A 461,373-nucleotide genomic window follows, 5' to 3' on the forward strand; every position below is an offset into this window, starting at 1 on the left:
ATAATTCACCTTTAATCGGTGAATGTCAAATGCCTACACGATTGGGCTCCACAGAACTCAAATCTTTCAATCATTCTGTATGGATTCCCACAGATCATAACACTGGAAAACTTACTGGAACACGTCTACATGTGCCTATTACTTTTGAAAAAGAGATGGATCGGCTCACCCCCTATTTATTCAGAGGGCTGTGTCAGGGTAGAACCTTTAATTCAGCAATAATTAAAATGTACAGAATTAATGAAGCAGGAATAGAGATAGAATATTTCAATATAATATTGGAAAATGTGAAAATAAAAAAAATATCTCCAGTTTTAGTTCCTCTTGGCGTTGCAGGTAAACATATGGAAGAAGTTGAAATCCGTTATGAATCTATCGAATGGAAATATTGCGATGGGAACATAACGTTTAAAGACACCTGGAATGAAAGAGCAGTAGCTTAAGAAAAAGGGACTCTAATGAGTCCCTTTTTTATTTTACTGTAAAGCACCGTATATCTGATCAACAATCCAGCCATATGGAAAGGGAGAAAGGAATCTACCCCTCCGGCTTAAACTGCGGGTTGGCCAGCATAAACCCTCCGTCGACGATAAACGATTGCCCCGTCGTGTAGCTGGCGTCGCTGTCGCACAGCCACGCCACCAGGCTGGCAATCTCTTTGGTGTGGCCCGGTCTTGCCAGCGGGATTTCCGGCATCGATCCCTCCTTCACTCCACTGTCGTCCATGTCGTTCATCGGTGTGGCAATGGCACCCGGCGCGACGGCGTTCACCAGGATGTTGTGCTTAACCAGCTCCAACGCCATGGATTTGGTTAACCCGCCGAGCGCGTGTTTCGCCGCCGTGTAGGCACTCGCTTCCGGCAGGGGCGTGTGTTCATGTACCGAGGTGATGTTCACAATCCGCCCCCCTTTCCCCTGCTTCACCATCTGCCGGGCGGCAATTTGTGAACAGAGAAACGCACCGTCCACGTCGACGGTGAAAATCTTCCGCCAGTCGTCAAACGTCATATCAAGGAACGGCGCTTTGGTCATCGCACCCGCATTATTGACCAGCACGTCCAGCCGCCCAAAGCGCGCAATCAGCGCGTCAATGGCCTCTGCGCCTTCCGGCAGCGTGCTTAAATCAAGATGGATAGCCTCTGCGCGCTGCCCCTTTGCTTCAACTTCACGGCAGGTTTCCAACGCCCCTTTTTCATCCGAGTGCCAGGTGACGCCGATATCAAACCCGCGCTCGGCCAGCATCAGGGCCGTGGTTTTCCCAATCCCGGAATCCGATGCGGTAACAATCGCGACTCTGGTCATACTCACCTCCTGAAAAACAGCAAAGAGGTAAGTATAGATAATGCCCTTTTTTAGCCATGATGATAACCACCGCCCAGCGCCGACGTCAGCTGCAGCGTGGCGTCGACATACTGGCCTTTCAGCAGCAATCCTTCGAGGTGCTCTTTGAGGGCCGGTATTCTGGCTTCACTCACCCGGGAGCCCGCAATGATACCCGCGCTGAAACGGGCCTGCGCCAGCGCCACAATCCGTGCCGCGTCTTTTTCAACCTGCTGCTGATGGCCGTTCTTCGCCATCAGCGTTTCGACTTCACTGGCCGTGCGCGCCACCTGATTAACGGCCTCCACCACCGCTTTGTTATAGTTTGCCACCGAGAGATTATTTTGTGCCTGGGCGATATCCAGGCTGGCGTTTAGCCTGCCGCTGTCAAAAATGGGCAGCGTCAGCCCGGCGGTCACGCCCATCTGCTGGGCGGAAGAACGGAACAGATCGCTCAGATGGAGGGCATCCTGCTGCAAGAACGCCATCAGGTTTACGTCAGGATAGAACGCCGCTTTGGCGGCCTCCACCTCGCTCATGGAGGCTTCGATATACCAGTGCGCCTCCTGAAGATCCGGACGGCGTGCCAGCAGTTCATATCCAAGCGTCGACGGTAATGCGGCGTCGACCGTCGGCAGCGCGTGCCGCGTAAGCTTCACGGAGGAGGAATTCGTTAGCGCGACCAGACGCGCCTCGATGGCTTTCATCTTGCCGTTGACCCCGGCCAGCTGCTCTTCGGTTTTGCTGGCGTTGATATCGGTTTCAACGCCCTCCACGGAGGAGGTGATCCCGTGCTGATAAAGCTCGCGGTCGGCGCCGATGATATTCTCCTGTTCATGTTTGATCTGCGCGAGGACCTCCCCCTCGGCGGCCTGCGTTTGCCACTCCCAGTAGAGCCGCGCCACGCTGCTGGCCAGCAACTGACGGGTCTGCTCCATCTCCGCTTTTTGCGCATTCACTTTGCCAATTCGGGCTTCGACCCGGGCGCGATTTTTTCCCCACAGATCGAGATCCCAGCCTGCGGTCAGGCCAAAGGTGCCGTTGGTGTACCACGGCCCGGTTGTCCCCGCCGCCGGATCGGTAAGGGCGAAGGGCCCCATCAGCCCTTCGGCGGACATTTTCTGGCGTTCCGCATCCGCGGAGAAATCAATTTGCGGACCGTCGGCAGCCATCGTGGCTTTGGCCTGGGCTTCGGCAAGCGTAATGCGCTGACGGGCAATCTGCATATCCGGCGCATCGCTCAACGCTTTCGCAATCAGCGAATTAAGTTCGGGATCGTTATAGTCTTTCCACCACTCATTTTTCGGCCATGCGGCCGGGGGCAATGTGGTCTTCACGGAAGCAGCGGCCGCTTGCGTATTCAGCGGCGAGACGGTGGCATGCTCAGGCGCGCAGGCAGCCAGAATTAATGCAAAGGGAGCACTCAGAGATAAAATAAGAAAACGTTTCATTACGCCATACACTCAAAAAATAAAGGCGCAAATTACGCTTGATGCTATTTGTTTTTTTAGTAATGCGTGGCAATGCGTAAATTGTTATACATTTACATAATCAGAAAATTATTCATCAAATGAATAGGTTACTTCGACTGAATAACCCGGGCAATATCAGCCGAAGTCTGTAACGTACGGATCTCCTGAAATAATCCCAGCGCGTCGTCGTACTCTTTGCGTAAATAACTCAGCCACTGCTTAATTCGCGCGACGTGATACAAACCGGTGTCGCCCTGCTTTTCAAGACGGCTATATTTTTGCAGCAGCGTGACGACGTCTGCCCACGGCAAACGCGGTTCGTTATATTTCACCACCCGGCTGAGATTAGGCACGTTCAGCGCGCCGCGGCCGATCATGACCGCATCGCAGCCGGTGGCCTGCAGACAGGCCTGCGCGCTCTGGTAGTCCCAAATTTCGCCGTTGGCGATCACCGGAATGGTGAGGCGTTTGCGGATCTCGCCGATGGCCTGCCAGTTAATGCGCTCGGCTTTGTAGCCATCTTCTTTGGTACGGCCATGCACCACCAGCTCGGTGGCCCCGGCCTGCTGCACCGCATCGGCGATCTCGAACTGTCGGGCATCGCTGTCCCATCCCAGGCGAACTTTAACCGTCACCGGCAAATGTGAGGGCACGGCCTCGCGCATGGCTTTCGCGCCGCGGTAAATCAGCTCCGGATCCTTCAGCAGCGTCGCCCCGCCGCCGCTGCCGTTCACCAGCTTTGACGGGCAGCCGCAGTTGAGATCGACGCCGTAAGAGCCCAGCTCCACCGCGCGGGCGGCGTTTTCCGCCAGCCATTCAGGATACTGGCCGAGGAGCTGAATGCGCACCAGCGTCCCGGAAGAGGTCCGGCTCTGGTTATGCAGCTCGGGGCACAGCCGATAGAAGGATTTTACCGGCAACAGCATATCGACCACGCGCAGAAACTCCGTCACGCAGAGATCGTAGTCGTTTACCTCGGTCAGAAGCTCGCGCACGAGAGAATCGAGCACGCCTTCCATTGGGGCCAGTAAAACACGCATAGCAGTACCTGTGAAAAAAGACGCGCTATAGTATCTGCTCTGCCTGAGCGTGGAAAGCACGACGTTCCATTCCGGAATGTCTGGTATGCTCAAATTTCATGATGTGATCCGTGGCACATTTTTAGGTTTAATTGTATGATGAATGCGTTTCAGCAAGGACTATCACCATGAGCAAATCATTGAACATTATCTGGCAATATCTGCGCGCATTCGTCCTGATTTACGCCTGCCTCTATGCCGGGATTTTCGTCGCGTCGCTGCTGCCCATCACCATCCCCGGCAGCATTATCGGCATGCTGATCCTCTTCGTCTTGCTGGCGCTGCAGATCCTGCCCGCAAAATGGGTCAACCCCGGCTGCTTCGTCCTCATCCGCTATATGGCGCTGCTTTTCGTGCCCATCGGCGTCGGCGTCATGCAGTATTTTGATTTGCTCAAGGCCCAGTTCGGCCCGATCGTGGTCTCCTGCGCGGTCAGCACGCTGGTGGTTTTCCTGGTGGTGAGCTGGAGTTCGCATCTGGTGCACGGCGAACGTAACGTGATTGGGGAGAAAACAAAAAAATGATGGCCAATATCTGGTGGTCGCTGCCGTTAACCCTGGCGGTGTTCTTCGCCGCACGTAAGCTTGCCGCGCGGTTCAAAATGCCGTTGCTGAACCCGCTGCTGGTGGCGATGGTGGTGATTATTCCGTTCCTGCTGCTCACCGGCATTCCTTACGAACGCTACTTTGCCGGCAGCAAAATTTTAAACGACCTGCTGCAGCCCGCCGTTGTGGCGCTTGCCTTTCCTTTATATGAGCAGCTGCACCAGATCCGCGCCCGCTGGAAATCCATCATTACCATCTGTTTTGTGGGCAGCCTGGTGGCGATGATCACCGGCACGTCGGTGGCGCTGCTGATGGGGGCCTCCCCGCAGATTGCCGCCTCTATTCTGCCTAAATCGGTGACCACGCCTATCGCGATGGCCGTTGGCGGCAGCCTCGGCGGGATCCCGGCCATCAGCGCGATGTGCGTCATTTTCGTCGGCATTCTCGGCGCGGTGTTTGGCCACACCCTGCTGAACGCGATGCGTATTCATACTAAAGCGGCGCGGGGGCTGTCGATGGGCACCGCCTCGCACGCGCTGGGTACTGCCCGCTGCGCGGAGCTGGACTATCAGGAAGGGGCGTTTAGCTCCCTGGCGCTGGTGATCTGCGGGATTATCACCTCCCTGCTGGCCCCGTTCATTTTCCCGCTGATCCTGGCGGTGATGGGCTAAAATTTGCGATGCGTCGCGCAAATTTCATTTTGATTTCATAAGTTGCATACATAATGAGAAGTGGATCACATATAAAGCCCTAGCGGCTCCGTAAACTACCGATCCATTAACCTTTATGAGGCAAACGCCATGCACCCACGTTTTCAAGCTGCTTTCGCCCAGCTTGCAGAGAATTTGCAGTCAGCCCTGGCTCCCGTACTGGCAGATGCGCACTTCCCCGCCCTGCTGACCGCGGAGCAGGTCACGATGCTGAAACAGGCAACGGGACTGGACGAAGACGCGCTGGCTTTCGCACTGCTTCCTCTGGCTGCCGCCTGCGCGCGGGCCGATCTCTCCCACTTCAACGTCGGGGCCATTGCGCGCGGCGTCAGCGGAACCTGGTACTTCGGCGGCAATATGGAGTTCCTGGGCGCCACCATGCAGCAAACCGTGCACGCCGAGCAGAGCGCCATCAGTCACGCCTGGCTGCGCGGTGAAAAAGCGCTGAGCGCGATTACCGTTAACTACACCCCGTGCGGACACTGCCGTCAGTTTATGAACGAGCTGAACAGCGGGCTGCAGCTGCGCATCAACCTGCCTGGCCGCGCGCCGCACACGCTGGCGGATTACCTGCCCGACGCGTTTGGCCCGAAAGATCTGGAGATCAAAACCCTGCTGATGGACGATCAGGACCACGGTTTCGCCCTGTCCGGCGATGACCTGAGCCAGGCGGCCATTCGCGCCGCCAACAAGAGCCATACGCCGTACAGCAAATCTCCGAGCGGCGTGGCGCTGCAGTGCCGCGATGGCCGAATCTTCACCGGCAGCTATGCGGAAAACGCCGCGTTTAACCCAACGCTGCCGCCGCTGCAGGGCGCGCTCAATCTGCTGAGCCTGAACAGCTATGATTATCCTGACATTCAGCGCGCCATTCTGGCTGAAATCGCCGATGCGCCGCTGATTCAGTGGGATGCCACCGCCGCAACGCTTAAGGCGCTGGGCTGCACGACGATTGACCGCGTACTGCTGGCGTAATCCTTCCGGCGGGCAGAAATGCCCGCCAGTTTGCTGAAAAACCCCTCAGTTGAGTCGCTGTTTCTTGCGCTAACCAGGCGGGTAAAGTAGCCTGAGTTAAATTTCACCTTCGGTACGAGCCATCTGCATGTTAAAGCGCGTTTTTTACAGCCTGTCTGTCCTGGTCGGCATACTGCTGTTGATCGTGCTCGGTCTCGACCGCTGGATGAGCTGGAAAACCGCCCCCTACATCTTTGACGACCTGCAGGACCTGCCCTACCGTCAGGTTGGCGTGGTGCTCGGCACCGCCAAGTATTACCGCACCGGCGTGATCAACCAGTATTACCGCTACCGCATTCAGGGCGCGCTGAACGCCTACAACAGCGGCAAGGTGAACTATCTGCTGTTAAGCGGTGATAACGCCCTGCAAAGCTACAATGAGCCGGTGACGATGCGTAAGGATTTGATTGCCGGGGGCGTGGATCCTGCCGATATCGTGCTCGACTACGCCGGGTTCCGCACCCTGGACTCCATCGTCCGCACGCGCAAGGTCTTCGACACCAACGACTTCATCATCATCACCCAGCGCTTCCACTGCGAACGCGCGCTGTTTATCGCGCTGCATATGGGCATTCAGGCGCAGTGTTACGCGGTGCCGTCGCCAAAAGATATGCTCAGCGTGCGCGTGCGCGAGTTCGGCGCCCGCTTTGGTGCGCTGGCAGACCTGTATATCTTCAAACGCGAACCGCGCTTTTTAGGCCCGCTGGTGCCGATTCCGACGATGCACGAAGTGCCGGAAGACGCGCAGGGCTACCCGGCGGTAACGCCCGAACAGCTGCTTGATATGCAGAAAAAAGAGAAATAACAGGGCCGCCTTTATACTTTCTTTACGCCAGTGCTGACCCTTTTTATCTCCTCTTTACGTCGGCTCTTTTAAGCTGAGTTCATTGCCGCTACGGCTTCATTGAAGAATGACTATGAACTCGATAATGAACGCGTTTTTCCTCAAAAGTCTCCGTCCGTATTTTAACTTTCCCGGCTTATCACTCCCCGGCGCGCTCAATTCTGGTCTCTGGCTGGATGAAAAAATTGACGCCCTGCAGCACAGCGTCGCCGTGGAAGTGGCCGATTATCTTGAACGTTACCCGCAGACGAATCATATCGACGTTTACCTGAACGATATCAACGGCACGATGCGCGGCAAGCGCCTCTCGGTGGAGAGCATGCTAAATCTGGAAAAAGGCTGTTATTTTCCGCTTTCCGTCTATTCGATGGACCAGACGGGAAAAATCGCCGCCCCGCTTTATGAAGAACCGGACCGACTCTGCGTTCCGGTTGCCGGCTCTTTGCGTCCCTGCCCGCAGGATCCGGAGCACAACGCGCAGATCCTGCTGACGATGAAAGACAGCGACGATACCCCCTGCCCGCTTGAGCCCCGCGTGATACTGCAGAACGTGCTGGCCCGCTTCCACCAGCACGGCCTCTTTCCGGTCATTGCCCCGGAAATCGAGTTCTACCTGACGGGACGGGGCGATCGCAATCCGCAAAATCAGGGCTGTTTTCATATGGATACCTCGTCGGCGCATGCGGCGCTGTTTGACGAGCTGGAACAGCTGGCGCACCTTCAGCGCATCCCTCTGTCCGGCGTCGTGGCGGAGGCCGAATCCGGCCAGTACGAATTAAACCTGAAGCACAGCCATCGCGTCGTTGAGGTCTGCGATAGCGTGCTGGCGCTGCGCCGCCTGACCCGATACGTTGCCGAAAAGCACGGCCTGCAGGCCAACTTTATGGCTAAGCCGTTCAGCGAGCTTTCCGGCAGCGGTTTGCACGTCCATTTCAGCCTGAACGATCGTCACGGCGAAAACGTCTTTGCTTCCCCGGTGAACGCGCCTAACAGCATGATGCGCTTGTGCATCGCGGGCCAGCTGGCGCTGATGCCCGCCTCCGTCGCCATTCTTGCACCGGGCGTCAACGCGTTCCGCCGCCTGCGCAAAAATCTGACCGAGCCCGTCTTTAACTCCTGGGGCTATAACACCCGCTGCGCCGCGTTGCGCATTCCCTGCTCGGAAGACCGCAACCGTCGCATCGAGTACCGGCTGGCCGGGGCTGACGCCAATCCGTATCTTGCGGTAGCCACTATTCTTACCGGCATGCTGTACGGGCTGGAACATATCGACGAGGGGGATTTACCTGAACCGCAGCACGAACAATCCGTTCTGCCGCTGTTCCAGCAGGAAGCGATTGAGGCTTTTGCCCGCTGTCAGTACCTCACCGACAGCCTGGGCGAGGCCTTTTCCGAACAGTGGGTCGCCTGCAAGCTCTCTGAACTCGACTGGTTTGAACGCATTGTGACGCACGAGGAGTCGCATCTGGCATAAGGCATAAAAAAGCCCGCTCGGTGAGCGGGCCGGGTATAGCCAGAGATGATTATTTCTTACGCGCGTACTTCAGGGAATCCAGCGCAACGGCGAAGATAATGATGGCGCCCTTGATGATGTACTGCCAGTACGGGTTCACGCCGATGTAGGTTAACCCGTAGTTGATGACGGTGAAGATGATCACACCGGTCACGACGCCGAGTACCGTCCCGACGCCGCCGCTGAAGGAGACGCCGCCCACCACGCAGGCTGCAATCGCATCCAGCTCGTACATGAAGCCAAGATTGTTGGTGGCAGAGCCGATACGGCCCGCTTCCAGCATCCCGCCGAAGGCGTAGAACACGCCTGACAGGGCATAGATGATGAGCAGGTTCAGCGCCACGTTTACGCCGGACACTTTCGCCGCTTCCGGGTTACCGCCGATGGCGAAGATGTTTTTACCAAAGCGCGTTTTATTCCACAGGATCCAGACGAAGGCCACCGCAATCAGCGCATAGAAGGTGATATACGACAGGCGGAAGCTGCCCAGCGCGATAAACCCTTGCGTAAAGGTCGAGAAGCCGCTGTCAAAGCCCGAAATGGGGGACGCGCCCACGAAGTCGTAGTACAGGGAGTTGATACCGTAAACGATGATCATCGTACCCAACGTGGTGATAAACGGCGTCACGTTCAGGTAGGCGATGATAATACCGTTGATCAGGCCAATCACCGCCCCGATGGCGCAGACAATCAGGATCACCACGAAAATCGGCATGGTCGCCATTTCCGGGAAGACCTTGTTGGCGTTTTCCATCGACTGCAGCAGGGTTGCCGCGATAACCGCCGCCAGTCCCACCTGGCGTCCGGCAGAAAGGTCCGTCCCCTGGGTCACGATCAGCCCCGCCACGCCCAGCGCAATGATAATACGCACGGAGGACTGGGTCAGAATGTTACTCAGGTTCAGCAGGCTTAAGAACGTAGGGTCCTGGAAAATGATGATTGCCAGCAAGACTAAAAGAACGACGTAAATACCGCCTTCTTTCAGGTAAGTGAGAAAACTTTTTTTATTTAACGCACTCATGAGGAGCCCCTGATCTTAAAGGTGCAAAGACGCAAGACGCAAAATTTCGTTTTGCGTTGTCGTTTTGGTGTCAACAATACCGGCAACGAGACCATTGCTCATAACCAGAATACGATCTGTGATCCCTAACAGTTCCGGCATTTCGGAAGAAATAATAATGATCCCTTTATTCTTTTTCGCCAGCTCGGCAATCAGCTGATAGATTTCAAACTTCGCGCCGACGTCAATACCGCGGGTCGGTTCATCCAGCATCAGAATTTCTGGCTGGGTTAATAACCAACGTCCGATAATAACTTTCTGCTGGTTACCGCCCGACAGCGAACCAATCTGGGTGCGGTGTCCTGGCGTTTTTACGCGCATGGAATCAATCACCCACTGGGTATCGCTCTTCATGCGGGAATTATCCAGCAGGCCGATTTTGCTTTTATAGTTGCGGATATTAGAAATTAACGAGTTAAAGTTAATATCCAGGTAGGCATAAATACCGGTCGAGCGGCGCTCTTCGGTCACCAGCGCAAAACCATTATTGATGGCTTCGTTGGCGTTGTGGTTATTAATTTTCTTCCCGTGCAGCGTAATGGTGCCGCCCGATTTTTCACGGATACCAAATAAGGTTTCCACGATATCGGTACGTTTGGCGCCCACCAGCCCGGCGATCCCCAGAATTTCGCCCTTGTGCAGGTCGAAGGAGACATCGCGAATTGAGGGCTGACGCAGTGACGTGAGGTTACGCACCTCCAGGATCACTTCCCCCGGCTTGTTTTCTTTATCCGGGAAGCGCTGGTTCAGGGAGCGGCCAACCATCATGGCGATGATCTTGTCCATGTCCAGCCCTTCGAGCGGCTGCGTGGCAATCCACTGGCCGTCGCGCAGGATGGTGATCTCATCGCACAGCTGGAAGATCTCTTCCATTTTGTGGGAGATGTACACAATGCCGCAGCCGCGATCTTTAAGCTTGCGAATGATGGTAAAAAGGTGATTAACCTCTTTTTCCGTTAATGACGATGTCGGTTCGTCCATGATGACGATTTTCGCATCATAGGAGAACGCTTTGGCAATTTCGATCATCTGCATCTGGGAGACGGATAATGTCCCCACGCGGGCGCGCGGATCGATATCAATATCCAGCTCGTCGAAAATCGCCTTGGTGTCGCGATACATTTTGTCCTGATCGACAAAGACACCTTTGGTGGGATAACGCCCCAACCACATGTTATCCATGACTGAACGCTGCAGCACCAGGTTTAATTCCTGGTGAACCATCGAGATACCGTTTTCCAGCGCTTCTTTCGCTGAATGGAAATCGATCTCCTTCCCCTGAAAAAGAATACTGCCAGAATCTTTTTGATAGATCCCAAAAAGGCATTTTAATAATGTTGATTTACCTGCACCGTTCTCCCCCATTAAAGCATGAATAGAGTGAGGACGAACTTTTAAATTAACATTATCGAGTGCCTTAACGCCGGGAAATGACTTGTTGATATCGCTCATTTCCAACAGGTATTCACCGGATGACTGAGTAGTTGTGCTGACCATAATTATACCTTGTTGGCCTCGCATATCGCGTTATAAAAGGGCGCAACGAATTGCGCCCAGTGGAGACAGTACTAAAAACTTATTTACCGATAAACTCAGCCAGGTTGGACTGGTCTACGCCAACGTAAGGTACGCGAACGATTTTGTTTTCAATTTTCCAGCTGGTGCCGTCTGCCGCGCCTTTGCCATCGGCCAGGTTTTTCGCCAGATCGAAGGTGGCTTTCGCCTGGTTGTTGGCATCGTTCAGCACGGTACCGGCCATCGCACCGGATTTAACCAGCGCCAGCGCTTCTGGCAGCGCATCCACGCCGAAGACCGGGATAGAGGATTTGTTGTGGGCCTTCAGCGCTTCAACCGCACCCATTGCCATCGCATCGTTGTTGGCGATAACCACTTCAATTTTGTTGGCGTTCGGGCCGGACAGCCACGCGTCCATCTTATCTTTCGCCTGGGCCGTATCCCACATCGCGGTATCTAACGCCAGCTGCTGGGTTTTCAGACCCTTGTCGTTCAGCTCTTTGATGACGTAGGTGGTACGGGCTTCAGCATCCGGGTGGCCAGGTTCGCCTTTCAGCAGCACGAACTGGATCTGACCGTCTTTGTTCAGGTCCCAGTTCGGGTTCGCCGCCCAGTGTTTCGCAATCAGGTCGCCCTGAATAATGCCGGACTCTTTGGAGTCGGTACCGACGTAATACGCTTTGTCGTAGCTATCCAGCGCCTTACGGGAAGGTTCTTTGTTGAAGAAGACGATTGGCACGTTCTGGCCGCGCGCTTTTTCAATTACCGTGCCTGCTGCAGCCGGGTCAACCAGGTTAATGGCCAGGGCTTTCACGCCTTTCGCCAGCAGAACGTCGATCTGGTCGTTCTGTTTGGACTGGTCGTTCTGGGAGTCGTTCATCAGCAGCTGAACGTCTGGCGCTGCTTTCGCATCTTTCTCAATCGCTTTACGCACAACAGACATGAAGTTGTCGTCGTATTTATAGATGGTCACACCAATACGGGTATCCGCAGCGTGCGCTGCTGCACCAAAAAGCATGCTTGCCATTACAGCAGACAGGGTCAACACCTTCTTATTCATGGTATCTCCGTTTTTTTTTATGCAGGGTAGTTCTGGTGAATAACGATCGGCGGGCAGGTGTTAATAAAACGTTACTGACAGCCGAAGTTCACTTATAAAATTTCTTTCTTCCGTGTTCGGTAACGCTCCAGAAATGCGTTTTATTCGTTGTTTGCGGCACATTGGCTATAGTGAAAGTGAATAATCACCGTTACATAGCGTTTCAGTCCCTAAAACGCTGACATCATAGTCAGCGCCTTGTTAAGATACTGTGAATTTACTCACAGATTGAAAACGGTTACATCACCTGATGTAATCAGTTAGTGATCGGAACCACAATTTGCCGGACGGCGACCGAGTGGCGACGCACTAAAGTCGGCATGAAACAATGTGTTGCCCCCGGATCCAGCAGCCCTGCCGCCCCCTGCAGCGCCAGCTCCGTCGCCAGTTTCGCCATTGAGGCGATGGGGTAGCGCACCGTTGTCAGCTGCGGGTCGGTGTAACGGGCAATCGGGATATCATCAAAACCAATGAGTGACAAATGCGGTGGCACCGCAATGCCGTTATCCTTCAGCGCCGTTAGCGCCCCTGCCGCCATGCTGTCGTTATAGGCAAACACCGCAGACAGCTGCAGATTACGACCCAGCAGCTCCACCATGGCCGCCTCACCGCCCTGCATGTCCGGCGTGCCGGTTCCCACCCAGCTCTCGGATGGCGTAATGCCGTGCTCTTTCAGGGCGTTTTGCCATCCTTCGCGCCGCAGCTCGTCATCCTCAATCTGATGGCTGGAGGCCAGATAGCCGATCCGCTGATGTCCGTTGTTAATGAGCATTTTCGTGGCCATCATCGCGCCGCTGACGTTATCCAGCCCGACGCAGCGATGGGCATAGCCGGGAACAATGCGGTTGATCAGCACCATGCCCGGGATCTGATCCATAAAGCCGGTTAGCTCTTCGTCGCTCAGGGCCTTTGAATGGACAATTAAGGCGTTACAGCGCTGTCGAATCAGGACCTCGATGGCGTGGCGCTCTTTTTCCGCCTCATGATAGCTATTGCCGATCAGGACATATTTCTGGTGCTGCTGGGCGACCACGTCGACCGCCTTCACCAGCGCGCCGAAAAAGGCATCCGATACATCCATTACCACCACGCCGATGGTGTCGCTGACCTGCGTGGCAAGCGCCTGGGCGTTGGCATTTGGCCGGTACCCGAGCTGGGTGACGGCCTTCATTACGGTTTCACGGGTTTCAGGGCTGACCAGCGCGCTGTTATTCAGCACGCGTGAGACGGTGGCCACGGAAACACCCGCCTGACGGGCGACGTCACGAATGGTGATCATATTCACCATCCTTCAAAGGATTGCAGCAACTCACAGACACCCCCTGTGTTTAGCAAGGTGGCTATTTTGGCAGCGAGAGAAAGGGGACTACGTGAAGAAGCTCACAGTCATGAAAACGCTTACATCCGTTTTGTTAATGATTGTGATCCAGATCGTTATCTGGATGTATTCCTCAATGATATCCCTGAAGCATGTGCGGTTAACTGACGCCACACCCACTCCAGCGGCCCCTGGCGGAAATAGCGTAGCCAGAGAACAGAAAACGCCAGGTTTACTGCCCAGACCGGAATAACAAACGCCAGCAGCGTAAGGCGGTCGAATTTCATAAACAGGCCAAAGCGATAGAAAAGCGTGGTGCAAATCAGCGTTTGCAGAAGGTAATTACTCAGCGCCATGCGGCCCACGCAGGCGATAGCGCTGACAATCCAAAGACGAGAAAGCGTTGGCCAGAAGCCGTAGATCAGCGCCGCGTAGCCGATGGTCTGAAACGGCGCGCTCAGTTCGCGCGGCACCTGGAGCAGGAACGCGCACCAGCGGTAATCCCAGTGGATATGCCACTGCGTTATCACCGCCGGGAGGTTAATCAGCACGCCGAGCAGGACCAGCCCTGCGCCGGTACGGCGATAGTGACGCAGGCTGAATTCCCCTTTGAGCCAGCCGGTGCGCATCAGCGACGCGCCCATCAGCATCATCCCCGCCAGCTGCCAGCCGTATTGCGCGCCCAGCGCAAGGAGGCTATCCCCCAGCATATCCGCACGGTTGCTTATCGCTTCCGTACCGCCTTTCAGCTTCCAGAACTGTTCGTACTGCAGGTTAGCCGCATCCGGGATCCAGGCACGGTTAGTCGTCTCGCCGGAGATCGTCCCCAGCAGCAGCAGCACCCCAAGCCCCATGAGATAAAGCATCGCGCCGGTGTTAAACAGGCTTTTTACGCTGTGCGCATCGCGAATGAGACGCCAGCAGATAAGCCCAACTAGCCCATACGCGAGAAGAATATCGCCGTCCCAGAAGAACAGGCCGTGAATAAACCCGAGGATCACCAGCAGCGTCAGCCGCGACTGGATCCAGCGGGTGCCGCGTTTGAGGAGAAGTTGAAGACCTGCGCCAAACAGCAGGGCAAAAAGCGTGAGGAATTTAACCTGCGCGAAGAGATCGAGGATCGCCCAGGTCCAGGCATCGCGAAGAGTGATGTCGCCATACCAGGCCGGATTAAGATAAGCGGCCTTCGGCAGACCGAAGGCGCTGATATTAAGCAGCAGGATACCGAGAATGGCGACGCCGCGAACAAAATCGAGCGTGACGTTTCGCTCCATGGTCCCTGCCCTGTAAAACTTAGTTGTGGTGACGTACGGCGCGCAGGAACTCCTGGCGGGTATTCTGGCTCGATTTAAACAGACCGCCCAGCGAGGTGGTGGTCGTTGCGCTGGTCGCATCGCGTACGCCGCGCGCCTTCACGCAGTAGTGAACCGCATCGATAGAAACGGCCACGTTATTGGTGCCCAGCAGCGTTTGCAGCGCGGTCAGGATCTGCTGCGTCAGACGCTCCTGCACCTGCGGACGCTGAGCAAAGAACTGCACGATGCGGTTGATCTTAGACAGGCCAATCACCGTATCTTTGGGGATATACGCCACGGTCGCTTTACCGTCAATGGTCACGAAGTGGTGTTCACAGGTGCTGGTCAGCGTGATGTCGCGCACCGTCACCATCTCATCCACCTTCATCTTGTTTTCAATGACGGTGATTTTCGGGAAGTTGGCGTAGTCCAGACCGGAGAAAATTTCGTCGACGTACATTTTCGCGATGCGGTGCGGCGTCTCCATCAGACTGTCGTCACTCAGATCGAGATTCAGCAGCTCCATGATATCGGTCATATGACCGGCAATCAGACGCTTGCGGGTTTCATTGTCCATATCCTGGACGGGCGGACGCAGTGGCGTTTCAAGACCGCGCGCAACCAGGGCTTCGTGGACCAGGGCAGCTTCTTTACTGAGTGATGACATTTTGTTCTCCTGCAGGTGTGGCGTCTTTTGCCCTCGTTGTGGCAAAAGTATGCGTTCATTGTGCGTGAGGCGGCGCACATAATCCAGTATTCACGACGATAATTATTGCAATTGCTGTTGCCTTTCAGCGTGACGATTCCAGACCAGGGCTCCCCCGACGAACAGCGCAACGCCCGCCAGCCCCAGCGCGGGCTCCAGCCGGTGGGTAAGCCAGGTGGATAACGCCGAGGTGACCGGCCCCACCAGCTGCCCAATCGCATACCCGGTGGTGAGCAGGCCTGCCATATAGCGCGTGTGGTTGGGCGCCAGCTCGCGACCGTATAAAAGAGAGAGCTGCACGGCGCACAAAAAGCCGCCGCCTACCAGCAGCCCGCCCGTCAGCAAACCGCCAATTCCCGGCAGCAGCCAGGCCGCCAGCACGCCCGCCCCCTGTAACCACAGGACGATAGCCAGCCTGCGGTTAGCCGTTGAGGTGTGGCGCAAAAGAATACTCAGCGCAATGCCCACCACGGCGGCGAGGCCAAATATCGGCCAGACGAACTGGGCAAACAGGCTGCCGGGAAAACGCACGGCGGCCATTTGCGATAAAAAGGTCGCCGGAAGGATATAGCCAAATCCCGCCAGGCTGTAGCTCCAGACCAGGCGCTTTAAATCCGCGGTCAGCCGCAGCGGCTCAGGCGCAGTCCCCGGGCGATGAAGCTGACCCGCGCGCGGCAGATAGCGTGCCACCAGCGCAATCAGCACCAGCGCCAGCACCCCGTAGATTTGCCATGCCGCCCCGGCCGACAGGGATTTCGCCTGGATATAGATGGCGAGCAGCCCGCTCAGGGCAATGCCTGCCCCCGGCCCGGCAAACACGGCGGCGCTCAGACCCGGTTTGCCCAGCTGTCCCAGCCGCTCGTTGGTCCAGGCGGCAATGAGTACCATCGACCAGCCGCTCATGCAGCCGATGACAAAACGCAGCAGGCCATGCACGATGGCGTTATCCGCCGCGGCGGAGAGCAGCGTCAGCGCCACCGCGCCGGTGATGCCAAGCCAGAGGCGCGCTTCAACAAAGCGGTGCGCGCGCATTGCGTCCCACGCCCCCACCAGATAGCCCAGATAGTTCATCGCCGCCACCAGACCCGCGCCGGTCAGCGTAAGCTGTCCGGCAGCAATCATCAGCGGCACTTGGGGCGTAAAGGCAAAGCGCCCTATCCCCATCGCCACCACCAGCACGACAAACCCACTGAGCGCAATACGCAGCGCCATGACCGCTCCAATTGTTAAAGAAAAGTAAATTTATGATGCAGCATCTCGCCGTCTGGCGAAAGTGAAAGTTACTCACAGGTCAATGAAAAGGCTGTATTATGGTTTTTATGAATACGCATTCTCATTAAGGAGCCCTGCATGGAACTGCTCGAAGAGCACCGTTGTTTTGAAGGTCGACAGCAGCGCTGGCGGCACGACTCCACCACCCTGAACTGTGCCATGACGTTCAGCATTTTCCTGCCCCCGGCGGAAAATCCACCGGTTTTATTCTGGCTTTCCGGCCTGACCTGCAATGACGAAAACTTCACCACCAAAGCGGGCGCGCAGCGTATTGCCGCCGAGCTGGGCATTGCGCTGGTGATGCCTGACACCAGCCCGCGCGGGGATGAAGTGGCCGACGATGCGGGATATGACCTGGGCAAAGGCGCCGGGTTTTATCTGAATGCCACCGAGCAGCCCTGGGCGCGTCATTACCGTATGTATGATTACATTCGCGATGAGCTGCCCGCGCTGATTCAGTCCGGGTTTGCGGTGAGCAACCGCTGCGCCATTAGCGGACATTCCATGGGCGGGCACGGGGCGCTGATTATGGCGCTGAAAAACCCGGGTAAATATACCAGCGTCTCTGCCTTTGCGCCGATTGTGAACCCCACACAGGTGCCGTGGGGGCAAAAAGCCTTCACCCACTATCTGGGTAACGATGAAGCGAAATGGCAGGAATGGGACAGCTGCGCGCTGATGCTGGCGAGCGACTCAGCGAATGCGATCCCGATGCTTATCGATCAGGGCGATGCGGATCAGTTCCTCGCCGGGCAACTCCAGCCCGCCGTGTTTGCCGAAGCGGCGCGTCAGAAAGAGTGGCCGCTCACGCTGCGCATTCAGCCCGGGTACGATCACAGCTATTACTTTATGGCGTCCTTTATTGAGGATCACCTCCGCTTCCATGCGGCGCATTTGTTTGGCTAAGTGCGGGTGCGTGCGCTCTGATGCCCTCACCCTGGCCCTCTCCCATGTACGGTCCGGGGACATGGTAGACAGGTGTTCGGGGACATGGTGAACACTTTTTAACATCCTTTACCCATGGTGATCGACTTTTTCTTCAGGTCGATCACCCCCACTTTCGTGCTGTACCACCACACTTCATAGCAGCCATCCTCCTGCGTCTCCTTCAGCCCCACCCGTTCTCCCCTGAACGCCTTTCCTGCATTCAGACTGGCTCCCTGTAAGCTCAGCTTCCCGCTGATATCCACTTTCCTGACCAGCACACCTTCATCATATTCCGGGGGCGTCACGCTGCCGCCGTACTGCCGCGCAGACGGCTGATAGCGTGAGGCCGGGACCGCCATATCCAGCGCCTCGTGCGGGCGTTCAAGGTTATAGACCGTCCGCCAGTGGTCGAAGGCACGCTGCAGCTCGCCGCTGTCCGCGAACCATTTCCCCTGCAGCACTTCCGCCTTCAGGCTGCGGTGAAAACGCTCCAGCTTGCCCTGCGTCTGCGGATGATAAGGCCGGGAATGGCCCACCCGGATACCGTGGCGCATCAGCCACAGCTCCAGCGCCGTCCAGGTGCCGGTTGTGTCGCCCCACGGTGAGCCGTTATCCATCGTCATCCGGTCCGGCAGGCCGTAGCGTTCAAAGACGCTGACCAGCTGTTGCTGCACGGTCTCACGCCGTTCATCGGTACAGTGTGTGAGGCACAGGGAAAAACGGGAGTGGTCGTCGAGCAGGGTGAGCGGATGGCAACGGCCGCCGCCAAAGGGGAAGTGCCCCTTAAAATCCATCTGCCAGAGCCGGTTCGGGGCGTCATGTTCGAACCGTCCGGTGGCCGGAATACCCGGAGCCGTGCCGGGCAGCAGGCCGTGACGGGCCATCAGGTTATGGACAGTGCTGAAGGCAGGCATACGGTGTCCCTGGTCTTCCAGCCAGCGCTTAATCTTGCGGGCGCCCCAGCGTTCATGACGCTCATGTGCCATGCGCAGCAGGGCGGTGACGTCGTCAGACGAGCGGTTGGGGGAATGATGCGGCGTGCGGGGGCGGTCCTGCAGGCCGGGTTCGCCCTCGACAGCCCAGCGCTGAAGCCACTTGTAGCCGGTAGCAGGTGAAATGCCGAAGCGACGGCAGAGGGAACGGATGTTCGCCCCGTCCTGCGAGGCGAACAAAACAAACTCGGTACGTAATGACATGGTATCTCTCGCATCCCACGGCATAAGCGACTCCATAAACGGGTTCTTATGCCTTAGTTGTAAGTGTCTACCATGTCCCCGAACAAGTGTTCACTATGTCCCCGGACTGTACACCCACAGGGAGAGGGAACAAACACGAAAAACGGCAACTTACGTTGCCGTTTTGCTTTTACCTTGGCCACATCAGAACTGATAATCCACGCCCACAAAGTAGCGACGGCCATCTTCCGTATAGCTGTAATCGTCCCGACTCAGATCTTTGTCCAGCAGGTTCTGCACGCCCGCGCGCAGCTTCACGCTTTTCGTCGCCTGCCACGCGGCACCGGTATTCCAGATGACGTAGCCACCCGGCGTTGGTGCACTGCTGGTCAGCGCGCGTTTCTCACCGGTGTAGTTGCCCTGAACATAGAACGACCAGTCCTGGGTCGCCTTCCAGTCAACGGTTCCGTTGGCGGTATGGAACGGCAGATCGGACAGCGGCTTGTTGCCGCCGTTGCTGATATCACGACCGTCGTTGTAGGTGTAGTTCAGGGTCACCTTCCAGTCGTCCGCCAGCGGGAATTTCAGCTCGGTCTCCACCCCGCGGATCCGCGCCTTGTTAACGTTGTAGTAGCGGAAAATCGGCTCGCCGTCCGCGTTCAGGCCAACGTAGTTAGGGTAACTCTGCGCCTGGTTCACGTTCGCCGTACGGCTAATGCTGATGCGGTCATCAACATTATTCTGGAAGGTGGTGATACTGGCCTGTACGCCCTCTAGCCAGCCCTCTTCCCCGCTGTAGTAAAGACCGAATTCAAAGCTCTCGCTGGTTTCCGGCTTCAGGTCCGGGTTACCCACAATCTCACAGGCACCGCGGCACGAGCCGGTGATCCAGTCCGGGCTCAGCTGGAGCAGTGACGGGGCTTTAAACGCCGTAGCCCAGCCCCCCTTCACCGTGACGGTATCCGTCGCGTTGTAGACCAGATAGGCGCGCGGGCTCCAGTGGTCGCCGTAGGTATCATGGTCGTCCATACGGATGCCGGTGGTCAGCGCCAGAGGTTCAAAGATGCGCCACTCATCCTCAAGGAACAGCGCGTACTGGCTTGTCGACGTACTGCTGCCGGAGCCGCCCGTCAGGTTGACCGGATCTTTCAGCTTATCGTGACGCCATTCGCCGCCGAAGGTCATCATCTGGTTGATTTCGCCCAGCGGCAGCACGTATTTCCCGTCCACCGCGTTGCTCTCGGAGGTGATCGGATTGCTGTTGCCCGGGTTTTTGTTATCGACCTTCTCGCCGTAAACCTTCAGCTCGCTGTTGCCCACACCCCAGCGGCCGTTGTGGCTGAGAGAGTAGTTCTGACGCTCGAGGCGGTTTTTGTCGAGGGAATCCGAGTCGCGATCCTGACGGTCAAAACCGTAGCCCGCCGTAAAGTCGTGATTTTCAGACGGCGTCCACGCGAACTCCACGTTGGCATCGCGGCTGGTAAAGCCCTCAATGCGCGGGGTTTCACCGCTCGCCGTGGTAGAGGACTTCTGCTGGCCGTCTTTCTCACGCTTTGCGAGGCTACCGTAGGCTTTCAGCCCCAGCAGGCCGTCCACCAGCGGGCCGCTGGTATAGAACTGACCGTTGTAGGTGTCTCCACGATCGCGATGCTCCTGAATGGTGGAATCGGCGCTCAGGGTGCCCGTCCATTTCTGGCCGATTTTTTTGGTGATGATGTTCACCACGCCGCCCAGCGCATCGGAGCCGTATAGCGAGGACATCGGGCCGCGCACCACTTCGATGCGTTCAATGGCGTCAACCGGCACCCAGCTGAGGTCGAAATCATTATGGCGGAATACCGCGTTACGGGAATTGACGCGCTTGCCGTCGATCAGGATCAGCGTATAGCTGCTGTCCAGGCCGCGAATGCTTACCCCTTTACGGTTGTCCCCTTCGCTGGTGAGCTGTACGCCCGGCACATCCCGTAACACATCTTTCAGGTTCTGAACGGGTTTGCGCTGCAAATCTTCCTGGGTAATTACGCTGATGCTTGCCGGCGCGTCTTTCAGGTTTTGCTCGGTCGCGGAGGCCGTGACAACCATTGTGTCGCCGGATTCCGCTGCGATAACAGGCAGGGCCAGGGACATTGCGGACGCGCAAAGTCCTCCCCTGACGAAGGGATTCAACCTAAACATTCCATATCTCCATGAGGTAAATACAACTCAATCAAATCATCATTGCTCACGCGTCTTCCTTGCCGCCCACGTCTGCGGTGGGTCGGTGACACGTTTATTTTTGATAACGATAAAGCAAACGATAATTATTATCAATTAAATTGTTAAGAAATATATCTTTGTTTCTGCGGAGCGGGCATAAAAAAACCCGCTCAAACGAGCGGGTTGAAAGAGAGGAATTGCGGTTATTTTTTAAATCGTTCCGGGAATTCCATTTCACTGTAGCGAACGAAGTGTGTTCCTTTCGTCAGCTTGTAACCAAACCAGATGACGAGGAACAGCGGAATACCAATGTAGGTCGCCGTGACGGCGCCCCAGTCAATGGTGTCCGCCAGGAACGCTTCATAGTTCTGTCCCAGCGTAATAATCAGGCACAGAATGAAGGCGAAAATGGGACCCAGCGGGAAGAACCCTGAGCGATACGGCAGCTGATTAACGTCATAACCCTGTTTGACGTAGCCACGGCGGAAACGATAGTGGCTAATGGCAATCCCCAGCCAGGCGATAAAGCCCGTCATCCCGGAGGTGTTCAGCAGCCACAGGTATACCGTCTGGTTGCCAAACATGGAGGTCAGGAAGCACAGACCGGCAATCACCGTTGTAGCGTACAGCGCGTTACGCGGTACGCCGCCGCGGGACAGCTTCGCGAAAATACGCGGCGCTTTACCGTCGCAGGCCAGCGTGTAGAGCATACGGGTAGAGGCGTACATCCCGGAGTTACCGGCTGACAGGACGGCGGTCAGGATAACGGCGTTCATCACTGCCGCGGCAGAAAGCAGACCGGCGTGCTGGAAGACCAGCGTGAACGGGCTGACGCTAATGTCTTTAACGTCATTACGCAGCAGGCTTGGATCGGTATACGGAATGATCAGGCTGATAATCAGGATCGCAAATACATAGAACAGCAGGATACGCCAGAAGACCTGACGAACCGCGCGCGGAATGTTTTTCTCCGGGTTCTCTGACTCACCGGCGGCGATACCGATCAGCTCGGTCCCCTGGAAGGAGAAGCCGACAATCATCGCCACGCCAATCATGGCCGACAGTCCGCCGGCAAACGGCGCATCGCCTATTGTCCAGTTGCTCCAGCCCGCAGGTTCTGCGCCTTTGAAAATACCAACGATCATCGCCACACCGACGACGATAAAGATGATGACGGTTGCCACTTTGATCAAAGAGAACCAGTATTCCGCTTCGCCGAAACCGCGCACGGAGATGTAGTTCAGCAGGAAGATGACGGCGAGGAACAGGGCGCTCCAGATCCAGCCCGGCGTATCCGGGAACCACCAGTTCATCACCAGCTGCGCGGCGACGAGGTCAACGGCGATAGTGACCGCCCAGTTGTACCAGTAGTTCCAGCCCAGCGCGAAGCCAAAGCCTTCCTCAACGTATTTTTGCCCGTAGGTCGAGAACGAACCGGATACCGGCATATACGCGGCCAGTTCGCCGAGGCTGGTCATCAGGAAGTACACCATCAGGCCAATCAGAATATAAGAGAATAATGCCCCACCCGGGCCGGCTGCCGAAATCGTTGCGCCAGAGGCAACGAAAAGACCTGTACCGATTGAGCCGCCAATGGCGATCATCGTCAGGTGACGCGCCTTGAGTTCACGACGTAGCGTGGGCGCTTCTGTGGTTTTAATTTCTGAAACCATGTGAAAATGCTGTCCATTCAATAAATGAGGCGCGATTGTAGCAGACGATCGCCATTCCTTCCGGCAGAAATACCCAGTTATAAGAGAGCTTCATGACGCGGCCAGGATTATAAGTAAAGCATCATTTTTCCCTCTCCCCTTTGGGGAGAGTGAGGCGAATGTTAAATGGCGCAGTAGCGCAGAAAACGCTGCAGCGAGCTGGAAAGGTGTTTCTGACGATGGTGAATACACCACAGCGTGCGCACAAGCTTCGGCAATGGAACCGGGATCTCAACCAGCGATCCGGTCTCAAGCTGTTCGGCAATCACCCGCCGGGAAAGACAGCTGATCCCCAGACCGTGGCGCACCGCGTGCTTGATGGCCTCCGAGTTCCCCAGCTCCATTCCTAACTGGAAATGCGGCAGATGAGACAGCAGCAGGTAATCGACTATTTCACGCGTGCCGGAGCCCTGTTCGCGCAGGATCCACTGCGCCTGCGCCAGGCGCTCCAGCGTCACCTCGCCCTGCAGTAGCGACGAGGCCGGGGAGGCAAACACCACCAGCTCATCTTCCAGCCAGGGCTCGGCAATGATATCGACATTGTGGCACGGGCCTTCAATAAGACCGATATCCACGCGGAAATCGATCACCGCGTTGATCACGTCCTGGCTATTGCCCACGCTCATCTCGAGCGGAAGCGTCGGGAAATCCCGGCGGTAGCGGGCAATCACCTCCGGCAGGATATAGTTTCCGATGGTGCTGCTGGCGTATACGCGTATCGCGCCGTTGTCTTCACGGAACAGCTGTTCGATTTCGATAGCCTGCTCCAGCAGCGCCAGCGCGCGTGGATAAAGAAGACGGCCGTGCTCGTTGACCACCAGACGCTTCCCTACCCTGTCGAAAAGCTGGACGCCCAGCTGTCCTTCAAGATCGGTCAACGCCGCGCTGACCGCGGACTGAGAGAGCGCCAGCATTTGTGACGCCTGGGTCGTCGAGCCGCTTTTCAGCACCTCGGCAAACACTTCCAGCTGACGCAAGGTAATGTGCATGGTTGCTTACCACTTATATAGATTGATTATAAGTATATAATCAATTTTATTTTTAAGCCAGAGCGCCGTAACCTTTAGCCAGACAAAGGAGAAGGTTATGTCAGAAATCACCTTACAACATCATCGTACAGTGTGGCACTTCGTGCCGGGTCTTGCGCTCAGCGCCGTCGTCACAGGTGTGGCCTTATGGGGCGGCAGTATACCGGCAGTGGCCGGTGCAGGGTTTAGTGCATTAACGCTGGCTATTTTGCTCGGCATGGTCGTGGGAAATACCGTTTATCCGCACATCTGGAAATCCTGCGACGGCGGCGTGATTTTTGCCAAACAGCACCTGCTGCGTCTCGGGATCATTCTTTACGGCTTCCGCCTCACCTTTTCGCAGATTGCGGACGTGGGCGTGAGCGGGATTGCCATTGACGTCCTGACCCTGACCAGCACCTTTTTGCTGGCCTGCTTTATCGGTCAGAAAGTCTTTGGACTGGATAAGCAAACCAGCTGGCTGATCGGCGCCGGGAGCAGCATCTGCGGCGCGGCGGCGGTGCTGGCAACGGAGCCCGTCGTTAAGGCCGAAGCCAGCAAGGTGACCGTGGCGGTGGCGACGGTCGTCATCTTCGGTACGCTGGCGATTTTCCTCTACCCGGCCTTGTATCCGCTGGTGGCCCACTGGTTTAGCCCGGAAACCTACGGCATCTATATCGGTTCGACGATGCACGAAGTGGCCCAGGTGGTGGCGGCAGGTCACGCCATTAACCCGGAAGCGGAAAACGCGGCGGTGATTGCCAAAATGCTGCGCGTAATGATGCTGGCGCCGTTCCTGATTTTCCTCGCGGCGCGGGTTAAGCAGCTGGCACCGGCAAACAGCAATCAGAAGAGTAAAATCACCATTCCGTGGTTTGCGATCCTGTTCATCGTGGTGGCAATTTTCAACTCCTTCCACCTGCTGCCGCAAGCGGTCGTGGATATGCTGGTGACGCTGGATACCGTGCTGCTGGCGATGGCCATGGCGGCGCTGGGGGTGACCACGCACGTCAGCGCGCTGAAAAAAGCCGGGGCGAAACCGCTGCTGATGGCGCTGGTGCTCTTCATCTGGCTGATTGTCGGGGGCGGCGCGATTAACCTCGCGGTCCATAGCCTGATGGCATAAACCATCTCGTCCTTCTCCTGCTAACCCGCTATCATAGGCGTTTCGGGTTAGCAGGAGTTTTTTTATGAAATATGTTGGAGCGCACGTCAGCGCTGCCGGTGGCCTCGCGAATGCCGCCATTCGCGCCGCCGAAATTGAGGCGACCGCTTTCGCCCTGTTCACCAAAAACCAGCGCCAGTGGCGCGCCGCACCGCTCACCGCTGAGGTGATTGATGATTTCAAAGCCGCCTGTGAGAAATACCGCTACGGGCCCGGCCAGATCCTTCCCCACGACAGCTACCTGATCAACCTCGGTCACCCGGTTGAAGAGGCGCTGGAAAAATCCCGCGAGGCGTTTCTTGATGAAGTGCAGCGCTGCGAACAGCTGGGGCTGACGCTGCTGAACTTCCATCCGGGTAGCCATCTGATGCAGATCGATGAAGACGCCTGCCTGGCGCGCATTGCCGAGTCCATCAACATTACCCTGGACAAGACCAAAGGCGTCACGGCGGTGATTGAGAATACCGCCGGTCAGGGCAGCAACCTCGGCTTTAAGTTCGAACATCTGGCGGCAATCATTGACGGCGTGGAGGATAAATCCCGCGTCGGCGTGTGTATTGATACCTGCCACGCGTTTGCGGCCGGCTATGACCTGCGCACAACCGAGGCGACGAAAAACACGTTTGATGAGTTCGAGCGCATTGTGGGCTTTCAGTACCTGCGCGGCATGCACTTAAACGATGCGAAAAGCGCCTTTGGCAGCCGCGTTGACCGCCACCACAGCCTGGGCGAAGGCAATATTGGCCACGATGCGTTTCGCTTCATCATGCAGGATGCTCGCTTCGACGGCATCCCGATGGTGCTGGAGACCATTAATCCCGACATCTGGGCAGAAGAGATCGCCTGGCTGAAGGCACAGCAAACCGCTGAACAGGCGGCATAAAAAAAGCCGGGTGCTAAGCAACCCGGCTTTTTTATTGCGTATCGCTTACGCCGCTTTTGCGACTACTTCCGCTTCCGGACGTTTCAGCACCGCGTAAGAGAGACCCGCCACCAGCGTACCGGCAATGATTGCCAGCAGGTAACCCAGTACCGGGGTGATGGCGCCAGGGATCAGCAGGACGAACAGACCGCCGTGCGGTGCCATCAGCTTCGCGCCAATCGCCATGGAGATGGCCCCCGTTACCGCACCGCCGACGATACAGCACGGCAGCACGCGCATCGGATCGCGCGCCGCAAACGGAATCGCCCCTTCGGTGATGAAGCACAGACCCAGCACCAGCGCCGCTTTACCGCCTTCCTGCTGCGCTTTGTCGAACTTACGACGGGCGATAATGGTCGCCAGGCCGAGCGCCAGAGGTGGCACCATACCGGCCGCCATGATGGCCGCCATCGGCGCGTAGGTCTGGGTACTCAGCAGGCCAACGCCAAACGCGTATGCCGCTTTGTTCACCGGACCGCCCATGTCGGTACACATCATGCCGCCGAGGATTGCGCCCAGCAGAACCGCGTTCGCGGTACCCATGGTTTGCAGCCAGTGGGTCAGGCCCGCCAGGATGCCCGAAACCGGCTTACCAATCAGGTAAATCATCGCCAGGCCGACCACCAGGCTGGAAATCAGCGGGATGATCAGGATTGGCTTCAGCGCCTCCATACTCTGCGGCAGCTTGAGCTTCGAGCTGATCAGCTTCGCGACGTAACCGGCCAGGAAACCGGCGATGATGCCGCCGATAAAGCCGGAACCGGTGCTTACGGCCAGCATACCGCCGATAAGACCCGGCGTCAGGCCAGGACGGTCAGCGATGGAGAAGGCAATAAAGCCTGCCAGAACCGGCACCATCAGCGCGAAGGCTGAACCACCGCCGATCTGCATCAGCGCAGCCGCAAGGGTACCTTCTTCTTTAAATGCGGTAATACCAAACGCGAACGACAGCGCGATACACAGACCACCCGCCACCACCATCGGCAGCATGTAAGAGACGCCGGTCAGCAGGTGACGATAGGCGCCTGCGGACTCTTTCTTACCTTCCGTCGCGGTTTTAGCCGCACCGGTAGCCTGGTAAGGTTTGGCTTCCGCCAGCGCCTTATCAAACTCCTGCGCGGTCTTTTTCAGCGCCAGGCCGGTCGAGGTGCGGTACATCGGTTTACCGGCAAACTTCGCCAGATCCACTTCGATATCCGCCGCCACAATCACCAGATCGGCTTCCGCCACTTCTTCCGGGGTGATAGCGTTGCCGGCACCCACGGAGCCACGGGTTTCGACTTTTACCCACCAGCCGCGTTTTTTCGCTTCGGTTTCAATGGCTTCAGCCGCCATAAAGGTGTGCGCCACGCCCGTCGGGCAGGCCGTCACCGCAACAATGCGTTTCGGACCCGCGGCCTGAGCCGTCGCGACCGGCGCGCTGTAGACAGACGCGTGGCCTTTCGCTTCGCTCAGGAACAGTTCCGGATGGGCCACCGCGCGATTAATATCGCCGAGCCACACTTTTTTGCCGTTCAGCGCACTGTCAGCCGGGATTTTGTCGCCCAGGACAATGGCCAGTTCTGCATCGACTGGATTATCGATAATCTCCAGATGCGCTTTTTGTGCCGCCGCGCCCAGCAAGGTCTTCGCCATATAGGCGCGGGCCTGTCCGAGACCGGAGTCAACGATCAGCAGCGTTTTCATTATTCCTCTCCTGCTGTTAGTTAAAAGGTTTTAAGTCAACGCGCGCCATCATCGCGGCTAACTGGGTACGATCGGTAATACCGACATTGCTCTGGCTCACGGCCAGGGCAGCAACGGCGGTGGCAAGACGTAACGTATGTTCACTGGATTCACGCATCAGCAGGCCGTAGATCAGGCCGCCAACCATGGAATCCCCTGCGCCAACGGTACTCACAACCTCCATTGACGGCGGTTTGGCGATCCATTCGCCAGACGCGTTAACCCACAGCGCGCCTTCTGCACCAAGAGAGATAACCACGTGAGCGATCCCCTGCTCGCGCAGCGCATGGGCAGCGTCAATCACATCTTTTAATTCTGGCAGCTTACGGCCCGCCCAGATTTCCAGCTCGCGGCGATTCGGCTTCACCAGCCACGGAGAGGCTTTCAGGCCCGCAACCAGCGCGTCGCGGCTGCTGTCAAAAATGATGCACGGGCACTGGCTGCGCAGGCGCGTCATCCAGTCGGTAAAGGCTTCCGGGCTCACGCCGGACGGCAGGCTCCCGCTGACGCAGACCATGTCAAACTGGCCCAGCCAGGTCAGAGAGTCGTTCACAAAACGCTCCCAGTCCGACGGGGTGACTTCGAAGCCAGAGAAGTTCAGGTCGGTCACTTCACCGTCTTTCTCCGTCAGCTTAACGTTGATGCGGGTACGGCCCTGAACAACCTGAAAACGGTTAGCAATACCCAGCTCGCTGAACAGCTGCTGGAAACCATCCTGGTTATCTTTACCGAGGAATCCCCCCACGGTGACGTCGATACCGAGATCCTTGAGCACTTTCGCGACGTTGATCCCTTTGCCCGCAGCATGCAGGCCGGTGGTACGCACGAGGTTGACTTCGCCGCGCTCAATTTCCGGGCAAAATCCTACCAGGTCATAAGCCGGGTTCAGCGTAATAGTCGCAACACGTCTGCTCATTATGCGCCCTCCCCCAGACCTGCCGCGATGGCGTCGCCAATCGCTTTCAGCGCCTGTTCAGCATCGGCCCCCTGCGCGGTGAAGCGCAGACGGTGGCCTTTCTTCACGCCCAGCGCGACCACTTTCATCAGGCTACGGCCGTTGGCCGGTTTGCCCGTGCCGTCAAGATTCGCCACGGTGATCTCACTCTCGAACTGTTTAATGGTATTCACCAGCATGGTGCCCGGACGGGCATGCAGACCGTGTTCGTTACGGACCACGAACTCAGCGGTCTGCACGTCTTCCTGCAGCGCATCATCGCTGGTCAGCAGTGCCAGCACGGTGGAGGCATCGGCGTTCAGCAGTTTTTCAGCCTGGTTGTTCAGCAGCAGATCGCCCAGACGCTTCAGCACGGAAACCGGCTGTTCATCGTTAATCGCTACGGTCACCAGCATGGCCGCGCGCTCGCCTTCGACGTCAAACGCAGTGGCCGCACGGCTCACGGCGATAGCGCTGCGCAGGTTGCCTTCAGCACTGTCGTTCAGCCAGATACCCTGACCGAGATTCAGCGGCTTATCGTTAATCACGCGCGTCACAAACGTGGCATCCGCCGCGCCGGCCTCTTTCAGACGACCCGCGTTCAGCGCCTGCAGCGTCACCAGATCGGAGGCAACCACATCCAGCGTCAGCGTTTCATTATCCAGCTTCAGCGCTTCGCTCTGTTTTTCGCCCATCAGTAAGGCGCGCAGCTCTTCAGCAGTCGTGGCGGACTTCAGCTGTTCCGCCACCGCGTCATCGCTCAGGACATGCGTCAGCTGACGCAGCAGGCCTAAATGTTCGTCGCTGCTGGCCGCGATCCCGATTGCCACATACGCCACCTGACCGTCGCCCCAGAGCACGCCCTGAGGGAACTGATAAACCTTCACGCCGGTTTTCAGCACCTGGTCACGGGTGTCGGTAGTGCCGTGCGGAATGGCAATCCCATTACCGAGGAAGGTGGAGGTTTGCTGCTCGCGGGCCAGCATGCCGTTGACATAGCCGTCCGCGACGTTACCCGCCTGCACAAGCGCAGCGGCAACCTGGCGAATAGCCTCTTCTTTATCCCCGGCCTGAGCGCCCGGGTGGATATCCTGAACAGATAACTGGAACATGGTTCTCCACTCCTGCTGAACTTGAATCGTTTCAGCTTTAATGAGAAAAAATGCGCTAGCCTGCTCCGTTTGTTTAAACAAGATAGCGCTGAAACGTTTCAAAAAGTCTTGCGCTTTCTGCTATACCTTGCAAGTAAACTCGTATTTCTGATGTCAGAATTTAGAGATACAGCACATTTCTTCTTCGTTCAGCTGAATGTTGCTGAAGTTCAGCTAGCCAGTTTCAGCTGAGGTCAGCAGGATGAGAGGTAAGTTGAAATGCCATTTTGATTTTTCGTGGCATCATTGACTTCACCCACTGTTTATTTTTTAGCTAACGGCGTAAACTCCGCCCCTCTCTGCTACTCGCTAATTATAAAACATGCATAACACCCCTGCGGCCATCTCGCCGAAGCCCTTTGATTTAACCTCAGCGGCGTTTCTGATTGTTGCCTTCTTCACGGGCATTGCCGGTGCGTTACAGACGCCGACATTGAGCCTGTTTCTGACCAACGAGGTTCACGTCCGTCCGGCGATGGTCGGCTTCTTTTTTACCGGAAGCGCCATCATCGGTATCCTGGTCAGCCAGTTTCTGGCGGGACGATCCGACAGAAAAGGCGATCGCAAAAGCCTGATCGTTTTCTGCTGTCTGCTGGGGGTCATGGCCTGCGTGCTGTTTGCCTGGAACCGCAACTACTTCATTCTGCTTTTCATCGGGGTATTTCTGAGCAGCTTTGGCTCAACGGCTAACCCACAGCTGTTCGCGCTGGCCCGAGAACACGCCGACCATACCGGACGTGAAGCGGTGATGTTCAGCTCTGTCCTGCGCGCTCAGGTGTCGCTGGCATGGGTGATTGGCCCGCCGCTGGCCTACGCGCTGGCGATGGGTTTTGGCTTTACGGTGATGTACCTGAGTGCGGCCGTCGCGTTTGTGGCGTGCGGCGCGCTGGTGTGGTTTTTCCTGCCGTCCATGCGCAAAGAGCCCAAAGTGGCAACGGGCGTACTGGAAGCGCCGCGCCGTAACCGCCGCGACGCCCTGCTCCTGTTTGTTATCTGCACGCTGATGTGGGGCACTAACAGCCTGTATATCATCAATATGCCGCTGTTTATTATTGATGAACTGCACCTGCCGGAGAAGCTGGCCGGCATCATGATGGGCACCGCCGCAGGTCTGGAGATCCCGACCATGCTGATAGCGGGGTATTACGCAAAGCGCTTCGGCAAGCGTTTTTTAATGCGCATCGCCGCTGCCGCCGGTCTGCTGTTCTATATCGGTATGCTGACGGTACATACGCCGGGTCTGCTGCTGGCTTTACAGCTGCTGAACGCCATCTATATCGGCATTCTCGCCGGGATAGGCATGCTCTATTTCCAGGATCTGATGCCGGGTCAGGCAGGCTCTGCCACCACCCTGTATACTAATACCACCCGCGTGGGCTGGATTATCGCTGGCTCCCTGGCCGGCGTGGTGGCTGAAATCTGGAACTATCACACGGTGTTCTGGATTGCGCTGGTGATGTGTACGCTGACGCTCGGCTGTCTGGCGAAGATTAAAGACGTTTAAGGCGCGGTGAGCGCTTCCAGCTCAAGAAGGTACGTCATCGCCTGCTCGCGCGTGCTACCGCACATTTCGGCCGTGGGCTGAAGCCCGGAGCAGACTTTCGGGCGCAGCGGCGAACCAAAGATCATACACAGGTTGGCTTCAGAGAGCTGAACGCAGCGGGTATTGGCAGGCTTGCCCTCGGGCATTCCTGGAATGGGGCTTGAAATAGACGGTGCAGTACAGCACGCGCCACAATCGGAACGGCAATCCATAAATGCTCTCTTTCGCGGGCTCATGCCCGCGCAGTCGGGCATCGCGCGCACAGTAACACCTTTTGCGTATTGATAGCAAAAGCCACGAATTCCGCTTGCCTGAAAGGCCGCGCGCGAGTAATTTGGCGCGATATTTTTTACCTCCCGTAAACAGGATTACTGCAATGCCAAGAGCGAACGAAATTAAGAAAGGTATGGTGCTGAATTACAACGGCAAACTGCTGATTGTGAAAGATATCGACATTCAGGCCCCGAGCGCCCGTGGTGCAGCAACGCTGTACAAAATGCGTTTCGCCGATGTGCGCACCGGCCTGAAGGTCGAAGAGCGCTTCAAGGGTGACGATATCGTCGATACCGTGACCCTGACCCGCCGCTATGTCGATTTTTCCTACATCGACGGCAACGAATACGTGTTCATGGACAAAGAAGATTACACCCCGTACATCTTCACCAAAGATCAGATTGAAGAAGAGCTGCTCTTCATCCCGGAAGGCGGCATGCCTGACATGCAGGTCCTGACCTGGGACGGCGTGCTGCTGGCGCTGGAGCTGCCGCAGACCGTCGATCTGGAAATCGTTGAAACCGCGCCAGGCATCAAAGGCGCGTCAGCAAGTGCCCGCAACAAACCGGCGACCCTGACCACCGGCCTGGTTGTGCAGGTGCCGGAATACCTCTCTGCAGGCGAGAAGATCCGCATCCATATCGAAGAAAAACGCTATATGGGTCGCGCTGACTGAGTACGGCACGTGTCGGGTAGCGGCTTCGCCTTACCCGGCCTACAAAACGCAAAAACCGGCTCTCAGGCCGGTTTTTTTGTAGGCCCGGTAAGCGTTAGCGCCACCGGGCAACAGAGCTTACAGAAGCTCCGGATACTTCGTCATCTTAAGCGCCAGCTCAACGCCGCGCACTTCCGCCATCCCTTTAAGACGGCCAATCGCCGAGTAGCCCGGGTTGGTTTTCTTACGCAGATCGTCCAGCATCTGGTGGCCGTGATCCGGACGGAACGGAATAGGACGCACATCGCCCGCCTGCTTACGACGCGCCTCTTCCGCCAGAATGGCGTCTACCACCGCGACCATATTCACATCGCCGCCAAGATGCGCAGCCTCGTGGAAGGTCTTTGGATTCTCTTCACGGCAGGTCGCGCGCAGATGCGTGAAGTGGATACGATCCCCGAAGGTTTCAATCATCTGCACCAGGTCGTTATCCGCACGCACGCCGTAGGAGCCGGTACACATGGTGAAGCCATTATAAATGCTGTTGACCGTCTCTTTCAGCCACTGCATGTCTTCAAGGGTGGAGACGATGCGCGGCAGACCGAGGATAGGACGCGGTGGATCGTCCGGATGCACCGCCAGACGCACGCCGACCTCTTCCGCAACCGGCACGATAGCGCGCAGGAAATACGCCATGTTTTCGCGCAGCTGCTGCTTATCGATATCGCCATATTCCGCCAGGCGCGCGCGGAACTGATCCAGGGTATAGCCCTCTTCCGCGCCCGGCAGGCCGGCAATGATATTGCGGGTCAGCTTTTCGATGTCCGCGTCGCTGGCGGCGTTAAACCACGCGCGCGCCTGCTGCAGCTCTTCTGCGGTATAGTCCGCTTCGGCGCCAGGACGTTTCAGAATATGCAGCTCAAACGCCGCAAAGGCGATCTGGTCGAAGCGCAGCGCTTTTGAACCGTCCGGCATCTGATATTCAAGGTCGGTTCGCGTCCAGTCGAGGATAGGCATGAAGTTATAGCAGACCGTATCAATGCCGCAGGCCGCCAGGTTGCGAATGCTCTGCTGGTAGTTAGCAATCCAGGTCTGGTACTCCCCTGAATGGGTTTTGATATCTTCATGAACCGGAATGCTTTCCACCACGGACCACGTTAACCCTTTCTCCGCCAGCAGCGCCTGACGCTGTTGAATTTCCTCTACCGGCCACACCTGACCGTTAGGAATATGATGCAGCGCCGTGACGATACCCGTTGCGCCAGCCTGACGCACATCATCAAGAGAAACCGGATCGTTCGGCCCGTACCAACGCCAGGTTTGTTCCATTGCCTCACCCTCTTAAGTTGTTATACCAATATGCGTTACTTCAATGACGACTACCATACATGTTTACCGCAAAGGGTCAATATAGCGCCACACATTGATTGATCAAACTCACAGAACGGGGATATTTACGGATCACCAATTTTATTTGCTGTCATATAACTTTACACTGGCATTGTTAATTAATGGTTAATCAGGTGTGTATCTCATGAAGACAATTGCCTCCGCCGCCCTTCCAGCCCAGGTGCAGCAACCGCGCTACGATCGTGCGCAACTACGCTCCCGCATCGTTCATTTTGGCTTTGGCGCGTTTCACCGTGCGCACCAGGCATTGTTAACAAATCGGGTGCTGAATGAAAAAGGCGGCGACTGGGGCATTTGCGAGATTAGCCTCTTCAGCGGCGATGTGCTGATGAGCCAGCTGCGCGCGCAGGATCATCTGTTCACGGTGCTGGAGAAAGGAGCTGAAGGCAATGAGGCGATTATCGTCGGTGCCGTCCATGAGTGCCTGAACGCAAAGCTGGATTCCCTGCCCGCCATCATTGAGAAATTTTGTGAGCCGCAGGTGGCTATCGTGTCGCTTACCATCACGGAAAAAGGCTACTGCATCGATCCCGCCACCGGAAAGCTCGATCTGCACAACGCGCGGATAATCCACGACCTGGAAAACCCCGCAGAGCCGCACTCCGCCCCCGGGATCCTGGTCGAGGCGCTTCACCGCCGCCGCGAGCGCGGCCTGCCTGCGTTTACCGTGCTCTCGTGCGACAACATCCCTGATAACGGTCACGTGGTGAAAAACGCGGTACTGGGCATGGCGCAAAAGCGTTCTGCGGAACTGTCTGAATGGATTGATCGCCACGTGAGCTTCCCGGGAACGATGGTCGACAGGATTGTGCCCGCCGCCACGGAAGCCTCGCTGGCGGAAATTACCGACGCGCTGGGCGTGGACGATCCGTGCGCCATCAGCTGCGAGCCGTTTATTCAGTGGGTGGTGGAAGATAACTTTGTCGCTGGACGTCCGGAGTGGGAAGTCGCGGGCGTTCAGATGGTGCAGGATGTTCTGCCCTGGGAGCAGATGAAATTACGCATGCTCAACGGCAGCCACTCTTTCCTGGCGTATCTGGGGTATCTCGCGGGCTACGCCCATATTAATGAATGCATGGAGGACGCCGCGTTCCGCGACGCCGCTCGTCGCCTCATGCTGGACGAGCAGGCGCCCACCTTACGGATTAAGGATGTAGACCTCACCGCATACGCCGACAGCCTGCTTGAGCGCTTTGCCAACCCGGCCCTCCAGCATCGGACCTGGCAAATCGCGATGGACGGTAGCCAGAAACTGCCCCAGAGAATGCTGGACGGGATCCGCGTCCACCTTGAGCGAAAAACGCCGTGGCCGCTGCTGGCCCTCGGCGTGGCCGGCTGGATACGCTACGTCAGCGGCATGGATGAACGCGGCAACGCGATTGACGTTCGCGATCCCCTCAGCGATAAAATCCGCGCGATGGTTAACGCCAGCAGCGACGCCGACCGCGTCAACGCGCTGCTGGGGCTGAGTGAAGTCTTTGGTCACGATCTCCCGCAAAACAGCCTGTTTGTGGAGGCTGTCGGCCAGGCATACCGGCGCATTACTCGCCACGGCGCGCGTCAGGCTGTTATCGAAACGTTAAATATTTAACGATTATTGCGCTTAAGGCGAACGGATGTGGCCTCCGTTCGCCCTTCCCCTTCTCACCGGTCACGTTTTTCGCCAGGATAGAGAGAAGTGTTACAGCATCACAATTCTCATCTGGAGCGCACGTGACCAAAACCAACCTCATCACCGGTTTTCTCGGCAGCGGTAAAACCACCTCAATTCTCCACCTGCTGGCGAATAAAGATCCGGCCGAGAAGTGGGCCGTGCTGGTCAATGAATTTGGCGAGGTGGGCATCGACGGCGCGTTACTGTCTTCCAGCGGCGCAATGATTAAAGAGATACCCGGCGGATGCATGTGCTGCGTGAATGGCCTGCCGATGCAGGTCGGGCTCAATACGCTGCTGCGTCAGGGTAAACCCGACCGCCTGCTAATTGAACCCACCGGGCTGGGTCACCCGAAGCAGATCCTCGATTTACTGACCGCCCCGGTTTACGAGCCGTGGATCGATCTGCGCGCTACCCTGTGCCTGCTCGATCCGCGCCAGCTCCTGGATGACAAAGCGGTGGCCAATGAGAACTTCCGTGACCAGCTCGCCTCGGCTGACGTTATCGTTGCCAATAAAGACGATCGCGCCACGGCTGAAAGCCAGGCCGCGCTGGACGCGTGGTGGCAACACTTCGGCGGCAATCGCACGCGGGTGCAGGCCACTCAGGGAAATATTGATATCGCTCTGCTTGACCTTCCACGTCTCAACCTGGCTGAACTTCCGGCCAGCGCGGAACATGCGCATCGCCATCCTGTGAAACAGGGATTAGCCGCCCTTAGCCTGCCCGAACATCAGCGCTGGCGTCGTAACCTTAACAGCGGTCAGGGATATCAGGCCTGCGGGTGGATTTTTGATGCTGACATCGTTTTCGATACCATCGGGATCCTGGAGTGGGCCCGACATGCTCCCGTCGATCGCGTGAAGGGGATCATGCGCACGCCGGACGGCCTGGTGCGGATCAACCGTCAGGGCGACGATTTCTTTATTGAAACGCAAAATGTAGCGCCGCCTGATAGCCGAATAGAGTTAATTAGTGCGGTTAACGCCGACTGGAATGCCCTGCAGTCCAGCCTGTTGAGGATTCGTTTAAGTTCGGGCGGCTAACGTTGCCCCAGTTTTCACACTATGCAGAACGTTATGACAACTCGATTTCCCCTGATATTACTGCTTAATGTCGCCGGCCTGGCGCTTTTCTTCTCCTGGTATATCCCGGCAGATCACGGTTTCTGGTTCCCGCTGGATTCTGCCATTTTTCACTTCTTCAACCAGGAGCTGGTGAAGAGCAACGCGTTCCTGTGGCTGGTGGCCATTACCAACAACCGCGCCTTCGACGGCTTCTCGCTGCTGGCGATGGGCTGCCTGATGCTCTCTTTCTGGCTTAAAGAAGATAAGGCGGGACGCCGACGTATTTTGATTATCGGCCTGGTGATGCTGCTGTTTGCCGTTGTCATTAACCAGCTGGCCAACGCGATTATTCCGGTTAAGCGTTCCAGCCCAACGCTCTTCTTCACCGATATTCATCGCGTCAGCGAACTGCTGCATATTCCAACAAAAGATGCGTCGAAGGACAGTTTCCCCGGCGATCACGGCATGATGTTGCTTATTTTTTCCGCAATCATGCTTCGCTATTTCGGCAGAAAAGCGTTTGCCATAGCCCTGATTATTTTTGTGGTTTTTGCCTTCCCGCGCGTAATGATTGGCGCTCACTGGTTCACCGATATTGCCGTCGGTTCGCTCTCCGTGGCGCTGATTGCGCTGCCGTGGTGTTTAATGACCCCACTGAGCGACAGGATAATAGCGATGTTCGATCGCTATCTTCCTGGTAAAACGCAACAACAATTAAACAAATAACTAACCTAAATTAACCTGCGCTATCAGGGATCGACATGATCCCTGATAGCGTTCTCGCCACGATCTTTCCCCACTGTCATATTCTCGTCATCATATTCATGATAGAAATGAAGCAATTGCGCGATAAAGCGTCGGATCTGACTGCATTCTGAGCAATTACAGATTTTTACTTTCTGTATCACATTTTCTTATAAAAAAAGGGCTTTTTTTACTCGCAATACCCCAGGCAATCGGTTAATCTCGAACTCGTTTTGCCCCATAGGGATAATTATTTCAATGGTGAATAATTTTGTGCGCTATGCCACAAATGTGACCAGAAAGAATTGTCTCAATGTGAACAGATAATTAGTCTCGTCACGTTTGGCATTTTTATAACGATATTTATCGTTAAGGACTTCAAGGGAAAATAAACAAAATGGTCAAATCTCAACCGTTTCTGAGATATATCTTACGGGGCATCCCGGCGATAGCAGTCGCGGTACTGTTATCTGCATGTAGTACATCGAACACCGCAAAGAATATGCATCCTGAGACGCGTGTTGTGGGAATGGAAGATTCCTCTTCACTGCAAGCCTCTCAGGATGAATTTGAAAATATGGTACGTAATCTGGACGTGAAGTCCCGCATTATGGACCAGTATGCTGACTGGAAAGGCGTGCGCTATCGTCTTGGCGGCAGCACGAAAACAGGTATTGATTGTTCCGGTTTTGTACAGCGTACCTTCCGCGAACAATTTGGGTTAGATCTTCCGCGTTCAACTTATGAACAGCAGGAGATGGGCAAGTCGATTTCACGTACCAAACTGCGCACCGGTGATTTAGTTCTGTTCCGTGCCGGTTCTACAGGTCGACATGTTGGCATCTACATTGGCAACGATCAGTTTGTCCATGCCTCCACCAGCAGCGGTGTGACCATTTCCAGCATGAACGAACCGTACTGGAAGAAGCGCTACAACGAAGCGCGTCGCGTACTGACCCGCAGTTAATATGATAATTGTATCGTTGGTTATCCCTTGGCTGACGATATGATGAAAAGAAGCACTGCTTAGGCAGTGTTTTTTTTTGCCCATTACACTGAATACATCGAGCGGCATTTCAGGAATCACGACGTCTATGTTCACCCGCTACTTCTCCAGCAATCGCAAGATACTGATCCTCAGTATTATCACAGGCCTGATCGCCGCCCTGCTCCTGGGTTCGTTGCAATTTTTCTGGAGCTACCATAAGCGGGAAGTCAAATTTGACACCCTGATTCACGATATCAGCATCTATATGGAAAGCTATTTCGACGAGTTAAAGCACGCTGTCGATGTTCTCCAGCCGCTCACGCTAAATAGCTGTCACGACGTCAACCAGGAGCTCACCTCGCGCGCCGCCTTTAGCATTAACGTTCGCGCTTTCCTGCTGGTCAGAGACAAAATGGCCTTCTGCTCTTCTGCCACCGGCCCGATGAATACCCCGATGGAGGAGCTGATACCCGAGCTGCACATCGACAAGCAGATTGATATGGCGTTGCTTGCAGGCACACCCATGCTGCCCAACAGGCCCGCCATTGCCATCTGGTATCGTAACCCGTTGGTAAAAGACGGCGGCGTATTCACCTCGGTGAATATCAATCTCACGCCTTACCTGCTCTACACCGCGCGCCAGGATGAGTTCGCGGGCATCGCCCTCATCATCGGTGATAAGGCGTTGTCAACGCAATCCAGTAAGCTTATCGAGGCGAGCGACCTGCACGAAATCCCGGCCCGGACCGCGACGCTAAACGATCTGCCTCTGACCATCAAGCTGTATGCGGACGCCTGGACCAGCGATGAAATTCTCTACGCCCTCTTCTTTGGGCTGGTATGCGGTATTTGCGCCGGATCGCTCAACTACTACATCCTGAGTATTCGGGTTAACCCGGGCAAAGAGATTTTAAGCGCCATCAAGCGCGGTCAGTTTTATGTGGTTTACCAGCCCGTCGTTGATGCCAAATCCCTCAGGATGACCGGGCTTGAAGTCCTGATGCGCTGGAAACACCCGACAATGGGGGAAATTCCGCCGGACGCGTTTATCAACTTTGCTGAAGCGCAAAAGCTGATCGTTCCGCTGACGCTGCATCTCTTTGACCTTATCATTCACGATGCTCCCGTTTTACAGACGGTGTTACCTCCGGGCGCAAAAATGGGCATTAACATCGCGCCGGGGCACCTGCATGCAGAAAGCTTCAAAGACGATATGCGCACCTTCAAAGCGTTAATGCCGGCGGATTACTTCCAGATCGTGCTGGAAATTACCGAACGCGACATGCTTAATCATCGGGAAGCCAGCAGCCTCTTCGAATGGCTGCATAACGAAGGGTTTGAGATAGCCATCGATGATTTTGGCACCGGCCACAGCGCGCTGATTTATCTTGAGCATTTCACCATGGACTATCTCAAGATCGACCGTGGTTTTGTTAATGCGATAGGTACGGAGACCGTGACCTCGCCGGTGCTGGATGCCGTTCTGACGCTGGCAAGACGAATGAATATGTTGACCGTCGCCGAAGGGGTGGAAACGCCGGAACAGGCTGCATGGCTGCGCGAGCACGGCGTTAACTACCTGCAAGGCTACTGGATTAGCCGCCCGATGCCGCTGGCGCAGTTTCGCGAATGGCGGCCTGATATTTCGCCCGCGGGTGATTAATTTCACATTGCCCGTGACGTCACTTATTATTCAGCTTAACCGAGCCGGTCTGTTAAAGAGGGAGCCGCCGCCAGATGCTTATGCGCTTCATGTTGCTGATGTTGGCATTGACAAGCCTGTCCAGCCGGGCGCAGGCCATCAAAGAAAATATCGCCTTCGCGGTGATTGGCGAGCCGAAATACGCGGTCAATTTTACGCACTTTGATTACGTCAACCCTGCCGCGCCGAAGGGCAGTAAGGTCACGCTTTCCGCCACGGGAACGTTCGATAACTTCAACCGCTTCGCCCTGCGCGGCGTGGCGGCCGCGCGAACGGAATCGCTTTACGATACGCTCTTCGTGACGTCTGATGATGAACCCGGCAGCTACTATCCGCTGATTGCCGATAACGTACGTTACGCCGATAACTTTGCCTGGGCGGAAATCTCGCTGAACCCGCGGGCGCGTTTTCATGACGGTACGCCGGTTAAGGCCAGCGACGTTGCGTTCACCTTCCATAAATTTATGACCGAAGGCGTGCCCCAGTTCCGCATCGTATACAAAGGCGCGTCCGTCAGCGCCATTGCGCCGCTCACCGTGCGCATTGAGCTGAGCGAACCCAACAAAGAGAATATGCTGAGCCTGTTCTCGCTGCCGGTGATGCCTGAATCGTTCTGGAAAAATCATAAGCTAAGCGACCCGCTCTCCACCCCGCCGCTGGCTGGCGGCCCCTACCGCATCACCGACTGGCGCATGGGGCAATATGTCGTTTACTCTCGCGTCAAAGACTACTGGGCGGCCAATCTGCCGGTAAACCGCGGGCGCTGGAACTTTGATACCCTTCGCTATGATTACTACCTCGACGATAACGTGGCGTTTGAAGCCTTCAAAGCCGGGGCCTTCGATTTACGCGTAGAGAGCAGCGCCAAAAACTGGGCGACCCGCTATATCGGCAAAAATTTCGCTAAAGGCTATATCGTCAAAGACGAGCACAAAAATGAGTCTGCTCAGGACACCCGCTGGCTGGCGTTTAATATTCAGCGCCCGGTATTCAGTGACCGCCGGGTGCGGGAAGCGATATCTCTGGCCTTTGATTTTGAATGGATGAACAAAGCGCTGTTTTACGGGGCCTACAGCCGCGCGAACAGCTATTTTCAGAATACCGAGTACGCCGCGCGGGATTATCCGAAAGCCGACGAGCTGGTCCTGCTGGCGCCGCTGAAATCAGAGATCCCCCCGCAGGTATTCACCACCGTGTTTCAGCCGCCCGCGTCGAACGGAGACGGTTACGACCGCGACAACCTGCTGAAAGCCAGCAAGCTGCTGGATGACGCAGGCTGGCACCTGAAAAATCAAAAGCGCGTGGACGCCAAAACGGGTAAGCCTCTCAGCTTTGAGCTGCTGCTCTCGTCCGGGGGCAACGATCAGTGGGTACTGCCGTTTAAGCATAACCTCGAGCGGCTGGGCGTGACCATGAACATTCGTCAGGTCGATAACGCCCAGATCACCAGCCGCATGCGCAGCCGTGATTACGACATGATGCAGCGCCTGTGGCCCGCGCAGCCCTGGCCCAGCTCGGACCTGCAAATCTCCTGGGCCTCCAGCTATATCGACTCCTCCTACAATGCGCCGGGGGTAAAAAGCCCGGCGGTTGACGCGCTGATTGCGCAAATCGTGGCGGCGCAGGGGAATAAAGAAAAGCTCCTGCCGCTCGGACGCGCCCTCGACAGGGTCTTAACCTGGAACTATTACATGCTGCCAATGTGGTACATGGGCGAAGATCGCCTTGCGCGCTGGGACAAGTTCTCCGTGCCTGCCGTGCGCCCCGTCTATTCCCTGGGCTTTGATACCTGGTGGTATGACGTTAACAAAGCCGCCAGACTTCCCGCTGAGCGGCGATAGGGAATCATCATGGGTGCCTATCTTATCCGTCGTCTCCTGCTGATCATCCCCACCCTGTGGGCCATCATCACGATTAACTTTTTTATCGTGCAAATCGCCCCTGGCGGCCCGGTCGATCAGTCCATTGCCGCCATTGAATTTGGCAACAGCGGCGGCATGCCGGGCGGCGGGGGCGAAGGCATGGGCGCGAGCCATGCGCGAACCGGCGTTGGCAATATCAGCGAAAGCCATTACCGCGGCGGACGCGGGCTGGATCCGGAAGTGATCGCCGAGATCACCCACCGCTACGGCTTTGACAAACCGATTCACGAGCGCTATTTCAAAATGCTCTGGGATTACATCCGCTTTGATTTTGGCGACAGCCTGTTTCGCAGCGCGTCAGTGTTAACGTTGATTAAGCAAAGCCTGCCGGTTTCGATCACGCTGGGGCTGTGGGGAACGCTGATTATCTATCTGGTCTCTATCCCGCTCGGGATCCGCAAAGCGGTGCATAACGGCAGCCGCTTCGATATCTGGAGCAGCACGTTCATCATCATCGGCTATGCCATCCCGGCGTTCCTGTTTGCCGTCCTGCTGATCGTCTTTTTTGCCGGGGGCAGCTATTTCGACCTCTTCCCGCTGCGGGGGCTGGTCTCCGCCGATTTCAGTTCCCTGCCGTGGTATCAGAAAATCACCGACTACCTCTGGCACATCACGCTGCCGGTGCTGGCCACGGTCATTGGCGGGTTTGCCGCCCTGACCATGTTGACCAAAAATTCCTTTCTCGATGAAATTCGCAAGCAGTACGTGGTGACGGCCCGCGCCAAGGGCGTGAGCGAGAAGCAGATCATGTGGAAACACGTGTTCCGCAACGCCATGCTGCTGGTGATCGCCGGATTCCCGGCCACGTTTATCGGCATGTTTTTTACCGGATCGCTGCTGATCGAGGTGATGTTCTCGCTCAACGGTCTGGGGCTGCTGGGCTATGAGGCTACCGTATCGCGTGACTATCCGGTGATGTTCGGCACGCTCTATATTTTCACCCTGATTGGCCTGCTGCTGAATATCATCAGCGATATCAGCTATACGCTGGTCGATCCCCGAATTGATTTTGAGGGCCGCTGATGCCGCGTTTAAGCCCCGTCAACCAGGCCCGCTGGGCCCGCTTTCGCCACAACCGCCGCGGCTACTGGTCGCTGTGGATTTTTGCCGTCCTGTTTGCCTTGAGCATGTGTTCGGAGCTGATCGCCAACGACAAGCCGCTGCTGGTGCATTTTAACGACCGCTGGTACGTGCCGGTTATTGCCAACTACAGCGAAAGCGACTTTGGCGGCCCGTTTGCGACGCCGGCAGAGTATCAGGATCCGTGGCTGCGCCAGCAGATTGAGCAGCACGGCTGGGCGCTCTGGGCGCCGGTACGCTTCGGCGCAAACAGCATAAACTTTGCCACTACGACCCCCTTCCCTTCCCCGCCCTCCGCGCAAAACTGGCTGGGGACGGATGCCAACGGCGGAGACGTGCTGGCGCGCATCCTGTACGGCACGCGCATTTCGCTGCTCTTTGGGCTGATGCTGACGATCTTCTCAAGCGTAATGGGCGTGGTGGCGGGCGCGGTTCAGGGCTACTACGGCGGGAAAATTGACCTGTGGGGCCAGCGGGTTATTGAAGTCTGGTCAGGCATGCCGACGCTGTTTCTGATCATCCTGCTTTCCAGCGTGGTACAGCCCAACTTCTGGTGGCTGTTAGGCATCACCGTGCTGTTCGGCTGGATGGCGCTGGTGGGCGTTGTCCGGGCCGAGTTTCTGCGCACCCGCAATTTCGACTATATCCGCGCCGCGCAGGCGCTTGGGGTGAGCGACCGGGGGATCATCTTCCGCCATATGCTGCCTAACGCCGTGGTGGCCACGCTCACCTTCCTGCCGTTTATTCTGTGCAGCTCCATCACCACCCTCACCTCGCTGGACTTTCTGGGCTTCGGCCTGCCGCTGGGCTCTCCGTCGCTCGGCGAACTGCTGCTGCAGGGCAAGAACAACCTGCAGGCGCCGTGGTTAGGCATCGCCGCCTTTCTTTCCGTTGCCGTCCTGCTGTCGCTGCTGATTTTTATCGGCGAAGCCGTGCGCGATGCCTTCGATCCGAACAAGGCGGTATAAGATGACCCAGCCCCTTCTCAGTATTGATAACCTGTCGATTGCTTTTTCAAAGCACAGCGAGACGCGCACCGTGGTCACCGACCTGTCGCTGCAGATCCAGCCCGGTGAAACGCTGGCCCTTGTGGGTGAGTCGGGTTCAGGCAAGAGCGTTTCGGCGCTCTCCATCCTGCGGCTGCTGCCTTCACCGCCGGTGAGCTATCCGCAGGGGGATATTCTGTTTCACGGCCGTTCGCTGCTGCACGCCGACGAACCTACCCTGCGCGGCATTCGCGGCAACAAAATCGCGATGATCTTTCAGGAGCCGATGGTGTCGCTTAACCCGCTGCACAGCCTGGAAAAACAGCTCTATGAAGTGCTCTCCCTGCACCGAGGGATGCGCAAAGAGGCCGCGCGGGGCGAAATACTGGATTGCCTGGAACGAACGGGCATCCGCAACGCGGCCAAACGGCTGAATGATTTTCCGCATCAGCTCTCCGGCGGCGAACGCCAGCGCGTAATGATCGCCATGGCCCTGCTCACGCGGCCCGAACTGTTGATTGCCGACGAGCCCACAACGGCGCTGGACGTGACGGTACAGGCGCAAATACTGACGCTGCTGCGGGAGCTGCGCGACGAGCTGAACATGAGCCTGCTGTTTATCACGCACAACCTGAGCATTGTGAGAAAGCTGGCCGACAGCATCGCGGTGATGCAAAACGGACGCTGTGTGGAACAGAACAGCGCCTCCACGCTGCTGAGCGCGCCGCAGCACCCCTATACGCAGCGGCTGCTCGACAGCGAACCCTCCGGCGACCCGGTTCCTCTCGCGGCCGACAGCGCGCCGCTGCTGCGCGTTGAGGATCTCTCCGTGTCGTTCCCGATCCGCAAAGGTATTCTGCGGCGCGTTGTCGATCGCAACCCGGTGCTGAAAAACATCCGCTTCTCGCTGCGCCCGGGGGAATCCCTGGGGCTGGTGGGCGAATCCGGTTCGGGCAAAAGCACCACCGGGCTGGCGCTGCTGCGCCTGATTGCCTCCGAGGGCGAGATCCTCTTTGACGACATGCCGCTGCACCGCTGGAACCGCCGCCAGATGCTGCCCGTGCGGCCCCGCATGCAGGTGGTGTTTCAGGATCCTAACTCCTCGCTTAACCCGCGGCTTAGCGTGTTACAGATTGTCGAAGAGGGCCTGCGCGTGCACCAGCCCGGCCTGAGCGCGCCGCAGCGCGAGCAGGAGGTCATGCGGGTCATGGCCGAAGTGGGCCTGGATCCCGAGACCCGCCACCGTTATCCCGCTGAATTCTCCGGCGGGCAGCGCCAGCGTATTGCCATCGCCCGCGCGCTGATCCTGAAACCGGAGCTGATTATTCTGGATGAACCGACGTCATCGCTGGACAGGACCGTTCAGGCGCAGATCCTGGCGCTGCTGAAAGGGCTTCAGGAAAAGCACCGGCTGGCCTATATCTTTATCAGCCATGATTTGCAGGTGGTGCGGGCGCTATGCCATCAGGTGATTGTGTTGCGTCAGGGAGAGGTGGTCGAGCAGGGTGAGTGCCAGCGCGTGTTCAGCGCGCCAACGCAGCGCTACACGCGCCAGCTGTTGTCGGCAGACTAGCGGTCAGAACGGGTACTGGCCGGAAAAAGGCTCGGCAATGGCAACGCCAAAATTCTTCAGACGGCAGGTGGCGGCAAATTCGTCCTGGCTTTTCACAAACAGGCACGGCTCGCCTTCACACTCCAGCACGGAGCTGTCCACTTCGATATCCGTCAGGGCCTGGCTGAGACGCTCCATCACCCGCCATGCATTTTCGTCGCTCGGGCTCAACAGCTTGAGCGCCACGAGGCAGTTGTCACAGCCCGCGACGTTTTGCGGAATCGGTTCAACTTTCGAACCTGCAAAACCCGCCGACCAGCGATAGCTCTGGGGCAAGCGATGGACAATGGAGAGTTGTAATGTATTCACGTTCGTTCCCCGGAAGCAAAATTTACTTCACAATTTATTTACATTTATAGTAACACATCATCGCCAGCCTGCACTATTCAGCGCTTTTTTATCGGTGTACAGGCTCGCGTCGGCGCTATATGTACCCGTTTCTGCGATCTAACTCAACCTTTTTGAATACAATGATGTGACTTTTTACACAAATAGATTTTACATAAAATAAACAAACACAGCATAAACGAACGGGGTTTGGTTGATATGCGTCAACAAAAAAGGCCCTGCCGGGCCTTCTCTGTATTTTAGTGCGCCGCTTTTCGCGGTCGACTGGCGTAAAGATAGAAGAGTATCGAGCTGGTTGCGCAAAACGCCATCGCCCACAGCATGGGCCATGCCGTCGTAAAGGTGGCCATCGAAAGCAACGCGCCAACGACAGCACCGATGCCGAAGCGGAACGTCCCGGCCAGTGAGGATGCGGTTCCCGCCATGTGCGGAAACTCATCCAGGATCACCGCCATCGCATTGGATGAGACCATCGACACGCAGCCGACAAAGGCCGCCACGCCGACCACCAGCGCCCAGAAGCCCACGCCGAGAAACGCGCTCGCCACCAGCCAGATAGCCATCACAAACTGGATCCACAGCCCGGCGCGGAACATGTTCAGCGCCCCCACCCGCCGGACAAAGCGGCTGTTGATGATGGTCATGATGAACAGGAAGACGATGTTCAGCGCAAAGTAATAGCCGAAGTGCTGCGGCGAAACGTGGTTCAGCTCGATGTAGACAAACGGCCCGGCGCTCAGGAAGGAAAACATCCCGGCGAAGCTGAACCCGCTCGCCAGCATATAGCTCAGCACGCGCTTGTGGCGAAACAGCGAGGCAAAGTTGCCCATTGTGGTGCGAATGTGAAACTTCTGGCGGCGCTCGACGGGAAGCGTTTCGTCAATAAAGAAGAAAATCATCGCCGAGGCCAGCAGCGCGGCCAGGGCCAGGATCCAGAAAATGACATGCCAGCTAAACCACGCAAGCACCGCGCCACCGGCCATCGGCGCCACCAGCGGCGCAATCGTCGTGACCAGCATGACAAACGACATCATGCGGGAGAACTCTTCCTTCGGGTAGATGTCGCGCATCAGGGCGTTGATTACCACGCTGGCCGCTGCCGCCGCCAGGCCGTGGAAGAAGCGCATGACGATGAGCTGGTCGATACTCTGCGCCAGCGCGCAGGCAACCGCCGCGGCCGCAAAGACCAGCGTCCCGCCCAGAATGACGGGCTTGCGTCCAAGGCTGTCGGCCATCGGGCCATAAAACAGCTGGCCGAGGGCAAAGCCGAGAATATAGGTGCTGAGCGTCATCTGCGCGCTGCCCGCCGGAACGCCAAACTGCGCGGAAATCACCGGCAGCGCGGGCAGATACATATCGATAGACAGCGGCATCAGCATGGCCAGCAGGCCAAGAATGAAGACGATTTTGAACGACGAGTGTGGCCTGGTGGTCACAGAGTTCTCCTGAAATTAGTGCGAAGGCAGACCGACGCTGGCGATCTCTTCTTCCGTTAACGGGCGATATTCGCCTGGCGCCAGGTCGGTATCGAGTTCAATCGCACCAATCCGCTCGCGGTGCAGGCCAACAACGCGGTTCCCCACCGCGGCAAACATGCGTTTCACCTGATGGTAGCGCCCTTCGCTGATGGTCAGGCGGACCTCGGTCGGCGTGATTACCTCAAGTACCGCCGGTTTGGTCAGGCTTTTTTCATTATGCAGCTGAACGCCTTTCGCGAAGTGCTCTGCCGTGTCATCCGCAACCGGCGACTCCAGCATAACCAGATAGGTTTTCTCGCAGTGGTGACGCGGAGAAGTAATACGGTGCGACCACTGCCCGTCGTCGGTCATCAGCACCAGCCCGGTGGTGTCGATGTCGAGGCGGCCCGCGGCGTGCAGCTTGTGCGCCACCGGCTCGTCGAGGAAATAGAGCACCGTCGGGTGATCGGGATCGTCCGTTGAGCAGACGTAGCCTTCCGGCTTGTTGAGCATGAAGTAGCGCGGACCGTGCTGCTGGGTCAGCGGATTGCCGTCATACTCCACCTGATGGTCAGGTTGCAGTTTGAACGCGCTGTCTCTCACAATGTCGCCATCCACGGTAACGCGGCTGGCGCGAATTTCGCGCCCGGCAATAGCGCGGCTTACGCCGAGTTGCTGAGCGATAAACTTATCAAGTCGCATGAAATCTTTTTAGCCTTAATGGTGCAGGAAGTCGGACAACAGGTCCGAAAAAAGAAGCAGTATGGAACGGTTCAGTATAATGGTCTGGTTGCGCCACTCAAGGGAAAAAGTTTCGTGGCATACTATGTGCGGAATAACGAAACCGAGACCCTATGACTTTTACACTTCGTCCCTACCAGCAGGAAGCCGTTGACGCCACCCTCGCCTGGTTCCGTAAGCATCGCGAGCCGGCGGCGATTGTGCTCCCGACCGGCGCAGGCAAAAGCCTGGTCATCGCCGAACTGGCGCGCCTGGCCCGCGGCCGCGTGCTGGTGCTGGCGCACGTCAAAGAGCTTGTCGAGCAAAACCATGCCAAGTACCGTGCGCTTGGGCTGGAAGCCGATATTTTCGCCGCCGGGCTGAAGCGCAAAGAGAGCCACGGCAAAGTGGTCTTTGGCAGCGTGCAGTCGGTGGCCCGCAATCTGGATCGGTTTCGCAGCGAATTTTCGCTGCTGATTGTCGACGAATGCCACCGCATCAGCGATGACGACGACAGCCAGTATCAGCAAATCCTGACCCACCTTAAAGCGGTGAACCCTCACCTGCGCCTGCTCGGCCTGACGGCGACCCCGTTTCGCCTGGGGAAAGGCTGGATCTATCGCTACCATTATCACGGCATGGTGCGTGGCGATGCAAAAGCGCTGTTCAGCGACTGCATCTACGAACTTCCGCTGCGCTACATGATTAAACATGGCTACCTGACGCCGCCCGAGCGGCTGGATATGCCGGTGGTACAGTACGATTTCAGCCGCCTGCAGGCGCAGAGCAACGGGTTATTCAGCGAAGCGGATCTTAACCAGGAGCTGAAAAAGCAAAAGCGCATTACGCCGCATATCATCAGCCAGATAGAGGAGTTCGCCGCGACGCGCAAAGGGGTGATGATCTTTGCCGCCACCGTTGAGCACGCGCGCGAAATCACCGGCTTGCTGCCCTCCGGCGACGCGGCGTTAATCACCGGCGAGACGCCCGGGCCGGAGCGCGACAGCCTGATTAACGCCTTTAAGGCCCAGCGGTTCCGCTATCTGGTCAACGTCTCGGTATTGACCACCGGCTTTGACGCCCCGCACGTCGATCTGATCGCCATTTTGCGCCCGACCGAATCGGTCAGCCTGTATCAGCAAATTGTTGGCCGCGGCCTGCGCCTGGCTCCGGGAAAAACCGACTGCCTGATTCTGGATTATGCCGGTAACCCGCACGATCTCTATACGCCAGAGGTCGGCGCGCCAAAAGGGAAAAGCGACAACGTGCCCGTGCAGGTCTTTTGCCCTGCCTGCGGGTTCGCCAACACCTTCTGGGGCAAAACCACCGCCGACGGGACGCTGATCGAGCACTTTGGCCGCCGCTGTCAGGGCTGGTTTGAAGATGATGACGGGCATCGCGAGCAGTGCGATTTCCGCTTCCGCTTCAAAAACTGCCCGCAGTGCAACGCCGAAAACGATATCGCCGCCCGCCGCTGCCGCGAGTGCGACACGGTGCTGGTTGATCCGGACGACATGCTGAAAGCGGCATTAAAGCTGAAAGACGCGCTGGTGCTGCGCTGTTCCGGCATGGCCTTACAGCCCGGTGCCGATGAAAAAGGCGAATGGTTGAAAATCACCTATTACGATGAAGACGGGGCGGACGTCAGCGAGCGCTTCCGGGTGCAGACGCCCGCCCAGCGAATGGCCTTCGAACAGCTGTTTATCCGCCCGCACACCCGCACGCCGGGCGTGCCCCTGCGCTGGATCACCGTGGCCGATATCGTGCATCAGCAGGTGCTGCTACGCCACCCCGATTTCGTGGTCGCCCGCAAGAAAGGTCAGTTCTGGCAGGTACGTGAAAAGATCTTTGACTACGAAGGGCGCTTCCGTCGCGCCAACGAATTGCACGGGTAGCGGGACTTTTCATTGATGTGAGGGGCATTTGAGTATAAAATGCCGCCCGCTTCACATCCGTGAGGCAGAACACTCACCTGCTGCTGGGTCGCCTGTAGTAGGGTTTTAAATACAGAGAGAAATCAATGTTTACTATCGAAGCAGAAGTACGTAACGTGCAGGGTAAGGGTGCGAGCCGCCGCCTGCGTACCGCTAACAAGTTCCCGGCTATCGTTTACGGTGGCGAAGCTGCTCCAGTTGCAATCGAACTGGATCACGACAAACTGTGGAACCTGCAGACCAAAGCTGAATTCTACAGCGAAGTTCTGACCATCGTTGTTGGCGGTAAAGAAGAAAAAGTGAAAGTTCAGGCTGTTCAGCGTCATGCGTTCAAGCCAAAACTGACTCACATCGACTTCGTTCGCGCGTAATCGCAAACACGTCGAAAAAAACCCCGCTTCTGCGGGGTTTTTTGTGCCTGCTATTTACCGCCCGACGTGCGGCGCTGAAGCTGATCGCGCAGGTTCGGCGGCGTGCCTTTGATGGTCAGCGTGTCGGTGGCCGGATCCCAGAAGATACGTTCCCCCAGCAGCATCGCGTCAAAGTTGATGGTTAATCCGCCGCCGCTGCCGGCAAACTTGGTTAGCTGACGCAGCGTGCTGCGATCCGCCGGGAAGCTCTCTTCGAGCTCATAGCCTTTCTCTGCGGTGAATTCCTGGAAGCTGACTTCGCTGACGCCCGCCAGCTCTTTTGACAGCGACTCCAGCTCAATCTCTTCCCCTGCCTGCAGCTGTTCGTTGCAGTAGCTGTAAACCTGCTGGCGAACCGTCTGGCGCTCAGATTTATCGAGCTGCGCTTCCGCCGTGAAGTCGTCTACCGCCTGGAGCAGCCCTTTGTTCTGCGCTTTGGCGTTGAGACCTTCGCTGGCACCGAGGAAGTCCATAAAGAAATCCGCCACTTTGCGGCCCACGCGCCCCTTCAGGAATGTCAGGTAGCGGGTCGACTCCGGGTTGGTTTCCCATTCGGTCAAATCAATACGCGCCACGATATCCGCATGGTTGATATCCAGATAATGCGTTGAGCTGATGTCCAGCTGCTCGTTCACGCGCATGCTGCTTAAGTTGTTCAGCACGGAAACCAGCAGATACTCAACCGCCAGATAACGGTAGTGGCAGAACAGCACGATCCCGCCGTCGGCGAAGGGATATTTCGCCAGCTCGTCGCGCAGACGCCCGGTTGCGGCGCGGCTAAACGCCAGGAAATCCTCCTCGCCCTGACGCTGCAGGCGCAGGCTATCGGCCAGTTCACTCTCTTCGCTGAACAGGCCATAGGCTTTATTTTTGGCGCTGTAGACGCGATGCAGCTCTGCCATCATCTCCACCACGGTCGCCGTGGGTTCCAGTAACGAATCGCGCAGCACCACTTCAAGGGTTTGCTCATCACGCTTGATAAGCTGGTGCAAGGCAATCTGGTTGATTTCCAGACTCATGATAAACTCTCCTTTTAGACCGGGCGGTATTCAACCACCACCAGGACATGTGTGCAACAACAGATAAAAAAGGGGAAAAAAAGCTGTTGCTACGGTAATATGTTGCCCTTTCATCAACAAACTGATTTTGATTTATGCCACAACATTCCCGCTACAGTGATGAACACGTTGAACAACTGCTCAGTGAGCTGGTCAACGTACTGGAAAAACATAAAACGCCGACCGATCTCTCCCTTATGGTTTTGGGAAATATGGTCACCAACCTGATTAACACCAGCGTTGCTCCGGCTCAGCGTCAGGCGATCGCAAAATCTTTCGCCCAGGCTTTACAATCGTCCGTCAGCAACGACCCGGCCCATTAAGGGATACGAACAACAGTTTATGGTGACGAATCGTCAGCGCTATCGTGAAAAAGTCTCCCAGATGGTCAGCTGGGGGCACTGGTTTGCCCTGTTCAACATTCTGCTGGCGGCGGTCATTGGCTGTCGCTATCTGTTTGTCGCAGACTGGCCAACCACGCTAACCGGGCGTATCTACTCCTGGATAAGCGTTGTCGGTCACTTTAGCTTTTTGGTTTTCGCCACCTATCTGCTGATCCTGTTCCCCCTGACGTTTATCGTCATGTCGCAGCGTCTGATGCGGTTCTTGTCCGTCATCCTTGCGACGGCGGGGATGACGCTGCTGCTTATCGACAGTGAAGTCTTCACCCGCTTCCACCTGCATCTCAACCCCATCGTCTGGGAACTGGTGATTAACCCCGACCAGAACGAAACGGCACGCGACTGGCAGCTGATGTTTATCAGCGTTCCGGCAATCCTGCTGATTGAGATGCTGTTTGCAACCTGGAGCTGGCAAAAACTGCGCAGCCTGACCCGTCGACGCCACTACGCGAAGCCCGTTGCCGCGCTCTTTTTCGTCTCCTTTATCAGTTCGCACATCATGTACATCTGGGCGGATGCGAACTTCTATCGCCCGATTACCATGCAGCGCGCTAACCTGCCGCTCTCCTATCCGATGACGGCCCGTCGCTTCCTTGAGAAACACGGCCTGCTTGATGCGCAGGAGTACCAGCGCCGCCTGGTCGAACAGGGTAATCCGGAAGCCGTCAGCGTGCAGTATCCGCTGAGCGACCTGCGCTATCGCGATATGGGCCGCGGGCAAAACGTCCTGCTGATCACCGTCGACGGTCTGAACTATTCCCGTTACGAGAAGCAGATGCCGGTGCTGGCCGATTTCGCGAGTCAAAACGTCTCGTTTACTCAGCATATGAGCTCCGGTAACACAACCGATGCGGGCATCTTTGGCCTCTTCTATGGCATTTCAGCCGGCTACATGGACGGCGTTCTGTCTACCCGCACGCCGGCGGCGCTGATCACCGGGCTGAATCAGCAGGGCTATCAGCTTGGGCTGTTCTCCTCCGATGGCTTTAACAGCCCGCTCTACCGCCAGGCGCTGCTGTCCGATTTCTCCCTGCCGGCGGCACAGAATCAGTCCGATGCGCAGACCGCCAGCCAGTGGATAAACTGGCTGCAGCGCTACGCCCAGGAAGATAACCGCTGGTTCTCATGGGTTGCCTTTAACGGCACAACGCTTGCGAACAGCAACCAGAATGACTTCGCGCGCCGCTATGGCCGCGCGGCGGGAAATGTTGATGCGCAGATTGGCCGCGTGCTTGACGCGCTACGCGAGTCCGGCAAGCTGGATAACACCGTGGTGATCGTCACCGCAGGCCACGGCGTCCCGTTAGGTGACGAGACGAAGAGCATGAGCTGGTCTCGTCCGAACCTTCAGGTTCCACTGGTGATCCACTGGCCCGGCACGCCGGCACAGCGCATCAATATGCTTACCGAGCATAAAGATGTCATGACGACTCTGATGCAACGCCTGCTGCACGTCAGCACGCCAGCAAACGAGTATTCACAGGGGCAGGATCTCTTCAGCGCCGCTCGCCGCCATAACTGGGTCACGGCGGCGGGGAACAATACGCTGGTGGTGACCACGCCTAAGCTAACGCTGGTGCTGAACAGTAACGGGAATTACCAGACGTATAACCTGGAGGGTGAGCGGCTGCAAGACCAGAAACCGCAGCTGAGCCTGCTGCTGCAGGTTCTGACGGATGAGAAGCGCTTCATCGCTAACTGATTAATAATAAACCAGTTAGCGACAGATTCCCTTGCATTCGAAACGGAATCGAGTAGTATTCTTTCTATGCGTCGGCACGTAGCGCAGCCTGGTAGCGCACCGTCATGGGGTGTCGGGGGTCGGAGGTTCAAATCCTCTCGTGCCGACCAACTTTTACAATAATGGCAACAACTTACGTTGCCATTTCTTATATCTTCTATATCCACTCTTCTGACAAAATGAGACACGTGTCAACGCTCGTGACACGCGCTGTACACGCCCCTCAGACGGTCTGAAACCAAGTAAGGCAAATGCCCTACCCTGCTTAGAAAGCTTGACATACAGCCAGGAATCCTCTGAATTTTGGACACCATGACTGTTGCTCGCAAGCTCGCTTTTGTGCGCTATCAGGCTGCGCGACGTGCCACAATTTTTAATAATAATGATTCAGATTGGGGAATCCTCATCCATAACTTTATTGATGAAGGCAATTGCTTTACCTGACACTTCAACATCTTCCAATGCCTCGCCTTCTATTGATTCCCCATCTTCGGTAATGAGAGCCTGCCCCATCAATCGGGCAAACTGAGTATGTCCATCAACGAGGATTAGCAGCAAATCACCTTGTGACTTTTTTATGGCCGGTTCTAAAACTGCGAATCCAACACCAGTCTCAAAAACACTGCTCTCAAAGGTCATTGCAGAGGAATGAAATCCCATGTTATAGCCCTCCATTTGGGTTAAAGAGCTGGAATGTTCTCAGCTATCTGTTCAATAACGCCAGTGTCTTCGTAACAAGCGATGAAGACTTGACCGTCGAGATTGTTTCTGACGCGATACCATTCGAGCCCGTCTAAATTACTCAGTATCTCAACGCCTGGAACCGGCGAATCGCTTAAGCTGAATTTACTTAACACAGGACATAAAGACGACAGGGTATAAGGCTGTACTGATATTCCGGCTACACCAGATTGTGATAGTTGCAATACATTATGAGTAGCGCCGAGCAGGCTTACTGTATACCAATTGTAATTATCAAAGGTGATTTGCAACGGGCGATAGTAATATGACCCATCACTGGCCCCAAAATCTCCGCCGCCCGTAAGCAGACATCCTGGAGGCGCCTCAGTAGTACCGCCGCCTACTTGATACCAACCTGCCGCGCCGAGGGCAATGTTTTGTACCCCGTTAATAGGCGGCGGGTTATTTGATGAGTAAACCCGCACCGCGCCGCCAGACTCATACAGTCCCTGACCTGCGACAATATTGCCTGCAGATGAAATCTGCGCGGCGCTATGGATATTTCCACCTGCGGATATGTCGCCAACCGCATATACACTTCCGCCGCTATAGAGCTGGCCTGGGGCATTGAAAGTGCCGTTTATGTCAAATCCATACGTTGCCGTATTACCGTTATCACCGATTATGTGAACTATGGCAGAACCAAAATCATTTTTCCCTGACCGCAAAATACCGAAACTGACAGCAGCCCCGAATCCATGCCCTTCTGTAGCGGCAATGGCTTTGATCATGGGCAAATACTGAGAGATGCCTTGCGGAGTAAAACGGCCAAAGGGAATGTTAAACGGCGCTGTATTACCGTATTGCTCTGCAAAAGTCCCCACACCTGGCCATGTAATCGAATTTGTCTGGTAATAGCTGTAATTACTAAGGTGATCAACATCACCCCCATAGTTTGTCAGAACGCTCGTCCAGGCTCCCCAGTAACCATTATCAGCATTTAAATTTGAGCTGCTTCCCGCCGTCCGCATAGGACGCCGCATACTGCACGCGATAGCCATCCCCTCCAAGACCGCCCACATCAAGAATGGTCGCTTCATAACCCGGCGAATACGCTGCATCGGAATAACAAAAGCTCACCGAGTTAGACGGGAGAGCGCTGGCATCAGCAATAGCCGTACCCGCTTTTGCTGCAACAGTCCGCAATGCCAGCGCACCGCCATTAACAAGTACGCGCCCCAGCGTGATGTCGTCGCGGTTTTCCTGAACGTCATGGGTAGCAGCGGTGCCAAATGGTGCGAACACTCCACTATAGATAACGCTGGCTTTACCAGTGGAATCAACTCCAACACCTGAGCCGTCGATCGTCATACCAACACCAGAGGTGTTGCTTGTAACTTTACCTGTGCCAGCAGAGTCGAGATCTAATTTACCACCCCCCCATTGTTACTTGACCTGTGTACTCCCCACCTGATTTTAATACTCCACCAGCTTGATCTGCTGTAGTCTGGTGAGGGTTGTTCATATCCGCAATATGTGCAGAGATAGCTTCACTATCCTCACCAACCATGGCATCAATCTCAGCACGAGAATATGTATCAACATGGTGTGGTTGAAGTTTATGAGAGTTTGTACCGCCCAGAGAATTGATGTGGTTTGTGATATCGGAATTCAGCTTATCAAACTCCGTGCGAGTAATTTGGATAGAACTCGCTTCCCACTGGCCTGGATTTTTGTCTGGAGAGAGAATTATCAGGTGAGGCAACTAATGAAAGGTATATCTTTCCATCTATGCTATTCCATGCTAAGGCATTCTTCTGATAGTTAACATCTGAACCCCATTCGAAGACACCACGCTCATCCAGTGACAATAAAGTTTTATCAACCTTATTCTGAAGAAAGTTCAAAGCTTGATAAGTGGGAATCTCTGTTTCCCAACCCTCTGTAATTTTCTCATCCCCAGGGTCTTTAATTTCAGAATCTACACCTTGTGCCCAGACTCTATTAATAGTTGATCTATCCATTATTTATAATTATATCCATCCAATATAAGCTCCACCGACATTAATACCACCACTAAACTTAATAATTCCTGTAAACACCCCACTCTCTTTAGGCAGTATATCTAATAGTTCACAAGTCACTTTGTGTGGATTATTTTATTAGGGGTAGAAATAATGATATTTTGGACTGCAACTTGGATATCATTTGGCGTTGTGTTTTTACCTAATAAACCATCATACCAAGGTAAACCTAGCAATCTATTATGCTGACATTCGCCAAGAAGAGTTAGAAGACGAGATTTGACATTCTGCGCTACGAAATCAGCTCCTTCTGTTCTCGTAGCGCCCCTAACAATAATAATATCCCAGTTAGAATCAAGCTTTAAATTCCCGCACATTACTTCCTAGTTGGTTTTGGTGGTATATCTTTAAATTTTATTGCTGCGTGTGACCTGATATCAAAGAAAGGTGAGAATAATCTTTGGTACCAGTGGATCCTAATGAATTCTTTAGGGTCGCATTCAATAAGTCTTGCTACTTCGTTAAAGCAGATCAGGTCCATGATACACAGTGTTGGCATTTCATTTGCTTCTATACGCAACTTCTGCTTTTCGAATTTCGAAACCTGGTCTGCTCTAAGGCTCTCTTTATCAACCTCGATCATATCGCACTCAAGATTAATGAACTGCTTCGCAAAGTCAGAGTGATCTCTTGCCTTCTGTGAGAAGCGTCCTATTAAATTACTTGCAGAAACGAATGTAATCGTTATCGCACTAATGAAGAGCCATTTATCCAAAGCATGTGGTGTTAGAACACCGTAGATTAAAGATGAACCAAAGATTAGTGAGATGAAATTACATGAGCTATCCAGGAAGCTGAAGAAACTTTGGCGCTTCCTGTGATACCTTGCGCTTTTCCTAATATTGAAGAGTATTGCTTCAAACTCCTCCTGAGCAACCTGGTTATCCATTCTTTTCCTATTTTACTGGTTTAGGAGGTGTAGGCGGTTTCGCATATGAAGCTACCGGACCGGTACCCCGCTTAGGTTTGAAATCCTCAGTACCTGTAATACGACCTAACTCTGAAGCGGTATCACGTAAATTCTCAACGCTAGGACGACTAGTGCTTTCCCCAACAGGTTTCCCTGAACCCCTTAATTTGTTCGATTTTTCTACCACGAAATGTATCTCCTTGTTAACGGTACAATGACGATACTACGTAACCTTTAGTAGTCAAGATATTCGTAAACAGGTTCTACATATCTTTTGAGTAAGACACACTTACAAGTGTTGGAGCAGATGTACTACCGCTTCCTGCACCGTCGGTCCAGGTGTATGGGTGCATGTGGGATTCAATTTGGACATTGTTGATAGGGCCTGACCTGCCCCCACGATTAGATACAACACTCAGTTAGTAACGTCGGAATCTTCATTCTCAGAATGACCCTTTCTCCAGCCCGCTGCAAATTCAGACGGTGTCTGATAATTCAGCGTGGAGTGCGGGCGGCATTCGTTATAATCCTGCCGCCAGTCATTAATAATTTTCCTGGCATGAACGATATCGCTGAACCAGTGCTCATTCAAACATTCATCGCGAAATCGTCCGTTAAAGCTCTCAATAAATCCGTTCTGCGTTGGCTTGCCCGGCTGGATTAAGCGCAACTCAACACCATGCTCAAAGGCCCATTGATCCAGTGCACGGCAAGTGAACTCCGGCCCCTGGTCAGTTCTTATCGTCGCCGGATAGCCTCGAAACAGTGCAATGCTGTCCAGAATACGCGTGACCTGAACGCCTGAAATCCCAAAGGCAACAGTGACCGTCAGGCATTCCTTTGTGAAATCATCGACGCAGGTAAGACACTTGATCCTGCGACCGGTGGAAAGTGCGTCCATGACGAAATCCATCGACCAGGTCAGATTGGGCGCCGCCGGACGGAGCAGCGGCAGACGTTCTGTTGCCAGCCCTTTACGACGTCTTCTGCGTTTTACGCCCAGGCCACTGAGGTGATAAAGCCGGTACACGCGCTTATGATTAACATGAAGCCCTTCACGGCGCAGCAACTGCCAAATACGACGGTAGCCAAAACGCCTGCGCTCCAGTGCCAGCTCAGTGATGCGCCCTGATAAATGCGCATCAGCAGCCGGACGGTGAGCCTCATAGCGGCAGGTCGACAGGGATAAACCTGTAAGCCTGCAGGCACGACGTTGCGACAGACCGGTCGCATCACACATCAACATCACGGCTTCCCGCTTCTGGTCTGTCGTCAGTACTTTCGCCCAAGAGCCACCTGAAGCGCCTCTTTATCCAGCATGGCTTCGGCAAGCAGCTTCTTGAGTCTGGTGTTCTCTTCCTCAAGCGACTTCAGGCGCTTAACTTCAGGCACCTCCATACCGCCATACTTCTTACGCCAGGTGTAAAACGTGGCATCGGAAATGGCATGCTTGCGGCAGAGTTCACGGGCGGGTACCCCAGCTTCGGCTTCGCGGAGAATACTGATGATCTGTTCGTCGGAAAAACGCTTCTTCATGGGGATGTCCTCATGTGGCTTATGAAGACATTACTAACATCGGGGTGTACTAATCAACGGGGAGCAGGTCAGGCCGATGATCTTCATCTTACCTGTTATGTTCAAAGAGGCTTCACCTGTCCCACCTTTTGCATTAACACCGCCATTTAGATTCGACTCCCCTGCAATAGTTAAGGACTTGGTTACAGTGACGTCACCATCAAGAACGATGCCGCTATCTGCTTTGATTGTTGCCGTACTTGACGTTTGAGCAGTAATCTCACCATTCTTGTTTATGATTACATCACTTATCTGGTGAGTGCTTTATGGAGGTATAAGCTCCACTCTTTACCGATATTAGCAACTGTAGTATTTGGAATAAAAAAAAGCGCCGAAGCGCTTTCTATTTATAGGTTGATAGAGAGTTACTTACTCTTATCTTTACCTTGCTGTATTGCCGCTACAGTTTCTCTGACGAGTATCTTCCAAAGGAATAACAGTAGTTGCAATCCAATTATCAAAGAAAATAAACTTATAAATCCTGCCGAAGTTATGCCTGTAAGACTGACATACGAGCTATATCTTCCAGCTTCATAAGAATAATTACTGCGTTGTTCTTTATACTCGGAAACTACCTTCTGGCAGCCATTTTTATCTACTAGATAGTTCGGGTATTTTTCAGAAACTTTCGCGCTTTTCTTGACCAAGAATCGATTACAATAACTATTCCGGTCATACTCAGTCTCCCATGACCCACTCGGTACGTACACATACTCTGAGTCAATTGGGATAGAATCCAACCTTTCAAAACCCACCGGGTATCTTTCATCTGCATTTGGGGTTGTACCGGCATTCTGAATTTTAATGTCATACAAACGATCATATGCATCACCAGACTTACTAGAATAATAGGCAGCAAGTCCAGCAAAAACGAGGCCCAGCAGCAATACAATGGTTGCTATCTTGTTGAAAATACTTAAGTTAGAGAACTTATCTTTTAGCATGATAGTATGACTTCGACGTAATAGAGTGTCGGAATTATACAACACAATTCCGAGCATCATTACCATTGAATGCGATGGAGTTTTGTTGACGCAGACTACTACTGCAAGGCTTGTTGGTGATGTTGAAATCCCACGATTGTTTGCCAACCGCAAGCAGGGATTGATGGTCCCGGGATAACAACTCACTCAGGCTGGAAATGATTTCGCATTTCCTATCACTCCTTTCACACATGGTGAACGAGCTAATCACTGCAACTTGAGAAGGTAAGTTATCAATTTAGGTTACACAGACTGAGAGGTTGCAGAATTATTTATTACTAAATTGAGCACACTCCATTAGCCATGTCCATGTTTAACACGACTGATTACTTTATTCTGCTTACCTTCAATAAATGGGCGAGCATTCGGTGCTCCAAGATACTCGCATACTCTACGAGTAACTTGCAATGTCTCAGAATGATTCCCACAACAAGGGCATTCAAAACCATATTGTTCCGTTGGAGACCTTCTGTTTCCGATGTGCCATGTAATTTTGGACATCATCTTTAGAAATTTTATTGAGTTCACATTTGAAGAAATTAGATAGGTTTACCAGCTTCCCACTTATTGATTCGTACCCTCCTCTTCTCTTTCCGTCGATGCTCATCACTTCTCTAAGATAAGAGTACATGATGTCTTGAATTTGTTTCTGTGAGTTTACACTCAGTGAAGCTACCCAGTTGTCTGCTGATGTTCGGTCGGGGAAGGTTTTAGATAACATTTTCCCGTCGATTCTCAACCTTACTCTGATACTCCCTGAGGGTAGAGTTGTATAGTTTGCAACTGCATCCTCCGTGTCATAAAGCCTCAGCTTTCCTTATTGGTTACAAGTATCTCCCAAGTCATGGGGTGTCGGGGGTCGGAGGTTCAAATCCTCTCGTGCCGACCAAAAACACATTGAAAACCAGCCTCTTACGGCTGGTTTTTTATTTCGCCTCGTCCGGCGTTTTACGCAGGTACACCAGCGTCCCCAGACAAATCACCGCTCCGGCATAAAAGGTATATTCCGCGCCAAAGGTTTCCCAAATCGCGCCGGCTCCCACGCTGGCGATTAATAATCCCACGCCGCTGACCAGACTAAAAATACCGAAAGCCGTGCCGCGAAGATCGGGCGGTGCGGTTTTCGCAATCATTGCCGCCAGCAGCCCCTGGGTCATCCCCATATGCACTCCCCAAAGCGCAACGCCTAAGATGACGCCGAGCCAGTGGTTACTCAGTGCCAGCACAATATCTGCGCCAATCAACACCATCAGCCCCCACTGCAGAAGTCGAGTATGGCTCATGCCATCTGAAAGTTTGCCAAAAGGATAAGCCGAAAGGGAATAGAGCACGTTCATAGCCACCATCACCAGCGGAATAAGGGCCAGAGCAACTCCCGACTGCTGCGCACGCAATACCAAAAAAGCCTCGCTGAATCGGGCAAGCGTGAACACGGCACCCAGGCCAATCACCCACCAGCACGCTTTACCCAGCCGCCTTAAATTCTCTCGTTTAATGGGATTAGGACGTTTATGTTCGAGGGGCGTTTTCGGCTCCTGAAGGCCAAAATAGAGCAAGGCAACTGAAAGCAGACCGGGGATAAGGGCTATCCAGAAAACAGTGCGAAAGTCATTGTCCAACAACAGCATTAAGCCTACGGCCAGTAATGGGCCCAGAAATGCTCCTGTGGTATCCATTGACTGACGCAGGCCATATGCCGCCCCGCGCATATCCGGCGGCGTGACGTCTGCTACCAGTGCGTCCCGCGGAGCGCCCCGGATCCCCTTCCCCGTTCGGTCCATCAGGCGTGCGCCCAAAACCATCCCTGAAGACGAAGCCACAGCGAAAAGGGGCTTACTTAACGCCCCCAGGCCATACCCTAACAGGGCTAGCCCCTTGCGCTGTCCAAGGTAGTCGCTGATCGCCCCAGAGAACACCTTAATAAAAAGCGCGGTGGCCTCGGCCAGCCCTTCAACCAGGCCGATAAACAGCACGCTCGTGCCAAGGGTAGTCATCATAAAAAGGGGCAGCAGGCTGTGAATACTCTCTGACGAGATATCCATCAACATGCTTACGCCTCCCACAACCCAGACGCCTTTGGGGATCTGACTGAGCACTGGAAATCTGGCACGCATCCATCACTCCTGCTTTAAAAACAGTTGCCTGAATGCATACAGAATAGGATACCGCGGATTAAAAAAACCTGAGCAGACGTAGATGAGAATAAAAAAGCCATCCGGCAGGATGGCTCAATCATCGCTGGTCAGTGATTAGTGCTTCTCACGTCCGCCCAGGAAGAAAATGCCCAGCGGGATGGCCAGCAGAACGGTGAACACCAGGCTGTAGACGAAGATCATCGCCGATTGCAGCACATACATGCTGGTTGTCCAGGCGGAGAGAGGAATGTTGTACTGTTCGATAACGCCCACAATGGTGGCCCGCCCCACGCACGCGGCAGCAATCATAAACACGACCAGCAGCGCCAGGAGGAATTTGCGGCCTTCAGGCGTTTTCAGTTTTGCACGAACCATCTCTCTTCCCTTTTACAGATGAATAACATTATAGGCGGTCTAAAATAACACAAACGCCTGCCGGACTCCACGCCAGTACAAAACGCTACTTAAATGGCAATTATGCGGTTTATTACGCTACACATATTGAAAACGTAAGTAAATAACACCATTCATTCATAGTTGATATGTTAACCTGTGCAGGATCGTTTTGACATAAAGGAATGACAATGAAAAACGCACCTAAATTTGCCCTCGCACTCGTCGCCGCCGCGTGCGTCAGCAGCACGGCTTTCGCCAGCGAAACGCCAAAAGAGCAGCCGCTGGAAAAAGTCGCCCCGTATCCAAAAGCGGACAAAGGGATGAAGCGTCAGGTGATCCAGCTGCCGGCGCAGCAGGATGAAGCGAATTTCAAAGTGGAGCTGTTGATTGGCAAGACGCTGGAAGTGGACTGCAACCAGCATCGTCTGGGCGGCCAGCTGGAAAGCAAAACCCTGGAAGGCTGGGGCTACGACTACTACGTCTTTGATAAAGTCACCTCGCCGGTCTCCACCATGATGGCCTGCCCGGACGGCAAGAAAGAGAAGAAATTCGTGACCGCGTACCTGGGCGACAACGCGCTGCTGCGCTACAACAGCAAGCTGCCGATCGTGGTGTATACGCCTGAAAACGTGGAAGTGAAGTATCGCGTGTGGAAGGCGGACGAGACTGTCGGTCAAGCCGAAGTACGCTGAAATTAAGTCGGGTGCGGGCTGGTGCCCGCACCCCAACCCTCTCCCACCGGGAGAGGGCGAAAACACTAAAAACGGTAACGGATGTTACCGTTTTGCTTTTACCTTACAGCGCGATATCCGCGACCGGTTTGTTTTCCGGCTGAGGCTTCAGCTCCGCTTTAGGCGCGGCGTCCGCCGCCTGCGGTTTAATGTACTGCAGCTGAAGTACGCGGCTGGTGTTTTCCAGCTCCTGCTCCGTCGCGTCCACGTTACCGTTCAGCTTCGTGCCGTAGGATGGAATAATGGTCTTCAGCTTCGCCTGCCATTCCGGGCTGGCGACTTTATCTTTAAACACTTTTTCCATCAGGTGCAGCATGATTGGCGCAGCGGTAGACGCACCCGGTGACGCACCCAGCAGCGCGGCGATGGTGCCATCCTTATCGCTCACCACTTCGGTACCCAGTCGCAGCACGCCACCCTCTTTCGGATCGCGTTTGATGATCTGTACGCGCTGACCCGCCTGCCACAGTCGCCAGTCTTCTTTCTTCGCCTGCGGATAGTACTCTTTCAGCGCCTCGAAACGATCGTCGTCAGAGAGCATGACCTGGCTAATCAGGTATTTCACCAGGTCGAAGTTATCCAGACCCACGTCCATCATCGGCTTGACGTTAGAGGTGGTGGTGGCGCTCAGCAGATCCCACAGGGAGCCATTTTTAAGGAACTTGGTGGAGAAGGTCGCGAACGGCCCAAACAGCACCACGCGTTTGCCGTCAAGCATACGGGTGTCGATGTGCGGAACTGACATCGGCGGTGCGCCCACGGAAGCCTGACCGTACACTTTCGCCAGATGACGATTCACCACTTCCGGGTTCTCGGACACCAGGAACTGACCGCCCACCGGGAAGCCGGCGTAGTCATCAGCTTCCGGAATACCGGACTCCTGCAGCAGCTTCAGCGCCGCGCCCCCCGCGCCGATAAAGACAAACTTCGCCTTGATGACGTGCTCGGCTTCGTTGTTTTTCAGATCGGCAACGGTCACGCTCCAGCTGTTATCCGCGTTGCGCTTGAAACCGCGCACTTCGGTGCTGAGCTGCAGGTTAAAGTTCTCTTTTTTCTTCAGAGACGTCACCAGCTGACGGGTAATTTCACCGTAGTTAACGTCGGTACCAATTTCGGTACGGGTTGCCGCCACCTTCTGGTTCGGGTCACGACCTTCCATCACCAGCGGTGCCCACTCTTTAATCTGCGCGTGGTCTTCAGAGTATTTCATCCCGCGGAACAGCGTGCTCTGCTGCAGCGCGGCATAGCGCGCGCGCAGGAAGTTGACGTTCTGCTCGCCCCACACGAAGCTCATGTGCGGCACGGTGTTGATGAAGGAGTGCGGATCGTGCAGCACGCCGCTGTTGACCTGGTGAGACCAGAACTGGCGAGAAACCTGGAACGCCTCGTTGATCTCTACCGCCTTCTCGATACTAATGGAACCGTCCTTTTTCTGCGGCGTATAGTTCAGTTCCATGAGTGCCGAATGTCCGGTACCGGCGTTATTCCAGCCGTTCGAACTCTCCTGCGCCACGCCATCAAGACGCTCGACCATGGTCATCGACCAGTCCGGCTGCAGTTCTTGCAGATAGGTTCCCAGCGTGGCGCTCATGATACCGCCACCAATTAAAAGGACGTCCGTTTCCTGCTCTTTTGGTGCGTCAGCTTTCGCCGCCATAGAGACGGTGTTAAGCCCCACGGCCAGAGAAAAGAGCATGGCAGTCATTTTTTTCATAATTTATGCCTTAGTGTAAAAGTGCTTGATGCGTGGAAATTGCAGGTGAAAAAAGCTGCGGGGGCACGGTAACAACTTTTAAATATTGTTTAAAGGTTACGAAATTATTGTAATTGTGAAATTTAATGATGGGTTGTTTGTAAGGAATTATCGAAGCGTCTGGTAAAGCGCGGATTTACTGGCTAGTATGTTGCGTTTTGTGATCGCGCGCACGGAAGCCTGCCCTAACCAGCGAACCGTTATGTCCTTATCCCATTCTGCCGTATCCCCCGAAGACCGCGTGGCCAACGTGCTGCGTTCCCCTAAGCTGCTGGCGCGTGAAACGCTGGCAGGCGTCATTACCGCCCTGGCGCTGATCCCCGAGGTCATCTCATTTTCAGTGGTGGCGGGCGTCGACCCGAAGGTCAGCCTGATCGCCTCCGTGGTGCTGTGTCTCGCCCTGTCCGTACTGGGTGGTCGCCCGGCGATGGTCACGGCAGCGGCCGGTTCCGTCGCGCTGGTTATTGGGCCCATGGTGCATCAGCACGGCGTACAGTACATTCTTCCTGCCGTGCTGATGGCAGGCGTAATTCAGATTCTGTTTGGCGCTCTGGGCATGGCAAGGCTGATGCGCTTTATCCCCCAGTCGGTCATGACCGGGTTTGTGAACGCCCTGGGCATTTTGATCTTCTTCGCTCAGGTGCCGCATTTCTGGACCCGAAGCCCGCTGATTGTGGGCCTGTTCGTGCTGACGCTGCTTATCGTGCTGTGGGTGCCGCGCTATGTCAAAAGCATCCCTTCCCCGCTGATTGCGATTGTGGTGCTTACCTTGTTCACCGTTTCAACCGGTCAAATCCTGCCGACCGTGGGTGATGAAGGTTCCATGAGCGGCGGTTTGCCGGGGCTTACCGAGCTGCTGGTTCCCCTCAATGTACAGACGCTGAGCATTATCTGGCCGTGCGCGTTAAGCATCGCGTTTGTCGGCCTGCTGGAATCCCTGCTGACGGCAAAGCTGGTGGATGAGCTGACCGCAACGCCGTCAAGCAAGCGCCGTGAGAGCATCGGGCTGGGCGTCGGCAATATTCTGGCCGGTTTTTATGGCGGCATCGCGGGCTGCGCGATGATCGGACAAACCATCGTCAACGTGGAGATGGGTAAAGGGCGAAGCCGCATTTCAACCCTTGCGGCGGGCATCGTGCTGCTGATCCTGGTGACGGCACTCAGCGACGTGATGGCTAAAATTCCGATGGCGGTCCTGGCAGGCATTATGGCGATAGTCGCCATCAAAACCTTCAGCTGGCACAGCCTTCAGCCTGCAACGTTAAAAAATGCCCCGATCGCAGAAACGGTAGTAATGCTGGTCACCGTTGCCGCCACGGTATCAACCGGCAATCTGGCGATTGGCGTGCTGGGCGGGATTATCGTCATGGCCCTGCTTCCCGCCCGCATCAAGCGTCGGCTTACAGCAGAAAAATCGTCGCCAGCCCAAGAAAAATAAAGAAACCGCCGGTATCGGTGATGGCGGTAATCATCACGCTCGACCCCACCGCGGGGTCGTGCCCCAGCTTGGTCATCGTCAGCGGAATAATCACGCCCATTATCGACGCTACCAGCAGGTTCAGCACCATCGCCAGCATCATCACGCCGCCCAGGGCCATATCGTCGTACAGCCACCAGGTGATGCCGCCCATAATCCCGCCCCACACCAGGCCGTTAATTAGCGCGACGCCCATCTCTCTAAAAATGAGCCACGAAAAGTTACCTGGCTGAATATTTTCCAGCGCAAGGGCGCGAACGATCATGGTGATGGTCTGGTTTCCGGTGTTGCCGCCGATTCCGGCCACAATCGGCATCAGCGAGGCCAGCGCCACCAGCTGCGAAATGGTGTGTTCAAAGCCGTCAATCACGCGGGAGGCGATAAAGGCAGTGCAAAGGTTAATGGCCAGCCACGCCCAGCGCGTTTTCACCGCCTTGCCGACGGAGGCATGAACGTCATCTTCGGCGCTGATCCCGCCGAGCGCGCGCAGGTCGTTGTCGGTTTCTTCATAGACCACGTCAACGATCTCATCAATGGTCAGACGCCCCATCAGCTTGCCGACGGAGTCAACGACCGCCGCGCTCACGAGGTCGTCACGTTCGAAGGTACGCGCCGCTTTTTCCGCATCGTCTTCCGGAGAGAAGACCATCGGCTCGTTTTCCATCACCTCGCTCACCCGCCGCTGGGTGCTGTTGAGCAGGATAGTTTTCAGCTCCAGCTCCCCAAGCAGGGTTTTATCCCGGGAGGTGACAAACAGCTTATCGGTGTTATCCGGCATTTTGCCCAGGCGGCGCAGATAGCGCTGCACGGTGCCGAGCGTCACGTCCGGCCGCACCGTGATAACGCCGAACTCCATGATCGCGCCGACGCTGTTTTTCTCGTAGTGCATCACCTGACGCACGCGCGCGCGTTCATCGGCAGGCAGTGACGCCAGCAGGCGACCGGTCAGATTTCGCGGCAGATGCTGCACCAGGTAAATCTGTTCGTCGATATCCAGGGTTTGCAGAGCGTCAAGAATATCCCGGTCGCTCATCTCGTCGATCAGGTCGTCCCAGACGTTTTCGGAGGCCTCAAGCAGCACCTGCCCGCGCTCGTGATCCTGCACCAGCCGCCACAGGGCGTGACGCTCTTCAGAGGGAAGCGCTTCCAGGGTATCCGCCAGATCCGGCGGGGGTAAATGAGCAACCAGCGCACCTACCTCAGCAATATCGTCGGCTAAAGTGCCGACATCATATTGCTCAGCCAGGGTCAGTTTGCCTAATAATGTAGAAGTGACCGCTTTATCGGTCGTGAGAAGCCAGATGAGTCGCGCACGCTCCTGATCGCGCTGCCTGGCGCTGTTTTTCTTTAATACCGACATCAATCATAAATCCATTAAATGAGTTGTGGTTAAGCATAGCGCGGGGATATGTAAATAAGAATAAACAACGCGGCGGGATGGAGAAAAAAACGGCATTACGGCCACGATCTATCCCCTCTCCCTGTGGGAGAGGGTTAGGGTGAATCAGGCCGTGCGCGCCACCGCGTCACGCGAGGCTGCGTCGCGCTCTTCGCCGGTCAGCTCGCTCAGCCTGCCGTCGCGCATCTCCAGCAGGCGGTCAGCATGAATGAAGTAGTGATCGTCGTGGCTGATGGCGAAAATGGTTTTGCCCATCGCCTGCATCAGCGGCAGCAGCACCTGATAAAACTCGCGGCGGAAATGCGGGTCCTGATCGGCCGCCCACTCGTCGAGCAGAATAATGTCGCGCTCTTCCGCCAGCGCCAGCAGGAGCGCCACGCGCTTCTTCTGCCCTTTGGAGAGCTTCAGATTGAGGATCTTCCCGTCCTGAAGCTCCAGCTTGTGCGACATCTGCAGCTGCGCCAGCCATTTTTCCACCAGCGCAGGATTGGCCTGCTGCCCTTCCGGTCCCAGCAACTGGTCAAACAGCCAGACGTCGGTGAACACCGCAGAGAAGAGCTTGCGATAATCTTCTGGTTTCTCTGCGCTGAGCGTTTTGCCATCCAGCAAAATCTCGCCCGACTGCGGCTGGTAGAGTCCGGTAAGCAGCATCGCCAGCGTCGATTTACCGCTGCCGTTGCCGCCGATGAGGAACAGCAGCTCGCCGCGGCGGATCGTCAGGTTGACCGGCCCCACGGAGAAGGCGCTTTCCTGATAGCGGAACGTGACGTTACGCAGCTCCAGCGTCTGCCAGTTCGGGAAGGCCTGCGGGCGCGGGAATTCGGCCTTAAACGGCGCGAGATCGAATTTTTTGAGCTTATTGAAGGCCACCTGCGCACTCAGCAAGGTGGGCAACGCGCCGACCGCCGAGAGCAGCGGCGTGCGTAAAAACAGCAGCGTCAGCGAGTAGGTTGCCGCGACGTTGGTGTCCGCCCAGCCCAGGCTGTTCGCCATCCAGAACACCAGGCCGATGGCGCCCAGCATCATGATGTTTGACCAGTTCACCGCGCTCAGGTGGAAGGTATCGGCGCGAATAATGTGGTGCCGGTATTCTTGCGCGTCCGGAATATAGAGATGGTTAAAGATATACTCGGCGCGCTCGCGGTTCAGGGTCAGCTCTTTGCGCCCTTCCAGCACGGTCTGATAATCGTTGTAGAGCTTATCTTCCGTTTCGCGCAGCACCGCCATGTGCTTATAGACGCGCGACACCAGCACGAAGCCGCCCCAGATCGTAATGGCAATCCACAGCGCGGTCACCGCCAGCATTTTGCTGGAGAGCCAGGCGAGATAGGCCGCCGAGCCAAAGGTGAGAATGATCCCCTGCACCAGTTCAGGCAGACGAACGAACGCGATGGTAATGGCGCGCACGTCGCTGGTCACCCCCGCCAGCAGGGAGGCGCTGCCGAGCTGCTCAACGCGCTCGACCTGGGTGTCCAGGATCCTCTTGATGAATTCGCTGCGCAGGCGAAAAACGAAATGGTGGCCGAGCGCGGTGAGCGCCAGCTGGGAACCGAGCGTCACCGCCATCAGCAGCAGCAGCAGGCCGAGAAACTCCGGCAGAACCGAGAGAGAAGTGTCGACCATTTCAATCAGCCGCACGTTAATAAACGCGATCAGGCCAATACCCAGTGCGGCGCTGGCAAGGCTTAACGCCATGACGGCGATGAAGGGCCAGCGATACTGACGCCAGACGAGGAGAAGTAGTTGCATGCAGGCAATCCGGACAATAAAAATCAGCCAGCAGTGTAAACTGCCCTGCGCGGACATCAAGAATAATTCTTATTTTTGTTTACTGTGCCCCGCCTGGCGGAAGGTCAGGTTATAACGGTACACCCCCGTGAGCGGGTGAACCCCGGGCTTCAGCGGCTGAATGCCGTGGTAATACAGCCGCGACGCCCTGCCCCACACCACCACATCGCCATGTTCCAGCATGATGCGTTTGAGCGGGTCGTTGCGGCGTAATCCGCCAAACTGGAAGACGGCGGGCAGCCCTAACGATACCGAAACGATAGGCGCGCGCAGGTCGGGCTCGTCCTTGTCCTGGTGCAGGGAGAGCTTCGCACCGACGGCGTAGCGGTTGATCAGACAGGCATCCGGGCGGAAGTCAGGATACTCAGCCGCCACGGCGGCCTCGTGGCAGATGGCCTGAAAAATGCCGGGCATCGGGGGCCACGGCTGGCCGGTCGTGGGATCGTTCGGGGCATACACATACCCACGTTCGTTGGTCGCCCAGCCCAGTGCGCCGCAGTTGGCCATGGCCACCGACATCGTGTAACCGCCCGGCGTCACCATATGGCGAAAGGGCGCAACCGCCGTCACCTCTTCAATACCGGCAAGCAATTCCGCCGCGCGGGAGAGCGCAAAGCGGCGCAGGATCGCTGCGCCGGGCGCCAGCGGCTCCTGCCAGGGTTCAGCATCCGCAAAAAGATCGAGCATTATCCCTCCCGGCGTTTCGCCTCACGTTTCAGTAATAGCGCTTTTCGCGCCGTTCCCCAGCGGTAGCCCGACAGCGCGCCGTCGTTGCGAACCACGCGATGACAGGGGATCACAATCGCCAGCGTGTTGGCCGCACAGGCACCGGCAACGGCGCGTACCGCATTGGGCTTACCAATCGCCTGCGCCACCTGCTGGTAACTTGCCGTTTTCCCGCAGGGAATGTTGCGAAGTGCCTGCCAGACGCGCTGCTGGAACGCGGTACCGCGAATATCCAGCGGCAGCGCAAGCGGTAGGTCGCGGTTATCAATGCTGGCAATCACCTGATGGATCCGCCGCGCAAAAGCGTCATCCAGCGGCGCGTGCGTGGCTTTGGGAAATTGCGCGGCAAGCTCTGCGGTTAATTCAGCATCGGTATCACCCAGCAGGATCGCGCAGATCCCTCGCTCGCTTTCTGCAACCAGGCAGCGTCCTAACGAACAGTCATTGATGGCATAGCGCACGGCCACCTCTCCTTTACGGTACTGCTTCGCCGTCATGCCCAGCGCATCGTCGGCTTTACGGTAATAGCTGCTGCTGTCGGGAAACCCCGCCGCCAGCACGGCGTCGGTAATTTTCTCTCCCTCTGCAAGCGCGTTACGCAGACGCTGGCCTCGCGCCGCCTGCTGCCAGGCTTTTGGCGTCATGCCGGTCACGGACTTAAACAGACGGTGGAAGTGGAAAGGACTCATGGCGACCTGCTCCGCCAGCCCCTCCAGCGTTAACGCAGGATCCTGCTCCAGAAGGCGGCAGGCGTGCTCCACTTTCGCCAGCTTCTGCGCCTGCGGATCGCGCTTGTCCGGCATGCAGCGCTTGCAGGGACGAAAGCCAGCCTGCTCGGCATGGTGGGCATCAGGATAAAAATGGACGTTTTTACGCAGCGCGCGGCGGGCACGGCATGACGGGCGGCAGAAAATACCCGTCGTCTGCACGGCGAAGACAAACCGATCGTCAGCGCGCGGATCGCGGGCCAACACGGCCTGCCAGCGATCCTCATCGGTAATAAAGGTCGGGTTTTTCATTATCGGCTCCTCGTTTAAGCATACATAGAGCGTGCCCGATCGCCACTGATAAAAAAACCGCAACCTTGCTTTTTAATTTTTGTCGCTCACCAGGAAACTGTTGAACTGCGGCGAGCTCCAGGTTTTAAACCCGTTCCCCTCCTTGACGATCATATAAACGGCCAACCCTTCCTGACGTACCACCTCTTTGGCTTTTTCCGGACCGAGGACCATTAAGCCCGTATCCCAGGCATCCGCTTCCAGCGCGGTGGGGGCAATGACGGTCACCGAAACCAGATTATGGGTGATGGGACGCCCGGTCTGCGGATCGATAACGTGCGAAATACGCTTCCCGTCAAGCTCGTAGTAGTTGCGATAGCTTCCGGAGGTGCTGATACCGTGTCCGTTGATATCCACGATTGCCTGCACGGCATTTTGCCTGTCCGTCGGTTTTTGAATCGCGACGCGCCACGGCTTATCGCTGGCATTCATACCGCGGCTGACTAACGCGCCGCCCACGGAGACCAGATAACGGGAAATCCCTTCCTGCGCCATCAGCGCAGCAAGGTGATCCGCCGCATAGCCTTCCCCAACCGTCGACAGGTCGACAAACAGATCGGGGATATCTTTTTGCAGATACTGCTGCCCGTACTGGTTGATCACGGTCAGATGCTGTAGCCCGGTGCGGGCGCGGGCGTCATCAATGGCCGCCTGCTCGGGCGTCGTCACCGGCTGTTTATTCGGGCCAAATCCCCAGAGGTTCACCAGCGGGCCGACGGTCACGTCCATCGCCCCGTTGGTTTTATATCCCACGCGGATTGACTCGGTGACAATATCGGCCATCGCCTCGCTCACCGGCCAGAGGGAGGTGCTGGTTGAGAGGTTAAAGCGCATCAGCGCCGAGTCATTTTTATAGGTCGACAGCAGCTGATCGTCGGCATCCAGCTGCGACTGGATTTTGCCGCGAAGCTCATCTGCGCGCGTTTTATCGAGGTTCATCACGCTGACGCGCCAGAAGGTCCCCATCGTTTTGCCTTCGAGCACCGTCGCGGCGGGTGCGTCGGCTTTCGCCGCGGGGGCGGGATCGTTACACGCGGTCAGGAAAAAAAGCATAGCCAGAAAGCTGGCGCGTAAAAAAGTCATGTCCATTCATTATTATCCTCATGCCAGGGCGGCAAGAGTACACCAAAACGGGTCAATTGTGAGATCCAAAAGCACGCGCAAAAAAGGGGCCATCAGGCCCCTAAGTCATGCTACGACGCGATTAGAACTGGTAAACCAGGCCCAGCGCGACGATATCATCAGTACCGATACCGGCCTGACGGGTGAACTCATTTTCATCAACCAGGTTGATTTTGTAATCCACGTAGGTAGACATGTTTTTGTTGAAGTAGTAAGTCGCACCCACATCAACATATTTCAGCAGATCCTGGTCGCCATACCCTTCGATGTCCTTACCTTTAGACTGCAGGTAAGCCACGGATGGACGCAGGCCGAAGTCGAACTGGTACTGAGCAACCACTTCGAAGTTCTGCGCTTTGTTAGCGAAGCCGTAAATCTGGCTGCTGCTCTGAGAGTTGCCGAAGCGCGTTGCGTTATAGGTCTGAGAGTACTGTGCCGCCAGGTAGATGTTGTTGGCATCGTATTTCAGGCCACCGGTATAGACTTCAGCATGATCGCCTTCGCCTTTCAGGGCCGGGTTAGCCGTGTTGTTCTGGTCAGCGGTACGTTTGGAAGAAGACATTGCACCACCGATGCTGAAGCCTTCGCCCAGGTTATAGGTCAGGGACGCACCGTAACCGTCACCGTTCTGTTTCAGGGTGCTACGACCGGTGTCGTTTTCACCGCTTACGCTACCGTTTTTACCCTGATACTGCAGAGCAAAGTTCAGGCCATCCACCAGACCAAAGAAGTCCTGGTTACGGTAGGTCGCCACGCCGTTAGCACGAGACTGCAGGAAGTTGTCTGCACCGTAGGTATCACCACCAAATTCTGGCAGCACGTCAGTCCAGGACGTTACGTCGTAGATCACACCGTAGTTACGACCGTAATCGAAAGAACCCGCGTCAGCGAATTTCAGACCAGCAAACGCCACACGGGTCCAGGCCTGGTTATCGCTTTCCGTTGTGTTGCCCTGGATCTGGTATTCCCACTGGCCGTAACCGGTCAGCTGATCGTTAACCTGAGTCTCGCCTTTGAAGCCAAGACGCATGTAGGTCTGGTCACCGTCGGCACTCTTGTCATCAGAGAAATAGTGCAGACCATCAACTTTGCCGTACAGATCTAATTTGTTGCCATCTTTGTTATAAATTTCGGCCGCATTTGCTGCGCCTGCCACCAGGAGTGCTGGTACCAGGAGGGACAGTACTTTAACTTTCATTTTATTAACCCTCTGTTATATGCCTTATAATTGCCACTGCTTACTGGTTAACCCTCATTAACCAGTCGGCAATTTCATTCTCCGCAAAATTACAGAATAATCCAATGCGAATATGATACGAAAACTTTGAAGATGTTTCATTTATCTACCAACATGTTTCCAAATGTAAACATCAAGGAACTTTTACAAAGCACAAATAGCTTAGAAAATTAGCACTTATAATCAAACGAAAAATTCCCCCTATAAATATCAACATCTTACAATAAAATCCGTTACCGCACTGAATGACAAAACAAGATCTCACCGAATCTCTAAAATAACTCTCGCTATCATCATTAACTTTATTTATTACCGTCATTCAGTTTTGAATGTCTGTTTATCCCTAATTGAGCCGAATGCTTCGCATTCGGTTTTTTTTTACCTTTCTTTACGTAACTTCTCATTTCTTGTGCTACCGCACCGAAATTGTAACGACTATTAACTAAATTCCCGTCGAGTATCCTTCGAAATTATCAAATTGATGGAAAACTTAATTTCTTGTTAATTCGTGCTATTTACTGGCTGCACTGGGTGATTATTTGTACGAACACGGCGAATTTGTACATGTTTACTGCAGGCCTTGCCGCCGATATTGTCCCGTGAAAAAGTCGCCGCTTCCCGGTCAGTGGCGCTGGAAATTCAGTTATTACCCTTTATACTGCCCTATCGCCACAGAGCACGACCATAACGGGTTAAAGATATCAATGAGTCAGACTGAAACTACCGCCCCGAGCAAATTCTCTCTCCTTCCCGGGAGCATCACCCGTTTCTTTCTTCTTTTGATCGTTGTGCTGTTAGTCACCATGGGGGTGATGGTACAAAGCGCGGTTAACGCCTGGCTGAAGGATAAGAGCTATCAGGTCGTTGATATCACCCATGCCCTGCACAAGCGCATAGATACCTGGCGCTACGCCACCTGGCAGATTTACGACAACATCGCGGCGGCCCCTACTTCCTCTTCCGGGGATGGGCTTCAGGAGACGCGGCTTAAGCAGGATGTCTACTATCTCGAAAAACCGCAGCGTAAGACCGAAGCGCTTATCTTTGGCTCTCACGACAGCGCGACGCTTGAGATGACGCAGCGTATGTCGGCCTATCTGGATACCCTCTGGGGCGCCGAAACGGTGCCGTGGTCGATGTACTATCTGAACGGTCAGGACAACAGCATGATCCTGATATCCACGCTGCCGCTAAAAGATCTCTCTTCAGGGTTCAAAGAGACCACCGTGGGCAGCATCGTCGACTCCCGCCGGGCAGAGATGCTGCAGCAGGCGAATGCCCTTGATGAACGTGAAAGCTTCTCATCCCTGCGTCGCCTGGCGTGGCAAAATGGTCATTATTTCACCCTGCGCACCACGTTTAACCAGCCAGGACATCTGGCGACGGTGGTGGCTTTCGATTTACCGATTAATGATTTAATCCCGCCGGACATGCCGCTGGACAGCTTCCGCCTGGAGCCAGACAGCAGCACCCAGAACATGCGCGCGGCGTCAGACAAAGAGGCTGCTGAGAGCGTTTCAATCTCCTTTAACGGCTCAAAAATCGAAATTGCCTCATCACTGAACTCAACCGGTATGCGCCTGGTATGGCAGGTGCCGTTTGGCACGCTGCTGCTCGACACCCTGCAAAATATCCTGCTGCCGCTCCTGCTGAATATCGGCCTGCTGGCGCTGGCCCTGTTTGGCTACAGCACCTTCCGTTTCCAGTCTGGGCGTCAAAGCGATACGTCTGCGGTTCCTGCCGGCACCAGCAATGAGCTGCGCGTCTTACGTGCCCTAAATGAAGAGATTGTTTCCGTGCTGCCGCTGGGGGTCTTAGTTCATGACCAGGAGGCGAACCGTACGGTGATGAGCAACAAAATTGCCGATCATCTGCTGCCGCATCTTAACCTGCAGAACATCACCACCATGGCCGATCAGCACCAGGGGGTGATTCAGGCCACCATCAACAATGAACTGTACGAAATCCGTCAGTTCCGCAGCCAAGTGGCTCCCCGTACGCAAATCTTTATTATTCGCGATCAGGATCGCGAAGTGCTGGTGAATAAAAAGCTCAAGCAGGCGCAAAGGCTGTATGAGAAAAACCAGCAGGGGCGCGCCGCATTCATGCAGAACATTGGCGATGCCTTCAAGCAGCCGTTAAGAACCCTGGCAACCCAGGCGGCGGCGTTAAACACCGCTGAAAGCCACCAGCTTGCCAGCCAGGCCGACTCGCTGGTCAGAATGGTTGATGAGATCCAGCTGGCAAACATGCTGGAGAATGATTTCTGGAAGGGAACGCCAACCCTCTTCTCCATTCAGAACCTGATCGATGAAGTGGTGCCGGAAGTGCTGCCCGTGATTAAGCGCAAGGGGCTGCAGCTGCTGATCAATAATAATCTCCCGGCGAACGACGAGCGCCACGGCGATCGCGAAGCGCTGCGTCGTATTCTGCTGATGATTATCCAGTACGCGGTGACCACCACGCAGATCGGCAAGATCGCTCTCGAAGTCAGTACCGAGGAGTCGGCAGAAGACCGCCTGACCTTCCGCATCCTCGACACCGGGGAAGGCGTTACCACGAGTGAAATTGACAATCTCCACTTCCCGTTCCTGAACGACACGCAAAGCGATCGCTACGGCAAGGCCAATGCGCTCACCTTCTGGCTGTGCGATCAGCTGGCGCGTAAGCTCGGCGGCCATTTGAATATCAAAGCCCGTGAATCCCTCGGCACCCGCTATTCTCTGCACGTGAAAATGGCGGCCAACCCGCAGGAAGAAGATGAAGAGCGCCTGCTGGATGATGTCGTGGTGATGGTCGACGTGACCTCGAACGAGATCCGCAATATTGTCGTTCGTCAGTTAGAAAACTGGGGTGCGGCCTGCATCACGCCGGACGAAAGACTTTCAAGTCAAGAATTTGATCTGTTTTTAACTGATAATCCGTCTAATCTTACTGCCTCCGGCTTGCTTTTAAGCGATGATGAGTCAGGCGTGCGGAAAATCGGCCCTGGCCAGCTGCGCGTCAACTTTAATATAAGCAATGCGATGCAGGAAGCTGTACTACAACTAATAGAAGAGCAGCTGGCGCAGGAAGAGATAGCGGAATCCCCGTTAGGCGGCAATGAAAATGCCGAGCTTCACGCCAGCGGATACTATTCACTCTTTGTTGATACAGTACCAGATGATGTTAAGCGGTTGTATACTGAGTCCGCTGTGAATGACTTTGCAGCGCTGGCACAGACAGCACACCGGCTTAAAGGGGTGTTTGCCATGCTTAATCTGGTTCCCGGCAAGCAGTTATGTGAAACGCTGGAACATCTAATTCGTGAGAAAGATGCCTCTGGCATTGAAAAATACATCAGCGACATTGACGCCTACGTCAAAAGCTTGCTGTAGCAAGGTAGCCTTATACATGAACAATATGAACGTAATTATTGCCGATGACCATCCGATTGTACTGTTCGGTATTCGCAAATCACTTGAACAGATCGAGTGGGTGAATGTAGTCGGTGAATTTGAAGACTCTACAGCACTGATCAATAACCTCCCAAAGCTTGATGCACACGTGCTCATTACCGATCTCTCCATGCCGGGAGACAAATACGGTGATGGGATCACGCTCATCAAATATATTAAACGCCACTTCCCGGATATCTCGATCATCGTTCTGACCATGAACAACAACCCGGCGATCCTGAGCGCCGTGCTGGATCTGGACATCGAAGGGATTGTGCTGAAGCAGGGCGCCCCGACCGATCTGCCAAAAGCGCTCGCTGCGCTGCAGAAAGGCAAGAAGTTCACCCCTGAGAGCGTCTCTCGTCTGCTGGAAAAAATCAGCGCGGGTGGCTACGGTGACAAGCGCCTGTCGCCGAAAGAGAGTGAAGTTCTGCGCCTGTTCGCAGAAGGTTTCCTGGTGACCGAGATTGCCAAGAAGCTGAACCGCAGTATTAAAACCATCAGTAGCCAGAAGAAATCCGCGATGATGAAGCTGGGCGTGGATAACGATATTGCGCTGCTGAACTATCTCTCCTCCGTGACGCTGAGCGCAACGGATAAGGATTGATCTCCAACGGGAGTGCGGCCTGATGCCCTCACCCCGCCCTCTCCCACAGGGCTGAGGGTTTTCCACAAAATAATGCCTGCACGGACGACCCCCTCTCCCTTGGGGTGTACGGTCCGGGGACATGGTAGACAGGTGTTCGGGGACATGGTGAACACTTTTTAACATCCTTTACCCATGGTGATCGACTTTTTCTTCAGGTCGATCACCCCCACTTTCGTGCTGTACCACCACACTTCATAGCAGCCATCCTCCTGCGTCTCCTTCAGCCCCACCCGTTCTCCCCTGAACGCCTTTCCTGCATTCAGACTGACTCCCTGTAAGCTCAGCTTCCCGCTGATATCCACTTTCCTGACCAGCACACCTTCATCATATTCCGGGGGCGTCACGCTGCCGCTGTACTGCCGCCCAGACGGCTGATAGCGTGAGGCCGGGACCGCCATATCCAGCGCCTCGTGCGGGCGTTCAAGGTTATAGACCGTCCGCCAGTGGTCGAAGGCACGCTGCAGCTCGCCGCTGTCCGCGAACCATTTCCCCTGCAGCACTTCCGCCTTCAGGCTGCGGTGAAAACGCTCCAGCTTGCCCTGCGTCTGCGGATGATAAGGCCGGGAGTGGCCCACCCGGATACCGTGGCGCATCAGCCACAGCTCCAGCGCCGTCCAGGTGCCGGTGGTGTCGCCCCACGGTGAGCCGTTATCCATCGTCATCCGGTCCGGCAGGCCGTAGCGTTCAAAGACGCTGACCAGCTGTTGCTGCACGGTCTCACGCCGTTCATCGGTACAGTGTGTGAGGCACAGGGAAAAACGGGAGTGGTCGTCGAGCAGGGTGAGCGGATGGCAACGGCCGCCGCCAAAGGGGAAGTGCCCCTTAAAATCCATCTGCCAGAGCCGGTTCGGGGCGTCATGTTCGAACCGTCCGGTGGCCGGAATACCCGGAGCCGTGCCGGGCAGCAGGCCGTGACGGGCCATCAGGTTATGGACAGTGCTGAAGGCAGGCATACGGTGTCCCTGGTCTTCCAGCCAGCGCTTAATCTTGCGGGCGCCCCAGCGTTCATGACGCTCATGTGCCATGCGCAGCAGGGCGGTGACGTCGTCAGACGAGCGGTTGGGGGAATGATGCGGCGTGCGGGGGCGGTCCTGCAGGCCGGGTTCGCCCTCGACAGCCCAGCGCTGAAGCCACTTGTAGCCGGTAGCAGGTGAAATGCCGAAGCGACGGCAGAGGGAACGGATGTTCGCCCCGTCCTGCGAGGCGAACAAAACAAACTCGGTACGTAATGACATGGTATCTCTCGCATCCCAGGGCATAAGCGACTCCATAAACGGGTTCTTATGCCTTAGTTGTAAGTGTCTACCATGTCCCCGAACAAGTGTTCACTATGTCCCCGGACTGTACAGAGGGAGAGGGCTGGGGTGAGGGGGAACATACGGCTGTGGATGTCATTCCGTTCACTTTATGTTCCTTGCTACTCTGTAACGACATGACAGGTGAACGTGCCAGGGTGGCTCAATCGCCACCACCCTGGCGACCGGGGCTCCCGGCGGTAAATCGCCGCTTCGCGGTGCCCTCAGCTTATTCCTTCCTGCTTATCGGGGACGGGCGGAGGTAACGTCCCTGTAAAGCCCGCCCTCTCGGCGCATCCATGCGCCTCGCCCCGGCCTGCAGGAAACGCTTCGGCGATTTACAGCCGGACCAGGGCATCGCTGTAAGTCATGAATTTTTCCGAAGAAACGTTCATCGCTTCAGGTAAAAATATTACTGGGGATCTCTCAGCCCACAGGGAGAGAGCGAAAAACATAAAAGGCCCTTCCGGGCCTTTTTTATATCCGCGTTTTTCTCACGCGCTCGGCGTAAATCGACAGAGTCTGCTTCAGCACGTCCAGCGTGACCGGTTTCGACAGACAGCTGTCCATCCCCGACTCCAGACAGCGCTGCTTCTCTTCCGCCAGGGCGTTCGCCGTGACGCCCACTACCGGCAGCGTCAGGCCAAGCTGGCGGATACGCTGCGTCAGACGATAGCCGTCCATGTTCGGCATGTTGACGTCGCTCAGCACGATATCGATATGGTTTTTACTCAGCACATTCAGCGCATCCACGCCGTCATTGGCCGTTTTGCACTGGTAGCCCAGCGATCCAAGCTGGTCAGCCAGCAGGCGGCGGTTAATCGGATGGTCATCCACCACCAGAATCATCATATCGTCATTCACCGACGCCAGAGACTCCGGTGACGGCAATCCGCCCGCGCCGTCGCGCTCTTCCAGCTCCACTTTATAGATGCGCGCCAGCAGGCTTAACAGCTCGTGCGGCGTGGCAACGCTGTGTACCCACTCCCCAGGCGCACGCTCGACAGGAATGCCGATGTGGCGACGGCAGAAGAGCACCGACCCTCTCCCCTGCCACGGCTGTTCCAGCGCCTCGTCAGCGATCAGCACGTCGTCCACGTCCGGCGTCTGGCCTTCATAGCGACATACCCTCACCCCGCTGCGGGTGAGGAGCGCCGTAAGATAGTCATTCAGCGAGGCGTTATGCACCGCCAGCCAGCAGCGCTTGTCGCTCAGCCCGTCCACGGTCGCTTTTGCCGGATACTGCGCGGAATAGAGCGGAATACGGATGGTGAACTGGCTGCCCATGCCGGGCTCGGTATCCACGGAGATATCACCGTCCATCATGCTGACGAGCTTCTCACAGATCGCCAGCCCCAGGCCGGTCCCCTGGAAGTTACGCTGCACGCCGGTCCCGACCTGGAAGAACGGGTCGAACAGACGCACCACCTCCTTCGCCGGGATGCCGACGCCCGTGTCGCGCACGCGAATGCTCAGGTAATCTCCCGCCCGGCAGACGTGCAGCACGATACAGCCCACGTCGGTGAATTTAATGGCGTTGCTGAGCAGGTTAGAGATGACCTGCTGCAGGCGCATCGGATCGCCATGCAGCGTTATCGGCACGTCCGGCTCGATAAAGCAGTAAAGCCCGAGCTGTTTACGCACCACCAGCGGCAGATAGTTGGCGCTGATATGGTTCATTACCTCGCGCGGGGAGAACTCGCGCGGCTCGATTTTTAGCTGCTCGGACTCAATTTTCGAGAAGTCGAGAATATCGCTGATGATCTTCAGCAGCAGGCTGGAGGAGTTGTTCATCGCCGTCACCAGCCTGTCGACCCCTTTCGGCAACTCTTTGGTCTGCAGCAGATCGAGGTTACCAATGATCCCGTAAAGCGGCGTACGCAGCTCGTGGCTGACCGTCGCAAGGAACATGGATTTAGACTGGCTGGCCTGCTCGGCAGCCTGCGCCATCTCCTGGAGCGACTCTTCCATCTTCACGCGCGCGGAAACATCCACCAGCACGCAAATCGCCACGTTTTCATTACGATAGCGGGAATGGACAAAGCTGATCTGCAGGTTGGTGTGCGTGCTGGTCAGCACGTCGACAAAGTTAACCTGCTGGCCGCAGATAATTTGCGTTAGCCTCTGCCGGTCCTCGTGCGTCAACATGTTCAGGTAGTTATGCGCCAGCTCGTTACTCAGGATATTGGTTCCGTCCTGGGTACGCAGAATACAGATCCCCACCGGCGCCGACGCGACAATCTTCCGGTTAAACTGCTCGTGCTCTTCCAGCCGCTGCGCGTCGCTTTCGGCGGGAATAAAGATTTTCCGCTCATACATGCGCGCCAGCGTAAACAGCGCCCCACCCGCGATCAGGTTCAGCAGAATGGCATTCATGATGAGAATGCGTATCCGCTCAAGGACCATGTCCACCGGCAGCGAATAGACGATACTCAGCGACGAAGGCGGCAGGCTCTTCTTCAGCACCAGCTCGCGGAAGCCTGAGGTATAGCCAAACCACGACCGCTCCTGCATCCAGTGCGGTTCGACGTTTAACCGGTTATCCGGCCCGGCAAGCGAGATCAGCTGATGACCGTTTTCATCCAGAATGGTCACCCCCATGGGCAGGCTGCCCGGGGTGAAAAAGTTTTCCATGCGAATGGTCTGCTCAATACCCAGCAGCGCCTGCAGGCGATTGCCGAGATAGACCGGCGTCAGGGCATAGAAATAGCCCACGCCCGGACGCGGCCCCTGGCTCACCCAGAAGATGTTATTTCCGCGCTCGTCCTGGGGCGCATTGCGATATTTCACAATACGTTCATGCAGGCTTTTCAGCGCATCGTCGCGCTCAACGGGCACGTCGCGCAGGCCAAAGTCAGCCATGCAGAGATTTTCACTGCCTATCAGGAATACGCGGTTCAGGTCATAGGCGGCGGAGAAGTTGTCGCGCCAGTAGCGCATAAACCAGGCAAGGGATTCCAGCGACCCGCGCCAGGTGTTGCTCATGTTAGAACAATCGGAGTCCGGGAACAGCGGCTGGAAGTCCGGGACTTCGGTTTTGTCATTACGCCCGCGAAGCGCGAGGATGCCGTTTTCCGCCGTCAGACGATTTTCGGCAATGTACTTGAGCTCCTTCATCACGTCAGACGTTCGCTGAATGTAGCGCTGGGCCTGGTCGGAGCTTAAGTTAAACTCCTGGCGGATCTCCGCTTCTTTCTGGTGCAGGGCGTTAACGATGTAAAACACCGACAACAGGGCCACCAGCAGCCAAAGCAGGAGCGCCAGCGCCCGGAACAGATAGCGAGAGACTTTCAGCGTAGTACGAAAGGAGACGAGGTATTTCAAGGGGGCGAGGCTCCGCCGTCGGGGTCAAAAGAATGTGGTTAAGGTAGCGGTAAACGCGGCTTGCCGCAACGTTCACTTGTCTGCTTACGTAAAAGAAAAGGGCCGGAATCCGGCCCTTTTTGCGTCAGAAGACATTACTCGTCAGCGTCATCCGCTGCGTCATCGTCGGTGTCCGCTTCCGGCGCGATTTCATCGTCACCTTCCGCGACGCTGCCGTCGATGGAATCGAGCTCTTCGTCATCCACCGGCTCGGCCACGCGCTGCAGACCCACCACGTTTTCATCTTCCGCTGTACGGATGAGGATCACGCCCTGGGTGTTACGACCCACCACGCTGATCTCAGACACGCGGGTACGCACCAGCGTACCGGCATCGGTGATCATCATGATTTGGTCGGCATCGTCCACCTGCACCGCGCCGACAACGGAACCGTTGCGCTCGGTCACCTTGATAGAGATAACGCCCTGCGTGCCGCGAGACTTGGTCGGGTATTCGCTTTCCGCGGTACGTTTACCGTAACCGTTCTGGGTGACGGTCAGGATTGCACCTTCGCCACGCGGAACGATCAGGGAAACGACGGAGTCTTCGCCCGCCAGCTTGATGCCGCGAACGCCGGTCGCCGTACGACCCATTGCGCGCACCGCGTTCTCCTTAAAGCGCACCACTTTACCGGCCGCAGAGAACAGCATCACTTCATCAGAACCGGAGGTCAGATCCACGCCGATCAGCTCGTCGCCTTCGTTCAGGTTCACCGCGATGATCCCGGCGGAACGTGGACGGCTGAACTCGGTCAGCGCGGTTTTCTTCACGGTACCGCTGGCGGTCGCCATAAAGACGTTCACGCCCTCTTCGTACTCGCGTACCGGCAGGATGGCGGTAATACGTTCATTCGCTTCCAACGGCAGCAGGTTGACGATTGGACGACCACGCGCGCCGCGGCTCGCTTCCGGCAGCTGGTAGACTTTCATCCAGTACAGACGACCGCGGCTGGAGAAGCAGAGGATCGTGTCGTGGGTGTTGGCCACCAGCAGGCGGTCAATAAAGTCTTCTTCTTTAATACGTGCTGCAGATTTACCTTTACCGCCACGACGCTGTGCTTCGTAGTCGGTCAGCGGCTGATACTTCACATAGCCCTGGTGAGACAGGGTGACCACCACGTCTTCGCGGTTGATCAGATCTTCAATGTTGATATCAGAGCTGTTCGCGGTGATTTCGGTGCGGCGCTCATCGCCGAACTGATCGCGGACCAGCTCCAGCTCTTCGCGGATCACTTCCATCAGACGCTCTGCGCTGCCCAGAATGTGCAGCAGCTCGGCAATCTGCTCCAGCAGCTCTTTGTATTCGTCGAGCAGTTTTTCGTGCTCAAGGCCGGTCAGTTTCTGCAGACGCAGATCCAGAATCGCCTGGGCCTGCTGTTCAGTCAGGTAGTACTGACCGTCACGCACGCCGAATTCCGGTTCCAGCCACTCAGGACGCGCCGCGTCATCGCCTGCGCGCTCCAGCATCGCGGCAACGTTGCCCAGATCCCACGGACGGGAAACCAGCGCGGCTTTCGCTTCTGCAGGCGTTGGCGCACGGCGGATCAGCTCGATGATCGGGTCGATGTTGGCCAGCGCAACCGCCAGCGCTTCCAGGATGTGCGCACGATCGCGGGCTTTACGCAGTTCAAAGATGGTACGGCGGGTCACCACTTCACGGCGGTGACGGACGAACGCGCTCAGGATCTCTTTCAGGTTCATGATCTTCGGCTGGCCATGGTGCAACGCAACCATGTTGATACCGAAGGAGACCTGAAGCTGAGTCTGGGAGTACAGGTTGTTCAGCACAACCTCGCCCACCGCGTCGCGTTTGATCTCAATCACGATGCGCATGCCGTCTTTGTCAGACTCGTCACGCAGCGCGCTGATGCCTTCAACGCGTTTTTCTTTTACCAGCTCGGCGATTTTTTCAATCAGACGCGCTTTGTTCACCTGATACGGGATCTCGTGAACAATGATGGTTTCACGGCCGGTTTTGGCGTCCGCTTCTACTTCAGCGCGGGCACGGATGTAAATCTTGCCGCGGCCGGTACGGTACGCTTCTTCAATGCCGCGACGACCGTTGATGATCGCCGCCGTCGGGAAGTCCGGGCCCGGGATGTGTGCCATCAGCCCTTCAATGCTGATGTCTTCATCGTCGATATAGGCCAGGCAGCCGTTGATCACCTCGGTGATATTGTGCGGCGGAATGTTGGTTGCCATACCGACCGCGATGCCGGACGAACCGTTAACCAGCAGGTTCGGGATCTTGGTGGGCATCACATCAGGGATGCGCTCGGTGCCGTCGTAGTTATCGACGAAATCAACGGTCTCTTTTTCCAGGTCGGCCATCAGCTCATGAGCGATTTTCGACATACGGATTTCCGTATAACGCATCGCCGCAGCGGAGTCGCCGTCGACTGAACCAAAGTTACCCTGACCATCTACCAGCATGTAGCGCAAGGAGAATGGCTGCGCCATACGAACGATGGTGTCATACACGGCGATATCACCATGCGGGTGATATTTACCGATGACGTCACCGACGACGCGGGCAGATTTTTTATAGGCTTTATTCCAGTCATTGCCCAATACGTTCATGGCGTATAGTACGCGACGGTGTACCGGCTTAAGGCCATCGCGGACGTCCGGCAGCGCACGGCCAACAATGACCGACATCGCATAGTCCAGATAGGAGCTCTTCAGCTCTTCCTCGATGTTAACCGGTGTAATTTCTCTCGCAAGGTCGCTCATCTAACCGCTATCCCTCTACTGTATCCCGGATTCAAAGGTCGCAAATTATAACACAGCCGAGGTGATTGAGGTAAACCTATACGCTTTATTCGCCGGGATTGCCTGATATACTCCTTTGTCTTGCTAAATAAGGAGTAAAAGCGCCCATGAATGCCGAAAAATCCCCGGTGGCCCACAACGTTGACCACGAAGAGATTGCCAAATTTGAAGCGGTGGCGTCCCGCTGGTGGGATCTCGAAGGTGAGTTCAAACCGCTGCACCGCATTAACCCGCTGCGTCTGGGCTATATCGCGGAGCGCTCCGGCGGTCTGTTCGGTAAGAAGGTGCTCGACGTTGGCTGCGGCGGCGGCATCCTGGCGGAGAGCATGGCGCGCGAAGGAGCGAATGTCACCGGCCTGGATATGGGCTTTGAACCGCTGCAGGTTGCCCGCCTTCACGCCCTCGAGTCCGGCATTCAGGTCGACTACGTGCAGGAAACCGTGGAAGAGCACGCGGCTAAACATGCCCATCAGTACGACGTGGTGACCTGCATGGAGATGCTGGAGCACGTACCCGATCCGCAGTCCGTGGTGCACGCCTGTGCAAAACTGGTGAAACCGGGCGGCCAGGTCTTCTTCTCCACCATCAACCGCAACGGTAAAGCCTGGCTGATGGCCGTCGTCGGCGCGGAGTACGTGCTGCGCATGGTGCCGAAAGGGACGCACGACGTGAAGAAATTCATCAAGCCGGCGGAGCTATTAACCTGGGTCGACCAGACGTGGCTCAAAGAGCAGCACATTACCGGCCTGCACTACAATCCGCTGACCGATAAATTCAAGCTCGCGCCGGGCGTTGATGTTAACTATATGTTGCACACAACCGCCAAAAACGACTAACGTCATTCGTTATTCTTATAAAGATTGCGCGACATCATGTTGCGCAATTCTGACCTCCCGTTGAAGAAATCAGCACTCGATCAAATTTTGAATTTTTTTTCTTAATTATTGACATCTCTTCCAGGCCTTACGGTACGAGGACTTAGCCTTTTTTACCCTTTCACAACCTCAATTTAACGTCAAAATCAACCCTTGTGCTGAAAAGATTCGATACTAGAATACTCACCATATAGCGTTTCTCTTATCGCAAACCCCCTATATGTAGTATTTATCCACAGAGTTAGTCACAAGACGGATCTGTGGATAAGCGGGGGATATTTTTTATTTCACGGACAGGTAAACCCCACATGAATCAGAGTCTGCTGGTGACAAAGCGCGACGGTACTACCGAGCGTATCAATCTGGACAAAATCCATCGAGTTCTCGACTGGGCAGCAGAAGGACTGAACAACGTATCTATCTCCCAGGTTGAACTGCGTTCCCACATTCAGTTCTACGACGGCATCAAAACGTCTGATATTCACGAAACGATTATTAAAGCAGCGGCAGACCTGATCTCCCGCGAAGCACCGGATTATCAGTACCTGGCTGCACGTCTGGCGATTTTCCACCTGCGTAAAAAAGCCTACGGCCAGTTTGAGCCGCCGAAGCTTTACGATCACGTGGTGAAAATGGTTGAGCTGGGCAAATACGACACGCATCTGCTGGAAGACTATACGGAAGAAGAGTTCGAGCAGATGAACGGGTTTATCGATCACTGGCGCGACATGAACTTCTCCTACGCGGCGGTGAAGCAGCTCGAAGGCAAATACCTGGTTCAGAACCGCGTAACCGGTGAGATCTACGAAAGCGCCCAGTTCCTCTATATTCTGGTGGCCGCCTGCCTGTTCTCTAACTACCCGCGTGACACCCGTCTGGACTACGTGAAGCGTTTCTACGATGCGGTATCCACGTTTAAAATTTCTCTGCCGACGCCAATCATGTCCGGCGTGCGTACCCCTACCCGTCAGTTCAGCTCCTGCGTGCTGATCGAATGTGGCGACAGCCTGGATTCCATCAACGCCACCTCCAGCGCCATCGTGAAATACGTTTCCCAGCGTGCCGGTATCGGCATCAACGCCGGTCGTATTCGCGCGCTGGGCAGCCCGATTCGCGGTGGCGAAGCGTTCCACACCGGCTGCATCCCGTTCTATAAGCACTTCCAGACGGCGGTGAAATCCTGCTCTCAGGGCGGCGTGCGCGGCGGGGCGGCGACCCTGTTCTACCCGATGTGGCACCTGGAAGTAGAAAGCCTGCTGGTCCTGAAAAACAACCGCGGCGTGGAAGGCAACCGCGTGCGCCACATGGACTACGGCGTGCAGATCAACAAGCTGATGTACACCCGTCTGCTGAAGGGTGAAGACATCACCCTGTTCAGCCCGTCCGACGTGCCGGGCCTGTATGACGCGTTCTTTGCCGATCAGGACGAGTTCGAGCGTCTGTACACCAAATACGAAAAAGACGACAGCATCCGCAAGCAGCGCGTGAAGGCGGTCGACCTGTTCTCCCTGATGATGCAGGAACGTGCCTCTACCGGCCGTATCTACATCCAGAACGTTGACCACTGCAACACCCACAGCCCGTTTGATCCGGTCGTTGCGCCAGTGCGCCAGTCTAACCTGTGCCTGGAGATCGCCCTGCCGACCAAACCGCTGGAAGACGTGAACGACGAAAACGGCGAAATCGCGCTGTGCACGCTGTCCGCGTTCAACCTGGGCGCAATTAAGAGCCTGGACGAGCTGGAAGAGCTGGCCGTGCTGGCGGTTCGCGCGCTCGACGCCCTGCTGGACTACCAGGATTACCCAATCCCGGCGGCTAAACGCGGCGCAATGGGCCGTCGTACCCTCGGTATCGGCGTGATCAACTTCGCCTACTGGCTGGCGAAAAACGGCAAGCGTTACTCCGACGGCAGCGCCAACAACCTGACGCACCAGACGTTCGAAGCGATTCAGTACTACCTGATGAAAGCCTCTAACGAGCTGGCAAAAGAGCAAGGCGCGTGCCCGTGGTTCAACGAAACCACCTACGCGAAAGGCATTCTGCCGATTGACACCTACAAGAAAGACCTGGATGCGATCGTCAGCGAGCCGCTGCACCTCGACTGGGAAGGCCTGCGCGAGTCCATTAAAACGCACGGCCTGCGTAACTCCACGCTCTCTGCCCTGATGCCGTCCGAGACCTCTTCGCAGATCTCCAACGCCACCAACGGCATTGAGCCGCCGCGCGGCCACGTCAGCATCAAAGCGTCGAAAGACGGCGTGCTGCGTCAGGTGGTGCCGGATTACGAGACACTGGGTGACAAGTACGAGCTGCTGTGGGAAATGCCAAACAACGACGGCTACCTGCAGCTGGTGGGTATCATGCAGAAGTTTATCGACCAGTCGATCTCTGCTAATACCAACTACGACCCGACGCGCTTCCCGTCCGGCAAGGTGCCAATGCAGCAGCTGCTGAAAGACCTGCTGACCGCCTACAAATTTGGCGTGAAAACGCTGTACTATCACAACACCCGTGATGGTGCGGAAGACGCCCAGGACGACCTGGCTCCGTCCATTCAGGACGATGGCTGCGAAAGCGGCGCATGTAAGATCTAATGTAAATGCCGGGTGGCGCTCCGCTTACCCGGCCTACGATTTTGTTTGCCCAACCGACAAAATCTCTCACAGGACACACTCATGGCATATACCACCTTTTCACAGACGAAAAACGACCAGCTCAAAGAGCCGATGTTCTTCGGCCAGCCGGTCAACGTGGCACGCTACGACCAGCAAAAATATGACATCTTCGAAAAGCTGATCGAAAAGCAACTCTCCTTCTTCTGGCGTCCGGAAGAAGTGGACGTCTCTCGCGACCGCATTGACTACCAGTCGCTGCCGGATCACGAAAAGCATATCTTCATCAGCAACCTGAAGTACCAGACGCTGCTGGACTCCATTCAGGGCCGTAGCCCGAACGTGGCGCTGCTGCCGCTGATCTCCATTCCGGAGCTGGAAACCTGGGTGGAAACCTGGGCGTTCTCCGAGACGATCCACTCCCGCTCTTACACCCATATCATCCGCAACATCGTGAACGATCCGGCGGTGGTGTTTGACGATATCGTCACCAACGAACAGATCCAGAAGCGCGCGGAAGGCATTGCCCATTATTACGATGAGCTGATCGAGATGACCAGCTACTGGCATCTGCTGGGCGAAGGCACCCACAGCGTGAACGGTAAAACCATTACCGTGAACCTGCGCGCGCTGAAAAAGCAGCTGTACCTGTGCCTGATGAGCGTCAACGCGCTGGAGGCGATCCGCTTCTACGTCAGCTTCGCCTGCTCCTTCGCCTTTGCCGAGCGCAAGCTGATGGAAGGCAACGCCAAAATCATCCGCCTGATCGCCCGCGACGAGGCCCTGCACCTGACGGGTACCCAGCACATGCTGAACCTGCTGCGCAGCGGCACGGACGATCCGGAGATGGCGGAAATCGCCGAAGAGTGCAAGCAGGAGTGCTACGACCTGTTCGTGCTGGCGGCCCAGCAGGAGAAAGAGTGGGCAGAATACCTGTTCCGCGACGGCTCCATGATTGGCCTGAACAAAGACATCCTGTGCCAGTACGTTGAGTACATCACCAACATCCGCATGCAGGCTGTCGGTCTCGATCTGCCGTTCCAGACGCGCTCTAACCCAATCCCGTGGATCAACACCTGGCTGGTGTCCGATAACGTCCAGGTCGCGCCGCAGGAAGTGGAAGTGAGTTCTTACCTGGTCGGTCAGATTGATTCTGAAGTCAACACCGACGACCTGAGCGACTTCCAGCTCTGATGTCACGCGTCACGCTAAGTCTTTCCGGCACCGAGGTGCTGTGTCGGGAAGAGCACCCTTCTCTGCTGGTGGCGCTTGAGGCGCATCAGGTAGAAGTAGAGTACCAGTGTCGTTCCGGCTACTGCGGCTCCTGCCGCTGCCGTCTGGTCACAGGCCAGGTGGACTGGCTGACCGAGCCGCTGGCCTTTATCAACGAAGGGGAAATTTTGCCCTGCTGCTGCCGGGCAAAAGGCGATATCGAAATCGAGATGTGATTGTGTCGGGTGGCGCTTCGCTTACCCGACCTACAAAACCGGAGTTCGTAGGCCGGGTAAGGCGCAGCCGCCACCCGGCAATTTCAGCGTTAATCCTTCAAAAAGCTCACCGCTTTATCCGGGAAATCCGTAAACAGCCCGTCCACGCCCGCCTGATTGTATAACACCTCATAAAGCTGATTCACGTCCGCGGCATACGGCGGCAGCTGGTCTGCGCGCACCGTGTACGGATGGACCTGCATCTTGCTCTCATGCGCCTCTTTCACCATTGCCGTCAGCTTCACGTGGCCCGGCGTTGAGCCTTCCGCCACCAGCATGTGGTAATCCGGCCCGATTCCGTCGGCGTACTGCGCAATCTGCTTCATCGCGCCCGGCTTGAACATCCAGTCGTAGCTGTAGTTCACCCACTTTCCGTCAGGCTGCTTCTCCTGGGTTTCATTCCAGTCGGTGTAGGCAATCAGCTGCACCAGATTGAGGTCCATCCCCATCTTCGGCTCCAGCTCGGTTTTAATGCGCTTCAGCTCGGCGGCGTCAAAACACTGCAGATAAACCTTGTCCTTTTTGCTGGTGTAGCCGTACTGCTTCAGCACCTCCAGCGTCTTCGCGGCAATGTCCTTCCCTTCCTGATGGTGGAACCACGGGGCTTTGATTTCCGGGTAGATACCGATATTTTTACCGGTCGAGTGGTTCAGCCCCTGAACAAACTCAATCTCTTCCTGGAAGGTATGAATGCGGAAGTCAGATTTGCCCATCGGGAAACGACCCGGATAGACCTGCACCTTCTTGCCGCTCTCAATCTCGAAGCCTTCGGTAAACTTCAGGGAGCGAATCTCCGCCAGCGTGAAGTCGATGGCGTAGTAGCGGCCATCCTTACGGGCGCGGTCCGGGAAACGCTCCGCCACGTCCGTCACGCGGTCCAGATAGTGATCGTGCAGGACAACCAGCTGGTCGTCCTTCGTCATCACCAGATCCTGCTCCAGATAATCCGCGCCCTGGGCATAGGCCATCGCTTTTGCCGGCAGCGTATGCTCCGGCAGATAGCCGCTCGCGCCGCGGTGGGCAATCACGATTTTATCCGCCGCCAGCGCGGACCCGGTCATCAGGCCCGCCAGCAGCAGGCCCGTCGCTAACTGAGTTAATTTCATCGCAAAGCTCCTTATTGACGACGCGCCAGCACTTCCGCGTGGTGACGTTTCTCACCGATCATTACGACAATCAGCAGCAGCACCGCCAGCACGCTGCCGCCGATCATCACCATAAAGCCGCCGTCCCAGCCGAAGAAGTCAACGGTGTAGCCCACGATAGCGCTCGCCGCGACCGAACCGCCCAGGTAGCCGAACAGACCGGTAAAGCCTGCCGCCGTGCCTGCCGCTTTTTTCGGCGCCAGCTCCAGGGCATGCAGACCGATCAGCATCACCGGACCATAAATCAGGAAGCCGATAACGATCATGCAGGCCATATCTACTGACGGGTTACCCGGCGGGTTGAGCCAGTACACCACGGTGGCGATGGTCACCAGGGTCATAAAGAAGACGCCCGTCGCGCCGCGGTTGCCTTTAAACACCTTGTCGGACATCCAGCCGCAAATCAGCGTGCCCGGGATCCCCGCGTATTCATAGAGGAAATAGGCCCAGGAGGATTTATCCAGCGCGAAGTGCTTCACCTCTTTCAGGTAGGTCGGGGACCAGTCCAGAATGCCGTAGCGCAGCAGGTAAACAAACACGTTCGCCACCGCGATGTACCACAGCAGCCTGTTAGGCAGCACGTACTTCATGAAGATCTGTTTTGCGGTCAGCTCTTCTTCGTGCTTTTCGCTGTAATCGTCCGGATAGTCGTTTTTGTACTCTTCAATCGGCGGCAGGCCGCAGGACTGCGGCGTATCGCGCATCAGCGCGAAGGCAATAATCGCCACCAGAATGGCGCCAAAGGCAGGCATATAGAGCGCCGCGTGCCAGTCGTTGAACCAGGCCATCCCCAGCAGGAACAGCAGCGGCGGAATGCCGCCACCCACGTTATGCGCACAGTTCCACACCGACACGATGCCGCCGCGTTCCTTCTGCGACCACCAGTGCACCATGGTGCGTCCGCACGGCGGCCACCCCATCCCCTGGAACCAGCCGCAGAGAAACAGCAGCACGAACATAACGGCAATGCTGGAGGTGGCCCACGGCACAAAGCCCATGAACAGCATCACCGCCGCGGCCAGAATCAGACCGGCGGGCAGAAACACGCGCGGGTTAGAGCGGTCCGACACCGAACCCATGATGAATTTGGAAAAACCGTAGGCGATGGAGATCCCCGACAGCGCGAACCCCAGATCGCCGCGGGAAAAGCCCTGCTCCACCAGATACGGCATGGCGAGCGCGAAGTTTTTACGTACAAGGTAGTACGCCGCGTACCCGAAGAAGATCCCCAGGAAAATTTGCCAACGCAGACGGCGATAGAGCGGATCTATTTCTGCCTCTGGCAGACGCGCCCTGTGCGGCGCAGGTTTGAAGATACTGAGCATAACAGCCTCCGTGGCCTTGAAATGAATGAGCAGGTGGCTCGCACCTGGATTCCAGAGGCGGGGATGTTAAGAAATCACGGTGATTGTTACTGTGAATCAACGCACAGATTGTTACAGAAATATGACAGGATGCGCAAAAAAGCGCATGAAATCACGTTTCACTTTCGAATTACGCGCGTTTATGTTCGAAATCAAACAAACCACAAAATTAATATGGCTAAATGATAAAAAAACGAACATAGAGGGTAAACAATGACCAGTCACGATCCTCGCTACAGCGATGTGATAATCATTGGCGGTGGCGCAACCGGCGCCGGGATCGCACGCGATTGCGCCCTTCGCGGCTTAAGCGTCACGCTTCTGGAACGTCATGATATCGCCACGGGCGCAACCGGACGTAACCACGGCCTGCTGCACAGCGGCGCTCGGTACGCGGTGACCGACGGTGAATCCGCGCGCGAATGTATTGCCGAAAACCAGATCCTCAAGCGTATCGCCCGCCACTGCATTGAGCCGACCGACGGCCTCTTTATTACCCTTCCTGAAGATGACCTCGCCTTTCAGGACACCTTTATTACCGCCTGCAGCGCAGCGGGCATTCAGGCTGAGGCCATGGATCCGGTGCTGGCGCGGCGGCTGGAACCGTCGGTTAACCCGGCGCTTATCGGCGCGGTGAAAGTCCCTGACGGCACCGTCGATCCGTTCCGCCTGACCGCCGCCAATATGCTGGACGCCCGCGAGCACGGCGGGCATATCCTGACCGGGCACGAAGTGACCGGGCTTATCCGCGAAGGCCATCGCGTCTGCGGCGTGCGGGTGTTTGACACGCAATACCATGAACACGGCGAGCTGTATGCCTCCGTGGTCATTAATGCCGCGGGGATCTGGGGGCAGCGCATCGCGGAATACGCCGACCTGCAGGTGCGCATGTTCCCGGCGAAAGGCTCGCTGCTGATCCTCGACCACCGTATCAATAACCACGTCATCAACCGCTGCCGCAAACCCTCCGACGCCGATATCCTCGTGCCGGGCGATACTATTTCGCTGATCGGCACGACCTCCACCCACGTGGACTACAGCGAGATTGACTACAACCGCGTGACCGCCGAAGAGGTGGATATTCTGCTGCGTGAAGGCGAGAAGCTGGCCCCGGTGATGGCCCAGACGCGCATTCTGCGCGCCTACGCGGGCGTGCGTCCGCTGGTCGCCAGCGACAACGATCCGAGCGGACGTAACGTCAGTCGGGGCATCGTGCTGCTCGATCACGCCGAGCGCGACGGCATGGACGGGTTTATCACCATCACCGGCGGCAAGCTGATGACCTACCGCCTGATGGCCGAATGGGCGACCGATGCCGTTTGCCGCAAGCTGGGCAATACCGAGCCGTGCGTGACGGCAGAACAGCCCCTGCCGGGATCGCGTCAGTCCACGGAAAAAACGCTGCAAAAAATTATCTCCCTGCCCGCGCCGCTGCGCGGATCCGCGATTTACCGCCACGGCGACAGAACGCCGGTCTGGCTTGGAGAAGGCCGGCTGAGCCGCAGCCTGGTGTGCGAGTGCGAAGCCGTCACCGCCGGTGAGGTGCAGTACGCGGTGGAGAACCTGACGGTCACCAGCCTGCTCGATCTCCGCCGCCGCACCCGCGTCGGCATGGGCACCTGCCAGGGCGAGCTCTGCGCCTGCCGTGCGTCGGGTCTGCTGCAGCGTTTTCATACCACCACCGCCACCCAGTCGCTCGATCAGCTCAGCGCCTTTTTAAACGAGCGCTGGAAAGGCATTCAGCCTGTCGCCTGGGGCGATGCCCTGCGCGAAAGCGAGTTTACCCGCTGGGTATACCAGGGGCTTTGCGGTCTTGAGAAGGAGCAACGCGATGAAATTTGACACCGTGATTGTCGGCGGCGGGCTGGCGGGCCTGCTTTGCGGCATCAGGCTCACGAAGCAGGGTCTGCGCTGCGCCATTATCACCCGGGGCCAGAGCGCCCTGCACTTCTCGTCAGGCTCGCTGGATCTGGTGGACGAAGCCTACCGCGACAAACTGCCGCCGGAGCACCCGTATCACCTGATTGGCGCGCAGCATATTGACCGCTTTGCGCTGGAAACCGAAGCGCTGCTAGCAGACTGCGGCGCACGCCTGAAGGGAAGCGCCCGGCTCAATCATCAGCGCGTCACGCCGCTCGGCACCCTGCGTTCCGCCTGGCTCAGCCCGGAAGAAGTGCCCGTTGCCCCCTTCACTGCCGCTCGCGTGCGGGTGGTGGGCATTAGCGGCTTTCTGGATTTTCAGCCGCATCTCGCGGCGGCGTCGCTCTGTCGCCAGGGCGTTAACGCCGAAACGGCAGAGATAGAGCTGCCCGAACTTGATGTTCTGCGCGATAACCCGAGCGAGTTTCGCGCGGTGAATATCGCCCGCTTTCTGGATAACGAGGACAAATGGCCGCTGCTGTACGACGCGCTCAGGCCAATCGGCGAGAGGTGCGACGCGCTGCTGATGCCCGCCTGCTTTGGCTTACGCGACAACCGGCTCTGGCGCTGGCTGTCGGACCGCCTGCCCTGCTCGCTCGGCCTGCTGCCCACGCTGCCCCCTTCCGTCCCCGGCATTCGCCTGCATACCCAGCTTCAGCGTCAGTTTGTGGCGCAGGGCGGCGTGTGGATGGCGGGTGACGAGGTAAAAAAAGTCACCCTGACCGACGGCGCGGTGAGTGAAATCTGGACCCGCAACCACGGTGATATTCCGCTGCGCGCCCGCTATACGGTGCTGGCAAGCGGCAGCTTCTTCAGCAACGGGCTGCTGAGCAGCCGGGAAGGCATCCGGGAAGCCATTATGGGGCTCGATGTCCGGCAAGGCGCCTCCCGCGCGGACTGGTATCAGAGTGATTTCTTCTCGCCGCAGCCGTGGCAGCAGTTTGGCGTAATTGTCGACAGCCGGCTGCATCCGCAGCTTTCCGGCAAGCCCGTCAAAAATCTCTTTGCCATCGGCTCGCTGCTGGGCGGGTACGATCCCATTGCCCAGGGATGCGGTTGCGGGGTCTGCGCCGTCACGGCGCTGTATGTGGCAGAGCAGATTAGCCGGCGCATGGAGGCTGAACAATGAACGACACCCGATTTGAAAGCTGCATTAAATGCACGGTCTGTACCACCGTCTGCCCGGTAAGCGGCGTGAACCCGCGCTATCCGGGGCCAAAGCAGGCTGGCCCTGACGGCGAGCGTCTGCGGCTGAAGGACGGCAAGCTGTACGACGAGGCGCTGAAATACTGCATCAACTGCAAACGCTGCGAAGTCGCCTGCCCGTCGGATGTGAAAATCGGCGATATCATCCAGCGCGCCCGGGCGCGCTACGGCACGCAAAAGCCGTCGCTGCGGGACGCGATCCTGAGCCATACCGATCTGATGGGCAGCGTCTCAACGCCGTTTGCCCCGCTGGTGAATGCCGCGACCGCACTCAGGCCGGTGCGCCAGCTGCTGGATGCCACGCTGAAGATAGATCATCACCGCAGCCTGCCAAAATATTCTCACGGCACCTTCCGCCGCTGGTACAAATCCGTCGCGGCGGAGCAGGCGAAGTATGCCGACCAGGTGGCCTTTTTCCACGGCTGCTACGTGAATTACAACCATCCGCAGCTGGGAAAAGATCTGCTGAAGGTGCTGAACGCCATGGGAACGGGCGTTCAGCTACTGAATAAAGAGAAGTGCTGCGGCGTACCGCTGATTGCCAACGGGTTTACCGATAAAGCGCGCAGGCAGGCTCAAAGCAATGTCACCTCCCTGCGCGAAGCGATTGTCGATAAAGGTATTCCGGTGCTGGCGACCTCGTCCACCTGTACCTTCACCCTGCGCGATGAGTATCCGCATCTGCTGGACGTAGATAATACCGGCCTGCGCGAGCACATCGAGCTGGCGACGCGCTTCCTGTGGCGCAAGCTCGATAGCGGACAGACGTTGCCGCTGGGCAAATTACCCCTGAAAGTGGTGTACCACACGCCGTGTCATATGGAGAAGATGGGCTGGTCGCTCTATACGCTTGAGCTGCTGCGGCTAATCCCGGGCCTGGAGCTGACGGTGCTGGACTCACGCTGCTGCGGGATTGCGGGAACCTACGGCTTTAAGCGTGAAAACTACGAAACGTCGCAGGCGATTGGCGCCCCGCTGTTCCGCCAGATTGAAGAGAGCGGCGCGGATATCGTGGTGACGGACTGCGAAACCTGCAGGTGGCAGATTGAGATGTCCACCAGCAAGCGCTGCGAACATCCGATTACCCTACTGGCGAAAGCGCTGGGCTGAATATGGCCGGGGCGCAAGGCCCCGGCACAGGCGTTACTCAACGAACAGCGACTCGACAACGTTAATCCAGCCGTGCTCGCTGGCCACCTCTTTGCCGTTCAGCCAGCGGCGCAGCATGTTCAGCGCCATCATGGCGCAAACCTCCTGACGCACCGCCAGGCTGTGGCGGGTAATGCTCATTTTTACCCGCAGCGCCCAGGTGCCTTCCGGCGTGGCCAGCGCGAAGTTGAGATGTTCTTCGTCCAGCCCGCCGACAAACAGCGCCAGACCGGCAAAATGCTTCACCCTTCTCTCGGAGGCCCAGCGGGCGGTCTGCGCGAGGGTCTCCTGCTGGAACGGCACCACCTCGCTTGCCAGCAGCGGCGCGTTGACGCGCGACAGCTGCAGCGCCAGCAGGCCGCCGGTGAACTGCTCGCTTAAGGTGACGCTCAGCTGGCGAGTCTGGAGATGCGTCGCAATCTGCGCGGGCAATCCTTCCGTCCCTTCAAAGATCAGGCTTTCGCCCGCCACGCGCTGCACCTCAGGCCACAGGGCCAGCATCGCCGCTTTCTGTTCGGCCGGGCCTGTGAGCTTAAGCTCAATGATCGGCATAGAGGAGCGGTAGCCCATGGAGACGCCCGGCGGCAGCGGGAGGCGATCGAGGCTCTGGGCCAGATCGCTTTCCGAGCGGCCAAAGGTGGTCAGACGCAGGCAGAGCGGCGGTTCCGGCAGGGTAAAACGATCGCGAAGGCGCGGCAGGATCTGCTGCTCGACCATCACCTTAAATTCTGAGGGCACGCCCGGGGTAAAGAACATCAGGCAGCGGTTCAGCTGCATGGCAAACCCGCACGCGGTACCGACCGGGTTATCGACCAGCTCGGCGCTGGCGGGAATTTCAGCCTGCTTGCGGTTGCTGGGGGCCATGACGCGGCCACGCTCGGAGAAAAAGCGTTCCATCTGCGAAAGCCACGCCTCGTGCAGCACCAGCCCTTCGCCTTTTGCGGTTGCGGCGGCCAGCGCGCTGAGATCGTCACCGGTGGGGCCGAGCCCGCCGTTCACAATCAGCACGTCACACTGTTCGCTCCGCTCGCGCAGCACGCTGACCAGCGACTCAAGATTGTCGCCCACCGTATTGCGGCGCGTTAACGGTAATCCTTGCTCAAAGAAAAGATCGGCAAGCCAGGCCGCATTGGTATCAATAATTTGTCCATGCAGCACTTCGTCACCGGTGGATAACATCTCCACGTTAATCATTGTGTTCTCCCGCTTATTTGGTGAAAACACTATAGCGCAAACGCGGAAGGGAGAAGAGAGAAACTGGCGCGACGGAACGCCGCGCCGGGGTGCTTAGAAGCCAGCGCTTACGCCAACGTACGGACCGTCGGCCAGCGCGTTGTCGCGGTTACCGTCTTTGCCCGCCAGGTTCAGATAGCGATAGCCCGCTTCGATGGTAACAGGACGCATGATGGTCCAGCGCGCGCCCGCGTTGGCCTCTTCATAGCTGTCGATACCGCTGGAGAGGGAGTCCGGAGAGTAGTAGTACTCGCCAAACAGGCCGAAGCTGTCGCCAATCTTCCACTGCAGGCCGCCGCCCACTGCCGCCGCGTAGCCTTCGCTACCGTCGTTCGGGTTGGTGTAAACCCCTTTACCGCCGACGGTGGCCAGGAATGGGCCAAGCGGCACGTTCAGACCCAGGCCGAGGCTGGCCGCGTCGCCATCGTCATCGTTATGCGTCCAGCCGCCGGTCATTGCCAGACCGGAGGTTTCGGTCCCCATGCCAAAGCCCAGGTGGGTATAATCCTGACCCGCCGAGCCGTTAAAGCTGATGGCGTTAGCCGCCGCAGATACAACCATCAGGCCTAAGCCCAGTAATGCCACTTTTTTCATTGTCGTGATCCCGCACAATTTTTATAGAGAAGTCCCAAAACCGCGAGATTTTAACCTGGGTCCTCCGGGGATCAAGCACTCTGCGTGCGGCAGGCCGGTAGATTGTAACTATTTGAAACGGCTATTATCCCTTCAGCGTTGCGTTCACCCACGCCTGCAGCGCGCGGCGCGAGACCTTAATGCCGCCATTTTTGAGTTCGGTCGGCAACAGCAGCCAGCGGACGGGCTGCTCAAAACGCGCCAGCTTGTCCCTCACCCAGTCAGGTAAGCAGGTGATATCCGCCCCCGGCTCGCACTCCACCACCGCCACCGGACGTTGGCCGAACTCGGCGTCGTCCAGCGGGACGATAAACGCCTGGTTAACCTGCGGGTGCGTGGCGATAACGCGCTCCAGCGATTCCGGCTGGATCCCTTCGCCGCCGCTAAAAAAGAGGTTGTCCATGCGGCCCAGGATCGTCAGGCGACCTTCATGCCATTCCCCGCGATCGCGGGTGGCGAACCAGCCCTGGGCGTTGGTCAGCGGAATCAGATCGCCCTCTCGCCAGTAGCCTGAGGCCATGCTCTGCGCCCTGATCCACACCTCCCCGTCGACGACCTGCACCTCTCTGCCCGGCAGCGCATAGCCCACGTCCGGCTCGCCGTCCGCCTCTTTCGCGCAGACGGTAGAGGCAAACTCGGTCAGACCGTAGCCGCAGAAGGTGCGAATCCCCTGCTCGCGCGCCTGCTGCGTCAACTCGACAGGGATGGCGGCCCCGCCCAGCAGCACCGCTTTCAGTGCGACGGGCTGGTGGGCATGAAGCAGACGCCAGAGCTGGGTCGGCACCAGCGAGGCGTGGGTGCAGCCGCACAGCGCCTGCTCCAGAGGCTGCTTCTCGCGCACGGTTAACCGCGCGCCGGCCTGCAGCCAGCGCCATAAAATCCCCTGGCCGGAAACGTGAAACAGCGGCAGTGAAAGCAGCCAGTCGTCGTCTTCGCCGTAGGGCATCAGCGACAACACGCCGCGCGCGCTGGCAAGGTGGGCCTCGCAGGTATGGACCGCCGCTTTCGGCAGCCCGGTGGAGCCGGAGGTGAGCGTCATCGAGGCCAGCCGCGCCGGTTGCCACACCGCGCAATACGCATCGGCTGACTCGCGCATGCTCAGGGCAGGAAGTCCGTCGTAGCTGCCGTCCAGCACCAGCGCAAAGCGCAGCGTCATCTGCGGGAGCAACACCTCCAGCAGCGGGCGCGGCAGCTGGGGACTAACGGGAAGAATACGCGCGCCGCACTGGAGCAGCGCCAGCCACGCCAGCAGGGTTTGCGGATGGTTGTGGGCCAGCAGCAGCACGCCGTTGCCCTCCGCCACGCCCTGCCGGTGAAATGCCGCCGCAAGGCGGTCGACGCGGGCGCACAATTGCTGCCAGCTGAGCGCCTCGTCGTTCAGCCTCAGGGCCGGTTTATCAGCACACTGCGCGCGCCAGTGCCGCCACGGCCAGTCGGTAAAGCTCATCGCAGCGGCTCCAGCGCCGCGACGTTAAGGCACGGCAGCGTGCTGTCCGGCCACGGGCGGATAAGCTGCGCCTGCATCAGGCTCAGCGTGTCGAGGCCGGGAAGGGTATCCGGCGTTAGCCAGGCGGCAATGCGCGCCAGCTGGGTCAGCCCAAGGCTGGACTCAATCGACGAGCTAATCACCGCCGTCAGACCCAGCGCATGCGCCGCGGCAACCTGCTCGCGGACCTTCGCCAGGCTGCCGGTCAGCGTCGGTTTAATCACCACCGCGCTGACGCCCGACTCGGCAATAAATTCAAAATCGTCCTCGCGCAGGCTTTCATCCCAGGCGATGGCAATCCCCGTTTCGCGGGCAAACGCGCGAGAATCATCGCGGGTTTTACACGGCTCTTCCAGGAAGGCAATGCGGCTGCGGTACGCCGGATTGACGTATTTCGCAAACTGCTGCGCCTTAAGCGGCGTCCAGGCGCGGTTGGCGTCCAGACGGAGATGAAGGTCGGGGATCGCCTCCAGCAGCAGGTTGGCGACCATGCCGTCGCGCACCGCTTCGTAGAGCCCGACCTTAATTTTCGCCACCTTCTCGCCCGGCATGGCGGAGAGCAGCGCAAACAGCTCGTCAGGATCGCCCGTGCAGAGCGGTGCCGCGCGGTAGTTAGCCTCTTCCGGCAGGCTACCGTCCAGCTCCGCCAGCGCGCAGCTGATACCAAAAGCCGCGGACGGCACGTCCGGCAAAGCCGGATCCGCACCTTCGCGCCACGCGTCTGCCCACGCCAGCAGCGCGGCCTGGGCGTCATCCAGCGACTCCAGGCTAAAGCCCGGCAGCGGTGAAATCTCGCCCCAGCCTTCCCGCTCGCCCTGCTGGAGATGCACGAAGAAGCCGTCACGGGTTTTCAACCGCCGTTCACGCAGCACCACGCCCGCGTCCATCGGTATCTGCCAGCGGTAAACCTGCGCGCGACGCATTACGGGTTCCGTTTGTATTTGCTGAAGTCCGGCTGGCGTTTTTCGTTAAACGCGTTGCGCCCTTCCTGACCCTCTTCGGTCATGTAGAACAGCATGGTGGCGTTGCCCGCCAGCTCCTGCAGACCCGCCTGGCCGTCGCAGTCGGCGTTGAGCGCGGCCTTCAGGCAGCGCAGCGCCATCGGGCTGTTTTGCAGCATTTCACGGCACCAGCGGACGGTCTCTTTTTCGAGATCGGCAATCGGGACCACGGTATTGACCAGGCCCATATCCAGCGCTTCCCGGGCGTTGTACTGACGGCACAGGAACCAGATTTCACGCGCTTTTTTCTGCCCGACGATGCGCGCCATGTAGGAAGCGCCCCAGCCGCCGTCGAAGGAGCCCACTTTCGGACCCGTCTGGCCAAAGATGGCGTTCTCGGCGGCAATGGTCAGGTCGCACATCATGTGCAGCACGTGGCCGCCGCCGATGGAGTAGCCCGCTACCATCGCCACCACCGGTTTTGGACAGGTGCGGATTTGACGCTGGAAATCGAGGACGTTCAGATGGTGCGTGCCCGCATCGTCCTGGTATCCGCCGTAGTCGCCTCGCACCTTCTGATCCCCGCCGGAGCAGAACGCTTTATCGCCTTCGCCGGTCAGGACAATCACGCCGATATTGTCGTCGTAGCGCGCATCCGCCAGGGCCTGAATCATCTCTTTCACCGTCAGCGGACGAAAGGCGTTACGCACCTGCGGGCGGTTAATGGTGATTTTGGCAATGCCGTCGGTGGATTTGTGGTAACGAATGTCGGTGTAGCCTTCGGAGCAGTCTTGCCATTCAACCGGGGCATAAAGCATGTTTTCATCAGGATAGATCATAGAGTGTCCTTTGTTCGAAGACGCAGTATCTGAGCCAGACTCGCCGCAACCGCATCGGGGTTTTCCCGGTGGGCGTTGTGTCCGGCGTTGGGAATTGCATGGCGAGCGGCGTTCAGCTCGGCGGCAAGGGCCGCGAACTTCTCATCACGTTCGCCATAGAGATAATCCAAAGAGAAATCGCGTGCGCCGAGCGCGGCACGCAGGTCGGGCTGCACGGCCAGCGAGGTTGCCTCAAGCATTTTCGCCAGCGCCGCGCCGCTGTTCTGGCTGCGCAGGGTAATCAGCGCGTCGCGCTGGGCGTCCGTGAGGGAGGCGAACACGGGCTGGCGATACCAGTCACTGAACACGTTCTCCAGCGGTTCGCGGCGAAAACGTTCTGCCCAGCGGCGGTCGGATGCCCGCCGCGCCTGTCGCGCCCCGGCATCCTGCAGGCCCGGATGTCCGCCTTCTACCGCCACGCCCAGCAGACCCTTTGGCCGCTGGCAGGCATGAAACATCGCAATGCGGCCGCCGAGGGAGTACCCGACGAGCCAGAAGCTCAGTATGTTGTAACTAAGCAGGGTTTGGGCGAGCAGCGCGCTCATCTCTTCGAACCCCGCCACGCTTATCTTGCAGGATCCGCCGTGCCCGGGCAGGTCAAGATAGAGTCGGGGATAGTCGCTCAGCGTCTCGCCAACGGGCTGCCACTCGCGGCAATCTCCGGAAAAACCGTGCAAAAAGACCAGCCAGGGGTAGCCTGGCTTTCCGGCCTGCTGCACGCCGGAGAGGATCACAGCTGGCTCACCTGCGCCAGCAGGCTTTGCAGGGCATGCGCCCCGTCGGCATCGTTCACCACCAGCTCGATCAGCGTCGCGCCCGGCTGCTTCCAGGCATTGCTTAGCGCCACGTCCAGCTGTTCCCAGCTCTCCGGGCGATGGTATTTCAGGCTGAACATCGCCGCGGCGTGTTCGAACTGCACGTTCTGCGGCATCAGATAGAAGCGCTCGCGCTCGCTCTGGGGCGTTGGCAGCAGGGAGAAAATCTGTCCGCCGTTGTTATTCACGACAATCAGCACAAACGGCGCGGAAGCCTGGCGCAGCAGCGCCAGCGCGTTGAGATCGTAGAGCGCGGAGAGATCGCCCACGATAGCCAGCGTCGATTTCGCGCTGGCGCGCTGCACGCCCGCCGCGGTGGAGATCAGCCCGTCGATGCCGCTGGCGCCGCGGTTGCTGTAAACCGGGTAGCCTGCGGGCAGCTTCGAAAAGGCATCAATCAGACGTACGACCAGGCTGTTGCCGACAAACAGCTGCCCCTGTTCAGGCAGATACTGGCGAATTCGGTGCGCCAGCCCGGCTTCGCTGAAGGTCTCACAGTGCGCTTTGGTGATTTCCCAGGCCTGGCGCGACAGGTCCGGGATCGCCACCGCCCAGGGTTGACGTTTTTCCGCCGGATGCAGGTCCAGCCAGCTCTCAATGCCGCTCACCAGACGACGACCGCGATGGTGCGCCGGGTCAAGCCGCCCTTCCAGCGGGTCGACCAGCCAGTACTCTTCCGGCGTGCAGGTCGCCTGCCACTGCAGCAGACGTTTGCCGGTCAAACTCGATCCAAGCTGGACCACAATCTGCGCCTGTGAAAGCTCGGTGACCGCCTTCGCATTGCCGAGCCAGAGGTCGGCGCACGGCAGCGGCTGACCGGTCTGGGAAAGCACGTCGCCTATTAGCGGCCAGCCGAGGGTTTGCGCCCATTCGGCGACCCGCCTGCCTTCGGCGGCGCTCATGCGCCCGGCAATAACCACGCCGCGCTTCTGCCGCCAGAAGAACCAGTCGCGCTGTTTCGCGCTCTCAAGGTGCGTCTGTTCGCGCAGCCACGGTTTTTCACTCTGCCACCAGTCGCCTAGCGTCTGCTGCCAGTCAAGACCGGTGTCGTCCAGCTCACCGTAGAGCGGCTCGGCAAACGGGCAGTTGATGTGCAGCGCCCCGCTGCGCAGTGTCTCCATGGCGTGATCGACGGTGGAGACCAGCCAGCCTGCCGGAATATCCTGAGTAGGACGCGGTAACGACACCGTCTGCGAAGGGTGCGAAGAAAAGATCCCCGGCTGGCGAATGGCCTGATTGGCGCCGCAGTCGATCAGTTCAGGAGGACGGTCGGCCGTCAGCAGGATCAGTTTTTCACCGGTTAACCCGGCTTCAATCAGGGCCGGATAGAGGTTCGCCACGGCGGTACCGGAGGTGACGATCACCGCCACGGGCGCTTTGCTGACCTTTGCCAGCCCGAGCGCCAGGTGGCCGAGACCGCGCTCATCAAAGTGGGTGTGGTGAATCAACGCCCGGTTGTCGGCGGCCGCCAGCGTCAGCGGCGTTGAACGAGAACCCGGTGCAATACACACGTGCCTGACGCCGTGGCGGGTCAGGGCTTCAAGGATCACCGCCGCCCAGCGTCGGTTAAAAGAACTTACTGACATGAGATTGTCCGGTATCAAGAATGCGACACAGTATAAATAATAGAAAAAAATGGAATTTTGATATGAATCGGGATTGCGCGATTCAGTATTAATCCCTTAGGAGCAGAGAGCGCAATCCGGCCGCTTTATTTTCTATCTCCTGCCACTCCTGCTCCGGATCGGACCCGCTGACAATACCGGCGCCAGCATAGAGGCGCAGGGAGTCTTCCCGAACGCGCGCGGAGCGCAGCGCCACGCAGAACTCGCTCTGTTCGGGGGATAAATACCCGACCGAACCGGCGTACCATTCCCGGTTAAACGGCTCTACGGCCTGGATAAACTCGCGCGCGGGCTGGCGCGGGAGCCCGGCAACGGCGGCCGTAGGCTGGAGCACGTGCAGGCACAGCGCGTCGTCCGCCTGTTTTAACTCGGTCCAGATACAGCGTCGTAAGTGCTGGACTTTACGCAGGCGGACGACCTGCGCAGGCAGCACCTCAAGCGTCTGGGTATGGTGCTGAAGACGCTGGCAGATATCCTCCACGACCAGCATATTTTCACGCTGGTTTTTATCATCGTTCAGGAGCCACTCGCCCAGGCGCTGCGCCTGGCTATCGTCCGCATGGCTGGCAACGGTACCCGCCAGCGCTTCCGTGCGCAGCAGCGCGCCGCGCCGCCGCCAGAGACGCTCGGGCGTGGAGCCGAGAAACGCGTTGCTGGCATCGAATACCATGCAGAAATGATAGCAGTTGAAATTCAGGGCGCGGCTGGCGGCCATCAGCGCGACAGGGTTAACGCGCTGTTTACACTGCAGATCGGTGGCCCGGGCGAGGACCACCTTTTCGAAATCGCCGTGCGCGATAGTCTCTGTCGCCTTGTTGATAAGACTCAGCCAAGCCGATTTTTGCGGCAGATGCGTTTCATGCTCTACCTGCACGGACAGCGGACGGATCGGTTTGGCCGCAAGCAGCTGCTGTAAGAATACCTGCGCGGCGCGGGCATCATCCTGAAGCGAGCTATTGCCCCACAGCTGCAGGCGCAGCGTGGCGTTACCGGCGGTGCGTCGCCAGAGCAGTCGCGGTAAAAAGAGGCTGCCCTGCTCCGGGTTAAAGGCGTTCAGACCGCAGATACGGGTATCATCCGGCGCGTTTTGGTCACGTAAAAACTGGCAGGCTAATGCAAGAGAGGAAAAGTGGGCAACGGCTCCCAGCGCGGCCAGCTCTTCGTCGCCGTTACGCTGCTGCCAGTAAAACTGCGGGTAGCACTGCTGCGCGCCCAGCCAGGCAAGGGGATCGAAGGCGTCGTTTAACGGGAAAGTGACGTCGAAATGACGCAGGCCGGGTGCTGCGGGTAACGCTTGCGTAAGCTGGGTACGCAGTTGCTCCAGCGCGAGGAAAATCGAATTCACGCGAACCTCTCCCTGTTAAAACCGCATATTATACGGGGTACCATAAGAAATATCAGTACCCACGTATAGGGAGTGGTTAACCGTTCAAAACGCTGTTAACGACGGGCTAAGAGCAGGCCCAGCACCAGCCCTACGGCAGCCCCCACGCCGATACCCTGCCACGGTTTCTCATGCACGTAATCATCGGCACGATACACCGCTTTTTTAGCGCGATAGTAGTAGGTGTCCGACGCATGGCTGACGCGGTTTTTCACTTCATGCAGCGCCTGTTCCGCACGGGCTTTTAGCTCAATATATTTCTGATCGGCAGGGTCGCCCGAGGAACGTAACACCTCTTCCAGCGTTTCGCTCAGCAAGGCCAGGTCGTCGTCGATACGGGTATCCCAGGATTGAAATGACATATTTTTCTCCATGTTAGTGCACCAGTCCGCTAACTATAGCCAACGACGCGCCATTACGCCTGCTTCGCTTCCCGCGCCATGCCGATGTGGGGAATGCCGTCTTCGTCGTACACTTCCGTTACCGGCGTGAAGCCAAAGTGCGCATAGAACGACTGCAGATGCGCCTGCGCGCCAAGGTATAACGCCTTGTCCGGCCACATTTTTTGGCAGGTTTCCAGGGTTTTCTCCATCAGCTGAAAGCCGAGTTTTTCACCGCGCGCGTTGCCGCTGATGATGACCCGACCAATCACGACGGGCTCGAATTCGTCTTCGCTTTTCAGAATCCTCGCATACGCCACCAGCTCGTTATTCCGCCAGCCGAGGATATGTCGGTTCTCGCCGACCAGATCGTCGCCGTCGATGTCCTGATACGGGCAGGTCTGTTCAACCACGAACACTTCGCAGCGCAGCTTCAGCAGGGCGTAAAGTGAATGAACGGTGAGGTCACTATGGTGTAAATCTTGCCACTGGATCATGTCGGTCTCCTTCCTGGGGTTCATCACGTTATACTAAACCCCTCCCCGTTCGGCAAAGGGCTGATTGCGTTATGGAACTGATTTTTCTGGGCACGTCCGCTGGCGTGCCAACCCGCTCACGAAACGTGACGGCGATCCTATTGGATCTTAAGCACCCCACCCGCGGCGGGCTGTGGCTGTTTGACTGCGGTGAAGGAACGCAGCATCAGCTGCTGCATACCGCTTACCATCCCGGCAAGCTGGATAAAATTTTTATCACCCATCTTCACGGCGACCATCTGTTTGGCCTTCCCGGCCTGCTGTGCAGCCGCTCGATGGCCGGTAACCCCAATCCGCTGACGATTTACGGGCCAGCGGGAGTCCGGGAATTTGTTGAAACCACGCTGCGCCTCAGCGGCTCGTGGACAGATTATCCGCTGGAAATCGTAGAGATTACCGAAGGCCTGGTTTTCGATGACGGTGACTTTAACGTCAGCGCTCGGCCGCTCAATCATCCGGTGGAGTGCTATGGCTACCGTATTGACGCGCATGACAAGCCCGGCGCGCTGGACGCCGCCGCGCTGATGGCCGATGGCGTAAAACCCGGGCCGCTGTTCCAGCGCCTGAAGCACGGCGAGACCGTCACGCTGGAGGACGGGCGCGTCATCAACGGTCAGGACTATCTCGCCGCCCCGCAGCCCGGCAAAAAGCTGGCGATTTTTGGCGATACGGCCCCGTGCCCGGCGGCGCTCGAGCTTGCCCGGGGCGTGGACGTGATGGTGCATGAAGCAACGCTTGAAACGGCAATGGAAGAGAAAGCCAACAGCCGGGGCCATAGCTCCACGCGCCAGGCGGCGCAGCTTGCCCGTGACGCGGGCGTCGGGAGGCTCATTATCACCCACGTCAGCTCGCGCTACGACGCGCGGGGGTGCGAAAGCCTGCTGGCAGAGTGCCGCGCATTGTTCCCGGAATGTGAGCTGGCCGAAGATTTCGCTCAGGTCAGCGTTTAGCCCTTCACTTTTCCCTCAGGATGCCGATAACGATTAAAAGGCCAGCATTTCTCTCGAGGGTAGAATGGATAATTTCCAGAAAGATATTGATGACAGGGCGAATCTGACCCTGTCGAACCGTTTTGAACTGTTGCTGTTCCGTCTCGGCACGTCTCTTAACGAAAATAAATCCGAGCTGTTTGGCATTAACGTCTTTAAGCTGCGTGAAATCGTGCCGATGCCGGAGTTCACAAAGCCCGCCGGGATGAAATCGCCGCTGATGGGAATGGTGAATATTCGCGATCAGGTGATCCCGGTGATCGATCTGGCCGCCGTCGCAGGCTGTAAGCCCACCACCGGGCTGAACATCCTGCTGATCACCGAATACGCGCGCAGCGTGCAGGCGTTTGCCGTGGAGTCGGTTGAGAACATCATGCGTCTGGACTGGAAGCAGGTACACGCGGCGGAAACCGCCGTCAGCGGTCGCTACATCACCAGTATTGCGTGTCTCGACGAGAAGACCGATACCAACGATCTGGCGATGGTGCTGGACGTTGAGCAGATCCTGTACGACATCACGCCAGCGAACCACGACCTGCACGCCACCAATCTGAAGACCACGAAATTCAACATCAAGCCGGGCTCTGTGGCGATTGTGGCGGAAGACTCCAAAGTGGCGCGCTCGATGCTGGAGAAAGGTTTGCAGGCGATGGAGATCCCGGCACAGCTGCACATCACCGGCAAAGACGCGTGGGAGAAAATTGGCGTGCTGGCCGCACAGGCGCAGGCAGAGGGCGTACCCATCACCGATAAGATTGCCCTGGTGCTGACCGACCTCGAAATGCCGGAGATGGACGGTTTTACGCTAACGCGCAAAATCAAAACCGACCCGGTACTGAAGGATATTCCGGTGGTGATCCACTCTTCGCTTTCCGGCAACGCTAACGAGGACCATATTCGCAAGGTGAAGGCCGACGGGTATGTGGCAAAGTTTGAGCTGAACGAGCTGTCGTCGGTGATTGAGGAAGTGCTCGACCGTTCGATGAAGAAGATTGACGGGCCGCTGATCAGCAGGAAGCAGCTGTCTTAGTTCTGGTGCGGGCTGGTGCCCTCACCCCGACCCTCTCCCACGGGGAGAGGGCGCAAACATTAAAAAAGGCAACTTTCGTTGCCTTTTTGCTTTTACCTTACATTAATGGCATCGCTCGCTGCACGATATCAATCAGCGGCTGCGGATAGATACCGAAGATCAGCACCAGCAGGGCTGAGATCAGCACCACGATACCACCGGCGCTGTACTGCCAGTTGGATGGCGCATCGCGGTTGAGCTGCTGAGGCGCGCTCAGGTACAGGCTCACGGCCACGCGCAGGTAGTAGTAGAGACCAATCGCGGAGCCAATAACCACGCCCGCAGTCAGCCACCACAGGTGTGCCTGCACACCAACGGCCAGCACGTAGAACTTACCGATAAAGCCCAGCGTCATCGGGATACCCGCCAGAGAGAGCATCATCACGGTCATCACCGCGGACAGGATCGGACGGTGCCAGAACAGACCACGGTAGGAGAACAGTGAATCGGCATCCGGACCACGGTACGGGCTGGACATCAGGCTCACCACGCCGAAGGCGCCGAGGCTGCTGAACAGGTAACCGGCCAGATACACGCCCACGGCTTCCATCGACATCTCACCGCTCTGCAGCGCAATCAGCGCCACCATCAGGTAGCCCAGATGAGAGATGGACGAGTAGCCCAGCAGACGCTTGATGTTGGTCTGGCTCAGCGCCATCAGGTTACCGAAGATGATGGAGACGAACGCGATGATGCCCAGCACCACGCGAACCGCTTCGCTGTCACCCACCGGCGCGTACAGGAACAGACGCATAACCACCCCGAAGATGGCGATTTTGCTCGCCGTCGCCAGGAAGGTCGATACCGGCGCTGGAGCGCCCTGGTAGACGTCTGGCGTCCACAGGTGGAACGGCACCAGAGAGAGTTTAAAGCCGAGGCCAACAATCATCATGCCCAGACCCGCCAGCAGCAGCGGCTCGTGGAGCATGCCGTCGCCGAGGCTCTTGCCGAGCGCCATAAAGGAGAGGTTACCGGACTGTGCGTAAACCAGCGCAATACCAAACAGCAGGAACGAGGAGGCAGCAGCAGACAGGATGGTGTACTTAATGCTTGCTTCCAGCGAGCGCTTCTGGCGGAAGGCGTAACCAATCAGGCCGAACAGCGGCAGAGAGATCAGCTCAATGCCGAGGAACAGCGCGGCCAGGTGGTTGGCATTCGCCAGCAGAATGCCGCCCAGCGCGGCAATCAGAACCAGCAGGTAAAACTCTTCTTTGTTGTCGTTGTAGCCTTCGAGCCACGGGTAGGCAAAGGTACAGGTCGCCAGGCTCGCCAGCAGCACCAGACCGGTATACAGCATGGCGTAGCCGTCAACGCGCATCAGCGGGGTGACGTCCATCGCCCCGCCCTGGCCAACAAACCAGAGAGAGACTAACGCGGCGTTCAGGCCGATGACCGACAGCGTGGCATTCAGGAAGTGATTGCGTCGCCACGCAATGGAGAGCATCACAACCACCACCGTCAATCCGACGATCAGCAGCGGTAGCAGCGCAATCAGTTGTTGTGGAGTTATTGTCATGGCGATTTACGGCCTTGTAGTAGAAGCAGAATTAACAAACCACTGCTGGATGTTACCCATCGCGCTGTGCGAGGTATCCAGAATCGGCTGCGGGAAGAAGCCCAGCAGCACCAGCAGTACGACCAGCAGCAGGATGATGAACAGCTCGCGCAGCGACATCCCCGGCAGTTCTTGTGCGGCAATTTCGCTCTTCGCTTTACCGAAGTAAGCGCGGTGCAGCATCGCCAGCGAGTAGACGGAAGCAAACACCAGACCGAAGGTGGAGATCACGGTAATCACCGGCACCACTTTGAAGCTGCCGAACAGAATCATAAATTCGCCGACGAAGTTACCGGTGCCCGGCATCCCCAGGGTGGCAACCGCGAAGAACATTGAGAGCGCAGGCAGCCACTTAATTTTGCTCCACAGGCCGCCCATCATGCGCATGTCGCGGGTGTGCAGACGTTCGTACAGCTGACCACACAGGATGAAGAGGCCGGCTGCGGACAGACCGTGCGCAATCATCTGGATCACCGCGCCCTGGTACGCCAGCTGGCTGCCGGTGTAGATAGCAATCAGCACGAAGCCCATGTGGGAAACGGAGGTGTAGGCAATCAGACGCTTTATGTCGTACTGCGTGAAGGCCATCCACGCGCCGTAGAAGATACCGATCACGCCGAGCCACATGGCAATTGGGGCGAACTCTGCGGAGGCATTCGGGAACAGCGGCAGAGCGAAACGCAGCAGACCGTAGGCCGCGGTTTTCAGCAGGATGCCCGCCAGGTCAACGGAACCCGCCGTTGGCGCCTGAGAGTGCGCGTCTGGCAGCCAGCCGTGCAGCGGAACCACCGGCATTTTCACCGCGAACGCGATGAAGAAGCCCAGCATCAGCAGGTATTCCACGCCGTGAGACATTGGCGTCTTGAGCAGGTCTTCGTAGTTGAAGGTCCAGGTGCCGGTCGCGTTGTGGTGAACAAACACCAGCGCCAGAATGGCAATCAGCATCACCAGACCGCTCGCCTGGGTGTAGATGAAGAACTTGGTTGCCGCCGTGATGCGCGTTTTACCGTCGGACGCCTTGTGGCCCCACAGCGCGATCAGGAAGTACATCGGCACCAGCATCATCTCCCAGAAGAAGAAGAACAGGAACATGTCGATGGCAAGGAACACGCCGATAACGCCGCCCAGGATCCACATCAGGTTCAGGTGGAAGAAGCCCTGGTATTTTTCGATTTCTCGCCAGGAGCAGAGTACCGCCAGAACGCCGAGCAGACCGGTCAGCACCACCATCAGCAGCGACAGACCGTCAATCGCCAGGTGGATCGTAATGCCGAAACGTGGGATCCACGGCAGGATGAACTCAGACTGCCACTGCGGAATGCCCGCAGACTGGGTCAGTGAGTAACCGCCCTGCAACCACAGTTGCAGGCCAAGCGCGAGCGTCAATCCCATGGTGATCAGCGCGATCCAGCGCGGCATCTTCACGCCAAAGCGTTCAGTCTGCCAGCACAGGAAGCCGCCGATGAAGGGAATTAATATTAGCCAGGGTAGTAACATGGCGATTTACATTCCTTTTTAAGGCCCCCAGCAGGGGCCTGATTTTCAACGAATTCGAATAAAATTCACTTAACGATCAACGCAACACCATCAGCAGCGCCAGCACGACAACCGCACCGATGCTCATGGACGCCACATACCAGCGCAGGTAACCGTTCTCGCTGTACAGCAGGCCTTTACCTGCAAAGCGGGAGAGGATCGCCGGGATATTCATCAGGCTGTTCAACGGATCGCGCTTCAGCAGCCACGCAATGCCCAGGAACGGCTTAACGAAGATCATGTCGTACAGCCAGTCGAAGCCCCATGCGTTGTACCACCAGGTGCCCAGCAGACGGCCCGGCGCGCTGTTGGCAACGGCGGTTACCAGCGTGCGTTTGCCCAGCCACAGCCATGCGGCGATCAGGATGCCCGCGATAGCGACCACGCCGGAGGTGATTTCAAGCGTCAGAACGCGACCGTGCTCAAGCTCGGTGGTGTCCGGCAGTACGCCCTGCAGCGGTGGCACAATCATCGCGCCAACGAAGGTGGACAGTACCAGCAGCACAATCAGCGGCAGGTGGTGGGTAATCCCCTTCCCTGCGTGAGCGTGAATTTGTTCTTTACCGTGGAATACGATGAAAATCATACGGAAGGTATACAGGGAGGTCATGAACGCACCGACCAGACCCGCAACCATCAGATTGATATGACCATTCGCCATGGCGCCCGCAAGGATTTCGTCCTTACTGAAGAAGCCCGCGGTGATCAGCGGCAGTGCCGCCAGCGCCGCGCCGCCCACCAGGAAGCAGACATAGACTAGCGGGATGGACTTACGCAGACCGCCCATCTTGAAGATGTTCTGCTCGTGATGGCAGGCCAGAATCACCGAACCGGACGAGAGGAACAGCAGCGCTTTAAAGAACGCGTGCGTCATCAGGTGGAAGATTGCCGCATCCCACGCCTGAACGCCCAGCGCCAGGAACATGTAGCCAATCTGGCTCATGGTGGAGTACGCGAGAACGCGCTTGATGTCGGTCTGCACCAGTGCGGCAAAGCCTGCCAGCACCAGCGTTACCGCACCAACGATACCCACCAGATGCAGAATTTCCGGGGTCATCAGGAACAGGCCATGGGTACGCGCAATCAGGTAAACACCCGCGGTCACCATGGTCGCGGCGTGGATCAGCGCGGAGACAGGGGTAGGACCCGCCATCGCGTCCGCCAGCCAGGTCTGCAACGGCAGCTGCGCGGATTTACCCACGGCACCACCCAGCAGCATCAGCGTTGCCCACCACAGCATGTTGTTGCCTGCGGCGAAGTGCGCTGGCGCCAGTTCCACCATTTCGCGGAAGTTCAGCGTGCCCAGTTCGTTGTAGAGAATGAACAGGGCAAAAGCGAGGAAGACGTCACCCACGCGGGTCACGACGAACGCTTTCATGGCCGCTGCGCCATTCTTCGGATCGGTGTAGTAGAAGCCGATCAGCAGGTAAGAACAGAGACCTACGCCTTCCCAGCCCAGATACATCAGCAGCAGGTTATCGGCCAGCACCAGAACCACCATGCTGGCGATAAACAGGTTGGTGTAGGCGAAGAAGCGGGAGTAACCCTCTTCACCGCGCATATACCAGGAGGCGAACATGTGGATCAGGAAGCCGACGCCGGTGACCACGGAGAGCATGGTCAGCGAGAGGCCGTCCAGCACCAGGTTAAAGCCGATGTTGAAGTCACCCACCGACATCCAGGTCCACAGCGGCACGCTGAACGGCTGACGTCCGTTGTTGAAGAAGTCGATCCCCGCATACGCTGTGACCAGCGCGGCCAGACCGACAGAGCCCATGCCCACGGTCGCAGACAGATTCTCAGACCAGCGGCCGCGAGAAAACGCCAGCAGCACGAAGCCAATCAGCGGAAAAATAATGGTTAAGGCAAGCATGTTCATCCACGCAACTCACTTACTGAATCGATGTTCAGATTCTGGCGGCGACGATGGAGCTGCAGCAACAGCGCCAGGCCAATACTCGCTTCGGCAGCCGCGAGGCTGATGGCGAGAATGTACATCACCTGACCATCGGTCTGGCCCCAGTAGCTTCCGGCGACCACGAAGGCCAGCGCGGAGGCGTTAATCATGATTTCCAGTCCGATCAGCATAAACAGCAGGTTGCGGCGGATAACCAGACCGGTCAGACCCAGAACGAATAAAATCGCCGCGAGGATCAGTCCATGTGTTAAGGGGATCATGCGCGCTCCTCCGTTTTTCTTTTCGCGCGGTCGTCAGTGCGGTTGCTCAGCACCTCGCCAGCGCGCTCTTCGCGACCAACGTGGAAAGCAACAACCAGGCCTGCCAGCAGCAGCATTGAGGCCAGTTCCACCGCCAGAACGTATGGGCCAAAGAGCGTGATACCCACCTCTTTCGCGCCGATCGGCGTGCCGTCGATGCCCTGATCGTTGACGCCCAGAATGGCGTAAACGATCACCACCAGCATGATGGCCGACAGAATTGCCGGGCCAATCCACACCTGCGGTTTTAACCACTGACGTTCCTGCTCAATTTCAGAGCCGCCCAGGTTCAGCATCATCACCACGAACACGAACAGCACCATAATGGCCCCGGCGTAGACGATGATTTCCAGCGCACCGGCGAAATGCGCGCCCAGTGCGAAGAACACCCCTGAAATGGCCAGCAGCGAAATGATTAAGTACAGCAGCGCATGCACCGGATTGGTGTGCGTGATCACTCGCAGCGTAGCCAGGATGGCGATAAGGCCACAGATATAAAAAGCGAATTCCATTGCCCTCTCCTTACGGTAACAGGCTCTTGACGTCGATAGGCTTAGCTTCGTTCTCTGCTTCGCCCTTATCTTTGCCGTCGATTGCCATACCCGCCATCCGGTAGAAGTTATATTCCGGGTATTTGCCCGGACCGGAAATCAGCAGATCCTCTTTCTCGTACACCAGGTCCTGACGCTTGTACTCACCCAGCTCGAAGTCTGGAGTCAGCTGAATCGCCGTGGTTGGGCACGCTTCTTCACACAGACCGCAGAAGATGCAGCGTGAGAAGTTGATGCGGAAGAACTCAGGGTACCAGCGGCCGTCTACCGTCTCTGCTTTCTGCAGAGAGATACAGCCTACCGGACACGCTACCGCACACAGGTTACAGGCAACGCAGCGCTCGGAACCGTCCGGGTCGCGCGTCAGCACGATACGGCCACGGTAGCGCGGCGGCAGATATACCGGCTCTTCCGGGTACATCCGGGTTTCGCGTTTGGCAAACGCGTGCAGGCCGATCATCCAGATACTGCGTACCTGGGTACCGAAGCCTACCAGTAATTCTTTTAAGGTCATGGTCTATAGCCCCTTATGGCTGCTGCCAGAGAATGACAGCTGCCGTTACCAACAAGTTGACGAGCGTCAGCGGCAGGCACACTTTCCAGCCGAAGGACATTACCTGGTCATAACGCGGACGCGGTAACGCTGCGCGAATCAAAATGAACATCATCATGAAGAACGCGGTTTTCAGCGCGAACCAGATGAACGGCGGTAAGAACGGGCCATGCCAGCCACCGAAGAACAGCGTTACCATCAACGCGGAAATGGTGACGATACCGATGTACTCGCCCACGAAGAACAGACCGAACTTCATGCCGGAATATTCGATGTGGTAACCGTCGGCCAGTTCCTGTTCGGCTTCTGGCTGGTCAAACGGGTGACGGTGGCACACCGCCACGCCCGCGATGGCAAAGGTAATAAACCCAAAGAACTGCGGAATAACGTTCCAGATGTCGGCCTGGTTGTTGACGATGTCGGTCATGTTGAATGAACCGGCCTGCGCCACCACGCCCATCAGGGAGAGACCCAGGAACACCTCGTAGCTCAGCGTCTGCGCGGAAGCACGCATCGCACCCAGCAGCGAGTATTTGTTGTTACTGGACCAGCCTGCGAATAGCACCGCGTAAACCGCGAGCCCTGCCATCATCAGGAAGAACAGAATGCCGATGTTCAGGTCAGCGACCACCCAGGTCGGGCTGACCGGCACGATAGCAAACGCCAGCAGCAGCGAGGTGAAGGCGATCATCGGTGCCAGAGTAAAGATCACGCGGTCAGAGAAGCGCGGGATCCAGTCCTCTTTAAAGAACATCTTGATCATGTCCGCGACCAGCTGGAGTGAACCACCCCAGCCCACGCGGTTCGGTCCGTAACGGTTCTGGAACAGACCGAGCAGACGACGTTCACCAAAGCTCATGAACGCGCCGCAGGTGACCACCACCAGCAGGATAACAATCGCTTTCAGAATGCTCAGCAGGATGTCGATAAGATCCGGCGTTAACCAACTCATGCTTTTGCCTCCTGCAGATTATCAAGACGCGCGCCCGCCAGAACCGGCGCAATGCCTGGCATACCCATCGGCAGACCGACCTGCCCTGCCGTAAGACTTTCAGAGATAATCAGCGGCAGGCTGATGGTCTGGCCGTCATAGCTAAAGGCAACGTTCGCGCCCGCGTTAACGCCAAGCTTTGCGGCATCCGCCGGGTTGAGCTTGATGTAAGGCTGCGGCATGCGGGTCTGGAAGACCGGTGAACGCTGGGACAGCTCGTCGCTACCGAACAGATGGTAGTACGGCGCAATACGCCAGCTACCGTCCTGGGCCTGGAAGCTTGCCGGTACGGTGGTGAAGAAGTCCAGACCGGTTTCGGAGGCTTCAATCAGACGTACGCCCGGATCGCCGTGGCGCAGGGAGCCACCCACTTCAGCCTGGAACTTGTTCCATGCCTGCGGGGAGTTCCAGCCCGGTGCCCATGCGAATGGGATCTGTGAACGCGGCGCAGACGGCTGGTTGTTCCCTTCCATAGAGAAGGCGAACATGGTGTCTTTATCCTGCGGCTGGCGCGGTTCGTGTACGCTGATGTTGGCGCGCATGGCGGTACGACCGCTGTAGCGGTGCGGTTCACGTGCCAGCTTCTGGCCGCGAATGCGGAAGCTTGCTTCAGGTGCGGCATCTTTAATGCCTGCCAGCTGAGGCAGTTTTTCCACCACCGCATCGATAACGTGGTCAAGCTGCGTCCAGTCCACTTCACGGCTCTGTACGGTACTGTGCAGGGAGTGCAGCCAGCGCCAGCTTTCCAGCATTACGGTGTTGCTGTCGTAGTACGCCGGGTCATAAACCTGGAAGAAACGCTGTGCGCGGCCTTCGTTGTTGATAACCGTACCGTCGCTTTCCGCGAAGCTTGCCGCAGAGAGCACCAGGTGCGCTTTGTCCATGATCGCGGTGCGCTGATGGTCGATGACCATCACCAGCGGCGCTTTCGAGAGCGCGGCGTCAACGCGCGCGGCTGAGGCGTGGCGATGCAGGTCGTTTTCCAGCACCACAACGGCGTCAGCGGCACCGGATTCCAGCTCGCTTAACGCTTCTTCCAGCGAGCCGCCGCCAATCATCCCCAGGCCAATGCTGTTCACCGCACGGGCAATCATGGTTACGCCGACGTCCGCGCCGCGGCCTTTGAGGGCTTTAGCAACGTTTGCAGCCGCCTGAACGATCTCCGCGCTGCCGGCGTTAGTACCGGAAATAATCAGCGGTTTCTTCGCACCGGCCAGGGCCTGAACAATCACGTCAACCTTGTTTTGCAGGTCGCGATCCAGCTCAACGGCAGGGGAGTTGTTGTCCAGCGCGTGAGCAATGGCAAAGCCAAGACGGGCCTGATCTTCAACCGGCGCGCAGTAGGTCCACGCCGCGATATCGTCCAGACGGGTATTGTCGACGTTGGTCACAAACAGAGGATGCTTCGCGCGCTGGCCGATGTTGAGGATCGCCGCAATTTGCCAGTCAGCCACTTTCTGCGCCGCTGCCATTTCACGCGCTTTACCCTTCACCGCCTGACGAACCGCCAGAGCCGCGCGTGCGCCGGTCTGGGTCAGGTCTTCACCCAGCACCAGAACCGCATCGTAGGATTCAATTTCGCGCAGCGCAGGGGTATGAATACCGCCTTCACGCAGCACTTTCAGCACCAGCTGCAGACGTTCCTGCTCGCCCTGAGCGATACCGGTGTAGAAGTTTTCCGCCCCAACCAGCTCGCGCAGCGCAAAGTTGCTTTCAACGCTGGCGCGCGGGGAGCCGATACCGATGACTTTCTTCGACTGGCGCAGAATATCTGCCGCGCCCTGCATCGCCTGTTCGGCGTTCAGGGTAATGAAGTCGTCGCCACGGCGCTGAACCGGCTGACGCGGACGGTCTTTCAGGTTCACATAGCCATAGCCGAAACGACCGCGGTCGCACAGGAAGTAGTGGTTAACGGTACCGTTGTAACGGTTTTCGATACGACGCAGTTCGCCGTAGCGCTCACCCGGGCTGGTGTTACAGCCGAGGGAACACTGCTGGCAGATGCTTGGCGCAAACTGCATGTCCCATTTACGGTTGTAACGCTCGGAGTGGGTTTTATCCGTGAATACGCCGGTCGGGCAGATTTCTACCAGGTTACCGGAGAATTCGCTCTCAAGCGTACCGTCTTCCGGACGACCGAAGTAGACGTTATCGTGCGCGCCGTACACGCCCAGATCCTGACCGTCCGCGTAGTCTTTGTAGTAACGCACGCAGCGGTAGCAGGCGATGCAGCGGTTCATTTCGTGAGAGATGAACGGCCCCAGGTCCTGGTTACGGTGGGTACGCTTGGTAAAGCGATAGCGACGGAAGCTGTGGCCGGTCATCACGGTCATATCCTGAAGGTGGCAGTTACCGCCCTCTTCACAGACCGGACAGTCGTGCGGGTGGTTGGTCATCAACCATTCCACAACGCTTTCGCGGAACTGTTTCGCTTCTTCGTCATCAATCGAAATAAAGGTGCCTTCGGTGGCTGGCGTCATACAGGACATCACCAGGCGACCACGCGTGTCTTCCGCGTTTTGATATTGCTTCACCGCACACTGGCGGCAAGCACCGACGCTGCCCAGCGCCGGATGCCAGCAAAAGTACGGAATATCGAGGCCCAGAGACAGACAAGCTTCTAGCAGGTTGTCCGCCCCGTTGACTTCGTATTCTTTGCCGTCTACATGAATCGTAGCCATTAGCATGCTTCCAGTTGGCTCGAATTGCTTCGAGCGTTAATCAAAATTCTGTCTTTACCAGCGTGCTTTCAGCAGGTTCGGCTGAATCCCATTGATTGAATGGGTATTGCTGAACGGCTGCTTGATGCCTGCTTCGAATTCGTCGCGGAAATATTTAATCGCGCTCTGCAGCGGCTCGACGGCACCCGGTGCGTGGGCACAGAAGGTCTTACCTGGCCCTAAGAATCGACACAGTTGCTCAAGCGTCTCGATATCGCCAGGCTGGCCTTCGCCACGTTCGATCGCGCGCAGGATCTTCACGCTCCACGGCAGACCATCACGGCACGGTGTACACCAGCCGCAGGACTCGCGGGCGAAGAACTCTTCCAGGTTACGCACCAGCGAAACCATGCCGATCTCGTGGTCGACGGCCATCGCCAGCGCCGTCCCCAGACGGCTGCCTGCTTTACCAATGCTTTCGAATTCCATCGGCAGGTCAAGGTGGGCTTCGGTGAGGAAGTCTGTCCCTGCCCCGCCCGGCTGCCAGGCTTTGAATTTCAGGCCATCGCGCATGCCGCCCGCGTAATCTTCAAGAATTTCGCGCGCGGTGGTACCGAACGGCAGTTCCCAGACGCCCGGGTTTTTCACGCGGCCGGAGAAGCCCATCAGCTTGGTACCGGCATCTTTGCTTGAGGAGATGCCCTGATACCACTCCACGCCGTTGGCGAGGATAGCCGGAACGTTACACAGGGTTTCAACGTTGTTGACGCAGGTCGGTTTACCCCATACGCCGGAGCTTGCCGGGAACGGCGGCTTGGAACGCGGGTTCGCGCGGCGGCCTTCCAGGGAGTTAATCAGCGCGGTTTCTTCACCGCAGATATAACGCCCGGCACCGGTGTGCACGAACAGCTCGAAGTCAAAGCCGGTGCCTAGGATGTTTTTACCCAGCAGACCGGCTTCGGTGGCTTCGGCAATCGCGCGACGCAGGTTTTCTGCCGCTTCGATGTACTCGCCGCGCAGGAAGATGTAGCCACGGTACGCTTTCAGCGCAAACGCGGAGATCAGCATGCCTTCCACCAGCAGGTGGGGCAGCTGCTCCATCAGCAGGCGGTCTTTATAGGTGCCCGGCTCCATTTCATCGGCGTTACACAGCAGGTAACGGATGTTCATGGACTCGTCTTTCGGCATCAGGCTCCACTTCAGGCCGGTGGAGAAGCCCGCGCCGCCGCGCCCTTTCAGGCCAGCGTCTTTCACCGCGTTAACGATGTCGTCCGGCGCCATGCCGCCAAGGGCTTTACGCGCGCCGGCATAGCCGTTTTTGCTCTGGTATTCGTCGAGCCATACCGGCTGTTTGTCATCGCGCAGACGCCAGGTCAGCGGATGCGTCTCAGCAGTACGAATTACAGTTTTCATTTGTACTGCTCCAGCAGGTCAGGAATCGCTTCCGGCGTCAGATGGCTGTGAGTGTCCTCGTCAATCATCATGGTCGGCCCCTTGTCGCAGTTACCCAGGCAGCAGGTTGGCAGCAGAGTAAAGCGTCCATCGAACGTGGTCTGGCCCGGCTTGATATTGAGCTTCTTCTCAATCGCAGCCTGAATGCCCTGATAGCCGGTGATGTGGCAGACAACGCTGTCACAGTAGCGAATCACATGGCGGCCTACCGGCTGACGGAAGATCTGGCTGTAGAACGTGGCCACGCCTTCTACGTCACTTGCCGGAATACCCAGCACTTCCGCGATCGCATAGATCGCCCCATCCGGCACCCAACCACGCTGTTTCTGTACGATTTTCAGCGCTTCAATGGACGCCGCACGCGGGTCTTCGTAGTGGTGCATCTCATGCTCAATGGCGGCACGTTCTGCTTCACTCAGCTCAAAAGCCTCGGTTTGTGGTTGTTGATTCTCGTGCATAATTAGCGGTCCACATCTGACATAACAAAATCGATACTACCCAGATACACAATCAGGTCAGAGACCAGACTGCCGCGAATGGCGGACGGGATCTGCTGCAGGTGCGCAAAGCTCGGCGTACGCACGCGGGTACGGTAGCTCATGGTGCTGCCGTCACTGGTCAGGTAGTAACTGTTAATACCCTTGGTCGCTTCAATCATCTGGAAGGATTCTTGCGCCGGCATGACCGGACCCCAGGAAACCTGCAGGAAGTGGGTGATCAGGGTTTCGATATGTTGCAGCGTGCGCTCTTTCGGCGGCGGCGTCGTCAGCGGGTGATCCGCCTTGAACGGGCCTTCCGGCATGTTGTTGAGGCACTGCTCAAGGATGCGCAGGCTCTGGCGCAGCTCTTCCACTTTCAGCATCACGCGGGTGTAGCAGTCGGACACGCCGCCGCCCACCGGGACTTCAAAGTCGAAGTTCTCGTAGCCAGAGTAAGGACGGGCTTTACGCACGTCAAAATCAATACCGGTCGCGCGCAGACCTGCACCTGTCGTACCCCACTCCAGCGCTTCTTTCGCGCCGTAGGCAGCAACGCCCTGGGAACGGCCTTTCAGGATGGTGTTGCGCAGCGCGGCTTTCTCGTAAGAGGCCAGACGTTTTGGCATCCAGTCGAGGAACTCACGCAGCAGACGGTCCCAGCCGCGCGGCAGATCGTGCGCCACGCCGCCGATACGGAACCAGGCCGGGTGCATACGGAAACCGGTAATCGCTTCCACCAGATCGTAGATTTTCTGACGATCGGTAAAGGCGAAGAAGACCGGCGTCATCGCGCCGACGTCCTGAATGAACGTGGAGATGTACAGCAGGTGGCTGTTAATACGGAACAGCTCAGACAGCATAACGCGAATCACGTTAACGCGATCCGGCGTCACAATACCCGCCAGTTTCTCAACGGCCAGCACGTAAGGCATTTCGTTGACGCAGCCGCCGAGGTACTCGATACGGTCGGTATACGGAATGTAGCTGTGCCAGGACTGACGCTCGCCCATCTTCTCAGCACCACGGTGGTGGTAGCCGATATCCGGGACGCAGTCGACAATCTCTTCGCCATCAAGCTGAAGAATAATACGGAATGCACCGTGCGCAGACGGGTGGTTTGGACCGAGGTTGAGGAACATGAAGTCCTCGTTTTCAGTACCGCGCTTCATGCCCCAGTCTTCCGGCTTGAAGGTCAGCGCTTCCATCTCCAGATCCTGCTTGGCTTTGGTCAGCTCAAACGGATCGAATTCGGTGGCACGTGCCGGGTAGTCTTTACGCAGCGGGTGGCCGGTCCAGGTCTGCGGCATCATAATGCGCGTCAGGTGCGGGTGGCCGTCGAAGGTCATGCCGAACATTTCCCAGGTTTCACGCTCGTACCAGTTCGCGTTCGGGAAAAGTTTGGTGATGGTCGGCAGATGCATGTCGTTTTCAGACAATGCCACCTTGAGCATGATATCCGTGTTGCGGTCTATTGAGATCAGGTGGTAGAAAACGGAAAAATCCGCAGCAGGGAGACCCTGGCGGTGGGTACGCAGACGTTCATCCATGCCGTGTAAATCAAACAGCATGACGTACGGTTTTGGCAATTTCTTGAGGAAATCGACAACTTCCAGCAATTGTTCACGCTTCACCCAAACAACGGGTACCCCGGTGCGGGTCGCCTGAACGGTAAAGGCATCCGGCCCAAAACGGTTGCGCAGTTCGCCAATGACAGGGTCATCCAGATGATCCCGGGTCTGCCAGGCGGCTTCTTGCGCGGTTAAGTCGGTCATATTGTTCACCATTGCAAATGGTCCGTGGTGACTGTTGAGCCTGGCTTCGCGCTATTTGAGTAGTGATATGCGAAGGTGTTCTCCAGGCCTACAGGCGCAAATTAAATTTCGTCAGGCGTACGCAGATTGGTGACGGCAATACGTTCACCACGTTTACGCTCGCGCTCAGACTGCATGTTCGCGCGATACACACCCTGATCGCCAACAACCCACGACAGTGGGCGACGTTCTTTACCGATAGACTCCTGCAGCAGCATCAGCGCCTGCATGTAGGCTTCCGGACGTGGCGGACAACCCGGGATGTACACATCCACTGGAATAAATTTATCTACGCCCTGCACGACGGAATAGATGTCGTACATACCGCCAGAGTTAGCACATGCGCCCATGGAGATAACCCATTTAGGCTCCAGCATCTGGTCATAGAGACGCTGAATGACTGGCGCCATCTTGGTAAAGCACGTACCGGCTACCACCATCAGGTCAGCCTGACGTGGGGAAGCACGCAGTACCTCTGCCCCAAAACGCGCAACGTCATGCACCGCAGTGAATGACGTCACCATTTCAACGTAGCAGCAAGAAAGGCCAAAGTTGTACGGCCAGATAGAGTTCTTACGACCCCAGTTGACCATATCGTGCATGGCATGTTCGAGCTTGCCCATGTACACGCTTTTATTGACTTCTTGCTCCAGGGGGTCGGTTACGATCTCCTGTTTTTGCAGGGGGTAACGGTCATTCTCACCGTTAGGATCTATGCGGGTGAGCGTATAATCCATCTTATTGCCTCGCTGTTACTGCTGACGATTAGAGATACTGTTTTCCGGGTTGATGTGTTCACGACGTGAACGCGCAGGCGTCCAGTCAAGCGCGCCAATACGCACCAGATAAACCAGACCGGCCAGTAACACTAAAATGAAAATTGCGGCCTCGACAAAGCCCACCCAACCACTTTCGCGGATGGACGTTGACCATGCGAAAAGGTAAAGCGCTTCCACGTCGAAGATGACGAAGAACATGGCTACCAGATAGAACTTGGCAGACAGGCGTAAGCGAGCGGAACCGACCGAATCAATACCTGATTCGAAAGGTGTGTTTTTGTGCCTTGCACGGGCGCGACCGCCCAGGAACCAGCCGCCGACTAACATCAGGCAGCACAGGCCAATGGCTACAATAAGAAAGATTGCGAATGCCCAGTGATGAGCGATGACTTCTGTGGATGTTGACATACTCATTGCTTACTCATCAAAAGTGATACCGACGACACTGCTCTTGCTGGCAGATGGGCATCACATCGATTCATGGGGAGGAACAAAATAACCTTACACTAACTGTCAGAAATGAGACATAGACAGCAAAATGATGGGTTTTTTTACTCCTTTCTATAACCTTTTGTCAACTTTAACAAAGGTTTCTTCACATTAAATTACAACGTGCGATTCTCATTAACATTTGGTGCCCTTTAACCCTGGTGGGTACATGACTTTCCGTCAAATGCATCTTGTTGAATCGTGTCCGTTTTGGAAGTAAAAAAAATAACCCTCCTATTTTGACAGGATTTGCCAACGATTCCTCCCCCCAAATGGGAGTATTTTCTTGATCTGCGACACGCTTTTGTTAATTCGGCCTGGAAAACAGCAACATATTTCCTGTTTTTTTAACATGAAGGAGATATGGATGAAGTTAGAACGGGAAATGGATAAGTTTTAAGCAAAAGCATTTATCTCATTGATAAATAGAGACTCCTCTGAAAACCCTCGCGCCAAAAACGGGTATTGTTGCTAAAAAAAAGCCACTGCAGGTGAAAATCACACGAGTGGCTTTTTTTTACACTTACATTTTGTTACCAGAATTTTGAGCTATCGATCACTCAAAATCCCCCTCAACGATCAGGGAATCATCGCCCCCTTCGGAGGTAACTTGCTCGAACTGCCATGGGTTATGGTAGTTTTGCATCGCCTCGAACACCACTTTGGCCAATTCGTTATGGCTGGACGAATTGTGGCAAAGCAGATACTCCGTATCCGGCAGCGCAGGAAGGCCATCGGATTTCCCCAGAACGCGCAGATCGGGGCTCATCATCTCTACCGGACGGGCCGTTACGCCCAGACCGGCCTTCACGGCGGCGCGAACCGCCGGCAGCGTGGACGCCACATACGCCAGACGCCACGGAATGTTGGCCTCATTCAGCGCCGTGAGCACCATATCGCGGAACGGGCTCGGGTCATCCAGCAAGACCAGCGGAACCGGCTCCCCTTTTTGCAGCACGTATTCGGCTGCGCAGTACCAGTGCGTTGGCGATGTACGCAGCGTCAGGCAATCAAACTGCCCGGGACGATGCGTCGTTACCACCAGATCGACTTTGTTCTCATTTAACATCTCAACCATAAAGGCATTACGCTTTACGCTAACGTCCAGCGCAAGCTTCGGATAAACCGAACTAATACGATTGAGAAGAAACGGCAATATAGTATCCGCTGACTCATCAGATGCGCCTAACGTTAGCACCCCTTGCAGGTTGCTAAACATTAATGACATACATGCTTCATCATTAAAGCGAAGAATTTTCCTGGCATAACCCAGAAGCTGAATACCGTGTTCCGTTAAGAGCTTATTACGCCCATGACGCGCAAAAAGCTCTTTACCAACCAACTGCTCCAGCCGCTGCATTTGCTGGCTGACGGCGGATTGAGTTCGGCAAACGGCGGCAGCAGCTGCTGCAAAAGTGTTGAGATCGGCGACCGCAACAAACGTTCTCAGCAGATCGAGGTCGAGATTCATTATCGGACGATTTGCATTTATCATATCTATTCACTTTCAGGTTGCTCGTGCGGAGCTGCCCGGGTTGAAGCTGTGTGTATACCGTTAAGCAATTCCCTCTGAAGATTTTCCCTCGCATCCCGGCCCGGCAGACTGCCTGACAGATAGTTATTGTGCTGCTTTATATCAACAGTCAGAAAGCACGTTTCATGACGTTATTTTTATTCTCTTAAACGTTCAGGATATTTAGATGTTCGCAGGTTTATGTAAATTACATTAAAGGTGTAACACCTTTTCTGCCATCTTTATCGCAGCGCTGTCAACGTAGCAGGAGATGTTCAACACATTCCAGCCAGAGATAACTCCAACAATAACAATCAATTAATTCGGAAAACCAGTGCCAGATATACAAAAAACGTGCCTCTGCCCTCTGCTTTCCTGAAAGACATCTTAACCCAAATCCACTTTATTTATAAGTCTTATTGCAATATTGAGGATTAAAGAGGAATGTTAAGCTTCTCAACTAATTTTATTAAAATTAACTAAAGTTGCATTTTATAGGTTAATAATAAATAAATTTTAATTTAGATTAAGACCATTCATTAATGGCACTTAACATTAATTTCACATGAGTAACTTTTAGCCACAGCATGCTATTACGGAAACCTGCATCAAGCATTCAGGTTTAACGAAATGTCACTCAGGGTGATTTCCTCCTTTGTCCTGCTTACCACCTATTTTCACCAGCACAATATACATAATTTCTACAAACTTACAGCACATTTAACTCAACATCGCGCTGCATGCACAACTTTAAGACAGTAAAAAAGCGACCATGCAGCGAAAAAGATTTATCAGGGAATCCCCTCTACCACAAAATCTTCTACTGCATACCCTTCAAAACGAAGCGAGGGGGGAGTACATTATTCCGTGCTGACTTCCACGGCAGGGAGTGGCAATAATAGCGAAAAGGTTAAAGGTTCATGTCCCCTATCGAAAAATCCAGCAAGCTAGATAACGTCTGTTATGACATCCGCGGCCCGGTTCTGAAAGAGGCAAAACGTCTTGAAGAAGAAGGCAACAAGGTTCTGAAACTCAACATTGGTAACCCTGCGCCATTTGGTTTTGAAGCGCCGGATGAAATTCTGGTTGATGTGATCCGCAACCTTCCTACTGCACAAGGCTATTGCGATTCAAAAGGGCTTTACTCCGCGCGTAAAGCCATCATGCAGCACTACCAGGCGCGCGGCATGCGCGATGTTACCGTTGAAGATATCTATATCGGCAACGGCGTCTCCGAGCTTATCGTGCAGGCGATGCAGGCGCTGCTGAACAGCGGGGACGAAATGCTGGTACCCGCGCCGGACTATCCGCTGTGGACGGCCGCCGTATCACTCTCCAGCGGTAAAGCCGTGCACTACCTGTGCGACGAGTCCTCTGACTGGTTCCCGGATCTCGATGACATTCGCGCGAAAATCACGCCCCGCACCCGCGGCATCGTGATCATTAACCCGAACAACCCGACGGGCGCGGTGTACTCAAAAGAACTGCTAATGGAGATCGTTGAGATCGCCCGCCAGCACAACCTGATCATCTTCGCCGACGAAATTTACGACAAGATCCTGTACGACGCGGCGCAGCATCACTCCATCGCCGCGCTGGCCCCGGATCTGCTGACCGTCACCTTTAACGGCCTGTCTAAAACCTACCGCGTGGCCGGTTTCCGTCAGGGCTGGATGGTACTCAACGGCCCGAAAAAGCACGCCAAAGGCTATATTGAAGGGCTGGAAATGCTGGCCTCCATGCGGTTATGTGCCAACGTACCGGCCCAGCACGCGATCCAGACGGCGCTCGGCGGCTACCAGAGCATCAGCGAGTTTATCGTTCCCGGCGGGCGCCTGTACGAACAGCGTAACCGCGCGTGGGAGCTGATCAACGATATCCCGGGTGTCTCCTGCGTGAAGCCGAACGGGGCGCTCTATATGTTCCCGAAAATTGACGCAAAGCGCTTCAATATCCATGACGATCAGAAAATGGTGCTTGATTTCCTGCTGCAGGAAAAAGTGCTACTGGTTCAGGGCACGGCGTTTAACTGGCCGTGGCCGGATCACGTGCGTATCGTGACGCTACCGCGTGAAGATGACCTCGAAATGGCCATCAGCCGCTTTGGGCGCTTCCTCTCTGGATACCATCAGTAATCTTAAAATCAGGCTACTTAGGTAGCCTGATTTGCATCTTCCCTCCCCTCCCCGCACAATGAACGCCTGTCGCAGTGAAGACAAAAGGTAACCTATGAGTCAGAGTCATTTCTTTGCCCACCTCTCCCGCCTGAAGCTCATCAACCGCTGGCCGCTGATGCGAAACGTGCGCACGGAAAACGTGTCAGAGCACAGCCTGCAGGTTGCGATGGTCGCCCACGCGCTGGCGGCGATTAAAAACCGCAAATTCAACGGTCAGGTCAATGCAGAACGCATCGCCCTGCTGGCGATGTATCACGATGCGTCCGAAGTGCTGACCGGCGACCTGCCGACGCCGGTGAAATATTTCAACTCGCAAATTGCCCAGGAATATAAGGCCATCGAGAAGATTGCCCAGCAGAAGCTGATTGACATGGTGCCTGAAGAGCTGCGCGATATCTTCGAGCCGCTCATCGATGAGCATCAGTACACGGAAGAGGAAAAATCGCTGGTCAAACAGGCGGACGCGCTGTGCGCCTACCTGAAGTGTCTGGAAGAGCTCTCTGCGGGCAATAACGAATTTTTACTGGCAAAAACGCGTCTGGAAAAAACGCTGGAATCCCGCCGCAGCGAAGAGATGGATTACTTTATGCAGGTGTTTGTACCGAGCTTCCATTTATCGTTGGATGAGATCAGTCAGGATTCGCCGTTGTAATTTTTCGCCGGGTGGCGGCTTCGCCTTACCCGGCCTACGCTTCTGCACTCACGCTTAAAACGGGAACAGGACAGGGATCAATACCACGCACACCACCATCACCAGCACGGTGAACGGCACGCCAATCTTCACAAAATCGCTGAACCTGTAATTCCCGGGTCCCAGCACCAGCGTATTCACCGGGGATGAAACCGGCGTCATAAATGCCGCGGAAGCCGCCATGGCCACCATCATCGCAAACGGGTACGGCGATACGCCCATTGACTTCGCCATCGCCAGCGCAATCGGCGCCATCAGCACCGCCGTCGCGGTGTTGGAGATAAACAGGCCGATGGTGGCGCACATGATAAACAGGCAGACCAGCATCATGTATGGCCCATACCCGCCCCCCACGTCCATTAAGCCTTTAACGATCAGATCCACTCCGCCGGTTTTTTGCAACGCCAGGGCGAAGGGCATCATCCCGACGATAAGAATAATGCTCGGCCAGTGAATGGCTTTATAGGCGCTTTCGGCGTCGATGCAGCGGAATTTCCCCATCAGCAAACAGGCAATGATGGCGGCTATGGGGTTTGGAATTTCATCGGTCAGCATCAGCGCAACCATCAGCACCAGACAAAAAATCGCATGCGGGGCCTGGCTGTGCGCCGGAGAGGCATCGCTCTCCTCGACCGGCATGTTGAGCACCACAAAATCACGCCCTTTTTGCCCGAGCTGGCTAATCAGCTTCCAGTTACCGACCACCAGGAAGATATCCCCCAGCAGGATCGGCTCATCCACCACCGCCCCTTCCATCGCCACGCCGTCGCGCTTCAGCCCCACGACGTTCAGGCCATAGCGGGTTCGGAACCCCATCTCCCGCACGGTTTTACCCAGCAGTTCCGACTCCGGGATCAGCGACACTTCGGCCATGCCCACGTCCAGCGCCCGATCGGAGAAATATTCCCCGCGCAGCACCATCGGCTCCAGCAGCTGTTCGCTGCAAAACTCGCGCAGATCCACGTCCGCGGTGGACATATCAATCAGCAGAACGTCACGCGCGCGGAATTCCGACACCCCGTTGACGTTGACGATCACCCGGCGAAAACGGCGCCAGCGCTCCACGCCGATCACGTTCGCGCCGTAGCGCTCGCGCAGCTTCAGGTCATCGAGCCGTTGCCCCACCATCGGCGAGCCGGGACGAATAGCCAGACGGCGCGCGCGCCCGGTAAGGCGGTACTCTTTAATCAGATCGCGGAAGGTGCGTCGCTTCCAGCCTTCTTTATTTTTATCCTGTTTTTCACCTTTCAGGGCAAAGCGGGTCAGCAGCATGTAAACCACGCCCATCACCAGAATGACCAGCCCAAGCGGGGTGACGCTGAAAAAGCTGAAGCCCTGAAAGCCTTCCCGGAGCAGCTCGCTGTTCACCACCAGGTTCGGCGGCGTGGCCACCAGCGTCATCATGCCGCTGATCAAACCGGCGAAGCTCAGGGGCATCATCAGGCGCGACGGCGAGATCTGCATCCGCATGGAGACGCTCAGTACCACAGGAATAAAGATGGCGACCACGCCCGTGGAGCTCATAAACGCCCCCAGTCCGGCAACGGTGACCATCAGGTAGACCAGCATCTTGGTTTCGCTGCTGCCCGCGACCTTCACCAGCCAGGACCCCATAATGGTCGCTACGCCGGTACGCACCAGGCCGTCGCCAATAATAAACAGGGCGGCAATCAGGATAACGTTGGGATCGCTAAACCCGGAGAAGGCTTCCGGGAGCGTCAGCGTGCCGCTCAGCACAAACGCGACGATGACAAACAAGGCGACGGCATCCATGCGTACCTTGCCCGTTGCAAAAAGAAGAATGGCGATTAAAAGCAGGCTCAGGACCCAAATCAGTTCACCGTTCACAACCTATCCTTGTCAGTGGAAGATGCGGAATTTTGCCATAAAAAAGCCCCAGCAATGTGGTGCTAAATCATGGGATTACATTTTTAGCGAGACGGTTACTACGCCATCGGGCGCTTTTGACACCGCCAGCGCCGTCAGGGAATCCAGCACAAAGTCTGCCTCATTCAGCCGGGGAGACCCTGCAGGAACGTTAACAGCAATGACGTGGCTTCCGGCGTTCAGCCCGGCCAGTACGCCTGCCGCCGCATCTTCCACCACCACGCACTCTACGGGCGCGAGGCCCAGCAGTTCAGCGCCAAGCAGAAACGCATCCGGCTCTGGCTTGCCGCGCTTGACGCGCTCTGCGGTGATGAACACGTCGGGCGTTGGTAAACCGGCCGCCTTATGACGGGCGTGCGCAACCGGAACAGAGCCGGAGGTGACGATAGCCCACGGGATCTGCGCTTCATTAAGGTGCTCAAGCAGCTCGCGTGCGCCGGGCAGCGCGGTGATGCCATCGGTATCGGTGGCTTCAATCTGCTCCAGGTATGTGAACTCCGCCTGAATCTCTTCCTCAGAACGCCCCGCTAAGAAGTGCCGCAATGAGGTAATGGCCTGTTTGCCATGGATGAAATTCAGCACGTCCTGATGGTCAATGCCATGTCTGTCAGCCCAATGGCACCAGGAACGCTCCACAACCGGCAGCGAATCCACCAGCGTACCGTCCAGATCAAACAGAAAACCTCTACACTGCACACGCACCTCCGTCAGGCATTAATGATTTGTTGAATTTCGTTGCTGCTTAAATGGTACTGACGCGGGCAGGCGTGCCACGCGCTCAGCATACGCTGATATTTATCCCACATTGGGGTCTGCGCGTTGAAGCCATGGGTGCCCGCGTCAAAGTGGGTATAACGCCCTTCCGTATTCACCATAAAGCGAACATAGCTCAGATAGCGCGCTTCCGTTGCCGCATCAAAGCCTAAGAAGGTCACGCGGCGCTCGTCAATGGACTGCTGGTCTTTAAGATTCGTCCAGGACACGTGAAGCGCGTGGTACATCTCCATAATGTCGATCACGATGCGGCAGGTTTCTTCTTTCAGCTCGCCAAACTCGCGGTCCAGTTCGCGCATTTGCAAACCAAAGCCGCGTTCGACGATGGTCTGCAGGCGGCTGTAGCGCGCAGCGTTATCGGGATCAAGCATAGTCATCATCTTGTACTGGTTGGACAAAATCAGACGTTGAGCATGGGTCATTTCCATCTTTCGACTCCTGTAGCGCATTGCACTTAAAAAAAAGACACGGTAACTGATTGTTACTGTGCCCTCTTTTCGTCGTCGTTTCGATGATCAATCACAAGTCATCGAGGAATGTTTTATCCAGTTGCTTAAAAGCACGCTTTAGCGTGTCCGCCAGCGCCTGGTAATCGGGCTTGCCTTCAACCGGAGCCAGCGCCTGCCCGGCCTCCTCCAGTTTTCCGCGCACTTCATAAAACCAGTGTAAAATAGAAGGTGGAAGTGGCGTGACGGAGCGTTTTCCTAGCCACCACAGGCCCTGCATCGGCAGGCTTAACGCAAAAAGCGCCGTCGCAACCGCAGGGCCAAGCTGGCCACCCAGCGCAATTTGCCAGCACAAGGTAAAGACAGCGACGGGCGGCATAAAGCGAATCGCATAGCGCGTGGCGCGAATGGTGCGATTCTCAATGAACATCGGCGCAAGGCGCTTTTCCATTGGCCACGTCTTTGCATAATGCTGTCCCCGACGAAACAGACTAAAGAAATTGACGGACGGGTTTTCAGGTGTCGACATGGCTGTACCTCAACTTCACATATAAAAATTAAAATTTTCGTGCAAAACCACAACGGGCTATGACAACGTTCAAAATATTTTGTCATCCCTACCCCGTATCAGGTATCCTGTGCCAGCCCGATAGGGCCATAGACGAGAATCATTAACTCGTCAAATTATTGCACATTATGCCATTGGCTGAAAATTGTGCAAAATGGCATAAAATCATAGTTATTTCTTCCATCATGCCACAATGTTCGTTTGGCATGATGATAATCATAAATGTCTGAGTCATCCTGCGTTACGCTGTTAGACTCACTGACGTTTTTTTAGCCACGTATCAATAATAGGTACTTCCATGTCGAGTAAGTTAGTACTGGTTCTGAACTGCGGTAGCTCCTCACTGAAATTCGCCATCATCGATGCGCTTAACGGTGACGAATACCTCTCTGGTTTGGCCGAATGTTTCCATCTGCCTGAAGCACGTATCAAGTGGAAGATGGACGGCAGCAAACAAGAAGCGGCTTTAGGTGCAGGCGCCGCTCACAGTGAAGCGCTGAACTTTATCGTTAACACTATTCTGGCACAAAAACCAGAACTGTCTGCTCAGCTGACTGCGATTGGTCACCGTATCGTCCACGGCGGCGAAAAATACACCAGCTCCGTGGTGATCGACGAATCTGTGATCCAGGGCATCAAGGACTCTGCGTCCTTCGCACCGCTGCACAACCCGGCTCACCTGATCGGTATCGCTGAAGCACTGAAATCCTTCCCGAATCTGAAAGACAAAAACGTGGCCGTATTCGACACCGCGTTCCATCAGACCATGCCGGAAGAGTCTTACCTCTATGCCCTGCCGTACAGCCTGTATAAAGAACACGGCGTACGTCGTTACGGCGCGCACGGCACCAGCCACTTCTATGTGACGCAGGAAGCCGCAAAAGTCCTGAACAAGCCGGTTGAAGAAGTGAACATCATCACCTGCCACCTGGGCAACGGTGGTTCCGTTTCCGCTATCCGCAACGGTAAATGTGTTGATACCTCTATGGGTCTGACCCCGCTGGAAGGTCTGGTGATGGGTACCCGTTCCGGCGACATCGACCCGGCGATCATCTTCCACCTGCACGACACCCTGGGCATGAGCGTTGACCAGATCAACAAAATGCTGACCAAAGAGTCTGGCCTGCTGGGTCTGACCGAAGTCACCAGCGACTGCCGTTACGTTGAAGACAACTACGCAGAAAAAGCTGACGCTAAACGTGCAATGGACGTTTACTGCCACCGTCTGGCGAAGTACATCGGCTCTTACACTGCGCTGATGGAAGGCCGTCTGGACGCGGTTATCTTCACCGGTGGTATCGGTGAGAACGCGGCAATGGTTCGTGAACTGTCCCTGGGCAAACTGGGCGTTCTGGGCTTCGAGGTTGATCACGAGCGTAACCTGGCTGCCCGCTTCGGCAAGTCTGGCTTCATCAACAAAGAAGGCACCCGCCCTGCTCTCGTTATTCCAACTAACGAAGAGCTGGTCATTGCGCAAGACGCGCACCGCCTGACTGCCTGATTCCACACCGCCAGCAATGCTGGCGGTGCTGTTTTGTAACCCGCCCCCTTTGGGCGGTAACGAAAGAGGATAAACCGTGTCCCGTACTATTATGCTGATCCCTACCGGAACCAGCGTCGGCCTGACCAGCGTCAGCCTTGGCGTTATCCGTGCTATGGAACGCAAAGGCGTTCGTCTGAGCGTCTTTAAGCCAATCGCCCAGCCACGTGCCGGTGGCGATGCGCCAGACCAGACCACCACCATCGTTCGCAAGAACTCCAATCTGCCAGCGGCTGAACCGCTGAAGATGAGCCACGTTGAGTCTCTGCTGTCCAGCAACCAGAAAGACGTGCTGATGGAAGAGATCATCGCCAACTACCACGCTAACGCGCAGGACGCGGAAGTGGTGCTGGTTGAAGGTCTGGTCCCGACGCGCAAGCACCAGTTTGCCCAGTCTCTGAACTTTGAAATCGCGAAAACCCTGAACGCAGAGATCGTCTTCGTGATGTCTCAGGGCACCGACACCCCAGAGCAACTGAAAGAGCGTATCGAACTGACGCGCAGCAGCTTCGGCGGCGCGAAAAACACCAACATCACCGGCGTGATCGTGAACAAGCTGAACGCACCGGTGGATGAGCAGGGCCGTACCCGTCCTGACCTGTCCGAGATCTTCGACGACTCTTCCAAAGCGAAAGTCATCAAAGTTGACCCGGCTAAGCTGCAGGAATCCAGCCCGCTGCCGGTTCTGGGCGCGGTGCCATGGAGCTTCGATCTGATTGCCACCCGTGCCATCGACATGGCGCGTCACCTGAACGCGACCATCGTTAACGAAGGCGACATCAACACCCGCCGCGTGAAGTCCGTGACCTTCTGCGCGCGCAGCATTCCGCACATGCTGGAACACTTCCGCGCGGGTTCCCTGCTGGTAACCTCCGCAGACCGTCCTGACGTGCTGGTTGCAGCCTGCCTGGCCGCGATGAACGGCGTGGAAATCGGTGCGATTCTGCTGACCGGTGCCTACGAGATGGACCCACGCGTCAGCAAGCTGTGCGAACGCGCGTTCGCTACCGGCCTGCCGGTCTTCATGGTGAACACTAACACCTGGCAGACCTCCCTGAGTCTGCAGAGCTTCAACCTGGAAGTGCCGGTTGATGACCACGAGCGTATCGAGAAAGTGCAGGAATACGTTGCGGGCTACATCAACGCCGACTGGATCGAATCCCTGACCGCGACCTCCGAGCGCAGCCGCCGTCTGTCTCCTCCAGCCTTCCGTTACCAGCTGACCGAGCTGGCGCGTAAAGCGGGCAAACGCGTTGTTCTGCCAGAAGGCGACGAACCGCGTACCGTTAAAGCGGCGGCTATCTGTGCAGAGCGCGGCATCGCGACCTGCGTGCTGCTGGGTAACCCGGACGAGATCAACCGCGTGGCGGCCTCTCAGGGCGTTGAGCTGGGCGCGGGCATCGAAATCGTTGACCCTGAAGTGGTTCGCGAAAGCTACGTTGCCCGTCTGGTTGAGCTGCGTAAGGGCAAAGGCATGACCGAAGCCGTTGCGCGTGAGCAGCTGGAAGACAACGTGGTTCTCGGCACGCTGATGCTGGAGCAGGACGAAGTTGACGGTCTGGTTTCCGGTGCGGTTCACACCACCGCAAACACCATTCGCCCACCGCTGCAGCTGATCAAAACCGCACCGGGCAGCTCTCTGGTTTCTTCCGTGTTCTTCATGCTGCTGCCTGAACAGGTTTACGTTTACGGCGACTGCGCGATCAACCCGGATCCAACCGCAGAGCAGCTGGCAGAAATCGCTATCCAGTCCGCGGACTCCGCGATTGCCTTCGGTATCGAACCGCGCGTGGCGATGCTCTCCTACTCCACCGGCACCTCGGGTGCAGGTAGCGACGTAGAGAAAGTGCGTGAAGCGACCCGTCTGGCGCAGGAAAAACGTCCTGACCTGATGATCGACGGTCCGCTGCAGTACGACGCCGCGGTCATGGCTGACGTTGCGAAATCCAAAGCGCCGAACTCGCCGGTTGCGGGTCGCGCTACCGTGTTCATCTTCCCGGATCTGAACACCGGTAACACCACCTATAAAGCGGTACAGCGTTCTGCCGACCTGATCTCCATCGGGCCGATGCTGCAGGGCATGCGCAAACCTGTGAACGACCTGTCTCGTGGCGCACTGGTAGACGATATCGTCTACACCATCGCGCTGACGGCAATCCAGTCTTCGCAGCAGCAGTAATTGTAAGGTCTTGCCGGATGGCGCTTCGCTTATCCGGCCTACAGGACCGTAGGCCCGGTAAGCGTGAGCGCCACCGGGCAACAAAAAGGCGACCTCACGGTCGCCTTTTTTATTACAGCAGCTCTCGCGCCGCCGAGACAATGTCATGCGCCGTCAGGCCGTACTCCTTCTGCAGGAAGTCCTGGGTTCCCACCTGCCCGTAACGCTCCTTGACGCCCACCCGCCGCATCGGAACCGGGCAGGTTTCCACCAGCACTTCCGCCACCGCCGATCCCAGCCCGTTGTGAATGCTGTGGTTTTCACAGGTGACGATACGCCCGGTTTTCTCGGCGTAGTTTTTCACCAGCATCCGGTCGATGGGCTTCAGGGTAAACATGTCGATGACCGCCGCGCTGACCCCCTCCTGTTCCAGCTGACGCGCCGCCTCCAGCGCTTCCGCCACCATGATGCCGTTAGCGATCAGGGTAATATCGGAGCCTTCGCGCAGCACGTTGCCTTTACCAATGGTGAAGGTGGAGCCCGGCGCATACACGCTCGGCGCCTGCTTGCGGATGGTCCGCACCCAGTAGAAGCCGTCAAGATCGATAAGCTGGCGCAGCACGTCTTCGAACATCACCGCGTCGGTCACCTCCAGCACCACCGAGTGTGCCAGACCGCGCACGATGCCCATATCTTCGAACGACATATGCGTTCCGCCGTTGTGGCAGGCCGTCACGCCCGCGTCTGAGGCGATCACCTTCACGTTGTTGCGCTGATAGTCCAGGGACATAAACAGCTGGTCAAAGCAGCGGCGGCTGGCAAACGCGGTGAAGGTGTGCACGAACGGCTTACGCCCGGTAAGCGACAGCCCCGCCGCGGTGCCGATCACGTTGGCCTCCATAATGCCGCAGTTAATCACGTGCTGCGGATAATCGCGCGCCACGCCGTCCATCGCCATCGAGCTCATCAGATCTGCTTCCAGCGCAATGATGTCACTTCCGGCCTCAATCTGCTTTGCCACGAAGCCCGCGTAGACCTTACGCATCTCAACGGCGTCTTTCTGTCCTGCCGGTGCAACCTTAATCATGTGAAGCCTCCAGTTGGCGAATCGTCTCGTTAAGGGCCGCTTTGCTCTCCGGGGTTAACCGCAGGTGGTGCGAATTGCTGAGCTGCTCCAGGTAGGGCACCCCCTGCCCTTTGATGCTGTCCAGGATCACCACCAGCGGACGCGCATCGGCCTCCGGTACCCGCGACGTCACCTCCAGCAATGCCGGGATGTCATCCCCTTTCACCGTCACCACGTCATAGCCAAAGGCACGGAATTTCCCCTCGAGGTCGAACGCGCTGATGATCTCGTCCAGCTCGCCGTCGAGCTGCTGTTTGTTCCAGTCCACAAACACCGTCAGGTTGTTCAGACGATGGTGCGCGATAAACTGGAAGGCCTCCCAGCACTGCCCCTCGTTCAGCTCGCCGTCGCCGACGATGCAGAAGACCCGATTCGGCCGTCCGGCCAGCCTGTGGGAGAGCGCCATGCCGCCGGCGATGGAAATCCCCTGTCCCAACGAACCGGTGGTAGCATCTACGCCGCGCGTTTTCAGACGGTCCGGGTGGCTCGGCAGGCGCGTCCCGTTTTGGTTGAGCGTGCTCAGCTCTTCTGTCGGGAAGTAGCCCTTGATCGCCAGGGTGCTGTAGAGCGCGGGGCCCGCATGGCCTTTTGACAGCACAAAGTAGTCTCGCTCCGGCCAGTCCGGATCCGCCGGATCAATCTTCATCACCGCGCCGTACAGCACGGCCAGGGTTTCAACCACCGACATACTGCCGCCGTAGTGGCCAAAGCCCAGCTGCGTCAGGGATTTCAGCGTCTCAAGACGGATCTGACGCGCGAGTTCGGTTATCTCTTTCTCATTCATGATTTGGCTCCGGTGTCTTCCTGCGCGTTACCGCCCGCAGGTCTGTTTTTTGCGAAGACGTTGTACGCCACCAGCAGCGCGAACAGCGCCACAACCAGCCCGGTGATGGCAAGCGGCGACAGGAAGCGCGCGAGGTTGCCGAGCACAATCCCAACCGCGCCGAAGTCGGCGTCCGAGAAGGTGGTGTTGGCAAAGCCAATGGCGCCCAGCACCGGCAGCAGCAGAACGGGCAGGAAGGTGATCAGCAGGCCGTTAGCAAAGGCGCCAATCATGGCCCCGCGACGCCCGCCGGTGGCGTTACCGAACACGCCCGCCGTTGCGCCGGTGAAGAAGTGCGGCACCACGCCCGGGAGGATCAGCACCCAGCTAAACTGGCCGCAGATGAACAGCCCCACAATTCCGCCGAGGAAGCTGAACAGGAAGCCAATCAGCACCGCGTTTGGCGCATACGGATACACCACCGGGCAGTCCAGCGCGGGGCGCGCATTGGGCACCAGCTTTTCCGAAAAGCCGGTAAAGGCCGGAACGATTTCTGCCAGAATCAGGCGCACGCCCTGCAGGATGATGAAGACGCCTGCCGCGAAGGTGATCGCCATGATGATGGCGTAAACCAGGTAGTTCTGGCCGCCGCTGAAGGTGGCTTCAACGTACTCGCGCCCGGCGCTCACCGCCATGATCAGGTAGATAATCATCATGGTCAGGGAGATGGAGATCGAGCTGTCGCGCAGGAAGCTCAGGTTCTTCGGCAGGTTCATCTCTTCCGTTGAGCGGGATCCTTTGCCGACCTTGCTGCCAATCCAGCCGGACAGCACGTAGCCCAGCGTGCCAAAGTGGCCGAAGGCAATTTCATCGTTGCCGGTAATGCGCTTCATGTAGCGTTGCGCAATCGCCGGGAAGAAGGCCATGATCAGGCCGAGGATCAGCGAGCCGGTAAAGACCAGCCCCACGCCCTCAAAGCCCGCGACCGTCAGGATCACGCCAATCATGCACGCCATGTAAAACGTGTGGTGCCCGGTGAGGAAGATGTACTTCAGGCGGGTAAAGCGCGCGACGATAATATTCGCCACCATCCCGAAGGCCATAATCAGCGCGGTCGCTGCACCGTATTTTTCCAGCGCTATCGACACAATCGCTTCATTGTTTGGAATAATGCCCTGGATCGTAAAGGCGTGCTCAAACATGCCGCCCAAAGGATTTAACGACCCCACCAGCACCGTGGCGCCGCCGCCCAGCACAATAAAGCCGAGAATGGTTTTAATGGTCCCTTTCACCACGTCCGAAAAGGCTTTTTTCTGCGCAACCAGACCAATAAGCGCAATTAAACCGACCAGCACCGAAGGGACTTTTAAAATATCAACAACGAAATTCAGCGTTTCAAGGATAAACATATCCACCTCGCCTTATCAGGGTTATTGTCTTTCGAACCAGGCGCGCAGCTGCGCTTCAAGCTCGTTGATGTCGATGATGTTGTTGATCACCACCAGCTGGCTTTCCGGGACGCTGGCGCTGGCGGCAATGTCTTTAGCCATCACGAACAGATCGGCCGCGCCCGGCGTGGCTGAGGAGAGATCGGAATGTTCAACCTCAGCGTCAATCTCCAGCTTTTTCAGCACTTTTTTAATGTTCATTTCGACCATAAAACTGCTGCCCAGGCCGGAACCGCAAATAGCCATGATTTTCATTGTTGTCCCCTTATTTTGAGTAGAGTACGCCCCATCACGCCGACGCGTAATGTTGTGAATAATCGGATTAAAGAATTAAATCAGAAGCGGTCAATAATCGTTTTAATTTCCTCCAGGGTATTCGCCTGATGCAGTTTTTCCATATCTTCGTCGCTGGAAAATAATTCAGCCAGCGATGAGATCATCTCGATATGGCTATTTTTGTCGGGCGCCGCGAGCATAATAATGACGTCGACAGGGTCAAACTCACCGGCACCAAACGAGACGCCCTGCTTTAGTTTTAATAACGACAGCCCCAGTCCTTTGGCACCTTCCTCCGGCCGCGCGTGCGGCATGGCTAGCCCTGGTGCCAGCACATAATAGGGTCCTAACGCGTGGTGCTGCTGGATGATGGCCGTGACGTATTCAGGCTCAATCACCTGCAAATCCAAAAGCGGCTGCGCGCAGAGTTCCAGCGCCTGCGGCCAGTCTTCCACGCTCTCCTGCAGCGTGATGGTTGTATCATATATCCATTTTTTGAGCACTTTTCACTCCCGCGACACGCTTAAGATGAGCAAACTTTATTCAACGCATCGATAATTGACTGCGATCGCGATCACAAAGATAGCGCTACCAATGCTTAACATGCAGAAATGTGATAGCGCTATCAAATTGCAATCACGGTGCTAAATCACAGCAAAAAAAGGGATTTAAGGCGTATACTGCCTGTCACGTGAAGCGAAGGAAAAGAAGAACGCGTCTGGTCAGCAGGAAGGTGTATGTCTCTAACCCGAAAACGGCGCAGTACTGGTAAAGTGACACTCGCCGATGTCGCACAGCTTGCCGGTGTGGGCACGATGACCGTGTCCCGTGCACTCCGCACCCCCGAACAGGTTTCCGATAAACTACGTGAAAAAATTGACGCTGCCGTACAGGAGCTGGGCTATATGCCTAATCTTGCCGCCAGCGCGCTGGCCTCGGCCTCGTCCTGGACGATAGCCATGGTCGTACCCAACCTCTCCGAAGCCGGCTGCTCGGAGATGTTCGCCGGGCTGCAGCAGGTGCTGCAGCCCGCCGGGTATCAGATCATGCTGGCAGAGTCCCAGCATCGCCTTGAGCAGGAGGAGAAATTGCTGGAGACGCTGCTGGCGTCGAACATTGCGGCCGCAATCCTGCTCAGCGTTGAACATACCGATACAGTTCGCCACTGGCTGAAAAATGCCTCTATTCCGGTAATGGAGATGGGCGCCATGCGCGCCGATCCGATTGATATGAACATCGGCATTGATAACGTGGCGGCCATGTATGAGCTCACGGAAATGGTCATCAGGCGCGGCTATCAAAATATAGGCCTGCTGTGCGCCAACCAGGAGCAGTGGATTTTCCAGCAGCATCTTCAGGGCTGGTACAAAGCCATGCTTCGCCACCATATGTCGCCGAACCGGGTCATTAACGCGGCGATGCCGCCGAGCTTCTCAACCGGCGCGGCGCAGCTGCCTGAATTCCTGCTGGCGTGGCCGGAGCTGGATGCGCTGGTGTGCGTCTCCGACGAGCTGGCCTGCGGCGCGCTGTACGAGTGCCAGCGCAGGCGAATCAAGGTGCCGGACGATCTGGCTGTGGTTGGCTTTGGCGATAGCGACGTCAGCCGCGTCTGTCAGCCGCCGCTGACGACGATGGCGGTACCGCATCGTAAGATTGGCATTGAGGCCGGGAAAGCGCTGCTGGAGCGCCTGAATGGCGGAGACTGGCGCGATCAAAAGCCCATCGCGTCCAGTCTGTGCGTGAGAGAGAGTTGCTGAAGCTTACTCCGCCTCTTCCTCTTTCTCTGATTTAGTCGATTCGTTTTTGGCGTTGCGGGTCATCCACAGCGCCAGCGCTTTTAAGGAATCCGGCGTGAACTCGTCGCAGCGCGCGGTAATCTCTTCCGGCGTCATCCAGCAGACTTCACTCACCTCTTCTTCCTGCAGGGCGAACGGGCCGTGCGAGACGCAGCTAAACAGCCCGCCCCAGACGCGGCAGTTTTCATCTTCGAAATAGAACTGCCCGTGCTCGGCAAACGGCACGCCGGCAATGCCTAACTCTTCTTCTGCTTCCCGACGCGCGGAATCCAGCAGCACTTCATCCGCCTGGACGACGCCGCCCGCGGTGGCATCCAGCATCCCCGGGAGAAAATCTTTGGTGTCCGTGCGGCGCTGAACCAGAATTTTTCCCATGCCGTCATGCACAACGATGTACGTTGCGCGATGGCGCAGACGCTCCGCGCGCATCTGTTCGCGGCTGGCCTGCGCGATCACTTCATTCTCTTCGCTGACAATGTCAACCCACTCTGTACTTGCCAAATGACTCTGCTCCACCATCGGGAAACCTTCTCTTCTAAGCGCTCTTTCGGCGCGTTTGCAGTTGTGGTGTAACTTACGGATTAATCGCTATCTGCGCAATAACTTGCTGATCATTAAGTGCGATAACGCTCAGGGTATTTCCATCCAGCATGCCGTAGCTCGCAGGATATCCGCCTTTCGGCATACTGACAGAGCCCGGATTAAAGTGATAAATCTCACCGCGTTTTTCCGCAACCGGAATATGAGTATGACCGTAAACCAGGACATCGCCAGCCGCGAGGGGCGGGAGATTATCGGGGCTAAAAAGATGCCCGTGGGTCAGAAACAGGCGGTGTTGTTCGAGCAGCACCTGTTGCCACGGTGCGGTAAGGGGAAAATGCAGCAGCATCTGGTCCACCTCGCTGTCGCAGTTGCCGCGAACGGCGATAATGCGCGAGGCAAGCGGGTTAAGCTTTTCCGCCACCTGCGCAGGCGCGTAGCCCTCCGGCAGCGCGTTGCGCGGGCCATGATTGAGCACATCTCCCAGAATAATCAGCCACCGCGCGCCGCTTTGTGCAAACAGGGAGAGGACGCGCTCGGTCGCGGGCAGCGATCCATGGATATCCGACGCGAACATCAGTTTCATCAGTCACTCCTTGGGAAAACAGACTGCCCCCATGATACCTGAAGCGTCAGGGCTTATCAGCCCGCGCGCTTGGCCGAGAGTGCCACATAGCGCTGCACGGAGGCACGCTGCCACTGAAACGCGGCATAATCCACCAGCAGCTGCGGCACCGCATCGCCGTTGAGGATCAGGCGGTTGAGCATCAGCGCCAGATCGGCGTCGGCGATACACCACTCCCCGAACAGGTTTGGGTTGCCGTGGGCAAGCAGCGAGGTCGCGGTTTCAATCAGTTTTTGCGCGCTTTCACGGCCTTCTGCGCTGAGCGCCGGCTTTTTCACCCCGGCAAACACGACGTCCGTCGAGCGTTCCACGCGAACAGGGACCAGGTCGCTACGCAGCCACGCCTGGATCTGCCGCGCCCGCGCGCGTTTTTGCAGGTCGTGAGGATAGATGCGCTCCCACTCAGGCGGCGCGAAGCGATCTTCCAGATATTCATCAATCGCCGACGATTCGCTCAGGGCGAAACCGTCAATCTCGAGCACCGGTACCCGTCGGGTCAGGTCATAGCCCTGCCACTGCGGTTTGAGGTGTTCACCGCCGTCAAGATCGACGGTCTTCAGCGTAAAAGTGAGTCCTTTTTCGGCCAACGCAACGTATACGCTCATAACATAGGGAGAAAAGAAATTCGCATCGGACCATAACGTGATTACGGGCTGGTTCATAACATCCTCATCGGCTGATCGGTTTTTACTCAACATATAATCTCTTTGCCTCGCTGTCACTTGATGAAAACTCACGATTTACAACAACCACCTATACTCATTTTCATGGCACCCCTCTTCGCATGGACAGGAGTTGAGAATGATCGACCTTTATTATGCCCCAACCCCAAACGGCCATAAGATCACCCTCTTTCTTGAAGAAGCCGAGCTGGATTACAGGATCATTCGCGTGGATATCAGCAAAGGCGAACAGTTCAGCCCTCTCTTTCTGGCTATCTCGCCGAATAATAAAATTCCGGCCATTATTGATAACCAGCCGGCGGACGGAGGCAGACCGCTGAGCCTGTTTGAATCCGGGGAAATTTTGCTCTACCTGGCGGAAAAAACCGGCAAGCTGCTGAGCGGCGAACTGCGCGAGCGTCACCATACCCTGCAGTGGCTTTTCTGGCAGGCGAGCGGGCTGGGCCCCATGCTGGGGCAAAATCATCACTTTACCGCCTACGCCCCGCAGCCTATTCCATACGCGATAGAGCGCTATCAGGTCGAGACTCAGCGGCTCTATGACGTTCTGAATCGTCGACTGGAGAAAACGCCGTGGCTCGGGGGCGATCACTACAGCATTGCCGATATCGCCTGCTGGCCGTGGGTGAATACGCATGAAAAACACCGAATTGACTTAACCTCTTACCCGGCGGTGAACAACTGGTTTGAGCGCATCCGGACCCGCCCGGCCACCGAGCGGGCGATGCAAAAAATCCAGCAAATTTAGCCCCCTATGAGGCTGGGTGCCTGCGAACCTCTCATGTATGATGAGCAGGAAATACTGACACGGAGAAGACCTGCAATGTCACAGCCAGACGCCATTATTCGTATAAAAAATTTACGCCTGCGTACCTTCATCGGTATCAAAGAGGAAGAGATCGCTAACCGCCAGGATATTGTCATTAACGTGGTGATCCACTACCCCGCAGACAAAGCGCGGGCCAGCGAAGACATCAACGACGCGCTGAACTACCGCACAATCACCAAAAACATTATCCAGTTTGTGGAAAATAACCGCTTCTCTCTGCTGGAAAAATTAACTCAGGATGTGCTCGATATCGCACGCGAACATCACTGGGTCACTTATGCTGAAGTTGAGATCGATAAACTTCACGCCCTGCGCTACGCCGATTCCGTCTCCATGACGCTAAGCTGGCGGCGCCAGGCGTAAACCTGGAGGTTGTATGAAGATTTTGCTGACCGGCGGTACGGGCCTGATTGGTCGTCACCTTATTGCGCGTCTGCAGGCCCTGCATCACGACATTACCGTGGTCACGCGCAGCCCGGAGAAAGCGCGTCAGGTGCTGGGGGCCGGTGTCGATATCTGGAAAAATCTGGCCGAGCAGCAAAATCTGGACGGTTTTGACGCCGTCATTAACCTCGCGGGTGAACCCATCGCCGACAAGCGCTGGACGGAAGAGCAAAAACAGCTGTTATGCAGCAGCCGGTGGAACATTACCGAAAAGCTGGTCGAGCTGATCCGCAACAGCCACACGCCGCCTTCGGTGCTGATTTCCGGGTCAGCCGTGGGCTATTACGGCGATCTCGGCGAGGTGGTGGTGACCGAGGAAGAGCCGCCCCATAACGAATTTACCCATAAGCTCTGCGCCGAATGGGAGCGCATCGCCTGTCGTGCCCAGAGCGATAACACCCGCGTCTGCCTGCTGCGGACCGGTGTGGTGCTCGCGCCGAAAGGCGGCATCCTGGGCAAAATGCTTCCGCCGTTTAAGCTGGGACTCGGCGGCCCCATTGGCAACGGCCGTCAGTATCTGGCCTGGATCCATATCGACGATATGGTCAACGGCATCCTCTGGCTGCTGGATAACGATCTGCGCGGGCCGTTTAACATGGTTGCGCCCTATCCGGTGCGTAATGAACAGTTTGCTCATGCCCTGGGACGTGCTCTGCACCGCCCGGCGATATTACGCGTGCCCGCCACGGTGATTCGCCTGATGATGGGCGAAGCATCCGTGCTGGTATTAGGCGGCCAACGGGCGCTCCCCAAACGGCTTGAAGCGGCCGGGTTTGCGTTCCGCTGGTATGAATTAGAAGAGGCGCTGGGGGATGTGGTGCGGTGAATATGGTACAGTGACAGGCCATGTTCCGAAGAAATGGCGTAACAATGGCTACCCTCACCACTCCCCGGCTTCTCCTCACCCCTTTCGAACCCACCGACTGGGCCTTCTTCCGCTCGCTGCGTGAGGATCGCCGCATCATGCGCTACATGGCCGCCATCGCGCCGGAAAAAGAGACCCGACGCGTGTTTGCCGCGCGCCTGATGGCCGAGCATGTTTTCGTGATCCGTTTTCGGGATGAGGAGACACCGCTTGGCGATATCGGGCTGCAAATCAGCCCTGAGAATCGTGAAGAGGCCGATATCGGCTATACGGTGGTGCCAGCCGCGCAGGGAAAAGGTATCGCCAGCGAGGCGCTGCGCGCGGTGTGCGATTACGCGTTTAACCAGACCGGCGTGAAGGCGATTAACGCGTACGTGCTGGCGGACAACGGTGGGTCGGTGCGGGTGCTGGAGAAGGCGGGGTTTGTGCGCACGCAGGTGCTGGAAAAGGCATATGAGATTGACGGCGTGCGTTACGACGACTGGGTGTATCGGCTGGAGTGTGGTGCGGCTTGATGCCCTCACCCCGGCCCTCTCCCACGGGGAGAGGGAGAACACCCAGCCAGTAGGCCCGGTAAGCGCAGCGCCACCGGGCGATTAGGCGGCACCGCGGCCTACCTACTTCAACGATCCCTTAAGGAACTGCTGCAAGCGCGGGCTTTGCGGATTCGCCAGGACCTCGTCCGGATGGCCCTGCTCTTCAATTTTCCCCTGATGCAGGAAAATCACGTGATTCGAGACGTTGCGGGCGAAGCCCATCTCGTGCGTCACCACCACCATCGTTTTGCCCTCTTCGGCCAGCTTCTGCATAATGCGCAGCACTTCGCCAACGAGTTCCGGGTCGAGCGCGGAGGTCGGTTCGTCGAACAAAAGCACCTCGGGTTCCATCGCCAGCGCGCGCGCGATGGAGACACGCTGCTGCTGGCCGCCGGAGAGGTGCACCGGGTATTTTATCTGCTGGCGCTCGTCGATACCCACTTTCGCCAGGTATTTCACCGCGCGCTCGCGGGCTTCCTGCTTGCTCAGGCCCAGCACCTGAATCGGCGCTTCCATCACGTTCTCCAGCACCGTCATGTGGCTCCAGAGGTTGAAGTGCTGGAACACCATCGTCAGACGCGTGCGCAGCAGGCGCAGCTGATGCTTATCCGCGACCTTCAGCTGGCCGTCTTTGTCACGGACCAGGTTAATATTCTGCCCGCTCACCACAATCGAGCCTTCGCTCGGCTTTTCGAGGAAGTTAATGCAGCGCAGGAAGGTACTTTTACCCGAGCCGGATGAGCCGATGATACTGATTACGTCGCCTGCGTTAGCCTGCAGCGACACCCCTTTCAGCACTTCATGTTCGCCGTAGCGTTTGTGCAAATCAATAACGTTTAATTTGTTCTCAGCCATCATCTTTCTCAGTGCGTCGAAGAGGGTTTTATATGCTGCAACCAGCGTTTTTCAGCCTTACGGAACAGGCTAATCAATACATAAGAGATAATTAAGTAGAGCACCGCCGCAATGCCAAACGCGGTAAACGGCTGATAGGTCGCGGAGTTAATATCGCGCGCGATTTTGAGCAGATCCGGCACCGTCGCGGTAAAGGCAAGCGCGGTGGAGTGCAGCATCAAAATCACTTCGTTACTGTACGCCGGTAAGGCGATGCGCAGCGCCGACGGCAGAATAATGCAGCGGTAAAGCTTCACGGAGGAAAAACCGTACGCCCGCGCCGCTTCAATTTCACCGTAAGGCACAGAGCGAATGGCCCCGGCGAAAATCTCGGTAGTGTAGGCGCAGGTATTGAGCGTTAAGGCCAGCACCGTACAGTTGAGGCCACTGCGGAAGAACGCGTTCAGCATCTCGGTGCCTTTTACGATCTCAAGCGTGTACATCCCCGAATAGAACACCAGCAGCTGCACGTACAGCGGCGTACCGCGAAACACGTAGGTAAACAGCCAGATCGGGAACTGGATAAGTTTATTGTTCGACACGCGGCCAATGGCGAGAAACACCGCCAGAATACCGCCCATCACCACGGAGGAGATCAGCAGCCAGAGCGTGATCGCAACGCCTGTAAAGCGGTAGCCGTCCGTCCACAGCAGCGATTTCCAGTATTCCTGAATAATCTCAATCACAGGTCAGCCCTCTTCACACCCACGGAGTAGCGACGCTCGAGCAGAAGCAGCACGCCGTTGGAGACGGTCGTAAAGACCAGATAGATCACGCCGCAGACCACCGCGAAATAGAACGGCTCCCAGGTGCTCTTGCCCGCCAGCTGAGTCGCTTTCACGACGTCTTCCAGGCCGAGCAGCGAGACCAGCGCCGTCGCTTTGAGGATAACCTGCCAGTTGTTGCCGATACCCGGTAGCGCATAGCGCATCATGGCCGGGAACATGATCCGACGAAACGTTTGTGAAGAGGTAAAACCAAATGCCGTTGCCGCCTCAATGTGGCCTTTCGGCACGGCCATGTAAGCGCCGCGGAAGGTTTCGGTGAAGTAGGCGCCGTAGATAAAACCGAGGGTAATAATACCGGCCACCATCGGGTCGATATCAATTTGTCCCATACCCAGCGCGTCCGTGACGCTGTTCAGCGCAATCTGCAGACCGTAAAAGATAAGCAGCATCAGCACCAGATCGGGAACGCCGCGAATCAGCGTGGTGTAGCCTTCAAAAATCAGCGCCAGCGGTTTGTTAGCCGAAAGCTTCGCCCCTGCGCCCGCCAGACCTATCAGCACCGCCAGCACCACGGAGCTGATAGCCAGCTCAAGGGTGACAAGCGCGCCCTGTAAAATAACGCCAGAAAATCCGTACAGCATACCGCGAGCCCTGTCGTATCGTGAGTGGTGGAACCGTGTCTTATCCCCTCCCGCTACGGGAGGGGCCGCACGTTATTTGACGGGGCGATTAGCCGCCGTAAACGTTAAAATCAAAGTACTTTTTCGCCAGCTTGTCGTAGGTGCCGTCAGCGCGCATTTCAGCGAACGCTTTGTTCAGCGCCTCACGCAGCTCGTTGTCTTCTTTGCGCAGGCCCATACCGGTGCCCACGCCAAACAGCTTCACGTCCTTAATGGACGGGCCGCCAAACTTGTAATCTTTACCTGGCGGCGTTTTCAGGAAGCCTTCGCTTGCCGCGACTTCATCCTGGAATGCCGCGTCAATACGGCCCGCCGTCAGGTCAGCGTAGATATTTTCCTGGCCCTGATAGGAGACGATCTCAATCCCCTTCGGCGCCCAGTGTTCGTTGCCGTAGGTTTCCTGCGTGGTGCCCTGCAGCACGCCGACGCGTTTGCCCTTCAGGGACTCCAGCGTTGGCTGAATGTCAGACGATTTTGCCACCACCAGACGAGAGTCGGCCGCGTAGAGCTTGTCGGTGAAGGCAATCTCCTGCTGGCGTTTTTCGGTGATGGAGAGGGAGGACATGATTACGTCGATTTTTTTCGCTTTCAGGGATGGGATCAGCGCATCCAGCGGGTTCTCAACGTAGGTACATTCTGCTTTGATGCGTTTGCACAGCTCGTTGGCCAGATCGATGTCAAAACCGACCAGTTCACCCTTTGAATTCTTCGATTCGAACGGCGCGTAGGTTGGATCGGTACCAATGCGAATTTTCTGCGGTATGGCTGCAAATGCCGCGGTGGCGCTGGAAAAGGCCAGTACCAGAGATAGTGACAACACGAGTTTTTTCATATTTGTCCTCAACAAACTGTCTTCATACGGGATTTTTACGACGACGGGGTGGTGCTAATGTGCCATTAATCCCCTCCGTCAGGCAAAGATTAATGCCCTTCAGGCGGGAATTTTTGCATTATAAATGCGTAAGTATGCACAAAGCGATCCAATACGGTGCAATGCTTGCACCGTATTGGATCAACCGCTCCCGTAACGCACCGTGTCGGTGCGTCACCGCCAGGCATTATTCACCGTAGACGTTGAAGTCGAAGTATTTCTTCGCCAGTTTGTCGTAAGTACCGTCTTTACGCAGCTCTGCAAAGGCTTTGTCAAAGGCGGCTTTCAGCTCGGTATCATCCTTGCGCAGGCCAATCCCGGTGCCGTCACCAAAGTACTTTTTGTCTTTCACCGACGGGCCCGCAAACGCGAAGTCTTTCCCCGCAGGCTGCTTCAGGAAGCCTTCACTCGCGGCGACTTCATCCTGGAATGCCGCATCCAGACGGCCTGCCGCCAGGTCAGAGTAAATCAGATCCTGGTTCTGATAAGCCACCACGTCGACGCCCTTCTCGCGCCAGTTGGCATTGGCATAGCCTTCCTGGGTCGAGCCCTGAAGCACGCCGACGTGCTTGCCCTTCAGCGAGTCGATGGTAGGCTTAATCGGGGAGCCTTTCGGCGCAATCAGGCGAGAATCCGCGGCGTACAGCTTGTCAGAGAAGGCAATCTCCTGCTGGCGTTTTTCGGTGATGGAGAGAGAAGAGATAATGGCGTCGATTTTCTTGGCCTTCAGCGACGGGATTAACGCGTCAAAGTCGCTGCCCACCCATGTGCATTTCACCGCAATGCGTTTGCACATTTCATTTCCCAGATCGATATCAAACCCCACGAAATCGCCTTTCGCATCCTTGGAAGAGAATGGCGCGTAGGTTGCGTCTGTACCGATACGAACCGTCTGTGGAAGCGCTGCGTAGCTACCTGCTGCCGCACTTAACCCCACGAGCAAAGACAGAGCCAGAACCGTCTTCTTCATACATTTACCCTCAAGTACCGTGATTTTATTATGTATTGTGTTGTGTTGCAGGCTTCATCTTGCAGGTCTTATGCCACATTGCCGTCGGGTCAAAACTTCGACGTTAAATATGTTAATAAAACGTTGCGATATTGCCTTAATGGTGAAAGATAGCAGGTCTGCCGAACGAACCGGAGAGAGAAAAATGGAAAAAACGAATTAAATGTCGAGGATATGATCGCCGTTGCATAATTGCCCTGAAACAGGGCAACGTCTTTTTTTTATGCACGCGGCTTGTGCACAGAATCAGGCTCCCTGCCAGCGGGTGAAGAGATCTTCAGGCAGGTCGATGTCGAACTGATCCAGCACGCGGTTAACGGTCTGGTTTATCACATCATCCAGCGAGGCTGGGCGATGGTAAAACGCCGGGACCGGCGGCATGATGACGGCCCCCAGCTCGGCTGCCTGCGTCATTAAGCGCAGATGGCCCAGGTGCAGCGGCGTTTCCCGCACGCAGAGCACCAGTGGACGCCGCTCCTTCAGCACCACATCCGCGGCGCGGGTTACCAGGGTATCGGTATAGCTGTTCACAATGCCGGAGAGCGTTTTAATTGAACAGGGCAGGATAACCATGCCGGCGGTTTTAAACGAGCCAGAGGAGATGCTGGCGGCGATATCGCGGGCATCGTGAACCACGTCAGCCAGTGCCTGAACATCGCGCAGGGAGAGATCGGTTTCAAGAGAGAGGGTCTGCCGCGCCGCCTGGCTCATCACCAGATGGGTTTCGACATCAGCCACGTTACGCAGAATCTGTAGCAGACGTACGCCGTAAATGGCGCCGCTGGCGCCGCTGAGCCCAACAATGAGTCGTTTCATGATTTTCGCCCTTACTGATTTCAGGGCAGACTGTGCAGGATTTTGCGGGGAGTTGCAAGCGAGGGCATACGCCCTCACCTGCAGGCGCATCAACCTTCGTTGTGCATCTCTAAGCTTTCGAGATCGTTTTGCAGCTGAACGGCTTTGGCGTCGTCATTGCGCAGCGAATCAAGATAGTCGAGGTACTGCTGGTCAACGTCTTTAGTCACGTAAATACCGTTGAACACGGAGCATTCAAACTGCTGAATTTCCGGGTTCTCGGCACGCACGGCGTCAATCAGGTCGTTGAGGTCCTGGAAAATCAGGCCGTCAGCGCCGATGATCTGGCGAATTTCATCCACTTCACGCCCGTGAGCGATCAGCTCGTTGGCGGTTGGCATATCGATACCGTATACGTTCGGGAAGCGAATTTCCGGCGCGGCAGAGGCCAGGTAAACTTTCTTTGCACCCGCTTCGCGCGCCATCTCGATAATCTGCTCAGAGGTGGTGCCGCGAACGATGGAGTCATCCACCAGCAGGACGTTCTTGTCACGGAATTCCGCGCGGTTGGCGTTCAGCTTGCGGCGCACGGACTTACGACGCAGGTGCTGGCCCGGCATGATAAAGGTGCGGCCAACGTAGCGGTTCTTCACGAAGCCCTGACGGTATGGCTTATCCAGAATGCGGGCAATCTCCAGGGCGATATCGCAGGAGGTTTCCGGGATAGGAATAACCACGTCGATGTCGAGATCGTCCCACTCGCGGGCAATCTTCTCGCCCAGCTTCGTGCCCATGTTGACGCGGGCACTGTAGACGGAGATCTTGTCGATGAAGGAATCCGGACGGGCAAAGTAAACGTATTCAAACAGGCACGGGTTGCTGACCGGGTTGTCGGCACACTGGCGGGTAAACAGCTGGCCCTTCTCGGTAATATAGACCGCTTCGCCCGGCGCAACGTCGCGCAGGAATTCGAAGCCCAGGGTATCCAGCGCCACGCTTTCAGAGGCAACCATATACTCGGTGCGACCATCGCCGAGGTCGCGTTTGCCCAGCACCAGTGGACGGATGCCGTTTGGATCGCGGAAGGCGACCATGCCGTGACCGATGATCATTGCCACGCAGGCGTACGCGCCGCGGATCTGACGGTTGGTCGCGGCAATGGCAGCAAAGATGTTTTCTGCTTCCAGCGGGTAGTGGCGGAAGTTATCCAGCTCGCTGGCGAACACATTGAGCAGGATTTCAGAATCAGAGGTGGTGTTAATGTGGCGACGTTTCTCTTCGAACAGCTTTTTACGCAGCTCGTGCGCGTTGGTCAGGTTGCCGTTATGAGCAAGGGTGATGCCATACGGTGAGTTGACGTAGAAAGGCTGTGCCTCAGAGGCGCTGGAACTGCCAGCAGTAGGATAACGAACGTGACCGATCCCCATATTACCTTGCAGACGCTGCATATGGCGGGCTTCAAACACATCGTTTACCAGGCCATTCGCCTTGCGTAAACGGAAGCAGTTGTTTGCATCAATGGTGATGATACCCGCAGCATCCTGCCCACGGTGCTGAAGCACCGTTAACGCGTCATAAATCGACTGGTTTACCGGCATGAAACCGGCGATACCGACAATACCGCACATTCGTCTTTTCCTCGTTAAGCCACATCTCAGGGTTTATGCCCTGGGCAAAAAACTCGACGAGCTTTGCAGATAGTCAAAGAACCATCTGATGATGAAGCTGAACTCAGGAATGAGCTGCGATTTCTGCCAGTCTTCGCTTTTGGAGAACCCGGTGAAGGTATCCAGGAAGAACAGGATCGCGGCCACAATTAGCACGCCTCGCAACGCCCCGAAACAGATCCCGAGCACCCTGTCCGTTCCTGACAGACCGGTTTTCTCGACCAGCTGACCTATCACGTAATTCACGATAGCGCCGACTATCAGCGTTGCGATAAACAGCACCGCGATAGCGATTCCATTTCGGACCAGTTCATCTTCAAAGCCCGTGAACCAGACAGACAGGTAAGTGTAGTAATGGCTGGCGACAAAGAAAGCACAACCCCAGGTCACCAGCGATAACGCTTCACGAACAAAGCCACGGATCAGGCTAACCAGACAGGAAAAACCAATCACCGCAATGATGGCGTAATCAATCCAGACCATATATGTCCCACGATTTAACGCCCTGTCATCCAGTTCGGGGCGAATTCTAACAGAAAAAGAAAACGTTTGCGTAGGGATTTCCTTCCCGCGCGTAAATAAAAAAGGCGCTGAAAAAATAATCAACGCCCCCGGTCGTTTTGACGTTTCTATGAACGTCTACTCCCCCTCACCCCAGCCCTCTCCCTCAAGGGAGAGGGAGCAAACCACTCCGGGGTTGGGTAAGTTCTTATCAGTTCGCGCTGTAGCCCATCACCACGCCGCTCAGGCCGGAGATCTGCTTCAGCTCACCGAGTGAATTTTTAAGCTTATCTTTGGATGCTTCTGGCCCCACGAGGATACGGGTAATTTTACCCTGTACCGGCGTGGAAGGTGAAGTGTAAACACGGTATCCCGCACTGCGCAGTTTGCTCACGACCTCGTTGACCTTATCGGCATTTTTCAGCGCGCCGAGCTGCACCACGTAGGCTTTTCCGGTCGGAGCCGCGTCTTGTTTTGCCGGCGGTGGGGTCTCTGACGCGGCAGCCAGCTGCTCTGCGGCTTTATCCCGCTGCGGTTTCGGCTGCGGCTTCTCAACCGGCTTCGGTTTTTCAACCGGTTTAGGCTGCTCGACCGGAACAGGATCGATATCGCTGCTGCTCGCGGCCGCCAGGCGAGACGGATCGAGCGACGGTACGGCGGCATCGCCCGCGCGCACCTCTTCCGCCGCCCCTTCCGGTGGCTGAGCAGGCAGCGCCTGCGTCGCCGCGGGCAGCATGTCCGGCTCATCGCGGTCACCCGGTTTCGGCACCAGCGGAATCGCGGCAAACTCATCCTGATAATGCTTTTTCTGCCCGTCGAGCAGACCCGGGAGAATAATCACCCCGAGCGCGACCAGCACAATGGTTCCTGTTAAACGGTTCTGAAACTTACTCGCCACCGGTTCTCCCCGCATCCATCACTTCCATGACATGTGCCACCGTGTGGAATGAACCACACACCAGCACGGTATCTTCTGGTTTAGCATCCACCATCGCGGCATGCCAGGCCTGCGCCACGCTACTGTAGATTGCGCCTTTGCCGAGATGTTCCATCAGCTGCTCGGCCGTCGCGCCGCGCGGCCCCTCCAGAGGAGCACAATACCAGCTATCGACCACGCTCTCCATGCAGGCCAGCGTCCCGCCGATATCTTTATCATGAAGCATACCGATAACCGCCAGCACGCGCCCGGTTTTTGGTAACGATTTGAGACGTCCCGCGAGATACGCCGCCGCATGCGGGTTATGCGCCACATCGAGAATCAGGCGCGGTGACTCGCTGACGATCTGGAAACGGCCGGGCAGAATAGCATTCTGAATGCCGTCGCGGATCGCCTGCTCGCTAACCGCGAGCCCGCTGGCGCGCAGTGCCGCCAGCGCGGTGGCGGCATTCGGCTGCGGTACCTGCGGCAGCGGCAGGTTGTCCAGCGCGCCCTGCGCATCGCTAAAGCTCCAGCCGTTTTCCTGAACCTCAAACTGCCAGTCAACGCCGCGGCGCAGCAGCTGCGCGCCCTTCTCGTTCGCCACGTCCGCGATGGTGTGCGGCATATCCGGCTCGCCCACCACGGCGGGTTTGTTTGCCCGGAAAACGCCGGCCTTCTCGCGGCCAATGCTTTCACGATCCGGTCCCAGCCAGTCGGTATGATCCAGCGCGATGCTGGTCACCACCGCCACGTCCGCATCCACGATATTGGTCGCATCAAGACGTCCGCCGAGACCAACCTCAAGGATCGCCACATCCAGCTGAGCCTGCCTGAACAGCCACAGGGCCGACAGGGTGCCGTATTCAAAATAGGTTAATGAGATCTCACCGCGTGCGGCTTCAATTTCCGCGAACGACGCCGTATGTGCGGATTCCGGCAGCTCGCGGTTCTGCACGCGCACCCGCTCGGTGTAGCGGACGAGATGTGGAGAGCTGTAAACGCCAACCCGGTAACCTGCCGCCATCAGGACGGATTCCAGCGTGCGGCAGGTCGTGCCTTTACCGTTGGTCCCCGCGACGGTGAACACGAAAGGCGCCGGTTTGAGCACATCAAGACGCGCCGCAACCTGGCTCACGCGCTCAAGCCCCATATCGATGGTTTTACTGTGCAGGTTTTCCAGATAAGAAAGCCACGCGGCCAGGGGCGACGTGGCTTGGGGAATGCTTTTATTTTCCATAATGCCCGGTTGTCATTAACAGATTAGAAAGCAAAAGGGCAGCGCCAACCGGCCCTGCCCTTTTCAGTTATCAGGCCTCGGGTTCCTGATCCGGTACCACCACGCCTTCGCGCGGCTCATCCGGGTTCGGCGCGGGCAGATTCATCAGCTTCGCCAGGATGCTCGCCAGCTTCAGGCGCATTTCCGGACGGCGGACGATCATGTCGATGGCGCCTTTCTCAATAAGGAACTCACTGCGCTGGAAGCCCGGCGGCAGCTTTTCACGAACGGTCTGCTCGATAACGCGAGGGCCGGCAAAGCCGATCAGCGCTTTTGGCTCAGCGATGTTCAGGTCGCCCAGCATCGCGAAGCTCGCGGAGACGCCGCCCATGGTTGGGTCGGTCAGCACGGAGATGTACGGCAGACCGCGCTCCTGCATCTTCGCCAGCGCTGCAGAGGTTTTCGCCATCTGCATCAGCGACATCAGCGCTTCCTGCATACGCGCACCGCCGGAGGCAGAGAAGCAGATCAGCGGACAGTTGTCTTCCAGCGCCTGCTCAACGGCACGCACGAAGCGCGCACCGACCACGGAGCCCATCGAGCCGCCCATAAAGGAGAACTCAAACGCAGCGGCAACAACCGGCATCTCGTGCAGGGTGCCTTTCATGACGACCAGCGCGTCTTTTTCGCCGGTCTCTTTTTGTGCAGAGGCCAGACGATCTTTGTATTTTTTGGAATCGCGGAACTTCAGCACGTCTTTTGGCTCAAGCTCGCTGCCCAGCTCTACCAGAGAGCCTTCGTCCAGCAGGCTATGCAGGCGGTTGCGCGCCGACATACGCATGTGGTGGTCACACTTCGGACACACCTCAAGGTTGCGTTCCAGCTCTGCGCGATACAGTACCTGACCGCAGCTATCACACTTCGTCCATACCCCTTCAGGAATGCTCGCTTTGCGCGTTGGGGTAATGTTGCTTTTAATTCGTTCAATCCAGCTCATTGATAACCTTTCTGCCTGAACCTGGTCGTATGCCAGTTTTGCTATAAGAGGCGAATAATGCCATTTTTGCCTCCAACAGACCATGAATGTTGCACATTAAAACATAACAGCCCGAAACTTTGGATAAAAAAGTGGTCGAACCGCCAGCGTGCATTTACTTCGCTTGCTTAGCCGCCGCACGTTTGTGACGAATGATTTCGATAACGCCAGGCAGTACGGAAAGCACAATTATCGCTACAATCAGTAACTTAAGATTTTCCTGAACGATCGGAAGATCGCCAAACAGGTAGCCGGCATAGGTAAACAGCAGCACCCACAGCAGCGCCCCCACGATGTTATACATCGCAAAATGACGATAGGACATATGCCCCATTCCCGCCACAAACGGTGCAAATGTACGCACAATAGGCACAAAGCGCGCAAGGATAATGGTTTTTCCGCCATGGCGTTCATAAAACGCATGGGTTTTATCTAAATAGCTGCGACGGAAAATTTTCGAATCAGGATTGCTGAAAAGCCGCTCACCGAATACCCGGCCAATCGTATAGTTGACCGCATCACCGATAATCGCGGCAATCACCATCAACACCACCATAAGATGCACGTTCAGATCGTTAGTCGGTAACGCCGATAACGCCCCGGCAACGAACAGCAGTGAATCCCCCGGCAGGAACGGGGTAACAACCAGCCCGGTTTCACAGAACAAAATGAGGAACAGAATGGCATAAACCCAGACGCCATACTGCGCGATCAGCTCCGCCAGGTGAACATCAATATGCAGGATGAAATCAATTAAAAAACGAATTACGTCCATATTGTCTAAGCCCTAATTGCACCTTTGTTTAGTCCGCTAAAAATAGCGGGCCCATTGGCGGTTTTGGCAGGTCAAACCGATCCGGATAGTCTACCGACACCAGATACAACCCTTCCGCTTTCGCCGTGGCTGCCGCCAGCGTTCTGTCCTTCGCTGCCAGCAGGTCTGCAATCCAGCTCTCCGGCTGGTGTCCGGCGCCCACTTCCATCAGGCTACCCACAATATTCCTAACCATATGATGTACAAAGGCATTGGCTTTGATATCCACCACCACATACGCGCCAAAACGGCTGACGTGAATGTGCATGACGTTACGCCACGGCGTGCGGGACTGACACTGCACCGCACGAAACGACGTAAAATCATTTTCACCAATCAGACACTGCGCCGCACGATGCATGCGTTCAGCGTCGAGCGGTTCATAAAAGTGCGTCACGCCCTGGCTTAACACCGCCGGACGCAGACGCTGATTGTAGATGACGTAGCGATAACGGCGCGCCGTGGCGCTGAACCGCGCGTGAAAATCATCCGGCACAGCTTTCACCCAGCGCACCGCAATGTCACCAGGCAAATTCGCATTTACACCCAGCGTCCAGGCGGCGTCCTTGCGCACGGCGGTGGTTTCAAAGTGAACCACCTGCCCCGTGCCGTGAACGCCCGCGTCCGTACGTCCCGCGCACAGGACGTTAATCGGCTCGTTTGCCACCTGAGAGAGCGCTTTCTCCAGCTTTTCCTGGACGCTGCGCACCTCATTCTGACGCTGCCAGCCATAATATTTGCTGCCGTCGTACTCAATGCCGAGGGCAATTCTATGGACCGGCTTTTGTTCCAGGTCTGACATCAGTACAGATACTCCTGCACCAGTTTTTCAGCGATTTTGACCGCCATCAGCGCGCCGCCGAAGCGAACGTTGTCGGCAACCGACCAGAACTGAACCTGCTCCGGCATTCCGTAGTCGTTGCGCACGCAGCCAACGGAAAGATGCGCGCTACCGGTGGCGTCGCCGACCTGGGTCGGGAACTCGGTCTCTTCAGAAAGAACAATGTCCTCACCGCGGCCAAACGCATCGCGCGCTTCTTCCGCCGCCAGCGGACGCAGCGCTTCAAAGCCAACCATCTGCGCGTGGCCGTAGAAGACCGGGGACTGCACGACGCTTGCAGAGATCATCAGGCCATCGTCCTGCAAAATTTTACGCACTTCATCGACGATACGACGCTCTTCGCGCACGGAACCCTCGCGATCCGGCAGCAGCGGCAGCATGTTGAACGCCAGCTGGCGGCCAAAGAAATCATCTTCATCAATCGGGATACCGTTCAGCAGCTTAGCGCTCTGCCCGGCCAGCGCGTCGACGGCCTTTTTGCCGTTAGCAGAGGCGGACAGCAGGCTGGTGACGGTAATGCGCGACAGGCCGCCGTCGTCGATCAGCGGTTTCAGGGCGGTCAGCAGCTGGCTGGTCAGGCTGTTCGGTACCGCAATGACGTTACGGTTGCGGTAGTCAGCCAGCACGAACGGGTTCACGTCCGGCACCACCAGCGGCACGTCCGGCTCCATGGAGAACAGGCCGCTCAGGTCGATCACCAGGCAGCCCGCGTTGGTCGCCTCTTCAACGTACGCGGCAGTGGCTTCAGCGCCCGCGGCGAAAAACGCCAGCTGCGCCTGGGTCCAGTCAAACTCTGCTGCATCCTGGACCATCACGGATTTACTGTTAAAACGCAGATGCTCACCCGCGCTATCGGTACGCGCCAGCGCATAGATATCGCCCACCGGGAACTGACGCTCGGCAAGGGTTTCGAGCAGGGCTTCGCCCACGGCACCCGTGGCACCTAAAATGGCAATGTTCCAGCCTTCAGACATGGTGGTTTACTCCAGAAATAAAAAAGCGTCCCTGTCGGAGTATCCAACAGGGAGCATTAAGAAGACATTAATGCGCCGGGTGATGAACGGCGTTAAACCCCAGCTTGTGCAGCAGCGTCGCCGCCGACGCGTCGTCGCACATTACATACAGGGAAGACCACTCGCGGCGCTCAACATAGTTCTTGCGCAGCTTGTCAAATTCACCCGGGATCCCCGCCACTTTACGCAGCAGCGCATCATCGCGGCGCACATCATACACCAAATGCACCAGCCTTTTCAGCGTTGCCTGATCGAGCGGGCCGTGCAGGGTTATGCGGCCAAACTCAGGCGCGGGAAGTAAGGTATCCAGCGCGACCTGCTGCGGATGGCCGATAAAAGCGCTGTAGGCTTCGAAGACCTGCGTCGTGCCGCGGGCTTTCCCTTCAAGGGTATAACCGGCGATATGGGCGGTGGCTACGTCCACCTTGTTAAGCAGCTCAACGTTGAGATCCGGCTCCGGCTCCCAGACGTCCAGCACCACGCTGAGGTCTTGTCCTTCGTTCAGACACGCCAGCAGCGCGGCGTTATCCACCACCGGCCCCCGGCAGGCATTTATCAGAATAGTGCCAGCCTTCAGACGGCGGATCAGCGCCGCGTCGGCCAGATGCAGCGACTTATACGGCCCCTCTTTAAACAGCGGCGTGTGGAAAGTCAGCACGTCGCACTCTTCAACCAGCTCGTCCAGCGAGCGGAAATCCCCGTCGTCGCCGTTGTCTTTGCGCGGCGGATCGCACAGCAGCGTGCGGATCCCTAGCGCCTCAAGGCGCTTTTGCAGGCGGCCGCCGACGTTACCCACGCCAACAATCCCCACGGTGCGGTCTTTCAGCGCAAAACCGTCGCGCTCGGCCAGCATCAGCAGCGAGGAGAAAACGTATTCCACGACGGCAATCGCGTTACAGCCCGGCGCCGCGGAAAAACCAATCCCGGCATGCGCCAGCCACCGATCGTCCACATGATCGGTCCCTGCCGTAGCGGTACCAACGAACTTAATCGCCTTACCGGCGAGCAATGCCTCATTTACTTTGGTCACCGAGCGCACCATCAGCGCGTCTGCATCATCCAGTTCGTTGACCGGGATCGGGCGACCAGGGACAGCCTTAACGTTACCCAGGCGGCTAAACAGCTCGCGGGCGTAAGGCATATTTTCATCAACGAGGATTTTCACGTCTGAGTACCTGTTTGAGAGGAAGAAAACCTGTCAAGTGTGCCATAATCTGGCCGCCAGGCATATACGTCTGCCAGGTTTACGCTGAGTTTTGACTTTAAGGATTTTTGACGATGCAGCCCATTTCAGGTACGCCGCCACGCCCTCCGGGTGAAGGCCCCGTCACGCCAAACGTTGCCGGTGAACAGCCGCTATCCACGCAACAGCGCACCGTGCTGGAGCGACTGATCACGCGCCTGATTGCGCTGACTTCCCAGCAAAATGCGGAAGTCTGGGCCGGGGTAAAGCATGATTTAGGCGTGAAGAACGACGCACCGCTGCAGTCGCGCCATTTCCCTGCGGCCGAGCAAAACCTGAACCAGCGTATTACGACCGCTCAGCAAAACCACACCACGCGCCAGATTGTTTCTCAGCTGACGGAGCTGCTTGGCCAGGGAAATAACCGCCAGGCGGTGAGTGATTTTATCCGCCAGCAGTATGGTCAGACCGCCCTTGGCCAGCTGACGCCAGACCAGCTCAAAACCGTGCTGACGCTGCTGCAGAACAACGAGCTGTCGATTCCACAGCCTCAGGTGCGCCCGGCGACCGAGCGCCCGCTGCTGCCCGCCGAGCACAACACGCTCAAGCAGATGGTGACCAAGCTGGCCGCGGCTACCGGCGAGCCGACAAAGCTCATCTGGCAATCCATGCTGGAGTTGTCCGGCGTGAAGGCGGGCGAGCTGATCCCGGCCAAACAGTTTACCCATCTGGTGACCTGGCTCCAGGCGCGCCAGACGCTCAGCACCCAGAGCGCCCCGACCCTGCATACCGTGCAGGCCGCGCTGAAGCAGCCGCTTGAGCCGCACGAGTTTGAGGTGATTCGGGATTACGCCCAGCAAAACTGGCAGGCCACGCCGCAGACGGTGCTGACTACCGCCCAGGTGCAGGATTTGCTCAACCAAATCTTCGTTCGCCGCGCCGAGCGCGAAGGCGGCGTGCCGGAGGTGAGAAATATTCAGCCAATCTACAGCCCGCTGTTTGCGCCGGTCGTCGAGACGTTCAGAACGCTCTCTGCGCGTCCGGGACTGATGTTTATTGCACTGCTTGTTGCGCTGGCGATTTTCTGGCTGGTTGCCTGAGGATTTGCCCGGTGGCGCTGCGCTTACCGGGCCTACAACGGCTCGAACCGTAGGCCGGGCAAGGCGCAGCCGCCCCCGGCAACAACGGCTCACGTTCTGCGAAACGCCACCAGCGTCACCACAATCCCCACTACCGCTGAAACCGCACCGGCCAGGAAGACGGACGGGTAGCCAAACGAGGTGGCTAACACCCCGGCCAGCGGGCCGGTAACGCCGTACGAGATATCCTGAAACGCCGCATAGCCGCCGAGCGCCGTCCCGCGCACCTGCGGGGCCACGCGCTTCACGACTTCCACACCCAGCGCCGGGAAGATCAGCGAGCAGCCGCAGCCGGTGAGCGCGGCACCCAGCAGCGCAACGGAGGCAACCGGCGCTTGCCAAAGCAGCAGCAGGCCGACGGTCTCAATCATCAGGGACGCCACCGCCACCTTCACGCCGCCAAAGCGATCCGGCATCCAGCCGAACAGCACGCGCATCAGCACAAACGCGCCGCCAAATGCGGTCAGCGTAAAACCGGCCATCGCCCAGCCGCGGCTCATGAAATAGAGCGAGACGAAGGTGCCAATGACCGCAAACCCCACGCCCTGCAGCGCCAGGCCAAGGCCCGGCTGCCAGATTTGACCAACCACGCTCCACATGGAAGGACGCTCCCCTTTGTGCGCGGGCACCTTACGCACCGAGCCGTTAAACGCCCACGCCACCAGCGGAAGCACCATGGTCGTTGCCGCCAGGGCCGCAAATCCAAACTGGCTGTTGATGAGCAGTCCAAGCGGTGCGCCGGCGGCCAGCGCGCCGTAGATGGCCATGCCGTTCCAGGACATGACCTTGCCGGAACGCGCAGGCCCCACCAGCCCCATTCCCCAGGTCAGGGTGCCGGTCAGCAGCTGGCTTTCGCCGAAGCCAAGGATTAAGCGGCCCAGCACCAGCAGCGCAAATTTATAGGCGGCATCGAGCGGCAAAAGGGCCGCCAGCAGCCACGCCCCGCCCGCCAGCCCGCAGGCAAACATCCCCTGTATCGCCGAGCGTTTAGCGCCGTGCTGATCTGCCAGCCGTCCGGCGTATCCGCGGGTTAATACCGTGGCTAAAAACTGAATGCCCACGGCAATGCCGACCATGGTGTTGCCATAGCCTAGCTCCTGATGGACGAACAGCGGGATCACCGGCAGCGGCAGACCTACGGTCATGTAGGTCAGGAATACCGCAAAGGCGATACGGAAAAGGGAGAGGTTACCGGAAGGGATACGTTTATCCGGGATAGCGGCCGTCATGCATAACTCCGTGTTGAGGCATAAAAAAAGGGAACCTTCCGGTTCCCTTATACTATACATTCAAACGCTTATGCTTTCAGCTTACGCATAACCAGCGTGGCGTTGGTGCCACCGAAGCCGAAGCTGTTTGACATGACGGTGGTCAGCGTCGCGTCCATTGGTTTGGTCACGATGTTCAGGCCAGCAGCCTGCTCGTCCATCTCGTCAATGTTGATGCTTGGGGCGATAAAGCCGTTTTCCAGCATCAGCAGAGAGTAGATCGCTTCCTGCACGCCAGCCGCACCCAGAGAGTGACCGGTCATGGCTTTGGTTGCGGAAATCGCCGGGCTGTTGTCGCCGAAGACTTCGCGGATCGCACCCAGCTCCTTCACGTCGCCTACCGGAGTAGACGTGCCGTGGGAGTTCAGGTAGTCGATTGGGGTATCAACGCCGTGCATCGCCATCTTCATGCAGCGCACCGCGCCTTCGCCGGATGGCGCAACCATGTCGGCGCCGTCAGACGTTGCACCGTAGCCCACGATCTCAGCGTAGATGTGCGCGCCGCGCGCCAGGGCATGCTCCAGCTCTTCAACCACAACCATACCGCCGCCGCCGGCGATAACGAAACCGTCGCGGTGCGCATCATAGGTACGGGAGGCTTTGTCCGGGGTTTCGTTGTACTTGGTGGACAGTGCGCCCATCGCGTCGAATTCACAGGCCATTTCCCAGCCCAGCTCTTCGCCGCCGCCAGCAAATACGATGTCCTGTTTACCCAGCTGGATCTGCTCAACGGCATTACCGATGCAGTGTGCGGACGTCGCACATGCGGAGCTGATAGAGTAGTTCACACCGTGGATTTTGAATGGGGTCGCCAGGCACGCGGAAACCGCAGAACCCATGGCTTTGGTGACCACGTACGGACCTACCGCTTTCAGACCACGCGGGCTACGCATTGCGTCAGCGCCGAATACCTGCGCTTTTGACGAGCCGCCGGAACCGGCGATCAGACCCACGCGCGGGTTGTTCTGATAAACCTCTTCACTCAGGCCGGAATCTTTGATCGCTTCCTGCATGGAGAGATAAGCGTAAATAGAGGCATCGTTCATGAAACGAACCACTTTGCGGTCAATCAAACCGGTGGTGTCCAGTTTGACGTTACCCCATACGTGGCTGCGCATACCTGAATCTTTAAACTCTTCAGAGAAAGTGATCCCGGAGCGTCCTTCACGCAGAGATGCCAGGACTTCCTGCTGGTTATTACCGATGCTGGAAACAATGCCCAGGCCAGTAATCACTGCACGTTTCATTCAATACCTCTGTAAGTCGCACTATAGTAAGTTTCGAGTCGCACAATAGCGTACACTTGTACGCCGAACAAGTCCGATCAGACATTTTCTGCGGAAATTTGCACCGATGGACTCACATCGTTAAGATCGTGCCACTGCCTGTCAGACGAGTAACTTACGTGAAACAAAACGCTATACAACCCGCCAACCTCGAATTCAACGCTGAGGGTACACCTGTTTCCCGAGATTTTGATGACGTCTATTTTTCTAATGATAACGGACTCGAAGAAACTCGCTATGTTTTCCTCGATGGAAACCAGCTCAGCAGCCGCTTCCCGGCGCACCCGCGGAGCCTGTTCGTGGTCGCGGAAAGCGGATTCGGCACCGGGCTGAATTTTTTAACCCTCTGGCAGGCGTTTAATCAGTTCCACGCTGCTCACCCTGAGGCTACGCTACAAAGATTACATTTCATCAGTTTCGAAAAATTCCCGCTTACCGCGCACGATCTGCGGCTTGCCCACCAGCGCTGGCCGGAGCTTGCGCCCTGGGCAGAGCAGCTTCAGGCGCAGTGGCCGCCCCACATCGGCGGCTGCCATCGTCTGATTCTGAATGGCGGGCGCGTAACCCTTGACTTGTGGCTTGGCGACATCAATGAGCTGACCGATACGCTCGATGATTCGATGAATCAGACGGTGGACGCGTGGTTCCTTGACGGCTTCGCCCCCGCCAAGAATCCGGACATGTGGAGCCAGCATCTGTTTAGCGCGATGGCGCGACTGGCCCGCCCTGGCGCAACGCTTGCCACCTTCACCTCGGCAGGCTTTGTCCGCCGAGGCTTGCAGGAAGCGGGCTTTACCATGCAGAAGACCAAGGGCTTTGGCCGCAAGCGCGACATGCTGGTCGGCAGGATGGAACAGACGCTGGACGTTCACGCTCAGGCCCCCTGGTTTGCTCGCCGCGCCAGCGCAGCCCGCGAGGTGGCAATCGTCGGTGGAGGCATCGCCAGCGCCCTGCTCTCGCTCGCGCTTCTCCATCGTGGCTGGCAAGTCACGCTCTACTGTGCTGACGATGCGCCAGCAAGCGGCGCGTCCGGCAACCGTCAGGGGGCGCTCTATCCGCTTTTAAGCGCGCACGACCCGGCCCTGTTCCGGTTTTTCCCTGCGGCGTTTACCTTCGCCCGTCGCCTGTATGACGCGCTCCCGGTGGCGTTCGACCATAGCTGGTGCGGCGTCACGCAGCTCGGCTGGGATGAAAAGAGCCAGCAAAAAATCACGCAGATGCTGTCGCTGGGCCTGCCCGAAGAGATCGCCCGCGCGGTAAGCGCGCAGGAGGTGAAAGACACCGCTGGCGTGGAAACCGGGTGTGGGGGCATACAGTATCCGCTCGGCGGCTGGCTGTGCCCGGCTGAACTGACCGCGGCGGTCATTGCCCTGGCGCACTCGCGCGGGCTGACGGTGCGGTATGGCCACAAGGTTGAATCACTGTCCCGAACAGAACGCTGGCACCTGCGTTTTGCTGATGGCAAGGAGGCAAACCATGCCAGCGTCGTGTTGGCAAACGGGCATCACATCAGCCAGTTTGCCCAGACAGCGACGTTGCCGGTGTATCCGGTTGGCGGGCAGGTGAGCCATATCCCGACCACGCCTGAGCTCGACCAGCTGCGTCAGGTGCTGTGCTATGACGGCTATCTGACGCCGCAAAACCCGTCTAACGGCCATCACTGCATCGGGGCCAGCTACCATCGCGGCGAGGCGGAAATGCGCTACAGCGAGGAGGATCAGGCGCAAAACCGTCAGCGCCTGATTGACTGCTTCCCGGACGCGGCGTGGGCGCAAGAGGTTGACGTCAGCGCGGGTGACGCGCGCTGCGGCGTGCGCTGCGCCACCCGCGATCACCTGCCGATGATGGGAAACGTGCCGGACTACGAGGCAACGCTTGAGGTCTATGAGGACCTTGCTGATAACCGGGATAAAGCGGTCAGCGCGCCGGTCTATCCGGAGCTGTATATGCTGGGCGGGCTGGGCTCCCGCGGGCTGTGCTCTGCGCCGCTGCTGGCCGAAGCGTTAGCCGCGCAAATGAGCAACGAGCCGTTACCGCTGGACAGGGTTACGCTTGCGGGACTGAATCCGAATCGATTGTGGGTGCGGAAACTGCTGAAGGGGAAGACGGTTAAATAGGGTGCGGTCTGGTCCCCTCACCCAAACCCTCTCCCACAGGGAGAGGGGATATTCGTAGGCCCGGTAAGCGCAGCGCCACCGGGCGAAATACGATGACCTAGCGTTTAGCCTGCTCGAACAAATTGTCCCACATGCCCAGCACCAGAGTCTGGTCGCGCGGGGAGAGTTCCCCGGCCTGAATGGCTTTCTCCAGACTCCGGGTCACTTCCTCATGAACGGCGTCGGCAGAGTGATCGTCACCCGCTTCCAGCTCGGCTACCGCGAGCGTCAGGTGACCACGCAGATAACCGCTGGCGAACAGCTCATCATCACTGGCGTGTTCCACCATGTCATCAATTAACGCCAGAATGCGTGCTTCAAATTCTGCGATCATCTTCTTTCCTCTGTTAAAGATCTTCCGGCCACGGGAAGCATTCCGCCGTGATTTCCGGCGTGTGGTAATAATTCTGTAAGGCCTTGATAAAGCGCGCCGGGCGTTCCGGGATGCCCTTATCAAGATATTCCATCACCTGCGCGTGCACGCGGCGCTGGAAGACGATACGGTCTGGCTCGAAGTCGCCCTCGAGGTTGTCGCAGCTGACGTTAAACGGATACCCCGCCGCCACGCAGAACAGCCAGTCAAACGCCTGGGGCTTCACCTCAACGTCCTCAAACTGCCCCTGGGTCGCGGCGTCGCGCCCGTCCGGGCAGTACCAGTAGCCGAAGTCCACAAGCTCACGACGCGCTTTCCCGGCGATGCACCAGTGCGAAATCTCGTGAAGCGCGCTGGCATAAAAGCCGTGGGCAAAGACGATGCGGTTGTACGGAACCTCTGCATCAGCAGGAAGATAGATCGGTTCGTCGTCGCCTTTAATCAGACGGGTATTAAAATCGTCAGCAAAACAGCCGTCGAAAATCTCAATCAGCTGTTCGTATTTATGCGTACTGTTCATTAGTGCATCCCCAACCAGGTGAGGATCTCCTGTCCATGGCTGTCATAAAGAAGTTTGGCGCTCATTACGGCCGAGACGATAACGATCATCGGTCGAATCAGTTTTTGCCCTTTGCTTAATACCAGGCGCGAGCCCGCGCGCGCGCCGAGAAACTGCCCCGCCATCATCACAAACCCGGTAGCCCAGATGACCTTGCCGCCAATGATAAACAGCAGCAGGCCGCCGACGTTCGAGGTCGCGTTGAGCACTTTGGCATGGGCGGTGGATTTGGCGAGGTTAAACCCGGCCAGCGTCACAAACGCCAGCGCGTAAAACGAGCCGGCCCCCGGGCCGAAGAAACCGTCGTAAAAACCGACGCAGCCCCCGGCAATCAGGGCAAACGGCAGGCCGTGCAGGCGACGCTGCCGGTCTTCCTCACCGAGCTTTGGCATCAGCAGGAAGTAAAGCCCGATGCAGATGACCAGAATCGGCAGGATCTGGCGCAAAATATCCGACTGCACGTGCTGAACCAGCAGCGCGCCCGACGTGGAGCCGATAAAGGTCATCAGGATGTTAAGCTTCTGGTCGGCCAGGCTCACCACCTTGCGGCGGATAAAATAGAGCGACGCCGAGAGCGAGCCGCCGCAGGCCTGCAGCTTGTTGGTGGCCAGCGCCTGCGCCGGGCTCATGCCCGCCGCCAGCAGCGCGGGGACGGTTAACAACCCGCCGCCGCCCGCAAGAGCATCGATAAAACCGGCCAGCATCGCCACAAAGAACAGCACCACCAGCAGCAGCGGTGACACCATAAACAGATCGACGAAATTATCCATTAAAGTACATGCTCATCCAGTAGCGCCTGGCAGGAAGGCGGCAGCGGAGGCGGTGTCTTCTTCTCAGGCTTAGAGGTTCCAGGTTTTGCCGGTTCAAACCAGCTTTGCAGTTCTGCCCCACAGCCATCGCCTGGCGGAGGTAGCGGCTGATCTTCACATTCCAGGCTGTTCGCCGGGCAGCGCAGGCGAACGTGCATGTGCGCACGATGCTGGAACCACGGACGCACCTTGCGCAGCCAGTCGCGATCGGTTCCGGCATCCAGGCAGAGCTGCTGCTTGATGGCCGGGTTAACAAAAATTCGCGTAACGTCGTTATCTTCCGCCGCCAGCTTGATCATGCTGGATATGTCCCGCGTCCACAGGGACGGCACCACGCGCTTGCCGTCGCTCGCCACCAGATCCAGCGCCTGCGGCTTCAGCAGTTGGGCGGAGCTCCAGCGCGTCTTCGGCAGCTGCAGGAAGATATCGACATCCAGTCCGGTCTGGTGGCTGGCGTGCCCGCCGTTGAAGCGCCCGCCGGCAGGCATGCCCATGTCGCCAATCAGCATCGTCCCCAGCCCCAGGTTGTGCACCTGATTTCCCAGTCGCTGGATGAACAATACCAGGTCAGGGTGGCCGAAATAACGGCGCTGGTCGGTACGCATCACCTGATAGTTATCCGACTGCAGCGGAAGCTCCTGCGCGCCGACGATACAGCCGTTAGAAAAGGCGCCGATAGACTGCGCGCTTCCCGCGACCGGGTGGGTGATTTTTTGCCATGGCGTCGCGGCCAGACTGGCTCCACTGGCGAGCAGCGCCAGCAGAGCAATTGCGGTTTTTTTCATGTTTACCAGCGTGGAATGGTGGTCGTCACATCCGCATTCTGCGCGCGCTGGCGCAGGAAGTGATCCATCAGCACGATCGCCAGCATCGCTTCTGCGATCGGCACCGCGCGGATCCCCACGCACGGATCGTGACGTCCTTTGGTGATCATCTCAACTTCTTCGCCATCGCGGTTAATCGTGTGGCCCGGCACGGTGATGCTGGAGGTTGGCTTGAGCGCGATGTTGGCAATAATCTGCTGCCCGCTGCTGATACCGCCCAGAATGCCGCCCGCGTGGTTGCTCTGGAAGCCCGCCTTCGTGATTTCGTCTCGGTTCTGGCTGCCGCGAAGCCCAACCACGTCGAAGCCGTCGCCAATCTCTACGCCCTTCACCGCGTTGATGCTCATCAGCGCGTGGGCGATGTCGGCGTCGAGACGGTCAAACACCGGCTCGCCCCAGCCCGCCGGGACGCCGTCCGCCACCACGGTGACTTTCGCCCCAATGGAGTCGCCCTCTTTTTTCAGGCCGCGCATCAGTTCGTCCAGCGCCTCAAGCTTGTCGGCATCGGCGCAGAAGAACGGGTTTTGCTCAACCTGATCCCAGTCTTTGATCGCCAGCGGAATGTCGCCCATCTGGGTCAGACAGCCGCGAATAACGATGCCAAATTTCTGCTGCAGGTATTTCTTAGCAATGGCGCCCGCCGCGACGCGCATCGCGGTTTCACGCGCGGAAGAACGTCCGCCGCCGCGATAGTCGCGGAAGCCGTACTTTTGCTCGTAGGTGTAGTCGGCGTGGCCCGGACGGAAGACGTCTTTGATGGCGCCGTAGTCCTGGGAGCGCTGGTCGGTGTTTTCGATCAGCAGGCCAATGCTGGTCCCGGTGGTGCGGCCTTCAAAGACCCCGGAGAGAATTTTGACCTGGTCCGGCTCGCGACGCTGCGTGGTGTAGCGAGAGGTGCCCGGGCGACGACGGTCAAGGTCGTGCTGTAAATCGGCTTCGGTCAGCTCGATGCCTGGCGGTACGCCATCAACGATACAGCCCAGCGCCAGCCCGTGCGACTCGCCAAAGGTGGTCACGCGGAATACCTGTCCAATACTGTTTCCTGCCATCACGGCTCCGATGTTGTTGTTTGTGTTTGAGCGTTGTGAAACGGGCCGAAGCCCGCTGGATTAATCTTTATAGATGCTGAAGTGTTCGCGCGCGTCGAGCAGCTGCGCTTTGGTCAGCATAAAGACGCCGTCACCGCCGTTGTCGAACTCAAGCCAGGTGAACGGCACATCCGGGTACTGCTCTATCAGATGTACCATGCTGTTGCCCACTTCACAAATCAGAACGCCGTCGTCGGTCAGATAATCCGGCGCGCAGGCCAGGATGCGGCGGGTCAGCTTCAGGCCGTCAGATCCTGACGCCAGACCCAGCTCCGGCTCGTGGCGATATTCGTTCGGCAGATCCGACATATCTTCCGCATCGACGTACGGCGGGTTGGTGACGATCAGATCGTACTGCAGCGTCGGCAGGTCGCGGAACAGGTCAGAGCGAATTGGCGTGACGTGGTGGATCAGGCCGTGCTCTTCAATGTTGTGCTCGGTGACCGCCAGCGCGTCGGTGGAGATATCGACGGCGTCCACTTCCGCTTCCGGGAAGGCGTACGCGCAGGCAATGGCGATACAGCCGCTGCCGGTACACATATCCAGAATGTGCTGCGGCTGATGGCCGATAAGGCCTTCAAAGTGGTTGTTGATCAGCTCACCAATCGGCGAGCGCGGCACCAGCACGCGTTCGTCAACATAGAACTCGTGGCCGCAGAACCAGGCTTTGTTGGTCAGGTAGGCGACCGGAATGCGTTCGTTGACGCGGCGGATCACGCGCTCAACGATGCGGTGTTTTTCGCTGGAGGTCAGGCGCGCGGTGCGCATGTCTTCCGGAATATCCAGCGGCAGATAGAGGGACGGCAGCACCAGCTGCACGGCCTCATCCCACGGGTTGTCGGTACCGTGGCCGTACCAGATATTGGCGGCGCTGAAGCGGCTAACCGACCAGCGCAACATGTCCTGTATGGTATGCAGCTCGTTTACTGCTTCATCGACAAAAATTTTATCCACTCTTTCCTCCAGGGCATGCTCGCATAATTTTCGGCGGCTAGTTTGCCATGAAGACGGCGATAAATCAGCAATGACGCGTCCCGCTTGAGGTTAAAAAATGCGTTTAGTCGGGTACACTGTCGGAAATACGAGATGAGAATGACGAATGAAAAAGAAAACATCGCTCAGCGAGGAGGATCAGGCGCTGTTCAGGCAGCTCATGACCGGGACGCGTAAAATCGCGCAGGACACCATTGTCCATCGCCCGCTGCGTAAAAAAATCACTGAAGTCCCGGTCAAACGGCTGCTGCAGGAGCAGGCGGATAATAGCCACTATTTTTCAGATGAATTTCAGCCGCTGCTTAACACGCAGGGCGCGGTGAAGTACGTGCGCGAAGACGTCAGCCATTTTGAGCTGAAAAAATTACGTCGCGGGGATTATTCGCCGGAGCTGTTTCTCGATCTGCACGGGTTAACGCAGATGCAGGCCAAACAGGAGCTGGGGGCGTTGATCGCCGCCTGTCGCCGCGAGCATGTTTTTTGCGCCTGCGTGATGCACGGCCACGGTAAACATATCCTTAAGCAGCAGACGCCGCTGTGGCTGGCTCAGCACCCGCACGTGATGGCGTTTCATCAGGCACCGAAAGAGTACGGCGGAGATGCCGCATTGCTGGTGTTGATAGAAGTAGAAGAGTGGCAGCCGCCAGAGTTGCCCTGACAGCACGGCGGGAAGCTGATTGCTCCCCGCCCTATCGCACGTCACGTCAGATCGCTTTTGCCATCTTCAGATTGCACGGACTCATTTGCCAGTTGAAGACACCTTTGCCCGTTTCGTCGAGAGAAACATTGGCAATGGCGGATGTCGTGAACATCGGCGGGGTCTCGCCCGGGCACAGCTCAGATACCAGATAGCCAACCAGTGGCAGGTGGGAAATGACCAGCGCGGAAGCGACACCTTCATTGCACAACGCCTGAAGATAAGCGCTGACAAGGCCGACATCGCCACAAGGGGTGAGTTCAGGAAGAACATCCACGCTGGACGGCAGGTTCATACACTCCCCTACCACGTCCAACGTCTGTTCTGCGCGCAGGAACGGACTCACCAGAACGCGCTCGATGTCCACTTTTTGACCGTTAAGCCAGTTCGCCATCAGACGAGATTCGTCGCAGCCACAGACGGTCAAAGGACGTACTGAGTCACTGGCGGCATCGAGTGCCGCGTCGCCGTGACGCATGATAAAAACTTGCATATTGCACCGCTTTTGTTAACCAGAATCACCGGCGTTAACTACCCGCGATAGATGCTATGAGGTAGAAAACCCGATGGCCGGGCATTGTGCCTGATCCATTCGGTGAATGAAACGCTGTTTTTTACCTCAATGGCGTAAGTATAGTCAATCTCTGTTTACAAAATCGCCAGAACAGGTTCATTTACTTTAGGATTTACCCTTCTTTGACCTCAGCTTACGAGGACAGTTTCCCTTGCAGGCCAAAATGTCTGGCCTCGTTCCGCCATCTGCAATAATTCGTCACACGGTGTGAACCGCGGACCATATTGCGACGCCAAACGCTGCAGGATCGCAACCACTTCACCCGCGCCGAGCGTATCCATATAACGGAACGGGCCGCCAAGAAACGGCGGGAAACCAATGCCAAATACCGCGCCGATGTCGCCGTCGCGCGCGCTCCCGATGACCTTTTCACCAAAGCAGCGCGCCGCTTCATTGAGCATCATCATTACGCAGCGCTCTGCACACTGAACGGCGGACAGTTTTCCCTGCCCCGAGGTCGAAATAAGCCCATAAACCGAAGGGTCGACCTGTTTCTTGCTTTTACGCCCTTTCGCGCCGTAAAGATAGAAACCGCGTTCATTTTTTCTGCCTTTGCGATCGTCCTTCAAAATTGCAGAAACAATGTTTGCAGGCGGGCTAAAACGATCGCCATAAGCCGCCTCCAGTACAGGTATAATTTTAGTGCCGGTGTCTATTCCCACCTCATCCAAAAGTTGGATTGGGCCAACGGGGAAACCAAACTTCACCAGCGACTCGTCGACGTGCTCGATCTTCTCGCCTTCCGTCAGCAGCCGCATGGCTTCATTAATGTAGGGAGCCAGAATGCGGTTAACGTAGAAGCCGGCTTTATCTGCAACCACGATCGGCGTTTTGCCCTGCTTCTTCGCAAGCTTGACCACCGTGGCGATGGTTTGCGGGCTGGTGGTCGCGTGGGGAATAACCTCCACCAGCGGCATTTTTTCGACCGGGCTAAAGAAGTGCAGCCCTATCACCTGCTCCGGACGCGCGGCGTTTGCCGCGATATCGCCAATAGGTAATGACGACGTATTGGAGGCGAAAATAGTGTGCGGCGCGCAGCGTTGCTCAACGTCTGCCACCATCTGCTGCTTAAGCGCCAGATCTTCAAATACGGCTTCAATCACCAGGTCGCGGTGCGCAAAACCGCTGTAATCCGTCGTACCGGAGATCATCGCCAGGGTTTTATCACGCTCGCTTGCCTTGATATGGCGGCGTTTGACTTTTTGATCAAGGCTCTGCCAGCTGTACTGCAGCGCGTGATTGATTCCCTTAGGATTAATGTCTTTGATGCGTACAGGCAGTTTGCCTTTGCTGGCGGTAACAAACGCGATACCGCCGCCCATGAGCCCCCCGCCGAGTACGCCAATGGCGCGCAGCGGTGCGGGTTCAGCCTCGCTGCCGGGATCTTTTTTCACGTCCGTGCTGGCGAAGAAGATACTGCGCAGCGCCCGGGACTGCGGCGTCATCGCCAGTTCACCAAAGGCTTTGGCCTCCGCGGCATAGCCGCTGCTGCTTCCCTGGGCCAACCCGGTCTCAATGACCTCCAGGATCCGCTTTGCCGCCGGGTAGTTACCTTTGGTTTTTTGTTCGGTCTTTTTGCCCACCATGTTGAACAGGAACGCTCTCCCCAGCGGGCCGGCCAGCACGCGCTCGCGAACCGGCAGAGGACGTTTTGCCTGACGCCCTTTCAGCGCAAGCTCAACGGCGGCCTCCAGCAAAATGGACTGCGGCACGACGTCATCGACCAGACCGGCTTTCAGCGCCTGACGGGCACGCAGCTGTTTACCGGTTAAGATCATCTCCAGCGCCGTGCTGACGCCCACCAGGCGCGGCAGCCGCTGCGTTCCGCCGGAACCGGGCAGGAGTCCTAATTGCACCTCTGGCAGGCCGAGAATGGTTTTCGCATCGTCGGTACAAATGCGGCTGTGGCAGGCCAGCGCCAGCTCAAGTCCGCCGCCCAGACAGGCGCCGTGGATCGCTGCGATAACCGGGATCGGCAGGCCGTTGATCTCGGCCATCACCTGCTGGCCCTGACGCGCCAGCTCTTCGGCTTCCAGCGCGCTTTGCGCCCGGGCGATCATGTTGATATCGGCCCCGGCGATAAAGTTATCCGGCTTGGCGGAGATAAACACCAGGCCGCGAATGGCTTTGTTGTCGCGGATCTGCTTTAGCATCGCGCGCACCTGAACGCCAAATTCGGCCTTCAGGGTATTCATCTTTTCATCAGGCACATCAATAGTGATAACGGCCACGTTGTCGAGGCGAACCGTCAGATTAAATGCAGATGGCATATCCATTATTCAGCCTCCAGAACCATTGCTGCGCCGAGGCCGCCCGCCGCACAGGCGGTAACAAGGCCAAACCCGCCGCCGCGGCGACGGAGTTCATGTAATGTTTGCGTGATCATCCTCGCCCCCGTGGCGGCAAACGGATGTCCGTAGGCGATAGACCCGCCAAGCACGTTGAATTTACTCTGATCCACTTCGCCCGTGGCATGGGCGCGGCCCAGCACATCGCGCGCGAAGCGCTCGCTTGCCAGCAGCTGTACGTTTGCCAGGGTTTGTGCGGCGAAGGCTTCGTGCATATCAATCAGGGTTAAATCAGCCAGCGTCAGCCCCGCGCGATCCAGCGCCAGCGGCGTGGACCAGGCCGGTCCCAACAGCATGTCCTGCCAGACGTCAATCGCGGTGAAGGCATAGCTGCGCAAATAGCCCAGAGGGGTGATGCCCAGCTCTTTCGCGCGGGATTCGGTCATCAGGATCACGGCGGCGGCACCATCCGTCAGCGGCGTACTGTTCGCCGCCGTCACCGTACCGTGCTTGCGGTCAAATGCCGGACGCAGTTTGGCGTAATCCGCAAGGGTTGAGGTGCCGCGAATATTGTTGTCCTCCGCGAGCGGTTCGCGATAGGGCGGGATGTAGGCGGTCATGACCTCGTCGGTCAGCTTGCCTTCCGACCAGGCTTTTGCCGCCAGCTGATGTGAACGATGCGCCAGGGCATCCTGCTGTTCACGGGTAATGCCGTAGGTTTTCGCCATCTGCTCGGCGGTATCGCCCATGCGCAGGCCGGTGGAATATTCCGCGACGGCAGGCGGTACGGGCATAAGGTCGCGCAGGCGTAAACGCGAGAAGAGTTTGAGTTTCTGACCCGTCGTACGGGCTTTGTTGGCATCCACCAGGATACGCGCAAGCTTTTTACTCACCCCAATTGGCAGCACCGAAGAGGAGTCTGCCCCACCTGCAATCCCGGCGCGAATCGTGCCCGCCATCAGGCTTTCGGCGACGTTAGCCACGGCCTGGAAACTGGTTGCGCAGGCGCGGCTGACGCTGTAGGCGTCGGTATGCACGTTCATCCCGGTACCGAGGACGATTTCTCGCGCAATATTGGGGGCTTCGGGCATCTGTACAACCTGGCCGAACACCAGCTGTTCGATGACCTCCGGCGGAATTTCGCTGCGAGCCAGCATCTCCCCCACTACCATTTTCCCCAGGTCGACGGCCGGTATGCCATGAAACGCCGTTGCCTGACGCGCAAAGGGCGTGCGCAATCCACTGACTATGGCAATGCGATCGCCCTGACGGGTAATAAGCGGTAATGCCTGACTCATAACACTCCCCTGTAAAAAATTTACGCAAATATAAAGTGGTCTGACCTGATAATAGTCTTAACCATTTTTTTACATTCAGCCAATCAGGGAAACGAAAAAGTGCGAGCTAAAACACAGAGAAGAAAAAGAAAATGCTCCGAGGTAAAAGCAAAACGGTAACCCGTAGGTTACCGTTTTTAATGTTTGCGCCCTCTCCCTGTGGGTGTACAGTCCGGGGACATAGTGAACACTTGTTCGGGGACATGGTAGACACTTACAACTAAGGCATAAGAACCCGTTTATGGAGTCGCTTATGCCCTGGGATGCGAGAGATACCATGTCATTACGTACCGAGTTTGTTTTGTTCGCCTCGCAGGACGGGGCGAACATCCGTTCCCTCTGCCGTCGCTTCGGCATTTCACCTGCTACCGGCTACAAGTGGCTTCAGCGCTGGGCTGTCGAGGGCGAACCCGGCCTGCAGGACCGCCCCCGCACGCCGCATCATTCCCCCAACCGCTCGTCTGACGACGTCACCGCCCTGCTGCGCATGGCACATGAGCGTCATGAACGCTGGGGCGCCCGCAAGATTAAGCGCTGGCTGGAAGACCAGGGACACCGTATGCCTGCCTTCAGCACTGTCCATAACCTGATGGCCCGTCACGGCCTGCTGCCCGGCACGGCTCCGGGTATTCCGGCCACCGGACGGTTCGAACATGACGCCCCGAACCGGCTCTGGCAGATGGATTTTAAGGGGCACTTCCCCTTTGGCGGCGGCCGTTGCCATCCGCTCACCCTGCTCGACGACCACTCCCGTTTTTCCCTGTGCCTCACACACTGTACCGATGAACGGCGTGAGACCGTGCAGCAACAGCTGGTCAGCGTCTTTGAACGCTACGGCCTGCCGGACCGGATGACGATGGATAACGGCTCACCGTGGGGCGACACCACCGGCACCTGGACGGCGCTGGAGCTGTGGCTGATGCGCCACGGTATCCGGGTGGGCCACTCCCGGCCTTATCATCCGCAGACGCAGGGCAAGCTGGAGCGTTTTCACCGCAGCCTGAAGGCGGAAGTGCTGCAGGGGAAATGGTTCGCGGACAGCGGCGAGCTGCAGCGTGCCTTCGACCACTGGCGGACGGTCTATAACCTTGAACGCCCGCACGAGGCGCTGGATATGGCGGTCCCGGCCTCACGCTATCAGCCGTCTGGGCGGCAGTACAGCGGCAGCGTGACGCCCCCGGAATACGATGAAGGTGTGCTGGTCAGGAAAGTGGATATCAGCGGGAAGCTGAGCTTACAGGGAGCCAGTCTGAATGCAGGAAAGGCGTTCAGGGGAGAACGGGTGGGGCTGAAGGAGACGCAGGAGGATGGCTGCTATGAAGTGTGGTGGTACAGCACGAAAGTGGGGGTGATCGACCTGAAGAAAAAGTCGATCACCATGGGTAAAGGATGTTAAAAAGTGTTCACCATGTCCCCGAACACCTGTCTACCATGTCCCCGGACCGTACAGTGGGAGAGGGTCGGGGTGAGGGCATCAGGCCGCAGAAATTAACGCAGACCCAGCTGGAAAATCAGCGTTTCTGCTTCGCAGGCGAAGACAAAGTCGATGTCCAGCTTCACGCCGCCTTCCACTTCGGTAAAGGTAGACTTGATTTCACACGGATCGGATTCAACATCACGCGCACGCTTGCTCAGCGCGGCCAGGGTTTCTTCCGCGTCAGCGCGGTTGGTGAATACACGGCTGTAAGAGGCGGTGCAATCGGTGTTGTCCATGATGGTACCAACATCCATACAGCAGCAAACCGGGGTTTCATCAGCACTGCATTTACTCATAGCTCAATTTCCTCTGTATTCGCGCAGCGCGCGAGATAAACACGATGCTGCTATTTTACGCCCCGGCGCGGGCTCTCTCCAGCCGTTAATGGCGCAAAATCGGATAAGTGACCAATATCACACTAAAAAATGATCTAAAACAAAAACCACCCTTTTGGGTGAGTCGCGATGGTCACAATTTTGCCAACCAGATCTCGTTTCACGAAACATGTTTGAAAATATTAATAAACAAACTTGCAACATTCAGGCTGGTCGGACCTATACTCTGGCCACTGGTCTGATTTGTCTGTCATACCTCAGACCCTACACTTCGCGCTCCTGTTACGGTATGTAACAATTATTGAATAAAAATAACTCAATGAGGTTATGGTCATGAGCCAGAAAACCCTGTTCAACAAGACTGCGCTGGCAGTCGCAGTGGCACTCGTCTCCACTTCCGCCTGGTCAGCGGGCTTTCAGTTAAACGAATTTTCTTCCTCTGGCCTTGGCCGTGCGTATTCCGGGGAAGGCGCTATTGCGGATGATGCGGGCAACGCGAGTCGCAACCCTGCATTAATCATGATGTTCGATCGTCCGACATTCTCTGCCGGTGCTATTTTTGTCGATCCAGGGGTTGATATCTCTGGCCGTTCACCGACAGGCGCCAATCTGAAAGCGGATAACATTGCCCCAACGGCATGGGTTCCAAACATGCACTTCGTGGCGCCGATTAACGACCAGTTCGGCTGGGGCGCATCCGTAACCTCAAACTACGGTTTAGCAACCGAGTTCAATAACGACTATGCAGCTGGGGCTTTCGGCGGTAAAACCGACCTGGAAACTCTGAACCTGAACCTGAGCGGTGCTTACCGTCTGGATAACCACTGGAGTTTCGGCGTTGGCTTTGACGCTGTGTATGCAAAAGCGAAGATCGAACGCTACGCGGGCGACCTGGGCAAAGTCGTCGCGGGCTCAGGCGCACTGCCGCCAGCCCTGGCGCGTCAAGTTGCGGGTATCCCGGCAGACACTCAGATCGCGTATCTGAAGGGTGATGAGTGGGGCTTTGGCTGGAACGCCGGTATCCTTTATGAAATCGATAAAAACAACCGTTACGGCTTTACCTACCGTTCCGAAGTTAAAATCGACTTTGATGGCGATTACAAGAGCAGCCTCCCTTCAGCTTATAACCAGATCCTCGGCAACTTCGGTCTGCCGATGGGAACCAATGGCCAAACCACTGGCGGCTCTCTGAGCCTGCACCTCCCTGAAATGTGGGAACTGTCAGGTTATAACAAAGTGGCTCCACAGTGGGCTGTCCACTATAGCCTGACCTACACCAGCTGGAGCCAGTTCCAGGAACTTAAGGCGACCAACAGCAATGGCGACACGCTCTTCTATAAAGATGAAAGCTTCCGTGATGCTTACCGCATCGCGCTGGGGACTACCTACTATATGGATGACAACTGGACCTTCCGTACCGGTATTGCCTTCGATGACAGTCCGGTACCCGCTGACAAACGTTCTATTTCCATTCCCGATCAGGACCGCTTCTGGCTGAGCGCGGGTGCGACTTATGCATTCAACAAAGACGCCTCTGTTGATGCCGGCATCTCTTATATGCACGGTCAAAAAGTTAACTTTAAGGAAGGTCCTTATGAGTTCTCTTCCGAAGGTAAAGCCTGGCTGTACGGCATGAACTTCAACTACGCGTTCTAATCGCGCTTGAATCAAAAAAGGTGAGCATCGCTCACCTTTTTTATTTACTCCGAATCGATATCTTTGAGTTCGTTTTCGATCGCCTTCGCGTTCGGGTTCTCTTCCGGCTTCAGCTTACCGCCGTTGGCAATAAAGTCATGATTCTGGAAGTAGGCTTCACGCACCATAATGTATGGATCGGAAGACTGGCGAAGCAGACCATCAGAGTCGAGCAGCTGCGCGCGGGTTTCAATGCCTTCCACCGTCCATTTACCCACCGACAGCGGCCAGGTCAGCCACGACAGGACCGGATACAGCGTATCCACCATATCGCCACCATCGTCGCGGATCGTAAAGCTACCGTAGAACGGTAACTGCACGTAAGGGCCATATCCCACGCCATAATGCCCCAGCGTGCTGCCGAACCGGTGCGGCTGTTCACGCTGCAGTTTCGGGTTCGCCATGCCTGCGACGTCAATAAAGCCGCCCATCCCCAAAATGGAGTTCAGGAAGAAGCGGGTAAAGTGCACCATCCCCTGATACGGATTACCCTGCAGGAAGTAGTTCACCATTACCGCAGGCTCTTCGAGGTTGCTGGTAAAGTTACTTAACCCGTTACGCGCAGGTTGCGGAACATAATCACGCCATGCTACTGCCACCGGACGAACCACATACGGGTCCAGTACGTTGTAGTTGAAGTTATACATGGAGCGGTTAAATCCTTCGAGAGGATCGGAGCGTCCCGTTTGCTCACCGGAGCTGGCGCAGCCCACAAGCATCGTCGCGCCAAGCGCAAGCGCCGACAGCCGAAGTTTCATAAATATCTCCCTGTTCAGTATGGCTATCGTTGATTGCCATCCGTAACGGAGCCGTTGGCGCTCCGTCTGTAAACGTGCAAGCGATTGTAACAGCACGTTTACCGATGTCTATGAGCACAATTACGGGCAGTAACCACCGTGACTCTGATCTCAGCATAGCCTGGCTTTTGGAATTCGTTTCGCTGCCAATTTTATAATGACTTTGAAAGAGATGTATTGCCTTTGTTGTCATTGCCGCCAATTTAAGAGCATCCCCACAGGCAACCTGATAAAAGCCGCTACGCTTAACAGAAAGATCAACCTCCGGGAGCAGATATGAAAGACATTGGTGAAGAAAAAATTGGCGAGAGCAATGAGGAACTTGAAATTGAAAGCGAGGAGAAAGCGCGCGGCGAGAAGATAGAAATTGATGAAGATCGCCTTCCCTCCCGCGCGATGGCCATCCACGAGCATATACGCCAGGATGGCGAAAAAGAGATGGAGCGCGATGCCATGGCCCTCTTCTGGTCTGCCATCGCTGCCGGGCTCTCAATGGGCGCATCTCTGCTGGCAAAAGGGATATTTCATGTCCAGCTGGAAGGCGTCCCCGGTGGCTTTTTACTGGAGAACCTCGGCTATACCTTCGGCTTTATTATTGTCATCATGGCCCGCCAGCAGCTGTTTACCGAAAATACGGTGACCGCCGTTTTGCCGGTAATGCAAAACCCAACCCTCGGCAATTTTGGTTTATTGATGCGGCTTTGGAGCGTGGTTCTGCTGGGTAATATGATCGGCACCGGCATCGCGGCATGGGCATTTGAATATATGCCGATTTTTGATGAACCCACTCGGGATGCCTTTGTGAAAATTGGCATGGACGTGATGAAAAACACCCCAGTCGAGATGTTCTCGAATGCCATCATCTCCGGCTGGATTATTGCCACGATGGTCTGGATGTTTCCCTCGGCGGGGAGCGCCAAAATTGTGGTAATCATATTGATGACCTGGCTGATTGCCCTGGCGGACACCACGCATATTGTGGTTGGTACCGTTGAAATCCTCTATCTGGTCTTTAACGGTACGCTTCACTGGAGCGATTTTTTCTGGCCTTTCGCCCTTCCGACGCTGGCGGGAAACATCTGCGGCGGAACGTTTATCTTTGCGCTGTTAAGCCATGCTCAAATACGTAACGACATGTCGAACAAACGCAAAGCTGAGCTTAAGGCACAGCAAAATGAGGATAAATCAGCAAAAAAACGGGCTGAACGGTGACTCTTTGAGCAGTCAGGCGGCGATGCGCTTAACGCAAAGTGCAAATAACGCTATACTCGTGCCGCCTCGTCCCCTTAGTTAAATGGATATAACGAGCCCCTCCTAAGGGCTAGTTGCAGGTTCGATTCCTGCAGGGGACACCATGACCTCCCTCTCTTTTTCGCAAATCCGCGCCGTCAACCTATTGAGCAGAAGCATCCTGTTTTATTTGGGCATAGCGCATTAACAGCTGTTTGAAATGCAGTTCAAGTTGCGTCTTGTTAGCTTCAGGAAGCGCATCTCCTTCAGGAGTCTGCGACAGCCTTCGCAGCTGTTCTTCGGCCGGTATCGACTTATTAAATGACTGCATGGCGGCAAAAACGACTGACTTCAACTCACTCACGGTCATGTATTTACCCTTCTGCTCATCAAGGCCATTCAGGCGATGACTCAGCGTCTCCAGCGTTGCCATGCCCTGGTGCCAGCCGTTCAGTTGTTCATCCGGTAACGCCGCGGCATTCCGCTGTTGCAGCCAATGCTTTACAAGTGGCTTAGCCTGCTCCGGCCACAGTATCTCCGCCTGCTCGGTGAGTTTTCGACTGTAGGTAATGCTCCAGTCGGGAGGCAATTTATCCAGCAGGGCAAGCTGCTGCTGCGTTTGCGCAAGCGCCGTTTGCGGTAGCGGAGATTGCTGCCGCAACGTTTTAAGCTGTTCAGGTGAAAGAGGTGCTGGGAGGGGTGACAGTGAGGCTGCAAGCTGAGCCTGTAGCGGGTCAGGGTAGTTAAGATACTGCCAGCCCCACACTGCAAGTGCGCTTATCGTCAGCATGGTACACATCCCGGCGATGAAGAATTTCCATCTATTCACCTGAACGGGTATTGCCGTCTGGACTTCCACATTCGCCTGGTATTCCGGCTGCGCGACGTATACCCATTTTGCCGCTTCGTTCCGGGCGTTATTTTCCTCGACAGGGCTGCTGGTCGGGACCGTCGCTCCATCGCTGTTTTCCAGCCGGACTGCGCTGCTGTGCACCTGAACACGCAACGTCTCGAGCTGGCTAAGATGCTTAAGCTCGAGACGCTGCAGCACCTCCCCCAGCGCGGTGAGGCGTTGTTCAGCCTGATAGAGCTCGCTGAGGTCACTGTAGTTGAGCGCAAGCGAGCGCAACCGTTGCTGCAGACGCTGGCTCAGGCTGCTGAGGATTTCCATTCGGGCATGTACCGGCTGCGGCCACAGCGTCCCCCACTGATGGCCTATCAGCGCCTCCAGTATCGTGAGCCCTTCGTTGAGCCCGGGTAGCCCGGCCAGCTGCGTTCGTGCCAGCGTGTACCAGGAGAGCGTCTGTAGCTCTACGCCGTTCTGCTCAAACAGTGAGAGACAGCGTTTTTCGACAGACTGCCAGTTCACATCAGGGCGAGCCGGATGCGTGAGCTTACTGAGCTCATCGCGCAGGGCGGCATAGTCCGGCAGCGTGCGCGGGTCGCCGCCGGTTTTGATTTTACGCGGGGTGATGTCTTTCATGACCATATATCCATTTGATGTGGCTGGAACCAGACGAAATTAATGTTTATGCGGCTTCGCTTTCTGCATATTCGAGACTCTGCAGAAACTGTAGCGCCACCGGGTCAGCAATATATTCGACCTGCCCGTGATGACGCTCCACCTCATCAATTATCCGACTGAGCTCGACCCGGAAAAACTCCTTACGCAGGTTGACTCGGTTAATCCGGTATCTTTCCAGATGGTCATGCAGTGTCTTTTCAAGCGCAGGGGCGTCATCGCAGGAAATCATGGCGTGGACGTCAAAATCAAACGGCACGGCTGCCCCGCTCAGTTCTTTCACGCGCTCCATAGGTTCCAGCCGTCGGGTCATGCCGATTTTAAAGACGTTGTCACCGAAGGAGCCGATATTCGAAATCACATACACATGTCCCTGCTTCGTGAGCTGGGCCATTGATTTGGCGCGTTCATACTGCTGATGCACGTCCCGGATTTTCTGCTCCAGCTCCAGACGCTGTCTTTCCAGCTCTTCCCTGTGAGCACCTTCAGCGGCGAGCAGAGCTTCTTCCAGTAAACGCTGCTGCTCTGCAAGGCGTTGCTCCTCCTCTTCCGCTTCGCGCTGCTGCTGTTCCAGCTCATCCTGTCGCTGTTTCTCTTCCCGGATCTGACGCTTGAGCTCTACCTGATATTCTTTTTCTTCCTGCGCTTTTTCCAGCAGGGCGACCTTATGCAGAAACTGCTGTTCTACGTCTTCCCAGTCGGCATTATCTTCAAGTTCCAGAAAAGTGATTTTCTCGCTGATATCAGCGTAAGCGCCCCTCTCCTTCCTGAGCTGGTCGTACTTGCTTTGCCAGTTATTTATCGTGGTGCCGGAAAGCAGTGTTTTGACTTTGAATTTATACGCGGAGTCCACAATACGCTGCAGTGCCCGGGAGGCTTTATTTCTGGCATTGTGAAAATCATCCCATTGGCCGGAAAGTTGTTTCTTTCCCTGATACAGACCGCGAGCCACTTCTGTACTGACGGTTTCGTCAAAGGCTTTCTCTTTCTGTGCCAGGTCCGACACAGCCTGCTCGAGCTCCGTTGTCTTCTTCCTGAACCCACGATAAATGAGAATCCGCGCTATGAGCGCAACGGCAATTAATAAACCAAAGAACAGAGCAATAATGCCTGCCGGATTCGATACAGACTCAATGAATCGCTCATTAAGATTAATTAATGCTCTTATCGCAACATAAACACCCCAAGCAATTACACCAAGAATAACCAGAATAATACTCGCAGCATTGTTATCTTTTTTTCTTCGTGCCATTTTTTAATTTATTCCCTTTTTTTCAATCCTGATTATTTAATCTGTACAACGGGAAAATATGCTTTACCATATCGTATTAATACTGATTTCCTGAACAAATCGGTAAATGGGTATAGCCGGGCTTATTAGCCATGTACAGGGGAGCGCATGTGGGCTGTCGGGGTTGTGCACTGACCGGTTCGTCGTTTTCTGCAACGGGTTGCAATTTCTGCTTTTTCACCGCTGTCATCTTTTTCGTCTGCGTTTTTGGAGTGTAAGTGGACGTTTTTACCCGATTGCCCACTTCTGAGGAACCATAACCGGAACAAAATCGCTTTGACTGACTCAGGCTCCCGTCATTACAGACAAAACTGCCATCTGATGTACAGTGCGATATCCCGCCTTTTGAGCCTGAGCAGGGCTGCCTTCCACGCGCAGCGTCGGCTTGTGCCGTAAACAGCATTCCTAATATCAGAAGGAGGATTAATTTTCTCATTTCCATATCCGTGATTTATTTCGCTACTTTGGGGGTAAACAATCTGAAAGCTATTAACTGTTTCGTCAGAAAAATATGCAATGACTCAACGTAAAGATAACAAGTCATCTTTCATTACCCGCTATGGCAGTAGTACTAAAGCCAGACCATAAAATGTACTTTCATCAAAACTTTGCCCAGGGCGGGATAGAGCCCCAGACGGAGCAAAGGTCCAGTCGTTCTCGATACCTGACCGCATGAATAAACGCCCCAGTGGAGTCATGCGTTCTCCATCATGAAAAGTCACCTCCACGCACCCGGTCACGCCCTGACCGTACAAAAATAGTGGCATAAACTTTATGGCCCGGTCCTCGACACGCAGGACGATACCGGCAATGTCAAAAGCCCCGCCTTCCACCAGCAGGTCAGTGACGGATGCCATGAACGCCTCTACAGTCAGTCCGGTATCCACCAGCCACGCGTCCATCAATTCCTGAAGTTGCGTTATACGCTGGCGAAATTCCGCAATATCCGCCTGAGTCTTGCTGGCAAATGAGACCGGGACTGGCTGTCTGGCCTGTAGTTTTTTGAGGAACTGTGATTTTACTGACATGGTATTCTCTGGCCTTATAAACGGGTCGTCGTGTCAAGATACTGCTGTTGCTTAAGATGTCGCAGGAGAACCCGTCCTTCCGGCATAAACTCGGTGCCGTAACGCACGAGGCCAATGTCCTTCAGCTCAGCATCAATGGCATAATGCAGTTCCCCGGGAATTTTCTGATCTAGCAACACCACGTTAATCGATTTCAGGCGTGGTTCGTATTTGAGCAGTACTTCTGAGAGTGTGGACATCAGCTTATGCGCGGTACCGGGCAACCCCTGAAGAATGGTGGTCATATCTGGCAAACCATAATCTGGAATGTGTGCCAGCGTTCCTGCTCTACAGTTAAGGATACGTTGCATATTATCCAGAACTGACAGAATGACCTGATTTTCTTCGCTGACCAGGTGAAGATCGAGATCACCGACAAAATTGCCGTAAAGCATTTCACATAGTGAGGGCGAAGTGTGCGTCATGAGCAACCTTCCTCCTCTGGAGACACAGTAAACATGCTGCCGCCATCATCCCTCTCAAGCAGCGACCAGCAGGCACGATGCATTTTGCCGCCTTTATCTTCAAACTCAGGCATGGCCTGTCCTGCGCGAGTCTGTGTGTATTGTGTCGTACCGTTAAGTGTAGTACCCCGACGAGCGTCGAATGGAGCAAGATCACCGCTCCAACGGGTGATACGCACTCTTTTTTCCTGCAGGAGTTCTATTTCCTGCAGTGGCCAATTGTATAATTCTTCAGGTTTTCCTTCGGGGAAGAAACCTTCAGGCGGAACATCGATAAATTCACCTTCGACGCGACGGATCAGCGTCCAGCCTGTTTTGGCCCATTCAGAGTCTTTCCAGCTATAGCTCCGTTTCCCATCACTAGAAACGTATTCACTTCGCTGAACACCTTGTAGTGCTGATGCCGGTTGCCCGTAATTTGCTGAAATAAATCGAGCTGGCGCATAATCGATATCAGGCAAATAAATTCCAGTCTCCTCGGGATTATCACCTAACTCTATGCGAATAGATGTATCAAGTTCATAACGAGGGATTTTGGCTGGAATATCATCGTAACTATAAATACCGTAACCTTCGTCACCGTAACCATCATATGTTAAATCCCCCTCATCCCAATTACCTCTAATTGTTACTGACAACCTTCGACCCAGCACTGACGCTATACGTCCTAGTTCAGATATCGTTTCGATTTCTTCTTTTGTCATCCAGCCACCCCAACATTCGGCAATGCCTTTGTTGATATTACTCATGGTATGACCGATGTTAAATGCCTTGACGTCATTATGGGTTCGCAGAATAAATACTTCTGTATAACGCTCTCTGGCAGAGCGAATATTGGGCAGAACACGATTCCCCCACACCATATCGGCCTGTTGCCACAAAGGAAGCTTACGGCTGTTTAACGGCATTTCTCGTAAATAGCGGGCAAAGGCTTCCTCATGAGCATCGATATAAGCAATAATTGCATCACGCGTGGCAGCGTAATGTTCAGGAGAAATGAATTTTTCAAGTAAATAACATTCCTGAGGATGTAAGATGGCCATTAGCTTTTGTCCTTTGGTTCATACCAGTTATGGGTATTTTCGAGTTTTGGTAATCCCTGATACGGATAAGCAGGATCGTTAGCCGCATCACCATATCCCCAGCCTGTTTTCTGCCTCGATCCGGTGTACTCTTTTTTCAGTTGTGACGGATCCAGTACAATCTGCACAGCACCTCCTTCCAGTGAGTATTCGGGGGCTTCATGATTAATCTGCGTGCCCGCACGTCCCTCCCAGACCTTCAGGGGCTGCCCAGGTGGAATGGTATAGGTGACAAACTCACCATTCTCATTCCAACTCTTCCACACAGCAAAACGCCGCCGCCAGTCACTCTTACTGGTCAGCTTGTCAAATTCAGCCTTACGCATCCAGCAGATATTGTTATCACTCGACGATGGATCAACCACACGATAGATAACCGTGCCAGGTGGAATTTCAACAGCCTGCATGGATTTGTCAAAAGTATCAAATTTGCCTTTTAGTGCAGGATTTTTACTGGTACTACTTATGTCAGGCCAACCATCTATTATAGATTTTTTTTCCTTAAAATTTTCCAGCGCTCTAAATTTGCTCTCACTGACGCCCACATCTACCCAGTCAGGCTTATCACGCTTGAAATACTCCACTTCTTCACTGGCTCGCTTCGCGCCATAATGGTGCGCGTTATCACCAACATGAGAACGAAACGCATTACCCGACTATTTGTTTTGGCTCGTTCGAAAAAACGCTCAAAACGTAATTTTGCCGAATTTAATCGTGTATCGACACCGGTACGGGTCATTCTTCTTTTCACTCTCCACGCGGGCCATTAGCGTCCCGGCAATCGCCGGGCGCGGCGCCGTTTTCGGGCGGAAGCAGTACTGCTCGCTGTAAGGCATCCCCACACCGAGACATGAAGACGAGTGTCACGGGCGGCACGGAAGGTGGTGAGCGTAATCACCATCCCCTCTTTCAGCTCCGGCACGTCGCTGTCACCGGTCTCCAGCACCATGCCCGGCGTCAGGTGGCTGGTGTTGCTAAACGAGGCTATGCTTCAGGATTTTCCAGTGAACGAATGACCAAAAAGTCCTGTGAAACCGCTGCCCCTCTTTCCACTCTTTGAATATCGTGTACAAACCAGGCATACATTTCAGAAGGGGCATTATCTTCGGGAAAAGGTTGAGGCTGACCGAGGTAAGCTGCATTGGCATAATCGAGAAAACGTTTCGCTCGCCTCAATGCTGGCCCATAGATATCAGGCACAATCTCGAGACGCATATCATCAGGATTGAGCTCCATGCTGTTTTTCATTTTGATTGCTACATCATGGACATCTTCCAGCCATCCCCAGTTTTTTTTCAGAATATCCAGTTCGTTCTGATAGTTGCCCGCAGATTCTTTAGCTTGTGTCGATATGCCCAGCAACCCGGCGGATGCTTCGGCTGAAGCCAAAACATTCCCACGCAGTTTTTCATATCGAATGCATTCACAACGATACTGATAATATTGTTTTCCCAGCCATTCTATATAACTGTCCAGGTGACGATTTTGTGCACCGATATTGACTGTTTTAAAAGGAACCGCTTGCTGGTAACGTTTCGTCCATTGTGCGACTGACTTATTCTCAACCTTATCCTGCATAACGAAATAGGCAGCTACGTCGGTATCAATTTGGTCGAGCGTTTGTAGGTCTGGAAAAGGAACTCCTGCCATGGTCGCCGCCCGGTACATCCGGTGTAATGCTACCCGACAGAGTTCCGCACTTGGTTTTTGCTCATTCGGTTTAAGACCGCCGCCTATGTCTTCCGCACAGCCAGGCAACAGTTCTTCCTTATGCTTGTTATTACTCCCACCCAGGCAATAGAGGCTACGCCAGGGGCGATTTTCATGAGTAGCGACAAGATGAAGCGCATTTTTAACGGTTTCAGGTAATGCCGACTCCTGGTCAATTGATTTATCACCCAGTAAAACACTGATGCCTCTTATCGGTCCACCAAAGGCGGAAACAAACCAGTCCACACCATTATTGCTACTGGCAGGAGTATGACGTGCGCAATCAAATAATCCGGTAAAGATAATATCTACAGGTATCTTCTGATAGTAGTATTTATCCCCTTGTTTCTCAAAAACATCACTAAGCAAGGTATCGATAAATTTACGCGCAAGTGTTGCACCAAGATCGTAGCCAAAAAAAGAAAGGGAGATTAGTTTAATGGTTACCGGGCCTTTATTTTTTGCCTCTTTGAATGCCTCTTCAAACGTCACTTTTGTGGAAATAATTCTTGTATCAACCCCAGTAACCAGCATATCGGCAATTGTGGGATTATCGCGTAACCAAGGGGTCGCTTCTATAAACGTCCTTTTGGCTGCGCTTTTAGCAGTATCAGTCGTCAGTTTCTTCCACTCAGTGGGGTTAATCAATTTTTTTCCTGAATATTTTAGAATCTCCCACCACCCCCCTCCCTTAATTAACTCCATGCCGGCATCTTTCATCATCTCTTTGGGTTGATCTTTGAGATCATCCAACGCAGAACTTTTTGCACCATCCATAATAGTATGAAGTTTCGACGTGAGATTCTCCTGAAATGGAGTTCCAAGGCCAGAAATATAAAATGCATCGTATGTTTCATGAGATGTATTTCGTTTGAGGTCTGGATGCGCTCTAAACAATCGAGCTACGTTACTAACACGTTGTTCTGGAGCATCCTGCTCGATATTGCGATGAATGCCATCAAAAAAGAAACCAACATGCCAGGTACGTGAACAATTTCCCAGCACGGCATCCTCTGCCTGCTGAGCACGATTTGCAGCTGCAATAATACTTTCGATAGCCATTATTATTCCCGTGCGTTGGGGTTGATTAAAATAGCGTCAGCTTTAGGGCTTATAAACCCGGTTCCCCACCATAAACGAATTTTATCATCCGGAAAAAAGTAAACATGAAGATAATTTTCTTCCCATTTTCTCTCTGGCAATGGCATCACAACACGTCTGGTTTCTTTGCGCAGCCCTGCATCGTATTGGGCTCGGGTAGTACTTAGCGTCCAGATAACCTCAGCTGTTTTCCCACTGATACTGCCGCAGCAGGTTGATTTACCAGGCCCCGAAGCATATGGATTATTTTTGTTATGTGCAGCCGAATTAGCGCCCGCTACACCATTCACGCTAAAACCCAGAATTGGCCTGTCGATTTCACTGTGAATAATTAATGTGACCGGGCCGGTTGGCGGTCCCCATATTGATGCCCAGATTAACCAGCCGCCGTATGCCAGGATTATCGCCAGCAGACTTCCCCAAATCCATTTACCCCAGCGCGCGTAGCCGCGATTCACTGCGTTATCAACATTACCAAAGGTTTTAAAAAGCCCCATCAGTTATGCTCCTGCTTTACAAACGGTACTTGAACAATTTCCCAGTCCGGCATCCTCTGCCTGCTGAGCACGATTTGCAGCTGCAATAATACTTTCGATATCCATCAATTTTGCTCCTCCTTTGCAGCCTTATCAGAAGTACCTGGACGTTTTTCATAAGGCGACCAGGCATTATCGCTCCAGCCCAGTAGCACTTTATCTCCAGGCAAAAAGTGTACATGCAGATCATTCTCTCCCCACTTTCTTTCTGGCAAAGGCATTATCACACGACGAGTTTCTTTGCGAAGTCCTGCATCATACTGAGCACGTGTAGTGCTTAATGTCCAGATGACTTCTGCTGTTTTCCCACTGATGCTACCGCAACAAGTAGCTGCTCCTCCGCCACCTGAATAAGGATTTTTTTTATATGCAGACGCATTTGGGCCAGCAACGCCATTCACACTGAATCCCATAATTGGCCTGTCAATTTCACTGTGAATAATTAGCGTTACCCCTCCAGTCGGTGGTCCCCAGATGGATGCCCAGATTAACCACCCACCGTATGCCAGAATCATCGCCAGCAAGCTTCCCCAAATCCATTTTCCCCAGAGGGCGTAGCCGTGATTTACAGCATTATCAAGTTTGCTAAAGGTTTTAAAAAATCCCATCATCTTTATTCCGTTTTAGCCGAACGCTTGTACTTTCCTGGTTTAAAATCTTTACTGCCTTTCGGTATTATCCATTCTCAAAGTGAGCCAGCACATCAGCCAGTGAGTGCGTCCCCCTTATCACTTCAGGTAAAACTGCCTTTAGACGGGCTGATTCAAGCATAACCTTCCCACCATTCAGGTAATAAAGCGCAAAAATCTACTTATCTATTAGCGATAATAAACCTGCCTTTTCGCTCTTTTTTAATGCTTTTATCACCATTGCATACTGCGCGCAGGGTGGAAATGATTTGCTGGTCGGCATCTTCTGCCACTCATTGAGCACGCTACTGACTTCCGGCTTAACGGCCCTCGCTGTCCAGGTGCGCATACCGTCTTCAGCCAGGGTGCGCTGGATAAACTGCAGGTCGGATTCCCGCCACTGGGTGATGAGTTCCAGGGACAGGTATAATTACAGCTCAGTCATTAGAGGTAACAAACCGAGATCCAAAAGTTTTATTTCCATATCATTAGCTTTACTAATATGCTCTTTATTTCGTCCATCAAAGATATCTGTAGTTGAGACAACAATAGTTCCTTTTTGCTTTCCAGCAGCTACTACAGGTACTACTCTACCTGCCTCAGGTATTAGCTCTGGCAGCAATACAACAGGAATATAAATCATCCATCCGACAGGAATTCGGTCGGGAAATACATTCTCATCATTATTCCAATATCCATTTGTATTTATGGATGCATACATATGTTCTTTATTATTCACCAATGAAGTTAAAAAACCAACAACCTTATTTGTACTCACTTCCGTTTCACCACAAGTAATACTAATATCTAAGTTGGTCTTTTTTATATTATCAACATGCTTTTTTATATAGTTTATAGAACATATCTTACTATCAACCTCACCATCCCATACGCCATCGATTATTAATGGATATTCTTTATTTATTCGACTACTCCATCTTTCAACGACCTTCGGTTCAGCCTTGTCATGATTGAACACCACATGCTCTAACGCCTGCTTTCTTGAGTATCCCTTTTCATACCATCTTTTTTTTGTTCCTAATAACACATCTAACAATTCAGAAACAAAGAATAATTCATCCAGACATAATTCAACACTAGGAAGGCGATCATCTTCATAGTATGCATTCGCTGATAATCTCATCATGGCACCCATCTTGTAATTATATCTTTAAAGTCTTTAAACATTTTAGAAAAATAACGATAGCTAACTGGTTGCATAAAAACCCAGACGACTTTTAATGGTTGATTCACTGTCGCAACAGCCTGGTGGCGTGCAGCCTGACTTAATCCACTTTTAAACCCTTTCCACCATCCTTTAGGATCGCCAAACACGTCAAAAAACTGATCATACCGTGCCTTGGCTTCCCAAAATTGACACAACGCTTCCTTCCAGCCGTCAAACGACACCCCACAATATTTGAACTCCTGAATCTGTTTCGTTTCAGGGTTGTAGTACGTGCCACAAATACGGGTTTGATAACTGATGGTGACTTCACTCCAGCGAGAACAACGTCGCACCATCGGCGCCACCTTCCCATCCGGCGGGCAGGCCAGACAGCTTTTACTTTTTGCCGTTATGGTCGTCTTACAACCAACATCTTCGTACGTCACGGATTCGCTGTAATCCATATCATCTTCCCAATAATTACCATGCATTTCTGCACTGACTTCCATGGGCTGATTCAAAATGGGATCATAACGTTTTCCCTGCCAGGTGAATCCACTATAAGGGGATTGGGAACGGCTTGCTCCCCAGCTTCCGTCATCTGAATCCCAGGGAGCCGGAGCACGCTGTGCTCCGGGATACGATGACGCACCAATCGCGCCGCCAGCAGCGCCAGCCATCCCTGCCATCCCGGTAGGATTTATAGGGAACATTACCATGATTTTCTCTTCTCCCTGTTTATCAGAATATGTTTCAGATCTTCCAGACGCTGGTCTGCCGAATAGCCATTAGAGGTTCTCAACCAATTATCCGCTTCAGGAACACAATAAAAACTGACAAAAAAAGCTTCCAGAAATAAAAAATCCCGCCGGGCTTTCATCTCTTTTATGGGGATCGTATTGGCGAATGCCAGTGCAGCTTTCAGCCGGGGGTAAAAAACATCGTCTGATTCAACAATCACCGGATACTGGGATTTAAGTTTTCTGGCGGTATCTCTGACAAACGCGTCATCCTCCATCTGGCTGGTCGTTGCACATTGTTCCTCTGAGAATGTCAGCATATGAAATCCTTTTTCTTCAGTGAATAGATCCTGCCGTCGCTCAGCGACAGCCACTCATCAATGAGTCGGGTTAATTTGTGATGTTGTTCGTCATCCAGTAATTCGCCCATACGAATCTGAACCCGTGGATCCTGCAACCGCATCAGTGCAACCTTCCCGTCAGGCATCATGACGTTCATTACGTTCTGAAAATGAGTAACCAACTCCTGTAAAGTTGCCCTGGAAAGCAGCCAGGAAACAGCTGGATACTGTGCTTCGAGTTCATTTAAACGTTCCCATTCAGCCATACAGTGGTTCATTTGCATAATCCATGGCCCCGCAAAAGCAATTCGTGAATCCGGATATTTATCAAATAAAGGCAGAATTTTGTGTTGCTGCACTTCCAATTCGTTCCCGAAATAACGTTCAAATTGCAGACCATCCACTAGGGCAAACAGCGAATGCTCCGGAGAGTTCATAAGAAGCAAAGCAGACAGTGTAAAACTCATATTCATGACTCCCCCCGAATAACAAAAGTGTCGCCATTTATCGCTGCTTTCATCAGGCAACTGAGGCAAATGCCACTTCCTGCGATAGCCTGGAAAGGGAGGCTCGCTGGCCGCAGCTTCTGCGTGCGCTTGATATTACGTGTGTATGTATGTGCCGTTCCGTACTCAATACCCCCCGCTTCTATCTTCACGTAACTGCCACCGCCAATCAGCGTCACCTTCTTTTTGCCGGCAAACAGGATGTCGCTCATGCTGCTGATGCTGAGCTTTTGCGCCGCACTCATATGCAGGGCACCGTTCTGTGCCTGCACCCGTACCGGGCCCTGGTCAGAAATAAGACTCAGCTTACCGCTCTGTGCAAACAACCCGAGGGTCTGTCCTGCCAGCAGCGCGGTATTGCCCAGTGAACCGGTGCTGATGTCCCCACCGGCATTGACGCCGATATTGTCGGTTGCGGTCAGCTGCAGGTGTTCATCACTGGTAAACGCCATGCCTTCCGGTGCCGTGAAGTGGATCACCTCGTTCAGCGGTTTCAGTCGTTCACTGAACATCGCTATCTGGCTGGCCACATCCGCTTCAAGCGCCAGCGCCTGTCGTTCTGCATCCGCCAGTTGGGCCAGACGCTGACGGCCCATATCGATTTCTCTCAGGGCTTCATCCATGCTCAGCACATCGCCTTCGGCTTTGGTCTGACCCGTCGCCGTCACCAGCAGCCCTTTCGCCACACGGATAACCCCGAATTCATCGGTACGCAGCTCAAACCCGGTACCGCGGGGTTCATTCCGGGCATCCACGACGTGACCCAGGTTCAGCGCTGTGGCCCCAAACGGCGTAATGAGCGCGATATGCTCTGCCTGACGCTGGTCTTCCATCCGCAGTTCATTACGACCTGCTGTCCGCAGAATGTTCTGGCTGCGGTTATCCCGGGTGACCACGTCCGCATGCTCTGAATCATGAAAAGCGTGGGCAATGTACGGCCTGTCCGGGTCGCCGCCGTCAAAGGCAATCCCCACTTCCGTACCGTCAATCAGCGGCGTGTGCCAGCCATAGGTTTCCCCGGCATACGGCTTCGCCTGTCGTATCCACAGATAGTTGTTGCCGGGCTCTGCGTCCTCACGGCTGAAGTCCAGCTTCACCCGGTAACGGCCCTCGCTGTCCAGGTGCGCATACGGGTCATTCTTCTCTTCACTCTCCACGCGGGCCATCAGCGTCCCGGCAATCGCCGGGCGCGGCGCCGTTTTCGGGCGGAAGCAGTACTGCTCGCTGTAAGGCATCCCCCACACTGAGACATGAAGACGAGTGTCACGGGCGGCACGGAAGGTGGTGAGCGTAATCACCATCCCCTCTTTCAGCTCCGGCACGTCGCTGTCACCGGTCTCCAGCACCATGCCCGGCGTCAGGTGGCTGGCGTTGCTGAACAGATGCAGGCGGATGGCTTTATTCAGTTCCCGCTCATGATGAATGCGGGCATAAAACGCCCCGCTTTCGGTCTCCGGTTCAGCGCTGGTGTCATCACCGGCCTCGCGGTAAGGAGCGGCATAACGGTAGTGTTCGCCAGTGGTCGCCATTTCGTTGCGCACTTCGGCACGAGCATCCATCGGTGTGGTGGCGGTGCGGTAGTTGTAGTCTCGGGTAACCACGCTGCCGGTGACGGTGTTGTGCCATACCCGCGCATCCCACACGGCCTCGACCGCACCGTCATGCAGCGCCGACGGCTCCCGGTAGGGAAGCTGAACATGAAACTGGTACTGCAGCTGGCTATCAGCAAAGGTCACCGTATCGAGCCCGGTGGTGGTGTTCACCCCGGTGCGGAACCAGATACCGTCCTCAGCCAGGATGCGCTGGATAAACTGCAGGTCGGATTCCCTCCACTGGGTAATAAGTTCCCTCGGTGGGTAGATGCGTTCCAGCCTGAACTCAAAGTCTGAGCCCTCCAGACCGTGGGCGCGCAGTATCTGCTCCACCAGTTCCGGTACGGAGACATTCTGATACACAGCACAGCGGCGGGTGTGGGTGAGCAACGCCAGGCGCGGAGAGAGCGTCAGCGCAAAATGCGTCTGGTCAGCGGTTTCTTTCAGGTGCTTAAAGCCGGTAATGACGCCCTGAACCACTCGCCCGGAGCGCATCGACAGAGTGGCGTATTTCAGCATCACATCCTGACGGGTGATGCCCTGCTGCGCGGTGGTGAACTCAATGGTCCATTTGAACGGTTCGTTCAGCGCCTCACGACCGTGGAAGTTCAGCACGTCGGGCTTAAGCGGACTGTCATTTATCTCAAGCGTATAGCGAGTCTGCCCGTCAAACAGGGCCAGCCAGTTATCCTGCAGCGTGTCCATGTACTTACTCCTTCACCGGCACCAGGGTCAGCCCGGTGCTGTTCAGCTGGATGGTGCGCGGCCTATCCGGATCAAGATCATCCCGGGTCAGTACCAGGCGCCAGCTGTTGTTGCGCATATCCGGGCGATTGAACAGCCCCACCACTGCGACATATTTCGCGTCTTCGTCCATCGGCATACTGAGGATAACGCTGCCTTCGGGCATCACCAGCAAAGACTTACTGGCAATGATGTCTTCTTTCAGGGTGGTGTCCGCATCGCGCAGCAGTTTCTGGTAATCGGCGGCATCCACCTTCTGGCGGTCTTTAAGCTGATACACCTGCAGCATTGTGGCCAGCGGCGTCTGGCTTTCATCTGCATTGGCGGCGGCACGCGGCTCGAAATCCAGGTGTAGCACCTTGATTTTTTTGTAGAAAATGGCTTTCGTGGCGCTGACGGTGCCGTCAGAGACCGCCTGAGTCAGGCCGCAGCCGGTAAGCAGAACACTAAGCAGCATCAGGAACGCGCAGCGTTGCAGGGAAGCGAATGTCATTCGGAGATCCTTTTCAGACTTCACAACAGAATTAATTGGGGTCAGGACGTGGAACATTAGTCAAACCGGTAATCACCGGACTGTGCCGGAGGAAGCGCAAGGCAAGTCAGTCCTTTATAAGTGCCAAGACTGACCGTCAGGTGCGTGCGTTTCGCGGGCCTATCGCGTTTGAGCCCAAGCACGCCGGTGCGCCCAAGCTGAACGCGCCGGGTCTTACCCAGCCGCGGCTCTGGCAGACTGGTCACGGGTACGGTGAGACGCACCCTGACATCGGAGCGGTAACCCATATACACCCGCAGCAGGACCATCAGGTCGGTATGTATCTGGCCGCCCGGCAGCCAGCCTTCTGCTTCATCGGGGTTATCTGTGGCGAGCATCAGCAGAATGCGGCTGCAGGCCTCTTTCCCGTTTTTTCCAAGGGTGGCTCGCTGCGACAGGGATACGCGGTTTCCCTTGCCAAGTCCGCTGCGATGAGTCACAGGCACGATGGCCGGGTCCGGGCTGATAATGAAGGCCTTCGTCTCCGGGGCAAGCAGGCTAATTAACTGGCGAATGCCTTCGGCATTGCGGGTCGGCATCCGCATCGTGCCGAGCAGCGCCAGAAAGCGGGATGACGGCGTCGCCACCTGCTCTGCCGTGCCTGGAATACCAAGCCCTACCAGGCCGAGCAGGCACTGGGAGATATCATCTGCACCACCCGCCTCAAACGTCACCGGATAAGCGTACTTGCGCCAGATACGGTAATACTGCGTCAGGATACGGTGGCTGAAGATATCAAGAAACGCGGAGGTAGCTTCATACCCCTCCCGCCGCTGGGCAATATCATCCAGCAGTGCCGTCGGCAGCGGTGAATCCACGCCGTACATCCCGAGGAAAGTGGTGCGTACCGTCGGTGCCAGGTCCGGATAATCTTCATCGGTTTCGACAACCTTTAGTTCACTGGCCGGAAATCCCATCCCCGGCCAGGGACGAAAGCGCACCGGATCATTGCTGAGTTTATCGGTACTGCCGAGCGGGGGCGCCAGTGGGTTTTCCTGTTCAAGCAGTTGGCAGAAACGGTAAAAATTGACCCGCCAGATATGGTCGCGAAGCTGTTCTGTCAGCCCGGAATGTGCTGGCTGTGATTCTCTTTCCATCGCAGTCGTTTCCCTGTCGGTTGCAGTACCAGCGTGAGCTGATTGAAGAGGTGCACATCGGCGTAAATTGCAAAGAAGCGGTGCAGCATCTCACCAAACAGCGTGACATCTCCTTCCCCGGCAAAATTATCGGCGTTCAGGGTGATTTCGATATCAACCCCGCGCAGCATAAAGCCGCGTTCGAAGCGGCGGATAAGGGTGTGCTTCACCGCCACAATCGCCTCCAGCCGACGACGGTTCATCTCGTCGTCGGTCCAGTCATACAGCGCCAGCGTTCCGCGCAGTACCTCCGGGTTATCCATCATGCTTAAGAAACTGGAGCCCAGATGGCTCATGACCCGCCAGTGGAAGCGGTCATTGGCCGGTGGATAAAGCGGGAGCGTCGGGACCTTCAGGTTCATCACCTTCACCGGCACCTTGCCGGCTTTCACCACCCGGTCAAGCAGGGTACTTTCGAGTGACCGGCGCGGCAGCTGACCGTTGGTACCGGTGATACGGATGGACAGTGATTCCGGGCTTTGTGACAACTGCTCGAGCTCGAAGGACTTCCCGCCGAGAATAAGCCAGGTGTCATACAGCCCCGAAGGACCGCGCTTCACACGGGTATGGAAGTAACGCTCCGGCGCATCAAAGCGCATCATGCCGCCACGGTGTCGAAAACTGGTGAACGGCACATACGGATGTTTGCCGTTTTTCACCGCCCCGTGAATGTCGTCCACGCTGTAAATTTCAGTATGGCCATCCTGAACGCGCATCGGTCGTAACAGATACTCGTTCTGCAGCGGGTCCGGCGTCAGGGGATCGGCTTCCAGCGGGAACAGGTTAATCACCGGCGCACAGTGCAGGCGAAAGTTTTCCGTCTCAAACGGCAGGTCTGACGGCCAGCCATCATTCAGCACGATATCGATTTCAAACCAGGTGTTTTTGGCGCTGAGGCCGGTCATTTCGAGCCCGCGCAGTTCCACAAACATGAATTTCTGGCGGAAGCTGAAATACTCCAGCAGCAGCTGGTAACCGCTGAATGCTGAATCCCCTTTTGGCCACAGGCGGTCGGTATCATCAAAACCCATGGGTTTACACCAGCCGTCGAAGCGTACCCGCTCGGTGCGGGTTTCACTGTGGCGGGCATACATGGCGTGAACCCGTCGGGTCATCGCCAGATGCAGCGCCGAAGCCACCGGGCTCTCGGCATCGAGGTAAATGGCGACCTTATCGATGCCGGCTTTTGACCAGTCCACTTTGTCCGGACAGTCAAAACGAAGGCGAATGGCGGCACGGCCATCCGGTTCGGTCTGCAGACGGGCGTCTGCCAGGTGCAGGGGCTGCAGCGGCACCTCGCGGGTGGTGCGGTACTGACAGACCGTCTTCTGCGGCCCGACAGGGCGTGACAGCACGGAAAAGCCTTCTTCCAGCATTTCCATTTTGCGAAGCTGCTGCCACTCCGGGCTAAAGGCCACCACGGAGAGCGAAGGGATGGTGCGCATGTAATGCGGCCACAGCAGGCTGACCAGCCCTTCTGTCAGCTCCGGCAGGTCATCATCAAGCTTTTCGCGCAGGCGCCCCATCAGGAAGGCAAAGCCTTCAAACAGCCGTTCCACATAAGGGTCACGTGCCCCGGTTTTATCCAGATTGAGCATGGCTGCCCTGTCGGGGTGGGCGCGGGCAAATTCTTTACCGGCTTCACGCAGGTGGCGCATCTCGGCTTCGTAATATCGCAGGGTTAAATCATCCATGTATGGACATCCTGAGTGGAAAAATCATCAAAAGAAAGACGTCATCAAGAGGACGATCGTTAACTGAAGCGCAATGGCGACCGGGAATTTACCCGCACAGCACCATTGCACGGGCCGGGTCGAGGGCAATCAGCCCCGCCAGCAGGGTATCCATTTCGGGAGCGAGGCGAACTTTGTCACTTTCGCTGCGCCCGGCTTTCAGGCGCAACAACCGTAGCCGGCGGGCCTGCACGTCAAACAACAGACCTGGCTCCCAGTCACTGAGGGTCAGCTGCGGCGCACTGCCAGTGAGTTCACCGAGCAGGTGCAATGCCAATTCGTTGCGCCCGTACTGCTCGGCCACTCGTGCCATGAGTAAACGGAGTAACCAGCGGCTACGGGGGGAGTCCATGCCCGGACGGCTCTGAAGCCAGCTCAACGCAGCTTCCGGGCCTTCACTGTCGCCCTTTTCCATCGCCTCGGTTTCCAGTGACAGAATGTCACCAGCGTGACCATCAATGGTCATAGCCGGTTCGTCGGCGAACCCGGGCATGTCGTTGTTAACCTTTTCCGCTATCCAGCCCAGCGTCACCTCATCAGCCAACGGCGTACCGTCATTCCAGACGAGGGTGTCTAGTCCTGGCAGGCGTTTCAGCATTAACTTTAGGTCGCTGATCACATAATCGGCCCAGTGCTCCCAAGGGGCTCCCGCGCGGCTCAGCCCCTGCCACAGGTACCACTGCAAATCGAGCCAGAAGCGGTTGCCGCCTTCGGTGAACATTACATCCACCTGTTCAATCAATTCGGTCCAGCTCTGCTGGAGATACAGACGTTTAAGCTGCGCACGATAGTCCGGTTTCGGGGGCAGCAGACGGGTCCGGCCGCTGGCATCGAGTGCAGGTAACTGTGTAACCAGGTCCCAGCGGGCCGCTTTCATCATCCGGTGAGCCGCAAGCCAGCCCTGCGGCTGCTCCACCACCCAGCCGGACAACACGCGCAGCTGACGGACCAGCTCCACTTCCGATTTAACAGCTATTGCCGCCGGTACGGCACTGCCTGAAAAGGTAGAGGTTCCGACACCGGTGGTTTCCTCCTGATGTGAGGAGGCCACTGGCGTGTCGAGTCCTCCGGCACCGGCCAGACGGGTTTCAAGGGCGCGCAACAGGCCAGCAAATGAGGGTCGCTCGCTGTCTGACAGATTCGCCAGAGCTTCTTCCAGCAGACAGAGTGCTGCGGCCGTTCTGGCAGTGTCTTCCCGCGTCACATCTGGCCAGCGCGAGAACGCATCCAGCACTTTATCACTGTTCAGCCATTCCAGTGCCGTCAGCCGGGCATTGCTGCGCAACGGGTGGCAGTGCTGCCTTGCCTGTTTCAGCATGGCGACAAGCAGCGTCAGACCATCGGCCAGCCCGCAGTCACCCTCGCGCTGCAGACGGGCAAAGATATACCAGGTCACCACACGGATATCACGCGCCTGGTGGGTTACAACCAGCTCGGCCAGACGACACAGCAAGCCGGTATCGGTACCGGAGAGTTTGTTGATTTCCTCATGCATCAGCTGGAAATCATCCTCATAGGTCGGGTCATCCCCCGCCCCGTTGCCGGCGGCAAGCGGAGCAAGCCAGGCATCCCACCGGGACAGGTTGTCCCGGGCATGTACAATTAGCGCGGCGCGCTGAGCTTCATCCGGAAGACACAGCGTCAGTAACGTCTCTGCAGTGGTCATTTAGTACACATCTCCTGGTGCTGATGCGCCGGTGGTGTCGAAGATATTCTGCGGAAGAGTGAATCCCTGCAGTTTGAGCAATGCCAGTGGCCCGTCTCCGAGCTCACTGCGCATAATGAATTTCAGCGGATTACCGTCCGGGGTGATCCACACCAGCTGTGTCCGGCTGCTGTCGAGCGGCGTAATCAGCGCCTTATCCAGCAGACGGATAAAGCCCCAGTTCCCCTGGTTGTTGGCGTAGAGCCGCATTTCGGTGCTGGTTGAACGCCAGCTCAGATCCATACCCGGGTAATAAGTATTGCCCGGCCAGGTGAAGCTCTGCCAGCTTTCCATCTGGTTGAAGTAATCCAGTTTCTGACCATCCAGCGTCAGCTGCATCCGCGCCACATCGCGAGACGGTCGCGCCATCAGTTCAAAGTGAACCCCGGCATCCCCTTGGGCAAAGACGATATCGGCGATGTCTGCCAGTTGGTTGATGGCTGAAAGGAATGCTGGGTTAACGGTCATTCCCTGGCTCGCCGCAGGATCGACCACCCAGTGGCTGCCTTCCTGATGCAGGATGCCGCCAAGGTTGGTTTTGATGAACGCCGCAATTCGCCCGGAATCCCCACGCAGGAACTGAGCCAGCAGCGGAAGTGACGCATCGCTGCCGGTGGCCTTAAACGGATAGCGTCCGGCAAAGGCGGTGTTCCACTGCGAAACAATGGTGCTCTGCCAGCGGGCATTGAGGCTGCCTGCCGCCGGAGCCAGCACCTGACGCCAGGCCAGGTCGAGCGGCTGCACAAACAGCGCCTGCCCGAAGCCGTTCCACTCCTGGCCCAGGCTTGCCGCCGCCAGGCTGCCGTAATCCCGGGTGTCGGTCAGATCGATGGCTTTCCCCTGGAAGACAGTCTGGGCCAGCATCTGGGACATCGCCTGCGGATCGGGTGCGCTGGTCACCTGCTGCAGCTTGAGGCGCACCTGGGTCACACGGGCCAGCCACGACTGGAAGCTGAGGTTACCGTTACTGCCGGTGCCATCTTTACCAGCCATCAGACTGGTCAGGGGGCCAAACACACCGTCCAGCGGACCTTTAGGCCCCTGAGCCTGCTCAATAAACTGTTTTGCACTCTTCTGACGACCGACCAGTTTTTTCGCTGAATCCACTAGTGAATCGGCCAGCGCCTCGCCTTTGGCCCCGGTCTGGCCCTGCCAGGCCAGGGTGTTCATCAGCGCCACCAGAGGCGATTGGCGCACATCCGCCAGCAGGTTCAGTTGGGCGATAGCTTCAGAGAGCGAGGTTGCTTCCTGCCACTGAATGCTGTTGGCCATGTTCAGCCAGGCATTACCAAAATCAGTGAAGTAACGCTCAGTGAGTCGCTGCTTCAGGGCTTCAGGTGAGATGTCGCTGCCAGCCTGCTGCTTTTTGTCCGTCAGCACCCAGTCAATTTCATCACGGCGGGTTTTCACCACCTCATCAATGGCCTCCTGCACCTGCTCTTCCCATGCCTGACGGGTGAACATGCCCGGCACCACTTCCTCAGAGGAAAACAGCGTCGACGAATCCGTATCACCGGTCATGTCGGCCAGCGTTAAATCCGGCCAGTTGCGGGCGATGCGCCCCAGCATTTCCTGATACAGGCCTGACTCGGCATTACGCTGACCAATCTGCTTGAGCAAAATCTGGCGTACGGTGCCTACCAGTTCGCGGTCTGGCGTAATTTTCCACTCCGGGTGCGCCGGTAAGTTCTGGGCATAAAACCCGAGCAGCTTCGGTGCCTGGGTCTGCCATACGGTGTCAGATACGCCTGAGCGTGACGGCCAGGCTTTGATCATATTACCGGCCAGCCAGTTCGCATCCGCTTTGTCCGGACGCGCCAGCATCAGATATCCTTTCAGCAGGTTATAGGTCTTCTGGGTTGCGGAGGTACGCGCATCACTTGCCGGCGGCAGCTGCACAAAGGCATTCAGCTGGCGGTGAAGCTCACTGGCCAGGGCATCGCGCATCAGCGTCTGGTTGTTTCGTGCGTAAAGTGGCCACAGCATGTTCAGCGTATCGCTGTCCTGATTCAGACCGAACCGGGTGTACCAGGGCGCACCATGAACTTCGCGGTTCTGCAGACGGGCAATGGTCTGCTGCAGGAGAAGCTGATTACGCAAACGTTCGGGCAGCGGCTGTCGGGTATCGGCGGCGGTGCGCGCCGTATCCTGCGCCAGCCAGATTTGTGTGCGGTTGACTGAAAGTGACAGCAACGTACCCGCACCCCACAAAAGAATCAGCCCCAGTAGTACCAGGCGCAGGGCTTTCTGCCAGTGGACGCCGATTTTACGGGCATGCGCCTGCAGGCTGTCTTCTTCCAGCGCCTGCCAGACCGGCGGCGACAGACGCGCATGGGGAACCGTAGTGGCCCCCGGCAAGGCCGGGCTGAACATCACCCCGCGCAGGCGGTACGGCGCCGGGCCGGACATCAGCACGTTGAGTAATGACAACAGAGACCGACGAAGACGGCCCTGCAGTGCGTCAGAAAGGTTTAACAGCCAGTGGTGCTGCGAATCGTCAAGCAGGGCAGCCACGCCAGCCGCCTGCAACTCTGACGACAGGGCCGCAAGCGTTGTACGGGTCTCATCTGCGGTGACACCCGGGCCAAACAGGGCTCCCGTTGGTGGAACGCCTTCACCATCATGTGCCCATGCCCCTTCACGGACAAGCCACAGCCACACCGGCAGCTGCCAGCCCATCAGGGCATCGGTTTTCTGGCGCACACGAATCAGGGTGTCCTGTCTGGCCGTGTCCGGGAGCGCACCGGCATTCATCACCTGCACTACCCCGTCCAGTGGACGCTGCGGGCGAACAGCTTTCAGCACCGACAGAAATTCGTCATCTGGCACGCTGTCAGACAGACCACCGTGGATCAGCACAATCCCGTCACTTTCCTGCCAGTGGTCACGTTTCAGCCCTGGCACCACCTTCTCAATATCGTTATCGCTGCCCTGTACCATAAGCAGGCGCACTTTTGCTTTCCAGCGGCGACGGTAGCGCAGGTGGAGGTGATCGATAAGATCAACACTGGAAAAGACATCACCCGCCACATGTTCCTTCAGAATTAAAGGCTCTAATTTTGCAGCCGACTGTTTCTTGTTTTCTTCAAACGCCGTCTTTACTCCCGTTTTGCCAGCGCGATCGAATAATTTTTCAACTATCCAACCGATGATGATAACAATGAGAATAAACACCAGGCACCCTATCAGCAACCGGGTATTATCAAGTGGGCCAATGCCAGTCCAGCTCACCATCTTTTCTGGCAATGCTAAAAATAAATAAGCAAATATTGCCGTCAAAAAGAACAGAGTGAGAACGATACTCCCTATTAGCGTTTTTATTTTCACAATGCGTCCTGTGGTTTCCCTGTGTAATCTCCGGAAGTCACCCCGGCAATCCAGAGTTCATTCTCACTTGTCTCAACAGCTATAATTTGTGGCATTCCGGAGCGAGCCGACGGTGCAGCAAGAGCAACGGCCAGCCATGGAGAAGAAATGCCAACCTGACCAATGTAATCGTCAATGTTTTTATGATCTTCTGTCATTTCAACACTCAACTTATGTTCTTCACATGCGGTATTCCACTCTCCTCCCTGCGAAATTTTCCGCCCTGCCACCCAACTCCCTTGAACCTTTTCAGGTGAGAGTTTGCTCCACAAGAGAGCCCGGGAGAGTGTTTTCGCCAATGAGCCATTGTGATGTTTTTCAGGGCGGTGAAGTTGAATTGCGTCAGGAAATCCAGGATGCTTTCTGTTCAGCATGAGTGTTAGTGAAATAGCCTCCCCGTCGCCTTCCTGAGGGGTATCCCGGATGACTGCGCTTAAGCACAATAGCAACGAAGGTTTGAGCCAAGCGTTATCCAGCCAGTAATCAAACGCTGTAAATCCTTTAGCGGTGAATAACGAGAATGAACGGCCCGTTTCTGACGAGATTATGTCCAGCGCGCTCTGTTCTGCATCCAGGGTAAGTGGAATATCAAAATCAGCGATCAGCCAGCAAGGAATATTCCCAGGTATTTTTTCTAGCGCGGGCATCACTTGCATGATGAGTGTTTTTATGGATGCGTTGAACTCCCCCACTTTTGATTCGGCTTCGAAACCTTTTAGCTTTGAATGACGAACAGGCCCTGCACCACTACGCGTTTTTTGTACTTGTAAAACAGGTAATGATGTCCTTACTGCTGTTAATAATTTATCCGTACTGCTTCCGACCTGAGTGATCACCCCGGAGGTAATTACCCAGGCAGCACGTTGTCCGCGAACAATTTCGTCGTTCCAGAGAATACTTCTGTCGGCGTTCCAGGATTCTGCCCAGACCTGATCGGCTTTATAAGCAGTACGACGGATCCCAAGCAATGTTCCCCAGACGCAAAACGGCACGCCAAGCGCCGTAAACCAGAATATTGCACCTTCCCTTTCCGTACTCCAGAAAGAAAAAGCCAATACGGTTCCCGTTGCAAGGAGTATTACCAACAGGCCTAGCCATCTTCGCGTATCAGGACGTTTTATTTTCGGAGCAAGCTCAGGAATCTCATCCAGAAATACCGGCATGTTTACCCAACCTTTGCCACCGAAAATGAACTAATAAGAGAGCAACCACACCCACATTTATGCCCCTGAAAAGCAACGGGTATACCTTCATCAAGATAATTGGGGTTACCCTCAATGATTGTCGTTGGCCCATGACCGTCTTTTGGACATGAAACTTTATCGCCTTTACGTGCTACACCTATGCCCCCGAACTTCATCGTGCCAGAGCCTGTTAATACCTTTCCACCATGCGTGGTTTTATCGCCAACCCGGATAATTGCTAACATATGAAATTTCCTTAACCTGTCATAACCACGAACATAAAATATTTAAGGAAGCGTGCTGTTAAAAAACTCAACCTCCTTCAGACACCCTCAGTAATACATTGATAAAATTCTGCAACTTTAGCATCTATGACATTTGACTCAAACGTCTCTAAGTGAGATTTTTTATCGATCATTTTATCCCGTGACGTTCTCGAGCCTGATATTTTCTTCTTTATTTTAGGATCATTACTAGCCTGAGAAATTTCAGCCTCATCCAATTCCTTTACAGCGTTTTTAATATGACCAGGCGCTTTTTAGTCTATATCTGAAAGCTGCTTATTTTCGTTGTAGGTAATGATGTGACTTTAAGGATGGCCGCTAACGTTTTATTATGAACGACTTTCACATACATGCTTTCACTACAACCCTCTTTCAGAAGCAGCTTCAATTTTGATGAGGTTATTTTTTTCATTATTTGTGAGAACTGAGTCACAATAATAAATCACTGCTAGACTCCCACTACCCTCAACACTCCATCAACATCGAACCGCATAGTGCTGATAGTGGTCCTGATGTAAGTCACGAAACTTAGCCAGTTGGGTTAATAACTCCCCTTTGCCCTCTAAATTAATTTCGCTTTTAATAGTTTCTGCATTGCACCGGCAGAGATAACTTCACTATCAAATGACTGAATTGCGCCCATGTCCCCTTCATTTTCGGACATTGCAACCAAAATTTTTTCCATCCACGGTTAAGGATCCATCCGCTATCCGGTTATCCCATCTAGAGTATATCGCTAATGTAATATTCCCCCAATACACTGGCCCATACCGAGTACCATAACGTGTAACTTTAAATTTATCCGCATATAGTTTTTCACCATCACATTGCATACCATTAAAATATGATAAAAATGTCACTGAATGCATATGCCACGGCTCCGCCACCATTCCCGATACCTGCTTCATCCGGCTCATTTTGCTGATAAACGCTTCGGTATATGTCTTCCATACGCCAGCGAAGGGTCTGTTGCCAGCGTGTCCAGATACGGTTTCCAGTACGCCTCATCCTTGCCATAATACCATTCACTCAGATGTTCAACTATGAGGCGATACAGACGGTCGCGGTAAGACGGGTTATGCACCGCCTGCAAGTATTCCTGCTTTGAATACTGTTCATCGTTGTTAGTATCTATCTGCTTCAGCAGACGGCCATTGTTGGGCTGGTTTAGCTTCCGGCTGCTGTCAGTTTCATTTAACCCAAACCAGTGACAGGTATAGATTTAATAAGGCAAGGGTTTCATTTCTTTAATCCGTTGCTCATCAATGCGAGAAATGCATTTGTTAACTAATGTTGCATTAGCTTGAGAATCTGAATCGGCAAAGAGTGACTCCATAGCGCACTGCTGATCTCTATATTTCAACCAATTTCTTTGTGCTGACAATAACTCTGAAGAGTAACGTTTTGCCATATCCTTATCTGTTGAGTAGTTTTCATTTATTCTTTTTTTAAATGCGACATACTCATGGTTAAGTCGTTTTTCAGAGTCGTTTTTTAATTGTGCATAGCAAGAATCAATTGATTGCGTTTCATTTTTCAAAGAGCAGACGTCTTCTGCTAATACTGGAATAGATACCAAAAATGACAAACCAAGCACTAACACTTTAATTAATGACATATTATTGACCTCTTAAGTAATTTGCTCTATGACGCCCATTTTCATAGCCAGAAATCGTTGCATTATTTTCTATGTATGAAATTAACTCCTGCCGACTATTATTCATTCCAGCTCTCATTGGCCTTTCGCCACTAAAGCCCTGATATATAAAGTCAACAAGAATGCCCTGGATTTTTTGTTCTAAACTATCCCATGGCAAAGCACCTGCTACTCCATTAGTTTTGGTTTTATAATTCCCTTTAGCTCTTGTCACATAATCTGGATAAATCAGCCCAAACAATTTATTTTGCTGCATCCTGGTGATTTCACCTATTGACTCTCTATTAGAAAGGACAAAGTTCATTGCAGCACTCCCTTTCAATCCAGCCCCCATCGAAATTTCATTGGCTTTATCTGAATCTATCCCCGATGCAATCATATCACTATACACTGAATCTTTACTTCTTCCGCCCATATCATACCCGCGACCAAGAGTCACGCCGGAGAGATCATTTCCCGGCCAGTGGATCCGACGACTAAAGTATCGATTCCCTGTAATATCGTTACCTTCAGCATCGAAAGTAACTTGTCCTTTATCTACTTTGAGCCATTTCAGAGCCATTCCATCCTCATCCACTAATGCCCCCAAGAATACCAGCGGATGCATATGCCACGGCTCCGCCACTATTCCCGATACCTGCTTCATCCAGCTCATTTTGCTGATAAACGCTTCGGTATACGTCTTCCATACCGCCAGCGAAGGGTCTGCTGCCAGCGTGTCCAGATACACCTTCCAGTAAGCATCATCCTTGCCGTAATACCATTCACTCGGATGTTTAACTATGAGGCGATACAGATGGTCGCGGTAAGACGGGTTATGCACTGCCTGCAGGTATTCCTGCTCTGAGTGCTGCCCGTCCTGATTGGTATCTATTTGTTTCAGCAGGCGGTCATAGTTGTACTGGTTCAGCTTCCGGCTGCTGTCAGTTTCATTCTGTGCCGCTTTGTACAGCTCACTCAGAATGCCTTTCACCACATTGTCCGGATGATGAATGCCGTCTATCAGGTCAAAACTCTCTGGCTTCTTATCCAGCGTCACAAAACCCAGGCCCGCAAGGTCGAACTGCGCCACCTTTTTCACGCTCTCTTTCGCCATCCAGCCGCCTTCCGGCCTTATCTGGTAATACCCGGCGCCCGGCTTTTACGATCTGACTTAACCATTTTGCCCTGTGCATCTGGCATGTAAAGATCTGCGCTCTTTGTAAGGCTCAAAACACTTAGAATATTCCACTTCACAACACCGCTACGGGAAAACCATCCCATCATCATCTGTATAAGGAATTTCAGTTATGAATTTACTTTCAATATTCTTATTCCTGAACGAGGATGGCAGACAATCATCTGACTGTACGATTTTGTCATCTTTTTTGACATCAAATGACATTGTATATTCTTCCTTTTCCGCCCCATTAATTATGTCAATAACATAACTATATTTCCCTCGATTAAATCCATAATATGTAACACCCATTTTACTATCTACAAGTCTTTTTAGCTTATTCTCCGCATCAAAGTGAACTATCAATTCAACCTTACCATCTTTTTTGAATGTATAGTTAAGAGCCTGAGTTTCGTTATCTATTGTAAACAAAACCTTTCGAGTTAATTTCCCTGGCAACGAACACGAGATAATTTCAGTTGTGTTTAAGCCGGAAGCAGCTGTAGAACTTTCTGACAATAAAAAAATGCTCACTCCCACCCAAAAAAAACTACGTATTCTCATAAAAAAACCCCCTCACACAACTGATATGCTGTTTGACGTTCATCCAACCCCATAGTCCCACCGTTGACTCTTCTTGTTACACTTATTACATCATCAAAGCCATTACCTTGATCACGAGAATATACTTCATAGTGCAACCAAAACCATATAGCACTTCGTATGGCATAGGGCATCTCATTTATTTTCTCTGGTTCTTCAACAGTATTAGGTGGATTTCCTTGCCAGTAATTATTATACTCCTCCATAAATCCATGATATTTTCCATACCCAGTAACTTGAATCAATCCCCTGCCTCTAAAATTATAGCCATCATCTGGGTTGCTTTGTCTATTACCATTCAACCTTAGATAATGTTTTCTCCCAATAGCTTGCTCGTCAGCCCTACGAATAATCCGCCGGCTTGCATTTTTCTCGTAGCCATCATTTTCGGATTCAGTTGGATGCTCACGATAATACTGACTAAATGACCTTAGGGTTGCTGGGGAAAATTGGAAGCCTTCTGTTTTACCTTTCAATTGCGGACCCACCTCACCTTTAATCTGAGAGAAGAAATGCCTCAATCGCGTCGGAGTGTCCAATTTAAATGTCTGAAGTTTGCCTCTTAACTCCTCAACAACAGTATTGATATCTGCATCTGAGGCGTCAGGGAAAATTCGTTTCAACTGAGCGTATGTAACTCCATCATTGTCAGTCAAAAATCCATCTAAAAACACCACGGGATGCATATGCCACGGCTCCGCTACCATCCCCGGTACTTGCTTCATCCAGCTCATTTTGCTGATAAACGCTTCGGTATACGTCTTCCATACCGCCAGCGAAGGGTCTGCTGCCAGCGTGTCCAGATACACCTTCCAGTAAGCATCATCCTTGCCGTAATACCATTCACTCGGATGTTTAACTATGAGGCGATACAGATGGTCGCGGTAAGACGGGTTATGCACTGCCTGCAGGTATTCCTGCTCTGAGTACTGCCCGTCCTGATTGGTATCTATTTGCTTCAGCAGACGGTCATAGTTGTACTGGTTCAGCTTCCGGCTGCTGTCCGTTTCATTCTGTGCCGCTTTGTACAACTCGCTCAGAATGCCTTTCACCACATTGTCCGGATGATGAATGCCGTCTATCAGGTCAAAACTCTCCGGTGCCTTATCCAGCGTCACAAAACCCTGGCCCGCAAGGTCAAACTGCGCCACCTTCTTCACGCTGCTTTTCTCCATCCAGCCGCCTTCCGGTCTTATCTGGTAATAGGTTGCTTCAGCATTGTTGGATAACGCTTTCCCGTCAGCATCCACTCCGGGAACTTTTGAGAGAGTCAGAATGCCTGGGGCTCGACTTTTACGCTCTGACTTAACCATCTTCCCTTGCGCATCCGGCATATAAAGGTCTGCGCCCTCTGCATAGGTCAGGTAAGCCGGGTTTTCCTCCCCCACTTTATCCGGATTGGTCAGGAACGTTGGCAACTTGCTGTCCGCACTCAGGCATTCAATATGTACCTGGTAGCGCGAACGCTTGCCGTTCTCTTCAGGCAGTTCGTAAAAACCCAGGTGTCCGATGCTGTCACCGGCATTAATGTTCAGCGGTGTGGCCGGGATAACCACTTCTCCGTATTTTGGCTGCCCCACTGTGGCTCCACCTTCTGCGGTCAGGTTATCGTTATCCGACACCACCCACACACGGTCCCCTTTCTTCAGCGGGTTATTGTCCTGGCCCAGCGTGACAAGACTAAAAACACGGCTATCTGATACCCGCGTAAATGACGGAACATCAGTATCCACCGTCACCGGGAAATCCTTAGCCAGATTGCCGCAGTCTTTCCCGCTGCTGATATCTTCAGTGCTGAGATAGCATTTCATGGTTGTCGTCGTTTTACCGATCTGCTGAGTACCGCTTTCTGCACCGCAGACTGGTGAACAATTGCTCCACCATGACGGCTCTTTTGCCTGCCCACCTTGTGGCTTCAGCCATCCCCGGTCCGACACCGTCCAGATTTTGTCGCCTGCATGCAGTGACCCGGTATCCTTTACCACTGTCACTTCACAGAACTGTCGATGATGATGGCTTGACGTCATCACCTGCGCGCCCAGCTTCACCTCAGTCCCGGCGGGTAGGGTGCCACTGGCCGTTGCCGTATTCACATCGTCCTGCGAGCTATAGTACTTCTGTCCCTTTGCCGTTTCCCTAAGATAAACATCACCCTGCCCGTAAGCCGATACCGGAGCCAGATTCATATACAGCGTGTGAAATTTCAGCCCGCTGCTGGCCTGTTCACCCGGCTGGATATTATGCTCAACCAGGACAAATGATGTTGAGAAAAAGACTTTATCACCACGCCACTCAACGAAGTCGTAGTCGTCACACACCCGGTAAGCTACGATTTTACCGTCGGCCATACAACTGACCGCCTGTTCGCCAGCATAAGGCTTATGGACATAAGCCAGCTCTGACGCATTCGAACCTGTGATTGCACACCACGGGACAGTAGCATCAGTAATATGAATGCCGCCATGCCACATTCCCTGGCTACCAACCAGATAAAGCCCTGAACTTTCGCCTTCAAGGATACTCAGCAGCTCTTCGGCGTTGCCAAATTTCTGTCCCCTGCCATTAGCCGGAACCGGAAAACTGATTTTGGGTATTGAAGCCATGTTTTACCTTCACTGTTATTCGCTGGCGTATTTGGCGGAGTTTTTACCGACCACACTGATTTCTGTCGTTTTGAAATCAGGTGTTTCAAACGGCAGGCTCTTCCCTGTCCCTGGCACCAGATAATTAGCCACCTTCATGGTCAGGTCACCTTTCGACCCGTGCTCAATGCCGCTGTCGCTGAGTTTCAGGTAAGAGCCGCCGCCATTCACCGTTAGGGCTTTAGGCGTACTGATAACAATTTCATCGTCAGTACTGGTGATGGTCAGTTCTTTTTGCGCACTCATGTCCAACGTGTTGTGGCGGGCATGCATTTCCACATCACCGAGGTTGGCTATCATTCGCACTCCCGCTTTGTGTGCAAACAGCCCCAGTTCATTCTCAGCACTCAGGGAGATGTTTTTCATTGCTCCCATATCAAGGTGCTTACCGGCCGTCAGCATCGTATTCTTTGTACTGGTAAGCTGAAGGTGCTCGCCTGAGGTAAAGGCGATCCCCTTCGGGGCGGACGCCAGCAGGACTGCTGCCTGCAAGTCAGCAATGCTCTGCGTCACAAGGTTGTTCTGAGCCTGAATATCACTGACCAGCGCTTTCGCCGCTTCAGCCGCATTGTTCAGTGCCTGCATTTCGCTGTTGGCCTGTTTGATGCGGTTGACGGCCGGCGTCATTTCCAGCATCTGACCTTCACCTTTTGCCTGCGCATCCGCGGTCATGAACATGCCTCTTCCGGCACGAACGGCACCGAATTCATCGGTACGCAGTTCAAAACCGGTACCGCGTGGCTCACGCTGAGCATTTACCACATGGCCACCGTTAAGCTGCGTTTTCCCATAAGGGGTCGCCAGCTTAAAATGCTCTTCCTGACGCTTATCTTCCAGGCGAAGTTTGTTGTCCCCCGCTGTACGCCAGACGTTCCGCGTGTGATTGTCGCGGGTGACATGATCCGGGTGTTCGGAATCATGCTGGGCGTGGGCGATGTAGGGCCTGTCCGGATCTCCGCTGTCAAACATCACGGAGACTTCAGTCCCATCGAGCAGCGGTGAGTGAAAACCGTAGGTGTCTCCGGCATAGGGTTTGGCCATTCGCAGCCACAGGTACGCGTATCCCTGCTCAGTCTCGCTGCGGTCAAAATCAAGGCGAACCCGGTAGCGGCCTTGGTTATCCAGATACGCATAGGTGTCGCCCTTTTCGTCGCTTTCCACCCGGGCAGGTAACGTACCGGCGACAACCGGACGCTTCAGCAGTGCCGGGCGATAGCAGACGGTTTCACTGTAAGGGATCCCCGTAAAGCGCAGCTGAAACCCCTTATCACGGGCTCCGGAGGTCTGCACACCGGTGATCACAATACCGTCTTTCAGCGACGCCGGAATACTGCCCTGAGGCTCCAGTACCTCACCGGGTGCCAGTAACGGGCTGCTTGCGCGCCCTTTTACTGTCAGCTGCCCGTTGAGATACCGCTCATGGCGGAGACGGGCAAACCAGGCACCGCCTTCCGGGGTGTCTGCATCACCCTCACTCAAAAACGGCTCCGCGTAGTGATAGGTCTCGCCGGTGGTGGCTCCGCCCTCCTGACGGACGGTCGCCGAGCTGTCCTGTGGCGTCAACGCTTCACGGTAGTTATAGTCGCGGTTAGCGACGCTTCCGGTGACCACATGGTCTTCCGGGCTGATATCCCAGACACTCTCCTGACCGTTATCGCTGGTGCGTGAGGGCGGGATCACCGGGAGTTTTACGCCAAACTGATACTGCATCTGACTGTCCTGGAAAATCACCACATCCTGCTCTATACGGCAGTCCATTTCAAAACGCCAGAAAATGCCCACTTCCGCCAGTAGACGCTGGATAAATTCCAGATCCGTCTCACGCCACTGGGTAATCAGTTCACGGACCGGGTAATGCTGCGACAGGCGAAACTCAAAATCCGCGCCTCCCAGACCGTGGGCGCGCAGAATTTTCTCCACCACTTCCGGCACCGACTGATTCAGATAAACCTCGCTGCGCTGCGTGTGCTGCATCAGAGCAATACGCGGCACGATGCGAAGGGCATAGGTGATTTCATCCCCCGACATTGAGATCCGACGGAAGGTATCCACCACGCCATATATCGTGCGTACCGGCACAGCTGGCGTGCCATTAAACAAAGGTGTCTGGAACGTGAAGGATGCCGGTTTCAACATGACTTCACTGCTGGCAATACTTGCCGTACAGGTGACGGTGACCTCGTAACGCCAAGGCTGGCTCAGCGATTCGCTGGCACGAAACCGCAGCACGTCCAGGAAATGATCGCACTCATGCACATCCACCCGGTAGCGGGACAACCCCAGAGCCTCATCAATCGCGTTCTGCGCTAGGCTGCTTAAGCGTTCAGTCATCGGTTATCTCCTGCTGTTTATTCTGCGCGGCGTCAAACTCCAGCACGATGCCCTCTTCCTCATCCCATCCAAGCGTCAGACTGTGCGGTTTCTGCTTCGCGGCCATGTGAGTAAGTAGCTGCTGACTCAGTACCGGCAGGATTTGCTGGTTGAGCAGGCTGTCGACGTTGCGCGCACCGGTGTCCGGCAGCAGGCAGGCGACCGTCAGCGTGTCATACAGGCTGTCACCAATATGCGTGGTCAGGCCGTAATGGCGTTGTAAGCGCTTGCTGACCTGGCTGAGCTTCATCTCCACAATGGTGCGCATGGCGGGTTCATTCAGCGGGCGATAAATCACGGTCTGGAAACGGGCCAGCAGCGCAGGCTGGAAGTGGTCACGCAGGATCGGGCGCAGCAGTTCATGCAGGTCGCTTTCACTGGCATCCGGTTGCTCATCCAGCAGCTGCATGAGGTGGTCGCTGCCGAGGTTAGAGGTCATCAGAATAACGGTATTACGGAAGTCGATTTCACGCCCTTCACCGTCGCGCATAAAGCCGCGGTCGAAAACCTGGTAGAACAGATTCATGACATCGCGGTGCGCTTTTTCCACTTCATCCAGCAGCACAACGCTGTACGGACGCTTGCGCACGGCTTCGGTCAGAATACCGCCCTGCCCGTAGCCAACGTAGCCCGGAGGGGAGCCCTTCAGCTGCGAAACCGTGTGCGGCTCCTGGTATTCAGAGAGGTTGATGGTAATCAGGGATTTCTCACCGCCGTACAGCACATCCGCAAGCGCCAACGCGGTCTCAGTTTTACCGACACCACTCGGACCGACCAGCAGGAACACGCCCTGCGGACCGTTCTCTGACGTCAGCCCGGTTTTCGCGGCACGCAGGCGTTGGGTAATGGCATTCAGCGCCACATCCTGTCCAACCACGCGTTTGCCGAGTTCATTTTCCAGCACCAGCAGTTCGGTCTGTTCATCCTTCATCAGCGAGGAGAGCGGTACGCCGGTCCAGTCGGCAATCACGTTCGCCACGGTGCGGGTGTCGACATCCAGCAACAGCAACGGCGTGCAGCCCTGCAACGCGGAGAGCTGGTTTTGCAGGCGGTTGATATCCGTCTGCCGGCTGATGTCCTGGCGCACTTCGAGCAACTGTTCCGTCAGGCTCAGCTCGCGACCGTACTGGCTTTCCAGTTCGTCGAGTTCGACGATCAGATCGTTCTGCTGCTGTTCAATCGCCGCCAGACGTTCGCCGTGCTGATTGTTGCCTAGCGCGATATCTTCCAGCAGCGCCTGCTTCTCAATGTCCAGAGCGGTGAGCTGTGCGCGGTACTGCGTCAGCGCTTCAGGCACGGTGTCGAGACTCATGCGCACGCGGGCGCTGGCGGTATCCAGCAGATCAACGGCTTTATCCGGCAACTGGCGGCCCGTCAGATAGCGGCGGGAAAGCGTGACTGCCGCGCGGACTGCATCATCAGTGATGTGCACACCGTGATGTTCGGCAAAGCGGGATTTCAGGCCACGCAGCATCAGGCAGGCAGTGTCGTCATCCGGCTCATCGACTTTCACCATCTGGAAGCGGCGCTCCAGAGCTGCATCGCGCTCAAAGTATTGTTTGTATTCAGACCAGGTGGTGGCCGCAATCGTCCGGAGTTCACCACGCGCCAGCGCGGGCTTCAGTAGGTTGGCTGCATCCGCGCCACCTGCCTGGTTGCCTGCACCGATGATGGTATGCGCCTCGTCAATAAACAACAGAACGGGTACCGGGGACTGCTGTACTGCATCAATGACGTTTTTCAGACGCTGTTCAAATTCTCCCTTCACACCCGCGCCCGCCTGCAGCAGGCCGAGGTCAAGCGTGCGAAGCACCACGGATTTGAGCGATTCTGGCACATTGCCTTCGGCAATTCTGAGCGCCAGGCCTTCAACCAGTGCGGTTTTGCCGACACCCGGCTCGCCGACCAGAATCGGATTGTTTTTGCGGCGACGAGAGAGGATATCCACCATCTGGCGGATTTCGGTGTCACGACCAAACACAGGATCGATCTTCCCTTCCTTCGCTTTGGCGGTGACATCAAGGGTGAATTTATCCAGTGCGTTCTGCAAAGCAGGGTTGAGTTCTCCCTCTTTTACTTCTGCACCCACAGGGCGCCCGACGAACTCCACTTCTCCACCATGGCTTTGCGCCAGCTCCGCTTCCTGCTGCACTTCAGGACGTTCATCTGACTGCGCATCAAGCAAAGGCCGCAAGCGCTCGAGCTGACTCTGGCCCAGGGTCAGCAAAGGCCACAGGCCGTCGCAGCGCACCAGATTTTGTTTCTCAATCAGGGCCATCAACAAATGAACGCTGCGGAGATGTTCTTCACCCGCCAGTGAGGCTATCAGCCAGGCTTGCTGCATCAGCGACTGAATGTTTTCTGAGAGCTGCGGCCGATGGCGCACCGAGCGCGGTTGTTTATCCAGCCAGCCCAGTAAATCCTGCCAGATGCTGTCCATATCCCATTCGTAGCGTCGAGCCAGTACCGTCAGGTCACCTTCCCCCTGCTCCAGCAGCTTCAGCAGCCAGTGCTCCGGCAGAATTTCGGCATGGGCACGGGTCTGACAGAGCGAAGCTGCGCCTTCCATCGCTCGGGCACAGTAAGGATTCAGACGACGTAACAGGATGGCTGGATTTTCCATGAGATTCTCTCTTTGTCGGTTCCTGGACACGCTACCGCCCCTCGCTGTTCACCAAAGCGCATAAGGTCAGGCAGGCAGATTGTTTTTTCTTTGCTGAGTGCCCGCAACTCAGGCACTCAGCAAAAAATTGCGGACAGGAAAACCTGCCCGCATCAGGATTACGCCGTGGCGCGTTCGTTCCAGGAATCGGAATGAATGATGTTGCCGTCTTTGTAGGTCCAGGTGATTTTTTCGTAACGCAGTTCAACGCGTTCCAGGTGGTTGTGCTTCTCTTTAGAAGGATCCTTGATGTCATACATTTCAGGATTTACCTTCACGACCTTCACGTTTTCCAGTTTGGTGTTGAAGTACTCCACTTCCTGACCCGCGTCGTTGATTTTGTACCACTTGAATTCCGCAGACTTCAGGGTCTGGCCGGTGGTCACCGCTTTGTACAGATACGGGCTGGAGGAATCGATTTCCTTAGTGAACAGGAACGGCGTGTGGATACGAGTGCCGGTCAGCTTGCCGGTGTTGTTATCGGTCGGGATGTACAGTTTATGTTCCTGAGCCACCACTTCGATGCTGCCGTCACGATCCTGAACGTCTACAGACCCTTTGATGTCCGCGCCGCCGTCGTCTTTCAGCCAAAGATAAACAGGAATTGCCATGGAATTACTCTCCATTGTGTTGTGAAGCGTCATCATCCTGCGATGACGCTGAGGGTTTGCCCGGTATCCGGCAGGCATCGGCCTGCGGAACCAGACTGATTTCGACACGGCGGTTAAGCGCACGCCCTTCCGTTGTGTCATTGGTTGCGACGGGACGGTCCTGACCGTATCCCTGAACCGCAAAACAGCTTTCCGGCACATCGCCGGTATCTCGCATCCAGTTGCGTACCGACTCCGCACGCTTCAGGGACAGCGTCTGATTCAGTTGCGGATTACCGGTGTTGTCGGTGTAACCACTGACCACGATCAGCCATCCCGGTTTGGCCTTGATCCCCACCAGAGAATTGACCAGCATTTTGGTCGAACCGCTTTTCAGCTCAGATTTACCGGAATCAAACAGCGACATGCTGTCGAGACGAACAATTTTCGGTACGGGCGTTGGCTTCGGTTTTGTTGGTGGCGGTGGAGGCACATAGGTATCAATAGCCTGCTGCACCGCCAGCCACAGGCGGTTGCCAGAATAAAGTCCTAGCCCGTAACGAAGGGGTTCTCCCTGACGCTGCCAGCGCTCCAGCAACAATGCGTCCTGCTGCAGGGCAAGCAGGGCCTGTGCTTTCGGAACATAGTAGCTCATTGGGATAACCTGCCAGCGCTGAAGGTCGGCGCTTACCTTGCGGATAAGCGACAGGTTATGCCGCACGGATAGGACTATTGCACCGAGGGCGCATAACAGCAGAACTATCACAACCCGACGCCCGGTTTTCCCACCCTGCAATGGGGTGGTATAAGGGGCCAGCAGAGGGAGTACCGAATCGGCAAAATGCCACCGAGGTTCACAGGCAGTGACATGGCCGGCAGGGGCAATGCGGGTCTGGCGGAACAATAACTGTGGCCACAGCGCGGCTCTCGAGGTGAATATCGATCCGAGACGCAGGGTCACTGCAAATGGTCGTACGGCCGGATACAGCCTGTCCCCTTTGCCCAGTTCACTCAGCATCACGGAGTGAAGCAGCGTTGTCGCCTGAACCAGATACGGCTGAATAAAGGCCGCCTGCGGGGACTGCTGCCATTCACTGAGGGTGACGGCAGATTCATCTTCCGGACACACCAGGGCCGTATCTCCCCGCACCACTATCCAGGGTGTTTCCGGACCGCTGAATTCGGTACTCAGGACAACCGGCACGCTATAGCCGGTCAGGTCCCGCAACAGCTTCATCTGCAGGCGCAACGCCTTCAGGGAAGCGCGCAACAGTGCCTCATCTTCATGCTGGTCCGGCAGACAGCGGAACATCACGGCGAGTTGGCCAGCCATCGTCGGGGTGCGGGCCAGTAGACGCTCTGCAAAAGGCGTGAGTCCGGCCAGTTCCGTTACCCGGATATACCAGCCCTGCGCTGTGCCACGTGTCTGCCCTGCTGCGAACATGCTATCACCCACATCCCCGCAGACCAGCACCACCGGTCCGGTATGACTGTCGGGCGGGAAAATTCCGGCCTCATCAGCCAGTTGTACTGGTTGCTGTTGACGGTAACGGCGACGGGCAAGCATGCCCGCAACCAGCAAGACCACCAGAGTCAGGATGGCTTTCCCGGCAACCAGCCAGGTCAGGAATCCCCATACCAGCCACAACACGGCGGCAAGGCAGAGCACTACCGGCAGAGCAGCCCGGACGACTGTTTTTCCACGCATCAGGGCTGCTCCGGCAGTTGCTGGCGCAGCAGATCCTGCAACCACAAATGACCACCCAGCCACACCACACCGGTCAGGATCACCGCCAGCACAATCCAGAACCAGACGGATCGCAGCAGGTTATAACGACGGCGACCGGTCTTCTGAACCACCAGTGATGTCCCGCTTTCCAGCGGTGGCACTCGCTCATTCAGGGCTGCGATCACCTCATCACGCTGTGACTGCCCGACACCAGAGAGGCTATATTGCCCCTGAAACCCTAGCGCCAGCACCCGGTGGTAGCAGGTCAGCACAGCAGGCTCCGGTGCAGGCTGACGCAGCACCTCAGAGATACGATCATACAAGGCCCCGCCTGCTCTCAGGGATCCGAAGTAAACTGCCTGCAGTGGTGCAGAGCGCCAGGCGCGCTGCCCGGCATCAAGGGCCATATTCAGCACATCGGGGGCAGTGTCAGCAGAAACAGCCACCTCCGTATTTTCTGCTCGCAACCCTACCGACTTACGGTTCATGACTGTTTCGTCCAGCAGGGCGCACTGGGCATAAGTGATGTGATCAATACTTTCAGCATCCAGCCCGGCGCGCTCCAGCGCCTCGCGTACGCTTTCCACCTGTGCTTTGCAGGCCGCATACAGCGCAGGGCCATCCGTCACCTGCCCTCCGTGACGCAATTGAGCCACGGTTAGCCAGGTCTGCGCCATCAGGGCATCAATATCGATAACCTTATTCATGAGCGCAGCACCGCAAACAGTTCCAGCTCCAGCTCGCCGAGCAGGGATGGAACGTAGAATACGCACACCCCCTGATCCAGCATTTCGCGAGCCGAATCACTCTCCATGTCCAGCACAAAGTACTGGTTCTCCAGACGCACCGGCAGCGCTGCCGGTACACGGCTCAGGGCAATGAGGCCAATTCCTTCGACTGCCACGCCGGATACTTCATCGACATTCGCCGGGGCACCGGCAATACACATCTCTGCAAACCGTTCTGCAATTTGCCATGCCGGGTGACTGGCTCGTACAGAAAGGTAAAAATCCGCTTCATCGCGCAGACGAATATCATGTAGTACCGCTTTCCAGGTTTCCGGATCCATCCTGTCCATTCTGACCGCAACCACGCGTGATGGCAGGCTTGCTTCCAACAGCTCACTGATGAGGTCAAACAGCGGCGGGAAGGTTTTTTCTGGCGCACGGTGGTCATAACACGGAATGGCATCCAGATCGTGTTCAAGCGAGAAGGTCAGCATACTGCCAGCAAGACGCGCCAGCTCGGCCCAGACCTGCTCAGGGTGACGATCCGGAAAGCGTTCATATTCAGAAAGTACACGGGCATGGGAGTTCAGAGCATTGAGCAGCCAGAACAGTGATACGTCAGAGACAGCGAAATCGGCCATCCGGTCATTGCTCTCGCGGCGCATGGACATCAGGCGCTGACGGCGCGAGCGCAGCTGACGGTTTAACAGCGCCAGTCGTTCGCACAGTCTACGACTGGCCGAGAACAGTGCCATAGGCGGGATAAAATCCGGATCCTGACGCCAGCCCCCCTCCCCGTCCTCCAACAGACGGGCAATGGCGCAGGTATCCCAGGCACTGTTATCTTCATGTCCGAAACGGAATGCCAGATTAAAGCGGGCCACAGCCATCGACTCTTCTTCCTCACCGAAACGATCGGCGATCGTTTCCCAGGCTTCCCGATAGCGCAGCGGACGCTCCGCTGGTACCGTGTCCGTCTGCACATTTACGATCCCGGCCTGCATCACCGGTAACGCCACATACACCGTCACCTGGGCATTGCTGGCAGAAGTCGGTGCCTCGATTTCACGCGGCTCCGGTGGCAGGTCGCTGAACCGGGTATCAATAAGCGTGTCATCCGGGAACCAAAGACGAAGCGACTGTGCCTGTACGCGGCCGGAGGCCAGCATCGCGTCATCCAGCTCAATCCGCCCAACGCCCCAAGGGAAAGCATTTCCGCGGGCGGCAATACCGGCGCGGGAAAATGCATCCCATTCAGACTGCTGCTGAAACTGCTGAGGGGCCAGAAGCGCCCCTTCATTCCATAACGGACGATGAATTTTCATCCCTGATTTCCCCTCGCCTTACGATTTCGCTTTCGGCATCTGGGAAACCAGCGACAGGTTGACGTCCATGCCTTCAACCTGGAAGTGCGGGATCGCGTACAGCTTCACGCGGAAGAAGCCCGGGTTGTCTTCAATATCTTCAACAACCACTTTCGCATCACGCAGCGGGTGAGACGCCTGCAGCTCGTCACCCGGATCGGTCATTTCAGTCACCAGGCTGCGGACCCAGGTATTCAGCTCCAGTTCAAGCAGCCGGCGATCCTTCGTGGTACCGATGTTTTCACGCTGGATCAGCTTCAGGTAATGGGCGATACGCGACAGCAGGAAGATGTACGGCAGGCGCGCGTTGATGCGGCTGTTAGCCGTTGCATCCGCGGTGTCATACAGCGCCGGTTTCTGAGTGGAGTTGGCCGAGAAGAAGCAGGCGTAGTCGCGGTTTTTGTAGTAGGACAAAGGAATGAAGCCCAGATTCGCGAATTCGAATTCGCGCGTTTCAGGGATCATCACTTCACTCGGGATTTTCACCTGATTGCCGGTACCCAGGTCATACAGATGGATAGGCAGATCCTGGACCGCACCGCCGGCCTGCGGGCCACGGATTTGTACGCACCAGCCATTATTAATAAAGCTGCGCACCATGTTGGACGCGAAGGCAAAAGATGCATTGGTCCACAGATATTTGTCGTGATCCGGACCTTTGACTTCTTCGACATAGTTGAAGCTGCGAACCGGAACGGTATCCGGGCCATACGGTAAACGTCCCAGCACGCGCGGCATCACCAGACCGATGTAGCGAGCGTCGTCCGTATCGCGGAACGATTTCCACTTGATGTACTCGGCGCGGTCAAAATAGTTACCAATATCTTTAATCGCGGCAACGTCTTCCATGGATTCTTTCAGGAAGAATTTCGGGCCTGCCGAGCCGATAAACGGCATGTGTGCAGCAGCGGACACTTTAGAGATGTTGCGCAGCAGCGCGACATCCTGCGCTGAAGCATCGAACTCGTAAGCGGAAATCAGCGCCGCAATTGGCTCGCCGCCCGGGGTGTCGTATTCATCAATGTAGGTGTGCTTATACAGACCACTCTGGACGATTTCCGGGCTGTCTTCAAAGTCCTGACGCAGGTCTTCTTTAGACATACTCAGCAGCTCAATTTTCACGTTCTGGCGAAAATCTGTTTTATCAACCAGCGACTTCACACCGCGCCACAGGCTTTCAACCGCCTGAAACTCGTCATGGTGCATAACCGCGTCCAGCTGGCGGCTAATCTGATAATCCAGCTCAGCGATGTGGTGATCGATCAGGCTTTTATCGAGTTTTTCGACCTTCGAGCCGGCTTTGGTCAGACATTCCAGAAAGACCTGCATACCTGCAGTCAGACGCTCATCAGCGGTCGCATCTGACATGGCCTGCGCATCTTGCCAGATGTCCAGCGCGCTCAGTTCGGAGACAGGGCTCAGATTGATTTTCTCAAACAGGGAGGCGTAAACCCCACCTGCAGCGGGACGTTCCAGCACCACGCTTTCACCGCCAGTAATATTATTTTGTACAGACATGAGCATTCCTTGATTAATCCGTTAATACAGCGTGATGATTAAGGTTTTTTTGATGCCAGGGCTGAGAGTTCATTTCGCAGCTCAGCACTAAGCGACTGGTCCAGAACGATTTTTTCCAGCTCTTTTCGGAAAGTCTGGTTATCCAACAGGTTGGCCTTGAGATCGCGAAGCAAGTTGCGCATCGCCAGCATCGCCTTCAGCTGCGGTATCTGAGCAGCCACTTGTTCTGGCGTGAAATCTTTCATGCTCTGGAAAGTCAGCTGAATGTTGTCCTCACCACCGTCGTCAGACAGCGTATTTTTAACAACCAGATTAACTTTTGGGGAATATTCGGAAAGAACGCTATCAAAATTATTTTTGGTGATGTTAATTTTTTCACGCTCAGATATTGTCGCAGAGTCCTGCCCGTTACTGAAATCACCCGCAACCAGTAATTTCAGCGGTAGTTCCATTTTCTTACTTGCCCCGCCCGTATGCAGGTCAAGCTTCAGGTTAATACGTGCCTTAGGCACTTCATTCTGAAAACTGTCAGCCATCTCTTCATCCCTCATTGATTTGCTACGGCAACTTCACGGTATCGTTCTCGATGCGCAATATTAGAATAATGATCGACATAAAATCAAATACGCAGATCTTTTATCCGCAATGAGAAATTTCTTAAGAATTTTCCACTAATAGATTATGGCGAAATACGCTATCGCCTTAGAAAAAGACACTAGTTTTGGTATGTAAACCGCATATTTGTATCGAAAAAATGATTGAAGGCAGATAGTCACCTGGGAAAATGCCTTATATTGATTTGCATCAAAACGGTGAAATCAAAAAACATGGATGGGCTGCATTGCAGTATAACTACACGTGAAAATTAAAATATTTATAAATAATGAAAACAAACAGAACCATTGACCGCACAAATAAAAAATAAGAAGTTTCACAAGGAATTTTCCTATTCAACAATCCGGAAGCGATTAATAGGGTTCTTAAGTGAGGAATTTGTCCGGAAATAACACTCTGCGTTTTGCCCATTCACACCTTGATCAGAAGATGGCCTGCCCGCAGCCCATGCAGAGGGAGTGCCCTTATGGCCAGTGATAATAAAATATGTTAAATCAAACACCTCCAGAGCTGCCGCTTTTTTAATCAAAAACGAGTAATAGCACATATCGTATAACGGTGCTACATTACGCCGCCCACCCAAATCAGCAGTGGCCAGGTAACGCCGTAAAGTTCGGTAAAGCCTGCAACCATCACCTTGAAGAACGGTCTTATCGGCACGTCGTATCGCAAACTCTGCGCTACCTTTACAGGCTTCACATAGGTTTTACTATTTTGTCTCAATCCAAATTTCAACGTGCGTTTTTACACCCGCGTTACTGGTTCACATGGTTTGGTCTTGGCGTTCTCTGGCTGCTGGTTCAACTTCCGTACCCTGTCCTGCGTTTGCTGGGGTCAAAACTGGGCAGCGCATCCCGCGTTTTCCTTAAACGTCGCGAATCCATCGCGCGTAAAAATATTGAGCTGTGTTTTCCGCAGTACAATGCCGAAGAACGCGAGAAACTCATCGCGGAAAACTTCAAGTCTATCGGCATGGCGCTGCTTGAAACCGGCATGGCCTGGTTCTGGCCAGATGAGCGTGTTCGCAAGTGGTTTGACGTGGAAGGGCTGGATAACCTTAAACGCGCGCAGATGCAAAAACGCGGCGTGATGGTCGTCGGCGTTCACTTTATGTCCCTGGAGCTGGGCGGCCGCGTGATGGGGCTTTGTCAGCCAATGATGGCAACCTACAGACCGCACAACAGCGCGCTCATGGAGTGGGTTCAGACCCGTGGCCGCATGCGTTCCAATAAGGCGATGATCAGCCGTAATAACCTGCGCGGCATGGTCGGTGCCCTCAAGAAGGGAGAGGCCGTCTGGTTTGCTCCCGATCAGGATTATGGACGTAAAGGCAGCAGCTTTGCGCCCTTCTTTGCGGTGAAAGACGTGGCGACCACGAACGGCACTTTTGTCATTTCGCGTCTGTCGGGTGCCTCTATGCTGACCGTGACAATGGTGAGAAAAGCAGATAAATCAGGCTATCGTCTGCACATCTCCCCTGAGATGGCTAACTATCCGGAAAACGAGTGTGAAGCCGCGGCGTTTATCAATAAAGTCATCGAAACTGAAATCATGCGTGCGCCAGAGCAGTATCTGTGGATGCATCGTCGTTTCAAAACCCGTCCTCTTGGCGAAGCCTCGCTCTATATCTAAGCCCTTCATGAAGGTTAGTTTCGTTAAGAAACTAACCTTTTCAATCACCTGCCATCTCATTAAGAAACGCGCTTTCATTGCGTCGCCCAAAGTGAATTTATTGCGATGCGAAATCAAACTGTCGCCGTTCCACGACACTCGTAAGTGACGGAAATTATTTAAAAAAATCCCTCTTGTCACCCCTCATTTTTAGGCGTACATTAGCGCCGTCTGGCAACAGGAAAGCACAGAATTCTGAGCTGGTGTTAACGGCGTAACGGGAAAATTCTCATTTCCGTTTTGACCGGATTCCAGTTCTCTATAATCAGGTGGACTCTGTTTTTAAATGCGTACCACAAGATACGCGGAGCGATGAAACGTGAAATATTTCTTTATGGGCATTTCGGTGATTGTTTTAGTCTGGGCCGGAACCTTTGCCCTCATGATCTAGTGAAGAACATGCAGTCAAAAAAAGGAGCCGATGGCTCCTTTTTTTATGTCATGACGACGCGGGATTTTCAGCCACGCTCTTTGAGGTGAGAAGCCCGTCGGCGCGGAACATACTCTTGATGCCCCTCACTGCCTGACGAATACGGTCGCTGTTTTCAATCAGGGCAAACCGCACATGAGTATCGCCATAATCACCAAAGCCAATGCCCGGCGATACGCATACCTTCGCATCCTGCAGCAGCTTCTTGGCAAATTCCAGCGATCCCATCGCCGCGTACGGCTCAGGAATTTTCGCCCAGACGTACATGGACGCTTTCGGCATTTCCACCATCCAGCCCGCTTCATGCAACCCTTTTACCAGCACGTCGCGGCGGCGCTTATACTGCGCGGCAATCTCGTGAACGCACTGCTGATCGCCTTCCAAGGCTGCGATAGCCGCGACCTGCAGCGGCGTAAAGGTACCGTAGTCGTGATAACTTTTAATGCGCGCCAGCGCACTCACCAGCGTTTTGTTACCCACCATAAAGCCGATACGCCAGCCCGCCATGTTGTAGCTTTTCGACAGGGTAAAGAACTCGACCGCCACGTCACGCGCCCCCGGGACCTGCATAATAGAGGGCGCTTTCCAGCCGTCGTAGACGATGTCAGCATAGGCTAAATCATGAACCACCAGCACGTCATAACGCTTGGCCAGCGCGACGACCTTCTCGAAGAAGTCGAGCTCCACGCACTGGGCCGTTGGGTTCGACGGGAAACCGAGGATCATCATCTTGGGTTTCGGATAGCTTTCGCGAATCGCACGTTCCAGCTCGTTAAAGAAATCGACGCCTTCCACCAGCGGCACGGAGCGGACCTGCGCTCCGGCAATCACCGCGCCGTAGATATGGATCGGGTAGCTTGGATTAGGCACCAGCACCGTATCGCCATGATCCAGCGTGGCGAGCATCAAGTGTGCCAGCCCCTCTTTCGAACCGATGGTGACAATCGCTTCACTTTCAGGATCGATATCTACCTGATAGCGATCCTGATACCAGCGCGAGATCGCGCGACGTAACCTGGGAATACCGCGAGAGGTTGAGTAGCCGTGCGTATCCGGGCGCTGGGCTACCGTGCAGAGCTTTTCAACGATATGCGGTGGCGTGGGGCCGTCAGGGTTACCCATGCTGAAATCAATAATATCTTCGCCGCGCCGACGCGCAGCCATTTTCAGTTCAGCAGTGATATTGAAAACGTAAGGGGGGAGACGATCGATACGCGTAAAACGGCGTTCAGGACTGAATTCAGCCATAGATTCCTCAGATTAACGTTAGCGCCCGGACCGTCCGAGCGACGCTGCCACCGATGTGGCGTGTTTAGAAAATAACCTGAAAAAAATCACGCTGTCGAGAGGGAAATGAAAAAAAAGCGATCGACTAAAAACAGGAACGCGGCTAAACCTAAAAGCGGAAGCCCCTCTTTCGGGATTGTCTTTCTGATAGCGGTTAGTTAACAGAGTGATATCAAAACGGTTACCTGACGATACGTCGCCAGGAAAAAAACAGGACGCATCAGTCGCCGCCAGATAATCCCCTTTGTTAATTATGGTTTTTCCTCATTTGATAAACCTGACGGATAGCTGGTCATCACGCGCCAGGTTTTTTATCATGGTTCTTTCCCGTTTTCCCAGGTTTCCTCGTGCACGAAATATTTACTATGCTGCTGGCGGTTTTTGACCGTGCGGCATTAATGCTGATTTGCCTGTTCTTCCTTATTCGCATTCGCCTGTTTCGCGAGCTGTTGCACAAATCAGCCCACTCGCCAAAAGAGCTGCTGGCCGTTACCGCTATTTTTTCGCTATTCGCCCTGTTCAGCACCTGGTCCGGCGTGCCGGTAGAGGGTTCGCTGGTTAACGTGCGCATTATCGCCGTCATGTCCGGCGGGATTTTGTTTGGCCCATGGGTCGGCGTTATCACCGGCCTGATTGCCGGAACCCACCGCTACCTGATTGATATCGGTGGCGTCACGGCGGTGCCATGCTTTATCACCAGCATTATCGCCGGGGTGCTTTCCGGCTGGATCGGCCGCAAGATCCCGAAAAAACAGCGCTGGCGCGCCGGGATAGTGGCAGGCATGGTGTGTGAAACGCTGACCATGATTCTGGTCGTCGTCTGGGCCCCCACCACCGCGCTGGGGCTGGATATCGTCTCGAAAATCGGTATTCCGATGATCCTGGGCAGCGTCTGCATCGGTTTTATCGTGCTGCTGGTGCAGAGCGTTGAAGGGGAAAAAGAGGCCAGCGCCGCCCGTCAGGCCAAGCTGGCGCTGGATATCGCCAACAAAACGCTGCCGCTTTTCCGCCACGTTAACGCGGAATCGTTGCGTCAGGTCTGCGAAATTATCCGCCACGACATCCATGCTGACGCCGTCGCCATCACCAATATCGATCGCGTGCTGGCCTACGTTGGCGTTGGCGAGCACAACTATCGCGACAGCGATGACACCATTAGCCCAACCACCCGACAGGCGATTAATTACGGTAAAATCATCATCAAAAACAATGATGAAGCCCACCGAACGCCGGAAATCCACTCCATGCTGGTGATCCCGCTGTGGGAGAAAGGCGTCGTGACGGGCACGCTAAAAATTTATTACTGTCACGCGCATCAGATCACCTCTTCGCTGCAGGAGATGGCCATTGGCCTGTCGCAGATTATCTCTACCCAGCTTGAGGTTTCCCGGGCAGAACAGCTGCGTGAGATGGCAAATAAGGCAGAGCTGCGCGCGCTGCAGAGCAAAATCAATCCCCATTTCCTGTTTAACGCCCTGAACGCCATCTCCTCGTCCATTCGTCTTAATCCGGACACCGCGCGCCAGCTGATCTTTAACCTGTCGCGCTATCTGCGCTACAACATCGAGCTAAAGGATGACGAGCAGATCGACATCAAAAAAGAGCTTTATCAGATCAAGGACTACATCGCGATTGAGCAGGCGCGCTTTGGCGACAAGCTCACGGTCATTTACGATATTGATGAAGAGGTCAACTGCGTGATCCCGAGCCTGCTCATCCAGCCGCTGGTCGAAAACGCGATTGTTCACGGTATCCAGCCCTGTAAAGGCAAAGGGGTGGTTACCATCAGCATCACCGAAAGCGGCAACCGCGTGCGTATCGCCGTGCGGGATACCGGCCACGGTATTGATCCCAACGTCATTGAACGCGTGGAGGCCAACGAGATGCCCGGAAACAAAATCGGCCTGCTGAACGTGCATCACCGGGTCAAGCTGCTTTACGGCGACGGACTGCATATTCAGCGCCTTGAACCGGGCACCGAGATTGCTTTTTATGTTCCGAACGAGCGCTCTCCCGTCCATTCGACGACATCACTGTTGCCCCAGGTGGAGTAACCCATGAAAGTTATCATCGTAGAAGATGAATTCCTGGCTCAGCAGGAGCTCACCTGGCTTATCAACACCCACAGCCAGATGGAGATTGTGGGCTCTTTTGATGACGGCCTGGACGTGCTGAAGTTTCTGCAGCATAACCGGGTCGACGCTATTTTTCTGGATATCAATATCCCGTCGCTGGATGGCGTACTGCTGGCGCAAAACATCAATCAGTTTGCCCACAAGCCGTTTATTGTTTTCGTTACCGCCTGGAAAGAGCACGCCGTAGAGGCCTTCGAGCTGGAGGCGTTTGACTATATTCTTAAGCCTTACCAGGAATCGCGGATTGTCAGCATGCTGCAAAAGCTGGAGACCGCATGGCAGCAGCAGACTGCCCCTGCCAGCGCCAGCCCAACGGTACGGGAAAACGACACCATTAATCTGGTCAAGGATGAGCGCATCATCGTGACGCCGGTTAATGATATCTACTATGCCGAAGCCCATGAAAAGATGACGTTTGTCTATACGCGGCGGGAATCTTACGTGATGGCAATGAACATCACCGAGTTTTGCAGCAAGCTGCCGGCGGCACACTTTTTCCGCTGCCACCGGTCGTTCTGCGTGAATTTAAACAAGATCCGCGAGATCGAGCCGTGGTTTAACAACACCTACATTTTGCGTCTGAAGGATCTGGATTTTCAGGTGCCCGTGAGCCGCAGCAAGGTGAAAGAGTTCCGTCAGCTGATGCACCTGTAAAGCAAAAGCCCTCTCCCGCGGGAGAGGGCTATGCGTCAGAGGATTTGACCGAGAACCTGACGCAGATGCGCCCCCGAGCCCAGCAGGCCTGGGTTATCATGCACGATCAGATAGACAGGGATGTCCTGCACGTAGCTTCTGAAACGCCCTTTATCTTCAAACCCGCCGCGGAAGCCCGAGGCCTTAAAGAAGTCGAGGAAGCGCGGTACGATCCCGCCCGCAATATAGACCCCGCCGAAGGTGCCCAGCGTCAGCGCCAGGTTGCCGCCAAAGCGTCCCATGATCACGCAGAACAGCGACAGGGCACGACGGCAGTCAATGCAGCTGTCCGCCAGCGCGCGTTCGGTGACGTCTTTTGGCTGTAAATTTTCCGGCAGACGACCGTCTGATTTCACAATCGCCCGGTACAGGTTCACCAGCCCCGGACCTGAAAGGACGCGCTCGGCGGAGACGTGGCCGATCTCAGCGCGTAATTCTTCGAGGATAATGCCCTCTTCTTCGCTGTTTGGCGCAAAGTCTACGTGGCCGCCCTCGCCCGGCAGGCTCACCCAGCGCTGCGCGACATGCACCAGATGCGAAACGCCCAGACCGGTGCCGGCGCCGTAAACCGCAATCGGCTTGCCCTCGACCGGCTCAGCGCCGCCAAACTGGATCAGATGCTCCGGCTTCAGCATCGGGATCGCCATGGACACCGCGGTGAAGTCATTGATGATTTCGAGATGCGCAAAGCCGAGGTTTTTTTTCATCTCGGCGATGGAGAATGCCCATGTATGGTTGGTCATGGCGACCCAGTCGCCGGTTATCGGGCAGGCAATGGCGATGCACCCATCTTCGACGCTGGCCTGATGCTCGTCCAGATAGACGCGGACAACGGCCTCAAGGCTGGGATAATCCAGCCCGGAGTAGGTTTTCGCCCGGGAAATTTCACCGCTATTTACATCGCATAGTGCAAGGCGCGCGTTCGTGCCGCCCACATCGCCTACCAAAGCATACTTTGTCATTCTTCTACTGCTCCGCTAAAGTCAGAATAAATCTTTGGGACACTGTAAATTCAAGGCGTGATAACAACAACGACCGGAAGGTGAATGCCCATGGATTATCGATCTTCGTCACAGAATAACTTTACCGTTTCAGCACCTTTTGCACTATTGCCATAAGGCTTAATGTGCAAAGTAACGTAATACCGTTTTGTACAAGGAAATCATCATGCTCCACCCGCGAGCCAGAACCATGCTGTTGCTGGCCATTCCGGCGCTCATCATTGGCGTGGCCTCAAGCCTGGCGCTTATCGTCGTGATGAAAGTCGCGTCGGTGCTACAAACCCTGTTATGGGCAGCGCTACCGGCCAGACTGGGCGTCACCGCTGATTCTCCTGCCTGGATCGTTGTGATGCTGACGCTGACCGGTATTGCGGTGGGCCTGGCGATCCGTTTTAGTCCCGGCCATGCCGGCCCCGATCCGGCACAGGAACCGCTGATTGGTGCCCCGGTAGCCCCCTCGGCTCTGCCAGGGCTTATCATCGCGTTGATTCTGGGCCTGGCCGGCGGCGTCAGTCTGGGACCCGAGCATCCGATTATGGCCGTGAATATTGGCCTGGCGGTTTTCCTCGGTTCACGCATTTTGCCGCGGGTCAGCGCGCTGGACTGGACCATTCTCGCCTCCGCAGGCACCATCGGGGCGCTTTTCGGCACGCCCGTTGCCGCGGCGCTGATCTTTTCTCAGACGCTCAGCAGCAACAATGACGTCCCGCTGTGGGATAAACTCTTTGCGCCGCTGATGGCCGCAGCTGCCGGCGCGTTGACGACCAGCCTGTTTTTCCATCCTCATTTTTCACTCTCGCTCCCCCACTACGGCCAAATGCAGATTGCGGATATTTTCAGCGGTGCCATCGTCGTCGCGATCGCCATCGCGCTGGGGATGGTGGCGGTATGGTGTCTTCCGCGCCTGCACCGGCTGGTGCATAAACTCAAGCATCCGGTGCTGATTTTGGGGGCAGGCGGGTTGACCCTCGGTATTTTGGGGGCGATCGGCGGGACGGTGACGCTGTTCAAAGGTCTGGACGAGATGCAGCAGCTGGCCTTCAGCCAGGTGTTTAGCGTTTCCGACTATCTGCTGTTTGCCGTGATTAAGCTGGCCGCGCTGGTGGTGGCTGCAGCCTGCGGTTTCCGCGGTGGACGCATCTTCCCGGCGGTATTTGTCGGCGTGGCGCTGGGGCTGATGCTGCACGAGCATGTCGATGCCGTTCCGGCGGCGATTACCGTCTCCTGCTCGATTCTGGGGCTGGTGCTGGTGGTCACGCGCGACGCGTGGCTCAGCCTGTTTATGGCGGCGGTGGTGGTGCCCGATTCCACACTGTTCCCGCTGCTCTGCATCGTAATGTTGCCCGCCTGGCTCCTGCTGGCGGGCAAACCGATGATGATGGCCTGGCGAAACGACAAGTAATCAGGCGTTATTGCGCGCTTCCAGCGCTTTAGTGAGCGCCCCCAGCAGCGGCGGGATGTCGGATTTTGGCAGCATCACCTCGATCAGCGAAAGCCGCTCGTGGTGCGCCACTTTTTCAAGGACGTCCGCCAGCTGCTCCGCTTCACTGACCCGCCAGCACTGGGCCTGAGGATCAAGGCTCAGGGCCTGCGGGATTTGCGTCCAGTTCCACAGCGCGATGTCGTTATACCGCTGCTCCGGCCCGTGGATTGCCCTTTCCACCGTATACCCTTCGTTGTTAAGGACCAGAATGATGGGGCGTTGTTTATCCCGCAGCATCGAGCCAAGCTCCTGGATGGTGAGCTGCGCCGCGCCATCTCCCGTCAGCACAATCACGCGCCGGTTCGGGCAGGCGGTTTGCGCGCCAAACGCCGCCGCCAGCGTGTAGCCGATCGATCCCCACAGCGGCTGAACGATAAAATTCACATCAGCCGGAAGACGAAGGTCGATCGCGCCGAAGGCAGAGGTGCCCTGATCCGCAAGAATAATGTCCCCCGGGCGGATAAACGTCTGCAGCGTTTCCCAGAAGTTCTCCTGCGTCAGCGAGCCATCCGGCTGGGCATAGGACATCGCGCGTTGAGAGGACGGCAACGGCGTACCGTGCACATGCTGTTTAGACAGCTCCACCAGCGTTTCGATTGCCTGAAGCATGGGGATGCCGGTAAACCAGACGTCACCCACGCGTGAGGCATGAGGCTGGACCTCTATCGTTTGCGCCGGGGTGAGCTTATGGGTAAAACCGGCCGTCAGGGTATCGGTAAATCGCGTGCCGATGCACAAGACCGTGTCAGCCCCTTCAATCGCCTCTTTTACCGCGCTGGCGCTCGCCGAACCGCTGTAGGTGCCGTAAAAACCGGCGTGACGTTCGTCAAATATGCCTTTACCCATCAGCATCGTGGCGTGCGCCATCGGCACCTCCTTGACCCACTTCTGTAGGGCATGCTTCATGCCATGGCGCAGAACAAGAAAATCGGCCAGCAGCGCAGTCCGCTTGCTCATGGCCAGCTTGCTCTCTGCGGCATCCCGGAACGCCTTCAGGCAGGCGGCGTCGGCATGCACGTGTCTGAAAGTGAGAGCGTTTACAGGCGGGGTGGCGGCCTTTTTAGCCACGTCGGCGGGGAGCATCAGATAGCCGGGACGACGTTCCCGGAGCATGGTGGTCAATACCCGGTCAATCTCATAGCAGGCGTTTTGCTCGGTCAGGATCGCCTGTGCAGCGGTGATCGGCTCGCTCATATGGTAGAAATGACGAAACTCACCGTCGCCCAGGGTATGGTGCAGCAGCTCCCCTCGTTGCTGTGCCGCCGTCCCCGGCGCGCCCACAATATGCAGAACAGGAACGTGCTCGGCATAGCTGCCCGCAATGCCGTTCATCGCGCTTAACTCTCCTACGCCAAATGTCGTCAGCAGCGCGGCGAAGCCCTTACACCGGGCATATCCGTCCGCGGCATAAGAGGCATTTAATTCGTTGGCACAGCCCACCCAACAGATGTCCGGGCTGTCTATCACATGGTCGAGAAACTGCAGGTTGTAGTCGCCCGGCACGCCAAAAAGATGATCGGCTCCACAATCTCTTAGTCGTTCCAGCAGGTAATCGGCGACGCAGTATGGGGTACGCATGAACAGGTATCCTTCTAATGTTGACCTCACCTTGAGTATTAAATAAGCGTGATGGCTGTCCAGAATTGGCGATAAGAAGGGCATGGAAAGAATGCTTTACAAAAAAGGCTGCGCTATGCTGCTTTTTTTCACGCTAATGTAAACGTATACACTGAATTTTATCTTCAGCGCCAGAGGTCATGAGAATGGGTTATCAGCCGGACAAAAATCGTTACGGGACAATGGAGTATCGCCGCTGCGGGCGAAGCGGGCTCAGGTTACCCGCTATCTCGCTTGGGCTGTGGCATAATTTTGGCGACACCACGCTTTTCGAAAACAGCCGTCAACTTTTACAGCGCGCGTTCGATCTGGGCATTACGCATTTCGACCTTGCCAACAACTATGGCCCGCCGCCGGGATCCGCCGAACGTAATTTCGGCCGGATTATGCAGGAGGATTTCCTGCCCTGGCGCGATGAGCTGATCGTCTCTACCAAAGCGGGTTATACCATGTGGGAGGGTCCGTACGGCGACTGGGGGTCACGCAAATATCTGCTGGCAAGCCTCGATCAAAGCCTGAAGCGTATGGGGCTGGAGTACGTGGACATCTTCTATCATCACCGTCCAGACCCGCATACGCCGCTGCAGGAAACCATGAAAGCGCTTGACCATGTGGTGCGCCAGGGGAAAGCGCTGTACGTCGGGTTATCCAACTACCCTGCAGAGCTGGCTCGCCAGGCGATTGATATCCTTAACGACCTCGGTACGCCGTGTCTGATCCACCAGCCGAAGTACTCCCTCTTTGAACGTGCGCCGGAAGCGGGGCTGCTGGAGGTGTTGCAGGAAAAAGGGGTGGGCTGCATTCCCTTCTCGCCGCTGGCCGGGGGGCAACTGACCAACCGCTATCTGAACGGCATTCCGGCAGACTCACGCGCGGCAAGCGGTAGTCAATTCCTTAACCCTGACCAGATCACCGAAGAGAAACTGGAGAAGATAAGAAAGCTGAACGCCATGGCGGAAGCGCGCGGCCAGAAGCTGTCGCAGATGGCGCTGGCCTGGGTATTACGCCATGAGAACGTGACGTCGGTGCTGATTGGGGCAAGTAAAGCGGCACAGATTGATGACGCCGTGGGCATGCTGGAAAACCGCCATTTCTCTGCGGAAGAACTGACTCGTATAGAAGCGATTCTGGGCAGCTCAAAATAAAAACACTTTTAGCAAAAAGTGCTCTCATCCAGGAATTCGGAGTTGAGGCGATGATACGAGCCTTTACCAACTCGTAATATTGCGTTAACAGGCCCCACAAGGGCCCCGATCGTGAAGGAGAAAGAGTATGTTCAGGTCACTGATTCTTGCAGCGGTATTACTGGCTTCATCAGCCCCGCTGATCGCCACTGCGGGCGAAATCACCCTGTTGCCATCAGTAAAATTACAAATTGGCGATCGTGACGACTACGGCAGATACTGGGACGGTGGCTACTGGCGCGACCGTGACTACTGGAACCGTCATTATGAATGGCGAGGTGACCGCTGGCGCAGGCACGATAATGGTCTGCATCGCGGCTGGTATAAAAATAACGCTTATGAGCGCGGCTACCGTGAAGGCTGGAACGATCGTGACGACCGTCGCGGCTGGGATCGCGGCGGCAGAGGACGCGGTGGTCACGGCCACGGTCACGGACACCACTAATGCAAAAAGGAGCCTCACGGCTCCTTTTTCTTTTAAAGCCCTAACGCTGTCCCAATCAGCAACCACAGGTTCAGGGCCACCACCACTACCACGATGGCCCACCCGGTTCGTTTCACCAGCGTTGAGTTAACCAGCCCGCCCATCAGGGTTTTATTGCTGGTAAAGATCAGCAGCGGCACCAGCGCCAGCGCGATACCAAAGCTCAGCAGCACCTGGCTCATGACCAGAATTCGCGTTGGGTCGAGCCCCATCAGAATCACGACGAATGACGGCAGCATGGTGACAGAGCGACGAACCCACAGCGGAATATGGAACCGGACAAACCCCTGCATCACTACCTGGCCTGCCAGCGTTCCCACCACCGTAGATGAAAGGCCGGCAGCCACCAGGCTGAGACCAAATATCGTGGCTGCCGCATGGCTCAGCAGCGGCTCCAGCGTGAGATACGCCTGGTCAAGATCGGCAATACCGGTATGGCCGTTAAAGTGGAAAGCCGCGGCCGCCGTCGCCATCATCGCCAGATTCACAAACCCCGCGATGGTCATGGCGATTGCCACGTCCCATTTGGTTGCCGAATAACGCTCTTTACGCGTCCCACCGTGAAGATGCTGGGTCAGCGAAGAGTGCAGGTAAATCACGTGCGGCATGATGGTCGCACCCAGCACCCCGGCGGCCAGGAACACCGCTTCAGAGGTTGGCAGGCTCGGGATCGCCATCCCTTTAGCGAGCTGCGCCAGATTCGGCTGGGAGAAAATTAGCTCGACGATATAGGCCGCCGCGACAAACAGCAGCAGGCCGCCGATGACCTTCTCCAGCGGCTTTTGACCCCGACGCTGAAGCATCAGGATAAGGAACGTGGCAATCCCGGTCAGTACCGCCCCCTGCAGCAGCGACACGCCCAGAATCAGCTTAAACCCGATCGCTGCGCCGATAAATTCAGCGAGATCGGTGGCCATGGCGATGATTTCCGCCTGTACCCAATAGAGCCAGACGGCCGGACGCGGATAATGGTCGCGAATTTGCTCCGCCAGGTTTTTACCCGTAGCAATGCCAAGCTTTGCCGAGAGCATCTGGATCAGCATCGCCATCAGGTTAGCCCAGACGACCACCCACAGCAGCTTATAGCCGAAACTGGCCCCGGCCTGAATATTGGTCGCAAAGTTACCCGGATCGATATAGCCAATGGCAGCGATGAACGCAGGTCCCATTAATGCGAACCGCAACTTGCGCGCGGCTCTGCCACTGCTACCCTCTACGCGACTGTTTGTCATTTCTGCCTCTGAAATATAGCCTTTGCTATGTTTAATGCTATCAAAATGAGAATGATTATCAAGATCATTTGTGATGTTTGCAGTGATTTCTCTGATAGCTTTGAACGATAGACGGGCAGGTAAGTGGGGCGATCTAGCAGAAACTGAAATCGCGCGCGCTTTTGTGAAGATTAGCACACAAACTTAACTTTTCACTCATTTACCTAACATAACAAAAATGTATTGTGGATCACTATTTTTGAGACTCGTCACAGGATGTAACTATAGTGTGCCCTCGATCTCGTTTTCTTTTCTCTTGTTACATAGAATGTGCACGAAAATTAAACCTGCCTCATATTTGGAGCAAATATGGACCGCGTCCTTCATTTTGTCCTGGCACTTGTTGTCGTTACTGCACTTGCATTGCTGGTCAGCACTGACCGCAAAAAAATTCGTATCCGTTATGTTGTCCAACTGCTGGTCATTGAAGTTTTACTTGCGTGGTTCTTCCTGAACTCCAACGTAGGCCTCGGCTTCGTGAAAGGCTTCTCCGAAATGTTCGAAAAACTGCTCGGATTCGCCAACGAAGGGACCAACTTTGTCTTCGGTAAAATGAATGACGAAGGTCTGGCATTCTTCTTCCTGAAGGTTCTCTGCCCAATCGTCTTTATCTCCGCCCTGATCGGTATTCTGCAGCACATCCGCGTTTTGCCGTTCGTTATTCGTGGGATTGGCTTCCTGTTATCCAAAGTCAACGGCATGGGTAAGCTGGAATCCTTCAACGCCGTCAGTTCTCTGATCCTCGGTCAGTCTGAGAACTTCATCGCGTATAAAGATATTCTCGGCAAAATGTCCCGTAACCGCATGTACACCATGGCGGCAACCGCAATGTCTACCGTTTCCATGTCTATCGTGGGCGCGTATATGACTATGCTGGAGCCAAAATATGTTGTTGCTGCGCTGGTTCTGAACATGTTCAGCACCTTTATCGTGCTGTCGCTGATCAACCCGTACCGCGTTGACGCCAGCGAAGAGAACATCCAGATGTCAAACCTGCATGAAGGCCAGAGCTTCTTCGAAATGCTGGGTGAATACATTCTGGCCGGTTTCAAGGTAGCGGTTATCGTTGCCGCCATGCTGATCGGCTTCATTGCGCTGATTTCTGCGCTGAACGCCCTGTTCGCCGCGGTGCTGGGTATCTCCTTCCAGGGCATTCTGGGCTACATCTTCTACCCGGTTGCATGGGTGATGGGCGTGCCGACTCACGAAGCGCTGCAGGTAGGAAGTATCATGGCAACCAAACTGGTTTCTAACGAATTCGTTGCGATGATGGATCTGCAGAAAATTGCCAGCACGCTTTCTCCGCGCGCGGAAGGCATTCTGTCCGTGTTCCTGGTCTCCTTTGCGAACTTCTCGTCCATCGGGATTATCGCGGGTGCGATTAAAGGCCTGAACGAAGAACAGGGTAACGTGGTTTCTCGCTTTGGCCTGAAGCTGGTTTACGGCTCTACGCTGGTGAGCGTCCTGTCTGCTTCTATCGCGGCACTGGTTCTGTAACGTATACCGTTAAACAAAAACCGGGAGCGTGGCTCCCGGTTTTTTTATGCCCGTAATTCTTCCAGCGGTTTGGGTTTGCCTATCAGGTAGCCCTGCAGGTAATCCACGCCGAAGCGGAGCAGCATCTCCCGCTGGGCCGGTGTTTCTACATATTCCGCTACGACGCACAGCGATTTCGTCTTCGCCAGATTACATATGGACTGCACGATCATCGCATCCATATCATCGGTACAAATATCTTTCACAAAGCAGCCGTCAATTTTAATGATGTCCGCCTGCAGACGTCTGAGACGCTCGTAGTTAGCGTAGCCAGTACCAAAATCATCAATAGCAATCCGGAAACCATAATCCCGCAGCTGCTGAATATTGTGGATGCTGCAGCCTGAATTTGAGAAAGCCTGCTCTTCGGTGATCTCAATCACGACGGCCTGAGGCGCCACGCCGTAGCGTTCAAACAGCGCGCAAATCTCGATCCCCACCTCTTTTTGCATTAGCGTGAGCGGCATCAGATTGACAGAGAAACGAGCGCCAGCCTGCGTTGCAGGATGGTCGCGCAGCCACACCAGTAATTTTTCCAGGACGCACATATCAAACCGGTGGCTGAGGTTGAACTGCGCTATCAGCGGAATAAAGCGGTCAGGAGTAATAATCTCTCCCTCGCTTTCCATTCGCGTCAGAATTTCGTAATACCCGCTCCCGTCCGCCTTCTGGATGGGTTGCGCGTATAAATGGAATTGCTCCGTCTCCAGGGCGTGCTTAATCCGCGCCAGCATCAGAACACGCTCTGTCGTTTGTCCTGATGCCGCCTCAAGGCTATTCGTGAGCGCAAGCACGTTTTGCTCTCCGCAGGCCTGCTCTGCCAGCCAGCTCAGCTGCCCCAGCGTGTGGTGCAGCTTTTCGCCGTTTTCGACCATTCCCCAGGACGCGCCAAATTCAATATCCAGCCCGGTGTTGTTCCAGAAAATCTTACGGCTGTTCAGCCTGTCAACCATATGCTGAAGGCGCTCGGCGATGCCCGGGCCCAGTAATACCAGCACCAGCTCGCTACCCGGTAGCTGGAAGAGCGTCTCATCTTTCTGCAAAAGCGGCTGCAGCGACGTAGCAATCGTTCGTTTGCAATGGACCCGCATGAGGATGCCATAGTGGCGGCTCAAAAATTCCAGGTTATCCATACGCAGAATGCACACTTTGGCATCCGGATGAATCTCAAGATGATCCTCCAGCGCACGAATATTGGGCAAACCGGTCAGCGGATCGGTCAGCGCCCTGCCCTGCCAGCCCCGCTTCAGCCACTCGCTGCGCTGGTAAATCCGCGACATGTAAAGCAGGCAGATAGCAAAAGAGATCAGCACGGAGAGAATAAAGGAGAGCGAATGGCCCGATTCCACCCCATTCAGGAAGTTATAGTTGTAGGTTAACAGCAGAAGCGCAGAAACCGCCCAAAGCAGCGAGATAAGCGCATAGGTAAGTCGGCTTATTGCTAAGGTAAAAAGAATAAAAATCAGCGGCATTAAATAGCCCGCAATAACGGGAGATTCAAAAGGACCACATAAAATGGCGAGGACGAAGCCTAAAAGCATCAGCCAAACAGATATATACAATGAATTTTTGTGCGAAAAAATGGGCGTCACGCTTCGCCGCCAGAAGGTGATAGCGTAACGAGGATTAATTATCATTCTTAATGGGTAATAGAACATCATGGTAAAAATCAACGCTGCGCATATCAGGCTTTGTATATCCACAACGTTATAAATTACCGTGCCTTCGCCGAAAAAGGTTGAAATAGTCACCGGAAAATCAAACAAATAGCCTGCCATATACATCGACAGCTTAATACCTAATGGCACCATGAAACCGAGCCAGAATATACGAAGCCCGATGTGCCTGTTAGGGATGCTGTAGCGCCAGCGCTTGCCCAGCACGAGGCGTAGCAGCCCACACGCTGCGAACAACGCAAAGGTCTGACAAAACAGTAAAACTGAATATTGTAGCGGTGCTAAATTTACATAAAATAAATTAGTGACAGTAAAACCTAACAAAATGGGAAGAATTGCCCTGCGCCCAAATAGCAGAATTACCGCCAGCATCACGCTGAGGGGTAACCAGGCCAAATAAACGTCGTGACCATTCACAATTGCGCGGGGAGAGAGATAACGGGAGACAGGTACCGCAATCAGGCAAAGTGCCAGGGCAATTATAAATATCTTTACATTATTGTACGTTTTTCTATTCATTAAGTTGATGTGTATATTATCCGCCCGAATCATTGACCGGATGGATAATAGGTTTATTAATTGCACGAATCAAGTTCAAGTCTATTTATAGACTGGTTTATTGATGTCGATTGAGGTGAGGTATGGAAATACCTTCTTTTTGATAACAAACTACCGGGACGGGTGTAACATACAGATAAAAAAAACCCTCGTCTTTCGACAAGGGTTTACAATTTTGGTGGAGCTAAGCGGGATCGAACCGCTGACCTCTTGCATGCCATGCAAGCGCTCTCCCAGCTGAGCTATAGCCCCACATGTGTCTTTACTAACCGCACTCTGTTGGGTTCAGAGTTTGGTGGAGCTAAGCGGGATCGAACCGCTGACCTCTTGCATGCCATGCAAGCGCTCTCCCAGCTGAGCTATAGCCCCATCGTAAAGCTGTCATGTTGACGGGCGGCATAATATGAATTCCGCTGCGGAGTGTCAACGGCAAAATCAATAACCGCCGTTCGATCGCCGAAAAATCATGCAAATGAATCACTTTGCGAGCCTGCTCGCAGTCAGGAGTTAAGCCTGTCACGTTTTCACGTAAAACGGTGCTATAAAATGAGCCGTTAATTAACCCCACTGATATTCAGGAAATTGCATGATCAAGGAACGAATGACGCCGGAAGAGTTAGCCCTGCTCACTGGCTATAGCCGACAGACCATCAATAAATGGGTACGCAAAGAGGGTTGGATTACGTCACCAAAGCCAGGTGTCCAGGGCGGGAAAGCGCGCCTGGTACATGTGAATGAAAAAGTCCGTGACTTTATTCGCAGCGCACGTCGCGCGAGCGAAACGTCCGAACTGCCGGAAGGCGCCAGCCATGACGGTTCGCTTCACACCCTACTCCTGACGCTGGCCAATGAAATGACGCCAGAAGAGCAGAAGCAGATGACATCGCTGTTGATGCGGGAAGGGATCACCGGATTATTGCAACGTTTAGGGATTCGCGATCAGAACTGATATGAAAAGATTACGGAGCAAAATGACCACGGAAGAGCTGGCGGAGAATTTGGGCGTTGCCAGACAAACGGTTAATCGCTGGATACGCCAGCAGGGGTGGAAAACGGAAGGACTCAACGGCGTGAAAGGCGGTCGTGCACGGCTGATTCATGTCGACGCGCGGGTGAAGGAACATATTATGAGCCTCCCGGCGGTTCGCAACCGTCAGGCGGTTTACCATCTCGCCGAGGCCACGACGTCCTACAATGACCCCTCTTCAAATCTGTCTCAGGGCATTATTGAGACGCTGGAGAGTATGACTCCGTCAGAGCAGCAGCGCCTGGACACCTTATTGAAACGCGAAGGCATACGCGGTTTTCTTATGCGTCTGGGCATCGCGGAAGAAAAGGCGTAAAAAAACGGCAGGTTACCCTGCCGTTTGCTTTTTCCTGGACGTGATTACTGCTGATTTTCACGTTCAGCGATAAAGTCCAGCGCCTTGTTGATGCGCGCCACGCTGCGTGATTTGCCAATGGCGTGAACCGTCACATCCAGCGCCGGAGACTGTCCTGCACCGGTTACCGCAACGCGAAGCGGCATACCGACTTTACCCATGCCGACTTCCAGTTCGTCTGCCGTCGCCTGAATGGTGTGGTGCACATTCTCGGCGGTCCACTCGGTGAGGGCGGCAAGCTTGTCACGCACCACTTCCAGCGGCTGACGCGCAACCGGGCGGAGGTGTTTCTTCGCGGCGTCAGCGTCGAACGCGTCAAACTCTTCATAGAAGTAGCGGCAGCTTTCGGCAATCTCTTTCAGCGTTTTGCAGCGCTCGCCGAGCAATTTCACCAGTTCCGCCAGCTCAGGGCCCGTGCGGGTATCAATATTTGCTTGCTCAATGTGCCACTGCAGGTACGTCGCCACATATTCTGGCGGCATGGTATTGATGTAGTGATGGTTCAGCCACTGCAGCTTGTCGGTGTTAAATGCGCTCGCGGATTTGCTGACAGAACTCAGAGAGAACAGTTCGATCATCTCTTCGCGGCTGAAGATCTCCTGGTCTCCGTGGGCCCAGCCCAGGCGCACCAGATAGTTCAGCAGCGCTTCCGGCAGATAGCCATCGTCGCGATACTGCATCACGCTTACCGCACCGTGACGCTTGGAGAGTTTTTTCCCGTCATCACCGTTGATCATGGAGACGTGTGCATAGACTGGCACAGGAGCGTTCAGCGCCTTCAGGATGTTGATCTGACGCGGCGTGTTGTTGATGTGGTCTTCACCACGAACAACGTGGGTAATCTCCATATCCCAGTCGTCAACCACCACGCAGAAGTTGTAGGTTGGGGAACCGTCGGTGCGACGGATGATCAGATCGTCCAGCTCCTGGTTGCTGAATTCAATAGGGCCGCGGATCTGGTCGTCAAAGATCACCGAGCCCTCTTGCGGGTTAGCAAAACGCACGACGCACGGCTCGTCAGCTGCATGTTCGCTATGGTCGTGGCGGCAGCGGCCGTCATAACGCGGTTTTTCACCGTTCGCCATCTGCGCTTCACGCAGCGCGTCCAGACGCTCTTTCGAGCAGTAGCATTTATACGCCGTGCCCGCGACCAGCATTTCATCAATGACCGCGTTATAGCGATCAAAGCGTTTGGTCTGGAAGTAAGGGCCTTCATCCCATTCCAGATTCAGCCAGTTCATCCCATCCATAATGGCTTCGATTGCTTCTGGGGTGGAGCGCTCGAGATCGGTGTCTTCAATACGCAGCACGAACTCACCTTTGTTATGGCGTGCGAAAAGCCAGGAATAAAGAGCGGTACGTGCACCACCGACGTGCAGATAGCCTGTCGGGCTCGGCGCGAAGCGAGTTTTGATTTTCATGAAATGGCCTTACGTTATAAAGATGCCGGCAATCGGCAAATCCTGGGGAAAAAACGATGGGCAATATTCTATCACTGTGGGGGGATTCCTCAATGTCGATCCCTTTATCATGGCCGAGTTTGCGATTTTTGTTTAGAAATCATGCTTCACAGCCCATTTCGCGATCGTTTTGTTTAATTTTACGACGAACGAATAAAAACTTTAGAAAATGCGTTGACTCATTTTCAACTCTCCCTATAATGCGACTCCACACAGCGGGGGTGATTAGCTCAGTTGGTAGAGCATCTCCTTTACACGGAGGGGGTCGGCGGTTCGAGCCCGTCATCACCCACCATCTACTTCAGTAGACTCGCAGTGTAGATAAGAATTGAGATTGGGCGATTAGCTCAGTTGGTAGAGCATCTCCTTTACACGGAGGGGGTCGGCGGTTCGAGCCCGTCATCGCCCACCAATTTCACCTTATCGATAGCAGTTCCGAAATGGGCGATTAGCTCAGTTGGTAGAGCATCTCCTTTACACGGAGGGGGTCGGCGGTTCGAGCCCGTCATCGCCCACCATTTCGGGTCGTTAGCTCAGTTGGTAGAGCAGTTGACTTTTAATCAATTGGTCGCAGGTTCGAATCCTGCACGACCCACCAATGTAAAAAAGCGCCCTAAAGGCGCTTTTTTGCTATCTGCGATCTGGATGATTCGAACCTGCAGCAGGTTCGAGCCGAACGCAGTAAGGCACCGGAGCCGTTTACGGCGACGGCCCGAAGGGCGAGCGGAGCGAGTCATCCTGCACGACCCACCAATGTAAAAAAGCGCCCTAAAGGCGCTTTTTTGCTATCTGCAATACAGAGCCTACAAAACCCTTACGCCCCTGTTAACGTCTTTATCAACGTCTTTACCGCTGGCGTCGCCTGCTTCTCGTCATGAACGACATATAAATCTGCCGGAATACGCTCTTTCAAGGGTCGGAACACCACGCCCGGCCACTGCATTTGCGCGTAGCTGTCTGCGGCGAGCGTAATCCCCATCCCCATGCTGATCATCGCCAGCACCGTTTGCGGCTCAACGGCTTCACGCACAATCAACGGTGAAAATCCGGCCTGCTGGCAAACGCGATGTAAAAATGCCCAGTCAGAATGTGCGGTAGGCATCGTGACAAAATACTCGTCCTGCAATTCGGCGAGCGCAATAGAGGATTCTCTGACCAGGCGATGATCTTCCGGCATCGCCACCAGAAAAGCCGCCTCCCGCAAACGGTGGCTGGTAAACCCCGCAGTGGGTTCCGTTGCCATTCGCCAGATCCCGACATCCAGCTCCCGGCGCTCAAGCAGCGCCATCTGCATAACCGGCGATTTTTCGCGAAATACGACATCAACGTTCGGATGCTCTTTCAAAAAAGTGCGCATGACCGTGCGTACCTCGCTCCACATGGCGGTACCGACAATCCCCAGCTCAATGCGCCCTGCTTCCCCCCGCCCAATTTGCTCGACGCGAGCCAGCGCCTGGTTTGCGCTGGCAAGCAGACGACGAGACTCTTCCATCAGCACCTTACCGGCGTGCGTCAGGGCGACACTTCGCGAGTGGCGAATAAACAGTAACGTGCCCAGCTGGCTTTCCAGCTCTTTAATATGCAGGCTTAAGGGAGGCTGAGACATGTTGAGACGGGCCGCAGCCCGTCCAAAATGCAGTTCTTCAGCCACGGCCAGAAAATAGCGCAGCAGCTTAAGATCGGTCCGATAGACGCGTTCCATCAAAACATATCCTGGCGAAAACACTTATGCGCCTACCATAAAGCCTTTCAGCGTCCAGAGGGAAAATTTAATGTGCAACTGTGCGCATCTCGCTGTTTTTACAGGAATGGTGGTAGTTAAAGCTGAAGTAAAAGACCACCGCGAGCGCCAGGGCATAGGCCGCAAACACCAGCCAGATCGTCTGCCAGTCCTTGACCCCGTCTACGGAGAAATAATCGACCGCCATACCGCTCAATACCGATCCGAAATATGCCCCGATGCCGTTAACGGTCGTCATAAACAGCCCTTGCGCGCTGGCGCGGATATCGGCGCTTACCTCCTGTTCAACAAATACCGATCCTGAAATATTGAAGAAGTCGAACGCGCAGCCATAGACAATCATGGAAAGCATGAGCAGCACAAAGCCTGTTGCGGAAGGGTCGCCAAAGGCAAACAGACCAAACCGGAGCATCCAGGCCACCATGCTCATCAGCATGACGGCTTTAATACCAAACCGTCCTAGGAAATACGGAATGGTCAGAATGAAGATCACCTCTGACATTTGCGATACGGAGAGAAGAATGGACGGATACTTGACGATAAAGCTCTCTGCATACGCTGGATTACGGGCAAAATCATGCAAAAAGGGGCTGCCAAACGTATTGGTTATCTGCAGCACGGCGCCCAGCAGCATCGCGAATAAAAAGAACACCGCCATGCGGGGCTGTTTAAACAGGATAAACGCATTAAGGCCCAGCTTGCTTGCCAGAGACGCAGCCGTTTTCTGCTTCGCCACCGGAATAGCCGGTAACGTCAGAGAATAAAGCGCCAGCAGCAGGGACGCGGCAGCTGCAATATAGAGCTGCACGCTGCTTAACTCTGCCCCCATCAGGCTTATTGCCCACATCGCGGCAATAAAGCCCACGGTGCCATATACCCGCACTCGCGGAAAATGGCTCACCGTATCCAGCCCCGCCAGCTCAAGACAGGAGTAGCAAATGGTGTTCGACAGCGCAATCGTGGGCATGAAGGCCATCGCGTTCACCAGCATGACCCAGAACATCAGACCGGGCTCATTCACCTGGGCGGCATAACAGAGCGCAACAGCGCAGACGAGGTGGCAAATGACGTAGGCGCGGTCGGCCCGCAGCCACTTGTCGGCAATAATCCCCACCAGCGAAGGCATCACGATCGCGGCAAGGCCTTTGGAGCTGTACACCATGCCCACGTCGGAGCCGGTAAAGTGTAGGGTGTTAATCATGTAAGCACCGAGGGTGACCAGCCAACTCCCCCAGATAAAATATTGCATAAAGTACATCATCTTTAAGCGAGTCGTGATGTTCATAGCCCATTCCTTATAGCAGCGTGGCCCCTGCGGGCCACTTTATTGTTTTACTCAGGCAATATGGCGGAGAAAACCGCAGATAAGATTAATAAAGTTCTGACGGGAGAGCTCGGCGGCAGCGAGGGTTTGTTCATGCGAGAGTTTTACCTCCCCCAGACCTTCAGCGAGATTGGTAATCGCAGAAACGGCCACCACCTTCAGGCCGCAGTGACGCGCGGAAATGACTTCTGGCACGACGGACATCCCCACCACATCGCCGCCAATAATTTGCATCATGCGGATCTCGGCCGCCGTCTCGAAGTTCGGGCCGGGATAAGAGACAAACACCCCTTCATGCAGCGGGAAGCCTTCTTTCGTTGCTACGGTTTGCAGAACGGCACGGTAATCCGCGTCGTAAGCATTGGCCAGCGAGAAGAAACGGTCGCCAAAGCGCTCATCGTTCAGCCCCACCATCGGCGTGCCCGGCATGGTGTTGATATGGTCGCTCAGGGCAACCAGGCTTCCTGGCTGAACCTCCGGACGGAGTGAACCCGCCGCATTGGTGCTAAACAGCAGCTCGCACCCCAGCAGCTTAAAGGTTCGGATCGCATCGGTCATGATGGTCATCCCGCGCCCTTCATAGAAATGACCGCGCCCCTTCATGCAGGCCACCGGCACCCCGGCCAGATGCCCAAGCACCAGCTCGCCTGCGTGACCGTGGACGGTGCTTACCGGGAAGCCCGGCAGCTTTTCGTAACTCAGGGAGACGGCGTCATCAATCTGGTCGGCGAGCGCGCCCAGGCCGGAGCCGAGAATGAACGCCACGCGAGGCGTGAAGTTGGGCTTAGCGGCGCGAATGATATCGGCGCAGTACCACGGGTTATTCGAGAGGGTCATAGAGGCTCCTTGAGGATTAAGATTGCGATGTCGCGATCGCATGACTTACCTCTTATATCCGCAGCCCGCAGGTGACCTCCAATACACTTTCACCGCACCATCAATACTGATTGTGTATCAATGTAACTCCCTGCCAGATATGACAGTTTTGCTCAAGCTAATCCCGCCGGTGCCGATACCTCTGTTTTATCACGCGAGGAAAAAGTATGACGACCATTCAGGCTTCAACCCCATCCATTCAAACCAGCAGCACAGGGAGCGGGGCTTCCGGCGGTAACGATATCGCTGCGCAAATCAGCAGCATTCTTAACAAGATCCAAAAGCTGACTAAGCAGTTAAGCGAGCTGGCGAACAGCCCCATCAGCGTTGATGAGAAGAAAAAACAGCAGGAGCTTATTCAGAACCAGATCAAAATGCTGCAGGCGCAGCTCGCCGCGCTGCAGCGCCAGCAGGCCGAAGAGGCGCAGAAGAAACAGGACCAGGCGATCGGCAAAGTGGAAGGGGTTAACACCCCGTCAGACGATCGTCAGATCGATATCTACATCTGATCGTCCGATGCGTTAAACAGTGGGTCGCGTATGCGGGCTTCGGTTAAGCGTTGTGCCTGGATACGCACCACCTCCCAGAGAGCCTGCGCCGCCCCTGAGAGTGAGCGATTTTTTCGCCGCACCAGCATTAGCTTTCGCTCGACAACGGGCATTAATCGCCTGACGGCCAGTCGACTTCCCTGCGGCAGGGGAAGCGCCAGAGCGGGCAACACGCTGATGCCAATGCCGGCTTCCACCATGGGAAACAGCGTCGCCGGATGCCCGATTTCCTGCACGATTGTTGCGATAACGCCCTGATTGACCAGTGCGGAATCAATCAGCGGACGGCTGCCTGAGGCATAATCCTGCAAAACCAGGTTCGCGCCCTGCAGGCGCTGCCAGCTGACTTCCGTCAGCGATGCCAGCGGATCGTCGTCCCGACAGAGCAGTAAAAAGGGTTCAGAAAGCACGCTTTCGCACGCCAAATCGCTTACCTGACCGGGATCGATAACAATACCAAAATCCACATCCCCCTGGCGGATGCTCTCCAGCACCCACTGCTGCGGCCGGTCATGCAGGACAAAATCAATATCCGGATAGCAGCGGCTTCCCTCGGCAATACACTGCGGAATCAGGTGCGCGGATATCGTCTGGCTGGCCGCGACCCGCACGGTGCCCGAAAGCTGCTGGCCCAGTCTCCCTACGTCTCTGAGCGTGCTGTTCAGCTCATCCAGCAGGCGTTCGAGGCGCTGAGCCAGCTGCTGCCCTGCTTCGGTCAACACCACTTCACGCGTGGTGCGGTCAAGTAATCTGACCCCCGTTTGGTTCTCCAGCTCTTTTACGCTGTGGCTGACCGCCGACTGGCTCAGGCCAATCATCTCCCCTGCCCGGCTAAAGCTGCGGGCATGGGCGACGGTGACAAAAATGCGAAGCTGGCGTAGGGAATAATTCATCTGTTTAATTCATAAATGGATGCAATAAATCAATTTTATTTCTCAAATGGAAAAAAGCACAATAGCGACATCTGCTTTCAGGAGTGATTATGAAACTTTTTCGTATCCTTGATCCGTTTACGCTTACCCTGGTGGTCACCGTTTTACTGGCCTCGTTCTTTCCCGCCCGCGGCGGGTTCGTCCCGTTCTTTGAAGGGCTGACGACGGCCGCCATCGCGCTGCTGTTTTTTATGCACGGCGCAAAGCTCTCCCGAGAAGCCATTATCGCGGGCGGCAGCCACTGGCGGCTGCACCTCTGGGTGATGTGCAGCACGTTTATTCTGTTCCCGATCCTCGGGGTGCTGTTTGCCTGGTGGGCGCCGGTAAACGTTGACCCGGCACTCTACACCGGCTTCCTGTATCTCTGCATTCTGCCCGCTACCGTGCAGTCCGCCATTGCCTTTACCTCTCTCGCCGGTGGCAACATCGCGGCCGCGGTCTGCTCGGCGTCGGCCTCCAGCCTGCTGGGGATTTTCGTCTCCCCGCTGCTGGTGGGTCTGCTGATGAACATGCACGGCGCGGAGGGTAACCTTGAGCAGGTGGGCAAAATCTGCCTGCAGCTGCTGCTGCCGTTTGTTCTGGGCCATCTCTCCCGACCGTGGACGGGCGCGTTTGTGGCGAAGCACAAAAAGTGGATCTCAAAAACCGATCAGACCTCGATCCTGCTGGTGGTTTACTCCGCCTTCAGCGAAGCTGTCGTGAACGGGATCTGGCACAAGGTGGGCGCAGGCTCGCTGCTGTTTATCGTGGTGGTCAGCATTGTCCTGCTGGCGATTGTGATTGCGGTAAACGTTTTTGTGGCACGCAGGTGCGGCTTCAACAAGGCGGATGAGATTACGATTGTGTTCTGCGGTTCGAAAAAGAGCCTGGCGAACGGTATTCCGATGGCCAACATTCTGTTCCCGACATCGGTGATTGGAATGATGGTGCTGCCGCTGATGATATTCCACCAGATCCAGCTGATGGTCTGCGCGGTGCTGGCGCGTCGCTACAAGCGCCAGACCGAAAAGCTGGCGCAGGAAGAGACCCGCGCCGCGAAGGCTTAAGGACGCTTCAGGGGCTGAACCAGCTGGGTCAGCCCCTCGGTTTTGATCAGTAACGTGATGGCCATCAGCTCGCCCAGTCGCCCTGCCGGGAATTCATCCTTGCGGGCAAACCACAGCAGATACTCCTCCGGCAAATCAATCAGCCTGCGGCCCTTGTACTTACCGAACGGCATCTCCGTATTGGCAATCTCAACGAGCTGTTCTTTCTCCACGTTACTCTCCTAGCAGGCGCATCATTTCCGCTTCGTCAATCACCGCAATGCCGAGCTCCTGCGCTTTCGCCAGCTTCGAGCCCGCCGCTTCTCCGGCGATTACCAGGTCGGTTTTCTTCGACACGCTGCCCGCCACTTTGGCACCCTGCGCCACCAGGCGAGCTTTCGCATCGTCGCGCGAAAGCTGGCTCAGGCTACCGGTCAGGACCACCGTTTTACCGGCGAACGGGCTGTCAATCTCATCGGCGTTGATCGCCACCGGCGCGGGCCATTTAATGCCCTCTTCCAGCAGTTGGCCGATGACCTCGCGGTTGCTCTCCTCAGCAAAGAAGTTAAAGACGTGCGTGGCGACGACGATGCCGACATCCGGGACTTTCTGCAGCTCGTCGATGCTCGCTTTTTCCAGCGCCTCCAGCGTGCCAAAGTAGGCCGCCAGCCCTGCCGCCGTGGCTTCCCCCACTTCACGAATGCCCAGCGCGTACAGGAAGCGGGCGAAGGTGGTTTCTTTGGCGGCTTCCAGCGCGTTCACCACGTTCTGGGCTGACTTTGGCCCCATGCGATCCAGGCCGGTCAACTTACCCGCCGTCAGCCGGAAGAGATCCGCCGGGGTGTGGACATACTCTTTCTCAACCAGCTGATCGATAATTTTATCGCCCATGCCGTCGACGTCCATCGCGCGACGGGAGACAAAGTGCTTCAGGGACTCTTTGCGCTGCGCGCCACAGATTAAGCCGCCCGTACACCGCGCCACGGCCTCGCCCTCAACGCGCTCAACGTCGGAGCCGCACACCGGGCAATGGGTCGGGAAGATCACTTCACGCGTGTCATCAGGACGTTCTGACTCTACGACGTTAACCACCTGCGGGATAACATCGCCCGCGCGGCGAATGACCACTTTGTCACCAATACGCAGGCCCAGGCGCTCGATTTCATCGGCGTTATGCAGCGTGGCGTTACTCACCAGCACGCCCGCCACCTGCACCGGCTCCAGGCGAGCGACCGGAGTAATGGCCCCCGTACGACCGACCTGGAACTCCACGTCGCGAACGAAGGTCATCTGCTCCTGAGCCGGGAACTTGAACGCCACCGCCCAGCGCGGCGCGCGCGCCACAAAGCCCAGCAGCTCCTGCAGCGCCAGCGAGTTCACCTTAATAACGACGCCATCAATATCAAAGCCGAGCGTCGGACGATCCGCTTCCACCTTATGGTAGAACGCGAGCACCGCCTCAGGCGAGTCGCAGAGCTGAACGCGGTTGCTCACCGGCAGGCCCCACGCCTTAAACTGCATCAGACGCCCGAGGTGCGTATCCGGCAGCTCGCCGCCCTCCAGAATGCCAACGCCGTAGCAGAAGAAAGTGAGCGGTCGCTTTGCGGTGATTCGCGGATCGAGCTGGCGCAGAGAGCCTGCCGCCGCGTTACGCGGGTTAGCAAACACTTTTCCGCCGGTGCGGCGCGCTTCTTCGTTGATTTTCTCGAAGCCCGCCTGCGGCAGGAATACCTCGCCGCGCACTTCCAGACGCGCAGGAATGTTGTCCCCCTGCAGCTTCAGCGGGATCGCGCGGATGGTACGCACGTTGGTGGTGATGTCTTCCCCCGTTGTGCCGTCGCCACGCGTCGCGGCACGGACCAGCACGCCGTTTTCGTAGAGAAGGCTGACCGCCAGGCCATCCAGCTTCAGCTCGCAGCACCAGGTGAGGGCGTCGCTGCTTTTCAGGCGATCCTGCACGCGCTTGTTAAACGCAAGAAAGCTCTCTTCATCGAAGACGTTATCGAGCGACAGCATCGGCACTTCATGACGCACCTGACTGAACGCCCCCAGCGGCTCGGCGCCGACGCGCTGGGTCGGGGAATCCGGCGTAACGAGTTCAGGATGCTGTGCCTCCAGCTCGCGCAGCTCGCGCATCAGGCGGTCGTACTCCGCATCCGGGACTTCCGGCGCGTCCATAACATGATAGAGGTATTCATGATGGCGAAGCGTGGTTCGCAGTTCAGTGAGTTGTTGTTCGATAGAGTCCATATCGCACCATCAATGAGAAAAAACCCCCGACAGGCGGGGGTTGAGGAGGAGTTGAAGAAAACGCGGCAATTACGCGTTAGCTTCCTTAACTTCGCGGATGCGGTCCTGATACTCGCGCAGCTTCTGCGGGGTCATCATTCGACGCTGATCGTCGAGCACCACGCCGCCGACTTCGTCAGCGATGTGCTGAGCGGACTGCAGCATCAGCTTGAAGTTTTGCAGTTCGTCGCCGTAAGACGGCACCTGCATAAAGATAGTCACGCCCGGGGTCACGAAATCACCGGTCATTTCCGGATCGAAGGTGCCTGGGTTAACCATGTTGGCCAGGCTGAACAGCGCCGGGCCGCTACCGTCAGGGCTCAGGTGACGATGGAAAATATTCATATCGCCAAACTTGAAGCCTGCCTGTTGAATACTGTTAAGCAGCACGTCACCGTTGAGATGGCTACCGTGATGCGCCGCCACGTTCATGATGATCACCGCTTCTTTACGCTGCGGTTTTTCAACAGCCGGCTCTGGCTCTACAGCGGGCTCAGGCTCAACGTGCGGGGCCGGAGCGGGCTGCGGCGCAGGCTGAACGTGAACAGGCTGCTGCGGTTGTTGTACCGGCTGAGCAGGCTGCTGTTGCACAGGTTGTTGTACCGGCTGCGGTTGAACCGGCTGTGGCGCAGCAGGCTGCTGATAGACAGGCTGTTGCGGCGGCTGGCGCACCGGCTCTTCCGCAGGCTGCGGCGCTGGCTGGCGCGGCTGTGCAGAAGCATACGGCGGTTGATACTGGTGCTGCGCAGGACGAGGCGCTTCATGCTCCCCATGGCCTGCACCGGGCGCAGTATTGACCCGATGAACACGAACTTCACCCACGCCGTCGTCGTCGCTGCCGTCGATGTCATCTTCACCGTCATCGTCGTCACGACTGGACTTCATGCGCTTCAGTGGGCGATCGCGGAACATTGAGGAACGCTCTTTACGGCTGGTCCAGAAACCATGTACCAGTAAAGCGATTATGGCGATCGCGCCAACAATGATTAATATCAGACGCAAATCCTGCATCATTATATTCTCTGTTGTTCTAACACCTTGCCACCACGGCAAACATTTACTCACTAAGAGTATTTGCCGATTACGTCAAGTGCAAGTGTGTGCAGAGCATTCACAGCATAAAGATGAAGGAAATCGTGCTTTTTGCTGGTTTTTCGAACATTTCCGAACTGGTCATTGCTCCGTAAGTGGATAATATAGGCGGGCAATTCCACTGGTTGTGTAAAAAGGAGTACAGCCTGGCTATGGTTTCAACATCTTCTTCTCCTCCGCGCAGCGGGGTCTGGTATTTTTCTCAGGGCTGGAAACTGGTCTCCCTGCCGGGTATTCGACGCTTCGTCATTCTGCCGCTGTTGATCAACATTATCCTGATGGGCGGCGCGTTCTGGTGGCTTTTTACAAAGCTCGAAAGCTGGATCCCGTCGCTGATGAGCCATGTGCCGGACTGGCTGCAGTGGCTGAACTACCTGCTCTGGCCGGTAGCGGTTATCTCCGTGCTGCTGGTGTTTGGCTATTTCTTCTCAACCATTGCGAACTGGATAGCCGCGCCGTTTAACGGCCTGCTGGCGGAACAGCTGGAAGCGCGGCTTACCGGTGCCACGCCGCCGGACACCGGCGTGCTGGGGATCCTGAAAGACCTGCCGCGCATCATGAAGCGCGAGTGGCAGAAGTTTGCCTGGTACCTGCCCCGCGCGGTCGTGCTGCTTATCCTCTATTTTGTGCCCGGCATTGGCCAGACGGTGGCACCGGTGCTGTGGTTCCTGTTCAGCGCATGGATGCTCGCTATTCAGTACTGCGACTATCCGTTCGATAACCACAAGGTGCCGTTTAAAGAGATGCGCACCGCCCTGCGCAGCCAGAAGGTCGCCAATATGCAGTTTGGCGCGCTGACCAGCCTGTTCACCATGATTCCCTTCCTTAATCTGTTCATCATGCCCGTCGCCGTCTGCGGCGCGACGGCCATGTGGGTCGACTGCTATCGTGCTAAGCACGCGTTATGGAAGTAATGCAAAAATGTGTAAAACAGGGGTGGCTTATGCCGCCCCTTATTCCATACTGATCCCCATTATTTCCTTGCAGTATATAGATATGCGAATTCCTTACTTCCCCCTACCTGCTTAGTAGGTATGCTGGGCTGGTATCCCAATTTCATACAGTTAAGGACAGGCCATGAGTAAGATTTATGAAGACAACTCGCTGACTATCGGTCATACGCCCCTGGTTCGACTGAACCGTATCGGTAATGGACGCATTCTGGCGAAGGTCGAATCACGCAACCCGAGCTTCAGCGTAAAATGCCGTATCGGTGCAAACATGATTTGGGATGCTGAAAAACGTGGCGTGCTGAAGCCGGGCGTTGAGCTGGTGGAACCGACCAGCGGCAATACCGGCATCGCGCTGGCCTATGTCGCCGCCGCGCGCGGCTATAAGCTGACCCTGACCATGCCGGAAACCATGAGCATCGAGCGTCGTAAGCTGCTCAAAGCGCTGGGCGCGAACCTGGTGCTGACCGAAGGCGCGAAGGGCATGAAGGGTGCCATTCAGAAAGCCGAAGAGATTGTCGCCAGCGATCCGGCGAAATATCTGCTGCTGCAGCAGTTCAGCAACCCGGCTAACCCGGAAATTCACGAGAAGACCACCGGTCCGGAAATCTGGGAAGACACTGACGGCCAGGTTGACGTTTTCATCTCCGGCGTGGGTACCGGCGGTACGCTGACCGGCGTGTCACGCTATATTAAAGGCACAAAAGGCAAAAAAGACCTCATCACCGTTGCCGTTGAGCCTACCGACTCCCCTGTTATTGCCCAGGCGCTGGCGGGTGAAGAGCTCAAGCCTGGTCCGCATAAGATTCAGGGCATCGGTGCCGGCTTCATTCCTGGCAACCTCGATCTGAAGCTGATCGACAAAGTTGTGGCGATCACCAACGAAGAGGCTATCTCCACCGCGCGTCGCCTGATGGACGAAGAAGGTATTCTGGCGGGTATCTCTTCCGGTGCAGCCGTTGCGGCAGCGCTCAAGCTTCAGGAAGATGAGGCCTTTACCAATAAGAATATTGTGGTTATCCTTCCTTCCTCGGGTGAGCGTTACTTGAGCACCGCACTGTTTGCCGATCTGTTTACTGAAAAAGAGCTGCAACAGTAGTGCCAGCATGTTAATAACGCGTAAAAAAGCACCTTTTCAGGTGCTTTTTTGTGGCCTGCTTCAAACTTTTGCCCCTCCTGGCATTGCTTCACCCCGTTGGGTCTGGTATTTAAACCAGCAATTATTTTGATGCGTGAAATTAATCAGTGAACGAAATAGCCTTGCTGAATCGATTTTATGATTTGGTTCAAGTCTTGCTTTCGCTGCATAATGTTTAATGACGATCGAAACGTCAGCGCTAACAATACAGGCTAAAGTTCAGTCGCCAGGCTAGACTTTAGTTCCACAACACTAAACCTATAAGTTGGGGAAATACAATGTTCCAGCAAGAAGTTACCATTACCGCTCCGAACGGTCTGCACACCCGCCCTGCTGCTCAGTTTGTTAAAGAAGCAAAAGGCTTCACTTCTGAAATCACTGTGACTTCCAACGGCAAAAGCGCGAGCGCAAAAAGCCTGTTCAAACTGCAGACTCTGGGCCTGACTCAGGGCACCGTTGTCACCATCTCTGCAGAAGGTGAAGACGAGCAGAAAGCAGTTGAGCATCTGGTAAAACTGATGGCTGAGCTCGAGTAAGTTTCCGGGTTCTTTTAAATATCAGTCACAAGTAAGGTAGGGTTATGATTTCAGGCATTTTAGCATCCCCGGGTATCGCTTTCGGCAAAGCACTGCTGCTGAAAGAAGACGAGATCGTCATCGACCGGAAAAAAATTTCTGCCGACAAGGTTGATCAGGAAGTTGAACGTTTTCTGAGCGGTCGTGCCAAGGCATCTGCGCAACTGGAAGCAATCAAAACTAAAGCTGGCGAAACTTTCGGTGAAGAAAAAGAAGCCATCTTCGAAGGGCACATCATGCTGCTCGAAGATGAGGAGCTGGAGCAGGAAATCATAGCCCTGATTAAAGATAAAGGCATGACGGCCGACGCGGCTGCGCATGAAGTTATCGAAGGTCAGGCAACTGCCCTGGAAGAACTGGATGATGAATACCTGAAAGAGCGTGCGGCTGACGTACGTGACATCGGTAAGCGCCTGCTGCGCAACATCCTGGGTCTGGCCATCATCGACCTGAGCGCGATTCAGGACGAAGTTATCCTGGTTGCCGCTGACCTCACCCCGTCTGAAACCGCACAGCTGAACCTAAAAAAGGTCCTCGGTTTCATCACCGACGCGGGCGGCCGTACCTCCCACACCTCTATCATGGCGCGCTCTCTGGAACTGCCTGCCATCGTGGGTACCGGCAGCGTCACCGCTCAGGTGAAAAACGGCGACTATCTGATTCTGGATGCCGTAAACAATCTGGTTTACGTCAACCCAACAAACGAAGAGATCGAAAAACTGCGCGCGGTTCAGGAGCAGGTTGCGACTGAAAAAGCGGAACTCGCTAAGCTGAAAGACCTGCCAGCTATCACCCTGGACGGCCATCAGGTAGAAGTGTGCGCAAACATCGGTACCGTCCGCGACGTTGATGGCGCTGAGCGTAACGGTGCAGAAGGTGTGGGTCTCTATCGTACAGAATTCCTGTTCATGGACCGCGACGCGCTGCCAACCGAAGAAGAGCAGTTTGCTGCTTACAAAGCCGTAGCTGAAGCGTGTGGCTCTCAGGCGGTTATCGTCCGTACCATGGACATCGGTGGCGACAAAGAGCTGCCGTACATGAACTTCCCGAAAGAAGAGAACCCGTTCCTGGGCTGGCGTGCAATCCGTATCGCGATGGATCGTAAAGAGATCCTGCGTGACCAGGTTCGCGCAATCCTGCGTGCCTCTGCTTTCGGTAAACTGCGCATCATGTTCCCGATGATCATCTCTGTTGAAGAAGTGCGTGCACTGAAGAAAGAGATCGAAATCTACAAACAGGAACTGCGTGATGAAGGTAAAGCGTTTGACGAGTCAATCGAGATCGGCGTGATGGTGGAAACACCGGCGGCGGCGACCATTGCGCGTCATTTAGCCAAAGAAGTTGATTTCTTTAGTATCGGTACCAATGATTTAACGCAGTACACCCTGGCAGTTGACCGCGGTAATGATATGATTTCACATCTCTACCAGCCAATGTCACCGTCCGTACTGAACTTGATCAAGCAAGTTATTGATGCTTCTCATGCAGAAGGTAAATGGACTGGCATGTGTGGTGAGCTTGCAGGCGACGAACGTGCTACACTTCTGTTGCTGGGTATGGGTCTGGACGAATTCTCTATGAGCGCCATTTCCATCCCGCGCATTAAGAAGATTATCCGTAACACGAACTTCGAAGATGCGAAGGTGTTAGCAGAGCAGGCTCTTGCTCAACCGACAACGGACGAGTTAATGACGCTGGTTAACAAGTTCATTGAAGAAAAAACAATCTGCTAATCCACGAGATGCGGCCCAAATTACTGCTTAGGAGAAGATCATGGGTTTGTTCGATAAACTGAAATCTCTGGTTTCTGATGATAAGAAAGACTCCGGAACTATTGAGATTGTTGCTCCGCTCTCCGGCGAGATCGTCAACATCGAAGACGTGCCGGATGTAGTGTTCGCTGAGAAAATCGTTGGTGATGGCATTGCTATCAAACCAACTGGCAACAAAATGGTTGCTCCAGTTGACGGCACCATCGGTAAAATTTTTGAAACCAACCATGCGTTCTCTATCGAATCTGATAGCGGTATCGAACTGTTCGTTCACTTCGGTATCGACACCGTTGAACTGAAAGGCGAAGGCTTCAAACGTATCGCGGAAGAAGGCCAGCGTGTTAAAGTTGGCGACCCGGTAATTGAATTCGATCTGCCACTGCTGGAAGAAAAAGCCAAGTCTACCCTGACGCCGGTTGTTATCTCCAACATGGACGAAATCAAAGAACTGATCAAACTGTCTGGCAGCGTCACCGTGGGTGAAACCCCGGTTATCCGCATCAAGAAGTAATTCTTGCCGCACAGAAAAATGGCGCCTTCGGGCGCCATTTTTGTTTATGCAGGGAGGATAAGCTCGTCGTAGCCTTTCGACTGGGTATAGAGCATGACGTCCGTCACCCGATCGCCCGCCATGCGGATGGCATCGGCAACGGTTTTTCCCTCTACAATGCCGCTCACCAGCTCTGAACAGAACAGATCGCCCGTGCCTTTCAGGTCGGTTTCTACGCGCGGATGCGCGCTGACGGTCACGCCTTCATGCGTCACCAGCACCACGTGGATGTTTTGCGGGTCGTCTGCCACCGGCGCGCTGGTTATCGCCACCCATCTCAGGCTGTCAGAGAGCAATCCCTGGGCCGCCGCGATGGCGCTTTCCGGCGTACGGCACGGTTTGCCGCTTAACACTTCCAGCTCGTAGACGTTTGGCGTAATGCCCTGCGCCAGCGGCAGCAGGTGCTCCCGATACGCTTGCGGGATCTCGGGCTTCACGTACGTTCCGCTGTCGATATCGCCGATCACCGGGTCGACCAGCACCAGCAGGTCAGGATGCTGCGCTTTCACCGCCTTCAGCCACTGCGCCAGCAGGACGATCTGGCTGGCGCTACCCATATAGCCGGTAGTGACCGCCTTAAGCTCGCGCAGGATCTCGCGCTCTTCCAGCGCCTTCAGGTAGCCGCTGAACCACTCATCGGGGATCACCCCACCATAAAACGTGTCGTAGTGCGGCGTGTTGCTAAACAGCACCGTCGGCACGGCGGTAACGTTTAGCCGGTGGGTACGAATATTCGGCACCGCAATGCTGTTCCCCACGCTGCCGTAAACCACCTGCGACTGCACCGCGACAATGTCGGTTTGCTGCGCCCGGGTATTGTCCCGGAATAGAATCATTTCCATGACGCTTAAATCCCCGCCCCCTGCGAATAACTCTCTTCACCAAAGACGCCGGTAGACAAGTAGCGATCGCCGCGATCGCAAATAATCGCCACCACCACCGCACCCGGGTTTGCCTTGGCCACCCGAATCGCACCCGCCACCGCGCCGCCCGAGCTGACCCCGCAGAAGATACCCTCGCGCACGGCCAGCTCACGCATGGTATTTTCCGCCTCGCGCTGGTGAAGATCCAGCACCTGGTCCACAAGCTGCGCATTAAAGATGCCGGGCATATACTCCGCCGGCCAGCGGCGAATGCCCGGAATGCTGCTCCCCTCTTCAGGCTGCAGGCCCACAATGGTGACGGCTTTTTCCTGCTCGCGCAGAAAACGCGACACCCCGGTAATGGTGCCGGTGGTGCCCATGCTGGAGACAAAATGGGTGATACGTCCGTCGGTTTGCTGCCAGATTTCCGGGCCGGTGGTGGTGTAGTGCGCATACGGGTTGTCCGGGTTGTTGAACTGATCGAGCAGCTTACCTTCACCGCGCTCGGCCATTTCCAGGGCCAGGTCGCGCGCGCCTTCCATTCCCTGCTCTTTGGTCACCAGAATCAGCTCGGCCCCGTAGGCGCGCATCGCGGCGCGGCGCTCCTGGCTCATGTTATCCGGCATCAGCAGCTTCATGCGGTAGCCTTTCAGCGCCGCAATCATCGCCAGGGCGATACCGGTGTTGCCGCTGGTCGCCTCAATCAGCACGTCGCCCGGCTTAATCTCGCCGCGCTTTTCGGCCTGGACGATCATCGACAGCGCGGCACGGTCTTTTACCGATCCCGCCGGGTTATTGCCTTCGAGTTTGACCCAGATTTCGCTGCCGTTGTCTGGCCCCATGCGCTGAAGCTTGACCAGAGGGGTGTTGCCGATGGTGTTTTCTAATGTATTCATGATCGCCGTCCAATAAAAAGCCCGGTGGCGCTTCGCTTACCGGGCCTACAGACGTCATATTGTAGACCGGGTAAGCGCAGCGCCACCCGGCAAAACTACGTAATCCTAACCTATCAGGCTGACTCCGCCAGAGCAATATCCTCGCGCGTCTCGATGCGCTCCTTCCCGTGATAAATACGGGCATGCTGCAGCCCGACAAACAGGCGCTCACCCCGGTGCGGCGGGACGTCGTCGCGCATGACCACGGTCAGCGGCTCGGTATACCAGCCCAGCGGCTGTACCACCAGTTGGGTGTAGTGCCCCTTAGGGCTCGCTTCCAGCACCTGTACCGGCAGCGGTGAGTCCAGGCTAGTGCGGCGGCTGACGTCCACTTCCCACGGGCGCAGGAACAGATCCACCGGCCCCTGATGCGCGGAGGTATAGCCCAGCGGCCAGCGGTGCGCGCCAACGTGGAACTGTCCACCGCGAATGGTGCCCTGCAGACGGTTTACCTCGCCCATAAACTCCAGCACGAAGCGGGTCGCCGGCTCGCGCCAGAGCTGCTCCGGCTCGTCAACCTGCTCAATGTTGCCCTGGCTCATGACCACCACGCGATCCGCAACTTCCATCGCCTCTTCCTGGTCATGGGTCACGAAGACGCTGGTAAACTTCAGCTCTTCATGCAGATGACGCAGCCAGCGACGCAGCTCTTTACGCACCTGCGCATCCAGCGCGCCGAACGGTTCATCCAGCAGCAGAATTTGCGGCTCAACGGCCAGGGCTCGCGCCAGCGCCACGCGCTGCTTCTGACCGCCGGAAAGCTGCGCCGGGAAACGATCCGCCAGATGCGCCAGCTGCACCATCTCCAGCAGCTTCGTCACTTTCGCCTTGATGGCGGCAGCATTCGGTCGCTCGCGACGCGGCAGCACGGTCAGGCCAAACGCGATGTTGTCGAACACGGTCATGTGGCGGAACAGCGCGTAGTGCTGGAACACAAAGCCCACTTTACGATCGCGGGCATGCAGGCGGCTCACGTCGGTGCCGTGGAAGCGGATATGCCCGCTGGTCTGGTGCTCAAGCCCGGCGATAATACGCAGCAGCGTGGTTTTACCCGAGCCGGACGGCCCCAGCAGCGCCACCATTTGTCCGGAAGGGATATCCAGCGAGATATCATTCAGCACCTGGGTGCGACCAAAAGACTTCTTAATATTGGCAATCTCAATGCTCATGATTTCCCTCCTGATGCTGACGTTTTTCCTGATTTTCTAAACGCCACTGCACCACACTCTTCAAAAACAGGGTCAAAATGGCCATCAGCGTCAGCAACGCTGCGGCAGTAAACGAGCCGATGGTGTTGTAATCCTGCTGCAGCAGTTCAATCTGCAACGGCAGCGACAGGGTTTCACCGCGAATCGACCCGGAAACAACGGAAACGGCACCGAACTCGCCGATGGCGCGGGCGTTGGTCAGCACCACGCCGTAAAGCAGCGCCCAGCGGATGTTCGGCAGCGTCACGCGGCGGAACATTTGCCACCCCGACGCGCCCAGCAGCACCGCCGCTTCGTCTTCGTTGCTGCCCTGGCTTAACATCACCGGCACCAGCTCGCGCACCACAAACGGACAGGTCACGAAGATGGTGACCAGCACCATGCCCGGCCAGGCAAACATGATCTGCAGGTTATGCTCGTCCAGCCAGCCGCCCAGCGGACCGTTGGAGCCGTAAAAGAGCAGGTACACCAGACCCGCCACCACCGGCGATACGGCAAACGGAATGTCCAGCAGGGTCAGCAGCAGCTGACGCCCCGGGAAGTTAAAGCGCGTCACCAGCCACGCCAGCAGGGTACCGAACACGAGGTTTACCGGCACGGTGATTAACGCAATCAGTACGGTCAGCCAGATGGCGTGCAGCATATCCGGGTTCGCCAGGTTCTCCAGCGCGGGCATCAGCCCCTTGCTAAACGCCTGAACGAAGATATAAATCGTCGGCACGACGAGAATGAGGGCAGACACCAGCACGCCCGCTCCAATCAGAAACCATTTACCCCAGTTAATGCGGGGCGCATCGTATCGCTTCAATTGCGTAACTTCCGCCATCAGTGACCTACCACACGTCGACCAAAGCGACTTTGCAGAGTGTTAATCGAGTACAGCAGCAGCAGCGAGGCCGCCAGGATCACCGAGGCGATCGCGCTCGCCGCCGGATAATCAAACTCCTGCAGGCGAATGAAAATCATCAGCGAGGTGACTTCCGTTTTCCAGGCGATGTTCCCGGCGATAAAAATCACCGCGCCGAACTCGCCGAGGCTGCGGGTAAACGACAGCGCAACGCCCGCCATCAGCGCAGGAGAGAGCTCCGGCAGAACCACCTTGCAAAAGCTCTGCCAGCGCGTGGCGCCCAGCGTTTCCGCCGCTTCTTCGTACTCTGGCCCCAACTCTTCCAGCACCGGCTGCACGGTACGCACCACAAACGGGATGCTGGTAAAAGCCATCGCCACCGCGATACCAAGCCAGGTATAGGTCACTTTGATGTCAAACTTCGCCAGCCACTCGCCGTAAAGCCCGTTAACGGAAAAGAGCGATGCGAGGGTTAAGCCCGCCACCGCCGTCGGCAGCGCAAACGGCAGATCCATCAAGGCATCAAGCAGCGTGCGGCCCGGGAAGCGATAGCGAGTTAAGATCCACGCCATCAGCAGGCCAAACACGCCGTTAAAAATAGAGGCGACAAACGCCGACAGCAGCGTCACCTTATAGGCCGCGACTACCTGCGGGTTGGTGATCACGTCCCAGTACTGCGCCCAGCTCATCTGAGCAAGCTGCATCACCAGCGCGCTGAGCGGCAGCAGCAGGATCAGGCAGACGAACAGCAGGCTGGTGCCGAGGCTTAAGGTAAAGCCCGGCAGCACGCGTTTAGTCGAGACTGCAAACATCACTTACGCCCCGCCGCCAGCAGTTTGTCTAACTCACCGCCGCTGGCAAAGTGCGTTTTCATCACCTCAGGCCAGGAGCCGAAACGATCTTCCACGCGGAACAGCGCGGTCTGCGGGAATTTGTCTTTCAGTTTGTTCATCACGTCCGGGTTGTTCACGCGGTAGTAGTAATCGGTAATGATGGTCTGCGCCTGCGGGCTGTACAGGTAGTCGAGATAGGCTTTTGCCGCTTTCTCGGTACCGTTCGCCTGAACGTTTTTATCGACCCACGCCACCGGGAACTCGGCCAGGATGTTGGTTTTCGGGATAACGACCTCAAAGCCCTGGGCTTCATACTGCTTGCGGATGTTGTTCACTTCCGACTCGAAGCTGATCAGCACGTCGCCGAGACCACGCTCTGCAAAGGTGGTGGTGGCTCCGCGTCCGCCGGTATCAAACACTTCGACGTTTTTCAGGAACTGGGTCATGAACTGCTCGGTTTTGGCCTTGTCGTTACCGTCAGCCTTGTCCGCCGCGCCCCACGCCGCTAAATAGGTGTAACGCGCGTTACCGGAGGTTTTTGGGTTCGGGAAAATCAGCTTCACGTCGGAACGCACCAGGTCGCTCCAGTCGTGGATATTCTTCGGGTTGCCCTTACGCACCAGGAAGCCCATGGTGGAGTAGAACGGGGAGCTGTTGTTCGGCAGACGGCTCTGCCAGTCCGCCGGGATCAGCTTGCCTTTATCGTGCAGGATCTGCACGTCGGTCACCTGGTTGTAGGTCACCACGTCCGCTTTCAGGCCCTGCAAAATCGCCAGCGCCTGCTTGGATGAACCGGCGTGGGACTGCTTGATGGTCAGCTTGTCACCGTTGTTGTCTTTCGCCCACTGCTGTTCAAACGGGGGATTAAGGGCGGCAAACAGCTCGCGGGAGACGTCATACGAACTGTTCAACAGTTCAGTCGCCTGCGCCTGCGCCTGCGCCACCAGCAGTAAACCTGCCAGCGCCAGAGTTCCTTTTTTCAGTACAGTAACGGCCATTGCGCACCCTTATAAATGTGATGACTATCTTATAGTCATAATATTTATAACGGAGTCTAAAGGAGTAACGGTTTTATATACCGTTTGGTGATTTAGAAGCAGAAAAGGGAATAAGGGGTGCGGCCTGATGCCCTCACCCCGGCCCTCTCCCACTGTACAGTCCGGGGACATAGTGAACACTTGTTCGGGGACATGGTAGACACTTACAACTAAGGCATAAGAACCCGTTTATGGAGTCGCTTATGCCCTGGGATGCGAGAGATACCATGTCATTACGTACCGAGTTTGTTTTGTTCGCCTCGCAGGACGGGGCGAACATCCGTTCCCTCTGCCGTCGCTTCGGCATTTCACCTGCTACCGGCTACAAGTGGCTTCAGCGCTGGGCTGTCGAGGGCGAACCCGGCCTGCAGGACCGCCCCCGCACGCCGCATCATTCCCCCAACCGCTCGTCTGACGACGTCACCGCCCTGCTGCGCATGGCACATGAGCGTCATGAACGCTGGGGCGCCCGCAAGATTAAGCGCTGGCTGGAAGACCAGGGCCACCGTATGCCTGCCTTCAGCACTGTCCATAACCTGATGGCCCGTCACGGCCTGCTGCCCGGCACGGCTCCGGGTATTCCGGCCACCGGACGGTTCGAACATGATGCCCCGAACCGGCTCTGGCAGATGGATTTTAAGGGGCACTTCCCCTTTGGCGGCGGCCGTTGCCATCCGCTCACCCTGCTCGACGACCACTCCCGTTTTTCCCTGTGCCTCACACACTGTACCGATGAACGGCGTGAGACCGTGCAGCAACAGCTGGTCAGCGTCTTTGAACGCTACGGCCTGCCGGACCGGATGACGATGGACAACGGCGCACCGTGGGGCGACACCACCGGCACCTGGACGGCGCTGGAGCTGTGGCTGATGCGTCTGGGTATTAAGGTGGGCCACTCCCGGCCATATCATCCGCAGACGCAGGGCAAGCTGGAGCGTTTTCACCGCAGCCTGAAGGCGGAAGTGCTGCAGGGGAAATGGTTCGCGGACAGCGGCGAGCTGCAGCGTGCCTTCGACCACTGGCGGACGGTCTATAACCTTGAACGCCCGCACGAGGCGCTGGATATGGCGGTCCCGGCCTCACGCTATCAGCCGTCTGCGCGGCAGTACGGCGGCAGCGTGACGCCCCCGGAATATGATGAAGGTGTGCTGGTCAGGAAAGTGGATATCAGCGGGAAGCTGAGCTTACAGGGAGTCAGTCTGAATGCAGGAAAGGCGTTCAGGGGAGAACGGGTGGGGCTGAAGGAGACGCAGGAGGATGGCTGCTATGAAGTGTGGTGGTACAGCACGAAAGTGAGGGTGATCGACCTGAAGAAAAAGTCGATCACCATGGGTAAAGGATGTTAAAAAGTGTTCACCATGTCCCCGAACAAGTGTTCACCATGTCCCCGGACCGTACACCCACAGGGAGAGGGAGAAAGGCCATTACAGCGCCAGCAGACGCTCAACGGACGGCGCGAAGTAGTAGCCGCCGGTCACCGGTTTGGTGAAGCGCAGCATCGCGTCGCGCTTGCCGTCGGTATCGCCGAACATGCTCAGCAGCTGCTGCTCAATGTTGTGCAGGCGCGCGCAGTAGGCGCAGAAGTAAAGACCGTGGGTACCGCTTGCGGTGCCGTAAGGCAGGCTCTGGCGGACAATCTTCAGCCCTTTGCCGTCTTCTTTGAGGTCAACGCGGGTCAGGTGCGAGGTCACCGGACGGTCGTCGCCGTCGATCTCTTCGTTGGCCTCTTTGGTACGACCAATCATCATCTCCTGGTCATGCACGCTCATGCGGTTAAGCTGCTTGAGGTTGTGCTCCCAGCGCTGCACGAACACGTAGCTGCCGCCCGCGTCCACGCCGTCTTTAATCACCGCCACGTCGCGACGCACTTCTTCACCCGCCGGGTTTTCCGTTCCGTCAACGAAGCCGCTCAGATCGCGCTCTTCCACCCAGCGGAAGCCGTGCACTTCTTCCTGCACCTCAATGCTGTCGCCGAACGCTTCTACCGCCGCCTGGGCAACGGAAAAGTTCACGTCGTGACGCAGAGAGAGAATATGGATGAGCAGATCGTACTGGGTGGCCGGCGCCAGACCTTTGCCGTAAGGGATAAAGTCCTTCAGCTCTTCCGCCCCTTCACCGCCGCTCAGCTGACGCCATACGGTATTGCCAAAGGCGACAACGGCGCCGAGGTGCGCTTCCGGAAATTTGGCCTGGAAGGTCGCCAGCTTATCAACAAACGCTTTACTGGCCGCACGCAGGGCATCCACGTCCCCTTTAACATTGGCTTCAATCCAAATCGCCGCGCGGCAATGTTCTGGCAAAATGCCACTCTGAACCTGAGACATCGCTCCTCCTGAAATAAAGATGCCACGTCAGCGTGGCATTGATGGCGGGTATTATACCCGTATTTCAGCGAGGCGGTTTGTTCCGGCGCAAATTACTGCTGCCAGAGTATTTTGCTCACTTTCCAGTTCTTCAGCGTGTCGTCAGACGGCATTAATCCCTCCGGGCCGCTCCAGGTACCGGTGAAGACATAGCTGATGTGCTGGCTGCCTTCCGCTTTACATGCCACCGCGACGCCATCGTCGGAAGGCGCGCTGGTGCAGTTGCCAAAGGCTTGTTTATACAGATCGCTAAACGGCGTTCCCACCTTCACGCCGCTGGCGGTCGGGATTTCGTCGTCCAGCACCGCAATGCGGTTCACCGTGCCTTTATCGCCATTAATCACCAGCGCCAGTTTGTCCCCCTTCAGCGCTTCAAAATACCGCACAATGTTGCCATTCTCGGTTTTCATGCCGCTGCGCAGGCGGTAGTCGCTGCCGAGCGCATCCTGAATAGCATTCTGATCCAGCGCCGTCGCGGCGGTAATTTTTCCTACGCCCTGCTCGGTCACCTCCGTGGATGAGCCAAACCAGTTCCACGGATACGCAGCGGACCAGTTAATGGAGGAGAGCGTCGAACAGCCGGTCAACGCCAGCGGGAGCGCGCATAAAAGTAAACGCAGCGATTTCATTGAAACGTCCTTTCTTGTTAAATCAACGCTTGTTGGAGTGCGGCATCGGCAAAAAGTGCCGGATTAATCATCCTGATGCCTAAAACAGGCGCGAAGACGGGGATTCGTGAGCAGCCAGAGCAGCGCCACGATATCCGCCACCACCAGCGCGATACCGATGCCCGTAAGCGGTTCACCGTACCACCAAAGTACAGGCTGCCAGAAGAGTAGCGCAATCTGGGCGAGAATGAGCAGCCAGCGAAGCGTGCCCCAAAAGCGTGGAATCAGATGCCGCCGTCCGCTGACCAAAAACGCCAGTACGGCGGGAATCCCCGGCAGCAAACCGATCCAGAAAGCATCGTGATCGGGATAGAAGAGATTCAGCAGCGCGTCGCCCTGCCCGCGCGACGCGCCGGCCATCACAAACAGCACCCAGGTTCGCGCCTGCAGCAGCAGAACGCACCAGAATAAAAAAGGCAACCTGACGCGGCCCTGCGCGTCATAGTCGGCCGGATGGATCTCAATACTCTTCATCTTCGATTAGACGCTTACCTAAACTCAGCACGTCAGCGTGCTCGTAGCCCAGACGCTCATACATGCCCAACACCACGTCGTTATCTTCCCGCACCATGATCTGGATTTTCGGGCAGCCGCGGGCGATCAGCTTCTTCTCGAGTCGGTTGAGCAGCGCATTGGCGATGCCGCGGCCACGGTATTCCGGGTGGACGCCCAGATAATAGGCGGAGCCGCGGTGGCCGTCGTAGCCGCCCATTACCGTCCCCACAACCTCGCCATTCACTTCCGCGACCAGAAACAGACTGACGTCGTGATTCACCTTACGTTCGATATCCATTTCCGGATCGTTCCACGGACGCAGCAGATCGCAGCGTTCCCAAAGGGTGATCACCTCTTCGAAATCTTCCTGGCGAAAAACGCGTATCTCCATGGTATTAACCGCCTTTTCGGGTTTAAAAACAGTGATTATGGCGTGAACTTCGCCTTTAGCCAATAACCGGGGAAAATCTCGCCAAAATTTGGCATAATGTCACTTTGTCACGTATTGAAATGAAAAGTAAAACAATTCTCAATATGGACTGTCGTAACGGGAAACACGATACGATATAACACCAGGACCCCTTTTTTTAGTATTCAGGCCGCATGAGCACATTCAAACCATTAAAAGCACTCACATCGCGTCGTCAGGTTCTCAAAGCGGGGCTGGCGGCCTTAACGTTAACGGGTATCGCAAAGCAGGCTCAGGCGAAAGACGAGAGCACGCTCAAAACCAGTAACGGACACAGCAAACCGAAAACCAAAAAGCCGGGCGCGAAGCGTCTGGTGATGCTCGACCCGGGCCACGGCGGGATTGACACCGGCGCCATCGGCAAAAACGGGTCAAAAGAAAAACACGTCGTGCTGGCGATTGCAAAAAACGTGCGGGCAATTTTACGCAGCAACGGCATTGACGCCCGCCTGACGCGCTCTGGCGACACCTTTATTCCGCTGTATGACCGCGTAGAGATTGCCCACCAGCACGGGGCGGATCTGTTTATGTCGATTCACGCCGACGGCTTTACCAACCCGTCAGCCGCGGGCGCGTCGGTGTTTGCCCTGTCTAACCGCGGGGCCAGTAGCGCCATGGCAAAATACCTCTCCGAGCGTGAGAACCGGGCGGATGAAGTGGCCGGGAAGAAGGCCACGGACAAAGACCACCTGCTACAGCAGGTGCTGTTCGACCTCGTGCAGACGGATACCATCAAAAACAGCCTGACGCTCGGCTCGCACATTCTGAAGAAGATAAAGCCTGTGCATCGTCTGCACAGTAAAGGCACCGAGCAGGCGGCATTTGTGGTGCTGAAGTCACCTTCAATTCCGTCCGTACTTGTGGAAACATCCTTTATTACCAACCCGGAAGAAGAGCGACTGCTCGGCACCACGGCGTTTCGCCAGAAGATCGCCAACGCCATCGCCTCCGGCATTATCAGTTACTTCAACTGGTTCGATAACCAAAAAGCGCACGCCAGGAAACGTTGATGAAACCCGATGCTCAACTGGTCAAAACCTTCCTGCTGCAGCTGCAGGATGAAATTTGCCAGAAACTGGCCGCCGCAGACGGCGGCGAATTTCAGGAAGATACCTGGCAGCGCGAGGCCGGCGGCGGCGGACGCAGCCGCGTGCTGCGAAACGGCGGCATCTTTGAACAGGCGGGCGTGAATTTTTCCCACGTTCACGGTGATGCCATGCCCGCGTCTGCGACGGCGCACCGTCCGGAGCTGGCGGGCCGCAGCTTCGAAGCGATGGGCGTCTCGCTGGTGGTGCATCCGCACAACCCGTTTGTGCCGACCAGCCACGCCAACGTGCGCTTTTTCATTGCGGAAAAACCGGGGGCCGATCCGGTCTGGTGGTTCGGCGGCGGGTTCGACTTAACGCCCTACTACGGCTTCGAAGAGGATGCCGTACACTGGCACACCACCGCGCGGGAGATTTGCCAGCCGTTTGGCGAAGACGTCTACCCGAAATTTAAAACGTGGTGCGACGACTACTTTTACCTGAAGCACCGCGACGAGCAGCGCGGCATCGGCGGGCTGTTCTTTGACGATCTCAACGCGCCTGATTTTGATACCGCGTTCAGCTTTATGCGCGCGGTGGGCGAAGGCTATACCGACGCGTATCTGCCCATCGTCGAACGCCGGAAAAACACCGACTACGGCGTGCGCGAGCGCGAGTTCCAGCTTTACCGCCGCGGGCGCTACGTGGAGTTCAACCTGGTGTGGGATCGCGGGACGCTGTTCGGCCTGCAGACCGGCGGGCGCACGGAGTCGATTCTGATGTCGATGCCGCCGCTGGTGCGCTGGGAGTACTGCTACGAGCCAAAAGAAGGCAGCCCGGAGGCTGCCTTGAGTGAGTTTCTGAAAGTACGGGACTGGGTGTAACTCCCCTCACCCCGGCCCTCTCCCAAAGGGAGAGGGAGTATTAATCCCCTCTCCCTTTGGGAGAGGGTTAGGGTGAGGGTAAAAATTACAGCGGCTGCGTCTGCGCCTCTACCACCGCCAGCGCCACCATATTCACGATGCGGCGCACGGAGGCAATCGGCGTTAACACATGCACCGGTTTCGCCACGCCCATCAGCACCGGCCCCACGGTCACCCCTTCTGAGCTGGAGACGCGCAGCAGGTTATAGCTGATACGCGCCGCTTCCACGTTCGGCATAATCAGAATGTTCGCTGACCCCTTCAGCGGGCTGTCCGGCATACGTTCGTTACGGATGCTCTCGACCAGCGCGGCATCGCCGTGCATTTCCCCGTCAATCATCAGCTCCGGCGCACGCTCGCGCACCAGCTCAAGCGTCTGGCGCATTTTGCAGGCCGCCGCGGATTTAGACGAACCAAAGTTGGAGTGCGACAGCAGCGCCACCTTCGGCTCAATCCCAAAGCGGCGCACGGTTTCTGCCGCCATCACGGTGATCTCCGCCAGCTCGTCCGGGGAGGGATCGTCGTTAACGTAGGTATCGGCGATAAAGGTGTTGCCGCTTGGCAGCAGCAGGGCGTTCATCGCCCCGGCGGTGTGCACGCCGTCGCGATAGCCGAAGATCTCCTGCACCACGCTGAAGTGCTCGTGATAATCGCCGATAGTGCCGCAGATCAGCGCATCCGCCTCGCCGCGATGCACCATGATCGCGCCGATCACCGTGGTGTTGCTGATGACCGCTTTCTGCGCCTGCTCCTGGGTGATCCCCCGACGCTTCATGATCGCGTAGTATTCGCTCCAGTACTCCTTGAAGCGCGGATCGGATTCGTTGTTGACGATCTCGAAGTCAACGCCCGGCTTGATCTGCAGGCCCAGCTTCTGGATACGCATCTCGATCACGCTCGGACGACCAATCAGGATCGGCTTCGCCAGGCCTAAGGTGATCAGCTCCTGGGTAGCGTGCAGCACGCGCGCCTCTTCCCCTTCCGCCAGCACCACGCGCTTCGCGTCGGCGCGCGCCTGGGAGAAGATCGGCTTCATGAACAGGTTGGTTTTGTAGACGAACTCGGTGAGCTTATCGACGTAGGCGTCAAAATCCTGAATCGGACGCGTCGCCACGCCGGAGTCCATCGCCGCTTTGGCTACCGCTGGCGCGATCTTCACGATCAGACGCGGGTCGAACGGTTTTGGAATGATGTAGTCCGGGCCAAAGCTCAGATCCTGATCGCCGTAGGCGGAGGCAACCACTTCGCTCTGCTCGGCGTGCGCCAGCTCCGCGATGGCGTGCACGGCGGCAAGCTTCATCTCTTCGTTGATTGCCGTGGCGCCGACGTCCAGCGCGCCGCGGAAGATGAACGGGAAGCAGAGCACGTTGTTGACCTGGTTCGGGTAGTCGGAACGGCCGGTACAGATAATGGCGTCTTCACGCACCGCTTTCGCCAGCGGCGGCAGGATTTCAGGTTCCGGGTTCGCCAGGGCCAGGATCATCGGCGCGCGCGCCATCTTCTTCACCATCTCCTGGGTCAGCACTTTCGGACCCGAGCAGCCGAGGAAGATATCCGCACCCTCGATCACGTCCTCAAGCGTGCGCTTGCCGTCATCTTCCACCGCATACGCCGCTTTGGTTTCCGCCATGTTCGGCTCGCGGTCTTTATAGATAACGCCCTTAGAGTCGCAGACCACAATGTTGTGTTTCTGCATCCCCAGCGCCACCAGCAGGTTCATACAGGCGATAGCCGCGGCGCCTGCGCCAGAAACCACCATGCGCACGTCGGAGAGATTTTTCTCCACCACGCGCAGGCCGTTCAGAATCGCAGCGGTGCTGATAATCGCGGTCCCGTGCTGGTCGTCATGGAACACGGGAATGTTCATACGCTCGCGCAGCTTCTGCTCGATATAGAAACATTCCGGCGCTTTGATATCTTCCAGGTTGATCCCGCCGAAGGTCGGCTCCAGCGCGGCCACCACGTTGATGAATTTGTCAGGATCGAGTTCGTCCACCTCGATGTCAAACACGTCGATACCGGCGAATTTCTTGAACAGTACCCCCTTCCCTTCCATCACCGGCTTACCGGCCAGCGCGCCGATGTTGCCCAGCCCCAGCACCGCCGTGCCGTTAGAGATCACCGCAACAAGGTTGCCGCGCGCGGTGTATTTGTAGGCCGCCAGCGGATCTTTTTCGATTTCCAGACACGGGGCCGCCACGCCCGGCGAGTAGGCCAGCGCCAGGTCGCGCTGGGTGGCCAGCGGCTTGGTTGGGGAAACCTGGATTTTGCCCGGAACGGGGAACTCGTGAAAATCGAGGGCACTCTGTTTCAACTGCTCATCCATCTTATTTTTCCTTTCACGTATCGGTCAAAAGGGTGACGTAAGCGATCCTGATGCACACCCTGGTGTGCCGCCTAGTATCGCCGCAGGCCGCCTCCTAAACTTTGAAGGCTGCCAAACTCTCACCATCACACATTAAAAATTGTTATCAATTTATAACAGCCATGTTACCCGTCTCAAAAGCAATGCCTCCCCCGTCTGCTATGCTTTTTTGTTAAGTCCATCATGATTTTCCCAGAAGTGTGAACTAACGCACTCAGATAACGCCTTTATTTCCAAGGAGTAATCATTTATGAACCAGCTAGACGGCATCAAACAATTCACCACCGTGGTGGCAGACAGCGGCGATATCGAGTCGATTCGTCACTATCAGCCGGAGGATGCGACCACTAACCCTTCGCTGCTGCTCAAGGCAGCAGGGCTTGACCATTTTAGCCATCTGATTGATGACGCCATTGCCTACGGTAAACAGCGCGGGAAAACGCAGGAGCAGCAGGTGGCCGAAGCCAGCGACAAGCTGGCGGTTAATTTTGGTGCGGAAATTCTTAAAAGCATTCCGGGACGCGTCTCGACCGAAGTCGACGCCCGCCTCTCGTTCGATAAAGAAAAGAGCATTAACAAGGCGCGTCGTCTGGTAGAGCTCTACCAGGATCAGGGGATCGATAAATCACGCATTCTGATCAAACTCGCGTCGACGTGGGAAGGCATTCGGGCGGCAGAGGTGCTGGAGAAAGAGGGGATCCACTGCAACCTGACGCTGCTGTTCTCGTTTGCCCAAGCGCGCGCCTGCGCCGAAGCGGGCGTGTTTCTCGTCTCGCCGTTTGTCGGGCGCATCTACGACTGGTACCAGGCAAAACAGCCGATGGATCCGTACGTGGTGGAGGAAGATCCGGGCGTGAAGTCGGTCCGCAATATCTACGATTACTACAAGCAGCACCGCTACGAAACCATCGTGATGGGAGCCAGCTTCCGCCGTACCGAGCAGATCCTCGCCCTGGCAGGCTGCGACCGCCTGACCATCTCCCCTAACCTGCTTCAGGCGTTACAGGACAAAGAAGAGACGGTGATCCGCAAGCTGGTGCCGACCTCCAACGTGCTGCCAAAACCGAAAGCCATGACCGAAGCCGAGTTCCGCTGGGAGCACAATCAGGACGCGATGGCCGTGGATAAACTGGCGGAAGGCATCCGCCTGTTCGCCGTCGACCAGCGAAAACTTGAAGACCTTCTCGCCGCCAAACTTTAACCTTGCCACGGAGTGAACTATGTCCCGTAAAGAGCTAGCCAATGCCATTCGCGCCCTCAGCATGGATGCCGTGCAGAAAGCCAATTCCGGCCACCCCGGCGCGCCGATGGGCATGGCGGATATTGCCGAAGTGCTGTGGAACGACTTTCTCAAGCACAACCCCAATGACCCAACCTGGTACGATCGCGACCGCTTTATTCTCTCCAACGGTCACGCCTCCATGCTGCTCTACAGCCTGCTGCACCTGTCCGGCTACGACCTGCCGCTTGAGGAGCTGAAAAACTTCCGCCAGCTGCACTCCAAAACGCCGGGCCACCCGGAAATTGGCTATACGCCGGGCGTAGAAACCACCACCGGGCCGCTGGGTCAGGGGCTCGCCAATGCGGTCGGGCTGGCGATAGCTGAGCGCACGCTGGCGGCGCAGTTTAACCAGCCGGACCACGAGATTGTCGATCACTACACCTACGTGTTTATGGGTGACGGCTGTCTGATGGAGGGGATCTCCCACGAGGTTTGCTCTCTGGCGGGAACGCTGGGGCTGGGCAAGCTGATTGGCTTCTACGATCGCAACGGCATCTCCATCGACGGGGAGACCGAAGGCTGGTTTACCGACGACACGGCAAAACGCTTCGAGGCCTACCACTGGCACGTGGTGCACGAGATCGACGGCCACGATCCGGAGGCGGTGAAAAAAGCGATTCAGGAAGCGCAGAGCGTGAAGGACAAACCGTCCCTGATTATCTGCCGCACGGTTATCGGCTTCGGCTCGCCGAACAAGGCGGGCAAAGAGGAGGCGCACGGCGCGGCGCTGGGTGACGAAGAAGTGGCGCTGACCCGGCAGAAGCTGGGATGGAAATACCCGCCGTTTGAGATCCCGAAAGAGATCTACAGGGCCTGGGATGCCCGCGAAGACGGTGAGAAAGCCCAGCACGCCTGGAACGAGAAGTTTGCCGCCTACAAAAAAGCGCACCCGGATCTCGCCGCCGAGTTTTCCCGCCGCATGAGCGGCGGGCTGCCGGAAGACTGGGACGATAAAACCCAGGCGCTGATTGAAAACCTGCAGTCCAACCCGGCGAAAATCGCCACCCGTAAGGCGTCGCAAAATACTCTGAACGCCATCGGCCCTATCCTGCCCGAACTGCTCGGCGGCTCGGCGGACCTGGCGCCCAGTAACCTGACCATCTGGTCCGGCTCGAAATCGCTCAAAGAGGACATTGCCGGGAACTACATCCACTACGGCGTGCGCGAGTTCGGGATGACCGCCATCGCCAACGGCATCGCCCACCACGGCGGCTTCGTGCCCTACACCGCCACCTTCCTGATGTTCGTTGAGTACGCCCGTAACGCGGCGCGCATGGCGGCGCTGATGAAGGCCCGGCAGATCATGGTCTACACCCACGACTCTATCGGGCTGGGGGAAGATGGTCCAACGCACCAGGCGGTGGAACAGCTGGCGAGCCTGCGCTTGACGCCAAACTTCAGCACCTGGCGTCCGTGCGATCAGGTCGAAGCGGCGGTGGGCTGGAAGCTGGCGGTGGAACGCCACAATGGCCCGACGGCGCTGATCCTGTCACGCCAGAACCTGGCGCAGATTGAGCGCACGCCGGAGCAGGTGAAAAACATCGCCCGCGGCGGCTACATCCTGAAGGACAGCGGCGGCAAGCCGGACGTGATCCTGATTGCGACCGGGTCCGAGGTGGAAATCACGGTGAAAGCGGCGGAGAAACTGACCGCCGAAGGCCACGCGGTGCGCGTGGTGTCCCTGCCCTCAACGGATATTTTTGACGCCCAGGACGAGGCGTACCGCGAATCGGTCCTGCCGTCCAGCGTCGCGGCGCGCGTGGCGGTGGAAGCCGGTATCGCCGACTACTGGTACAAATATGTGGGTCTGAAAGGGGCGATTGTGGGCATGCGGGGCTACGGTGAGTCCGCCCCGGCCGACAAGCTGTTCCCGTACTTCGGCTTTACCGTTGAGAACGTGGTTGAGAAGGCGCTGAGCGTGCTGTAGCGCGGCCTGCGTGCCCGGTGGCGCTGCGCTTACCGGGCCTACAAGGTCCGAAACGTAGGCCGGGTAAGACGCAGCCGCCACCCGGCAAAAAGCTACCGCGTGATCCAAAGCGTAGGCCAGGCATCTGGCCCGTTCCAGCTGTCGCAGCTCGGCTCCTCGGCATAACGCACCAGGCGGAAGCGCTGGCCATCAAAACGCCAGCGCGTCTGGATCCCGCAATCGCCGATACCACGCCCCAGCGCGAGCGTGGTCAGCTCGCGCGTCTTTTCATCGAAGCTGGCATTCATCAACTCCATTTCGCTCTCGCCGCTTGACGGCGTAAACGGCAGCCGCAGCCTGACGCTGCGCGCGGTGAACGGTTTTTTACGGGATACCAGCCACGCCAGATCGACCGTGTTATAGGCCCCGGCCTCGCAGCTTACGATCAGCAGCGCCTTGTCATCGGTTAACGCGGTGACGCGTACCTCCCGGCGGTTAGGATCCAGCGAGCACTGGCTGCTGTTCATCCGCCCGGTACCGTAGTCCAGCAGGTCGTTCAGTTCGGCGTGGGAAAGCGGCGTTGGGGTAGGGTTTACGACCGCCACCTTTTTCAGGGCGGGTGCAGGCGGAACGCTTAACGGCGGATCGTCCCCTTTCCTGATCCACGCGGTTTCGCTGCCGACGCGCTTTTGCTGGGCATCAATAAACAGCAGCGCGGCCTTAAGCCCGCTCAGTGAAATCACCTGCTTGCCGCCGCGCAGGGTCAGGGCCTTCCCTTCCTGAATATTTTTCAGAAAGGCGGTGATGGTGGCCGCATCGTCCGTTTTCAGATGCCAGGGCGTGAGCTGCCAGCGCTGTTTGTCCAACTTCAGAGGAACGTTATCCAGCAGCAGCCGGGGGGCAGTCTCCGGCTCTTTGACCGAGGGCGTATCAAGACCGCCGAGATCGATACGCAGCGTGGCATCCGTTTTCGCCCCGGCGCTGCGGGTGAGCGTCATAACCAGACCTCGGTGCTCGCCGGTGTTGCGGGCAAGGCAAAAGTTCTGGTTATTGCAGGTCACCTGCCAGTCAGAGAAGGCTTGCTGGGCCGGTGCAGCCCGTACCTGAGGCGCGAGGAACACCCAAAGCAGGGAAAATAAAAAGACGCTGTAGCGCATGAATGACACAATCCCGGAACGAAAACGCATAACTGGGCAGTATCTTCGTGTTCCCGCCGGGGTTGCTCAATCGGATTTATCAGATATACCCGAAAAACAGGCTATATCCGTTCGAAAGTGGCATCCATCAGCCCGGTCGTCTGTAAATACTGCAGTAATATCACCGCTTTACCGTCCCTGATTTCACCTGAACGCACCATCTCCAGCGCGCGGGTAAAGGGGAGCTCCAGCACTTCGATATCTTCATCCTCTACGCCACCGCCCCGGTGAGTGCGCTGCGCGTCGCTGTATTCCGCAATGAAGAAATGCACAATTTCCGTCACGCCGCCCGGAGACATAAACAGCTCGAAGACCTTTTTGACCTCGCCCACTTCGAAGCCGGTTTCTTCCACGGCCTCTTTGCGGATGCAGACTTCCGGCTCATCGTCATCGAGCAGGCCCGCGCAGGTTTCAATCAGACGTCCGTCAGGATTGCCGTTAACCCATGTCGCCACCCTGAACTGGCGGATCAGCACCACGCTCTGCTTTTCACGGTTATAGAGCAGAATCGTTGCCCCGTTACCGCGATCGTAGACCTCGCGCCTGTGGCGGATCACTTCACCGTTATTACGCGTAAGATCGTAGGTGATGTTACGCAGGACAAAGTAGTTTTCAGAAAGAATTTTGTCTTTGATAACGTCAATTTTCAGGGTCATACGGGCTCCACGACACAATGAGTCGCTCTATACTACGCCGTGAATCCCGCTTTGTCGCCCGCCGGTTTAATGATGTTTCGCTGCGTTAACCCCCAGCCAGTCGAGTATGCCTTGCGCCGCATGACGCCCTTCCGCCATCGCGGTCACCACCAGATCCGCCCCGCGTACCGCATCGCCGCCGGCGAAGATTTTAGGGTTGGTCGTCTGGTAACGGTAGCGGCTCTCGACCGAAGCAACGATCCGCCCCCGGTCATCCGTTTCGACACCCTGCGCCTGCAGCCACGGCATTGCGTGCGGGTTAAAACCAAACGCCATGATGACCGCATCCGCCGCCATCACAAACTCGCTCCCCGCGACGGGAACGGGCCGACGCCGCCCCTGCGCATCCGGCTCGCCGAGCTCGGTGCGCAGCATCCGGATACCGTTGGCCTTTCCGTTCGGATCCCGCGTCACCTCAACCGGCTGGACGTTAAATTCAAACGCCGCGCCCTCTTCTCTGGCGTTCTTCACCTCTTTCTTCGAGCCCGGCATGTTGGCCTCGTCCCGACGATAGGCGCAGGTCACCTTCGCCGCGCCGTGGCGTAACGCGGTGCGAACGCAGTCCATCGCGGTATCGCCCCCGCCGAGCACCACCACGTTTAAGCCACGGGTGTCGATGAACGGTTCGCTGGCCGTCTCCTCCAGCCCCATCACATGCCGCGTGTTGCCGACCAGGAAAGGCAGCGCGTCATAGACCCCGGGCGCGTCTTCATATGGGATACCCGCCTTCATCGAGCGGTAGGTTCCCACGCCGATGAACAGGGCATCGTAATCGTGCGTTAACTGCGACATCGACACGTCCTGGCCCACCTCGCAGTTCAGCTCGAAGCGGATTCCCATCCCGGTAAATATCTCCCTGCGCCGCGCGAGCAGCGATTTATCCAGCTTGAATGCCGGGATGCCAAAGGTCAGCAATCCGCCAATTTCCGGATGCCGGTCATAGACCGTCACGCTCACGCCGCTGCGCACCAGCACGTCGGCGCACGCCAGCCCGGCCGGCCCCGCGCCGACGATCGCGACGCGTTTCTCTGTCGGCGTAACGGCGGACATATCCGGCCGCCAGCCCGTCGCCAGGGCCCGATCGGCGATATAGCGCTCGATGTTGCCGATGGTTACAGATCCCGCCACATCACGTATTGTGCAGGCGCCCTCGCATAATCGGTCCTGCGGACAGACGCGGCCGGTAATTTCAGGTAAACAGTTGGTCTGGTGTGAAAGCGCAACCGCGCCGGTGATATCCCCCGCGTTGAGGCGCGCAATCCACTGCGGGATGTGGTTGTGCAGCGGGCAGGTCCATTCGCAGATGCTGTGCTCTCCGCATTTCAGGCAGCGCGACGCCTCGCGGGCGGCCTGCTCGTCCCGGAACGGCAGGTAGATTTCGTTAAAATGGCCCACGCGCTCTGCGGCAGGGCGTTTGTCGGGCTCGCCGCGTGGCGGCGTCGCCTGCATCCGCTGCCGTTTGCTGCGGGACGCGTCTTCTCTGACGGCCTCCGCATGCCAGGGCTGCGCCTCCCGGCTGGCCGCGCGCTGTCGGCGCGATTTGGCCAGATTATCAAGGGCAGCGGGCGTCGCCAGTGAGAGGACATCTGCCGGGCAATTTTCAATACAGGCCGGGCCCTGTGCCCGCATCAGACAGAGATCGCATTTATTCGCCGAGGCCTTCACGCCGCCGTTGTCGAGCGGGGTGACGATAATCTCCAGCGTGCCGAACGGGCAGGCCACCGCGCAGGCCTTACAGCCAATGCATTTTTGTTGATTCACCTGTACGCTGTCATCGCATTTGCTGATGGCGCCGTTCGGGCAGCTTTGCGCGCAGGGGGCATTTTCGCAGTGGTGACAGGTGACGGGGCTGCGCTTCTCGCCGGCACTCAGGACCGTGATACGGGGGTGAAAATGGCGCTCGCTCAGGACGTGCTGCCCATCGTTGTGCGCCATTACGCAGGCCACTTCGCAGGCGCGACACCCAATGCACTGCTGGCTATTAGCCATAATAAAACGATTCATAACCACACCTGTTTTTGGTTCAATAACCTTTTTCTTTATAAGAGTATGGTATTTACGCATCACTGCGCGATCGGGCAATGTTCAACCGCCCGGAACGCCCAATTATTTCCAGTGAACCTGTGGCAGATCAATTTTATTCAGAGAGCCGTTCTGTGACCGTTAAACGCCCCGTTTCCGGAAGCCTTGCCTGGGCTTTCTTTTCGATTATTGCCTTATCCGTGCTGACCAGCACCGTCGCGCTGCTGACGCTTGCCAGCAGCCAGCGTGACGCCGAAGCCATTAATATCGCGGGTTCGCTGCGTATGCAGAGCTATCGTCTGGGCTACGAGATGCAGCGCAACAGCCCTTCCCTTGCCGCGCATCGCGAGAGCTGGCAACAGACGCTCGGCGCGCCTGCCCTGCAGAAGCTGGACCGCTGGTACGTCCCGGACAATGTTAAGGCGCGCTACCAGCAGCTGCACGTGGCCTGGCAGGAGATGGATACGCGCATCGCCCGCGGCGACAGCGCGTGGTATGACGATCACATTGAAGATTTTGTCAGCCGCATCGACGCCTTTGTGCTCGCCCTGCAGCACTACACCGAACATAAAATCCAGACGGTGACCCTCCTCTCTCTGGCGGGCGCGCTCGGGATCCTGCTGCTGACGCTGTTTACCCTGCGACGCATCCGTCGTCAGGTGGTGCTCCCGCTGAATAACCTGGTAGCGGCCAGCGAGCGCATTGAGCGAGGAGATTTTGCCACCCCTGCGCCGGATAGCGCCCTGCCGAACGAGCTGGGCCAGCTTTCGCGCGCCTTCAACCACATGTCCGCCGAGCTGGCGACGCTTTACCGTTCGCTCGAAGCCTCGGTCGCGGAAAAGACGCGCCATTTGCATGAGGCCCACCAGCAGCTCGACATGCTGTTCAAATGCTCTCAGGCGCTGAATACCGGCCAGATAGACAGCCACTGCTTCCGGCATATCCTGCAGATTGTCCATGACTATACGCAGATGAGTTATCTGGAATTGCGCACCAGCGACGACTGGCGAGTGTGTGAAGGGACTGCGTCGGACCACATCCCGCTGCAAAACCTGCCGGTACTGATGCAGGACACGCTCTACGGCGAGCTGCGCTGGCAGAGCGAGGCGGACAGCGTCCCCCTCCCGCTGATGCGAAGCGTGGCGACCATGCTCGGGCGCGGGCTGTACTTTAACCAGGCGCAAAAGCATTACCAGCAGCTGCTCTTAATGGAAGAGCGCGCCACCATCGCCCGCGAGCTGCACGATTCGCTGGCGCAGGTGCTGTCGTATTTGCGCATCCAGCTTGCCCTGCTCAAGCGCGCCGTGCCGGAGGAAAATAGTCCGGCGCAGACCATCATCGCCGACTTCTCCCGCGAGCTGAACAATGCCTGGCAGCAGCTGCGCGAGCTGCTCACCACCTTCCGCCTGACGCTAAACCACGCGAACCTACCCGCGGCGCTGCAGGAATCCCTCGACGTGCTGCAGAGCCAGACGCAGGCTAAGCTTCATCTCGACTGCCGCCTCTCCTCCCTGGCGCTCGATGCGCAAAAGCAGGTGCATTTGCTGCAGATCGTACGTGAGGGCGTGTTGAACGCCATTAAGCACGCGCAGGCCAGCGAGATCACCGTCAGCTGCGTCACCGCAGCGGACGGTACGCACAGCGTCAGCATTCGCGACAACGGCATCGGGATTGGCGAGGCCAGCGAACCGCCGGGCCACTACGGGCTTAATATTATGCGCGAACGCGCGCAACGCCTTGGAGGAATGCTGTACTTTTCGCAGCCGCAAAACGGCGGCACCCTGGTCAGCGTGACGTTCCCGGTGCCTGCGCCGTTAACGGGTAAATAACGGTAAAGGGGCATGCGCAGGGAAAAGCGCATGATAATTTACATTATCTCCTTTATTTCTCCACGTTTGACCTGGGCCTTAACGCTAAAGTTAGGCGGGCAATAAACAATAATGACGTGCAGCAAAACGAGGTCACTTTTACATGGCGAATTTCTTCATCGATCGCCCCATTTTTGCCTGGGTGCTTGCCATCCTGTTGTGTCTGACAGGCGTCCTGGCCATTACTTCACTTCCCGTTGAGCAATACCCTGACCTGGCCCCGCCGAACGTGCGCGTCACCGCAAACTATCCCGGCGCGTCTGCGCAGACGCTGGAAAATACCGTGACGCAGGTTATCGAGCAGAACATGACGGGTCTGGATAATCTGATGTACATGTCCTCGCAAAGCAGCGCCACGGGACAGGCGACGGTTACCCTGAGCTTTAAGGCAGGCACCGACCCGGACGAAGCGGTGCAGCAGGTGCAAAACCAGCTGCAGTCGGCCATGCGCAAACTTCCTCAGGCGGTGCAGAACCAGGGCGTTACCGTGCGTAAAACCGGTGATACCAACATACTGACCATCGCGTTTGTCTCGACGGATGGCTCGATGGATAAACAGGACATTGCGGACTACGTCGCCAGTAATATTCAGGATCCCATCAGCCGCATTAACGGCGTCGGGGATATCGACGCCTACGGCTCACAATACTCCATGCGCATCTGGCTCGATCCGAACAAGCTGAACAGTTATCAGATGACGGCAACCGACGTGACGGATGCCATCAAAGCTCAGAACGCGCAGATTGCCGTAGGGCAACTGGGGGGGACGCCGTCCGTTGATAAGCAAGCCCTGAACGCCACCATTAATTCGCAATCCCTGCTCCAGACGCCGGACCAGTTTCGCAATATCACCCTGCGCGTCAATCAGGATGGATCGGAAGTGCGCCTGGGCGATGTGGCAACGGTGGAAATGGGCGCGGAGAAATATGACTACCTGAGCCGCTTTAACGGCAATCCGGCCTCCGGTCTGGGGATTAAGCTGGCCTCCGGCGCAAACGAAATGGCGACGTCGAAGCTGGTGCTGGACCGTCTGGATGAACTGTCGCAGTATTTCCCGCACGGGCTGGAGTACAAAGTCGCCTATGAAACCACCTCCTTCGTTAAGGCCTCGATTGAGGACGTGGTGAAGACCCTGCTGGAAGCCATTGCCCTGGTGTTCCTGGTCATGTACCTGTTCCTGCAAAACTTCCGCGCCACGCTTATCCCCACCATTGCCGTCCCGGTGGTGCTGCTGGGGACCTTTGCGGTGCTTTACGCGTTCGGGTACAGCATTAACACTCTGACAATGTTTGCCATGGTGCTGGCGATTGGCCTGCTGGTGGACGATGCCATCGTGGTGGTCGAAAACGTCGAGCGCATCATGAGCGAAGAAGGGCTCTCACCGCGCCAGGCGACGCGCAAATCCATGGGGCAAATTCAGGGAGCGCTGGTCGGGATTGCGATGGTGCTGTCGGCCGTCTTTATCCCGATGGCCTTCTTTGGCGGCACCACCGGGGCGATTTACCGCCAGTTCTCAATCACCATCGTCTCGGCGATGGTGCTCTCCGTGCTGGTGGCGCTGATCCTCACCCCCGCGCTGTGCGCCACCCTTCTAAAGCCGCTGCACAAAGGGGAGCAGCACGGGCAGAAAGGGTTCTTCGGCTGGTTTAACCGGATGTTTAACCGCAACGCCGCGCGCTATGAATCTGCCGTTGGCCGCGTACTGCACCGCAGCCTGCGCTGGATGATGATTTACGTTGTGCTGCTGGGCGGTATGGTCTGGCTGTTTATGCACCTGCCCACCTCGTTCCTGCCGATGGAAGACCGGGGGATGTTCACCACCTCGGTGCAGCTCCCGAGCGGCGCTACGCAGCAGCAGACGCTGAAAGTGGTTCAGAAAGTGGAGCAGTATTTCTTCACTCAAGAGAAAGATAACGTTGTGTCGGTCTTCTCCACCGTCGGCTCCGGCCCGGGCGGAAACGGGCAGAACGTCGCCCGGATGTTCGTCCGCCTGAAGGACTGGGACCAGCGCGATACCCGCACGGGCACCTCGTTCGCCATCATTGAACGCGCGACGAAAGCCTTTGCGCGCATCAAAGAAGCGCGCGTCTTTGCCAGCAGCCCGCCAGCGATAAGCGGGCTGGGCAGTTCCGCCGGGTTCGATATGGAGCTGCAGGATCACGCCGGCGCGGGCCACTCGGCGCTAATGGCGGCACGCGACAAGCTGCTGGAGCTGGCAGGAAAAGATTCAGGCCTGACCCGCGTTCGCCATAACGGCCTTGACGACAGCCCGCAGCTGCAGGTGGATATCGATCAGCGCAAGGCGCAGGCGCTGGGCGTCTCGATTAACGATATCAACGACACCCTGCAAACGGCGTGGGGCTCAAGCTATGTGAATGACTTTATGGATCGCGGCCGCGTGAAAAAAGTGTACGTCCAGTCCGCCGCGCCGTACCGCATGCTGCCGGATGATATAAACCGCTGGTTTGTCAGAAATAATGTCGGCGGCATGGTGCCGTTCTCCGCGTTTGCCACCTCGCGCTGGGAGAGCGGCTCGCCGCGCCTGGAGCGCTATAACGGCTACTCTGCGGTTGAAATCGTCGGGGAAGCCGCGCCGGGCGTCAGTACCGGTACCGCGATGGACACCATGGAAAAGCTGGTGCAGCAGCTGCCCGCCGGCTTTGGCCTGGAGTGGACGGCCATGTCTTACCAGGAGCGCCTCTCCGGGGCGCAGGCCCCCGCGCTTTACGCGCTCTCTCTGCTGGTGGTCTTCCTCTGCCTTGCCGCATTGTATGAAAGCTGGTCGGTTCCGTTCTCGGTTATGCTGGTGGTGCCGCTTGGGGTTATCGGCGCGCTGCTGGCGACCTGGATGCGCGGCCTGGAGAACGATGTTTACTTCCAGGTGGGTCTGCTCACCGTGATTGGGCTATCGGCGAAGAACGCCATTCTGATCGTTGAGTTTGCCAATGAGATGAATGCCAAAGGCCACGAGCTGATGGCCGCCACGCTGCACGCCTGCCGTCAGCGCTTACGTCCGATCCTGATGACGTCGCTGGCGTTTGTGTTTGGCGTACTGCCGATGGCAACCAGCACCGGCGCAGGCTCCAGCAGCCAGCATGCCGTCGGTACGGGCGTCATGGGCGGCATGATTTCGGCAACCATTCTGGCCATTTACTTCGTGCCGCTGTTCTTTGTGCTGGTGCGTCGCCGCTTCCCGCTAAAGGAGCGGGCAGAGTAAGTCGCTGAAATAAAAAAAGGCGGCTTAATCGGCCGCCTTTTTACTGTGTGATTAAGTCACACTATGGTTATTTTACTTATTTTAGTGCTCTTGCAATTCTTACTGAATGTCATTTACGAAGCATGCCTTCGATAAAATCTTTCCAGTTCCCCAGTTCACGTTCAATCATAACAACCTCTCTTATTATTATGCGCATTCTACAAAAACGGACCATCGTTGTGAAGACTATTTAACCAATTGCTGTGATTGTACCCCACGTCCTGCGGGGATTTATGATAAATATGAACGGAGTGACCTCAATTTTTTGTGACGGCCAGCAATATTCTGAAATAACCTTACGGATGGGTGAGTTTTATTTTACCTGCTGAGTTTATTCGAAATTTAAACCAGTTGGACATCTATGCTTAAATGATGAAAGAATATTCAGCTTACAGTTGTGAGTCGAATTAAGAAGACCCGTTAATCCAGACAATTCCTGAATGTGTTATATTCCACTTAAGGATATATCTTCGAATTTACTGAACATTTAATTATCAGAACATCAAAAGGATTCATCATGGTTGTGATGTACGGCATTAAAAATTGCGACACCATCAAAAAAGCCCGCCGCTGGCTGGAGGCCAACGGCGTGGAGTACCGCTTCCACGATTACCGTGCCGATGGGCTTGATGCAGAATTTTTGCATAGCGCTATCCGCGAGCGGGGCTGGGAAGCGCTGCTGAACACCCGCGGCACCACCTGGCGTAAACTGGACGAATCCCTGCGCGCCAGCATCAAAGATGCCGACAGCGCGGCCAAACTGATGCTCGACATGCCGGCAATTATCAAACGCCCATTGCTCTGCGCGCCAGGGCAGCCTATGCTGCTGGGTTTCAGTGAAACCCTTTATTCCGACTTTTTTCGTTGAGGTGTAGTTTATGTCATGCCCGGTCATTGAGCTGACTCAGCAGCTTATTCGCCGTCCTTCCCTTAGCCCGGACGACGCAGGTTGTCAGGCGCTTATGATTGAACGCCTGCGTGCCATCGGCTTTACCGTTGAACGCATGGATTTTGGCGATACCCAGAACTTCTGGGCGTGGCGCGGTCAGGGCGAAACGCTGGCCTTTGCCGGGCATACCGACGTCGTTCCCGCCGGTGACGCGGATCGCTGGATTAACCCGCCGTTTGAGCCGACCATCCGCGATGGCATGCTGTTTGGCCGCGGCGCGGCAGACATGAAAGGCTCTCTGGCGGCGATGGTCGTGGCGGCAGAGCGCTTCGTGGCGCAGCATCCGAACCACAAAAACCGTCTCGCGTTTTTAATCACCTCCGACGAAGAAGCCAGCGCGCACAACGGTACCGTGAAGGTCGTTGAAGCGCTGATGGCGCGCAGCGAGCGTCTGGACTACTGCCTGGTCGGCGAGCCGTCCAGTACCGAAGTGGTGGGCGACGTCGTGAAAAACGGTCGCCGTGGCTCACTGACCTGTAACCTCACCATTCACGGCGTTCAGGGGCACGTTGCTTATCCGCATCTGGCCGATAACCCGGTCCATCGCGCCGCGCCGATGCTGAGCGAGCTGGTGGCGATTGAGTGGGATAAGGGCAACGAGTTCTTCCCGCCGACCAGCATGCAGATTGCAAACGTCAAGGCCGGAACCGGCAGCAACAACGTGATCCCGGGGGACTTCTTCGTCCAGTTCAACTTCCGCTTCAGCACCGAACTGACCGATGAAATGATTAAAGCCCGCGTGATCGCCCTGCTGGAAAAATATGAGCTGCGCTATAGCCTGGACTGGTGGCTTTCCGGCCAGCCGTTCCTGACGCAGCGCGGCAAACTGGTGGATGCGGTGGTGAACGCCATCGAGCACTATAATGAAATTAAGCCACAGCTGCTGACGACGGGTGGCACCTCAGACGGACGCTTTATCGCTCGTATGGGGGCTCAGGTTGTCGAACTGGGGCCAGTCAACGCAACCATTCATAAAATAAATGAGTGTGTCAATGCGGCAGATTTGCAACTGCTGGCCCGTATGTATCAACGTATTATGGAGCAACTCGTCGCCTGACGAACGCTCTGAGAGGAATAGCGAATGGATTGGCTTTCAAAGTACTGGTGGGTTCTGGTGCTGGTTTTTCTGGTCGGCGTACTGCTTAACGTGATTAAAGATCTTAAGCGCGTTGACCATAAAAAGTTTCTCGCCAACAAACCGGATCTTCCCCCTCACCGTGATTTTAACGACAAGTGGGACGATGACGACGACTGGCCGAAGAAGGACCAGAAGAAGTAATTGTACTCCCCCCTCACCCTAACCCTCTCCCCAAAGGGAGAGGGTACATGACTCCCCTCGCCCCTGCGGGGAGAGGGGCTGGGGGTGAGGGGCGAAGTGTCTACATAAACTCTACAATATCATCGTTATCCGGCTTACCGCCGCTGAGCGCTTCATCAAAGTAGTGCTTTGGCACGGTATAGCGCAAACGATCGAGCGCAAACTGCATGCTGCGGTCGTCGATCGCGTGGCCCAGATCGTCAACGATGTCCAGCGTCACGTCTCCGCCTTCGCGAATCAACGCTTCCTGCGCGGCAACCGCGTGCGAAAGCTCAATCACCCGGTCTTCACCGCCGTGGATCAGGTGGATCGTGGTCTGCGTTGTCGCGCTCGTCGGCAGCGTCGCAAAGCGGCCGTTAAACGCTATTACCCGCGAAGCCAGACCCGGCTGCGCTTTTATGCTTTCCAGAGACATAATAGATCCCTGCGAGAAGCCAATCAGCGCGGTCGCGTCGGCCCCCACGCCGCTCTGCTGCTGCCAGTAGCGCACAACGTCGATAAACGTCGGCATGATGGCGTCGATGCGCGCCTGACGGTTCTCTTCCGTTACGCCCTGAACCGAGAACCACTGCCGCCCGTTCGGGCCGCATGGCTCTACGCCACCGATGCTGACAATCAGCGCGTCGGGGAAAACGGGCGCAAACCAGCTGCCGATCTGCCCCATATTGACGGCATTATCGCCAACGCCATGAAACAGAAGCAGCAACTGTTTAGCCGGTGTGTCAGGGCTTTGAACTACAAAATGGTCGTGTTTCATGGTGGTCTCCTTAATAGATGACCTGGATTCTACGCCTCCCGGCGGGAATGACCATGCCACTTTACTGAAGAAGTCATTGAAAAAATTGCCATTGCAAAATGTCGTCCTTCAACTGCTGGCAGCGCGGATAGTCAAGGCTTTCAAGCGCTTGCGCGGTTTCGCTGCGCAGCTTCGCCAGCAGCGCTTTTCGCCCGCCCTCTTCCGTTTTGCCTGCCATTTTCCCCCGCAGGGCCGGAAGCGGCATATCGACGGAGAGCATTAACCGCGTCAGCGCGGCAACCGAAGTTGAAAACGCGCGATGCGCAAAAGCAAACCCCGCCAGCTCCAGCCAGTCGTCATTATTAAGGGTAGCTTCCCACCCGTCTGCCACGGGGATCTTTTCACCGTTCCAGGCCGACAGGACGCGCATATCCCGGCACAAACGCCGATGTTCCTGCGTACACAGTTGATGCCCGGCATCGCTCTGCGGCAGGAGCGCCATCGCCGTGTAACATCCGCTGCTGGCCTCCCGATGGCTGCCCATCCTCACCAGCACAAACCCGCACTGCTGCCAGAAGCGCCACAGCGCGTCGGTGTAACCAAAGCTCACCGAGAGATAATCTTCTCCGCTGGCGCTATGGATAAGCCGTTGCCCGATGCCTTCCCGCTGGCGCAGGGGATGAACCGCAATGCGGCTAACCCGTCGCCCTTTCAGCGTTGCCGCGAGAGGAGAGCCGCCGTGCGCCGCGAGAGACTGCGCCACGAGATTCCCGCGCGGACGGCGGTATCCCGCCCACACGGCGCGGCTAAGCTCGGGTGACAACCCGCCCTCATCCACCAGCCAGAGCGCGCCCGCAATATCAGCCCCCGCGTCCGCAACGGCAAAGTGCTGGCCGGGGGCGTCCATCATCCGGCGTAAATCGAGCGGGGACGTCCGGTAGTGTGCAGCACAGAGCAGTTCATACACGCCTGCCACGCGCGTCGGGTCGTTCTCCCACTCTTGTGGCTCCAGAGACCTTATAGACACCTCACCTTCCGGTTTGTGGTTGATAAGCGCATCGTCAAATAACAGAGCATTCGCCACGAACCGCTCAAGCGGACAGCCGGCCGCCCAGCGAATGGGGGTGGATAAGGTATAACGCTGCAACCCGCTGAAACGGGCGCAGAACTTCAGCAGGAATCCCCTGCCCGTTCCTTCATAGCCCTGAACCGTGGTGGTCAACAATACGCGCGGAAAGCGCGTCACCAGCATCTCCAGCAGCGGGCCGGGGATGGCTGCCGCTTCATCGACAATCAGCCAGTCGGCCTGCAGCGAAGAAGCCAGCAGCGCGTCAGGTGCCATAAAATGAAAACGCTCGCCCGCAAAGCGTGCGATGACGTCCGCAGCGCCTTTTGCCGGAGCCGTCACCACCGCACTGCCCGCAATGCGGCTGAGCAGCATGCCCGCCAGCGCTGACTTTCCGCGCCCGCGGGGGGCCGTCACCGCAGCGATGCCCGCAGGCATTGTCACAAGCGCGTCGAGGATCTCACCCTGCTCGCGCTCCGGCGCGCCGCTGGCAGGCTGCCAGGCGGGTAAATCGGGCACGGCGGGAAGCGTCAGAGGCCGATGCTGATGCCAGACGATCGCATCTGAATCGGCGGCAAGCGTCCGGCAGAAGTGGTGAACAAAGTGCGGCGTGGCGATCGGCTCCGCGCTGTCGCTCCAGCGCACCGAATCGCTATCAGGCCTGTCGGCCCAGTCAGCGAGAGGCGGAACCAGCAGCACCAGAAGGCTTCCGGCGCGGAGCGTGCCGCTGAGCGCGGCGAAGGCTGACACGTCAAAACCCGCGCGCGCGTCAAAAACGGCGTGCAGGTATTCGCGTCCCAGCAGTCCGCCGAGGGCCTTAGAGGGGTTTTCATTCAGCCAGGGCCAGTCTCCCGGCAAGGCATCACGCAGGGCCGTCGCCTGGCTCAGCGTCCACCGCTCATCGCCCGTAAGCACCACCAGACGGCGGTGCCCTGTACGCTCAAGCTGGCGTATTAAATGTGCAAACGGCACCATCACATGGCTTTGCCGAAGGTATTACACTGGGCCGGGTCGCCGCTGTCGAAGCCGCGCTTAAACCAGCTGTAGCGCTGCTGCGAGGTACCGTGCGTGAAGCTGTCCGGCACGACGCGCCCCTGGCTCTGCTGCTGAAGACGATCGTCACCGATAGCCTGAGCGGCATTCAGCGCCTCCTCAAGATCGCCGGATTCCAGCACGCCCTGCTGCTGCATGCTGTGGCCCCAGACGCCCGCGAAGCAGTCCGCCTGCAGCTCCATCTTGACGGAAAGGCGGTTCACTTCGGCCTGCGAGGCATTCTGCTGCAGCTGGCGCACTTTTGGCTCAATGCCCAGCAGCTTCTGCACGTGGTGGCCGACTTCATGCGCGATCACGTAGCCCTGGGCAAAATCACCGTCAGCGCCAAGCTTGCGTTTCATGTCATCGTAAAAAGAGAGATCGATATAGACGGTGCTATCTGCCGGGCAGTAGAACGGCCCCATCACGGACTGCCCGGTACCGCATCCGGTGCGGGTTGCGCCCCGGTACATCACCAGCTTCGGCTGCTGGTAGGTACGCCCCATCTTCTCGAACAGCTGGCTCCAGGTATCTTCCGTTGTCGCGAGAATAACAGAGGTAAATTTGGCCGCTTCATCTTCATTCGGGCTGATGGAGCGCTGAGAATGTTGCTGCTGTTGCAGCGGCTGGCCGGTCATCAACCCGGTGAGGTCAACGCCGTAGTAACCCGCGACTAACACCACGATCAGCAGGATGATCCCGCCCTTGCCGCTGGGTAACCGGAAGCCGGGTCCGCCCATTGAAGGACCGCCGCCGCCCTCGCTGCGCCTGTCTTCTACATTGTCACTTTCACGACGCCCTTGCCAGCGCATAACCACCTCGAACTATTCCATTTATAATAGCTATGATCGTAGGCGGTTAACGGCAAGATTACCATAGGAAACAAGGGTAAGACGCCAAAGGATGCGAACATCCTTTGGCAAGTGAGGGAGTTAGTCGAGCTTAACGCCTAAACGGTGAGCAACCGCTTCGTACGCTTCAATCAGGCCACCCAGGCTCTGACGGAAACGGTCTTTGTCCATTTTATCCAGGGTTTCTTTGTCCCACAGGCGGCTGCCGTCCGGAGAGAACTCATCGCCCAGTACCACTTCGCCTTTGAACAGACCAAACTCCAGCTTGAAGTCGACGAGGATCAGGCCCGCGTCATCAAACAGCTTTTTCAGCACGTCGTTGGCCTTGTAGGTCAGCTCTTTCATGCGCGCCAGGTTCTCTTTGTTCACCCAGCCGAAGGTTTCGCAGTAGGAGTCATTCACCATCGGGTCGTGCATGGCATCGTTTTTCAGGAACAGGTCGAACAGCGGTGGATTCAGTTCGATGCCTTCTTCAATGCCCAGACGCTTCACCAGGGAGCCCGCTGCACGGTTACGAATAACGCACTCAACCGGCACCATATCCAGTTTTTTCACCAGACATTCCGTATCGGACAGCAACGCTTCCATCTGAGTCGGGATACCCGCTTCGGCCAGTTTGGTCATAATGAAGTGGTTGAACTTGTTGTTCACCATGCCTTTACGATCGAACTGCTCAATGCGTGCGCCATCCCCTGCTGACGTATCATTGCGGAACTCGAGCACCAACAGATCCGGGTTTTCCGTGCTGTATACGGTCTTCGCTTTGCCACGATACAACTCAGCTTGCTTCTGCATCTTCATTACTCCTGGTGTGATGATTGGTGTTCAAAACTGGGCATATTATGCCACGCACACGTTTGCGTAGCACGAAAATAAAAAGGGCGGGATTAACCCGCCCTCTTATTTATTTGCTGAATGCTGCCTGGAAGACAGCGACCAGCGCATCGTTCTGCGACTGGGTCAGCGTATGACCTTTTGGATCGATGAACTGCAGGCTACTGCGGTTATCAAGGTCGCCGACCTGAATTTTGTAGTCACCGGAGGCAAGCTGAGGATCTTTCGCGCCCAGCTCCTGCCACGCGCTGTCGGAGAGCGGCTTATAGGTTGCCGTCATGCTGCCGGTCGAACGCGTGCTGTCGGTCACCTTCATGCCCACTTTTTCCAGCGTCGCTGGCAGACGCTGCCAGGTCTGGTTAAACGGTGCACGGACCACCAGCATTGGCAGGCCGGTATCATCCGCGCCGCTCTGGACATCGAAGGTCACGCCGTTGCGGCTCTGTGCGGCGTTGGCGGCATCGGTCGCGGTCTTATCCAGACCTGCGGCAATAACGTTCAGCATTTCGGTGCTGTAACGCTGCAGGGACGCGGCATCCGCAACCGGTTTACCCGCCTGCTCAAGATTCAACAGCTTAACGTTAACCGCCTGCTGATAACCCTGTGGCTTAACGGAGACTTGATAGCGACCGCGGTACTGCTGATCTTCATCCAGACGGTTCCATTCGATCCAGTCGGTGGTTAACGTCTGGCTGGCGTCATCCCGTTTATCGATGGTGTAGTTCTTCGACTGAATAACGCTGACAACCTGCGGCCACAGATTGCTACCGCGCGCGCTCTCAACCATCAGAGACGCCGTATCACCGGTGAACTGGGTACGCGCCCCGTTGACCAGCGCCAGAGGCTGTGCAGGTGGACGAATATCAAGCGCTTTACCGACCGGGCCGCTGCCGTTGGTCACGGGAATATTATAATCGCCGTTCTGAATCGGCAGGATCATCCCCGCCGGAGCGTGAAGTTCAGCAAGCGGGGTCGCATCCAGATAGGATTCATCACCGCTCACCTGGCGCTTGTAGCGCGAGTCTGAACTACAGGCAGCGAGCAGCATAACAAGCGAAACACTCGCAACCTTCGCCAGGCGCGACTTCTGTACTGAATAAGCCATCAAATCTCCCTAAACTCTACAGCAAACCGGCATGCTTCAGCGCTGCCCTGACGATATCACGACCGTGGTCGGTAATCGGTGTCATTGGCAGACGCAGCGTGTCGGTTGCTACAAGCCCCAACTCCTTACATGCCCATTTCACTGGGATCGGATTGGGTTCGACAAATAATTTATTGTGCAGCGGCATCAGACGCTGGTTAATCACGCGCGCTTCATCAAAGTGACCGGCTGCGGCCAGTTTGCACATTTCAGCCATGTCGCGCGCCGCAACGTTTGACGTTACGGAGATCACGCCGTGACCGCCGAGCTGCATAAAGTCCAGCGCGGTCGCATCATCACCGCTCAACAGGATAAAGTCATCTGAAACCAGCTCTTTGAGCTGATGAACGCGGCTTAAGTTCCCTGTCGCCTCTTTAATACCAATAATATTTTTTACTTCCGAGAGACGACCGACGGTTTCCGGCAGCATATCGCAACCGGTACGGGACGGCACATTATACAGAATTTGTGGCAAGTCAGTATGTTCAGCGATGGCTTTGAAGTGCTGGAACAAACCTTCCTGAGTAGGACGGTTGTAATAAGGGGTCACCGTCAGACAGCCAACAATGCCGCTGTCGTTAAAACGTTTGGTCAGGCTGATCGCTTCTGCGGTGGCATTCGCCCCTGTGCCCGCGATGACCGGAATACGTCCGTCAGCCAGTTCGAGGGTCAGCATCACCACATCACCGTGCTCGTCGTGGCTCAGCGTTGCAGATTCACCGGTAGTCCCTACCGAAACGATCGCCGAGGTTCCATTGGCGACATGGTAATCAATCAGCTTCTTCATGCTAGACCGGCAGACGTTACCTTTTTCATCCATCGGTGTTACAAGCGCGACAATACTTCCCGTGAACATGAGCCATCCTCTGTGCGAACAAGAGCCTCAATGGTACGTTTGGAACTGTAATAAAAGCAAGCGACCTGAGGCCCTCAGGCGGTTGTATGCATGTTTTTTTTATGCTTTCCTTAGGAAGACTTAACCATGCAAAGGAAGAACAGGTTTGACAACCTCATCACAACATTACCTGGTTATCACTGCGCTGGGTGCCGACAGGCCGGGTATCGTGAACACCATCACCCGCCACGTAAGCAGCTGCGGCTGTAATATCGAAGACAGCCGTCTGGCGATGCTTGGCGAAGAGTTCACATTTATTATGTTACTTTCCGGGACATGGAACGCCATTACGTTGATTGAATCGACCCTGCCGCTGAAGGGGGCCGAACTGGATTTGCTGATCGTCATGAAGCGCACCACTGCGCGTCCGCGTCCGGCGCTGCCTTCTACCGTCTGGGTACAGGTTGAAGTGCCTGACTCTCCACATCTGATTGAGCGTTTCACGGCGCTTTTTGACAGTCATCAGATGAATATTGCCGAACTGGTTTCCCGAACGCAGACCAGCGATGAACAGGGTCTTCCGGTGCTGTTTATTCAAATTACCGCGCACAGCCCCGCCTCACAGGATGCGTCAAATATCGAGCAAGCGTTCAAAGCCCTCTGTACAGAATTAAACGCGCAGGGCAGTATAAGCGTCGTCAATTATTCGCAGCACGAACAGGATGGAGTTGAGTAATGAACCCACTGAAAGCCGGTGACATCGCACCGAAATTTAGCTTACCGGATCAAGACGGCGAGCAAGTAAATTTGACCGACTTCCAGGGACAGCGTGTTCTGGTCTATTTCTACCCGAAAGCCATGACCCCCGGCTGCACCGTACAGGCCTGCGGCTTACGCGACAACATGGACGAGTTGAAGAAAGTCGGCGTGGAAGTGCTGGGTATCAGCACGGATAAACCAGAAAAGCTGTCACGATTTGCTGAAAAAGAGCTGCTGAACTTCACGCTGCTTTCTGATGAAGACCATCAGGTGTGCGAACAGTTCGGGGTCTGGGGCGAGAAGACGTTTATGGGGAAAACCTACGACGGCATTCACCGCATCAGCTTCCTGATTGACGCTGACGGTAAAGTTGAACATGTGTTTGACGACTTCAAAACCAGCAACCACCACGACGTGGTGTTGAACTGGCTGAAAGCGAACGCCTGATCAACAGCAAAAAGGCAACGTCAGTTGCCTTTTTTAATGTTTGCTCCCTCTCCCGTGGGAGAGGGTTGGGGTGAGGGCATCAGCCCGCACAAAACCTACTTCTCTTCCACCGCCGGCACGTCCGGCCACGCGTGGACGACGGCTTTAATCAGCGTCGCCAGCGGAATCGCAAAGAACACGCCCCAGAATCCCCACAGCCCGCCAAAAATCACCACGGATAAGATAATCACCAGCGGATGCAGGTTTACCGCCTCGGAGAACAGCACCGGTACCAGCAGGTTACCGTCCAGCCCCTGAATAATCAGGTACACCGCGAAGCAGCTCCAGAACTCCGTCCCCAGCCCGAACTGGAACAGCGCGACGCCAACCACCGGAATGGTCACCACAAAGGCGCCGATGTACGGAATCAGGACCGAGAACCCCACCAGCACCGCCAGCAGCAGCGAGTAGTTCAGGCCGAAGATCAGGAAGCCAATCCAGGTCGCCACGCCGACCACAATCATCTCCAGCACCTTGCCGCGAATGTAGTTGGTGATCTGCTGGTTCATCTCTTCCCAGACCTGCCCCGCCAGCCCGCGGTTGCGCGGCAGTACACGGCGCACGGCGTTGAGCATCTGGTCTTTATCTTTCACCAGGAAGAAGACCATCAGCGGCACGAGCACAAGGTAAACCGCCAGCGTCAGCAGCCCCACCAGGGAGGCAAGAGAATACTTCACCACCGAGTCGCCCATCGTCATGATGCGGGCGCGCATATTTTCGGCCATCGCGTCGATAATCCCGGCGTCCATCAAGGCCGGGTAACGGCGCGGCAGCGTGGCGGCGAAATCAGACAGCTTGTTCAGCATGCCGGGCATATCGCGGATCAGGTAGATCCCCTGCTGCCAGGCCACCGGCATCACCACAAAGGCCATTAACAGCAGGATGCCGACAAACAGTACCAGCACGATGCTTGCCGCCCAGCGACGAGAACAGCCGATATGTTCCAGGCGCGCCGTTGGCCACTCCAGCAGGTACGCCAGCACAATCGCCACCAGCAGGGGAGCGAGCAGGCCGCTGAAGAAGAACAGAATACCGAACCCGGCAACCAGAATAACCAACAGAGCAATGGCTTCCGGGTCGCTGAACCGGCGCCGGTACCACTGCATTAACATTTCGAGCATACAACCCTTCCCTGAATCGAATGGCGGGAGTGAGACGGTGAATTGTATCTAACTGTCACAAAAAAGACTTTCGCTTTTTGTATCGCTGTCACAATCCGCAAAAGCCTGATGAATGGGATTTTCTTCATGCTGCAACACGGCTACACTCGCAGGGCAGCAGAGATGAACGATACGCCGGTTCATCGGTCAAATTAGCACATCCAACATACAGGACAGTGGTTATGTTCAGGCAATTGAGAAAAACACTGGTTGCAACACTGATTGCCGCGGTGACGGTCGGTCAGGTGTTGCCCGCTTTTGCTGACTCGTCCGATACATTGCCGGACATGGGCACCACGGCAGGAAGCACGCTCTCTATTGGGCAAGAGATGCAAATGGGGGATTACTATGTTCGCCAGCTGCGCGGCAGCGCCCCGCTGATCAACGACCCTTTGCTGGTACAGTACATAAACGGGCTGGGGATGCGCCTGGTGGCACACGCCAACTCGGTAAAAACGCCCTTCCATTTCTATTTAATCAATAATGACGAAATCAACGCCTTCGCCTTCTTTGGCGGTAACGTGGTGCTGCATTCGGCGTTATTCCGTTATTCAGACAACGAAAGCCAGCTGGCCTCGGTGATGGCGCACGAAATTTCGCACGTCACGCAGCGCCACCTGGCGCGCGCCATGGAAGACCAGAAGCGTAACGCTCCCCTCACCTGGGTGGGCGCGCTGGGCTCTATTCTGCTGGCCATGGCCAGCCCGCAGGCCGGAATGGCGGCCCTGACCGGGACGCTGGCAGGAACGCGCCAGGGGATGATCAGCTTCACCCAGCAAAACGAACAGGAAGCGGACCGCATCGGGATCCAGGTGCTGCAGCGTTCGGGCTTTGACCCGCAGGCCATGCCGAGCTTCCTGGAAAAACTGCTCGATCAGGCGCGTTACTCTTCCCGTCCGCCGGAAATTCTGTTGACCCACCCGCTGCCGGAAAGCCGCCTGTCGGACGCGCGTAACCGTGCCAACCAGATGCGCCCTGTCGTCGTCCAGTCGTCGCAGGATTTCTACATGGCGAAGGTGAGAACGCTCGGCATGTACAATTCCGGGCGTAACCAGCTCACCAGCGACCTGCTGGATACCCTGGCGAAAGGCAACGTGCGTGAGAAAAACGCCGCGCAGTATGGCCAGGCGCTCCAGGCGATGGAGGCCAGCAAATACGATGAGGCGCGTAAAGCGCTGCAACCGCTTCTGGCTGCGGACCCGAACAACCCGTGGTACCTCGATCTGTCGACGGATATCGATCTGGGACAGAAGAAAACGGCCGATGCGATTAACCGTCTGAAAGGGGCGAAAGACGTCCGTACCAACCCGGTGCTGCAGCTTAACCTGGCGAACGCTTACTTACAGGGCGGCCAGCCTGGCGAAGCGGCGACCATTCTGAACCGCTACACCTTTAATAATAAAGACGACCAAAACGGCTGGGATCTGCTCGCTCAGGCGGAAGCCCAGCTTGGCAACCGCGATCAGGAGCTGGCGGCGCGTGCCGAAGGTTTTGCCCTCGTAGGCCGCCTCGATCAGGCGATTTCCATGTTGAGCAGTGCCAGCTCGCAGGTCAAGCTCGGCAGCCTCCAGCAGGCCCGTTACGACGCGCGTATCGATCAGCTGCGTGGCCTGCAGCAGCGCTTTAAGCCGTACGAGAAGATGTAATAAAGGAGAATTCACGTCATGACCGACGCCGTAAAAATCTATCACAACCCGCGCTGTTCAAAGAGCCGCGACACGCTCAGCCTGCTGAAGTCGAACGGCGTTGAGCCGGAGGTGGTGCTGTATCTCGATACGCCACCGGACGCAGAGACCCTTCGCCAGCTGCTGCATATGCTGGGAATGGGCAGTGCAAGAGAGCTGATGCGCCAGAAAGAAGATCTGTATAAGTCGCTTAACCTGAATGACAGCCGCCTGACCGAGGCGGAACTGCTCCAGGCGATGGTTGAAAATCCAAAGCTGATTGAGCGACCGATTGTGGTGGCAAACGGTCGGGCGCGCATTGGACGCCCGCCGGAAGACGTGCTCGAGATCCTCTAATCCCTGTGCCGCAGCGCTTCCAGAAAGGCCTGCGGCGTGCTCTCTCCCAACTTTTTCTGCGCTTTTCCCTGATTGTAAAATTCACACAGCTGGATCAACAGCTCGCCTGCCGGTTTACTGTTCAGACGTGGGATGATTTCACCCAGCGGCAGAGTAACCTGCACGGCGCAGTATGGCTGCGGATGCACCTTCACGGTGACAGGACGCTCCTCAGGCTTTACCTCTAGCCCAAAAGTCTCAACAGATTGAATATCAGCAGGACAGGCTTCAATCGCCTCGCGCACCCAGCGGGCGAGCAGCTGCGGTGAAAGGCCCGCATACAGCCGGGCGTAGCACCAGCCGCTCACGGGTTCACGCGCCCAGAGCAGATGCTGCTCCCCACCGTCGTCCATATGCAGCGACAGAGGCTGATGATGCAGCAGAAGTGTTTGCGGCACGATGCCTGCCTTCAGCGCCTTTTTACCCTGCAACGTCGCGCCCTTGTGCTTTACCGAAGCCGGCTTGAGATAGCGGTTCAGGGTCGCGCGGGAGACGGCGATCCCGAGTCCGTCATTGACCATCTGCAGCAGTTCGTCCAGCGGTGCGCCTGTGGCATCCCGCAGGGCATTGACCAGCACAACCTGCTCCTGTCTCAACGCTTTGTGTATCACTTTTGGCGTCGTGTGGTTATCTGAAACCTGCTCGCGGTTGCGCCAGCGCCTGACCGTAGTGACCGAAATACCCAGCTCAACCGCCAGCTCTCTGTCGCTTTTATCTGACTGCTGAAGATAGCGACGGATGCGCGGCGTCGTGGTGGCATTTGCATGCAGTTTAATTTCCATCGCAGGATCCTCAGAACCAATCTTATGAGATTTATACTACATCAGCGATTGCTTTGTGACCGATTTCACCTTTCGCTCGCCACGCTTCACTGATAATCCCCAGACATAACACAAACAACACCCCTCAATCTTGTACGGAGTTCACAATGAACAATGTTCTGGGATTTCTTGAAGCAAAACTGATGCCGCTGGCGGCCAAAACGGCCCAGCAGCGTCATCTCGGGGCCATTCGCGGCGCCTACGTATCCTTCATGCCGTTCATCATCGTCGGCTCTATTCTGCTGGTGATTTCGTCATTCCCGAATCAGGCCTATCAGCAATTTATGTCTCAGGCCTTTGGTGAGAGCTGGAGCGCCATTATTGAAATTCCGTTCAACGCGGTGTTCTCCACCATGTCGCTGTTCATCAGTTTCCTGGTCGCCTTCCGCCTGGCGGAACATTATGGTGAAGATCGCATCTCCTGCGGCATTCTGGCGCTGGTCGCCTTTCTCATCCTGACGCCCTTTATCAAAGTGGCGGAAAACGGCGGCATTACCGTCATTCCGGTGGAGTGGATTGGCAGCAAGGGGCTGTTCGTGGCGATGATCGGTTCCCTGCTTTGGACCGAGCTGTTCTGCTGGCTCAAGCGCAAAAATCTGGTCATTAAAATGCCGGACGGCGTGCCGCCTGCGGTTCAGGAGTCGTTCGCCGCGCTGATCCCGGCGCTGGTGGTGATGATTGTGGTGCTGGGTATCCGCATCGTGTTTGAAAACACCCACTACAGTACCATCCATCAGTTTATTTACGAGGTGGTCGCCACGCCGGTACGCCACTATGGCACCTCTTATTTCGGCGCGCTGATGACCGTATTCAGCATCACCATTCTGTGGTCAGTGGGCATTAACTCCGGCTCGATGATCAACGGCATCATTCGTCCGCTGTGGATGGAGAACCAGACCGACAACATCGCCGCCATTCAGGCAGGCACGACGCCGCCGCACATTATCACCGAGCAGTTTTTTGACATGATCTGGATGGGCGGCGCGGGCGCCACGCTGTCGCTGGTGATTGCGATGCTGATTTTCGCCCGCAGCAAAAACATGCGCGAAGTGGCGCGCCTCGGCGCGGGGGCATCGGTCTTTAACATCAACGAACCGATCCTGTTTGGCCTGCCGGTGATCATGAACCCCATCATGCTTATTCCGTTCAACCTGGTGCCGCTGGTGCTGGTTACCGTGCAGTATGCGGCGATGAAAATTGGCGCGGTCGCCGTCACCACCGGGGTATTTATCCCCTGGACGCTGCCGCCGGTCATCAGCGGCTTTATCGTTACCGGGCACCTGAGCGGCAGCGTGATGCAGCTTATCAACCTGCTGATTGGCGCCATGCTGTATCTGCCTTTTATGCGTATCGTGGACAAACAGTACCGCGCGGCGGAAATGTCCATCGTTACGCAAACCGATACCACCCTTGCAAAACAGGAGTAAAGCATGTGGGGAATTATCGCCACCTGGCGAATGGCGCTTGAGGGCGTCACGGAGTCGGCCTCCGCGCTGGCAGCGGGAAATCCGGTCTCTACGGCGGTGGTGGATGCCGTCGCCGCCGTCGAAGACTTTCCGTTTTATAAATCCGTCGGCTACGGCGGGCTGCCCACCGAAAACGGCGATGTCGAGCTGGACGCGGCGTACATGGACGGCGACACGCTGGCGTTTGGCGCGGTAGGGAATCTGGTGGACATCGCCAACCCGGTGCGCGTGGCGCACGCGCTGAGCCGCCAGCGCTACAACAGCCTGCTGGTCGGCCAGGGCGCGCGGGAATGGGCGCTGAGCCAGGGCTTTGCCGACAAAACCATGCTCACGGAGCGCGCCGTGCAGCACTACCGCAAGCGCTGCCGCGAGACGCTGGATAAAGGCTTAAGCCCCTACGACGGGCACGACACCGTCGGCATTATCGGGCTCGATAAGCAGGGGTCAATGAGCGTCGCCACCTCCACCAGCGGCCTGTTTATGAAAAAACGCGGCCGCATTGGGGATTCCCCCATTATCGGCTCCGGCTTTTACTGCGACAGCGAAACCGGTGCCGCCACCGCCACGGGCGTCGGTGAAGATTTAATGAAAGGCTGCACCAGCTATGAAATCGTCCGCCGGATGGCGCAAGGCATGACGCCGCAGCAGGCCGCGGATTCGGTGGTGTTTGAACTGGAAGACAAGCTGATGTCGCGCTTCGGTCGCGCGGGCGATCTCTCCGTGGTGTGCATGAACAACAGGGGCGAATTTGGCGCCGCCACCAACATCAAAACCTTCTCGTTTGTGGTGGCGACGGCCCGCCAGCCCCTCACCGTTTATCGTACCGAGCGTCTGCGGGAGAAAACGCATTATCACGCGGTAGACGATGAGTGGATGCAGGCCTATGCCGCGCGGATCCGCGCGCCGATTGAGGAGTCATGATGGTTACCTACCAACTCATTACCGCGCTTTCCGACGCGAAGCCGCAAGGCCATTTCATCGCCCGCCCCCGCTGTGCGCATTTGCCGCAAACTGCGCTTATCGCGGAAATGCGGGAATCCGACGGCATCGCTGACGCCCGCTTTGGCTGCGCCCCGTTTGCCCGGATCACGCTGCTACCCGACGCGCTCTGGCACGATAGCCTGACCGAAGGATTGCTCACGGCGCTGCGCCCGCTGCTGGCCTCCCCCGTGTGTCCCGACCTGGTTCTGGATGTGACCGAAATCGACGACGTCGTGCTGGCACAGGTGCTGCGTTTTCTCTTTAACCAGGCGCACCGGCTAAGCGATTTGCAGCTAAAGAAAACCGGCGATGACGTCCGTATCGCGCATATCTCGGCCCTCTGCCTGCCGGAGCAGCAGGCAAAACTGGAAGGGATTTTCCGCCAGCAGCAGGCCATCGCGCGCGGCATGGTCGCGGCGCGACGTCTGGCGGATATCCCGTCCGACCGCTGTACGCCGCAGTTTGTGGTGGAGGAGGCGCAAAGGCTTTGCGCCTCCTTCCCCACTCTGCGCTGCGAAGTGCTTAACGAAAAAGAGATTGTCGAGCACGGACTCGGGCTGCTGCACGCCGTGGGCAAAGGGGCGAGCTGCCCGCCGCGTCTGCTGGCGATTCATTATGACGGCACCAAAGACGGCCCGGCGCGCTGCTATGTGGGAAAAGGTATTACCTTCGATACCGGCGGCCTGTGGCTGAAGGAAGGCGCGGGCATGTACACCATGAAATATGACATGTGCGGGGCGGCAAACGTGCTGGGGCTGATGCTGACCGTGGCGGAGCTGGCGCTGCCCGTACGCATCATGGGCGTGCTGGCGCTGGCCGAAAACCCATCGGACCGGACGCCATGCAGCCCGGCACGGTGGCGACGGCCTGCAACGGCACCACGGTTGAAATCAACAACACCGATGCCGAAGGCCGGCTGGTGCTGGCGGATGCCATCGCCTGGGCCAGCCTGCGCCATCCGCAGGCGCGCTACATTATTGATATGGCGACGTTAACCGGTGCGGTCGTAAAAGCGCTGGGCTATGAGCTGAGCGGGCTGATGACCCAGGATGAACCGCTGCGCGCGGCGCTGACGCGGGCAGGGAAACAGAGCGGTGACGAAGTGTGGTCCCTGCCGCTGGACGCACGGCTGAAAAAGCAGACCGACAGCGCCATTGCCGATCTGTGCAATACGCCGACCAACAATGCGGCGATCAGCGCCTCGGCCGCGTGGCTGCTGCATCACTTCTGCCCGCCAGCCATTCCGTGGGCGCATCTGGATATCAGCGGTACGGCGCTGTGGCGCGAAGGTGGACGGAGCGTAGCGTCGGGAAGGCCGATTCCACTTCTGGTTGAGCACCTGATGGGGGATCTTTAGCCGGGTGGCGGCTGCGCCTTACCCGGCCTACAAAGAGCACCCGTAGGCCGGGCGCCACCCGGCAAAAAACTCAAAGCTTAAGGATATCTTTCACAAATGGGATGGTCAGCTTGCGCTGGGCGGTAATGGAGGCGCGATCGAGCTGATCGAGCGTGTCAAACAGGGTGCGCATTTCCCGGTCCAGGCGCTTGAGCAGGAAACGGCCCACGTCTTCCGGCAGCTCAAAGCCGCGCTGCTTTGCGCGCAGCTGTAGTGCCTGCAGCTTATCTTCATCCGACAGCGGCTGGAGCTTGTAGATTTGCCCCCAGTCCAGACGAGACGCCAGGTCCGGCAGCCCAAGATTGAGCTGGCGAGGCGGACGATCGCCGGTGATCAGCAGCCGGGTTTTACCCGACTCAAGAATGCGGTTGTAGAGGTTGAAGATCGCCATTTCCCACGGCTCATCCCCCGCCACGCATTCGATATTATCGATGCAGACCAGCGAGAGATGTTCCATTCCCTCCAGCACTTCGGGCACAAACCAGGTCCGTTTATCCAGCGGCACGTAGCCGACCGCATCGCCGCGGGAAGAAAGCTCCGCACAGGCGGCATGCAGCAGATGGCTGCGCCCCGCGCCTTCGCGTGACCAGATATAGATGTATCCGCTGTGTTCCTGACGCAGCACGTTTTGCAGTGCAGCCAGTAAAGAGGGGTTATCACCCGGCCAGAAACTCGCAAACGTTTCGTCGTCAGGGAGATAAAGTGGCAGAGAGAGCTGTGCCGGTCCGTTCAGAAGTACCTCAACCAGATCTGACATAAAATCGGCATGGAGTTTAACACGGAACCCGCCAGGAGAGAACCGGGCGATCCCTAGCCCGGTTTTTCGATCAATGCGCTGCTTTTTCGCTGTCGTCCGCGTCCAGAATGTCTTCTTCCGGGCGGATCACCGAGATCAGCTTGAAGATCAGGCTCAGCCCCACGCCGACGATGGTCGCCAGCGCCATGCCCTTCAGCTCGGCCGCGCCGATGTGTACCTTCGCGCCGCTCACGCCGATAATCAGGATCACCGAGGTCAGGATCAGGTTTTGCGCTTTGCTGTAATCCACTTTAGATTCAATCAGCACGCGAATACCGGAGGCACCGATCACGCCGTACAGCAGCAGAGAGACGCCGCCCATCACCGGCACCGGGATGATCTGAATCGCTGCCGCCAGCTTGCCGACGCAGGAGAGCAGAATGGCGATGATCGCCGCGCCGCCGATAACCCAGGTGCTGTAGACGCGGGTGATCGCCATCACGCCGATGTTCTCGCCGTAGGTGGTGTTTGGCGTGGAGCCAAAGAAACCGGAGATGATAGTGGAGAAACCGTTCGCAAACATCGAGCGGTGCAGGCCCGGGTCGCGGATTAAATCGCGCTTAACGATGTTCGCCGTCACCACAAGGTGGCCGACGTGCTCCGCAATCACCACCAGCGCCGCAGGCAGAATGGTGAAGATCGCAAACCACTCGAAGCGCGGGGTGTAGAAGGTTGGCAGCGCAAACCAGTGCGCCTGGGCAATCGGCGTAGTGTCCACCACGCCCATCGCGAAGGAGAGCGCATAGCCCGCCAGCACGCCGATCAGGATTGGGATAATCGCCATAAAACCGCGGAACAGCACGGAGCCAAACACCGTCACGCCCAGCGTTACCAGCGAAATGATAATGGTTTTAGAGTCCGGCGACTGGCCGTCGGCAGGCAGCAGACCGGCCATGTTCGCCGCCACGCCCGCCAGTTCCAGGCCGATGACGGCAACGATGGCGCCCATCGCCGCAGGCGGGAACATCACGTCCAGCCAGCCGGTACCGGCTTTCTTCACGATGAAGGACACCACGCAGAACAGCACGCCACACATGATAAAGCCGCCCAGCGCGACCTCATAACCCAGCGGCAACAGCAACAGCACCGGAGAGATAAAGGCAAAGCTCGACCCGAGATACGCCGGGATTTTGCCTTTACAGATAAAGAGGTACAGCAGCGTGCCGATGCCGTTGAACAGCAGCACGGTAGCCGGGTTAATGTGGAACAGGATTGGCACCAGCACGGTTGCGCCAAACATGGCGAACAGGTGCTGCAAACTAAGCGGGATAGTCTGTAAAAGCGGCGGTCTTTCACTCACCCCGATAGCACGGCGCGTCATAGCGTTTTCCTCTGTGTAGTAGTGTTGTGGGTGTTTTATTCAAAAAAAAGCCGACTATCAAAGTCGGCTTTTTTATCGTTATTCGATTATTTCGTACCAAAGATCTTATCGCCGGCATCGCCAAGCCCGGGGATAATGTACCCGTGCTCGTTCAGGCCCTGGTCGATAGAGGCGGTATACAGCTCAACGTCCGGGTGCGCTTTTTCCAGCGCCGCGATCCCTTCCGGTGCCGCAACCAGGACCAGCACCTTAATGCTGTTACAGCCCGCATTTTTCAGCAGGTCGATGGTGGCGATCATCGAACCGCCGGTCGCCAGCATCGGGTCAACCACCAGCGCCATACGCTCGTCGATGTTAGACACCAGCTTCTGGAAGTAAGGAACCGGCTCGAGGGTTTCTTCGTTACGGTAGATCCCGACCACGCTGATGCGCGCGCTTGGCACGTGCTCCAGCACGCCTTCCATCATGCCGAGACCGGCACGCAGGATTGGCACCACGGTAATTTTCTTACCTTTGATCTGCTCAACCTGCACCGGGCCGTTCCAGCCTTCGATGGTGACTTTTTCCGTTTCCAGATCGGAGGTTGCTTCGTAGGTCAGCAGGCTGCCGACTTCAGAGGCCAGTTCGCGAAAACGCTTCGTGCTGATGTCATGCTCACGCATCAGGCCCAACTTGTGTTTAACGAGTGGGTGTTTCACTTCCACAATCTTCATTCTCTTTCTCCTCTGGGGTGGCATCCGCAAAAAAATCGCGGGATTATACCGCTTTTTTCGGATTGCGCCATACCCATGTTGCTTGACTTATATCAATCAAAAACAAAAAAGCCGGAGGCTAAGCTCCGGCTTGGGTGCGGGGTTTTGCCCGGTGGCGCTGCGCTTACGCGGGCCTACGTGTATTGTAGGTCGGGTAAGCGTTAGCGCCACCCGACAATTACAGGTTATCGCCGTTGCTCGCTATCACCTGCTTGTACCAGTCGAACGATTTCTTCTTGCTGCGGTTCAGCGTGCCGTTGCCTTCATTGTCTTTATCCACAAAGATAAAGCCGTAGCGTTTTTTCATTTCGCCCGTTCCGGCAGACACCAGGTCGATGCAGCCCCATGGGGTGTAGCCCATCAGGTCTACGCCATCCTCCACTACCGCTTTTTTCATCTCGCGGATGTGCGCAGAAAGGTAGTCGATGCGGTACTGGTCGTTTACCGTGCCGTCGCGCTCCTGCACGTCGATCGCGCCAAAGCCGTTTTCAACGATGAACAGCGGCAGCTGGTAGTGATCCCAGAACCAGTTCAGGGAATAGCGCAGCCCTACCGGGTCAATCTGCCAGCCCCAGTCGGATTTCTGCACGTACGGGTTAGAGACCAGGCTCTTGCTCTCGTCGTAATCCAGCTGCGGGTTGTCCGCCGTGGCCTTGGTGGCAAAGGACATGTAGTAGCTAAAGCCGATGTAATCCACGCAGCCCTGCGTCAACGCCGCTTTATCCTCTTCGGTAATATCCAGCGCGAAGCCGCGACGTTCAAAGTAGTTGAGCAGATGCTGCGGATACTTGCCGCGCACGTGCACGTCGGTGAACCAGTAGCGGCGGTGCATGGCGTTCATCGCCATCATCATGTCGTCCGGCGCGCAGGTCAGCGGGTAGATTGGACACATGGCAATCATGCAGCCAATCTGCAGGGACGGGTTAATCTCGCGCCCCGCCTTCACCGCCAGGGCGCTGGCCACCAGCTCATAGTGCGCCGCCTGGAACATGACCGGCTCACGGTCTTCACCCGGCGCGTACTTCAGCCCGGAGTTGGTGAACGGCGCGAAGTCTTCGTGGAAGTTGGCCTGGTTGTTGATCTCGTTGAAGGTCATCCAGTACTTCACCTTATGCTGGTAGCGCTGGAATACCACTTTTGCGAAGCGCACGAAGAAGTCGATCAGCTTGCGGTTGCGCCAGCCGCCGTATTCCGTCACCAGGTGGAAAGGCATTTCGAAGTGAGACAGGGTGATAACCGGTTCGATGCCGTGCTTCAGGCACTCGTCGAACAGATCGTCATAGAATTTCAGGCCAGCCTCGTTAGGCTCAAGCTCGTCGCCTTTAGGGAAGATCCGCGTCCAGGCGATGGAGGTGCGGAAGCATTTGAACCCCATCTCGGCAAAAAGTTTGATGTCTTCTTTGTAGCGATGGTAGAAATCGATGGCTTCGTGGTTAGGGTAGTTCTTCCCTTCCAGCACGCCGTTGGTGATTTCTCGCGGCACGCCGTGCGCGCCGGCCGTCATGACGTCGGCTACGCTTACGCCCTTGCCGCCCTCTTTCCAGCCGCCTTCCAGCTGATGCGCCGCAACCGCACCGCCCCACAGAAAATCTGCTTTGAATCCTGACATTCGCTTTCCCTCATTCTGCGTTATTTTCTGCAAAAACAATTACAGAAACCGGTTTCAGTTCGATGATGTGCAAAGGGATTAGCCGTTGCAAGCAGAACACAGAAACCGGTTTCATTTTCGTGAACGGAGTCAAGTTTGGCCGCATTCAGAAGGGACGAAGAAAAAAAGATCCCCACGTCCAGAATAGGCTCGCAAACGTTTGCCTGGACTGTTAGAATTGCGCCGATTTTTCTTACTAGCTATGCAATCGCGTGGGGATTTAAGCCGTGACCAACAAAACTTCTCTCAGCTACAAAGATGCCGGTGTTGATATTGACGCAGGTAATGCGCTGGTTGACCGAATCAAAGGTGTGGTGAAAAAAACCCGCCGCCCTGAAGTGATGGGTGGTCTGGGTGGCTTCGGCGCACTGTGCGCGCTGCCGCAAAAATATCGTGAACCTGTTCTGGTCTCGGGAACTGACGGTGTTGGCACCAAACTGCGCCTGGCGATGGATTTAAAGCGTCACGACACGATCGGTATCGATCTGGTCGCGATGTGCGTAAATGACCTGGTGGTACAGGGCGCAGAGCCGCTGTTCTTCCTCGATTACTACGCGACCGGCAAACTGGACGTGGATACCGCCGCCAGCGTGATTAACGGTATCGCCGAAGGGTGCCTGCAGTCCGGCTGTGCGCTGGTCGGTGGTGAAACCGCAGAAATGCCGGGCATGTATCACGGCGAAGATTATGACGTCGCGGGCTTCTGCGTCGGCGTAGTAGAAAAATCAGAAATTATCGACGGCAGCAAAGTGGCCGATGGCGATGTGCTGATCGCGCTGGCCTCCAGCGGCCCGCACTCCAACGGCTACTCCCTGGTGCGTAAAATCCTCGAAGTGAGCGGCTGCGACCCGCAGGCTACCGAGCTTGAAGGCAAGCCGCTGGCTGACCATCTGCTGGCGCCGACCCGCATCTACGTGAAAAACGTGCTTGAGCTTATCGAGAACGTCGACGTTCACGCTATCGCCCACCTGACCGGCGGCGGCTTCTGGGAAAACATTCCGCGCGTCCTGCCGGATAACACCCAGGCGGTGATCGACGAATCCTCATGGCAGTGGCCAGCCGTCTTTAACTGGCTGCAGACCGCAGGCAACGTCAGCTCTCACGAAATGTACCGCACCTTTAACTGCGGCGTGGGCATGGTTATCGCCCTGCCGGCAAGCGAAGCGGATAAAGCGGTTAAGCTGCTGACCGAGAAGGGTGAGAACGCGTGGAAAATCGGTACGATTAAAGCGTCCGATTCCGAAGAGCGTGTGGTCATTGAATGAAAAACATCGTGGTGCTCATTTCCGGCAACGGAAGTAATTTGCAGGCCATCATAGACGCCTGCAAACAGAAGAAAATCAACGGCACCATTCGGGCAGTGTTCAGCAACAAGGCCGACGCGTTCGGCCTTGAGCGCGCGCGGGAAGCAAACATACCCGCGCACGCGCTGGAGGCCAGCCAGTTCGCCGGGCGTGAAGCTTTCGACCGCGAGCTGGTTCAGGAGATTGATGCCTACGCGCCGGACGTGGTCGTGCTGGCGGGCTATATGCGTATTCTCAGCCCGGCATTTGTCGAACACTTCGCCGGACGTCTGCTGAATATTCACCCTTCCCTGCTGCCAAAATATCCCGGCCTGCACACGCACCGTCAGGTGCTGGAAAACGGCGACGAGGAGCACGGCACCTCCGTGCATTTCGTCACCGACGAGCTGGACGGCGGTCCGGTGATCCTGCAGGCGAAAGTCCCGGTCTTTGACGGCGATAGCGAAGAAGACGTGACCGAGCGCGTGCAGACCCAGGAACACGCCATTTACCCGCTGGTGGTGAGCTGGTTTGTCGACGGGCGTCTTGAAATGCGCGACGGCGCAGCCTGGCTGGACGGCGTTAAGTTACCTCCGCAGGGTTATGCCGCGGAAGAGTAGTCTGTTATGTCGGGTGGCGCTACGCTTACCCGACCTACCTCATAGCATTACCCGATATTGCCTCACTCAACCTTCTAAAATCCCCAACAAAAAAAAATAACTGTCATACTTTTCTGGCACTGTTGGACATATCGTGGAAATGCTCGCCATAATAAGGACGAGACGGATTTACCACGTCCTGTGATTGAACTGGAGTGTGAGCTGTAATGGGTCAGGAAAAGTTATATATCGAGAAAGAGCTAAGCTGGTTAGCATTCAACGAACGTGTACTCCAGGAAGCGGCTGACAAAAGTAACCCGCTGATCGAACGCATGCGTTTTTTGGGCATTTATTCCAACAACCTGGATGAGTTCTACAAGGTCCGCTTCGCCGAGCTGAAAAGACGCATCATCATCAGCGAAGAACAGGGCTTAAACTCGCACTCGCGGCATCTGCTGGGCAAAATCCAGTCCCGCGTGCTGAAAGCCGATCAGGAATTTGACGGCCTGTATAACGAACTGCTGCTGGAGATGGCGCGCAATCAAATCTTCCTGATTAACGAACGCCAGCTTTCCGTTAACCAACAAAACTGGCTGCGCCACTACTTCAAACACTATCTGCGCCAGCACATTACCCCGATTCTGATCAACCGCGAAACCGATCTGGTGCAGTTCCTGAAGGACGACTACACCTACCTGGCGGTGGAAATTATTCGCGGTGAATCCATCCGTTACGCGCTGCTGGAGATCCCGTCCGACAAGGTGCCGCGCTTTGTGAACCTGCCGCCGGAAACCCCGCGCAGACGCAAGCCGATGATCCTGCTGGATAACATCCTGCGCTACTGTCTGGACGACATTTTTAAAGGCTTCTTCGATTACGATGCGCTAAACGCCTACTCGATGAAGATGACCCGTGACGCCGAATATGACCTGGTGCACGAGATGGAAGCCAGCCTGATGGAGCTGATGTCCTCCAGCCTGAAGCAGCGCCTGACGGCCGAGCCGGTGCGCTTTGTTTATCAGCGCGATATGCCGGACGCCATGGTGGAGATGCTGCGCGAGAAGCTGACCATTTCACGCTATGACTCCATCGTGCCGGGCGGCCGTTACCACAACTTTAAAGACTTTATTGGCTTCCCGAACGTCGGCAAAGCCAATCTGGTGAACAAGCCGCTGCCGCGCCTGCGCCACCTGTGGTTTGATAAATTCCGCAACGGATTCGACGCCATTCGCGAGCGCGACGTGCTGCTCTACTACCCGTACCACACCTTCGAGCACGTGCTGGAGCTGCTGCGTCAGGCCTCGTTCGACCCGAGCGTGCTGGCGATCAAAATCAACATCTACCGCGTGGCAAAAGACTCCCGCATCATCGACGCGATGATCCATGCGGCGCACAACGCCAAAAAGGTCACCGTGGTGGTTGAGCTGCAGGCGCGCTTCGACGAAGAGGCGAACATTCACTGGGCGCGCCGTCTGACGGAAGCGGGCGTGCACGTCATCTTCTCCGCGCCGGGGCTGAAAATTCACGCCAAGCTGTTCCTCATCTCCCGTAAAGAGGGTAACGACGTGGTGCGTTACGCCCACATCGGTACCGGGAACTTTAACGAGAAAACGGCGCGAATTTATACCGACTACTCGCTGCTGACCGCCGATGCCCGCATCACCAACGAGGTGCGCCGGGTCTTTAACTTTATTGAGAACCCGTACCGCCCGGTAAGCTTTGACTATCTGCTGGTCTCGCCGCAGAACTCGCGCCGCCTGCTGTACGATATGATCGATAAAGAGATCGCCAACGCCCAGAAAGGCTTGTCGTCCGGGATTACGCTGAAGCTTAACAACCTAGTCGACAAAGGCCTGGTGGATCGCCTGTATGCGGCGTCCAGCTCCGGCGTGCCGGTTAACCTGCTGATCCGCGGCATGTGCTCGCTGATCCCGGAACTGGAAGGCATCAGCGACAATATTCGCGTGATCAGCATCGTTGACCGTTACCTGGAACACGATCGGATCTATATTTTTGATAACGCGGGTGATAAACAGGTCTATCTCTCTTCGGCAGACTGGATGACGCGCAATATTGACTACCGAATTGAAGTCGCGGCACCGCTGCTGGATCCGCGCCTGAAGCAGCAGATCCTCGACATCATCGAGATTCTGTTCAGCGATACCGTGAAGGCACGCTATATCGACAAAGAACTCAGTAACCGCTACGTACCGCGCGGCAACCGCCGCAAAGTGCGGTCACAGCTGGCGATTTACGACTATATCAAATCACTCGAGCAACCCGATTAACCTATGCCGATAAATGATAAGACCCCACGCCCGCAGGAATTCGCCGCGGTCGATCTTGGCTCTAACAGTTTCCACATGGTCATCGCCCGTGAGGTGGATGGCGCGCTGCAGATCATCGGTCGTCTGAAGCAGCGCGTACACCTGGCGGATGGTCTTGATGAACGCAGCATGCTCAGCGAAGAGGCAATGGAGCGCGGGTTAAACTGCCTGTCGCTGTTTGCTGAACGCCTGCAGGGCTTCTCGCCTTCCAGCGTCTGCATCGTGGGCACCCACACCCTGCGCCAGGCGCTGAACGCGCCGGAATTCCTCAAGCGCGCCGAAAAGGTGATCCCCTACCCGATCGAGATCATCTCCGGCAACGAGGAAGCGCGTCTGATTTTCATGGGCGTTGAGCACACCCAGCCGGAAAAAGGGCGCAAGCTGGTGATTGACATCGGCGGCGGTTCTACGGAGCTGGTGATCGGTGAAGACTTTGAGCCGCGCCTGGTGGAAAGCCGCCGTATGGGCTGCGTCAGCTTCGCGCAGATGTACTTCCCGGGCGGCACCATCACCCGCGAGAACTTCCAGCGTGCGCGTATGGCGGCCGTCCAGAAGCTGGAAAACCTAGCCTGGCAGTACCGTATTCAGGGCTGGAACGTGGCGCTGGGCGCGTCAGGCACCATCAAAGCGGCGCATGAAGTGCTGCTGGCGATGGGCGAAAAAGACGGCTTTATCACGCCCGAGCGTCTGACGCTGCTGACCGAAGAAGTGCTGAAGCATAAAAGTTTTGACGCCCTAAGCCTGCCGGGTCTTTCCGACGAGCGTAAGGCGGTCTTCGTGCCGGGCCTGGCTATTCTCTGCGGCGTGTTTGATGCCCTCGCCATTAAGGAGCTGCGTCTTTCAGACGGCGCGCTGCGTGAGGGCGTGCTGTATGAGATGGAAGGCCGCTTCCGCCATCAGGATATTCGCAGCCGCACCGCGCAAAGCCTGGCCAACCAGTACAACATCGACCGAGAGCAGGCGAAGCGCGTGCTGGAAACCACGGTGCAAATGTACGAACAGTGGGAAGAGCAGAATCCGAAGCTCGCGCATCCGCAGCTTGCGGCGCTGTTGAAATGGGCCGCGATGCTGCACGAGGTGGGGCTGAACATCAACCACAGCGGCATGCACCGCCATTCGGCCTACATCCTGCAAAACAGCGATCTGCCTGGCTTCAACCAGGAGCAGCAGACCATGATGGCAACCCTGGTGCGCTATCATCGCAAGGCCATCAAGCTTGACGATCTGCCGCGCTTCACGCTGTTCAAGAAAAAGCAGTTCCTGCCTTTAATCCAGCTGCTGCGCCTTGGCGTACTGCTCAATAACCAGCGTCAGGCCACGACCACACCGCCGACGCTGAAGCTTAAAACCGACGACCATCACTGGACGCTGAGCTTCCCGCACGACTGGTTCAGCCAGAACGCGCTGGTTCTGCTGGACCTGGAAAAAGAGCAGCAGTACTGGGAAGCGGTCACCGGCTGGCTGCTCAAAATTGAAGAAGAGAGCGCTGACGTCGCCGCGTAACGGCTCAGGCGTCCGCGGTGGACGCCTCGGTTTCCAGCAGTGACGCAAGCGGCGTCGGCCTGCCAATCAGATAGCCCTGCATATAATCGATACCTAGCGCGTTAACCGCGCTACGTATCTCTTCCGTCTCGACATACTCCGCCACCACCAGCATCTTCTTCATGCGCGCCAGATGGCAGATAGACGCCACAATCTGGTAGTCCAGGCTGTTGTTAACGATATTGCGAATAAAGCTGCCGTCGATCTTGAGAATGTCGGCATCCACGCTTTTCAGCCGCGCATAGCTCGCATAGCCGGTGCCAAAATCATCAATCGCAATACGTACCCCCATTTTCTGGAGCTGCTGGAGGATGTGTAGCGCCTGCTCCCCGCTGCTGAACGAGCTGCACTCCGTCACCTCAAAAATCAGCTGCCACGGCTCAATGGCGTATTTCGCCAGCAGGCGACTCACCTCAAGCGGGAACGGCACCCGGCACACGGTTGAAGGTGCCAGATTAATGGCAAAACGCTGGGCGGGCAGGCTTTCGCGATGCGCGGCCAGGAAACGCAGCGTATGCTCAAGCACCCACAAATCCACCCGCGACGACAGGCCAAACTCCTGCGCGACGGGCAGGAACTGGTCAGGAGAGATCAACATGCCGTTTGCATCCGGCATCCGCAACAAAACTTCGTGATAGCGATCGCCACGCAGGCCGCAAACGGGTTGAACCAGCAGGGTAAATTCGTCGTTATCGAGCGCCTTTTGCAGGCGGCTCATCATCGCGACCTTATCCTTCAGGCTGCGCTGCAAATGGACGGCCCCACGCTGCTGAAGATTTTCCGGATGGTTGGAGGAGAGCGACAGATCGGCCACCACCCCCAGCTCGCCCAGCACCAGGTAAAGATGGTTAACCGGAGACCGGACATAGCAATAGCTCACGCCCACCTGCGGCTGCAGCGGCATGCCGTCCCAGACAAAGCGGAACTGTTTAATATGCTCGTCCAGGTCATCAATCCGCTGCTGGTGCGACTCCGCGTTGAGCCGCACCGCCAGGTCATATCCGGTCAGGTGATACACCTGCTCATTAGGCTGGAGCGTGCCGTTTACCCACTGCGCCAGCTGCTGTTTGTACAAAATACGTAGCAGCACGCCGTAGTTTCGGCCCAGAATTTCCAGCTCCGGAATGCGCAGCAGGCAGAGCGCCGACCACGGATTCTTCGCCAGATCGCGCGACAGCGCCCGCAGGTTAGGCATATGGACAATCGGGTCGAGCAGCGCCAGCCTGCGGGAGCGTTTATTCACGGCGCGCTGGCGGGTCGCCAGCATCGACATATAAATCACCACAAACGAGAAGACCAGGTAGCTGGAAGAGGTGATCGCCAGCTGAATGTCGTATCCCTGATTCATAGGGATATAGCGGTAAAAATAGTGAATAGACACCAGCAGCACCGGCGTCCAGATAAGCGAAATGAGCTTATAGCCAAAACGCATCGCGCCCCAGAGCATCACCGGCATCAGCAGCGAGAGGGTGTAGTTGGTGGTGAAAATGGAGCTGTTTTCATTCATCGGAAGCAGCAGCAGCGAAAGCAGCCCGCCGAGCGCAGCCGCCCACAGCAAAAACTCGGCGACCGTCACCTTTTTGTCTATCTGGGCGCGGATCTGCGAGAGTAGGCTTTTGACGTAGCGCGGATGACGAATCAGGCGGATCAGCAGATAGCTCAGCGGCACGCCCGTCAGCCCGCTGGCCAGCAGCGTCTGATAGTTAATGAGCGTGCGGATATTAAGAGGGTTGAGTCCCGCAAGGCTCTGGCGGCTCTCATACACGCCCAAATAGACCGCAAACTGAAACAGCACCAGAAACAGCGTCGCGGGGCAGAAAGCCTGCCAGAAGATGCGCTGCGCCATCAGCCGGACGTCGCCGTACGCCGTCATATTGCGTCTGGGGGCAAACACACGGTAGCCGCCCCAGCTGAGCACTAGCGGGACGATAAAATGCAGTACGCCGGCAACCGTTTCAAACATCCCGACCGACGAGTAGTAGCGGATAAACAGCGACAATACGATCCCGGGCAGCGCTTCCAGGCCAAAGAACATCATCAGCGAAAGCAAAAATGAGAGCGGTAAATAATAGAGTGCCACAATGCCGTCGCCCAGCTGCGTATACGTATTCGCGACGCTCAGCGCGGGAAGTAAAACCACCGGTATAATAAGCGGCAATGCCCACCAGCGGTTTTGATTGTTTTTCAGGAAAGCGAGAATATTCATAGATGCCCGGTTAAACCCCTATCGCTCCAGAGGGAAATAAAGACAGGCATCCAACCTGACCTACGCGCCACCCGACGGCATGCCGGGCAAACAGTGTGGAGGAAGGATTTTAAATATCAGGGGCGGGAAACCGTTGACATAAATCAAACTACTTGATGCAAATAACTTTTCAGGGCGTTTTTTTGAGAATAATTTTCTTCATATTATCAATATGGTAAATGCGTTAATTAATTTTAATAACATTAGTTAATGTAAATATTGACGGTTATTTACACACGCCAGAATTGACCCCAACTCCCCGCTGTGCCTTAATATCCTTATCGCCCAAAAGGGCTTACCCAGGAAAAACAGAGTGAGTCAGGTCACGCGTATGCGCAAACGACATCGATTTAACACCCGAATGACCCGCATCATACTGCTCATCAGCTTCCTGTTTTTCTTTGGCCGCTTTGTTTACTCTTCCATTGGCGCCTGGTATCACCATCAGGACAAGATCCAGTCGCAGCAGTCCAGCCTGACCGTCGACACCGCTGACCGCTAAACCGCCGAAGGATGTTGCACGAGCCGAATAAGGGCCGCGATCCCTTTGCTGAGGATTTTGTCCTGCCGCATGACCACCGCCAGCTGCCGCTGCAGCATGGGCATCAGCGACATCACGCATAGCCCTTCACGATCGACATCCTGTTTGACCGCCATTCGCGGCACAATACTGTAGCCCAGCCCCGCGCGAACCATGCGTTTGATCGCCTCGATGCTGCCAAGCTGCATCACCGGCGCGATTGCTAATCCACTGGCTGCAAACCAGCCATCGATCAGAGCCCGGGTCCCGCTGCCTGATTCAAAGGCAATCAGCGGATGAGCGTGCAGCGCCTCCGGCGTGAAATCGCGGAAAACATCCTGCTGCTCCCGCGAGGCGATAAACACAAACTCTTCGTCCATCACCGGCATGACGTCCAGCGCTCTGCCGCTCACCGGCAGCGTGACCAGCCCCACATCGAGACGGTTCTCTTCGATGGCCCTGACGATGTCGAGGGTGTTGCCCGTTGTCACCCCCACGCTCAGGAGCGGATAGTCGCGGCGCAGCTGCTCCAGCAGGGGCGGGAGAAGATGGATGCAGGCCGTTGCCCCCGTGCCAAGCGTAATGGTGCCGCTCACGTCGTGACTGAACGCACTCACGGACCGGATGGCGTCATCCACCACCTGCTGAATGCGTTCCCCGTGCGCCAGCAGGGCCTCTCCGGCCCCCGTCGCCTTAATGCCCCGCCCGGTACGTTCCACCAGGCGCGTTTGCAAAAACTGCTCCAGCTGACGTACCTGCATGCTGACGGCGGGCTGGGAAATGCCCATCAGATCCGCCGCAGAGGAAAAACTGCCGCGCTGGATCACCAGCCGGAACGTCGCGAGATAGCCCAGATTAAGCGTCGTCATTCAAAGTTTCTCTTATACCGCGCATAAGGTTGCAGACCTGTTTGCACAATACCTCGCTCGCTATGCTGGGGACAACTGCATAACGGAATGAAAAATAATGGAAACACCTGCCCTGCCTCGTCGACTCGCCCTCACTGCCGGATGTAATCAACTCATCAACTGGGGGATCTCGTTTTATATGCCCGGTACCTTCGCGCTGGCGATATCAGCTGACCGGGGGTGGTCATCACCACAGATTTACCTCGGCCTGACGCTGGCGATGCTGGTGATGGCGGCGGTTTCGCCGTTTGTGGCCCACCTGCTGGCATGCTTTGGCGGCCAGAGGGTGGTGATGAGTGGCACGCTGCTGATCGCCGCAGGCTGCGCAGGGATGGCGTATACCCAGACGCTATTTGGCTGGTACTGCGCCTGGCTGGTCACCGGTGTAGGGATGCGCCTGTCGCTGTACGATGCGCTGTTCGCCGCGCTGGTGAACCTCTACGGTCAGCAGGCGCGAAGAACAATCTCACGCGTCACGCTGGCGGGCGGGCTGGCCTCTGTCGTCTTCTGGCCGCTTGGCGATGCTCTGCTTCAGGTGATGAGCTGGCATGAGGCGCTGCGCGTCTATGCTCTCTTCGGCCTCCTGAGCGCGGCGCTGATAAGAACGCTCCCCCGTCAGCGGCTTTCGGTGACGACACAGGTCGCCGCGCCGCCCCTGAACAAAGAGCGGCGCAAAGGCTGGCTTTATGCCGCCTTCATTGCCCTCATCACCTTTGTCTCTAACGGCACCTCCACCCATCTGCCGGAGTTTATTGCCCACTTCGGCCTGCCGGTCGCCATCGGCATGCTGTGGGGGATCGGCCAGACGGGCGCTCGCTCTATGGAGGTGCTGGCGGGCGCACACTTAACGCCGTTCAGGCTGACCCTTTTCACCGCGCTCGCCATGCCGCTCTGCTTTCTTCTGGGGTTGAGCAGCGCTCTGTTTGTGTGGTGTGCAGCCGGGTTTGTGCTGGGCTATGGCGCCATGAACGGGCTGGTCACCATCGTGAAAGCCACGCTGCCGCTGGAACTGTTCAGCGCGGAAAGCTATGCCCGCCGCACCGGCATGCTGCTTATCCCCGGCCAGCTGATGGCGGCAGCCTCGCCGTTTGCCTATGCGTGGCTGAACAAAGCGCTGGGGATCGCGGGAGCAATGTGGGTATCAACGGGGCTGACGCTGGTGATTGCCGGGCTGGCGATAGCGATTGTGCGCCGTCCCGGCAGGCAAAGTGTATCGCACTGTATCCAGCGCACCACGCTGACAAACGGGTACAAAACGCCGCCTCCGGCAAATATCTCCGATACATAAAAATGGTTTTCTTTCCCTGTCGCCATTCAGAACCGATGAGGAGAGAGAGCAATGATTCGTCGCTATGTACTTTTCCCCCTGCTTGTCCTGACATCTGTAGCATGTGTCCAGGCCACACCGCTGGACAATCTGAGCGCCGCGGACGTTAATGGCCCCGCCGCTGTTTCCCCGCTGGCGCAGCCGCAACCACCTGCAAAACTGATCGTCGATCCGCCGCTTGCCGGGCCGCTGAGCAAAGGCGCGGTGTTTATCCAGTACCGTGCCGAAAACCTGCGCATCGAGCCGGTGTTCGGGCCCGACGCGCTCAAGGTCACCCCGCGCATCGGGCACATTCACGTGGTGGTGGATGACGCGCCGTGGCATTGGGCTGACGCCAGCGGAGAGCCGGTGATCCTGGTGGGTCTGCCCGCCGGTAAGCACAAGGTGACGATTATTCTGGCCGATCCGACGCATAAGCCCCTCGATCACAAAACCCTCGAATTCACCGTGCCGCCCCACGCGGCGATCCACCATTTTTAAGGAGTCTGAAGATGAAAGCACTGTCTGTACTGACGGCAGGCCTGCTGGCGCTTTCGGCCAGCGCTTTTGCGGAGAATAAAACCAGCGTCGTGCTGGTGCACGGCGCGTTTGCCGACGGCAGCAGCTGGAATAAGGTGATTACCCTGTTGCAGAAACAGCACGCAGAGGTCATTGCCGTCCAGCTCCCGCTCACGTCGCTAAAAGATGACGTTGCCGCCACGCGACGAGCCATCGAACGCGCCCAGGGGGATGTCGTACTGGTGGGTCACTCCTGGGGCGGCACCGTGATTAGCGAAGCAGGCAACGATGCGCGAGTAAAATCACTGGTGTATGTGGCGGCGTTCGCGCCGGATTCCGGTCAGTCGACGGCGGATCTGGCAGAAAGATTCCCTGCGCCGCCGGGCAGCGCGGGCATTGCCAAAACGGCGGACGGCTATTTATATCTGCCAACGGACGCCGTCAGGAAGGATTTCGCGCCGGATGTGACGCCAGACATTCAAAACACGATTGCAGCGACGCAGGGGCCGATTAAGGCCGAGGCGTTTGGTGAAAAGGTCGCCCATGCGGCATGGCATGATAAACCGAGCTGGTTTGTGGTCAGCAAGAATGATCGAATGATCAACCCCGATCTTGAGCGTGCGATGGCAAAGACGATCCATGCGAAAACCGCCGAGGTGGCAGCGAGCCACGTGTCGATGATGAGCCAGCCGGAGGCTATCGCCCGGATGATTGAGCAGGCGAGGCGGATGCACTGAGAAAAATTCGCCCGGCGGCGCTACGCTTGCACGGGCCTACGATTTCGTAGGTCGGGTAAGCGCAGCGCCACCCGACAAGAAAGGCCGTCTCAGTCCCCCTTCTCTGCGGGATAATCGCGATTAATCCAGGCGTGATCCTCTTCCCAGGTGAACATCCATTTGCGCACCGGCCCGGCCATCACGTTGAGGTAGTAGCTGTCATACCCGGCCATCGTCGCCACCGGGTGGTAGCCCTTCGGCACCATGACCACGTCACGGTTATAGACCGCCATACACTCATCCAGCGTTCTGTCGTCGGTGTAAACGCGCTGCATGCAGAACCCCTGTTCCGGGTTGAGGCGATGGTAGTAGGTCTCCTCCAGATAGGTCTCGTTCGGCGGATTGTCCGCGTCATGCTTGTGGCTCGGGTACGAGCTGGTGCAGCCTTCGTTGGTCCAGACCTCCACCACCAGCAGGCTGTCGGCAGGTTTATCCTCCGGCAGAATGTTATGCACGTAGCGCTGGTTATGCCCCTTACCGCGCGCCTCGCCGTCGATATCCTGCGGCGCAATCAGCCGCGTCGGATGCGTACCCTTGCCCGGCGCGGCGCAGACCGCCAGCTCCAGCCTGGTCAGCGCCTTCACCTGCACCGTCTCCTGCGGTGTAACGTACACCGCCCACGGCTTGATGCGCTCGAACGGGCTCATCCGCTCGCCGATGTCGTTAAACTGCGCGGAAGGGGTGCGGATGGAGGCGCGTCCGGCGACCAGCACCAGGCAGCGCTCCTCGCTGACGGCGGGCAGCGTCAGCGTCTGCCCCTCCTGCAGCTCATAAGCCGCAAAGCCGACGTACGCCCACCCCGCGCTTTCCGGCGTGACGGACTGGGTCCGCCCCTGCGCGTTCGGCTGTTGCCAGCGTGATAACAGACGTGACATGTCCCCTCCTCAGATAAGCCCGGCGTCGCGCGCCAGGCGGCTCAGGTTGTTATACCCCAGACGGGCGTAGGTCAGCGGATGGGCAATCGCCGGATCCTGCTCCGCCTCGACCACCAGCCAGCCGTGATAGTCCTGCGCCTTCAGCAGCCGCATAATCGGCGGGTAATCGACGCAGCCGTCGCCCGGCACGGTAAACACGCCGCTCAGCACCGCATCGAGGAAGCTGGTTTTGCGGTTTTTGACGTCCGCCAGCACGTCGGCGCGCACGTCTTTGCAGTGCACGTGGTTGATGCGCGACGCCCAGCGCTGCGCCACCGCCAGCGGATCGGCCCCGGCAAAGGTCAGATGGCCGGTATCCAACAGCAACCCGACCTCTTCGCCGGTATGGGTCATCAGGTTGTCCACGTCGTCGGCGGACTCAATCACCGTGCCCATATGGTGATGGTAGGCAATCTGCACCCCCTGCTGCTGGGTATAGCGGGCAAATTCGGTGAGCTTCTCGCCGTACTCCTGCCAGCGTTCCTGCGGAAAGCGCGGGCGCAGGTGCACCGGGGTCTGCTGCTCGCCGTGAATGCAGCCGCTCACTTCCGCAAAGACCAACACCTTTGCCCCCAGCTCGCGCAGCAGCGTCAGGTGGGGCTGCACGGCGGCGATCTCCTCCTCCACGCTGCGCTCCAGCAGGCGGCCGGAGTACCAGCCGGAAACCAGCTGCAGGTCGTGGCGCTGTAAAATCGGGCCGAGCAGGCGCGCCTCGCGCGGGAATTTATTGCCCAGCTCGAAGCCTTCAAAACCGGCCTCTTTGCCCTCGCTCAGGCAGGTCTCCAGCGACGTCTCCGCGCCGAGGGAAGGCAGATCGTCGTTCGTCCAGGTCAGCGGGTTAATGCCCAGTTGTACACTCATTGTCGTCTCCATTATGCGTCTCCGCGCTCGCGCCACCAGGCGATAAGCTGCAGGTAGTTGTCCCGGATGCGCGCCACCAGCTGCGCATCGTCAATATCGTGCTTCAGCCACGCGCGGGAGGCGTCGCCAAACAGCGTGCGCCCCACGGCGAAGCCTTTCACCAGCGCCTGCCCCGCGGCGGCCCGGAAGTCGGCGCGGAGCTGTTCCGCCGGGGCATCGAGTCCGAGGATCACCACCCCACGGCAGTGCGGATCCCGGCGTTCGATAATTTCGCTGAGCGCCGTCCAGCCGTCGGCCGAGAGCGGCGGCAGCTTCCACCAGTCCGGGTAAATGCCCAGGTTGTAAAAGCGGGAGATGGCGCGCAGATAAAGTTCGTCGCTGCGCGGCATGGTTGCGGGCAGGATCACCTCCAGCAGCAGCTCGTGCCCGGACTGGCAGCAGGCGTGGTACACCTCGGCGATTTTCTGCTCCTGCTCCAGGCGCAGGCCATGGGCATCTTCCGGATGGAAAAAGACCAGGCACTTCACCACGTGCTCCTGCGGCCAGCTGATAAGCTGGGTGCCGATGTTGCCGTGCTCCATTTCCAGCGGCCGGGATCCCGGCAGCTCGATGGGGCGACCAATCCACCATCCTTCCCCGGTGATGGCGTTCAGCGCGTCCTGACCAAAGGTACCGTCGCACAGCAGGCCGGCTTTGCCCTCCAGCCCGGCGCGGCTCGCCGCCTCGCGGCTGGCCTGCAGGATCAGCTGCTTTAGCGCCGGAATGCGCTTCAGCGACGCGCCGCACTGCAGCGCCATATCCTCAAGCTGGCTGCGGTGGTCGAAGGCCATCACGCACAGCTCCGGCCACTCGCGGCGGCGGGTAGTCACCCGGTGGAGATGGTTCAGACGCGGGTCGAGATCCGGGCGCGGCACGTTCGCAGCGCGGGAGAGATAGTCATCCAGCTCGATCTTGCTCGGCATTGCCGGGGCGCAGCCGTGGCGGGAGACCACCAGCGCGCCGCAGGCGTTGGCGTAGCGGCACGCCTGCTCCCAGCCCTCGTCGTTCAGGTAGCCGCGCAGCAGGCCGGACATAAACGCGTCCCCCGCGCCGAGAACGTTCAGCACCTCCACGCGCACGCCGGTCACCGTCAGGCCGTCGTCCAGCCGGGGCGGAATGGCGTCGGTATAGACCGAGCAGCCGAGCGCCCCGCGCTTGCAGATCAGCGCGGCTTCACTGACGGCGCGCACCTGCCCCAGCGCCGTCAGCGTATCGGTGCTGCCGCCCGCAATGTGGAACTCCTCCTCGGTGCCGACGATGACGTCGAAGAGGTGCAGCACCTCCTGCAGTTCGCGGGTGACCTTATCGGCGGCGATAAAGCGCGTTTCGCCGTCGCCCAGCGAGGTCAGCCCCCACAGCACCGGACGGTAGTCGATGTCCAGCACCGTGCGCACGCCGTGACGGCGGGCATAGCCCAGCGCCGTCAGCACCGCCTCGCGGGTCTGCGGGTGAGAAAGGTGGGTCCCGGTGATGGCAAGACACCGTGCGGAGGCAATGTAGCTTTCGTCCACATCGCGGGCGGTAATCGCCATGTCCGCGCAGTTATCGCGATAAAAAATCAGAGGAAAGGTGTCCCGGTCTTTAATGCCGAGCAGCACCAGCGCCGTAAGGCGGTCTTTATCGGTAATCAGATGGCTGGTATCGCAGCCCACCTGGCTGAGCTCTTCCCGCAGGAAGCGGCCCATATGTTCATCGCCGACGCGCGCCAGCATCGACGAGCGCAGGCCCTGGCGCGCGGTGCCGTACGCCACGTTGCCGGACGACCCGCCGAGGTATTTGGCGAAGCTCGACGCATCTTCCAGACGGGCGCCAATCTGCTGGCTGTAGAGGTCTACCGCCACGCGGCCCATGCATATCACATCAAACTGCTTTTCCACGTTGAACCCTCTTCAGACAATGTCGTTCACGTTCAGCCAGCGGCCTTCCCGGTGCGAGAGCGCGATCGCGTCCAGCACGCGCGACACCTTCCAGCCCTCTTCGAAGTCCGGCCACATCGGCGCGTCGGCGGCAATCCCGTCCACCAGGTCGCGCACCTCCACTGTTTTTTGATCGTTAAAGCCTATCCCGTGGCCCGCGCCCATGCAGAACGCGGCGTAGTCCGGGTGCGACGGGCCGACGAGCAGCGTGCGGAACCCCTGACGGTTCACCGGGTCGTCATGCAGATAGAGCTTCAGCTCGGCCATGCGCTCCTGGGTGAAGCTGATGGCGCCTTTCGTGCCGGTGATGACGTACGACAGCCCCATCTTGCGGCCGCAGGCGACGCGGGAGGTTTCAATGACGCCCTGCGCCCCGCCCGCGAAGCGCACCATCGCGTGGGCCTGATCCTCGTTTTCGACGGCAACCATCTCCGACGATCCGGCCTTCGCCGGGCGCGCCGGGACCACGATCTTCAGGTCGCCGCAGACCTGCTCGATATCCCCCACCAGGTACTGGGCCATATTGACGATATGCGCCGCGAGATCGCCCAGCGCCCCCAGCCCGGCGGTCTCCTTAAAGCAGTGCCAGTGGATCGGCGAAAGCGGGTCGGCCATATAGTCTTCGTTGTGGGTGCCGTAGAAGTGGATCACCTCGCCAATCTCGCCGCGCGCGATAATCTCCTTCGCCAGCTGCGCGGTCGGGTTCTTCATGTAGTTGAACCCCACCAGCGTTTTCACCCCGGCCCGCTTCGCGGCGTCGACCATCTCGCGCGCGTCGTGGGCGCTCAGCGCCAGCGGCTTCTCAGAGTAAACGTGCTTGCCGTGGCGGATCGCCTCCAGCGCCATCTCTTTATGCAGGTGGTTGGGCGAGCAAATATCCACCACGTCAATGGCCGGGTCGGCCACCAGCGCCCGCCAGTCGCCGGTGGAGCGGTTAAAGCCAAACGCCCACGCGCGCGCTGCCGCCAGCTCCGGCGTGACTTCCGCCACCATCTCGCGCACCAGCCTGCCGCGCAGGTTGAACACCGTCGGGGCCTGGGCATAGGCGATGGCGTGCGCCTTGCCGATATACCCGGTGCCAATTAATCCAATACGAACCTCTTTCATCGCTATCCTCACAGTGCGCCGCGACGGCTCTTGGCGTAGGTGTCAAACGCCACCGCCAGAACGATAATTAATCCGGTGATAATCTGCTGGTAGTAGGCCGAGACGTTCATCAGCACCAGGCCGTTAATCAGAATACCCATGATGATGGAGCCGATAATGGTGCCGCCGATGCGCCCGTAGCCGCCCATCAGCGAGGTGCCGCCAATCACCACCGAGGCAATGACGCGCAGCTCAAAGGAGATCCCGGCCACCGCCTCGGCGCTTCCCAGACGGGCGCTCAGAATGAAGCCCGCCAGCCCCGCCAGGCAGCCAATCAGCACGTAGACGCTGACCAGCACGCGCTTGACGTTCACCCCCGCCAGGCGCGCCGCCTCCGGGTTACCGCCGATGGCGTAGACGAAGCGGCCCCAGCGGGTTTTATGCAGCGCCAGATAGCCGCCGAGGGCGACGAGGGCGAAGATCCAGATCGGAATGGAGATGCCGAGCAGCTCCCCGCGCCCCCACCAGCGGTAGCCCTGATCGAAACCGGCAATCGGCGCGCCGTCGTTAATCACCAGCGTCAGGCCGCGCCAGATGGTCATCCCGCCGAGGGTCACGATGAACGGCGGCAGGCGCAGGCGGGTCACGCCCAGCCCGTGCAGGAAGCCAATCGCCGTGCCCATCGCCAGACAAATCCCCAGCCCGATTAGCCAGCTCATGCCGCCCCAGGCGTTCGGGTCGACGGTGGTGAAGTTGTCGCCCTTAATCACGTACGCCGCGGTCATGGCGCACACCGCCAGAATGGAGCCCACGGAGAGGTCGATCCCGGCGGTGAGAATGACGAAGGTCATCCCCACGGCCATGATCCCGTAGATGGAGACTTCGGTCAGAATGTTGAAAATATTGCGCTCAGAGAAAAAGTTGCTGTTCTGCGACTGGAAGAAGATCAGCAGCAGGATCATGAAAATCAGCACCCCGAAGCGCTCGAAGAAGGCGATGGGATCGATGCGTCCGGCGCGTTTGGCCGGGGCCTGCGTTTTAGTAATCATCTGCGTCATGAGAAACTCCGTTATGCCGCGTTCAGGGCGTTGTGGTTGATGGCCATCATCGTCATCAGCCGTTCTTCATTAGCGTCGTCACCGTGGATCTCACCGGTCACCCGCCCTTCGCTGAGGGTGATGATCCGATCGGACACCGCCATCACTTCCGGCAGATCGGAGGAGATCACGATCACCGCCACGCCCTTTTTCGCCATGTCAAAGAGCACCTGGTGCACTTCCGATTTGGTCCCCACGTCGATGCCGCGCGTCGGCTCATCGACGATCAGCACCCGCGGGTTGAGCGCCATGCAGCGCGCGAGGATCACCTTTTGCTGGTTGCCGCCGGAGAGCTTGCGCACCTCCTGCGCGCTGTTGACCATCTTGATCTGCAGCGCCTTGCGGTAGGACTCAATCAGGTCGTCCTCTTTGCGGGTGTTCACGAACCAGCGCCACTGCAGCAGCGAAGAGAGGCAGGAGAGCGACAGGTTGTCGCGGATCGACAGCCCCAGCACCGCCCCCTCTTTTTTGCGGTCTTCCGGCACCAGCGCCACGCCCTGATCGAGGGCATAGAGCGGGTCGCGCGGCTGGTAAGGCACGCCGTCCAGCTCAAAGCTGCCGGAGGTAAACGCATCTGCGCCGAACAGGCAGCGCGCCACCTCGGTACGCCCCGCGCCCACCAGCCCGGCAATGCCCAGCACTTCCCCGGCGTGGACGTGGAAGCTGATGTCGTGCAGGGCGATGCCGTGCGGATCCAGCGGCGGCTTTTCGCGGCTCAGCCCCTTCACCGCCAGGCGGACGGGTTTGTCCTCATGATGCGTTTCGCTGGCGGGGCGACGGTTAAAGGCCACGTCGCGACCGACCATCAGGCGGATCAGCTGTTCGACGTTGGTCTCCGCCACCGCGCCGGTGCCGGTGAAGCGGCCGTCCTGGAAAACGGTGAAGCGATCGCAGAGCTGAAAAACTTCGTGCAGGCGGTGGGTGACGTAAATAATGCTCACCCCGCGGTTTTTAAGCTCGCGCACCACGCGGTGCAGGCTTTCCACCTCGCTGTCGCTCAGCGCGGCGGACGGTTCGTCCATGATAATCAGCCTGGCGTTGAGGGTCAGCGCCCGGGCGATCTCCACCATCTGCTGCTGGGCGACGCTCAGGCGGGCGACCGGCGTGGTCGGCGCGACGTTCAGCTGCAGGTAGTCGAGAATGACCTGCGCCTCCTGGTTAACCGCCTTTTCGTCAACGATCAGGTTACGCCTGCGCGGCTCGCGCCCGAGAAACATGTTTTCCGCGACGGTCATGTTGGGCAGCAGGTTGAATTCCTGGTAGATGGTGATAATGCCCTTGTTCTGCCGCTCAACGGGGGAGTCGTCCACCGGCAGCGTTTCGCCGTTGAACCAGATCTCCCCGCGCGTTTGCGGCTGCGCGCCCGCGAGCGCCTTCAGCAGCGTGGATTTTCCCGCCCCGTTTTCCCCCAGCAGGGCGTGAATTTCGCCCGCGCCGACGGTCAGCTGAGCGCTGCTCAGCGCCCAGACGCCGGAAAAGCTTTTCGCCAGGTCGGTCACTTTCAGTAAGGGTTGCGACATCGGTCTGCTCCTCCTCATGATGAGCCGCCGGAGGCGGCTCGGGACTTATCAGTTACCGGCCTCACCGATACGCTCGGCCTGCTGCAGGTTCTCTTTGGTGATCAGGGTCGGCGGGTAGTCGGCCCCGGTGATGGCTTTCTTCTCGCGCACGTTGGCCACCAGCTGGCTCATCGCCGTCTGCACCGCAAAGCCCGGACGCTGGTCCGCCGTTACCGCCAGCCAGCCGTCGCGCACGCGGGCCAGCGCTTCCGGTACCGCATCAAAGCCGGTGACCAGAATTTCGCCCGGCTTCACGCCCTGGCTCTGCAGGGCTTCAATCGCCCCCAGCGCCATATCGTCGTTGGCGGAGAGGATCACCTGCGGGCGTTTCGGCAGCGAGGGCAGCACGCTTTCCACAATGCGCATCCCTTCCGAACGCATCCAGTTGCCGGTCTGATCGGCGACGATCCTGTACTTCTCCCCGCCTGCCTTCAGGCTGTCGCGGATCCCTTTGGTGCGTTCAATGTTGGAGGAGGAGCCCGGCTGGCCGGTCAGCAGAATGATGTCCGCGCCGTTGGGGAATTTGCTTTTGACGAAGTCGCCAACCGCCTGGCCGCCCTTGTAGTTGTTGGCGCCAAAGTGCGGCACTTTTTTCTGGCTGTCCACGGAGCGGTCAAGGGTGACCACCGGCAGCTTCGCATCCTGAATTTCATCCACCGCGCTGGAGACCGCGTTCACGTCGTTTGGGGAGACGATAAAGCCCTGCGCCCCGCGGGTGATGGCGTTTTCCAGGTCAGCCACCTGCTTCGGCGAGCTGCCCTGCCCGTCCAGCACCTGAAGCTTCACGCCCATCTCTTTTGCGGCTTTCACCGCCGTGCGCTGCATGTGAACTTCAAACGGCATGGCCAGGTTTGGCGTACTGAAAACAATTTGCTCGTTTTCGGCGAGGGCGGCCCCGGACGTCATGGCGATGAGGGCGGCTACGATCAGTTTTTTCATTATTATGTCTCTCTGTGTAGGGTGGTTGTGTTTAGAGGACGATCTCGCGCTGGCTGCGCAGCGACTCCAGCGCCTTATCCGCGAGGTACAGCGCACGTTCACCATCATCGCCGCTGCAGTCAGGCACCGCTTCGCCGCGCAGGACCGCAACAAAGTGTTCCCATTCCGCGGCGTAAGCGGATTTATAGCGCTGCAGGAAGAAGTGTTCCGGCAGCGCGCTGGTGCAGCCCTGTTTGCCGTAGTGCTGCACCTGATTTTCCAGAATGTTGCCCGCGCACAGCAGCCCTTCGGAGCCGTGCAGCTCCAGACGCTGGTCGTATCCATAGGAAGAGCGGCGGCTGTTGACGATGGTGGCCATCGCGCCGGAGGCGTATTTCAGAACGATAAACGCGGTATCGATATCCCCCGCCTCGCCAATCGCCGGATCCACCAGGTTGCTGCCCTGGGCATACACCGACACCGGCTCTTCGCCCAGGATGAAGCGCGCCATATCAAAGTCGTGAATGGTCATATCGCGGAACATGCCGCCGGAGACGCGCACGTACTCCGCAGGCGGCGGGGACGGGTCGCGGGAGATAATCAGCAGCGATTCCGGCTTGCCGATGCGCCCAGCCTGCGCGTCGGTTTTCACCCGGCGGAACTGCGGGTCAAAGCGGCGGTTAAAGCCGATGAACAGCGGCACGTCGTACTCTTTGACCACCTTCAGGCAGTCGCGCACTCGGGCGAGGTCAAGGTGTACCGGCTTTTCGCAGAAGATGGCCTTGCCGTGGCGGGCGGCCATTTCAATCAGGTCCGCATGGGTATCGGTGGCAGAGGCGATCAGCACGGCGTGAACGTTAGGGTCGGTCATCGCCTCCTCCAGGCTCTGCTGGCGGGCCTGGTACTGCGCGGCGAGACGGGTGGCAAATTCCTGATTCGGGTCAACCACGGACCAGAGCGTGGTCGCGCCGTGGCTGGCGATGTTAGCTGCATGTACCTGGCCAATTCGGCCAGCGCCCAGTAAAGCAATGTTAAACATAACGGCTCCCGGTGTTGGTGAATGCTGTGAACTAACGACACTATAAATAAAACATTTATTTCATTTTTATAAATAGTGAAAATTATGTTTTTGAGTGTGGGTTAACACTTTTGAGATGAATGAGATAAATTTTGTTATCAATCTCACAACATGAGAGGGCGTGCGGCAACTCCCCTCACCCCGGCCCTCTCCCCAAAGGGGCGAGGGAGAAAAGAGTGCACCAAACACTCCCCTCTCCCCGTTGGGGAGAGGGTTAGGGTGAGGGGAAAATGAAATGAAAATTTCGTTACGGCGGAAAAACTTAATACTGGCGGGCTTTTTTCACCTGCGCCAGAGTGTGCTCCGCGGCTTCACGCACGGCAGAAGCCTCTGCCACCTGCGCGTCGCCGGTTCGCCACCAGGAGGCGTAATCGTGGGTCATGGTCTTCGGCAGCACCTTGATGTCCAGCAGCGTCGGGCCCGGATGCGCGCGCGACGCCTCCAGCGCCGCCAGCAGGCTTTGCTCGTCGTGTACCCGCCACGCGCGACAGCCGTAGCTTTCCGCGTTTTGCGCAAAGTCGACCTTCACCAGCGGCCCGTCGAGACGCCCGGTTTCCGGGTTGCGCTGGCGGTTTTCGGTGCCAAAGCTGCCCATGCCGTGCCCCATCTGCAGGTTGTTAATGCAGCCGAAGCTGGCGTTATCAAACAGCAGGACGGTGACCTTAATGCCCTCCTGAACGGCGGTTTGCAGCTCGGAGTGCAGCATCATGTAGGAGCCATCCCCCACCATGGCGTACACCGGCAGCTCGGGCCTGGCGAGCTTCGCGCCGATGGCCGCCGCAATCTCGTAGCCCATGCAGGAGTAGCCGTACTCCAGGTGATAGCTGTCCGGCGTTTTAACCTGCCAGAGGCGCTGTAAATCCCCCGGCAGCGAACCGGCCGCGCCCACCACAACGGCATTATCTTCAACATGCTGGTTGATCAGCCCCAGCACCCGCGTTTGGGTCAGGCGGGTGTTGAGCGTCTCGCCGTATTCCGCCAGCTGCGCGTCCAGGTGCCCCGCCACCTCGGGCGCGTCGTCCGGACGCCACTGGCGATCCCACAGGCGGCGGCACTCGTCGCGCCAGGCGGATTTCGCCTCGGCAATTTTCTCCCCCCAGCCGCTGCGGTAATCGCCGAGCGCCTGGGTCAATGCCTGCAGCCCGGTCTGGGCATCGGCAACCAGCGAGGTGGCGTCCAGCTTCAGGGCGTCGAACTCCGCCACGTTCAGCAGCAGGAATTCGACGTCCGGATGGGAGAAGAGCGCCTTGGAGCCGGTGGTAAAGTCGGTCAGGCGCGTGCCGATGCCGATCACCAGATCGGCCTGCGGCGCGAGCTGGTTGGCCGCCAGTCCCCCCGTCACCCCGACGCCGCCCAGATTAAGTGGGTGATCACTTACCAGCGCGCCCTTCCCGGCCTGGGTTTCGGCAAACGGCAGCTGCAGCGTCTCGACAAATTTGCGAAACGCCTCATGCGCGCCGGAGTAGCGCACCCCGCCGCCGCACACCACCAGCGGGCGACGCTTGCGGGCGATCAGCGCCCGCGCCTGCGCCAGACGCTGCGGATCGGGCGGACGACGCTCGATGTGGTGCACGCGACGCGCGAAAAAGCTCAGCGGATAGTCCCAGGCCTCGCCCTGCACGTCCTGCGGCAGGCAGATAGTCACCGCCCCGGTATCTGCCGGGTCAGTAAGCGTTCGCATCGCGCTGAGCATGGCGCTCATCAGCTGCTCGGGACGGTTGATGCGGTCCCAGTAGCGGGAGACCGGACGGAAGCAGTCGTTGGTGCTGATGCTGAGATCGTGATACTGCTCGATCTGCTGCAGCACCGGGTCCGGCTGGCGGCTGGCGTAGATATCGCCCGGCAGCAATAGCAGCGGAATGCGGTTAGCCGTGGCGGTGGCCGCGGCGGTCACCATGTTGGCCGCCCCCGGCCCGACGGAGGAGGTGACGGCAAAGATCCGCTGACGGCGGTGCTGTTTGGCAAATCCCGTCGCCATATGGGCAATGCCCTGCTCGTTGCAGCCCTGCATCACCTGCAGATGGCCCGGATCCTGCTCCAGCGCCTGGCCGATGCCGAGCACGTTACCGTGCCCAAAAATGGTGGCGACGCCCTCCACGAAGGGCGTTTCGTTGCCGTCCACGCTGACGTACTGTTGATTCAGGAACCGGACCAGCGCCTGGGCCATGGTCATACGTTCGGTTTGCATAAAACCTCCTGTCAGCCCAGCGTCGGCATGGAGAACGCAGCGCCAGTCTCCTGCTGCATTTCCGGCCAGCGCGCGGTGATGGTTTTCATTCGGGTGTAGAAGCGCACGCCGTCGCTGCCGTGGACGTTGAGCGCGCCGAAGATGGAACGCTTCCAGCCGCCAAAGCTGTGGAACGCCATCGGCACGGGGATCGGCACGTTGACGCCCACCATGCCCGCCTGCACCTCCTCGCAGAAGCGGCGCGCGCAGCCGCCGTCGCGGGTGAAAATGGCGGAGCCATTACCATATTCATGGCGGTTAATCAGGTCCACCGCGCTGGCGTAATCTGCTACGCGCACCACAGAAAGCACCGGCCCAAAAATCTCTTCTTTATAGATGGTCATCTCCGGGGTGACGTTATCGAACAGCGTCGGCCCGACGAAGTAGCCCTGCTCGTGCCCCTGCACGCTGAAGCCGCGACCGTCCACGCGAAGCGTCGCGCCCTGCGCTTCCCCGCTGTCGATGTATCCCAGCACCTTGCTGCGGTGGGCGGACGAGATGAGCGGCCCCATTTCGTTTTCCGGCGACTGGTCCAGTCCCGGCCCGACGCGCAGGGCGGCAATCTGTTTTTCCAGCCGGGCGCAGAGGTCATCGGCGGTTTTATCCCCCACCGCCAGCACCACCGAAAGCGCCATGCAGCGCTCTCCCGCCGCGCCGAAGCCTGCGCCCATAATGGCGTTGGCGGCCATCTCCATGTCGGCGTCCGGCATGAGAATGCAGTGGTTTTTCGCACCGCCCAGTGCCTGACAGCGCTTACCGTGGGCGGACGCGGTCTGGTAAATGTATTCGGCAATCGGCGTGGAGCCGACAAAGCTCACCGCCTGCACGCGCGGGTCGGTCAGGAGCACGTCAACGGACTCCTTATCGCCCTGCACCACGTTGAACACGCCGTCGGGCAGGCCGGCCTCTTTCAGCAGCTGCGCCAGCGCGAGCGCGAGAGAAGGATCTTTTTCCGAGGGCTTCAGCACGAAGGTATTCCCGGTCGCCAGGGCAATCGGGAACATCCACATCGGCACCATCGCCGGGAAGTTAAACGGCGTGATCCCGGCGCAGACCCCGAGCGGCTGCATCAGCGAGTGGCTGTCGACGCCGGTACCGACGTTCGCCGAGTGTTCGCCCTTTTGCAGGTGCGGAATGCCGCAGGCAAACTCCACCACCTCCAGGCCGCGCGTCAGTTCGCCCACCGCGTCGGAGAAGACCTTGCCGTGCTCTTCGCTGATGAGGCGGGCCAGGCGCACCATGTTCTCTTCCAGCAGCGCCTTGAAGCGGAACATCACGCGCGCGCGCTTGAGCGGAGCCTGGCGCGCCCACGCCGGAAACGCCTGCTGCGCGGCGGCAATCGCCTGCTCCGTTTCCTGCGCCGTACTCATCACCACCTGGCGGATCTGCTTGCCGGTGGCCGGGTTGAAGATCGCCTGAACGCGCTGGCCTGAACCGGTGACACATTCGCCGTGAATAAAATTCGCTACCGTCTCCATCCTTAACCTCTCGCTGTTGATACGTGACTGTGACCTGAACGCTGTGTACTGAACACTATACATGAAACAAATATTCCATTTTAAGTTGAAATAAAATAAATGATGATTATTGTGATCAAGGATGGATTTTTATGTTAACAGCCAGCACCACTGACGCCGCGTGCGCTATTAAGGAATTTCGGGCGAGGAAATGACTGAAGCTTCTGTTTCATTTTTGCTGCCAGATGGATGGCCGACATTTAAAAGACGCTGTTTTGCGTTTAGAATCATAAGACTGTATTTGGGGGAAAAGATGACGACAGCAACCAGCCTGAACGAACTGCAGCAGCAAATCCGCGATCGCTACGATAGCCTGAGCAAGAGGCTGCAGCAGGTCTCCCGCTACGTGCTGGATAACACCAACAGCGTGGCCTTCGATACGGTTGCCGTGATTGCCGAGCGCGCCGACGTGCCGCCCTCGACGCTGATCCGCTTTGCTAACGCCTTCGACTTCACCGGCTTCAACGAAATGAAACAGCTGTTTCGCATGAACCTGGTAGAGGAGACCGCCAGCTACAGCGACCGCGCCCGTCTGTTCCGCGAGATGGAGAGCGAGGCCGTGCCGGAAACCCCGCTCGATATCCTGCAGGAGTTTGCCCGCTCAAACGCGCAGGCGCTGCAGCAGCTTGCCGCCCGCGCCGAGCCGGAAATGCTGGAGCGCGCGGTGCAGCTGCTGGCCGACGCCGACACCATCTACATCGCCGGACTGCGCCGCTCCTTTAGCGTCGCCGCGTACCTCACCTACGCCCTGAGCCACCTGGAGTGCCGCCCTATCCTGCTCGACGGCATGGGCGGGATGCTGCGCGAGCAGATCAGCCGCATTAAGGCGCGCGACATTGTGGTGTCGATCAGCTTCTCGCCGTACGCGGAAGAGACGGTGATGGTCAGCGAAACCGCCGCCAGCGTCGGCGCGCGGCAGATTGTGATTACGGACAGCCAGATAAGCCCGCTGGCGACGTTCAGCGATCTCTGCTTTGTGGTGAAAGAGGCGCAGGTGGACGCGTTTCGGTCTCAGTCGGCAACGCTGTGCCTTGTGCAGTCGCTGGTGGTGGCGCTGGCTTATAGGTTGGGTGAAGGGAATTGAGGCAATAAAAAACCCCCTGCGCAGGCAGAGGGTTTAGGTGTTAATTCAGAGGGAGATTATTCCCACTCAATCGTAGCCGGTGGCTTACCGCTGATGTCATATACGACTCGCGATATCCCATTGACCTCATTGATTATTCTATTGGAAACACGGCCTAAGAAGTCATACGGCAGGTGCGCCCAGTGCGCGGTCATGAAGTCGATGGTTTCTACCGCACGCAGGGAAACAACCCAGTCGTACTTGCGGCCATCGCCCATCACGCCGACGGAGCGAACCGGCAGGAACACGGTGAACGCCTGGCTTACCTTGTTGTACAGGTCAGCTTTGTGCAGCTCTTCGATGAAGATCGCGTCTGCGCGACGCAGCAGGTCGCAGTACTCTTTCTTCACTTCGCCCAGCACACGCACGCCGAGACCCGGGCCCGGGAACGGGTGACGGTAGAGCATGTCGTACGGCAGACCCAGTTCCAGACCGATCTTACGCACTTCGTCTTTGAACAGCTCGCGCAGCGGTTCAACCAGACCCATCTTCATCTCTTTCGGCAGGCCGCCCACGTTGTGGTGAGATTTGATGACGTGTGCTTTACCGGTCGCGGAGGCCGCAGACTCGATCACATCAGGATAGATGGTGCCCTGCGCCAGCCACTTCACGTCTTCCAGCTTCAGCGCTTCTTCGTCGAACACTTCCACGAACACGCGGCCGATGATTTTACGCTTCGCTTCCGGATCGTTCTCGCCTTTCAGCGCGTCCAGGAAGCGCTGCTCGCCTTCCACGTGAACGATGTTCAGGCCGAAGTGGTCGCCGAACATGTCCATTACCTGCTGGGCTTCATTCAGACGCAGCAGACCGTTGTCCACGAAGACGCAGGTCAGGTTTTTGCCGATGGCGCGGTGCAGCAGCATCGCGGTTACGGAGGAGTCCACGCCGCCGGAAAGGCCGAGAATGACCTTGTCATCGCCAACCTGCTGGCGGATACGCTCCACGGCGTCGTCGATGATTTTTGCCGGGGTCCACAGGGCTTCACACTGGCAGATGTCGCGCACGAAGCGCTCCAGCATGCGCATACCCTGACGGGTGTGGGTCACTTCCGGGTGGAACTGCACGCCGTAGAAGCGTTTTTCTTCGTTCGCCATGATCGCGAACGGGCAGCTTTCGGTGCTGGCAACGGTCACGAAGTCAGACGGGATGGCGGTGACCTTGTCGCCGTGGCTCATCCACACGTCCAGCAGCGGTTTGCCGTCTGCGGTCAGGGAGTCTTCGATACCGCGCACCAGCGCGCTGTCGGTGACGACTTCTACCTGCGCATAGCCAAACTCGCGCTCGTTAGAGCCTTCTACGTGGCCGCCCAGCTGCATTGCCATGGTCTGCATACCGTAGCAAACGCCGAATACCGGCACGCCAGCTTCGAACACGTACTGCGGCGCGCGCGGGCTGTTCTCTTCGGTGGTGCTTTCCGGGCCGCCGGACAGGATGATGCCGCTTGGATTGAATTCGCGAATCTGTGCTTCCGTGACATCCCACGCCCACAGTTCGCAGTAAACGCCCAGTTCACGTACGCGACGCGCCACCAGCTGAGTGTACTGCGAACCGAAGTCCAGGATGAGAATGCGATGTTTATGAATGTTTTCCGTCATTGACGCTAATTCCGAGGCAAGTGAAACAGATTAAATAAATCGCCCGACACAAGGTCGGGCGAAGAAAATCAGGAGCCCAAACGATAGTTCGGAGACTCTTTGGTGATCGTCACGTCGTGAACGTGGCTCTCCTGGATACCCGCACCGCTGATGCGTACGAATTCCGCTTTGGTACGCAGCAGGTCGATGGTACCACAGCCGGTCAGACCCATACAGGAGCGCAGGCCGCCCATCTGCTGGTGAATGATCTCTTTCAGACGGCCTTTATAGGCAACGCGGCCTTCGATACCTTCCGGCACCAGCTTGTCAGCGGCGTTATCGGTCTGGAAGTAACGGTCGGAGGAACCTTTGGACATCGCGCCCAGGGAGCCCATGCCGCGGTAAGATTTGTAAGAGCGGCCCTGGTAGAGTTCGATCTCACCCGGGGATTCTTCGGTACCGGCCAGCATGGAGCCTACCATGACGGCAGCGGCGCCCGCGGCGATGGCTTTGGCGATGTCGCCAGAGAAGCGGATACCGCCGTCGGCGATAACCGGAATACCGGTGCCTTCCAGCGCTTCAACCGCGTCAGACACGGCGGTGATCTGCGGAACGCCCACGCCGGTGACGATACGGGTGGTACAGATGGAGCCAGGACCGATACCCACTTTCACCGCGCTGCAGCCGGCGTCAGCCAGCGCGCGAGCGCCTGCGCCCGTCGCCACGTTGCCGCCGATGATCTGCAGGTCAGGGTATTTGGCACGGGTGTCGCGAATACGCTGCAGAACGCCTTCGGAGTGGCCGTGAGAGGAGTCAATCAGCAGGACGTCAACGCCTGCGGCAACCAGCGCGTCAACGCGCTCTTCGTTACCGGCACCTGCGCCAACCGCCGCGCCAACGCGCAGACGGCCATGCTCGTCTTTACAGGCGTTCGGTTTACGCTCTGCTTTCTGGAAATCTTTAACGGTGATCATGCCGCGCAGGTGGAAGCTGCTGTCAACAACCAGCGCTTTCTCAACGCGTTTTTCGTGCATTTTTGCCAGCACCACGTCGCGGGTTTCACCTTCGCGAACGGTAACCAGACGCTCTTTTGGCGTCATGTACACGCTGACGGGCTGGTTCAGGTCAGTCACGAAGCGCACGTCACGGCCGGTAATGATACCGACCAGCTCGTTCTCTTCGGTCACCACCGGATAACCGGCGAAGCCGTTACGCTCGGTCAGGGCTTTTACTTCGTGCAGGGTGGTGGTTGGCAGAACGGTCTGTGGATCGGACACAATGCCGGATTCATGTTTCTTCACGCGGCGAACTTCTTCCGCCTGACGCTCAATGGACATGTTTTTGTGGATAAAGCCAATGCCGCCTTCCTGTGCCAGGGCGATAGCCAGGCGCGCTTCGGTCACGGTGTCCATTGCCGCGGAGAGCATAGGAATGTTCAGGCGAATGGTTTTCGTCAACTGCGTGCTGAGGTCGGCAGTATTCGGCAGAACGGTGGAGTGAGCGGGAACGAGGAGGACGTCGTCAAACGTCAGTGCTTCTTTAGCGATACGTAGCATGGGCAATATCTCTGACCTGGGTGGTTAAATATTGCCGTGGCATTATACAGAGCGTAACCGATTGCATCTACACTTTTTTGAAAAAAATGCTTGCGATTGCCTCTCAGCAGGTTACTATCGACTGAATAACTTGCTGATTTAGAATTTGATCCCGCTCACATGTTATCCTCTCAATCCCCCTCAATTTACACCGTCAGCCGCCTTAACCAGACGGTGCGTTTGCTGCTTGAGCAGGAAATGGGGCAGGTCTGGATCAGCGGTGAGATCTCTAACTTCACGCAGCCCTCTTCCGGCCACTGGTACTTTACGCTAAAAGACGATACCGCCCAGGTTCGCTGCGCAATGTTCCGCAACAGCAACCGCCGCGTGACGTTCCGTCCGCAGCACGGCCAGCAGGTTCTGGTGCGCGCCAATATCACCCTGTACGAGCCGCGCGGTGATTATCAGATCATCGTCGAAAGCATGCAGCCGGCGGGCGAAGGGCTGCTGCAGCAGAAGTACGAACAGTTAAAGGCGAAGCTCTCGGATGAGGGGCTTTTCGACCAGCAGTATAAAAAGCCGCTGCCCTCGCCTGCCCACTGCGTGGGCGTCATCACCTCAAAAACCGGAGCGGCACTGCACGATATTCTGCACGTCCTGAAGCGTCGCGACCCTTCCCTGCCCGTGATCATCTACCCGACCGCCGTGCAGGGCGACGATGCGCCGGGCCAGATTGTGCGCGCCATTGAGCTGGCGAACGCCCGTCAGGAGTGCGACGTCCTTATCGTCGGGCGCGGCGGCGGCTCGCTGGAAGATCTCTGGAGCTTTAACGACGAGCGCGTGGCGCGGGCAATCTTTGCCAGCCTTATCCCCGTCGTGAGCGCCGTCGGGCACGAAACGGACGTGACGATAGCCGATTTTGTGGCGGATCTGCGCGCGCCTACGCCGTCCGCGGCGGCGGAAGTGGTCAGCCGTAACCAGCTGGAGCTGCTGCGTCAAATTCAGAGCGGCCAGCAGCGTCTTGAGATGGCGATGGACTACTTCCTTGCCAACCGTACCCGCCGCTTTACCCAGCTGCACCATCGTCTGCAGCAGCAGCACCCGCAGCTGCGCCTGGCGCGTCAGCAGACCGTGCTGGAGCGTCTGCGCCAGCGCATGAACTCCGCGCTGGACAACCAGCTTAAGCGCGCGGTATCGCGCCAGCAGCGCGTGACCCAGCGCCTGAACCAGCAGAACCTGCAGCCGAAAATTTATCGCGCGCAAACGCGGATTCAGCAGCTGGAGTATCGTCTGGCGGAGACTATTCGCGCGCGCCTGAGCACCACCCGCGAACGTTTTGGCAATGCGGTGACCCATCTTGAAGCGGTGAGCCCCCTCTCCACCCTGGCGCGCGGCTACAGCGTGACGACGGCGACGGACGGCAAGGTGCTGAAGCAAACCAAACAGGTGAATACCGGCGATGTGCTGACGACGCGTCTTTCAGACGGCTGGGTAGAAAGCGAAGTGAAATCAATTAAGCCGGTAAAAAAGACCCGCCAGCGTAAAACCGGATAATTCTTCGCCGGTTACTTACTATACTGCTGCTATTCCCTTTTTTAATAAGGAGAGCAGCATGCCCAATTTTTATAGCGTTATTCCCCCCTATATTCTGCGTCGTATTATCGAAACGGGTTCCGAACCGCAGCAGCGCTGCGCCCGCCAGACCTTAACCCACGTCCAGACGCTGATGGCCCATATGCCCGGCAAACCCGCCGCGCCGCACGTGAATAAAGCCGGACAGCTGGAGCGCGATATTTACGACGCGAAGCAGACCCAGGAGCTGCCGGGTACCCAGGTGCGTTACGAAGGCCAGCCGTCGAATGGCGATGTGGCGGTCGATGAAGCCTACGATTATTTAGGGGTTACCCACGATTTCTTCTGGAAAGAATATCAGCGCGATTCGCTCGATAATAAAGGGCTTATTTTAACCGGCACCGTGCACTACGGCCGGGAATATCAGAACGCCTTCTGGAACGGTCAGCAGATGGTATTCGGCGACGGCGACGGGGAAATATTTAACCGCTTTACCATCGCTATCGACGTGGTGGCGCACGAGCTCAGTCACGGCGTGACCGAGACCGAAGCCGGACTGATCTATTTTGAACAGTCGGGCGCGCTAAACGAGTCTCTCTCTGACGTGTTTGGCTCGCTGGTGAAACAGTACCATCTCAAGCAAACCGCCGATAAGGCGGACTGGCTCATTGGCGAAGGGCTACTGGCGAAAGGGATCAACGGCAAAGGGCTGCGCTCCATGTCTGAACCCGGCACCGCCTATGACGATCCTCTGCTCGGCAAAGACCCACAGCCCGCGCACATGAAGGATTTCATTAAAACGCGCGAAGATAACGGCGGCGTGCATCTGAACTCGGGCATCCCTAACCGGGCATTTTATCTGGCCGCGACGGCGATCGGCGGCTACGCCTGGGAAAAAGCGGGTTATGCCTGGTACGACACGGTTTGCGATCGCAATCTGGCGCAGGATGCAGATTTTGAGGCCTTCGCAAAACTAACGGTAGCGCACGGAGAAAAACGTTCCGGCGGCGACGTTGGGGCTGCCATTAAACAAGCCTGGGAACGGGTGGGAGTGCTGTAAATGCAGGTTCCGGAACTGACGGATGACGCCGTGGTTGAGCTGGCCCGGGAAGGCGGCGTCGCTTTTATTCCTAAGCTGAGCGGCCAGCGCACCATCGCGCTCGCCTCGCTCAATGATGCTCAGCGCCAGCGCCTGGTGAGCATCCTGGAGCAGGCTTTTCCGCGCGGTCAACCGCCCGGGCAAGCCTCTTCACCCGGCAGCGGTGACCAGCGCTATTTCCGCATCCAGATTATCTGGACCGGGCAAAATCAGGCGCACTACGCCGATATCATCGTGCTGGTACCGGAGCAGGAAGCCCCCGAGTCGCTGGTCGAGCTATGGCAGAAAGGCGAAGGCTGCGTGTGCGATTAACGCTCTGCCGGAACAAACTCCACGCGCTTTTTAGAGATTAAGCCGTGGCCGTTCTGGCAGAAATAGTCCACCGCCCCGCAGGCTTTTAAAACCTGGAGCGGCTGATGGCACTCCGGGCAGCGGGCTTCAAGCGCAATATCCTTATTACAGCTCTCGCAGTGTGCCACCCCATTCTGCGGCTCCAGCGGTGCCTGGCAATCCGGGCAGGTAATCGTCATGGTGACTCCTTCAAAGCATTGTGGTCTGCAATAATTTTACCACGTCGCGGTCAGTGCGGGCCACGCAGCTGTTGCTGTAACGTCAGCAGCAGTTCCACTTCCGCTATTCTGCGGCGCGTCGTGCGGCTCACCTCTTGCGGATCCCGTTCAAAGAGGCTGTTGGCGCCCAGAATATGCTTTGCAAGACAGTGCTCGTAGATCGTGCCGGGAATGTTCCAGCGTTGACGCGTGTCGCCATTTATCAGCTCAAGCACATCTTCCGCGCCGTGCCGGTCGTAACTGATGGCCCGCCCGTCGCGCAAATAGAGCCGTAAGCCTTTTTGCCCGCCCGCGGGTCCAGCGTATTTATTAAGCCAGATATCCACCGGCACGCCGCTGATGCGGCCCTGAAGATGCGCCTCGCCTTCCGCCGTGGTCAGGTCGCCTTTTGCGATAGCGCAACCCAGGCGGTCTTTAGCCGTGACGACCCGCAGCGTCATATCGTCATTGCCGCCCAGGTAGCGCACGGTTTCTCGCAGCATCGCCAGCACGTGCGTACCGATATCCAGGATCACGCCGTCAGGGTGGCAAAGCGTTCGGGTATCCGGCTCGCCGGTGGCAAAGTTAAGCGCGATGGGTTCTCCTGCGGCGTTATATCCGCTCGGCTCCTGCAAAAAGCCGTCGATTTTGACGATGTCAGAGACGCCGCCAACCAGCGACCGCTTCACCGTTTCGATGCGCGCCATCCAGTGATCGAGGGCCAGCACGCGGGATGCAACGTCGGGGTCAGCCAGCAGCGCGTTGAGCTTTTCGATTTGGGGAAGCGTGGCGACGATCGGTTTTTCAACCACGATGCGGGAAACCGATGAGGCGAGAGCGTGTTCAAGCACCTCAAGATGGTGCAGCGATGTGGTGGTAATAAAGAGAGTATCAAGCGGTACGGCGAGAAGTTCCGTAAGCGAAGCGCAGCGCGTGATGCCTTCAGGCTGCCTGGTGGGGAGAACATCAAATCCAAAACAATGAACCGCGTGACCAAAAAGGTGACGCAACGCGGGCAGATACGCGGTATCCACGACCGCACCAAGACCGACAAATCCTAACTGCATAGTTTCACCTCTGGGTAGCGATGCCGGGGCATAACGCCTGCCCCGGCACACTGAGGCTTATGAGGCGTTAGCTGCCGGTTTAGTCTGCGCATTTTCCAGCATGCGGCGCACCGGAACAATGAGGACGATCAGCACCGCGGCACAAATCAGCAGCGCGATGGAGCAGCGCGCAAAGAGGTCCGGCAGCATATCCAGCTGGTCGGCCTTCACGTGGCCGCCAATCAGCCCCGCCGCCAGGTTACCCAGCGCGCTGGCGCAGAACCACAGCCCCATCATCTGGCCGCGCATTCTCTCCGGCGCCAGCAGCGTCATGGTCGCCAGGCCAATCGGGCTGAGACACAGTTCGCCAAGCGTCAGCATCAGGATGCTCCCCACCAGCCAGAACGGCGACACGCCCGCCCCACCGCTGCTCAGCACGTTCTGCGCCGCCAGCATCATCAGGCCAAAGCCCGCCGCCGCGCACAGAATACCGATAACAAACTTGGTGATGCTGCTCGGGCGGATGTTCTTCGTCGCGAGCTTCGGCCACGCCCAGCTGAACACCGGTGCCAGCAGGATGATGAACAGCGCGTTAATCGACTGGAACCACACCGCCGGGATTTCAAAATCACCGATCGTGCGGTTAGTGTAGTCGTTGGCAAACAGGTTGAACGAGGTTGGCTTCTGTTCAAACGCGGACCAGAAGAACGCCGCGGAGATCAGCAGAATGAAGCAGACCAGCAGTCTGGCGCGTTCTTTACGGTTCAGGCCAGCAAAGACAAACAGATAAATAAAGTAGAGGGCAACGGACGCCGCAATCACGTAGACCAGCACGCTGGCTACCGCGACCGGGTTAATCACAATCACGCCCTGCGCAATCAGCGTCACGATTGTTGCCACACCTGCCGCCAGCGCCAGCAGCCAGACGCCCACGCCGTTACGCTTCACCACCGGGCTGTTCCAGGTGGAGTCGAGGCCAACTTCGCCGTCATAGCGCTTCATCGCCGGAACGGCAAACACGCGGAAGATAATCAGTGCCACCAGCATTCCGATACCGCCAATGCCAAAGCCCCAGTGCCAGCCGTGGGTTTTAATCAGCCAGCCGGAAATCAGCGGGGCAATGAACGAGCCCATGTTAATGCCCATATAGAACAGCGAGAAACCGCCGTCACGACGCGCATCGCCTTTTTTATACAGAGTCCCCACCATGACCGAGATACAGGTCTTGAACAGGCCAGAGCCGAGCACGATGAACATCAGGCCGATAAAGAACAGGTTGTCACCCATGATGGCCGACAGCGCAATCGACAGGTGGCCGAGCGCAATCAGAATCGAACCGTACCAAACGGCTCTCTGCTGGCCGAGCCAGTTATCCGCCAGCCAGCCGCCCGGCAGCGCGGCCAGGTACATGGTACCGGCAAAGATACCGACAATCGCCGAGGCGTTTTCACGCGCCAGGCCCATGCCGCCGTCATAGACGGTGGCGGCCATAAACAGGATCAGTAGCGGGCGAATGCCGTAAAACGAGAAACGCTCCCACATCTCGGTGAAAAACAGCGAACCGAGCGGATACGGATGGCCGAAGAACGTTCGGCTCTCTTTTTGATTAACAGAGGATTGCATAATTCTCCCGAAAGGTATGTGTCGTGCTTGTAAACACCAGCAGGTACGCCGGCCAGTTACGTATCTGGCCGATTTTTTACATGCGGCGAAAAGTTAGTTAACCATTTGATAACCCGGCGTCAGGTTTGTCTAGTACCGGACCCTGGACTTTAAGATGAAAATTCGACGATTGTCTACTTTCTTAGATTTAAACTTGGTTAAAAGTGAATAGTGATTGACATCACACCGGGAAAACCGGCGGTATGATTGGGCAAAAAAAAGCCCGCGATAATCGCGGGCTTTCGTGAGACTGGAAAAGCTTATTTGCTTTTCTTAATGTGCTTAATCAGGCGCTTACGCTTACGCATCTGGTTTGGCGTCAGGGTGTTGCGCTTGTTAGCGAACGGGTTTTCCCCTTCCTTGAACTGGATGCGGATAGGCGTGCCCATCACGTCCAGCGATTTACGGAAGTAGTTCATCAGGTAGCGCTTGTAGGAATCCGGCAGGTCTTTCACCTGGTTGCCGTGGATCACCACGATTGGCGGGTTATAGCCACCGGCGTGGGCGTATTTCAGCTTCACGCGACGGCCGCGCACCAGCGGCGGCTGATGGTCTTCTGCAGCCATGTTCATGATGCGGGTCAGCATGGCGGTGCTCTGACGACGGGTGGAGCTGTCGTAAGCTTCACGCACGGATTCAAACAGGTTACCCACGCCGCTGCCGTGCAGCGCGGAGATAAAGTGCACGCGCGCAAAGTCGATAAAGCCCAGACGGAAGTCGAGGGTCTCTTTCACCTGCTCGCGCACTTCGTTGCTCAGGCCATCCCATTTGTTGACCACAATAACCAGTGAGCGCCCACTATTGAGGATAAAGCCGAGCAGAGAGAGGTCCTGATCGGAGATCCCTTCGCGTGCGTCGATGACCAGCAGCACCACGTTGGCATCTTCGATCGCCTGCAGGGTTTTGATAACGGAGAATTTTTCCACCACATCGGTGATTTTCCCGCGCTTACGCACCCCGGCGGTGTCGATGAGGACATACTCACGCTCATCGCGCTGCATTGGGATGTAGATGCTGTCGCGGGTGGTGCCCGGCATGTCATACACGACCACGCGCTCTTCACCCAGAATACGGTTAGTAAGCGTAGACTTACCAACGTTTGGACGACCCACGATGGCCAGCTTGATCGGCAGATCCTGCGGGTTGAAGTCGTCTTCAGGCTCTTCTTCGCCCTCTTCTCCGTCTTCGAACTGCGCCCAGTATTCAGCGTCTTCGTCCACCTCTTCCGGCGGGTTCACTTCGTCAACCCACGGCAGCAGAACGGTTTCCAGCAGGCTGGTGACGCCACGGCCATGCGATGCCGCGATAGGATAAATGTCACCCAGGCCCAGAGACCAGAAATCCGCGACGGCCTGATCGGCATCGATGCCGTCGGTTTTGTTCGCCACCAGGAAGGTTGGCTTTTCGCGTGAGCGCAGGTGTTTAGCAATAGCGGAGTCCGCCGGCATCAGGCCAGCGCGCGCATCCACCATAAACAGCACCACGTCCGCTTCTTCAATCGCCAGCAGCGACTGTTCCGCCATGCGGGTTTCCACGCCGTCTTCTGTGCCGTCAATACCGCCGGTATCAATACAGATGAACTCGCGTCCTTCCACCTCTGCACGACCGTACTTACGGTCACGCGTCAGCCCCGGGAAATCCGCAACCAGCGCATCACGGGTGCGTGTTAAACGGTTAAAAAGAGTGGATTTTCCAACGTTAGGGCGCCCGACAAGCGCGACCACAGGTACCATGTTTGAAGCCTCATAAAATTCAAAATAACGTCGCTTTCGCGGCGTTTTTAAAAATGTCAAAACGGCTCCTGAGTGAACAGGAGCCGTTTAGTATACTACAACCGCCGGGTAATTAACGCGTGATCGCGTACAGCGTGCCGTCTTTTGCCTGAATCAGCAGTTTGCCGTCGGCCACAACCGGATCGGTCAGGAAACCGGAGCTGTCGACTTTTTGCTGTGCCACGAAGCGGCCATTCTCCGGATCGATCCAGTGCATATACCCTTCGCTGTCGCCTACCACCAGGCTACCGTTGTACAGCGCCGGTGCGGTCAGCAGGCGGTGCAGCAGATCGCTTTGCGTCCACAGCGTCACGCCGCCTTCGGTGCTCAGCGCCAGCAGACGGTCGTTCTGGTCAACCATATAGATACGGTTACCTTCCACGACGAAATCATTCACCGAGCCCAGCTCACGTTTCCACATGATCTGGCCGCTGCGCAGATCCAGCGCGGTCAGGTTGCCGTTATAGGCCAGCGCGTAAACCACACCGTTAACGATGACCGGCGTGGTGTCGACGTCGCTCAGACGATCGATTTCCGTTGAGCCAGTGGCCTGGGAGATACGCTGCTGCCAGATCATCTGGCCCTGCTGCATCAGCACCGCGCTCACGCGACCGTTGTCACCGCCCACAATGGCAGCACCAAACGCGGTAGCCGGCGCGGATTCGCCGCGCAGGGAAAGCGCAGGCATATCCAGGTTAACGGTCCATTTTACCAGACCGTCGGCTTCGTTCAGCGCCTGCAGCTGGCCGTTGCTGGTATGAATCAGCACCAGGCCGTCGCTCACCACCGGACGAGACAGGGATTCACCCGCCACGGTTGTTTGCCAGGCAATGGAGCCGTCGCTGCTGTTCAGCGCATAAACCTGCGCTTTTTCGCTGCCTACGTAGACATGACCACCGGCAACGGTCAGACCGCCCGACAGCAGTGCAGGCTTACGAGAGAACCAGCCGTCTTTTTCCGCCAGGTTAACGGACCATACTTCTTTCCCGTCATCGGCGTTCACCGCTTTCACGATACCTTTGCGGTCAGCGGCATAAACAACGCTGTCTGCATACGCCGGATGAAGGTTGGAATAGAAATCACCAATCCCATTGCCCACGGAGACATCCCACGCGGTGGAGGGGGTAAACTGGTTTTCAACCGTTGGCAGCGGGGACATTTTCACAACGTCTTCTTCGCCACTGAACAGTGAACAACCACTCAATAACGTAACAGAAAGCAGTCCTGGCAGAAGTAATTTACGCAATTGCATCGGGTCCCTCTCAGACGGACAAATTATTTATTTTCATCTGCATCATTTCGCTCAGCGCAGGTGAAGCATTGCTATCCACGCCAGCTTGCCACGCTTTACGCGCGCCCGCTTTGTCACCTTTGCTCAGCAGTGCTTCACCGCGCAAATCGGCAACGATAGCTGCAAAACCTTCGCCTTTGATGGTATCGAGCGTTTTCAGCGCATCGTCAGCTTTTTTCTGCTGAACCTGAATACGAGCCAGGCGCAGATTGATCACCGCTTTAAGGTTATCATCGCTGGCCGCAGCAAGGCTCTGAGAGAGCTGAGCAGCGGCTTTATCCAGTTCGTTCTTGTCAACGTACTGCTGAGCCACTTCCAGCGCAGCCAGCGCGCCGTAGGTGTTTTTGTTGTCAGCCGCAAATTTCTCTGCCGCAACCAGCGTTTGTGGCCGATCGGCACGAATCGCGCTCACGGTATTTTCATAGGACAGAGACGCGCCGCGCGCGGAATCCGCCTGATGATTGTTCCAGTAACGCCAGCCTACCAGCGCACCGACACCTAAAATAACCCCAACAACCAGCGCTTTGCCGTTCTCAACAAAGAAGCGTTTAATCGCGTCGATCTGATCGTGTTCGTTCTCGTAAATTTCCACGCAGTCCTTCTCCTTAGCCCAATAGAGTGCGCAAGTGCGCCGCAATGCCGTCCTGCGTTACCGTTGTCTGCTCACCAGAGCGCAGGTCTTTCACCACCACTTCGCCGTTAGCCACTTCGGACTCACCCAGCACCAGTGCGATACTTGCGCCCCACTTATCGGCACGAGCAAACTGTTTTTTAAAGTTGCCGCCGCCATGGTTGGTCATCAGCTTAACGCCCGGCAGCGCATCGCGCACGCGTTCGGCAAGCTGCATCGCCGCAGACTGCGTTTCCGCGCCTGAGGCCACCAGGTATATATCGACAACGGAATCTGCTTTAAATTCCGGATTAACTGCCTGAACCAGCAAAACAAGTCGCTCAAGGCCCATCGCGAAGCCAACGGCAGGCGCTGCGCGACCGCCAAGTTGCTCTACCAGACCATCGTAACGGCCGCCCGCGCACACGGTGCCCTGAGAGCCGAGGCTGCTCGTCACCCACTCAAACACGGTACGGTTGTAGTAGTCCAGACCGCGCACCAGGCGCTGGTTCACGGTGTAGGCGATGCCCGCCGCTTCAAGCAGCTTGCACAGGCCCGCAAAGTGTTCGCGAGACTCGTCGTCCAGGTAGTCACCCAGCGCAGGCGCATCGTTCAGCAGTGCCTGAACTTCTGCATTTTTGGAATCCAGAACGCGCAGCGGGTTGCTGTACATGCGACGCTTGCAGTCTTCGTCCAGCTTCTCTTTGTGCTGTTCCAGGAACGCCACCAGCGCATCGCGATAGTTAGCACGCGCTTCCAGAGAGCCGATAGAGTTCAGCTCCAGGGAAACGTGATCGGCGATACCGAGGGCGCGCCACCAGCGGGCGGTCAGCATAATCAGCTCGGCATCAATGTCCGGGCCCTGCAGGCCAAAGACTTCCACACCCAGCTGGTTGAACTGGCGATAACGCCCTTTCTGAGGACGTTCGTGGCGGAACATCGGGCCGATATACCAGAGGCGCTGCTCCTGATTGTACAGAAGACCATGTTCGATGCCGGCGCGTACGCAGCCCGCCGTACCTTCCGGGCGCAGGGTCAGGCTATCGCCGTTGCGGTCCTCGAAGGTATACATCTCTTTTTCAACCACGTCGGTGACTTCGCCGATCGCGCGTTTGAATAACGGGGTCTGCTCTACAATCGGCAAACGAATTTCGCTGTAACCGTAGCTGCCGAGCACCTGCTTCAGCGTGCCTTCAATGCGCTGCCAGATGGCGGTTTCGCCAGGCAGATAATCGTTCATGCCGCGGATGGCTTGAATGTTTTTTGCCACGTTTATTCTCTTTCTATATACAAAAAAAACCCAAAGAATGGGTTCAATCATACATGGGAAGCTCACGGCTTCCCATCACGTTATTTTTCAACCTGCTGAACGCTGATACGCTGCGTCTCGTCCATCATCGCGGCTTTGGCGCGGATGCGGGCCTCAAGCTGGTCGATCATGTCGCTATTATCCAGACGATCTTTACGAACGCCATCTTCATAGAGACCACTTTTCTTGTTACCGCCGGTGACGCCCAGCGTTGACACCAGTGCTTCACCCGGACCATTGACCACGCAGCCGATGATGGAGACGTCCATCGGGGTGATAATGTCTTCCAGACGCTGCTCCAGGGCATTCACCGTACCGATCACGTCAAACTCCTGACGCGAGCAGGTTGGGCAGGCAATAAAGTTGATCCCGCGCGCGCGAATACGCAGTGACTTCAGGATATCGAAACCGACCTTGATCTCTTCGACCGGATCGGCCGCCAGCGAAACGCGCAGGGTGTCGCCGATCCCTTCAGAGAGCAGCAGCCCCAGACCGATCGCGGATTTTACGGAACCGCTGCGCAGGCCGCCCGCTTCGGTGATCCCGAGGTGCAGCGGCTGGTCGATCTGTTTTGCCAGCAGGCGATAAGATTCAACCGCGAGAAATACGTCTGACGCTTTTACGCTGACCTTAAACTGGTCAAAGTTAAGGCGATCCAGATGATCAACGTGACGCATAGCAGATTCAAGCAGCGCCTGTGGCGTTGGCTCGCCGTACTTTTCCTGCAGATCTTTTTCCAGAGAACCGGCGTTAACGCCGATACGGATTGGAATATTCTTGTCACGGGCGCAGTCCACTACCATGCGGATACGCTCTTCGTTACCGATGTTGCCCGGGTTAATGCGCAGGCAATCCACGCCGTATTCGGCCACTTTCAGTGCGATGCGGTAGTCGAAGTGGATATCAGCCACCAGCGGAACGCTGACCTGCTGTTTAATCAGTTTGAACGCCTCAGCGGCATCCATGGTCGGGACGGAGACGCGAACAATGTCCGCGCCCACACGTTCTAATGCTTTGATTTGATTAACCGTCGCTTCCACGTCCGTGGTGCGCGTGTTGGTCATCGACTGAACGGCGATAGGTGCACCATCGCCGATTGGCACATTCCCAACGTAAATCCGTTTCGATTTTCTACGTTGAATCGGAGCCTGGTTATGCATGAAAAATCTCCCGCGTTGCCCGTCTGTTACTGTGCTGCTGATTGTTCGGCATTAACGGTAAGACGTGCAACCTGGTTAGTTCTGATAAAGCGGCTCAGGTCGACAGGTTTTCCTTGATACTGGATCTGTACCGCTGCCGGAGCGCCGATTTTAAGTTTATAAGGAGCCTGACCGGTTAGGTTTAACGTGCCATCTTTACGCTGCAGGCCGCTGAACAGCTTTTTACCCGTCGCGTCAGTCACTTCCAGCCAGCAGTCGGCGCTGAAGTTCATCACCAGCGCGTTAGGATCGGCGGCTGTTGTCGCCGTGCCTGCCGGGCTGGTTGGCAGAGATGCGGCGGTATTGTCTGCAGGCTGGGTAGCCGCAGGCGCGTTCGCCGCCGTATCCACATTCGCCTGAGAAGGAGAAACCACCGCGTTTTGATCCTGAGCCTGAGGCGCAGCGGTGCTAGCCGCTGCGGTCGGGGCCTGCGCTGCACCGGTTGCCGACGCGTCTGGCGCGGCGGTCTGTGGCTCGCTGGAGGACGCTGCGCCCTCGGTATTCAGCGGCACGCTCTGGGCGTTATCATTCCCGGCCTGGTTAAGTTCAGCGGAGGATTGATCGGCCATAGTGGTGATCTCTTCCTGCTGCGCCTTGTGGTTTTGCCACCACCACGCGCCGGTCAGGCCGATTACGACAAACAGCACCAGCCAGGTAAAGCTCATCAGCCAGCCATCACGTTTTTTACGACGTTTCCCCAGGGAGAAGGTCTGCATCGGCGCAACTTTTGCTGCACGGACCGGGGCCTGCTTCTCCATCATTGGCAGTAATTCGTTTTCGGGGATGTGAACCAGTTTTGCGTAAGAGCGGATATAACCGCGCAGAAATGTTGAAGCCAGATCGGCAGGTGCCTTATCTTCTTCAATATCGCGAACCGTGGAAACCTTCAGGCACAAGCGTTCCGCAACGGCTTGCTGGCTGAGTCCGAGTTGTTCACGGGCGTTGCGAAGACGAACGCCAGTGGAGAGTGCTTCATGTTGGTCGTGAGTGGCTTCAGTATTCATTCGCTACAACTACTGGTACGTGAAAAAAAGGGTTCAGGCGCCGGTGAGTCACAATGCCACCCGCACCGCGAAACTTCTGGTCAGTTAGCCTTGAACAGAGAGTATAAGACTGTCAGCCCGGAGATGACAGCACAGCCCGTACGGCTAAACTGTTGTTACGTCGTTACATACTGCCCGAAAGTCGGATGAAACGCACCGTAATTATTGATCAGTCATCACGAATCTGACTGATTATTCAGTAAGGTTATGCAACACGGCGCAAATAATGCGCCGTGAGTGCATAAGAATCAAACAGCTTTAACCGCGATCGTCTCGCCCTGCATGCGCTTACGCAGAGTACGCTTGGTACGGTCAATGACGTCACCCGCCAGCTGACCGCATGCGGCATCAATATCATCACCACGGGTTTTACGCACGATGGTGGTGAAACCATACTCCATCAGCACCTTCGAGAAGCGGTCGATACGGCTGTTTGAGCTACGGCCATACGGCGCGCCCGGGAACGGGTTCCATGGGATCAGGTTGATTTTGCACGGCGTGTCTTTCAGCAGTTCAGCCAGCTGGTGCGCATGCTCGGTACCGTCGTTGACGTGGTCAAGCATCACGTACTCAATGGTGACGCGACCCTGGTTGGCGTTGGATTTCTCCAGATAGCGGCGCACGGCAGCGAGGAAGGTTTCGATATTGTACTTTTTGTTGATCGGCACAATTTCGTCACGAATTTCGTCGTTTGGCGCGTGCAGGGAGATCGCCAGCGCGACGTCAATCATGTCGCCAAGCTTGTCCAGCGCAGGCACAACGCCCGACGTCGACAGCGTGACGCGACGCTTGGACAGACCAAAGCCAAAGTCATCCAGCATGATTTCCATCGCCGGAACGACGTTGGTCAGGTTCAGCAGCGGCTCGCCCATCCCCATCATCACCACGTTGGTGATAGGACGCGTGCCGGTCACTTTTGCCGCACCGACGATTTTCGCGGCGCGCCAGACCTGGCCGATAATTTCGGATACGCGCAGGTTACGGTTAAAGCCCTGCTGCGCGGTTGAGCAGAATTTGCACTCCAGCGCACAGCCAACCTGAGAGGAGACGCACAGCGTGGCGCGGTCCTCTTCCGGAATGTAGACGGTTTCAACGCGCTGATCGCCTACGGCAATCGCCCATTTGATGGTGCCATCTGCGGAGCGCTGCTCTTCCACCACTTCCGGCGCGCGGATTTCAGCCACTTCTTTGAGCTTATTGCGCAGGACCTTATTGATGTCAGTCATGTCATCAAAATTGTCGCTGCAGTAATGGTACATCCACTTCATGACCTGATCGGCACGAAACGGCTTTTCGCCCATCTCTTTAAAGAACTCGCGCATCTGCTGACGGTTCAGATCCAGCAGGTTGATTTTTCCATTTTTATTGGGAACCGCAGGAATGGCGACTTCGGAGGTATTCACTAATTCAGACATAATATTTACCGGCCTCGTTGTTACACGTTATGGCCCATGGAGGGTTGAATAGAAACGCCCCGGAAAGCGGTCTGCTCGTCCGGGGCGTTGCATTGTACAAAGTCTGACGCAGGGATGCCACGTCTGGACGCGGCATTTACGAAAATAATGTGTAAACGAAACCGTTAAATTAACGGGTACGTGGACACACTTCGCCTTCTGCGAAGAAGAAAGCGATTTCGCGTGCAGCAGATTCAACGGAGTCAGAACCGTGGGTGCCGTTCTCGGTGAAGCTGTCCGCGTAGTCAGCGCGCAGGGTACCGGCCAGCGCGTTGTCCGGGTTGGTTGCACCCAGCAGGTCGCGGTGACGCTGGACTGCGTTTTCGCCTTCCAGCACGGATACCACGATTGGACCGGAGGTCATGAACTCAACCAGGCCGTCAAAGAATGGGCGACCTTCGTGCTCAGCGTAGAAGCCGCGAGCCTGCTCAACGGTCAGGTGCAGCATTTTGGTGCCAACAATTTTGAACCCTGCTGATTCAAAGCGCGCGAAGATGCTGCCAATAACGTTTTTTGCCACCGCGTTTGGCTTGATGATGGAAAAAGTACGTTCAATAGCCATGATAACCTCTGTCAATGTTCTGTTGTTTTGCATACCTGAGTATGGTGTGGCGCGGATTATAATGAGCAATAGCGCCATTGCCTATGGATTCAGGTAACATTTTTTTAAAATAAGACGAGTTTTAGCAACAGCTCACATCCAAAAGCTGTTTTCAGATCACTGCAGCGTAAAGTTCACCGTCGCGACCTGCCCGGTCTCATCCATTACGAGTAACTGATAATCGCCCGATTTATCAAGCGGTAATGTGTAAACGCTTCCCTTCACACTCAGCGGCTCACCGTTCAAAAACCACCAGCGCTCACCGCTGTTGCCGGTCGCCTGAAGCGGCAGTGAAACGCGGAATTCGCCCGGCAGACGTTTGATGACGGCCCCTTCGCGAACCCCGCTCAGGATGAGTGGCGCAGGTGCGTCCTGCGAGAGAGGAGGACAGGTTGATGAAGAAGGCGGAACCCGTACCGAACGGCGCTCGGTTGCGGGCAGCCACGGCTCCAGCGGCAGCGGCCAGACATCGAGGATTTTCTCCGCGGCATCCGGGCAATCTGCCGCAACGCGCTTGCCCGTTTTATCCAGCCAGACCGGGAAGCGAATGCCGCGAATCCCTTCCTGTTCCGGTAAAAGCAGCGTAGGCGGCTCACTTCCTTCCAGCAGCCAGGTCGACAGGCGACGGCGACAGTTTTCGCTGCCTTCCGGCAGAGACTGGCCGCCCGGCCAGCAGATCGCACCCCGCCCGACGCTCTCTGGACGCGGATCGCGCGGCAGGCGGGCTTCGTCTAATGTCGAGCGAGACTGAAGCAGGTTATTCACCTGGTTTAATAGCGGAACCGCGCTGGCGAAACCAAACTGTCCCGCAACGGGCGTGCCGTCCGGTCGTCCGGTCCAGATGCCAATGACGTAACGAGCATTCAGGCCTATGGCCCAGGCATCACGGTAGCCGTAGCTGGTACCGGTTTTCCACGCCAGCGGCGCAACCTGCGGTAGCGCACTGTCCGGCAGCGGCTGCGCCTCGTTGGCCAGAATACGGCGAATAATCCACGCCGAGCCCGGCGATAACAGAGGCCGTTCAATGAGCGGATCGCCCGGCTGCAACCGCAGCCTACCCGCCTTACCGTGTCGGGCAAAGGCGCTGTAGGCAGCGGCGATATCGGCCAGCCGCGCGCCTGCCCCGCCGAGGATCAGAGACAGATTCGGCTGCGCCCCCGCGGGCAGGATCAGCGGCAAGCCTGCGTTGCTCAGCATACCGGCAAAACGTTTTGGCCCGTAGGCTTCCAGCACCTGAACGGCAGGCAGGTTGAGGGAGCGTACCAGCGCTTCACTCATGCTGACCGGCCCGTGAAAGCCGCTGTCGAAATTTCCAGGGCGATAATCACCGGTTTTTCGTGGAACGTCCTGAAGCAGCGAGGCAGGATGGATCAGGCCATCGTCCAGCGCCATGCCGTAAATAAAGGGTTTCAGCACCGATCCCGGCGATCGGATCGCATTGACCATATCCACATGGCTAAATCGACTGTCGTCGTTAATATCCACCGAACCGACCCAGCCGCGCACTTTCATATCCGTATGATCCACGACGATCATTGCCAGCGAGCTGCGCGCCAGCATGCGCGATTTCCAGTTCATCGCCAGCTCTTCCAGCTGCCGCTGCAGTCCGGCATCCAGCGTGGTGACAATTTTTGTGTCGCGGCTTTTACCGAGCATCATGCGCGCAAAAAGCGGCGCCAGCTGCGGCATCTGCCGGGGCGCCAGCCATACCGATTCCTCGCGAGACTCTTTGACCTGCTTTGCGGACCAGACACCCTGCGTCGCCATACGCTCGAGCACTTTATTGCGCGCCGCTTCGGCACGCTCAGGCCAGCGGTCCGGACGTAAGCGGCTGGGTGCCTGGGGCAGTACCGCCAGCAGCGCCGCGTCGGAATAGCTGAGCTGCGACGGCGGCTTGCCCAGGTACGTCCAGCTTGCCGCCCCCACGCCCTGCAGCGTACCGCCAAAGGGCGCGCGGTTGAGATAGAGCGTGAGGATTTCGCGTTTGGAAAGGTGCCACTCCAGCTGCATCGCCCGCCAGAGCTGACGAATTTTGCCGCCAAAGGTGCGCGGGTGGGGATCCAGCAGTCGCGCGACCTGCATGGTGAGCGTGCTGCCGCCAGAGACCACTTTCCCGGAGCTGAGATCCTGCCAGGCGGCGCGCAGGACAGAGAGCGGGTTGACGCCGGGGTGATCCCAGAACCAGCGATCTTCGTACTGGATCAGCGCCTCAAGATAGCGAGGAGAGACTTCTTCAATGGTAACCGGGTAGCGCCAGATGCCCTCTGAGTCGGCAAAACGCCACAGCGGCGTGCCCTTCTCATCCACCACCACCCGGGCAGGGTTAACCTCTTTTAGCGGCAACGGCCACAGGCGGTCGGCGGCGACAATCAGCCCCCATAAAACGAGAAGCGCTCCCGCCAGCCACAGCCAGCGGGAGCGTGTCAGACGTGCCATTCGCATATTACGGAACAACAATCAGCGGGCCGCTGGCCGCCCCCGTTGCCCGCCACTGCGGAACGTACATAGATTCCACCATCGGCACCGGCACCTGATAAGTTCCCGGCGTGACGGCGCGCGCCAGATAAACCAGCGTGACCGGCTGACCTTCGTTTACCGGCACGGCTGCCACGAAGCGGTCATCGCGGAACTCCATATGCTGTATATCCGCCTGCTGCATCTGGCTGAGCAGGTTCTGCACCTCGCTGCCGCTGTCCTGCAGGCTGGCGCTGCTGCTCGCCAGGTTCTGGTTTTCCAGCTCCAGACCCGCGGGGAGGAGATCCACCACCAGCGCGTCCGGCACGTTCTGGCTGGCCTTCACTTCAAGCCAGACCAGAACAAGCTCGCCGCTCTTCAGCGAAGAGAGCGATTTACTGCTGCCGTCGGTTGCCAGGATATGACGTTCAACCTGCAGCACGTTCGCGCTCGGTTCAGGGGCATATTCCGGATAACCGGTGCTGTCCAGGCGTACCCACAGTGGTGAAGTGCCGGTATTGGTTACCTGCAGCGCGCCAAGCTGGTCGCCGCTTACGTTTTGTACAAGCGCAGTATCCCCGCCGGATGCGGTATCAGACAGCGTGGTTTTCGCCTGCCACGAACCGGACAAGGTTTGCAGCGAACGTCCGGCCAGGAACAGCGCGTTGCTTTCCTGAGTGGACAGCCAGCGCTGGCTGAAGGCCTCTTCAGAAAGCGCGTTCAGCAGCGTATTTTGTGCATCTGGCAGCAGCTTGTACTCCTCCAGGAGAGAGAGCATCAGCGCGTTGTCGCGAAGCTGGCTGCCGTAATCGGCCATCCAGTTTCTGCTGTCGTTGCGCGGGGTTTTGAGCGCCAGATCCAGCGCCTGCTGGCTACGCGGCGCATCGCCCATCAGCTTGAGGGCCATGCCCAGCTGCATCAGCGGCAGGCCGGACGCCGCCTGAGCGTGACGATCCCAGATTTCACGCAGCGCGCCCAGCGGCGCCTTTTGCTGACGCGCCAGCACCAGCGCGGCATACGCCTGCACGGCAAATTTGCTGGCCTGAGTATCGTCGCTATAGCGAATGGACATCATGCCCGGATCCTGCAGGTAGCGCAGCAACCGGCTATTGGCGTTGTTCACGGCATCGGCCGGTACGCTGTAACCCTGCTCGCCCGCGCGCACCAGGAAGTCGGTCACGTAAGCCGTCAGCCAGTACTCTTCCGGACCGTTTTTATCCCACAGCGCGAACCCGCCGTCTTCACGCTGCATCTGCAGCAGACGCGAGATGCCGATATCAATGGCTGCGCGGCGCTTATCGTCGCTGTCGCCTTTGATGCCCAGCGCGGTGAGCTGCGCCTCATTGGTGTACAGAGACGGGAACAGGCCGCTGGTGGTCTGCTCCAGGCAACCATACGGATACGCCTGCAGTTCGCGAATATAGCGCGCCAGGTTGAGAGGTGGTTTGCCGCTCAGCAGCAGCTGTCCCTGCAGGGTATCAGGAGAGAAACCGGTGCTGTGCTGCGCCGGTGCGGTCCACGATTCGCCAGGGTTCAGCATGGCACCGGTATTAACCGTCTGTGCCGGGAACGCCGGACGCACGCCGATTTTCCAGCTCTTCTGCTGCGGGGCGAAGGTTTCGCCCGGAAGCTGCAGGCCGGTAACCTGCGCGGTCACTTCACCGTCACCATAACCGTCCAGCGCACGCACCGGGATAAACAACGTGCTGCGCGCGCCCGGTGACAGCTGGACAGGCTGAGGCTGTGCGCCTTCCAGCGCCAGTTTGCCGGTAGAGGCCAGGGCAACATTGAGCGTTTGCGGCTGGTCGGTCAGGTTGGTGATATCCAGCGTCAGGCGCGAGGTATCCCCGCTTGCCAGGAAGCGCGGGGTATTCAGCTCGGTAATGACCGGCGCGGCCACAATAATCTTGCCTTCACTGCTGCCGAAATCGTCTTCCGTCCAGGCCTGCGCCATCAGACGCAGCTCACCGTTAAAGTCTCCAATCGGCAACGTAATTGTGCCTTCCCCGTTGGCATCCAGCGTAACCGGCTGAGCCTGCTGGGCGATAATGGTGACGTGATTTACCGGCGGTTTGCCGCCGCGCTTCAGCTCATCACCATCGCCACCAAAACGCAGCGCGGCCAGACGGCCCTGCCCTTCAATGACCTGGCCGTAAATATCGTAGATATCCGCACCGTAACGCTTCTGGCCAAAGAAGGCCTGCCACGGATCCGGCGTAACGTAATCGGTAATGTTCAGCACGCCGCTGTCCACCGCCGAGACCAGCACGTTTACCTTCTGCGGAACCGCACCCTCCTTCACGCTGGCTTTCACCTTCACCGAGAGCGTCTGGTTTGGACGCATTTTCTGAGGGTTATCGAGCGCAATGTTCAGGCGGCGATTTTCGTCGCCCATCGGCAGATGCAGCAGGCCGACCGCGCGTTTCGGCGTGGCGGATTTGGATTTATCCCCAGGACGGACCACCAGCGTGCTCAGGTAGAGGTCGTGACGCTTCCAGGCCTTGTCGACCGGGATAGCGAGATCCAGCCCGTTGGCCGGTACGTCGATCTCTTTCCACCACAGCGGCCCTTCGCTGGACTCAATCATCGCATAGCCCTTGCCAGCGGCTGGCGCGGCAATGTGCAGGTTGATGGTGTCGCCCGGCTGATAGGCTGGCTTATCCAGCTTCAGCGTCACGCGGTCAGGGCGCGCAGCGCCGGTACCGTCGCTGTTATCCTGCCAGCTGTAGCCTGCCCAGAAGCGCACGCTGCTGACCATCTCATCAGGCGCTTTCACCTCCAGACGGTATGACCCCCACTCCACCGGGAAGGTGACCTTGCCGGTTTCATCGGCCTTGAGCGTCAGCTCCTGCTCGCCTTCGACCAGGTCTTTTTGATCGAACTGAGACTGCCAGCCTTCGCTCTCTGACCAGTTCCAGAAGTAGTCCCGACGCTCGCGGATCAGACGCACCTGTAACCCGGAAACGGCCTTTTTCGCTCCGCTGGCATCGGCATACACGATGTCGAAACTGGCGTTGCCGTTCTCGTCAACAATCGGTTGGTTGACGGTGGTATCGGTGCGGTAGTCGTAAACCGCTTTACTGGCGAACTGCGGACGGATACCAGGCAGTTCAGCTGCCGGCCAGATAGCCTGCTCGGCGCGACGCGTTACCGGACGACCGCCGGACTCCAGCAGGCTGGCCTGCAGGATCAGCTGCAGCGGCGAGTGCACCTCTTTCCACTGGCTTTCGGTAGAAACCTGCCCACGCCCCTGCTCGTCCAGCGTAAGCTGCACTTCATCCAGGCTGCGGCTCAGGTTCTCCTCGGCGATATCGCCAAACTGGAAGCCCGGCAGCGCAGACACGGCTTCACGCAGCGGACGCAGGAAAAGCTGGCCCTGCAGGGAATTACCGTTAGCAGGCGCGCCGTACAGGTAATAGCCGACGACGTTAAAGTCGACGTTATCCTGCGGTGAAACCGGCGTTTTTTGCCCGCTGAGGTTGAGCGCCATACGCTCTGGCATGAAGTCTTCAACGTGGAAGTCCCACAGGCGCTGCAGGTTATCGCCCGTGTTGGCGCGGATATGCCACATGCCGGTTTGCGCCCCGCTGTCCAGCGGATAGTTAAAACGATAGAGTCCATTTTCTGGCTTGACGACAACAGTACGCGCGACCTGTCCATCTGGACGCAGCACGTCAAGCTTCACGGGCTGGTCGGGAAGTGGCTTACCGTCGCTGTCGCGCAGGAGACCGTTCAGGATCACCGTTTCGCCCGGACGGTAGAGATCGCGTGGGCCAAACATGAAGAATTGTTTGCTGTAGCCAGGACTTCCTGCGATATCAAACTCAGCCAGATCGAGGGCCGGCAGCTTGAGGTCAAGCAGCGTGGTCTGGCCATCTTTGCTCGCCAGGATCAGCGCGGCTTCTTTGTCCGTTTCGAGCGTCGCATGGCCGTCCGCATCGCTGTTCGCTTCGGCAAGGGTCTGGCCTTTGTCGTTCAACAGGGTGACGGTCACGCCGGACTGCGCCGCACCGTTCTCCAGGCTCTGGGTGAAGATATCCAGGCGGTTATGGTAACGGTGGGCGGATAGACCAATATCGCTTAAGGTAAAGAGCGTCGCGGCGTTGCTGTAGTTGTAGTGTCCGGCCTGGTTCATGACCGCGATATAAACGCCAGACTGCTGGAGCGGCTTGATATCCTTGAGGGGCAACAGCAGTTTTTCGCGAGTGTTGCGCGCCGGATTAAGATCGAACCGACCGGTGTAAACCAGCTCCGCCATCTTCAGCAGGTTGTCGGATTCCCAGTTGGTCAGCGAGTTACGATACTCCCACTGGCTGACAAAGGAGGCCAGCGATTGAGGCTTCACGCGGTAGAAGTTAACGTCAACATTGTTGACGTTGAGCGCCATCACCGGCAGACCTTCAACCACTTTACCCGGCAGCAGCGAGCCGCGGCTGGCGAAACCGACCGTCGGTTCAACGTCCCGAGTGGTCAGGGCTTTTTCATAATCAATGCCGAACGTCGCCTTGTTCAGCGCCTGCAGACCCCGCTCAACGGTAACGACCAGGTTGCGGTTAGGCTCCAGATGGCGCAGGCGAAGCTCTTTCAGGTTAGGCGCAAGTTCCCACGCCCCGTCAACCTTGCCGCTTTTTTTGTCCACGACGTGAACCGTTTTGGCGAAATCCTGATCGGGATTCAGCGGAACAGAAAACGTCAGCACCAGCGTGGCGGCACCGTCGAGCTGAACTTCAGAGGTATCCAGCAGCGTCAGCGCTTTTCCCTGACTCTGGGCGGCCAGCTTAGCCAGCTTTTCTGCACTGGGTTTTTCCGCGGCTTTCGGTGTGGATGCGGTGGATGCCGCGGGAGCCGCAGCCTGAGGTTTATCGTCGCTGTTATCACAGCCGACAAGCGTAAACGTGGTAAGCAGCGCAAGAGAGAGCGCGGCTAAGCGAAACGGTTTCATCCTTTGTCCCTGGCCCATGGGGCCTGTTGGTCGTCGTCCGGATAAGTATTATCCGCAAGTTTCATTAATTCAAAAAGTCCAATTTTAGAATCTGGAAAGCGCCTCGCAGAACGGCATTTCGCCGCTACGCCGTGATGGAACCGCGATCACAGCACGTAACGTCACATGTTACCTTTTACGTAATTTGTTTTTAAAACAATAAGATAGATAGATAACCACGACTAAAGACTGCTAGTTTTATGACCATAACGCACCCCGAGTGCGCGGTTCAAAAAGAGAGAAAGCCATGAAACGAGCCGTGAACGCCCTACAAAATTTCGGAAAATCATTGTACGGACCGGTACTTATCTTACCGATCGTCGGTCTGTTTATTGCCTTTGGTAACGTGCTGGGCAACGGTAATCTCGCTGAATATCTGCCGTTTCTTGGTCATCCGCTGATTCAGCATCTTGGTCAGCTTATTGCAAAATCTGCCGTGTCGGTGTTGGTGAACCTGGCGCTGGTGTTTGCCGTCGGGATCCCGATTGGGCTGGCGACGCGCGATAAAGGCTACGCGGCGCTGATTGGTCTGGTGACCTTCGTGGTGTTTATCAACGCCATGAACGTCACGCTACAGCTGCAGGGCGAGCTGGCGCCAGCGGCCCAGCTGAAAGCGGCCGGGCAGACCATGGTTCTGGGCGTGCAGGTGCTGGAGATGGGCGTTTTCGCCGGGATCCTGACCGGGGCGCTGTCGGGATACCTGTACAACAAATATTCCGGCGTACAGTTTAACGGCGCAATGGCGATTTACTCCGGCCACTGCTTTGTCGCGATTGTGATGCTGCCCGTCTCCATGCTGCTCGGCGTGGTAATGAGCGAACTGTGGCCGTTTGCCCAGCACGGGATTAGCGCCCTGGCGCTGGCCATTAAAGGCTCCGGCCCGTTCGGCGTAGCCATTTACGGTTTCCTTGAGCGCATTCTGGTCCCCACCGGCCTGCACCATCTGGTTTATACCCCGTTCCTCTATACCGAACTCGGGGGGACGCAGGAGGTATGCGGCGCAACCTATCAGGGCGCGCGTAATATCTACTTCGCCGAGATGGCCTGCCCGGAGGTGAAGCAGCTCAGCAGCACCGTGGTGTGGGACGCGCGCGGCATCAGCAAAATGTTCGGCCTGCCCGCCGCCGCGCTGGCGATGTATATGACCGCAAAACCGGAACGCAAAGCCGTTGCGAAAGCCATTCTGATCCCGGCGGCGCTGACCTCACTGCTGGTGGGCGTCACCGAGCCGATTGAGTTCTCCTTCCTGTTCGTCGCCCCGCTGCTGTTCGTGGTGCACGCGGTGCTGACCGGCATCGGCATGATGCTGTTCTCGCTGCTGGGCGTTCACGCCATCGGCGCCAACGGGATTATCGACTTCATCCTCTACAACCTGCCGCTCGGCACGGAGAAGTCCAACTGGCCGATGTATCTGCTGGTCGGGCTGATCATGTTTGCCCTCTACTTCACGGTGTTCCGCTTCCTGATCCTGCGCTTCAACATGAAGACCCCAGGCCGTGAGGATGAGGATCAGGAGACGCGCCTTTACAGCAAGCAGGAGTACCAGGCGAAGGGCAATAACGACGGGCTGGGTGAGTCCATCGTGGTGGGCCTCGGCGGCAGGGAGAATATTGAGGTTGTGGATAACTGCTATACCCGCTTACGTGTCACGGTGAAGGACGTCGGCATTATCGACGAGCCGCGCCTGAAGGCCACCGGCGCGAAAGGGGTCATCAAACAAGGTAACAACGTTCAGGTGGTCTACGGGCTGCACGTCAAAAAAATGCGAGAAGCCGTTGAGACGTTTCTCTGAAAGGAGCTAAAGATGTTTACACCCCCCTTCATTCTGTCGATTGCCGGCGGCGGTAGCACCTATACGCCGGGTATTGTGAAAAGCCTGATGGTGCGTCTGCATGACTTCCCGCTGGCCGAAATCCGCCTCTATGACATCGACGAGGCGCGCCAGAACACCATTGCGCCGGTGGTTGAGAAAGTGATTCGCGACCACAGTGAAAGCATCAAATTCACCGTCACCACTGACCCGGAAGTGGCGTTCAGCGGCGCACATTTCGTCTTCGCACAGATGCGCGTCGGTCAGTACAAAATGCGCGAGCAGGATGAGAAGATCCCCCTGCGGCACGGCGTGGTCGGCCAGGAGACCTGCGGTCCCGGCGGGCTGGCGTACGGGCTGCGCACGATCCTGCCGATGGTTGAGCTTATCGATCTGGTGGATCGCTACGCGCATGAAAAAGCCTGGATCGTGAACTACTCCAACCCGGCGGCGATCGTCGCGGAAGGCGTGCGCCGCCTGCGCCCGAACGCGCGGGTGCTGAACATCTGCGATATGCCCGTCGCCGCCATGCGCAATATGGGTGCCATACTTGGCGTGGATCGCCGCAGGCTGGAGGTGGACTACTTCGGCCTGAACCACTTCGGCTGGTTTACCCGCGTGCTGGTCGACGGCGAGGACAGGCTGCTCGAGCTGCGCAAGCATATCGCGAAGTTTGGCCTGCTGACGGAAGACGCCGCCAAAACCGATCCGCAGCATTCCGATCCCTCCTGGGTGAAAACCTGGCGCAACATCAAGCCGATCGTGGACAACTTCCCGGAGTATCTGCCAAATCCGTACCTGCAGTACTACCTGATGCCCAACCAGATTGTCGAGCACCAGAACCCGGACTATACCCGCGCCAACGAAGTGATGGACGGGCGTGAGAAAAAACTCTTTGCTGCTGCGCAAGAGTACAAGCGCACCGGGATCCTGCCGGATGCCTTCCACGTGGGCGTCCACGGCGAGTTTATCGTCGACGTGGCCTGCTCGCTGGCCTTTAACCTGCGCGGCCGCCATCTGGTGATGGTGGAAAACCGCGGGGCGATTACCAACCTGCCATACGATGCGATGGTGGAAGTGCCCGCCTATATCACCTCCGAAGGACCAGAGCCTGTGCGCATCGGTAAGGTGCCGCTGTTCCATCAGACCCTGCTGCAACAGCAGCTGGCATCGGAACAGCTGCTGGTAGAGGCGACTATTGAAGGCAGCTATGAGAAAGCCCTGCAGGCGTTTACCCTCAACCGCACCGTGCCCACGATGGAACATGCGAAAGCGATACTGGATGAGATGATCGAGGCCAATCGCGACTACTGGCCCGCGCTGCAAAAGGCCTGGCAGGATGGCGAAACGGTGAAAAAATAGGGGCTTGCTCGCGAGTTGAACGTGGTTTGCTTGTCGGTGTCAGAAAAAACACCGACAATCCTTTTTTACGGAAAAGAATGGAGGCATCCCATGTCCACCTCATATTTTGTCGCCGCCGACTGGCTGATCGAGCACGGCGACGACCCGGAAGTTCAGATTATTGACGCGCGTATGGCCCCTGCCGGGCAGGAACACCTTCGCGATATGGTCGCGGAATACCGTGCCGGACATCTTCCTGGCGCGGTATTTTTTGATATCGAAGCCCTCTCCGATCACAACTCTCCCCTGCCGCACATGCTGCCGCGCCCGGAAGCGTTTTCCGTGGCGATGCGCGAGCTGGGCGTCAGCAAAGATAAGCATCTGGTTGTCTATGATGAAGGCAACCTCTTCTCCGCCCCGCGCGCGTGGTGGATGCTGAAAAACTTCGGCGTGGAAAAAGTCTCGATTCTGGCGGGCGGGCTGGCGGGCTGGAAGCGCGACGAGCTGCCGCTTCAGCAGGGTGACGTGACGCTGCCGGAAGGGGATTTCGACGCGACGTTTGATGCACACGTGGTGAAGCGCCTGACCGACGTGCTGGTCGTTAGCCATGAAAAAACGGCGCAAATCGTCGATGCCCGTCCTGCTCCGCGCTTCAATGCCGAAGCGAATGAACCGCGTCCGGGACTGAGGCGTGGGCATATTCCGGGCGCTCTGAACGTGCCGTGGGGCGATCTGGTATTTGAAGGCGAGCTGAAAACCACCGACGAGCTGCGCGCTATTTTTGACCGTGCAGGCGTCGATTTACACCGTCCAATTATTGCCAGCTGCGGTTCCGGCGTCACGGCCTGCGTGGTGATTCTGGCCCTCGCCACGCTCGGCGTAAGCGACATCACGCTTTACGACGGTGCCTGGAGCGAATGGGGCGCGCGGGACGACCTGCCGGTTGAACCGGCGAAATAATGGATAACCGCCTGGCCACGCTGTTAACGCGCGGGGCGTCACTGACCCGCGCGGAGTATCGCGTCCTCGCCCACCTCACGGAGCATCCGCTGCTGGTGGGTAATATTACGGTTCGCGAGCTGGCGCAGGCGACGTTTGTTTCCACCGCTACCATTATGCGGCTGTGTCAGAAGCTGGGGTTCAGCGGCTTTAGCGAGCTCATCTGGCACTGCAAGCAGCTGCTCTCCGACACCCCGCACATTGCCGCGCAGCCTGAGCATCAGGCTGAATTGCCTGCGCTGTTTAATCAGTTTATCGCCAACTATCAGCACACCTTCCAGTGGGTCACGCAGGAGAAGCGCCAGCAGTTTGCCGACCTGCTGCGCCAAAAAGAGAGTTTCTTCCTCTACGGTGCCGGGTTTTCCTATCTGTTTGCCGAGTATCTGACCAAGAAGCTGCAGGTGCTGGGCAAAACGGCGTTTATCTCCGGGCCGGGGGACAGCCGGAATATTTTTCTCAGCAACGCCGCCCGCTACCAGGTGTTTATTGCCGTCTCGCGCAGCGGCGAAACGGAGCAGGTGCTGGATAAAGCGCGGATAGCCAAAAACGTCGGTATGACGATCGTCGCGTTTACCCGCGCCTCGGCCAATACGCTGGCAGGGATTGCGGACGTGCACTTTGCGCTTTATGACGAAGCGGTACACTTTGCCGCCGAAGCCGCAGGGGTGACGTCGTTTGAGTCGAATCTGGTGCTGCTGATGGATTTACTGCTGCTGGAAGCAACGGGGTGACGGTCACCCCGCCATAATCAGATGATGCGGTTGGTCTTGAGATCGCGCAGGAAGCCGCCCCAGCGACGCTCGTAGAACGGCGTGATGTGCTCCGTAATAAAGTGGCTGATGCCCTTTTCACCGTTTTTCACCTGGCAGATATCTATCGGCTCATCGCCCGGCAGCGTGTCGGTTGCCACGCTTCCTGCGGCCTGGATGATGTCGTCGATATCGCCGTCGGCTTCAATACCAATCAGCAGCACGGGCTGTTCGTCCGCCTGCTCTTTAATAGAGCAGAGGAACGCGCGCCTGACGGGCTTGAGCGTTTTGAACAGCGTCGTCAGGGAATCAATCATCTGCGCGGGCGGTTCGGCCACTTCAGACAGCAGCAGTGTTTCGCCCCCTTCCAGCACTTCCTGCGTGCTGAGCGGGTTACCCTCTTCACCAATCAGATGGCTGATTTCACGCGGCGTGAACTCTTTCCCGGTCGGCAGTCTGGCGTTGAGGAACAGCGTCTGGCCGAGCGTCATTTCAAACAGGGTACGCACCGGCATCACCACGAACGCCTGTTCGTCTTCAACCGCTTCCTGCAGCGCTTCCAGCGAGGTGAAGAACGGAATCACCGACGTGCCGTCGTCTTTCTCCCAGTGCAGCAGATCCAGCGCGCTGTCTTCCACAACCTGCTCACCTTCCGCCGCGGTGCCCGTCACCCAGACGGTGGATTCCAGCAGGGTGCGGAAAAATGCCGGACGGTGGGCGGGCTCGGTTGCCGCCTGCTCCAGCAGGGTCTCTAATTCGTTTTTGGTTTCGGACATAACAATTCCAGATGATGCATTTTCCCCCTCACCCCAGCCCTCTCCCTCAAGGGAGAGGGAGCAAACCATCCCCTCTTCCCGTGGGAGAGGGGATGGGTGAGGGCAATGTGGTTACTCAGCCGTCAGCAGGTTCGCCACGGTACGCACGCCCAGACCGGTCGCGCCCGCGGACCACTGCTCAACCGCCGCTTTACGGTAGGTTGCGGAGCAGTCGATGTGCAGCCAGCCTTCATGGTAGTTCTCAACAAAGTGAGAGAGGAAGCCCGCAGCGGTGCTTGCCCCCGCCGGGTACGCCGCGCTCGCGGTATTGTTCAGCTCGGCAAAGTTTGACGGCAGCTGGCTGCGGTGGAATTCGGCCAGCGGCAGACGCCAGAACGGCTCGTTTTCTGCCGCGGCGCTTGCCAGCAGGCGAGCGGCCAGCTTGTCGTCGAAGCTGAACAGCGCGTGGTAGTCATTCCCCAGGGCGGTTTTCGCCGCGCCGGTCAGGGTCGCCATGTCGATGATCAGCTCCGGCTTCTGGGCAGAGGCGTCGATCAGGCCATCGGCCAGCACCAGTCGGCCTTCAGCGTCGGTGTTCATCACCTCAACGTTTTTACCGTTGCGGTAGCGAATGATGTCGCCCAGCTTGAAGGCGTTACCGCTCACCATGTTATCCGCGCAGCACAGGTAGAGCTTCACGCGCTTGTTCAGGCCGCGAGTGATGGCAAACGCCAGCGCGCCGGTGATGGTCGCCGCGCCGCCCATGTCGGACTTCATGGAGTCCATGAACGCGCTCTGCTTCAGGCTGTAGCCGCCGGTGTCGAAGGTGATACCTTTACCGACCAGGCAGGCAAAGACAGGGGCTGCTTTATCGCCGGTTGGGTTGTAGTCCAGCGCCAGCAGCACCGGTGGACGCTCAGAACCACGGCCCACGGTGTGGATGCCCATGTAATTCTGCTCGCGCAGGTCTTCACCCTTGGTGATGCGGTAGGACATCTTGTCGCCCGCCACGCCGCACAGCAGGTCAACGGCGCGCTGCGCCAGCTGCTCAGGGCCTAACTCTTCCGCCGGGGCGTTGATGGTGTCGCGCACCCAGTCGATGATTTGCAGGCGGCTTTCCAGCTCTTTCTGACCGGCTTCATCAAGGTTAGCCCACTCGATTTTGCGGGTGCCTTTCGGCCCTTTGTAGCCCGCCCAGAACGCCCAGCTGCGGTCGGTGTCCCAGCCTTCGCCTTCAAGGGAGACATGCTTAATGCCCAGGCCGTCAATTTTACGCGCGGCGCGCTGGATCAGGCCCAAATCATCTTTGCCCGTCAGGTGCAGGGTAATACCGTCGTTGTTGATGCTGTAGCTGGCTTTCTCGCCCCAGCGCGCGTCGGCGGGCTGCGTAGAAAGCGTAATCTTCATCGCTTCGGTCATTTTATTTATCCTTATTAGCAAACGGGCCGCCAGAAGGCAGCCCATAGAGTCTCTTTCCACTAAATGATTCGCGTTGCAGGAAGGCGGCAAGCGAGTGAATCCCCGGGAGCAGAGATAACTCTGTGACCGGGGTGAACAAGCGCAGCCAACGCATCGGCAACGTGAAGCATGACGTGGAAATTATTCTGCTTCATCTAACCAGACTAACAGAATCGCCTCCAGAATTTTTTCATTGGATGCGTTTGGATCGTCGTCGAAATCCTCTAAATCGCAGATCCACTGATGCATGTCGGTGAATCGCACGGTTTTCGGATCGAGATCCGGGTTCGCGTCGTAGAGCGCTTCGCCGATTTCACGGCTGTCTGTCCACTTTAGTCCCATATTAATGCTCGCGTGCGTGGTTGATGGTGTAGCGTGGGAACTCCACGACCAGATCTTCATCGGTCACCGCGGCCTGGCAGCTCAGGCGGCTGTCCGGCTCCAGACCCCATGCTTTATCCAGCATGTCGTCTTCATCTTCGGTGCTCTCGGCGAGCGAGTCAAAACCTTCACGCACGATGCAGTGGCAGGTGGTGCAGGCACAGGATTTTTCACACGCGTGTTCCACTTCGATACCTGCGCGCAGGGCAACATCGAGAATGGTTTCACCGGTCTTCGCTTCCAGAACAGCGCCATCCGGACAGAGGTCCGCATGAGGCAAAATAACAATCTTTGGCATATTAAACCTCGTCCACGGACTGGCCCTTCAGCGCCACGCGGACGGATTTGTCCATGCGGCGAGCGGCGAAGTCCTGGGTTTGTTTATCAACGTTTTTAATGGCTTCTTCTATTGCGTCAGCATCATTGCCCATGGCGACGACGCTTAGGTGCGCGGCGGCCTCATCAATCACCTGACGCTCGGCGGCGCTTAACAGCGCGGCGTCGGCATTGAGTGCTCCGGTCAGGCTTTCCAGCACGCGCGCGGCTTCCACTTTCTGTTCCGCCAGCATACGCGCCTTCACATCCTGCTCGGCGTAGCTCATTGAGTCCTGAATCATGGAGGCAATTTCGCCATCGGTCAGGCCGTAGGACGGCTTCACCTGGATGGACGATTCCACGCCGGTGGATTTTTCCATCGCCGTGACGCTCAGCAGGCCGTCCGCATCCACCTGGAAGGTGACGCGAATATGCGCCCCGCCCGCGGGCAGCGCCGGAATACCGCGCAGCGCAAAGCGCGCCAGAGAGCGGCAGTCCTGCACCAGCTCGCGCTCGCCCTGCATCACGTGGATGGACATCGCGGTCTGGCCGTCTTTGAAGGTGGTGAACTCCTGCGCGCGCGCCACCGGAATGGTGGTGTTACGCGGGATCACTTTCTCCACCAGGCCGCCCATGGTTTCTAACCCCAGCGACAGCGGAATGACGTCCAGCAGCAGCATTTCGCTGTCCGGCTTGTTGCCGACCAGAATATCGGCCTGGATCGCGGCGCCGACGGCCACCACCTTGTCCGGGTCGATGGAGGTCAGCGGCGTGCGGCCAAAGAAATCGCCCACGCGCTCGCGCACCAGCGGCACGCGGGTCGAGCCGCCCACCATGACCACTTCCAGCACCTCGTTCGCCTCAACGCCCGCATCCTTCAATGCGCGACGGCAGGCCAGCAGAGTGCGTTTCACCAGCGGGGCAATCAGATCGTTAAACTGGTCGCGGGTAATCTCACCCTGCCAGCCCGCAACGTTGACGGTAACCGTCTGCGCGTCGCTCAGGGCGATTTTGGCGTCGATGGCCGCGTCCAGCAGCTCGCGCTGTACGCGGTTGTCGCTGCGATCGGCAACGCCCGCCTGCTCGCGAATGTAGTCCGCCAGCAGGTGGTCGAAGTCATCGCCGCCCAGCGCGGAATCCCCGCCGGTCGCCAGCACTTCGAACACGCCGCGGCTTAGGCGCAGGATCGAGATATCAAAGGTACCGCCGCCGAGATCGTATACCGCAATCACCCCTTCCTGACCGGAGTCGAGGCCGTAGGCAATCGCCGCCGCCGTCGGTTCGTTCAGCAGGCGCAGCACGTGCAGGCCCGCCAGACGCGCGGCGTCTTTGGTACCCTGACGCTGTGCATCGTCAAAGTAGGCCGGAACGGTGATCACCACGCCCTCGAGATCGCCGCCGAGCGTCGCCGTGGCGCGCGCCGCCAGCGCTTTGAGGATGTCCGCAGAAACGCGGATCGGGTTCAGCAGACCGGCAGACGTCGCGATCATCGGCAGGCCGTTTTCACTGGCCTGCAGCTGATACGGCAGATGCGGGTAGCGGGTCTGAATATCGGCCAGCGAACGGCCCATCATGCGCTTAACCGAGCTGATGGTGTTGGCCGGATCGCGCGCGGCGTTGGCGCGGGCGTCATAGCCGACCGCGTGACCCTGCTGCTGGTAGTGGACCACGGAAGGCAGCAGATGACGGCCCTGCTCATCAGCCAGCGTTTCCGCCTGGCCGCTGCGCACGGTCGCCACGAGGGAATTGGTGGTGCCCAGGTCAATACCCACCGCCAGACGACGCTGGTGCGGTGCGGCACTTAAGCCAGGCTCACTAATTTGTAATAAGGCCATAATTGCTTCCGAAATTAAAAATCGAGCAGCTTTTCTTCGAGTTGTTCAGCACTGCTTCGCAGTTTATCGAGAAAACGGAGTTTGCGCACAGTGTCTGCCGCCACGTTCCAGGTCTCGTTGTTCAGTTGCTCCACCATCTGCTGATGGCGGATATCGAACATGCCCTTCACGCGCGTGATGAAGCTTTCCAGACGCGCTTCGTCTTTGGCCTGTTCAATCTCATCCAGCTCTTCGCGCAGCTCCAGCTGTTCCATCAGAAACGCCGTATCGCGCACGGTGTGCTGTTCGCTCGCCAGATCGAAACCGTGAAGCGAGAGCAGATATTCAGCGCGCGCCAGCGGATGGCGCAGCGTCTGCCAGGCCTGGTTGATGGTGGCAGAGTGCGAAACCGCAGCCAGCTGTTCTGCCTGCGTCCCACTCGCGAATTTATCCGGATGGTACTGACGCTGCAGATCCTGAAAACGGAGCGTCAACGCCTGGAGATCGATCGGGTATTGAGCGGGTAGTCCGAAGAGAGTGAAGTAATCCATAACAATCTCAGGGGTAGCCTGTTAAAACAAACCCCACGCGTAGCGGGTAACGCCACGGTGGGGTTTCGGATGACGCGCGGTTAAACGTGGAAGCTTTCGCCGCAACCACACTCGTCTTTGACGTTCGGGTTCGTGAATTTGAACCCTTCGTTCAGACCTTCTTTAACGAAGTCCAGCTGAGTGCCGTTGAGGAATTGCAGGCTTTTGCCATCGACCACCACCTTCACGCCCTTGTCTTCAAACACGGTGTCGTCAGACGCCGGCTCGTCAACAAACTCCAGTACGTAAGCCATACCAGAACAGCCGGAGGTACGTACGCCCAGCCGCAGGCCAAAGCCTTTACCACGGTTCGCCAGAAAAGAGCTTACTCGCGCGGCAGCGCTGTCGCTAAGGGTAATCGACATACTCAAACCTCAATTATTTTGCTTCACGTTTGCTTTTGTAATCCGCAATGGCGGCTTTGATCGCGTCTTCTGCCAGAATTGAGCAGTGAATTTTCACCGGTGGCAGTTCGAGTTCTTCAGCAATATCCGTGTTCTTGATTGCCTGTGCTTCGTCCAGAGACTTGCCCTTCACCCATTCGGTGACCAGGGAGCTGGACGCAATTGCAGAACCGCAGCCGTAGGTCTTGAAGCGCGCGTCTTCAATGATACCTTCATTGTTGACTTTAATCTGCAACTTCATCACGTCGCCACACGCCGGTGCCCCGACCATACCGCTACCAACAGATTCGTCGCTGTTGTCAAAAGAGCCAACGTTGCGCGGGTTTTCGTAATGATCGATGACTTTTTCGCTGTATGCCATGATTGAATTCTCCTTATGTACCGATTAGTGATGTGACCATTCAATGCTGTTCAGATCCACGCCCTGCTTGAACATTTCCCACAGCGGAGAAAGGTCGCGCAGACGGCCAATGGAGTTGCGAACCAGCTTGATGGTGTAGTCAATCTCTTCTTCGGTAGTAAAACGACCTAAAGAGAAACGGATAGAGCTGTGTGCCAGCTCGTCGGTCATACCCAGCGCGCGCAGCACGTAGGATGGCTCCAGGCTTGCAGACGTACAGGCAGAACCGGAAGAAACCGCCAGGTCTTTCAGCGCCATAATCAGCGACTCGCCTTCAACATAGTTGAAGCTGACGTTGAGAATGTTCGGTGCGCCCTGCTCGAGATCGCCGTTCAGATACACTTCTTCCATATCCTTCACGCCGTCCCACAGACGGTTACGCAGCGTGCGCAGGCGCGCCATCTCGGTTTCCATCTCTTCTTTTGCAATGCGGTAAGCTTCACCCATGCCCACGATCTGGTGAACAGGCAGCGTACCGGAACGCATGCCGCGTTCGTGACCGCCGCCGTGCATCTGTGCTTCGATGCGGATACGTGGCTTACGACGAACGTACAGTGCGCCAATCCCTTTCGGGCCATAGATTTTGTGGCCGGAGAAGGACATCAGGTCCACTTTCAGCTGGCTCAGGTCGATAGGCAGTTTGCCCACGCTCTGGGTCGCGTCCACGTGGTAGATGATACCGCGCGCGCGGCACATTTCGCCGATGGTCGCGATGTCCTGAACGACGCCGATTTCGTTGTTAACGTGCATGATGGAGACCAGAATGGTGTCATCACGCATCGCCGCTTCGAGCTCTTTCAGGTCAATAATACCGTTGCTCTGCGGCGCCAGGTAAGTTACTTCGTACCCTTCACGCTCCAGCTGGCGGCAGGTATCCAGCACGGCTTTGTGTTCGGTTTTGCTGGTGATGATGTGCTTGCCTTTTTTCTGATAAAAGTTGGCTGCACCTTTGATCGCCAGGTTGTCGGATTCGGTCGCACCGGAGGTGAAAACAATCTCACGCGGGTCGGCACCCACCAGGTCAGCAATCTGATTACGGGCGATATCGACCGCCTCTTCAGCATGCCAGCCAAAACGGTGTGAACGGGAAGCTGGGTTACCAAAGTTTCCGTCCAGGGTCAGACACTGCATCATTTTCTCGGCAACACGCGGGTCCACCGGCGTGGTTGCGGAGTAATCGAGATAAATCGGTAATTTCATTGCTCTTTAAACTCCGTACATCGCTTCAATGCAAGGAATCAGGCAACCGGCTGGATGTACGACCGAGTACGCGGGGCGTGACCGCCCCGGCCTGATTCTGAAATCTTTATCGTTTTATTACGCGCGCAGTTTGACGTCGATAGCGTCCTGCGCGCGGGTGCTGCGTTGGGAATCATGGCTGTGCTGACGGCCCGATACGTCCAGAACTTCCTGGTTATTAACCAGTTCACCCAGGGTGATGTTGTTCAGGAAGCCGGTCAGACGGTCGCTCAGATCGCGCCACAGCGCGTGGGTCAGGCACTTGTCGCCGCCCTGACAGCCGCCTTTACCCTGGCAACGGGTCGCGTCAACGGATTCGTCAACTGCGCTGATCACTTCGCCAACTGCAATACTGCCCGCGTCTTTACCCAGCAGATAACCGCCGCCTGGGCCACGAACGCTGGAAACCAGTCCATTTTTACGCAGTCTGGAGAACAACTGTTCCAGGTAAGAGAGGGAGATCCCTTGTCGTTCAGAAATATCAGCCAACGGAACCGGGCCCGCTTCGGAGTTGAGCGCAACGTCCAGCATCGCGGTCACGGCATAACGCCCTTTAGATGTCAGTCTCATGTCTTACTTAACCTCAAACTCGCCCCTGCCCGGGGTTTTTTATAGTAAAATGGGGTATTGCATAGCAGGGCCAAGTCTGACATTCCTGACTAAAATGGTCAACTATTTACTTGACTGTTTTAGTCAGGTATTTAACCTTCCGTGCCTTCATAACCAGGTGCGGCCTGATGCCCTCACCCCGCCCCTCTCCCACGGGGAGAGGGAGAAAACGGCACTATTCCTTATTCTTCTGCTCAATCGACGCCAGAATCCCGCGCAGGATGTTCAGCTCCTGGCTTTCCGGCCGCGCGCGCGTGAACAGACGGCGCAGCTTGTTCATCACCTGGCCCGGGTGGCCTTCGCGGATAAAACCGGTTGAGAGCAGCGTCTGCTCCAGGTGACCGTAGAAGCGCTCAAGGTCGTCCACCAGCGGGTAGGCCGTTTCTTCTTTAGGCTCAACCTCTTTTTCCTGCGTCGCCAGCCAGGCCATGCGGACTTCATAGGCGATAACCTGCACCGCCATCGCCAGGTTCAGCGAGCTGTATTCCGGGTTCGCGGCAATGGCGACGTGATAGTGACACTTCTGCAGTTCGTCGTTGGTCAGGCCAACGCGCTCGCGGCCAAACACCAGCGCAACCGGTGCCTGCTCCGCTTCTGAGACGCTTTTCAGGCCGCATTCACGCGGATCGAGCATTGGCCACGGCAGCGTGCGGGAACGCGCGCTGGTCCCGACAACGAGGCTGCAGCCGGCCAGCGCTTCGTCAAGGGTGTCGACGATCTGCGCGTTGCCGATCACGTCGCTGGCACCGGCCGCCAGGGCGATGGCCTGAGAGTCGGGCTTCACCAGCGGGTTAACCAGCCACAGGTTCGTTAAGCCCATGGTTTTCATAGCGCGGGCAACGGAGCCCATGTTGCCGGTGTGCGATGTTTCGACCAGCACGATTCGAATGTTTTGCAGCATAATTTTTAGATGTCTGGATTCAGTGACTGAAGAATATTCCGGCATATTATCATAAACGAGAGACGTAATCCGATCCCGCTGCTATACTCTGCGCCGATTTTCCTGTTCTTTAACATCCAGTGAGAGAGACCGATGCATCCGATGCTGACCATCGCCGTGCGCGCAGCGCGCAAGGCGGGTAATGTAATTGCCAAACACTACGAAACGCCAGACTCCGTAGAAACCAGCCAGAAAGGCAGCAATGATTTCGTGACCAACGTCGATAAAGCCGCAGAAGCGATTATTATCGAAACGATCCGCAAATCTTACCCGCAGCACACCATCATCACCGAAGAAAGCGGTGAACATGAAGGTACCGATCAGGATGTTCAATGGGTTATCGATCCACTGGATGGCACCACCAACTTTGTCAAACGCCTGCCACACTTCTCTGTGTCTATTGCAGTACGCATCAAAGGCCGTACTGAAGTTGCCGTTGTGTACGATCCAATGCGTAACGAACTGTTCACCGCAACCCGCGGACAGGGCGCACAGCTGAACGGCTACCGTCTGCGCTGCAGCAACGCTCGCGATCTGGACGGCACCATCCTGGCGACCGGTTTCCCGTTCAAGGCGAAACAGCACGCGACCACCTATATGAATATCCTGGGCAAACTGTTCACCGAATGCGCGGACTTCCGCCGCACCGGTTCTGCTGCGCTGGATCTGGCCTACGTGGCAACCGGCCGCGTTGACGGTTACTTCGAGCTGTCGCTGAAGCCATGGGATTTTGCGGCGGGCGAGCTGATCGCGCGTGAAGCAGGTGCCATCGTGTGTGATTTCACCGGCGGCCATAACTACATGTCTACCGGCAACATCGTGGCGGGTAACCCGCGCGTTGTGAAAGCCATGCTGGCAAACATGCGTGATGAACTGAGCGATGCGCTGAAGCGTTAATCCCGGTAATTCCCTCTCCCTGTGGGAGAGGGGATCCTAACTAAAACGGCCGTAATCCCCTTCCCAGCGGCACCGCACTCATCCACATTGTTACCGCCGCCACCAGCAGAATGAACCCGCCCGCCAGCGCCAGCGTGGTCCACCCGACCTGTCGCCACAGCACCGGCGTTTTATTGCCGCTGAGTTTGACCGCCAGCTGACGGAAGCTGTGCACCAGCAGCGCTAAAGACGAAATGGTGAGAGACGTTCCTGCCGCCATGGCCATCGCCGACAGCATTCCCCAGCCAAACACGCCAATCACCTTACTGAACAGCAGCACCATGATGGCACCCGAGCACGGGCGCATACCCATCGAGAGCACAATCATCAGCCGCGCGCGCCAGTCGTCGCCGTTCTGTAATTGTTCCTGCGTCGGCAGATGCTGATGCCCGCAGCCGCAGTGTTCATCGTGAACGTGGTGCGGGGTGAAGGCTTTGAATTTGGGTTTTTGCAGCAGAGCGCGCAGCTTTTTCAACGCCCGCCAGCAGAGGATCAGCCCCAGCACGCCCACCAGGGCGTAGCTCCCCTTCTCCAGCCAGAAGCTGCTCATGTGCAGCTGTCGGGCGGGAAGCTGAAGAAGTGAAAGCACCACGACCACCAGCCCAATCGCCACGCCCCCCTGAAGCAAAGAGGAGGCCAGCGTGAGGCCGATACTCGATTTCAGCTTTGACGGATGGGTGGCAAGCCAGGTCGCAATCACGATTTTGCCGTGCCCCGGCCCCAGCGCGTGCAGCACGCCGTAGATAAAGCTGAACGCCAGCAGGGAGCCGCCCGCTTTGGTCGGGTTCTCCGCCACCGCCTTCAGCAGCCCGCTCATCTGCTGGTTGACCTCACGCTGCCAGATAATGCTTTTCATCATCACCTGCGGCCAGGCCTGCCAGAGCCAGAGCGAACCGCAAACGGCGAGCAGGAGAAAGAGCGCCAGCGGCCAGAGATGCAGCCAGCGGCGCGGCTTGCGGACCGGAGTGGAGATCACTGACATTGTAGCGTTACCTCCTGCGCGAACTGTTTACCCAGCTCCATGTCTTCGGGCGGGGCATCTTCCTTGTCGAGCGAGACCGCAAAGTTCAGCGTCTCTTCGCTCGGTTTCGGGGTGTGCACGCCAATTTTGCAGCTCTTTTGCAGCGCGTCCGGCAGCCGAACGTCGCTGTCTTTGTCATAGCGCATATCGACATAATAGGTAGGGTCAAAGGTGGAAAAGCGGTACGTTTGCCCCGCCAGCGGCTGCGGATGCGCCAGCGGAAGCACGAACGTCAGCACCGCCTGATGGCCTTCACGCGTCATACCGTATTCCGTTGGACGATTCAGAAATTTGACCTTTTGCCCGTTATGCCAGAACTCGGTGAAGTAGTGCTGGCCGAGCACGTTGGCCATCACTTCCGCCGCCAGCTTTTTCCAGATTTCGTCGCCGGGCTTTGCGTTTCCCGCATCATAGAGCAGGTCGGCAGAGGTGATTTCATCCATCGTCCAGCGCATTTTCAGGCCGCTCAGCTGCGTGCCGTCGGTGACCAGCTCGGTTTTAAGGTCAATAAAACTGTGAGGGTGTGCGCTGGCAGTGAAGCCGATCGCCGCCAAAAATAACGCCATCGCGCATTGTTTACCTGTTTGCATCAATTCCTCACGTCAAAAATTCTGTGATGTTCTCCAGCAATCCTGAATGAAAGGCCTGCCGGCGCGCTTTTCAGCGCTCATCCTTTAGCTATTCTTATCAAACATTCTCACTGGATACCCGACAGATGATGACGACGCTTGAAATTCCATCTGTGCTTTCCAGTTCGCAGCGCCGCTGCCAGGTGCTTTTGATGCTTTTCCTGCCCGATGCTGCCGTCACCGCACAGAGTATCATTGCTGCCAACGGGGTGGACGACGCGCTGGCACGGCAAGATATAGCCGAGACGCGCGATGAAATCCAGCGCTATCACCGGCTGGAGATTGTCACGCACCACGACGGCAGCTACCGAATTGAAGGCACAGCCCTGAATCAGCGTTTATGCCTGCTGCACTGGCTGCGCCGTGCGCTGCGGCTTTGCCCGCAGTTTGTCTCGCACCAGTTTACCCCCGCATTAAAAACCGCACTTAAACAGCACGGCATTGCGCGGCCGCTTTACGACGATGCGAACCTGCGGGCGTTGATCGGCTTCTGCTCCCGCAAGCTCCAGCGCCAGTTTGAATGTCGCGACGTCCAGTTTTTACAGCTCTATCTGCAATACTGTCTTATCCAGCACCAGCTCGGGAATACGCCGCAGTTTTCCCACGTTCAGCGCAGCTGGACCCAGTCGAGAGGGGAGTATTTTACGGCCCAGGAGATTGTGCGTCACTGGAGACGGCGCGTCCCGCAGGGCGCCCACGGGGATGAACAGCTGTTTCTTGCCCTGCTGTTTATGATGCTCCGCACGCCCGATCCGGTGCTCGATAAACACCAGCAGGATCGGCGCCTGCGCCGCGCCATCGTGCGCATGGTGGCCCGTTTTCGTTCGCAAACCGGAATGAACTTCAGCGACGAGCAGGGGCTGACCGATCAGCTGTATATCCATCTGGCTCAGGCGCTGGACCGCTCGCTGTTTGAGATCGGCATCGACAATAGCCTGCCGGAGGAGATCCACCGTCTCTATCCCCGGCTGTTACGCACCACGAAAGAAGCGCTGCAGGAGCTGGAAACGGAATTTGAGCTGCGATTCTCCGATGAAGAAATGGCGCTGGTGGCGGTCATTTTCGGCGCCTGGCTGATGCAGGAGACCGATCTTCATGAAAAACAGGTGGTGTTGTTAACCGGAGAGGATAAATCCTGTGAAGAGGTGATTGAGCAGCAGCTGCGCGAGCTAACCCTTCTGCCGCTCAACATTCGCTACCTGACGCTGCAGGCTTTCCAGAAAGAGGGGGCACCGCGCGAAGCCGCGCTGGTTATCACCCCCTACCCTACCGCCCTGCCGCTGTTCTCGCCGCCGTTGATCCATGCCGTGGAGACATTGAACGCGCAGCAGCAAGAACATATTCGCGCCATGCTGGAATCATAGCGAGGCGCGCGCGGCCACTTTTGGACGCACAACGATGGCGGGTAAGGCAACCAGGGCCATCACCCAGAAGACGCCCTGCCCCAGATGCTGGTAGAGGAACCCCGCGAAGACCGTCATGATTGCGATACTGCCCCCCATGGCCACCGCCGAATAAACAGCCTGCAGACGAATGACGTCTCCGCCCTCGCGCGCGGCGATATAGCGCATCGCCGCCAGGTGACATACGGTGAAGGTGCCGCAGTGCAGAATTTGCGCCACGATCAGCCACGGCAGATCGGTCGTCCAGCCCATAATCCCCCAGCGCGCCACGCCGCAAATCGCGGAAAGCAGCAGCAGATCGCGCGCGCCAAAGCGTCGGAACAGCTTTTTGCTCAGGGCGAAAATAATGACTTCGGCCACCACGCCCAGCGACCACAGATAACCGACGGCAGAAGCAGAATATCCCGCCCCCTGCCAGTAGATAGCGCTGAAGCCATAGTACGCCGCGTGCGCCCCCTGGAGCAGGCAAACACACGCCAGAAAACGCCAGCTCTGTGCGACCAGGCTCCGCCAGGCGGGCCAGCCTGCGCTCTCCTGATGGCGACTTTCCCCTTGCGGCATCACAGACGGACGCAGCAGCATGCCCAGCAGCATCGAAGCAATACCGATACTCAGCAGGGCGAGAATGGCGCGATAATCGCAAAGGCTCACCAGTTTACCCACCAGCGCGGAACCGATGACAAAGGCGATTGAGCCCCACAGGCGCACGCGACCGTAGTCCATGGTGATCTGCTTTTGCCAGGTGTTCGCCAGAGCATCCGTCAGCGGCACCAGCGGTGAGAAGAACAGGTTGAAGCCGACCATCACCACCATCAGCCAGGCAAACTGGTGGCTGACCCAGAAGCAGGCCACAAAGACCAGCGTCAGCAGCGCGAGAATGCGCACGGCCTTGATCAGCAGAGAGGGATCGCTGACGCGCGGGGCAATCAGCAGGCTGCCGAGGAAACGCGCCACCAGCCCTGCGCCCAGCAGCACGCCGATGGTTTCCGGAGTCAGGCCGATACCCTTAAGCCAGACGCTCCAGAAGGGCAGAAAAATACCGTAGCTAAAGAAATAGGTGAAATAGCTGAGCGCCAGCCAGCGCGTGGAATGCAAGACCATGAATCCCTCCCGAAATCGAGGCCATAGTCTGGCGAGAATAGAAAAATTAAGCAAGTAGATAGCCTGCTATAAATTAACGAAAAATTAACATCTTATGCAGTCGCCTGGCTTATGGCAGGGAATGAAAATATGTATTACGTTTAAATTACTCCACTTGCAGAGGTTTTTCTGCCATGAACTCACTACGTTATTTCGATTTCGGCCAGTCACGTCACCTGCTGCTGCTCATTGGCCGCATCGCGCTTGTCGTGCTGTTTATTATCTTTGGCTATCCAAAACTAACGGGGTTTAGCGGCACCGTACAATATATGACCTCGCTGGGAACGCCGATGCCCATGCTGGCGGCCATTATTGCGGTGGTGATGGAGGTACCCGCCGCCATCCTGATCGTACTGGGTTTCTTCACCCGCCCCATCGCGGTACTGTTTGTGTTCTACACGCTGGGCACGGCGGTGATTGGCCATCACTACTGGGACATGACCGGTGACGCGGTCGTACCGAATATGATTAACTTCTACAAGAATATCAGCATTGCCGGCGCGTTTATTTTGCTGGCGATAGTTGGCCCCGGGGCAATTTCCCTCGACCGGCGTTAAGCCATAAAAAAAGGCCGCAAGCGCGGCCTTTTTTATTTCTGCAAAGCAGAGGAATTATGCGTATACCGGGAAGCGTGCGCAGATATCCAGAACTTTACCTTTGACGCGCTCGATAACCGCTTCGTCATTAATGTTGTCCAGAACGTCACACATCCAGCCAGCCAGCTCTTTCACTTCCGCTTCTTTGAAGCCGCGGCGAGTCACGGCCGGAGAACCGATACGGATACCGGAGGTCACGAACGGGCTCTTCGGATCGTTTGGCACGCTGTTTTTGTTTACGGTGATGTTGGCGCGGCCCAGGGCAGCGTCAGCTTCTTTACCGGTCAGGTTTTTATCAACCAGATCCAGCAGGAACAGGTGGTTTTCAGTCCCGCCGGATACCACTTTGTAGCCACGGTTCAGGAACACTTCCACCATCGCTTTGGCGTTCTTAGCAACTTGCTGCTGGTAAACCTTGAACTCTGGCTCCATCGCTTCTTTCAGCGCCACCGCTTTTGCCGCGATAACGTGCATCAGCGGGCCGCCCTGCGCGCTCGGGAACACCGCAGAGTTCAGTTTTTTGTACAGCTCTTCGTCACCGCCTTTCGCCAGGATCAGGCCACCGCGTGGACCCGCCAGGGTTTTATGGGTGGTGGTGGTCACAACGTGCGCGTGCGGAACCGGGTTCGGGTAAACGCCAGCGGCAATCAGGCCCGCCACGTGCGCCATGTCAACGAACAGGTAAGCGCCGATGCTGTCTGCGATTTCACGCATTTTTGCCCAGTCAACGATACCGGAGTAAGCAGAGAAGCCACCGATGATCATCTTCGGTTTGTGCTCTTTGGCCTGCTTCGCCATGTCTTCGTAGTCAATTTTACCGGACTCATCAATACCGTAAGGGATGATGTTGTACAGTTTGCCGGAGAAGTTAACCGGGGAGCCGTGAGTCAGGTGGCCGCCCTGCGCCAGGTTCATACCCAGCACGGTGTCGCCCGGCTGCAGCAGCGCGGTGTAGACCGCAAAGTTAGCCTGAGAGCCAGAGTGCGGCTGCACGTTCGCGTAGTCAGCGCCAAAGAGTTCTTTCGCACGGTCGATAGCCAGCTGCTCAACGATATCAACGTACTCGCAACCGCCGTAGTAGCGCTTGCCCGGATAACCTTCAGCGTATTTGTTGGTCAGCTGAGAACCCTGCGCCTGCATCACGCGCGGGCTGGTGTAGTTTTCGGAGGCGATCAGTTCGATGTGCTCTTCCTGACGTACTTTTTCCTGCTCCATAGCCTGCCACAGTTCGGCATCATAATCGGCAATGTTCATTTCACGCTTTAACATCCGCATCTCCTGACTCAGCTAACAAGTAAATTTTGGCCTGAAAAGGCAGTCCTGTTGGACGACGGGCAACAGTATAACTGAATAGTTCTGTGATAACAGGTCTTGACAAACGATTTTACGCAAACGTTTTCCTTCGCGCCACGCAAGGGTTTGAGGAATAAAGCTCTCGCTTATTTCAACGGATTTCTTTTCAGGTTTGTGATGCACATTTTTCATCTTGCAAAGAACCCTTTACACCGCAGGGATATTTTTTATAAGATGCATTTAAAATACATCATTAAAGTCACATCAGAAGGATGCGCTCATGCTCGACGCTCAAACCATCGCTACCGTTAAGGCCACCATTCCCCTGCTGGTAGAGAGGGGCCCTAAACTCACCGCCCATTTCTACGATCGCATGTTCACGCATAACACGGAGCTCAAAGAGATTTTCAACATGAGCAACCAGCGTAACGGCGATCAGCGTGAAGCGTTGTTTAACGCCATCGCAGCGTATGCCAGCAATATCGAAAACCTGGCCGCCCTGCTGCCCGCGGTGGAAAAAATCGCGCAGAAGCATACCAGCTTCCAGATCCAACCCGAGCAGTACAACATTGTCGGCGGCCACCTGCTGGCAACGCTGGACGAGATGTTCAGCCCGGGCCAGGAGGTGCTGGACGCCTGGGGTAAAGCCTACGGCGTGCTGGCAAACGTATTCATTAATCGTGAAGCACAAATCTACAGCGAAAACGCCAGCAAGAACGGCGGCTGGGAAGGGACGCGCGCCTTCCGCATCGTTGAGAAAACCCCGCGCAGCGCGTTAATTACCAGCTTTGAGTTTGAGCCGGTGGACGGTCAACCGGTGGCCGATTACCAGCCGGGCCAGTATCTCGGAGTCTGGCTGAAGCCAGAAGGCTTCCCGCATCAGGAGATCCGCCAGTATTCCCTCACCCGCAGGCCAAACGGCAAAGGCTACCGCATTGCGGTGAAGCGTGAGGACGGCGGCCAGGTATCCAGCTGGCTGCATAACGAAGCCAGCGTAGGTGACGTGGTCCATCTGGCCGCGCCGGCGGGCGATTTCTTTATGGCCGTTGAAGCAAATACCCCGGTTACGCTGATCTCTGCGGGCGTCGGCCAAACGCCGATGCTGGCAATGCTCGATACGCTGGCAAAATCACGCCACGGCGCGCAGGTTAACTGGTTCCACGCTGCGGAAAACGGCGAGGTGCACGCCTTTGCGGATGAGGTGAACACGCTCGGGGCGTCCCTGCCGCGCTTCACCGCGCACACGTGGTATCGCCTGCCGACGGAGGCGGATCGCGCATCGGCCCGCTTTGACAGTGAAGGTCTGATGAATTTGAGCCAGCATGAAGGGGCGTTTAGCGCGCCGGAGATGCAGTTCTACGTCTGCGGACCGGTGGCGTTTATGCAGTATGCCGCGAAGCAGCTGGTAGCGCTGGGGGTGAATAAAGACAGCATTCATTACGAGTGCTTCGGCCCGCATAAGGTGCTGTAATGCAAAAAGCCCCTCAAACGAGGGGCTTTTTTTCGCCGGGTGGCGGCTGCGCCTTACCCGGCCTACAAAACCGTTGGCATCGTTAAATCGCGGCGTCGTCTTCTTCGCCGGTGCGGATACGGATCACGCGCGCCACGTCAAAGACGAAGATTTTACCGTCGCCGATTTTGCCCGTCTGCGCGGTGCGGATAATGGTATCCACGCAGGTATCGACGATATCGTCGCTGACCACGATTTCAATTTTTACTTTCGGCAGAAAGTCGACCATGTACTCTGCGCCACGGTAAAGCTCGGTGTGGCCCTTCTGACGACCAAAACCTTTCACTTCCGTCACGGTCATCCCGGTGATGCCGACTTCCGCCAGCGCTTCACGCACATCATCCAGTTTGAAAGGTTTAATAATCGCATCAATCTTTTTCATGGTGGGTCCTTAAACGCTTGCCTGTAAGCTGCCTCGTAATCGATTGCTCACAGTACCATACGGCATTACTCTTTAAAATCGTTAGCTTCCAGCTCGTGGCGCGAGAGGAGCTTGTAAAACTCGGTGCGGTTGCGTCCGGCCATTCGCGCCGCGTGGGTCACGTTGCCTTTGGTGATCTGCAGCAGCTTGCGCAGATAGTTGAGCTCGAACTGGTTACGCGCCTCCGCAAACGTCGGCAGGGCCGTGTTTTCCCCTTCCAGCGCCTGCTCCACCAGCGCGTCGCTGATCACCGGTGAGGAGGTGAGCGCCACGCACTGCTCAATCACGTTGACCAGCTGACGCACGTTACCCGGCCAGCCTGCGGCCATCAGCCGCTTCATCGCATCGGTAGAAAAGGCGCGCACGAACGGTTTATGGCGATCGGCCGCCTGGCGTAAAAGATGGTTCGCCAGCAGCGGAATGTCTTCCGCACGCTCCGCCAGCGCCGGGATCTTCAGGTTGACCACGTTCAGACGGTAGTAGAGATCTTCGCGGAACTCGTTGCGGGCCATCACTTTTGGCAGATCGCGGTGGGTCGCCGAAATAATACGCACGTTAATATCAATGTCGCGGTTGCTGCCCAGCGGGCGCACTTTGCGCTCCTGCAGCACGCGCAGCAGTTTGACCTGCAGCGGCGCGGGCATGTCGCCAATTTCGTCCAGGAACAGCGTGCCGCCTTCCGCGGCCTGGAACAGCCCTTCACGGCTGCTCACCGCGCCGGTAAAGGCGCCGCGGGCGTGACCAAACAGTTCAGATTCGAGCAGCTGTTCCGGCAGCGCGCCGCAGTTAATGGCGATAAAGGCATTTTTACTGCGCGGGCTGGCGTTATGGATCGCCTGCGCCAGGATCTCTTTCCCGGTTCCGCTCTGGCCGTTGATCAGCACGCTGACGTCGGACTGCGCTACCATCCGGGCCTGTTCAAGCAGACGCAGCATAATGGGGCTGCGGGTGACGATGGACTCCCGCCACGCTTCATCCCCCGCCGGGGCGGCATGTTCCAGCGCGCTGTCGATTGCCTTATACAGCGCGTCTTTGTCCACCGGCTTGGTCAGGAAGCTGAAGACCCCCTGCTGCGTCGCGGCAACCGCATCCGGGATCGACCCGTGCGCGGTCAGGATAATCACCGGCATACCCGGCTGCTGCTTCTGGATCTCTGCGAACAGCTGCAGGCCGTCCATTTCGTCCATCCGCAGGTCGCTTATCACCAGATCGATTTTCTCGCGGCTGAGGATCTTGAGCCCCTCCAGCCCGCTTTCCGCGGTCACGACGCTGTAACCTTCACTCACCAGGCGCATCCCCAGCAGCTTTAACAGCCCGGGATCGTCATCCACCAGTAAGAGATGGGCTGGTTTACGGCTCGTCATGCTTTACATCCTCTTGTTTCGGCGTATCGCTGTCCGGCGCGGCGGATGAGCTCCCCGGCTGATATTTACGCGACGAGAGCTGCCTTTCGATATCGGTCAGGTTCTCCAGCTTGCGCGTCGTGGTGTCCAGCTGCGTGCGTAGGTGCTGCTGCTGTTGGCGCAGCGTATCAAGCTCGCTGTCGGTTGACTGCTGTAGCCTGCTGTAGCGGGAGCGCTCTTCAGACAGCTGAAGCTGTAATGTCTGCCCATCGCGCCAGAGCTGGTATACCGGGCGTACCTGCACGGGAAGCGTGACCACCAGCGCGTCCAGTCGGGTTACGTTGGCCCGGCGTTCGACGGGGGTGATTTTCGCATCAGCCAGCAAAATGCCGCGCTTGAAGGCGTCCTGCCAAGTGTCGTCATCCAGCATCGCCGCCTTCGAGCGGGCGTCGACCGGCGCCAGACGCTGGGCGCAATCTATGCCACGCAGCCAGAACAGCGGGTTGCTTTCGACGTCATGACCTGACAGGTTCCAGATGTCGTCGCAGCGGGTCGAAAGGAAATCGGCCACCTGGTTGTCGGGCCATTTATCTTCTTGTTTGTCGCTAATGGCGCTTTGTGGCGCATGGGAAACGCATCCTGCCAGAAATAAACAGGGCAGGCTCAGGCGAAGCGCGTTGCGGGAAAACACCGCGCGTACGGCGCGGAAAAAGACGTGTGACATACTCACCAGACATAGATTCATTTTATTGATTTTTCCGGCTCAGGGGCAGTTCGATACGGAAGCAAACATCCGAACGTTCGTCCGTAGCAATGTTTAGCTCACCCTGCATGCGTCGTATGCAGTCCCGGGCGATGCTTAAGCCCAGACCACTGCCTTTCACCGCACCTTTCCGCTGATGACTTCCCTGGAAAAAGGGCTCGAAGATCATGGTTTTTTCGTCATCAGGGATCGGGGTGCCGGTGTTAGCGACGTCGATAAACACCCGGGAACCCTTCGTATAGCTTCGGATATAAATGTTACCGGATTCAGTACCATAGTGCACCGCATTGGAATAAAGATTATCCAGAACGCTCATTAACAGCATGGGTTCAGCGAGACAGCTAGCCGCATTGAGCTCTACACCGGTATGCATCATTTTAGCTCTTGCCGGCAAGCTGTGGGCGGAGATCACCATATCCACCAGCGGTTCAATGTCGACATTTTCCAGTACGACCGCGCCGTCGGCCAGCTTGCGGTTGTAGTCCAGCAGCTGCTCAATCAGCTTCTGGAGATTGCGGCTGCTGTTATCCAGGATCTCGACAATCTCTTTCTGTTCTGGCGTCAGGGGTCCTGCCACTTCATCCGCCAGAAGCTCCGTCCCTTCACGCATGCTGGCGAGCGGCGTTTTAAGCTCATGAGAGATATGGCGCAGGAACTGATGGCGTTGAGATTCGAGCCACGCCAGGCGCTCGGACAGCCAGATAATGCGCTGACCGACGGATCGCAGCTCGCGGGGGCCTTTAAAGGCGACCGTGTCCCCCAGCGATTTGCCCTCCCCCAGGCGGTTGATCATCCGCTGAATGCCCTTCACCGGGCCGATGATCATGCGGGTAAAGAGCAGGACCAGGCCAAGGCTTACCAGGAACAGCACCAGCGCCTGCCAGCCGAAGAACTGCCCGCGTTCGGCTATTTCCTGCTGGAGCTGCTGGCCGCGCGAGAAAATCACCGTGCGCGTTGACTGCACCATCTCGGTATTGGCGCTGGCAAACGCTTCAAGACGCGCGGCGGCGGCGGCATCCGGCCCGCTGTTGCTGCACTGGAGCTGGGCGAGATCGTTCAGATCCTGACGTAACGCCTGATACAGCTTGTCGTCAGGTAAAACTCCCGCGTGGGCGTCCAGCATTTCGCTGTAGCGTTTACGCTGGCTTTGATACACCTTTTCCAGCGTCCGATCGTCAAGCACGCAATACTGACGATAGCTACGCTCCATCTCCAGCGCGGCGTTGGTCATCGCTTCACTGCGCCTCGCGTCGATGAGCGTCGTGCGGTTGGTCAGCGCCGCCTGCGCGCTCAGCGCGTTCAGGCTCTGCCACGCCTGCCAGGCAAGGATCAGCAGCGGCAGCAGGATCAGCAGGAAAGCCATCATGACGAGCTGTCGCAGGGAGCGGGGGAAAACGGGCCAGCGTTTCAACGCATTACTCTCTTAACGGGGGTTTACGCAGAGCGTAACTGAGTCTGCCCTTCAGATACAACAAAGCCGGGTAAAAACCCGGCTTTGTCATGGAATGAGGCGGTGCCTAACTCGACGTTTCGCCCTGGCCTGATAAAGCATCGCTATGATCAGTAGTTGGACGGCAGGCACCTTTTTGTGCGTCATTCGAAGTTTATGTAGCGCGTCCCGAAGGGGCTGACATAAGAAGGTGAATGAGCCACTGGTTAATATTATGCAACACCCGTGCCAGAATGCAAAACAAAATATTAACATATTGATATATATGATTTTTAGTCGTTTAGCCTGTTAATTATCGATTGAATGATTTCCAGGCTAAGTGTCGCTATTCAGCAACACCTTAAAGGGAACCTTTGCCACCCTATATAAATCAATAGGTTAAATGTCTCCTTTTGGAGACGCCTGGCTCACAGGATTGTCGCGATTTTGCGACAAGGACAAAAAAAGCCCGGTGGCGCTGACGCTCACCGGGCCTAAAGGTAGGTCGTTGAAACTTAACCCAGCTGTTTACGCGCGTTGCGGAAGATACGCATCCACGGGCTGTCCTCGCCCCAGTTCTCCGGATGCCAGGAGTTGCTCACGGTACGGAACACGCGTTCCGGGTGCGGCATCATGATGGTCGCACGCCCGCTTTCGCTGGTCACCGCCGTAATACCGTTGGGGGAGCCGTTCGGGTTAGCCGGGTAGGTTTCCGTGACCTTGCCGAAGTTATCGACAAAGCGCAGCGCCACCAGGCCTTTGCTCTCCAGCTGAGCCAGATGCGCAGAGTCACGCACTTCTACCTGGCCTTCACCGTGGGACACGGCGATTGGCATCCGTGAGCCAACCATTCCCTGCAGCAGCAGAGACGGGCTTTGGGTCACTTCCACCAGGCTGAAGCGCGCTTCGAAGCGGTCGGACTGGTTGCGCACGAAGCGCGGCCAGGCTTCGCTGCCCGGGATCAGCTCGCGCAGGTTAGACATCATCTGGCAGCCGTTACACACGCCCAGCGCCAGCGTCTGCGGACGGTGGAAGAAGGTTTCGAACTCGTCGCGCACGCGGCTGTTGAAGAGGATGGACTTCGCCCAGCCTTCGCCCGCGCCCAGCACGTCGCCGTAGGAGAAGCCGCCGCACGCCACCAGCGCCTGGAAATCTTCCAGGCCGGTCCGCCCGGCCAGCAGGTCGCTCATGTGGACGTCGATGGCGTCGAAGCCCGCGCGGTGGAAGGCAGCCGCCATCTCAACGTGGGAGTTAACGCCCTGCTCGCGCAGCACGGCCACCTTCGGACGCGCGCCGGTCGCAATGTACGGCGCGGCGATGTCGTCGTTGATGTCGAAGGAGAGCGTCACGTTCAGGCCCGGATCGTTGTCGTTAGCCTTGGCGTTGTGTTCCCGATCGGCACATTCCGGGTTATCACGCAGGCGCTGCATCTGCCAGGTGGTTTCCGCCCACCACATGCGAAGGGTGGTGCGGCTTTCGCTGAACACCGCATGGCCGTCTGCTTCAATGACGAAGCGGTCGCCCTGAACGGCTTTACCCAGATAGTGCACGCAGTCTGCCAGGCCGTGCTGCGCCAGCACGGCTTCAACCGCGTCGCGATCCGCGGCACGCACCTGAATCACGGCACCCAGTTCTTCGTTAAACAGCGCCGCCAGACGGTCTTCGCCAAGCGTTGCAATGTTCGCTTCCACGCCGCAGTGGCCGGTGAAGGCCATCTCTGCCAGCGTCACCAGCAGGCCGCCGTCGGAACGGTCGTGGTAGGCCAGCAGCTTACGCTGCGCCACCAGCGCCTGGATGGCGTCGTAGAAGCCTTTCAGCTGCGCCACGTCGCGCACGTCGGCTGGCTTGTCGCCGAGCTGACGGTAAACCTGCGCCAGCGCGGTTGCGCCCAGCGCGTTGTGGCCTTTACCCAGGTCAATCAGCAGCAGGGCGTTGTCTTCGGTCGCAAGCTGTGGCGTAACGGTGTGACGCACGTCCTCCACGCGGGCAAACGCGGTGATCACCAGCGACAGCGGAGAGGTCATCTCGCGCTGCTCGCTGCCTTCCTGCCAGCGGGTTTTCATCGACATGGAGTCTTTACCCACCGGGATGGTCAGCCCAAGCGCAGGACAGAGCTCCTCGCCCACCGCCTTAACGGCTTCATACAGGCCAGCATCTTCGCCTGGGTGACCGGCAGCGGCCATCCAGTTTGCGGAGAGCTTGATACGCTTGATATCGCCAATCTGCGTCGCGGCGATGTTGGTCAGCGCTTCACCCACCGCCAGACGGGCAGAGGCAGCGAAGTCCAGCAGCGCCACCGGGGTACGTTCGCCGAGAGCCATCGCTTCGCCGTAGTAGCTGTCGAGGCTCGCGGTGGTCACGGCGCAGTTCGCCACCGGGATCTGCCACGGACCGACCATCTGATCGCGCGAGACCATGCCGGTCACGGTGCGGTCGCCGATGGTCACCAGGAAGGTTTTCTCTGCCACAGCCGGCAGGTGCAGCACGCGGTTGACCGCTTCCGCCACGGTGATGCCCTGGCGATCCAGCGCTTTGCCCGCCGCTTTACGGGTGGTGACGTCGCGGGTCATCTTCGGCGTTTTACCGAGCAGAACGTCGAGCGGCAGATCGATCGGCTGGTTATCAAAGTGGGTGTCGCTTAAGGAGAGATGCTGCTCTTCGGTCGCTTCACCGATGACGGCATACGGCGCGCGCTCGCGGCGGCACAGCTCGTCAAACAGCGGCAGCTGATCCGCCGCCACCGCCAGCACGTAGCGCTCCTGGGATTCGTTACACCAGATTTCCAGCGGGCTCATGCCCGGCTCATCGCTCAGGATATCGCGCAGGTTGAAGCGCCCCCCGCGACCGCCGTCGCTCACCAGCTCCGGCATGGCGTTGGACAAACCGCCCGCGCCCACGTCGTGGATAAAGAGGATCGGGTTGGCGTCGCCCAGCTGCCAGCAGCGGTCGATTACCTCCTGACAGCGACGCTCCATCTCCGGGTTGTCGCGCTGCACGGAGGCGAAATCGAGATCCGCGTCAGACTGGCCGGAGGCCATTGAAGAAGCCGCCCCGCCGCCCAGGCCGATGTTCATCGCCGGGCCGCCGAGGACGATCAGCTTCGCGCCGACGACAATCCCGCCTTTCTGCACGTGATCGGCGCGGATGTTGCCGATCCCGCCCGCCAGCATGATCGGTTTGTGGTAGCCGCGCAGCTCTTCGCCGTTGTGGCTGTCCACTTTTTCTTCATAGGTACGGAAGTAACCGTTCAGCGCCGGACGGCCAAATTCGTTGTTAAACGCCGCGCCGCCCAGCGGGCCTTCGGTCATGATGTCGAGCGCGGTCACAATGCGCTCCGGCTTGCCGAAATCTTCTTCCCACGGCTGTTCAAAGCCCGGGATACGCAGGTTGGAGACGGAGAAACCGACCAGACCCGCTTTGGGTTTAGCACCGCGACCGGTCGCCCCTTCGTCGCGGATTTCACCGCCGGAGCCGGTCGCCGCACCCGGCCACGGGGAGATCGCCGTCGGGTGGTTGTGGGTTTCAACCTTCATCAGGATATGCGCGGGCTCCTGGTGGAAGTCATAGCGCCCTGCTTCGCGATCGGCGAAGAAGCGGCCCACCTCGGAGCCTTCCATCACCGCGGCGTTGTCTTTATAGGCAGACAGCACGTGGTCAGGGGTTTGCTCCATGGTGTTTTTAATCATTTTGAACAGCGACTTTGGCTGCTGTTCGCCGTCAATAATCCAGTCGGCGTTGAAAATCTTGTGGCGGCAGTGCTCGGAGTTCGCCTGCGCGAACATATAGAGTTCGATGTCGTTCGGGTTACGGTTGAGCTTAACAAACGCATCCTGCAGGTAGTCGATTTCGTCTTCTGCCAGCGCCAGGCCGAGACGCAGGTTGGCGTCAATCAGCGCCTGACGGCCCTGACCCAGCAGGTCTACGCTCTGTACCGGCGCAGGCTGATGGTGAGAGAACAGTTTCTGCGCGTCATCGAGAGAGGCAAATACGCTCTCCATCATGCGATCGTGCAGTTCAGCCGCAACCGCCTGCCACTGCGCGTCGCTCAGGGTAGAGGCTTCCACGTAGTACGCCACGCCGCGCTCCAGACGGTTAATCTGGCTCAGACCGCAGTTGTGGGCGATGTCGGTGGCTTTGGAAGACCAGGGGGAGATGGTGCCCGGACGCGGCGTCGCAAGGATCAGTTTGCCGGTTGGCGTATGGCTGCTCAGGCTTGGGCCATACTTGAGCAGGCGTTCCAGCTGGACGCGCTCCTCTGCATTCAGGGGGGCATTCAGGTCAGCAAAATGGACATACTCAGCGTAAATATTGCTTACCGGAAGGTCGGCCGCCTGAAAACGTGCCAGCAGTTTGGTAATACGGAAGGCAGACAGTGCAGGCGAACCACGCAGAATTTCCATCATAAGTCTCTCGTCTTCGAAGCGCCGGGGCGCTTTCAGTGTGCGCAAGGGGGGAAAACGGGCGTCATTATAGAGAATCCTGAGCGCTGACGAAACCGTTTGCGTCGAAATAAAATTGCCGCAGAGATTTAACAATAGATGTGACCTGCTTCTCTAATAGGTTGCCAAGTGGCGCAAGTTTACGCAAAATGCCGCTCATTCAATGGCAAACCTGATTATTAACATGGCTACAGCAGACTAAGGCAACCGGCGTCGCAGAGAATTAACTAATTGAAAAAATTAAAGATTAATTATCTGCTCATCGGCATTGTAACGTTGCTGCTGGCAGTGGCCCTCTGGCCTTCTATTCCCTGGTTCGGCAAAGCCGAAAACCGTATCGCCGCCATTCAGGAGCGGGGGGAATTGCGCGTCAGTACCCTCAACTCTCCGCTGATTTACAGCGACATCAACGGCAAAATCATTGGCCTGGATTATGAACTGGCGCAGCAGTTTGCCGATTATCTTGGTGTGAAGCTTAAAATTACCGTTCGCCAGAATATCAACCAGCTGTTTGATGACCTCGATAACGACGATGCCGATATGCTCGCCGCCGGGCTGGTGTATAACAGCGAGCGCAGCAAGAACTACCAGCCGGGCCCGACCTACTACTCCGTTTCGCAGCAGCTGGTTTACCGCGTCGGGAGCCAGCGCCCGCGCTCGCTGGCCACGATTAACGATACCCAGTTGACGATTGCGCCCGGTCACGTGGTGATTGAGGATCTGCGGGAGCTCAAGGAGAAGAAATTTCCCGACCTGAGCTGGACGGTGGATCCGAAACTCGGCACGACCGAGCTGCTGGAGCAGGTAAAAGACCAGAAAGTGCCCTACACCATTGCCGATTCGGTCGCGATCAGCCTGTTCCAGCGCGTGCATCCTGAAATCGCCGTGGCGCTGGACGTCACCGACGAGCAGCCCGTCACCTGGTTTAGCCATCTTGATAACGATCAGACCTTTTCTGCCGCGATGCTCGACTTCTTCAACACCATCAATGAAGACGGAACGCTGGCCCGCCTCGAGGAGAAGTACCTCGGCCATGGTGACGACTTTGACTACGTTGATACCCGCAGCTTCCTGCGCGCGGTAGACAGCGTCCTGCCGGACCTCCAGCCGCTGTTCGAAAAATACGCCCAGGAGATTGACTGGAAGCTGCTGGCGGCCATTTCGTATCAGGAATCCCACTGGGATACCCAGGCCACGTCTCCGACCGGCGTACGCGGGTTGATGATGTTAACCAAAAACACCGCGCTGAGCCTGGGCGTGAATGACCGCACCGATGCGGAACAGAGCATCAGCGGCGGCGCGCGCTATCTGCAGGATATGATGGGAAAAGTCCCGGAAACGGTGCCGGAAGAGGAGCGGATCTGGTTCGCGCTGGCGGCTTACAATATGGGCTACGCGCACATGCTTGACGCGCGAGCGCTGACGGCCAAAACAAAAGGCAATCCGGACAGCTGGTCAGACGTAAAACAGCGGCTGCCGCTGCTCAGCCAGAAGCCATGGTACAACAAGCTGACATACGGCTACGCGCGCGGGCATGAAGCCTACGCCTACGTGGAAAATATCCGTAAATATCAGATTAGCCTGGTCGGGTATCTGCTGGAGAAAGAGAAAGAGGCGACGGAGGCCAAACAGCTGGCCCAAAGCTACCCTGTCGTGGCGCCGGACGAGCTTAATCGCCCGACAGCTTCAATTCTGCCTTTTGCTGCTTTTTCTGCTGACGGCGCATTCGAAAGAAATCGCTTAATAGTCCCGAACACTCTGGTGCAAGCACCCCGCCGATAGTTTTCACCTGGTGGTTCATTCCCGGGTGACCCAGCACGTCCATCAGGGAACCGGCCGCACCGGTTTTTTCATCCCGCGCACCGAAGACCAGGGTACCGATCCGGCTGTGCACCATCGCGCCGGAGCACATCACGCACGGCTCCAGCGTCACGTACAGCGTCGTGTCAAGCAGGCGATAGTTTTTCAGCACCAGCCCTCCCTGACGAAGCGCCATGATTTCGGCGTGCGCGGTAGGATCGTGGCGACCAATGGGACGGTTCCACCCTTCACCAATCACCTGGTTATTGTGGACCAGCACGGCGCCCACGGGCACTTCGCCCTCGTCCCAGGCGCGCTGAGCGAGCGTTAGCGCATGGCGCATCCAGTATTCATGGTCGAGTTCAGGGTTGGACAACGGTTGATACTCCAGTCGAAAAGCGGGGCGCATTATACACGCCGATTATGCATAAGACTATTCGAGTTGCTGGAGTTCACCTGATGGCGTAACGCGCCAGCGATGCTGGCAAAAATAGAGCAGCGGGTTGTCCTGCTTGCTGTCGCTGTAGCCGCTGTACAGGCGCAGCGGCGTACCGATGCGTTTCTCCAGCTGGACCACTTTTTCATGCCCCAGGCAGCGCAGGGTCAGTACCCAGCCGCCGTAGCCGCGAGCAATTTGCGTGGCGATAAGATTTACGCGCGGAAGCCAGGGCGTATCAAAATAGACCTGCTCCACCAGCGTCTGCGGGGAGCCGGTAATCAGCCAGATGTCGGCATCGTTCGCGTCGAGGTAGCCGGTCAGGCGCGCCTGCACCACCGGAAAGGCGGCGACGTGCCCGCGAAACCAGTGCGCAAAATCCTTTTCCAGCTGTTTGAGCCGCGCGTCGCTGTGTCCAAACGTACATCCCCACAGCAGCAGGCTCATCGGCCATCGCGCCGCGCGGCCTTTCGCCAGCAGCGCGATGCCGATAACCGGTAAGAGCGGCAGCACGAGCAGCGCATTCAGGGGCTGACGCCGCAGCAGGTAGCGCATAAACGTGCCAAACATATCCTGCTGATGCAGCGTGCCATCCAGGTCGAAAAAGACAATGCGACGCGCGTGGTTTGTCAAACCTTACTCCTCTGGGTCGTTGAATCCTAATAGCCAGGTAAACAGGAACCCGGCGATCACCGCTACTAAATAGCCTAACAGATAGAGCATCACTTTTCCGGTCACGATGGTTAATGCCAGCGGTAAACCGGAAAGTCCAAAGGTGATCACGGTGGCGACCTTCCAGTAGCTGATCAGCGCGCCGCCTACCGCGCCGCCCAGGCAGGCCGCGAGAAACGGTTTACCCAGCGGCAGCGTGACGCCAAAAATCAGCGGCTCGCCAATCCCGAGCAGGCCGACCGGGAGCGCGCCTTTAATCACTTTTTTCAGACGCGCGTTGCGGGTTTTCATCAGTATGGCAATCGCCGCGCCGACCTGCCCCACGCCCGCCATCGACAGAATAGGCAAAAGCGCGTTATAGCCATGCGCCTGCACCAGCTCAACGTGGATTGGCACCAGCCCCTGATGGAGGCCGGTCAGCACCAGCGGCAGGAAGGTACCCGACAGCACCGCGCCCACTAATAACCCACCACGGTCGATCGCCAGAGAGGCGCCGTGGGCGATGGCTTCCGAGATCCACCCGCCTAACGGCTGAAGGGCGACAATGGCTACGCTGCCGGTGATTAAGGTGGTTAACAGCGGGTTAAGGATCAGCTCGATCGAGCCAGGCAGAACCGCGCGCAGCCTTTTCTCGATCCAGCACATCAGGATAACCACCAGCAGCACGGCGATCACCCCGCCGCGGCCGGGCTGAAGCGCCTCGCCAAACAGCGTGATCTGCGCCAGCTGCGGGCTGGACAAGATGCCCGCCATCACGCCGCCCATCGCCAGCGATCCGCCAAACACCTTCGCGGTATTCACCCCCACCAGAATGTTCATGATGGCGAACACCGCGCTGCCGAAGATCCCGAGAATCCCCAGCAGGTTCGGATACTGCGTGGCGAAATCCCCGACAATATCCGGCCGCTTAAGGATATTGATGATCCCGGTGATCAGGCCTGAGGCGATAAACGCCGGGATTAGCGGAATGAAGACGTTTGCCAGCTGTCGCAGCGCGTCGCTCATAGGGGCTTTGTATTTGGCCTTTGCCTGCGCTTTGGTGCGCTCAGCATCGTCGATCGACACGCTTGCCCCGCCGCCCATCAGCGCGCGCATGGCGTCAACAACCTGCGCCGCTTTACCGGGCCCGACGATCAGCTGATGCTGCTGGCCCTGTTTCACATAGCCGCTGACGCCGGACAGTTGCTTCAGGCGCGGCACGTCAAGCTGGTCGTCGTTATGCACCTCGACGCGCACGCGCGTCATGCAGTTTTCGAGACGCTGAATATTTTTTTCCCCGCCAATCCCCTGCAGGATATCGCTGGCGAGCGCTGCTGTTTTGTCCATAGACGCCTCTGTTAGTTTTCTAATGCCGCCCGTAAGAAGCCGTTATGCGCAGCGAGTCTGGCTCGCGCGCTCGCCGCATCCAGCCCGCTTAAGATCATCAGAATGGCCGGTTTAACATCGTGATCGGTCTGCTTGAGTACCGCTTCCGCCTCCTCGCGGCCTGCGCCCGTCGCCTCCATCACCATGCGGCAGGCTCTGTCCACCAGCTTGACGTTAGTGGCCTGCATATCCACCATCAGGTTCTGATACACCTTGCCGAACTTCACCATCGCGCCGGTGGAGATCATATTGAGCACCAGCTTTTGCGCGGTCCCGGACTTCAGGCGCGTGGAGCCGGTGAGCGCTTCCGGCCCGACCACCGGAGAGATGGCGATAGCGGCCACCTGCGCAATCGGGGAGCCGGGATTACAGGAGATGGCCACCGTGGTGCAGCCTGTCCGGTTGGCGTATTCCAGCCCGCCAATGACGTACGGCGTGCGCCCGGATGCCGCCAGCCCGACCACCAGATCCTGCGCGGTAAGGTTCAGGGCTTTCAGGTCATCTTCACCCAGCTGTTTGTTATCTTCCGCCCCTTCCACGGCCTTCAGCAGCGCGCCGGGCCCGCCGGCAATCAGCCCGACCACCAGACCATGCGGCACCCCGAAGGTTGGCGGACATTCTGACGCATCCAGCACCCCAAGACGCCCGCTGGTGCCTGCCCCCATGTAGATAATGCGCCCCCCGGCCTTGAGGGCCTCCGCCGCCGCATCGACCGCCTTCGCGACCTCAGGTAATGTCTCTTTCACTGCCTGCGCGACCAGCGTATCCTGTTGATTAAAGCGGTTAACCAGCTCCAGGGTGGAGAGCGCGTCCAGATCCATGGTTTGCGGGTTACGCGTTTCAGAAACAAGTGAGCCAAGATTCATTTTTGTACCTCAAGAATTTTTAATTCATAATAATCACACTATAATGGAATATAAAATTCATTCAGGCGAGCAAAATTCGTATTTGCGCAGATAATCACATTTTCGCCAGGAGACCGTATGAACTGTTTAATTCGCATTCGCCAGCGCTATGCCGGCTTTGCCCAAAGCGACAAGAAGCTGGCGGATTTTCTGCTTTCTCAACCCGATCGCGCGCGCCATCTCAGCTCGCAGCAGCTGGCGAGTGAAGCCGGGGTGAGCCAGTCCAGCGTGGTGAAATTTGCCCAGAAGATCGGCTTTAAGGGGTTCCCCGCCCTCAAGCTGGCGATCAGTGAAGCGCTGGTGAGCAACCCCAACCCGCAGTCAATGCCGGTGCATAATCAGATCCGCGGCGATGATCCGATGCGGCTGGTCGGCGAAAAGCTGATCAAAGAGAACGTGGCGGCCATGCATGCGACGCTCGATGTGAACACGGAAGAGAAGCTGCTGGAGAGCGTGGCGATGCTGCGCGGCGCGCGGCGGATTATTCTGACCGGCATCGGCGCGTCCGGCCTTGTGGCGCGCAATTTTGGCTGGAAGCTGACAAAAATTGGCCTTAACGCCATCGTCGAGCAGGATATGCACGCCCTGCTGGCGACCGTGCAGGCGATGGATCCTGACGATCTGCTGCTGGCGATCTCCTACTCCGGCGAGCGCCGTGAAATCAACATGGCCACCGATGAAGCGCTGCGCGTCGGGGGTAAAATTCTGGCGATCACCGGATTTTCGCCGAATGCCCTGCAGCAGCGGGCAACGCGCTGTTTATATACCATAGCCGAAGAGCAGGCCACGCGCAGCGCGGCGATCTCGTCCACCAGTGCACAAATGATGCTGACGGACCTGCTGTTTATGGCCCTGGTGCAGCAGGATCTGGAGCACGCGCCCGAGCGCATTCGCCACAGCGAAGAACTGGTAAAGAAACTGGTTTGACGCGTATAATGCCCGCCCAGTTTGTGTTGTTTCTGAGAATTTCCTGATGGCGCTGTTAATTACCAAAAAATGCATCAATTGCGATATGTGCGAGCCCGAATGCCCGAACCAGGCCATTTCGATGGGCGACAGCATTTATGAGATTAACAGCGACCGCTGCACGGAATGCATCGGCCACTATGAGACGCCGACCTGCCAGAAGGTGTGCCCGATCCCGAATACCATCCTGAAGGATCCGGCACACGTCGAGAGCGAAGAGCAGCTGTGGGATAAGTTTGTCCTGATGCACCACGCGGACAAGCTTTAGCTTTCGATAATCACCGTTGCGCTGGCGTAGTGGCGTTCATCCGCGATCGTCACGTGCATATGATTCACGCCCAGCTTCTCCGCCAGCTTTTGCGCCTCGCCCCATAAACGTAGGCTTGGCTTACCCAGCTCATCGTTAAACACTTCAAACTGGTTAAACGCCAGACCGTTACGAATGCCGGTCCCGAAGGCTTTGGCGGCCGCCTCTTTTACCGCAAAGCGCTTCGCCAGAAAACGCACCGGCTGCTGATGCGTTTCCCAGATGGCCCACTCGTTATCGCTCAGCACCCGTCTTGCCAGGCGCTCGCCGCTGCGGGCGATCACCGCTTCAATGCGGGCTATTTCTACGATATCGGTGCCTAAGCCCAGAATGGCCATTACTGACGCGCTTCCAGCATCAGGCGCTTCATCTCTGAAACCGCCTCTTTCAGGCCGCTCATCACCGCACGGCCAATAATGGCGTGGCCGATATTCAGCTCGTGCATTTCCGGAATGGCGGCAATGGCCTTCACGTTATGGTAGGTCAGGCCGTGACCGGCATTGACCTTCAGGCCCAGGCTCGCCGCGTAGGTGGCCGCTTTGGCGATACGCGCCAGCTCTTTCGCCTGCTCTTCATCGTTTTTGGCATCGGCATAGCAGCCGGTGTGAATTTCGATATACGGTGCGCCTACGTCGGCTGCCGCTTTAATCTGGGTGAAATCGGCGTCAATAAACAGAGAAACCAGGATACCGGCATCCGCCAGACGCTTACAGGCATCGCGCATTTTGTCGAGCTGACCGGCCACATCCAGACCGCCTTCGGTCGTGACTTCCTGGCGTTTTTCCGGCACCAGGCAGCAGAAGTGCGGCTGGGTCTCGCAGGCAATCGCCAGCATCTCTTCGGTGACCGCCATCTCAAGATTCATGCGGGTATCGAGCGTCTGACGCAGAATGCGCACGTCGCGATCGGTGATGTGGCGACGATCTTCGCGCAGGTGAACGGTAATGCCGTCGGCGCCAGCCTGTTCAGCGATAAACGCAGCCTGAACCGGATCGGGATACGCCGTGCCGCGCGCATTACGCAGCGTGGCGATGTGATCGATGTTGACGCCTAACAGTAATTCAGCCATGACAATCCTCGGTTTTCTTTTCGATTCTGTGGTCTAACGTTTCGGCACAAACTGCCTGAATAATTCGCGGCTCTTTAAGGGCTTGCCGCCAAGATACGGCTTGAGGGCAATCCGGGTAAAGCGTTTTGCAGCGCGCAGGCTGTCCTGGTCGGGAAACTCACGCTCATACAGCGCCCTGAGCTGGCGCCCGGTAAAGGTGCTGTTGTCGATCACGATGCTGGCGATAAAGCCTTTCTCTTCGCGGTAGCGGTAGGTCATGGAGTCTTCTACTTCGTCTCCGCTGCCCGCACAGTGCAGAAAGTCTACGCCGTATCCAAGGTGCCCCAGCAGCGCCAGCTCAAAACGCCGCAACGCGGGTTCGGGCGTGCCGGTTGCGCCAGCCAGCGCCTGGATACAGTGCAGATAATCGAAGAAAAGTTCAGAGAAGCGAGTCTCATGTTCAAGAACGCGTGAGATGAGTTCGTTGACGTACAGACCGCTATAGAGCGTGATGCCGGAGAGAGGAAGCGCCAGGGAGACGGCTTCGGCGCTGCGCAGGGTTTTGACTTCCCCTCGCCCACCGAAGCGAACCAGCAGCGGCGTGAAGGGCTGCAGCGCACCTTTCAGATTAGAACGTTTGGAACGTGCGCCTTTGGCAACAAGGCGCACGCGACCCGACTCTTCCGTGAAGACGTCCAGCATCAGGCTGGTTTCGCTCCAGGGACGACTGTGCAGGACGAAAGCGCGCTGCCATCCATCCATATGCTCGCCGTCTTGCGTTACTGGTCTTCGCCGTAACCGAGGCTGCGCAGAGCACGCTCATCATCGGCCCAGCCAGATTTCACTTTCACCCACAGTTCGAGGTGAACCGGCGCTTCGAACATCTCCATCATGTCCTTGCGGGCTTCAATACCGATGGTTTTGATCTTGGCCCCTTTGTTGCCGATCACCATCTTCTTCTGCCCTTCTCGCTCAACGAGGATCAGGCCGTTGATGTCGTAGCCGCCGCGCTCGTTGCTCTGGAAACGCTCGATCTCCACCGTCACGGAGTACGGCAGTTCGGCCCCCAGGAAACGCATCAGCTTTTCACGGATGATTTCAGACGCCATAAAGCGCTGAGAGCGATCGGTGATGTAGTCTTCCGGGAAGTGGTGAATCGCTTCCGGCAGATGCTTACGCACGATGCCCGCGATGGTGTCCACGTTCAGTCCGGTCTCAGCAGACAGCGGAACGATATCGAGGAAATTCATCTGGCTGCCCAGCCACTGCAGATGCGGCAGCAGATCGGCCTTTTCCTGCACGTTGTCAACTTTGTTAACCGCGAGGATGACCGGCGTTTTACCGTCACGCAGCTTGTTCAGCACCATCTCGTCGTCCGGCGTCCAGCGGGTGCCTTCCACAACGAAAATTACCAGCTCCACGTCGCCAATCGAGCTGCTCGCCGCCTTGTTCATCAGGCGGTTGATGGCGCGCTTCTCTTCCATGTGCAGGCCCGGGGTATCGACGTAGATCGCCTGATACGCGCCCTCAGTATGGATGCCGACGATGCGGTGACGCGTGGTCTGCGCCTTACGCGAGGTGATGGAAATCTTCTGCCCAAGCAGATTATTCAGCAGGGTGGATTTGCCAACGTTCGGACGTCCGACGATGGCAATAAATCCGCAATAGGTTTTTTCTTCGTTCATTCCAGCTCCAGCATTTTTAACGCCTGTTCGGCGGCAGCCTGTTCAGCCTTACGACGGCTTGAACCCGTGCCCACCACCGGTTCACTCAGGCCACTGACCTGGCAATGGATGGTAAATTCCTGATCGTGCGCTTCGCCACGGACCTGCACCACCAGATAAGATGGCAGCGGCAGATGGCGACCCTGCAAATATTCCTGCAGACGCGTTTTCGGATCTTTTTGTTTATCGCCCGGGCTGATTTCGTCCAGACGGGTCTGATACCAGTTCAGGATCAGCTTTTCGACGGTCTGGATATCGCTGTCCAGGAACACACCACCAATTAATGCTTCGACCGTATCGGCAAGAATAGATTCACGACGGAAGCCGCCGCTTTTCAGCTCACCCGGTCCAAGACGCAGACATTCGCCCAGTTCAAATTCGCGCGCGATCTCCGCAAGGGTATTCCCCCGAACCAGCGTGGCGCGCATGCGGCTCATATCACCTTCATCCACGCGCGGGAAACGATGATAAAGCGCATTTGCAATCACGAAACTTAAAATAGAGTCGCCTAAAAACTCGAGTCGCTCGTTATGTTTGCTGCTGGCACTGCGGTGGGTTAATGCCTGTTGCAACAACTCCTGATGATGAAAAGTGTAGCCCAGCTTCCGTTGAAGCCGATTAATTACGATGGGGTTCATGCGATACCAATAAATGAATGCGTCAAAAAAGCAGCACACGAAACCGACCTGAGAAAACCAACGCGGTTTCGTGTGCCGTGGCACCCTTGCAGGGCCAACCTTAAACTTCGGGGGAATATTCTATACACAACGACAGGGGATGTCGTTAGTTCAAAGAGATTTATCGAGGAAATAATTCACGTAGCCGCTAATTAAAGCGGCTACGCGTTCATTTGGTGAGAATTAATGGATTCCGCCAATACGATTCAGGCGTACACCGGTCGGCCATTCGCCTTCCTGCTTCTCAAAACTCATCCAGATGGCGGTCGCTTTACCCACCAGATTCGCTTCCGGCACAAAGCCCCAGTAACGGCTGTCCGCAGAATTATCGCGGTTGTCACCCATCATGAAGTAATGGCCTGGCGGTACAATCCAGCTCGCCAGCTGCTGGCCCGGCTGGCGATAGTACATCCCCACCTGATCCTGCGCGATTGGCACGGTGAGGATACGGTGCGTCACGTCGCCCAGCGTCTCTTTGCGTTCAACCAGACGGATGCCGTTCTCTTTGGTTTCGCCTTTCGGTACCTGGAAGAATCCGCTGGTCGCTTCGCCGCCGTTACGACGGGCAAAGGTCTGCACAAAATCACCTGGCTCAACGTTTGAGTAGGTGATTGGCAGCGCGTTTTCACATGCGGTACCGGAGCTGCAGCCCGGCTGAACGGTAACTTCTTTCGCAACCGGATCGTAGGTTACTTTGTCACCCGGCAGACCTACCGCGCGCTTGATGTAGTCCAGGCGCGGATCTTCCGGATATTTGAACACCACGATGTCGCCACGTTTCGGATGACCGGTTTCGATCAGCGTTTTCTGGTAGATAGGATCTTTAATGCCGTAGGCAAACTTTTCCACCAGAATAAAATCACCGATCAGCAGCGTTGGCATCATTGAACCGGATGGGATCTGGAACGGCTCGTAAATAAACGAACGCACCACCAGCACAATCGCCAGCACCGGGAATACCGACGCGCCCGTTTCCAGCCAGCCCGGTTTCGGGCCGACTTTCTTCAGGGTTTTCGCATCCAGCTGGTCACCGGTGGCTGCCTGTGCGGCAGCCTGACGTTCACGACGTTTTGGGGCGAAGATAAACTTATCCAGACACCACAGCAGACCTGTCACCAGGGTAGCAATGACCAGGATCAGGGCAAACATGTTCGCCATGCCAACTCCTTAGGGTTATTTGCCGTCTTTACCAACATGAAGAATGGCAAGGAATGCTTCCTGCGGCAGCTCGACGTTACCGACCTGCTTCATACGCTTCTTACCTTCTTTCTGCTTCTGCAGCAGCTTTTTCTTACGGCTGACGTCACCGCCATAGCACTTCGCCAGAACGTTTTTACGCAGCTGCTTCACGGTTGAGCGCGCGATAATGTGGTTGCCAATGGCCGCCTGAATCGCGATATCGAACTGCTGACGCGGGATCAGATCTTTCATCTTCTCAACCAGCTCGCGGCCGCGGTACGGCGCATTATCGTTGTGGGTGATCAGCGCCAGCGCATCCACACGCTCGCCGTTGATCAGCACGTCCACGCGCACCATGTTAGAAGCCTGGAAGCGTTTGAAGTTGTAGTCCAGTGACGCATAGCCACGGGAGGTGGACTTCAGACGGTCGAAGAAATCGAGGACCACTTCCGCCATCGGGATTTCGTAGGTCAGCGCCACCTGGTTACCGTGGTAAACCATGTTGGTCTGCACGCCGCGCTTCTCAATACACAGCGTAATGACGTTACCCAGGAACTCCTGCGGCAGCAGCATGTGACACTCGGCAATCGGCTCACGCAGCTCGTGAATGTTGTTCAGCGGTGGCAGCTTGGACGGGCTGTCGACGTAGATCACTTCTTTCGAGGTGGTTTCAACCTCATAGACTACGGTAGGTGCCGTGGTGATCAGATCCAGATCGTATTCACGCTCCAGACGCTCCTGAATGATCTCCATGTGCAGCAGGCCGAGGAAGCCGCAGCGGAAGCCGAAGCCCAGCGCCGTTGAGCTTTCTGGCTCGTAGAACAGGGAGGCATCGTTCAGGCTCAGCTTACCAAGCGCGTCGCGGAAGTTTTCGTAGTCGTCAGAGCTGACCGGGAACAGGCCCGCGTAAACCTGCGGTTTCACCTTTTTAAAGCCCGGCAGCGCTTTATCTGCTGGGTTACGCGCACCGGTCAGGGTATCGCCCACCGGCGCGCCGAGGATGTCTTTAATGGCGCAGACCAGCCAGCCTACCTCGCCGCACGTCAGCTCGGTGCGGTCAACCTGTTTTGGCGTGAAGATACCCAGACGGTCGGCGTTGTAGACCTGCCCGGTACTCATCACCTTGATTTTGTCGCCTTTACGCATGGTGCCGTTTTTAATACGCACCAGCGAGACAACGCCCAGATAGTTATCGAACCAGGAGTCGATAATCAGCGCCTGCAGCGGGGCATCCGGATCGCCTTCCGGGGCCGGAATATCACGCACCAGGCGTTCCAGCACGTCGGTCACGCCGACGCCGGTTTTCGCGGAGCAGCGCACCGCATCGGTCGCGTCAATGCCGACGATATCTTCAATCTCTTCCGCTACGCGCTCAGGATCGGCGGCCGGCAGGTCGATTTTATTCAGAACCGGCACAACCTCGAGATCCATTTCCATCGCGGTGTAGCAGTTTGCCAGGGTCTGGGCTTCTACGCCCTGCCCGGCATCCACCACCAGCAGCGCGCCTTCACAGGCCGCGAGCGAGCGTGAAACCTCATAGGAGAAGTCAACGTGGCCTGGGGTGTCGATAAAGTTCAGCTGATAGGTTTCGCCATCAGCCGCTTTGTAATCCAGCGTGACGCTCTGCGCCTTGATGGTGATACCGCGTTCGCGTTCCAGGTCCATGGAGTCCAGAACCTGGGCTTCCATTTCACGATCAGACAGGCCACCGCAAATCTGGATAATACGGTCAGACAGCGTCGACTTACCGTGGTCAATGTGAGCAATGATCGAAAAGTTACGTATGTTCTTCATATAGTTAAATAATTATGCCTTACGAATTCCTGGAGGCCGCTGTTCTTAGCCTGACGTTTTTCAGTGCGAAAACGCAGCATTCTACACTACATCCTCGCTACCTGGAAATGCACTTAGAGACAGGTATAGCGTGAAGAAAGGACGTTTTCTGTTTTAGGGTGTAAAAAATGATAAAGCCCGATGGATCACCGGGCCTCAGAAGAGAGCGTTTCAACACGAAGCTGATCTGGCGCCAGCCCCACGCTAAGAATGACAGGCTGCCACTCCTCGCGCGCGGCGAGCCTCGGAGAGAGGCCTTTAGCCAGCCAGAACCCGCCAACGCCTCCCAAAGCGGCCCCGCACATGGCGGCCACATCGGTACCGAACAGCATCTGGAAAAGGCCGCCCATGATAAACAGCCCGACCAGCGGAGAGAGATACACCAGCATGGCGGAGCTGAGCAGGCTGCCTTCCGCAATGCCCAGCTCGACCTTCTGCCCCGCCATCAGCGGCTGTTCGCTGGGTACAGAAATCGTGTGCGAGGTTTGCGGCCCGAGCTTATTCAGCACGCGGCTACCGCAGCCGGCGCGTGATGCGCAGCTATTACATGAGGCTTTGACATCGCAGCTCACCAGCGCAATGCCGTTCTGCCACGAGACGACCGTCGCCCACTCTTTGATCATTGTGCAGCCCTGAATTTAATGCTGTCGGAAATGCGCTTCGCCGTTTGCGGAGGAAGTTCACCCACAATGGTGATCTCGGCGTTATCGCGTACCGTAGTGCTCACCGTTCGGCGCCCGGTACGCAGCATTTGTTCGGCGCTGTTTGCCGTTGCGCGGTTGATGTTCACCGAGAAGCTGAACAAACCGTCGGAATAGAGGCGCGATTCCACCGGCGTTTCAATCGTTGGCAGCTGGCGACGGCTGCTGGACACTTCGCTAAACCCCTGAGGGATCCAGGCAGGTACCCAGTTGAAATTAACGGAATCCCCGGCGGGAACAGAAAGCAGCGGCGGCAGGCTGGCCTTGGCCAGGTTTTGCATGCTGTTGCCAACCTGATTGTTCACGCTGAAGGAGATCACGCGGAACTGTTCCAGCGTTTCACCGTCACGGTCAAGGAGGTCAACCCGCATCGGGAGTTTGGTTTCAGCGTCGATCCAGACGATATAGCTGTAGCGCGTACCATCGCGGGCGACAACGCGAATCACCTCGCACAGCCTGTCCGCGATGCGGGTACGCCCTACCGAAATAAAATCGTAGTAAGGGGCAAGCCGTTTGAAGTCGGTATAAATGAGCGACGGCAGAGAATCAACGATATAGTCGCCATTCAGCGTGAAAGGCTCCAGACCGGGCTCGAAATAGCTGATTTCGTTACCACGCTGGACAACTTCCCGACGCGGGCCATCCATCTGTAAAAGCTGGGCGAGCGGCTGATTATCAAGACGGGCATGACGATAGCGTAACGACTCGACGCCCTGCTTATTGATGCTGATAAATGCCAACTCGTAGTTGAGTGACTGGCTGGCCATATTCATTTGCTGCAACAACGCCCCGGATGATACATCAGCCGAGGCGTTGGCAGAGAAGAACAGGCTACCCGCCATCAGAGACATGGCGAACCAAAGTTGCTTCATTACTGCGATTGCGTTCCTAAAGTTTGGTTTCCGGGCACCTGCACAGCGGCTTGCTGTGTCTGCGCCTGCTCAAACTGAAGCTGTTCAGAGTGCAGTCGACGCTGCAGCTCGTAATCCTGCAACATCGCATTAATGCGACGGCGCTGCTCCTGAACCTGCTGTTGCTGACCGCCGCTGGCGGAAGCATCAGCCGGTACGCCCAGGCTTACCGGGCTGGCTTTGCCCATCATCGGCAGTGTGTTAAACACTGGCGCTTCTGGCTGCTGATTAGTTTCAGACTGAGTATTATAGTGCTGGACGCCAACAATAACTGCAAGCGATACGCATGCAGCCACACCCATTTGGGTAAGCTGGCTGGCCCACGGGCGCACCTTTTGCCAGAACGGCATTTTCTGCCACTGGTGAGGCGCGGGTTGAGCTTCAGGAATCAGCGGAGTGGTCTGATGAACAGGCTCATTCTCAATCGCCGCCATGACGCGGGCTGAGATATCGAAATGGAGAACCTCGCCGGTGTCACCGCGAAGGGTGTCACGAATGAGATGGTAACTCTCCCAGGTCTCTTGCATTTCGGGTGAATGAGACAGCTCGTTGAGCAGCTCACTATCCACCGTTTCACCATCCATTAAAGCGGAAAGTTTTTCTTTCTGCATGCCTAATACCTTTTCCAGTATCCCGCTATCGTCAACGCCTGATAAGCGGTTGAACTTTATTATCAATAGCTTCTCGCGCACGGAAAATTCGTGAACGTACCGTGCCGACCGGACAATCCATGATAGCGGCTATCTCTTCATAGCTCAGACCATCAAGCTCCCGTAACGTAATTGCCATGCGTAAATCTTCCGGGAGCGACTCGATCGTGCGAAAAACGATTTGTCTCAGTTCTTCTGACAACATTAAGTTCTCAGGGTTCGAAATTTCTTTCAATGCGCCGCCACTTTCGAAGTTTTCGGCGTCGATTGCGTCCACATCACTTGAAGGTGGACGACGGCCCTGAGCGACCAGATAATTCTTTGCCGTATTGACCGCAATACGGTACAGCCAGGTATAAAAAGCACTATCTCCCCGGAAAGAATCCAGCGCGCGATAGGCCTTAATAAAAGACTCTTGCACCACATCAGGTACATCACCTGACGGTACATAGCGGGAAACCAGGCTCGCCACCTTGTGCTGGTAGCGCACCACCAGTAGGTTAAAGGCTTTCTGCTCTCCCTTCTGGACCCGTTCAACCAGGACCTGGTCCGTTAACTGCTCGCTCATCCGAGGTAATGTCTCCCCAAACCTAAATTCCACGCGTTATCGAAACGCCACTCTAAAAATACCGCACTTTGAGCAAGCACCGAATTAGAGTGTCCGATCGTCAATAAGTTCCGTAACGCCTTTGTTTTTGTTCATCGCGCCGCAGACCGTTCATTTTCTCTCATTATAAGTCTGTTCACGATACGCACCACTTTCTCACAAGAAACATCTTTTTCCCGCCAGAAGAGTAACGCAACACAGGCTTTATTTCACCACAAAATCTGACGCTAACGATCTGCTTCGCAAAATAATTTCACTCATTTACCCTCCGTTTACCCCCGCTTACGCGTTTAGCCATTGCAACATCTTTTAAAAAAAACGTGCGATAAATCGCATTCAGGTGCTATTCTGACTCAACACTGTTTAGTAAATTAAACAACAATCATGAATACAACACCTGAACTGCATTGTGATGTCCTGATCGTCGGCAGCGGCGCTGCCGGTCTCTCTCTGGCGCTGCGCCTGGCGGAGCATCAAAACGTTATCGTTCTGAGTAAAGGACCGATAAGTGAAGGTTCTACGTTTTATGCCCAGGGCGGGATTGCCGCCGTGTTTGACGAGACGGACAGCATTGCATCCCACGTAGAAGACACGCTGATTGCCGGGGCCGGGATCGTGGATCCGCACGCCGCAGAGTTTGTCGCCAGCAATGCCCGTCACTGCGTTCAGTGGCTCATCGACCAGGGCGTCTTATTCGATACGCAGGTTCACCCCAACGGTGAAGAGAGCTACCACCTGACGCGCGAAGGCGGTCATAGCCACCGCCGCATCCTGCACGCTGCGGATGCCACCGGTAAAGCAGTGGAGACCACGCTGGTTGGCAAAGCGCTGAGTCATCCAAATATTCGGGTGCTTGAACGAAGTAATGCCGTTGACCTGATTATCTCCGACAAAATTGGCCTGCCGGGCACGCGTCGCGTGGTGGGGGCGTGGGTCTGGAACCGCAATAAAGAGAAGGTGGAAACCTGCCGGGCGAAGGCCGTGGTGCTGGCCACGGGCGGTGCCTCAAAAGTGTATCAGTACACCACGAACCCGGACATTGCCTCCGGCGACGGTATCGCGATGGCCTGGCGCGCCGGCTGCCGGGTGGCAAACCTCGAATTTAATCAGTTTCACCCAACCGCCCTGTTCCACCCTCAGGCGCGCAACTTCTTGCTCACGGAAGCCCTGCGCGGCGAAGGCGCCTATCTGAAACGCCCTGACGGCACCCGCTTTATGCCCGACTTTGACGCCCGGGGCGAACTGGCCCCGCGCGATATCGTTGCCCGCGCCATCGACCACGAAATGAAGCGCCTTGGCGTGGAATGCATGTACCTCGATATCAGCCATAAGCCAGCAGCGTTCATTCGCCAGCATTTCCCGATGATTTACGAAAAGCTGCTGAGCCTGGGGATTGATTTGACCCGCGATCCGGTGCCCATTGTGCCAGCCGCCCACTATACCTGCGGTGGCGTGATGGTTGACGATCATGGACGTACCGACGTGGATGGCCTGTATGCCATCGGTGAGGTCAGCTTTACCGGGCTCCACGGCGCGAACCGTATGGCCTCTAACTCGCTGCTTGAGTGCCTGGTGTACGGCTGGTCTGCCGCAGAAGATATCACCAGGCGCATGCCCTACGCCCGCGAGACAGAGCACCTGCCTGCCTGGGATGAAAGCCGCGTGGAGAATCCGGACGAGCTGGTCGTGATCCAGCACAACTGGCATGAGCTGCGGCTATTTATGTGGGACTACGTCGGGATTGTGCGCACCACGAAACGTCTGGAACGCGCCTTGCGCCGCATCACCATGCTGCAGCAGGAGATAGATGAGTATTATGCCAATTTCCGCGTATCCAATAATCTGCTGGAGCTGCGCAATCTGGTGCAGGTTGCCGAACTGATCGTTCGCTGTGCGATGATGCGTAAGGAGAGCCGCGGATTGCACTATAACCTGGACTACCCGGATCGGCTTGCTGTATCCGGCCCCTCGATCCTCGCCCCTCAGGTTTACATAAACAGATAAAACGCCTGGGTCAGGGCAGTGTAATCTTCGGAATAACGCTGGTCTGGCCCGCGGATCACCATCCGGTCATTAAAGCATTCACCCTCTTTCGGCGAGAGCGCCAGCAGCACGCGGTGCGGCAGTCGGCCTTCCGTATCCGAAATATCGGTACGCAGACGTAACGTCCAGCCGATCTCCTGCGCGATAGCGATGAAGGTATTGCCGGTGCTCTCCGGCAGGACCACGCAGAAAAAACCTTCTTCGGAGATGAGTTCTGCCGCACTGGTGAGCAGCGCCTTATGATCGAGAGAGCCGGTATAACGCGCCTGTTCACGCTCGGGAGTCCCGCACTCAACGCCGGGCGCGTAGTAGGGAGGGTTGCTGACGATCAGATCGTAACGCGCGGTTTGTTCAGGCGCCCAGGCGAGCACGTCCGCGCATTCCACTTTCATGCGGGCGGCCCAGGGAGATTCGGCCATATTATCACTCGCCTGCTCTGCGGCCTGTACATCCAGCTCGACGGCATCAATGGTGACATGTTCTTCAGTTCGCTGCGCCAGCATCAACGCCACCAGCCCGCTGCCGGTACCAATATCAAGAATACGCTTAACGCCTGCGACAGGGGCCCACGCCCCCAGTAAAATACCGTCGGTACCGACCTTCATGGCACAGCGATCGTGGGCGACAAAAAATTGTTTGAACGTAAAACCATCGCGGCGCAGCTGCGCTTTGAGTTGAGACATGTCGGGGCAACCTTCTAAGTGAAACTGGAGTAGCATAGGGGAAAGCGAAGTGGCCGAAAAGCGATATCCATACAAACAGATGAAGATTACAGCCGTAACGTCTATAATCAGCGCCCCACACAGAGGTAGAACATGACTGTAACGACTTTTTCCGAACTTGAACTCGATGAAAGCCTGCTCAATGCACTTGAGAGCAAAGGCTTTACACGCCCGACCGCCATTCAGGCTGCGGCCATTCCGCCTGCGCTTGAGGGCCGCGATGTGCTCGGTTCTGCGCCAACCGGCACGGGGAAGACAGCAGCCTATTTGCTGCCTGTGTTGCAGCATCTGCTCGACTTTCCGCGTAAAAAATCTGGCCCGCCGCGTATTTTAATCCTGACGCCTACGCGCGAGCTGGCCATGCAGGTTGCCGATCACGCGCGTGAACTCGCGGCAAATACCCATCTGGATATCGCCACCATCACCGGCGGCGTTGCGTACATGAACCACGCCGAAGTGTTCAGCGAAAACCAGGATATCGTCGTGGCAACGACGGGCCGCCTGCTGCAGTACATTAAAGAAGAGAACTTTGACTGCCGCGCGGTTGAAACGCTGATCCTCGACGAAGCCGACCGCATGCTGGACATGGGCTTCGCACAGGATATCGAGCATATTGCGGGTGAAACGCGCTGGCGTAACCAGACGATGCTGTTCTCTGCCACCCTCGAAGGGGAAGCGATTAAAGACTTCGCAGAGCGTCTGCTGGAAGATCCGGTGGAAGTATCGGCTACGCCGTCCACGCGTGAGCGTAAGAAGATCCACCAGTGGTACTACCGCGCGGATAACCTTGAGCACAAGGTCGAATTGCTGAAGCACCTGCTGAAGCAGGAAGATGCGCTGCGCACCATCGTGTTTGTGCGTAAGCGCGAGCGCGTGCACGAGCTGGCTGAGATGCTGCGTAACGCCGGGATCAACAACTGCTATCTTGAAGGCGAGATGGCGCAGATCAAGCGTACCGAAGGCATTAAGCGTCTGACCGACGGTCGCGTTAACGTGCTGGTTGCGACTGACGTTGCCGCACGCGGGATCGACATCCCTGACGTCAGTCACGTCATTAACTTCGATATGCCGCGCAGCGGCGATACCTACCTGCACCGTATTGGCCGTACCGGTCGCGCGGGCCGCAAAGGGATTGCGATTTCACTGGTTGAAGCGCATGACTACCTGCTGCTGCAGAAAATTGGCCGCTACGTTGATGAGCCGCTGAAAGCGCGCGTTATTGATGGCCTGCGCCCAACCACGCGTGCGCCGAGTGAAAAAATGACGGGCAAACCGTCCAAGAAAGCGCTCGCGAAACGTGCTGAGAGAAAAGAGAAAGAAAAAGAGAAGCCGCGCGTGAAGCAGCGTCACCGCGATACCAAGAATATTGGTAAGCGCCGTAAGCCAAGCTCTGCCGCACCAGAGACAAAAACCGAAGAGTAAGAAAAAGCCGGGGATTTCCCCGGCTTTTTTATTCCCCCCCCGTAGCTGAAGCCTTACAGGCTTTCAGTAAAGGTACGCGCGATAACGTCGCGCTGCTGTTCTGGGGTCAGGGAGTTGAAGCGAACCGCATAGCCGGACACGCGAATGGTCAGCTGCGGGTATTTTTCCGGGTGCTCAACCGCGTCCATCAGCGTTTCGCGGCGCAGAACGTTAACGTTCAGGTGCTGACCCCCTTCCACGCGCACTTCCGGTTTCACTTCCATTGGAATTTCACGGTACTCGATTTCGCCCAGTTTGCTCACCGGCACGATTTCATCTTCGGCAAAGCCCGCTTTCGCAACGACGCAGCGCGCTTCATTCTTCTCGCTGTCCAGCAGCCAGAAAGAGTTGAGCAGATCGTCATTTGCAGCTTTAGTAATCTGGATACCTGTAATCATGTGTTGCCTCCCTAGGCTACATTAACTGATGTCGGCCTCTCGCGGCCAATTGGTAAAACCATTGTTTCTTGTGTGTATATATATCATTCACACCTCGGTGATTTATTGATTTAAATCAACAAAAACACCAACCACATAAAGAGTGTGGTTTGAATTTATTGTTTTAGATCAATTTTACAACCTTACCAATTCAACTTACTCTGTATCTTTTCAAAAGAAATTTAGCCACTTAGCGCGCATTTCGGCGCGTAATTTTGCTCACCGGGGTTAAACAGGTAAGCTAGGCACAGATTGAGATTCGCAGGAGAGCGAGATGACGACACCTTTAACCTGGCATGACGTGCTGGCAGAAGAAAAGCAGCAACCTTACTTTATCAATACGCTCAGCACCGTTGCGGCTGAACGTCTGTCAGGACAGACGATTTACCCGCCGCAGAAGGACGTGTTCAACGCCTTTCGCTACACCGAGCTGAGCGATGTGAAGGTGGTGATTCTGGGCCAGGATCCCTATCACGGCCCGAGCCAGGCGCATGGGCTGGCGTTTTCCGTCCGTCCCGGCGTGGCGATCCCCCCTTCTCTGCTCAACATGTATAAAGAGCTTGAAGGAACCGTGCCCGGTTTTACCCGGCCAAACCATGGCTACCTGGAAAGCTGGGCGCGTCAGGGCGTGCTGTTACTGAATACGGTACTCACCGTCCGGGCGGGCCAGGCGCACTCGCACGCCAGCCTGGGCTGGGAGACGTTCACCGATAAAGTCATCAGCCTGATCAACGAACATCGTGAAGGGGTGGTGTTTTTACTCTGGGGATCGCATGCGCAGAAGAAAGGGGCGATTATCGACCGTCAGCGTCATCACGTGTTGAAAGCGCCGCACCCGTCACCGCTGTCTGCACATCGCGGTTTCTTTGGCAGTAATCATTTTGTTCTGGCGAATGAATGGCTGGAAAAACGGGGCGAAACGCCGATTGACTGGATGCCTGTGTTACCGGCAGAGAGCGAGTAGTATTTGAATGTGCCGGGTCAAACCCGGCACATTAAGAGGCTTAGGCCTTATTCTGACGCCACCACTCGGCCAGCAGCACGCCGGTCGCAACGGATACGTTCAGACTTTCCACGTTGCCCGTCCCATCGATTGAGACGCTCAGATCCGCACTGGAGAGCGCCGCATCAGACAGACCATCGCGTTCCTGACCCAGCACCAGCACCATCTTGCGTGGCAGCGTCGCTTTAAACAGCGGGGTACCGGCATGGCTCGAGGTGGTCACAATAGCGTAGCCCGCTTTACGGAACTGCTCGAGAGCGTCCAGCACGCTGTCGCCGGTGATCGGCTGTACGTGCTCGGCTCCGCCTTCCGCCGTACGGATCGCGGCGCCGGACTCCAGCAGCGCGGCATCCTGCAAGAGCACGCCTTTCACGCCAAAGTGCGCGCAGCTACGCATCATTGCGCCCAGGTTATGCGGGTTGCCCACATCTTCCAGCGCCAGCACGCAGTCATCGGCATCCGCCTGGCTAACCCACTGCTGCACGGTCGTGCCGTTACGTTTTTTGATCAGGAAGCAGACGCCGCCGTGGTGTTCAGTGCCGGAGGCTTTGGTCAGCTCGGCATCATCCACAACGTGATAGGCTTTGCGGTTCGCGGCCATCCAGCGCAGCGCTTCTTTGAAGCGCGGGGTCACGCTCTGGATAAACCAGGCGCGGACGATGCACTCAGGACGGCTCTGGAACAGCGCCTGGCAGGCGTTTTCACCGTACACTCGGGTCTCTTCCGCACGCTGGCGGCGCAGCACTTCCGGGTCGATAAAGCTTTTACCGCTGATACCGCCGTGATCGGCTTTTTCCGGCGTCTCATCGCCAGGTGCGCGAGAAACGGTGCGCCACGGGGAGGCGTTATCACGTGAGAAGTCATCACGTGGACGGTCACTGCGTGGGCGGTCGGAGCGAGGACGGTCATCGCGTTTGCGATCGTCACGTTTGCGGTCATCACCGCGGGTATTTCTGTCATCGCGGGCGGGGCGACGGCCACCGTCTGCACGAGAAGACGCCGGACGCCCGCCACCTTTTCCGGTACGCGGATTTTGGGTGCGTTTATCAAAGTCATCATCACTGCGGACATACATCACTTTGACCTTGCCGCTTTTGTTTTTCATTTCGTCGTTCATGCTTTTCTCCACCAGCGCTGCGCGAAGCGCGCAGATTACCCGATGTGCCAGCGCATAGCCATAATTTCGTACAAAAGCCTGCGACTATTGTTCTCATTGAATAAAACGCATTGTTGTTTCAAACAGGCTCATTGATAATATGTAACATATTAGAAACATTATCGGCGTTTTGCCGCTGTCCCACGGCTCTATCAGAGGTTAGTTATGAATACCGTATGTGCCAACTGTCAGGCTCTTAACCGCATTCCGGACGATCGGATAGAAGATGGTGCGAAATGCGGACGTTGCGGCCATGAATTGTTTGATGGCGATGTCATTAACGCGACGGGTGCTACGCTGGACAAACTCCTCAAGGACGATCTGCCCGTTGTTGTCGACTTCTGGGCACCATGGTGCGGCCCATGCCGTAGCTTCGCGCCGATTTTCGAAGACGTGGCAGAAGAGCGCAGCGGAAAAATACGTTTCGTTAAGGTTAACACGGAAGCCGAACCTGAACTGAGCGCCCGTTTTCGCATTCGCAGCATTCCGACCATAATGATTTTCAAAAATGGCGAGGTGATCGACATGCTCAACGGCGCGGTGCCAAAAGCGCCTTTTGAAAGCTGGTTAAACGAGTCGCTGTAACATTCACGGGGCACACCTTGTGCCCTGCTCCCGCCTCTGCGAAAATAGGGTTTTTCCTGCATTTCGCCCATGACTGATAACGCCGTTCTACAATTACGCGCCGAACGCCTTGCGCGCGCTACCCGACCGTTCCTTGCCCGGGGCAACCGTATTCGCCGCTGTCAGCGCTGCCTGCTGCCGCTGAAGGTTTGCCTGTGCGAGACGCTGGCACCGAGTTCGGCACAGAGCCGTTTTTGTCTGGTCATGTTCGATACCGAGCCGATGAAGCCCAGCAATACGGGGCGTCTTATCGCCGATATTCTGCCGGATACCGCGGCGTTTCAGTGGTCCCGTACGGAGCCGCCTCAGGCCCTGCTCGACCTGGTGGCCAACCCGGACTATCAGCCGATGGTCGTTTTCCCCGCGTCATATGCAGGTGCCGATCGTCAGGTGCTTTCGAGTCCGCCATCCGGTAAGCCGCCGCTATTTATTATGCTAGACGGCACCTGGACCGAAGCGCGAAAAATGTTTCGTAAAAGCCCCTATCTCGACGCGCTGCCGGTGATTTCTGTCGATCTTTCCCGCGTTTCTGCATACCGCCTGCGTGAAGCGCATGCTGACGGGCAATACTGCACTGCCGAAGTGGCCATTGCGCTGCTGGATTTAGCCGGTGATACCCCTGCGGCTGGCGCCCTGGGCGCCCATTTCTCCTGTTTCCGGGAACGCTATCTGGCGGGAAAAACCGTTCATAAGGGGAGCGTCACAGCAGCCGAGACGGAAAGCGTTTAAAATCATCAGGTCGCTTGCATTCACAGGAGGCCTGCATGAGCCAGCGAGGGTTAGAAGCGCTACTTCGTCCCAAATCCATTGCCGTTATCGGCGCATCAATGAAACCGGATCGTGCTGGCTATCTGATGATGCGCAACCTGCTGGCCGGGGGCTTTAATGGCCCCGTCATGCCCGTCACGCCAGCGTATAAGGCCGTGCAGGGGGTGCTGGCATGGCCTGATGTACAGAGCCTGCCTTTCGTACCGGACCTTGCCGTACTCTGCACAAACGCAACGCGCAACCCGGAGCTGCTGGAATCACTCGGCAAGAAGGGGTGTAAAACCTGCATTATTCTCTCGTCTCCGCCTGAACAGAAGGCCGAGCTTCTGACCTGCGCCAGCCGCTATCAAATGCGCATTCTCGGGCCAAACAGCCTGGGGCTGCTCGCCCCCTGGCAGGGGCTGAACGCCAGCTTCTCCCCGGTGCCAATCCGCAAAGGCAAACTCGCGTTTATCTCGCAGTCGGCTGCGGTATCGAACACCATCCTCGACTGGGCGCAGCAGCGTGAAATGGGATTCTCCTACTTCATTGCCCTCGGCGACAGCCTGGATATCGACGTTGACGAGCTGCTGGATTTTCTGGCGCGTGACGGCAAAACCAGCGCGATCCTGCTTTACCTTGAGCACCTCAGCGACGCGCGTCGTTTTGTCTCGGCTTCGCGAAGCGCGTCGCGCAATAAGCCGATCCTGGTGATCAAGAGCGGGCGCAGCCCTGCCGCACAGCGTCTGCTGCATTCGCATTCCGGTATGGATCCCGCCTGGGATGCCGCCATACAGCGCGCCGGTTTGCTGCGGGTGCAGGATACGCACGAGCTTTTTTCCGCCGTTGAAACGCTCAGCCACATGCGTCCGTTGCGCGGCGAGAAGTTAATGATTGTCAGTAACGGTGCTGCCCCTGCCGCGCTCGCCCTTGACGAGCTGTGGCGACGCTTCGGCAAGCTGGCAACGCTGAGTGAAGAGACGCTGCAGCGCCTGAAAGACGCGCTTCCGGCCAGCGTGTCGCCCGGCAATCCGCTTGATTTGCGCGACGATGCCAGCAGCGATCGCTATATCAAGGCGATTTCCATTTTGCTGGATAGCCAGGATTTCGACGCGCTGATGATTATCCACTCCCCCAGCGCGGTCGCGCCGGGCAGCGAAAGCGCGCGCGCGCTCATTGAGGCCGTGCGCAACCATCCGAGAGGCAAATATGTCACCCTGCTGACCAACTGGTGCGGTGAATTTTCTTCGCAGGAGGCGCGACGCCTGTTCAGCGAGGCCGGGCTGCCAACCTACCGCACGCCGGAAGGTACCATCACCGCCTTTATGCATATGGTGGAATATCGCCGCAACCAGAAGCAGCTCCGTGAAACGCCAGCGTTGCCCGGTAACCTGACGGCAAACACCGTCGACGTTCACCGGCTGTTGCAGCGGGCTATTGAAGAGGGCGCGACGTCGCTGGATACGCATGAGGTCCAGCCGATTCTGGGCAGCTACGGGATGCAGACCCTGCCAACCTGGATCGCCAGCGACAGCGCTGAGGCCGTGCATATTGCCGAGCAGATTGGCTACCCGGTTGCCCTGAAGCTGCGTTCCCCGGATATCCCGCACAAGTCTGACGTTCAGGGGGTGATGCTCTACCTGCGGACGGCTGCAGAGGTGCAGCAGGCAGCGGACGCCATTTTCGACCGGGTCAAAATGGCCTGGCCACAGGCAAGGATCCACGGATTGCTGGTGCAAAGCATGGCAAACCGCGCAGGGGCTCAGGAATTACGGGTGGTGGTCGAACACGATCCCGTCTTCGGCCCGCTCATCATGCTGGGTGAAGGCGGCGTTGAGTGGCGTCCGGAGGAGCAGGCGGTGGTGGCTTTACCGCCGCTGAACATGAACCTGGCGCGTTATCTGATCATTCAGGCGATTAAAAGTAAAAAGATCCGCGGCCGGAGCGCGCTGCGTCCGCTCGACATTGCCGGGTTAAGCCAGTTCCTGGTACAGGTGTCTAACCTGATCGTGGATTGTGCCGAGATCCAGCGGCTGGACATTCATCCCCTGCTTGCCTCCGGCAATGAGTTTACGGCGCTGGACGTGACCCTGGATATCGCGCCATTCGAAGGCGACAGCGAGAGCCGCCTGGCAATCCGCCCCTATCCCCTTCAGCTGGAGGAGTGGGTCGAGATGAAAAATGGGGAGCGCGCCCTGTTCCGCCCTATTCTGCCGGAAGATGAGCCCCAGCTGCGGACGTTTATCTCTCAGGTCACGAAAGAAGATCTTTATTATCGCTATTTTAGCGAAATCAACGAATTTACCCACGATGATTTAGCCAATATGACCCAGATCGACTACGATCGAGAAATGGCGTTTGTTGCCGTTCGTCGCAACGAAGAGGGGGATGAGATCCTCGGCGTCACGCGTGCGATTTCTGATCCAGATAACGTCGATGCGGAATTTGCCGTGCTGGTACGCTCCGATCTTAAAGGTCTGGGGCTCGGAAGACGACTGCTGGAAAAACTCATCAGTTATACGCGGGATCACGGATTATTACGCCTTAATGGCATTACTATGCCTAACAATCGCGGTATGGTGACCCTGGCGCGAAAACTTGGGTTTGACGTTGATATTCAGCTGGACGAAGGTATTGTGGCCTTGTCTCTCAGTCTGACATCAGCGGACAAACGCGAGTAAGCTACTGGAAATGTTACCCACTTTGGACGGGACTGGTGGTATCATTGTCCGCTTATGTTGTTTGCATGGTACAGACAACCCTTCAATGAACAGAGAAGAAACGCACTGTGATGTTGTCAAAATTTAAGCGTAATAAACATCAACAACACCTTGCTCAACTACCGAAGATTTCTCAGTCAGTTGATGATGTAGAGTTCTTTTACGCTCCCGCTCATTTTCGGGAGACGCTTCTGGAAAAGATTGCCAGCGCCACGCGACGCATTTGCATCGTGGCCCTGTATCTTGAACAGGATGAAGGCGGGCGCGCGATCCTTGATGCGCTCTATGAGGCCAAACGTCAGCGCCCGGAACTTGATGTTCGCGTGCTGGTAGACTGGCATCGCGCTCAGCGTGGCCGCATTGGCGCTGCAGCGTCAAATACTAATGCTGACTGGTATTGCCGCACGGCGCAGGAAAACCCCGGCGTTGACGTGCCTGTTTTTGGCGTACCGGTGAACACCCGTGAGGCGCTCGGCGTTCTTCACTTCAAGGGGTTTATCATTGATGACAGCGTGCTATACAGCGGCGCAAGTCTCAATGATGTTTACCTTCATCAGCTCGATAAATATCGCTACGACCGTTACCATCTGATCCGTAATCCACAGATGGCCGATATCATGTTCAACTGGGTTGATAAAAATCTGGTTCATGGCCGCGGCGTTAATCGCCTTGACGATCCCGAGCGTCCTAAAAGCCCGGAAATCAAAAATGATGTTCGCGCCTTCCGCCAGGAGCTGCGTGATGCGGTCTATCATTTCCAGGGCGATGCGAACAACGAAGAGTTATCCGTTACCCCGCTGGTCGGGCTCGGCAAATCCAGCCTGCTGAACAAAACGATCTTCCATCTGATGCCGTGTGCGGAGCAGAAGCTCACCATCTGCACGCCGTACTTCAACCTTCCTGCCGTGCTGGTGCGCAATATTATTCAGCTGCTGCGCGAGGGTAAAAAAGTGGAAATCATCGTGGGTGATAAAACGGCAAACGACTTCTTCATTCCTGAAGATCAGCCGTTCAAAATCATCGGTGCGCTGCCTTACCTCTATGAGATTAACCTGCGACGTTTCCTGAGCCGTTTACAGTATTACGTCAATACGGACCAGCTGGTGGTGCGCCTCTGGAAAGATGAAGACAACAGCTACCATCTGAAAGGAATGTGGGTCGACGATGAGTGGATGCTGCTGACCGGTAACAACCTTAATCCACGCGCGTGGCGACTGGATCTGGAAAACGCTATCCTGATCCATGACCCGCAGCATGAGTTAGCCGCAAAACGTGAACGCGAGCTGGAGCTGATTCGCACCCATACGACAGTGGTTAATCATTACCGCGAACTGCAGAGCATTGCCGATTATCCGGTGAAAGTGCGCAAGCTTATCCGCCGCTTACGTCGTATCCGTATCGACCGACTTATCAGCCGTATTCTGTAATGTCCAGGCCCTGTTATCCGCAGGGCTTTTTTATGGGGCCCGATGATGCGCATTCCTTTGTTACTGAGCGTCCTTTTCCTGAGCGGCTGTAGCCATATGGCCAACGATAGCTGGTCCGGGCAGGACAAAGCACAGCATTTCCTCGCTTCCGCGATGTTGTCCGCAGCCGGTAATGAATATGCGCAGCATCAGGGATACAGCCGGGACCGCAGCGCGGCAATAGGGCTGATGTTCTCCGTAGGTCTTGGGGCATCAAAAGAGCTGTGGGATAGCCGCCCCGCAGGGAGCGGCTGGAGCTGGAAAGATTTCGCCTGGGATGTCGCCGGTGCAACGACCGGCTATGCCGTGTGGCAGATGGCGCGGTATTAAAGTCGAATGCCTTTCCCTTTGCGATGCAGCATCAGGGAAACAATAAAGGCCAGTGCGCCCATTGCCGTTACGTACCAGAAGAACGTCGTTTCGCTTCCCCATGATTTAAGCGACAACGCAACGTACTCTGCCGATCCGCCAAACACCGCATTGGCTACCGCATAAGAGAGCCCTACCCCTAACGCACGGACCTGCGCCGGGAACATTTCAGCTTTAAGTATTCCACTGATAGACGTATAGAAACTGACAATCACCATCGCCATCATCACCAGCGCAAAGGCAGCATACGGTGAAGAGACATGTTGAAGCGCGGTCAAAATAGGAACGGTACACAATGCCGACAGCCCGCCAAAAATCAGCATCGACGTGCGCCGGCCGATTTTATCCGAGAGCGCACCGATAATGGGCTGTATGAGCATAAAGACAAACAGCGCCACGGTCATGACCACGCTGGCAACGTTTGCGTGCATGCCGGTGGTATTCACCAGGTACTTCTGCATATAGGTGGTGAACGTGTAGAAACTCAGAGAACCACCCGCAGTAAAGCCGAGCACCATAAGGAAGGCTTTGCGGTTACGCCATAACCCTTTGAATGTTCCTGCCTCCTTCAGCGTCCTGACCTCTTTCTGCGAGGTTTCATCTAACTGACGGCGTAGCCAAAGTGCCACAACGGCCAGTACGGCGCCCATCGCGAAAGGAATTCGCCATCCCCAGGCATGAAGTTGTTCATCCGTCAAAATCTGCTGCAGGATCACTACCACAAGAATGGCCAGCAGTTGACCACCAATCAGCGTGACGTACTGGAATGAGGCGTAAAAACCTTTACGCCCTTCCAGCGCAATCTCACTCATGTAGGTCGCACTGGTACCGTATTCACCGCCCACCGATAATCCCTGGAATAAGCGCGCCAGTAAAAGCAGCGCCGGTGCCCAGGTACCAATCGATTCATATCCCGGTAAGCAGGCGATCACCAGAGAGCCAAAGCACATCATACACACAGAGATCAGCATAGAGGCCTTACGCCCGCGCCGATCAGCAATGCGTCCGAACAGCCAGCCCCCGATGGGCCGCATTAAAAATCCTGCGGCAAAAACCCCCGCCGTTTGTAGCAGCTGTGTTGTTGTGTTGCCAGAGGGAAAGAAGATATGTGCGAAATAGAGTGAACAGAATGAGTAGACGTAAAAGTCGAACCATTCAACCAGATTCCCTGAAGAGGCGCTGACGATTGCCCATACCCTTCTTCGGGTATCACTGTTAGCCAGCGTCCCGTTTGATGCCATGCTTTCTGTCATTGTGATTATGCTCCTGCCATAAACAGCGGCGTATGAGCCAGAAGACTCAATTACCTCGTAAATGAAATGTTATAATTTTGTTATAATTAACATTGAGACAGCGATCACACATTCTATTAGCAGGATAAGGGATTAAGAGAAAGACCAGGAAGGGAAAGCACAAAAGCAAAAAACCCCGCACCTTACGGTACGGGGTTCTTCTTATTTGATGCCTGGCAGTTCCCTACTCTCACATGGGGAGACCCCACACTACCATCGGCGCTACGGCGTTTCACTTCTGAGTTCGGCATGGGGTCAGGTGGGACCACCGCGCTAAAGCCGCCAGGCAAATTCTGTTTAATCTGTATCAAAGCTGAAATCTGATTGTCTGTCTCACCGCCGAAACAGCTTCGGCGTTGTAAGGTTAAGCCTCACGGTTCATTAGTATCGGTTAGCTCAACGCATCGCTGCGCTTACACACCCGACCTATCAACGTCGTCGTCTTCAACGTTCCTTCAGGACCCTTAAAGGGTCAGGGAGAACTCATCTCGGGGCAAGTTTCGTGCTTAGATGCTTTCAGCACTTATCTTTTCCGCATTTAGCTACCGGGCAGTGCCATTGGCATGACAACCCGAACACCAGTGATGCGTCCACTCCGGTCCTCTCGTACTAGGAGCAGCCCCCCTCAATTCTCCAGCGCCCACGGCAGATAGGGACCGAACTGTCTCACGACGTTCTAAACCCAGCTCGCGTACCACTTTAAATGGCGAACAGCCATACCCTTGGGACCTACTTCAGCCCCAGGATGTGATGAGCCGACATCGAGGTGCCAAACACCGCCGTCGATATGAACTCTTGGGCGGTATCAGCCTGTTATCCCCGGAGTACCTTTTATCCGTTGAGCGATGGCCCTTCCATTCAGAACCACCGGATCACTATGACCTGCTTTCGCACCTGCTCGAGCCGTCACTCTCGCAGTCAAGCTAGCTTATGCCATTGCACTAACCTCCTGATGTCCGACCAGGATTAGCTAACCTTCGTGCTCCTCCGTTACTCTTTGGGAGGAGACCGCCCCAGTCAAACTACCCACCAGACACTGTCCGCAACCCGGATCACGGGTCTACGTTAGAACACCAGCCATTAAAGGGTGGTATTTCAAGGACGGCTCCACGCAGACTGGCGTCCACGCTTCAAAGCCTCCCACCTATCCTACACATCAAGGACCAGTGTTCAGTGTCAAGCTATAGTAAAGGTTCACGGGGTCTTTCCGTCTTGCCGCGGGTACACTGCATCTTCACAGCGAGTTCAATTTCACTGAGTCTCGGGTGGAGACAGCCTGGCCATCATTACGCCATTCGTGCAGGTCGGAACTTACCCGACAAGGAATTTCGCTACCTTAGGACCGTTATAGTTACGGCCGCCGTTTACCGGGGCTTCGATCAAGAGCTTCGCGTTGCCGCTAACCCCATCAATTAACCTTCCGGCACCGGGCAGGCGTCACACCGTATACGTCCACTTTCGTGTTTGCACAGTGCTGTGTTTTTAATAAACAGTTGCAGCCAGCTGGTATCTTCGACTGATTTCAGCTCCACCCGCAGGGGCTTCACCTACATATCAGCGTGCCTTCTCCCGAAGTTACGGCACCATTTTGCCTAGTTCCTTCACCCGAGTTCTCTCAAGCGCCTTGGTATTCTCTACCTGACCACCTGTGTCGGTTTGGGGTACGATTTCGTGTTACCTGATGCTTAGAGGCTTTTCCTGGAAGCAGGGCATTTGTTACTTCAGCACCGTAGTGCCTCGTCATCACACCTCAGCGTTAAAAGGTACCGGATTTACCTGGAACCTCCGCCTACATGCTTAAACCGGGACAACCGTCGCCCGGCTAACATAGCCTTCTCCGTCCCCCCTTCGCAGCAACACCAAGTACAGGAATATTAACCTGTTTCCCATCGACTACGCCTTTCGGCCTCGCCTTAGGGGTCGACTCACCCTGCCCCGATTAACGTTGGACAGGAACCCTTGGTCTTCCGGCGAGCGGGCTTTTCACCCGCTTTATCGTTACTTATGTCAGCATTCGCACTTCTGATACCTCCAGCAACCCTCACAGGCCACCTTCAACGGCTTACAGAACGCTCCCCTACCCAACAACGCATAAGCGTCGCTGCCGCAGCTTCGGTGCATGGTTTAGCCCCGTTACATCTTCCGCGCAGGCCGACTCGACCAGTGAGCTATTACGCTTTCTTTAAATGATGGCTGCTTCTAAGCCAACATCCTGGCTGTCTGTGCCTTCCCACATCGTTTCCCACTTAACCATGACTTTGGGACCTTAGCTGGCGGTCTGGGTTGTTTCCCTCTTCACGACGGACGTTAGCACCCGCCGTGTGTCTCCCGTGATAACATTCTTCGGTATTCGTAGTTTGCATCGGGTTGGTAAGCCGGGATGGCCCCCTAGCCGAAACAGTGCTCTACCCCCGAAGATGAGTTCACGAGGCGCTACCTAAATAGCTTTCGGGGAGAACCAGCTATCTCCCGGTTTGATTGGCCTTTCACCCCCAGCCACAAGTCATCCGCTAATTTTTCAACATTAGTCGGTTCGGTCCTCCAGTTAGTGTTACCCAACCTTCAACCTGCCCATGGCTAGATCACCGGGTTTCGGGTCTATACCCTGCAACTTAACGCCCAGTTAAGACTCGGTTTCCCTTCGGCTCCCCTATACGGTTAACCTTGCTACAGAATATAAGTCGCTGACCCATTATACAAAAGGTACGCAGTCACACCACGAAGGTGCTCCCACTGCTTGTACGTACACGGTTTCAGGTTCTTTTTCACTCCCCTCGCCGGGGTTCTTTTCGCCTTTCCCTCACGGTACTGGTTCACTATCGGTCAGTCAGGAGTATTTAGCCTTGGAGGATGGTCCCCCCATATTCAGACAGGATACCACGTGTCCCGCCCTACTCTTCGAGTTCACAACCTGTGTGCTTTCGTGTACGGGACTGTCACCCTGTACCGTGCGACTTTCCAGACGCTTCCACTAACACACAAGCTGATTCAGACTCTGGGCTGCTCCCCGTTCGCTCGCCGCTACTGGGGGAATCTCGGTTGATTTCTTTTCCTCGGGGTACTTAGATGTTTCAGTTCCCCCGGTTCGCCTCGTTAACCTATGTATTCAGTTAACGATAGTGTGTCGGAACACACTGGGTTTCCCCATTCGGATATCGCCGGGTCAAAGGTTCATATCACCTCGCCGGCGCTTTTCGCAGATTAGCACGTCCTTCATCGCCTCTGACTGCCAGGGCATCCACCGTGTACGCTTAGTCGCTTAACCTCACAACCCGAAGATGTTTCACTTCTGATTGCGAAAATTTGAGAGACTCGAACACACCTTAAAGATGTGTCGTTTCAATTTTCAGCTTGATCCAGATTTTTAAAGAGCAAATATCTCAAACAAGACTCGTGAGTCTGTTTTGAGATATGACGGCAGGTGACTTTCACTCACGAACCAGCAAGTGGCGTCCCCTAGGGGATTCGAACCCCTGTTACCGCCGTGAAAGGGCGGTGTCCTGGGCCTCTAGACGAAGGGGACACTGAAGTCTCAATCGCAAGACGCCTTGCTATTTACTTTTCATCAGACAATCTGTGTGAGCACTGCAAAGGCAGGTTCTTTAAGGTAAGGAGGTGATCCAACCGCAGGTTCCCCTACGGTTACCTTGTTACGACTTCACCCCAGTCATGAATCACAAAGTGGTAAGCGCCCTCCCGAAGGTTAAGCTACCTACTTCTTTTGCAACCCACTCCCATGGTGTGACGGGCGGTGTGTACAAGGCCCGGGAACGTATTCACCGTAGCATTCTGATCTACGATTACTAGCGATTCCGACTTCATGGAGTCGAGTTGCAGACTCCAATCCGGACTACGACGCACTTTATGAGGTCCGCTTGCTCTCGCGAGGTCGCTTCTCTTTGTATGCGCCATTGTAGCACGTGTGTAGCCCTACTCGTAAGGGCCATGATGACTTGACGTCATCCCCACCTTCCTCCAGTTTATCACTGGCAGTCTCCTTTGAGTTCCCGGCCTAACCGCTGGCAACAAAGGATAAGGGTTGCGCTCGTTGCGGGACTTAACCCAACATTTCACAACACGAGCTGACGACAGCCATGCAGCACCTGTCTCAGAGTTCCCGAAGGCACCAATCCATCTCTGGAAAGTTCTCTGGATGTCAAGAGTAGGTAAGGTTCTTCGCGTTGCATCGAATTAAACCACATGCTCCACCGCTTGTGCGGGCCCCCGTCAATTCATTTGAGTTTTAACCTTGCGGCCGTACTCCCCAGGCGGTCGACTTAACGCGTTAGCTCCGGAAGCCACGCCTCAAGGGCACAACCTCCAAGTCGACATCGTTTACGGCGTGGACTACCAGGGTATCTAATCCTGTTTGCTCCCCACGCTTTCGCACCTGAGCGTCAGTCTTTGTCCAGGGGGCCGCCTTCGCCACCGGTATTCCTCCAGATCTCTACGCATTTCACCGCTACACCTGGAATTCTACCCCCCTCTACAAGACTCTAGCCTGCCAGTTTCGAATGCAGTTCCCAGGTTGAGCCCGGGGATTTCACATCCGACTTGACAGACCGCCTGCGTGCGCTTTACGCCCAGTAATTCCGATTAACGCTTGCACCCTCCGTATTACCGCGGCTGCTGGCACGGAGTTAGCCGGTGCTTCTTCTGCGGGTAACGTCAATTGCTGAGGTTATTAGCCTCAACACCTTCCTCCCCGCTGAAAGTACTTTACAACCCGAAGGCCTTCTTCATACACGCGGCATGGCTGCATCAGGCTTGCGCCCATTGTGCAATATTCCCCACTGCTGCCTCCCGTAGGAGTCTGGACCGTGTCTCAGTTCCAGTGTGGCTGGTCATCCTCTCAGACCAGCTAGGGATCGTCGCCTAGGTGAGCCGTTACCCCACCTACTAGCTAATCCCATCTGGGCACATCTGATGGCAAGAGGCCCGAAGGTCCCCCTCTTTGGTCTTGCGACGTTATGCGGTATTAGCTACCGTTTCCAGTAGTTATCCCCCTCCATCAGGCAGTTTCCCAGACATTACTCACCCGTCCGCCGCTCGTCACCCGAGGAGCAAGCTCCTCTGTGCTACCGCTCGACTTGCATGTGTTAGGCCTGCCGCCAGCGTTCAATCTGAGCCATGATCAAACTCTTCAATTTAAGTTTGATGCTCGTGAATTAAACTTCGTAATGAATTACGTATGTTCACTCAGAGACTTGAGTATTCATTTATTGTCCGAAGACATTAAGAATCCATGTCACTTTGAGTGCCCACACAGATTGTCTGATAAATTGTTAAAGAGCAGTGCAACGCGGCTTTCGCTCACCGTTGCGAGGTGGCGTATATTACGCTTTCCTCGTTCAGAGTCAAGCGTTTATTTTCGCTTTTCTCTGCTGACCCGGCGGCTTGCGTGCCGTTGTTCCGTGTCAGTGGAGGCGCATTATAGGGAGTAATTCCGAACCTGCAAGAATAAAGTGAAAATTATTTACCAACCGCTCACTTTCCAGGCAAATCATTCTCCAGACCTCAATTCTCGCCTGGTTTTTAAACAAAAACGAGCCGTAAACGGCTCGTTTTTGCGTTTTGTGACTTACTGCACTGCCACAATGCGATCGTCGTTGGCTTCCAGACGGATAGCTTTGCCCGGAATCAGCTCCCCGGAAAGGATCTGCTGCGCCAGCGGGTTTTCGATCTGCTGCTGGATAGCGCGTTTCAATGGCCGCGCACCGTACACCGGATCGTAACCGTTCTCGCTCAGCAGCTTCAGCGCCTCGTCGGAGATGTGAATTTCATAACCACGCTCTTCCAGACGTTTGTACAGGCGCTGCAGCTGGATCTGCGCAATCGACGCAATGTGTTTCTCACCCAGAGGATGGAACACCACCACTTCATCAATACGGTTAATGAACTCTGGACGGAAGCTATGGCTTACTACCCCCATTACCAGATCCTTCATATGGCCGTAGTCCAGCTCACCGAAACGCTCCTGAATCAAATCGGAACCCAGGTTCGAGGTCATGATGACCACCGTATTACGGAAGTCGACCGTTCTGCCCTGCCCGTCGGTTAGACGACCATCGTCCAGCACCTGAAGCAGAATATTGAACACATCCGGATGGGCTTTTTCCACCTCATCCAGCAGGATGACGGAATAAGGACGACGGCGCACCGCTTCCGTCAGGTACCCCCCTTCTTCATAACCCACGTATCCCGGAGGCGCCCCGACCAGACGTGAGACGGAGTGTTTCTCCATAAACTCGGACATGTCGATACGCACCATCGCATCGTCGCTGTCGAACATAAAGTTAGCCAGCGCTTTACACAGCTCGGTTTTACCGACACCGGTTGGCCCCAGGAACAGGAACGAACCGATCGGGCGATTTGGATCGGACAGCCCCGCACGACTACGGCGAATCGCGTTCGATACCGCCTCAACCGCTTCGTTCTGGCCAATCACCCGATTATGGAGATCTTGCTCCATGCGCAGCAGTTTTTCACGCTCGCCTTCCAGCATGCGCGCCACTGGAATACCGGTCCAGCGGGCAAGCACTTCCGCGATTTCTGCATCCGTCACTTTATTACGCAACAGACGCATTGTTTTACCTTCCGATTGCGTCGCAATCTCAAGCTGTTTTTCCAGCTCGGGAATTTTGCCGTATTGCAGCTCGGACATACGCGCCAGATCGCCTACGCGCCGCGCCTGCTCAATGGCAATTTTTGCCTGCTCGAGTTCAGCTTTGATGGTCTGGGTGCCGGAAAGTGAAGCTTTCTCGGCTTTCCACTCTTCTTCCAGCTCAGAATACTGGCGCTCTTTATCGTCCAGTTCTTCATTGAGCATATCGAGGCGTTTCTTACTGGCTTCATCAGACTCTTTCTTCAGCGCCTGCTGTTCCAGCTTGAGCTGAATGATGCGTCGGTCGAGTCGATCCAGCTCTTCCGGCTTCGAGTCAATCTGCATACGAATGCTCGACGCCGCTTCATCAATCAGGTCGATCGCTTTATCCGGCAGCTGACGGTCAGCAATATAACGATGCGAAAGCGTCGCCGCCGCAACGATGGCCGGGTCAGTGATTTGCACGTGGTGGTGCAGTTCATAGCGTTCTTTCAGACCACGCAGGATCGCGATGGTATCTTCAACGCTTGGCTCAGCAACGAACACTTTCTGGAAACGACGTTCCAGCGCAGCATCTTTCTCAATGTACTGGCGATACTCATCAAGCGTCGTGGCGCCAACGCAATGCAGTTCACCGCGCGCCAGCGCAGGTTTAAGCATGTTCCCGGCATCCATCGCGCCGTCTGCCTTACCGGCACCCACCATGGTGTGCAGTTCGTCAATAAACAGGATAACGTTGCCTTCCTGTTTCGCCAGGTCGTTAAGCACGCCTTTGAGACGCTCTTCAAACTCACCGCGGTATTTCGCACCGGCCACCAGCGCGCCCATATCCAGGGCCAGCACGCGGCGACCTTTCAGGCCTTCCGGCACTTCGCCGTTGACGATACGCTGCGCCAGACCTTCAACAATGGCGGTTTTACCGACCCCCGGTTCACCAATCAGCACCGGGTTGTTCTTGGTACGACGTTGCAGTACCTGAATCGTACGGCGAATTTCTTCATCGCGGCCGATCACCGGGTCAAGCTTGCCCTGTTCAGCACGCTCGGTCAGATCGACCGTATATTTCTTCAAAGCCTGACGTTGGTCTTCGGCTCCCTGATCGTTCACGCTTTCACCTCCGCGCATTTTCTCAATCGCCTGAGTCACATTGGCTGTGGTCGCGCCGGCAGATTTCAGCAGGTCGGTCAAGGTACCGCGTGATTCAAGCGCCGCCAGAACAAACAGCTCTGACGAAATAAAGTTGTCCCCACGTTTTTGCGCCAGCTTGTCGCAAAGGTTCAGCACGCGCACCAGATCCTGCGATGGCTGAACGTCACCGCCGGTCCCTTCGACCTGCGGTAAACGGCTCAGCGCCTGATCGATAGCGGTGCGTAGCTGGCCAGCATTAATGCCGGCAGACGTTAATAAAGGACGTACCGATCCCCCTTCCTGATTCAGCAAGGCGCTCATTAAATGAAGAGGTTCGATAAATTGGTTGTCGTGCCCCAGTGCGAGGGACTGGGCATCGGCGAGAGCAAGCTGGAATTTATTGGTAAGACGATCCAGACGCATAACTCCTCCCATAACAGGTCAAATTTGCTACTGGAGATTAAATGAGGTCATCCCTCAATTATTCAAGGTTAATGACCTGAATTATGTGAAAAGAAAACGGCACGTGCCGGATCGTCTTGATTCTTTAGGTTATATCAGCCAAATGAAACTTGCCATACGCCCCGTGGTCTTGTCGCGGCGCCAGGAGAAAAAATCACCCTTTTCGGTGAAGGTACAGCGATCGCCGCCGAAGATCTGCGACACGCCGACGTTATTCAGGCGCTGGCGGGCAAGCTGGTAAATATCGGCCAGATATTTCTCCCCCGAAGGCAGGAAGGCCTCCACCGCTTGCGGATCTTTTTCCATAAAGGCGTCGCGGACCTCTGGGCCCACTTCAAACGCGCGAGGACCAATAGCCGGGCCAAGCCAGGCCATAATATTGGCGGGCTCATCGTTAAAGCAGGCGACAGTTTCTTCCAGCACGCCTTCACACAGCCCACGCCAGCCCGCGTGGGCTGCCGCCACCTCGGTACCTGCACGGTTACAGAACAGAACCGGCAGACAGTCGGCGGTCATTACGGCACAAACGGTTCCCGGAGTATTGCTGTAAGAGGCATCCGCGCGTTTAGAAGCATAGGATTCTCCCGTCAGCTTCAGCACCGCGTTACCATGAACCTGCTCCAGCCAGACGGGTTTTGACGGCAGGTTCCCCGCTGCAAACAGACGCCTGCGGTTCTCTTCCACGTGTTCCAGGTTATCACCACAGTGCGCGCCGAGGTTCAACGACTCCCACGCGCCCTGGCTCACGCCGCCAGTGCGGGTTGAACTGCAGGCGGCCACGCCGGCAGGCAATGGCCACTCCGGGACAATCAGTTTGGTCATAGCCAGTCCACTTGATCCTTATGTTCTTCGAAATCAGCGCGCATGGCGTCAATAAGGTCCACCATATCCTGCGGGATAGGCGCGTGCCACTCCATCTGAATGCCGGTGATAGGGTGGTAAAGTCGCAGCATGGTCGCGTGCAGCGCCTGACGATCGAATTTACGCAATACGCTGATGAACTCATCCGATGCGCCCTTTGGCGGACGAGGACGGCCCCCGTAGACCTGATCCCCCACCAGCGGATGGGTAATGTGGGCCATATGCACGCGGATCTGGTGAGTACGTCCGGTCTCCAGACGCAGACGCAGGCGCGTATGAATGCGGAAGTGCTCCATAATGCGATAGTGCGTCACCGCCGGTTTACCCATCGGATGCACAGACATGTGGGTACGCTTGGTTGGGTGACGGCTGATAGGCTCTTCTACCGTCCCGCCAGAGGTCATATGCCCAATGGCTACCGCCTCATACTCACGGGTGATTTCGCGCAGCTGCAGCGACTCCACCAGACGGGTCTGAGCAGGAACGGTCTTCGCCACCACCATCAGACCGGTAGTGTCTTTATCGAGACGGTGCACGATGCCCGCGCGCGGAACATCCGCGATCGGCGGATAATAATGGAGAAGTGCGTTAAGTACCGTACCGTCAGGATTCCCCGCGCCCGGGTGAACAACCAGGTCGCGCGGCTTGTTGATCACCAGAATGTCATCATCTTCATAGACGATGTCCAGCGGGATATCCTGCGGCTCGAAGCGGATTTCCTCTTCGATTTCAGCATTGATGGCGACAGCTTCCCCACCGAACACTTTCTCTTTTGGTTTGTCCCAGATCTTGCCGTTTACCAGCACGCGCTGGTCAAGGATCCATTCTTTTATACGTGAACGCGAATAATCAGGGAACAATTCGGCCAAAGCCTGATCTAAGCGTTGACCGAGCTGATTTTCGGAGACTGTTGCGGTGAGTTCTACTCGTTGTGCCATAAACTGCTTCTTCGTTTAACGTTGGGTTTTACGGCTTTGCCGTTTAATATAGTGTGCTATTGTAGCTGGTCTTAATCGGGAGCAGGAACAGAGTTTCTCCCGGACAAACATTTGAGGAAAGTCAAAACGTCATGACGCGCATGAAATATCTGGTGGCAGCGGCCACGTTGAGCCTGGCTTTGGTGGGCTGCTCCGGTTCAAATGAACAGGTCCCTGACAATCCGCCGAATGAAATCTATGCGACTGCACAACAAAAGTTGCAGGACGGTAACTGGAAACAGGCGATAACGCAACTGGAAGCGTTGGATAATCGCTATCCATTTGGGCCATATTCGCAGCAGGTACAGTTAGATCTCATCTACGCATACTATAAAAATGCCGATCTGCCGCTGGCTCAGGCAGCTATCGATCGTTTCATGCGTCTTAACCCGACCCATCCTAACATCGACTATGTGATGTACATGCGCGGCCTCACCAACATGGCGCTGGACGACAGCGCGCTGCAGGGCTTCTTCGGCGTGGATCGTTCCGACCGTGACCCGCAGCATGCGCGTGATGCCTTCAATGACTTCTCCAAGCTGGTGCGCGGCTATCCGAATAGTCAATACGTCACCGACGCCACCAAACGCCTGGTGTTCCTGAAAGATCGTCTGGCGAAATATGAATACTCCGTGGCGGAATATTATACCCGCCGTGGCGCATGGGTTGCCGTGGTGAACCGCGTAGAAGGTATGCTGCGTGATTATCCGGATACTCAGGCAACGCGCGACGGCCTGAAGCTGATGGAAAATGCCTACCGCCAGATGCAGATGACCGCTCAGGCTGAAAAAGTGGCGAAAATCATCGCCGCGAACAGCAGCAATACCTGATCTTGCCTCAATTCAAAACGGCAGCCCTCGGGCTGCCGTTTTTGTATTCGTTTTAGCGCGTCGCTGAAGCCGTTAGCCTCAACACATCCAGTCAACTATGGCCCCAATTTTAGCCGTCGACAAGGTAAATCTCACCTCTTCCTGCCCTGCCTCACAAAAAAGATTCCCTGACAAAAACCGACAAAATAACGTGATCTAAATCACACATTTTGACATTAGGTCGGGTATGCTGGAATCACCAAGACGGAAAGACAAGAGGTAAAATTTATGACAATGAACATTACCAGTAAACAAATGGAAATTACTCCGGCAATCCGCCAGCACGTCGCAGACCGTCTCGCCAAACTGGATAAATGGCAAACTCATTTGATTAATCCACATATCATCCTGTCCAAGGAGCCGCAGGGTTTCATCGCTGACGCAACTATCAATACTCCAAACGGCCATCTGGTCGCCAGCGCTAAACACGAGGATATGTACACAGCCATTAACGATTTGATCAACAAGCTGGAACGGCAGCTCAATAAAGTGCAACACAAAGGTGAAGCCCGTCGCGCCGCAACGTCGGTGAAAGACGCCAGCTTCGCGGAAGAAGTTGAAGAAGAGTAATCCTTTAAATTGAGTGTACCGCCAACGCGCCTTCGGGCGCGTTTTTTGTTTTTTATTGACAGGGTGAAAACAGTACAGGTACTTTAACCCTATCAACCACAGGATGACTTATGAAACACACGCCGTTCTTCTTCGCATTCTTTTTTACCCTCCCCTGAACGGGAGGCGTTTCGTCGTGTGATAAAGAATGCGAAGACGAACAACAAGGCCTCCCACACCGGGGGGCCTTTTTTATTGATAACGATAAAATGAGACAGGCAACACTATGACACCGGAAAACCCGTTACTGGATCTGCGCGTAAAAATCAGCGCGCTGGACGAAAAATTACTGGCCCTGCTGGCCGAACGCCGCGCGCTCGCCATCGAAGTGGGCAAAGCCAAGCTGGACTCCCATCGCCCGGTCCGTGATATCGACCGCGAGCGCGATCTGCTGGAGCGCCTGATCCAGCTCGGTAAAGCGCATCACCTCGATGCCCACTACATCACCCGGCTGTTCCAGCTCATCATCGAAGACTCCGTTCTCACCCAGCAAGCGTTACTCCAGCAGCATCTCAACAAAACCAATCCACACTCTGCGCGAATCGCTTTCCTCGGGCCAAAAGGCTCCTATTCTCACCTGGCCGCCCGTCAGTATGCCGCACGCCATTTTGAAGAATTTATTGAGAGTGGCTGTGCGAAATTTGCCGATATTTTTAACCAGGTCGAGACCGGCCAGGCGGATTACGCCGTGGTGCCGATTGAAAACACCAGCTCCGGCGCCATCAACGACGTCTACGATTTGCTGCAGCACACCAGCCTGTCGCTGGTCGGCGAGCTGACGATCCCTATCGATCACTGCGTGCTGGTCTCCGGCTCAACCGACCTGAACAAGATCGAAACGGTTTACAGTCACCCGCAGCCCTTCCAGCAGTGCAGCCAGTTCCTGAACCGCTATCCGAACTGGAAAATCGAGTACACCGAAAGCACCTCGGCGGCGATGGAAAAAGTGGCGCAGGCTAACTCCCCTAACGTCGCCGCGCTCGGCAGCGAAGCGGGCGGCGCGCTGTATGGTTTACAGGTACTGGAACGCAACCTGGCAAACCAGACGCAAAACATTACCCGCTTCGTGGTGCTGGCACGCAAGGCCATCAATGTGTCAGAACAGGTACCGGCCAAAACCACGCTGCTGATGGCGACCGGCCAGCAGGCCGGTGCGCTGGTTGAAGCCCTGCTGGTGCTGCGCAACCACAACCTGATCATGACCAAACTGGAATCACGTCCCATCCACGGTAACCCGTGGGAAGAGATGTTTTATCTCGATGTCCAGGCCAACCTGGAGTCTGCCTCCATGCAGAAAGCCCTGCGTGAACTGGGTGAAATTACCCGTTCCATGAAAGTGCTGGGCTGCTACCCGAGCGAAAACGTCGTGCCGGTCGATCCGAGCTAGCGTTCGATAAAGCGGCTTTTCTTCATCCCTGTCACGCTAACCGGCAGGGTGAAGATGGCGCCGGAAAGCGGATACTTCGCCACCTCCTCCGCATCCATATTTTCCCGCGTGGTGGTAATAAACAGCGTTTTCATATCATCGCCGCCAAAGCAGACCATCGTCGGGCAACGTACCGGCATGCGGTATTCTTCCAGCAGTTCGCCTTGCGGAGAAAAACGCGCGATACGCCAGCCGTCAAACAGCGCGCTCCAGTAGCAGCCTTCCACATCCATGGCCGCGCCGTCCGGTATCCCTTCGCCTTCGTTAAACTGACGAAACACCTCACGTTTGCCGGGTTCGCCCTGCTCGTCAAGCGGCGTACGGTAAATCACGCCGTTTGGCGTGTCTGAGGTAAACATCCACTGGTTATCCGGGCTAAACGCTAAACCGTTATGTCCGTGGATATCGCACTGGATCACCTTCGGCGTCAGGTCATTGTCGATGCGCATCAGCAGGGCACCGTTATAATCTCCCGGCCCCCAGAACGTGCCCGCATAGAACCGGCCCTGATGGTCGGTGCCACCATCGTTAAAACGCGCCAGCTGAGGGTTAGAGGGGTTGTCGCACACCTTGCGCTGCAGAAGGCCATGCTTATCGGCAAGCCAGATACCAGTGCGCATGGCGACGATAAACCCGCCGCGCTCGCGCAGCGCGAAGCAGCCCACCTCTTCATGGAAAGAGAGCACGGAGTGTCCCGCCGTCGGCAGATGATAGCGGTGGATCTCCCCTTCCAGAATATCGGCCCAGTATAGCGCTTGCTCTTCTGCGCTCCACGTCGGGCATTCAGGCAGATGCCCGGTGTAATTCAACAGCAGCTGCGGTTCGGACATGACGGTTCCCCAAAATAAAAAAAGCCAGCATTGCTGGCTTTCAGTATATACATCATCGCATTACTGGCGACTGTCATTTGCCTGACGCAGCAGCGTCCGGCTCTCATTCTGAAAACGCTGCGCGTAATCGCCAAACCAGTGCTCGACCTTGCGGAAGCTGTCGATAAACGCCTGCTTATCTCCGTGTTCCAGCAGCGTAATGGCTTCACCAAAACGCTGGTAGTAACGCTTGATGAGGGCCAGGTTGTTCTCGGAGGACATAATAATGTCGGCGTACAGCTGCGGATCCTGCGCAAACAGACGCCCGACCATCGCCAGCTCCAGACGATAGATCGGTGACGAGAGCGCCAGCAGCTGTTCAAGCTGCACGTTCTCTTCCGCCAGATGCAGACCGTAGGCAAAGGTCGCAAAGTGGCGCAGCGCCTGAATGAACGCCATGTTCTGGTCGTGCTCGACCGCGCTGATGCGGTGCAGTCGTGCCCCCCAGACCTGAATCTGTTCCAGGAACCACTGATAGGCTTCCGGCTGACGCCCGTCGCAGTAAACCACCACCTGCTTCGCCAGGCTGCCGCTGTCCGGGCCGAACATCGGATGCAGGCCCAGCACCGGTCCCGTATGCGCCGCCAGCATAGCCTGCAGCGGACCATTTTTGACGGAGGCCAGGTCCACCAGGATGCAATCCTTCGGTAAAGGCGGAAGTTTCCCGACGATCTGCTCCGTCACGTGGATAGGCACGCTGACGATAACCATTCCGGCGTCTTTCATTAGTTCTGGTGCCCGGGCCCAGTCCTCTTTCTCCAGAATGCGCACCTGATAGCCAGAAAGCGTCAGCATTTTTTCAAACAGACGCCCCATCTGCCCCGCCCCGCCGACAATCACTACCGGCCTCAGAGACGGGCAAAGGGTTTTAAAGCCTTTGTCGTTTTCGCTGGAATAGGATTCGCGCATCACGCGACGCAGCACATCTTCAATCAAATCCGGCGAAACGCCCAGCGCCTGGGCCTCTTTACGACGGGAGGCCAGCATGGAGGCTTCGCGCTCCGGGACGTAAATCGGCAGGCCGTATTTGCTTTTCACCTCGCCGACTTCGGCAACCAGCGCCATGCGGCGCGCCAGCAGATCCAGCAGCGCCTTGTCCACTTCATCAATTTGATCGCGCAGTGCGGTCAATTCAGCAACCATAACTACCCTCTTAAGCCAGACGCGTCGCCAGCTGGCCGTTTAAATCTTTATGGATCTCGCGCAGCAGCGCATCGGTGGTCTCCCAACTGATGCAGGCGTCCGTCACCGAGACGCCGTGCTTCATTGCGCTGCGCGGTTGTTCAGATGATTGATTGCCTTCATGAATATTGCTCTCAATCATCAGACCGATAATCGAACGGTTGCCATCTTTGATCTGCGCGACCACGGATTCCGCAACCGCAGGCTGGCGACGGTAATCTTTATTCGAATTACCATGACTGCAATCTACCATCAGAGCCGGGCGCAGTCCCGCCTGCTCCATCTCTTTTTCACACTGCGCTACGTCCGCAGGGCTGTAGTTAGGTGCTTTACCGCCGCGCAGGATCACATGGCCGTCCGGGTTGCCCTGCGTTTGCAGGAGGCATACCTGACCCGCCTGGTTGATACCGACGAAACGGTGTGGCATAGCGGCAGCGCGCATGGCGTTGATCGCCGTCGCCAGGCTGCCGTCAGTACCGTTTTTAAAGCCAACCGGCATTGACAGGCCAGACGCCATCTCGCGGTGGGTCTGCGATTCCGTCGTACGCGCGCCAATAGCCGACCAGCTGAACAGATCGCCCAGGTACTGCGGGCTGTTCGGATCCAGCGCTTCGGTTGCCAGCGGCAGCCCCATGCTGACCAGCTCCACCAGCAGGCGACGCGCAATCTTCAGGCCTGCTTCCACATCAAACGAGCCATCCATGTGCGGATCGTTAATCAACCCTTTCCAGCCGACGGTCGTACGTGGCTTTTCAAAATAGACGCGCATCACCAGATAGAGGCTATCGCTGACCTCCTCCGCTAATGTTTTAAAACGACGAGCGTACTCAATGGCGGTTTCAGGATCGTGAATGGAGCAAGGACCGCACACCACCAGCAGGCGCGGATCGCGGCCGGCAATAATGTCAGAAATGGTCTGGCGAGAGTGCTCTATCTGAGCCTCCTGCGCGACGCTCAGCGGGAATTCCGCTTTCAGTTGATCCGGGGTGATTAAAACCTGTTCGTCAGTGATATGTACGTTGTTCAGCGCGTCTTTTTGCATGATGGCGATCCTGTCAAGCTCGTTTGCGATAGTTGTTTTCCTCAATGAGGTGAAACCACGATACCATAAAAAGTAAACATTTCAATCCAAAATACGTACACATTAGTTTACAGAAGCCAATTTATTGCAAAAATCAGCCGATAAAATCGTAAATATTAAATTACACTACATTTCCCATTAGCCAGGCTATGCTGAAAAAAAAAGGAGAATGGCTATGCGTTCAATTGCTTTCGCGCTGTTGTCGCTGTTTTTAACGGGCTGCCAGATTAATCCTTACACCTTCCAGCCCGACTGGACCAGCCCATCCTGGTTTGATGCAGGTAAAGAAGACGCCATGAATGGCCAGCCGGTTAAAGATAATCAGACCCTGGCCGATAGTTTTAACGACACCCAGGTTGATCGTAGTGAATACCTTCGCGGCTATGCCGATGGCCAGAAGAAAGTCTGTGAAGAAGGGTTTATGCACGCCTGGGGATTAGCGGGAAAATCTTTCCCTGCAAGCTGCGACACTGCTGAAAATGCAGCAAAACTGCGTGCGTCCTGGCAAAAAGGAATGGATGAAAGTCTGCGTGCCAGCAGGCTGAATTAAGCTATTTTTTTATTCACCAGAAAACAAACAACTGTAGGATTTAGCTTAGGTCGGCCAGAGGCTATTTCTGACATAATGACGGCTCTGATAAACAATGGTATTCTGCCCGCAACTCTTAAGGACAACTATATCCGGAGCGATGTGGCGGATTCTGGTGAGAAATTTATTCTTGATCTCTTTTTTCCGATTCACTCTGGTGCTAGCGCTGTTCCTCATAGTAAGCCCTACGACGGCAGGCACGCTTACGGAAACGGATAAATCGGTACGCGCGATAGTTTCAGGCATTGTGAGCTATACGCGTTGGCCAACGCTTTCCGGGCAGCCTAAACTCTGCGTCTACGCCACTTCTCACTATACGCACGCGCTCAGCGGCGATGAGGGGCATACTGAGTTACCTTATACTCCCGTTATTGTACGTAACGATCGGGAAGCACTGGCCGCGACGTGCGATGCTATTTATTTCGGGTCTGAATCACCGGCAAAGCAACTTGAATTAATAAGTCAATATCAGGGTAGAGCGTTGCTATTAATCTCAGAGCAAAATCCGGAATGTGTAATTGGTAGCGCCTTTTGCCTGATAATCGATGGCGGCCAGGTACGGTTCTCCGTCAACCTGGATGCATTGACGCGCAGTGGCGTAAGGGTCAATCCGGATGTATTAATGCTGGCACGGAATAAGCAGCATGGATAAAGATTTCACTTCAACGCAACGTCCGACGTTTAAAAGAACGTTGAGGCGAAACAGCATGATAAGCGTCATTATCACCATGACCTTAATATGGCTGTTGCTCTGTTTTGCTTCCGTCGTGACGTTAAAACAATACGCGCAAAAGAATCTCGAATTAACCGGCGCCACAATGAGCCACAGCCTGGAAGCCTCGCTGGTGTTCAACGATTCGCTGGCGGCCAACGAAACGCTCGCCGCTCTGGGCAAACAGGGCCAGTTTGCCGTGGCCGAGGTGATCAACGCGCATAAAAAACGGTTTGCCTACTGGTCCTGGAATCCGGAAGACAACAACGACACGCTGGGTGCGCTGGTCAGCCGCTGGCTTTTCCCCGTACCGATTGCGCAGCCCATCATGCATAACGGTGCAACGATCGGCGAAATTCGCCTTACCGCTCGCGACAGTCTGATTGGCCATTTCATCTGGATGTCGTTTGCCGTTCTCACCGGCTGCATTCTCTTTGCAACCGTCGTCGCGCTCGCCATTACCCAGTCTTTGCACCATGGGATGGTAACAGCCCTGCAAAATATTACCGACGTCGTGCATGACGTACGCACGAACCGCAATTTCTCTCGCCGGGTGAAAGACGGGCGCATTGAAGAATTTCACCAGTTTGGCGAAGACTTCAACAGCCTCCTGGATGAGATGGAAGAGTGGCAGCTGAAGCTGCAGGCGAAAAACGCCCAGCTGTTGCGGACCGCCATGCACGACCCGCTTACCGGTCTTGCCAACCGCGCCGCGTTTCGTAACAGCATTGCGGCCTTAATGAACGACCCTTCAGCCAAAACGAAGTCGGCCCTGCTCTTCCTCGACGGTGATAACTTTAAGTTTATCAACGACACCTGGGGACACGCGGCGGGGGACTGCGTGCTGATAGAGGTCGCCAGCAGGATGATGGAGTTTGGCGATAAACGGCATCAGTCCTACCGCCTTGGCGGTGACGAGTTTGCCATGGTGCTGTACGGCGTGCACTCCGAGCCCGAGGTTCAACATATTTGTGCTGCGCTATCGCAGCAGTTTCTCCGTCCGTTTGATCTTCATAACGGACAGCAAGCATCGATGTCACTCAGCATTGGCTTTGCTCTGGCGTGGGAAAATGCTTCCGTGGAAGCATTACTGGAGAGGGCTGACCGCAACATGTACCAGGTTAAAAACCAGCGTACAAAAACAATAAGTTAGAAAGGATACACTATGTTAAAACGTTACTTCGCGCCGATAGTACTGGCCTCACTGGTTCTGGCAGGCTGTCAGTCGCCGCCGGAAGGCAAATTCACGCCTGAGCAAATTGCGGCGATGAAGTCTTACGGATTTAACGAACTGAACGGTGACTGGTCGCTTGGCATGTCGGACACCATACTCTTTGATAAAAATGACGCCAGACTGCGCTCGGAAAGTGAAACGCAGATCCAATCCATGGCCTCTCGTCTGGCGGAAACCGGCCTGAACCACGCGCGAATGGACGGTCACACGGATAATTATGGCGAAGCGAGCTACAACGAAGCGCTGTCGTTAAAACGCGCCAATGCCGTGGCCGATGCCTGGGCGAAGGGTGCAAATATCCCGCGCAGCAATCTCACCACGCGGGGATTAGGTCAAAAATACCCTGTTGCGAGCAACAGTACCCCGAAAGGGCGCGCTGAAAACCGCCGCGTCGCGGTGGTGATCAGCACGCCATAGGATTATTTAGCGGATGATTCGGCGAGCGTAGCCCTGGTTGCCGCTCGCCAGCGCAGCCAGTCCACCAGAACAAACAGCGCCAGACTCGCGCCCATGACCGGCAGGGCCAGCCCCAGCAGTACGCTGATTATCGCCGAAACCGCCCTTCCCCACCCGGAGAGCGCCAGCCAGCTCTGGCAAAGCGTCTGTACCGGACTCACTGCCGATTGTGCCGGACGACGCATCCACCACATCCGATACCCCCAGATAATGAGCACGCACAGGGCAAGGCCGAACGCCACGAGCAGCAGCTGGTTCACCAGTCCGAATAAGATCCCCATATGGAAATCCACGCCCCAGCGGGTCAGTTTTGCCATTAACGGGAAATCCTCAAATCGGGTTCTGTCCAGAACCTGCAGCGTTGCAGGATCAACCGCAACGGCGTCCACCTGCGTCGGCCAGCTGCGGTCGATTTCCGTTACGGTCCAGGCGCGATCCGCGGTTTTCGCCGGGCGGATCTCCAGCCTGCTGGCGTCAATCCCTGCCTTGCGGGCGGCGCTTAGTACCCCGTCAAAATGCGTTAAATCCATCGCCATTTCCGGCATCATCATTCCGCCGTGATGAGCGTGGTGTTCGGCATGTTCATCCACCGTCTCCTGGTGGCCGGATAGCGTCGTATTCACCTGCGGAGTGAGCCAGTCCATCTCTGCCCGCAGCTTATCAACGTTCCCTCCCGCCCACTGGGACCAGGTCAGGCCGGTTGCGGAGAACAGCAGCATCCCGCCCAGCAGGCTCCAGCCCAGCGTCACGTGCAGGCGACGACGATTCTGGAAGCGATTGTCGATCCGCCGCTTGGGTCGGGTATAAAACCACAGTGCAATACCGCCCAGCGCGGCGACCCACATCCAGGAAGCCGCCAGTTCGCTGTAGAGCCGCCCCACGTCGCCCAGCATCAGAGAGGCATGCAAATAATCAATGGTCTGACGCAGCGGTAAAATCCCGCTGGTGCCGTATACCGTCATGTCACCCAGCACCGCCAGGCTTACAGGATCGACGAAGATAGCCCGGTTCTCCGAGGGCCCAAGCGCCGGATCGGCAAACATCACGCGGGTGGTTTCACCTTCAGCCAGCCCCGGACGCACGGCGTGCAAACGCAGATCCGATCCAACGGTTTTCTCCGCCACGGCAATTTGTTCCGCAAGCGGCTGCGGCTCGCCCACGGAATCAGCGTGGATCGCGTGCCGGTAGAGCGCGTTTTCCAGCTGTGGGGTGGCTACATACAGCGTACCGGTCAGCGCGGCAAAGAAGATAAACGGGCCGACAAACAGCCCAACGTAAAAATGAAGGCGACGCAGCAGGTTTCCCCATGCCGCGCGCGAGGTGCAGGTAGTCATACTTTTCCTTTTTAAGGCAGTAAGTTAGCGATATTTTTACAGGGAAAAAGCAGACTCCCGCGGCGGCGCGCGGGTATCAGGATAAAGCCAGGGGAAAAAGTGCCAGTGGCTGACCGCCTGACGCGGCGACTTAACGCGAAGCCTCTGCAGCACCACGCTGAGCAGGACAATCAGCGCCAGCATCACGCCAGGCACATGCGCCAACAGCACGCAGTAGCCGCACGCTTCCGCATGGTCGACAGGCATCGTGTGCGACGGCATATCGCCATGATGCGCGTCCATCGACATCATGCTCATGTCATGATGCATGCCCGGCATGGTGCTCATGGGATCTTTCTGCAGCGAGACGGAGATCAGCGGCGCCACCACGATCAGCAGGATCGCAAACAGCGCGGTCAATGCCGCTGTGCGTTTCCGGTCAGGCTGATGCAGTACGTTATCCACGTCCCCTCCACTCAAGAGGCAAGCATTGTAAATGATTTATAACGAAAGGGTTAATGCGAGAGGTGCGATGGGATAAAAAAAGGGCCAGCCTTTCGGCCAGCCCTTTCTAACAGGATGTCGCTTAAGCGAATCTTAGTTCAGACGCTCTTTAATACGAGCAGACTTACCAGTACGCTCACGCAGGTAGTACAGTTTAGCTTTACGTACAGCACCACGACGTTTAACAGCAATGCTGTCAACTACCGGAGAGTGAGTCTGGAAGACACGCTCAACGCCTTCGCCGTTGGAAATTTTACGAACAGTGAATGCAGAGTGCAGACCGCGGTTACGAATAGCGATAACCACGCCCTCGAATGCCTGCAGACGTTTTTTGGAACCTTCAACAACCCATACTTTCACTTCCACGGTGTCACCTGGACGGAAGGAAGGTACGTCCTGCTTCATCTGCTCTTGTTCAAGTTGCTTAATAATGTTGCTCATAATTTAATCTCTTATCCTGGGTAAACTGATATTCGGGAGCGTATTACGCATTCCCATCATGTTCATGCTGCTGGTGCGCGTGTTCAGTTTTGAACTCGGCCAGCAACTTTGCTTGCTCTTCAGTCAGAGCCAGGTTTTCCAGAAGTTCAGGTCTTCTAAGCCAGGTTCGGCCCAGCGACTGCTTCAAACGCCAGCGACGTATCTCGGCATGGTTTCCAGACAGTAACACCGCCGGGACGTCCATCCCTTCTAACACTTCAGGACGAGTATAGTGTGGACAGTCCAGCAACCCGTCGGCAAAGGAATCTTCCGTTGCCGAAGCTTCATGGCCCAGAACCCCCGGTATGAACCGGGAGACGGAGTCAATCAGCGTCATTGCCGGTAACTCACCACCGCTGAGTACGTAATCGCCGATAGACCATTCTTCGTCAATCTCGGTTTGAATTACGCGCTCATCTATCCCTTCGTAGCGACCACAGACCAGAATCAGCTTTTGATTCGTCGCCAGTTCGCTCACGCCCGCTTGATCAAGCTTGCGTCCCTGAGGTGACAGATAAATCACCTTTGCGCCTTCACCTGCCGCGGCTTTTGCTGTGTGAATGGCGTCCCGTAAGGGTTGCACCATCATCAACATCCCCGGTCCGCCGCCGTAAGGACGATCGTCCACGGTACGGTGCCGGTCATGCGTGAAGTCACGAGGACTCCAGCTCTGGATGCTCAGCAGGCCATTCTTTACTGCCCGGCCAGTTACCCCGTAATCGGTAATCGCGCGGAACATTTCAGGAAACAGGCTAATTATGCCAATCCACATAGCGCCGTCTTTTACCGTTTATCCGGAGAATTTAAAAACCAGGATCCCAATCTACTTCAATGGTTTGAGTAGTGAGATCGACTTTCTTGATAACCTGTCCATCGAGGAACGGGACCAGCCGCTCCTTGATGCCAAATGCATCTTTCAGGTTTGCCTTAATGACGAGAACGTCATTTGACCCGGTTTCCATCATATCGATGACTTTCCCCAGGCTGTAGCCTTCGGTAGTGACTACCTGGCAACCCATAAGGTCTTTCCAGTAGTAGTCGCCCTCTTCCAGCTGTGGCAACTGCGACGAATCCACGACAATTTCACAATTAGTCAGCGCATTCGCGGCATCACGATCGTCAACGCCTTTCAGCTTGATGATGATGTCCTGATTGTGGTGACGCCAGCTTTCCAGCTCGACCTCTTCCCACTTACCGCCTTTCTGGATAAACCAGGGCTGGTAATCAAAAATGCTATCAGCGTCTTCAGTGGAGGAAAACACTCTGAGCCAACCACGGATACCGTAGCAAGAACCCATTTTTCCCAATACGATCGGTTCAACAGGTGCTTTATTGCTCATCATGACCACCGTGACAGATTAAGCTGCTTTGTTTACTGCTTTGATCAGCGTAGCAACGCGATCGGAAACAGTCGCGCCCTGGCCAACCCAGTGAGCGATACGATCCAGATCCAGACGAGTTTCTTCTTCTGCGCCAGCGGCCAGTGGGTTGAAGAAACCAACGCGCTCGATGAAGCGACCGTTGCGTGCATTACGGCTGTCGGTTACAACAACCTGGTAGAACGGACGCTTTTTAGCGCCGTGACGAGCTAAACGAATAGTTACCATAACATCCTCTTGTGTGAATAAAACAACCGGGCCCCATCGAGGAACGGAGCCCGGGTGTCATATTAAAAGCCCGAAAATTTTACTGATTTTTGGGGGAAATGCAATCAGCAGTTGATAAGTCTGCTGTAAAAGGCCGTCGGCGGTGCAGCCAGTTTGGCGTCGGCGAGCGCGCAGAAAGCGGAGCGGACACGTAGTACGTGAGCATTTCGAGCACTCCCCGGCGTCAAAATGGCAAACAAGCCAGGCCGATTAACGCCCTGGAAAACCGGGAGGCATCATCCCTTTCATCCCGCGCATCATCTTCGCCATGCCGCCTTTCTTCATTTTCTTCATCATGCGCTGCATGTCGTCGAACTGTTTCAGAAGGCGGTTAACGTCCTGCACCTGCATGCCGCAACCGGCTGCGATACGGCGTTTACGGGAACCTTTGATGATGTCCGGGTTAGCGCGCTCTTTCAGCGTCATTGAGTTGATGATCGCTTCCATACGCACCAGCACCTTGTCATCCATCTGCGCTTTCACGTTGTCAGGGATCTGGCCCATGCCCGGCAGTTTGCCCATCAGGCTGGCCATGCCGCCCATGTTTTTCATCTGACGCAGCTGCTCAAGGAAGTCGGTGAGATCGAAACCGTCACCTTTTTTCAGCTTGCTGGCGAGTTTTTCAGCCTGCGCGCGGTCAACCTTGCTCTCGATATCTTCGATCAGCGACAGCACGTCGCCCATGCCGAGAATACGGGAGGCAATACGGTCCGGGTGGAACGGCTCCAGCGCTTCGGTTTTCTCGCCCACGCCGAGGAATTTGATCGGCTTACCGGTGATGTGACGAATCGAGAGGGCCGCACCGCCGCGGGCGTCGCCGTCCACCTTGGTCAGTACCACGCCGGTTAACGGCAGCGCTTCGTTAAACGCTTTCGCGGTATTCGCCGCATCCTGACCGGTCATGGCGTCGACAACGAACAGGGTCTCTACCGGGTTGATAGAGGCATGCACCTGCTTGATCTCGTCCATCATCGCTTCGTCAACGTGCAGACGACCGGCGGTATCCACCAGCAGCACGTCGTAGAACTTCAGCTTCGCCTCTTTCAGCGCCGCGTTAACGATGTCGACAGGCTTCTGCGCCACGTCGGACGGGAAGAAATCCACGCCGACCTGCTCAGCCAGGGTTTCCAGCTGCTTGATCGCCGCCGGGCGATAGACGTCCGCAGAAACCACCAGCACTTTCTTCTTGTGCTTTTCGCGCAGGAATTTACCCAGCTTGCCGACGCTGGTCGTTTTACCCGCACCCTGCAGGCCCGCCATCAGCACCACGGCCGGGGGCTGAGCCGCCAGGTTAAGCACCTGGTTCTCTTCGCCCATCGCTGAAACCAGCTCCTGGCGAACGATTTTGACGAACTCCTGACCCGGGGTCAGGCTCTTGTTAACTTCATGACCAACCGCCTTCTCTTTTACGCGGTTGATAAAATCACGAACAACCGGCAACGCGACGTCTGCTTCCAGCAGCGCCATGCGCACTTCGCGCAGCGTTTCCTTGATGTTCTCTTCAGTAAGGCGCCCGCGGCCGCTGATGTTGCGCAGCGTGCGCGACAAACGATCGGTTAAATTATCAAACATTGTCTCTCGCCTGAGTAGAAACGTTGGGCCGCCATGGGCGACACATACACAGAATTTTGCCGGAGTATAACATGAAGGCGCCTTTGTTGTTATGCAACGGTTGGAGCAGGCGTCACGTAACGTTATACTGCTTCTCTTTCTTATTAAGACAACTGTCGATGCCTATATGCCTGTTTTCGCACTGATCGCCCTTGTTGCCTACTCTGTCAGCCTCGCGCTGATCGTTCCCGGACTGCTGCAAAAAAACAGCGGCTGGCGGCGCATGGCTATTCTTTCCGCGGTGATCGCTCTGATTAGCCACGCCTTTGCGCTGGAATCACGCATCATCCCCGGCGACGGCAGCGTGCAAAACCTGAGCGTCCTCAACGTCGGTTCGCTGGTCAGCCTGATGATCTGCACGGTGATGACCATCGTCGCGTCTAAAAATCGCGGCTGGCTGCTGCTGCCGATTGTCTACACCTTTGCGCTGATCAATCTGGCTTTAGCCACCTTTATGCCTAATGAGTTCATTACGCATCTGGAGGCAACGCCAGGGATGCTGGTGCATATCGGCCTGTCGCTCTTTGCCTACGCGACGCTCATCATCGCCGCGCTTTACGCCATGCAGCTCGCCTGGATTGACTACCAGCTCAAAAACAAAAAGCTGGCGTTTAACCACGAGATGCCGCCGCTGATGGTCATTGAGCGTAAGATGTTCCACATCACTCAGGTGGGGGTAGTGCTGCTCACGCTGACGCTCTGCACGGGTCTGTTTTACATGAAGAACCTGTTCAGCGTGGAGAATATCGACAAAGCGGTGCTCTCCATCATCGCGTGGTTTGTCTATATTGTCCTGTTATGGGGCCATTACCATGAAGGCTGGCGCGGACGTCGCGTGGTCTGGTTCAACGTCGCGGGTGCGGGCATTCTGACCCTTGCCTATTTTGGCAGCCGCTTCATACAGCAATTTGCTGGCTAAGAAACAAAGGAGTTCCCCCTGGAACACATCTCTACCACCACGCTGATCGTTACGCTGATCGTCATGGTGGTCATCTCCGCCTATTTCTCCGGCTCGGAAACCGGCATGATGACCTTAAACCGCTACCGGTTACGGCATCGCGCTAAGCAGGGTAACCGTGCCGCCCGTCGCGTTGAAAAACTGCTCCGCAAGCCGGATCGCCTGATAAGCCTGGTGCTCATCGGCAACAACCTCGTCAATATTCTGGCCTCCGCCCTCGGCACCATCGTCGGGATGCGTCTGTACGGTAACGCCGGGGTGGCGATTGCCACCGGCGTGCTGACGTTCGTGGTGCTGGTGTTTGCCGAAGTGCTGCCGAAAACCATCGCCGCGCTTTACCCTGAAAAAGTCGCCTACCCGAGCAGCTTCCTGCTGGCACCGCTGCAGATCCTGATGATGCCGCTGGTGTGGCTGCTGAACATGGTGACGCGCGTCCTGATGCGGATGGTGGGGATCAAAGCAGACGTCACCATCAGCAGCGCGCTCAGCAAAGAGGAGTTACGCACCATCGTGCATGAATCCCGCTCGCAGATCTCCCGTCGCAATCAGGACATGCTCCTGTCGGTGCTGGATCTGGAAAAGGTGAGCGTGAACGACATCATGGTGCCGCGTAACGAAATCGTCGGCATCGACATCAATGATGACTGGAAAGCCATCGTCCGCCAGCTAACGCACTCCCCGCATGGGCGTATTGTGCTTTATCGCGACTCGCTGGACGACGCCATCAGCATGCTGCGCGTGCGCGAAGCCTACCGCCTGATGACCGAGAAAAAAGAGTTCACCAAAGAGGTCATGCTGCGCGCCGCCGACGAGATTTACTACGTGCCGGAAGGAACGCCGCTCAGCACGCAGCTGGTTAAATTCCAGCGCAACAAGAAAAAGGTCGGCCTGGTGGTCAACGAGTACGGCGATATTCAGGGGCTGGTGACGGTCGAAGATATTCTGGAAGAGATCGTCGGGGACTTTACCACGTCAATGTCGCCTTCCCTCGCGGAAGAGGTTACTCCGCAAAACGACGGCTCGGTGCTGATTGACGGTAGCGCGAACATTCGTGAACTCAACAAAGCCTTTAACTGGCATTTGCCGGAAGACGAGGCCCGGACCATTAACGGGATGATTCTGGAAGCGCTGGAAGAGATCCCGGCTGCGGGCACGCGGGTGCGCATTGAGCAGTACGACATTGATATCCTGGACGTGCAGGACAATATGATTAAGCAGGTGAAGGTTCTGCCCGTCACGCCGCTTCGGGAAAGTATTGCCGAATAAAATGTAGGCCGGGTAAGGCGAACGCCGCCACCCGGCGCTACAGGTGGCAAATTACGCTTTCGCTTTCGCCACGGTCACCATCGCTGCGCGAATGGTACGGCCGTTCAGGGTGTAACCTTTCTGCATCACGCCCAGCACCTTACCGGCTTCAATCTCTTCAGATTCAACCATAGCAATCGCCTGATGAACGTTTGGATCCAGCGGAACGTTGGTATCGGCAATCACTTCCACGCCAAACTTGCGCACCACGTCGAGCATGGATTTCAGCGTCAGTTCGATACCTTCGATCATCGCCGCATTGTCCGGATTTGCTTTGTCAGCCACTTCCAGCGCGCGATCGAGGCTGTCGATGACCGGCAGCAGTTCGTTGACGAATTTCTCCAGCGCAAATTTATGCGCCTTCTCAACGTCCTGCTCGGTACGACGACGCAGGTTTTCCATTTCCGCCTTGATGCGCAAAACACCATCGCGTTCGCGATTCTGTGCTTCTACCAGCTGGGCTTCCAGATTCGCAATTTTTTCATCGCGCGGGTCCACCTGCTCAGCAGATGCGTCTGGCTCTACAGCCTCAACTTCATCGTGCTGTTCCGTGATAATTTCTTCAGGGGCTTGCCCCTCAGGCGTTTTCTGTTCTTTACTACTCATGAATTTCTCCGCGTTTTTCTGCATTCATCTCGCTAACTTCGCTTATTATGGGGATCAGTTTCCGGGATTCAAGGGAACAAGACAGATTGTCATCATTCATCAGGCACAAGGACCTCCAGAAAATGAATAATCATTTCAGGTGTATTGGGATCGTCGGGCATCCGCGTCACCCTACCGCACTAACGACACATGAAATGTTGTATCGCTGGTTGTGTAGCAAAGGCTATGAAGTGATGGTCGAGCAGCAGATTGCGCAGGAGCTGCAGCTGAAAAGCGTCAAAACCGGCACGCTGGCGGAAATTGGCCAACAGGCCGATCTCGCCGTGGTGGTGGGCGGCGACGGCAACATGCTCGGCGCGGCCCGCACGCTGGCGCGCTATGACATCAAGGTCATCGGCATCAACCGCGGCAATCTCGGTTTTTTAACCGACCTCGACCCGGACAATGCGCAGCAGCAGCTGGCGGACGTGCTGGAAGGCCACTATATCAGCGAAAAACGCTTCTTGCTGGAAGCGCAGGTGTGCCAGCAGGACTGTCAGAAACGCATCAGCACCGCCATTAACGAGGTCGTCCTTCACCCCGGTAAAGTGGCGCATATGATTGAGTTTGAAGTCTATATTGACGAAATCTTTGCCTTCTCCCAGCGTTCTGACGGCCTGATTATCTCCACCCCCACCGGCTCAACCGCCTACTCGCTTTCTGCCGGCGGCCCGATCCTGACGCCCTCTTTGGATGCCATTACCCTGGTGCCGATGTTCCCGCACACGCTCTCCGCCCGCCCGCTGGTCATCAACGGCGACAGCACGATCCGTCTGCGCTTCTCGCACCGGCGTAACGACCTGGAGATCAGCTGCGACAGCCAGATAGCGCTGCCGATTCAGGAAGGTGAAGATGTCCTGATTCGTCGGTGTGATTATCACCTGAATTTGATTCACCCGAAAGATTACAGCTATTTCAACACATTAAGCTCGAAGCTTGGCTGGTCAAAAAAATTGTTCTGATTTTGCATCCAGGTCTTTACTGTATAAAAAACCAGTTTATACTGTATGAAAACACAGTCATGGTTTTTCATACAGGAAAACAATTATGCTGGCACAACTGACCATCAGCAACTTTGCCATTGTTCGTGAGCTTGAGATCGATTTCCACAGCGGCATGACGGCGATCACCGGCGAAACCGGTGCAGGTAAATCCATTGCCATTGATGCCCTCGGCTTGTGCCTTGGCGGCCGCGCTGAGGGCGACATGGTGCGCATGGGCGCAAACCGCGCCGACCTGTGCGCCCGCTTCTCCCTGAAGGACACCCCTGCCGCCCAGCGCTGGCTGGAACAGAACCAGCTTGAAGATGGACGTGAGTGTTTACTTCGCCGCGTCATCAGCAGCGACGGTCGCTCACGCGGCTTTATCAACGGCACGGCGGTTCCGCTCTCCCAGCTTCGTGAACTCGGCCAGCTGCTTATCCAGATCCACGGCCAGCACGCCCATCAGCAGCTCGTCAAACCCGAACAGCAGAAAGCGCTGCTGGATGGCTATGCGGGTGAGTACGCGCTTACTCAGCTTATGGCGGAGCACTATCGCCAGTGGCATCAGAGCTGCCGCGAGCTGGCCCAGCACCAGCAGCAAAGCCAGGAGCGCGCCGCCCGTGCGGAGCTGCTGGCGTACCAGCTTAAAGAGCTGAACGAATTCAACCCGCAGCCCGGTGAATTTGAGCAAATCGATGAAGAGTACAAGCGCCTGGCGAACAGCGGCCAACTGCTCTCAACCAGTAAGAATGCGCTCAACCTGCTGGCGGATGGCGAAGACGTAAACCTGCAGAGCCAGCTGTATAACGTCCGTCAGCTGATTACCGAACTGGTCGGTATGGACAGCAAGCTTTCTGGCGTCCTGGATATGCTGGAAGAAGCGGCGATCCAGATCTCCGAAGCCGGTGACGAGCTGCGCCACTACTGTGAACGACTGGATCTCGACCCGAACCGTCTGTTTGAGCTGGAACAGCGCATTTCCCGTCAGATCTCGCTGGCGCGCAAGCACCACGTCACGCCAGAAGAGCTGCCGGGCTACTATCAGGCTCTGCTGGAAGAACAGCAGCAGCTTGACGATCAGGCTGACTCACAGGAAACCCTCTCTCTGGCGGTGAACCTGCACCATGAACAGGCGCTGGCAACAGCCCAAAAGCTTCATGAAATCCGTCAGCATTACGCTCAGGAGCTCAGCCAGCACATTACCGACAGCATGCACACGCTGGCGATGCCGCACGGCGTCTTCACCATTGACGTTCGCTTTGAAGAGAACCACCTGACGGCGGAAGGCGCGGATCGCATCGAGTTCCGCGTTACCACCAACCCGGGACAGCCGCTGCAGGCGATCTCCAAAGTGGCCTCCGGCGGTGAGCTGTCGCGTATTGCGCTGGCGATTCAGGTGATCACCGCGCGTAAAATGGACACCCCGGCGCTAATCTTCGATGAAGTGGACGTTGGTATCAGCGGTCCTACGGCGGCGGTGGTGGGTAAACTGCTGCGCCAGCTAGGTGAATCCACGCAGGTGATGTGTGTCACCCACCTGCCGCAGGTCGCGGGCTGTGGTCATCATCACTTTATCGTCAGCAAAGAAACCGACGGCGAAATGACCGAAACGCACATGAAGCCGCTGGATAAACGTGCGCGTCTGCAGGAGCTGGCACGCCTGCTCGGCGGCAGCGAAGTCACGCGTAACACGCTCGCGAACGCGAAAGAACTGCTGGCGGCATAAACTTTTTCGGGATCTCAGGGTCATAGAGAACAACAAAAACGCCGCCAGACCGGTTTCAAAGTGGGGCAAGGTCTATTATCATCGGCATATTACATATGAGCCGCGTTCTGCTCGGGCCCGAAAAGGAATCAAATCACTATGCGTTGTAAAATGCTGACCGCTGCCGCAGCGGTTCTTCTGATGTTGACCGCAGGCTGTTCCACTCTGGAGAAAGTGGTTTACCGTCCTGACATCAACCAGGGGAACTACCTTACCCCTAACGATGTGTCCAAAATCCGCGTGGGTATGACACAACAGCAGGTCGCTTATGCACTGGGAACCCCGATGATGTCCGATCCGTTCGGCACTAACACCTGGTTCTATGTATTCCGTCAAAAGCCGGGCCATGAAGATGCGACCCAGCAGACCCTGACGCTGACCTTCAGCAGCGCCGGTGTGTTGACCAACATCGACAACAAGCCTGCCCTGACCAAATAATCCGGCGTCAGAAATGCAAAAAGGTGCTCAATGAGCACCTTTTTTGTTTTGTGTTGATCCCCTAGTCTCTTTTGGGAGAGGATCAGGATGAGGGGAAGAAAGCGCTACTTAGCCGATTTCTCCGCACGCTGGCGACGCAGCTCTTTTGGGTCGGCAATCAGGGGACGATAAATCTCCACCCGATCGCCCTCTTTCAGCACGTCACCCAGCTTCACCGGACGGCTGTAAATACCGACCTTATTTTTCGCCAGATCGATATCGCTGCGAAGCTCAAGGATGCCGGAAGCGTGGATAGCCGCCTCAACTGTCGCCCCCTCTTCCAGCGTCACGCGCTGCAGATACTGCTTCTCCGGCAGCGCGTACACCACTTCTACAGCAATCTTATGCGACACTGTAAACCTCTTTGGCGCGAGTGGTGAACGCCTGAACCATATTCGAAGCCAGCTCTTTAAAGATGCGGCCAAACGCCAGTTCAATCAGCTTGTTGGTAAACTCAAAATCCAGCTGGAACTCTATGCGGCAGGCGTCTGCGCTCAGCGGCGTAAACTTCCAGCCCCCGATCAGGCTTTTAAACGGACCATCCACCAGATGCATCAAAATACTCTGATTGCTGGTCAGCGTATTGCGGGTGGTGAACGTCTTGCTGATCCCCGCTTTGGAGACATCCACCGCCGCGGTCATCTGCGTCGGGCCGGACTCCAGAACGCGGCTCCCGGTACACCCCGGAATAAACTCCGGATAAGACTGAACGTCGTTCACTAACTGATACATCTGTTCCGCGCTGTAAGGCACAAGCGCAGTACGGCTAATCTGAGGCATAGCATTTTCCATGGTCACACAACGGACAAATAATAACATTTATCACCTGTTAAAAAAACGCTAAGCCTCATCTCGTGCTAAGATAGCGCGTTAGACCTCACGGGACGCAATGAGGTGACTTTTTGAAATCAGATTACCTACGGCTTTACGACACTTATGACGAAGAAAAAAGCACATAAACCAGGCTCGGCGACCATTGCGCTCAACAAGCGTGCTCGCCACGAGTATTTCATTGAAGAAGAATTCGAAGCTGGCCTTGCGTTGCAGGGCTGGGAAGTAAAATCGCTGCGCGCTGGGAAAGCCAACATCGGCGATAGCTACGTGATCCTGAAAGATGGCGAAGCCTTCCTTTTCGGCGCAAACTTTACGCCGCTGACCGTCGCCTCGTCGCACTACGTGTGTGACCCAACGCGCACGCGTAAACTGCTGCTTAACAAGCGTGAGCTGGAATCCCTCTACGGGCGCATTAACCGTGAAGGTTTCACCGTCGTCGCCCTGTCGCTGTACTGGAAAAACGCCTGGTGCAAAGTGAAGGTTGGCGTCGCGAAGGGTAAAAAACAGCACGACAAACGTACTGACCTGAAAGAGCGCGAGTGGCAGCTTGATAAAGCGCGCATCATGAAAAACGCAGGACGTTGATTCTGCACACTTATTGTACTATTCAATAAGTTAGCGTTCCGGGCTGGTATCCAGGAAGTGAAATCTGGTATACTCAGTTCAACACTATTGGGGCTGATTCTGGATTCGACGGGATTTGCGAAACCCAAGGTGCATGCCGAGGGGCGGTTTGCCTCGTTAAAAGCCGCAAAAAAATAGTCGCAAACGACGAAAACTACGCTTTAGCAGCTTAATAACCTGCTCTGAGCCCTCTCTCCCTAGCTTCCGCTCTTAAGACGGGGATCAAAGAGAGGTCAAACCCAAAAGAGATCGCGTGGAAGCCCTGCCTGGGGTTGAAGCGTTAAAACTAATCAGGCTAGTTCGTTAGTGGCGTGTCTGTCCGCAGCTGGCGTGCGAATGTAAAGACAAACTAAGCATGTAGTACCGAGGATGTAGAAATTTCGGACGCGGGTTCAACTCCCGCCAGCTCCACCAAACATTCATTCATGATGCATCATGAACCTTAAAAAAGCCTGTAACTTCAACGAGTTGCAGGCTTTTTTGTTGCATGTGTGGTCATGATCTCTGTATGAATCTTGAGCTTTTGGCACCATGTTTAGCACCACGGTATCGTGGGGCTAAAAAAGCGTGGTGCTAAAACATGCCTAAGCAACTGAAACCCTTAACAAATGTGGAGATCGCTGGCGCGAAGCCCCGTAGCACGGACTATGAGCTACGGGACGGTGAAGGCCTGTACTTGCTGGTTAAGACTTCAGGGAGGAAGGCCTGGCATTTCGAGTATTATCATCCCGTCACCAAAAAGCGCACCAAAACCAGCCTTGGCCCTTACCCGGTCGTTACATTGGCGATGGCCCGCGAAACTCGCACGAAATACAGACGACTGCTCTATCAGGGCATCGATCCCCGTCAACACTTAGCAGGAATAGCCGAAGAAAAACGACTCCAGAATGAATGCACGCTGGAAAAAGTTGCGGAACAGTGGCTCAAAGAGAAAAAACGGACCAGCGATCTTAGCGAAGATCACGCCAAAGATGTCTGGCGCTCGCTGGAGATGCACGTCTTCCCTTCTCTGGGCAGTACGCCCGTCACCGAGATCCGCCCGAAGATGCTCAAGGAACACCTTACACCGCTGGAAGAACAGGGCATCCTCGAAACACTGCGGCGAGTTATCTCACGGCTCAATGAAATCTTCCGTTTTGCCATTTCCGAAGAGCTCATCGAGTTCAATCCAGCTGACAACCTGGTCGCCCGCTTCAAGAAACCGAAAAAGCAGAACATGCCCGCCCTTCACCCCAGCGAACTGGGCAGGCTAATGCTGGCGCTACAGAACGCCTCTATCCGCAAGGAAACCCGCTGCCTTATCGAATGGGAGCTACTGACCTGGGTTCGCCCCGGCGAAGCCGTTAGCGCCCGCTGGTGCGACATCGATATGAAAAAAGCGGAATGGCGTATCCCTGACACCTTTATGAAGATGAACCGTTCGCACACGGTGCCGCTCAGCAAACAGGCGCTGCGCGTTCTTCAGCTCATGGAGCCCGTCAGTCGCCATCGCCCGTGGGTGTTTCCCAGCATCCGTAAACCGCTGGAACATATGCACCAGCAGACCGCGAACGCCGCGCTTATCCGTATGGGGTTCGGTGGTGAACTGGTCGCCCACGGCATGCGCAGCATCGCCAGAACGGCAGGAGCAGGTCATTTTCCCCGTGAAGTTCTGGAATCTGCGCTGGCACACCAAAAAGAAGACGAGATCGAAGCGGCCTACAACCGCAGCGACTATCTGGAACAAAGGCGACCGCTGATGCAGTGGTGGGGAAACTACGTTGATGCTGCCAGACGGCAGGCATTGCTCGGCGAAGAAGAACCGCTGCGGATCGTAGAAGGAGAATAATGTGACCAGTCCCATTCGTCAGAATCTGTTTGAACGGGAATGCGATATGCCGCTGCTGGAAGCGCGGCATCTTGCCCTCCTGCTTCTCGGCCTCGATGCTTCCCAACCGGCAAACGCCCTGCCGGAAGAACATCAGGAAAATTACCGTATCCTGCACGACGCCATCAGTCGCACCATCAAAGCAACGGGCATGGTCAGCGCCCCGGCGAACAAACGCATGTTCTATGCCGATGAGATGTTTGCCTTGGCCTGGCGACTTATTGATGATGAGCTGACGCCGCCAGAAATTAAGGCCCGCAGCCTGAAGGCGGTGATGAAACTGTCGCGTAACAGCCGTGGTCGCAAGTGGCTGAAGACGCTCGGCGACGATGCGCTGCCGGATCTCACTGCTTCCGCACAACCTTCCCAGCGTGGAATGTATAAGCGCGACAAAGCGCGGGAGAATACTGCCCGACTCTGCTGGCTACTGGTTCAGCTTTTGGTAGAGGAGACTGATGGGCGTTATGGTACGTCTGATAAACCGGCTTCGGATCGGATACTTCGAAAGCTGAAGGCTCTGGCTCAGGAGCGGGAATTGCCGTCAGACGGGCTTGGGAGAGGAACGTTTTATGAGGTGTTGGGGATGGGGCGAGGGAAGAAAACGTAAGTAGATACTTGTATGTCCGCCATGTAACTAGCCGATTAAGCGCTGAAAGCTCCTCTTCGTGCCAAAGTAAGTAGAAAATCCTACAGCGACTTATCTTAATCAGCGGAAAGAATAGTAGAAAGTAATTGTCATATTATCAATATTAACCTAATTCAGGCCCCCTCCTGTCAGTACTAGCTTGAACCCTGTATTTTCTCAGTAATGATGATTAAATGATCAATATCTGTTTTCTTAGGAATTACCATAGAATCTCCATGCACAAGAGGATTCCTTTTTTTAGAAATATCCATAATAAAATTAAAGTCCAACTCAGATATTATTTTAAAATCCATTAAAGTTTTCATTAACTCTCTAACGATAAGAGTCCGGCCGCTTGGTTTAATTGATAAAACCTTTGCTCTTGCGGTCCTTTCGAAATTAATCCAAGCAGAGATAAAGCAAGTAAAGCCGGATACAAACATATATTCTTCATTATTAATATGTGGAATGTGTCCAACAATCGAAAGGATCATATCATCCCGCAAGTTGAAGAGATCGAACTCAAGGTCTTTTGCCACTAAAACACCGGCATCTACCAAGTTAAAATCAATTTGCAATGCCATTATTTCTCTATGTAACTGTGGTAAAGCCCCCTTATACTTGTCATTTAAGACAAAGTAGAATTTCTTAATAGGGCATACATCATGCCAATAATTTAACAATCCCTTGAAGTCATTTCTTATTTTTTTGACGGTAGTTAAAATATTATTGGAAGCATCCTCTGGCGCATACACCTGATGACCTGCTCCCCGTTGATTAGTACACCCCGATGTTAGTAATGTCTTCATAAGCCACATGAGGACATCCCCATGAAGAAGCGTTTTTCCGACGAACAGATCATCATTATTCTCCGCGAAGCCGAAGCTGGGGTACCCGCCCGTGAACTCTGCCGCAAGCATGCCATTTCCGATGCCACGTTTTACACCTGGCGTAAGAAGTATGGCGGTATGGAGGTGCCTGAAGTTAAGCGCCTGAAGTCGCTTGAGGAAGAGAACACCAGACTCAAGAAGCTGCTTGCCGAAGCCATGCTGGATAAAGAGGCGCTTCAGGTGGCTCTTGGGCGAAAGTACTGACGACAGACCAGAAGCGGGAAGCCGTGATGTTGATGTGTGATGCGACCGGTCTGTCGCAACGTCGTGCCTGCAGGCTTACAGGTTTATCCCTGTCGACCTGCCGCTATGAGGCTCACCGTCCGGCTGCTGATGCGCATTTATCAGGGCGCATCACTGAGCTGGCACTGGAGCGCAGGCGTTTTGGCTACCGTCGTATTTGGCAGTTGCTGCGCCGTGAAGGGCTTCATGTTAATCATAAGCGCGTGTACCGGCTTTATCACCTCAGTGGCCTGGGCGTAAAACGCAGAAGACGTCGTAAAGGGCTGGCAACAGAACGTCTGCCGCTGCTCCGTCCGGCGGCGCCCAATCTGACCTGGTCGATGGATTTCGTCATGGACGCACTTTCCACCGGTCGCAGGATCAAGTGTCTTACCTGCGTCGATGATTTCACAAAGGAATGCCTGACGGTCACTGTTGCCTTTGGGATTTCAGGCGTTCAGGTCACGCGTATTCTGGACAGCATTGCACTGTTTCGAGGCTATCCGGCGACGATAAGAACTGACCAGGGGCCGGAGTTCACTTGCCGTGCACTGGATCAATGGGCCTTTGAGCATGGTGTTGAGTTGCGCTTAATCCAGCCGGGCAAGCCAACGCAGAACGGATTTATTGAGAGCTTTAACGGACGATTTCGCGATGAATGTTTGAATGAGCACTGGTTCAGCGATATCGTTCATGCCAGGAAAATTATTAATGACTGGCGGCAGGATTATAACGAATGCCGCCCGCACTCCACGCTGAATTATCAGACACCGTCTGAATTTGCAGCGGGCTGGAGAAAGGGTCATTCTGAGAATGAAGATTCCGACGTTACTAACTGAGTGTTGTATCTAATCGTGGGGGCAGGTCACCTCGTTTGCTTTAGCTGAGATATACAGTTCTTTGTCTTTCAGCAACTGTGGCTCAACAATATAGAAGTCCTGCAGCTCTTTGAAGACAGCCATGATGACCTTTCTCCAATCTTGCGGCAAAGGTTCTGTCTCAGCTGTTTTCTGGCTTCTGATGAAAGCTGTAAGAGACTGAATTCGAGTGTCCACCTCCTCCTCATTTTCGGAGAACGAATGGTTTAGTTGTACACCTAAAGCTTGAAAGCGGGAGACTAGTTGGTAAATAGTAGGCAACCGAGCTTTATCACGGAGCAGTGCGTTGTGTAAGGCGCTGTTGTAGTCGACTGATAGCTGAGCTTTCCGAATCTGGAGCTGAGCGTCAATTATGGACAGTTCTGTAGCCATTATTCCTATGAGAGTTATAAGGGTCTGGCCATCAGCGTTTAGCGCGTCATTGATTTGCTTTGTTCGATATTCAATCTTTTTCAACATCGCGTCATGGGATTGCCAGTCCGCACCACACAGCGGACAATCCTGATCGTCAGGATAGAGTTTAGTATGCTCAGTAACTAGTTCTGCTTTTAGACGATTTAACTCGGTTACAGCATTGGTATTAGAATTGCTTTTTTGTTGAAGTGTGTCACGGATAACTATTTTCCCAAGAAACCATTCCAAACGCCCTTGGGCCCATCCAATAAGACTCCTGGCCTCATCTGCATTAATGACTGTTGCGCCACGTTTTATAATCCCTTCACGTTTGAGAAGTTCATTCAATTCTTTTTTGATGACTTCAAGCCCATCCAACTTGTTCAAATCATTGCCAAAACGAGCCAAGCTTTTTATGGAGTCCTTGTTAAGTTCAATAAAATTTTCAATCGATTCATTTTTATCTCTGATCTTTATTGCACTCTTTAGCAGAGCCAGCCTTTGAAGGCTGTGGATACTCTCCATGTATTCTCTCTGGATTTCTATAGAGTAGGTGGGGAAAGGATTCTCTTTGTCCCAGCCTGGTTGCAGCACTGAAGTGGAGATTTTTTTGTATCCAATTGTTCCCAAGTCAGCTTGAATCATTTTCTTAAGTGAACTGGCCTCTATTTCTAATCTTGATAAATCTGCAGCACGCTTAGGATCGCCAATGAACTTTGTAAGCCGCAAGGAGATAGCTTTGCAGTTATCAGTCTCTGCCTTTATGTCACTAATATTGAAGAGATTGTTCAATGCCTCTTTACGTTTGTCTACTCGCGTATGCAGGAGCTGATTTTGGCCCTGCTCCAAATAATTTAAATATGAAAAATTCTCTTTGAAGTTTTTGCCAAAAAGTGCCTCAATGAAGTTTTCGTCGCGAATATTTTCTGCTACATAGTTGTTTGACGAGAAATCTGGTAGCTCGTAAAGCGTAAGGTGGGTAAATTGGTCCGCTCTATTATTTGACTTCTCGTCAAAGTTTGAGGCGGGAGTATGTCTTGCTAGAATAAGCCTCCTTGAACCATTAATAAACTCTATTTTGATTGCAAGGTCATTATTGCCTGAACGATTATTCCAAAGTAGATTATCTTCATAATTCGTTCGCTTACCCATCATTAAGGTTGTAAATAAATGGCAAATTCGTTTTATTCTGCCAGTTAACAATAGCTCAATAGCATCGAATATGCTTGTTTTGCCAAATCCATTGGGACCATCCAAGGTCAAAAGTGATGCTCCCCCGAAATCCAGATGGATTTTTTTGAAAGCTTTAAAACTTGAAATCTCAATTTTGGATATTTGCCAGTTCATCGCTAATCAGTTCCTTGATCAAATCTTCTGCATTTAATTGGCCGTATTTTTGTATCGTTTTATACGTCTTAGTAAGGTCAGCTTCAGCCACAGCTTCCTCAATTTGCAAACGGAGAGGAACAAGTTCCACTTTATTAATATTAAGTTCCAAAAAAGGTAATTTAATGAATATTTTGGCAACTGCACTATACTTAGTGGCTGCTGTGGGTTCTTTTTTATAAGCATCGAATTGTTTTTTATCTGAAATTAATTCATTTAATTTGGCAAAATTAAATCCTTTTATGGCCTCAAGTTCTGTGTCGCTATAGTAAAGAACATATTTTTTATAGAAGTGCGGATCTTCTTCGATTTCGAAAATCTGTTCCTCATAGTTTTTGAATTCGGCCAATTTGTCGAGGTGATGAATACATATTAAATCGCAATTCTTTTTAAATGCTGGATCAGATGTAAATGCCACAGGCGCGGACTGGTTGATGGTTGCGTTAAGATCACTAGGCTTCATCAAATTATCTAACCTGTGCAATACTGCAAATCGTATCGCCGTACCGTTTTCTCGTACATAGAAGCTTGTTGTATCGTTCTCATGTACTTTAAAGAAATTGTGTGCATCTAGAGCTTGATGTATGAGGTCAATTATCATTTAAGTCGGGCCTCTGCGTCGTCTTTTGTTAAAATGCTGATGCATAAACTTTTAGTAATGTTACTATCGATGCGATCTTGATCATCGATGGAAGTTATATCGAAGCAATTAGTATAATTAGTGTCAATTGTGAAACTCTCATGAGCCTTGGCTGCAATAAGATTATTAAATTCGAATAAAAGCCTGCCTAGATCATCGTTATTTTTTATTTCTGAGATAATATCAGAAGTGCAGTATTTTTTATCTGTTGGTTCTGGCAAATATAATGCCGTTGGTGCGTAGAATTTATTGTCGCTGTCTAAATAATGCGGTAATCGTTTTAAAATTGGTTCAATGTTGAAAGTGTGCACGAGATCCGTATAGCGGCGTATATCTGAGTTCTGAATGCGTGAAAACTTTTCTGAAGGCTTCATCAGTTGGCAGAGTGTTTTGAAATCGCTGCCCTCAGAGATTCTTATAAGTTCATAAATATGTCTTGCTCTTTTGTAACTCGCGTCTGACATATCCGGGAGTGTTTCTGCGAGCCTTTCTTCCAAATGAGTATAGAGGCGCGCCTTTAGCTCGACCGCATAATAGTCCTTTCTTTCATATGGATTCGCGTCCGTTATGTCAGCAAGAATACTTTCTGCAGACACTCGATACTCATACGCTGCTTTACGTTGAGCATCACCATTATTTTGTATTTTTGTGTGAATGGCTAGTGCGTGTGAGCTAATTTTATCTGATAGGAAACAATAATTTGCATCTATAAGGCCATCATCAAAAACCACGGACTGGCGAACATAGATCTCTTTAATAATCTCCTTGGTTAGCTCTTCTATTTTGTCAAGTTCGCAGTGGTAATATTCACCATACAAATAAAACTCAACCCGTTCATTATTTGCACCTATGTAATCACTATGGTCGTTTATGGGTTGGGATATATGAAAATATCTTTTGATCCCTGCGATTCTATCTAGTTCTATTACGGCCGATTTTTCTAGAGCATCCTTATAGTTACTACGATAATCGCCTATTTTTGCTTTGACCTGATGGGCACTGATGATTTTATCATCTTTGTAAATTGCGAAATCGTCTGTGCTATCCAGTTGTAACTCGAATCCACTATCACCTGTATTTATTAATTTGAGGCAATGATAGAGTGCCACCTTGCCCTGGTAGACAAATCCGCTCCAAGTGGAAATAGCACTATGCGGATACTTGCTTGCTTCCTCGTCGCTCACGTTGACTCCTTTCAGTCATACTGCTTTGCTGTGCTTGGGTACTGAATGATATCACAGAGCTATTATTTTTTGGGATTACCGATATGCTTCCATCGTAGGTGGTCGTTAGCTTCGGTGATCCCTCTATATGAGAGGTATTGCTATGGTCGTTGAGCTATCTCCTAAATATAGCAACGAGCCACTCTCAGTTGGCATCCACCACAGCCCGACGTAGGTCAATCAGTGTATGCCAACCGGTGCAGGTAGAATATTCCGGTCATACAAATGGCGTTCGCTAGTGAAACTTTGAAATCACTGCTCCTATTGACCGTCTGAGATCGACTCAGCCATTCTGAATTGTACTCACATACACATCACTCTCACTTACTACTGGCACGTTTACTCTGCTATTGATTAAGCCACAGCGATGTAAGTAATATTTTACGATTCTCAATTCCCTGCACATAGCTGTAATGTAAGATAGCGACAGATATTGTGAAGTGTTTGTAGTCGTGCGCTGCCATTCATTAACATCAGCATATAGAGTTCTGTTTGAGCAAGAGAAGATAAAACCAATTATTTTCAATTAATTACTGAAAAAACATCAGTCCTGACAACAAAGAATCTCTTCCCGGACTCTCTATTTTCTACCCGGACTCAACTTTTTCACCCGGACCTATACCTCCCCTCCCCGTTCCGCGCTATAACCGCTCCGATACTCTGTTCCCGTGAGGTGCAATCATGAAAACCCGTGCTGACAATAACGATGCTTTTCCCGAAAGCGGCAATGTGCGTATGCGGCAGGTGGTCCAGTTTCTGGCGATGAGTGAATCGTCGGTTTACCGCCTGATTAAAAACACCGACTTTCCCCGCCCCGTCCACCTCTCTTCCCGACTGGTGGTCTTCGATGCCGCTGAAATCCGCCAGTGGCAGCAGCACCGCACCGCCATCCGTTAATCCACGCTCAGGGATGAGCCGACCGATACCTCATCATGAAACGCGCCCCCTATCTCAACAGGCAGTCTCCGGACCGCACGCTCGAAGTGGTGATCCTCGCCGGAAGCCTGGCATGGGAGACCTCACGCGCCTGGCAAAAAGATCCCGACCGGGAAGACAATATTCCTCCGGTGGTACTCGGCCCGGATGAACTGGCCGATCTGGACAACCTGGCCATTATCAGGCCCGACACGCTCTACGTCCGGGTATTCCGCACCGGCGATATTCGCGAAGAGGATCTGCTGAAAATCGCCGTAAAACTGGCGCACGCGGATGTGCAGATGGCCCGGCTGATGACCCCTGATGGTGAGTTGCTGGAGGACCGGACCGGACAGCTTGCACGCCTGCGGCAGGAAAGGCCCTCTGACATCCTGCCGGATCGCTTCCGCCTCGATGAAGAGGCGCTGTGGTTTGACAAGCTGACCGAACGGCGCGACGGGGAAGGCGACGTCCAGCCCCAGCGCATCTGTTCCCCTCTGCGCGTCACCGCTATCACCTGCGACAGCCATGACGGCAGCTATGGCCGACTGCTGGAATGGCACACCACCACCGGGCAGTTACGGCGCTGGGCCATGCCGATGGCAATGCTCAGCGGCAACGGCGAGGAGCTGCGGCGCATTCTGCTGGAGAACGGCCTGACCTACATCTCCACCCGCCCGGCCCTGCGCAGCCTGTTATGCGAGTACATCTCGCGGTCACTCCCCGGACGCCGCGTCACCTGCGTGGAGAAAACCGGCTGGCACAACGGCGTGTACGTGCTGCCGGATGAGGTTATTGGCCCCGGTGGCGACAATGTCATCCTCCAGGGCAGCCACTATCTGACCGGCGGCTTTGCGCAGGCCGGTACGCTGGCGGAATGGCAGGAGCAGATCGCCGCGCTCTGTGCAGGCAACTCGCGTCTGGTCTTTGCCGTCTGCTGTGCGCTGGCCGCCCCGCTGCTGCGCCTGACCGGAACGGGCGGCGGAGGTTTTCATCTGCGCGGTGAGTCCACTGACGGTAAAACCACGGTGATGAAAGTGGCCGCTTCCGTGTGTGGCGGTACCGATTACTGGCACTCCTGGCGGGCCACCGGGAATGCGCTGGAGGGGATTGCCAGCCGCCATAACGATGCTCTGCTGCCGCTTGATGAACTCCGCGAAGTGGATCCGCGTGAAGCCGGGATGATTGCCTATATGCTGGCAAACGGCCAGGGCAAGGGGCGCGCCCGCACCGACGGCGAGGTACGCAACCGCAGGCACTGGACGCTGCTGCTGTTCTCCACCGGAGAGCTGTCGCTGGCGGAACACACCGAACGCGCCGGAGAGCGCCTCTACGCCGGGATGGACGTGCGCATGGTACAAATCCCCAGCGACACCGGGCAGCATGGCGCGTTTGAGCAGCTACACGGCTTTGCCAGCGGCCAGCAGTTCGCCGATGCCCTCTGCGACCGGGTCGCCCGCTTCCACGGCACCGCTTTTCGTGCCTGGCTGGCCTTCCTCACCGGCGACCTGGACGCCAGCACGCTGG

Annotated in this window: 406 protein-coding genes, 9 tRNA genes, 3 rRNA genes, 2 other RNA genes, 3 pseudogenes and 1 other annotated feature (2 of these 424 only partly in view); of the genes and pseudogenes, 144 read left to right on the forward strand and 279 right to left on the reverse strand. The window is 56.4% G+C overall.

The genetic code is table 11. The features are described from left to right. On the forward strand, positions 1 to 443 hold the 3' portion of the coding sequence (locus FY206_RS16625) for an Hcp family type VI secretion system effector (protein ID WP_077064494.1). Its footprint begins 37 nt before the window's first position; the window shows 443 of its 480 coding nt (coding positions 38-480); its start codon lies beyond the left edge, outside the window; the stop codon is at positions 441 to 443. Between the two features lie 94 nt (positions 444 to 537). Here the strand turns inward: FY206_RS16625 and FY206_RS16630 are convergent, their stop codons facing one another. The 3 genes from FY206_RS16630 to dusC form a co-directional block, all read right to left on the reverse strand. Beyond that, on the reverse strand, positions 538 to 1,302 hold the full coding sequence (locus tag FY206_RS16630) for an SDR family oxidoreductase (protein WP_077064493.1): 765 nt from the start codon (positions 1,300 to 1,302) through the stop codon (positions 538 to 540). Positions 1,303 to 1,352: 50 nt separating this feature from the next. Beyond that, complete coding sequence (mdtQ, locus tag FY206_RS16635; RefSeq protein WP_032641763.1) at positions 1,353 to 2,771, reverse strand: multidrug resistance outer membrane protein MdtQ; 1,419 nt, start codon at positions 2,769 to 2,771, stop codon at positions 1,353 to 1,355. A 128-nt stretch (positions 2,772 to 2,899) separates the two neighbouring features. Continuing rightward, positions 2,900 to 3,832, reverse strand: coding sequence for a tRNA dihydrouridine(16) synthase DusC (dusC, locus tag FY206_RS16640; protein WP_032641765.1), 933 nt, complete (start codon positions 3,830 to 3,832; stop codon positions 2,900 to 2,902). Between the two features lie 167 nt (positions 3,833 to 3,999). Between dusC and FY206_RS16645 the strand changes: the two genes are divergently transcribed. The 5 genes from FY206_RS16645 (at position 4,000) to FY206_RS16665 (ending at position 8,458) form a co-directional block, all read left to right on the forward strand. Next, entirely contained in the window at positions 4,000 to 4,395 is a 396-nt protein-coding gene (locus FY206_RS16645; protein ID WP_023336341.1) for a CidA/LrgA family protein, read from the forward strand. Beyond that, the gene (locus FY206_RS16650; RefSeq protein WP_024908161.1) at positions 4,392 to 5,087 is read left to right on the forward strand and encodes a CidB/LrgB family autolysis modulator; all 696 of its coding nucleotides are present in this window, start codon (positions 4,392 to 4,394) and stop codon (positions 5,085 to 5,087) included. Before FY206_RS16645 ends, FY206_RS16650 begins: the two co-directional genes overlap by 4 nt. A 129-nt stretch (positions 5,088 to 5,216) precedes the next feature. Further along, the gene (gene cdd, locus FY206_RS16655) at positions 5,217 to 6,101 is read left to right on the forward strand and encodes a cytidine deaminase (RefSeq protein ID WP_032641768.1); all 885 of its coding nucleotides are present in this window, start codon (positions 5,217 to 5,219) and stop codon (positions 6,099 to 6,101) included. A gap of 127 nt (positions 6,102 to 6,228) precedes the next feature. Continuing rightward, positions 6,229 to 6,945, forward strand: coding sequence for an outer membrane permeability protein SanA (gene sanA, locus FY206_RS16660; protein ID WP_032641770.1), 717 nt, complete (start codon positions 6,229 to 6,231; stop codon positions 6,943 to 6,945). Between the two features lie 124 nt (positions 6,946 to 7,069). Beyond that, a complete protein-coding gene (locus tag FY206_RS16665; protein ID WP_032642677.1) occupies positions 7,070 to 8,458 on the forward strand; it encodes a glutamine synthetase family protein in 1,389 nt (462 codons plus the stop codon). 49 nt (positions 8,459 to 8,507) lie between these two features. Here FY206_RS16665 and mglC read toward each other — a convergent pair whose 3' ends face one another. The 7 genes from mglC to FY206_RS16700 all read right to left on the reverse strand — a co-directional run bounded on the left by mglC (position 8,508) and on the right by FY206_RS16700 (position 16,702). Continuing rightward, entirely contained in the window at positions 8,508 to 9,518 is a 1,011-nt protein-coding gene (mglC, locus tag FY206_RS16670) for a galactose/methyl galactoside ABC transporter permease MglC (protein ID WP_008500921.1), read from the reverse strand. 15 nt (positions 9,519 to 9,533) lie between these two features. Further along, a complete protein-coding gene (gene mglA / locus FY206_RS16675) occupies positions 9,534 to 11,054 on the reverse strand; it encodes a galactose/methyl galactoside ABC transporter ATP-binding protein MglA (protein WP_032641772.1) in 1,521 nt (506 codons plus the stop codon). Between the two features lie 79 nt (positions 11,055 to 11,133). After that, positions 11,134 to 12,132, reverse strand: a complete 999-nt coding sequence (gene mglB / locus FY206_RS16680; RefSeq protein ID WP_023312468.1) for a galactose/glucose ABC transporter substrate-binding protein MglB — start codon at positions 12,130 to 12,132, stop codon at positions 11,134 to 11,136. A 295-nt stretch (positions 12,133 to 12,427) separates the two neighbouring features. Next, positions 12,428 to 13,450, reverse strand: coding sequence for an HTH-type transcriptional regulator GalS (gene galS, locus FY206_RS16685; RefSeq protein ID WP_032641776.1), 1,023 nt, complete (start codon positions 13,448 to 13,450; stop codon positions 12,428 to 12,430). Between the two features lie 155 nt (positions 13,451 to 13,605). Further along, positions 13,606 to 14,763 carry a DUF418 domain-containing protein YeiB gene (yeiB, locus tag FY206_RS16690; protein WP_032641779.1) on the reverse strand — a complete coding sequence of 386 codons (1,158 nt, stop codon included), beginning with the start codon at positions 14,761 to 14,763 and terminating at the stop codon, positions 13,606 to 13,608. Positions 14,764 to 14,782: 19 nt separating this feature from the next. Beyond that, entirely contained in the window at positions 14,783 to 15,451 is a 669-nt protein-coding gene (folE, locus tag FY206_RS16695) for a GTP cyclohydrolase I FolE (RefSeq protein WP_025756263.1), read from the reverse strand. Positions 15,452 to 15,553: 102 nt separating this feature from the next. After that, positions 15,554 to 16,702 (reverse strand): YbfB/YjiJ family MFS transporter, encoded by a 1,149-nt coding sequence (locus tag FY206_RS16700; protein ID WP_032641782.1) that lies wholly within the window; start codon positions 16,700 to 16,702, stop codon positions 15,554 to 15,556. A gap of 138 nt (positions 16,703 to 16,840) precedes the next feature. Between FY206_RS16700 and fghA the strand changes: the two genes are divergently transcribed. Continuing rightward, positions 16,841 to 17,668, forward strand: coding sequence for an S-formylglutathione hydrolase (fghA, locus tag FY206_RS16705; protein ID WP_032641785.1), 828 nt, complete (start codon positions 16,841 to 16,843; stop codon positions 17,666 to 17,668). 98 nt (positions 17,669 to 17,766) lie between these two features. Here fghA and FY206_RS16710 read toward each other — a convergent pair whose 3' ends face one another. From FY206_RS16710 to yieE, 4 genes are all read right to left on the reverse strand, one after another. Beyond that, the gene (locus FY206_RS16710; RefSeq protein WP_032638743.1) at positions 17,767 to 18,909 is read right to left on the reverse strand and encodes an IS481 family transposase; all 1,143 of its coding nucleotides are present in this window, start codon (positions 18,907 to 18,909) and stop codon (positions 17,767 to 17,769) included. A 159-nt stretch (positions 18,910 to 19,068) separates the two neighbouring features. Continuing rightward, positions 19,069 to 21,039 carry a catecholate siderophore receptor CirA gene (cirA, locus tag FY206_RS16715; protein WP_032641787.1) on the reverse strand — a complete coding sequence of 657 codons (1,971 nt, stop codon included), beginning with the start codon at positions 21,037 to 21,039 and terminating at the stop codon, positions 19,069 to 19,071. Between the two features lie 224 nt (positions 21,040 to 21,263). Continuing rightward, a complete protein-coding gene (locus tag FY206_RS16720) occupies positions 21,264 to 22,733 on the reverse strand; it encodes an amino acid permease (RefSeq protein ID WP_032641789.1) in 1,470 nt (489 codons plus the stop codon). Between the two features lie 161 nt (positions 22,734 to 22,894). Next, entirely contained in the window at positions 22,895 to 23,761 is an 867-nt protein-coding gene (gene yieE, locus FY206_RS16725) for a DNA-binding transcriptional regulator YeiE (RefSeq protein ID WP_023312476.1), read from the reverse strand. Positions 23,762 to 23,858: 97 nt separating this feature from the next. Between yieE and FY206_RS16730 the strand changes: the two genes are divergently transcribed. Together FY206_RS16730 and nfo are read left to right on the forward strand one after the other, a co-directional pair. After that, entirely contained in the window at positions 23,859 to 24,905 is a 1,047-nt protein-coding gene (locus FY206_RS16730) for a YeiH family protein (RefSeq protein ID WP_032641791.1), read from the forward strand. A 64-nt stretch (positions 24,906 to 24,969) separates the two neighbouring features. Then, positions 24,970 to 25,827 (forward strand): deoxyribonuclease IV, encoded by an 858-nt coding sequence (gene nfo, locus FY206_RS16735; RefSeq protein WP_032641793.1) that lies wholly within the window; start codon positions 24,970 to 24,972, stop codon positions 25,825 to 25,827. Positions 25,828 to 25,872: 45 nt separating this feature from the next. Here the strand turns inward: nfo and fruA are convergent, their stop codons facing one another. From fruA to fruB, 3 genes are read right to left on the reverse strand one after another with little or no spacing between them, the layout of a single operon-like run. After that, a complete protein-coding gene (fruA, locus tag FY206_RS16740; RefSeq protein ID WP_032641795.1) occupies positions 25,873 to 27,552 on the reverse strand; it encodes a PTS fructose transporter subunit IIBC in 1,680 nt (559 codons plus the stop codon). 16 nt (positions 27,553 to 27,568) lie between these two features. Continuing rightward, entirely contained in the window at positions 27,569 to 28,507 is a 939-nt protein-coding gene (gene fruK, locus FY206_RS16745; protein WP_008500936.1) for a 1-phosphofructokinase, read from the reverse strand. Beyond that, a complete protein-coding gene (gene fruB, locus FY206_RS16750; protein WP_032642680.1) occupies positions 28,507 to 29,637 on the reverse strand; it encodes a fused PTS fructose transporter subunit IIA/HPr protein in 1,131 nt (376 codons plus the stop codon). The genes fruK and fruB overlap by 1 nt, the downstream gene beginning before the upstream one ends. A 361-nt stretch (positions 29,638 to 29,998) precedes the next feature. Here fruB and setB point away from each other — a divergent pair, with 361 nt between their 5' ends. Continuing rightward, the gene (gene setB, locus FY206_RS16755) at positions 29,999 to 31,180 is read left to right on the forward strand and encodes a sugar efflux transporter SetB (RefSeq protein ID WP_032641798.1); all 1,182 of its coding nucleotides are present in this window, start codon (positions 29,999 to 30,001) and stop codon (positions 31,178 to 31,180) included. On the opposite strand, the gene FY206_RS16760 is transcribed toward setB, so the two are convergent. Next, entirely contained in the window at positions 31,177 to 31,431 is a 255-nt protein-coding gene (locus FY206_RS16760) for a YkgJ family cysteine cluster protein (RefSeq protein ID WP_032641801.1), read from the reverse strand. The genes setB and FY206_RS16760 overlap by 4 nt on opposite strands. Before the next feature lie 164 nt (positions 31,432 to 31,595). Here FY206_RS16760 and yeiP point away from each other — a divergent pair, with 164 nt between their 5' ends. Further along, a complete protein-coding gene (gene yeiP, locus FY206_RS16765; RefSeq protein ID WP_008500940.1) occupies positions 31,596 to 32,168 on the forward strand; it encodes an elongation factor P-like protein YeiP in 573 nt (190 codons plus the stop codon). Positions 32,169 to 32,285: 117 nt separating this feature from the next. On the opposite strand, the gene uxuA is transcribed toward yeiP, so the two are convergent. Then, entirely contained in the window at positions 32,286 to 33,476 is a 1,191-nt protein-coding gene (gene uxuA / locus FY206_RS16770) for a mannonate dehydratase (RefSeq protein WP_032641803.1), read from the reverse strand. A 205-nt stretch (positions 33,477 to 33,681) separates the two neighbouring features. On the opposite strand from uxuA, the gene FY206_RS16775 reads away from it, so the two are divergent. From FY206_RS16775 to yejF, 9 genes are all read left to right on the forward strand, one after another. Next, positions 33,682 to 35,148, forward strand: coding sequence for a mannitol dehydrogenase family protein (locus tag FY206_RS16775; protein ID WP_032641805.1), 1,467 nt, complete (start codon positions 33,682 to 33,684; stop codon positions 35,146 to 35,148). Positions 35,149 to 35,270: 122 nt separating this feature from the next. Beyond that, positions 35,271 to 36,257 (forward strand): CobW family GTP-binding protein, encoded by a 987-nt coding sequence (locus tag FY206_RS16780; protein WP_032641807.1) that lies wholly within the window; start codon positions 35,271 to 35,273, stop codon positions 36,255 to 36,257. Between the two features lie 33 nt (positions 36,258 to 36,290). Continuing rightward, the gene (locus FY206_RS16785; RefSeq protein WP_167513853.1) at positions 36,291 to 37,004 is read left to right on the forward strand and encodes a phosphatase PAP2 family protein; all 714 of its coding nucleotides are present in this window, start codon (positions 36,291 to 36,293) and stop codon (positions 37,002 to 37,004) included. Positions 37,005 to 37,419: 415 nt separating this feature from the next. Next, positions 37,420 to 37,989 (forward strand): bifunctional murein DD-endopeptidase/murein LD-carboxypeptidase, encoded by a 570-nt coding sequence (gene mepS, locus FY206_RS16790; RefSeq protein ID WP_008500946.1) that lies wholly within the window; start codon positions 37,420 to 37,422, stop codon positions 37,987 to 37,989. A gap of 127 nt (positions 37,990 to 38,116) precedes the next feature. Then, positions 38,117 to 39,673, forward strand: a complete 1,557-nt coding sequence (locus FY206_RS16795) for a cyclic di-GMP phosphodiesterase (RefSeq protein ID WP_032641811.1) — start codon at positions 38,117 to 38,119, stop codon at positions 39,671 to 39,673. A 74-nt stretch (positions 39,674 to 39,747) separates the two neighbouring features. Continuing rightward, entirely contained in the window at positions 39,748 to 41,553 is a 1,806-nt protein-coding gene (locus FY206_RS16800; RefSeq protein ID WP_032641814.1) for an extracellular solute-binding protein, read from the forward strand. A gap of 9 nt (positions 41,554 to 41,562) precedes the next feature. Next, complete coding sequence (locus tag FY206_RS16805) at positions 41,563 to 42,657, forward strand: microcin C ABC transporter permease YejB (RefSeq protein ID WP_032641816.1); 1,095 nt, start codon at positions 41,563 to 41,565, stop codon at positions 42,655 to 42,657. Continuing rightward, positions 42,657 to 43,682, forward strand: coding sequence for an ABC transporter permease (locus FY206_RS16810; protein WP_032641818.1), 1,026 nt, complete (start codon positions 42,657 to 42,659; stop codon positions 43,680 to 43,682). The genes FY206_RS16805 and FY206_RS16810 overlap by 1 nt, the downstream gene beginning before the upstream one ends. A gap of 1 nt (position 43,683) precedes the next feature. Then, positions 43,684 to 45,273 (forward strand): microcin C ABC transporter ATP-binding protein YejF, encoded by a 1,590-nt coding sequence (gene yejF / locus FY206_RS16815; RefSeq protein WP_032641820.1) that lies wholly within the window; start codon positions 43,684 to 43,686, stop codon positions 45,271 to 45,273. Between the two features lie 3 nt (positions 45,274 to 45,276). Here yejF and FY206_RS16820 read toward each other — a convergent pair whose 3' ends face one another. The 3 genes from FY206_RS16820 to rsuA form a co-directional block, all read right to left on the reverse strand. Then, positions 45,277 to 45,621 carry a YejG family protein gene (locus FY206_RS16820; RefSeq protein ID WP_032641823.1) on the reverse strand — a complete coding sequence of 115 codons (345 nt, stop codon included), beginning with the start codon at positions 45,619 to 45,621 and terminating at the stop codon, positions 45,277 to 45,279. Between the two features lie 278 nt (positions 45,622 to 45,899). Continuing rightward, complete coding sequence (locus FY206_RS16825) at positions 45,900 to 47,096, reverse strand: Bcr/CflA family multidrug efflux MFS transporter (protein WP_032641825.1); 1,197 nt, start codon at positions 47,094 to 47,096, stop codon at positions 45,900 to 45,902. 15 nt (positions 47,097 to 47,111) lie between these two features. Beyond that, the gene (gene rsuA / locus FY206_RS16830) at positions 47,112 to 47,819 is read right to left on the reverse strand and encodes a 16S rRNA pseudouridine(516) synthase RsuA (RefSeq protein ID WP_032641827.1); all 708 of its coding nucleotides are present in this window, start codon (positions 47,817 to 47,819) and stop codon (positions 47,112 to 47,114) included. Between the two features lie 152 nt (positions 47,820 to 47,971). Here rsuA and radD point away from each other — a divergent pair, with 152 nt between their 5' ends. After that, the gene (radD, locus tag FY206_RS16835; RefSeq protein ID WP_032641829.1) at positions 47,972 to 49,732 is read left to right on the forward strand and encodes a DNA repair helicase RadD; all 1,761 of its coding nucleotides are present in this window, start codon (positions 47,972 to 47,974) and stop codon (positions 49,730 to 49,732) included. Positions 49,733 to 49,857: 125 nt separating this feature from the next. Beyond that, complete coding sequence (gene rplY, locus FY206_RS16840) at positions 49,858 to 50,142, forward strand: 50S ribosomal protein L25 (RefSeq protein WP_008500956.1); 285 nt, start codon at positions 49,858 to 49,860, stop codon at positions 50,140 to 50,142. Positions 50,143 to 50,192: 50 nt separating this feature from the next. Here the strand turns inward: rplY and yejK are convergent, their stop codons facing one another. Then, positions 50,193 to 51,200, reverse strand: a complete 1,008-nt coding sequence (gene yejK / locus FY206_RS16845; RefSeq protein ID WP_032641831.1) for a nucleoid-associated protein YejK — start codon at positions 51,198 to 51,200, stop codon at positions 50,193 to 50,195. A 134-nt stretch (positions 51,201 to 51,334) separates the two neighbouring features. Between yejK and FY206_RS16850 the strand changes: the two genes are divergently transcribed. The 3 genes from FY206_RS16850 (at position 51,335) to FY206_RS16860 (ending at position 53,491) form a co-directional block, all read left to right on the forward strand. Continuing rightward, positions 51,335 to 51,562, forward strand: a complete 228-nt coding sequence (locus tag FY206_RS16850) for a YejL family protein (RefSeq protein WP_008500958.1) — start codon at positions 51,335 to 51,337, stop codon at positions 51,560 to 51,562. A 19-nt stretch (positions 51,563 to 51,581) separates the two neighbouring features. Further along, positions 51,582 to 53,342, forward strand: a complete 1,761-nt coding sequence (gene yejM / locus FY206_RS16855) for an LPS biosynthesis-modulating metalloenzyme YejM (RefSeq protein ID WP_032641833.1) — start codon at positions 51,582 to 51,584, stop codon at positions 53,340 to 53,342. 72 nt (positions 53,343 to 53,414) lie between these two features. Then, a tRNA-Pro gene (locus FY206_RS16860) sits at positions 53,415 to 53,491 on the forward strand. A gap of 277 nt (positions 53,492 to 53,768) precedes the next feature. Here the strand turns inward: FY206_RS16860 and FY206_RS16865 are convergent. The 10 genes from FY206_RS16865 to FY206_RS16915 all read right to left on the reverse strand — a co-directional run bounded on the left by FY206_RS16865 (position 53,769) and on the right by FY206_RS16915 (position 62,124). Next, positions 53,769 to 54,041 carry a hypothetical protein gene (locus tag FY206_RS16865; protein ID WP_077064516.1) on the reverse strand — a complete coding sequence of 91 codons (273 nt, stop codon included), beginning with the start codon at positions 54,039 to 54,041 and terminating at the stop codon, positions 53,769 to 53,771. A gap of 20 nt (positions 54,042 to 54,061) precedes the next feature. Further along, on the reverse strand, positions 54,062 to 55,093 hold the full coding sequence (locus tag FY206_RS16870; protein ID WP_125372102.1) for a hypothetical protein: 1,032 nt from the start codon (positions 55,091 to 55,093) through the stop codon (positions 54,062 to 54,064). Continuing rightward, positions 55,056 to 55,433: a hypothetical protein gene (locus FY206_RS16875; RefSeq protein ID WP_077064518.1), complete on the reverse strand. Its 378-nt coding sequence runs from the start codon at positions 55,431 to 55,433 to the stop codon at positions 55,056 to 55,058. Before FY206_RS16875 ends, FY206_RS16870 begins: the two co-directional genes overlap by 38 nt. Before the next feature lie 308 nt (positions 55,434 to 55,741). After that, positions 55,742 to 56,086, reverse strand: coding sequence for a hypothetical protein (locus tag FY206_RS16880; protein ID WP_125372104.1), 345 nt, complete (start codon positions 56,084 to 56,086; stop codon positions 55,742 to 55,744). Positions 56,087 to 56,462: 376 nt separating this feature from the next. After that, positions 56,463 to 57,035 carry a hypothetical protein gene (locus FY206_RS16885; RefSeq protein WP_077064519.1) on the reverse strand — a complete coding sequence of 191 codons (573 nt, stop codon included), beginning with the start codon at positions 57,033 to 57,035 and terminating at the stop codon, positions 56,463 to 56,465. A gap of 436 nt (positions 57,036 to 57,471) precedes the next feature. Continuing rightward, a protein-coding gene (locus FY206_RS16890) for an IS3-like element ISSen4 family transposase (protein WP_085950818.1) occupies positions 57,472 to 58,592 on the reverse strand; the annotation gives its coding sequence in 2 pieces (ribosomal slippage) (positions 57,472 to 58,334 and positions 58,334 to 58,592; 1,122 coding nt in all). A gap of 404 nt (positions 58,593 to 58,996) precedes the next feature. Continuing rightward, a complete protein-coding gene (locus FY206_RS16895) occupies positions 58,997 to 59,575 on the reverse strand; it encodes a hypothetical protein (RefSeq protein WP_125372105.1) in 579 nt (192 codons plus the stop codon). Positions 59,576 to 59,911: 336 nt separating this feature from the next. Further along, complete coding sequence (nrdD, locus tag FY206_RS16900) at positions 59,912 to 60,118, reverse strand: anaerobic ribonucleoside-triphosphate reductase (RefSeq protein WP_072001217.1); 207 nt, start codon at positions 60,116 to 60,118, stop codon at positions 59,912 to 59,914. A 422-nt stretch (positions 60,119 to 60,540) separates the two neighbouring features. Next, on the reverse strand, positions 60,541 to 61,728 hold the full coding sequence (locus FY206_RS16910; protein WP_032641884.1) for an MFS transporter: 1,188 nt from the start codon (positions 61,726 to 61,728) through the stop codon (positions 60,541 to 60,543). Positions 61,729 to 61,863: 135 nt separating this feature from the next. Continuing rightward, entirely contained in the window at positions 61,864 to 62,124 is a 261-nt protein-coding gene (locus tag FY206_RS16915; RefSeq protein ID WP_008500962.1) for a DUF2534 family protein, read from the reverse strand. Between the two features lie 209 nt (positions 62,125 to 62,333). Here FY206_RS16915 and eco point away from each other — a divergent pair, with 209 nt between their 5' ends. After that, a complete protein-coding gene (gene eco / locus FY206_RS16920) occupies positions 62,334 to 62,837 on the forward strand; it encodes a serine protease inhibitor ecotin (RefSeq protein WP_032641886.1) in 504 nt (167 codons plus the stop codon). A 103-nt stretch (positions 62,838 to 62,940) separates the two neighbouring features. Here eco and mqo read toward each other — a convergent pair whose 3' ends face one another. Next, positions 62,941 to 64,590, reverse strand: a complete 1,650-nt coding sequence (gene mqo / locus FY206_RS16925; protein ID WP_032641888.1) for a malate dehydrogenase (quinone) — start codon at positions 64,588 to 64,590, stop codon at positions 62,941 to 62,943. Between the two features lie 187 nt (positions 64,591 to 64,777). On the opposite strand from mqo, the gene FY206_RS16930 reads away from it, so the two are divergent. Beyond that, on the forward strand, positions 64,778 to 66,067 hold the full coding sequence (locus FY206_RS16930) for a SulP family inorganic anion transporter (protein ID WP_032641891.1): 1,290 nt from the start codon (positions 64,778 to 64,780) through the stop codon (positions 66,065 to 66,067). Here the strand turns inward: FY206_RS16930 and mgtE are convergent. From mgtE to FY206_RS16960, 6 genes are all read right to left on the reverse strand, one after another. Further along, the gene (mgtE, locus tag FY206_RS16935) at positions 66,030 to 67,466 is read right to left on the reverse strand and encodes a magnesium transporter (RefSeq protein WP_032641893.1); all 1,437 of its coding nucleotides are present in this window, start codon (positions 67,464 to 67,466) and stop codon (positions 66,030 to 66,032) included. The genes FY206_RS16930 and mgtE overlap by 38 nt on opposite strands. A 144-nt stretch (positions 67,467 to 67,610) precedes the next feature. After that, positions 67,611 to 69,254, reverse strand: a complete 1,644-nt coding sequence (locus FY206_RS16940; RefSeq protein ID WP_032642686.1) for a multidrug ABC transporter permease/ATP-binding protein — start codon at positions 69,252 to 69,254, stop codon at positions 67,611 to 67,613. A gap of 69 nt (positions 69,255 to 69,323) precedes the next feature. Beyond that, positions 69,324 to 69,980, reverse strand: a complete 657-nt coding sequence (alkB, locus tag FY206_RS16945) for a DNA oxidative demethylase AlkB (RefSeq protein WP_032641895.1) — start codon at positions 69,978 to 69,980, stop codon at positions 69,324 to 69,326. Then, complete coding sequence (gene ada, locus FY206_RS16950; RefSeq protein WP_032641898.1) at positions 69,980 to 71,038, reverse strand: bifunctional DNA-binding transcriptional regulator/O6-methylguanine-DNA methyltransferase Ada; 1,059 nt, start codon at positions 71,036 to 71,038, stop codon at positions 69,980 to 69,982. Before ada ends, alkB begins: the two co-directional genes overlap by 1 nt. Positions 71,039 to 71,110: 72 nt before the next feature. Further along, positions 71,111 to 72,130 carry an FAD:protein FMN transferase ApbE gene (gene apbE / locus FY206_RS16955; protein WP_423751908.1) on the reverse strand — a complete coding sequence of 340 codons (1,020 nt, stop codon included), beginning with the start codon at positions 72,128 to 72,130 and terminating at the stop codon, positions 71,111 to 71,113. 151 nt (positions 72,131 to 72,281) lie between these two features. Further along, complete coding sequence (locus tag FY206_RS16960) at positions 72,282 to 73,397, reverse strand: porin OmpC (RefSeq protein WP_032641902.1); 1,116 nt, start codon at positions 73,395 to 73,397, stop codon at positions 72,282 to 72,284. A 743-nt stretch (positions 73,398 to 74,140) separates the two neighbouring features. Here FY206_RS16960 and rcsD point away from each other — a divergent pair. Together rcsD and rcsB are read left to right on the forward strand one after the other, a co-directional pair. Then, positions 74,141 to 76,813 (forward strand): phosphotransferase RcsD, encoded by a 2,673-nt coding sequence (gene rcsD, locus FY206_RS16965; protein WP_032641905.1) that lies wholly within the window; start codon positions 74,141 to 74,143, stop codon positions 76,811 to 76,813. Between the two features lie 16 nt (positions 76,814 to 76,829). Next, the gene (gene rcsB / locus FY206_RS16970; RefSeq protein WP_003859405.1) at positions 76,830 to 77,480 is read left to right on the forward strand and encodes a response regulator transcription factor RcsB; all 651 of its coding nucleotides are present in this window, start codon (positions 76,830 to 76,832) and stop codon (positions 77,478 to 77,480) included. A gap of 158 nt (positions 77,481 to 77,638) precedes the next feature. Here rcsB and FY206_RS16975 read toward each other — a convergent pair whose 3' ends face one another. From FY206_RS16975 to gyrA, 3 genes are all read right to left on the reverse strand, one after another. Next, complete coding sequence (locus FY206_RS16975; protein WP_423751874.1) at positions 77,639 to 78,781, reverse strand: IS481 family transposase; 1,143 nt, start codon at positions 78,779 to 78,781, stop codon at positions 77,639 to 77,641. A 513-nt stretch (positions 78,782 to 79,294) separates the two neighbouring features. Then, positions 79,295 to 82,141: a two-component system sensor histidine kinase RcsC gene (gene rcsC, locus FY206_RS16985; protein WP_032641907.1), complete on the reverse strand. Its 2,847-nt coding sequence runs from the start codon at positions 82,139 to 82,141 to the stop codon at positions 79,295 to 79,297. A gap of 134 nt (positions 82,142 to 82,275) precedes the next feature. Continuing rightward, a complete protein-coding gene (gene gyrA / locus FY206_RS16990) occupies positions 82,276 to 84,912 on the reverse strand; it encodes a DNA topoisomerase (ATP-hydrolyzing) subunit A (RefSeq protein ID WP_045890648.1) in 2,637 nt (878 codons plus the stop codon). A 146-nt stretch (positions 84,913 to 85,058) separates the two neighbouring features. Here gyrA and ubiG point away from each other — a divergent pair, with 146 nt between their 5' ends. From ubiG to yfaE, 4 genes are all read left to right on the forward strand, one after another. Then, positions 85,059 to 85,787: a bifunctional 2-polyprenyl-6-hydroxyphenol methylase/3-demethylubiquinol 3-O-methyltransferase UbiG gene (gene ubiG, locus FY206_RS16995; RefSeq protein ID WP_032641911.1), complete on the forward strand. Its 729-nt coding sequence runs from the start codon at positions 85,059 to 85,061 to the stop codon at positions 85,785 to 85,787. 347 nt (positions 85,788 to 86,134) lie between these two features. Further along, positions 86,135 to 88,420, forward strand: coding sequence for a class 1a ribonucleoside-diphosphate reductase subunit alpha (gene nrdA / locus FY206_RS17000; RefSeq protein ID WP_032641913.1), 2,286 nt, complete (start codon positions 86,135 to 86,137; stop codon positions 88,418 to 88,420). An 81-nt stretch (positions 88,421 to 88,501) separates the two neighbouring features. Next, positions 88,502 to 89,632, forward strand: coding sequence for a class Ia ribonucleoside-diphosphate reductase subunit beta (gene nrdB, locus FY206_RS17005; protein WP_032641915.1), 1,131 nt, complete (start codon positions 88,502 to 88,504; stop codon positions 89,630 to 89,632). Beyond that, complete coding sequence (yfaE, locus tag FY206_RS17010) at positions 89,632 to 89,886, forward strand: class I ribonucleotide reductase maintenance protein YfaE (protein ID WP_032641917.1); 255 nt, start codon at positions 89,632 to 89,634, stop codon at positions 89,884 to 89,886. The genes nrdB and yfaE overlap by 1 nt, the downstream gene beginning before the upstream one ends. 89 nt (positions 89,887 to 89,975) lie before the next feature. Here yfaE and glpQ read toward each other — a convergent pair whose 3' ends face one another. Together glpQ and glpT are read right to left on the reverse strand one after the other, a co-directional pair. Beyond that, entirely contained in the window at positions 89,976 to 91,031 is a 1,056-nt protein-coding gene (gene glpQ / locus FY206_RS17015) for a glycerophosphodiester phosphodiesterase (RefSeq protein WP_032641919.1), read from the reverse strand. A gap of 11 nt (positions 91,032 to 91,042) precedes the next feature. Further along, the gene (glpT, locus tag FY206_RS17020) at positions 91,043 to 92,395 is read right to left on the reverse strand and encodes a glycerol-3-phosphate transporter (RefSeq protein ID WP_032641921.1); all 1,353 of its coding nucleotides are present in this window, start codon (positions 92,393 to 92,395) and stop codon (positions 91,043 to 91,045) included. Between the two features lie 252 nt (positions 92,396 to 92,647). Here glpT and glpA point away from each other — a divergent pair, with 252 nt between their 5' ends. From glpA to glpC, 3 genes are read left to right on the forward strand one after another with little or no spacing between them, the layout of a single operon-like run. Further along, positions 92,648 to 94,276, forward strand: coding sequence for an anaerobic glycerol-3-phosphate dehydrogenase subunit A (gene glpA, locus FY206_RS17025; protein WP_032641922.1), 1,629 nt, complete (start codon positions 92,648 to 92,650; stop codon positions 94,274 to 94,276). Further along, positions 94,266 to 95,483, forward strand: a complete 1,218-nt coding sequence (glpB, locus tag FY206_RS17030; protein ID WP_032641924.1) for a glycerol-3-phosphate dehydrogenase subunit GlpB — start codon at positions 94,266 to 94,268, stop codon at positions 95,481 to 95,483. The genes glpA and glpB overlap by 11 nt, the downstream gene beginning before the upstream one ends. Next, positions 95,480 to 96,670 (forward strand): anaerobic glycerol-3-phosphate dehydrogenase subunit GlpC, encoded by a 1,191-nt coding sequence (glpC, locus tag FY206_RS17035; protein WP_032641926.1) that lies wholly within the window; start codon positions 95,480 to 95,482, stop codon positions 96,668 to 96,670. Before glpB ends, glpC begins: the two co-directional genes overlap by 4 nt. A gap of 33 nt (positions 96,671 to 96,703) precedes the next feature. Here the strand turns inward: glpC and FY206_RS17040 are convergent, their stop codons facing one another. The 10 genes from FY206_RS17040 to FY206_RS17085 all read right to left on the reverse strand — a co-directional run bounded on the left by FY206_RS17040 (position 96,704) and on the right by FY206_RS17085 (position 106,581). Beyond that, positions 96,704 to 97,903: a nicotinamide mononucleotide deamidase-related protein YfaY gene (locus FY206_RS17040; RefSeq protein WP_032641929.1), complete on the reverse strand. Its 1,200-nt coding sequence runs from the start codon at positions 97,901 to 97,903 to the stop codon at positions 96,704 to 96,706. A gap of 93 nt (positions 97,904 to 97,996) precedes the next feature. Then, positions 97,997 to 98,536, reverse strand: a complete 540-nt coding sequence (locus FY206_RS17045; RefSeq protein WP_032641931.1) for a YfaZ family outer membrane protein — start codon at positions 98,534 to 98,536, stop codon at positions 97,997 to 97,999. A 124-nt stretch (positions 98,537 to 98,660) separates the two neighbouring features. Further along, positions 98,661 to 100,022: an o-succinylbenzoate--CoA ligase gene (gene menE / locus FY206_RS17050; protein ID WP_077064393.1), complete on the reverse strand. Its 1,362-nt coding sequence runs from the start codon at positions 100,020 to 100,022 to the stop codon at positions 98,661 to 98,663. After that, complete coding sequence (menC, locus tag FY206_RS17055; protein ID WP_032641937.1) at positions 100,019 to 100,984, reverse strand: o-succinylbenzoate synthase; 966 nt, start codon at positions 100,982 to 100,984, stop codon at positions 100,019 to 100,021. Before menC ends, menE begins: the two co-directional genes overlap by 4 nt. After that, the gene (gene menB / locus FY206_RS17060; RefSeq protein ID WP_032641939.1) at positions 100,984 to 101,841 is read right to left on the reverse strand and encodes a 1,4-dihydroxy-2-naphthoyl-CoA synthase; all 858 of its coding nucleotides are present in this window, start codon (positions 101,839 to 101,841) and stop codon (positions 100,984 to 100,986) included. Before menB ends, menC begins: the two co-directional genes overlap by 1 nt. Continuing rightward, the gene (gene menH, locus FY206_RS17065) at positions 101,838 to 102,614 is read right to left on the reverse strand and encodes a 2-succinyl-6-hydroxy-2,4-cyclohexadiene-1-carboxylate synthase (RefSeq protein WP_032641942.1); all 777 of its coding nucleotides are present in this window, start codon (positions 102,612 to 102,614) and stop codon (positions 101,838 to 101,840) included. The genes menB and menH overlap by 4 nt, the downstream gene beginning before the upstream one ends. Beyond that, positions 102,611 to 104,281, reverse strand: coding sequence for a 2-succinyl-5-enolpyruvyl-6-hydroxy-3-cyclohexene-1-carboxylic-acid synthase (menD, locus tag FY206_RS17070; protein WP_032641945.1), 1,671 nt, complete (start codon positions 104,279 to 104,281; stop codon positions 102,611 to 102,613). Before menD ends, menH begins: the two co-directional genes overlap by 4 nt. An 88-nt stretch (positions 104,282 to 104,369) precedes the next feature. Next, positions 104,370 to 105,665, reverse strand: a complete 1,296-nt coding sequence (gene menF, locus FY206_RS17075) for an isochorismate synthase MenF (RefSeq protein ID WP_032641947.1) — start codon at positions 105,663 to 105,665, stop codon at positions 104,370 to 104,372. Between the two features lie 95 nt (positions 105,666 to 105,760). Then, complete coding sequence (elaB, locus tag FY206_RS17080) at positions 105,761 to 106,066, reverse strand: stress response protein ElaB (protein WP_008500219.1); 306 nt, start codon at positions 106,064 to 106,066, stop codon at positions 105,761 to 105,763. Between the two features lie 53 nt (positions 106,067 to 106,119). Next, complete coding sequence (locus FY206_RS17085) at positions 106,120 to 106,581, reverse strand: GNAT family N-acetyltransferase (RefSeq protein ID WP_032641949.1); 462 nt, start codon at positions 106,579 to 106,581, stop codon at positions 106,120 to 106,122. 71 nt (positions 106,582 to 106,652) lie between these two features. On the opposite strand from FY206_RS17085, the gene rbn reads away from it, so the two are divergent. Beyond that, complete coding sequence (rbn, locus tag FY206_RS17090) at positions 106,653 to 107,570, forward strand: ribonuclease BN (protein WP_032641951.1); 918 nt, start codon at positions 106,653 to 106,655, stop codon at positions 107,568 to 107,570. Positions 107,571 to 107,634: 64 nt separating this feature from the next. After that, entirely contained in the window at positions 107,635 to 108,639 is a 1,005-nt protein-coding gene (locus FY206_RS17095; RefSeq protein WP_032641952.1) for a chemotaxis protein, read from the forward strand. Positions 108,640 to 108,736: 97 nt separating this feature from the next. On the opposite strand, the gene nuoN is transcribed toward FY206_RS17095, so the two are convergent. From nuoN to lrhA, 14 genes are all read right to left on the reverse strand, one after another. Further along, a complete protein-coding gene (gene nuoN, locus FY206_RS17100) occupies positions 108,737 to 110,194 on the reverse strand; it encodes an NADH-quinone oxidoreductase subunit NuoN (RefSeq protein ID WP_032641954.1) in 1,458 nt (485 codons plus the stop codon). Between the two features lie 6 nt (positions 110,195 to 110,200). After that, complete coding sequence (gene nuoM / locus FY206_RS17105; protein ID WP_023312532.1) at positions 110,201 to 111,730, reverse strand: NADH-quinone oxidoreductase subunit M; 1,530 nt, start codon at positions 111,728 to 111,730, stop codon at positions 110,201 to 110,203. Positions 111,731 to 111,806: 76 nt separating this feature from the next. After that, on the reverse strand, positions 111,807 to 113,648 hold the full coding sequence (gene nuoL / locus FY206_RS17110; RefSeq protein WP_023325763.1) for an NADH-quinone oxidoreductase subunit L: 1,842 nt from the start codon (positions 113,646 to 113,648) through the stop codon (positions 111,807 to 111,809). Beyond that, positions 113,645 to 113,947: an NADH-quinone oxidoreductase subunit NuoK gene (gene nuoK / locus FY206_RS17115; protein WP_003861496.1), complete on the reverse strand. Its 303-nt coding sequence runs from the start codon at positions 113,945 to 113,947 to the stop codon at positions 113,645 to 113,647. The genes nuoL and nuoK overlap by 4 nt, the downstream gene beginning before the upstream one ends. Further along, complete coding sequence (gene nuoJ, locus FY206_RS17120; protein WP_008500212.1) at positions 113,944 to 114,498, reverse strand: NADH-quinone oxidoreductase subunit J; 555 nt, start codon at positions 114,496 to 114,498, stop codon at positions 113,944 to 113,946. The genes nuoK and nuoJ overlap by 4 nt, the downstream gene beginning before the upstream one ends. Before the next feature lie 10 nt (positions 114,499 to 114,508). Next, complete coding sequence (gene nuoI, locus FY206_RS17125) at positions 114,509 to 115,051, reverse strand: NADH-quinone oxidoreductase subunit NuoI (protein ID WP_003861491.1); 543 nt, start codon at positions 115,049 to 115,051, stop codon at positions 114,509 to 114,511. Positions 115,052 to 115,064: 13 nt separating this feature from the next. Next, positions 115,065 to 116,042, reverse strand: coding sequence for an NADH-quinone oxidoreductase subunit NuoH (gene nuoH / locus FY206_RS17130; protein ID WP_008500211.1), 978 nt, complete (start codon positions 116,040 to 116,042; stop codon positions 115,065 to 115,067). Continuing rightward, positions 116,039 to 118,762, reverse strand: coding sequence for an NADH-quinone oxidoreductase subunit NuoG (nuoG, locus tag FY206_RS17135; RefSeq protein WP_032641957.1), 2,724 nt, complete (start codon positions 118,760 to 118,762; stop codon positions 116,039 to 116,041). Before nuoG ends, nuoH begins: the two co-directional genes overlap by 4 nt. 54 nt (positions 118,763 to 118,816) lie before the next feature. Beyond that, positions 118,817 to 120,154 (reverse strand): NADH-quinone oxidoreductase subunit NuoF, encoded by a 1,338-nt coding sequence (gene nuoF / locus FY206_RS17140; protein WP_032641959.1) that lies wholly within the window; start codon positions 120,152 to 120,154, stop codon positions 118,817 to 118,819. After that, complete coding sequence (nuoE, locus tag FY206_RS17145; protein ID WP_003861486.1) at positions 120,151 to 120,651, reverse strand: NADH-quinone oxidoreductase subunit NuoE; 501 nt, start codon at positions 120,649 to 120,651, stop codon at positions 120,151 to 120,153. Before nuoE ends, nuoF begins: the two co-directional genes overlap by 4 nt. 2 nt (positions 120,652 to 120,653) lie before the next feature. Further along, a complete protein-coding gene (gene nuoC / locus FY206_RS17150; protein WP_014884637.1) occupies positions 120,654 to 122,456 on the reverse strand; it encodes an NADH-quinone oxidoreductase subunit C/D in 1,803 nt (600 codons plus the stop codon). A gap of 89 nt (positions 122,457 to 122,545) precedes the next feature. Then, positions 122,546 to 123,220 (reverse strand): NADH-quinone oxidoreductase subunit NuoB, encoded by a 675-nt coding sequence (gene nuoB, locus FY206_RS17155; RefSeq protein ID WP_003861482.1) that lies wholly within the window; start codon positions 123,218 to 123,220, stop codon positions 122,546 to 122,548. A 15-nt stretch (positions 123,221 to 123,235) separates the two neighbouring features. After that, on the reverse strand, positions 123,236 to 123,676 hold the full coding sequence (nuoA, locus tag FY206_RS17160) for an NADH-quinone oxidoreductase subunit NuoA (protein WP_014171000.1): 441 nt from the start codon (positions 123,674 to 123,676) through the stop codon (positions 123,236 to 123,238). A 631-nt stretch (positions 123,677 to 124,307) separates the two neighbouring features. After that, positions 124,308 to 125,246, reverse strand: a complete 939-nt coding sequence (lrhA, locus tag FY206_RS17165; protein WP_032641961.1) for a transcriptional regulator LrhA — start codon at positions 125,244 to 125,246, stop codon at positions 124,308 to 124,310. Between the two features lie 938 nt (positions 125,247 to 126,184). Between lrhA and alaA the strand changes: the two genes are divergently transcribed. Together alaA and yfbR are read left to right on the forward strand one after the other, a co-directional pair. Next, complete coding sequence (gene alaA / locus FY206_RS17170; protein WP_003861471.1) at positions 126,185 to 127,399, forward strand: alanine transaminase AlaA; 1,215 nt, start codon at positions 126,185 to 126,187, stop codon at positions 127,397 to 127,399. A gap of 94 nt (positions 127,400 to 127,493) precedes the next feature. Continuing rightward, a complete protein-coding gene (gene yfbR, locus FY206_RS17175; RefSeq protein ID WP_032641963.1) occupies positions 127,494 to 128,093 on the forward strand; it encodes a 5'-deoxynucleotidase in 600 nt (199 codons plus the stop codon). Between the two features lie 54 nt (positions 128,094 to 128,147). On the opposite strand, the gene FY206_RS17180 is transcribed toward yfbR, so the two are convergent. The 4 genes from FY206_RS17180 to yfbV form a co-directional block, all read right to left on the reverse strand. Continuing rightward, the gene (locus FY206_RS17180; protein WP_032641965.1) at positions 128,148 to 129,980 is read right to left on the reverse strand and encodes an SLC13 family permease; all 1,833 of its coding nucleotides are present in this window, start codon (positions 129,978 to 129,980) and stop codon (positions 128,148 to 128,150) included. 75 nt (positions 129,981 to 130,055) lie between these two features. Beyond that, entirely contained in the window at positions 130,056 to 130,715 is a 660-nt protein-coding gene (locus tag FY206_RS17185) for a sugar phosphatase (RefSeq protein WP_032641967.1), read from the reverse strand. Positions 130,716 to 130,726: 11 nt separating this feature from the next. Then, complete coding sequence (locus FY206_RS17190; protein ID WP_008502874.1) at positions 130,727 to 131,221, reverse strand: YfbU family protein; 495 nt, start codon at positions 131,219 to 131,221, stop codon at positions 130,727 to 130,729. Positions 131,222 to 131,312: 91 nt separating this feature from the next. Then, entirely contained in the window at positions 131,313 to 131,768 is a 456-nt protein-coding gene (gene yfbV / locus FY206_RS17195) for a terminus macrodomain insulation protein YfbV (RefSeq protein WP_032641969.1), read from the reverse strand. Positions 131,769 to 132,105: 337 nt separating this feature from the next. On the opposite strand from yfbV, the gene ackA reads away from it, so the two are divergent. Together ackA and pta are read left to right on the forward strand one after the other, a co-directional pair. Then, the gene (gene ackA / locus FY206_RS17200) at positions 132,106 to 133,308 is read left to right on the forward strand and encodes an acetate kinase (protein ID WP_032641971.1); all 1,203 of its coding nucleotides are present in this window, start codon (positions 132,106 to 132,108) and stop codon (positions 133,306 to 133,308) included. A 76-nt stretch (positions 133,309 to 133,384) separates the two neighbouring features. Continuing rightward, the gene (gene pta, locus FY206_RS17205; RefSeq protein ID WP_032641973.1) at positions 133,385 to 135,526 is read left to right on the forward strand and encodes a phosphate acetyltransferase; all 2,142 of its coding nucleotides are present in this window, start codon (positions 133,385 to 133,387) and stop codon (positions 135,524 to 135,526) included. A gap of 112 nt (positions 135,527 to 135,638) precedes the next feature. Here the strand turns inward: pta and FY206_RS17210 are convergent, their stop codons facing one another. The 5 genes from FY206_RS17210 to FY206_RS17230 form a co-directional block, all read right to left on the reverse strand. Then, positions 135,639 to 136,592, reverse strand: a complete 954-nt coding sequence (locus FY206_RS17210; protein ID WP_023294123.1) for a transketolase family protein — start codon at positions 136,590 to 136,592, stop codon at positions 135,639 to 135,641. Then, entirely contained in the window at positions 136,585 to 137,415 is an 831-nt protein-coding gene (locus FY206_RS17215) for a transketolase (protein WP_032641976.1), read from the reverse strand. The genes FY206_RS17210 and FY206_RS17215 overlap by 8 nt, the downstream gene beginning before the upstream one ends. Next, positions 137,412 to 138,803 (reverse strand): PTS ascorbate transporter subunit IIC, encoded by a 1,392-nt coding sequence (locus tag FY206_RS17220; protein WP_032641978.1) that lies wholly within the window; start codon positions 138,801 to 138,803, stop codon positions 137,412 to 137,414. Before FY206_RS17220 ends, FY206_RS17215 begins: the two co-directional genes overlap by 4 nt. 21 nt (positions 138,804 to 138,824) lie before the next feature. Further along, positions 138,825 to 139,097 (reverse strand): PTS sugar transporter subunit IIB, encoded by a 273-nt coding sequence (locus FY206_RS17225; RefSeq protein ID WP_014884648.1) that lies wholly within the window; start codon positions 139,095 to 139,097, stop codon positions 138,825 to 138,827. An 80-nt stretch (positions 139,098 to 139,177) separates the two neighbouring features. Then, entirely contained in the window at positions 139,178 to 139,621 is a 444-nt protein-coding gene (locus FY206_RS17230; protein WP_032641980.1) for a PTS sugar transporter subunit IIA, read from the reverse strand. 234 nt (positions 139,622 to 139,855) lie between these two features. On the opposite strand from FY206_RS17230, the gene FY206_RS17235 reads away from it, so the two are divergent. After that, the gene (locus tag FY206_RS17235; RefSeq protein WP_032641983.1) at positions 139,856 to 140,875 is read left to right on the forward strand and encodes a LacI family DNA-binding transcriptional regulator; all 1,020 of its coding nucleotides are present in this window, start codon (positions 139,856 to 139,858) and stop codon (positions 140,873 to 140,875) included. A 3-nt stretch (positions 140,876 to 140,878) separates the two neighbouring features. Here the strand turns inward: FY206_RS17235 and yfcD are convergent, their stop codons facing one another. Genes yfcD through yfcF form a run of 3 tightly spaced genes read right to left on the reverse strand, consistent with a single transcriptional unit; the run spans position 140,879 to position 142,741 of the window. Continuing rightward, positions 140,879 to 141,433 (reverse strand): NUDIX hydrolase YfcD, encoded by a 555-nt coding sequence (gene yfcD / locus FY206_RS17240; RefSeq protein ID WP_032641987.1) that lies wholly within the window; start codon positions 141,431 to 141,433, stop codon positions 140,879 to 140,881. A 55-nt stretch (positions 141,434 to 141,488) separates the two neighbouring features. After that, positions 141,489 to 142,040, reverse strand: coding sequence for a phosphodiesterase (gene yfcE / locus FY206_RS17245; protein WP_032641989.1), 552 nt, complete (start codon positions 142,038 to 142,040; stop codon positions 141,489 to 141,491). A 56-nt stretch (positions 142,041 to 142,096) separates the two neighbouring features. Next, complete coding sequence (gene yfcF / locus FY206_RS17250; RefSeq protein WP_032641991.1) at positions 142,097 to 142,741, reverse strand: glutathione transferase; 645 nt, start codon at positions 142,739 to 142,741, stop codon at positions 142,097 to 142,099. A gap of 139 nt (positions 142,742 to 142,880) precedes the next feature. Here yfcF and yfcG point away from each other — a divergent pair, with 139 nt between their 5' ends. The 4 genes from yfcG to FY206_RS17270 all read left to right on the forward strand — a co-directional run bounded on the left by yfcG (position 142,881) and on the right by FY206_RS17270 (position 145,415). Then, positions 142,881 to 143,510 (forward strand): GSH-dependent disulfide bond oxidoreductase, encoded by a 630-nt coding sequence (yfcG, locus tag FY206_RS17255; RefSeq protein WP_032641992.1) that lies wholly within the window; start codon positions 142,881 to 142,883, stop codon positions 143,508 to 143,510. A 75-nt stretch (positions 143,511 to 143,585) separates the two neighbouring features. After that, on the forward strand, positions 143,586 to 143,954 hold the full coding sequence (folX, locus tag FY206_RS17260) for a dihydroneopterin triphosphate 2'-epimerase (protein WP_023616057.1): 369 nt from the start codon (positions 143,586 to 143,588) through the stop codon (positions 143,952 to 143,954). Between the two features lie 13 nt (positions 143,955 to 143,967). Next, a complete protein-coding gene (locus FY206_RS17265; RefSeq protein ID WP_077064394.1) occupies positions 143,968 to 144,861 on the forward strand; it encodes a TIGR01777 family oxidoreductase in 894 nt (297 codons plus the stop codon). Positions 144,862 to 144,905: 44 nt separating this feature from the next. Next, complete coding sequence (locus tag FY206_RS17270) at positions 144,906 to 145,415, forward strand: GNAT family N-acetyltransferase (protein ID WP_032641997.1); 510 nt, start codon at positions 144,906 to 144,908, stop codon at positions 145,413 to 145,415. Between the two features lie 102 nt (positions 145,416 to 145,517). On the opposite strand, the gene hisP is transcribed toward FY206_RS17270, so the two are convergent. The 15 genes from hisP to pdxB all read right to left on the reverse strand — a co-directional run bounded on the left by hisP (position 145,518) and on the right by pdxB (position 159,585). Then, positions 145,518 to 146,291: a histidine ABC transporter ATP-binding protein HisP gene (gene hisP, locus FY206_RS17275; protein ID WP_032641999.1), complete on the reverse strand. Its 774-nt coding sequence runs from the start codon at positions 146,289 to 146,291 to the stop codon at positions 145,518 to 145,520. A gap of 8 nt (positions 146,292 to 146,299) precedes the next feature. Further along, a complete protein-coding gene (locus FY206_RS17280) occupies positions 146,300 to 147,016 on the reverse strand; it encodes an ABC transporter permease (RefSeq protein ID WP_032642002.1) in 717 nt (238 codons plus the stop codon). Beyond that, complete coding sequence (locus tag FY206_RS17285) at positions 147,013 to 147,699, reverse strand: histidine ABC transporter permease HisQ (protein WP_032642004.1); 687 nt, start codon at positions 147,697 to 147,699, stop codon at positions 147,013 to 147,015. Before FY206_RS17285 ends, FY206_RS17280 begins: the two co-directional genes overlap by 4 nt. Before the next feature lie 88 nt (positions 147,700 to 147,787). Further along, positions 147,788 to 148,570 carry a histidine ABC transporter substrate-binding protein HisJ gene (gene hisJ / locus FY206_RS17290; protein WP_032642006.1) on the reverse strand — a complete coding sequence of 261 codons (783 nt, stop codon included), beginning with the start codon at positions 148,568 to 148,570 and terminating at the stop codon, positions 147,788 to 147,790. A gap of 226 nt (positions 148,571 to 148,796) precedes the next feature. After that, the gene (argT, locus tag FY206_RS17295) at positions 148,797 to 149,579 is read right to left on the reverse strand and encodes a lysine/arginine/ornithine ABC transporter substrate-binding protein ArgT (protein ID WP_032642008.1); all 783 of its coding nucleotides are present in this window, start codon (positions 149,577 to 149,579) and stop codon (positions 148,797 to 148,799) included. 285 nt (positions 149,580 to 149,864) lie between these two features. Continuing rightward, positions 149,865 to 150,434, reverse strand: a complete 570-nt coding sequence (locus FY206_RS17300; protein ID WP_032642010.1) for a UbiX family flavin prenyltransferase — start codon at positions 150,432 to 150,434, stop codon at positions 149,865 to 149,867. An 89-nt stretch (positions 150,435 to 150,523) separates the two neighbouring features. Then, entirely contained in the window at positions 150,524 to 152,041 is a 1,518-nt protein-coding gene (gene purF / locus FY206_RS17305) for an amidophosphoribosyltransferase (protein ID WP_077064395.1), read from the reverse strand. Between the two features lie 33 nt (positions 152,042 to 152,074). Then, on the reverse strand, positions 152,075 to 152,563 hold the full coding sequence (gene cvpA / locus FY206_RS17310; protein ID WP_000262116.1) for a colicin V production protein: 489 nt from the start codon (positions 152,561 to 152,563) through the stop codon (positions 152,075 to 152,077). Between the two features lie 229 nt (positions 152,564 to 152,792). Then, entirely contained in the window at positions 152,793 to 153,479 is a 687-nt protein-coding gene (gene dedD, locus FY206_RS17315; RefSeq protein WP_032642692.1) for a cell division protein DedD, read from the reverse strand. After that, the gene (gene folC, locus FY206_RS17320) at positions 153,469 to 154,737 is read right to left on the reverse strand and encodes a bifunctional tetrahydrofolate synthase/dihydrofolate synthase (protein WP_032642014.1); all 1,269 of its coding nucleotides are present in this window, start codon (positions 154,735 to 154,737) and stop codon (positions 153,469 to 153,471) included. The genes dedD and folC overlap by 11 nt, the downstream gene beginning before the upstream one ends. Positions 154,738 to 154,807: 70 nt before the next feature. Continuing rightward, a complete protein-coding gene (gene accD, locus FY206_RS17325) occupies positions 154,808 to 155,713 on the reverse strand; it encodes an acetyl-CoA carboxylase, carboxyltransferase subunit beta (protein ID WP_032642015.1) in 906 nt (301 codons plus the stop codon). Between the two features lie 154 nt (positions 155,714 to 155,867). Then, positions 155,868 to 156,527 carry a DedA family protein gene (locus FY206_RS17330; RefSeq protein ID WP_077064397.1) on the reverse strand — a complete coding sequence of 220 codons (660 nt, stop codon included), beginning with the start codon at positions 156,525 to 156,527 and terminating at the stop codon, positions 155,868 to 155,870. Positions 156,528 to 156,555: 28 nt separating this feature from the next. Continuing rightward, entirely contained in the window at positions 156,556 to 157,368 is an 813-nt protein-coding gene (gene truA / locus FY206_RS17335; protein ID WP_032642017.1) for a tRNA pseudouridine(38-40) synthase TruA, read from the reverse strand. Beyond that, entirely contained in the window at positions 157,368 to 158,381 is a 1,014-nt protein-coding gene (locus tag FY206_RS17340; protein ID WP_032642018.1) for an aspartate-semialdehyde dehydrogenase, read from the reverse strand. Before FY206_RS17340 ends, truA begins: the two co-directional genes overlap by 1 nt. Positions 158,382 to 158,448: 67 nt before the next feature. Continuing rightward, positions 158,449 to 159,585: a 4-phosphoerythronate dehydrogenase PdxB gene (pdxB, locus tag FY206_RS17345; RefSeq protein ID WP_032642020.1), complete on the reverse strand. Its 1,137-nt coding sequence runs from the start codon at positions 159,583 to 159,585 to the stop codon at positions 158,449 to 158,451. A 113-nt stretch (positions 159,586 to 159,698) separates the two neighbouring features. Between pdxB and flk the strand changes: the two genes are divergently transcribed. Further along, positions 159,699 to 160,703 (forward strand): flagella biosynthesis regulator Flk, encoded by a 1,005-nt coding sequence (gene flk, locus FY206_RS17350; RefSeq protein ID WP_032642021.1) that lies wholly within the window; start codon positions 159,699 to 159,701, stop codon positions 160,701 to 160,703. Positions 160,704 to 160,792: 89 nt separating this feature from the next. Here flk and FY206_RS17355 read toward each other — a convergent pair whose 3' ends face one another. After that, entirely contained in the window at positions 160,793 to 161,971 is a 1,179-nt protein-coding gene (locus tag FY206_RS17355; RefSeq protein ID WP_032642022.1) for an MFS transporter, read from the reverse strand. A gap of 68 nt (positions 161,972 to 162,039) precedes the next feature. Next, positions 162,040 to 163,257: a beta-ketoacyl-ACP synthase I gene (fabB, locus tag FY206_RS17360; RefSeq protein ID WP_023312571.1), complete on the reverse strand. Its 1,218-nt coding sequence runs from the start codon at positions 163,255 to 163,257 to the stop codon at positions 162,040 to 162,042. A 158-nt stretch (positions 163,258 to 163,415) separates the two neighbouring features. Here fabB and mnmC point away from each other — a divergent pair, with 158 nt between their 5' ends. Continuing rightward, positions 163,416 to 165,413, forward strand: a complete 1,998-nt coding sequence (mnmC, locus tag FY206_RS17365) for a bifunctional tRNA (5-methylaminomethyl-2-thiouridine)(34)-methyltransferase MnmC2/FAD-dependent 5-carboxymethylaminomethyl-2-thiouridine(34) oxidoreductase MnmC1 (RefSeq protein WP_032642023.1) — start codon at positions 163,416 to 163,418, stop codon at positions 165,411 to 165,413. 97 nt (positions 165,414 to 165,510) lie between these two features. Here mnmC and FY206_RS17370 read toward each other — a convergent pair whose 3' ends face one another. The 6 genes from FY206_RS17370 to prmB are packed head-to-tail and all read right to left on the reverse strand — an operon-like array spanning position 165,511 to position 170,059. Further along, positions 165,511 to 165,786 carry a YfcL family protein gene (locus FY206_RS17370; RefSeq protein ID WP_032642024.1) on the reverse strand — a complete coding sequence of 92 codons (276 nt, stop codon included), beginning with the start codon at positions 165,784 to 165,786 and terminating at the stop codon, positions 165,511 to 165,513. A 13-nt stretch (positions 165,787 to 165,799) separates the two neighbouring features. Beyond that, the gene (locus tag FY206_RS17375) at positions 165,800 to 166,345 is read right to left on the reverse strand and encodes an elongation factor P hydroxylase (RefSeq protein WP_032642025.1); all 546 of its coding nucleotides are present in this window, start codon (positions 166,343 to 166,345) and stop codon (positions 165,800 to 165,802) included. Continuing rightward, entirely contained in the window at positions 166,345 to 167,154 is an 810-nt protein-coding gene (locus FY206_RS17380; protein WP_032642026.1) for a sulfite exporter TauE/SafE family protein, read from the reverse strand. Before FY206_RS17380 ends, FY206_RS17375 begins: the two co-directional genes overlap by 1 nt. Further along, positions 167,154 to 167,978 carry a penicillin-insensitive murein endopeptidase gene (gene mepA / locus FY206_RS17385; protein WP_032642028.1) on the reverse strand — a complete coding sequence of 275 codons (825 nt, stop codon included), beginning with the start codon at positions 167,976 to 167,978 and terminating at the stop codon, positions 167,154 to 167,156. The genes FY206_RS17380 and mepA overlap by 1 nt, the downstream gene beginning before the upstream one ends. A gap of 2 nt (positions 167,979 to 167,980) precedes the next feature. Then, positions 167,981 to 169,066, reverse strand: coding sequence for a chorismate synthase (gene aroC / locus FY206_RS17390; protein ID WP_032642030.1), 1,086 nt, complete (start codon positions 169,064 to 169,066; stop codon positions 167,981 to 167,983). A gap of 60 nt (positions 169,067 to 169,126) precedes the next feature. Next, on the reverse strand, positions 169,127 to 170,059 hold the full coding sequence (gene prmB / locus FY206_RS17395; protein ID WP_008502612.1) for a 50S ribosomal protein L3 N(5)-glutamine methyltransferase: 933 nt from the start codon (positions 170,057 to 170,059) through the stop codon (positions 169,127 to 169,129). A 145-nt stretch (positions 170,060 to 170,204) separates the two neighbouring features. Here prmB and smrB point away from each other — a divergent pair, with 145 nt between their 5' ends. Continuing rightward, complete coding sequence (gene smrB / locus FY206_RS17400) at positions 170,205 to 170,756, forward strand: endonuclease SmrB (protein WP_032642032.1); 552 nt, start codon at positions 170,205 to 170,207, stop codon at positions 170,754 to 170,756. A gap of 46 nt (positions 170,757 to 170,802) precedes the next feature. On the opposite strand, the gene sixA is transcribed toward smrB, so the two are convergent. From sixA to fadI, 3 genes are all read right to left on the reverse strand, one after another. Then, the gene (gene sixA / locus FY206_RS17405) at positions 170,803 to 171,288 is read right to left on the reverse strand and encodes a phosphohistidine phosphatase SixA (RefSeq protein WP_024907662.1); all 486 of its coding nucleotides are present in this window, start codon (positions 171,286 to 171,288) and stop codon (positions 170,803 to 170,805) included. A 209-nt stretch (positions 171,289 to 171,497) separates the two neighbouring features. Further along, positions 171,498 to 173,645: a fatty acid oxidation complex subunit alpha FadJ gene (gene fadJ / locus FY206_RS17410; protein ID WP_032642034.1), complete on the reverse strand. Its 2,148-nt coding sequence runs from the start codon at positions 173,643 to 173,645 to the stop codon at positions 171,498 to 171,500. After that, on the reverse strand, positions 173,645 to 174,955 hold the full coding sequence (gene fadI / locus FY206_RS17415) for an acetyl-CoA C-acyltransferase FadI (protein WP_021241580.1): 1,311 nt from the start codon (positions 174,953 to 174,955) through the stop codon (positions 173,645 to 173,647). Before fadI ends, fadJ begins: the two co-directional genes overlap by 1 nt. 292 nt (positions 174,956 to 175,247) lie before the next feature. Between fadI and FY206_RS17420 the strand changes: the two genes are divergently transcribed. Then, entirely contained in the window at positions 175,248 to 176,390 is a 1,143-nt protein-coding gene (locus FY206_RS17420; protein WP_032642036.1) for an IS481 family transposase, read from the forward strand. A gap of 92 nt (positions 176,391 to 176,482) precedes the next feature. On the opposite strand, the gene FY206_RS17425 is transcribed toward FY206_RS17420, so the two are convergent. Beyond that, positions 176,483 to 176,767 carry a YfcZ/YiiS family protein gene (locus FY206_RS17425; RefSeq protein WP_032642037.1) on the reverse strand — a complete coding sequence of 95 codons (285 nt, stop codon included), beginning with the start codon at positions 176,765 to 176,767 and terminating at the stop codon, positions 176,483 to 176,485. Between the two features lie 372 nt (positions 176,768 to 177,139). Here FY206_RS17425 and fadL point away from each other — a divergent pair, with 372 nt between their 5' ends. After that, positions 177,140 to 178,462: a long-chain fatty acid transporter FadL gene (gene fadL, locus FY206_RS17430; protein WP_032642038.1), complete on the forward strand. Its 1,323-nt coding sequence runs from the start codon at positions 177,140 to 177,142 to the stop codon at positions 178,460 to 178,462. A gap of 44 nt (positions 178,463 to 178,506) precedes the next feature. On the opposite strand, the gene mlaA is transcribed toward fadL, so the two are convergent. After that, entirely contained in the window at positions 178,507 to 179,259 is a 753-nt protein-coding gene (gene mlaA / locus FY206_RS17435; protein WP_032642039.1) for a phospholipid-binding lipoprotein MlaA, read from the reverse strand. A 315-nt stretch (positions 179,260 to 179,574) separates the two neighbouring features. Between mlaA and FY206_RS17440 the strand changes: the two genes are divergently transcribed. Both FY206_RS17440 and FY206_RS17445 read left to right on the forward strand, forming a co-directional pair. Further along, positions 179,575 to 180,510 (forward strand): formate/nitrite transporter family protein, encoded by a 936-nt coding sequence (locus FY206_RS17440; RefSeq protein ID WP_032642040.1) that lies wholly within the window; start codon positions 179,575 to 179,577, stop codon positions 180,508 to 180,510. A gap of 68 nt (positions 180,511 to 180,578) precedes the next feature. Beyond that, positions 180,579 to 180,653, forward strand: a tRNA-Arg gene (locus FY206_RS17445). A gap of 38 nt (positions 180,654 to 180,691) precedes the next feature. Here the strand turns inward: FY206_RS17445 and FY206_RS17450 are convergent. The 37 genes and pseudogenes from FY206_RS17450 to FY206_RS25350 all read right to left on the reverse strand — a co-directional run bounded on the left by FY206_RS17450 (position 180,692) and on the right by FY206_RS25350 (position 223,297). Further along, a complete protein-coding gene (locus FY206_RS17450) occupies positions 180,692 to 182,011 on the reverse strand; it encodes a VasL domain-containing protein (RefSeq protein WP_077064475.1) in 1,320 nt (439 codons plus the stop codon). A gap of 46 nt (positions 182,012 to 182,057) precedes the next feature. Beyond that, positions 182,058 to 183,302, reverse strand: a complete 1,245-nt coding sequence (locus FY206_RS17455) for a GIY-YIG nuclease family protein (protein WP_077064474.1) — start codon at positions 183,300 to 183,302, stop codon at positions 182,058 to 182,060. 301 nt (positions 183,303 to 183,603) lie between these two features. Then, a pseudogene (locus FY206_RS25910) lies at positions 183,604 to 183,777 on the reverse strand (YdcA family protein); the annotation flags it as partial. A 121-nt stretch (positions 183,778 to 183,898) separates the two neighbouring features. Then, positions 183,899 to 184,369, reverse strand: a complete 471-nt coding sequence (locus FY206_RS17465) for a hypothetical protein (protein WP_077064472.1) — start codon at positions 184,367 to 184,369, stop codon at positions 183,899 to 183,901. Positions 184,370 to 184,383: 14 nt separating this feature from the next. Then, a complete protein-coding gene (tssE, locus tag FY206_RS17470) occupies positions 184,384 to 184,833 on the reverse strand; it encodes a type VI secretion system baseplate subunit TssE (protein ID WP_077064471.1) in 450 nt (149 codons plus the stop codon). Next, on the reverse strand, positions 184,830 to 185,915 hold the full coding sequence (locus FY206_RS17475; protein ID WP_077064470.1) for a type VI secretion protein ImpA: 1,086 nt from the start codon (positions 185,913 to 185,915) through the stop codon (positions 184,830 to 184,832). Before FY206_RS17475 ends, tssE begins: the two co-directional genes overlap by 4 nt. Then, the gene (locus tag FY206_RS17480) at positions 185,915 to 186,538 is read right to left on the reverse strand and encodes a hypothetical protein (RefSeq protein ID WP_077064469.1); all 624 of its coding nucleotides are present in this window, start codon (positions 186,536 to 186,538) and stop codon (positions 185,915 to 185,917) included. Before FY206_RS17480 ends, FY206_RS17475 begins: the two co-directional genes overlap by 1 nt. 144 nt (positions 186,539 to 186,682) lie before the next feature. Continuing rightward, a pseudogene (locus tag FY206_RS25620) lies at positions 186,683 to 186,933 on the reverse strand (type VI secretion system Vgr family protein); the annotation flags it as partial. 5 nt (positions 186,934 to 186,938) lie between these two features. Further along, positions 186,939 to 188,726 (reverse strand): DUF2235 domain-containing protein, encoded by a 1,788-nt coding sequence (locus tag FY206_RS17490; RefSeq protein WP_077064468.1) that lies wholly within the window; start codon positions 188,724 to 188,726, stop codon positions 186,939 to 186,941. A 2-nt stretch (positions 188,727 to 188,728) separates the two neighbouring features. After that, a complete protein-coding gene (locus FY206_RS17495; RefSeq protein ID WP_077064467.1) occupies positions 188,729 to 189,262 on the reverse strand; it encodes a DUF3304 domain-containing protein in 534 nt (177 codons plus the stop codon). Between the two features lie 104 nt (positions 189,263 to 189,366). Then, positions 189,367 to 189,909, reverse strand: a complete 543-nt coding sequence (locus FY206_RS17500; protein WP_077064478.1) for a DUF3304 domain-containing protein — start codon at positions 189,907 to 189,909, stop codon at positions 189,367 to 189,369. 451 nt (positions 189,910 to 190,360) lie between these two features. After that, on the reverse strand, positions 190,361 to 191,077 hold the full coding sequence (locus tag FY206_RS17510) for an Imm52 family immunity protein (RefSeq protein ID WP_077064466.1): 717 nt from the start codon (positions 191,075 to 191,077) through the stop codon (positions 190,361 to 190,363). Further along, the gene (locus FY206_RS17515; protein WP_077064465.1) at positions 191,074 to 191,817 is read right to left on the reverse strand and encodes a Tox-REase-5 domain-containing protein; all 744 of its coding nucleotides are present in this window, start codon (positions 191,815 to 191,817) and stop codon (positions 191,074 to 191,076) included. The genes FY206_RS17510 and FY206_RS17515 overlap by 4 nt, the downstream gene beginning before the upstream one ends. Then, positions 191,811 to 192,158, reverse strand: coding sequence for a hypothetical protein (locus FY206_RS17520; RefSeq protein ID WP_077064464.1), 348 nt, complete (start codon positions 192,156 to 192,158; stop codon positions 191,811 to 191,813). The genes FY206_RS17515 and FY206_RS17520 overlap by 7 nt, the downstream gene beginning before the upstream one ends. Further along, positions 192,152 to 192,646 carry a DUF4123 domain-containing protein gene (locus FY206_RS17525; protein ID WP_077064477.1) on the reverse strand — a complete coding sequence of 165 codons (495 nt, stop codon included), beginning with the start codon at positions 192,644 to 192,646 and terminating at the stop codon, positions 192,152 to 192,154. The genes FY206_RS17520 and FY206_RS17525 overlap by 7 nt, the downstream gene beginning before the upstream one ends. Before the next feature lie 2 nt (positions 192,647 to 192,648). Beyond that, positions 192,649 to 194,982, reverse strand: a complete 2,334-nt coding sequence (locus tag FY206_RS17530) for a type VI secretion system Vgr family protein (RefSeq protein ID WP_100249872.1) — start codon at positions 194,980 to 194,982, stop codon at positions 192,649 to 192,651. 4 nt (positions 194,983 to 194,986) lie between these two features. Continuing rightward, entirely contained in the window at positions 194,987 to 195,514 is a 528-nt protein-coding gene (tssJ, locus tag FY206_RS17535) for a type VI secretion system lipoprotein TssJ (RefSeq protein WP_077064463.1), read from the reverse strand. A gap of 56 nt (positions 195,515 to 195,570) precedes the next feature. Further along, positions 195,571 to 196,650 carry a type VI secretion system baseplate subunit TssG gene (gene tssG / locus FY206_RS17540; protein ID WP_077064462.1) on the reverse strand — a complete coding sequence of 360 codons (1,080 nt, stop codon included), beginning with the start codon at positions 196,648 to 196,650 and terminating at the stop codon, positions 195,571 to 195,573. Beyond that, positions 196,614 to 198,383 (reverse strand): type VI secretion system baseplate subunit TssF, encoded by a 1,770-nt coding sequence (gene tssF, locus FY206_RS17545; RefSeq protein WP_077064461.1) that lies wholly within the window; start codon positions 198,381 to 198,383, stop codon positions 196,614 to 196,616. The genes tssG and tssF overlap by 37 nt, the downstream gene beginning before the upstream one ends. 88 nt (positions 198,384 to 198,471) lie before the next feature. Continuing rightward, complete coding sequence (tssA, locus tag FY206_RS17550; protein ID WP_077064460.1) at positions 198,472 to 200,088, reverse strand: type VI secretion system protein TssA; 1,617 nt, start codon at positions 200,086 to 200,088, stop codon at positions 198,472 to 198,474. Then, on the reverse strand, positions 200,089 to 203,157 hold the full coding sequence (locus tag FY206_RS17555) for an ImcF-related family protein (RefSeq protein WP_374206935.1): 3,069 nt from the start codon (positions 203,155 to 203,157) through the stop codon (positions 200,089 to 200,091). A gap of 293 nt (positions 203,158 to 203,450) precedes the next feature. Next, on the reverse strand, positions 203,451 to 204,656 hold the full coding sequence (locus FY206_RS17560) for a hypothetical protein (RefSeq protein WP_077064458.1): 1,206 nt from the start codon (positions 204,654 to 204,656) through the stop codon (positions 203,451 to 203,453). Positions 204,657 to 204,658: 2 nt separating this feature from the next. Continuing rightward, positions 204,659 to 204,922, reverse strand: a complete 264-nt coding sequence (locus FY206_RS17565) for a PAAR domain-containing protein (RefSeq protein WP_077064457.1) — start codon at positions 204,920 to 204,922, stop codon at positions 204,659 to 204,661. A 601-nt stretch (positions 204,923 to 205,523) separates the two neighbouring features. Next, positions 205,524 to 205,646: a hypothetical protein gene (locus FY206_RS25730; protein WP_265195841.1), complete on the reverse strand. Its 123-nt coding sequence runs from the start codon at positions 205,644 to 205,646 to the stop codon at positions 205,524 to 205,526. A 537-nt stretch (positions 205,647 to 206,183) separates the two neighbouring features. Then, positions 206,184 to 206,579 carry a lysozyme inhibitor LprI family protein gene (locus FY206_RS17575; RefSeq protein WP_100249871.1) on the reverse strand — a complete coding sequence of 132 codons (396 nt, stop codon included), beginning with the start codon at positions 206,577 to 206,579 and terminating at the stop codon, positions 206,184 to 206,186. A gap of 1 nt (position 206,580) precedes the next feature. Further along, complete coding sequence (locus FY206_RS25630) at positions 206,581 to 207,714, reverse strand: lysozyme family protein (RefSeq protein ID WP_243144141.1); 1,134 nt, start codon at positions 207,712 to 207,714, stop codon at positions 206,581 to 206,583. A gap of 147 nt (positions 207,715 to 207,861) precedes the next feature. Continuing rightward, on the reverse strand, positions 207,862 to 208,341 hold the full coding sequence (locus FY206_RS17585) for a hypothetical protein (RefSeq protein WP_077064456.1): 480 nt from the start codon (positions 208,339 to 208,341) through the stop codon (positions 207,862 to 207,864). Beyond that, entirely contained in the window at positions 208,338 to 210,983 is a 2,646-nt protein-coding gene (locus FY206_RS17590) for a glycoside hydrolase family 19 protein (protein WP_077064455.1), read from the reverse strand. Before FY206_RS17590 ends, FY206_RS17585 begins: the two co-directional genes overlap by 4 nt. A 15-nt stretch (positions 210,984 to 210,998) precedes the next feature. Next, positions 210,999 to 213,353 carry a type VI secretion system Vgr family protein gene (locus tag FY206_RS17595; protein ID WP_077064454.1) on the reverse strand — a complete coding sequence of 785 codons (2,355 nt, stop codon included), beginning with the start codon at positions 213,351 to 213,353 and terminating at the stop codon, positions 210,999 to 211,001. Then, entirely contained in the window at positions 213,346 to 216,015 is a 2,670-nt protein-coding gene (tssH, locus tag FY206_RS17600) for a type VI secretion system ATPase TssH (RefSeq protein ID WP_045890683.1), read from the reverse strand. Before tssH ends, FY206_RS17595 begins: the two co-directional genes overlap by 8 nt. Before the next feature lie 158 nt (positions 216,016 to 216,173). Next, complete coding sequence (locus FY206_RS17605) at positions 216,174 to 216,665, reverse strand: Hcp family type VI secretion system effector (protein ID WP_032643420.1); 492 nt, start codon at positions 216,663 to 216,665, stop codon at positions 216,174 to 216,176. Positions 216,666 to 216,669: 4 nt separating this feature from the next. After that, entirely contained in the window at positions 216,670 to 218,352 is a 1,683-nt protein-coding gene (locus FY206_RS17610) for an OmpA family protein (protein ID WP_032643422.1), read from the reverse strand. Beyond that, positions 218,352 to 219,080, reverse strand: coding sequence for a type VI secretion system protein TssL, short form (gene tssL, locus FY206_RS17615; RefSeq protein WP_032643423.1), 729 nt, complete (start codon positions 219,078 to 219,080; stop codon positions 218,352 to 218,354). The genes FY206_RS17610 and tssL overlap by 1 nt, the downstream gene beginning before the upstream one ends. Continuing rightward, entirely contained in the window at positions 219,077 to 220,426 is a 1,350-nt protein-coding gene (gene tssK, locus FY206_RS17620; RefSeq protein WP_032643425.1) for a type VI secretion system baseplate subunit TssK, read from the reverse strand. The genes tssL and tssK overlap by 4 nt, the downstream gene beginning before the upstream one ends. An 18-nt stretch (positions 220,427 to 220,444) precedes the next feature. Then, positions 220,445 to 221,989 (reverse strand): type VI secretion system contractile sheath large subunit, encoded by a 1,545-nt coding sequence (gene tssC, locus FY206_RS17625; protein WP_032643427.1) that lies wholly within the window; start codon positions 221,987 to 221,989, stop codon positions 220,445 to 220,447. 32 nt (positions 221,990 to 222,021) lie between these two features. After that, entirely contained in the window at positions 222,022 to 222,519 is a 498-nt protein-coding gene (gene tssB / locus FY206_RS17630; protein ID WP_032643429.1) for a type VI secretion system contractile sheath small subunit, read from the reverse strand. Positions 222,520 to 223,159: 640 nt separating this feature from the next. Continuing rightward, positions 223,160 to 223,297, reverse strand: coding sequence for a hypothetical protein (locus FY206_RS25350; protein WP_154219997.1), 138 nt, complete (start codon positions 223,295 to 223,297; stop codon positions 223,160 to 223,162). 12 nt (positions 223,298 to 223,309) lie between these two features. Between FY206_RS25350 and lpxP the strand changes: the two genes are divergently transcribed. Then, positions 223,310 to 224,230, forward strand: coding sequence for a kdo(2)-lipid IV(A) palmitoleoyltransferase (gene lpxP / locus FY206_RS17635; RefSeq protein WP_024907634.1), 921 nt, complete (start codon positions 223,310 to 223,312; stop codon positions 224,228 to 224,230). Positions 224,231 to 224,588: 358 nt separating this feature from the next. Then, positions 224,589 to 224,660 (forward strand): membrane protein YpdK, encoded by a 72-nt coding sequence (ypdK, locus tag FY206_RS17640; protein WP_099458937.1) that lies wholly within the window; start codon positions 224,589 to 224,591, stop codon positions 224,658 to 224,660. Between the two features lie 48 nt (positions 224,661 to 224,708). On the opposite strand, the gene alaC is transcribed toward ypdK, so the two are convergent. After that, positions 224,709 to 225,947 carry an alanine transaminase gene (gene alaC / locus FY206_RS17645; RefSeq protein ID WP_032643434.1) on the reverse strand — a complete coding sequence of 413 codons (1,239 nt, stop codon included), beginning with the start codon at positions 225,945 to 225,947 and terminating at the stop codon, positions 224,709 to 224,711. A 386-nt stretch (positions 225,948 to 226,333) separates the two neighbouring features. On the opposite strand from alaC, the gene FY206_RS17650 reads away from it, so the two are divergent. Both FY206_RS17650 and FY206_RS17655 read left to right on the forward strand, forming a co-directional pair. Then, the gene (locus FY206_RS17650; protein WP_032643436.1) at positions 226,334 to 228,040 is read left to right on the forward strand and encodes a sensor histidine kinase; all 1,707 of its coding nucleotides are present in this window, start codon (positions 226,334 to 226,336) and stop codon (positions 228,038 to 228,040) included. A 3-nt stretch (positions 228,041 to 228,043) separates the two neighbouring features. After that, positions 228,044 to 228,775, forward strand: a complete 732-nt coding sequence (locus tag FY206_RS17655; RefSeq protein WP_032643438.1) for a LytR/AlgR family response regulator transcription factor — start codon at positions 228,044 to 228,046, stop codon at positions 228,773 to 228,775. A gap of 35 nt (positions 228,776 to 228,810) precedes the next feature. Here FY206_RS17655 and glk read toward each other — a convergent pair whose 3' ends face one another. Beyond that, positions 228,811 to 229,776 (reverse strand): glucokinase, encoded by a 966-nt coding sequence (gene glk / locus FY206_RS17660; protein ID WP_032643440.1) that lies wholly within the window; start codon positions 229,774 to 229,776, stop codon positions 228,811 to 228,813. 205 nt (positions 229,777 to 229,981) lie between these two features. Between glk and FY206_RS17665 the strand changes: the two genes are divergently transcribed. Beyond that, positions 229,982 to 231,217: an ion channel protein gene (locus FY206_RS17665; RefSeq protein ID WP_032643442.1), complete on the forward strand. Its 1,236-nt coding sequence runs from the start codon at positions 229,982 to 229,984 to the stop codon at positions 231,215 to 231,217. On the opposite strand, the gene ipdC is transcribed toward FY206_RS17665, so the two are convergent. Next, entirely contained in the window at positions 231,218 to 232,876 is a 1,659-nt protein-coding gene (gene ipdC, locus FY206_RS17670) for an indolepyruvate decarboxylase (RefSeq protein WP_032643444.1), read from the reverse strand. Positions 232,877 to 233,061: 185 nt separating this feature from the next. Between ipdC and mgrA the strand changes: the two genes are divergently transcribed. After that, complete coding sequence (gene mgrA, locus FY206_RS17675; RefSeq protein WP_032643445.1) at positions 233,062 to 234,060, forward strand: L-glyceraldehyde 3-phosphate reductase; 999 nt, start codon at positions 233,062 to 233,064, stop codon at positions 234,058 to 234,060. Between the two features lie 127 nt (positions 234,061 to 234,187). Then, positions 234,188 to 234,544 carry a DUF2502 domain-containing protein gene (locus FY206_RS17680; RefSeq protein ID WP_032643447.1) on the forward strand — a complete coding sequence of 119 codons (357 nt, stop codon included), beginning with the start codon at positions 234,188 to 234,190 and terminating at the stop codon, positions 234,542 to 234,544. Between the two features lie 32 nt (positions 234,545 to 234,576). Here FY206_RS17680 and FY206_RS17685 read toward each other — a convergent pair whose 3' ends face one another. Then, on the reverse strand, positions 234,577 to 235,815 hold the full coding sequence (locus FY206_RS17685) for an Nramp family divalent metal transporter (RefSeq protein WP_032643450.1): 1,239 nt from the start codon (positions 235,813 to 235,815) through the stop codon (positions 234,577 to 234,579). Between the two features lie 348 nt (positions 235,816 to 236,163). Here FY206_RS17685 and FY206_RS17690 point away from each other — a divergent pair, with 348 nt between their 5' ends. Next, entirely contained in the window at positions 236,164 to 237,351 is a 1,188-nt protein-coding gene (locus tag FY206_RS17690) for a NupC/NupG family nucleoside CNT transporter (RefSeq protein WP_032643452.1), read from the forward strand. A 44-nt stretch (positions 237,352 to 237,395) separates the two neighbouring features. Here FY206_RS17690 and FY206_RS17695 read toward each other — a convergent pair whose 3' ends face one another. From FY206_RS17695 to FY206_RS17705, 3 genes are all read right to left on the reverse strand, one after another. Next, entirely contained in the window at positions 237,396 to 239,585 is a 2,190-nt protein-coding gene (locus tag FY206_RS17695; protein WP_045890684.1) for a sensor domain-containing phosphodiesterase, read from the reverse strand. A 215-nt stretch (positions 239,586 to 239,800) separates the two neighbouring features. Next, a tRNA-Ala gene (locus tag FY206_RS17700) sits at positions 239,801 to 239,876 on the reverse strand. A 41-nt stretch (positions 239,877 to 239,917) separates the two neighbouring features. After that, positions 239,918 to 239,993 (reverse strand) — tRNA-Ala (locus tag FY206_RS17705). A gap of 217 nt (positions 239,994 to 240,210) precedes the next feature. On the opposite strand from FY206_RS17705, the gene FY206_RS17710 reads away from it, so the two are divergent. Both FY206_RS17710 and FY206_RS17715 read left to right on the forward strand, forming a co-directional pair. Beyond that, the gene (locus tag FY206_RS17710) at positions 240,211 to 240,573 is read left to right on the forward strand and encodes a YfeC-like transcriptional regulator (RefSeq protein WP_032643456.1); all 363 of its coding nucleotides are present in this window, start codon (positions 240,211 to 240,213) and stop codon (positions 240,571 to 240,573) included. Position 240,574: 1 nt separating this feature from the next. Beyond that, entirely contained in the window at positions 240,575 to 240,967 is a 393-nt protein-coding gene (locus FY206_RS17715) for a YfeC-like transcriptional regulator (protein ID WP_032643459.1), read from the forward strand. Between the two features lie 44 nt (positions 240,968 to 241,011). Here FY206_RS17715 and gltX read toward each other — a convergent pair whose 3' ends face one another. After that, complete coding sequence (gene gltX, locus FY206_RS17720; RefSeq protein WP_032643461.1) at positions 241,012 to 242,427, reverse strand: glutamate--tRNA ligase; 1,416 nt, start codon at positions 242,425 to 242,427, stop codon at positions 241,012 to 241,014. A 258-nt stretch (positions 242,428 to 242,685) separates the two neighbouring features. Between gltX and FY206_RS17725 the strand changes: the two genes are divergently transcribed. The 5 genes from FY206_RS17725 to FY206_RS17745 all read left to right on the forward strand — a co-directional run bounded on the left by FY206_RS17725 (position 242,686) and on the right by FY206_RS17745 (position 243,219). Continuing rightward, positions 242,686 to 242,761 (forward strand) — tRNA-Val (locus FY206_RS17725). A 41-nt stretch (positions 242,762 to 242,802) separates the two neighbouring features. Next, positions 242,803 to 242,878, forward strand: a tRNA-Val gene (locus FY206_RS17730). 30 nt (positions 242,879 to 242,908) lie between these two features. Continuing rightward, positions 242,909 to 242,984, forward strand: a tRNA-Val gene (locus FY206_RS17735). Positions 242,985 to 242,988: 4 nt separating this feature from the next. Continuing rightward, positions 242,989 to 243,064 (forward strand) — tRNA-Lys (locus tag FY206_RS17740). Between the two features lie 26 nt (positions 243,065 to 243,090). Next, a non-coding RNA gene (locus FY206_RS17745) (RtT sRNA) lies at positions 243,091 to 243,219 on the forward strand. Between the two features lie 61 nt (positions 243,220 to 243,280). On the opposite strand, the gene FY206_RS17750 is transcribed toward FY206_RS17745, so the two are convergent. The 3 genes from FY206_RS17750 to xapA form a co-directional block, all read right to left on the reverse strand. Then, positions 243,281 to 244,168 (reverse strand): LysR family transcriptional regulator, encoded by an 888-nt coding sequence (locus FY206_RS17750; protein ID WP_032643463.1) that lies wholly within the window; start codon positions 244,166 to 244,168, stop codon positions 243,281 to 243,283. 67 nt (positions 244,169 to 244,235) lie between these two features. Then, positions 244,236 to 245,492 carry a nucleoside permease gene (locus tag FY206_RS17755; RefSeq protein WP_032643465.1) on the reverse strand — a complete coding sequence of 419 codons (1,257 nt, stop codon included), beginning with the start codon at positions 245,490 to 245,492 and terminating at the stop codon, positions 244,236 to 244,238. A 51-nt stretch (positions 245,493 to 245,543) separates the two neighbouring features. Then, positions 245,544 to 246,368: a xanthosine phosphorylase gene (gene xapA, locus FY206_RS17760; protein WP_032643467.1), complete on the reverse strand. Its 825-nt coding sequence runs from the start codon at positions 246,366 to 246,368 to the stop codon at positions 245,544 to 245,546. Between the two features lie 206 nt (positions 246,369 to 246,574). On the opposite strand from xapA, the gene FY206_RS17765 reads away from it, so the two are divergent. Then, on the forward strand, positions 246,575 to 246,916 hold the full coding sequence (locus tag FY206_RS17765) for a FlxA-like family protein (RefSeq protein ID WP_032643469.1): 342 nt from the start codon (positions 246,575 to 246,577) through the stop codon (positions 246,914 to 246,916). On the opposite strand, the gene FY206_RS17770 is transcribed toward FY206_RS17765, so the two are convergent. Continuing rightward, on the reverse strand, positions 246,907 to 247,848 hold the full coding sequence (locus FY206_RS17770) for a LysR family transcriptional regulator (RefSeq protein ID WP_032643471.1): 942 nt from the start codon (positions 247,846 to 247,848) through the stop codon (positions 246,907 to 246,909). The two genes, FY206_RS17765 and FY206_RS17770, sit on opposite strands and share 10 nt — an antisense overlap. Before the next feature lie 89 nt (positions 247,849 to 247,937). Here FY206_RS17770 and FY206_RS17775 point away from each other — a divergent pair, with 89 nt between their 5' ends. Then, on the forward strand, positions 247,938 to 248,933 hold the full coding sequence (locus tag FY206_RS17775; RefSeq protein ID WP_032643473.1) for a bile acid:sodium symporter family protein: 996 nt from the start codon (positions 247,938 to 247,940) through the stop codon (positions 248,931 to 248,933). Here FY206_RS17775 and FY206_RS17780 read toward each other — a convergent pair. The 3 genes from FY206_RS17780 to zipA form a co-directional block, all read right to left on the reverse strand. Continuing rightward, positions 248,930 to 249,145, reverse strand: coding sequence for a DUF3820 family protein (locus tag FY206_RS17780; RefSeq protein ID WP_003861328.1), 216 nt, complete (start codon positions 249,143 to 249,145; stop codon positions 248,930 to 248,932). The two genes, FY206_RS17775 and FY206_RS17780, sit on opposite strands and share 4 nt — an antisense overlap. Position 249,146: 1 nt before the next feature. After that, positions 249,147 to 251,162, reverse strand: coding sequence for an NAD-dependent DNA ligase LigA (gene ligA / locus FY206_RS17785; protein ID WP_032643474.1), 2,016 nt, complete (start codon positions 251,160 to 251,162; stop codon positions 249,147 to 249,149). Positions 251,163 to 251,231: 69 nt separating this feature from the next. Beyond that, positions 251,232 to 252,215: a cell division protein ZipA gene (zipA, locus tag FY206_RS17790; protein WP_032643476.1), complete on the reverse strand. Its 984-nt coding sequence runs from the start codon at positions 252,213 to 252,215 to the stop codon at positions 251,232 to 251,234. 230 nt (positions 252,216 to 252,445) lie between these two features. Between zipA and cysZ the strand changes: the two genes are divergently transcribed. The 5 genes from cysZ (at position 252,446) to crr (ending at position 257,239) form a co-directional block, all read left to right on the forward strand. Beyond that, positions 252,446 to 253,207, forward strand: coding sequence for a sulfate transporter CysZ (cysZ, locus tag FY206_RS17795; RefSeq protein ID WP_032643479.1), 762 nt, complete (start codon positions 252,446 to 252,448; stop codon positions 253,205 to 253,207). Positions 253,208 to 253,370: 163 nt separating this feature from the next. After that, complete coding sequence (cysK, locus tag FY206_RS17800) at positions 253,371 to 254,342, forward strand: cysteine synthase A (protein WP_032643481.1); 972 nt, start codon at positions 253,371 to 253,373, stop codon at positions 254,340 to 254,342. 317 nt (positions 254,343 to 254,659) lie between these two features. After that, positions 254,660 to 254,917 (forward strand): phosphocarrier protein Hpr, encoded by a 258-nt coding sequence (ptsH, locus tag FY206_RS17810; protein WP_000487600.1) that lies wholly within the window; start codon positions 254,660 to 254,662, stop codon positions 254,915 to 254,917. 44 nt (positions 254,918 to 254,961) lie between these two features. Continuing rightward, a complete protein-coding gene (ptsI, locus tag FY206_RS17815) occupies positions 254,962 to 256,689 on the forward strand; it encodes a phosphoenolpyruvate-protein phosphotransferase PtsI (protein ID WP_032643484.1) in 1,728 nt (575 codons plus the stop codon). A 40-nt stretch (positions 256,690 to 256,729) separates the two neighbouring features. After that, positions 256,730 to 257,239 (forward strand): PTS glucose transporter subunit IIA, encoded by a 510-nt coding sequence (gene crr, locus FY206_RS17820; RefSeq protein ID WP_003861316.1) that lies wholly within the window; start codon positions 256,730 to 256,732, stop codon positions 257,237 to 257,239. Positions 257,240 to 257,283: 44 nt separating this feature from the next. On the opposite strand, the gene pdxK is transcribed toward crr, so the two are convergent. From pdxK to FY206_RS17850, 6 genes are all read right to left on the reverse strand, one after another. Next, on the reverse strand, positions 257,284 to 258,120 hold the full coding sequence (gene pdxK, locus FY206_RS17825) for a pyridoxine/pyridoxal/pyridoxamine kinase (RefSeq protein ID WP_032643486.1): 837 nt from the start codon (positions 258,118 to 258,120) through the stop codon (positions 257,284 to 257,286). Positions 258,121 to 258,125: 5 nt separating this feature from the next. Then, a complete protein-coding gene (cysM, locus tag FY206_RS17830) occupies positions 258,126 to 259,037 on the reverse strand; it encodes a cysteine synthase CysM (RefSeq protein WP_032643488.1) in 912 nt (303 codons plus the stop codon). Positions 259,038 to 259,150: 113 nt separating this feature from the next. Next, positions 259,151 to 260,245 carry a sulfate/thiosulfate ABC transporter ATP-binding protein CysA gene (gene cysA, locus FY206_RS17835; RefSeq protein ID WP_032643490.1) on the reverse strand — a complete coding sequence of 365 codons (1,095 nt, stop codon included), beginning with the start codon at positions 260,243 to 260,245 and terminating at the stop codon, positions 259,151 to 259,153. Continuing rightward, positions 260,235 to 261,110, reverse strand: coding sequence for a sulfate/thiosulfate ABC transporter permease CysW (gene cysW / locus FY206_RS17840; RefSeq protein ID WP_028016163.1), 876 nt, complete (start codon positions 261,108 to 261,110; stop codon positions 260,235 to 260,237). The genes cysA and cysW overlap by 11 nt, the downstream gene beginning before the upstream one ends. Further along, positions 261,110 to 261,943 (reverse strand): sulfate/thiosulfate ABC transporter permease CysT, encoded by an 834-nt coding sequence (cysT, locus tag FY206_RS17845; protein ID WP_032643493.1) that lies wholly within the window; start codon positions 261,941 to 261,943, stop codon positions 261,110 to 261,112. Before cysT ends, cysW begins: the two co-directional genes overlap by 1 nt. Continuing rightward, positions 261,943 to 262,962, reverse strand: coding sequence for a sulfate ABC transporter substrate-binding protein (locus tag FY206_RS17850; RefSeq protein WP_032643495.1), 1,020 nt, complete (start codon positions 262,960 to 262,962; stop codon positions 261,943 to 261,945). Before FY206_RS17850 ends, cysT begins: the two co-directional genes overlap by 1 nt. Before the next feature lie 242 nt (positions 262,963 to 263,204). On the opposite strand from FY206_RS17850, the gene FY206_RS17855 reads away from it, so the two are divergent. After that, on the forward strand, positions 263,205 to 264,347 hold the full coding sequence (locus tag FY206_RS17855) for an IS481 family transposase (RefSeq protein ID WP_423751875.1): 1,143 nt from the start codon (positions 263,205 to 263,207) through the stop codon (positions 264,345 to 264,347). Between the two features lie 78 nt (positions 264,348 to 264,425). Here the strand turns inward: FY206_RS17855 and FY206_RS17860 are convergent, their stop codons facing one another. The 4 genes from FY206_RS17860 to FY206_RS17875 form a co-directional block, all read right to left on the reverse strand. Continuing rightward, on the reverse strand, positions 264,426 to 265,325 hold the full coding sequence (locus tag FY206_RS17860) for a Dyp-type peroxidase (RefSeq protein ID WP_032643499.1): 900 nt from the start codon (positions 265,323 to 265,325) through the stop codon (positions 264,426 to 264,428). Between the two features lie 92 nt (positions 265,326 to 265,417). Continuing rightward, entirely contained in the window at positions 265,418 to 265,993 is a 576-nt protein-coding gene (locus FY206_RS17865) for an RpoE-regulated lipoprotein (RefSeq protein ID WP_032643501.1), read from the reverse strand. A 63-nt stretch (positions 265,994 to 266,056) separates the two neighbouring features. Next, positions 266,057 to 266,506 (reverse strand): DUF2919 domain-containing protein, encoded by a 450-nt coding sequence (locus tag FY206_RS17870; RefSeq protein ID WP_032643503.1) that lies wholly within the window; start codon positions 266,504 to 266,506, stop codon positions 266,057 to 266,059. Then, on the reverse strand, positions 266,493 to 266,918 hold the full coding sequence (locus FY206_RS17875) for a GNAT family acetyltransferase (protein ID WP_032643505.1): 426 nt from the start codon (positions 266,916 to 266,918) through the stop codon (positions 266,493 to 266,495). Before FY206_RS17875 ends, FY206_RS17870 begins: the two co-directional genes overlap by 14 nt. Positions 266,919 to 267,130: 212 nt before the next feature. On the opposite strand from FY206_RS17875, the gene amiA reads away from it, so the two are divergent. Continuing rightward, the gene (amiA, locus tag FY206_RS17885) at positions 267,131 to 268,006 is read left to right on the forward strand and encodes an N-acetylmuramoyl-L-alanine amidase AmiA (RefSeq protein ID WP_032643507.1); all 876 of its coding nucleotides are present in this window, start codon (positions 267,131 to 267,133) and stop codon (positions 268,004 to 268,006) included. Then, entirely contained in the window at positions 268,006 to 268,905 is a 900-nt protein-coding gene (gene hemF / locus FY206_RS17890) for an oxygen-dependent coproporphyrinogen oxidase (protein WP_032643509.1), read from the forward strand. The genes amiA and hemF overlap by 1 nt, the downstream gene beginning before the upstream one ends. Before the next feature lie 85 nt (positions 268,906 to 268,990). Here hemF and maeB read toward each other — a convergent pair whose 3' ends face one another. Further along, positions 268,991 to 271,270 carry an NADP-dependent oxaloacetate-decarboxylating malate dehydrogenase gene (gene maeB / locus FY206_RS17895; RefSeq protein ID WP_032643511.1) on the reverse strand — a complete coding sequence of 760 codons (2,280 nt, stop codon included), beginning with the start codon at positions 271,268 to 271,270 and terminating at the stop codon, positions 268,991 to 268,993. Between the two features lie 289 nt (positions 271,271 to 271,559). Here maeB and tal point away from each other — a divergent pair, with 289 nt between their 5' ends. After that, complete coding sequence (tal, locus tag FY206_RS17900) at positions 271,560 to 272,510, forward strand: transaldolase (RefSeq protein WP_032643513.1); 951 nt, start codon at positions 271,560 to 271,562, stop codon at positions 272,508 to 272,510. A gap of 19 nt (positions 272,511 to 272,529) precedes the next feature. Further along, positions 272,530 to 274,518, forward strand: coding sequence for a transketolase (tkt, locus tag FY206_RS17905; protein ID WP_032643515.1), 1,989 nt, complete (start codon positions 272,530 to 272,532; stop codon positions 274,516 to 274,518). Between the two features lie 92 nt (positions 274,519 to 274,610). On the opposite strand, the gene FY206_RS17910 is transcribed toward tkt, so the two are convergent. The 3 genes from FY206_RS17910 to aegA form a co-directional block, all read right to left on the reverse strand. Then, positions 274,611 to 275,654 carry a DUF1176 domain-containing protein gene (locus tag FY206_RS17910; protein WP_032643708.1) on the reverse strand — a complete coding sequence of 348 codons (1,044 nt, stop codon included), beginning with the start codon at positions 275,652 to 275,654 and terminating at the stop codon, positions 274,611 to 274,613. Positions 275,655 to 275,755: 101 nt separating this feature from the next. Next, positions 275,756 to 276,349: a GDP-mannose pyrophosphatase NudK gene (gene nudK / locus FY206_RS17915; RefSeq protein ID WP_032643517.1), complete on the reverse strand. Its 594-nt coding sequence runs from the start codon at positions 276,347 to 276,349 to the stop codon at positions 275,756 to 275,758. Positions 276,350 to 276,415: 66 nt separating this feature from the next. Continuing rightward, positions 276,416 to 278,392, reverse strand: coding sequence for a formate-dependent uric acid utilization protein AegA (aegA, locus tag FY206_RS17920; RefSeq protein WP_032643519.1), 1,977 nt, complete (start codon positions 278,390 to 278,392; stop codon positions 276,416 to 276,418). A gap of 152 nt (positions 278,393 to 278,544) precedes the next feature. Between aegA and narQ the strand changes: the two genes are divergently transcribed. Both narQ and acrD read left to right on the forward strand, forming a co-directional pair. After that, complete coding sequence (narQ, locus tag FY206_RS17925; RefSeq protein ID WP_032643710.1) at positions 278,545 to 280,239, forward strand: nitrate/nitrite two-component system sensor histidine kinase NarQ; 1,695 nt, start codon at positions 278,545 to 278,547, stop codon at positions 280,237 to 280,239. Positions 280,240 to 280,381: 142 nt separating this feature from the next. Then, a complete protein-coding gene (acrD, locus tag FY206_RS17930) occupies positions 280,382 to 283,495 on the forward strand; it encodes a multidrug efflux RND transporter permease AcrD (protein WP_032643521.1) in 3,114 nt (1,037 codons plus the stop codon). 109 nt (positions 283,496 to 283,604) lie between these two features. Here the strand turns inward: acrD and ypfM are convergent, their stop codons facing one another. Continuing rightward, the gene (gene ypfM / locus FY206_RS17935) at positions 283,605 to 283,664 is read right to left on the reverse strand and encodes a protein YpfM (RefSeq protein WP_015572204.1); all 60 of its coding nucleotides are present in this window, start codon (positions 283,662 to 283,664) and stop codon (positions 283,605 to 283,607) included. A gap of 387 nt (positions 283,665 to 284,051) precedes the next feature. Between ypfM and FY206_RS17940 the strand changes: the two genes are divergently transcribed. The 3 genes from FY206_RS17940 to FY206_RS17950 are packed head-to-tail and all read left to right on the forward strand — an operon-like array spanning position 284,052 to position 285,762. Beyond that, on the forward strand, positions 284,052 to 284,402 hold the full coding sequence (locus FY206_RS17940; protein WP_032643523.1) for an ArsC family reductase: 351 nt from the start codon (positions 284,052 to 284,054) through the stop codon (positions 284,400 to 284,402). 10 nt (positions 284,403 to 284,412) lie between these two features. Continuing rightward, entirely contained in the window at positions 284,413 to 285,540 is a 1,128-nt protein-coding gene (gene dapE / locus FY206_RS17945; protein WP_032643525.1) for a succinyl-diaminopimelate desuccinylase, read from the forward strand. A gap of 24 nt (positions 285,541 to 285,564) precedes the next feature. Further along, positions 285,565 to 285,762: a YpfN family protein gene (locus FY206_RS17950; RefSeq protein WP_008501627.1), complete on the forward strand. Its 198-nt coding sequence runs from the start codon at positions 285,565 to 285,567 to the stop codon at positions 285,760 to 285,762. A 100-nt stretch (positions 285,763 to 285,862) separates the two neighbouring features. Here the strand turns inward: FY206_RS17950 and ypfH are convergent, their stop codons facing one another. The 6 genes from ypfH to dapA all read right to left on the reverse strand — a co-directional run bounded on the left by ypfH (position 285,863) and on the right by dapA (position 292,320). Continuing rightward, entirely contained in the window at positions 285,863 to 286,558 is a 696-nt protein-coding gene (gene ypfH, locus FY206_RS17955) for an esterase (protein ID WP_032643527.1), read from the reverse strand. 73 nt (positions 286,559 to 286,631) lie between these two features. After that, complete coding sequence (locus tag FY206_RS17960; RefSeq protein ID WP_077064330.1) at positions 286,632 to 288,578, reverse strand: tRNA(Met) cytidine acetyltransferase TmcA; 1,947 nt, start codon at positions 288,576 to 288,578, stop codon at positions 286,632 to 286,634. Then, complete coding sequence (gene ypfJ, locus FY206_RS17965; RefSeq protein WP_032643532.1) at positions 288,578 to 289,447, reverse strand: KPN_02809 family neutral zinc metallopeptidase; 870 nt, start codon at positions 289,445 to 289,447, stop codon at positions 288,578 to 288,580. Before ypfJ ends, FY206_RS17960 begins: the two co-directional genes overlap by 1 nt. A 120-nt stretch (positions 289,448 to 289,567) precedes the next feature. Next, positions 289,568 to 290,281, reverse strand: a complete 714-nt coding sequence (gene purC, locus FY206_RS17970; protein ID WP_008501631.1) for a phosphoribosylaminoimidazolesuccinocarboxamide synthase — start codon at positions 290,279 to 290,281, stop codon at positions 289,568 to 289,570. A gap of 109 nt (positions 290,282 to 290,390) precedes the next feature. After that, a complete protein-coding gene (gene bamC, locus FY206_RS17975) occupies positions 290,391 to 291,425 on the reverse strand; it encodes an outer membrane protein assembly factor BamC (protein WP_032643534.1) in 1,035 nt (344 codons plus the stop codon). Positions 291,426 to 291,441: 16 nt separating this feature from the next. Next, the gene (gene dapA / locus FY206_RS17980) at positions 291,442 to 292,320 is read right to left on the reverse strand and encodes a 4-hydroxy-tetrahydrodipicolinate synthase (RefSeq protein ID WP_032643536.1); all 879 of its coding nucleotides are present in this window, start codon (positions 292,318 to 292,320) and stop codon (positions 291,442 to 291,444) included. A 145-nt stretch (positions 292,321 to 292,465) separates the two neighbouring features. On the opposite strand from dapA, the gene FY206_RS17985 reads away from it, so the two are divergent. Both FY206_RS17985 and bcp read left to right on the forward strand, forming a co-directional pair. Further along, the gene (locus FY206_RS17985; protein ID WP_032643538.1) at positions 292,466 to 293,035 is read left to right on the forward strand and encodes a glycine cleavage system transcriptional repressor; all 570 of its coding nucleotides are present in this window, start codon (positions 292,466 to 292,468) and stop codon (positions 293,033 to 293,035) included. Next, positions 293,035 to 293,505: a thioredoxin-dependent thiol peroxidase gene (gene bcp, locus FY206_RS17990; RefSeq protein ID WP_032643540.1), complete on the forward strand. Its 471-nt coding sequence runs from the start codon at positions 293,035 to 293,037 to the stop codon at positions 293,503 to 293,505. Before FY206_RS17985 ends, bcp begins: the two co-directional genes overlap by 1 nt. Before the next feature lie 95 nt (positions 293,506 to 293,600). Here the strand turns inward: bcp and FY206_RS17995 are convergent, their stop codons facing one another. After that, positions 293,601 to 294,665, reverse strand: coding sequence for an AI-2E family transporter (locus FY206_RS17995; protein ID WP_032643541.1), 1,065 nt, complete (start codon positions 294,663 to 294,665; stop codon positions 293,601 to 293,603). Between the two features lie 221 nt (positions 294,666 to 294,886). On the opposite strand from FY206_RS17995, the gene bepA reads away from it, so the two are divergent. After that, the gene (gene bepA / locus FY206_RS18000) at positions 294,887 to 296,350 is read left to right on the forward strand and encodes a beta-barrel assembly-enhancing protease (protein WP_032643543.1); all 1,464 of its coding nucleotides are present in this window, start codon (positions 294,887 to 294,889) and stop codon (positions 296,348 to 296,350) included. 18 nt (positions 296,351 to 296,368) lie between these two features. Continuing rightward, positions 296,369 to 296,725: an arsenate reductase (glutaredoxin) gene (gene arsC / locus FY206_RS18005; RefSeq protein ID WP_032643544.1), complete on the forward strand. Its 357-nt coding sequence runs from the start codon at positions 296,369 to 296,371 to the stop codon at positions 296,723 to 296,725. On the opposite strand, the gene FY206_RS18010 is transcribed toward arsC, so the two are convergent. Continuing rightward, a complete protein-coding gene (locus tag FY206_RS18010; RefSeq protein WP_032643546.1) occupies positions 296,722 to 297,546 on the reverse strand; it encodes a homeodomain-like domain protein in 825 nt (274 codons plus the stop codon). The two genes, arsC and FY206_RS18010, sit on opposite strands and share 4 nt — an antisense overlap. A 146-nt stretch (positions 297,547 to 297,692) precedes the next feature. Here FY206_RS18010 and celB point away from each other — a divergent pair, with 146 nt between their 5' ends. The 3 genes and pseudogenes from celB (at position 297,693) to FY206_RS18025 (ending at position 301,389) form a co-directional block, all read left to right on the forward strand. Then, the gene (celB, locus tag FY206_RS18015) at positions 297,693 to 299,012 is read left to right on the forward strand and encodes a PTS cellobiose transporter subunit IIC (RefSeq protein WP_032643547.1); all 1,320 of its coding nucleotides are present in this window, start codon (positions 297,693 to 297,695) and stop codon (positions 299,010 to 299,012) included. 3 nt (positions 299,013 to 299,015) lie between these two features. Then, positions 299,016 to 299,972, forward strand: a complete 957-nt coding sequence (locus tag FY206_RS18020; RefSeq protein ID WP_032643549.1) for a glycosylasparaginase — start codon at positions 299,016 to 299,018, stop codon at positions 299,970 to 299,972. Next, a pseudogene (locus tag FY206_RS18025) lies at positions 299,972 to 301,389 on the forward strand (leucyl aminopeptidase family protein). Before FY206_RS18020 ends, FY206_RS18025 begins: the two are co-directional and overlap by 1 nt. Before the next feature lie 70 nt (positions 301,390 to 301,459). On the opposite strand, the gene FY206_RS18030 reads toward FY206_RS18025, so the two are convergent. From FY206_RS18030 to FY206_RS18045, 4 genes are all read right to left on the reverse strand, one after another. Continuing rightward, positions 301,460 to 302,161, reverse strand: a complete 702-nt coding sequence (locus FY206_RS18030; protein ID WP_214517516.1) for a DnaA inactivator Hda — start codon at positions 302,159 to 302,161, stop codon at positions 301,460 to 301,462. Positions 302,162 to 302,255: 94 nt separating this feature from the next. Beyond that, the gene (gene uraA, locus FY206_RS18035; protein WP_032643553.1) at positions 302,256 to 303,545 is read right to left on the reverse strand and encodes a uracil permease; all 1,290 of its coding nucleotides are present in this window, start codon (positions 303,543 to 303,545) and stop codon (positions 302,256 to 302,258) included. 86 nt (positions 303,546 to 303,631) lie between these two features. Further along, entirely contained in the window at positions 303,632 to 304,258 is a 627-nt protein-coding gene (gene upp / locus FY206_RS18040) for a uracil phosphoribosyltransferase (RefSeq protein WP_023308769.1), read from the reverse strand. Positions 304,259 to 304,475: 217 nt separating this feature from the next. After that, positions 304,476 to 305,906 carry a 6-phospho-beta-glucosidase gene (locus tag FY206_RS18045; protein ID WP_032643555.1) on the reverse strand — a complete coding sequence of 477 codons (1,431 nt, stop codon included), beginning with the start codon at positions 305,904 to 305,906 and terminating at the stop codon, positions 304,476 to 304,478. Positions 305,907 to 306,172: 266 nt separating this feature from the next. On the opposite strand from FY206_RS18045, the gene purM reads away from it, so the two are divergent. From purM to ppx, 4 genes are all read left to right on the forward strand, one after another. After that, positions 306,173 to 307,210 carry a phosphoribosylformylglycinamidine cyclo-ligase gene (purM, locus tag FY206_RS18050; protein ID WP_032643557.1) on the forward strand — a complete coding sequence of 346 codons (1,038 nt, stop codon included), beginning with the start codon at positions 306,173 to 306,175 and terminating at the stop codon, positions 307,208 to 307,210. Then, positions 307,207 to 307,848, forward strand: a complete 642-nt coding sequence (gene purN / locus FY206_RS18055) for a phosphoribosylglycinamide formyltransferase (RefSeq protein WP_032643559.1) — start codon at positions 307,207 to 307,209, stop codon at positions 307,846 to 307,848. The genes purM and purN overlap by 4 nt, the downstream gene beginning before the upstream one ends. Positions 307,849 to 308,054: 206 nt before the next feature. Beyond that, a complete protein-coding gene (gene ppk1, locus FY206_RS18060) occupies positions 308,055 to 310,115 on the forward strand; it encodes a polyphosphate kinase 1 (RefSeq protein ID WP_032643561.1) in 2,061 nt (686 codons plus the stop codon). Between the two features lie 3 nt (positions 310,116 to 310,118). Continuing rightward, positions 310,119 to 311,657 carry an exopolyphosphatase gene (gene ppx / locus FY206_RS18065; RefSeq protein ID WP_032643562.1) on the forward strand — a complete coding sequence of 513 codons (1,539 nt, stop codon included), beginning with the start codon at positions 310,119 to 310,121 and terminating at the stop codon, positions 311,655 to 311,657. A 4-nt stretch (positions 311,658 to 311,661) separates the two neighbouring features. Here ppx and FY206_RS18070 read toward each other — a convergent pair whose 3' ends face one another. Beyond that, positions 311,662 to 313,902, reverse strand: a complete 2,241-nt coding sequence (locus FY206_RS18070; protein ID WP_032643565.1) for an EAL domain-containing protein — start codon at positions 313,900 to 313,902, stop codon at positions 311,662 to 311,664. A 352-nt stretch (positions 313,903 to 314,254) separates the two neighbouring features. Here FY206_RS18070 and FY206_RS18075 point away from each other — a divergent pair, with 352 nt between their 5' ends. Continuing rightward, complete coding sequence (locus tag FY206_RS18075) at positions 314,255 to 314,443, forward strand: YfgG family protein (protein WP_050488832.1); 189 nt, start codon at positions 314,255 to 314,257, stop codon at positions 314,441 to 314,443. On the opposite strand, the gene FY206_RS18080 is transcribed toward FY206_RS18075, so the two are convergent. Next, positions 314,440 to 315,330 carry a LysR family transcriptional regulator gene (locus FY206_RS18080; RefSeq protein WP_032643567.1) on the reverse strand — a complete coding sequence of 297 codons (891 nt, stop codon included), beginning with the start codon at positions 315,328 to 315,330 and terminating at the stop codon, positions 314,440 to 314,442. The genes FY206_RS18075 and FY206_RS18080 overlap by 4 nt on opposite strands. Positions 315,331 to 315,427: 97 nt before the next feature. Between FY206_RS18080 and FY206_RS18085 the strand changes: the two genes are divergently transcribed. Genes FY206_RS18085 through FY206_RS18095 form a run of 3 tightly spaced genes read left to right on the forward strand, consistent with a single transcriptional unit; the run spans position 315,428 to position 317,931 of the window. Next, the gene (locus FY206_RS18085; protein WP_032643569.1) at positions 315,428 to 316,657 is read left to right on the forward strand and encodes an MFS transporter; all 1,230 of its coding nucleotides are present in this window, start codon (positions 315,428 to 315,430) and stop codon (positions 316,655 to 316,657) included. Positions 316,658 to 316,708: 51 nt separating this feature from the next. Continuing rightward, positions 316,709 to 317,176, forward strand: coding sequence for a DUF6130 family protein (locus FY206_RS18090; protein ID WP_032643571.1), 468 nt, complete (start codon positions 316,709 to 316,711; stop codon positions 317,174 to 317,176). An 11-nt stretch (positions 317,177 to 317,187) separates the two neighbouring features. Beyond that, positions 317,188 to 317,931 (forward strand): alpha/beta fold hydrolase, encoded by a 744-nt coding sequence (locus FY206_RS18095; RefSeq protein WP_032643572.1) that lies wholly within the window; start codon positions 317,188 to 317,190, stop codon positions 317,929 to 317,931. A gap of 89 nt (positions 317,932 to 318,020) precedes the next feature. Here FY206_RS18095 and iolB read toward each other — a convergent pair whose 3' ends face one another. From iolB to FY206_RS18145, 10 genes are all read right to left on the reverse strand, one after another. Beyond that, positions 318,021 to 318,845 (reverse strand): 5-deoxy-glucuronate isomerase, encoded by an 825-nt coding sequence (gene iolB / locus FY206_RS18100; protein ID WP_032643574.1) that lies wholly within the window; start codon positions 318,843 to 318,845, stop codon positions 318,021 to 318,023. Between the two features lie 9 nt (positions 318,846 to 318,854). Next, positions 318,855 to 319,745 (reverse strand): myo-inosose-2 dehydratase, encoded by an 891-nt coding sequence (iolE, locus tag FY206_RS18105; protein ID WP_032643576.1) that lies wholly within the window; start codon positions 319,743 to 319,745, stop codon positions 318,855 to 318,857. Between the two features lie 11 nt (positions 319,746 to 319,756). Continuing rightward, positions 319,757 to 321,661 carry a bifunctional 5-dehydro-2-deoxygluconokinase/5-dehydro-2-deoxyphosphogluconate aldolase gene (locus FY206_RS18110; RefSeq protein WP_032643578.1) on the reverse strand — a complete coding sequence of 635 codons (1,905 nt, stop codon included), beginning with the start codon at positions 321,659 to 321,661 and terminating at the stop codon, positions 319,757 to 319,759. Positions 321,662 to 321,673: 12 nt separating this feature from the next. Beyond that, positions 321,674 to 322,807: a Gfo/Idh/MocA family protein gene (locus tag FY206_RS18115; protein WP_032643581.1), complete on the reverse strand. Its 1,134-nt coding sequence runs from the start codon at positions 322,805 to 322,807 to the stop codon at positions 321,674 to 321,676. An 8-nt stretch (positions 322,808 to 322,815) separates the two neighbouring features. Next, complete coding sequence (locus FY206_RS18120) at positions 322,816 to 323,844, reverse strand: ABC transporter permease (protein ID WP_032643583.1); 1,029 nt, start codon at positions 323,842 to 323,844, stop codon at positions 322,816 to 322,818. A gap of 11 nt (positions 323,845 to 323,855) precedes the next feature. Next, positions 323,856 to 325,403: a sugar ABC transporter ATP-binding protein gene (locus tag FY206_RS18125; RefSeq protein ID WP_032643585.1), complete on the reverse strand. Its 1,548-nt coding sequence runs from the start codon at positions 325,401 to 325,403 to the stop codon at positions 323,856 to 323,858. Between the two features lie 48 nt (positions 325,404 to 325,451). Further along, positions 325,452 to 326,381, reverse strand: a complete 930-nt coding sequence (locus FY206_RS18130) for a sugar ABC transporter substrate-binding protein (RefSeq protein WP_032643587.1) — start codon at positions 326,379 to 326,381, stop codon at positions 325,452 to 325,454. Positions 326,382 to 326,412: 31 nt separating this feature from the next. Then, entirely contained in the window at positions 326,413 to 327,399 is a 987-nt protein-coding gene (iolG, locus tag FY206_RS18135) for an inositol 2-dehydrogenase (protein ID WP_032643588.1), read from the reverse strand. A 301-nt stretch (positions 327,400 to 327,700) separates the two neighbouring features. Further along, positions 327,701 to 329,626, reverse strand: coding sequence for a 3D-(3,5/4)-trihydroxycyclohexane-1,2-dione acylhydrolase (decyclizing) (gene iolD / locus FY206_RS18140; protein ID WP_032643590.1), 1,926 nt, complete (start codon positions 329,624 to 329,626; stop codon positions 327,701 to 327,703). An 11-nt stretch (positions 329,627 to 329,637) separates the two neighbouring features. Continuing rightward, positions 329,638 to 331,143 (reverse strand): CoA-acylating methylmalonate-semialdehyde dehydrogenase, encoded by a 1,506-nt coding sequence (locus FY206_RS18145; protein ID WP_032643592.1) that lies wholly within the window; start codon positions 331,141 to 331,143, stop codon positions 329,638 to 329,640. A gap of 292 nt (positions 331,144 to 331,435) precedes the next feature. Between FY206_RS18145 and FY206_RS18150 the strand changes: the two genes are divergently transcribed. Next, a complete protein-coding gene (locus FY206_RS18150) occupies positions 331,436 to 332,266 on the forward strand; it encodes a MurR/RpiR family transcriptional regulator (RefSeq protein ID WP_032643594.1) in 831 nt (276 codons plus the stop codon). Between the two features lie 56 nt (positions 332,267 to 332,322). Here the strand turns inward: FY206_RS18150 and guaA are convergent, their stop codons facing one another. Continuing rightward, positions 332,323 to 333,900 (reverse strand): glutamine-hydrolyzing GMP synthase, encoded by a 1,578-nt coding sequence (guaA, locus tag FY206_RS18155; RefSeq protein ID WP_006811514.1) that lies wholly within the window; start codon positions 333,898 to 333,900, stop codon positions 332,323 to 332,325. A gap of 68 nt (positions 333,901 to 333,968) precedes the next feature. Further along, a complete protein-coding gene (gene guaB, locus FY206_RS18160; RefSeq protein WP_023333022.1) occupies positions 333,969 to 335,435 on the reverse strand; it encodes an IMP dehydrogenase in 1,467 nt (488 codons plus the stop codon). Positions 335,436 to 335,594: 159 nt separating this feature from the next. Here guaB and xseA point away from each other — a divergent pair, with 159 nt between their 5' ends. Genes xseA through FY206_RS18175 form a run of 3 tightly spaced genes read left to right on the forward strand, consistent with a single transcriptional unit; the run spans position 335,595 to position 338,397 of the window. Next, positions 335,595 to 336,968, forward strand: coding sequence for an exodeoxyribonuclease VII large subunit (gene xseA, locus FY206_RS18165; protein WP_032643596.1), 1,374 nt, complete (start codon positions 335,595 to 335,597; stop codon positions 336,966 to 336,968). A gap of 58 nt (positions 336,969 to 337,026) precedes the next feature. After that, positions 337,027 to 338,046: a M4 family metallopeptidase gene (locus FY206_RS18170; protein ID WP_077064331.1), complete on the forward strand. Its 1,020-nt coding sequence runs from the start codon at positions 337,027 to 337,029 to the stop codon at positions 338,044 to 338,046. After that, positions 338,047 to 338,397: a protealysin inhibitor emfourin gene (locus FY206_RS18175; protein WP_032643600.1), complete on the forward strand. Its 351-nt coding sequence runs from the start codon at positions 338,047 to 338,049 to the stop codon at positions 338,395 to 338,397. On the opposite strand, the gene FY206_RS18180 is transcribed toward FY206_RS18175, so the two are convergent. The 13 genes from FY206_RS18180 to FY206_RS18240 all read right to left on the reverse strand — a co-directional run bounded on the left by FY206_RS18180 (position 338,394) and on the right by FY206_RS18240 (position 358,016). Then, on the reverse strand, positions 338,394 to 338,615 hold the full coding sequence (locus FY206_RS18180) for a zinc ribbon domain-containing protein (protein ID WP_032643601.1): 222 nt from the start codon (positions 338,613 to 338,615) through the stop codon (positions 338,394 to 338,396). The two genes, FY206_RS18175 and FY206_RS18180, sit on opposite strands and share 4 nt — an antisense overlap. A 50-nt stretch (positions 338,616 to 338,665) precedes the next feature. Next, on the reverse strand, positions 338,666 to 339,700 hold the full coding sequence (locus FY206_RS18185) for a Gfo/Idh/MocA family oxidoreductase (RefSeq protein ID WP_032643603.1): 1,035 nt from the start codon (positions 339,698 to 339,700) through the stop codon (positions 338,666 to 338,668). Between the two features lie 57 nt (positions 339,701 to 339,757). After that, positions 339,758 to 341,302 (reverse strand): peptide MFS transporter, encoded by a 1,545-nt coding sequence (locus FY206_RS18190; RefSeq protein WP_032643605.1) that lies wholly within the window; start codon positions 341,300 to 341,302, stop codon positions 339,758 to 339,760. A 299-nt stretch (positions 341,303 to 341,601) separates the two neighbouring features. Continuing rightward, positions 341,602 to 343,074: a ribosome biogenesis GTPase Der gene (gene der / locus FY206_RS18195; RefSeq protein WP_032643714.1), complete on the reverse strand. Its 1,473-nt coding sequence runs from the start codon at positions 343,072 to 343,074 to the stop codon at positions 341,602 to 341,604. A 112-nt stretch (positions 343,075 to 343,186) separates the two neighbouring features. Continuing rightward, positions 343,187 to 344,365 carry an outer membrane protein assembly factor BamB gene (bamB, locus tag FY206_RS18200; RefSeq protein ID WP_032643606.1) on the reverse strand — a complete coding sequence of 393 codons (1,179 nt, stop codon included), beginning with the start codon at positions 344,363 to 344,365 and terminating at the stop codon, positions 343,187 to 343,189. Between the two features lie 10 nt (positions 344,366 to 344,375). Further along, the gene (locus FY206_RS18205) at positions 344,376 to 344,996 is read right to left on the reverse strand and encodes a YfgM family protein (protein WP_032643607.1); all 621 of its coding nucleotides are present in this window, start codon (positions 344,994 to 344,996) and stop codon (positions 344,376 to 344,378) included. Between the two features lie 13 nt (positions 344,997 to 345,009). Further along, on the reverse strand, positions 345,010 to 346,284 hold the full coding sequence (gene hisS / locus FY206_RS18210) for a histidine--tRNA ligase (protein WP_032643610.1): 1,275 nt from the start codon (positions 346,282 to 346,284) through the stop codon (positions 345,010 to 345,012). A gap of 80 nt (positions 346,285 to 346,364) precedes the next feature. Continuing rightward, positions 346,365 to 347,483 (reverse strand): flavodoxin-dependent (E)-4-hydroxy-3-methylbut-2-enyl-diphosphate synthase, encoded by a 1,119-nt coding sequence (ispG, locus tag FY206_RS18215; protein ID WP_023308814.1) that lies wholly within the window; start codon positions 347,481 to 347,483, stop codon positions 346,365 to 346,367. A gap of 26 nt (positions 347,484 to 347,509) precedes the next feature. Continuing rightward, positions 347,510 to 348,526 (reverse strand): cytoskeleton protein RodZ, encoded by a 1,017-nt coding sequence (gene rodZ / locus FY206_RS18220; protein ID WP_032643612.1) that lies wholly within the window; start codon positions 348,524 to 348,526, stop codon positions 347,510 to 347,512. Positions 348,527 to 348,813: 287 nt separating this feature from the next. Beyond that, the gene (rlmN, locus tag FY206_RS18225) at positions 348,814 to 349,980 is read right to left on the reverse strand and encodes a dual-specificity RNA methyltransferase RlmN (protein WP_014171168.1); all 1,167 of its coding nucleotides are present in this window, start codon (positions 349,978 to 349,980) and stop codon (positions 348,814 to 348,816) included. 169 nt (positions 349,981 to 350,149) lie between these two features. Then, the gene (ndk, locus tag FY206_RS18230) at positions 350,150 to 350,581 is read right to left on the reverse strand and encodes a nucleoside-diphosphate kinase (RefSeq protein WP_003860625.1); all 432 of its coding nucleotides are present in this window, start codon (positions 350,579 to 350,581) and stop codon (positions 350,150 to 350,152) included. A gap of 156 nt (positions 350,582 to 350,737) precedes the next feature. After that, a complete protein-coding gene (pbpC, locus tag FY206_RS18235; protein ID WP_077064332.1) occupies positions 350,738 to 353,062 on the reverse strand; it encodes a peptidoglycan glycosyltransferase PbpC in 2,325 nt (774 codons plus the stop codon). Position 353,063: 1 nt separating this feature from the next. Next, the gene (locus tag FY206_RS18240) at positions 353,064 to 358,016 is read right to left on the reverse strand and encodes an alpha-2-macroglobulin family protein (RefSeq protein WP_032643616.1); all 4,953 of its coding nucleotides are present in this window, start codon (positions 358,014 to 358,016) and stop codon (positions 353,064 to 353,066) included. 286 nt (positions 358,017 to 358,302) lie between these two features. Between FY206_RS18240 and FY206_RS18245 the strand changes: the two genes are divergently transcribed. From FY206_RS18245 to FY206_RS18260, 4 genes are all read left to right on the forward strand, one after another. Next, the gene (locus FY206_RS18245) at positions 358,303 to 359,847 is read left to right on the forward strand and encodes a PTS transporter subunit EIIC (RefSeq protein ID WP_032643617.1); all 1,545 of its coding nucleotides are present in this window, start codon (positions 358,303 to 358,305) and stop codon (positions 359,845 to 359,847) included. A 12-nt stretch (positions 359,848 to 359,859) separates the two neighbouring features. After that, positions 359,860 to 361,227 (forward strand): 6-phospho-alpha-glucosidase, encoded by a 1,368-nt coding sequence (locus FY206_RS18250; protein WP_032643619.1) that lies wholly within the window; start codon positions 359,860 to 359,862, stop codon positions 361,225 to 361,227. A gap of 90 nt (positions 361,228 to 361,317) precedes the next feature. Next, a complete protein-coding gene (gene sseA / locus FY206_RS18255) occupies positions 361,318 to 362,166 on the forward strand; it encodes a 3-mercaptopyruvate sulfurtransferase (protein ID WP_032643621.1) in 849 nt (282 codons plus the stop codon). Next, a complete protein-coding gene (locus FY206_RS18260) occupies positions 362,166 to 362,936 on the forward strand; it encodes a MurR/RpiR family transcriptional regulator (RefSeq protein WP_077064333.1) in 771 nt (256 codons plus the stop codon). Before sseA ends, FY206_RS18260 begins: the two co-directional genes overlap by 1 nt. 17 nt (positions 362,937 to 362,953) lie before the next feature. Here the strand turns inward: FY206_RS18260 and sseB are convergent, their stop codons facing one another. From sseB to trmJ, 11 genes are all read right to left on the reverse strand, one after another. Next, positions 362,954 to 363,730 (reverse strand): enhanced serine sensitivity protein SseB, encoded by a 777-nt coding sequence (gene sseB, locus FY206_RS18265; protein ID WP_032643625.1) that lies wholly within the window; start codon positions 363,728 to 363,730, stop codon positions 362,954 to 362,956. Between the two features lie 111 nt (positions 363,731 to 363,841). Further along, positions 363,842 to 365,128, reverse strand: a complete 1,287-nt coding sequence (gene pepB, locus FY206_RS18270) for an aminopeptidase PepB (protein WP_032643627.1) — start codon at positions 365,126 to 365,128, stop codon at positions 363,842 to 363,844. A gap of 180 nt (positions 365,129 to 365,308) precedes the next feature. Further along, entirely contained in the window at positions 365,309 to 365,509 is a 201-nt protein-coding gene (iscX, locus tag FY206_RS18275) for a Fe-S cluster assembly protein IscX (protein WP_003860650.1), read from the reverse strand. 1 nt (position 365,510) lies between these two features. Continuing rightward, complete coding sequence (fdx, locus tag FY206_RS18280; RefSeq protein WP_003860652.1) at positions 365,511 to 365,846, reverse strand: ISC system 2Fe-2S type ferredoxin; 336 nt, start codon at positions 365,844 to 365,846, stop codon at positions 365,511 to 365,513. A 1-nt stretch (position 365,847) separates the two neighbouring features. Continuing rightward, positions 365,848 to 367,698, reverse strand: coding sequence for a Fe-S protein assembly chaperone HscA (hscA, locus tag FY206_RS18285; protein WP_032643629.1), 1,851 nt, complete (start codon positions 367,696 to 367,698; stop codon positions 365,848 to 365,850). A gap of 14 nt (positions 367,699 to 367,712) precedes the next feature. After that, positions 367,713 to 368,228 (reverse strand): co-chaperone HscB, encoded by a 516-nt coding sequence (hscB, locus tag FY206_RS18290; protein WP_032643631.1) that lies wholly within the window; start codon positions 368,226 to 368,228, stop codon positions 367,713 to 367,715. A gap of 80 nt (positions 368,229 to 368,308) precedes the next feature. Then, positions 368,309 to 368,632, reverse strand: coding sequence for an iron-sulfur cluster assembly protein IscA (iscA, locus tag FY206_RS18295; RefSeq protein WP_003860659.1), 324 nt, complete (start codon positions 368,630 to 368,632; stop codon positions 368,309 to 368,311). Between the two features lie 13 nt (positions 368,633 to 368,645). Next, positions 368,646 to 369,032 (reverse strand): Fe-S cluster assembly scaffold IscU, encoded by a 387-nt coding sequence (gene iscU / locus FY206_RS18300; protein WP_003860661.1) that lies wholly within the window; start codon positions 369,030 to 369,032, stop codon positions 368,646 to 368,648. A gap of 24 nt (positions 369,033 to 369,056) precedes the next feature. After that, on the reverse strand, positions 369,057 to 370,271 hold the full coding sequence (iscS, locus tag FY206_RS18305) for a cysteine desulfurase (RefSeq protein WP_008502157.1): 1,215 nt from the start codon (positions 370,269 to 370,271) through the stop codon (positions 369,057 to 369,059). A gap of 117 nt (positions 370,272 to 370,388) precedes the next feature. Continuing rightward, positions 370,389 to 370,880, reverse strand: a complete 492-nt coding sequence (iscR, locus tag FY206_RS18310; RefSeq protein WP_008502158.1) for a Fe-S cluster assembly transcriptional regulator IscR — start codon at positions 370,878 to 370,880, stop codon at positions 370,389 to 370,391. A 214-nt stretch (positions 370,881 to 371,094) separates the two neighbouring features. After that, entirely contained in the window at positions 371,095 to 371,820 is a 726-nt protein-coding gene (gene trmJ / locus FY206_RS18315) for a tRNA (cytosine(32)/uridine(32)-2'-O)-methyltransferase TrmJ (RefSeq protein WP_008502159.1), read from the reverse strand. Positions 371,821 to 371,952: 132 nt separating this feature from the next. Between trmJ and suhB the strand changes: the two genes are divergently transcribed. Then, on the forward strand, positions 371,953 to 372,756 hold the full coding sequence (gene suhB / locus FY206_RS18320; RefSeq protein ID WP_003860668.1) for an inositol-1-monophosphatase: 804 nt from the start codon (positions 371,953 to 371,955) through the stop codon (positions 372,754 to 372,756). Positions 372,757 to 372,796: 40 nt separating this feature from the next. Here the strand turns inward: suhB and FY206_RS18325 are convergent, their stop codons facing one another. Together FY206_RS18325 and FY206_RS18330 are read right to left on the reverse strand one after the other, a co-directional pair. Then, positions 372,797 to 373,777 carry a nickel/cobalt transporter gene (locus FY206_RS18325; RefSeq protein WP_032643633.1) on the reverse strand — a complete coding sequence of 327 codons (981 nt, stop codon included), beginning with the start codon at positions 373,775 to 373,777 and terminating at the stop codon, positions 372,797 to 372,799. Then, complete coding sequence (locus FY206_RS18330; RefSeq protein WP_032643634.1) at positions 373,768 to 374,406, reverse strand: DUF1007 family protein; 639 nt, start codon at positions 374,404 to 374,406, stop codon at positions 373,768 to 373,770. The genes FY206_RS18325 and FY206_RS18330 overlap by 10 nt, the downstream gene beginning before the upstream one ends. A gap of 125 nt (positions 374,407 to 374,531) precedes the next feature. Here FY206_RS18330 and csiE point away from each other — a divergent pair, with 125 nt between their 5' ends. Continuing rightward, the gene (gene csiE / locus FY206_RS18335; protein WP_032643635.1) at positions 374,532 to 375,809 is read left to right on the forward strand and encodes a stationary phase inducible protein CsiE; all 1,278 of its coding nucleotides are present in this window, start codon (positions 374,532 to 374,534) and stop codon (positions 375,807 to 375,809) included. Here csiE and FY206_RS18340 read toward each other — a convergent pair. Beyond that, positions 375,804 to 376,949, reverse strand: a complete 1,146-nt coding sequence (locus tag FY206_RS18340; protein WP_032643636.1) for a 3-phenylpropionate MFS transporter — start codon at positions 376,947 to 376,949, stop codon at positions 375,804 to 375,806. The two genes, csiE and FY206_RS18340, sit on opposite strands and share 6 nt — an antisense overlap. Before the next feature lie 173 nt (positions 376,950 to 377,122). Here FY206_RS18340 and FY206_RS18345 point away from each other — a divergent pair, with 173 nt between their 5' ends. Beyond that, complete coding sequence (locus tag FY206_RS18345) at positions 377,123 to 377,545, forward strand: DoxX family protein (RefSeq protein WP_032643637.1); 423 nt, start codon at positions 377,123 to 377,125, stop codon at positions 377,543 to 377,545. Between the two features lie 54 nt (positions 377,546 to 377,599). Here the strand turns inward: FY206_RS18345 and glyA are convergent, their stop codons facing one another. Then, positions 377,600 to 378,853, reverse strand: coding sequence for a serine hydroxymethyltransferase (gene glyA, locus FY206_RS18350; RefSeq protein WP_008502165.1), 1,254 nt, complete (start codon positions 378,851 to 378,853; stop codon positions 377,600 to 377,602). Between the two features lie 304 nt (positions 378,854 to 379,157). On the opposite strand from glyA, the gene hmpA reads away from it, so the two are divergent. Further along, the gene (gene hmpA, locus FY206_RS18355; RefSeq protein WP_032643638.1) at positions 379,158 to 380,348 is read left to right on the forward strand and encodes an NO-inducible flavohemoprotein; all 1,191 of its coding nucleotides are present in this window, start codon (positions 379,158 to 379,160) and stop codon (positions 380,346 to 380,348) included. A gap of 82 nt (positions 380,349 to 380,430) precedes the next feature. Here hmpA and glnB read toward each other — a convergent pair whose 3' ends face one another. The 5 genes from glnB to purL form a co-directional block, all read right to left on the reverse strand. After that, the gene (gene glnB / locus FY206_RS18360; RefSeq protein ID WP_003860685.1) at positions 380,431 to 380,769 is read right to left on the reverse strand and encodes a nitrogen regulatory protein P-II; all 339 of its coding nucleotides are present in this window, start codon (positions 380,767 to 380,769) and stop codon (positions 380,431 to 380,433) included. A 65-nt stretch (positions 380,770 to 380,834) separates the two neighbouring features. Then, positions 380,835 to 382,172: a two-component system response regulator GlrR gene (gene glrR, locus FY206_RS18365; RefSeq protein WP_023308835.1), complete on the reverse strand. Its 1,338-nt coding sequence runs from the start codon at positions 382,170 to 382,172 to the stop codon at positions 380,835 to 380,837. After that, positions 382,159 to 382,896, reverse strand: a complete 738-nt coding sequence (gene qseG, locus FY206_RS18370; RefSeq protein ID WP_032643639.1) for a two-component system QseEF-associated lipoprotein QseG — start codon at positions 382,894 to 382,896, stop codon at positions 382,159 to 382,161. Before qseG ends, glrR begins: the two co-directional genes overlap by 14 nt. Before the next feature lies 1 nt (position 382,897). Beyond that, on the reverse strand, positions 382,898 to 384,325 hold the full coding sequence (qseE, locus tag FY206_RS18375; protein ID WP_032643640.1) for a two component system sensor histidine kinase QseE/GlrK: 1,428 nt from the start codon (positions 384,323 to 384,325) through the stop codon (positions 382,898 to 382,900). 533 nt (positions 384,326 to 384,858) lie between these two features. Further along, the gene (gene purL / locus FY206_RS18380; RefSeq protein ID WP_045889901.1) at positions 384,859 to 388,746 is read right to left on the reverse strand and encodes a phosphoribosylformylglycinamidine synthase; all 3,888 of its coding nucleotides are present in this window, start codon (positions 388,744 to 388,746) and stop codon (positions 384,859 to 384,861) included. A gap of 267 nt (positions 388,747 to 389,013) precedes the next feature. Between purL and mltF the strand changes: the two genes are divergently transcribed. Beyond that, positions 389,014 to 390,564, forward strand: a complete 1,551-nt coding sequence (gene mltF / locus FY206_RS18390; RefSeq protein ID WP_032643642.1) for a membrane-bound lytic murein transglycosylase MltF — start codon at positions 389,014 to 389,016, stop codon at positions 390,562 to 390,564. Here mltF and tadA read toward each other — a convergent pair. The 4 genes from tadA to murQ are packed head-to-tail and all read right to left on the reverse strand — an operon-like array spanning position 390,452 to position 393,921. Further along, positions 390,452 to 390,958: a tRNA adenosine(34) deaminase TadA gene (tadA, locus tag FY206_RS18395; RefSeq protein ID WP_206753008.1), complete on the reverse strand. Its 507-nt coding sequence runs from the start codon at positions 390,956 to 390,958 to the stop codon at positions 390,452 to 390,454. The two genes, mltF and tadA, sit on opposite strands and share 113 nt — an antisense overlap. Positions 390,959 to 391,015: 57 nt before the next feature. Next, positions 391,016 to 391,651, reverse strand: coding sequence for a phosphatidylglycerophosphatase C (gene yfhb / locus FY206_RS18400; RefSeq protein ID WP_032643644.1), 636 nt, complete (start codon positions 391,649 to 391,651; stop codon positions 391,016 to 391,018). A gap of 3 nt (positions 391,652 to 391,654) precedes the next feature. Beyond that, entirely contained in the window at positions 391,655 to 393,016 is a 1,362-nt protein-coding gene (locus FY206_RS18405) for a PTS transporter subunit EIIC (protein ID WP_032643645.1), read from the reverse strand. An 11-nt stretch (positions 393,017 to 393,027) separates the two neighbouring features. Further along, the gene (murQ, locus tag FY206_RS18410; RefSeq protein WP_032643646.1) at positions 393,028 to 393,921 is read right to left on the reverse strand and encodes an N-acetylmuramic acid 6-phosphate etherase; all 894 of its coding nucleotides are present in this window, start codon (positions 393,919 to 393,921) and stop codon (positions 393,028 to 393,030) included. A 117-nt stretch (positions 393,922 to 394,038) separates the two neighbouring features. Between murQ and FY206_RS18415 the strand changes: the two genes are divergently transcribed. Both FY206_RS18415 and FY206_RS18420 read left to right on the forward strand, forming a co-directional pair. Beyond that, positions 394,039 to 394,887, forward strand: coding sequence for a MurR/RpiR family transcriptional regulator (locus FY206_RS18415; RefSeq protein ID WP_032643647.1), 849 nt, complete (start codon positions 394,039 to 394,041; stop codon positions 394,885 to 394,887). A gap of 46 nt (positions 394,888 to 394,933) precedes the next feature. Then, on the forward strand, positions 394,934 to 395,194 hold the full coding sequence (locus tag FY206_RS18420; RefSeq protein ID WP_008502177.1) for a YfhL family 4Fe-4S dicluster ferredoxin: 261 nt from the start codon (positions 394,934 to 394,936) through the stop codon (positions 395,192 to 395,194). On the opposite strand, the gene acpS is transcribed toward FY206_RS18420, so the two are convergent. The 12 genes from acpS to rseD form a co-directional block, all read right to left on the reverse strand. After that, positions 395,191 to 395,571 (reverse strand): holo-ACP synthase, encoded by a 381-nt coding sequence (gene acpS, locus FY206_RS18425; RefSeq protein ID WP_032643648.1) that lies wholly within the window; start codon positions 395,569 to 395,571, stop codon positions 395,191 to 395,193. The genes FY206_RS18420 and acpS overlap by 4 nt on opposite strands. Beyond that, complete coding sequence (gene pdxJ / locus FY206_RS18430; protein ID WP_032643649.1) at positions 395,571 to 396,302, reverse strand: pyridoxine 5'-phosphate synthase; 732 nt, start codon at positions 396,300 to 396,302, stop codon at positions 395,571 to 395,573. The genes acpS and pdxJ overlap by 1 nt, the downstream gene beginning before the upstream one ends. A 33-nt stretch (positions 396,303 to 396,335) precedes the next feature. Beyond that, positions 396,336 to 397,043 carry a DNA repair protein RecO gene (recO, locus tag FY206_RS18435; RefSeq protein ID WP_032643650.1) on the reverse strand — a complete coding sequence of 236 codons (708 nt, stop codon included), beginning with the start codon at positions 397,041 to 397,043 and terminating at the stop codon, positions 396,336 to 396,338. Positions 397,044 to 397,060: 17 nt separating this feature from the next. After that, positions 397,061 to 397,966, reverse strand: a complete 906-nt coding sequence (gene era, locus FY206_RS18440; RefSeq protein WP_032643651.1) for a GTPase Era — start codon at positions 397,964 to 397,966, stop codon at positions 397,061 to 397,063. Further along, positions 397,963 to 398,643, reverse strand: coding sequence for a ribonuclease III (gene rnc, locus FY206_RS18445; protein ID WP_003860711.1), 681 nt, complete (start codon positions 398,641 to 398,643; stop codon positions 397,963 to 397,965). Before rnc ends, era begins: the two co-directional genes overlap by 4 nt. Positions 398,644 to 398,865: 222 nt before the next feature. Beyond that, complete coding sequence (gene lepB / locus FY206_RS18450; RefSeq protein WP_032643652.1) at positions 398,866 to 399,840, reverse strand: signal peptidase I; 975 nt, start codon at positions 399,838 to 399,840, stop codon at positions 398,866 to 398,868. Positions 399,841 to 399,855: 15 nt separating this feature from the next. Continuing rightward, positions 399,856 to 401,655, reverse strand: coding sequence for a translation elongation factor 4 (gene lepA, locus FY206_RS18455; RefSeq protein ID WP_023308849.1), 1,800 nt, complete (start codon positions 401,653 to 401,655; stop codon positions 399,856 to 399,858). Positions 401,656 to 401,840: 185 nt separating this feature from the next. Then, entirely contained in the window at positions 401,841 to 402,317 is a 477-nt protein-coding gene (gene rseC / locus FY206_RS18460) for a SoxR-reducing system protein RseC (protein ID WP_032643653.1), read from the reverse strand. Further along, positions 402,314 to 403,267, reverse strand: a complete 954-nt coding sequence (gene rseB, locus FY206_RS18465; RefSeq protein WP_032643654.1) for a sigma-E factor regulatory protein RseB — start codon at positions 403,265 to 403,267, stop codon at positions 402,314 to 402,316. Before rseB ends, rseC begins: the two co-directional genes overlap by 4 nt. Continuing rightward, complete coding sequence (gene rseA, locus FY206_RS18470) at positions 403,267 to 403,917, reverse strand: anti-sigma-E factor RseA (RefSeq protein WP_008502186.1); 651 nt, start codon at positions 403,915 to 403,917, stop codon at positions 403,267 to 403,269. The genes rseB and rseA overlap by 1 nt, the downstream gene beginning before the upstream one ends. A 31-nt stretch (positions 403,918 to 403,948) precedes the next feature. Next, the gene (rpoE, locus tag FY206_RS18475; RefSeq protein ID WP_032643655.1) at positions 403,949 to 404,524 is read right to left on the reverse strand and encodes an RNA polymerase sigma factor RpoE; all 576 of its coding nucleotides are present in this window, start codon (positions 404,522 to 404,524) and stop codon (positions 403,949 to 403,951) included. Further along, complete coding sequence (gene rseD, locus FY206_RS25855; protein WP_223605340.1) at positions 404,521 to 404,604, reverse strand: rpoE leader peptide RseD; 84 nt, start codon at positions 404,602 to 404,604, stop codon at positions 404,521 to 404,523. Before rseD ends, rpoE begins: the two co-directional genes overlap by 4 nt. A 343-nt stretch (positions 404,605 to 404,947) precedes the next feature. Between rseD and nadB the strand changes: the two genes are divergently transcribed. Beyond that, positions 404,948 to 406,567 (forward strand): L-aspartate oxidase, encoded by a 1,620-nt coding sequence (gene nadB, locus FY206_RS18485; protein WP_032643656.1) that lies wholly within the window; start codon positions 404,948 to 404,950, stop codon positions 406,565 to 406,567. On the opposite strand, the gene trmN is transcribed toward nadB, so the two are convergent. Continuing rightward, positions 406,552 to 407,289 carry a tRNA(1)(Val) (adenine(37)-N(6))-methyltransferase TrmN gene (trmN, locus tag FY206_RS18490; RefSeq protein WP_032643657.1) on the reverse strand — a complete coding sequence of 246 codons (738 nt, stop codon included), beginning with the start codon at positions 407,287 to 407,289 and terminating at the stop codon, positions 406,552 to 406,554. The two genes, nadB and trmN, sit on opposite strands and share 16 nt — an antisense overlap. Before the next feature lie 132 nt (positions 407,290 to 407,421). Between trmN and srmB the strand changes: the two genes are divergently transcribed. Continuing rightward, positions 407,422 to 408,750: an ATP-dependent RNA helicase SrmB gene (gene srmB, locus FY206_RS18495; RefSeq protein WP_023344704.1), complete on the forward strand. Its 1,329-nt coding sequence runs from the start codon at positions 407,422 to 407,424 to the stop codon at positions 408,748 to 408,750. A 53-nt stretch (positions 408,751 to 408,803) separates the two neighbouring features. Here the strand turns inward: srmB and grcA are convergent, their stop codons facing one another. Further along, complete coding sequence (grcA, locus tag FY206_RS18500; RefSeq protein ID WP_008502190.1) at positions 408,804 to 409,187, reverse strand: autonomous glycyl radical cofactor GrcA; 384 nt, start codon at positions 409,185 to 409,187, stop codon at positions 408,804 to 408,806. A gap of 313 nt (positions 409,188 to 409,500) precedes the next feature. On the opposite strand from grcA, the gene ung reads away from it, so the two are divergent. Then, the gene (ung, locus tag FY206_RS18505) at positions 409,501 to 410,190 is read left to right on the forward strand and encodes a uracil-DNA glycosylase (RefSeq protein WP_032643658.1); all 690 of its coding nucleotides are present in this window, start codon (positions 409,501 to 409,503) and stop codon (positions 410,188 to 410,190) included. A 40-nt stretch (positions 410,191 to 410,230) separates the two neighbouring features. Here the strand turns inward: ung and FY206_RS18510 are convergent, their stop codons facing one another. Continuing rightward, positions 410,231 to 411,346 carry a tRNA/rRNA methyltransferase gene (locus tag FY206_RS18510; protein ID WP_032643659.1) on the reverse strand — a complete coding sequence of 372 codons (1,116 nt, stop codon included), beginning with the start codon at positions 411,344 to 411,346 and terminating at the stop codon, positions 410,231 to 410,233. 204 nt (positions 411,347 to 411,550) lie between these two features. Between FY206_RS18510 and trxC the strand changes: the two genes are divergently transcribed. The 5 genes from trxC to FY206_RS18535 all read left to right on the forward strand — a co-directional run bounded on the left by trxC (position 411,551) and on the right by FY206_RS18535 (position 417,272). Beyond that, positions 411,551 to 411,970, forward strand: a complete 420-nt coding sequence (gene trxC / locus FY206_RS18515) for a thioredoxin TrxC (protein ID WP_032643660.1) — start codon at positions 411,551 to 411,553, stop codon at positions 411,968 to 411,970. A gap of 69 nt (positions 411,971 to 412,039) precedes the next feature. Further along, complete coding sequence (tapT, locus tag FY206_RS18520) at positions 412,040 to 412,738, forward strand: tRNA-uridine aminocarboxypropyltransferase (RefSeq protein WP_032643661.1); 699 nt, start codon at positions 412,040 to 412,042, stop codon at positions 412,736 to 412,738. A 35-nt stretch (positions 412,739 to 412,773) separates the two neighbouring features. Further along, positions 412,774 to 415,437, forward strand: a complete 2,664-nt coding sequence (locus tag FY206_RS18525) for a bifunctional acetate--CoA ligase family protein/GNAT family N-acetyltransferase (RefSeq protein WP_032643662.1) — start codon at positions 412,774 to 412,776, stop codon at positions 415,435 to 415,437. A 110-nt stretch (positions 415,438 to 415,547) separates the two neighbouring features. Then, the gene (gene pssA, locus FY206_RS18530) at positions 415,548 to 416,903 is read left to right on the forward strand and encodes a CDP-diacylglycerol--serine O-phosphatidyltransferase (protein WP_032643663.1); all 1,356 of its coding nucleotides are present in this window, start codon (positions 415,548 to 415,550) and stop codon (positions 416,901 to 416,903) included. Between the two features lie 45 nt (positions 416,904 to 416,948). Next, entirely contained in the window at positions 416,949 to 417,272 is a 324-nt protein-coding gene (locus tag FY206_RS18535) for a YfiM family lipoprotein (RefSeq protein ID WP_032643716.1), read from the forward strand. On the opposite strand, the gene FY206_RS18540 is transcribed toward FY206_RS18535, so the two are convergent. The 8 genes from FY206_RS18540 to rluD form a co-directional block, all read right to left on the reverse strand. Continuing rightward, the gene (locus FY206_RS18540; RefSeq protein WP_032643664.1) at positions 417,269 to 418,564 is read right to left on the reverse strand and encodes an MFS transporter; all 1,296 of its coding nucleotides are present in this window, start codon (positions 418,562 to 418,564) and stop codon (positions 417,269 to 417,271) included. The genes FY206_RS18535 and FY206_RS18540 overlap by 4 nt on opposite strands. A gap of 210 nt (positions 418,565 to 418,774) precedes the next feature. Then, positions 418,775 to 418,890: ribosomal RNA gene (gene rrf / locus FY206_RS18545) — 5S ribosomal RNA — on the reverse strand. A 73-nt stretch (positions 418,891 to 418,963) separates the two neighbouring features. Then, positions 418,964 to 421,868 (reverse strand): 23S ribosomal RNA (locus FY206_RS18550). A gap of 182 nt (positions 421,869 to 422,050) precedes the next feature. Further along, positions 422,051 to 422,126 (reverse strand) — tRNA-Glu (locus FY206_RS18555). A gap of 85 nt (positions 422,127 to 422,211) precedes the next feature. Next, a 16S ribosomal RNA gene (locus tag FY206_RS18560) occupies positions 422,212 to 423,753 on the reverse strand. The 16S, 23S and 5S rRNA genes sit together here with 1 tRNA gene alongside, the layout of an rRNA operon. 431 nt (positions 423,754 to 424,184) lie before the next feature. Next, a complete protein-coding gene (clpB, locus tag FY206_RS18565) occupies positions 424,185 to 426,758 on the reverse strand; it encodes an ATP-dependent chaperone ClpB (protein WP_032642833.1) in 2,574 nt (857 codons plus the stop codon). A 129-nt stretch (positions 426,759 to 426,887) separates the two neighbouring features. Then, entirely contained in the window at positions 426,888 to 427,619 is a 732-nt protein-coding gene (yfiH, locus tag FY206_RS18570; RefSeq protein WP_032642835.1) for a purine nucleoside phosphorylase YfiH, read from the reverse strand. Then, entirely contained in the window at positions 427,616 to 428,596 is a 981-nt protein-coding gene (gene rluD, locus FY206_RS18575; protein WP_032642837.1) for a 23S rRNA pseudouridine(1911/1915/1917) synthase RluD, read from the reverse strand. Before rluD ends, yfiH begins: the two co-directional genes overlap by 4 nt. 131 nt (positions 428,597 to 428,727) lie before the next feature. On the opposite strand from rluD, the gene bamD reads away from it, so the two are divergent. From bamD to pheA, 4 genes are all read left to right on the forward strand, one after another. Then, positions 428,728 to 429,465 carry an outer membrane protein assembly factor BamD gene (bamD, locus tag FY206_RS18580; protein ID WP_032642839.1) on the forward strand — a complete coding sequence of 246 codons (738 nt, stop codon included), beginning with the start codon at positions 428,728 to 428,730 and terminating at the stop codon, positions 429,463 to 429,465. A gap of 267 nt (positions 429,466 to 429,732) precedes the next feature. After that, positions 429,733 to 430,074: a ribosome-associated translation inhibitor RaiA gene (gene raiA / locus FY206_RS18585; protein WP_003863162.1), complete on the forward strand. Its 342-nt coding sequence runs from the start codon at positions 429,733 to 429,735 to the stop codon at positions 430,072 to 430,074. A 109-nt stretch (positions 430,075 to 430,183) separates the two neighbouring features. Then, positions 430,184 to 430,309 (forward strand) — a sequence feature (Phe leader region). Beyond that, positions 430,185 to 430,232 (forward strand): pheA operon leader peptide PheL, encoded by a 48-nt coding sequence (pheL, locus tag FY206_RS18590; protein ID WP_100249876.1) that lies wholly within the window; start codon positions 430,185 to 430,187, stop codon positions 430,230 to 430,232. It overlaps the preceding feature by 48 nt. A gap of 30 nt (positions 430,310 to 430,339) precedes the next feature. Then, positions 430,340 to 431,500, forward strand: coding sequence for a bifunctional chorismate mutase/prephenate dehydratase (gene pheA / locus FY206_RS18595; protein WP_032642841.1), 1,161 nt, complete (start codon positions 430,340 to 430,342; stop codon positions 431,498 to 431,500). On the opposite strand, the gene FY206_RS18600 is transcribed toward pheA, so the two are convergent. Genes FY206_RS18600 through aroF form a run of 3 tightly spaced genes read right to left on the reverse strand, consistent with a single transcriptional unit; the run spans position 431,497 to position 434,632 of the window. Continuing rightward, entirely contained in the window at positions 431,497 to 432,369 is an 873-nt protein-coding gene (locus FY206_RS18600) for an SMP-30/gluconolactonase/LRE family protein (RefSeq protein ID WP_032642843.1), read from the reverse strand. The genes pheA and FY206_RS18600 overlap by 4 nt on opposite strands. Before the next feature lie 60 nt (positions 432,370 to 432,429). Further along, a complete protein-coding gene (gene tyrA / locus FY206_RS18605; RefSeq protein WP_032642845.1) occupies positions 432,430 to 433,551 on the reverse strand; it encodes a bifunctional chorismate mutase/prephenate dehydrogenase in 1,122 nt (373 codons plus the stop codon). Positions 433,552 to 433,561: 10 nt separating this feature from the next. Beyond that, positions 433,562 to 434,632, reverse strand: coding sequence for a 3-deoxy-7-phosphoheptulonate synthase AroF (gene aroF, locus FY206_RS18610; protein ID WP_024908343.1), 1,071 nt, complete (start codon positions 434,630 to 434,632; stop codon positions 433,562 to 433,564). Between the two features lie 214 nt (positions 434,633 to 434,846). On the opposite strand from aroF, the gene FY206_RS18615 reads away from it, so the two are divergent. The 4 genes from FY206_RS18615 to FY206_RS18630 all read left to right on the forward strand — a co-directional run bounded on the left by FY206_RS18615 (position 434,847) and on the right by FY206_RS18630 (position 437,623). Next, positions 434,847 to 435,221 carry a DUF2799 domain-containing protein gene (locus tag FY206_RS18615; protein WP_032642848.1) on the forward strand — a complete coding sequence of 125 codons (375 nt, stop codon included), beginning with the start codon at positions 434,847 to 434,849 and terminating at the stop codon, positions 435,219 to 435,221. Between the two features lie 139 nt (positions 435,222 to 435,360). Then, complete coding sequence (yfiR, locus tag FY206_RS18620) at positions 435,361 to 435,912, forward strand: regulatory sequestration protein YfiR (protein ID WP_196239801.1); 552 nt, start codon at positions 435,361 to 435,363, stop codon at positions 435,910 to 435,912. Then, on the forward strand, positions 435,905 to 437,125 hold the full coding sequence (gene dgcN / locus FY206_RS18625) for a diguanylate cyclase DgcN/YfiN (RefSeq protein WP_032642849.1): 1,221 nt from the start codon (positions 435,905 to 435,907) through the stop codon (positions 437,123 to 437,125). The genes yfiR and dgcN overlap by 8 nt, the downstream gene beginning before the upstream one ends. Before the next feature lie 12 nt (positions 437,126 to 437,137). Next, entirely contained in the window at positions 437,138 to 437,623 is a 486-nt protein-coding gene (locus FY206_RS18630) for an OmpA family protein (protein ID WP_032642851.1), read from the forward strand. Positions 437,624 to 437,625: 2 nt separating this feature from the next. On the opposite strand, the gene FY206_RS18635 is transcribed toward FY206_RS18630, so the two are convergent. From FY206_RS18635 to ffh, 7 genes are all read right to left on the reverse strand, one after another. Further along, positions 437,626 to 438,996, reverse strand: coding sequence for a PepSY-associated TM helix domain-containing protein (locus tag FY206_RS18635; RefSeq protein ID WP_032642853.1), 1,371 nt, complete (start codon positions 438,994 to 438,996; stop codon positions 437,626 to 437,628). 36 nt (positions 438,997 to 439,032) lie between these two features. Beyond that, positions 439,033 to 439,440, reverse strand: a complete 408-nt coding sequence (locus FY206_RS18640) for a DUF2946 domain-containing protein (protein ID WP_032642856.1) — start codon at positions 439,438 to 439,440, stop codon at positions 439,033 to 439,035. A 132-nt stretch (positions 439,441 to 439,572) separates the two neighbouring features. Then, positions 439,573 to 439,920, reverse strand: a complete 348-nt coding sequence (rplS, locus tag FY206_RS18645; protein WP_002914145.1) for a 50S ribosomal protein L19 — start codon at positions 439,918 to 439,920, stop codon at positions 439,573 to 439,575. A 43-nt stretch (positions 439,921 to 439,963) separates the two neighbouring features. Beyond that, positions 439,964 to 440,731, reverse strand: coding sequence for a tRNA (guanosine(37)-N1)-methyltransferase TrmD (gene trmD, locus FY206_RS18650; protein ID WP_032642858.1), 768 nt, complete (start codon positions 440,729 to 440,731; stop codon positions 439,964 to 439,966). 31 nt (positions 440,732 to 440,762) lie between these two features. Continuing rightward, a complete protein-coding gene (gene rimM, locus FY206_RS18655) occupies positions 440,763 to 441,302 on the reverse strand; it encodes a ribosome maturation factor RimM (protein ID WP_029741020.1) in 540 nt (179 codons plus the stop codon). Between the two features lie 15 nt (positions 441,303 to 441,317). Next, entirely contained in the window at positions 441,318 to 441,566 is a 249-nt protein-coding gene (gene rpsP, locus FY206_RS18660) for a 30S ribosomal protein S16 (protein ID WP_032642860.1), read from the reverse strand. A 249-nt stretch (positions 441,567 to 441,815) separates the two neighbouring features. Next, positions 441,816 to 443,177 carry a signal recognition particle protein gene (ffh, locus tag FY206_RS18665; RefSeq protein ID WP_032642862.1) on the reverse strand — a complete coding sequence of 454 codons (1,362 nt, stop codon included), beginning with the start codon at positions 443,175 to 443,177 and terminating at the stop codon, positions 441,816 to 441,818. 166 nt (positions 443,178 to 443,343) lie between these two features. On the opposite strand from ffh, the gene FY206_RS18670 reads away from it, so the two are divergent. Together FY206_RS18670 and FY206_RS18675 are read left to right on the forward strand one after the other, a co-directional pair. Continuing rightward, positions 443,344 to 444,135 (forward strand): cytochrome C assembly family protein, encoded by a 792-nt coding sequence (locus tag FY206_RS18670; protein WP_014884879.1) that lies wholly within the window; start codon positions 443,344 to 443,346, stop codon positions 444,133 to 444,135. 18 nt (positions 444,136 to 444,153) lie between these two features. Beyond that, the gene (locus tag FY206_RS18675; protein ID WP_032642864.1) at positions 444,154 to 445,440 is read left to right on the forward strand and encodes an HlyC/CorC family transporter; all 1,287 of its coding nucleotides are present in this window, start codon (positions 444,154 to 444,156) and stop codon (positions 445,438 to 445,440) included. A 51-nt stretch (positions 445,441 to 445,491) separates the two neighbouring features. Here FY206_RS18675 and grpE read toward each other — a convergent pair whose 3' ends face one another. After that, positions 445,492 to 446,085 (reverse strand): nucleotide exchange factor GrpE, encoded by a 594-nt coding sequence (gene grpE / locus FY206_RS18680; RefSeq protein ID WP_032642866.1) that lies wholly within the window; start codon positions 446,083 to 446,085, stop codon positions 445,492 to 445,494. Between the two features lie 122 nt (positions 446,086 to 446,207). On the opposite strand from grpE, the gene nadK reads away from it, so the two are divergent. From nadK to bamE, 3 genes are all read left to right on the forward strand, one after another. After that, positions 446,208 to 447,086: an NAD(+) kinase gene (nadK, locus tag FY206_RS18685; RefSeq protein WP_008502500.1), complete on the forward strand. Its 879-nt coding sequence runs from the start codon at positions 446,208 to 446,210 to the stop codon at positions 447,084 to 447,086. Positions 447,087 to 447,171: 85 nt separating this feature from the next. Then, positions 447,172 to 448,833 (forward strand): DNA repair protein RecN, encoded by a 1,662-nt coding sequence (gene recN / locus FY206_RS18690; protein ID WP_032642869.1) that lies wholly within the window; start codon positions 447,172 to 447,174, stop codon positions 448,831 to 448,833. Between the two features lie 138 nt (positions 448,834 to 448,971). Beyond that, complete coding sequence (gene bamE, locus FY206_RS18700) at positions 448,972 to 449,310, forward strand: outer membrane protein assembly factor BamE (protein WP_008502502.1); 339 nt, start codon at positions 448,972 to 448,974, stop codon at positions 449,308 to 449,310. 104 nt (positions 449,311 to 449,414) lie between these two features. Here bamE and FY206_RS18705 read toward each other — a convergent pair whose 3' ends face one another. Both FY206_RS18705 and FY206_RS18710 read right to left on the reverse strand, forming a co-directional pair. Continuing rightward, positions 449,415 to 449,702: an RnfH family protein gene (locus tag FY206_RS18705; protein ID WP_032642871.1), complete on the reverse strand. Its 288-nt coding sequence runs from the start codon at positions 449,700 to 449,702 to the stop codon at positions 449,415 to 449,417. Continuing rightward, positions 449,692 to 450,129, reverse strand: coding sequence for a type II toxin-antitoxin system RatA family toxin (locus FY206_RS18710; RefSeq protein WP_195757742.1), 438 nt, complete (start codon positions 450,127 to 450,129; stop codon positions 449,692 to 449,694). The genes FY206_RS18705 and FY206_RS18710 overlap by 11 nt, the downstream gene beginning before the upstream one ends. A gap of 156 nt (positions 450,130 to 450,285) precedes the next feature. Between FY206_RS18710 and smpB the strand changes: the two genes are divergently transcribed. The 4 genes from smpB to FY206_RS18740 all read left to right on the forward strand — a co-directional run bounded on the left by smpB (position 450,286) and on the right by FY206_RS18740 (position 453,281). Next, positions 450,286 to 450,768, forward strand: a complete 483-nt coding sequence (gene smpB, locus FY206_RS18715; RefSeq protein ID WP_008502505.1) for an SsrA-binding protein SmpB — start codon at positions 450,286 to 450,288, stop codon at positions 450,766 to 450,768. A gap of 89 nt (positions 450,769 to 450,857) precedes the next feature. Next, positions 450,858 to 451,221: a transfer-messenger RNA gene (gene ssrA, locus FY206_RS18720) on the forward strand. Positions 451,222 to 451,387: 166 nt separating this feature from the next. Then, complete coding sequence (locus FY206_RS18730) at positions 451,388 to 452,635, forward strand: integrase domain-containing protein (RefSeq protein ID WP_045890640.1); 1,248 nt, start codon at positions 451,388 to 451,390, stop codon at positions 452,633 to 452,635. Between the two features lies 1 nt (position 452,636). Then, positions 452,637 to 453,281, forward strand: coding sequence for a hypothetical protein (locus FY206_RS18740; protein ID WP_045890639.1), 645 nt, complete (start codon positions 452,637 to 452,639; stop codon positions 453,279 to 453,281). 173 nt (positions 453,282 to 453,454) lie between these two features. On the opposite strand, the gene FY206_RS18745 is transcribed toward FY206_RS18740, so the two are convergent. Continuing rightward, positions 453,455 to 454,117 (reverse strand): hypothetical protein, encoded by a 663-nt coding sequence (locus FY206_RS18745; protein WP_207708326.1) that lies wholly within the window; start codon positions 454,115 to 454,117, stop codon positions 453,455 to 453,457. A gap of 12 nt (positions 454,118 to 454,129) precedes the next feature. On the opposite strand from FY206_RS18745, the gene FY206_RS18750 reads away from it, so the two are divergent. Continuing rightward, positions 454,130 to 455,250 (forward strand): IS3-like element ISSen4 family transposase gene (locus FY206_RS18750; RefSeq protein WP_149067766.1). Its coding sequence is split into 2 segments (ribosomal slippage): positions 454,130 to 454,388 and positions 454,388 to 455,250, totalling 1,122 coding nucleotides; the frame shifts between segments, so codons are not numbered across the junction. 9 nt (positions 455,251 to 455,259) lie between these two features. Here FY206_RS18750 and FY206_RS18755 read toward each other — a convergent pair. The 3 genes from FY206_RS18755 to FY206_RS18765 are packed head-to-tail and all read right to left on the reverse strand — an operon-like array spanning position 455,260 to position 458,892. After that, positions 455,260 to 457,029, reverse strand: coding sequence for an AAA family ATPase (locus tag FY206_RS18755; protein WP_243144142.1), 1,770 nt, complete (start codon positions 457,027 to 457,029; stop codon positions 455,260 to 455,262). Next, on the reverse strand, positions 457,004 to 457,669 hold the full coding sequence (locus FY206_RS18760; RefSeq protein ID WP_077064248.1) for an ABC-three component system middle component 1: 666 nt from the start codon (positions 457,667 to 457,669) through the stop codon (positions 457,004 to 457,006). The genes FY206_RS18755 and FY206_RS18760 overlap by 26 nt, the downstream gene beginning before the upstream one ends. Beyond that, positions 457,666 to 458,892, reverse strand: coding sequence for an ABC-three component system protein (locus FY206_RS18765; protein WP_077064247.1), 1,227 nt, complete (start codon positions 458,890 to 458,892; stop codon positions 457,666 to 457,668). Before FY206_RS18765 ends, FY206_RS18760 begins: the two co-directional genes overlap by 4 nt. 720 nt (positions 458,893 to 459,612) lie before the next feature. Between FY206_RS18765 and FY206_RS18770 the strand changes: the two genes are divergently transcribed. Both FY206_RS18770 and FY206_RS18775 read left to right on the forward strand, forming a co-directional pair. Further along, complete coding sequence (locus FY206_RS18770; RefSeq protein WP_077064246.1) at positions 459,613 to 459,828, forward strand: AlpA family transcriptional regulator; 216 nt, start codon at positions 459,613 to 459,615, stop codon at positions 459,826 to 459,828. 35 nt (positions 459,829 to 459,863) lie between these two features. Further along, positions 459,864 to 461,373: the 5' portion of a DUF927 domain-containing protein gene (locus FY206_RS18775; protein WP_077064245.1), read on the forward strand. 557 nt of this gene lie beyond the right edge of the window; the window shows 1,510 of its 2,067 coding nt (coding positions 1-1,510); it begins with the start codon at positions 459,864 to 459,866; its stop codon lies beyond the right edge, outside the window.

It is taken from the genome of Enterobacter chengduensis, assembly GCF_001984825.2.
Lineage (GTDB): Bacteria > Pseudomonadota > Gammaproteobacteria > Enterobacterales > Enterobacteriaceae > Enterobacter > Enterobacter chengduensis.

Bases quoted from the DNA above. Each gene is read 5' to 3' on its own strand.
- FY206_RS16630 (WP_077064493.1), bottom strand. From the start codon at position 1,302: ATGACCAGAGTCGCGATTGTTACCGCATCGGATTCCGGGATTGGGAAA.
- mdtQ (WP_032641763.1), bottom strand. From the start codon at position 2,771: ATGAAACGTTTTCTTATTTTATCTCTGAGTGCTCCCTTTGCATTAATT.
- dusC (WP_032641765.1), bottom strand. From the start codon at position 3,832: ATGCGTGTTTTACTGGCCCCAATGGAAGGCGTGCTCGATTCTCTCGTG.
- FY206_RS16645 (WP_023336341.1), top strand. From the start codon at position 4,000: ATGAGCAAATCATTGAACATTATCTGGCAATATCTGCGCGCATTCGTC.
- FY206_RS16650 (WP_024908161.1), top strand. From the start codon at position 4,392: ATGATGGCCAATATCTGGTGGTCGCTGCCGTTAACCCTGGCGGTGTTC.
- cdd (WP_032641768.1), top strand. From the start codon at position 5,217: ATGCACCCACGTTTTCAAGCTGCTTTCGCCCAGCTTGCAGAGAATTTG.
- sanA (WP_032641770.1), top strand. From the start codon at position 6,229: ATGTTAAAGCGCGTTTTTTACAGCCTGTCTGTCCTGGTCGGCATACTG.
- FY206_RS16665 (WP_032642677.1), top strand. From the start codon at position 7,070: ATGAACGCGTTTTTCCTCAAAAGTCTCCGTCCGTATTTTAACTTTCCC.
- mglC (WP_008500921.1), bottom strand. From the start codon at position 9,518: ATGAGTGCGTTAAATAAAAAAAGTTTTCTCACTTACCTGAAAGAAGGC.
- mglA (WP_032641772.1), bottom strand. From the start codon at position 11,054: ATGGTCAGCACAACTACTCAGTCATCCGGTGAATACCTGTTGGAAATG.
- mglB (WP_023312468.1), bottom strand. From the start codon at position 12,132: ATGAATAAGAAGGTGTTGACCCTGTCTGCTGTAATGGCAAGCATGCTT.
- galS (WP_032641776.1), bottom strand. From the start codon at position 13,450: ATGATCACCATTCGTGACGTCGCCCGTCAGGCGGGTGTTTCCGTGGCC.
- yeiB (WP_032641779.1), bottom strand. From the start codon at position 14,763: ATGGAGCGAAACGTCACGCTCGATTTTGTTCGCGGCGTCGCCATTCTC.
- folE (WP_025756263.1), bottom strand. From the start codon at position 15,451: ATGTCATCACTCAGTAAAGAAGCTGCCCTGGTCCACGAAGCCCTGGTT.
- FY206_RS16700 (WP_032641782.1), bottom strand. From the start codon at position 16,702: ATGGCGCTGCGTATTGCGCTCAGTGGGTTTGTCGTGCTGGTGGTGGCG.
- fghA (WP_032641785.1), top strand. From the start codon at position 16,841: ATGGAACTGCTCGAAGAGCACCGTTGTTTTGAAGGTCGACAGCAGCGC.
- FY206_RS16710 (WP_032638743.1), bottom strand. From the start codon at position 18,909: ATGCCGTGGGATGCGAGAGATACCATGTCATTACGTACCGAGTTTGTT.
- cirA (WP_032641787.1), bottom strand. From the start codon at position 21,039: ATGTTTAGGTTGAATCCCTTCGTCAGGGGAGGACTTTGCGCGTCCGCA.
- FY206_RS16720 (WP_032641789.1), bottom strand. From the start codon at position 22,733: ATGGTTTCAGAAATTAAAACCACAGAAGCGCCCACGCTACGTCGTGAA.
- yieE (WP_023312476.1), bottom strand. From the start codon at position 23,761: ATGCACATTACCTTGCGTCAGCTGGAAGTGTTTGCCGAGGTGCTGAAA.
- FY206_RS16730 (WP_032641791.1), top strand. From the start codon at position 23,859: ATGTCAGAAATCACCTTACAACATCATCGTACAGTGTGGCACTTCGTG.
- nfo (WP_032641793.1), top strand. From the start codon at position 24,970: ATGAAATATGTTGGAGCGCACGTCAGCGCTGCCGGTGGCCTCGCGAAT.
- fruA (WP_032641795.1), bottom strand. From the start codon at position 27,552: ATGAAAACGCTGCTGATCGTTGACTCCGGTCTCGGACAGGCCCGCGCC.
- fruK (WP_008500936.1), bottom strand. From the start codon at position 28,507: ATGAGCAGACGTGTTGCGACTATTACGCTGAACCCGGCTTATGACCTG.
- fruB (WP_032642680.1), bottom strand. From the start codon at position 29,637: ATGTTCCAGTTATCTGTTCAGGATATCCACCCGGGCGCTCAGGCCGGG.
- setB (WP_032641798.1), top strand. From the start codon at position 29,999: ATGCATAACACCCCTGCGGCCATCTCGCCGAAGCCCTTTGATTTAACC.
- FY206_RS16760 (WP_032641801.1), bottom strand. From the start codon at position 31,431: ATGGATTGCCGTTCCGATTGTGGCGCGTGCTGTACTGCACCGTCTATT.
- yeiP (WP_008500940.1), top strand. From the start codon at position 31,596: ATGCCAAGAGCGAACGAAATTAAGAAAGGTATGGTGCTGAATTACAAC.
- uxuA (WP_032641803.1), bottom strand. From the start codon at position 33,476: ATGGAACAAACCTGGCGTTGGTACGGGCCGAACGATCCGGTTTCTCTT.
- FY206_RS16775 (WP_032641805.1), top strand. From the start codon at position 33,682: ATGAAGACAATTGCCTCCGCCGCCCTTCCAGCCCAGGTGCAGCAACCG.
- FY206_RS16785 (WP_167513853.1), top strand. From the start codon at position 36,291: ATGACAACTCGATTTCCCCTGATATTACTGCTTAATGTCGCCGGCCTG.
- mepS (WP_008500946.1), top strand. From the start codon at position 37,420: ATGGTCAAATCTCAACCGTTTCTGAGATATATCTTACGGGGCATCCCG.
- FY206_RS16795 (WP_032641811.1), top strand. From the start codon at position 38,117: ATGTTCACCCGCTACTTCTCCAGCAATCGCAAGATACTGATCCTCAGT.
- FY206_RS16800 (WP_032641814.1), top strand. From the start codon at position 39,748: ATGCTTATGCGCTTCATGTTGCTGATGTTGGCATTGACAAGCCTGTCC.
- FY206_RS16805 (WP_032641816.1), top strand. From the start codon at position 41,563: ATGGGTGCCTATCTTATCCGTCGTCTCCTGCTGATCATCCCCACCCTG.
- FY206_RS16810 (WP_032641818.1), top strand. From the start codon at position 42,657: ATGCCGCGTTTAAGCCCCGTCAACCAGGCCCGCTGGGCCCGCTTTCGC.
- yejF (WP_032641820.1), top strand. From the start codon at position 43,684: ATGACCCAGCCCCTTCTCAGTATTGATAACCTGTCGATTGCTTTTTCA.
- rsuA (WP_032641827.1), bottom strand. From the start codon at position 47,819: ATGCGACTTGATAAGTTTATCGCTCAGCAACTCGGCGTAAGCCGCGCT.
- radD (WP_032641829.1), top strand. From the start codon at position 47,972: ATGACTTTTACACTTCGTCCCTACCAGCAGGAAGCCGTTGACGCCACC.
- rplY (WP_008500956.1), top strand. From the start codon at position 49,858: ATGTTTACTATCGAAGCAGAAGTACGTAACGTGCAGGGTAAGGGTGCG.
- yejK (WP_032641831.1), bottom strand. From the start codon at position 51,200: ATGAGTCTGGAAATCAACCAGATTGCCTTGCACCAGCTTATCAAGCGT.
- FY206_RS16850 (WP_008500958.1), top strand. From the start codon at position 51,335: ATGCCACAACATTCCCGCTACAGTGATGAACACGTTGAACAACTGCTC.
- yejM (WP_032641833.1), top strand. From the start codon at position 51,582: ATGGTGACGAATCGTCAGCGCTATCGTGAAAAAGTCTCCCAGATGGTC.
- FY206_RS16865 (WP_077064516.1), bottom strand. From the start codon at position 54,041: ATGGGATTTCATTCCTCTGCAATGACCTTTGAGAGCAGTGTTTTTGAG.
- FY206_RS16870 (WP_125372102.1), bottom strand. From the start codon at position 55,093: ATGCGGACGGCGGGAAGCAGCTCAAATTTAAATGCTGATAATGGTTAC.
- FY206_RS16875 (WP_077064518.1), bottom strand. From the start codon at position 55,433: ATGACGATCGACGGCTCAGGTGTTGGAGTTGATTCCACTGGTAAAGCC.
- FY206_RS16880 (WP_125372104.1), bottom strand. From the start codon at position 56,086: ATGGATAGATCAACTATTAATAGAGTCTGGGCACAAGGTGTAGATTCT.
- FY206_RS16885 (WP_077064519.1), bottom strand. From the start codon at position 57,035: ATGGATAACCAGGTTGCTCAGGAGGAGTTTGAAGCAATACTCTTCAAT.
- FY206_RS16895 (WP_125372105.1), bottom strand. From the start codon at position 59,575: ATGCTAAAAGATAAGTTCTCTAACTTAAGTATTTTCAACAAGATAGCA.
- nrdD (WP_072001217.1), bottom strand. From the start codon at position 60,118: ATGATGTCCAAAATTACATGGCACATCGGAAACAGAAGGTCTCCAACG.
- FY206_RS16910 (WP_032641884.1), bottom strand. From the start codon at position 61,728: ATGCGTGCCAGATTTCCAGTGCTCAGTCAGATCCCCAAAGGCGTCTGG.
- FY206_RS16915 (WP_008500962.1), bottom strand. From the start codon at position 62,124: ATGGTTCGTGCAAAACTGAAAACGCCTGAAGGCCGCAAATTCCTCCTG.
- eco (WP_032641886.1), top strand. From the start codon at position 62,334: ATGAAAAACGCACCTAAATTTGCCCTCGCACTCGTCGCCGCCGCGTGC.
- mqo (WP_032641888.1), bottom strand. From the start codon at position 64,590: ATGAAAAAAATGACTGCCATGCTCTTTTCTCTGGCCGTGGGGCTTAAC.
- FY206_RS16930 (WP_032641891.1), top strand. From the start codon at position 64,778: ATGTTGCGTTTTGTGATCGCGCGCACGGAAGCCTGCCCTAACCAGCGA.
- mgtE (WP_032641893.1), bottom strand. From the start codon at position 67,466: ATGTCGGTATTAAAGAAAAACAGCGCCAGGCAGCGCGATCAGGAGCGT.
- FY206_RS16940 (WP_032642686.1), bottom strand. From the start codon at position 69,254: ATGCAACTACTTCTCCTCGTCTGGCGTCAGTATCGCTGGCCCTTCATC.
- alkB (WP_032641895.1), bottom strand. From the start codon at position 69,980: ATGCTCGATCTTTTTGCGGATGCTGAACCCTGGCAGGAGCCGCTGGCG.
- ada (WP_032641898.1), bottom strand. From the start codon at position 71,038: ATGAAAAACCCGACCTTTATTACCGATGAGGATCGCTGGCAGGCCGTG.
- apbE (WP_423751908.1), bottom strand. From the start codon at position 72,130: ATGCTTTTTTTCCTGACCGCGTGTAACGATCCCGCCCCCGCGGCGAAA.
- FY206_RS16960 (WP_032641902.1), bottom strand. From the start codon at position 73,397: ATGAAAGTTAAAGTACTGTCCCTCCTGGTACCAGCACTCCTGGTGGCA.
- rcsD (WP_032641905.1), top strand. From the start codon at position 74,141: ATGAGTCAGACTGAAACTACCGCCCCGAGCAAATTCTCTCTCCTTCCC.
- rcsB (WP_003859405.1), top strand. From the start codon at position 76,830: ATGAACAATATGAACGTAATTATTGCCGATGACCATCCGATTGTACTG.
- FY206_RS16975 (WP_423751874.1), bottom strand. From the start codon at position 78,781: ATGCCCTGGGATGCGAGAGATACCATGTCATTACGTACCGAGTTTGTT.
- gyrA (WP_045890648.1), bottom strand. From the start codon at position 84,912: ATGAGCGACCTTGCGAGAGAAATTACACCGGTTAACATCGAGGAAGAG.
- ubiG (WP_032641911.1), top strand. From the start codon at position 85,059: ATGAATGCCGAAAAATCCCCGGTGGCCCACAACGTTGACCACGAAGAG.
- nrdA (WP_032641913.1), top strand. From the start codon at position 86,135: ATGAATCAGAGTCTGCTGGTGACAAAGCGCGACGGTACTACCGAGCGT.
- nrdB (WP_032641915.1), top strand. From the start codon at position 88,502: ATGGCATATACCACCTTTTCACAGACGAAAAACGACCAGCTCAAAGAG.
- yfaE (WP_032641917.1), top strand. From the start codon at position 89,632: ATGTCACGCGTCACGCTAAGTCTTTCCGGCACCGAGGTGCTGTGTCGG.
- glpQ (WP_032641919.1), bottom strand. From the start codon at position 91,031: ATGAAATTAACTCAGTTAGCGACGGGCCTGCTGCTGGCGGGCCTGATG.
- glpT (WP_032641921.1), bottom strand. From the start codon at position 92,395: ATGCTCAGTATCTTCAAACCTGCGCCGCACAGGGCGCGTCTGCCAGAG.
- glpA (WP_032641922.1), top strand. From the start codon at position 92,648: ATGACCAGTCACGATCCTCGCTACAGCGATGTGATAATCATTGGCGGT.
- glpB (WP_032641924.1), top strand. From the start codon at position 94,266: ATGAAATTTGACACCGTGATTGTCGGCGGCGGGCTGGCGGGCCTGCTT.
- glpC (WP_032641926.1), top strand. From the start codon at position 95,480: ATGAACGACACCCGATTTGAAAGCTGCATTAAATGCACGGTCTGTACC.
- FY206_RS17040 (WP_032641929.1), bottom strand. From the start codon at position 97,903: ATGATTAACGTGGAGATGTTATCCACCGGTGACGAAGTGCTGCATGGA.
- FY206_RS17045 (WP_032641931.1), bottom strand. From the start codon at position 98,536: ATGAAAAAAGTGGCATTACTGGGCTTAGGCCTGATGGTTGTATCTGCG.
- menE (WP_077064393.1), bottom strand. From the start codon at position 100,022: ATGAGCTTTACCGACTGGCCGTGGCGGCACTGGCGCGCGCAGTGTGCT.
- menC (WP_032641937.1), bottom strand. From the start codon at position 100,984: ATGCGTCGCGCGCAGGTTTACCGCTGGCAGATACCGATGGACGCGGGC.
- menB (WP_032641939.1), bottom strand. From the start codon at position 101,841: ATGATCTATCCTGATGAAAACATGCTTTATGCCCCGGTTGAATGGCAA.
- menD (WP_032641945.1), bottom strand. From the start codon at position 104,281: ATGTCAGTAAGTTCTTTTAACCGACGCTGGGCGGCGGTGATCCTTGAA.
- elaB (WP_008500219.1), bottom strand. From the start codon at position 106,066: ATGTCATTTCAATCCTGGGATACCCGTATCGACGACGACCTGGCCTTG.
- FY206_RS17085 (WP_032641949.1), bottom strand. From the start codon at position 106,581: ATGATCCAGTGGCAAGATTTACACCATAGTGACCTCACCGTTCATTCA.
- rbn (WP_032641951.1), top strand. From the start codon at position 106,653: ATGGAACTGATTTTTCTGGGCACGTCCGCTGGCGTGCCAACCCGCTCA.
- FY206_RS17095 (WP_032641952.1), top strand. From the start codon at position 107,635: ATGGATAATTTCCAGAAAGATATTGATGACAGGGCGAATCTGACCCTG.
- nuoN (WP_032641954.1), bottom strand. From the start codon at position 110,194: ATGACAATAACTCCACAACAACTGATTGCGCTGCTACCGCTGCTGATC.
- nuoM (WP_023312532.1), bottom strand. From the start codon at position 111,730: ATGTTACTACCCTGGCTAATATTAATTCCCTTCATCGGCGGCTTCCTG.
- nuoL (WP_023325763.1), bottom strand. From the start codon at position 113,648: ATGAACATGCTTGCCTTAACCATTATTTTTCCGCTGATTGGCTTCGTG.
- nuoK (WP_003861496.1), bottom strand. From the start codon at position 113,947: ATGATCCCCTTAACACATGGACTGATCCTCGCGGCGATTTTATTCGTT.
- nuoJ (WP_008500212.1), bottom strand. From the start codon at position 114,498: ATGGAATTCGCTTTTTATATCTGTGGCCTTATCGCCATCCTGGCTACG.
- nuoI (WP_003861491.1), bottom strand. From the start codon at position 115,051: ATGACCTTAAAAGAATTACTGGTAGGCTTCGGTACCCAGGTACGCAGT.
- nuoH (WP_008500211.1), bottom strand. From the start codon at position 116,042: ATGAGTTGGTTAACGCCGGATCTTATCGACATCCTGCTGAGCATTCTG.
- nuoG (WP_032641957.1), bottom strand. From the start codon at position 118,762: ATGGCTACGATTCATGTAGACGGCAAAGAATACGAAGTCAACGGGGCG.
- nuoF (WP_032641959.1), bottom strand. From the start codon at position 120,154: ATGAAAACTGTAATTCGTACTGCTGAGACGCATCCGCTGACCTGGCGT.
- nuoE (WP_003861486.1), bottom strand. From the start codon at position 120,651: ATGCACGAGAATCAACAACCACAAACCGAGGCTTTTGAGCTGAGTGAA.
- nuoC (WP_014884637.1), bottom strand. From the start codon at position 122,456: ATGGTGAACAATATGACCGACTTAACCGCGCAAGAAGCCGCCTGGCAG.
- nuoB (WP_003861482.1), bottom strand. From the start codon at position 123,220: ATGGATTATACGCTCACCCGCATAGATCCTAACGGTGAGAATGACCGT.
- nuoA (WP_014171000.1), bottom strand. From the start codon at position 123,676: ATGAGTATGTCAACATCCACAGAAGTCATCGCTCATCACTGGGCATTC.
- lrhA (WP_032641961.1), bottom strand. From the start codon at position 125,246: ATGATAAATGCAAATCGTCCGATAATGAATCTCGACCTCGATCTGCTG.
- alaA (WP_003861471.1), top strand. From the start codon at position 126,185: ATGTCCCCTATCGAAAAATCCAGCAAGCTAGATAACGTCTGTTATGAC.
- yfbR (WP_032641963.1), top strand. From the start codon at position 127,494: ATGAGTCAGAGTCATTTCTTTGCCCACCTCTCCCGCCTGAAGCTCATC.
- FY206_RS17190 (WP_008502874.1), bottom strand. From the start codon at position 131,221: ATGGAAATGACCCATGCTCAACGTCTGATTTTGTCCAACCAGTACAAG.
- yfbV (WP_032641969.1), bottom strand. From the start codon at position 131,768: ATGTCGACACCTGAAAACCCGTCCGTCAATTTCTTTAGTCTGTTTCGT.
- ackA (WP_032641971.1), top strand. From the start codon at position 132,106: ATGTCGAGTAAGTTAGTACTGGTTCTGAACTGCGGTAGCTCCTCACTG.
- FY206_RS17210 (WP_023294123.1), bottom strand. From the start codon at position 136,592: ATGATTAAGGTTGCACCGGCAGGACAGAAAGACGCCGTTGAGATGCGT.
- FY206_RS17215 (WP_032641976.1), bottom strand. From the start codon at position 137,415: ATGAATGAGAAAGAGATAACCGAACTCGCGCGTCAGATCCGTCTTGAG.
- FY206_RS17220 (WP_032641978.1), bottom strand. From the start codon at position 138,803: ATGTTTATCCTTGAAACGCTGAATTTCGTTGTTGATATTTTAAAAGTC.
- FY206_RS17225 (WP_014884648.1), bottom strand. From the start codon at position 139,097: ATGAAAATCATGGCTATTTGCGGTTCCGGCCTGGGCAGCAGTTTTATG.
- FY206_RS17235 (WP_032641983.1), top strand. From the start codon at position 139,856: ATGTCTCTAACCCGAAAACGGCGCAGTACTGGTAAAGTGACACTCGCC.
- yfcD (WP_032641987.1), bottom strand. From the start codon at position 141,433: ATGGTGGAGCAGAGTCATTTGGCAAGTACAGAGTGGGTTGACATTGTC.
- yfcE (WP_032641989.1), bottom strand. From the start codon at position 142,040: ATGAAACTGATGTTCGCGTCGGATATCCATGGATCGCTGCCCGCGACC.
- yfcF (WP_032641991.1), bottom strand. From the start codon at position 142,741: ATGAACCAGCCCGTAATCACGTTATGGTCCGATGCGAATTTCTTTTCT.
- yfcG (WP_032641992.1), top strand. From the start codon at position 142,881: ATGATCGACCTTTATTATGCCCCAACCCCAAACGGCCATAAGATCACC.
- folX (WP_023616057.1), top strand. From the start codon at position 143,586: ATGTCACAGCCAGACGCCATTATTCGTATAAAAAATTTACGCCTGCGT.
- FY206_RS17265 (WP_077064394.1), top strand. From the start codon at position 143,968: ATGAAGATTTTGCTGACCGGCGGTACGGGCCTGATTGGTCGTCACCTT.
- FY206_RS17270 (WP_032641997.1), top strand. From the start codon at position 144,906: ATGGCTACCCTCACCACTCCCCGGCTTCTCCTCACCCCTTTCGAACCC.
- hisP (WP_032641999.1), bottom strand. From the start codon at position 146,291: ATGGCTGAGAACAAATTAAACGTTATTGATTTGCACAAACGCTACGGC.
- FY206_RS17285 (WP_032642004.1), bottom strand. From the start codon at position 147,699: ATGCTGTACGGATTTTCTGGCGTTATTTTACAGGGCGCGCTTGTCACC.
- hisJ (WP_032642006.1), bottom strand. From the start codon at position 148,570: ATGAAAAAACTCGTGTTGTCACTATCTCTGGTACTGGCCTTTTCCAGC.
- argT (WP_032642008.1), bottom strand. From the start codon at position 149,579: ATGAAGAAGACGGTTCTGGCTCTGTCTTTGCTCGTGGGGTTAAGTGCG.
- FY206_RS17300 (WP_032642010.1), bottom strand. From the start codon at position 150,434: ATGAAACGACTCATTGTTGGGCTCAGCGGCGCCAGCGGCGCCATTTAC.
- purF (WP_077064395.1), bottom strand. From the start codon at position 152,041: ATGTGCGGTATTGTCGGTATCGCCGGTTTCATGCCGGTAAACCAGTCG.
- cvpA (WP_000262116.1), bottom strand. From the start codon at position 152,563: ATGGTCTGGATTGATTACGCCATCATTGCGGTGATTGGTTTTTCCTGT.
- folC (WP_032642014.1), bottom strand. From the start codon at position 154,737: ATGGAAAATAAAAGCATTCCCCAAGCCACGTCGCCCCTGGCCGCGTGG.
- accD (WP_032642015.1), bottom strand. From the start codon at position 155,713: ATGAGCTGGATTGAACGAATTAAAAGCAACATTACCCCAACGCGCAAA.
- FY206_RS17330 (WP_077064397.1), bottom strand. From the start codon at position 156,527: ATGGACGTAATTCGTTTTTTAATTGATTTCATCCTGCATATTGATGTT.
- truA (WP_032642017.1), bottom strand. From the start codon at position 157,368: ATGTCAGACCTGGAACAAAAGCCGGTCCATAGAATTGCCCTCGGCATT.
- FY206_RS17340 (WP_032642018.1), bottom strand. From the start codon at position 158,381: ATGTCTGAAGGCTGGAACATTGCCATTTTAGGTGCCACGGGTGCCGTG.
- flk (WP_032642021.1), top strand. From the start codon at position 159,699: ATGCAGCCCATTTCAGGTACGCCGCCACGCCCTCCGGGTGAAGGCCCC.
- FY206_RS17355 (WP_032642022.1), bottom strand. From the start codon at position 161,971: ATGACGGCCGCTATCCCGGATAAACGTATCCCTTCCGGTAACCTCTCC.
- fabB (WP_023312571.1), bottom strand. From the start codon at position 163,257: ATGAAACGTGCAGTGATTACTGGCCTGGGCATTGTTTCCAGCATCGGT.
- FY206_RS17370 (WP_032642024.1), bottom strand. From the start codon at position 165,786: ATGATCGCAGAATTTGAAGCACGCATTCTGGCGTTAATTGATGACATG.
- FY206_RS17375 (WP_032642025.1), bottom strand. From the start codon at position 166,345: ATGAACAGTACGCATAAATACGAACAGCTGATTGAGATTTTCGACGGC.
- FY206_RS17380 (WP_032642026.1), bottom strand. From the start codon at position 167,154: ATGGATAATTTCGTCGATCTGTTTATGGTGTCACCGCTGCTGCTGGTG.
- mepA (WP_032642028.1), bottom strand. From the start codon at position 167,978: ATGAAAAAAACCGCAATTGCTCTGCTGGCGCTGCTCGCCAGTGGAGCC.
- aroC (WP_032642030.1), bottom strand. From the start codon at position 169,066: ATGGCAGGAAACAGTATTGGACAGGTATTCCGCGTGACCACCTTTGGC.
- smrB (WP_032642032.1), top strand. From the start codon at position 170,205: ATGAAAAAGAAAACATCGCTCAGCGAGGAGGATCAGGCGCTGTTCAGG.
- sixA (WP_024907662.1), bottom strand. From the start codon at position 171,288: ATGCAAGTTTTTATCATGCGTCACGGCGACGCGGCACTCGATGCCGCC.
- fadJ (WP_032642034.1), bottom strand. From the start codon at position 173,645: ATGGATATGCCATCTGCATTTAATCTGACGGTTCGCCTCGACAACGTG.
- fadI (WP_021241580.1), bottom strand. From the start codon at position 174,955: ATGAGTCAGGCATTACCGCTTATTACCCGTCAGGGCGATCGCATTGCC.
- FY206_RS17420 (WP_032642036.1), top strand. From the start codon at position 175,248: ATGCCCTGGGATGCGAGAGATACCATGTCATTACGTACCGAGTTTGTT.
- FY206_RS17425 (WP_032642037.1), bottom strand. From the start codon at position 176,767: ATGAGTAAATGCAGTGCTGATGAAACCCCGGTTTGCTGCTGTATGGAT.
- fadL (WP_032642038.1), top strand. From the start codon at position 177,140: ATGAGCCAGAAAACCCTGTTCAACAAGACTGCGCTGGCAGTCGCAGTG.
- mlaA (WP_032642039.1), bottom strand. From the start codon at position 179,259: ATGAAACTTCGGCTGTCGGCGCTTGCGCTTGGCGCGACGATGCTTGTG.
- FY206_RS17440 (WP_032642040.1), top strand. From the start codon at position 179,575: ATGAAAGACATTGGTGAAGAAAAAATTGGCGAGAGCAATGAGGAACTT.
- FY206_RS17450 (WP_077064475.1), bottom strand. From the start codon at position 182,011: ATGAAAGACATCACCCCGCGTAAAATCAAAACCGGCGGCGACCCGCGC.
- FY206_RS17455 (WP_077064474.1), bottom strand. From the start codon at position 183,302: ATGGCACGAAGAAAAAAAGATAACAATGCTGCGAGTATTATTCTGGTT.
- FY206_RS17465 (WP_077064472.1), bottom strand. From the start codon at position 184,369: ATGTCAGTAAAATCACAGTTCCTCAAAAAACTACAGGCCAGACAGCCA.
- tssE (WP_077064471.1), bottom strand. From the start codon at position 184,833: ATGACGCACACTTCGCCCTCACTATGTGAAATGCTTTACGGCAATTTT.
- FY206_RS17475 (WP_077064470.1), bottom strand. From the start codon at position 185,915: ATGGCCATCTTACATCCTCAGGAATGTTATTTACTTGAAAAATTCATT.
- FY206_RS17490 (WP_077064468.1), bottom strand. From the start codon at position 188,726: ATGGCTATCGAAAGTATTATTGCAGCTGCAAATCGTGCTCAGCAGGCA.
- FY206_RS17495 (WP_077064467.1), bottom strand. From the start codon at position 189,262: ATGGGGCTTTTTAAAACCTTTGGTAATGTTGATAACGCAGTGAATCGC.
- FY206_RS17500 (WP_077064478.1), bottom strand. From the start codon at position 189,909: ATGGGATTTTTTAAAACCTTTAGCAAACTTGATAATGCTGTAAATCAC.
- FY206_RS17510 (WP_077064466.1), bottom strand. From the start codon at position 191,077: ATGATGAGATTATCAGCGAATGCATACTATGAAGATGATCGCCTTCCT.
- FY206_RS17515 (WP_077064465.1), bottom strand. From the start codon at position 191,817: ATGGTAATGTTCCCTATAAATCCTACCGGGATGGCAGGGATGGCTGGC.
- FY206_RS17520 (WP_077064464.1), bottom strand. From the start codon at position 192,158: ATGCTGACATTCTCAGAGGAACAATGTGCAACGACCAGCCAGATGGAG.
- FY206_RS17525 (WP_077064477.1), bottom strand. From the start codon at position 192,646: ATGAGTTTTACACTGTCTGCTTTGCTTCTTATGAACTCTCCGGAGCAT.
- FY206_RS17530 (WP_100249872.1), bottom strand. From the start codon at position 194,982: ATGGACACGCTGCAGGATAACTGGCTGGCCCTGTTTGACGGGCAGACT.
- tssJ (WP_077064463.1), bottom strand. From the start codon at position 195,514: ATGACATTCGCTTCCCTGCAACGCTGCGCGTTCCTGATGCTGCTTAGT.
- tssG (WP_077064462.1), bottom strand. From the start codon at position 196,650: ATGGAAAGAGAATCACAGCCAGCACATTCCGGGCTGACAGAACAGCTT.
- tssF (WP_077064461.1), bottom strand. From the start codon at position 198,383: ATGGATGATTTAACCCTGCGATATTACGAAGCCGAGATGCGCCACCTG.
- tssA (WP_077064460.1), bottom strand. From the start codon at position 200,088: ATGACCACTGCAGAGACGTTACTGACGCTGTGTCTTCCGGATGAAGCT.
- FY206_RS17560 (WP_077064458.1), bottom strand. From the start codon at position 204,656: ATGCCGGTATTTCTGGATGAGATTCCTGAGCTTGCTCCGAAAATAAAA.
- FY206_RS17565 (WP_077064457.1), bottom strand. From the start codon at position 204,922: ATGTTAGCAATTATCCGGGTTGGCGATAAAACCACGCATGGTGGAAAG.
- FY206_RS25730 (WP_265195841.1), bottom strand. From the start codon at position 205,646: ATGGAAAAAATTTTGGTTGCAATGTCCGAAAATGAAGGGGACATGGGC.
- FY206_RS17575 (WP_100249871.1), bottom strand. From the start codon at position 206,579: ATGTCATTAATTAAAGTGTTAGTGCTTGGTTTGTCATTTTTGGTATCT.
- FY206_RS25630 (WP_243144141.1), bottom strand. From the start codon at position 207,714: ATGGCGAAAGAGAGCGTGAAAAAGGTGGCGCAGTTCGACCTTGCGGGC.
- FY206_RS17585 (WP_077064456.1), bottom strand. From the start codon at position 208,341: ATGAGAATACGTAGTTTTTTTTGGGTGGGAGTGAGCATTTTTTTATTG.
- FY206_RS17590 (WP_077064455.1), bottom strand. From the start codon at position 210,983: ATGGCTTCAATACCCAAAATCAGTTTTCCGGTTCCGGCTAATGGCAGG.
- FY206_RS17595 (WP_077064454.1), bottom strand. From the start codon at position 213,353: ATGACTGAACGCTTAAGCAGCCTAGCGCAGAACGCGATTGATGAGGCT.
- tssH (WP_045890683.1), bottom strand. From the start codon at position 216,015: ATGGAAAATCCAGCCATCCTGTTACGTCGTCTGAATCCTTACTGTGCC.
- FY206_RS17605 (WP_032643420.1), bottom strand. From the start codon at position 216,665: ATGGCAATTCCTGTTTATCTTTGGCTGAAAGACGACGGCGGCGCGGAC.
- FY206_RS17610 (WP_032643422.1), bottom strand. From the start codon at position 218,352: ATGCGTGGAAAAACAGTCGTCCGGGCTGCTCTGCCGGTAGTGCTCTGC.
- tssL (WP_032643423.1), bottom strand. From the start codon at position 219,080: ATGAATAAGGTTATCGATATTGATGCCCTGATGGCGCAGACCTGGCTA.
- tssK (WP_032643425.1), bottom strand. From the start codon at position 220,426: ATGAAAATTCATCGTCCGTTATGGAATGAAGGGGCGCTTCTGGCCCCT.
- tssC (WP_032643427.1), bottom strand. From the start codon at position 221,989: ATGCTCATGTCTGTACAAAATAATATTACTGGCGGTGAAAGCGTGGTG.
- tssB (WP_032643429.1), bottom strand. From the start codon at position 222,519: ATGGCTGACAGTTTTCAGAATGAAGTGCCTAAGGCACGTATTAACCTG.
- alaC (WP_032643434.1), bottom strand. From the start codon at position 225,947: ATGGCTGAATTCAGTCCTGAACGCCGTTTTACGCGTATCGATCGTCTC.
- FY206_RS17655 (WP_032643438.1), top strand. From the start codon at position 228,044: ATGAAAGTTATCATCGTAGAAGATGAATTCCTGGCTCAGCAGGAGCTC.
- glk (WP_032643440.1), bottom strand. From the start codon at position 229,776: ATGACAAAGTATGCTTTGGTAGGCGATGTGGGCGGCACGAACGCGCGC.
- FY206_RS17665 (WP_032643442.1), top strand. From the start codon at position 229,982: ATGCTCCACCCGCGAGCCAGAACCATGCTGTTGCTGGCCATTCCGGCG.
- ipdC (WP_032643444.1), bottom strand. From the start codon at position 232,876: ATGCGTACCCCATACTGCGTCGCCGATTACCTGCTGGAACGACTAAGA.
- mgrA (WP_032643445.1), top strand. From the start codon at position 233,062: ATGGGTTATCAGCCGGACAAAAATCGTTACGGGACAATGGAGTATCGC.
- FY206_RS17680 (WP_032643447.1), top strand. From the start codon at position 234,188: ATGTTCAGGTCACTGATTCTTGCAGCGGTATTACTGGCTTCATCAGCC.
- FY206_RS17685 (WP_032643450.1), bottom strand. From the start codon at position 235,815: ATGACAAACAGTCGCGTAGAGGGTAGCAGTGGCAGAGCCGCGCGCAAG.
- FY206_RS17690 (WP_032643452.1), top strand. From the start codon at position 236,164: ATGGACCGCGTCCTTCATTTTGTCCTGGCACTTGTTGTCGTTACTGCA.
- FY206_RS17695 (WP_045890684.1), bottom strand. From the start codon at position 239,585: ATGAATAGAAAAACGTACAATAATGTAAAGATATTTATAATTGCCCTG.
- FY206_RS17710 (WP_032643456.1), top strand. From the start codon at position 240,211: ATGATCAAGGAACGAATGACGCCGGAAGAGTTAGCCCTGCTCACTGGC.
- FY206_RS17715 (WP_032643459.1), top strand. From the start codon at position 240,575: ATGAAAAGATTACGGAGCAAAATGACCACGGAAGAGCTGGCGGAGAAT.
- gltX (WP_032643461.1), bottom strand. From the start codon at position 242,427: ATGAAAATCAAAACTCGCTTCGCGCCGAGCCCGACAGGCTATCTGCAC.
- FY206_RS17750 (WP_032643463.1), bottom strand. From the start codon at position 244,168: ATGGAACGCGTCTATCGGACCGATCTTAAGCTGCTGCGCTATTTTCTG.
- FY206_RS17755 (WP_032643465.1), bottom strand. From the start codon at position 245,492: ATGAACATCACGACTCGCTTAAAGATGATGTACTTTATGCAATATTTT.
- xapA (WP_032643467.1), bottom strand. From the start codon at position 246,368: ATGACCCTCTCGAATAACCCGTGGTACTGCGCCGATATCATTCGCGCC.
- FY206_RS17765 (WP_032643469.1), top strand. From the start codon at position 246,575: ATGACGACCATTCAGGCTTCAACCCCATCCATTCAAACCAGCAGCACA.
- FY206_RS17770 (WP_032643471.1), bottom strand. From the start codon at position 247,848: ATGAATTATTCCCTACGCCAGCTTCGCATTTTTGTCACCGTCGCCCAT.
- FY206_RS17775 (WP_032643473.1), top strand. From the start codon at position 247,938: ATGAAACTTTTTCGTATCCTTGATCCGTTTACGCTTACCCTGGTGGTC.
- ligA (WP_032643474.1), bottom strand. From the start codon at position 251,162: ATGGACTCTATCGAACAACAACTCACTGAACTGCGAACCACGCTTCGC.
- zipA (WP_032643476.1), bottom strand. From the start codon at position 252,215: ATGATGCAGGATTTGCGTCTGATATTAATCATTGTTGGCGCGATCGCC.
- cysZ (WP_032643479.1), top strand. From the start codon at position 252,446: ATGGTTTCAACATCTTCTTCTCCTCCGCGCAGCGGGGTCTGGTATTTT.
- cysK (WP_032643481.1), top strand. From the start codon at position 253,371: ATGAGTAAGATTTATGAAGACAACTCGCTGACTATCGGTCATACGCCC.
- ptsH (WP_000487600.1), top strand. From the start codon at position 254,660: ATGTTCCAGCAAGAAGTTACCATTACCGCTCCGAACGGTCTGCACACC.
- ptsI (WP_032643484.1), top strand. From the start codon at position 254,962: ATGATTTCAGGCATTTTAGCATCCCCGGGTATCGCTTTCGGCAAAGCA.
- crr (WP_003861316.1), top strand. From the start codon at position 256,730: ATGGGTTTGTTCGATAAACTGAAATCTCTGGTTTCTGATGATAAGAAA.
- pdxK (WP_032643486.1), bottom strand. From the start codon at position 258,120: ATGGAAATGATTCTATTCCGGGACAATACCCGGGCGCAGCAAACCGAC.
- cysM (WP_032643488.1), bottom strand. From the start codon at position 259,037: ATGAATACATTAGAAAACACCATCGGCAACACCCCTCTGGTCAAGCTT.
- cysA (WP_032643490.1), bottom strand. From the start codon at position 260,245: ATGAGCATTGAGATTGCCAATATTAAGAAGTCTTTTGGTCGCACCCAG.
- cysW (WP_028016163.1), bottom strand. From the start codon at position 261,110: ATGGCGGAAGTTACGCAATTGAAGCGATACGATGCGCCCCGCATTAAC.
- cysT (WP_032643493.1), bottom strand. From the start codon at position 261,943: ATGTTTGCAGTCTCGACTAAACGCGTGCTGCCGGGCTTTACCTTAAGC.
- FY206_RS17850 (WP_032643495.1), bottom strand. From the start codon at position 262,962: ATGGCCGTTACTGTACTGAAAAAAGGAACTCTGGCGCTGGCAGGTTTA.
- FY206_RS17855 (WP_423751875.1), top strand. From the start codon at position 263,205: ATGCCCTGGGATGCGAGAGATACCATGTCATTACGTACCGAGTTTGTT.
- FY206_RS17860 (WP_032643499.1), bottom strand. From the start codon at position 265,325: ATGTCTCAGGTTCAGAGTGGCATTTTGCCAGAACATTGCCGCGCGGCG.
- FY206_RS17865 (WP_032643501.1), bottom strand. From the start codon at position 265,993: ATGAAATCGCTGCGTTTACTTTTATGCGCGCTCCCGCTGGCGTTGACC.
- FY206_RS17870 (WP_032643503.1), bottom strand. From the start codon at position 266,506: ATGAAGAGTATTGAGATCCATCCGGCCGACTATGACGCGCAGGGCCGC.
- FY206_RS17875 (WP_032643505.1), bottom strand. From the start codon at position 266,918: ATGGAGATACGCGTTTTTCGCCAGGAAGATTTCGAAGAGGTGATCACC.
- amiA (WP_032643507.1), top strand. From the start codon at position 267,131: ATGAGCACATTCAAACCATTAAAAGCACTCACATCGCGTCGTCAGGTT.
- hemF (WP_032643509.1), top strand. From the start codon at position 268,006: ATGAAACCCGATGCTCAACTGGTCAAAACCTTCCTGCTGCAGCTGCAG.
- maeB (WP_032643511.1), bottom strand. From the start codon at position 271,270: ATGGATGAGCAGTTGAAACAGAGTGCCCTCGATTTTCACGAGTTCCCC.
- tal (WP_032643513.1), top strand. From the start codon at position 271,560: ATGAACCAGCTAGACGGCATCAAACAATTCACCACCGTGGTGGCAGAC.
- tkt (WP_032643515.1), top strand. From the start codon at position 272,530: ATGTCCCGTAAAGAGCTAGCCAATGCCATTCGCGCCCTCAGCATGGAT.
- FY206_RS17910 (WP_032643708.1), bottom strand. From the start codon at position 275,654: ATGCGCTACAGCGTCTTTTTATTTTCCCTGCTTTGGGTGTTCCTCGCG.
- nudK (WP_032643517.1), bottom strand. From the start codon at position 276,349: ATGACCCTGAAAATTGACGTTATCAAAGACAAAATTCTTTCTGAAAAC.
- aegA (WP_032643519.1), bottom strand. From the start codon at position 278,392: ATGAATCGTTTTATTATGGCTAATAGCCAGCAGTGCATTGGGTGTCGC.
- acrD (WP_032643521.1), top strand. From the start codon at position 280,382: ATGGCGAATTTCTTCATCGATCGCCCCATTTTTGCCTGGGTGCTTGCC.
- FY206_RS17940 (WP_032643523.1), top strand. From the start codon at position 284,052: ATGGTTGTGATGTACGGCATTAAAAATTGCGACACCATCAAAAAAGCC.
- dapE (WP_032643525.1), top strand. From the start codon at position 284,413: ATGTCATGCCCGGTCATTGAGCTGACTCAGCAGCTTATTCGCCGTCCT.
- FY206_RS17950 (WP_008501627.1), top strand. From the start codon at position 285,565: ATGGATTGGCTTTCAAAGTACTGGTGGGTTCTGGTGCTGGTTTTTCTG.
- ypfH (WP_032643527.1), bottom strand. From the start codon at position 286,558: ATGAAACACGACCATTTTGTAGTTCAAAGCCCTGACACACCGGCTAAA.
- FY206_RS17960 (WP_077064330.1), bottom strand. From the start codon at position 288,578: ATGGTGCCGTTTGCACATTTAATACGCCAGCTTGAGCGTACAGGGCAC.
- ypfJ (WP_032643532.1), bottom strand. From the start codon at position 289,447: ATGCGCTGGCAAGGGCGTCGTGAAAGTGACAATGTAGAAGACAGGCGC.
- purC (WP_008501631.1), bottom strand. From the start codon at position 290,281: ATGCAGAAGCAAGCTGAGTTGTATCGTGGCAAAGCGAAGACCGTATAC.
- bamC (WP_032643534.1), bottom strand. From the start codon at position 291,425: ATGGCTTATTCAGTACAGAAGTCGCGCCTGGCGAAGGTTGCGAGTGTT.
- dapA (WP_032643536.1), bottom strand. From the start codon at position 292,320: ATGTTCACGGGAAGTATTGTCGCGCTTGTAACACCGATGGATGAAAAA.
- bcp (WP_032643540.1), top strand. From the start codon at position 293,035: ATGAACCCACTGAAAGCCGGTGACATCGCACCGAAATTTAGCTTACCG.
- FY206_RS17995 (WP_032643541.1), bottom strand. From the start codon at position 294,665: ATGCTCGAAATGTTAATGCAGTGGTACCGGCGCCGGTTCAGCGACCCG.
- bepA (WP_032643543.1), top strand. From the start codon at position 294,887: ATGTTCAGGCAATTGAGAAAAACACTGGTTGCAACACTGATTGCCGCG.
- arsC (WP_032643544.1), top strand. From the start codon at position 296,369: ATGACCGACGCCGTAAAAATCTATCACAACCCGCGCTGTTCAAAGAGC.
- FY206_RS18010 (WP_032643546.1), bottom strand. From the start codon at position 297,546: ATGGAAATTAAACTGCATGCAAATGCCACCACGACGCCGCGCATCCGT.
- celB (WP_032643547.1), top strand. From the start codon at position 297,693: ATGAACAATGTTCTGGGATTTCTTGAAGCAAAACTGATGCCGCTGGCG.
- FY206_RS18020 (WP_032643549.1), top strand. From the start codon at position 299,016: ATGTGGGGAATTATCGCCACCTGGCGAATGGCGCTTGAGGGCGTCACG.
- uraA (WP_032643553.1), bottom strand. From the start codon at position 303,545: ATGACGCGCCGTGCTATCGGGGTGAGTGAAAGACCGCCGCTTTTACAG.
- upp (WP_023308769.1), bottom strand. From the start codon at position 304,258: ATGAAGATTGTGGAAGTGAAACACCCACTCGTTAAACACAAGTTGGGC.
- FY206_RS18045 (WP_032643555.1), bottom strand. From the start codon at position 305,906: ATGTCAGGATTCAAAGCAGATTTTCTGTGGGGCGGTGCGGTTGCGGCG.
- purN (WP_032643559.1), top strand. From the start codon at position 307,207: ATGAAAAACATCGTGGTGCTCATTTCCGGCAACGGAAGTAATTTGCAG.
- ppk1 (WP_032643561.1), top strand. From the start codon at position 308,055: ATGGGTCAGGAAAAGTTATATATCGAGAAAGAGCTAAGCTGGTTAGCA.
- ppx (WP_032643562.1), top strand. From the start codon at position 310,119: ATGCCGATAAATGATAAGACCCCACGCCCGCAGGAATTCGCCGCGGTC.
- FY206_RS18070 (WP_032643565.1), bottom strand. From the start codon at position 313,902: ATGAATATTCTCGCTTTCCTGAAAAACAATCAAAACCGCTGGTGGGCA.
- FY206_RS18080 (WP_032643567.1), bottom strand. From the start codon at position 315,330: ATGACGACGCTTAATCTGGGCTATCTCGCGACGTTCCGGCTGGTGATC.
- FY206_RS18085 (WP_032643569.1), top strand. From the start codon at position 315,428: ATGGAAACACCTGCCCTGCCTCGTCGACTCGCCCTCACTGCCGGATGT.
- FY206_RS18090 (WP_032643571.1), top strand. From the start codon at position 316,709: ATGATTCGTCGCTATGTACTTTTCCCCCTGCTTGTCCTGACATCTGTA.
- FY206_RS18095 (WP_032643572.1), top strand. From the start codon at position 317,188: ATGAAAGCACTGTCTGTACTGACGGCAGGCCTGCTGGCGCTTTCGGCC.
- iolB (WP_032643574.1), bottom strand. From the start codon at position 318,845: ATGTCACGTCTGTTATCACGCTGGCAACAGCCGAACGCGCAGGGGCGG.
- iolE (WP_032643576.1), bottom strand. From the start codon at position 319,745: ATGAGTGTACAACTGGGCATTAACCCGCTGACCTGGACGAACGACGAT.
- FY206_RS18115 (WP_032643581.1), bottom strand. From the start codon at position 322,807: ATGAAAGAGGTTCGTATTGGATTAATTGGCACCGGGTATATCGGCAAG.
- FY206_RS18120 (WP_032643583.1), bottom strand. From the start codon at position 323,844: ATGACGCAGATGATTACTAAAACGCAGGCCCCGGCCAAACGCGCCGGA.
- FY206_RS18125 (WP_032643585.1), bottom strand. From the start codon at position 325,403: ATGTCGCAACCCTTACTGAAAGTGACCGACCTGGCGAAAAGCTTTTCC.
- FY206_RS18130 (WP_032643587.1), bottom strand. From the start codon at position 326,381: ATGAAAAAACTGATCGTAGCCGCCCTCATCGCCATGACGTCCGGGGCC.
- iolG (WP_032643588.1), bottom strand. From the start codon at position 327,399: ATGTTTAACATTGCTTTACTGGGCGCTGGCCGAATTGGCCAGGTACAT.
- iolD (WP_032643590.1), bottom strand. From the start codon at position 329,626: ATGCAAACCGAACGTATGACCATGGCCCAGGCGCTGGTCCGGTTCCTG.
- FY206_RS18145 (WP_032643592.1), bottom strand. From the start codon at position 331,143: ATGGAGACGGTAGCGAATTTTATTCACGGCGAATGTGTCACCGGTTCA.
- FY206_RS18150 (WP_032643594.1), top strand. From the start codon at position 331,436: ATGACGACAGCAACCAGCCTGAACGAACTGCAGCAGCAAATCCGCGAT.
- guaA (WP_006811514.1), bottom strand. From the start codon at position 333,900: ATGACGGAAAACATTCATAAACATCGCATTCTCATCCTGGACTTCGGT.
- guaB (WP_023333022.1), bottom strand. From the start codon at position 335,435: ATGCTACGTATCGCTAAAGAAGCACTGACGTTTGACGACGTCCTCCTC.
- xseA (WP_032643596.1), top strand. From the start codon at position 335,595: ATGTTATCCTCTCAATCCCCCTCAATTTACACCGTCAGCCGCCTTAAC.
- FY206_RS18170 (WP_077064331.1), top strand. From the start codon at position 337,027: ATGCCCAATTTTTATAGCGTTATTCCCCCCTATATTCTGCGTCGTATT.
- FY206_RS18175 (WP_032643600.1), top strand. From the start codon at position 338,047: ATGCAGGTTCCGGAACTGACGGATGACGCCGTGGTTGAGCTGGCCCGG.
- FY206_RS18180 (WP_032643601.1), bottom strand. From the start codon at position 338,615: ATGACGATTACCTGCCCGGATTGCCAGGCACCGCTGGAGCCGCAGAAT.
- FY206_RS18185 (WP_032643603.1), bottom strand. From the start codon at position 339,700: ATGCAGTTAGGATTTGTCGGTCTTGGTGCGGTCGTGGATACCGCGTAT.
- FY206_RS18190 (WP_032643605.1), bottom strand. From the start codon at position 341,302: ATGCAATCCTCTGTTAATCAAAAAGAGAGCCGAACGTTCTTCGGCCAT.
- der (WP_032643714.1), bottom strand. From the start codon at position 343,074: ATGGTACCTGTGGTCGCGCTTGTCGGGCGCCCTAACGTTGGAAAATCC.
- bamB (WP_032643606.1), bottom strand. From the start codon at position 344,365: ATGCAATTGCGTAAATTACTTCTGCCAGGACTGCTTTCTGTTACGTTA.
- ispG (WP_023308814.1), bottom strand. From the start codon at position 347,483: ATGCATAACCAGGCTCCGATTCAACGTAGAAAATCGAAACGGATTTAC.
- rodZ (WP_032643612.1), bottom strand. From the start codon at position 348,526: ATGAATACTGAAGCCACTCACGACCAACATGAAGCACTCTCCACTGGC.
- rlmN (WP_014171168.1), bottom strand. From the start codon at position 349,980: ATGTCTGAATTAGTGAATACCTCCGAAGTCGCCATTCCTGCGGTTCCC.
- ndk (WP_003860625.1), bottom strand. From the start codon at position 350,581: ATGGCTATTGAACGTACTTTTTCCATCATCAAGCCAAACGCGGTGGCA.
- pbpC (WP_077064332.1), bottom strand. From the start codon at position 353,062: ATGCGAATGGCACGTCTGACACGCTCCCGCTGGCTGTGGCTGGCGGGA.
- FY206_RS18240 (WP_032643616.1), bottom strand. From the start codon at position 358,016: ATGAAACCGTTTCGCTTAGCCGCGCTCTCTCTTGCGCTGCTTACCACG.
- FY206_RS18245 (WP_032643617.1), top strand. From the start codon at position 358,303: ATGAAACGAGCCGTGAACGCCCTACAAAATTTCGGAAAATCATTGTAC.
- FY206_RS18250 (WP_032643619.1), top strand. From the start codon at position 359,860: ATGTTTACACCCCCCTTCATTCTGTCGATTGCCGGCGGCGGTAGCACC.
- sseA (WP_032643621.1), top strand. From the start codon at position 361,318: ATGTCCACCTCATATTTTGTCGCCGCCGACTGGCTGATCGAGCACGGC.
- FY206_RS18260 (WP_077064333.1), top strand. From the start codon at position 362,166: ATGGATAACCGCCTGGCCACGCTGTTAACGCGCGGGGCGTCACTGACC.
- sseB (WP_032643625.1), bottom strand. From the start codon at position 363,730: ATGTCCGAAACCAAAAACGAATTAGAGACCCTGCTGGAGCAGGCGGCA.
- pepB (WP_032643627.1), bottom strand. From the start codon at position 365,128: ATGACCGAAGCGATGAAGATTACGCTTTCTACGCAGCCCGCCGACGCG.
- iscX (WP_003860650.1), bottom strand. From the start codon at position 365,509: ATGGGACTAAAGTGGACAGACAGCCGTGAAATCGGCGAAGCGCTCTAC.
- fdx (WP_003860652.1), bottom strand. From the start codon at position 365,846: ATGCCAAAGATTGTTATTTTGCCTCATGCGGACCTCTGTCCGGATGGC.
- hscA (WP_032643629.1), bottom strand. From the start codon at position 367,698: ATGGCCTTATTACAAATTAGTGAGCCTGGCTTAAGTGCCGCACCGCAC.
- hscB (WP_032643631.1), bottom strand. From the start codon at position 368,228: ATGGATTACTTCACTCTCTTCGGACTACCCGCTCAATACCCGATCGAT.
- iscA (WP_003860659.1), bottom strand. From the start codon at position 368,632: ATGTCGATTACCCTTAGCGACAGCGCTGCCGCGCGAGTAAGCTCTTTT.
- iscU (WP_003860661.1), bottom strand. From the start codon at position 369,032: ATGGCATACAGCGAAAAAGTCATCGATCATTACGAAAACCCGCGCAAC.
- iscS (WP_008502157.1), bottom strand. From the start codon at position 370,271: ATGAAATTACCGATTTATCTCGATTACTCCGCAACCACGCCGGTGGAC.
- iscR (WP_008502158.1), bottom strand. From the start codon at position 370,880: ATGAGACTGACATCTAAAGGGCGTTATGCCGTGACCGCGATGCTGGAC.
- trmJ (WP_008502159.1), bottom strand. From the start codon at position 371,820: ATGCTGCAAAACATTCGAATCGTGCTGGTCGAAACATCGCACACCGGC.
- suhB (WP_003860668.1), top strand. From the start codon at position 371,953: ATGCATCCGATGCTGACCATCGCCGTGCGCGCAGCGCGCAAGGCGGGT.
- FY206_RS18325 (WP_032643633.1), bottom strand. From the start codon at position 373,777: ATGTCAGTGATCTCCACTCCGGTCCGCAAGCCGCGCCGCTGGCTGCAT.
- FY206_RS18330 (WP_032643634.1), bottom strand. From the start codon at position 374,406: ATGCAAACAGGTAAACAATGCGCGATGGCGTTATTTTTGGCGGCGATC.
- csiE (WP_032643635.1), top strand. From the start codon at position 374,532: ATGATGACGACGCTTGAAATTCCATCTGTGCTTTCCAGTTCGCAGCGC.
- FY206_RS18340 (WP_032643636.1), bottom strand. From the start codon at position 376,949: ATGGTCTTGCATTCCACGCGCTGGCTGGCGCTCAGCTATTTCACCTAT.
- FY206_RS18345 (WP_032643637.1), top strand. From the start codon at position 377,123: ATGAACTCACTACGTTATTTCGATTTCGGCCAGTCACGTCACCTGCTG.
- glyA (WP_008502165.1), bottom strand. From the start codon at position 378,853: ATGTTAAAGCGTGAAATGAACATTGCCGATTATGATGCCGAACTGTGG.
- hmpA (WP_032643638.1), top strand. From the start codon at position 379,158: ATGCTCGACGCTCAAACCATCGCTACCGTTAAGGCCACCATTCCCCTG.
- glnB (WP_003860685.1), bottom strand. From the start codon at position 380,769: ATGAAAAAGATTGATGCGATTATTAAACCTTTCAAACTGGATGATGTG.
- glrR (WP_023308835.1), bottom strand. From the start codon at position 382,172: ATGACGAGCCGTAAACCAGCCCATCTCTTACTGGTGGATGACGATCCC.
- qseG (WP_032643639.1), bottom strand. From the start codon at position 382,896: ATGAATCTATGTCTGGTGAGTATGTCACACGTCTTTTTCCGCGCCGTA.
- purL (WP_045889901.1), bottom strand. From the start codon at position 388,746: ATGATGGAAATTCTGCGTGGTTCGCCTGCACTGTCTGCCTTCCGTATT.
- FY206_RS18405 (WP_032643645.1), bottom strand. From the start codon at position 393,016: ATGGACAAAACAGCAGCGCTCGCCAGCGATATCCTGCAGGGGATTGGC.
- murQ (WP_032643646.1), bottom strand. From the start codon at position 393,921: ATGAATCTTGGCTCACTTGTTTCTGAAACGCGTAACCCGCAAACCATG.
- FY206_RS18415 (WP_032643647.1), top strand. From the start codon at position 394,039: ATGAACTGTTTAATTCGCATTCGCCAGCGCTATGCCGGCTTTGCCCAA.
- FY206_RS18420 (WP_008502177.1), top strand. From the start codon at position 394,934: ATGGCGCTGTTAATTACCAAAAAATGCATCAATTGCGATATGTGCGAG.
- acpS (WP_032643648.1), bottom strand. From the start codon at position 395,571: ATGGCCATTCTGGGCTTAGGCACCGATATCGTAGAAATAGCCCGCATT.
- pdxJ (WP_032643649.1), bottom strand. From the start codon at position 396,302: ATGGCTGAATTACTGTTAGGCGTCAACATCGATCACATCGCCACGCTG.
- recO (WP_032643650.1), bottom strand. From the start codon at position 397,043: ATGGATGGATGGCAGCGCGCTTTCGTCCTGCACAGTCGTCCCTGGAGC.
- era (WP_032643651.1), bottom strand. From the start codon at position 397,966: ATGAACGAAGAAAAAACCTATTGCGGATTTATTGCCATCGTCGGACGT.
- rnc (WP_003860711.1), bottom strand. From the start codon at position 398,643: ATGAACCCCATCGTAATTAATCGGCTTCAACGGAAGCTGGGCTACACT.
- lepB (WP_032643652.1), bottom strand. From the start codon at position 399,840: ATGGCGAACATGTTTGCCCTGATCCTGGTCATTGCTACCCTGGTGACA.
- lepA (WP_023308849.1), bottom strand. From the start codon at position 401,655: ATGAAGAACATACGTAACTTTTCGATCATTGCTCACATTGACCACGGT.
- rseC (WP_032643653.1), bottom strand. From the start codon at position 402,317: ATGATCAAAGAGTGGGCGACGGTCGTCTCGTGGCAGAACGGCATTGCG.
- rseB (WP_032643654.1), bottom strand. From the start codon at position 403,267: ATGAAGCAACTTTGGTTCGCCATGTCTCTGATGGCGGGTAGCCTGTTC.
- rseA (WP_008502186.1), bottom strand. From the start codon at position 403,917: ATGCAGAAAGAAAAACTTTCCGCTTTAATGGATGGTGAAACGGTGGAT.
- rpoE (WP_032643655.1), bottom strand. From the start codon at position 404,524: ATGAGCGAGCAGTTAACGGACCAGGTCCTGGTTGAACGGGTCCAGAAG.
- nadB (WP_032643656.1), top strand. From the start codon at position 404,948: ATGAATACAACACCTGAACTGCATTGTGATGTCCTGATCGTCGGCAGC.
- trmN (WP_032643657.1), bottom strand. From the start codon at position 407,289: ATGTCTCAACTCAAAGCGCAGCTGCGCCGCGATGGTTTTACGTTCAAA.
- srmB (WP_023344704.1), top strand. From the start codon at position 407,422: ATGACTGTAACGACTTTTTCCGAACTTGAACTCGATGAAAGCCTGCTC.
- grcA (WP_008502190.1), bottom strand. From the start codon at position 409,187: ATGATTACAGGTATCCAGATTACTAAAGCTGCAAATGACGATCTGCTC.
- ung (WP_032643658.1), top strand. From the start codon at position 409,501: ATGACGACACCTTTAACCTGGCATGACGTGCTGGCAGAAGAAAAGCAG.
- FY206_RS18510 (WP_032643659.1), bottom strand. From the start codon at position 411,346: ATGAACGACGAAATGAAAAACAAAAGCGGCAAGGTCAAAGTGATGTAT.
- trxC (WP_032643660.1), top strand. From the start codon at position 411,551: ATGAATACCGTATGTGCCAACTGTCAGGCTCTTAACCGCATTCCGGAC.
- tapT (WP_032643661.1), top strand. From the start codon at position 412,040: ATGACTGATAACGCCGTTCTACAATTACGCGCCGAACGCCTTGCGCGC.
- FY206_RS18525 (WP_032643662.1), top strand. From the start codon at position 412,774: ATGAGCCAGCGAGGGTTAGAAGCGCTACTTCGTCCCAAATCCATTGCC.
- pssA (WP_032643663.1), top strand. From the start codon at position 415,548: ATGTTGTCAAAATTTAAGCGTAATAAACATCAACAACACCTTGCTCAA.
- FY206_RS18535 (WP_032643716.1), top strand. From the start codon at position 416,949: ATGCGCATTCCTTTGTTACTGAGCGTCCTTTTCCTGAGCGGCTGTAGC.
- FY206_RS18540 (WP_032643664.1), bottom strand. From the start codon at position 418,564: ATGACAGAAAGCATGGCATCAAACGGGACGCTGGCTAACAGTGATACC.
- clpB (WP_032642833.1), bottom strand. From the start codon at position 426,758: ATGCGTCTGGATCGTCTTACCAATAAATTCCAGCTTGCTCTCGCCGAT.
- yfiH (WP_032642835.1), bottom strand. From the start codon at position 427,619: ATGACCAAACTGATTGTCCCGGAGTGGCCATTGCCTGCCGGCGTGGCC.
- rluD (WP_032642837.1), bottom strand. From the start codon at position 428,596: ATGGCACAACGAGTAGAACTCACCGCAACAGTCTCCGAAAATCAGCTC.
- bamD (WP_032642839.1), top strand. From the start codon at position 428,728: ATGACGCGCATGAAATATCTGGTGGCAGCGGCCACGTTGAGCCTGGCT.
- raiA (WP_003863162.1), top strand. From the start codon at position 429,733: ATGACAATGAACATTACCAGTAAACAAATGGAAATTACTCCGGCAATC.
- pheA (WP_032642841.1), top strand. From the start codon at position 430,340: ATGACACCGGAAAACCCGTTACTGGATCTGCGCGTAAAAATCAGCGCG.
- FY206_RS18600 (WP_032642843.1), bottom strand. From the start codon at position 432,369: ATGTCCGAACCGCAGCTGCTGTTGAATTACACCGGGCATCTGCCTGAA.
- tyrA (WP_032642845.1), bottom strand. From the start codon at position 433,551: ATGGTTGCTGAATTGACCGCACTGCGCGATCAAATTGATGAAGTGGAC.
- aroF (WP_024908343.1), bottom strand. From the start codon at position 434,632: ATGCAAAAAGACGCGCTGAACAACGTACATATCACTGACGAACAGGTT.
- FY206_RS18615 (WP_032642848.1), top strand. From the start codon at position 434,847: ATGCGTTCAATTGCTTTCGCGCTGTTGTCGCTGTTTTTAACGGGCTGC.
- yfiR (WP_196239801.1), top strand. From the start codon at position 435,361: ATGTGGCGGATTCTGGTGAGAAATTTATTCTTGATCTCTTTTTTCCGA.
- dgcN (WP_032642849.1), top strand. From the start codon at position 435,905: ATGGATAAAGATTTCACTTCAACGCAACGTCCGACGTTTAAAAGAACG.
- FY206_RS18630 (WP_032642851.1), top strand. From the start codon at position 437,138: ATGTTAAAACGTTACTTCGCGCCGATAGTACTGGCCTCACTGGTTCTG.
- FY206_RS18635 (WP_032642853.1), bottom strand. From the start codon at position 438,996: ATGACTACCTGCACCTCGCGCGCGGCATGGGGAAACCTGCTGCGTCGC.
- rplS (WP_002914145.1), bottom strand. From the start codon at position 439,920: ATGAGCAACATTATTAAGCAACTTGAACAAGAGCAGATGAAGCAGGAC.
- trmD (WP_032642858.1), bottom strand. From the start codon at position 440,731: ATGTGGATTGGCATAATTAGCCTGTTTCCTGAAATGTTCCGCGCGATT.
- rimM (WP_029741020.1), bottom strand. From the start codon at position 441,302: ATGATGAGCAATAAAGCACCTGTTGAACCGATCGTATTGGGAAAAATG.
- rpsP (WP_032642860.1), bottom strand. From the start codon at position 441,566: ATGGTAACTATTCGTTTAGCTCGTCACGGCGCTAAAAAGCGTCCGTTC.
- ffh (WP_032642862.1), bottom strand. From the start codon at position 443,177: ATGTTTGATAATTTAACCGATCGTTTGTCGCGCACGCTGCGCAACATC.
- FY206_RS18670 (WP_014884879.1), top strand. From the start codon at position 443,344: ATGCCTGTTTTCGCACTGATCGCCCTTGTTGCCTACTCTGTCAGCCTC.
- grpE (WP_032642866.1), bottom strand. From the start codon at position 446,085: ATGAGTAGTAAAGAACAGAAAACGCCTGAGGGGCAAGCCCCTGAAGAA.
- nadK (WP_008502500.1), top strand. From the start codon at position 446,208: ATGAATAATCATTTCAGGTGTATTGGGATCGTCGGGCATCCGCGTCAC.
- recN (WP_032642869.1), top strand. From the start codon at position 447,172: ATGCTGGCACAACTGACCATCAGCAACTTTGCCATTGTTCGTGAGCTT.
- bamE (WP_008502502.1), top strand. From the start codon at position 448,972: ATGCGTTGTAAAATGCTGACCGCTGCCGCAGCGGTTCTTCTGATGTTG.
- FY206_RS18710 (WP_195757742.1), bottom strand. From the start codon at position 450,129: ATGCCTCAGATTAGCCGTACTGCGCTTGTGCCTTACAGCGCGGAACAG.
- smpB (WP_008502505.1), top strand. From the start codon at position 450,286: ATGACGAAGAAAAAAGCACATAAACCAGGCTCGGCGACCATTGCGCTC.
- FY206_RS18730 (WP_045890640.1), top strand. From the start codon at position 451,388: ATGCCTAAGCAACTGAAACCCTTAACAAATGTGGAGATCGCTGGCGCG.
- FY206_RS18745 (WP_207708326.1), bottom strand. From the start codon at position 454,117: ATGTGGCTTATGAAGACATTACTAACATCGGGGTGTACTAATCAACGG.
- FY206_RS18755 (WP_243144142.1), bottom strand. From the start codon at position 457,029: ATGAACTGGCAAATATCCAAAATTGAGATTTCAAGTTTTAAAGCTTTC.
- FY206_RS18760 (WP_077064248.1), bottom strand. From the start codon at position 457,669: ATGATAATTGACCTCATACATCAAGCTCTAGATGCACACAATTTCTTT.
- FY206_RS18770 (WP_077064246.1), top strand. From the start codon at position 459,613: ATGAAAACCCGTGCTGACAATAACGATGCTTTTCCCGAAAGCGGCAAT.